Here is a 390,379-nt window from a genome sequence, read left to right as displayed (position 1 = left end):
CGGCCACGGCTACGCGCAGCCCGCGTACGGCCACAGCCAGCAGCAGCACTACGGCTACCACGGCCACTACCGGCGCAAGAAGAAGCACGGCTTCCTCGGCGAACTGTTCGACTGACCGCCGACAACGCGCACGCCGGGCCGGTGCACCGCATCGACCCGGCGCGCTCGTCGCCGTGCCGCACCTGCCACACCGTGGCAGGCTGCTCGGCATGAGCCCGATCCGGCAGCACGAGGCGCTGGCCGAGGCGTACGACGGCATCACCGCCGTGGTCACCCCGCTCGACGACGCCGGCCTGCAACGGCCCACCCGGTGTCGCGGCTGGCTCGTCGCCGACCTGCTCTTCCACGTGCTCTGCGACGCCCAGCGTGCGCTCGTCGCCCTGGCCAGCCCCGCACCCGGACCGGCCGACGTGGACGACGTCAGCTACTGGCGTGCCTTCACTCCCGGCGACGACGACGCGGGCGCCCGGCACGCCTGGTGGGCCCGCCGCTGCGCCGCCGCCTTCGACCGGCCCACCGGCGTGGTCCGCCTCTGGGCCGACACCGCGCCCGCCGCCGTCCGCGCGGCCGCCGCAGCCGACCCCGACGGGTACGTGACCACGCAGGGCCACGTGCTGCGCGTACCCCATCTGCTCGCCACCCTGACCACCGAGGCGGTCATCCACCACCTGGACCTGGTGGTGGATCTGCCGGACGCGCCGCGACCGGCGGCGGACCCGACGCGGGTCGCGGTGACCACGATGGACGGCCTGCTCAGCGACGACGCGGTGAGGCCGGCCGGTTGGGACGACCACGACTACCTGCTGAAGGCCGCCGGGCGGGTGCCGCTCACCGACCGGGACCGGCTGGAGCTGGGCGAGGCGGCCGGATGGTTCCCGCTGCTCGGCTGAGGCCGCTCAGACGATGGCCATGTCCACGAAGCGCGACAGGTGCAACTGGGCCGCGACCGTCACCGTGTCGGTCGGCCCATTCCTGTGCTTGGCAACGATAAAGTCCGCCTCGCCCGCTCGCGGGGACTCCTTGTCGTAGTAGTCGTCGCGGTGCAGAAGGATGACAACGTCCGCATCTTGCTCGATCGAGTTGTGCGCGGCGATGCCGTTGGCGATGAAGTTGTGTGTGCCGAGCACCGTGGCGTCGTAGACGTCCTTCTCGCCGACTGACTCGATCGAGACGATCTCGTCCCAGAAGACGTCGTTCGTCGCGTGCAGATCAAGATCCGCCGAGTCCAGCACCGCCGCCACCTTGGCGAGTCTTGACCGGCTGGGTGCACGCTTCCACATTGCGCTGCCGGAGAACTGGGTACCGACGGCCGCGGCGAACTCTCGGTGGCTCATCTTGCGCTCTGCCAAGACTTCGCGAACCCTGGACCACACCTCCTTGGGCACGGTGTCCACGTTCGGATTGCTGACGACGGATTCGAGAATCACAAGCAGCGCCGCGCAGCCGTTGGCGCGCTCGCCGTGAACACCGATCTCCCGGAGGAAGCGAAGCTGGTCGTCGCGACCGGAGATGTCAAGGGTGTACTGCGGCCGGTGTCCAGCGACCGGCACCTGTCGCAACCGAGCCGAGATTCCGTAGCGAAGCAGCAGGCGTGAGATGTCCTCCAGCATGCGCCGCGATGTCGAGGAGAAGTAGATCCGTCCGCCTCGACCGGACTTGTTGACAGTTACGGACCCGTCCGTCGCCCAGATGTGTCGCAGAAAGAGCGTGATCTGTTCCTTGGGCAGGCCGAACACCGCCGGCGGTACGAACTTCTCGTGGGACCGCAGCCCGAACAGCCCCAACCCGTCCAACCACTCGGCGATCGGGTTCCGCCGCCCACGGGCGAGCCGGAACGGCGCCGGTAGCCGGAGCGTCGTCACCCGCGCAGCCGGGTAGTCGTCTCGCACAGCCGTGATCCCGAAGTGCATGGCCGCCTCCGACACGGCGGTCAGATTGGCCTCGTCACAACTGGCGTAGCGGATCGGCTGCCGGCGAACGAACGAGCCGTCCCCGAGGAGGTGGGCCAGCATCACCACCTCCGGCTCGGCCCATGGCTGAATGTTCAGCGGTGGCGGAATGTGCCGAGGCGCGGCAAGCCGGGTTCCCACCGTGAGTTCTCCCAGCGGCAGCCAACCACCGAAGGTGAGAAATGGGTGGTTAGCGGTCGCTTCCACCTGCTTCCCGGATGCCAGGGTCATCCGGAACACCTCGCGCGTTCCACTGGGAAACGCGTGGGTGAGCGTTCGGGGGGTGTAGCGGAGACCTTCATCGAGGGCCCACACAGGAACGTCCCTTACGTTCCCGGCAAGGAGCGCCCCGAGAGTGATCTCCGAGTTGTCATCGGCTCGTACGAGCCTGGTGTCGGCCGTCAGGCAGCCGGATTCCCGCAAGTCGGACAATTGCGGACGCTTATCGGTCCGCTGCTCGGGGCCACGGTTCAGCTGGCTCACCGCGATCACCGGGCATTCGACTTCCTTGGCCAGCAGCTTCAGGCCACGGGACAGGTCCGCGACCTCCTGCTGCCGACTCTCGGTGCGTTTCGGCGAGGTCATCAGCTGGAGATAGTCGACGACGATCAGCTTCAGGTCGTGCTTCTGCTTGAGCCGCCGCGCCTTCGCCCGGATCTCCATCAGGTTCATGCTCGGCGTGTCGTCGACGAAGAGCGGCGCCTCGCTGATCTCGCCCATGCAGCGGGCCAGCTTGGTCCAGTCGTCGTCGGAGAGCTGCCCGCTGCGCAACACGTGCAGCGGCACGCGCGCCTCGGCCGAGAGGAGTCGCATGACGATCTCGACCTTGCTCATTTCCAGCGAGAAGATCGCCGACGCCTGGTTGGCGCGGATCGCTGCATTTCGGGCGAAGTCCATGCTCGCCGTGCTGTTGTGCGTCGGGATCATCGAGCGGCCCGCCAGATACAGATGGTCGGGGTTGTCGACAGTCACACAACGCACCGGAACGCTCGGCACCGGACGGACGTCCACGATGAACCGCGAGTGGGAGCGGACGTCCGAGGACGTCCGGCGTCGGGCCGCATGAGCGGTGCGCTTCCGGTCCAGCCGGAAGACCGTGTCCGGGGTGGAGAAGTTCAGCGTGTATGCGATCGACGATTCCTCGGTCCGGCCGCGCACCTTGCGCTCGGTCATGGTGCACCGATATCCCAGGCTGACGACGAGTTCCCGAACGCCGTCGATCAGGCGCCTCGAAGTGGATGTGTACTGCAGGTTCCCGGTCGGCGCCACCGTGCCGTCGGTGTCCATGAGACCGGCGAGCAACGCCCGGCGCTGTGTTTCGGAGGCGCGGAGGTAGTCCCGCGGAATGTGCTTGTCGTAGGCCACCCCGACTCGCCGGAGCAGGGCCAGGAAGGAGCCGTTCCGTTCGTGGCACTCGACGCAGCGGCGGGTTCCGGGGTTCTCCCGCAGGGCACGGGTGGAGCCGCCGCAGTCGACGCAGGTGCGGTCCGGCGTCCTGGCCGGCGTGGGCAGATGCACGCTGTAGACCATGGGGCCGCTCGGGCGTACCAGGAAGCCGTCCTGGGCCACGAGGTCGAGCATCTCCGCGTCCGCGGTGGTGAAGCGGCTTGCCCCGGTGTGCCCGTCGCCGAGCCACACCCCGAGGGTGTACGGGGGGACGACCAGATCGCGTTCCGGAAGCCGGAGCGGCGCGCAGTTCCGCACGGCGTGGTTGAGACGGCGGTCGGCCGTCTCGGTACGCAGCGTGGCCGCGATCTGCGCCGTCGTGACGATCCCGTCGTGCTCGGCGCGGCTGCCGGCGTTCACCGGTCGTTCCGCGCGTGCACGGAGGCCGGAGATCAACGCGCCCACCGGGTAGCCCGGAGCCGTCCAGTTGCGTGTCTTGCCGGCCCGGGTCACCGGTCGGGCGACCCGGCCGTTGGAACCCACCGTCTGCGCCACCGCGTGGAGCACGTTGCGGAATTCCGGGCCGACCTGATCCAGGGTCTCCGCGAGAGTGACCAGCCGGTGCGGTTCGGTAGATGCGGCCGCCTCGGCCGTCCGTACCTTCGCCAGCGCCGGCTCGGCCCAGTGGTGCCGCCGGCGTGCCTCCGGCTGGCGCCGGCTGGCCCGGGTGGTGGTCTTCCACAGGTGCTCGGCGTCCGCCACGATGACGCTTCCGTCGGAGAACTCGACCTCGTAGCAGGGGCGGTCGTACATCACGTCGAAGACGTTGGTGATCGTCGTCGGAGTGCCGTCCGCGGCGAGGAGCTGCTCGCCGATGCGCACCTCACCCATGGTGGTCCAGCCCTGCGGGGTGGGCAGCGGGGTGTCGAGTGCGAGCGCCTTACCGAGACCGGGCCGGCCGGCCACGATGATGAGTTGGCCGGCGTGCAGGCCGTTGAGCAGGCGGTCGAGGTCGGTGAAGCCGGTCGGCACACCTGTCATCACCCCGCCCTGGGCACCGACCGCCTCGATCTCGTCGAGCGTCGGCTGGAGCATGTCGGCCAGGACGGCGAAGTCCTCGCTGACGCGCTTCTCGGTGATCTCGTAGACGGCCTGCTGGGCGAGGTCGACGATGTCGTCGACGTCGCGGCTGCCGCTCGGGCCGGTGCCGTAGCCGAGCTGCACGATCCGGGTGCCGGCCTCGACCAGCCGCCGGAGCACCGCCCGTTCGCCGACGATGCGGGCGTAGTAGGCGGCGTTCGCGGCGGTGGGCACGCTGGCGATCAGCGTGTGCAGGTAGGGCGCGCCGCCGATCCGGGCGAGGTCGCCCGAGTCGGCGAGCGCCGCCGCCACGGTGATCGGGTCGGCGGGTTCACCGCGCCCGTAGATGTCCAGGATCGCGTCGAAGATGGTGGCGTGGACCGGACGGTAGAAGTCGTTCGTCTTCAGGATCTCCACGACGTCCGCGATGGCGTCCTTGGAGAGCAGCATGCCGCCGAGTACGCACTGCTCGGCGGCGACGTCCTGAGGTGGTGTCTTCTCGAATGCCGTATCGCGTGGCGGCGGCTCGGGCGGTTGCCCCCCGGTCCGTTCCGCACGCGTCTCGTCGGTGACCGACACGGGTTCCCCCCTCGCTGCGTCGGATCGAGTCCAGCTGTATCGCTGGGGTATGACAACTCTCCGCCGACCCTCCGGTCGATCGGGGGTCATCGCCCGGCGGTCGGTGGACCACGATACGGAACCCGAGGTCAACCGCTCAACAAGGCCGGTGGATGAGCCTCGGGACAACCTGTGGACGCCTGGGGACAGGCATGTGCGCAGGGTGTGCACAGGGGTGTGGAAAAGTGATGGGGAATTCCGGGCTTATCGCCTCTGACCTGGGCTTTTGCTATCCCCACCCTGTGGACGGAAGATTTCCGGCTGAGCTTTGCCGTCCTTCGTCCCGTACTATCGCTGCGAACGGCGACACCTGGGACAGCGGGTTTACTTTCGGGTTGAGAGAGGTCACGCTCCGGCCGTGAGACACCGGGACTGGGGAAGCGGGGAGGACAGCCCGCGCGAGCGACGGCCGAGCGGTTCCTGGGACGAACCCGCCGGGCCGCGCCGGGTCGACTCGTACGCGCCCGAGGGCTACCGCACGGCGAGTCGGCGGCGGGCGATCGAGCGTGGCCAGGACGAGCCGGTGGAGACGTACCTTCCCCGTTGGGCGCTGGAATCCGGTGTGAGTCGGGCGGACGGCGGTGGGCGGCATGCCGCACCGGACGACGACGAGGTGGAGACGCCGTCCCCCGGCGGTGGTTGGCGGGCGGACGCGGGCCCGCGTCGTGATCTGCGCGCGATCGGTGCGGGTCCGTTGTCGGACCACACCGCCGAGTGGACGATGGACGCCCCGCAGGAGCGCGGTTACGTGGGCAACCGGCGGGCGGACGACGACGAGCCGGTTTCCGGGCCGGTCCCCCGGAGTCGTCCTCGCCGGGCGGCGACGCGCCGGCCGCAGGTGACCTGGTCCGGTCTGCCGGAGTCGGCGGGTTCGAGCGAAGGGCCGGCGGGGTCGGACGGTGCACGGCCGGCGGGTCGGCCGCGCCGGTCGGCGTCGGGTTCCTCCTGGCCGCCGCCGGCGGGGGCGGACTCCACCTGGTCGCGGCCGGCGGCGCCGGACGGCGCGTGGCCCCGCTCGGGGGCGGATGCCGGGTGGCCGGCGACGGATCCGGCCCGGTCGCCGTCGAACGCCACGGAATCGGAGCCGGCCTGGGGACGGGCGGCAGAGTCGGAGCCGGCCTGGGGACGGGCGGCGTCGGAGTCGGCGCGGCCGCAACCGGCGGCGGATCCGTGGCAGCGGCGCCGGAGCGCCGAGCGCCAGCCGGTGGAGCCGCCCGCTGTCGATCCGTGGGACGCGTCGGGGGTGCACGCCTGGGACCGGCCGGTGCCCGAGAGCCGCTGGGAGCGGGCGGAGGGCCGGCGGGACCGTACGGAGCACACCGGTGAGTGGGACCGGTTCAACGACACCGGTTTCCTGGAGCCGGTGCGGGCCACCGACGACCGGTACGTGCGGGCCGATCCGTGGGACCGGTCGGCGCCGCCGGTGCGGGAGGGCTGGGCGTCGCCGGAACGGGCCGAGGCGTTCTGGTCGGGTACCCGGCTCTCCGGTGACGATCCGCGGTGGATGGAGACGCCGTCGACGGCTCCGCGCTCGCCTGCGGTGGCGTACTCGGCGCCGCGTCCGCGTACCGTGCCTCGCCGTGGCCCGGTGGAGCCGACGCCGTCGACGTTGCGGCGCCGGGTGGAGACGATCGGCGGCGGTTCGTGGGGCAGGCGGCTGGAGGACGACCTGCTGGACCCGGATCCGGGTGGCCCGTTGCGGCCGCTGGTCTACACCGCGGCCTGCTATCTGGTTCCGGCGGTGCTGCTGGTGGTCGGTCTGCTGTTCCTGAGCGGTCAGCCTCCGGCGGGATGCGTCACGGACATCACCGGCGGTGGTTGTGACTCGCCGCGTGCACACGCGCTGGAGTCGCTGGTGTCGGCGGCGCCGCGGTTCGGGTTGGCGATGGTGAGCAGTCTGGTGGTGGCGGTGCTGCTGCGGCAGGTCGGGACGACGTGGCGGTCGGCGACGGTGGCGCTGGCGGCCGCGGTGGTGGGTGGTGGCCTGTCCACTGTCGTGATCAGCGCGGTGACGGGCAAGCCGCTCGGTTGAGCGGCGAAGATGCGAAAAGGCCCGCACCGGCGACCGGTGCGGGCCTTTCGCGTCGTGCTTCGGGTGTCAGCCCTTGACCACGTTCAGGTCGAACTTGGCGGTCACCTCGGGGTGCAGCCGGATGCTGACCGGGTAGGAGCCGAGCGCCTTGATGTGGCCGGGCAGCTCCAGCCGGCGGCGGTCCAGGGTCGGGCCGCCTGCGGCCTTGACGGCGTCGACGATCTCGGCCGGGGTGACCGAGCCGAAGAGCCGCCCGCCGTCGCCGGCGCGGGCCTTCAGGTTGACCTTCAGACCCTCGACCTGGGTCTTGACCTCGGTGGCGTGGCCCAGGTCGCGGATCTCGCGGGCCGAGCGGGCCCGCTTGATGACCGTGACCTGCTTCTCCGCGCCCTTGGTCCAGGCGATCGCGAAGCCCTGCGGCAGCAGGTAGTTACGGCCGAAGCCGTCCTTCACCTCGACGATGTCGCCCGGAGAGCCGAGGCCGGACACCTCCTGAGTCAGGATGATCTTCATGTCCGTGCCTCCTCTCAGCGGGCCGTGGCCGTGTAGGGCAGGAGCGCCATCTCACGGGCGTTCTTGACCGCACGGGCGATCTGCCGCTGCTGCTGCGAGGTGACGCCGGTCACCCGCCGAGCGCGGATCTTGCCGCGGTCGGAGATGAACTTGCGCAGCAGCGCGGTGTCCTTGTAGTCGATGTAGGTGATCCCGTCCTTGTCGAGCGGGTTCACCTTCTTCTTCGGCTTGCGAAGTGCCGCAGCCTTGGCCATTGCTCGTGCTCCTGGTTTGCGATCGCGGGCGCTCGGCGCCATTAGAACGGGGGCTCCTCGTCGAAGTTTCCGCCGCCCGAACCACCGCGGGAGGGGGCGGGGGCAGCAGAGGCCCAGGGGTCGTCGAAGTTGCCTCCGCCGCCACCCTGGCCGCCACCACCACCGAAGCCGCCGCCACCGCCACCGGAGCGGGACATCTTCTGCACCTTCGCCGTGGCGTAGCGCAGGGACGGGCCGATCTCGTCGACCTCCAGCTCGATGACGGTGCGCTTCTCACCCTCACGGGTCTCGTACGACCGCTGACGCAGCCGGCCGGACACGATCACGCGAGCGCCGCGCTGCAGCGACTCGGCGACGTTCTCGGCGGCCTGGCGCCAGACCGTGCACGAGAGGAACAGCGGCTCGCCGTCCTTCCACTCGCCGGAGGCCTTGTCCATGAAGCGGGGCGTCGAAGCGACCCGGAACTTGGCGACCGCCGCGCCGGAGGGGGTGAATCGCAACTCGGGGTCATCGGTCAGGTTGCCGATGACCGTGATGGTGGTGTCTCCTGCCATGACCATCTCCTCGCGCACTCATCGTTGTGCCGTACAGGCTCTCAGAGCCCTACGACAGCGTGATGAGGCTTGATCCGGACGTGCCGGGTCTAGATGCTCAGCGCATCTCCGGACGGATGACCTTGGTGCGCAGCACCGACTCGTTGAGTCGGAGCTGACGGTCCAGCTCGCCAACGGCCTCCGGCGTCGCCTGGAGGTCGATGACGGCGTAGATGCCCTCGGCCTTCTTGTTGATCTCGTACGCGAGGCGCCGGCGGCCCCACACGTCGGTCTTCTCCACCGAGCCACCCGCGGTCCGGATCACGTTCAGGTACGTGTCGAGCGACGGGGCGACGGTGCGCTCCTCGAGGCTGGGGTCGAGGATCACCATGACTTCGTAATGACGCAAGACGTGCTCACCTCCTGTGGGCTAAGCGGCCACGGTCCTTCCGTGGCAGGAGGTCGTGCGTCGCTGCCCGCGGCCGGTGCCGGGGGAACCCGGGCGGACACGCGGACAACCGGACCAGGATAGCCGGTCCGGACGATCATCGCCGGGCCGGTGGCCCCGGTGTGCCGGGTGCGGCGACAGGGGCCCACCTCCGGCGAGCCGGCAGGTGGACCCCTGTCCACGGGACCGCGGGGCGTCCCGTCCGCATTCCTTGGGTGGGACCTGGGGAGGAACGACCACACCGATGAGGTTGGATCGAAGACGCCCCGCGGAGCTTTATCGTGTTGTCACCTGGTCTGACCATACAATGGCTCTCGTCACCACTTGGGGTAAATGGAGGAATTGGTCCTCCTGCTGGGCTCCCGTACCGGGATGACAAGCGGATCCCGCCCCGTCGTGCCGGGCCGCACGGCGGGGCGTCCCGTTTCCGGGGGTCCACCCCCTCGCCCGGCCGTGCTGTGGACCACGTCCGGGCGGAGCGTCGACCATCGATCCCACCTCGGACAACGACCGCCGGGCCGGGTGGTGACGCGTTCGACCCGCCGGGCGTCTCGCGCGAGCGCGCCGACCGTCGCAGGCGCGACGTAGGCTGCCCTGCATGCGAATCGGAGCCCACGTCGATCCGACCGACCCGCTGGCCGAGGCGGCCGCCCGGCAGGCCGAGGCGGTCCAGTTCTTCCTGGCCGACCCGCAGGGCTGGAAGGCCCCGAAGCCGCGTGAGGACGCCGAACGCCTGCGTTCCGCCGACGTCGACCTGTACGTGCACGCGCCGTACGTGATCAACGTGGCCACGCTCAACAACCGGATCCGCATTCCCAGCCGCAAGCTGCTGCTCGCCCACGCCACCGCCGCGGCGGACGTCGGGGCCAAGGGGCTGATCGTGCACGGCGGCCACGTCAACGCCGGCCACGACGTCGCGGTCGGCTTCGACAACTGGCGCAAGACCTTCGCGTACGCGGCGGACTCGGGCGGCTTCCCGCTGCCGGTGCTGATCGAGAACACCGCCGGCGGTGACAACGCCTGCGCCCGGCACCTCGACTCACTGGCCCGGCTCTGGGACGCGCTCGGCGACCACGAGGTCGGCTTCTGCCTGGACACCTGCCACGCGTACGCGGGCGGCGAGGAACTGCTGGGCCTGGTCGACCGGGTGAAGGCGATCACCGGCCGGATCGACCTGATCCACGCGAACAACTCCAAGGGCGCGTTCAACTCCGGCCAGGACCGGCACGACAACCTGACCGGCGGCACCATCGACCCGGAGCTGCTGGTGGCGGTGATCCGCGCGGCGGGCGCGCCGGTGATCGTGGAGACCCCCGGCGGCGTCGAGGGCCAGACCGCCGACATCGCGTTCCTGCGCGGGCAGCTGGGCGCGGCGGCGTGACGACGGAGCAGTCCGGTACGACCGGCCGCCGGTCCGGCGCCGACCCCCGTCCGGACGGGACGGGCGCGCAGAACCGGCCGGACGAGACGGCCGAGGCGACCCCGCCCGGCGAGGGTGGGACCGCCGAGGGCGGATCCGGCAAGGCAGGCGGCAGCGGCAAGGCCGAGGCAACCGACACGGCGAGCGCCAGGACCGGGGCCAGCACCGCGGACGAGGCCGCCGGGAAGAAGGCCGAGGCCCGGGACGAGTCGGCCGGGAAGAAGGCCGAGGGCGGGGACGAGAGCGCAACGGGTACGGCCGACGACGAGCCCGCCGATCCCTGGTCCGCGTTCGGGCCGGCGCCGGAGCCGGTGCTCGGCCGGGCCCGCCGGGCCGTCCGCGCGGTCGGCCGGTTCCTGGTGCACGAGTGGACGCTCGCCGCCGTCGCCGCGCTGGCGCTGGCTGCGGCGATGACCTGGCCCACGTTGCGCTATCCGCGGCACACGCTGCCGCAGGACTACTGGGATCCGAGCCTGCAGGCGTGGCAGATGGCCTGGTCCGGCCACATCCTGCGGACCGACCCGGCGATGCTGTGGCACGCGAACACGTTCTATCCGGAGAACTGGAGCTTCGCGTTCTCCGACACGCTCCTGGGGTACGCCCCGGCCGGCCTGATCGGGGTAGGTCCGGAGCACGCCGTGCTGCGCTACAACATCATGTTCGTGCTGGCGCACGCGCTCGCCGCGTTCGGCGCGTACGTGCTGGCCCGGCAGCTCGGCGCGGGCCGCATCGGCGGCGCGGTGGCCGGGGCGAGCTTCGCCTACGCGCCGTGGCTGCTGGCCCAGGCGGGGCACCTGCACATCCTCTCCAACGGCGGCATCCCGCTGGCACTGGCCATGCTGGCACGGGGTCACGGCTGGTCGCTGCGCTACGGCTACCGGCCGCGCCGCCGGCACGCGGGCTGGGCGTTCGCCGGGTGGCTGGTTGCCGCGTGGCAGCTCAGCCTGGGTTTCGGCATCGGGCTGCCGTTCGCGTACATGCTGGCCGGGACCGTTCTGGTCGCGGTGGTGCTGTGGTTCGTGCGGCGACGCGGGGTGAGGCGTCCGTTCGGGCGGCGGCTGTTCCTGGCCGACGTGTTCGGCGGGCTCGCGTTCGCCGCGGTCGGCGCGGCGCTCGCGGTGCCGTACTTCAAGGTTGCCGAGCTGCACCCGAACGCGGAACGGACGCTCGGTGACATCGGGCTCTATTCGCCGCCGGCGAGCGGGTTCTTCACCGCGCCGGCCGAGTCCCGGGTCTGGGGCGGGCTGCACGAGGGTGCCCGCGCGGTGCTGCCGTGGCACCCGGAGATGACGCTGCTGCCGGGCTTCGCGCTCTACGCGCTCGCCGCCGGTGGCCTGTTCTTCTCGGTCTGGCGGGTCCGGCACCGGATCTTCCTGCTCGCCGGGGTGCTCGTGACGATGGCGCTGGCGATGGGCACCCGGTTCTTCGGCGGCCGGTTCACCTACGTGCCGTTGTTCGACTACCTGCCGGGCTGGAGCGGGCTGCGCACGCCGGGCCGGATGATGCTCTGGACCACGCTGCTGCTGGGCCTGCTCGCGGCCGGTGCCGTCACCGCGTTCTGCATGCGGGTACGCGAGCTGGCCGCCGAACGGGTGCCGCCCTGGCCGGGGCCGTGGCTGCGCCTGGCCACGCTGCTGCCGTTGGCGCTGGTGCTCGTGGAAGGGCTGAACGCCACGCCGCAGCCCGTGGTGCCGCGGCAGCCGGCGGCGATGCGGACCGTCGACGGCCCGATGCTGGTGCTGCCGAGCAGCCAGAACCTGGATCAGCCGGTGATGCTCTGGTCCACCGACCGGTTCCAGTCGATGGTCAACGGCGGCAGCGGTTTCACGCCGCGTTCGCAGGCTCAGATCCGCGAGGCGACAGTCAGCTTCCCGGACTACGCGAGCGTCGACTACCTGCGGCAGATCGGCGTGAAGAACGTGGTCGTGCTGCGCGACGAGCTGGAGGGCACCCCGTGGGAGGGGATGCTCGACCGGCCGGTCGACACACCGGGAGTGACCCGGGAGCAGGTCGGCGAGGCGGTCGTGTTCCGGCTGTAGACCGGGACACGACCGCCTCGGTCACACCGGAACGGGTTCGGCGGGCCGTTCGGCGGCGCGCGCCCGCCAGCGCTGATGCCAGGGCGCGTCGGGCGCGCCGTCGAGCACTCCGCCGTCCGGGTCGTCGGCGTAGGTGTGCCGGACGACGTCCAGTTCGGGCCGCACGATGTCCCGGATGACGAACCCGCAGAGCACCACCACTGTGATCAGGCGCAGGCTCGACGCCAGCACGAAGACGCCCTCGGGGAAGACCGGCCGGGACATGGCAGTGCCGAGCAGTTCGCCGTAGAACGCGGCGAAGTAGCAGACCTCGGCGACCTGCCAGGCCAGGAACGCGCCCCAGCGCGGCCGGGCGAGCACCGCGAGCGGCAGCAGCCAGAGCACGAACTGCTGGGACCACACCTTGCTGAAGATGAGGAACGCGGCGACCACCAGGAAGGCGAGCTGGGCCAGCCGGGGGCGGCGCGGCGCGAGCAGCGCCAGCCCGGCCACGCCGAGGCACGCCAGACCGAAGAGCAGGTACGACAGCCAGTTGAGGGTGGGAATGTTCGCGTTGAGCCACTCGAACGGCCCGAGTTCGCCGGGCGAGGACGGGCTGATCCGGCCGTCCAGGTAGCGGCCGATGTACCAGAGCGTCCCCCAGTCGATGGGGCGTGTGGTGTTCAGGTCGAAGAAGCGTTCCCAGTTCTCCCGGTAGGGGATCGCGACAGGCAGGTTCACGGCCACGAGCGTCACCACCGCGGTCGCCGTGGCGACGAGCCCGGCCAGCAGTTTGCCGGCGCGCAGCGCGAGGACCAGGATCGGGCCGAGGAGGAACAGCGGCCACATCTTGGCCGCCCCGCCGAGTCCGATGAGGACGCCGGCGAGTCCGGGCAGCAGCAGCGCGTACCGGTCGGGCCGGGCGCGCGCCCAGGCCAGCAGACCGAACGCGGCCAGGCCGATGGCGAGCAGGTCCCAGTTGACGGTGGCGGTGAGCACGAGCGCCGGGGAGAGCGCGAACAACGCGGCGTCCCAGGGTCGTCGGCGGCGCAGGCTGAGGATCACGGCGACGGTGGCGACCGCGAGCGCGCCGAGCACCAGCGCGTTCAGGTTGTAGAACCACTGGCCCTGGTTGATGGCGGGGTTGTCGGCGCCGAGGGCGTGCACCGGCAGGCCGAGCGCGCCCATGAAGTAGCCGGTCAGCACCGGGTATTCCACGGGGTGGTCGGCGTAGGGCACCTTGCCCTCGTTGAGCCCTTCGGCGTAGTAGAGCGCGAGCACGTCGGTGTAGCACATCCGGGTGTACTGGATGTTGTTCTGCCAGGCGCCGTCCTGGCAGGGCGACTTCTGCACCCAGTGCAGTGCCAGCGTGAGGCACACCAGCGCCAGCACGATGCGGCCGGCGGTCCAGAAGCGGCTCTCCCGGCCGGCGGGCCGGTCCAGGGCGGCGGCGTGGTCGCCGAGCGGCCCGCCGATCAGACCGGAGGCGCCGCGGACGAACCAGTCGGAGCGGGACGGGTGGTCGACCGTCTCCGCGGATCGTGGCGCCGCCTCGGACGCGCCGGGCTCATCGATGCCTGCGGGCGACTGGGTGCTCATGGAGAGGCATCCTGCCGTACACCGGGGGTCGCCGTCCCGTCGCGCGCGGAGAAATTCCGGTACGCGAAACGCGGCGGCGGCCGGACCCGAGGTCCGGCCGCCGCCGTCAGGTGGTGCGCGCGTCAGTTCTGTCGTGTCGGTGGTGTGCTCGGTAGCAGCCCACCGCCGCCACCGCCGCCACCGCCGCCACCGGGACGTCCGCCGCCTCCGGGGAGCCCGCCCCCGCCGGGCGTTCCACCCTGGTCGCCGCCGCCACCGGGGGTGCCGCCACCGGGCGTGCCGCCGGGGCAGAACAGGCCCAGCGGGTCGCAGTTCGGGCCGCCCGGCTGGCCGGGCTCGTTCGCCGGCGGCGGGGTCTCGCCGTTGCCGGCGTCGTCCTCGCCGACGTTCGCCGCCGGCGGGAACTCCTCCTTGTCCTTGCCCTTGAGCGCCTCGTTCATGAAGCGCTGGAAGATGTCACCGGGCATCTTGGCGCCGCTGATGCTCTCGCCGCCCTTGTACTTGATCGCCTTGCGGTCGCCCTTGTTGCCGACCCAGACCGCGGTGGCGAGTTGCGGCGTGTAGCCGATCATCCAGGCGTCGCCGTTGTCGGTGGTCTTGTCGCTGAGTTCCCAGGTGCCGGTCTTCTCGGCGACCTGCCGGCCACCCTCGAGGCGCTTGTTGATCTGGCCCGGGTACTGCTTCAGCACGGAGGTGACGTCGGCGACGATGTCCTTGTCGATCCGCTGCTGCCCCTTGAGCTTCTCCGCGCCGACCAGGTCCCACTTGCCGGTGTCGGGGTTCTGCTTCTCCACCTTCCGGACGAAGTGCGCCTTGTGGTAGACGCCCTGGTTGGCGAAGGTGGCGACGCCGTTGGCGTGGTCGAGCACCGTGATCGGGTACTGGCCGTAGCCGATGACGTGGAAGAACGGCGACGGCGCGAGGTCCTTCGGGTCGGCCTTGGTCAGGTCGTGCGCCTTGGCCGGGTTGGTGTCGGTCTGCCACATGGTGGTGACGCCGGCCTGCTTGGCCATGTCGAGCACCTTGTCCGGGCCGATCTTCTCGGTGATGTAGTAGAACGGCACGTTCAGCGACTTGAGCGTCGACAGTTCGAGCGTGCAGGAGTCACCGCAGGAGACCTTGTCCGCGCCGGCGTTGCTGACCTTGAACTTGGTGTCCTTCGGCGTGAACGCCGTGCCCTTCCACCGGGACTTGAGCGAGATGCCCGCCTTCAGGGCTGCGGCCAGCGTATAGATCTTGAAGCTCGAACCCGGCGAGTGACCGCCGCTTACCACGCCGTTGTCGACGTTCTTCCCGGCGTAGTCGGTGCCGGTGCCGTTGTCGCCGCCGTAGTAGGCGAGCACTCGCCCGGTCTCCGGGTCGATGCTCACCACGGCAGCCATCAGGTTCGACGGCTGGCCGGCGAGTTCGGAGCTCTTCCGGGCCCGCTGGGCCGCGTCGAGCGCCGCCTCCTGCATCTTCCGGTTGATCGTGGTGGTGATCTTGTAACCACCCCGGCTCAGCGCCTTCGAGCACAGCGGCTTCTTCTCGGTCGCCTCGGCCTCGTTGTCGGTGCAGAGCTTCATCTCGCGCAATTCCTGCGAGACGTAGTTGACGATGTTGCCGTACGGGGTGTCGATGCCGAAGCCGCCGCCGCTGTTCTTCTTCGGCTTCTGGATGTTCTTCGGGTACTCGGTGGGGTGCTGCGGCGTGTTCGGCGCGTCCAGCCACTTCTCCGTGATCATGCCGTTGATCACGTAGTTCCACCGGTCCAGCGCGGCCGTCGGGTTGATCGCCGGGTCGTAACCCTGGTGGGTGCCGCTCGGCTCCGGCTGCTTGATCAGCGCGGCGAGCACCGCGGCCTCGGCCACGGTCAGGCTCTTGACGTCCTTTTCGAAGTAGGTCCGCGCCGCCGCCTGGATGCCGTACGCGCCCCGGCCGAAGTAGATGACGTTCAGGTAGTGCTGCATGATCACGCGCTTGTCGTACTTGTCGTTCAGCTTGGAGGCGAGGATCGCCTCCTTCACCTTGCGGCCGTACGTGTCCTGGTTCAGGTTCTCGAACGCGTTGCGCGCGTACTGCTGGGTGATGGTCGAGGCGCCCTGCTTGTCGCCGCCGGTGAGGTTGTTCCACGCGGCGCGGGCGATGCCCTTGTAGTCCACACCGGAGTGCTTGTAGAAGTTCCGGTCCTCCGCCGCGGCGACCGCGTGCTGGACGTGCTCCGGGATCTGGTCGATGGTGACCAGCTGGCGGTTCTGGTCGCCGATCCGGGCGATGGCGGTCTTGCCGCTCGAGTCGTAGATGGTGGTGGACAGCGGCGGGATGGTGTCCTCCGGTAGCACCACCTTGGTGGAGTACCAGGTGAAGCTCACCACGCCGATGCCGGCGAGCATGATGAACACGGCGAAGCCGGCGATCAGCATGTTGATCCGGCGGCGCTTCTTCGCCCGCGCCGGGTCCTCGCCGTGGCCACGCCGGCCGGGGCCGGCCGGACCGCCGGGACCACCGGGGCCGCCGCCTGCGGCGCCGGGCACCCGGGCGCGGCCACCGACAGCCGCCGCGCCGACGCTCGCGCGTGCGCCCACGCTGGCCCGCCCACCGACGCCGGCCGCGCCGACGCTCGCGCGTGCGCCCACACTGGCCCGCCCACCGACGCCGGCCGCGCCGACGCTCGCCGCGCCCACCGAGGCGCGTCCGGCCGGAGCGGCCGGGGAGACGGGCACCGACGCCCGGCCGGCGCCGGCGCGTCCGGAGGCGCCGGGCGCCGGCGACACGGGCACCGAGGCGCGGCCGCCCGCGCCGGCCCGGCCGACCGGGGCGGAGCCTGCCGCCCCGCGTGGCACCGGAGCGGCGCCGCCGACCGAGGCCCGGCCGCCCGCGCCGTACGGTGTCGCGGAGGCGCGCGCCGAGGCGCCGCCCTCAGCCGCGCCGGACCAACCGTTCCCGCCCCGGCTCCCTTCGGAACCGGGGTCGCCGTTCGGGCCCGGGATCTGGGCCCGCCCACGCGAAGAACTGGGATCGCCGTAGTTCATTCCTCACACCCTGCCGGTCGCGGTGGGGCGCGGGGGCGCCGCCACCGGGTTGCCGTGAGCTGGAACACGGGACGTTACCCGCCGGTGGTACCGGCGCGCGCCCGTCAAATCCGACCTATTCGGACCATTTACGCTTAAAGGCTGTCGATCCTGCCGCCCGGGGAATGGGCCGGCAGCGATCGGGACAGCCGCGTTCACCGTTGCGCCTCTCGCCTTCGCCGAGGGGTGGAGCCGTTGGCCGCCACCGAATCGTCCGCGTCCTCCGCCTCGTCCGCGAGGCCGTCCCGGCCGAGCAGGAACTGCTCGACGAGATGGTTCCAGTCGCAGCCGGGGCAGACCTCCACCACGAACACCTGGAACTCACGCAGCGTCATGGCCAGGACGGGCAACTCGGCCCGGGTACGCGCCTGGCCGGCCGACTGCTTGAGTTCGTCACCGTAAATGTAGTGGACGTGGATCAGGTTCTCGCTGCGGCAGATCGGGCAGCGGCGGTCGGTGGGCTCACCGTGGAAACGAGCAGCGTTCTTCAGGTACGGCGAGGCGTCGCAGACGTCGTACGTGCCGATCCGCCCGGCGAGGAGTTCACGCAGCACAGCCCGCTTCTGGAGCGAGTAGTCGACGACCTGGCGCTGCGTACGCATGCGGGAAAGGGTACGCGCTCCGGCGAACCCAGGCGACCATGGTCACGATCCGTGATGATCGCGTCGCGTAAGCAGGGGTTTGCCCCACCCTCCCCTCTCCGCTAACGTGCGATGTATCGGTCCGATACATCGCGGTGGTTAGCCCTCCGCGCAGGGGGAAGAGAAGGGATGGCCCGTGCTCGAGCTTGCCATCCTCGGCCTCCTGCAGGAGGCACCGATGCACGGCTACGAGCTGCGCAAGGAGCTGACCGCCAAGCTCGGTGCCATCCGGGCGGCGATCAGCTACGGCTCTCTCTACCCGACCCTGCGCCGGCTGCAGGCGGCGGGATGGATCGCCGAAGCCGCCGAGACACCCGCGACCGCCGAGGAGGTACCCGCGCTGACCAGCCGACGCGGTCGGGTGGTCTACACCATTACCGCGGAGGGCAAGGAACGCTTCGCCCAGCTCATAGCGCAGGCTGGACCCGAGACGTACGACGACACGGGCTTCGGCGTGCACTTCGCGTTCTTCGCCCGGACCGACCAGGCCACCCGGCTCCGGATCCTGGAAGGTCGTCGCCGCAAGATCGAGGAACGTCGCGAAGGTCTTCGTGACGTGCTCGGCCGGGCAGCCGAGCGCCTCGACGCGTACACCCTGGAACTGCAGCGCCACGGGCTCGACGCCTGTGAGCGCGAGGTCCGCTGGCTGGAGGAGCTCATCGCCAACGAGCGCTCCGGCCGGGCCCCCGCCGACCCGCGACCCGGGACGGCCGGTGGCCGAGGAGACAACGACAGCCCGCCCACGCCTGGAACGTCCAGGAAAGAGCGGCCGTGATGAAGAAGAAGGAGGCAGACGCTATGGGCTCCGTCCGCGTCGCCATCGTCGGTGTGGGTAACTGCGCCTCGTCCCTCGTACAGGGCGTGGAGTACTACCGGAACGCCGACCCGAACGACCGCGTCCCGGGTCTCATGCACGTCACCTTCGGCGACTACCACGTCTCGGACGTGAAGTTCGTCGCGGCGTTCGACGTGGACGCCAAGAAGGTGGGCATGGACCTCGCGGAGGCGATCGTCGCCAGCGAGAACAACACGATCAAGCTGTGCGACGTGCCGCCGACCGGCGTCACCGTGCAGCGTGGCCCGACCTTCGACGGTCTCGGCCAGTACTACCGCGAGATCGTCGAGGAGTCGGACGCCGCGCCGGTCGACGTGGCGCAGGCGCTGCGCGACGCGCAGGTCGACGTGGTCGTCTCCTACCTCCCGGTGGGTTCCGAGGAGGCCGACAAGTTCTACGCCCAGGCCGCGATCGACGCCGGCTGCGCGTTCGTGAACGCCCTGCCGGTCTTCATCGCCTCCGACCCGGAGTGGGCGAAGAAGTTCACCGACGCCGGTCTGCCGATCGTCGGTGACGACATCAAGAGCCAGGTCGGCGCCACCATCGTGCACCGCGCCCTGGCGAAGCTCTTCGAGGACCGCGGGGTCGAGCTGCTGCGCACGTACCAGCTCAACTTCGGCGGCAACATGGACTTCATGAACATGCTGGAGCGCAACCGCCTGGTCTCGAAGAAGATCTCGAAGACCCAGTCGGTGACCTCCCAGATCCCGCACGAGATGAGCAAGAGCGACGTGCACATCGGCCCGTCCGACCACGTGCCGTGGCTGGACGACCGCAAGTGGGCGTACATCCGCCTGGAGGGCCGCTCCTTCGGCGACACCCCGCTCAACGCGGAGCTGAAGCTCGAGGTGTGGGACTCGCCGAACTCGGCCGGTGTCATCATCGACGCCGTCCGGGCCGCGAAGATCGCGCTGGACCGGAAGATCGGTGGCCCGATCCTCTCCGCCTCCTCGTACTTCATGAAGTCCCCGCCGGAGCAGTACGCCGACCACGACGCGCACGCCGCCGTGGAGGCGTTCATCGCCGGCGAGGTCGAGCGCTGACGCGCTGACGCGAGCACACAGAGGAAGGGCCGGGTCCGCGCGGACCCGGCCCTTCCCCCTTCGCGTACGTCAGGACCAGGCTCGCCGCAGCGCCACCGACGCCTCCAGCTCCAGCAGTGTCACCTTGCGCGGCAGCCCGCCACCGAAGCCGACCAGCTTGCCGCCGGCGCCGACGATCCGGTGACAGGGCACGATCACCGGCACCGGATTGCGGTTGCAGGCCACCCCGACCGCCCGGGCGCCTCCGGGGTCGCCGACCGCCTTGGCCACCTCGCCGTAGGTCTTCGTCTCCCCGTACGGGATGCGGGTCATCTCCCGCCACACCGCACGCTCGAACTCCGAGCCCCGGGGCGCCGACACCGGCACCGTGAACTCGGTCAGCTCACCCGCGAAGTACGCCCGCAGCTCCGCCACCGCCAGCCGGGCCACCGCGTCGCCGGGCTCGTCGGCCGCCCCGTCCACCCGGCCGAAGTGCGCGCCGCGCACCGCGTCGTCGTCGGTGCCGACGGAGAACTCCCCGATCGGTGAGTCGAGCACGGTCCAGCGCATGTCACCCATTGTCGCGCGACGGGCAAAGTTTTCCCCGCCCCGGGCGTCTGGAGATGCGGAGGTGGACGGTGGCAGAGGTCGACGGGGAGTTCACCGCGTTCGTCAACGAGCGGGGAGCGGCCCTGCTGCGGGTCGCGTACGCGCTGGCCGGCAGCCAGCACGCGGCGGAGGATCTGCTGCAGAACGCGCTGGCCAAGGCGTACGTCCGGTGGCCCCGGATCCACGGCGACGCGGAGCCGTACGTGAAACGGATCCTCTACCACGACCAGGTCTCCGGCTGGCGGCGACGGGCGCGGCGTGCGGAGGTGCCGGTAGCCGAACTGCCGGAGCGGCCGGCCGCCGGCGACGACAGCGACCTGCGGCTGCTTGTGCGGGACGCGCTGCGGGCACTGCCGCCACGCCAGCGCGCGGTGCTCACCCTGCGCTACCTGGAGGACCTGAGCGTCGAGCAGACGGCCGCGCTGCTCGGCTGCCGCCCCGGCACCGTGGCCAGTCAGAGCACCAAGGCGCTGGCCCGGCTCCGGAAGCTGGTGCCGGGGCTGGACGGGCTGACGAACCGGACGGAGGTGAACCGATGAGCACGTCGCTGGACGAGACGATCCGGACGGCCGTACACGATCTCGCCGACGGCGCCGGGCCCGCGCCGGACCTGGCGTCGCACGCGATCAGCCGGGGACACCGGCTGCGCCGTCGGCGGAGGGCCGCCACGGCCACCGCCGTGATCGTCGCGGTGATCGCGGTGGCCGTGCCGTTCGTGCTGCTCCGTCCCCGGCCCGCCCCGCCGCCGACCACGCCGCCGGTCACCCCCACGCCCTCGCCGGTCGTGCGGGCGGCGCCCGGCCCGAAGTGGGCGGACGGTCCACTGGTGCTGCCCGGGGACTGGGTGGTCACCAGCCTGCGGGCCGGCGAGGGGACGGACGGGCGGTCGTACCTGCTCGACCGGGGACGCGGGCGGTACTTCGCCAACGGCCGCTACGACGCAGTCCTCCCCGCACCCACCGGCTCGCTGGTCGCGGTCTGGGACGACAACCGGCCCCGCCAGGTCGGCCTGGTCGACCTGGCCCGGGGGACGACCCGCTGGTACGAGCCGGGCCGGGCGCTCGGCCGGCCGAGCTGGTCGCCGGACGGCCGGCGTCTGCTGTTCACCAGCCAGCGGGTCGGCGACTTCGGTTTCGTCGTGCTCGGTGTCGACGGCGAGGCCCGCTCCCACGCCGTCGACACCGACACGTACCTCTGCACCGACTACTGCTTCTTCCTCTGGAGCCGGGACGGACGGGACGTGCTGCTCCAGCAGACCGACCCGGGGCGCCGCCGGTCCGAGTCGGCCCGCCACCCGAGGCGGGGCGTCCAGTTCTTCTCCGCCGACAGCGGCCGGCCCACCCGCTTCGAGCCGCTGCCGGGCGACCCGGCCGGGCCGTGGTCCTGGTCCCCGGACGGCGAACTGGTGGTGGTCCAGGGGCAACAGGAGCCGCTGCTGGTGGAGGCGGCGACCGGCCGGGTGGTAAACGCGCTGCCCGCCGCCGACGCCGTCTGGGCCGGCGACGACCGCCTGCTCTACCGGCGGCCGAACGGGTCGCGGGAGTTCGTGTTCGCCGACACCGCAGGCCGCGAACTCGTCCGCCAGCCGCTGCCGACCGGGTTCTTCGCCGCCGAGGTGACGATCGCGCCACGCTGACCGGCAGCTGAGCGTCGGCTGAGCGAAGTCGATGTTGCACGGCGCCGATACCGTGCAGGTCATGGCACCCGGGACGCTCATCTTCCTGATCATCGGCGGGGTCGGTGTCGGCGTGCTGACGCTCGCCCTGCTCGGCTCGGGAGTGCTCCACCTCGGCCAGCCCGACGTCGACGGGCCGGTGTCGCTGGAGGCGGCCGCCGGGTTCACCGGGGCGTTCGGTTTCGGCGGTGCGATCGTCAACGAGCTGCTCGGCGGCCGTACCCCGGGAATGATCGCGGCGGCGGTGGCCGGCGGCGCGCTCGCCGCCGTGCCCACCGGCTGGCTGGCGGCGCGGCTGAGCCGCGCGGCCCGCAACATGCGCACGGACGCCACACCCACCCGCGACCACCTGGCCGGCGCGCTCGGCCTGGTGGTGACGCCGATCCCCAGCGGCGGCTACGGCGAGGTGCGGGTACGCCTCGCCGGCCAGCCGGTGAAGCTCAACGCCCGCGCCGACGGGCCGATCCCGGTCGGCACCCGCATCTTCGTGGTCGAAGCACTGAGCGAGACCAGCGTGCACGTCGAGACCTACTGACACCACCACACAGACGGGAACGCCCATGCCCCTGCTCGTCGCCATCGGCGGCGCGGTCCTCCTCGCCGTCGTCCTCGTCCTCTTCGTGTTGTCCCGGATCAAGGTGGCCGGGCCGAACCAGGCGTTCATCGTCACCGGCCGCAAGGGCCGCACCACCCAGTCCGCCGACGGTGCCCGGTCCACCGACATGTCGGGGCAGAAGGTAGTGCTCGGCGCTTCGGTGTTCGTCCTGCCGGTGGTGCAGAAGCTCCAGTCGCTCGACCTGTCCAGCCGCCGGATCGACGTCAGCATCCGCGGCGCGGTGAGCAAGCAGGGCATCCGTACCGAGCTGCACGGCGTCGCGATCGTCAAGGTCGGCGGCACCGAGGACGCGATCCGTGCCGCCGCCCAGCGCTTCCTGAACCAGCAGGAGGAGATCGACAACTTCACCCGCGAGGTGCTGGCCGGCGCGCTGCGTTCGATCGTCGGGCGGCTCACCGTCGAGGAGATCATCCGGGACCGGGCGGCGTTCGCCAGCGCGGTCGCTGAGGAGGCCGAGCACTCGATGACCAACCAGGGCCTGGTGCTGGACACGTTCCAGCTCCAGGACATCTCGGCCGAGGGTTCCTACCTGCAGGACCTGGGCCGGCCGGAGGCGGCCCGGGTGCTCAAGGACGCGGCCATCGCCGAGGCGCGGGCCCGCCAGCAGGCCGAGCAGGAGCGGCTGCTCGCCGAGGAGGCGATCGCCGAGGCGAACCGGAACCTGGCGCTCAAGCAGGCCGGCATCCAGGCCGAGATCGACGCGGCGAAGGCGAAGTCGGCCGCTGCCGGTCCGCTCGCGCAGGCCGAACGCGACCAGGCGATCCTCTCCGAGCAGCAGAAGGTGGCCGAGCGCAACGCCGAGCTGAAGCAGCGCCAGCTCGACACCGAGGTCCGCAAGCCGGCCGACGCGGCCCGGTACAAGGTCGAGCAGGAGGCCGAGGCGGCTCGCAACGCGGCGGTGCTCAACGCCGACGCCCAGCGCCAGGCCACCATCGCCGCCGCGCAGGCCTCCGCCGAGCAGGCTCGCCTCACCGGTGAGGGTGAGCGGGCCCGCCGGGCCGCGCTGGCCGAGGCGAACGCGATCGAGGGCGCCAAGGAGGGTGAGGCCGAGCAGCGTCGGCGTTCCGCGATCGCCGAGGCGGTCGAGCGGGAGGGCCAGGCCGAGGCGGCGGCCATCCTCGCCAAGGGTCAGGCCGAGGCCGACGCGATGGCCCGCAAGGCCGAGGCGTTCGCCGCGTACGGCGAGGCGGCCGTCCTGGACCTGCTGGTCAAGGTGCTGCCCGAGGTGGTGGGCGCGGCGAGCGCCCCGATCGGCGCGATCGACAAGATGACTGTGATCTCCACCGACGGCGCGTCGTCGCTGACCAAGTCCGTGGCCGGGAACGTCGCCCAGGGTCTGCAGCTCGGCAGCGACCTGACCGGCATCGACCTGGCCGGGCTGCTGGCCCGGCTGGGCAGCAGCGCGCAGAACAACGGCAAGACCACAGTGGACGGCACCACGGTCACCCAGTGACGACGACGCCCGCCGGTTCCCCTCGGGGAGCCGGCGGGCGTCGTGCGGTGGTACGGATCAGAGCACGGCGATGACGAACTTCTCGCTCTCGCCCAGATCGAAGGGCGGGCCGCCCCAGTCGATGGTCCGGCTGGCGATGAGCTGGCTGGTGCCGGCGCTGCCGGCGGTGACCGCCTTCTCGTTGATGTTCGCGTACAGGTAGACCGAGCCGTCGGCGTTGTAGTGGAGGAGCGACAGCCCCTCCCACGCGCCGATCGAGGCACCCCGGGCGATCAGCGGCTTCGCCCCGGCGCTCTCCGCCGTCACGAACTTGCCGTTGATCTGGGCCTTCAGGCCGAAGGTGCCGAAGCCGTCACCGACGTTCACCAGTTCGTACTTCTCCCAGGCGCCGACGGTCGCGGAGCGGGCGATCAGCGGCTTCGCCCCCGCGCTCTCCGCCGTCACGAACTTGCCGCTGACCACCGACTTGATGCTCACGAGCGGCGCCGGGGCATCGAAGTCGAACTTCTCGGCGGTGCCGACAGCGGTCTTGCTCGCGATCAGCGGCGAGGTGGCGCTGGGCGCGGTGACGTACCTGCCGTTGATCGCCGCCTTCAGGCTGATCGTGCCGTCGGTGTTGTCGACGATCTGGAACTTCTCCCAGGCGCCGATGGTGGCCGCGCGGGCGATCAGCGGCTTCGCGCCGGCGCTCTCCGCCGTGACGAACTTGTTCGTGACCCGCGCCCGCAGGCCGAACAGCCCTCCGCCGGCGTCGACCACGTCGTACTTCTCCCAGGCCCCGATGGCGGTGCCGCGGGCGATCAGCGGCTTCGTCCCGGCGCTCTCCGCCGTGACGTACCGGCCGTTGACCCGGGCCTTGAGCCCGTACGAGCCGCGCGCCGTCACCGCCGAGCCGATGTGCAGCAGCCGGTCGGTGGAGCCCATGGTGTCGTGCACCGCGCCGCCGATGCCGGTGGTCACGACCGAGTCCCGCACCTGCTGCGGCGACCAGCCCGGGTGCTCCTCCAGCAGCAGCGCGGCGGCGCCCGCCACGTGCGGGGACGCCATCGAGGTGCCGCTCATCGACTCGGTGCCGGCGCTGGTGCCGGCCTTGGCCGAGACGATGCCGGTGCCGGGGGCGAACAGGTCCAGGCAGCGGCCGTAGTTGGAGAACCAGGCACGCATGTCCACCCGGTCGGTGGCGCCGACGGTGATGGCGGCGGGCACGCTCGCCGGCGAGGACTCGCAGGCGTTCGCCATGCCGTTGCCGGCGGCGACCGCGTACGTGATGCCGGAAGCGATCGAGCGGGCGACCGCGTCGTTCACGGCCTGGTCGACGCGGCCGACGCCGAGGCTCATGTTCGCGACGGACGGCCCGGTGGCGTTGGCGGTGACCCATTCGATGCCGGCGATCACCTGCTCGCTGTCGCCCTCGCCGTCGCAGTTGAGGACCCGGACGGCGACCGTCTCGACGGCCTTCGCCACGCCGTACGTCGTACCGCCGATCGTGCCCGCCACGTGGGTGCCGTGCCCGTGGCAGTCCTGGGCGACGTCGTCCTGCTCGATGGCGTCGTAGCCGTTGCGGGCCCGCCCGTCGAAGTCCTGGTGGTCGATGTCGATGCCGGTGTCGATCACGTACGCGGTCACCCCGGCGCCGGTCGCCGGATAGGTGTACTTGCCGTCGGTCCGGGTCTTGAGCTGGTCGATGCGGTCCAGGCCCCACGGCGGGGTGGTCTGGGTGCCGGCGGTGCTCCAGCGCTGGACCTGCTGGACGTACTCGACGTCCGGGTCGGCGGCGAGCCGCGCGGCCTGCCGGGCGTCCATCGTGGCGGAGTAGCCGTTGAGCGCCTTGCCGAAGACCCGGCGGACGGTGCCGCCGTGCTCGCCGGCCAGCGCGGACGCGGCGGACTTCACCTTGGCCGGGGTGGTCTTGCCCTTCTTGAGGACCACGATGTAGCGGCCGGACACCGCCTCGGCGGTGTCGGCGCCGCGGACCGACGGTCGCTTCGGGTCGGCCAGGGCGGGGCCAGCCACTGTGGCGCAGAGGATGGAGGTGGCGCTGGTGAGGGCGATCCCCACGAGCGCGGAGCGGCGCAGGCCGCCGTGACGTGTCATGAATTGACTCCCCGTGTCCGGCGACCGTCCGGATCGGACGGGCGGATGAGATCAGAGCAGCCGCCTCTGTCGATTCGGCGGCTGCCGATGACTCATCATGCGGGAGACATCGACCGGAACGGGTCAACCGTTCGGTCGACACGCCGCCGTATCGTCGTCAGATCCGCGACGCCGGCCTCAGCCGGTGATGCCCTCGTCGCGCGCCCAGCGCAGCAGCTCCGCCTCGGCCTCGTCGCGGTCCAGCGGCCCGCGTTCCAGGCGCAGCTCCTTGAGGTACTGCCAGGCGCGACCGACCACCGGCCCCGGCGGTACGCCGAGCAGCTCCATGATCGCGTTGCCGTCCAGGTCGGGCCGGACCCGGGCCAGGTCCTCCTCGGCGGCGATCCGGGCGATCCGCTCCTCCAGCGCGTCGTAGTCGGCCGCGAGCTGGGCCGCCTTGCGCCGGTTACGGGTGGTGCAGTCGGAGCGGGTCAGCTTGTGCAGGCGGGACAGCAGGTCACCGGCGTCGGTGACGTACCGGCGCACCGCCGAGTCGGTCCACTCGCCGCGGCCGTACCCGTAGAAGCGCAGGTGCAGCCCGACCAGCTTGACCACCTGAGAGGTGATCTCCTTGGAGTAGCGCATCGCCTTCATCCGGTTCTTGGTCAGCCGGGCCCCGACCACCTCGTGGTGGTGGAAGCTGACCCGGCCGTCGGCGCCGACCGCCTTGGTGGCGGGTTTGCCGACGTCGTGCATGAGCGCGGCCATCCGCAGCACGAAGTCGCAGCCGTCGGACTCCATCGACATGGCGTTGCTGACCACCGTGAGCGTGTGCTCGTAGACGTCCTTGTGCTGGGCGTGCTCGTCGATGGTGAGCTTCAGGCCGGTCAGCTCGGGCAGGAAGCGCTCGGCCAGCCCGGTGTCGACCAGCAGGCGCAGCCCGGTGATCGGGTCGGCGCCGCAGAGCAGCTTGGTGAATTCGTCCCGGATCCGCTCGGCGGTGATCCGGTCCAGGTCCGCGGCCATCTCGGTCATCGCCGCGCGGACGTCCGGGTGGACGGCGAAGCGGAGCTGGGCGGCGAACCGGGCCGCGCGCAGCATCCGCAGCGGGTCGTCGCGGAACGACTCCTGCGGCGTCCCGGGGGTACGAATGATCTTGGCCGCCAGGTCGGCCAGGCCGCCGTACGGGTCGGTGAACCGGTGGTCGGGCAGGCTGACCGCCATCGCGTTGACAGTGAAGTCGCGGCGCTTGAGGTCCTCGGTCAGGCTCGTGCCGTACTGCACCACCGGGTTGCGGCTGACCTGGTCGTAGACCTCCGCGCGGAACGTGGTGATCTCCAGGTTGAGGCCGTCGCGCTGGCAGGCGATGGTGCCGAACTCGCGTCCGGTCTCCCAGATCGACTCGGCCCAGCCGCGGATGACCTTGATGGTCTCGTCCGGGTGGGCGTCGGTGCAGAAGTCGAGGTCGTTGCCGAGCCGGCCGAGCAGCGCGTCGCGGACGGATCCGCCCACCAGGTGCAGTTCGTGACCGGCCTGGGCGAAGCGCCGGCCCAGCTCGTCGGCGACCGGTGAGACTCGGAGCAGTTCGGCGACGGCGTTGCGCTGCGCGGCGGTCAGTTCGCGGCGGTCGGCGGCGTGGGAGGCGGAGGCTTCGGACATGGGATCGCCAGCCTATCGGGCCGGAGGTGGATCGACCGCGCCGGGCGCGGGTAACGGGCCCGGGTTGACTAAGGTTCCGGTTGGGCGGGGCCGGCCGGGCCCGGTCGCCACGTACCCCTTGGAGGCTGGCAGATGAGCGGCGGGCTCTACCGCAGCGCGAACGCGCACGGCGGCGGCCTGCCGCCGGACGACGGCGCCACCTTCATCTCCGCCGAGCCGCTGAACCAGCCCGGCGTCGAGGCCGTCGCGCCGCCGCAGGAGGTGGTCGCCGAGACCAGCGCCGCGGCGAACAGCGCGGTGATGGCCATCGGCAGCCTGGTGAGCCGGGGTACGGGGTTCGTCCGCAACCTGATGATCGGCGCCGCGCTCGGCACCATGGTCGGCGACGCGTTCACCACCGCCCAGTTCCTGCCCAACCAGGTGTACGAGTTCCTGCTCGGCGGCGTGCTGACGAGCGTCCTGGTTCCGGTGCTGGTCCGCCGCCGCAAGATCGACGCGGACCGGGGTGAGGCGTACGCGCAGCGCCTGCTCACCCTCGCGGTGCTGGCGCTGGCCGCGACCGCGCTGATCGCGGTGCTGCTCGCGCCGGTGCTGACCGCCGTGTACGCGGCCGGTGGCGACGACCCGGCGTACACCAGGCTCGTCACCCGGCTGTCGTACCTGATGCTGCCGATGCTGTTCTTCACCGGCATCAGCGCGTTGATCGCCGCGGTACTGAACACCCGGGGGCACTTCGCCGCCCCGATGTGGGCGCCGATCCTCAACAACCTCGTCTCCATCGGCACGTTCGGCCTGTACATCGTCGTCTTCGGTGCGACCGGCCTCCGGCCCGAGGAGGTGGGCTGGGACCGGATCCTGCTGGTCGGCGGCGGCACGCTCCTGGGCGTGGCGGTGCAGGCGATCGGCCTGCTGCCCGCGCTGCGCAAGGTCGGCTTCCGGTGGAAGGCGCGGTTCGACTTCCGCGAGCTGGGGCTGCGCGAGCTGGCCCGGCTCGGCGCCTGGATGTTCTGCTACGTCGCGGTCAACCAGCTCGGCCTCTTCGTGGTGGTCAACCTGCTCAACCGCGCCACCGGCGGCGACGGCGAGAACGCCGGCCTGCTGATCTACAACAACGTCTTCCTGCTGCTGATGATGGCGCACGGCATCATCGCCGTCTCGATCATCACCGCGCTGATGCCACGGATGAGCGCGGCGGCAGCCGAGAACCGGTTCCACGACGTCACCGCCGACCTGTCCCGGGGCACCCGGATGGTCACCGCGGTGCTCGCGCCCATCGCGGTCTGTTACGCGGTGCTGGCCGCGCCGATCTCGGTGGTGGTGTTCCGGTACGGCGCGTTCACCGGCGACAACGCGGTGGCCACCTCGACCGTGCTGCTGGTGGCGGCGCTCGGGCTGGTGCCGTTCGCGGTGAGCCAGCTCTTCACCTTCGCGTTCTACGCGCTGCCGGACACCCGCACCCCGGCTCTGATCAACATTCCGGTGGTGGCGCTGCGCGTCCTGCTCCAGGTGGGCCTGTTCCTGCTCTTCTCGAACACGTTCGCGGCGGCCGGGATGATGCTCGGCAACGCCGTGTCCTACCTGGCGGCGGCGATCATCTCGGCGATGCTGCTGCGGCCCCGGGTGGGCCGGATCGGGCTGGGCGGGATCATGCGGACGCTCGGCCGGGTGGTCGTGGCGGCGCTCGGCGCCGCGCTCGTAGGCGTGCTCGTGGTGGCGGTGCTCCCCGGCGATCCGGATAGCCTGAGCTGGCTCGCCGCCGCGGTCCAGCTGGTGATCGGCGGCGCGGCGATCGGCGCGACCTACCTCGGGCTCGCCATGGTGCTGCGGATCGGCGAGATCACCGAGGTGGTCGGGATGGTCCGGCGGCGCCTCGGGCGTTGACCCCCTCGGTGACCGACGGTGAACGAGGATCACCAGGCTGGGGATACGGCTGTGGATAACTTGGAATTCCGCCGTCCACTGGGCCTCTCGGCCTGTGGACAACCAACCGTACGGATGAGGGAGCGCAGGCCGGGACGGGGAAAACCTCCCGCCGCCGCACCGGTACGCCCCTGTGCCGCCTCGTTGCCGCCGACCTTTAGATTGGCGGTGCGTGTCCGGCTCGCCCGCCGGGTGGGCGGGCGACCCGGTCGGGGCCCGTGGCGACTGGCCTTCCAGCCGGTCACAGCGGGAAGATGACATGTCGGAGAACCGGGCATCCCGGGTAAGGTCGCTCTCGACGGGTACGACCGGGATCGACGCGGGTGTCGAGACCGCCGGCCGTTCCACCGAAGGCAGAGCGGGAAGCCACATGCCCAGCAGCACGGGTCCATCGATCGACGCGATCACCGAGGGAGGACGGGTGACCCAGGTCGGCGAGGGTCAGGAAGCGGAGGAGACCTCTCCTGCGGTCGTGACCTTCGGTGCTCCCACTGTCGGTGAGCTGCTCGCGGAGCGGTACGAACTGGTCGAGCACATCAACAACGACAGCGCGGGCCGGCTGGTCTGGCGCGGTGTCGACGTGGTGCTCCGCCGTCCCGTCGCCGTGGTCCTCCGCTACCCGGGTGGCGACTCCGCCACCGAGATGCTTCAGGCCGCGGTCGCCGCGAGCCGCGTCATCCATCCCAACCTGGTCGGTGTCTACGACGCGATCGACGAGGACGACCGGGCCTACGTGGTCCGCGAGTGGGTCGACGGGCAGTCGCTGCGCGAGATGGTCGCCGCGGACGGGCCGCTGGACCCGGCCCGGGCCACCGCTGTCGGCAACGCCGTCGCCAGCGCCCTCGCCGCCGTGCACGCGACCGGCATGGTGCACGGCAACCTCCACCCCGGCACCGTCATGATCAGCGACGACGGCCGGGTGGTGCTCGCCGACGCGCGTACCGACGGTGCGGACAGCCAGGAGAACGACCTGCGCGCGGTCGGCGGGGTGCTCTACTTCGCCCTGACCGGGCACTGGCCGCACGGCGAGGCCCCGCTGCACGGCGCCACCGCCGGGCACGGCCGCGCCGCCCTGCCGGACGCCGTCCGGGACGCCGGTGGCGCCATCGCCGCGCCCCGGCAGATGCGCGCCGGTGTGCCGGCCTACCTCGACGACCTCACCATGGACCTGCTCGACCCGGAGATCGCCCCGCCGTCGTCGGACGTGCTGGCCGCCGAGCTGAGCCGGCTCGACATCCCGGCCGACGAGCAGTTCCTGGAGCAGGCCGGCCCGCTGCGTTTCACCGCCGACCCCGGCGAGGAGCCCTCCCCGCTGGCCGCGGCCGGTGGTCGCAAGGTCGCCATCGGCATCGCCGGTCTGCTGGCGGTCGCCCTGGTCGGGCTGCTCATCGGCATCAACGCGCTCGGTGGTGGCGACGACGGCGGCAAGGAGCCGGTCGCCCAGCCGTCGAACAGCGCGCCGGCCACCGGGGGCGGGGACGAGCCCGCCGCGCAGGTCCGCAAGCTCACCATCGAGGCCGTACGGATCATCGACCCGGACGGCGACCGCGCCGAGGTGCGCAACGCCGAGAAGGTGATCGACGGGGACGACGACGAGGGCTGGGAGACCAACAGCTACCGCAACAACGGCAAGTTCGGCGGCCTCAAGAAGGGCATGGGTGTCTGGATCGACCTGGGCGCCCCGCACACGGTCAAGCAGCTGGAGGCCACGCTCTCGGCCACCGGCGCCACCGTCGAGCTGCGCACCGGCACCCGCGGCGACTTCCCGTCCACGTCCTCCGGTGACAAGCAGCTGGTCAACGCCTACTCGACGATGATCGGGCCGGCGAACGAGGACGGCGGCACCAAGATGATCTTCAACGCCTTCGAGCCCGACCAGAAGTACCAGTACCTGCTGTTCTGGATCACCAAGCTGCCGGCGAAGGACAGCGGCAACAGCTGGAAGCTCGGCGTCCAGGAGATCGTGGTCCAGGGTTCGTGACCCGGCCGCCGTCCCCACCGTCACCACTCCACCGGACGTGGTGACGGTGGAACGCGACGGCCCGCGCCCCGGGCGCTCCGACCTGGAGCTGCTGCGGGCGCACGCGGCCGGCGACCGCGACGCCTTCACCGAGCTGTTCCAGCGGCACCGGGACCGCCTCTGGGCGGTCGCGCTGCGGACGATCGGCGACCGCGAGGAGGCCGCCGACGCCCTCCAGGACGCCATGCTGTCGGCGCACCGCGCGGCGGCCCGGTTCCGGGGCGACTCCGCGGTCACCACCTGGCTGCACCGCATCGTGGTGAACGCCTGCCTGGACCGGATCCGGCGGCGGCAGACCCACGCCACCGTCCCGCTGCCCGACGGCGTGCACACCGACGGCGAACCGGGCCGGCACACCGGCGGTCCGGAACCGGCCGCGCCGGCCCACGACCACGACACCGCGCTCGTGGTCCGGCAGGCACTCGCGGCACTGCCCGCCGAACAGCGGGCCGCGCTGGTCCTGGTCGACGTGCAGGGCTACCCGGTGGCCGAGGTCGCCGCCATGCTCGGCGTCGCCGAGGGCACCGTGAAGAGCCGGTGCGCCCGCGGCCGAGCCCGCCTCGCCGTGCTGCTCGGGCACCTGCGTACCGGCACCGACGCCCCCGCCGGCGACGTGCCGCAGCTCACCTCCGGGAACCGCAGACGCCCCGAGGGCGTCGGATCCTCGTCGGGAGCGTCCCGTCAGGCCGTCAGCCAGGAGGAGCCGTGACTTCCCGGGAGTTCAGCGAGGTCGACCACGACCTGCTCGCCGACTACCTCGGCGGGGCGCTGGACGGCACCCCCGAGCAGGCGACAGTGGCCCGGCTGGTCGAGCAGGACCCGGCGTGGCGGGCCGCGTACGAGAATCTCGCCGACGCGGTCGACCTGGTCGGCGCCGACCTGGCCGGCTGGGCCGCGGCCCCCGCGCCGGAGATGCCGCAGACGGTGGCCGACCGGATCACCGCGGCGCTCGCCGGGGCCGGCCCCGCGCTGCGCGACGGTACGCCGGTCGTCCCGGCGCAGTCCGGCGGCGCGAGCCGGCCACCCGGCACGGCCGCCCGTACCGACCGGCACAGCGGCCCCGGCCGTCGTCCCCGGCGCTGGGCCCGCATCGCCGGGCCGGTGGCGCTCGCCGCGGCCTCGGTCGCCGCGGTGGGGCTCGGTGTCGGCCGGCTGGCCGACCCGGGCGACAGCGGTACGGCAGACCAGGCGGCCCGGGAGGCGGCGCCGATGGCCGGCGCGCCGTACCGGAGCACCGGACCGGCAGTGCGCAGCGGCACCGACTGGACACCGGAACGCCTCGCCGCAGGCGGGGCGTTCGCCGGGACGAAGTCGAATCCGGGGGACATGGCCGCGGCGTCCGGCGCGGCGAAGGACGGCGCGGAGACGCCCCTGCCTGGCGCGCCTGAGCGCCTCAGCGCCCTCGGCGGGCTGGACCGGCTGACCCGGCCGGAGACGCTCGCCGCTTGCCTCACCGCGATCGGGGCCGAGCACGCCGCCGGGCCGCTCACCGTGAACATGGTCGACTACGCCCGGTTCCAGGGCGCCCCGGCGCTCGTGGTGACGTTCACGGACGCGGGCGGCGCCCGCTGGGGCTGGGTGAGCGGGCCGGAGTGCGGGGTACCCGGGTCCGGCGCGGACACGCGGTTCCGGACGCGGGTAGGGTGAAAACGCGGTCACGACGCTTGTCCCGCCACGTGACCTGACCCACCGGATGACCGGCTCGGGAATCCCCGCTTCGTACGATGACGTTCTGCAAGTCAGGCGCCGGCGCCCCTAGAGCCGTCGGCACTCGGGATCGACATCGGTGCGGCCGGTGACGAACACACACATCGGGAGACGGCAGTGGACGAGGTCCGCAACCTGATCATCATCGGCTCCGGTCCGGCCGGCTACACGGCGGCGGTCTACGCCGCCCGCGCCAACCTGAAGCCGCTGGTGATCGAGGGCGTGCAGTCGGGTGGCGCGTTGATGACCACCACCGAGGTGGAGAACTTCCCCGGCTTCGCCGACGGCATCCTCGGCCCCGAGCTGATGGACAACATGCGCAAGCAGGCCGAGCGCTTCGGCGCCGAGTTCCTCACCGACGACGTGACGCGGGTCGAGCTGAAGGACACCGGCGAGATCGGCTCCGACGCGGTGAGCACCGTGTGGGTGGGCGAGACCGCGTACCGCGCCCGCGCCGTCATCCTCTCCACCGGCTCCGCCTGGCGTCCGCTGGGTGTGCCGGGCGAGCAGGAATACCTCGGCCACGGCGTGTCCTCCTGCGCCACCTGCGACGGCTTCTTCTTCCGCAACCAGCACATCGTGGTGGTCGGCGGCGGCGACTCGGCGATGGAGGAGGCCAGCTTCCTCACCCGTTTCGCCGAGTCCGTGACCATCCTCCACCGCCGCGACTCGTTCCGCGCCAGCAAGATCATGGCCGACCGCGCGCTGAGCAACGAGAAGATCAAGGTCGAGTGGAACACCGTGGTCGAGGAGATCCTCGGCGACGACGGCAAGGTCAACGGCGTACGGGTGCGCAACGTGCACACCGGCGAGAGCAAGGTGCTCGACGTCACGGGCGTGTTCGTGGCGATCGGTCACGACCCGCGCAGCGAGCTGTTCCGCGGTCAGGTGGAGCTGGACGACGAGGGGTACGTGAAGGTGCAGGCCCCCAGCACCCGTACCAGCGTGCCCGGCGTGTTCGCGGCGGGTGACCTCGTCGACCACACCTACCGGCAGGCCATCACGGCGGCCGGCACCGGCTGCGCCGCCGCGCTGGACGCCGAGCGTTTCATCGCCACCATCCAGGGCTGAGAGTTCCACGGGCAAGGTTCGGAGGAGGAGAGTTCATAGTGGGAGCAACCAAGGCGGTCACGGACGCCAGCTTCGTCAGCGACGTGCTGCAGTCCGACAAGCCGGTTCTGGTCGACTTCTGGGCGGAGTGGTGCGGCCCCTGCCGCAAGGTCTCGCCGCTGCTGGAGGAGATCGCGGGCGAGATGAAGGACCAGGTCACCATCGTCAAGCTCAACATCGACGAGAACCCGGAGACGGCGCGCGCCTACCGGGTGATGTCGGTGCCGACGCTGACCATCTTCAAGAACGGCCAGCCGGTGCAGTCGATCGCCGGCGCCAAGCCGAAGGGTGAGCTGGTCAAGCTCATCGAGTCGGCGCTCTGAGCCGTACCGGCACCTCCGGAACCCCCGTCACCACGCCCGGTGGCGGGGGTTCCGGCTTCCCTGACCTGCATGAACACGAACCCGCCGGGTATCGGCCACGGTACGCTCCGTAAGCATCCGTCGGAGTTCCGGTCCGCCAACGTCCGTGCAGAGGGGGTCGTCGTGCGTCCGATCCGACCCGGTGACCAGGGACCGGCGGTGGCCGAGATCCGTACCGTCCTCGCCGGCCTGGAGCTTCTTCCCGCCGAGGGCGGAGGCGACGACTACGACGCCCAGACCGAACGCGCGGTACGGGCCTTCCAGCAGTCCCGCGGCCTCAGCGTCGACGGGCGCGTCGGCGCCGAGACCTGGCGGGCGCTCGACGCGGCCCGCTGGCGGTTCGGCGCCCGCGCGCTCTACCACGCCGTCCCCGAGCCGCTGACCGGCGAGGACGTCCGCTCGCTCCAGGAACGCCTGCTGGAGATGGGGTACGACGTGGGCCGCGCCGACGCCATCTACGGCATCCGCACCTCCCGCGCGGTGGCGCAGTTCCAGCGGGAGATGGGCCTGAAACCGGACGGCTCGTGCGGGCCGCACACGGTCAACGCCCTGCGCCGCCTCGGCCGCAAGGTGGTCGGCGGGCGCCCGCAGTGGCTGCGCGAGTCCGACGCCATCCGGCAGGCCGGGCCGACGCTCGTCGGGCGGACCGTGGTGATCGACCCGGGGCACGGGGGCACCGACCCGGGCGTGGTGGTGCCCGACGGCACGCTGCGCTGGAGCGAGGCGGACCTCGTGCACGACCTCGCCAGCCGGCTGGAGGGGCGGCTCGCCGCCGCCGGCGTACGGGTGCAGCTCACCCGGGGTCCGTCGCCCGGCGACTGCCTGCCGGACGCGGACCGGGCCCAGCTCGCCAACTCCCTGGGCGCCGACGTGTTCATCTCCCTGCACACCGACGGGCACGCCAACCCGGAGGCCGAGGGCGTGGCCACCTACCACTACGGCACCGACAACGGCGTCACGTCGGCCACCGGCGAGCGCCTGGCCGGGCTCGTGCAGCGGGAGATCGTGGCCCGTACCGGGCTGCGCGACTGCCGCACCCACGCCAAGGCGTGGGAGCTGCTCCGCCTCACCCGGATGCCCGCGGTACGCGTCGAGGTCGGCTACCTCACCTCACCGGACGACCGGGCGCGGCTCGTCGACCCGCGCTTCCGGGACCGGGTGGTCGAGGCCATCGTGGCCGGCGTGCAGCGGATGTACCTGCCGATCGAGCGGGACGTGCCGACCGGCTCGATCGACGTGAGCGAACTGCGGGCGATCGTCGCCGCCGGCACCGTCGTCGACTGAGCCGCGGCTCAGCTCGTCGAGCGGGTGGCGGGCGCCGGGCGGACCGGCCGCAGCAGCGTCTCCGGGCTCATCGAGCCGAGCAGCTTCTCCAGCGCGTACTCGACGTCCGACTTCCAGCTCAGCGCCGTCCGCAACTCCAGCCGCAGCCGGGGGTAGCGCGGGTGCGGCCGGACCGTCTTGAAACCCACCGAGAGGAAGAAGTCGGCGGGTGCCACGCATGCGCGGGTCGGGTCCGCGTCGTCGCCGAACTTCGCGTCGCCGAACGCCTCGATCGCCTTGATGCCGCGCTTGGTCAGGTCGCGGGCCACGCCCTGCACCAGCATCCGGCCCAGACCGCCGTCGGCGAAGGCGGGCACCACGTGCGCGGTCATCAGCAGCGCCGCGTCCGCCGAGACCGGGGAGGTGGGAAACGCCATCGAGCGCGGGACGTAGGCCGGTGGGGCGTACATGACGAAACCGGCCGGCATGCCGTCGACGTAGACGAGCTTGCCGCAGGAACCCCACTCCAGCAGCGTCTGGGAGACCCACGCCTCCTTCTCCAGGCCCGGGTCACCGGCGGCGCAGGCCCGCTCGGCGGAGACCGGATCCAGCTCCCAGTAGACGCAGCTGCGGCAGGATCGAGGCAGGTCCTCCAGCGTGTCCAGGGTCAGGCTGACCAGACGTCGCGACATGAGCGCACCCCACCACTAGGCTCGGAGCGCCGGTGAGTCCCGCGCCCTCCTGCTCCCGACGAGCGATCGTACGCCCTCGTCCGGCGGTGCGGGAGGGAACGCGCGAACGCCCGCCCGGACGGCCGACCGGCGGGTCCGGGATGTGGACGTGTCCACACGGCCGGTGCCGCGACCGTCACCGGGGACTACGATCGACCAACCGGCCCCCGCCGCCAATGGATGTCGGCATCGCGGGTACCACACCGGGCGGCAGCCCCGCCGACACCCGATCGAGGTGATGTCCATGACCGGCACGACGCTCGACGACTACACCGACCGGTACGCCCGGCGCGTCCGCGGGATGACCGCCTCGGAGATCCGAGCGCTCTTCGCGGTGGCCAGCCGGCCGGAGGTCGTCTCGCTCGCCGGTGGGGCCCCCTACATCGCGGCGCTGCCGCTGGACGCGGTCGGCGAGATGCTCGGCCGGCTCGGCTCCGAGCACGGGGCCACCACCCTGCAGTACGGCATCGGCCAGGGCACCCTCGAACTGCGCGAGCGCATCTGCGAGGTGATGTCCCTGTCCGGGATCGACGCCTCCTGCGGCGCCTCCCCGGAGGACGTGGTGGTGACGGTCGGCGGCCAGCAGGCCCTCGACCTGGTGGCCCGACTCTTCCTGGACCCGGGTGACGTGGTGCTCGCCGAGGGCCCGACGTACGTCGGCGCGCTCGGGGTGTTCCAGGCCGCCCAGGCCCAGGTGGCTCACGTGCCGATGGACGACGAGGGGCTCATCCCGGAGGCGCTGGAGGTGGCCATCGCCGACCTGGCCCGGGCCGGGCGGCGGGTGAAGTTCCTCTACACCATCCCCACCTACCAGAACCCCGCCGGCGTCACGCTGAGCGAGGAGCGGCGCGAACGGGTGCTCGACATCTGTGAGCGCGCCGGGCTGCTCGTGGTGGAGGACGACCCGTACGGTCAGCTCGGTTTCGAAGGTGAGGCGCCCAGGCCGCTGCGGGCCCGGCGGCGCGACGGGGTCTTCTACCTGAGCACGTTCTCCAAGACGTTCGCGCCGGGCCTGCGGGTGGGCTGGATCCTGGCCCCGCACGCGGTCCGCGACAAGCTGGTCATCGCCAGCGAGGCGCAGATCCTCTGCCCGAGCGCCTACGCGCAGTCGGCCGTCTCGACGTACCTCGGCACGATGCCCTGGCGGCAGCAGCTCAAGGTCTACCGCGAGGTCTACCGCGAACGCCGGGACGCGCTCCTCGACGCGATGGCCGACCTGATGCCGGAGGGCACCACCTGGACCAGGCCGCAGGGCGGCCTGTTCGTCTGGGCGACGCTGCCCGACGGGCTCGACTCCAAGGCGATGATGCCGCGTGCGGTGGCTGCCCGCGTCGCGTACGTGCCGGGGACCGGCTTCTACGCCGACGGCACCGGCGGCGGGAACATGCGGCTGAACTTCTCCTTCCCCACGCCGGAGCGGATCCGCGAGGGTGTGCGCCGGCTGGCCGGGGTGATGGAGCAGGAGATCGCCATGCGCAAGGTCTTCGGCGCGGTCGGCGGCGCCGGCCCTCGCCGTCGCCAGGGCGGCTCGGACGCGCCCGGTCCCGACTTGGCATGATGCCCGCATGTCCGACAGCGCCGCCGCACCGCCTCCCGTGACCGGATCCGCCACCGACGAGCTGCATGTGCTCGTACTAGCGGGCGGTCTCTCCTACGAGCGGGACGTCTCACTGCGGTCGGGTCGCCGGGTGCTCGACGCGCTGCGCGCCGTCGGCGTCGACGCGGAACTGCGCGACGCCGATGTGGCGTTGCTGCCCGCCCTGACCGCCGACCCGCCGGACGCCGTGGTGATCGCCCTGCACGGCGCCACCGGCGAGGACGGCTCGCTGCGTGGCGTACTCGACCTCTGGGACGTGCCCTACGTCGGCTGCGACGCCCGGTCGTCCCGCCTCGCCTGGGACAAGCCGTCCGCCAAGGCGGTGCTGCGCGAGGCGGGCATCCCGACGCCCGACTGGGTGGCGCTGCCGCACGACCGCTTCTCCGAGCTGGGGGCCGTGGCCGTCCTGGACCGGATCGTCGACCGCCTCGGGCTGCCGCTGATGGTCAAGCCCGCGCAGGGCGGTTCCGGACTGGGCGCCGCCGTGGTCCGGGAGGCGGCGTCGCTGCCGGCCGCGATGGTGGGTTGTTTCGCGTACGACCAGACAGCGCTCGTGGAGCGCTACGTCCCCGGGATGGACGTGGCGGTCTCCGTGCTCGACCTCGGCAAGGGGCCGCAGGCCCTGCCCCCGGTCGAGATCGTGCCGCGCAACGGCGTCTACGACTACGCGGCCCGCTACACCGCCGGCCGTACCACCTGGCACGCGCCCGCCCGGCTCGACGCCGCGACGACCGCCCGGGTGACGGAGGTGGCGCTCGCCGCGCACACCGCGCTCGGCCTGCGCGACGTGTCCCGGGTCGACCTGATCGTCGACGCCGAGGGCGAGCCGCACGTGCTGGAGGTCAACGTCTCGCCGGGCATGACCGAGACGTCGCTGCTGCCGCTGGCGATCCAGGCGGCCGGGCTGGACTTCGGCCGGGTCCTCGGCACGCTCGTGACCCGGGCCGCCGCCCGCCGCTGACCTCAGCTCGCCGCGCCCGGCCGGCTGTCCGGGACGTTCTCCCGCTCGTCCCCGCCGGCCGGTGCGGTGTCCGCTCCGCTGTTCGGCGCGCTGTTCGCCGCGACGTTCGGTGCGCTGCTCTTCGCGTCGTTCGGTGCGCTGTCCTGCGCGCTGGTCGACGTGCTCTCCGGCAGCTCGCCGGCCTGCGACGCCGGGTCGGGCTCCGACGGGCCCGCAGAGGGGTCTGAGAGGTCCGCTGCCGCGTCGGACTCCGGGATCTCGTCCGCAGCCTCGATCACCGACGCGGCCTCCTCCTCAGGCTCCTCAGCGGCGATCTCCGGTGAGGGCGACGAGAGGCTCGACGGCGCCTGCCACTGGATGCGCGGCGGCTCGGCCAGCGGGCGGCCACCGAACTCGGCGAGCCACGCGGCCACCATGGCCAGGTTCTCCCGCCACTGGTCCTCGGAGATCGGCGGCAGGATCGAGTCCCACAGCGACAGGAACGTGCCCCGCAGTTGCAGTCGCCCGTACGGCCGGGCCAGGAACCACAGGTGCAGATGCGCCGAGCCGTCGCCCCACCGGTTCACGTGGACGCGGGCCACGCCGTCGAGCGAGCGGACGGCCCGCTCCAACCGCACTGTCATCACGCCCAACTCGGCGGCGAGCAGGTTCGGCAGGTCGCCCAGATCCAGGTGGGAGCGGGACTCCAGGATCAGGACCATCGGCAGTCCGGTGGGCCGGTCCATGGCGCGGACGCGCCACCGCTCACCGACCCAGATGTACGCCTCATCGGGCGCGTTGCAGGCGGTGCACTCCCGGTCCGCCTCGCCGCGGCGGGGAGGTTCGAACGGTACTGGCTCATCGAGCTGCTTGACGCGGAGATCGCCCTCGAAGGGGAAGGAGGGCCACTGGGTGAAGTCGGGAACTGAGGGAGGGGTGTCCGGCACGACGCTGACCCTAACCGAGTTGGCGACGCCTGTCCCTACCCGTTCCCCGGGCCGCGCACAGGTTGTCCACCGTGTTGTCCACAGGCTGCCGAGATCACCAGCACAGCGTGTCATGCACTGCTCAGCAAGGGTTTCGTCGCTTTGTTTCACGTGAAACGGGGCGAGCCTGTGGACAACTGCTGTGGATAACTTTCGGGGTGGTCGCGGGTTCGTTCATCCAACGATCCGGCGACCGATCCGCACCGGGGGGTGCCGGCTTCTGTTTCACGTGAAACGGTGGGTGCCGGCTCCGTGGTCGGCTCGGGTCGTCTGGCTCTCTGCCACGAGCGAGTGCGTTCCGAGGGCTGCTGGCCGGGTTGGCGGCAGACGACGATCGGTCGGGAGGAGGGGTCGGCCGGGGCGGGCGGCGAAGCGGCCGCCGCTCCGGAGGCGGTAGCGGTATCGGGACCGCGGGCCGTCGGGCGCCGAGCGGAGGCTCTGCCCTCATACCGAGCGAGCACCTGGCATCTTCGTTCGTACCCGGCGCAGCTTTTGCCGGTGCGGGAGTGACCCGCTGCAGCCGCCAGCGGTAGGCGGCCGCGGGTGCCGTTTCACGTGAAACGAATCGCCGCCGCTACCGGGCTCGAATACGCATTGGGGCTGTGGGTTCCGCAGGTATGCCCGGGGGCGAGCCACTCGTCGTTTACGGCCCGATGGAAGGCTCGTCGTACCGCCCGGTGCTTGGGGTTCCCCGGTGGGCCTGGTCCTCCGGCTCGCCACGCGCCGGGGAGGACCGGACCCACACCGTGAGGTGGGCCGAGTCGTTCCGGCGCCTATGCCCGGTAGCCCGGGTTCGTCGCTGCAGGACGGCCGGGTCAATCGGAGTGGGCGAGTTCGATTCGGCTGCCTGGCGTTGGTTGCGAGTCCCCACGCCGGCCTCGGGGACGCGTAGCCGGGTTGCCAGCGGCTGGTCCTTCCGCTCGTTGGTCCCCGGGTTCATCCGACGGACTGAGACCCGTTTCGTCCGGCAGGAGAGCCGGCCGGCGCCGACTCCGGACGCTGCCCGGCCGGGCGGCGCCGACTCCCGTCACGGAGGAGCCGCAACGGACTTCCACCGTTAGGGGCCGGCCCGCACCGCCGCCTGCTGTCGAGGCGCCTCTGCGCGACCGGAGCGGGCGGCTCGCTTCCTGATCACGCCGGCTGGTCGACTGCCGTACGTCGCAGTGGTTTCACGTGAAACGGGGAGAGGCGGCCGAGGTGCGGGGCGCTCGCGCAGTCTCCGCAGACCTCACCAGGCGGCAGGCCGAACGGTCGAACGCTCCGAGGGCGCTCGACGGCAGGCAGCCCGCAGACACAGATCCGGCCGCACCCCCTCGTCGGGCGGTGCGGCCGGATCGACAACCGGCGGAGCCGGCTACGCCTCGGGTTGCCCCTCCTCGCCGACACCGATGATGCCGACGATCCGCTCCAGGTCGTCTACGGTGGCGAACTCGATCGTGATCTTGCCCTTGCTACGGCCGATGTCGACCTTCACCCGGGTGTCGAACCGGTCGGAGAGCCGGTCCGCGAGGTCGGTCAGGGCCGGGGCGTGCGGCTTCGGTCGGCGCTTGGCTGCTGCTGTCTTCGCCGGCTCCTCGGCGAGCGCCAGGTGCACCAGTTCCTCGGCACCGCGAACGGTGATGCCCTCGCGGACGATCCGCTCCGCGAGGGCCTCCTGCGCCTCGGCGTTGTCCAGGCTGAGCAGTGCCCGGGCGTGGCCGGCGGACAGGACGCCGGCGGCGACCCGGCGCTGCACGGCGGGCGGCAGGTTCATCAGCCGGATGGTGTTGGAGATCTGCGGGCGGCTGCGGCCGATCCGCCGGGCCAGTTCCTCGTGCGTGGCGCCGAACTCCTCCAGCAGTTGCTGGTACGCGGCCGCCTCTTCGAGCGGGTTGAGGTTGGCGCGGTGGATGTTCTCCAGGAGCGCGTCCCGGAGCATCGCGTCGTCCTTGGTGTCCCGGACGATGGCGGGGATGGTCTCCCGGCCGACCGCCTGGGCGGCACGCCAGCGCCGCTCGCCCATCACGAGTTCGAACTTCTCGGGGTCGAGCTGGCGGACCACGATCGGCTGGAGGAAGCCGACCTCCTGGATCGAGGTCTTCAGCTCCTCCAGCGCCTCCTCGTCGAAGACGTGCCGGGGCTGCTTCGGGTTCGGCACAATCGCGTCGACCGGGATCTCCGCGAAGCGCGCCCCGGGCACCGGGCTGAGCTGAGGCTCCGGCTCGACGGCCGGAGACGGGGTGCTCCCGACGCTGCCCGTGATGGCAGCGGTCGCACCGGCGACCGGAGCCGACGGCGACGCGGCAGCAGCCGACGAATCCGGCTCGGCGGCAGCCGGTTCGGCCCCCGGTACCGGTCCGGTGGGGATGAGGGCGCCGAGCCCTCGGCCCAGTCCGCCGCGGGGACGGTTCTTCATGCGACGCCTCCCAGCGACATCTCCGCACTACGCATTCCGGCTCACCGGCTCCTTGACGCCTCGCTCCGCGATCTCCTGGGCGGCCTCGAAGTAACTCGTGGCCCCCCGCGAACCGGGATCGTAGGTCATCACCGACTGGCCGTAGCTCGGTGCCTCGGAGACACGCACGTTGCGGGGGATGACGGCCTGGAGAACCTTGTCTCCGAAGTGGTTCCGGACGTCCTGCTCCACCGCGTCGGCCAGCCGGGTACGCCTGTCGTACATGGTGAGCAGGATCGTGGACACCTCAAGCTTCGGGTTGAGGTGCTGACGGACCAGGTTGATGTTGTTGATCAGCTGGTTGAGGCCCTCCAGCGCGTAGTACTCGCACTGGATCGGAATCAGTACCTCCTGCGCGGCCACGAGCGCGTTGACTGTGAGCAGGCCGAGCGACGGCGGGCAGTCTATGAAGACGTAGTCGAAGTGCCCCGGGTACGCGGCGATGGCCCGCGCCAGGCGGGACTCCCGGGCCACCACGGAGACCAGCTCGATCTCGGCGCCGGCCAGGTCGATCGTGGCCGGTACGCACCACAGGTTCGGGATGCCCTCGACGGCCTGGGCCACCTCTTCGAGCGGCACGCTGTCGATCAGGCAGTCGTACACGTCGGGCACGCCCGTGTGGTGCGGGACGTTCAGACCGGTGGAGGCGTTGCCCTGGGGGTCAAGGTCGACCACGAGCACCCGGTTGCCGTGCAGCGCGAGCGCCACGGCGAGGTTCACGGTGGTGGTCGTCTTACCCACGCCGCCCTTCTGGTTGGCGACGCACATCACCCGGGTCCGGTCGGGGCGCGGCATGGTGACCTCGCCACTGGGATTCAGGATCTGCACGGCGCGCATCGCCTCCATAGCCAACGGTGGATCATCCTCTTCGCGCGTTGGGGTTTCACGTGAAACGTACGTGCTGGCGTCTACCTCGTCCCCGTACCCGTCCGCCTGTGGCGTGTCGGACGGCGCCACGGTGACCTCGGGGACGGCCTGATGCGGCACGGCCGAGACGGGCGGCTGGGGCTCGTAGCGGGTGGGTACCGCGGCGTTCGCCCGCACCGCGGGCGGGCGTGGGGTCGGTGCGTTCACCGGACCGTCGGCCGGGTCGAGCGGGTCGCGGGCCGGCGGTACGTTCGCCGGCGCCGACGAGACAGGACGTACGGGCCCGCCGACCGACGGCTCCCGTCGCGTCGACGGCTGGGCCGGGTACGGGGAGGACGGTTCGCCGGACTCGTTCACCGTCCGCTCCTGGAAGTTGGTTTCACGTGAAACGGGGTTGGCGGAGGGCTGCCCTCCTGGTCCGGTCAACCGTGGATCGTCGTACCTGCCGTCGTCATGCACCTGTCATCCCTACCCGCTCCGGATGGTCGGTCCGCGCCCGTCGAATCGCGTCCGCGCCTCGCACGGCGCCGTCGGCTCGGCGGGAACCGTCGGGTTCGGGTGCCGCCCGGCACCGCCGTTCCACACTATCGACGCGCGGTCAGCCTACGGCCGACGGGCGCGGTGGGTCCATGTCGGGTTGTGATCGATCGCGTCACGCCCACCGGTCCAACGACCGGATCGGGCGTGCGGAATGGCGTACCCGCTCAGCGGTCGCCGCGACGGCGACCGCCACGCGACCGCTTCGGCTTCTTCGGACGACGCGGGTTGACCACGCGCTCCCGGACCACCTCGATCACCGTTGCCGGGGGTTCGATCACCCCTTCACCGCAGCGATGCAGTTCCGGCGTCCCGCCGCCGAGGCGGATCACGGCCTCGGCGTGCTCGGTGATCTCGTCGGCGGCCGATGCGCCCTTGAGCGCAACCAGGCGGCCGCCGGGGGTCACGAGCGGCAGGCACCAGGAGGCGAGCCGGTCCAGCGGCGCCACCGCGCGGGCCGTCACGATGTCGGCGCTCAGCGGTTCCCGGTCACGAGAGCCGGCCGCCGCCTCCTCGGCCCGCCCACGGAACACACGGACGTCCCGGGTCAGGCCGAGACGCTGTACCGCCTCGATCAGGAAGGCGACCCGCCGAGCCAGCGGCTCGACGAGCGTCACGGTGAGGTCGGGACGCGCGATCGCCAGCACCAGACCGGGCAGCCCGGCGCCGGAGCCGACGTCGATCACACGGGCCCCCTCCGGGATGCGCTCCGCCACCACCGCGCAGTTGAGCAGGTGCCGCTCCCAGAGCCGCGGCGTCTCGCGCGGGCCGATCAGGCCGCGGACCACGCCATCGGTGGCGAGCAGTTCGGCGTACGCGGCGGCCAGGTCGAGCCGGTCGCCGAACAACGCCCGGGCGGCCTCCGCCAGTTCGGGCGGCAGCGTCGCCGACGCCGGACCGGGCACGGCACCACTGTCCACGAGGGACGGTGCGTCCTCCGTCGGCTCCGCGAAGACCGCGTCGGCCACCGCGGCCGGGTCGGCCGGCGTCACGTCCGCCGCCTGCTCACCGGAGAAGGCGGGTGTCACGTCCACCGCCGGGTCGGCGGGCTCGATCCCGGTCACCACCGCCGGCTCGGCGGAGAAGGCGGGCTCGCCGGGGTCGGTCACTGTCGGGTACGCCGGGTCGGCCGGCCCGTCCTGGTCGGAGAAGACCGGGTCGACTGTGTTGTCGGGGCGCACAGCCGACGGCCCGGGCGGCGTGCCACCCGGGCCGGTCACGGCTCCTGCCGTCGTCTCGTCGGAGATCACGGACCTCAGTCCGCCACCGGCCGGACGACGATGCGGCGGTTGGGCTCGACGCCCTCGGACTCGCTCTCCACCCCGCTCATCGCGTTCACCACGTCGTGCACGCACTTGCGCTCGAACGCGGACATCGGCTCCAGGCGCACCGGCTCACCGTGCTCCTTGACCTTCTCGACCGCGTTCTTCGCCACGGCGGCCAGCTCCTTGCGCCGGGCGGCCCGGTAGCCGCCGACGTCGAGCAGCAGCCGGCTCGGGGTGCCGGTCTGACGGAACACGGCCAGCCGCGCCAGCTCCTGGAGCGCCTCCAGGGTCGCGCCGCGCTGGCCGACCAGGTTCTGCAGCCGGCCGCCGACCACCTCGACGACCGGACGGCCGCCGGACACCAGCTCGTCGATGTCGCCGTCGTAGTCGAGGATGTCCAGCAGACCCTCGACGTAGTCGGCGGCGATCTCGCTCTGCCGGAACAGGTCGCTCTCGGCCGGGGCCTTCTTCTCCCGGGCCTCGCCCGCGGCGTCCTCGGTCTCGGTGGCGGCGGTAACGGGGGTCTCCTCGTCCAGGGACTGGTCGGCGCTGGGGGTGCTGGTCTCGGTCACGGGTCTCATCTCCGTACTCGCTCGGCCGGACCGTCGGGGGTCCGCTGGTCTCCCGGGGCCGGCGGGAGGTTCGCCGGGTGCCCTCGGGCACGTCTGTACGGGCCAGTTTCGCCCGTGTCCGCGCTCCGCGCGGCGATTCCGGCCCGGCGCCGACTCCTCGGATGGCAGCACGCGGCCGGAACGGGCCACCGCCGGCGTCGCGACGGTGGCCCCTGTGGGCTCAGCCCTGTCGCTTGGCGGGCTTGTTGCCGCCCTTCTTCGGGTTGACCGGCTTGGCGCCCGGCTTCGGGCCGGCCACCTTCGGCGCCGCGGCCGGAGCCTTCGCCGGAGGCTGGGCCGCCTTGCGGCCGAACAGGCCACCGGCCTTCGCCGGCTGCACCGGGCTCTTGCCGGAGGTGCTCTTGGCGGCGCTGGTGCTCTTCGCGGTCGGCGGCGGCGGGAACTTCCGCAGCACCCACTGCTGCTGGCCGAGCGTGAAGAGGTTGTTGGTGACCCAGTAGATGATCACACCGATCGGGAAGATCGCACCGGAGATCAGCAGCGACAGCGGGATGCCGTAGAGCATCAGCCGCTGCACCATGCGCTGCTGCGGGTCCTCGGCCCACCCGGTCTTGAGGATCATCTGACGGCTGGTCAGGTAGGTGGTGGCGATCATGATCAGCACCAGGATGCCGGCGACCACCTTGACCGTGCCGGTGCTCGCGCCCAGCCGGCTCAGTTCCTCGGCCGTGGAGCCGAACTTGCCGGAGATCGGCGCGGTGAACAGCGTCGCGTTGGAGGCGCTGTTGAACTGGTCGACGGTCCAGCCGTACAGGGTCTTGCCCTGGTTGTCGGGGCTGAGGCGGCGCAGCGTGTGGAACAGGCCCAGGAAGACCGGGATCTGGAGGAACATCGGAAGGCAGCCCATGAGCGGGTTGGCCTTTTCCTTCCGATAGAGCTCCATCATCTCCTTCTGGAGCGTCTCCCGGTCACCCTTGTGCTTCTCCTGGAGCTCCTTGACCTTCGGCTGGAGCGCCTGCATGGCACGCTGCGACTTGATCTGCTTGACGAAGACCGGGAACAGGATCACCCGGACCGTCACCACCAGGAAGACGATGGCGAGGATCCAGGCCCAGTTCGTACCGATCACGGCCCCGACCGGAACTCCGATGGCGTCCCAGGCCGAGTGCCAGGCCAGCAGGATCCACGAGATCGCGTAGTAGATCCAGTCGAGACTAAACACTCAGGCTCCAGTCACGTCGGAACGGCGGCGGTCGCCCGGCTCCGGAACCGGGTCGTGTCCACCAGGGTGGAAGGGGTGGCAGCGCGACAGCCGACGGACCGTCAGCCAGGCTCCCCGCAGCGCACCGTGCCGGGACACCGCCTCGACGGCGTAGGCACTGCACGACGGGTAGAACCGGCAGCGGGCCGGCAGTGCCGGACTTATCCACCGACGGTACGCGATGATGGGCGCCAGCAGCATGCGGGCACCGGTTGTGGGCGGCGGAGTCGCGGTCGTCGGCCCGCTCATCGCGACCGCCGTCCCCGGGGGGCCCGCGCGGCGGCGATGGCCGCGTCCAGGTCGGCCCCGAGCCGGGTGTACGTCGCGTCGGCCGATGCGGGCAGCGCGCGTACCACGAGGGTGGTGCCGGCGGGCAGCTCGGCCAGCCGCTCGCGGACCAGGTGCCGGAGCCGGCGGCGGACCTTGTTGCGGACCACCGCGCCGCCGACGGCCTTGGACACGACGAAGCCGGCGCGGCTCGGTGCGGAGGTCTCCGCACCGCTGCTCCGCGCCGGCTCCGGCGAGAGTGTCGCGGTGGTGCCGATCGGCTCGGGGAGGGTCAGGTGGACCACGACGGCGCCACGGCCGACGCGTCGGCCACCGCGAACCGCTGCGGCGAAGTCGTTACTGCGCCGCAGTCGTTGCGCGGCGGCCAGCACGACTGCCCACGTCCCCGGACCGGACCTGTCGGCCTCAGGCCGACAGGCGGGCGCGGCCCTTGGAGCGACGGGTCGAGATGATGGCGCGGCCGGCACGGGTGCGCATGCGCAGCCGGAAGCCGTGGGTCTTCGCGCGCCGGCGGTTGTTCGGCTGGTAGGTGCGCTTGCTCACGTCAGGCTCTCCGTTGTCGTACGCCCCGCGCGGCGGATCGCCCGGGGTCGTGTGCTGGTCCAGATCACCTGTCGGTGACCTCCGATCGGCGCTGCCGTGACACGCTCCCCGGCGATGCGGGGTGACAGCCACGGACAGCAAGCATCAATCACCCTAGCAGAGGGCGAGAGAGCAGCCGCTCCAGCCTACGCAGGGGCGCAATGACCGTCAAACGTCACACTCGGGCGTCCGACCTGCGGGCAAGCGCGACCGAAGGGGCGGTTTTCACTGATGTTGCCAAGGTCGTCAGGGTGTCGCCGGTTGATGCTGTGGGGTCCGCGCTGTTAGCGTGCGCGATTGCGGTCGGCGTCGGGGGTCCGGGGTTTGTCGCCGATCGGCAAGACCGGACACGCTGTTGAATCGTTCGGCACGGTGAACCCGCTTCAACGCCTCCGTGGATCGAGGGGGGCAGGTCCGACCCGCGTCCGGTGGGCGGCCACAATCGGTCGGTACACAGGCTGTGGATAACTTGTGGATGACGACCGGTCAGCCGTCCGGGCGGGCGTGAGAAGGAGCAGGCGAGGGGGTGGCACGACGGTGACCGGAGCGACCGACCTTGCCGCGGTGTGGACGGCGACCACCGACGAACTCGCCGACGAGATCATCTCCGCGCAGCAACGGGCGTACCTCCGGCTCACCCGGCTGCGGGCGATCGTCGAGGACACCGCTCTGCTCTCGGTGCCGGACGCCTTCACCCGGGACGTGATCGAATCCCGGCTCCGTCCGGCCATCACCGAGGCGTTGAGCCGCCGGCTCGGCCGACCGATCCAGGTGGCGGTCACCGTACGGGTCGCCGACGACCCGGGTGCCCGCCCGGCGGGCACCGTCTACCGCAGCAGCCCCGAGCCGCTGCCCGAGCACGACGGCGCCGCCCCGCTGCCCGGCTTCGACCAGCCCGGCCCGCACACGTCCGCCCCGGCCTTCCCGTCGCCCCGCCCGGAATCCGGGTACGCCGAGGCCCGCCCCGAGCCCGGGTATGCCGAGGCCCGCCCCGAGCCCGGGTACGCCGATCGGCGTCCGGAGCAGCCGCTCGACGAGCCGGCACCGCGCCAGCGGAGCGCCGACGGCGGCCGCCCGCACCTGATCCCGGCCGGCCGGGACGCGCAGGACACGCTCTTCAGCGCCGCGTTCGCCGAGCCGGTACGCACCGCGCCCGAGCGCCGCGCCTTCGACGAACGCACCCGGGTCGAGCCATCGGTGCCCGACGCCGGCGGATACGAGCCCCGCTACCGGGAGAGCCCGCCCGCCGACCCCGCGCCGATGCGCGGCCTGCCCCGCGACGGCGCCACCGACAACGGCCCCGGCCGCAGTGGCGCCGACCACCACCGCCCCGGCGGCGGCCAGGCCGACCGCAGGCTCCCCGGCGGTACGGAGAGCGGCGGCAACCGGCTCAACCCGAAGTACATGTTCGAGACGTTCGTCATCGGCTCGTCCAACCGGTTCGCGCACGCCGCGAGCGTGGCGGTGGCCGAGTCGCCGGCCAAGGCGTACAACCCGCTGTTCATCTACGGCAGCTCGGGGCTGGGCAAGACCCACCTGCTGCACGCCATCGGGCACTACGCCACGACGCTCGGCAACGCGCGCTCGGTCCGGTACGTCTCGACCGAGGAATTCACCAACGACTTCATCAACTCGCTGCGTGACGACAAGACGAGCGCGTTCCAGCGCCGCTACCGCGACGTGGACATCCTCCTCATCGACGACATCCAGTTCCTGGAGAACCGGGAGCGGACGCAGGAGGAGTTCTTCCACACCTTCAACACGCTGCACAACGCGAACAAGCAGATCGTGATCACGTCCGACCGCTCGCCGAAGCAACTGGCGACGCTGGAGGACCGCCTGCGTACGCGCTTCGAGTGGGGCCTGCTCGCCGACATCCAGCCGCCGGACCTGGAGACACGCATCGCGATCCTCCAGAAGAAGGCGGCGCAGGAGCGGCTGTTCGCTCCGCCGGACGTCCTGGAGTTCATCGCGTCCCGGGTGTCGAACTCGATCCGCGAACTGGAGGGGGCGCTGATCCGCGTCACCGCCTTCGCCAGCCTCACGCGTTCTTCGGTCGAGCTGTCGCTGGCCGAGGAGGTGCTGCGGGACTTCATCCCGGACGGCGCCGGCCCGGAGATCACCGCGGACCAGATCATGGTGTCCACTGCCGACTACTTCGGCGTGAGCCTGGAGGACCTGCGCGGCCACTCCCGCTCCCGGGTGCTGGTGAACGCGCGCCAGGTCGCCATGTACCTGTGCCGCGAGCTGACCGACCTGTCACTGCCCCGGATCGGGCAGGCGTTCGGCGGCCGGGACCACACGACGGTGATGCACGCGGACCGCAAGATCCGGCAGCAGATGGCGGAGCGGCGCTCGCTCTACAACCAGATCGCCGAGCTGACGAACCGCATCAAGCAGAACACCTGACCCACCCTCCGTTCGCGCCGCCCCGCCCGCCGGCGGTGATCAAGGAGTTTGTGTGCGCGAGACACGTCATCCCCGCCCCGAACTCCTTGGTCAACAAGGCGAGGGCGGCAGTGGGTGTCGCCAGCTCGGAATCGGGCCGGAGTCTCGCTGGCTCCAGGAGCGACCCGGCCGCCACGGACTCCATCGCAGATCTTGGAAGCTCGACGCCCCCATAGGGGCCGCTTCTTACCAAGATCTCTTCAGGGCCTGGGCGCCGAGTCGCGCGGCGGTCCGATCCGGGCACCGCGGAGGGCCGGGCAGCCGGGCGCCGTTGCAGCCGGGACTCGTGCGGGGACCGCTCGGCCCGTGGGCATGGTCCGGCCCGCACCACGGCGCCCCACCCGTCACCACTGTCCCGCCGCGACCCGCCGTCCTCTCCGTCGATCATGAGGTTGACGGCGACGAAACGGACACCAGACGCCGTCAACTTCATGATCGACGGGGCCAGGGTGGGTGTGGTCGGCGGGTGGCAACTAGCCGACAGCGGCAACGGTTGACCCTCGACCCGGTGGAGGGCCCAGGATCGGTCGTGTGTTCGTCCACAGCTCGTACCCGTTGTCCACAGCCCCTGTGTCACAGGCGGTGGACAACCACGCTCCGCACCCGGCCGGTTACCCACAGACTGTGGACAACTCCTGGGGACGAAGCTGTGGATGCCTGGGGATGACGATCACGTTGTCCCCAGACGGCGGTCCGCCTGTGGGCGGGCTGTTGAAGGTTCTGGGGATGACGGCTGTGTGCCCGGCCGGCGTTGTCCACAGCGCTGGGGAGAAAACCAGTGGATTACCGGTGGACAACCGGTGGACAGCCGTGGAAAACCCGGCGGCCGGCGAGGGCTGTGGACCGGGACACGAGTTATACCCCTGGTTCTCCACAGCCAAACCACCGGTGGATAACGTGTCTGACCTGCGCAGACGGGAGTTCTCCACAGTTTGCACAGGTGCGATGAAGACGATGAGTTATCTCTTCTAAACAACAAAAACCAATCATCACCGTTGGACTTCCTGTGGATCGGGCCGAAGCACTGCCGTCGGCAGTCGCCCCGGCACCTGGATCCACGGGGTCGGGCGCACAGCCGATGCCCCAGCGCCTTAAGGTGCGATGGGTACCCGCACGGTCGGGCGGGACGGGTGGCAGCGGTCGGCATGAGAGAGTTGTCGCTGACGTCGACGCGGAGGCATTGATGAAGTTCCGAGTGGAGCGCGACGCGCTCGCCGAGGCGGTCGCGTGGACCGCCAAGAGCCTGCCCAACCGACCCTCCGTACCGGTGCTGGCCGGGGTGATGCTCCGGGTCACCGACGGCAACCTCCAGGTCTCCGGCTTCGACTACGAGGTCTCCAGCCAGGTGACGGTCGAGGTGCAGGGTGACGCGGACGGCGCCGCCCTGGTCTCCGGCCGCCTGCTCGCCGAGATCACCAAGGCCCTGCCGGCCAAGCCGGTGGACATCGCCGCCGTCGGCGCCCACCTCGAACTGGTCTGCGGCAGCGCCCGGTTCACGCTGCCCACCATGCCGGTGGAGGACTACCCGACGCTGCCGGAGATGCCCGAGAGCGCCGGCACCGTCGACGCTGCCGCATTCGCCTCCGCAGTGGCCCAGGTGGCAGTTGCCGCCGGCCGCGACGAGACGCTGCCGATGATGACCGGCGTCCGGATCGAGCTGAGCGGCAGCACGATGGCCATGCTGGCGACGGACCGCTACCGGCTCGCGCTGCGCGAGATGGAGTGGAACCCGGACGACCCGGAGATCAGCCTCAACGCGCTGGTGCCGGCCCGTACGCTGCACGACACCGCGAAGGCGCTCGGCCCGCTCGGCGGCCACGTCACCATGGCGCTCTCCTCCGGCGGTGCCGGTGAGGGCATGATCGGCTTCTCCGGTGGCACCCGCCGGACCACCAGCCGGCTGCTCGACGGCGCCAACTACCCGCCGGTGCGCTCGCTGTTCCCGGCCGACCACAACGCCGAGGCGCGCGTCGCCGTCTCCTCGCTCATCGAGGTGGTCAAGCGCGTCGCGCTGGTCGCCGAGCGCACCACCCCGGTCCTGCTCAGCTTCAGCGCCGACGGTCTCGTGGTCGAGGCGGGCGGCACCGAGGAGGCCCGGGCCAGCGAGGCCATGGAGGCCACCTTCAGCGGCGAACCGCTGACCATCGGGTTCAACCCGCAGTACCTCATCGACGGTCTGGCCAACCTGGGCGCGCAGCACGCCCTGCTCCGGTTCGTCGACGCGTTCAAGCCCGCGGTCATCTCCCCGGCCGGCGAGGATGGCGAGGTCATCCCGGGGTACCGGTACCTCATCATGCCGATCCGCGTGTCCCGCTGATCGCAGGCAGCACGACCCTGACGTACGGAGGTAGGAGCAGATGCAGCTCGGCCTGGTAGGACTCGGCCGCATGGGCGGCAACATGCGGGAGCGGTTGCGCGCCGCCGGGCACGAGGTGGTCGGCTACGACCACAACCCGGAGATCAGCGACGCCGCGAGCCTGGCCGAGCTTGCCGAGAAGCTCCAGTCGCCCCGCGCGGTCTGGGTCATGGTTCCGGCCGGCGTCACCGACGCCACCATCGACGAGCTCGCCGGTGTGCTCGGCGAGGGCGACATCATCATCGACGGCGGCAACTCCCGCTTCAGCGACGACGCCCCGCGCGCCGAGCGGCTGAACGAGCAGGGCATCGGCTACATCGACGTCGGCGTCTCCGGCGGCGTCTGGGGCCGGCAGAACGGGTACGCGCTGATGGTCGGCGGCGCGCAGGAGCACGTCGAGCGCCTGATGCCGATCTTCGAGGCGCTCAAGCCCGAGGGCGAGTTCGGCTTCGTGCACGCCGGCCCGGTCGGCGCCGGCCACTACGCCAAGATGGTGCACAACGGCATCGAGTACGGCCTGATGCACGCGTACGCCGAGGGCTACGAGCTGCTGGCCGCCTCGGAGCTGGTGACCAACGTGCCCGGCGTGTTCAAGTCGTGGCGCGAGGGCACTGTGGTCCGGTCCTGGCTGCTCGACCTGCTGGACCGGGCACTGGACGAGGACCCGGAGCTGGCCGAGCTGAGCGGCTACACCGAGGACACCGGCGAGGGCCGGTGGACCGTTGACGAGGCGGTCCGGCTCGCCGTGCCGCTCAACGTCATCACCGCGTCGCTCTTCGCCCGGTTCGCCTCCCGGCAGGACGACTCGCCCGCGATGAAGGCCGTCGCCGCGCTGCGCCAGCAGTTCGGCGGCCACGCCGTCCACAAGCGCTGACCGGTATCCACAGGCTGTGTACGTCCGCCGGCTCGAACTGGTCGACTTCCGCTCCTACGAGCGCGTCGGCGTCGACCTGGAGCCGGGTCCGAACGTGCTCGTCGGCGCCAACGGCGTCGGCAAGACCAACCTGGTCGAGGCGCTCGGCTACGTGGCGACCCTGGACTCGCACCGGGTCGCCACGGACGCCCCGCTGGTGCGGATGGGCGCCGCCTCGGCGGTGATCCGCTGCGCTGTGGTACACGAGGGCCGGGAGCTGCTGGTCGAGCTGGAGATCGTCCCGGGCAAGGCCAACCGGGCCCGGCTCGGCCGGTCCCCGGCCCGGCGCGCCCGGGACGTGCTCGGCGCGCTGCGCCTGGTGCTGTTCGCGCCGGAGGACCTGGAACTGGTCCGCGGCGACCCGGCCGAACGCCGCCGCTACCTGGACGACCTGCTGGTCACCCGCCAGCCCCGCTACGCCGGGGTACGCGCCGACTACGAGCGCGTGGTCAAGCAACGCAACGCGCTGCTGCGTACCTCGTACCTCGCTCGCAAGACCGGTGGCACACGCGGCGGTGACCTGTCGACGCTGGCCGTGTGGGACGCGCATCTGGCGCAGCACGGCGCGGACCTGCTCGCCGGCCGCCTGGAGCTGGTCGCCGCGCTGACCCCGCACGTCGCGAAGGCGTACGACGCGGTGGCCGCCGGCCGCGGCGCGGCGGGCATCGCGTACCGGCCCTCGGTCGAGTTGCCCGAACCCGGTGCCGACCGCGCGGCGCTGGCGGAGGCGCTCGCCGCCGCGCTGACCGCGAACCGGGCCGCCGAGATCGAGCGCGGCACCACGCTCGTCGGCCCGCACCGCGACGACCTGGCGCTGACGCTCGGCCCGCTGCCCGCAAAGGGGTACGCGAGCCACGGCGAGTCCTGGTCGTACGCGCTGGCGCTGCGGCTGGCCGGGTACGACCTGCTGCGCGCCGACGGGATCGAGCCGGTGCTGGTGCTCGACGACGTCTTCGCCGAGCTGGACACCGGCCGGCGGGAACGGCTGGCCGAGCTGGTCGGCGGCGCGAGTCAGCTCCTGGTCACCTGTGCCGTGGACGACGACGTGCCGGCGACGCTGCGCGGCACCCGGTACGCGGTGGGCGAGGGGACGGTGCGACGTGCCGGATGACGAGGTGCAGCTCCCGCCCGCGCGGCTGGGGCCGGGACGCGACGCGCGTACCCCGGGAAAGCCTTCGGACGGCGAGCCGGCCGCGAACCTGCCGGACGGCACGACCGGGCCGGAACTGGCCCGGGCGGTGCTCGACGCGGCGAAGGCCCGGCGTCAGGCGGCGGCGCCCCGGCGGCGCGGCGCGGTCCGCGGCGACGGCGAGAAGCGGCTGCGCGGCTACTCCGGCCCGGGGCCGGACCCGCGCGATCCGCAGCCGCTCGGCGCGGTGCTGGACAAGTTGATGAAGGCGCGCGGCTGGCAGCAGCCGGTCGCCGAGGCGACGGTGTTCGGCGCGTGGGAGAAGGTGGTCGGCGCGGAGGTCGCGCAGCACAGCCGCCCGGTCAAGCTGGAGGACGGCGAGCTGACCGTGGAGGCCCGCTCGACGGCCTGGGCCACCCAGCTGCGCCTGCTGGCGGGCTCGCTGTTGCAGCAGATCGCCCGGGAGGTCGGCCACAACGTGGTGCGCAAGCTGCACATCCACGGGCCGGCGGCGCCGTCGTGGTCGCGCGGCCCTCGACGGGTACGCGGTCGCGGCCCCCGCGACACCTACGGCTGACCGACGCCGCCCGAACGCCGCGCCTCACGCCGGGCGCGCTTGAGTTCGCGCTGCTCGCGGCTCCACTGCTTGCGGCGTTCCAGGTCCTGCTTCCAGGCCTCGCGGGCCAGCTGCGAGCCGCCCTGCACCGCGCCCTGCACCTGGGACGGGCCGGCGAGGTTGCGGAACACCCAGCCCAACAGGCGGCCACCCTTGCCGGAGGCGTCGCCCACCTGCTCGTCGTCGCTCATCCCGCCGCCCTCTCCCTGTTTTGCGTGCAAACCATTGGTACACCAATCATTGCTACGATCGCAACGACGACGAGGAGGACAACGGTGACCGACGGCATCGAGGAGGACCCGCTGGCGCTGGAGCAGCAGGTCTGCTTCGCGCTCTCAGTCGCCGCCCGGAGCGTCGTCGCGGTCTACCGGCCGCTGCTGGAGCCGATGGGGCTCACCCATCCGCAATATCTGGTCATGCTGGCGCTCTGGCAGCACGCGCCGCTGTCCGGGCGAGACCTGAGCCGGCTGCTCCAGCTCGACCCGGGCACGCTGTCACCACTGCTCAAGCGACTGGAGGCGGCCGGCTACATCCGGCGGGAGCGGGACGCCGCCGACGAACGCAGCCTGGCCGTCTCGCTCACCGCCGCCGGGAAGGCGCTGCGGGCGCAGGCCGAGCGGATTCCGCCGGCCGTCGTGCAGCGCCTCGGCCTGCCGCTGGCCGACCTGCGGCACCTGCACTCGGCGCTGACCGAGGTGATCGCGGCGGCCAACCGGGCCACGTCTTCTCCCGGCGCTGCGGCGCCCGGTCAGGCGTCGGCGTAGACCGCGAAGCCCCGCTCGGCGCAGCGCCGGTAGAAGGCCGCGAGCACGCTCAGCTCGGCGCAGGTGAAGTTCCACTGCGGCGGTTCGCCGCTCTCGTCCCGCAGCCGGTCCAGCCGGGTGTCCAGCCAGCGGAGCTGCTGCTCGGCCAGCCGGCCGTCGCCGAGCAGCGCGCGCAGCACCTCGCTCACCGACTCGAACGTGACCGACTCGCCGTACGGCCGGTGCCGGGCGACGAACTTCTCCACGCCCTCGGCGATCCAGGAGCAGCCGTCCGGGTCGATCACCGGGTCCTCGTCCTCGACCGCGTTCTCTGTGGCGTAGAGCACATTCTCCAGCCCGAGGATCAGGTCGACCAACTCGGTGTACGCGGTCGCCCGTACCGTGCCGGTCTTCGCGATCAGCTCGGCGAGCGCCGCGGTCGGCGCGGAGATCCGGGGCATGTCCACGATCTCGCCGAAGTCCACGAACTCAGCCGGCGCGACCGGGTCGTAGAAGCGGCCGGTCCGCGGCCAGTGCACCGCGACGTTGTCCAGCCCCATCTGGCGTCACCTCTCACCAAGCGTTTTCGGACCATCTCCGACGATCGTCCCGGTTCCGGGCGCAAAAGATCAAGACCGCAACGGCGGCGCCGCAAAAGCTACGGCACGCCGGGCCGGGCCGCGACCCCCGGTCGGGGCAGCCGCCGATCACCGGTCGGATGACCGTCGCGGCTCACGGTGGCCGGTGGCGCGGCACCGCCCCGATGGCGTGTAGGGGGAGTCGTGGGCGGCGCGGTTCGTCCGGCTACGGCATTCTCAGCCGCCTCGGAGAGGGTGCCGAGTGGCGGTTTGGTCGGCTCCGCACAGTAAGATTGGGGACGAGACGAAAGACCCGAGACGGAGCGACGGACAGGGGCCCGGTGGGCCCTCGATCATAGTCCCGCATCGGGTCCGAGCCGATCGCGATCCGCGGGCAACCGCGGCGCCCGGCGCGCATGACCCGACCTGGCGATCCCAGGGGCGGTCCGTGCGCGCCGACGTCGCGTCCTGTCCGCCGAACCCGCGCCCCCGCGCCCACGCGCGGCCGGTGCGAGAAAGTGGCCGAGGGTGGCAGCGGAGGACAACAAGAAGTACGGCGCCGAGTCCATCACCGTTCTCGAGGGCCTGGAAGCGGTCCGGAAGCGGCCCGGTATGTACATCGGGTCCACCGGCGAGCGCGGTCTGCACCACCTGGTGTGGGAGGTCGTCGACAACGCGGTGGACGAGGCGCTGGCCGGGCACTGCGACACCATCGACGTGGTGCTGCTGGCCGACGGCGGTGTCCGGGTGACCGACAACGGCCGTGGCTTCCCGGTCGACCTGCACCCCAAGCTGAAGAAGCCGGGTGTCGAGGTCGCCCTGACCGTGCTGCACGCGGGCGGCAAGTTCGACGGCAAGGCGTACGCGGTCTCCGGCGGCCTGCACGGCGTCGGCGTCTCCGTGGTGAACGCGCTGTCCACCCGGATGGCCGTGGAGATCCACAAGGACGGCTTCGTCTGGCGCCAGCGGTACGACCACTCCAAGCCGACGCCGCTGGAGAAGGGCGAGGCGACCGACCGCACGGGTTCGGCCGTCTCCTTCTGGCCCGACCCGGACGTCTTCGAGACCGTCGACTTCGACTTCCACACCATCTACCGGCGCCTGCAGGAGATGGCCTTCCTCACCCGGGGTCTGACCATCCACCTGCTCGACGAGCGGGTCCCGGAGGACGAGGACGGCAAGACCCGCGAGGTCACCTTCCACTACGAGGGCGGCATCGCCGACTTCGTCCGGCACCTCAACGCCTCCAAGAGCCCGATCCACAAGACGGTGGTCGAGTTCGGTGCCGAGGAGACGGGCATGTCGGTCGAGATCGCCATGCAGTGGAACGAGTCGTACGGCGAGTCGGTCTACACCTTCGCCAACAACATCAACACTCACGAGGGCGGCACCCACGAGGAGGGCTTCCGGGCCGCGCTGACGAGCGTCGTCAACCGCTACGGCGCCGAGAAGAAGCTGCTCAAGGGCGACGAGCGCCTCTCGGGTGAGGACATCCGCGAGGGCCTGGCCGCGATCATCTCGGTCAAGCTCACCGACCCGCAGTTCGAGGGTCAGACCAAGACCAAGCTGGGCAACACCCCGGTCAAGGGCTTCGTGCAGCGGGTCTGCAACGAGTCGCTCGTCGACTGGTTCGACCGCAACCCGGCCGAGGCGAAGATCATCATCCAGAAGGCGTCCCAGGCGGCGCGGGCCCGGATCGCCGCCCAGCAGGCGCGCAAGCTCGCCCGGCGCAAGTCGCTGCTGGAGTCCGGCTCGATGCCCGGCAAGCTGGCCGACTGCCAGTCCACCGACCCGCGCGAGTCCGAGGTCTTCATCGTCGAGGGCGACTCGGCCGGCGGCTCGGCCAAGCAGGGCCGCGACCCGCGCGTCCAGGCGATCCTGCCGATCCGCGGCAAGATCCTCAACGTCGAGAAGGCCCGGATCGACCGGGTGCTCAAGAACGCCGAGGTGCAGGCGCTGATCACGGCGCTCGGCACCGGCATCCACGACGACTTCGACATCGAGAAGCTGCGCTACCACAAGATCGTGCTGATGGCGGACGCCGACGTCGACGGCCAGCACATCCAGACGCTGCTGCTCACCCTGCTGTTCCGGTTCATGCGGCCGCTGGTCGAGCTGGGCCACGTCTACCTGGCCGCCCCGCCGCTCTACAAGATCAAGTGGAACAAGAAGGGCGACGACGCCCAGTACGCGTACTCGGACCGCGAGCGCGACGGGCTGATCGCCCTGCGCCAGCAGAAGAAGCCCAACGCCCGCCCGGACGACATCCAGCGGTTCAAGGGTCTCGGCGAGATGAACTACCCCGAACTGTGGGAGACCACGATGAACCCGGCCACGCGTACGCTGCGCCAGGTCACGCTCGACGACGCCGCCACCGCGGACGAGCTGTTCAGCGTCCTGATGGGCGAGGACGTCGAGGCCCGCCGGTCGTTCATCCAGCGCAACGCCAAGGACGTGCGGTTCCTGGACATCTGACGGACGCGCCCGGGCCGGCCGGACATCCACCGGCCGGCCCGGCGGTCCACAGAGTTATCCACAGTCTGGCCGCTTTCCACAGCCGTTATCCACAGCGAGACCACGACTCTGAGTCTGATAAGGGTTAACAGTGACCGATACTCCCGAGTCCACCCCGAACGAGCCGGAGACCCCGGAGACACTGGCTGCGGTCGTCCAGCACGACCGGATCGAGCCGGTCGGCCTCGAGGTCGAGATGCAGCGCTCGTACCTCGACTACGCGATGAGCGTCATCGTCGGGCGGGCCCTGCCGGACGTCCGGGACGGGCTCAAGCCGGTCCACCGCAAGATCCTCTACGCCATGTTCGACTCCGGCTACCGGCCGGACCGCGGGTACGTGAAGTGCTCCCGCGTCGTCGGCGACGTGATGGGCCAGTTCCACCCGCACGGCGACTCGGCCATCTACGACGCTCTGGTCCGGATGGCGCAGCCGTGGTCGCTGCGCTACCCGCTGGTCGACGGCAACGGCAACTTCGGCTCGCCCGGAAACGACCCGGCCGCCGCCATGCGCTACACCGAGTGCAAGCTCGACCCGCTGGCGATGGAGATGCTGCGGGACATCGACGAGGACACCGTCGACCTGCAGGACAACTACGACGGCCGGGCCAAGGAGCCCACCATCCTGCCGTCGCGTATCCCCAACCTGCTGATCAACGGCTCCGAGGGCATCGCGGTCGGCATGGCCACCAAGATCCCGCCGCACAACCTGCGCGAGATCGGCGCGGCGGTGCAGTGGTGCCTGGAGCACCCGGAGGCCGACGAGGCCACCGCGCTGGAAGCCCTGCTGGAGATCGTCAAGGGTCCGGACTTCCCGACCCACGGCCTGATCGTCGGCCAGGCGGGCATCCAGGACGCGTACCGGACCGGGCGCGGCTCGATCCGGATGCGCGCCGTGGTCGAGGTCGAGGAGGACAAGCGGGGCCGGCCGGCGCTCGTGGTCAGCGAGCTGCCCTACCAGGTCAACCCGGACAACCTCGCCGAGCGCATCGCCGAGCTGATCAAGGAGGGCAAGCTCGCCGGCATCGCCGACATCCGCGACGAGTCCTCCGGGCGTACCGGCATGCGGATCGTCCTGGTGCTCAAGCGCGACGCGGTCGCCAAGGTGGTGCTGAACAACCTCTACAAGCACACCCAGCTCCAGGAGACGTTCGGCGCCAACATGCTGGCGCTGGTCGACGGTGTGCCGCGCACGCTCAACCTGGCCCAGTTCATCCTCTACTACGTCGAGCACCAGATCGAGGTGATCCGGCGGCGGACCGCGTTCCGGCTGCGCAAGGCCGAGGAGCGGGCGCACATCCTGCGTGGTCTGTCCAAGGCGCTGGACGCGCTGGACGAGGTGATCGCCCTGATCCGCCGCTCGCCCACTGTGGAGGACGCCCGGCAGGGCCTGATCCGGCTGCTGGACATCGACGAGGTCCAGGCGACCGCGATCCTGGACATGCAGCTGCGCCGGCTCGCCGCCCTGGAGCGGCAGCGGATCCTGGACGACCTGGCGAAGCTCGAACTGGAGATCGCCGACCTCAAGGACATCCTGGCCAAGCCGGAGCGGCAGCGGCGGATCGTCTCGGAGGAACTGGGCGAGATCGTCGCGAAGTGGGGCGACGAGCGGCGTACGAAGATCGTCCCGTTCGACGGCGAGGTCTCGATGGAGGACCTCATCGCCCGCGAGGACGTGGTGGTGACGATCACCCGCACCGGGTACGCGAAGCGGACCAAGGTCGACCTCTACCGGTCGCAGCGGCGCGGCGGGAAGGGCGTCAGCGGGGCGACGCTCCGCCAGGACGACATCGTCAGCCACTTCTTCGTATGCTCTACCCACGACTGGATCCTGTTCTTCACGAACAAGGGTCGGGTCTACCGGGCGAAGGCGTACGAGCTTCCCGAGGCCAGTAGGGTGGCCAAGGGCCAGCACGTGGCCAACCTGCTCGCGTTCCAGCCCGACGAGCAGATCGCGCAGATCATTGAAATCCCGAACTACCAGGTGGCCCCCTACCTGGTACTGGCCACGAAGAACGGCCTGGTGAAGAAGACGCGGCTCGAGGAGTTCGACTCCAACCGTTCCGGCGGCATCATCGCGATCAACCTGCGCGATGAGGACGAACTGGTCGGTGCGGTCCTGGTCGCTCCGGAGGACGACCTGCTGCTCGTGTCGAAGAACGCCCAGGCGATCCGCTTCAACGCCACCGACGAGGCGCTGCGCCCGATGGGCCGGGCCACTTCCGGGGTGATCGGCATGCGCTTCAGCGGCGAGGACGAGTTGCTCGCGGTCGAGGTGGTGCGAGAGGGTCTGGACGTTCTGGTCGCGACGAACGGGGGTTACGCGAAACGTACCCCGATCGAGGAATACCCGGTCCAGGGCCGGGGAGGTAAGGGCGTGCTGACCGCGAAGATCACCGAGCGACGCGGTGGCCTGGTCGGCGCGGTCGTGATCGATCCGGAGGACGAGCTGTTCGCCATCACGAGCAACGGCGGCGTCATCCGGACTCCGGTGAAGCCTGTACGCCGTACGCGTGACCGGAACACAATGGGGGTCAAGCTGATGGACCTCCCGGACGGCGTGACTATCGTGGCGATTGCTCGCAATGCCGACGAGCCTGACGAACAGGACTAGTTGATGACGGAGACACAGGCGAAGTCGGGGAACAAGGGGACCTCGGCCACTCCGGTCGAGGAGGAGGCCGCGCAGGGCGGCACACCAGCGACCGGCCGCGCGGCTGTGGGCCGGGCCACGGTTCCCGCCGACGCGCCTGCCCCGAAGTTCACCCGGGCTCCCGGCATGGCCCCGCCTCCGGACAAGCCGGGAGAGGACTCCGGTTCCCGGGACTCGGCCGAGACCAAGGTCGACGCTCCGACGTCGGCCGACGGTCTGGCCGCTCCGGCCGGCAAGCCCGCGAACGCCACGAGCACCCAGCCGATCACCCCGTCGGCCACCGGCCGGGCCTCCACCGGGACGACCGGCACGCAGCCGCGGATCGGCGCCGGCCTGGGCACCGCCCCGAAGGCGTCGCCCGACGGCTCGCGCCCGAGCGGTGCCGCGAGCGCCCAGACCCGGCCCGCCAACGGTGGCGGCCTGCCGCCGGGCATCAGCGGCGCGGCAGCCGTCGGCGCCGCGCGCGTGGGTGAGGCGGTACGCGCCGCGCGTACCTCGGTCAGCTCGGCCGCGTCGCGCGGACCGCGACGGGCCCGGCTGAACCTGAAGCGGATCGACCCGTGGTCGGTGATGAAGTTCGCCTTCGCGGTGTCCGTGGTGCTCTTCATCGTGGTCGTCGTGGCGACGTCGGTGCTCTACCTGGCGCTTGACGCCATGGGTGTGTTCAAGAGCGTCAACGACAGCCTCACCGACCTGGTGAACGCCGGCGGCGGCCAGGGTGGCGGCGGCTTCCGGATCACCGCCAAGGGCGTGATCCTGACGTCGGCGCTGATCGGCCTGGTGAACGTCGTGCTGTTCACCGCGCTGGCCACGCTCAGCGCGTTCGTCTACAACGTCTGCGCCGACCTGGTCGGCGGGATCGAGCTGACGCTCGCCGAGCGGGACTGATCGACTCGACGCCGGGGCACCGCGTAAAGCGGTCGCCCCGGCGTCGTGCGTCCGGGTAGGTTCGAGATGGCGCGGGTGCTTCCACCACAGACCCCGATTTGGGCGCGGTGGAGGCGATGGGTTAACCTTGCTCGTCGCTACGCGGGGCTATAGCTCAGTCGGTTAGAGCGCAGAGCTGATAACTCTGAGGTCGCTGGTTCGATTCCAGCTAGCCCCACCGCACATCGTCCGACGACAGTCGAGCGCGAGGGGTCAAGCACATGTTCAAGAAGCTCCTGATCCTGGCCGGCATCGTCGGTGTGGCCGCCGTCGTGGCCAAGAAGGTCAAGGCCTCGAACGACGAGCGCGCCCTGTGGCACGAGGCGACCACGGCACCCGACCTGCGCTGAACGCCGTCACGGGGCCCTAGCTCAACTGGCAGAGCACTGCCTTTGCAAGGCAGGGGTTAGGGGTTCGAGTCCCCTGGGCTCCACCAGCATTTCCCTTCGCTGATCTCGGGTTCGAGAAGAGCCGAGCGGTCACGCCGTCCCTCCTCGCCCAGCACCCGATCGATGGCCGAGGCAGGCAGGGTTCAGCACCGACGCCGATCCACCGCGTAGGCCAAGCCCGCACAAGGGTCCGGAACATCGGCTCACGTCGTCAGCTGTGTCTGCGGGGTTCATGCGGCGTTTTTCTGCAGTGCGGGGCCGAGGAGCAGCCCTCCGTCGATGACGTACTCGGCGCCGGTGATGAAGGCCGCGTGCGGCGACGTGAGGAACAACAGCAGCGCCGTGATGTCGGCGGGCTGCCCGAGTCGCGGGACGGCGTACGGCTCGGGCGAGTAGAAGTCGGCGATCGGGGCGTCGCTGCCGGCCGCCGGCTCGGTGATGAACGGAGTGTCGACAACGCCGGGGTGGATCGCGTTGACGCGGATGTTGTCGCGGCCCAGCTCGAGGGCAGCGGTCTGAGTAAGCCCCCGAACTGCCCATTTGCTGGCGACATAGGGGGCGTAGAAGGCAGTACCGCCGATGCCCATGGTGGAGGCGATGTTGATGATCGATCCTCCCCCGGCGCGCCGCAGCGCCGGGGCGGCTGCCTTGATGCCGAGGAACGTGCCGGTGAGGTTGACGTCGAGGATGCGGGCCCACGTGGCCCGGTCGGTGGACTCGATGAGGGCCGGCGGGTTCTGCACCCCGGCGTTGTTGACCAGGATCGTGAGCGCGCCGAAGGCCTTCTCGGTCTCCGCGACGGCGGCGGCCCACGACTCCTCCTGAGACACGTCGAGGCGGACGAAACGCGCCCGGTCCCCCAGTTCGGTGGCGAGGCCGGCACCACGCTCGGCGTCGATGTCACCGATGACGACGTTGGCACCTTCGGCATGCAGCGCGCGAACGTGGCTGGCCCCCTGTCCACCGGTGCCGCCGGTCACGAGAACGGTCTGATTGGCGAAGCGGGACATCGGATCCTCCGAGTTGTGTACGAGGAGCGTCAACCCGAAACCGGGTGGTGAGTCAAGCAACTCACCACGCCGAAGCTACGCCTGAGCAAGTGGTGAGTCAACCCACTCACCTCGCTATGATGGGCCGATGACCCCAGCGCCATCGGCCTATCACCAGCGCGTGGCGGAGGAGAAGCGCGCGCTCATCGTCCAGGCCGCGACTGAGCTCTTCCTCGAGCTGGGCTACGACCGGGCATCACTGGCGCGCATCGCCGACAGTGCCGGCGTGTCCAAGGCAACGCTGTTCAAGCAGTTCCCGACGAAGGCGGCGTTGTTCGACGCCATCGTCGTCGACTCGTGGGCCGAGAAGGACGTCGCCGACGTGCCGCCCGCCGGTGACCTGACGGCCGGCCTGACCGTTCTGGGACGGCGCTACGCGGCCCTGGTGAGCCAGCCGGAGATGACCGATCTGTTCCGCATCGTCATCGCGGAACTGCCACGCTTTCCCGAGCTGGCCAAGGCGCACTTCTCGCAGGGCAAGCTGCCGTACTTCGAGTCCGTCCGGCTCTACCTTCTGGCCGAGCGCGACGCGGGATCCGCCGACATCGCCGACGCGGAGATGGCCGCTACGCAGTTCCTCGGGATGATCTCGAACTACCTGTTCTGGCCCGGCCTTCTGCTCCCGGACTGGACGGTGACGCCCGCCCGCGCAGCCGAGATTGTGGAAGAAGCCGTCCGAACCATGGTTGCCCGATACGGCACCGACGACGCTGATTCCTGACAGCCGTCCCGGCCGGATGAAGGTCAGTCCTCAGATGCGGGCGTCTCCCCGGGCCGCGTCCGTTCGGTCGTCACCGTAGCGTGCTCGACGGACCCGGCTTCCGCGCCTTGTTCACCGAGGATGGAGCGTTCAACGACATGCCGAATTCGCAGACGTTCCGCGGGGACCAGATTCTGCAGGCGCTGACGGCACTCGCCGGCGTCTTTCCCGACATCCACCGGACTTGCTCGAAGAATCCAGGGAACGCATCTCGACGGGTTCCCGACTCCGATCGGCGAGATCCGCCCCACCGGTAACCGTGTCGATGTGCCCTCGGTAGATCTCTGCTACCTCCGTGCAGGGAAGATCGAAAGCTTCAACTGTTACAACGCGGCGAACGTGTTGCTCGCTCAGATCGGGGCCGGTCCCGACTTCAAGTCGGCAATCGAGGCCGCCGGGACAGCCGGCTCGGGGGCGTAGCCCTACCAATCGGTACAGAACGTGATCCTGGTCATGAACCGATCGGTACAGATTCCTGTTACGGTCGTTGCAGAACCGAGCGGTACAAAACTCGGACGCGACGACCGGCCCGGGGACACGGGTCGGCACCAACAGACGAGGAAGAACGATCATGAGCTCCACCGTGACGGATGCAGGCATGTCCACCCAGGAACTGCGGGACTTCTACCTGCGGTACGTCGAGCTGGCGAACAAGCGGGAGTTCGCGCGCATGGCCGACTTCGCCCACGAGGAGGTCGTCATGAACGGCACCCCGGTCAAGATGGCGGACATGGTGGCCGAGTTCTACAAGCACGTGGAGGCGGTCCCGGACCTCCACTGGGAGATCCAGGACCTCGTCGTCGAGGGCGACACGATCGCCGCCCGGCTCGTCGACACGGGCACCCCGGTCAAGGAGTGGAACGGCCTGGCCCCCACCGGTGCGTCGGTGTCGTTCACCGAGACCGCCTTCTACCGGGTCCAGGACGGCAAGTTCAAGTTCATGTCGTATCTGATGGACACCGACTCGGTGCGGCGGCAGCTCGCCGGCTGATCCGTCACCCCGAACGGCGTGTCGCGACCTCGCCGCCGGCCTTCGCTCGTCGAGGCCGGCGGCGGTTCCGTGTGCCGGCGTCACGGTCCCTGCGCGGCGCGGTCGATGGCGGCGCCGGTCCGGGTTCGCCGAGCATCAGCGCGACCACCGCGGCGAGCAGCACGACCGACCCGAGAACGGCGGTCACGGTGAGCCGTTCGTCCAGCAGCAGCACCGCGATCAGCGCCGCCGTCACCGGCTCGACGAGCGCGACGACCGACGCGGTGGTCGCCCGGACCGCGGCCAGACCGGCGAAGAACAGGGTGTACGCCACGGCGGTGGGCGCCACGGCGAGGAAGGCGAGCAGACCCACGGTCTGGCGGGTGTCACCGGCCGTGGGCAGGATCCCTTCGAGCAGGGCCAGGGGCAGCAGGCAGATCATCCCGACGGCGAATCCGCCCAGTAGCGACGTCCGCCCGCCACCGTCCCGGCCGAGCTTCCGGTTGAGCACGGTGACGGCTGCGTACCCGCCCGCGGACAGCAGCGCGCAGGCCAGGCCCAGCGCCGGTGCGGGGGCGCTGCCGGCGCTACCACCGCCCAGCAGCAGGAACAGGCCGACGAGTGCTGCCGCGACGGTGACTGCGCCGGATCGGCCGAGTCGCTCGCCGAGGGTCAGGCGGGAACCGAGGGCGATGAGGATCGGCCCGGCGCCGAGGGTGACCATGGTGGCGACGGCCAGGCCGGCGTACCCCACTGCGGCGAAGTACGCCGTCTGGTAGACGGCCAGACCCACGCCCGTCGTCACGACCTGCCGCCACCGGTGGCGGGATGGAGCGCGGACGGAGCCGGACGGTCGCCGCAGTGTCAGGTGTCCGGCGGCGAGCAGCAGGACGCCACCGGCGAACCGCCAGAACGAGACGGCGATCGGGCCCAGCCCGCTGGTGTCGTAGAGGACGGCCGCCGCGGCGCCGCCGGTGCCCCAGGCGATCGCCGCCATGAGGATGTACAGGGTTCCTCGCCCCACTGTCGGGGGCACAGTCTTGCGCACGGGATTCTCCGTTGTCGTCGCCGCCCGGGCACCGCGAACGGACCCGGGCTCTGGGTGCGGGAGCCGGGTTCGGTGAACGGCGTCGTTACCGGGTGACCGGTGGCGGCGAGACAACGCGGAAGGTCATGTCCGCACCCTAGCCGCGCGCAGTCGATCGACCGCCTGTTTTATCGCCGCCACCCGGGTCGCGAGCGGTCCCGCCGGCACGTCGACGAGGTCGAATCCCGCCTCGCGGTACGTCAGCTCGTGGACCCGCTCGAAGACGAGCGACTCCTCGAAGCTGATCCGCCGGGCTGCGGTCGCCTCGACGAAGCCCTGATTCCTTACGAAGAAGACGGTCCGTTCGTAGTGACGCTCGACAATTATGCGCTCGATCTCGTCGAGCAGCACGGGCGGCGGCGTCATGCCGAGGTGGCGGCACAACGCGAGCGTGCAGACGGGTGAGCGGTCGTGGAACACCACGTCGCCGCCGAGAATCCCGGCCCGGCGCCGACGCCTCCGCTGGAGATCCAGCACCCGCTCGACGAAGTCCGGTTCACGCCACGGTTCGGGCCGGCCGAGCGCCTGACGCAGCGCGATCACGTCGGTCGCGGCCTCCTCCACGACGGGATGGCCGTCGGTCTCCAGGTGGCGCAGGATCGCGGTCTTACCGGAGCCGGGAGCGCCGGTGAGGATGAATCCGGGCATGACTTACTCCGATGGCGGGCAGCCTCTTGATAGGCAAGCTTCTACTTGCATATGGTGGGCCATGTGGGCGATCTGTACCAGGCGCTGGCCGATCCCACCCGCCGCCTGATCCTCGACGAGCTGACCGAGCGCGACGGTCAGACCCTGTTCGAGATCTGCGGCAGACTGGCCACGAAGCACCAGGTCGGCTCGTCCCGGCAGGCGATCTCCCAGCACCTCGACGTCCTGGAGGCCGCCGGCCTGATCGTCACGCGTCGGCAGGGTCGCTACAAGTTCCACCACCTCGACACCCGGCCGCTGCGGTCCATCACCGAGCGATGGCTCAGGTCCGCCGCACCCACCCAGGAGAACCCATGAGAATCAACCTCACCAGCGTGTACGTCGACGACCAGGACAAGGCCCTGCGCTTCTACACCGAGGTGCTCGGCTTCGTGAAGAAGACCGACGTGCCGACCGGGGAGTACCGCTGGCTGACTGTGGTCTCACCGGACGCCCCGGACGGCGTGGAACTGCTGCTGGAGCCCGACGCGCACCCGGCCGCCAAGGCGTTCAAGGAGGCGCTCGCGGGCGACGGCATCCCGCTGACGCAGTTCGCTGTGGACGACGTGGCCGCCGAGCACGAGCGGCTGCGAGGCCTCGGCGTGCTGTTCACCCAGGAGCCGGTCGACATGGGCCCGGTGACCACCGCCGTGTTCGACGACACCTGCGGCAACCTGATCCAGATCGCACAGTACCGGTAGCCCACCGGCTGGTCGCTCAGTCAGCCGAGCCGGTCGAGCAGTTCGCGGCTGCGGCTCACCACCAGTGCTGTCGCCTCCGGGTCGTACGAGGGCAGCGAACTGTCGGTGAACAGGTGCCGGTCGCCGGGGTAGACGTACAGCTCGCCGCGCTCGGGACCGACGATCGACACCAGCTCGCGGGCGGCGTCCACGTCTCCTTCCAGCCCGAAGAACGGGTCCTTCTCCATGCCGTGCACCTGCACCGCCACCCCGTCGGGCCAGGGACCGATCGCCCACTCGCCGGTCACCGGCAGGCAGGCTTCGTAGAGCAGGGCGGCCCGGGCGCCGGCCCGGGTCTGGGCGAGCCGCTGGGCGATGGCGGCGCCCCAGGAGACGCCCGCGTAGACGAGGTCCGTGGGCAGGTCGGCGACGAGCGCGTCGGCGCGCTGGTCGAGGACGTCACCGCCGATCCGCTTGATCAGCGCGGCGCCGTCCTCGATGGTGGCCGGCAGTTCGCCGTCGAAGAAGTCGGGGACGTGGACGGTGTGCCCACCGGAGCGCAGAGAGTCGGCGAGCGCGCGGACCCCGTCCGTGAGCCCCTGAATGTGGTGGAAGAGCACGATCTCGGCCATCACTACACTCCTGAGTTGTCAGACCAGAGTTATCGAACGAACCAGAATCTTAGAACGGTCGAGAAATGTCGGTCAATGAGCGAATCCCGGACTACGACCTCGACGACCTGCTCGTGGTCACCGCTCCGGAGCAGTTGCGCGCGCTCGCCGACCCCCTGCGGGGCACGCTGCTCGAACTGCTCCTGGAGCGCGCCGCCACTGTCAACGAGATGGCCCGCGCCGTCGACCGTCCCAAGAGCAGCGTGGCGTACCACGTGAACCAACTGGTGGACGCCGGTCTGCTGCGCGTGGTGCGGACCCGGCGGGTACGCGCCATCGAGGAGCGGTTCTACGGCCGGGTCGCCCGCACCTACTACGTCGGCGCGCTCAGCCGGGCGGAGGACAAGCAGGTGGTGTCCCGGATCAACGGGCTCGCCGAGGCGGCAGCCGAAGCGGCGGCCGCACACGCCGCCGACGAACTGCGGTGCACGCTCGTGCACGCGCGCATCCCGATCGAGGACGTCCGCGAGTTCTGGGCGGAGGTGCAGGCGTTGGCCCGGCGGTTCGCGCAGATCCCCCGCGCCGGGGACCAGGTGTACGGCTTCGCCGCCGGCCTCTACCCGACGGACGCGCCCACGCTCCCCGACACGGAACCCGACACCGACAGGCGCGACTGACGGCCCACCACTCCGGGACGGCAACCCGGCAGGGTCCTGCCGGGGCGGCGCCCCGGGCAGGCTAGCGTCGGAAGCGTGAGCACCGGATCCCCGCGCGTCCTGCCGGCCGAGCGCGGCATCGACGAGGCAGCCGCCGTCCTGCGCGCCGGCGGGCTGGTCGCGTTTCCCACCGAGACGGTCTACGGCCTCGGCGCGAACGCGCTCGACGCCCGGGCCGCGGCGCGGATCTTCGAGGCGAAGGCGCGGCCCAGCTTCGACCCGCTGATCAGCCACCTGGCCGACGCCGCCGACCTGCCCGCACTGGTGGGCGAGGTGCCGGCGGCGGTGGGCGAGCTGGCGAAGCGGTTCTGGCCCGGCCCGCTCACCCTGATCGTGGACCGGCCGGAGATCATCCCGCCGATCGTCACCTCCGGCCTGGACACCATGGCGGTACGCGTACCGGACGAGCCGTCGGCGCGGGCGCTGATCGCGGCCGCCGGTGTACCGGTGGCCGCGCCGAGCGCGAACCGGTTCGGTCAGCTCAGCCCGACCCGGGCCGAGCACGTGGTGGCCGGGCTGGGCGGCGCGGTGGACGTGGTGCTCGACGGCGGGCCCACCCGGTGCGGGATCGAGTCGACGATCGTGGACGCCCGGGGCGACCGGCCGGTGGTGCTGCGGCTGGGCGCGCTGCCGGTCGAGGCGCTGGTCGAGGCGGTCGGCCCGGTCGAGGTGCGCCAGGGCAGCTCCGGCCAGCCGGTCGCGCCCGGGACGCTGGCCGCGCACTACGCCCCGCGTACCCCCTTGCGGTTGGGCGCCGCGGCCGAGCCCGGCGGCGGCCGGCGGGGATTCCTGGCCTTCCGGGAGCCACCGGCGGACGGCGACTGGGCGGCGGTGGAGGTGTTGTCGCCCGACGGCGACGTGACGGTGGCGGCGGCGCACCTGTTCGACGCGCTGCACCGGCTCGACGCCGCCGGCGTGACCGAGATCGTCGCCGAGCCGGTGCCGGAGACCGGCGTGGGCCGCGCGATAAACGACCGGCTGCGCCGCGCCGCCGCCACCTGGCACTGACCTCGCGAATGGCCCTGCTGCCCGGGGGTAGGAGATGAGCAGACAACCCCCCAGGAAGCGAGGTGTGACGCGAATGCCGACCGCACGCGAGATCATGACGAACGACGTGAGCTGCGTCCGCGAACAGGACGACCTCCGCAGCGCCGCCCGCCGGATGGCCGAACTCGGGGTGGGTTCACTGCCGATCTGCGGCGACGACAACCGTCTCAAGGGAATGATCACCGACCGGGACATCGTGGTGAAGGTGCTGGCCCAGGGGAAGGACCCGGCCCAGGTCACCGCCGGTGAACTGGCACAGGGCGAGGCGGTGACCATCGGCGCCGACGACGACGCGGCCGAGATCCTGCGGACGATGGGACAGCACAAGGTACGGCGGCTGCCGGTGATCGACGGGCACGAACTCGTCGGCATCGTGGCAGTCGCCGACGTGGCCCGGTCGCTGCCGGACCGGCCGGTCGGTGACCTGATCGAGGCGATCTCCGAGCGGGCCTGACCGGTCCGCCCGAGCCGCGCCCCCCCCCCGGGGGAGCCGGGGGGGCGGCGCACCCCGGGCACGGCGGCAGCGGCACCGTCTCGCCGCGCAGGACGGTACGGACCTGGCCGGCGAAGCCGCGTCGCCGGGCCTCCTCGACGAAGTGCCGCAGCGGCGACCGGAACACCGGATAGTCGTCGTAGTGGATCGGTACGGTCAGCGAAGGCCGGATCAGCTCCACCACGTCGGCGCCCTGCCGGGCGTCCATGGTGAGCAGGATGCCGGCGATCCGGGTGCCGCCGAGGTGGATCAGCATGGCGTCGATGTCCGGGAAGCGGGCGGGGATCTCGGCGAGCTGCGGGCGGCGCAGCGTGTCCCCGGTGACGTAGAGGCGGAAGCGCCGCTGCCCGCCCTGTTCCAGGTCGATCAGGCTGCCCATCACGTCGGGGAGCGCGCGGTCCAGCAGGCCCGGCCCGTGCTGGCCGGGCAGCGCGGTCAGCCGCAGCGTCTCGTCGCCCCGGTGCAGCTCGTACGCGCGCCAGGTGGGCAGCCCCTCCGCCGCGCCGAAGCCCCAGCGGCGCAGCTTCCGTTCCGCCTGCGGTGTGGTGAGGATCGGCAGCGACCGGTCCAGGCCACGCCGGGCGACCCGGTCGAAGTGGTCGCCGTGCAGGTGGGACAGGACCACCGCGTCCAGCGGGGGCAGTTCGGGGATGGTCAGTGCCGGGTCGGTGCTCCGCTTCGACCACAGTCCCCGGCCCAGGTACGCCCGCTGCCCCCGGTGCAGGAAGTTCGGGTCGGTGAGCAGTGTGAAACCGCCGATCCGCAGCACTGTGGTCGCCGTACCGACGAACGTCACCTCAGGCGTCATGTCCTTCGCCGTACCCCTGATCGGGTCGCCCATGCGAGCCGGGCTGCGGCAGGCGGTCGACCAGCTTGGTCAGCGTGCCGTTGGCGAACGTCGCGCCGAGCGCCGAGCCGGTGGCGATGGTCCAGCCCACCGGGCCGAGCGGGGTGCAGCCGAAGAACTGGCTGACGCCCGGCGTCTGCACGACGGCCACGAGCACACCAACCGACGCGGCGGTGGCGGCGAGCACGCTGGGACTGGTGCCGCCGGCCAGCACCGTCTGCCCGAGCTGCGTGCCGATCAGCGAGGCGAGCGCTACGGTGCTCGCCCGCCGCCGGGTGCCGGTCCACCTGGCGATCGTCCAGCCGGCGGTCGCGCCGAGCGTGGTCGACGCCGCGCGCAGCCCGATCTCCCGGGTCATGGTGACGCCGAGCGACGAGTCCGGCCCCTCCCGCAGCAGGTGGTCGGCGCTGTCGTCGGCGGGCGGGCGGACCGCGATGGCGAGCGCGGGCGCCAGGTCGGTGAGCAGGTTGACCAGCAGCAGTTGCCGGCCGTTCAGGGCGGACCGGCCGGTCGCGGCGGCGGTCAGCACGCTGAACGCGATCTCACCGAGGTTGCCGCCGACCAGGATGCTCAGCGCGTGCCGTACCGACGACCACATGGCCCGTCCCTCGACGAGCGTGGCGATGATCGTCTCCAGCCGGTCGTCGGTGACCACCAGGTCGGCGGCGGCGCGGGCGGCGGGAGTGCCCCGCTGGCCGAGCGCGATGCCGACGTCGGCGAGCCGGATCGCCGGGGCGTCGTTGGCGCCGTCACCTGTCATCGCGACGGTGCGGTCCTGGCGCTGCAACGCCTGGATGATCCGTACCTTGTGGGCGGGCGTGCAGCGCGCCACCACGTCGGTGGCCATCAGGCGCTCGGCGAGCGCGGCGTCGTCCAGCCGGTCCAGGTCGGTGGCGGTGACCACGCGCTGCCCGCCGTCGTCCGGGCTGATCGTGGCGGCGATCGCCTCGGCGGTGGCCGGGTGGTCGCCGGTGATCATGACGGTGTGCACGCCCGCGGCCCGGATCCGGGCCACCGCCGGCCGGGCGCTCTCCCGCACCCCGTCGGCGAGCGTCAGGAAACCCACGAAGACCAGCCCGTCGACCTGCTCGTCGCTCACCTGCTCGGTGGAGACCGGGCACTCGGCCACGGCGAGGACGCGGTGCCCGGCGCCGGCCCGCCCGGCCAGCATCGCCTGCACCTCCTCGCGTCCGGCCGCGTCGAGCGGCCGGTCGCCCTCGGCGGTGCGGCGCGACGCGCAGCGCGGCAGCACCGACTCGGGGGCGCCCTTGACGCTCAGCAGCAGCCCGTCGGCGGTGCGGCCGACAGCGGCGCTGTAGCCCCGGGACGGCTCGAACGGCAGCCCGGCCGTGGCGGTCCAGTCCGCCGCTCCGGTCCGCTCGTCCACCCCGGCGGCGTCCGCGCCGCGGCGTACCGTGCGGTCGGTCTGCTGCGGCAACTCGTCCGGGTCCTCCGCCGACGGGGTGGCCCGCACCGCGGCGGCCAGCGTCGACCGGAGCGGTTCGTCCAGTTCGTCCAGCACCGCGTACCGGCCGTCACCAGTACCGACCCCGGCCAGCAGCAGCTTCCCCTCGGTGAGCGTGCCCGTCTTGTCGAAACAGAGCACGTCGACCCGGCCCAGCGCCTCGATCGTCCGGGGGTTGCGGACCAGCGCGCCGTGCTCGGCCAGCCGCCGCGCCGCCGCCAGCTGCGCGGCGCTGACCAGGAACGGCAGCCCCTCCGGCACCGACGCCACGGCCAGGTTCGCGGCGGTCGCCGCCGTTTCGGCAAGGGGTACGCCCCGAAGCAGCCCCGCGCCGGCCACAGCGATCGCCGAGGCGGCCGCCAGGGGTACGGCGCTGCTCGTCAGCTTGCCGAGTCGCGCCTCCACCCCACTGGCGGGCGGGGCCTCCCGGGCCATGGCGAGGCTCCGACCGGCCTCGGTCTCCGCACCGGTGGCCACCACGACGGCGGTTCCGTGCCCGGCGGCGACAGTGGTGCCCTCGAACAGCATCGAGTGCCGTTCGGCGATGGCCGCCGCCACCACCGGTTCGGAGCTCTTCGCCGCCGGCAGCGACTCACCGGTCAGTGACGACTCGTCCGCCTCCAGCCCGTCGCTCGTCAGCACCCGGCAGTCGGCCGGTACGGCGTCCCCGGAGCTGATCGTGATCACGTCGCCGCGTACCAGCTCCTCGGCGGGCACCACCCGCTCCTCGCCGTCGCGCAGCACCCGGGCGGTGACCGCCGAGCGGGACAGCAACTCGGCCAGGGACCGTTCGGTGTTGCGCTGGTGCACCGCGCCGACCAGCGCGGATCCGCCCACGACACCGCCGACCAGGGCCGCGTCGACGAGCGAGCCGAACGCGGCGGAGAGCGCCGCACCGGCGGCCAGCACCGGGGTGAGCGGGTTGGACAGCTCCTCGACGAACGTGCGGAGCAGTCCGGCCGGCCCGTGGTCGTCCCCGATCTCGACGCGCCGACGGCGGGCCGCCTCCTCGTCGGTCAGCCCGCACGGGCCGGTGTCGAGCTGGTCCAGGACGGTCTGCGCCGGCATGAGATGCCAGGCGGTGAGCGCGGGCATCGGGGCGCCGGTGCGGTCCGACAGCCGGTGCGCCCGGAACACGCCGTGCGCGAACGCGAGCGCCGCCGCGCCGTTGACCGCCGCCAGGGCCGGGCGGGGCAGTCGCCGCCGGTCGGCGGTGAACGCGCCGAGCGCGCCGAGCCCGCTGCCGGCCATGGCGATCCGGACGTTCTGCTCGGTCATCCGGCGGGCCACCCCGGCGGCGTCGACGAGCAGGGCCGGTACCCGCAGGTCGTCGCCGACCAGCAGATGCGCGCCCCACGGCGGCAGGTCGTCCGGGCCGTACACGCCGAGGCCACAGTCGGACGCGGCGAGCGCCGACCGCTCACCGGACACCACCATCACCACAGCGCCCTCACGTTGCAGGTCGTGCACCGCGTCGGCGAGCCGGGGACCACCGGGTACGAGCAGGTCCGCGAAGTCGTACCGGCCGTCGTCCGCGCCGCCGACCACGAGCCGCAGCCCCGCCTGCCGGGCGGCCGACGCCAGCGCGTCCACGCCGGGCGCGGGCTCCGGCTCGACCCGCAGTACGGCGGCGAGCCGGCCGTTCTCGGCCAGCCCGAGCAGCCGTCCACCGTCGGCGCGCAGCCGGGCGCTGTCCGGGGTGTCCCCGGGATCGTCGGCACCGAGGCGGTCCAGCGGGCCGATCCGCCAGCCGTCGTCGGCGCGTACCGCGTCCGGCTCGGCCGGGTCGAACAACGCGAACGCCCTGCTGGCGACCTGCCCGGTGTCGGCGTCGGCCAGCGGCGCGAGATCGACCAGGACGCCCCGGTCCGAGCCGAGCACCGCCGCGTCCAGCACCACGGTGTCGATCCGGTCCAGCTCCCGCAGCACGCTGCGGTCCATCGCGATCACGCCGCGCCGGGCGAGCATCCGGCCGAGCTGGGCGCCGTACCCCTCGCGGCCGGAGCCGGGCGCCTTGGGCAGCGAGGACAGCGCCAGCGCGGCGGCCCGCTTCGGTCCCAGCACCGGCAGCGCCGCCGCCCCGGCGACCGCCCCGGCCGGGAGCACCCGCTTGGCGTACCGCTCGGGCTGCCCGTCCGGCACCGGACAGGGCCGTTCGCCATCAGGCACCCGGGCGACCGCGTGCTCCGGGTCGCCGGTCAGGCGCGGTTCGGCCCGCCGCCACGCGGTCAGTTGCGCGGCACCCTCACCCCACTGCACGACGCGCTGCGCACCGTCGAGCACGATGCCCGCCCAGCCGCCGGTGAGACCCTGCACCACGGCCTCGGCCAGCGGGAACAGCAGCTCGGCGCGAGGGTCGGCGCGGATGCCCAGGCCGGCCAGCGCGTGCAGCTTCGGGTGCAGGTCGACAGCGCCCAGCAGCCCGGCCACCTCGGCGGGAATCGGGGTCAGCGGCAGCACGCGGGTGGCGGCGGAGATGCCCAGCCCGAGCACGTCGGACAGCAGCGCGCCGAACGTCCGGGCGGTACGCGGGCCGTCCTCGGGCGGCTGCGGCGGTTCGATCTCCGGATCCGGCTCGTACGGGCAGGTCCGCTCGACGCGCGCCACCGTGGCGATCAGATCGCGCAGCTTCGGCGCCGGATCCCCGGTGGCCACGACCACCCGGCCCGACGGCGCGTTCACCCGCGCCCAGTCCACGCCCGGCATCGACTCCAGCGCCGCCTCGACCTGGCGGGCCAGCCGGTCACCGCCGTCCTGGCAGACGCCGTGCACCTCGATGTGGTGGCGGCCGTCCTGCGACCAGACCCGGCGGCTGGTCAGCCCGGTGAGGCGGGCCAGCCGGGCCGCGGCCGTACCGACGCTGCCCGCGACCTCGGTGACCCGGGCCGGCACGGCGTCAGTGGGCAGGGCCGACCCGACGGTACGCGCGACGCGCGCGGCGGCCTCCGGTACGACAGTCGGCGACAGCAGGAGGCCGGCGAACCGTCCCAGCGCCATCTCGCCTCCCGGTCTCGTCCCGGCGGCCCGACTTCCCGGCGCGGCGTCCGTTATGCCACCCGACGGCAGAAGTTTCCGGGCGTCGGGCCGCCGTTCCCGCGTGGACGAGACGCGCGCCACAGTTGACCTCAACCGGGGGTGAGGTCCGAGGCTGAACGCCATGACCAGCATCACCGCCGTACCGGCTGACCCACCCGTCGACCTGTGGTCGCCGCGCCTGCGGGCGATGACTGTGGGCAGTGTCGCCCTGGTGTCCCTGCTCGCGTTCGAGGCGCTGGCGGTGGGCACCGCCATGCCGACGGTGGCGCGCAGCCTCGACGGGCTCGGCCTGTACGCGCTGGCATTCGGCGGCCCGTTCGCCTCCGGCGTGGTGGCGATGGTCGCGTCCGGCATCTGGTGCGACGCGCGCGGGCCGCGCCCGGCCATGTGGCACGGGGTCGTCTGGTTCGTCGCCGGGCTGGTGGTGGCCGGCGCCGCCACGACCATGGAGGTGCTTGTCGTCGGGCGGGTGGTGCAGGGTTTCGGCTCCGGACTGGTCTCGGTGGCGCTCTACGTGGTCGTCGGTCAGGCGTACCCGGAGCAGTTGCGGCGGCGGATCTTCGCGGCGTTCGCCGCGGCCTGGGTGGTGCCGTCGCTCGTCGGTCCGGCGCTGGCCGGGCTGATCGTGGAACACCTGGGCTGGCGGTGGGTGTTCCTCGCGGTGCCGGCGGTGGCGATCCCGGCGGCGCTGCTGGTCCAGCCGGGGCTGCGGGCGCTGACCGCCACCGTGGCGACCCGGCCGCCGGCCGGCGCGCTGGCCCGGATCGGCTGGGCCTGCGGGGCGGGGGCGAGCGCCGCACTGCTGCACTACGGGGGGCAGCAGCGCGGCGCGCTCGCCGCCGGTCTGATCGCCGTGGCGCTGGCCGGGCTGCTCGCCTGCGTGCCGCACCTGCTGCCGGCCGGTTTCCTGCGCGCGGCGCGGGGACTGCCGACGGTGATCGGCCTGCGCGCGCTGGCGTCGGCGGCGTTCGTGGCCGCCGAGGTGGTGATCCCGCTGATGCTGTCCCGGGAGCGTGGTTTCTCGCCCACCGGTGCCGGCCTGGTGCTGACCGTGGGGGCGCTGTCGTGGTCGGTGGGCTCGTGGATCCAGGGGCGGATCGGCTCACCCCGCTCGGCGGCGACGCTGCCCCGGGCCGGGCTGGCCTGCATCACGATCGGTACGGCGGGCGTGGCGTCGGCGCTGGTGCCCGGACTGCCGGTGCTGCCGGCCGTGCTCTTCTGGTCGGTGGCCGGGCTGGGCATGGGCCTGCTCTATCCGTCGTTGTCGGTGCTCACCCTGGCGCAGTCCGCCCCGGCCGAGCAGGGCCGCAACAGCTCCGCGCTGCAACTGGGCGACTCGCTCGCCGCCGCCACAGTGCTGGCGCTGACCGGCGCGGTGCTGGCCGCCGGCGCGTCCCCCGGCCCGGCCGGCTACGCCACCACGCTGGCCGTGGCCGCCGCCTGCGGCCTGCTCGGCCTGGTCGTGGCCGGTCGAGTGGTACCCCGCCCCACCCCCTGACCCCCACCCGTTCCACCCTGCCCCTCCCGGTTGATCAAGGAGTTTGTGTCAGATTCCGGGCCGCCATCCGACACAAACTCCTTGATCGATCGGAAGGGCGAGGGGAGCGGACGGCCGAGGGGGTGCGGGCTCGGCCGAGTGAACCGGGCCGGGCAGGCCGTCGGGTGGCGCAGGATCGGGTGGGGGGCGTAGCGGTCGGGCGGCTGTCACGATCCCGGTCGGCGTTCCGTCCCACCGGAGAGCCGCGCCGTGCCGGCGGAAGGCTGGGACGGGTGACGGTGTGAGCGGGAGGAGTGGCGATGCGGGTGCTGGTGACCGGGGCGACCGGGCGGCTCGGGCGGGTGGCGGTGCCGCGGCTGCGGGACGAGGGCTTCAACCTGCGTGCGACGAGCCGCCGGCCGCGTACCGGGGACGGGGTCGAGTGGGTGACCGCCGACCTGGCCACCGGCGCCGGGCTGGCGGAGGCGGTCGCCGGGGTGGACGCCGTGCTGCACCTGGCCTCGTCGCCGAACCGGCGCACCCACGACGTCGACGTGCTCGGCACCCGCCGGCTTGCCGTGGCCGCCGGTCACGCCGGGGTGCGCCACCTGGTCTTCGTCTCGATCGTCGGCGTCGACCGGGTGCCGCTCGGCTACTACCGGCACAAGCTCGCGGCCGAGCAGGTGGTGGCCGCCGGGCCGGTGCCGTGGAGCGTGCTGCGGGCGACCCAGTTCCCGGAGTTCCTGGCCGGGCTGCTCAGCGGCGCGAGCCGCCTCGGCCCGGTGATCGGGGACCGTGCGGTGCTCGCCCAGCCGGTCGACCCCGGTGAGGTGGCGGGCCGGCTCGCGGTCCTGCTGCTGGCCGGTCCGTCGAACCGGGTGGAGGACTTCGGCGGTCCGGAGGTGCTGCGTTTCGACGAGGCGGCCCGGGCCTGGCTCGCGGCACGGCGGGTGCGCCGTCCGCTGCTGCCGGTACGGATCCCCGGCCGGCTCGGGCGGGAGCTGCGCGCGGGTGGTCTCACCACGACCGCCACGCCGGCCGGCACCCGGACCTGGGCCGACTACCTCGCGGACACGTACGGGGGAACCGGCGGAAGATGAGAAACGGTCGGGTCCGCACCGCCCTACGGTGACCGCATGCTGGTCTTCGTCGCCACAGTGGTTCTCTACGTCTTCGGCTTCGTCTTCCTCTACGGCGTGATCCGGGTCGGCGTCCGGCACGGCATCGAGGACGCCGAGGCGAACCGTCCCGAGGTGCTGCGCCGCCGGCAGCTCACCACGACCGAGAGCCGGGACTTCGCGCAGGAGAACGCGTTCCTCACCAATCCCAACTGAAGGGCGCGACCGGGGCCCGGCGAGTCGATCCGCCCGGCGGGTGCGAGGATCGCGCCATGATGGGGACGCTGAAGACGGAGCCGGCCCGGACCCGGCTCGACCTGCTCGCCCCGCCGGTCGCCGCAGCGGTGCAGGTGTGGCCGGACGAGGCCCCGGTGGACGTGGACGACGTACTGGTCGCCCCGATCGACGCCGACCTGGCCGACACCGCTGCCTTCTGCGAGGCGTACCAGGTGGGGCTGGAGGAGTCGGCCAACTGCGTGGTGGTCGCCGGTAAGCGCGGCGGCGAGACCCGGTACGCGGCCTGTGTCGTGCTCGCCACCACCCGTGCCGACGTCAACGGCGTGGTCCGCAAGCTGCTGGACGTGCGCAAGGCGAGCTTCGCGCCGATGGCCGAGGCGGTCGAGTTGAGCGGCATGGAGTACGGCGGGATCACGCCGATCGGCCTGCCGGCGGACTGGCCGATCCTCGTCGACTCCCGGGTGATCGCCACACCGCACGTGATCATCGGGTCGGGCGTACGGCACAGCAAGATCGCCCTGCCCGGGCCGGCGCTCGGCGCGCTGCCCGGGGCGAGGGTGGTGGAGGACCTGGCCAGGCCGGCCTAGGACCTCATCCGCTTCGATCTTGTTCCACGTGAAACATCAGGCTGCCGCTTCGCGCTGCGCCACCTCGCGCAGCGCGGCGAGCAGCGTCTCCGGCTCCTGCGCGCCGGTGACCGCGTACTTCCCGGCCAGCACGAACGTCGGCACGCTGGAGACGCCGAGCTGGTGGGCGGTGCTCAGGTCGGCGGCGACCTCCCGGCGGCCCAGGTTCGACTCCAGGTACTGCCGCGCCTCGGTCTCGTCCAGTCCGGCCTCGCCGGCCAGCGTGACGAGCGCGTCGATCGAGCCGACGTCGACGCCGTCGTGGAAGTGCGCCCGGTAGAGCCGCTCGACCATCTCGGCGGAGCGGCCGTGCTCGGTGGCGAACCGCACCAGCCGGTGCGCGTCGAACGTGTTCGCCGCCACGGCGCGGTCGAACCGCAGGTCGAGGCCCGCGCCCGCGGCGACACCCGTCACGTGCGCGGCCATGCCCTCGGCCTTGTCCCGCCCGCCGAACTTGTCGCCGAGCGCCTCCAGCAGCGGCTTCGGCTCGGTGACCGGCGTCGGGTCCAGCTGGAACGGCCGGAACCGCACAGTCACGTCGCCGTCGTACGACTCAAGGGCCTGTTCCAGCCGGCGCTTGCCGATCCAGCACCAGGGGCAGACCACGTCGGCGTAGATCTCGATGTCCATGACCAGCGACAACCCGCGGGTCAGGAGATCTGTTCCCGGACCTGGCGCTTGAGCCGGGCCAGGATGGCGGTGCCGCCGCGTACGCGCAGCGGGCTGATCGCCTGTGCCAGGCCCATCCGCTGGTAGAGGTCGTCCGGTACGGCCAGCACCTCCTCGGCGCTCGCCCCGGCCAGCCCTTCGGCGAGGATGCCGGCGAACGCCCGGGTGGTGGGCGCCTCCGGCGGGCAGTCGAAGACGGTGCTCACGGTCTTGTCCGCGTTCACCTCGGCACGCAGGAAGAACGCGGTCTGGCACTCGGGAACCTGCTCCAGCTCCTCCCGGTTCACGCCCTCGGGCAGGGACGGGATCACGTCGGCGAACTCCAGCAGCATCTCCAGGACGACGTCGCGGGGCGCGGCGGCGAACTCGTCGACGATCTCGGCCAGCTTGGTCGGCATCTCGGGCATGGGTCGAGGCTATCCTCCGCCGCGCGTCGCCACCCGGCGGTGCCGGGCGGGGCCCCACCGTACGTGCGGGGCCCCGTCCTCACGCGTTCGGTGCGGCCTCGCTGATGTCGCTGAGCGCCGACTGGGGGTCGAGCTGCATGGCGAGGTCGCCGAGGGAGACGATGCCGACGAGCTTGCGGTCGCTGTCGCACACGAGCACCCGGCGGATGTTGCGCTCGCGCATCAGCGCCGCCGCCTCGTTCGCCGTGCAGTGCTGCTCGATCATCACCACCTCGCGGGTGATGATCGAGCCGATCGTGGTGGTGCCGGGGTCGGCGCGCTCGGCGACCGCCCGGACCACGATGTCGCGGTCGGTCAGCATGCCGGCGAGCGTGGCGCCGTCGGTCACCACCACGTCGCCGATGTCCGACTCCTTCATCACGCGGGCCGCCTCGTCCAACGGGGTCTCCGCCGAGAGGTAGACCACCTGCCTGGTCATCACGTCACTGACGCGGAACATGAGAGCCTCCGAAAGCTTCGGTCGATCCGTCTGCGGTACCCGGTGGCGCGCTCGCTACACCCGTCGCGGCGCGTCGCGTCCACCTCGTCGCGCAGGCGCTCCACGATGGCCTCCACCGGCAGTTCGGTGCGCTCGCCGGTGGCCCGGTCGCGCAGCTCCACGTACCCCTCGGCCAGGCGGCGGCCGACCACGACGGCGCGCGGGATGCCGATCAGCTCGGCGTCGGTGAACTTCACCCCGGCCGACACGTGCGTGCGGTCGTCGACCAGCACCCGCAGGCCGCCGGCGGCGAGGCGCCCGCCGAGGTCGAGCGCCGCGTCGAGCTGCGGCCCCTTCCCGGCGGCGATCAGGTGTACGTCGCACGGCGCGACAGCGGCCGGCCAGACCAGCCCCCGGTCGTCGTGGTGCTGCTCGGCCACTGCCGCGACCGCTCGGGACACGCCGATGCCGTAGCAGCCCATCGTGGGCCGGACCGGCTTGCCCTCGGGGCCGAGCACGTCCACCGCGAACGCGTCGGTGTACCGGCGTCCGAGTTGGAAGATGTGCCCGACCTCGATGCCCCGCCGGATGGTCAGCTCGCCGTCGGCGCAGGTCGGGCAGCTGTCGCCGGGCCGCACCTCGGCGGCCTCGATCGTGCCGTCCGGTACGAAGTCGCGCCCGCACACCACGTCGGTGGCGTGCCGGCCCGGCTCGTTCGCGCCGGTCAGCCACGTGGTGCCGGGCACCACGCGGGGGTCGACCAGGTAGCGGATGCCGTGCTTGGCGAGGATCTGCGGCCCGATGTAGCCGCGGACCAGCTCGGGGTGGGCGTCCCAGTCCTCGAAGACCGCCACCGTGGCCGGGGCGAGCACCGCCTCGACCCGCTTGAGGTCCACCTCGCGGTCGCCGGGCAGGCCGATCACCAGCGGCTCGCCCTGTTCGGCACCGGGCCGGCGGACGGTGAGGACCACGTTCTTCAACGTGTCGGCGGCGGTCCAGCCGCTGCGCCCGCCCAGCTTCCGGGCCTCGGCCAGCTCGACCAGGGCCGCGATGGTCGGCGTCTCCGGGGTGTCGTGCACCTCGGTGGGCGGGTGCTCCTGCGGGTCACCGGCGGCCGGGGCGCGGGTCACCACCGCCTCGGTGTTCGCCGCGTAGTCGCAGGCGGTGCAGCCGACGAACGTGTCCTCGCCGACCGGCGTGGCGGCCAGGAACTCCTCCGACGCGGACCCGCCCATCGCGCCGGACATCGCGTGGACGGTGGTGAAGTCCAGCCCGAGCCGGGTGAAGACACGCTCGTAGGCGGCCCGGTGCCGGTCGTACGCCGCCTGGAGCCCGGCCTCGTCCAGGTCGAACGAGTAGGCGTCCTTCATCAGGAACTCGCGCCCGCGCAGCAGACCGGCGCGGGGCCGGGCCTCGTCGCGGAACTTGGTCTGGATCTGGAACAGCGTCACCGGGAAGTCCCGGTACGAGGTGAACAGGTCCTTCACCAGCAGCGCGGCCAGTTCCTCGTGGGTCGGCGCGAGCAGGTGGTCGGCGCCCTTGCGGTCGGCGAGCGTGAAGATGTCGTCCCCGTACTCGGTCCACCGCCCGCTGGTCCGGTACGGCTCGGCCGGGAGCAGCGCCGGGAAGTGCACCTCCTGGTCGCCGATCGCGGCCATCTCGTCCCGCACGATCGCGGTGATCCGGTCCAGCACGAGCTTGCCCAGCGGCAGCCAGGTGTAGCCGCCCGGCGCGGCCCGGCGGACGTAACCGGCGCGCAGCAGCAGCCGGTGGCTCGGCACCTCCGCGTCGGCCGGGTCCTCGCGCAGGGTCCGGAGCAGCAAGGTCGACATGCGCAGCAGCATTGCCGCAGCTTATGGCGCGAGCGGACGACCGGGCGATCCCTTTCCGCGCCCGTGCCGGGTGAGGGTGTCGCAGGGGCGGGGTAGGAAGGTCGGCATGGTGGATCGACCGACGTTGGAACTGAGCAGTTTCGTGCTCGACGCACCGTCCGCACAGGACCTCGCCGCGTTCTATGAGCGGCTGCTCGGCTGGCACCGGCGCGAGGACGAGCCGGACTGGGTGGTGCTGGCTCCGCCGGGCGGCGGCACCTGGCTGGCGTTCCAGGACGAACCGGCCTACGTGCGCCCGGTGTGGCCGGCCGGTCCCGGCGATCCGCCGATGATGACCCACCTGGACATCAAGGTCGACGACCTGGAGGCCGCCTCGGCGTACGCGGTGTCGGTGGGCGCGACGGTGGCCGACTTCCAGCCGCAGGACGACGTCCGGGTGCACCTGGACCCGGCCGGTCACCCGTTCTGCCTCTACCTGTGACGGGTGACCGGCTCCCACGGCCGGCTAGCTGACCTTGGTGCGGTAGATCGCCGTCGCGGCGGCGTAGGCGGCCAGGAGCAGGCCGGCGCACCAGGCGAGCGCGATCCAGACGTCGTTGCCGACGGGTTGCTGAGCGAAGAGCGCTCGGAGGGTGTTCACGATCGATGTCACCGGCTGGTTGTCGGCGAACCAGGCGACCGGGCCGGGCATCGAGTCGGTGGGGACGAACGCCGAGCTGATGAAGGGCAGGAAGATCAGCGGGTAGCTGAATGCGCTCGCGCCGTCGACGGTCTTGGCGGACAGGCCCGCGATGACGGCGACCCAGGTCAGGGCGAGGGTGAACAGGATCAGGATGCCGGCTGCGGCGAGCCAGCCGACCACCGATGCGCCCGTCCGGAATCCCATGATCAGGGCGACGCCTGTGACGATCACGAGCGAGGCCAGGTTGGCGACGAGCGAGGTCAGGACATGCGCCCAGAGCACTGAGGGCCGCGGGATCGGCATCGACTGGAAGCGCTCGAAGATGCCGCCCTGCATGTCGAGGAACAGGCGGTACGCCGTGTAGGCGATGCCGGACGCGATCGTGATGAGGAGGATGCCCGGCAGCATGTAGTTGATGTACGACTCGCCGGATCCGGTGTTGATGGCTCCACCGAGCACGTACACGAAGAGCAGCATCAGCGCGACGGGGGTGACCGCCGTGGTGATGATGGTGTCCGGGCTGCGGAGGATGTGCCGCAGGGAGCGGCCGGTGAGGGTTCCGGTGTCGCTGAGGACGTGGGTGGTCATCGGGATTCCTCTCCTGCGGACACGGCTGCCTTGTCGGCGGCCCTGGCGGTGTGGCCCACGAGGGCGAGGAAGACGTCCTCAAGGGTCGGCTGCTTCTCGACGTACTCGACCTTCGCGGTCGGGAGGAGCTGCTTCAGCTCGGCGAGAGTGCCGTTCTGGATGATCGTTCCCTCGTGCAGGATCGCGATCCGGTCGGCGAGTTGCTCGGCCTCGTCGAGGTACTGGGTGGTGAGCAGGATGGTGGTGCCGTCCTCGGCGAGCTGCCGCACGGTCCGCCAGACCTCGATGCGGGCCTGCGGGTCGAGGCCGGTGGTCGGCTCGTCGAGGAACACGACCGGCGGGTTGCCGACGAGACTCATCGCGATGTCCAGCCGCCGGCGCATGCCGCCCGAGTACGTCCCCGCCCGGCGGTTCCCGGCGTCGGTGAGGGAGAAACGGGCCAGCATGTCGTCGGCGATCGCACCCGGATTCCTCAGGTGGCGGAGCTTCGCGACCAGGACCAGGTTCTCCCGGCCGGTGAGCACTTCGTCGACGGCGGCGAACTGGCCGGTCAGGCTGATCGACTTGCGTACCTCGGCGGGAGCCGAAGCGACGTCGAAGCCGTGGATGGTCGCGGTGCCGGTGTCCGCCTTGAGCAGCGTCGACAGGATCCGCACGAGCGTGGTCTTTCCGGCGCCGTTCGAGCCGAGCAGGGCGAAGATGCTCCCGGCCGTCACCTCGAAGTCGACGCCCCGCAGGACGTGCAGGTCCTTGTAGGACTTGGTGATGCCCCGGACCCGGATGGCGGGTTTGCGCGTCGTGCTGGTCATGCGATCTCCTCCCCGCTGTCGCCGGCGGCGGCGTCGATCGCCTTCCGGAGGCGCTCGCGCTCCTTGTCCATCCACTGCCTCCCGGAGTACGCGGACACGAACGTCTCGGCGAACTCGACCGGGTCGTCGCCGACGATCGCGCGGACGGGCGTGTTGTCGGCGACCGCGCGCTCCCAGAGGTCCACGGAGTCGCCGAGCATCGCGACGAGTGTGTTCCCGTCGACGATCCCGCCCTGATACATGAAGTACCGCTGGAGCGCCTTGGCCGCGCTGCGATGGGGTTCCGGCAGAGCCTCCATGCGGGCCATGTGCTGCTTGTACTGCTTCTTCTGGTCGAGCGATCCGACGAGCGTCTCGATCCACTTCGCGGCCATGCTCATGCTCCTTCGTCGTGCCGGTCGTCGTTGTCACGCAGGTGGTCGATGCGTTCCGCGAGGACGCTCCACGTCCGCCAGAACTCGGCGAGCTGCTCCCGCCCCTTTGCGTTGATCGAATACACCTTCCGCGGGGGCCCCTTCTCGGAGGGAACCTTCTCCACGTCCACGAAGCCGCGTTGCTCGACGCGGACGAGCAGCGCGTAGATGGTGCCTTCCGCGATGTCCGAGAATCCGCGGTCGCGCAGCCAGGCGGTGATCTCGTAGCCGTACGCGGATCGGCGGGCCAGGATCGCCAGGACGATGCCTTCGAGGGTGCCCTTCAGCATCTCCGTCATCTGGTTGGCCATGTCCTCGTTCCCTTGCTATTAAGCGTCGCTGAGTACCAGTAGAAAGTAACACTAGGTACCGGTAGCTAGCAACGCTTAATACCGGGTTCTCGGAGAACCGCTTCCTCTACGTTCGGCGGATGACCACCACTCCGTCGGCTCGCGCCGCGAGCCAGTACACGACGACCACCGGCAACCTGACCGCCCGCATGGCGCTGCACTCGTACGGCACGAACCCGCAGGACTGGTTCGCCTGGCTGGGCGAGCGGTTGCCGCTGACCGGGGACGTGCTGGAGGTGGGCGGCGGCACCGGCGAGCTGTGGCGCCGGGTCGGCCCTCGCGGCCGGCTCACCCTCACCGACTTCTCGCCCGCCATGTGCGCGCGGCTGCGCGAGGTGCCCGGTGCCCGGGTGCTGCGCTGCGACGCCACGTACCTGCCGATCCGTGCCGGCGCGGTCGACGCGGTGATCGCCAACAGCATGCTCTACCACCTGGACGACCCGGACGCCGCGCTGCGCGAGTTCGCCCGGGTGCTGCGCCCCGGCGGACGGCTCGCCGTCGCCGTGAACGGCCGCGACCACCTGGCCGAGCTGAACACGCTCGGCCCGGTGATCGGGCGTCCCGACCTGGCCGTCCGGTTCCACGACCCGAACGACGTCACCGCCGAGGCGACACCGGCCCGGGTCGCCGCCCACTTCGACGACGTGACAATCGAGCGCTACCCGGACGAGCTGGTGGTGCCGGCCGCGGAGCCGATCCTGGCGTACATCGCCAGCATGATCGGGCCGCTCACCGCCGCGCAGGAGTCGGCCGCCCGCGACGCGATCCAGGCGCGCATCGACGCCGAAGGGTCCTTCCGGGTACGCAAGCACACGGTGCTGATCAGCGCGGCGCGCGGCTTCCGCTGAGCCGGACGAAGGCACGCCAGGCGTCGGGGGTGAAGGTGAGCACCGGCCCGGTCGGGTCCTTGCTGTCCCGCACCCCGACCACTCCGGCCAGATTGTCCGCCACCTCGACGCAGTCGCCCTGGGTGCCGCTGCGGGTGGACTTCCGCCAGATCGCTCCGGTCAGCTCCACGAGGTCATCACGTCCTTCATCAGCTCGACCGACTGCCGGCGCGGTGAAGTGACCCCTACCCGCCGGACACCTCGATGTCTGTCAGGGACTCTCGGTGGATCTTCTCGTAGGTGTCGGGGCTGACGTTACCCAGACGGCTGTGCCGACGCCGAGGGTTGTAGAAGCCCTCGATGTAGGAGAAGACCTCCATCTCCAGTTCATGGCGAGACGGCCAGGACCGGGTGTAGATCAGTTCGGTCTTGAGGGTGGCGAAGAACGTCTCCGCCATGGCGTTGTCGTAGCAGTCGGCCACCGAGCCCATAGAGGCCAGGACCCCGCAGGAACGCAGGGTGCGGCCGAACTCGAACGACGTGTACTGCGTCCCCCGATCCGAGTGATGGATGAGCTGTTCACGGGCGGGTCGGCGGTGCTGGATGGCCATGCCGACGGCATCGAGGATGAGCTCGGTGCGCAGGTGATCGGCCATCGCCCATCCGACAACGCGGCGGGAGTAGGCGTCGACCACGACCGCGAGGTAGAGGAATCCTTCCCAGGTGCGTAGGTAGGAGATGTCGGCAACCCAGAGCCGGTTCGGTGCGGTGGCGTGGAACTGCCGCTGGACCAGGTCCGGTGCGGTCGCCGTGGACGCGGCCTTCCGCCGGGGTTTGCCGCGCCGGCGCCGGTGAGCGCCCTCGATCCCTGCTAGCCGCATCAGTCTCGCTACCGACTTGCGGTTCCAACGGTGACCGCGCTCGTGCAGCTCAGCGGTTAGCCGGCGGGCGCCGTAGACGCCTCGGTGCTCCGACCACGCCCGCCGGGTGATCTCCACGCGCTGTTCGTCGCGGCGTTGCCGGTTGGCGGCACGTTGTCGACCGCCGCGCAGCCACTGGTAGAAGGCGCTGTGGCCAACGCCGAGCAGGCGGCAGAGCAGACGGACCGGGTAGCTGGTCTTCTCCGCGTCGATGAACCGGTAGACGTCGGTCCGGTTCACCGCTCCGTCTCGCGTGCGAAGAAGACCGCGGCTTTTTTCAGGATCTCCTTCTCCAGCTCCAGCTGGGCGACCTGCCGCCGCAGCCGCACCAGCTCGGCACGTTCATCAGCGGCCAGGTCACTGGGCCGGCCGCCGTCGCGTTCCTGCCGCATCCGGTCGACCCAGTTGCGCAGCGTCTCGTGGTTGACGCCCAACTCCCGGCCCACATCACGGATCGTGCGACCGGAGTCGAGCACCAACGCCGCGGCCTGCCGGCGGAACTCCTCGGGGTACTTGCTCTGTCGAGCCACAGCGGTTTCCTCCTCCTCGGCAGGATGCCAAGTCAGGAGGTGTCCGGTCTTAGGGGGTCACTTCACTCGGGCGTAGTTCTCGGTCTGGAGCAGTCCGGGCACCAGGGTCGGTTGGTAGGTGCGCAACTGCTGTGCCTGGCGTTCGGCTTCGAGCCAGGGGCGGAACCAGCTCGGCTGACTGTGAGCATGGCGGGGTCGGTTCAGTAGTGATGAGCTGATGGCTGGCAGTGGCAGGCGTGACCCTTCGTCTGACTGGCTTTGTGCCCTTGGCGGGACTTGTCCGTCTGCTGCTGCCAGCGCCGGCCCGGCGGGAGACGTTTGGCCTGATCAGGAGCTTGACCGCCAGTTAGCGGCTGGCGTGTCTCATCACAGTCCTGCCATCTCCGCACCGGACCGGACCTCGCGTCCCCCACGGTGAGGAGAGAACGCATGTCCATGCTGGCAGATCTGGTCGAGGTCGTCATCGGCGTCGACACGCACAAAGACACCCACACCGCCGCGGTCCTCGATGCCCGCACCGGTGCCGTGCTGGCACGGGTGCGGGTGAACACCGACCCGGACGGCTACGCCGAGCTGGTAGCCCTGGCCGATGAGCAGTCAGGGTTGCGGGCCTGGGCGCTGGAGGGCACCGGCGGCTACGGCGCCGGCCTTCACCGTTATCTGGCCGATGCCGGTGAGCTGGTTGTCGAGCTGGACCGCCCCAAACGGCCGACTCGCCGGGCCGGGGCGAAGTCCGACCCGATCGACGCCGAACGCGCCGCCCGTGATGCCTTGGCCCGCACCCGGCTGACGCAGCCCAAGACCGGGCCTCAGCGGGCAGCGCTGCAGATGCGGCTGACCGCCCGCCGGGCGGCCGTCGAGGCTGCCACCGCCGCCCAGCGGCAGCTGCACGCGATGGTCATCACCGCTCCCGAAGCGGTGCGAACCCGCTTTCGCGGGCAGCGCACCCGAACGATGATCACCACGGCTGGCCGGCTGCGACCGACCACGGCCGGTGGCGACATCGAGGCCGCCACCGCGCTGGCGGTGTTACGTGATCTCGCCCGACGCATCCGGACCTTGGAAACGGAGGCAGCCAGCCACGAGACAGCCATCCGTATGATCGTGCGCTCCTGGCGCCCCGACCTGCTCGACCTCACCGGCGTCGGACCCATCGTCGCCGCCACCGTCCTGACCGCCTGGTCCCACCCCGGACGCTGCCGCAACGACGCCGCGTTCGCCATGCTCGCCGGCGCCGCCCCGATCCCTGCTTCATCCGGCAAAACCATCCGCTACCGGCTCAACCGCTCAGGCGACCGGCAACTCAACCGCGCCCTGCACACCGTCGCCCTGTCCCGACTGCGCTACGACGAACCCACCCGCGCCTACGCCGACCGCCGCCGCGCCCAAGGCAAAACCGACCGAGAGATCAAACGCTGCCTCAAGCGATACATCGCAAGAGACCTCTACCGACGCCTCGAAAGCCCACCCCAGCCACTTGACGCGCCATAGGAGCGTCCGTCGCGCTCGGCGAGCTTGAGCAGCGACATCAACAGCCCGCCGGTGCCGAGCACCTCGTCGGCCCGGGCGAGGAAGAACCGGTCGAGCGGCCGGTGGCCCAGCTCGACCGCCGACACCTGGGAGCCGGAGAAGTGCACGAGCTTCCCGAACTCCTCCTGGCTCAGCTCGGCCCGCACCCGCAGTCGCCGCAGTTGCGCGCGGATCAGCTCGGCGGTCGGCTCGTTCTCCACAGGCCCTCCCCGGTTCGCCGCCCCTCTCCCGGCCTCTCCCCGGACCGGCCGCGACGGCTTCCGAGCGTAGTGGTGCCGTCAGCAGACTGTCACGCATGAACCTTCCCGTACCGCGGCTCGGGCCGTACCCCGATCGGCCCCGCCCCTACCCGCCGGACCACCCGGCCCACCTGCCGATCCGGCCGCTCTGGCTCTGCCGCGCATGCGGCGGGCCGTGGCCCTGCCCGCAGGCCCGCCTGCTGCTCAAGGCCGAGTACGCGGACCACCCCGTCGACCTGGCCGTCTATCTGTCCGGGCTCTACCACGAGGCCACCCACGACCTGTTCCGCCTCAATCCACACGACGGGCCGACCCCGCGCGAGCTGTTCGAACGGTTCGTCGGCTGGGGCCCGTACCGGCGGAGCATCACCGATACGATGCCCGCGACATGACAGCGCCCGGGGATTTCGACCTGACGACGGACGAGCTGCGTGAGGTGGCGCGGTACGCGGTCCGGCACGCCGAGGACGTCCTCCCGGTCTACGAGCGGGCGGTCCCCGGTGACCCGCGTCCCCGTGCGGCTGTCGACGCTGCCTGGACGTTCGCGCGCGGCGCCGCCCGGACGAAACTCCAGCGGGTCGCGTCCCTCGACGCGCACCGGGCCGCCCGGTCCGCGCCCACCGAGGCCGCGCGCCTGGCAGCCCGGGCCGCCGGTGACGCCGCCGCGGCCGCGTACCTGCACCCGATCGCGAAGGCCACCCAGGTCGGCCACATCCTGCGGGCCGCCGCGAACGCCGCGCGCGTCGCCGAACTGGAGGCGGGCGGCGACGAGACCGCCGGCGAGGCGTTGCTGGAACGATCCCGGCGGCTCGCCACGCCCGTGCTCGTCGACGTGCTCCGCCGCTACCCGCCGGTGACCGGCGGCGGCAGCCGGGTCGCCCGGCTGATGAGCAGCCTCGACCACGACCTGCGCCGCGGCGACGCCGGACCGGAGCCCACGCCGTGATCCTGCCGAAGGTCCGCGATCCCCGGTTCACCACCATCCGCCGGGGCGGGACGCTCACCGACGAGCACCACCACCTGCTGGCCCTCTGGGCGGCCACCTGCGCCGAGCACGTCCTCGGGCTGTTCGAGACGGTCCGGCCGGACGATCCGCGTCCGCGCGCGGCGATCGAGCACGCCCGGGCGTGGGTGCGGGGCGAGGTCGGGATGATGCAGGCGCGGGCGGCCGGCGGGCACGCCATGGGCGCGGCCCGGGACCTGCGCGGGGCGGCACGCAACGCCGCGTACGCCGCCGGTCAGGCCGCCGTCGTGGCCCACGTGGCCGCCCACGAACTCGGCGCCGCCGCGTACGCGATCAAGGCGGTACGCGCGGCGGCGCCCGCCGGTCGCGGCGAGGCGGCCGGGCGCGACGAGTGCCGGTGGCAGCGCGACCAGCTCCCAGCGGAGATCCGCGACCTGGTCCTGGACGACCAGCGCCTGCGCAACGACATCTGCTGGTCGGTGTTCGACTGCTGACGCCGGCCGGTGCCCGTCGAAAATGGGTCATCGGCGGCGGCAACCATGCCACGGACAGGTGGCGTCATGGAGGGCGTCACGCTGATGCACCACCTGACCCCAAGGACCGGCTCGTGTGGACCCTCTCCTGAATGAGTTCGACCTGTTCGTCCGAACTCGCACTCCCGCGTTACTGCGATCCGCCTACCTGCTGACCGGCGACCAGCATCTGGCCGAGGATCTCGTCCAGTCCGCGCTCGCCCGTACCCACCGCGCCTGGAACCGGCTGCACGAGACCGGCAACGCGGAGACGTACACCCGGAAGATCATGTACCACCTGCAGGTCTCCTGGTGGCGGCGCCGCCGGGTGGCCGAGTCGATGCCGGGCGACATGCCCGAGCCGCGCGGAGGCGACTCGGCCCCCGACCACGCCCAGCAGACCACGCTCCGGCTGACCCTGCGGGCCGCCCTGTCCCGGCTGTCCGCCAAACAACGGGCCGTGCTGGTCCTGCGGTTCTTCGAGGACCGCACCGAATCCGAGGCCGCCGACCTGCTCGGCGTGACCGTCGGCACCGTCAAGAGCCAGACGTCCAAGGCGCTGGCGAAGCTGCGCAGCGTGGCCCCGGAGCTCGCCGAGCTGTACGTCACGAAGGGAACCGCCCGATGAACCAGGACCGACTGCGTTTCGACCTGGCCGACCTGGCCGAGGAGGTCACCCCGGTCGACCTGCGGGACCGTGCGCTGCGTACCTCGCGGCGGCTCGGCATCCAGCGGGCCGTCGCCACCTCCGCAGCCGCGCTCGTGGTGCTGGCCGCCGCGACCGGAACCGCACTGGCGATCCGGCCGAACAGCCAGGCGCCCGCGCCGGCCGGCCCGTCGGTGACCGTCACGGCCCCGCCGGTCGAGCCGTCCCGTACGCCCTCCACCGAGCCGTCCCGCACGTCGTCCGCCGACGCGAGCACCGCCACGGGTCAGGCGCAGTCGGCGCTGACCGGCACCCGCTACTACCTGGAGCAGACGTCCACCCGATCGCGGATCCACGAGGTCCGTGGCACCCGGGACCGGGTCGTCCACGAGGTCGTCCACGAGGCTGACTCTCGCTGCGAGGCCAACAGCGTCAGCATCTCCCCGGACGGCAAGCGGGTGGTGTGGGTGCAGGACAGCACCGACAACGCGAACGGGGTGCTGCTGATCGCCGACATCGGAGACGAGGGGGCAACGACCCTGGCCGAGGGGATCAGTTGCCTCGGCGCCCGGCCGTTGCGCTGGAAGGGCGACGACCTGCTGATGGTCCAGCGGAAGAACCGCCAGTCCGTGCTCTACGACGTGGCGACCAACAAGCAGGTCGTCGGCGACCCGGGCCAGGAGACCAAACGGTGCTGGTCCGCCGACGGCACCTGGCTGGCCGCCGAGTCGGACGGCAAGCCCTACGTCTCGGACACCACCGATCTGCGGCAGTACACCTACACCCCGCCCCAGCAGGAGGCCGCGAAGTGGGGCGGCTGGGAGGCCCGCAGCGTGTCCAGTGACGGCCGCTACGTCGCCGTGGGCTGGATCGGCAGCGACCCGTCCCGCCGGGACGGCAGCTTCGCGGTGGTCGACACCAGGACCAGCAAGGTGGTCGACCTGCCCGGCACGGGCGAGGTGCGGAGCATCCTGTTCAGCACCGACGGCACTGTGCTGGTCCGGCGCGACAACGGCATCAGCGTCCTGGACAAGCGTTTCCAGCCGGTCGGGACCGTGACCGAGCCGGCCGGGCTGAGCGGGGCGGCGCTGCTGGCGTACGTGCCTGCCTGACGCCAGGCGACGCGGGGCGGGTCACCGACGGGTGGCCCGCCCCGCGTCGTTCAGCGCAGGACGGTGATCGCCGCGTCCGCCGTGACGTGCTTCCACGGCACCAGCACCACAGTGCCGTCGCGCTCCAGCACCTTCGCGTCGCTGCCCTCGGTGCCGGCCGACAGCGGCGCCTCGGCCAGTACGCTCACCGTGCCGGTGGCCGGGTCGATCCGGACCAGCCGCGGGGCGAGGTCCCGCCGGTCGCCCACCTCCCACGCCAGCACACCCTGCTCGTCGAGGCGGATGAGTTCCACCTCGCTGTCGGTGTGCCCGGCCGACACCCAGCGCCGCTTGCCGGTGGCCAGGTCGATCGCCACCACCTGGTTGGCCTGGCGCATCTTGCCGCCGACGTTCGCCGCCTCGGTGGGCAGGTAGAGCGTGTCCGCGTCGGCCAGGTACGGCCGGATCTCCGGCCCGCTGACGGTGTTGGAGCGGTTGATCGGAAGGTCGCTGAACCGCGTACCGTCGACGGGGTTGCCGAACGTGGCCCGCGCCTTGCCGGCGGCGTCGCGCGCGACGAACGTCTCGCTGACCAGGCCGGGCAGGCTGACCAGCGGGTCGACGCTCAGCACCCCGGCGCTCTGCTGCGCGGCCGGCAGTTTCTGCTGCCAGCGCGGCTTGCCGGTGGCCGGATCGAGGCCGAGCAGCGCGCCCTGGTCGCCGTCGCAACGCGCGGTGACCACAGCCTGCTCCCCGGCGGCCTGCGCCTGGGTCAGACCGCAGTCACGGCCGGGCAGCAGGCGGTCCGCGTCGGTCTGCCACAGCCGCTTGCCGTCGGCCAGCGAGTAGCCGATGACGCGCTGGCCGGAGCGGACGACGACCTGCCCGGCGGTCACCGACAGGTCCGGCGCGACGAGCGTGGACCGGCCCTCCCGGGCCTCGACCGGGAACGTCACCCGCCACGTCTGCGTGCCACCGGCCGCGTCGAACCCGACGAGCGTGTCGCAGGAGTCGGCCGAACCGAGCGCCACCACACCCCGCCCCTGGGCCAGCGTCTGCGCGGCCGCGCACAGCGACGTCGCCTGCGGTGCGGGCACACCCCACGCCTGGGCGCCGTCGTCGAGCCGGTAGGCGATGATCCCGTCCGGCTGGGCCCGGACCACCGCGTCGCCGATCAGCCAGGCACCGAACATGTCCTGGCCGTCGTACGTCTTCAGCCCGTTGCGCTGCCGCTCCGGGAAGTCGAGCACCCACGCGGTACGCAGCTTCTTCCCGTCGTCGTCACCGCCGCCGACCAGCCGGGACACGCCGTAGGCGGTGCCGCCCGCGACGGCGAGCACGGCCACCAGGCCACCGGCGACGAGCAACGCCACGCGCCCGCGCTTCTTCCGCGCCGCCGGCGGCGCACCGGCCGGACCCGGCCAGCCCGCCGGTGGGTACGCGGGCGGCTGCTGCTGCTGGTACGTCATCAGTCGTCTCCGTTCCCGGTCAACGCGCCTGCGCGCGGACGTAGGCGGCCCAGCCGGCCTCGAACTCGTCGAGCGACACGCCCAGCACGTCCCGGGCGGCGCGGTCGGCCGGGGCGCCGCCGTAGACCGCCTCGACGAAGCGGAACAGCTTCGCCTCGCCGTGCTTCTCGGCCAGGTGGTTCATCGCGGCGTGCCCGAGCCAGTAGTGGAAGCCGAGCCGGTCCGGGTTGTCCCACTCGCCGTTGCCGGGCAGCCTGCCGTTCCAGCCGTCACGGACCAGCCGCTTGGCGGGCCCGGTGCGGTCGCTGGCGCTGAGCGGGCGGCCGTGGAACGCGACGTACTCGGCGAAGCCCTCGACCACCCACTCGTCGAGCTTGCTGAACGCGTCCGAGGCGGCCAGGTCGGTGCGGGGCGTCATGAGCGAGTGTGCCACCTCGTGCCGGAACACCATGCCGGCGTCGTTGGCGCCGCCGGTACGGGTGAAGTACGGCTCCTCGGTGTCCACCACGATCCGGGTGCCGCCGATCGTGTCCTTGCCGTCCTTGCGTTCGGCCGCGACCAGGCCCAGCGAGAAGCCCGCCTCGGTGGCCTTCTCGGTGCCGATCCGGTAGAGCGTGGTCAGCTCGTCCTTCCCCTTGGCGAGGGCGAAGACGAAGCCGTTCGGCACCGGGCCGGGCAGGCCACCGGCCCGCCACACGGCGAGATCGTGCACCACTGCCGCCTCGGCGGTCGGGGCGTACCGCTTCGCCACCTCGGCCCGGGCGGCGTCGGCGATGACCAGGGCGTGCGGGGTCCGCTCGACGTGGATCTCCCGCCACTTGTCCCACGGGCCGGGGTAGTAGACGGTCTTCGAGCCGCCGTTCCCGGCGGCCGGCGCGCCGGTGACAGCGGTGACCCGGATCGGCGCGTCCTTGCCGGTGCGGACGACCGTCCAGCGGTACCACTCGGTGACCGGGGCCAGGTCGAAGCCGTCGAACTGGTGCACGAAGGAGACGTCGAGCTGGAACGTGACGCCCTTCCCGAACGCGTCGCTGGTGCGGCCCTGCTGCTCGACGGTCTCGTAGCGGGCCACCGACAGCGGCAGCTTCGCGAGGTTGCGGAAGAGCTGGGTCTGCCCGGCGACCAGCTCCTTGCGGGCCGGGTCGAACGCGGCCAGGTAGCCGTCCAGGTCCTTCGCCGCCAGCGCCTTGCTGTGCCGGTCGAGCAGGGCGGTCAGCTCGGCGTTCGTGACAGTGACGCCGTTCGCGCCGGCCGCGGCCTTCGGCGCCGGGCCGTCCTCGTCGTCGCCGCGCATGCCCAGCCCGACGCCGACCGCCGTGCCGGCGCAGACGGCCAGCGCGAGCGCGCCCGCTGCGAGCCCGATCCAGAGCCCCCGGCGGGACTTCGGCGCTGCGGGCGGCGGCCCCCACGGCCCGGGCTGCGCGGGCGGCGGCGCTGCGCCGTACCGGGGGTCGGCGTTGCCGGGCGGTGGCCAGCCCGCCGTCGGTGGGTGCCCCTGCGTCATGTGGTTCCTCGCTCGTGCCGTCTGCGGGACCGGCCGGACGGTTTCGCCCGGCCGGATGACGGCAGACATCATCCCCGGTCCGGGCGCCGGATTCTGCCCCGCCGGACGTGTCGGACGGATTTGTCCCGCCGGGTGTCGCTCGTGAACAGGACGTCGAGAGATCCGCCACGTCCGGCGTCCAGGGCCAGCGGGACCGGCCCGCGCGGTGACAGACTGTGCGACGCACTTCTGCCGGGACGTCTGAGGGAGGCGCCGTGCGCTGGCGCAGCTACGTGGCGGTGGGCGACAGCTTCACCGAGGGCATGGACGACGCATATCCGGACGGCAGCTACCGGGGCTGGGCCGATCTGGTCGCCACCCGCCTCGCCGCCGAGGCCGGTCCCGACTTCGGGTACGCCAACCTGGCCATCCGGGGCCGGCTGTTCCCGAACGTGGTGGCCGAGCAGGTGCCCGCCGCGCTGGCCATGAAGCCCGACCTGATCAGCTTCGCGGCCGGCGGCAACGACGTGCTGCGCCGCAGCTTCGACCCGGACGCGTTCGTCCCCCGTTTCGACGCGGTAGTGCAGCGGCTGCGGTCCGGCGGCAGCGACGTGGTGCTGTTCCGGTTCGCCGACGTGATGTCCCGGCTGCCCGGCCAGCGGATGATGGCCCCGCGCGTGGCGCTGCTCAACCGGGTGGTCGGCGAGGTGGCCGAGCGGCACGGCGCGATCCTGGTCGACCTGTACGCCGACGACACCTACCTCAACCCGCTGCTCTGGAGCACCGACCGGATCCACCTGTCGGCGGAGGGGCACCGCCGGGTCGCCGCGCAGGTGCTCACCGCGCTCGGCGTCGGCTGCGACGAGGAGTGGCTGCTGGTGCCGCCGCACCCGGCGCCCAGCCCGTGGCTCGCCGCGCGCGCCGCCGACCTGCGCTGGGCCGGCAAGCACCTGGCGCCGTGGATCAAGCGCCGGCTGACCGGGCGGTCCTCCGGCGACTTCATCACCGCGAAACGGCCGGTGCTCGGGCCGGTCGACGCCGACTGAGCGTGCGTACGGTCCACGCCGCCGAGCTGCTCCGGCTGACACCCGACGAGCCACCGCGCGCCGGGCTGGCGGTCGTGGTCGCCGGTGACCGGATCGAGGCGATCGTGCCGGCGGCCGAGCTGCCCGGCGCGTACCCCGGGGTGCGGGTGCGGCGGTGGGCCGGCACGCTCGGGCCGGCGCTCGTGCACGACGGCCCGCTGCCCCCGGCGCCCACGCCCCGCGAGCGGGTGCACGCACTGTTCCGGCTCGGCGCCGCCGCCGTGCTCGACGAGCACGTCACCGATCCGGCGCTGCGGTCCGCCGCGGCCCGCAACGACGTGGCGGTGCTGCCCGCCGCCCGGCCGCCCGCGCTGGTGACCGGCGGGCGGGCCGACCTCGCCGTGTTCGGCCCGGACGGCTCCTGCCTGGCAACAGTGGTCGCCGGCCGGCTGGTCCACCGCCGCGCCTGACCGGCACCGCACTCCGCCGATCCGGCGTACCTTGGGGATCATGCCTGTGCCGAGCGATCCGCATCCCCACCTCCAGTCGTACGCCGACCCGCAGCGCCTGGTCACCACCGAGTGGCTGGCCGAGCACCTGGGCGACGAAGGGCTCGTGGTGGTCGAGTCCGACGAGGACGTACTCCTCTACGACACCGGCCACATCCCCGGCGCCGTCAAGGTCGACTGGCACACCGAACTCAACGACCAGGTCACCCGCGACTACCTGGACGCCGCGAGCTTCGCCGAGCTGTGCGCGGCCAAGGGCATCGGGCGGGACGACACAGTCGTCTTCTACGGCGACAACTTCAACTGGTGGGCCGCGTACGCCCTCTGGGTCTTCTCCCTCTTCGGTCACGCGGACGTGCGGCTGCTCGACGGCGGCCGGCAGAAGTGGATCGCCGAGGGGCGGGAGCTGACCCGGGACAAGCCGAGCCGGCCCCGCGCCTCGTACCCGGTGCCGGAGCGCAACGACGCGCCGATCCGCGCGTACCGGGAACAGGTCATGGCGCACGTGGCGGCCGGCCGGCCGCTGGTGGACGTGCGTTCGCCCGGCGAGTACACCGGCGAGATGCTGCACATGCCGGACTATCCGCAGGAGGGCGCGCTGCGTGGCGGGCACATCCCGGGCGCGGTGAGCAAGCCGTGGAAGTCCGCCGCGAACGACGACGGCACGTTCAAGTCCGCCGACGAGCTGCGCGCCATCTACGCCGACCAGCTCGGGCTGAGCCCGTCCGACGACGTGGTGGCGTACTGCCGGATCGGCGAGCGGTCCAGCCACACCTGGTTCGTGCTGCACCACCTGCTCGGGTTCCCGCAGGTGCGCAACTACGACGGCTCGTGGACCGAGTGGGGAAACCTGGTCCGGGCCCCCGTCGTGAAGGGCGACCAGCCCGGCGGGCTGACCCGCTGAGCGTCCCGGCCGGTCCCGCCGCGCCGACGGTGGGACCGGCCGGTCAGCCGGCGGCGACGGACAGCCAGCCGGGGACGTTGCTCGCCACCCAGTCGAGAGCGCCGGTCTCCGGCCGCCACCGGGCCAGCCCGGCGTCGTAGCGGAGCAGCAATGCGCCGTCGGCGGTCCAGCCGTACACCTCGCAGCACCCCTTCGCCCGGTCCTCGCGGCCCAGGTCGAGCAGGCGGGTCACGGCCCCGGTACGGGCGTCGAGCACCGCCACGCCCTCGGCGCCGATCATCGTGCCGGCGGCGCCCGCGGTGGTGGTCCACCCGGCCTGGCCGATCCGGTCGCCGCGCTGCCAGCCCCGCCCGTAGACCTCGTTCAGCTGATAACCGGGGGGAAGCTGCCCGGTCGTCACCGGCCGCCGCTCCGGCGCGCCACCGGAGGCGGGGAACCGTCGTACGGCCAGGCCGCCGTCCCCGGACCAGCCGCCTACTGTGAACAGGTCGCCGGACCGGGCCGGCTCGGGCACGACGAGCGTCCAGGGGTCGACCGGGAGTCTCCGTGCCGATCCGGTGCGCCGGTCCAGTTCGTACGCGGCGTCGTTGTCTCCGACGACCAGCCGGTCCCCGGCCCAGACCACGTGTTCCAGGTAGCCGGTGAGCGGGTAGCGGCGGACCGCGCCGTCGGTCAGGCCGACCACGACGACCTCGCCGGTCTGGGCGAACGCGGCGGTCCGGCCGTCCGGTGACAGGCTGCCCGGCTTGAGCGCAGCGGCCTCGTTGCCCCCTGCGTCGCGGGTGGGCGCGAGCGTCACCACGTCGAGTTCCCGGACCATGCCGTCGGCGCCGAGCACCCGGACCGGGCCGGCCTCGCCGGTCTCCGGGTCGACCGGCTGGTACAGCGCCAGCGCCCGGCTCACCGGCCGGTCGGAGAGGGCGTCGGTGACCCGGTCGCCGAGCCGGCCCAGCGGGTCGCCCGCCTGTCCGAGCCGGTCCGGGGGCCGCTGCACCACGGGTGCGCTCGGCGCCGAGGTCACGGTCGGGCGGGCCGGTGTGGCGGGGGGCGGGCCGGAGCGGTGCAGCAGCGCCGTCGTACCGCCGCCGAGCAGGACCACGGCGACGGCCGCGGCACCGGCGGCCCGGCGGGCGCGACGGACCCGCCCGGCCCGCTCCCATCCCGTCTCGGCCGGCCGGGTCGGCCGGATCTCCTCGGCGGCCCGGGTCAGCAGCCGGGTCAGCTCGGGTTCGTTCACGGGCTCGCCTCCATCCCGGTCACCAGGTCGTCTCCGGACGTGCCGGGCGCGGGTACGACGTCGCGCAACCGGCGCAGCGCGTCGTGGCACTGGCTCTTGACGGTGCCGACGGTGACGCCGAGCGCCTCGGCGGTGGCGACCTCGGTCAGGTCCTCGTAGTAGCGCAGCACCACGACGGCCCGCTGGCGTGGCGGCAGCCGGTCCAGCGCGGCGCGGACGGTGAGCCGCAGCGCCGCGTCGGCGTCCGTGCCCGGCCGGTCCGGGGGGTACGCGCTGAGCCACTCCCGCCGTCGGCGCCGCCACCAGGAGACGGCGTCGCGGTAGAGGATGGCGCGCACGTACGCGGCCGGGTCGCCGTCGCGCACCGACGGCCAGCGCAGCGCCAGCTTGAGCAGCGCGTCCTGGAGCAGGTCCTCGGCCTGGTGGCGGTTTCCGCAGATCAGGTACGCGGCGCGCAGCAGCCGGTGCTGGTGCGCCTCGACGAAGGCGAGGTAGTCCGCCCGCCCGTCGTCCGCGTCGCGCCCCATCCGGCTCCTCCCTCCGTCACCCGCCAGACGCGCGGGACGGGGGCAAAGGTTGGGTCAGGTAGCGCTGAATCGTCGGGCCGACCCAGGCGGTCAGTTCCTCGGGGTCGAGGTCCACCACCGGTGGCAGCCGGACGACGTACCGGGTGAGCGCGAGACCGAGGATCTGGCTGGCCACCAGGCCGGCCCGGCGGGCGGCGGTCGCCGGGTCGGCGACGGAACGGGCCACCGCTGTGGCGAGCTGGTCGGCGAAGACGCCGCGCATCCGTTCGGCCGCGCCGGGGTTGGTGGCGGCCGCCCGGAGCAGGGCGACGAGTGTCCCGTCCGCCTCCCAGCGGCGCACGAAGTGCCGGGTCAGCGTCTCGCCGAGCCGGTCGGGCGGCACCTCGGCCAGGTCGGGCAGGCGGAGGTCGAACTCGGCCGCCGCGGCGAAGAGTCCCTCCTTGCTGCCGTAGTAGCGCATCACCATCGAGGGGTCGATGCGGGCGTCGGCGGCGATGGCCCGGATGGTGGCGCGGTCGTAACCGTCGGCGGCGAAGCGTTCCCGGGCGGCGCGCAGGATGGCCGCCCGGGTGGCGTCCGAGCGGCGGGCGCGGGTGGCGGGTTCGGTCACGTCCACGACTGTAGGCCAACACGTGTTGACATCGGCTCTACAGTGAAGTCAACAAGCGTTGGCAAACAGTTGTTGACCCCCGGAGGTGGAGCGATGCTGCCCGAACGCACTGACGTCCTCGTGGTGGGAGCCGGGCCGACCGGCCTGGCCGTGGCGGTGACGCTGGCCGGGCACGGCGTGACCGCGACGCTCGTCGACCGCCTCGCCGAACCGGCGGTCACGTCGCGCGCCGCCGTCGTGCACGCCGGCACCCTCGAAGTGCTGGACCGCATCGGGGTCGCCGCGCCGCTGGCCGCCAGAGGGCTGCGATCGGCCCGGTTCAGCGTCCGCGACCGGGACCGGGTGCTGCTCACCGTCCCCTTCGACCGGTTGCCGTCGCGCTACCCGTACGCGCTGCTGATCTCGCAGGCCGAGACCGAGGCGGTGCTCACCGACCGGCTCACCGCGCTCGGCGGGCGCGTGCTGCGGCCGTACGAGATGACCGGGCTGGACCTCGACGGCGACGGCGCCGTCGCGCGCTTCGACGGCGGCCGGACGGTCCGGGCGCGCTGGGTCGTCGGCGCGGACGGGATGCGCAGCCGGGTCCGCGAGCTGGCCGGCATCGGATTCGGCGGCCCGGCCGACCCCGGGGAGTCGTTCCTGCTCGCCGACGTACACGTGGACAGCGCGCTCCCGCGCGACCAGGTCAGCCTCTTCCTGTCCCGGCAGGGTCCGCTGGTCTGGGCGCCGCTGCCCGACGGCACCGTCCGGCTGGTCGCCACAGTGGACGACGCGCCGCGCGACCCGCAGGCGCACCACTTCCAGGCGCTGCTCGACGAGCGCGGGCCGGTGCGCCGGCCGGACCGGGTCACCGGAATGGCGTGGTCGTCCCGGTTCCGGATCCACCACCGGATCGCGAGCACCTACCGCTGCGGGCCGGTGCTGCTCGCCGGGGACGCGGCGCACGTGCACAGCCCCGCCGGTGGGCAGGGGATGAACCTCGGCCTGCGGGACGCGGTCGCCCTCGGCGACGCGCTCGCCGCCGGACCGCGGGCCCTCGACGGGTACGCCGCCGACCGCCGCCCCCGCGCCGAGGAGGTGCTGGGTTTCGCCGCCGGCCTGACCCGCCTGGCCGCCGCACCGGGTGCCGTCCGCCCCTTACGAAACCTCCTGCTCCGGGCGGTCTCCGCCCTCCCGGCAGCCCGGAACCGAATCGCCACTCGCCTCGCCGGCTTCGAACCCCCACCCCGTTGATCTTGCAGTTGCGGCCCTTGTCGGGTCCTTTTTGTGCGTGTTCGCCTGGGCGGAAACTGCAAGATCGGCGAGGAGGTGGGTGGGAGGGGGCGGGATGAAACGGGACGGACACTGTCGGCGCTGACCGGTACGGTGAGCGCCGAAAATCCGAACCGGGAGCGCGATTGGACCGCACCTTCCAGGTGGACCTCCGTGGCGTGGTCGACCTGCTCAGCCACCACCTCTACGGCAGCCCGCGCGTCTACGTGCGCGAGCTGCTCCAGAACGCCGTCGACGCGATCACCGCACGGCGGTCCGCCGAGCCGGACGCCCCGGCCCGGGTGCGCATCGAGCCACCGGAACTGACCGGCGACGGGACGCTGCGCGTGCACGACACCGGCATCGGGCTCACCGAGGCGCAGGTGCACGAACTGCTCGCCACCATCGGCCGCAGCTCCAAGCGCGACGAGCTGGGCTTCTCCCGGCACGAGTTCCTCGGCCAGTTCGGCATCGGCCTGCTCTCCTGCTTCCTGGTGGCGGACGAGATCCGGGTGGTCACCCGGCACGCCGACGAGCCCACAGTGCTCTGGACGGGCTGGTCCGACGGGCGGTACGCGGTGCGGCTCGCCGAGCCGGAGCAGGCCCGGGACGAGCCCGGCACCACTGTCACGCTGGTGCCCCGGCGCGACGCCGACCAGTGGCTCGGCGTACCCACAGTCACCGAGCTGGCCCGCCTCTACGGCGGCCTGCTGCCGGTCGACGTGCGGGTCGGTGACACGCCGACCACCTCCGGCCCGCCGCCGTGGCCGACCACGCCCGGTGCGCCGGTCGACCGGGCCGCGCTCCAGCGGTACGCGCAGGAGCTGCTCGGGTTCGTCCCGTTCGACGTGGTGCCGCTGTCCGTGCCCGAGGCCGGCCTGACCGGCGTGGCGTTCATCCTGCCCGCCGCGGTGAACCCGGCCACCCGGGCCGGGCACCGGGTCTACCTCAAGCGGATGCTGCTCAGCGAGCACGCGGACGGCCTGCTGCCCGAGTGGGCCTTCTTCGCCCACTGCGTGGTCGACGCCAGTGAGCTGCGCCCCACCGCCAGCCGGGAGGCGCTCTACGAGGACACGCTGCTCACCTCCGTCCGGGAGGCGCTCGGCGACCAGATCCGCGGCTGGCTGGTCCGGCTCGCCAAGCACGACCCGCGCCGGCTCGGCGAGTTCCTCCAGGTGCACCACCTCGGGGTCAAGGCGCTCGCGATGCACGACGACGAGATGCTGCGGCTGGTCGACCAGTGGTGGCCGATGGACACCAACGTCGGCACGATGACGCTCGCCGAGTTCCGGCAGCGGCACGGCGTGCTCCGGTACGCCGCCAGCCTGGACGAGTTCCGCCAGCTCGCCGCCGTCGCCGCCGCACAGGATCTCGCAGTGGTGAACGGCGGCTACACCTACGACACCGAGCTGATCGAGCGGCTGCCCACAGTGGATCGATCGGTCCTGATCGAACGGCTGGAGCCGAGCGACCTCACCACCCGGTTCGAGATCCTCGATCCGGCTGTCGAGCTGGCCCTGCGGCCGTTCCTCACCGCCGCGCAGCGGGCCCTGGAGCGGCTCGGCTGCGAGGTGGTGATCCGGGCGTACGACCCGGTCTCGCTGCCGGCGCTCTACCTGGTGTCCCGGTCGGCCGCGTTCCACGACCAGCTCGCCGCCAGCCGCGACAAGGCCGACGAGCTGTGGGGCGGGGTGCTCGACGCGCTCGCCGCCTCCGCCCCGCCGGACCGCCCGCAACTGGTGCTCAACCACCGCAACCCGCTGGTCCGCCGGGTCACCACGCTCGCCGACCCGGAGCTGGTCGGGCTGGCCGTCGAGGCGCTCTACGGGCAGGCCCTGCTGCTCGGGCACCACCCGATCCGGGCGGCCGACGCCGCACTGCTGAACAGTTCCTTCCTCGGCCTGCTCGGCCGGGCCGTACCGGGAGAGACCCGTGACTGACGACGACCTCTGGCGGATGCACCACGAGATCGAATCCATGCCGTACGGCCCGGGGCAGATCGCCGCACTTGAGCAGTTGCTGCGCCGCGCCGATGCGGGCGACGACCGGCACCTCGCCTTCGCCGCCCGGGTCACCGGCACCACCGCGTACGTCTACGGCGGCGAACCGGCGAAGTCCTTCGTCACGTTCTCCTGGTGCCTGGCCGAGTACGACAAGGACCCGCAGCCCTACCACCAGCGCTACACGCACCAGCTTCTCTGGTTCTTCAAGTACATGGTCAACGCCATGGTGAAGTTCCCGGAGCTGCCGCTGGACCGGACGTACGCGGTGCTCGACGACATGGAACGGCGCTACCGCGACTCCGGGCACTCGCTGCAGGCCGTCTACAAGCACCGCTACCTGGTGGCCGCGCACCTGGGCGACGACGAGGCGGCGGAGCAGTGGTACCGCAAGTGGATGACCACGCCCCGCGACGCGCTGTCCGACTGCGCCGGCTGCGACCCGACCACGCAGGTCGCGCACCTGGTGCGGCACGGCCGGCACGAGGAGGCGGTGGCGCTGGCGGAGCCGGTGCTCGCCGGCCGGCTGACCTGTAGCGAGCAGCCGCAGGGGATCCTCACCGCGCTGCTCACGCCCTACCGCGAGACCGGCCGCACCGACGCGGCGCGGGACGCGCACCGGGAGGCGTACCGGCGGGTCCGCGGCAACCTGGCCGACCTGTGGGACATCGCCGAGCACATCGAGTTCTGCACCGTGACCGGCAACGAGGCCCGCGCGCTGGAGCTGGTCGAGCGGCACCTGGACTGGCTGGACCGCGCGCCCACTCCGGCTGCCGCTATGCACTTCGCGGCCGCGACCTCGGCGGCGCTGCGCCAGGTGCCGGCCGAGCTGACTGTGCACCGCCGCGCCTCCGGCGATCGGCCGGCCGCGGACGTGCCGGCGGGCGCGCTCGCCGACGAGCTGGCCGGTGCGGCGACCGCGCTGGCCGAGCGCTTCGACGCCCGCAACGGCACCACGCACCAGTCCGGGTTGATCGCCCGCAAGCTGGCGGCCGGGCCGGTCGGTGAGCACCTGCCGCTGTCCGCGAGCCTGCGCCGGCCGGCGGTGCCCGCGCCGCGTACCGGCCCGGACGCTCCGGTGGCCTCCGCGCAGCCGGTCAGCGTGCCGGCCGACGCCGGTGCCGACGAGCTGCTCGCGCTGGCCGAGGAGTGCTGGCGCACCAACCGCCGGGACGGCCTGGTCGCCGCGTTGCGCGCGTACGACGAGCGGTTCGGCGACGCCGACGTGCCCGCGACCACCAGGGCCTGGCGGCTGGAACTGCGGGCCGGTGAGCTGTCCCAGGACGACGACGGCGTACCGGTGGCGATCGAGGTCAACCGGGAGGCGCTGGCCGCGTGGCGGGAGGTGCCGGACCCGCTGCGCGCCCAGGTGGTGGCCGGGCGGCTCGGTGTGCTGCTCAGCATGGTCGAGGAGAGCGCGGACGAGGGCCTGGCCCTGGCCCGGGAGTCGTCCGGGTACCTGACCGAGCACGGCGAGCCGCGTGACCGGGCCGCCGGCTGGGACCGGCTCGCTCTGGCCCACGTGCACCGCGAGCAGTGGGCGGAGGCGCTCGACGCGCTCGACCGCGCCGAGGCGGAGGCGGACGCCGATCCGTGGCTGGCCGGGCGGGTGGCGCTGCACCGCACGCACGTGCTGGAGCAGCTGGAACGGGCCGAGGAGTTCCGGGACGCGGCGGCGCGGTCCCGGCGGCTGGCGGGCGAGCTGGGCGACGCCGAGATGCTGACCGGCGCCTGCCTGGCGTATGCCCGCGCCACCGACGACCCGGCCGACGCGGTGGCCGCCTGCGACGAGGCGCTGTCCGTGGCACCGGCCGGCGCGCACCTGCCGCTGCGGGTGACCCGGGGCCGGGCGCTGATGGCCGCAGACCGGGCCGGCGAGGCGGTGGAGGATCTGGCCGAGGCGGTCACCCTCTGCGTCGAGCAGGGGCTGGAGGGCGACGCGCTGCTGCGCTGGGAGCTGGCCGAGGCGTACCGGGTGGCCGGGCGGCTGGCCGAGGCCGCCGAGGTGGCAGAGGAGGCGGTGCTCGGGCTCGACCGGGCGGGCGCGCAGGCCGAGGCGGACCGGTGCCGGCACCTGCTGTCGGGCATCTACGCGGGTCTCGGCGAGACGGATCTGGCGCTGACGGTGCTCGACACGCTGGCCGACAACCTGGACGGGCCGGACAATCTCCCCCATCGGGCGCAGGTGCTGGAGGAGTCCGGCGGCCTGCTCTACGACGCCGACCGGGACGCCCTGGCCGCGCAGCGGTTCGCGGCGGCGGCGACCGCCTGGCGGCTCGCCGGCTACCAGGTGGACGAGCTGCGGGCCCGGCGGCGGGAGTTGCTCGCCCTGCACTGGTCCGGTGACCTGCCGGCCGCGGTCGCCGCGATCGAGCGGGTGGACGAGGCCGCCGCCGCGCTTCCGGTCGGCGCCGACGAGCCGCCGGTGGTCACGTACGAGCGGGCGATGGCCGCCGACGCGGTGGCCCGGGTGCTGATCGGCGAGGACCGGCTCACCGCCGCGCTGGACCGGGTGGACGGCGTGCCGGAGCGCCTGCGGTCGATCGAGGCGTTCGGCGAGGCGGCGCAGGTCGAGGTGCTGACCGGCGAGCTGCTGCTGCGTGACGGGCGGCCGGAGCAGGCCGAGGGGTTGCTGCGCCCGGTCCTCGGCGGGCTGCCCACCGGTTCCCGCCCGGCCACGCAGGCCGCCTGGCTGCTGGCCCGCGCGCTCGACGAGCAGGGCCGGGAGGCCGATGCGGCGAAGGTCCGCGCCGACCACGGCATCGAGGAGGACTGACGCGACGGGCTGGGGCAACCGTTGGGTAACCGCGGCTGCCCCAGCTCGAACGCGAGGTCTAGGCTGGTCCGGTGGCGGTGGAACAGCAGGCACGGGGGGCGGCGGGTGCGGCCCGGCGCCGGTCCCGGCGGGACGAGATCCTGGAGATCGCGGTCGGCCTCTTCGCGGCGCGCGGCTACCACGGTGTGTCGATGGACGACATCGGCGCGGCGGCCGGGGTCACCGGTCCGGCGCTCTACCACCACTTCGCCGGCAAGGAGGCGATGCTCGTCGCCGCGCTGATCCCGGTGAGCGAGGGGCTGCTCGCGGGCGGGCGGGAACGCGCCGCCGGTCACCCGGGCGACCCGCGTGCCGCGCTGGAGTCGCTGATCGACTTCCACGTCGACTTCGCGCTGGCCAACCCGGCGGTGATCGCGTTGCACCTGCACGAGCTGGACCGCCTCCCGGACGAGCCGCGCCGCCGGATCCGCCGGCTCCAGCGGATGTACGTCGAGGAATGGGTCACCGTGCTGACCGCGCTGCACCCCGGCCTGCCCGACGGTGAGGCCCGGGTGCTCGCCCACGCGGCGTTCGGCCTGATGAACTCGACCCCGTTCCTCGGCGGTGAGGTGGACCGCCGGCGCCGGGCCGAACTGCTGCGCGGCGCGACCCTCGCGGCCCTGCTCGCGCCCACCGATCCGACCTGACACGCCGCGCTCACCTTAACGCGTGTTAAGAAGAGACCCCGGCTTTGCGTCGAGAAGGGGTCACGTCCGTGCAGAAGATGATCGAATCGTTGTTGGTCGCGAATCGGGGGGAGATCGCGCGGCGGATCATCCGTACCGGCAGGCGGCTCGGGATCCGGACGATCGCGGTGCACTCGGAGGCCGACGGCGGGCTGCCGTTCGTGACCGAGGCCGACGAGGCGGTATGCGTCGGCCCGGCGAACCCGGCGCTGAGCTACCGCAACGTGGAGGCGATCCTCGACGCCGCCCGTAGCACCGGCGCGCAGGCGATCCACCCCGGCTACGGCTTCCTGTCCGAGAACGCGGACTTCGCCCGTACCGTCGAAGGGGCCGGCCTGATCTGGGTCGGGCCCGGCGCCGACGCGATCACCGCGATGGGCGACAAGATCAACGCCCGGAACCTGATGGCGGCGGCCGGAGTGCCGGTCGCGCCGGGCACCACCGAGCCGGCGGGCGACCTGGACGCGGCGGCCGCGGCCGCCGCGGAGATCGGCTACCCGGTGATGGTCAAGGCCGCCGCGGGCGGCGGCGGCATGGGCATGGGCGTGGCAGCTGACGAGGCGGCGCTGCGCACGGAGTACGACAAGGTCCGCGCGTTCGCCGAGCGGATGTTCGGCGACGGGTCGGTGCTGATCGAGCGGTACTTTCCCCGGGTGCGCCACGTCGAGGTGCAGATCCTCGGCCTGGCCGACGGCCGGGTGGTGGCGCTCGGCGAGCGGGAGTGCTCGGTGCAGCGGCGCAACCAGAAGCTGGTCGAGGAGTCGCCGTCCCCGGCGGTGTCGCCCGAGCTGCGCGAGCGCTTCCTGGCGGCGGCGGTACGCGCGGGCGAGGCGGTGAACTACCGCAACGCCGGAACTGTCGAGTGTCTGCTGGTCCCGCGTCAGCGGGACCTTAAGGACGGTAGCCCCCTCTCCGAAGAGTTCTTCTTCCTGGAGATGAACACGCGGCTCCAGGTCGAGCACCCGGTCACCGAGTACGTCTACGGCGTCGACCTGGTCGAGGAACAGCTGCGGGTGGCGGCGGGCCTGGCGCCGACGTTCGACCCGGACGCGCTCACCCCGCGCGGCCACGCCATCGAGCTGCGGATCAACGCCGAGGACCCGAAGCGCTTCCTGCCCGGTCCGGGCGCGATCACCACCTGGAACGAGCCGTCCGGCACCGGCGTGCGCGTCGACTCCGGGTACGTCGCCGGCAACACCGTCACGCCGTTCTACGACAGCCTGATGGCCAAGCTGATCCTCACCGGGGACACCCGCGAGGAGGCGGTCCAGCGGGCGCGGGCGGCTGTGGCCCAGTTCGAGATCGCCGGCCCCAAGTGCAACCTGCCGTTCTTCGCCGAGCTGCTGGAGAACGAGGAGTTCCTCTCCGGCGACTACGACACCGGCATCGTCTCCCGGATGCGCTGACCTTCGACCCAGTGAGGTGATACCTGATGGCGGAACTCCCGGACTCCGTGAGCATCCGTGAGGTCGGTCCCCGCGACGGCCTCCAGAACGAGGAGCCCATCCCCACCGACGCGAAGGTGCGGCTGCTCGACGCGCTGTCCCGCACCGGGGTACGCCGCATCGAGGCCGTCTCCTTCGTCCACCCGAAGGCGATCCCGCAGATGGCCGACGCCGACGAGGTGTGGCAGCGGGCGCAGAAGGTCGACGGGGTGCGCTACTCGGCCCTGGTGCCGAACACCCGTGGCGCGCAGCGGGCGCTGGCGGCCGGCTTCACCGAGATCGAGGTGGTGGTCTCGGCCAGCGACACGCACAACCGCCGCAACGTGAACCGCTCCACGGACGAGTCGCTCGACGACATCGCCGAGCTGATCGACCTGCTGCACGGCGCGGGCGCCACCGCCGAGGTGATCGTCGCGACCAGCTTCGGCTGCCCCTACGAGGGCGACGTGGACCCCCGCCGGGTCGCCGCGATCGTCGACCGTGTCGCCCGCGACGGCGCGGACCGCGTCGCCTTCGGCGACACCACCGGCATGGGTACGCCCCGACGCGTCCGCGAACTGGTGACGGCGGTCCGGGACCGTAACGCCCACCTGCCGGTGCTGCTGCACTTCCACAACACGCGGGGCACCGCCCTGGCGAACATGCTCACCGCGATGGAGTTGGGCGTCACCGAGTTCGACGCCAGCGTCGGCGGCCTCGGCGGCTGCCCGTACGCCCCGGGTGCCAGCGGCAACCTGGCCACCGAGGAGGCGGTGCACATGCTGCACGACATGGGCGTCGACACCGGCATCGACCTGGACGCCCTGATCGAGGCGGCCGAGCTGGCCGAATCCCTGGTGGGCAAGAAACTCCCGTCGGGAGTCCTCCGAGCCGGCCCCCGAACCCGCCTGACCCCCCTCCCTTCCTGACCCTGTCCCGTCCCTCCCGTTTCCCGCCCGGTTGATCAAGGAGTTTGTGTCCTCGCTCGGGTCGCCGGAGGACACAAACTCCTTGATCGACGAAGGGGAGCGGGGGCGGACGGGGTGTCGGGGTGTGGTGGGGTGCCGGGGGAGGTTCGGGTGGGGTAGCCTAACGATCGTTCAGGTCGGTGGGCGCCCTGTGCGGGGGCCGTGGCAACGGGAGTCGGCGTGACGCTCGACGGTGAGGCTCTGGAGCAGCTACGCAAGCGCGCCCGCGCCGGCGGAGCGGACAAGTACCACGCGGCCAACGCCGCGAAGGGGAAGCTGTTCGCCCGCGAGCGCGTGGCGTACCTGGTCGACGAGGGCTCCTTCGTCGAGGACGGGCTCTACGCCAACGCCATGGCCGACGGGCTGCCCGCCGACGGCGTGGTCACCGGCACCGCCACCATCGACGGCCGCCAGGTCTGCCTGATGGCCAACGACTCCACTGTCAAGGCCGGCAGTTGGGGCGCGCGTACCGTCGAGAAGATCATTCGGATCATCGAGCGGGCGTACGCGACCGGCGTCCCGATGGTCTACCTGGTCGACTCGGCCGGGGCCCGGATCACCGACCAGGTCGACCTGTTCCCGGGTCGGCGCGGCGCCGGCAAGATCTTCTGGAACCAGGTCCGCGCGTCCGGCGCGATCCCGCAGGTCTGCGCGCTGTTCGGGCCGAGCGCGGCGGGTGGGGCGTACATCCCGGCGTTCTGCGACGTGGTCGCCATGGTGGACGGCAACGCCAGCATGTACCTCGGCTCCGACCGGATGGTCGAGATGGTCACCGGCGAGAAGACCACGCTGGAGGCGATGGGCGGCGCGAAGGTGCACTGCGCCGAGTCCGGCGTGGGCCACTTCCTCTGCAAGACCGAGAACGACGCGCTCGACGTGGTGCGGACGTACCTGTCCTACCTCCCCTCGAACTGGAAGCAGGACCCGCCGGCCGCCGAGGCGGTGGACGCGCCGGAGAAGGCCGACCTGGCCGCGCTGGTCCCGGCCAGCGAGCGGCAGGCATTCGACATGCGCCGGTACGTGAAGGGCCTGCTCGACTCCGGCAGCTTCTTCGAGATCCAGGCGCTGTGGGCCAAGGAGCTGACCATCGGATTCGGCCGGCTGAACGGCGAGGTCGTCGGCGTGGTCGGCAACAACTCGATGTTCAAGGGCGGCGTGCTCTTCGTCGACTCGGCCGACAAGGCGACCCGGTTCGTGCAGCTCTGCGACGCGTTCAACGTGCCGCTGCTGTTCCTCAGCGACGTGCCCGGGTTCATGGTCGGCAGCGCGGTGGAGAAGCAGGGCATCATCCGGCACGGCGCCAAGATGATCACGGCGATCTCCGAGGCGACCGTACCCAAGATCTGTGTGGTGGTCCGCAAGGCGTACGGCGCGGGTCTGTACGCGATGGCCGGCCCCGGCTTCGAGCCGGACGCCACCATCGCGCTGCCCACCGCGAAGATCGCGGTGATGGGCGCGGAGGCCGCCGTCAACGCGGTCTACGCCAACAAGATCGCCGCCATTTCCGACGAGGCCGAGCGGGCCGCGTTCGTGGCCGCGAAGCGCGAGGAGTACGAGCGCGACATCGACGTGGTCCGCCTCGCCAGCGAGCTGGTGGTGGACGCGATCGTCGAGCCGCACGAGCTGCGCGCCGAGCTGGTACGCCGGTTCGCCGCGGCGCGTGGCAAGGAGCGGCACTTCTCCCGGCGCCGGCACGGCGTCACCCCGGTCTGACCGACCCACGCCCCACCCCCGGGTCCGACCGACCCACGCCCCGGCGTCACGAGCGCCCGGCCCGTCCGTACCGCCGTCCCACCAGGAGGATCAGATGGACTTCCGGCTCAGCGACGAACAGGAGGCGCTGCGCTCCAGCGTGCGGGAGTTCGCCCGCGACGTGGTCGCACCCACCATCGCCGAACACTACGAGCAGCACACCTTCCCGTACGAGATCGTTCGTCAGATGGGCAAGATGGGCCTGTTCGGGCTGCCCTTCGCGGAGGAGCACGGCGGGATGGGCGGCGACTACTTCGCGCTCTGCCTGGCACTGGAGGAGCTGGCCCGGGTCGACTCCAGCGTGGCCATCACGCTGGAGGCGGCGGTGTCGCTCGGCGCGATGCCGATCTACCGGTTCGGCACCGAGGAGCAGAAGGCGCAGTGGTTGCCGAAGCTGCTCAGCGGTGAGGCGCTGGCCGGGTTCGGGCTCACCGAGCCGGGCACCGGGTCGGACGCGGGCGGCACCCGGACGCGCGCGGTCCTGGACGGCGACGAGTGGGTGATCAACGGCTCGAAGGCGTTCATCACCAACTCCGGCACCGACATCACCGCGCTGGTCACCGTCACCGCCGTCACCGGCACGCGGCCGGACGGCGGCAAGGAGCTGTCCACGATCATCGTCCCGTCGGGTACGCCGGGCTTCACCGTCGCGCCCGGCTACTCGAAGGTCGGCTGGACCGCGTCGGACACGCACGAGCTGACGTTCGACGACTGCCGGGTGCCGGCGAAGAACCTGCTCGGTGAGCGCGGGCGGGGCTTCGCGCAGTTCCTGCGCATCCTGGACGAGGGTCGGATCGCCATCGCGGCGCTCGCCGTCGGCCTGGCCCAGGGCTGCGTGGACGAGTCGATCAAGTACGCGAAGGAACGCCAGGCGTTCGGCCAGCCGATCGGCAACTACCAGGCGATCCAGTTCAAGATCGCAGACATGGAGATGAAGGCGCACACGGCCCGGCTGGCCTACTACGACGCAGCCGCCCGGATGCTCGCCGGTGAGCCGTTCAAGCGCCAGGCGGCCATCGCCAAGCTGCACGCCTCCACCGTGGCTGTGGACAACGCCCGCGAGGCGACGCAGATCCACGGCGGGTACGGCTTCATGAACGAGTACCCGGTGGCCCGCTTCTGGCGCGACTCCAAGATCCTGGAGATCGGCGAGGGCACCAGCGAGGTCCAGCGCATGATCATCGCGCGCGACCTCGGCATGTGAGGACGCCCGCAACCGCGCCCTGTCGGATATCGGCAGTGGACGGTCGGGTGGTTGACGATGGGCTGTGGAGCGTCGGAGTCCATCCGTAATCTTCGTGCCCATGACTCCGGATCATGACCGTGCGCGGGGCCTCGGCGGTCGTACCGGTCTGTCCGACCTGCTGCGCGGGCACCGGCTCGCCGTCGGCCTGACCCAGGCCGAGCTGGCGGACCGGGCCGGCGTGGGCGTACGGACGGTCCGCGATCTGGAACGGGGGCGGGCCACCCGGCCCCAGCGCACCACTGTCGACCTGCTGGCCGACGCGCTCGGCCTGAGCGGTGACGAGCGGCGCGAGTTCGTCGGCACCGCCCGGCCGCCGGCATCCCGCCTTCCCGCCGCCGGTGCCGCCGACGATCCGCCGGTGGCGCTGCCCCAGCCCGTACCGCTGCTCGGCCGCGAGCGGGACGTGGCGGAGGTGTCCGGCCTGCTCGACGCGTACCCGGTGGTGAGCTTGGTGGGGCTCGCCGGGGTGGGCAAGACCGCGCTGGCCGTCACCGTCGCGCACGCGGTGGCGGCCCGGCACCCGGCGGGCGTGGCCGGGGTGCTCGTGGGCGAGGGCTCGGACACCGCCGACGTGCTCGCCGCGTCGGCGTCGATGTTCGGCGTGAACCGGCTGGCCGACCTGTCCTGCCGGATCGGCGACCGGCGGGCGCTGTTGCTCGTCGACGCCGTCGACCGGGCGCCGGACGCGGTGGCCGAGGCGCTGCGCGTCCTGACCGCCGCCGTGCCGACGATGCGGGTGCTGGTCACCGGCCGCCGTCCGGTGGGCCTGCCCGGCGAGCTGGTCCGGCCGGTCGCGCCGCTCGACGTGCCGCCGGCCGGCGCCGAACCCGCCGACCGGGCCGACCTGGCCCGCTGGCCGGCGGCGGCGCTGTTCGCCGAGCGGCTCGCCCAGGTCCGCCCCGAACCGCCGACGGCGGCCGAGTTGCCGGCGCTCGCCGCGCTCGTACGCCGGCTCGGCGGACTGCCGCTCGCCATCGAGCTGATGGCCGCACGGGGACGCATCCTCGACGTCACCGAGCTGCTCGACCGCTACGGCGACCGCGTCCTGGACCTGACCGGCGTGCGCCCCGGCTGGGAGCCCGCCGACCCGTCCGCCGGCACCGTGACGTTGCGCGAGGCGGTGGCGACCAGCTATCACCTGCTCGCGCCCGCCGACCGGGCGGCGCTGCGGCGGCTGTCCGCGTTCCGTAACCGCTGGTCGGTCGAGCTGGCCGAGGAACTGCTCGCCGACGGCGGCCGGCGGTGGGATGCCGCGCCGATGCTGGACCGGCTGCGCGAGCTGGGGCTGCTCAGCGTCCGGGGCACCGCACCGTTCCGGTTCCGTCTGCTGGACGCCGTCCGTGACTTCGCCGCCGAGCAGGCCGACGTCGAGGGCGAGACGACCCGGACCCGGATGCGGCACGCCGCGGTGATCGCCGGGCTGGTCCACCGCGCCGCACCGGGGCTGGTGGGCGCGGAGATGTCCGGCGCGGTGCACGTGCTCGACGAGGCGACGAGCGACATCACCGCCGCGCTGGCGTACGCCGCCGAGCACGCGCCGGAGACGGCGCTGCTGCTCGCCGCCTCGCTGCCCCGATGGTGGCGGCTGCGCGGGCGCGACGTCTCCGGGCGGCGCCTGCTGCGGCGACTGCTGGCCGATCCGCGTACCGCGAGCGCCCGGCCCACGCTGCGGGCCTGGGCCATGCTCGGCGCGGCCCGGCTGGCCGCCGAGCACGGCGCGGGCGCGGAGGAACTACCGGTGGCCCGGGCCGCCCTGGCCGTCTTCGCCGAGGCGGGCGACGTGACAGGGGAACTGTCCGCCCGGTCCGTCCTCTGCACGCTGCTGCGCGGGCTCGGCGCGCACGACGAGGCCCGAGAGCAGGCCGAGGCCGCGCTGGCATCGGCCACCCGGCATCACCGGGTACGCGAGATGGCCGTCGCGCAGGCGCACCTGACCTGGCACGACGTACGCGAAGGGCGGCTGGCCGGCGCCCGGCGGCGGCTGGCCACCGTCGACCGGCTCGCGGCGCAGTGCGGTGACCAGCGCCTGCGTGTGCTGGCGCGGGCCGATCGGGCCGAGCTGACCCGCCTGGAGGGCCGATTCGCCGAGGCGGTCGAGCAGGGGCGCCGGGTGGCCGCCGCGCTCGCGGAGCTGGGCGATCCCGGGCGGCGGCGCCGGACGGTCGGCGCGGTCGGGTTGGCGTTCGCCCACGCCGGGCACACCGACGAGGCGCTGGCCACGGTCGCCGAGCTGTGGCCGTCGGGCGCGGTGCCGGGCCGGCGCCGTCCACCGGCGGCGGAGATGCTCGATCCGCCCGGCGTGGGCGGGGACGCCCGGACCGAGGACGCGCTGCGCGGGTTGATCGAGGGACACGTGGCGCTGCACCGGGGAGACCGGGAGCTGGCAGCGGAGTGGTTCGCCGCGGCAGCGGACGCGGCCGAGGGAGTCGCCGACCGGCGGGATCTGGTCGAGGCGCTGGTGGGGCTGGCGGTGAGCACCGCTGACCCGCGTGTGCTGGACCGGCTGGACGCGGCGCGGCAGGTCACCGGCGTCAGCCTGCTGCCGCAGGAGGAGGAGTTGCTGTTCTCCCTGTCGGCCCGACGCGGGCGATGAGCGCCCGCGGGTGTGTGTCGCGGTGCGGGCACGGGGAGGCGGAGGGCGCGGGGGTGGCGCGAGCGAAGTAGCCCCCTGGTGCTGCCCCTCGCTCCACGCTCGCGCCAGCACCCCCCGGTGCCCCCCGCTGCCGGAAGACTACCGAGGTCGGACGACCGATTCGCGAATATATGGACAGCTTTGTCCGGCCGCTCTGGCGGTTCTGCCGGTCATTCTGCCGGTGACCGGTGGGTAGTGGCCGGCAGATCGCGGACCGTCAGGCGGCGTCCTCGGCCGGCTCGGTGCTGCCGGCGGTGGCACCCGGATGGACCGCGTCGCGTACCCGGCGCAGCCCGTCCAGCAGCCCGTCGAGCTGCGCCGGGTCGAGCTGGCTGGTGAACCACTGCTCGATGATCCGCAGATGGCCGGGAAGGACGTCGTCCAGCCGGCTCAGGCCGGCGGTGGTCACCACCGCGAAGGAGCTGCGCCGGTCGGACGGGCAGGCGCGCCGGCAGATCAGCCCGTCCCGCTCCATCCGATCCACCACGCGGGTCACGCCGCTGGTGGAGAGCGAGGTCTGCGCGGCCAGATCGGTCATCCGCAGCTGGTTGTTGGGTGAGCGGGCGAGCCGGGTCAGCACCTCGAACTCGACCGGGGAGAGGCCGTGCTCCTCGAACTGGGCGGCGAACCGGGCGGCGAGCCCGGCATGCGCCTCGACGAGCAGGCCGACGGCAGTGATCCGGGGGTCGTCGAACACGTTCTGGTCCACGCCACCATCCTAGCAACACTTGACACGGGGAATATTGTCTCAACTATAGTTGCTCAGTCAGCCGTTGGGCACCTAAACATTCTTCTCCGGAGGAGAGCATCATGACCAGCAGCACCGAGGCGACTACCCGCGACTGGGAGGGTCTCACCATCCCCACCCCCGGCACCTACGTGCTGGACGCCGCGCACAAGCGTGTCGGTTTCGTCGCGCGGCACATGATGGTCAGCAAGGTACGCGGTGAGTTCGCGGACGCCACCGCCACCATCACCGTCACCGACGACCCGATGCAGTCCTCGGTCACCGCCAGCATCCAGGCGGCCAGCATCAACACCGCCCAGGCGGACCGCGACGCGCACCTGCGCAGCCCGGAGTTCCTCGACGCGGAGCAGTTCCCGACGCTGGAGTTCCGCAGCACCGCTGTGAAGTCCCGCGACGGCAACGAGTTCGTGCTCGCCGGCGAGCTGACCATCAAGGGCGTGACCCGTCAGGTCGAGCTCGAGGTGGAGTTCGAGGGCGTCGGCCGCAGCCCGTTCGGGCAGGACATCTTCGGCTTCTCCGCCTCCACCGAGATCGACCGGGAGGACTTCGGCCTGACCTGGAACGTGGCGCTGGAGACCGGCGGCGTCCTGGTCGGCCGCAAGATCAAGATCGAGATCGAGGGCGAGGCCATCCGCCAGGGCTGAGCCCGGCACCGGCCCGAGGGCCCGCACCGTCCGCCGACGGTGCGGGCCCTTCTCGCGTACGCCCCGGCGGTGCGAATCGTCACGTGAAGTTCTCCGCCACTGACGCGCTGGTGAGGACGGTGACGGGGTACAGGTGCAGACCTGTCGCCCGTCCAGCCGGGTGGCGGGACGGGCGCACTTACGCCCACCACGCGAATGGTTCACAATGCGTTGCGGAACGGTACGGTTCCGTCGCACCGGCGCCGGGAGGACACATGGGCAGAGACGTCGAGCAGGGCGCCTTCTCCCGCGAGGATCGGGTCCGCTACCGGCAGAAGGTCCGGCGGTGTCTGGACGTGTTCGCGCTGATGCTCGACGACTTCGGCTTCGACGCCGACCGCCCGATGACCGGGCTGGAGATCGAGCTGAACCTGATCGACGGCGCCGCCGAACCGGCGATGCGCAACGACCAGATCCTGGCCGACATCGCCGACCCGCTGTTCCAGACCGAACTGGGGCAGTTCAACCTCGAACTCAACGCCTCGCCCCGGCTGATCGAGGGCAGCGGCTTCGCCGACTACGAGCAGGACCTGCGCAGCAGCCTCAGCCGCGCCGACGAGCGGGCCGCCAAGTCCGACGCGACGATCATGATGGTCGGCATCCTGCCCACGCTCACCGAACGCCACCTGGTCGCCGACAACCTCTCCACGAACGAGCGGTACCGCGTACTCAACGACCAGATCGTCGGCGCCCGCGGCGAGGACATCGAACTGGACATCAACGGCGTCGAGCGGCTGCGTACGCACACCGACTCCATCGCGCCGGAGGCCGCCTGCACCAGCCTCCAGTTCCACCTCCAGGTCGCGCCGGACAGCTTCGCCGACTACTGGAACGCCTCCCAGGCCATCGCCGGCGTACAGGTCGCCGTCGGCGCCAACTCGCCGTTCCTCTACGGCCGGCAACTCTGGGCGGAGACCCGGATCGCGCTGTTCCAGCAGGCCACCGACACCCGCCCGGACGAGCTGAAGGCCCAGGGCGTACGCCCCCGCGTGTGGTTCGGCGAGCGCTGGATCACCTCGATCTTCGACCTGTTCGAGGAGAACGTCCGCTACTTCCCGCCGCTGCTGCCCATCTGCGAGGAGGAGGACCCGGTCGAGGTGCTGCACGCCGGTGGCGTGCCCCAGCTCGGTGAGCTGCGACTGCACAACGGCACCGTCTACCGCTGGAACCGGCCGGTCTACGACATCATGAACGACCGCCCGCACCTGCGGGTGGAGAACCGGGTGCTGCCCGCCGGCCCGACAGTGGTGGACATGCTCGCCAACGCGGCGTTCTACTTCGGGCTGGCCCGCGGCCTCGCCGAGGCGGAACGTCCGATCTGGAGCCAGCTGACGTTCTCCTCGGCTGAGGAGAACTTCCACGCCGCCGCCCGGCGCGGCATCGAGGCGGTCCTGCACTGGCCCCGGCTCGGCGACGTGCCGGTCACCAAGCTCGTCCTCGACACGCTGCTGCCGGTGGCCGCGCAGGGGCTGGACCGGTTCGGCGTAGCCCCGGCCGAGCGGGACCGCCTGCTCGGCGTGATCGAGGGCCGCTGCCGTACCGGTCGCAACGGCGCGGTCTGGCAGACCGAGACGGTGTGGACGGCCGAGCGGAACCGGGGCCTGGACCGGGAGGCCGCGCTGCACCACATGGTCCAGCGCTACGCCGAGCTGCAACGCGGCAACGAGCCCGTCCACACCTGGCCCGTCGACTGACCCACCCCGTCCCCCGCCCCCCAACCCGTCGATCTTGCAGTTGCGGCCCTCACAAAGCTCGCATTCGCCGCATTCGAGGGGCCGCTACTGCTGCAAGATCGACGCGCAGCGGAGGGCTGATGCGTGTCTCAGCGGCCCCGGCGGGGTGGGTCGGTCTCGTCGGTCACCTTGTCCCGCGGCCCTGCGGGAATGATCTGCTCGGATGCCTCGGGCTGCCGCTGCGGTGGCACGGCCCGGCCCCGGCGGCCGGTGGTGGACCGGGTGGCACGACCCCGCTCCGTCTCCGTCGGACCCGACGCCGCGTCCGATTCGCCTTCCGCCAGCGCGTCCCGGGGCGAACCGGCCACCGGGTCCGGGGCCCTCTCCGGTCCGGTCGTGACGCCCGGGAGATCCGATGCCGACCGGCCCGACGCGGACGGGCCCGACACGGACCGGCCCGACGCGGGTCGGTCCGACGCCGACCTGGACGACTTGCCTGACGCCGACTTGCCCGACGGCGACGTGCCCGATGGCGACTTGCCCGACGGCGACGTGCCCGATGGCGACTTGCCCGACGGCGACTCGCCCGACGGCGACTCGCCTGACGCCGACGGATCCGACATCGCCGGCGCCGACCCGGTCGGCCTGATTGCTTCGTCGCCGGGCGTCGACCCTCCGTCCGGCTCGGCCGCGTTCTCGCGGATCGACGCGTTCTCCCCGTCGACCGAGTCCGGCTCGCCGGTGCGCTGGCGGGGCACGGTCACCCGCTCGGCACCACGACGCTCGGCGCGCTGGGCCAGCGCTGCCATCACCATCGAGCCGCCGATGCCGGCGATCACCGCGTACGGGGCGATCAGGTGGGCCGACAACTGTTCCGCGGCGATCCCGGCGAGGCGCGGCACGGCCAGCAGGTACGCCAGCGCGACGAGTAGCGGTCCGGCCGCCCCGGAGGCCGCCGCGCCGACCCGGATCTCGGGTGCGCGGGCGGCTCGGCGGGCCGCCACCAGGCCGATCACCAGGGCGGAGAGCACCGACAGCAGCGCACCGGGCCAGTAGAAGTAGTCGCGGATCCAGAACGCGCCACGGTCCGCGCTGATCTGCCAGATGCCGAGCTGGGCAGTGGTCAGGCCACGGCCGGCGACCACCCCGTCGACCACCGACACCACGGCGAGCAGCCAGAGCCAGCCGGTGGTGGCGATCAGGTTGGTGGCGGCGGCCCGGGTGTGCAGCGCCCAGACGGCGAGCAGCACGCCGAGCAGCAGCCCCGCACCCGCGTACGCGGCGGCGACGGCCTGCGGGGCGGAGACGTCCGGCACCCGGGCAGCCCGCGCCGGAACTGCCACCAGCAGTACGGTGACGATCGCGCCGACACCCGCGGCGAGCGCCAGGCCGAGCCGGGGCAGCGTGCCCTGCGGCTCGTCGTCGCTCCCGCGCAGGCGCTGGGCGCAGACCGCACCGACGATGACCGATGTCGCCGCGATCCAGGTCGCCCAGGCGAGGCTCGCCACCCAGGCCGCCTCGGCCCGTGCCGCGCCGGCCGGCGCCCAGTTGATGATGCCCAGCCCGTACCCGAAACCGAGCTGCGCGGCGCCCGCGCCGGCGGCGACGCCGAGCGCGGCGGCTGTCGATCCTCCCCAGCCCCGTCTGACCATGCCGGGGAGCGTAACGTCCCGTGGTCGGCGCGGCGAGTCGTGACGACGGGCCGTGACCGTCAGTGAGCAACGGATACGGTCGTCGATGATCGGGGCGGGGGAGCATGACTGACGAGCGGCAACCGGCGGGCGACGGGACCGGCCCGGGACGGGGCAGGCTGCTCCTCGGCGGTGGTGTGGCAGTGGTCCTGCTGGCCGTGATCGGCGCCAGCGTCGGGTGGATCCTTGCGGGTGAGCCGGAGCGTTCGGCCGTGCCCGGCGACTCCGCACCGCCCGCCGCCGCGTCCACATCGGCCTCCGCGGCCACGGCACCGCCGACCACCGCCGCCCAACCATCCGGTACGCGCACCAGCGCCCCGCCCGGGCTCACGGTGCCCGAGGTGGTGGGCGTCGACTTCGAGCAGGCCCGCCGGGACCTGCGCGAGCGCCGGCTCGGCTGGCGACTGGTCTTCGGTACGGGCACCGGACGCACCGTGGAGCGTGCCTCACCGGCTCCCCGCACTCCGGTGAAGCGCGGCACCACTGTCACCGTGTGGGTCGCCGGTCCGGCGCCGGCCGTCACCGTGCCCGACGTGGGCACGCTGTCCTGCTCCGACGCGGCCGACGACCTGGTGGAGGCGGGCCTCTATCCCCGGTACGCCACCGGGCGTCAGGGTCCGGTCACGGCGCAGCAGCCGGTGGCCGGAAGCACCGCCCGGTGGAACGACCAGGTGACGCTCACCTGCGGCGACAAGGCGTCCACGCCACCGACTGTCTCCACGTCGCCGACTCCCTGACCGGCGCGGCGCGCTGATCCCGGCCGGTATCGCCGGGGACCGCTACGGTGGACGATCGAGGGCCGTGCGCCCCGTCCCGGTGGGGAAAGGACGTGCCATGAGCGACGACCGTCAGGAACCACCCGCCGGTGACGCGGACGCGACCCGGGCGCTGCCTCCGGACCGGGACGCCGACGCCACCCGCGCGATGCCCCGCGACGCGGCCGGGAAAGACGCCGACGCCACCCGCGCGATGCCCCGCGACGCGTCCCGGGAGGACGCGGACGCGACCCGCGCCATGCCGCGGAACTCCGCCGCGGAAGACGTGGAGGCGACCCGCGCGATGCCCCGGGACGTAGCCGGGGAGGACGCGGACGCGACCCGCGCCATGCCGCGGAACGCGGGCGACGCCACCCGTCCGCTGCCCGGCGGACCGGCGGGACAGGGCGGGCCGGGCCGTCCGCTCGACGCCACCACCCCGCAGGAGCCGGTGGGCGCCTGGTCCGGCCGGGCCGGGGTGCCGCCGCCACGGCCGGCGGGCTATCCGGAGCCCGGGGCCGAGTGGTACGGCGACGAGCAGGCCGGGCGCCGATGGTGGATGCCGATCCTGCTCGGCATCCTGGCGCTCCTCCTGCTCGGGTTGATCGGGGTGGGGGTGTGGTTGGCGCTGCGTGCCGCCGACCGGGACTCCGATCCGGGCCCGGCGGTACCGAGCATCTCGGCGCAGACGAGCGCCGCCCCGACGAGCGCCGCACCGACCAGTGCCGCGCCGAGTAGTTCACCTCCGACTACGCCGCCGGCCACGACCGCGCCGGTCGAGGTGCCGATGCCGCCGCTGGTGGGGCTGCCGGAGGCGGCTGCCCGGGCGGCGCTCGACCGGCTGGACCTGGACTACCGGGTGCAGCGGCGGGCATCGGACCGCCCCGCCGGCACGGTGATCTCCACCGATCCCGAGGCCGGTTACCCGGTGGGCGAGGACGACCGGGTCACGATCGTGGTGGCCGTACCCGCGCCGCCGACGAGCGGCCCGGCCACCCCCGGATCGGCCCCGGCGACGACCACCACGCCCTGACGCTCACCACTGGCGTCTGCGGGTGCCGACCAGCCCCAGCCCGGCCAGCGAGATGGCGAGCCCGAGCAGCCCGGAGTAGAACAGTGACCGGCTGAGGTTCTCGGTCGGGTCGGTCGGCCGCTCGGCGAGCGCGCCCTCGCCGCCCGCGGTGCCCTCCCCACCCCCGGTGCCCGCCGGATCGTCCTCGTCCTCCGACCGGTCGGCGTCGGCCCACCAGCCGTCCTCGTCGTCCCTCGCGTCGGAGTTGGCTCCGTCGGAGTCGGCGGCGTCGGAGTCGGCAGCATCGGAACCGGCCGTGTCGGACCCCGTCCGGCCGTCCTCGCCGGCCACGGTGATCTCCGGGGCCGGTACGGGCTCGGCGAGCTGCTGGGTGGCGGAGAAGGCGGGATGACGTACCGCGAGCGCGAGGGCGGTCGCGGTGACGAGGAAGAGGAAGAGCCCGAGGGCATAGCCGATACGGGACCGGTGGTGCCGCCGCGCGGCGGGCAAGTTGACCATGACCATCCCAGGTTCAGGGTCCATGGCGCGCGGGGTGGAACGTGCCGGGGTGGGCGTACCGATTCTATGGCGACGGCACGCCCTCCCGACCGGGAATCGTCAGGTCAGCCGACCCGGACCGGGGTCCGGACCACCGGGCGGCGGGCCGTACGCACCGTGTGCTGACGCGGAGCCGGCGCGGCCTGGAGCTGCCGCAACCCCTCCTGGAGTACGAAGATCGACCTCCGGTTGACCGCGTCCCCCGCCGCGTTCAACTCGTAGCCGTCGAGCCAGAGCCAACCGTCGTAGGTCGGCCAGTCGAGCACCCGGATCACCCGGAACATGATCGGTCGGAGGAACTGGACACTCGCCGCGCGTGTCACGTGCAGTACGTCACCGGAGCGGGGAAGCACATGGGCTCCTGGGAAGGTCGGCCGGCGGGACCGGCGAGGCTGAACGGGGGTCGGTGCGGTCCGGTGACGGGGGGTCTGCCTCGTGGACCGGCGGTCGGTGGGTCGGTGCTGGTCGGGCCGTACCCGCGGTGGCGGACCGCCACCCGACCATCACCCGGCTGCTCCCGGTTACCGCTCCCGCCGCCGCAGCCAAGCCGGCGTGCAGCGACGGGGTCTTCATTCCGGGGCAGGTCTCACGGCGCGGGACGGCTCCCCTCCGGCCGTCCCACGGACCGTGGTGTCACCACTCCCGGAGATCAAGCGAAGACGGTGAGTAACCCGTGCCATACGGACAGACTGCATCAGGGACGTGCGACATGCAAGTTGCACGTCGACTTTTGCTGATAGGTGAGTCGGACACGCAAACGCCGAAACTTGAAGCGTCAGGTATCGGAGCGGCACACTGGACGCCGGTTTCGCCCGTCGCGGCCGGTCGACGACCGGCACCACCCCTGCCGCGAACGAACACCCGCCGCCCGCCGGTCGCGCCCGCGGTGGGAGCCGAACCGGGGCGCGACCGACCGGAGGTAGCCGGGTGACTGTGAAGCGTGGTCCCGCAAGCCGATGGACGGCACCGTGAGCGAACGGCGCAGCCCCACCATCCGGCGACGCCGGCTGGGGGCGGAACTCCGCCGGCAGCGGGAGGCGGCGGGCATCACCATCGAAGTCGTCGCCGAGCAGCTGGAGTGCTCGGCGTCCAAGATCTCCCGGATCGAGACCGGCCACACCACGGCGACCCCGCGCGACGTACGCGACATGCTCCGCATCTACGGAGTGGTCGGCGCGGAGAGCGACGAGCTGGTGCAGATCGCCCGGGAGGCCCGGCAGAAGGGCTGGTGGCATCCGTACAGCACGGTGCTCGTCGGCGCCTACGTCGGCCTGGAGGCGGCGGCCAGCTCCATCCGGGCGTACGAGCAGCAGGTCGTGCCGGGTCTGCTGGAGACCGAGGAGTACGCCGGCGCGATGATCCGGGCGGCCCGGCCGGACTTCACCGACGAACAGGTCGACACTCGGGTGCGTGTCCGTCTGGGCCGTCAGTCGTTGTTGACGCAGGACGATCCGGTCGATCTGTGGGTGGTGCTCGATGAGGCGGTGCTGAGCCGGCCGGTTGGCGGCGACGTGGTGATGCGTGGCCAGCTCAAGCGGTTGGTGGAGGTGGCCGAACTGCCGAACGTGACGGTGCAGGTCCTGCCCTTCGAGGTGGGAGCGCACGCCGGCATGGACGGGACCTTCACGATCCTCAGCTTCCCCGAGCCGAGTGATCCCGATGTCGTGTACGCGGAGAACGCCACGGGTGGGCTCTTCCTGGAGAAGAGTGACGAACTGCAGAAGTACAGCTTCATCTTCGATCACATTCGAGCAGCGGCCATGCGCCCGGAGGAGTCCATCGCACACATCGCGAAACTGGCAGAGGAGCCACTGTGGAAATGGCGACCAAGGAGTTCCCCGTGGACCTGACGCAGGCGACGTGGTTCAAGAGCTCGAAGAGCGGGCCGAACTGCGACAACTGCGTCGAGGTCGCGTACGTGACCGGGGCGGTCGGAGTGCGGGACTCGAAGGACAAGACCGGCCCGGCTCTGGTCTTCGCTCCGGGCGACTGGCACGCCTTCGTCGCCCGCGCCCGGAACGGCGTGTTCGGCCGGAGCTGACCGGCACCGAGATGTGGTCCCGCCCGGCAGCGCCGCCGGGCGGGACCATTCACGTCCGCGTGCCCGCACGGCGGCGGGCACCCGTCGCCAGTTCCGATCCGCCTCGTTGAACCGCACGGATCGGCAACCGAACAAGGCAGGCGAGACGGATGACGACGATCGGTTCAGAGAACCTCACCAGCGGCCCGGGCAAGCCCGAGCGGTTCGGTGGCAAGTACCGGGGTGCCCGCAGGGACACCGTCCTCACCGAGGTGGTCTCCGGTGACGGCGAGGACACCCGCGAGGGTGGCGTGCCGGAGCAGGCCGCGGCGCCGCTGTCGCTGCCGTCGCTGGACCCGAACCCGCTGACCGAGCCGTCCTTCCCGCCGAGCGGCTGGCCGGTCGAGCAGCAGGAGCCCCTGGTGGACCACCCGCTGCTGCGCGGCCTGCTGATGGAGCTGCCCCCGAAGGGCAGCGTGCCTCCGCCCGGCTGGCTGGACCGCTGGTTCGAGGCGACCCGCGCGATCCTGGAACTGCTATACGTGCAGGGCGCGAGCCGGTCGCGCTGACACCGCGTCGGCGGCCGGCATCGCGCGCTCGGCGAGCCGGTTGTGCCGCAGCGCGTGGCGTACTCCGATCGCGCACACACCGAGCACCCCGACGGTGATCACCGGTCCGGCGACGCCCGGCGCGGCGAACAGGTCGACCCCGACCGCCGGCAGCACCGCCACCAGCACCGCGATCGCCGTCGCCTGGAGCGGCAGCGCGATCAGCGGGTGCGCCGCCGCCGCGCGCAGCCCGTGCGGGGCGGGCGTCCCGGGCGCCGCCGCGAACGCGCCCGCGCCGGACCGCAGCCGCCGGACCCGCCGTACCGTACAGGCCGCCACCACGGCCGCCGGCACCGCGGCGACGCCGAGCGCGGCGGCGGCCCGGTCCACAGTGGTGTCGCCGGCGCTCTGCAGGCCCGCGGCGAGGACCGCCGCGGTGAGCGCCAGGCCGGTCAGGACCAGGGCGGACAACCATCCGGTACGCCGGCGCAGCGCGCGGGCGCGGTCGATCCCGGGCAGGCCCTCCGCGACCAGTCCGGCGGCGAGCCAGACGGCGGCGACGGGAAGCAGCAGGGCGAGACGGTCATCCATGGCCCCTAGCCTTGCCCGTTTCGACGTCGACCGAATCCGGGACGGCACCCCGGTTCGTCCCGTACCCGTGCCCGTAGGGGTAGGGGTCAGACGTCGAACGTGGCGGGACGCCCGGTGGCCGGCGGGGGTGGCGTGGCCTTCCACAGGCCGGTCTTCTGGGCCGCGAGCCGGGCCAGGTAGGCCGGGTTGAGGATGACGTACCGGCGCCACAGGCGCTTGGGCTCCAGGCCGAGCCGCCAGAACCACTCCAGCCCGGCGCGCTGCATCCAGGGTGGCGGGTTGCGCAGCAGGCCGGCGTGGTAGTCGAAGGCCGCGCCGACAGCCATCAGCGGCATGTCCAGCAGCGGGCGCATGGCGTACGCGAAGACCTCCTGGCGCGGGCAGCCCAGCCCGACCAGGACGAGGCGGGCGCCGCTGGCCCGGATCCGGTCGGCGATCTCGGCGTCCTCGCCCGGCGCGACGGCGCGGAACTTGGACGGCTCCACCCCGGCGATCTTCAGTGCGGGGAACTTGCGCTCCAGCGCCGGTACCAGCCGGGACAGCGTCTCCTCGGTGGAGCCGTAGAGGTAGACGGGCAGCCCCTCCTCGGCGAACCGGGCGAGCACCCGCAGGGTCAGCTCCGGCCCGTAGACGCGGTCGGTGAGCCCGGCGCCGTGCAGCAGGTTGAGCGCCCAGCGCACCGGCTGCCCGTCCGGGGTGACCACGTCGAACGAGTTGAGCCGGGCGTTGTGCGCCGGGTCGAGCACGCCGGTCATCACGCCGTGCACGGCGAGCGCGGTGAGCGCCAGCGGCCGGCGTTCGTGCGCGGCCGCCACCACGGCCTCGGTGGCCCGGGCGTAGTCGGTGGCGTCGACCCCGACGCCGAGCACGTTGCGCTTGGTCCCGGTGGTCATGCCTTCGGCACCCACTTGTCGACGTTGGCCTCGTAGATCTCGCGCAGGATCATCGGCACGTCGTACGTGATCTTCCAGGAGGGGTAGTGCTCCTCGAACCGGGCCATGCTGCTGACGTACCACTGGTGGTCGCCGGTGCGGGCCTGCTCGACGTAGTTGATCCGGGCCTCGCGGCCGGTGATCTCCTGGGCGATCCGGAACGCCTCGATGTGCGAGGTGTTCGAGTGCCGGCCGCCGCCGAGGTTGTAGACCTGGGCGGAGCGCGGCTCGCGGAAGAACGCCTCGAACGCGGTCAGCACGTCGTGCGAGTGGATCGCGTCCCGGACCATCTTCCCCTTGTAGCCGAAGAGGTTGTACGTCCGGCCCTCCATCACGCACCGCATCAGGTACGCCAGGAAGCCGTGCAGCTCGGCGGCGGAGTGCGCCGGGCCGGTGAGCGTGCCGCCGCGGAAGCAGGCGGTCCTCATGTCGAAGTAGCGGCCGTACTCCTGGACCATCACGTCCGAGGCGACCTTCGAGGCGCCGAAGATCGAGTGCAGCGACTCGTCGATCGACATGTCCTCGGTGATGCCGTCGTACCAGCGGTGGTCCTCGGGCAGCTCGTACCGGGTCTCCAACTCGATCAGCGGGAGCGAGTTCGGCCGGTCGCCGTACACCTTGTTGGTGGAACAGTGGATGAACGGCGCGTCGATCGCGTGCCGCCGGGTGTTCTCCAGCACGTTGAGCGTGCCGCCGGCGTTCACGTCGAAGTCGGTGAACGGCTCCTTGGCGGCCCAGTCGTGGCTCGGCTGGGCGGCGCTGTGGATCACCACGGCGATGTCCTTGCCGTACCGCTTGAAGACCTGCTCCAGGCCGTCCCGGTCACGGATGTCGACGGCGTGGTGGGTGTACGCGGAGCCGAGGTCGGCGGCGAGCCGGTCGAGGCTCCAGGCTGTGGAGCCGTCCTCGCCGAAGAAGTACCGCCGCATGTCGTTGTCGATGCCGACCACGTCGAGACCGAGTCCGGCGAAGTGCCGGGCCGCCTCGGAGCCGATCAGACCGCCGGAACCGGTCACCAACGCGACAGTCACACGCCACTCCTGGTCCATGGGAGGCAGGGAAACCATCGGAGCATAGCGTGACGTCCGGAACGCCCCGATACGAAGCAAGGGCCCCGCGATGCGCGGAGCCCTTGTTCTGGTGGGGATGGGGGGAGTTGAACCCCCACGTCCTTTCGGACACACGGACCTGAACCGTGCGCGTCTGCCATTCCGCCACATCCCCGTGGCACGACCCGGAACACCATATCGCATCCCGCGCCCGCCAATCTGCGGCGGGTGCCGGGACATATTACGCTGTCCACTGGCCACGCCACGAACGATTACCGCTCGTGGCGGGCGAAACTTTAGCACGTCCGCGGGCCTGGTCACGAACGGGCCGACGGCAGCCGGCCGAGCGGCGTGTGAGCTGCGGAGGCGGTGTCCGGATACCATCATTGCCTCGGGACCCGAGGAGGAGCCGGTGAGCGTGCTGCAACGCTTCGAGAAGCGTCTGGAAGGCCTGGTCGAGGGGGCCTTCGCCAAGGTCTTCAAAGGGGTGGTCCACCCCGTGGAGATCCTCAACGCCATGCAGCGGGAGGCCGAGGCGCACAAGGCGATCCTGGCCGGTGGGCGCACCCTTGTGCCCAACCGCTACGTGATCGATCTCTCGCCCTACGACCACAGTCGTCTGGCGCCGTACGCTGCCGCGCTGGCCCAGGAGCTGGCCCAGTCGCAGGCCGAGTTCATCGGCGAGCAGGCGTGGACGGTCTACGGCGACGTGATCGTCGAGGTCGAACGCGGTGAGGGCCTGGACACCGGCATGTTCCGGGTCACCGCCGAGGTCTACACCGGTGGGGACGTCGCACCGGTCTCCGCGCCCGGCGGTTACGACGCCGGCCCGGCGTACCCGGCGTACGACCAGGGCGGCGGCTACGGCCCTCCGCCCGGACACGGCGGCGGCCGCAACGTCCGCCTGGTCTCCGGCGACGGCCGCACCTACCCGCTCCAGATGGGCTCGACCGTGATCGGCCGCGGCGACCAGGCCAACCTGCGCCTGCCCGACGTCGGCATCTCGCGGCGCCACGCCCGGCTGGACTTCGACGGCGGCCAGGTGGTGCTGACCGACCTGGGCTCCACCAACGGCACGATGGTCAACGGCCAGCGGGTCTCGGCGGTCGCCCTCAACCCCGGCGACATGATCCAGCTCGGCACCACGACGCTGACCTTCCGCGTGGACGGCTGATCCGCGTTGCCGGAACTCGTCATCACCGTCGCCCGGTTCGGGTTCCTGATCCTGCTGTGGATCTTCGTGTTCACGGTGGTCGGCGTGATCCGCCGGGACCTCTTCGCCGGTGCCCGGTCGGGCCGGCTCGTGGCCGCGCCGCGGGGGATCGGCGCGTCGACCGGGCAGCCGGGGAAGCCGGCGAAGGCCAAGCGCGGCCGGGCCGCCCACCAGTTGGTGGTCACCGCCGGTCAGCTCGCCGGCACCCGGATCACGCTCGGGGAGGCCCAGATCACCATCGGCCGGGCGGAGGACTCGACCCTGGTGATCACGGACGACTACGCCTCGGCGCGACACGCCCGGCTGGTGCCCCGCGACGGGCAGTGGTACGTCGAGGACCTCGGATCGACTAACGGCACCTATCTCGATCGCGCTAAGGTCACCGGACCAACCCCCGTCCCCCTCGGCGTGCCGATCCGGATCGGCCGCACTTCCCTCGAATTACGGCCATGACTCTGACCCTGCGCTACGCGGCCCACAGCGACCGCGGTCTGATCCGAGACGGTAATCAGGATTCCGTCTACGCCGGACCGCGGCTGCTCGCCGTGGCCGACGGCATGGGCGGCATGGCCGCCGGTGACGTCGCCAGCAACATCGTCATCGGTGCCATGGCGCCGCTCGACGAGGACGTCCCCGGTGACGCCCTGGTCGACGCGCTCCGCTCCGCCGTGGGCACCGCCAACCAGCAGCTCCGCGACACCGTGGACGCCAACCCGCAGCTGGAGGGGATGGGGACGACGCTCACCGCGACCCTCTTCTCCGGCAGCAAGCTCGGCATGGTCCACATCGGTGACTCGCGGGCCTATCTCCTGCGCAACGGCGAGTTCGCGCAGATCACCAAGGACGACACGTACGTCCAGATGCTCGTCGACGAGGGCCGGATCAGCGCGGAGGAGGCGAGCAGCCACCCCCAGCGCTCGCTGCTCACCCGGGCGCTCGACGGCCGCGACATCGACCCGGAGTACAGCGTCCGCCAGGTGCTGCCCGGCGACCGCTACCTGATCTGCTCCGACGGGCTCTCCGGCGTGGTCAGCGCGGAGACCATCGCGGACACCATGCGGGAGTACCCCGACCCGCAGCGGTGCGTGGAACGCCTGGTGCAGCTCGCGCTGCGCGGCGGCGGCCCGGACAACATCACCGTGATCATCGCCGACGCCACCGACCAGGACATCGTCGAGGCGTCCCCGATCGTCGGCGGCGCCGCCGCCCGCGACCGGGGCATGGCGACCTCGGCCGACGACTCCACCCCGGCGGCCCGCGCCTCGGCGCTGTCCGCCCCCCGGCCGCCCGCGCCGGAGGAGCCGGTGGACAACCGCGACGACGAGCCCGAGCGGCGTCGTCGCCGGCCGCTGCGTACCGCCGCGATGGTGCTGGCGCTCGCGGTGATCGTCGGCGGTGGCGCGTTCGGCGGGTGGACGTACACCCAGCGGCAGTACTACGTCGGCGCCACCGACGACGGCCAGCTCGCGGTCTTCCGCGGCGTGCCCGGCCAGGTCGCCGGGCTGGACCTGTCGAACGTGCACGAGCGCAGTGAGGCCCGGCTCGACGACCTCACGCTGGCCGCCCAGGAGCGGGTGAAGCAGGGCATCCAGGCCCGCAACGAGCCGGACGCGGAGCGCCGGCTGGCGGAGCTGACCAGCGAGGACCCGGCGAACCCGAACCTCAAGCCGCTCTGCCCGCCCGACCCGTCGCCCGGTGTGACAAGCCCGACGCCGGTGACGACGACGGGCGCGCTGAACCCGCAGGCCAGCAGCAGCCCCACACCGTCCGCGCCGCCCGCCGGCTCACCGACCCCCGGCGCGCCGACGTCGACCATCACGCCCGACGCCGTACCCTCCGACACCGTTCCGCCGGCCGACCCGGCGGGTTGCCGGTCGCCGGAGTGAGTGCCGGCTCGATCCCGAGGACGTATCCGTGACCGCAGCCGCCGTACCGGCCGCCTCGCCCGCTTCGACGGGCGAGCAGTCCGGCGTACGCCTGGCCCGGTCCCGGCGTAACGCCGAGCTGTCCCTGCTGCTGCTCGCCATGGTGCTCGTGGCGGCGTACGCGGCGATGATCGAGGCGAAGGCGCTGGACACGATCACGCCCGACTTCTGGATCCCGGCCGCCGCGCTGGGGCTGGTCTTCCTCGGCCTGCACCTGGTGATCCGCTGGCTGGCGCCGTACGCCGATCCGGCGCTGCTGCCGGCGGTGGCGCTGCTCAACGGCATCGGGGTCGGCTTCCTGCGCCGGTACGACCTGGCCAAGGCCACGCCCGCCGAGCGGGAGGACCTGGCCGTCTTCGCCGGCACCGGCGGCCGGCAACTCGCGTGGACGCTCGCCGCGGTGGTGCTCGCCGCCGCGCTGCTGGCGATCCTGCGCGACCACCGATCGCTGTCCCGGTACGCGTACACGCTGGGCCTGGCCGGCATCGTGCTGGTGATGATCCCGGCGGTGCTGCCCAGCCGGTTCTCCGAGATCAACGGCGCCAAGCTGTGGATCAAGTTCGGCGGGTTCTCCATCCAGCCCGGTGAGTTCGCCAAGCTGGCGCTGCTCACGTTCTTCGCCTACTACCTGGTGCGCAAGCGCGAGGTGCTCTCGCTCGCCAGCCGGCGGGTGCTCGGCATCGACTTCCCGCGCGGGCGTGACCTCGGCCCGGTGCTCGTGGTGTGGCTGGTCAGCCTCCTGGTCCTGATCTTCGAGAAGGACCTGGGCACCTCGCTGCTCTACTTCGGCATGTTCGTGGTGACGCTCTACATCGCCACCGAGCGGGTCAGCTGGCTGCTCATCGGCCTGATCCTGTTCTTCGGCGGCGCCTACCTGGCGTACCTGCTGGGCAGCACCGTCGGCGGCCCGTTCGCGAACTTCTACGACCGGGCGCAGATCTGGCTGGACCCGTTCGCCGAGCCGTACGACAGGGGTTACCAGCTGGTACAGGGTCTGCTCACGCTCGGCACCGGCGGTCTGTTCGGTGCCGGGCCGGGCGGCGGCCAGCCGGCGCTGCTGCCCGAGGTGCAGACCGACTTCATCTTCGCCGGCATCGGTGAGGAGATCGGCCTGTTCGGTCTCTCCGCGCTGCTGGTGATCTACCTGCTGATCGTGGAGCGGGGTCTGCGCGCCGCGCTGGCGGTACGGGACTCGTTCGGCAAGCTGCTCGCCGGTGGTCTGGCGTTCACGCTGGGCCTGCAGGTCTTCGTCATCGTCGGCGGCATCAGCAAGCTCATCCCGCTGACCGGTCAGACCACTCCGTTCCTGTCCGCCGGTGGCTCCTCGCTGATGGCGAACTGGCTGCTGATCGCCCTGCTGTTGCGGGTGTCCGACGGCGCCCGCCGTCCGGTGACCGGCGGTGGTGGCCCGGCCGCCCGGCCGGCCGGTGGCCCGCCCGAGCAGTTGCACGGCGCCCCGACGGAGGTGATCCGGCCGTGAACGCCCCTCTGCGCCGCGTCGGTGTGGTCGTGATGGTCCTGTTCGGGTTGCTGTTCGCGAACCTGAACTGGATCCAGGCCTACAAGGCCGACGAGTACCGCAACAGCGACTACAACGGCCGCGTCCAGGTCGCCGAGTACGACCGCAAGCGCGGCAACATCGAGGTCGGCGGTACCGCGTACGCGCTGAGCAAGGAGACCGGCGGTGAGCTGAAGTACCAGCGCACCTACCCGGGCGGCGAGATGTACGCGCACGTGCTCGGCTGGAAGCCGGTGAACGGCAGCGCGAGCGGCATCGAGCGGGTGGAGAACGACTTCCTGGCCGGCACCAGCGACGCGCTCATCGCCAGCCGGATCAAGGACATGTTCACCGGTGACGAGACCGGTGGCGGCAACGTGCTGCTGACGCTCTCCAAGCGGGCCCAGGAGACGGCGTACAAGCAGCTCAACGACAACCAGGTCGGCGCGACCAAGGGCGCGGCCATCGCGATCGACCCGCGTACCGGCGCGGTGCAGGCGCTGGTCTCCATGCCGAGCTTCGACCCGAACCCGCTGGCCAGCCACAACAGCACGGAGGCGGACCGGGCGTACAACACGCTGGAGAAGGACAAGGACCGGCCGCTGGCGAACCGGGCGTTGTCCGAGACGCTGCCGCCGGGCTCCACCTTCAAGATCATCATGGCGGCGGCGGCGCTGGAGAACGGCATCGGGCAGCAGACCCGCATCCCGGCCGGCTCCAGCTACACCGCGCCCGGCGCGGGCCAGCCGATCCGCAACGCCGCGCCGTCGATCTGCCCCGAGTCGCAGGTGACGCTGCGGGAGGCGGTGACCGAGTCCTGCAACACCGGCTTCGCCCAGCTCGGCGTACGCCTCGGCTCCGACAAGGTCAAGGAGAAGGCGAAGCAGTTCGGCTTCGAGCAGGAGGACCTCAACGTCGGCCAGCTCGGCGAGGGCGGCCTGCCGGTGGCGGCCAGCCGCACCGGCGACATGCAGAACCCGGACGGCAGCACCGACCAGGCCGCGCTGGCGCAGTCGTCGATCGGCCAGAACAACGTGCGGATGACGCCGTTGCAGGGCGCGATGATCGCCGCCGCGGTGGCCAACAAGGACGGCAAGCAGATGCGTCCCTACCTCGTCAAGCAGCTGCTCGGGCCGGACCGCACCACCGTCTACGACGCCGCCCAGCCGCGCGAGCTGCGCCGCCCGATCAGCGGCCAGGTCGCCGCCGACCTGCGCGACATGATGCAGAACGTGGTGAAGGAGGGCACCGGCCGCCGGGCCGCCATCGACGGCTTCGTGGTCGGCGGCAAGACCGGCACCGCCCAGTCCGGCCCGAACACCCCGGACCACGGCTGGTTCATCGGCTTCGCGCTGGACAAGGACGGCACGCCGCTCTCCGCGGTCTGCGTCGAGCTGGAGCAGGCGGGCAGCGGCGGCAGCGCCGAGGCGGCCCGCATCGCCGGCCGGATCATGGCGGCGGCCATCGCGGACTCCGGGAGGCGCTGACGTGCTCGGCCCGGGAGTGAAGCTCGGCAACCGCTACCGCCTGGACGAGCGGATCGCCAGCGGTGGCATGGGCGACGTGTGGCGCGGCACCGACCAGGTGCTGGGCCGTACCGTCGCGGTCAAGAGCCTGCTCCCGGCGCTGCTGGACGAACCGGGCTTCGCCGAGCGGTTCCGCGGTGAGGCCCGGACCATGGCCACCATCAACCACCCCGGCGTGGTCGACGTCTACGACTTCGGCAGCGACCAGCACATCGCGTTCCTGGTGATGGAGTACGTCGAGGGCGACGCGCTCTCCGCCACGCTCAGCCGCGTCGGCCGGCTGACCCCGGCCCGCACGATGGCGCTGCTGGCGCAGGCCGCCGACGCGCTGCACGCGGCGCACGAGAAGGGCATCGTGCACCGCGACGTGAAGCCCGGCAACCTGCTGGTCCGGCCGAACGGCACGCTCGTGCTCACCGACTTCGGCATCGCCCGGTCCGAACTGGTCGGCCAGCTCACCGCCGCGGGCTCGGTGCTCGGCACCGCCTCGTACATCTCGCCGGAGCAGGCCACCGGCGCTGTCGCCACCCCCGCCTCGGACGTCTACGCGCTGGGCGTGGTCGCGTACCAGTGCCTGGCCGGCCGCCGCCCGTTCGAGGGGGACAACCCCCTCGAAATCGCCATGAAGCACGTGCGGGAGGCGCCCCGGGCGCTTCCACCCGACATCCCGCCCCAGGTCCGGGCGATCGTGGAGCGGGCCATGGCGAAGGACCCGGCCGCCCGCTGGCCGAGCGCCGCCGCGCTGGCGAGCATCGCCCGGCAGGCCAAGCTCGCGCTCTCCCAGGCCGCACGCGCCGGGCACCCGATCTCCGGCGTACCCGCCTCGCCCGCCGCGCCCGTTGCGCGGGCGCAGGTGCCGACCGCGGTGCCGCGCCCGCAGCCGCCGGCCGCCGCCCCGCGTCCGCAGCCCCGGCCGCCCGTGTCCCCGGCCCGCCCGCCGCTCGCGCCGCGCCCGGCCGTGGTCGCGCACCCCGCCCCGCAGCCGCGTCCGCCGGTGGCGCCGCGCGGCGCGGCCCCCGTCCCGCAGCCACGCCCCGTGCCCCAGCACAACCCCCTGGGGTACGCGCGGCCGCCCGTCGCCGCGCCGCCCCGGCGCTCCCGGTCCCAGCTGTGGACGACCGCGATCGTGGTGGCCGTGCTGGTCATCCTCTGCTCGGGCGTGATTTCGTTCCTGTACCGGAAATACGGTGCTGCCGCATCCGCTCCGGCGACTGTGAGCGTGACCTCCGGCGCGGTGCAGCCGTACGGAGGCGACTATCCGGTCCGCACGTCGTACCGTCGTGAGGTACGCCTCCTGCCGGCCGACGGCGGTACGACGACGAGCGAAGGACGAGAGACGCGATGACAGCGCAGGCCCGCCTGCTCGGTGGCAGGTATCAGGTCGGCGAGCTGCTGGGCTACGGCGGCATGGCCGAGGTGCACCGCGGCCGTGACCTCCGGCTCGGGCGGGATGTCGCGATCAAGATGCTCCGTGCCGATCTGGCCCGGGACGCCACCTTCCAGATGCGGTTCCGCCGTGAGGCGCAGAACGCCGCCTCGCTCAACCACCCGGCCATCGTCGCCGTCTACGACACCGGTGAGGAGACCGCCCCCACGGGCGAGACCCTGCCGTTCATCGTGATGGAGTTCGTCAACGGCCGGACCCTCAAGGAGGTCCTCGGCGTCGAGGGGCGGCTCCAGCCGCGCCGGGCGCTGGAGATCTGCGCCGACATGTGCGCCGCGCTGGAGTTCAGCCACCGGCACGGGATCATCCACCGGGACATCAAGCCCGGAAACGTGATGCTCACCCAGACCGGCCAGGTCAAGGTGATGGACTTCGGCATCGCCCGGGCGCTGGCCAGCGGCGCCACCACGATGACGCAGACCAGCGCGGTCATCGGCACCGCGCAATACCTCTCCCCCGAGCAGGCGCGCGGCGAGGCGGTCGACGCCCGCTCCGACGTCTACGCGGCCGGCTGCGTGCTGTTCGAGCTGCTCTGCGGCCACCCGCCGTTCGTCGGGGACAGCCCGGTCAGCGTCGCGTACCAGCACGTACGGGAGCAGCCGCCGACGCCGAGCACGATCAACCCGGACGTCAACCCCGCTGTCGACGCCATCGTGCTCAAGGCGCTGTCGAAGAACCCGCTCAACCGCTACCAGAGCGCCGGCGAGATGCGGGCGGACCTGCTCCGCGCCGCCGCCGGCCGGCCGGTGCTCGCCACCCCGGTGATGCCGGCCGACGAGACCATGCCGATGGGCGCCGCCGCGGGCGGCGGCTACCACCAGGCGCAGCAGACCCAGATGATGGGCCCGCAGACCCGCCAGCAGCCGGTGGCGCGGGTGGGCGACCCGGGCAAGCGCAAGAGCTCGTCCTGGGTCATCGCCGCGTTCGCCGCGCTCGGCGTGCTCGCGGTGATCGCGCTCGGCACCGCGCTCTGGCTCAACCAGGCCGGCAACGAGAAGGTGTCGGTGCCGCAGTTGGTGGGCCGTTCGCAGGCCGAGGCGCAGGCGGCGCTCACCCAGGCGGGGCTGCGGTTCACCGAGGGCGACCCGGTGCAGAACACCACGTGCGAGAAGGGCTCGGTGGTCGACCAGAGCCCGTCGTTCGGCCAGCGGGTGGAGAAGGACACCGAGGTCACGGTCAACGTCTGCACCGGCCCGGGCCAGGTCACCATCCCGATCGGCCTGAAGGGCAGCACCAAGGATGCCGCGGAGTCGCGTCTGCGCGAGCAGAAGCTCATTCCCGTCGTGGAGGAAGTGAACAACAGCGCGCCGAGGGACCAGGTCATCTCCGTGTCGCCGAACGAGGGCAGCGCGGTCGCCGAGGGCAGCAAGGTGACGCTCAAGGTCTCCAAGGGCAACGTCAGCGAGGTGCCGAACGTCCGCGGCTACACCGAGGACCAGGCGACGCAGCGGCTCAAGGAGGCCGGCTACGAGGTCCGCGTCCAGGAGGGCGACGAGGTCGACCCGGCCGAGGCGGGCAAGGTCAGCAGTCAGTCGCCCCGCGCCGGGACCAGCCTGGCCAAGGGCGAGCGGGTGACCATCCGGGTCGACGTGCCGCGCGAGGAGGAGCCCACCACCCCGACGCCGAGCATCACCCCCAGCACGTCCCCGAGCACGCCGGGCAGCGGCGGCGGCAACGGCGGCGGCAGCGGCTTCCCGTTCCCGCCCGTGGCCCCGACGCGCACCGACCGCTGAGCACCCAACCGACCGACGCGGCGGCGTCCCCGATCCCCGGGGCCGCCGGAGTGGGGGGTCAGGCTGGGGAGAAGGCGGCCTGGCGGCGGGCGTCCACCTCGGCGGCCAGTTCCGGGGCGCGCTCCAGCGCCGCCGGGAAGCCGCAGGCGGCCAGCCAGTTCGCCAGCATCAGGTGACCGCCCTCGGTCAGCACCGACTCCGGGTGGAACTGCACGCCCTCGATCGGCAGCGTGCGGTGCCGCATCGCCATCACCACGCCGGAAGCGGTCCGGCCGGTGACCTCCAGCTCGTCGGGAAGCGTCTCGGCCAGTACGGCGAGCGAGTGGTAGCGGGTGGCGGTGAACGGGTCGGGCAGCCCGGCGAGCACGCCGGTGCCGTCGTGGCGTACCTCCGAGGTCTTGCCGTGCAGCAGCTCCGGTGCGCGGGCGACAGTCGCGCCGAAGGCCTCGCCGATCGCCTGGTGACCTAGGCAGACGCCGAAGATCGGGAGCTTGCCGGCGTACTCGCGGATCACGTCCAGGCAGATGCCGGCCCGGTCCGGGCTGCCCGGGCCGGGCGACAGCAGGACACCGGCGGCGCCGACGCGGCCCACCTCGGCGACGTCGATCTCGTCGTTGCGCCGTACCTCGCAGTCGGCGCCGAGCTGGCCGACGTACTGCACCAGGTTGAAGACGAACGAGTCGTAGTTGTCGATCACCAGTACGCGCATCGGTGTCACCTGTTCGGGGTGGAGGGTGGGGCGTTGTTCGTCTCGGTGCTGTACGGCAGCTCCTCCTCGCCGGGCAGCCCGGTCGGTTCGGTGATCCCACCGTCACCGGGTACGCCGGAGTCCTGGGTGACCTGCACGTCGTCGAAGGGCAGCAGCGGTTCGGCCCACGGGAAGACCACGAACCAGAGCAGCGCGACGGTGGCGGTGGCCAGCACCAGCGAGCCGATCAGCTTGCCGGGCAGCCCGAACGGCAGTTTCCGCCAGATCCACGAGTACACGGCTCACGCCTCCAACTCGGCCGGGCGGCCCGCCGACTTGGCCTGCGCGTGGTCCAGCCGGGCGTGGATGATCAGCCGCTGGTAGTTGTCGAACTTCGGATTGCAGGTGGTCAGCGTCAACAGCTTCTCGGTGGCCTTCTGGCCCGGCTTGCCCGGCACCGGCGCGACCACCTCCACCTGGGACGGCTTGACGATCCGCTGCTGGTAGACCCGGTAGATCAGCCAGTCGGTCCTGGTCTCGACCACTATGGCGTCGCCGGTCTTCATCTCGTCCAGCCGCCAGAACGTGGAGCGGATGCGGTGACCGGCGACGGAGAAGTTGCCCACCTCGCCGGGCATGGCGCTGTCCGGGTAGTGGCCCGGGGCGTACCGGATGTCGTCCGGGCTGACCCCCTCGACCACGACCCAGTGCTTGTCGAACTTGGGGATGTAGAGACCGGCGACCGGCTTCCCCTTGGCCGGCGGCTTCGGCTTCACAGTGGGACCGGTGCTCGGGCCGACAGTCGGGTCCGCGGTCGCGTCCCACTCCTGGGCGAGCTGGCTGTTCAGGTCGCTCTGGTGGGCCTCGACGAGGACCGCCTTGCCCCAGATCTCGTACCCGGCGAAGAGGAGCACCACCAGGCCGAAGGTGATCAGCAGCTCGCCGGTCCCCCGTACGACTGTGCGCAGCCGGGAGCCGACTGTGGGGCGGGTCAGCTCGGAGTAGACGCTGCGGTATCCGTCGCCGGTCTGCTCGGGCCGCAGCTGCACCACCCGCTCGCCGCGCCGGGGGCGGGGTGGCTCGGCGGGCGGCTCGCCGCCGCCGTCGCCGGTGTCCGGCGCCGGGGGCACCGCGCCCATCAGCCCGGTCGCGTCCAGGTGGGGGTTCGCCGGTGGGCGGGTCACGGCGGGCAGCACAGTCGTCGCCCCGGGGTCGGCCGGAGGGTTCCGGTCCGCACCGGCCGGACCACCGAGAGGGGGTACGCCGGGCGGCCGTTCACCACCCCCCGCCGGTCGGCGACCGTCCTGCGGCGGGCGTCCGCCGGCCTCCCACGGGCGGGCGCCGGCCTGCGGTGGCTGTCCGGCGCGGCCACCGCGCTCGGGCGGGATCGCCCCTCCGGTGGGATGGCGGACGGGGTTCCCGGGGGCGGAACCACCTCGGGACGCCGGTCCGTGGTGCGCGGGTCCGTGGTGCCCAGGGTTGTGGTGCGCCTGACTGCCCGGCCACGGCGGCGGGGCGGTCGGCGGGGCGGTCCGAGGCGAAGCGGAAGGCGGCGGGACGGTCCGGGGCGGGGCGGAAGGCGGCTGGGCGGGCGGCCGGGCGTCCGGGCCGCGCCGGGCCGGAGCGGTGTGGGCCGGACCGGCGTCGGGCCAGGGCAGGTCGAGCGGGGGCGGCGACGCCGGGGCCGGGCGCTCGGCCCGGGGGAGGAACGCTGTCGGCTCCTCCCGGCGGTCGTGGCCGGCGCGTTCCCGGGGGTCGCCGCCGGTCACCGGGGCACCGTCGCCGATTGCAACGCGGTGGAGTCCTCGAACGCCGGCACGGTGACAGTGGAGACGCGCTCGACGTACCCGAGTTGGTAGTGGTCGGCCACTTCCTTGAACACCCGCACTCCCTCAGAGGCGGCGAGCGCCCGCTGGAGTTGCGCGGGATCGCCGATTGCCACGATCTTGAAAGGAGGGGAGTACACCCGGCCGTGCAGCAGCAGGGTGTTACCGACGCAGCGTACCGCGCTGGTGCTCAGCACGCGGACGTTCATGATTGACATGGCCTCCGCGCCGCCGGCCCAGAGCGCGTTGACGACCGCCTGGACGTCGCCCTGGTGCACGACCAGGTCGTCATTGCTGGCGCCCTTGGGCAGCGGCTGGTCGGGCCGGCGGTCGGCGTCGTTCAGTTCGACCGTCACGCCGCTGCCGGTGAGCGCGGTGAATCCGGCGGCCTGCCGGCTGGCGGCGGCCCGGTCCCGCTCGGTCTTGATCGGCCCGTCGGCGCCGGCCAGCGCGGCGGTCTGGTCCTCCACCTCGGCGCGGAGCCGGGCGGCCTTCGCCTCGCTGGCGGCGACCTCCTCGCGGCGGTCCTCGATCAGCTGGGTGAGCTGGGGCCGGCGGTCCTCGCGCAGGGGCGTGCCGCCCGCGGTGGTGGCGGTGGTGGTGAAGAGCAGACCGGCGGCGGCGGCGATCAGGGGTACGCCGACGGACCAGCCGGGGCGGCGCTGGCGGGCGCGCCGGGGCAGCAGGGCGGCTGCCGCGCGGCGGAGGACCTTCTGCCAGGAGGCGGCGCCGGACGTGTACTCCACCGGGCGTTCCCTTTCCCGTCGTTTCGTTCCGGCCCGCGCCGGTGCGAGCCGACCTGCTCGACCCGGAAAGTCCGCTCTTTCCGGTTACTGAGTGCACCGGCCTGGCCCCATTCGTGGCCTGGACGGTCCGTCGGGACTACGCTAGCTGTCGAACATTATTGGCCATGGACCGTCGCCCTCGCGCCCGGTTGTCAGGCCGGACGAGGTCGTACCCCCCTCTGGAGAGCGTCGTGCCCAAGTCTCAGGTCCGCAAGAAGAAGGTGTACACCCCGCCGACGGACGTACGTCCGACGGCGACGGCGTCGACGCGCAAGCCTAGCCCCATCTGGCTGCCGGTCACGGCGGTCACGCTGATCGTGCTGGGCATCGGCTGGCTGGTCCTCTACTACCTGTCCGAGCAGGCGTACCCGGTCGCCAGCTGGGGTTACTGGAACCTCGCCGTGGGCTTCGGCGCGATGGTCTCGTCGCTGATCCTGCTCTCCCGCTGGCGCTGATCCGGCGCTGCCCCACCCCGGCGTAGGTCACGCCACGCCGCCCCTGCCCGGCGCTTCGACGCCGCTCCACCTAAGGTGTGCGCAGGGCGGCGTGGCCTGGTGCGAGAAGACTCACGTTACTGCTGGGTAACCTTGCGCGTAGGCTGCACGGACAAGCAGCAGACCGGGAGGCCAACTCGATGGGCAGCGTCCAGATCGTCACCACGATCCTCGCGGCCGCCATCACCGCCGTGGCGGTGTGGCTTGCGGTGCGCGCGGTCATGAAGATGACAGCCGTCATCCGGCTCGGCCAGCCCGCGCCGGAGCGGTTCGGCGACAAGGGCGCGCGTACGAAGAAGATGCTGGTGGAGACCGCCGGTCACACCCGCATGCTGAAGTGGAGCGTGGTCGGCGCCGCCCACTGGTTCGTGATGGTCGGCTTCATCGTGCTGTCGCTGCTGGTGCTGGAGGCCTACTTCGAGGTGGTCTCGACCGGCGGCGGGCTGCCGATCATCGGGCACTGGACGATCTTCGGTCTGGTCACCGAGTGGATCGGCATCCTCGGCCTGGTCGGCATCCTGGTACTGATGGCCATCCGGCTGCGCAACCGGCCCGGCCGCGCGGAGAACCGCTCCCGGTTCACCGGCTCGACCATGTGGCAGGGCTACTTCGTCGAGTGGGTCGTCCTGCTGGTCCTGATCTTCGGGTTCGTGATCCGGGGCTTCAAGGTCGCCACCGACCACTTCGAGTACCCGGTCTGGGCCGCCCCGCTCAGCCACGCGGTCGGCTCGGTCCTCCCGAACTGGGAGGCGGGCGTCAGCGTCGCCGCCCTCATCAAGATCATGATTTCGATGACCTGGCTCATCGTGATCTCGCTGAACGTCACCATGGGCGTGGCCTGGCACCGCTTCCTGGCCTTCCCGAACATCTTCTTCAAGCGCGACCCGGAGAAGCCGGCCGGCTCCGGCCTGGGCCCGCTGCGCCCGATGACCAGCGAGGGCAAGCCGCTGGACTTCGAGGAGGCCGACCCGGAGAAGGACCAGTTCGGTGTCGCCCACGTCGAGCAGTTCACCTGGAAGGGCCTGCTCGACTTCAGCACCTGCACCGAGTGCGGTCGCTGCCAGTCGCAGTGTCCCGCCTGGAACACCGGAAAGCCGCTGTCGCCGAAGCTGCTGGTGCTGAGCCTGCGCGACCACGCGTACGCCAAGGCCCCGTACCTGCTGGCCGGTGGCGGCAAGGACCTGACCGGCGAGGAGAAGGCCACGCAGGCGCAGCTCGCCCACATGGACGTGCTGGCCCTGGCCGAGGCCGACCGGCCGCTGATCGGCACCGCCGAGGAGGGCGGTGTCATCGACCCGGACGTGCTCTGGTCCTGCACCACCTGCGGCGCCTGCGTCGAGCAGTGCCCGGTCGACATCGAGCACGTGGACCACATCGTCGACATGCGCCGCTACCAGGTGCTGATCGAGTCGAGCTTCCCGTCCGAGGCCGGCGTCATGCTCCGCAACCTGGAGAACAAGGGCAACCCGTGGGGCGCCCCGCAGAACACCCGCGAGGACTGGACCAAGGGCCTCGGGTTCGAGGTGCCGCGCGTAGGCGAGGTCGACGACTTCGAGTACCTGTTCTGGGTCGGCTGCGCCGGAGCGTTCGAGGACCGGGCCAAGAAGACCACCCGCGCGGTCGCCACGCTGCTCAACGAGGCGGGCGTCAAGTTCGCCATCCTCGGCGAGGGCGAGACCTGCTCCGGTGACCCGGCCCGGCGCATCGGCAACGAGTTCGTCTTCCAGATGCTGGCCCAGCAGAACGTGGAGACGCTGAACGAGGCGTTCGAGGGCCGGGAGAAGAGCAAGCGCAAGATCGTCGCCACCTGCCCGCACTGCTTCAACACCCTGGGCAACGAGTACGGCCAGCTCGGCGGCGAGTTCGAGGTCGTGCACCACACCCAGCTGCTGGCCCACCTGGTCAGCGCCGGCAAGCTCACCCCGGTGCAGCCGGTCGACGGCGGCGTGACCTACCACGACCCGTGCTACCTGGGCCGGCACAACCGGATCTTCGCCGCGCCGCGTGAGGTGCTCGGCGATTCGATCCAGGGCGAGCTGACCGAGATGCCGCGTAACAGTGAGCGCTCCTTCTGCTGCGGCGCCGGCGGCGCCCGGATGTGGATGGAGGAGAAGATCGGCAAGCGGATCAACGTGGACCGGGTCGAGGAGGCCATGTCCACCGGCGCGAAGACCATCGCGGTCGGCTGCCCGTTCTGCTCGACGATGCTCAACGACGGCGTGAACGGCAAGGGCGCGGGCGAGGACGTCGAGGTGGTCGACGTGGCGAGCGTGCTGCTGCGCTCGGTCAAGCCGGAGGCCCCGGCCGGTGAGCCGGAGGTCGCGCCGGCTGCGAGCTGAGGCGTACACCCGGCAGGAGCCGGACCACGACGGCGGCGGCACCTGAGCGGTGCCGCCGCCGTCGCGTTCAGCTGGTCGTGGTGGTCATGATGGCGGCGCTCGTCCCGGCCGTCATCGCGACCAGCAGCGCGGCCTGCATCTCCTCGATCGCCTTCTTGGCGGCGGCGGACGCCCAGTCGCCGGCGGCGATCTCGTCGATGCGGGCCTTCACCCGCTCCTTCGGCAGCTCGCGGAAGATCTTGCGGTCCAGGCCGACCGCGCGGGTCAGCGTGAGCAGCGCGGCGGTCCGGGCGACGACCGGGCCGTCGGTGGTGAGCGCCGTCGCCATCCGCTCCCGGGCCGCCGTCTCCACCGCCGGCTCCGCGCCGGTCGGCGAGGGATAGCGGGTACGCGGGAAGACCAGCAGCACCCGGTCGGACTCCCGGCGCAGCACCCCGGCGTCGACGAGCCCGCCGAGCACCCGGTCCGGCAGGCCCTTGGCGAGCTTGCCGATCCAGTCCTTCGGCTTGCGCGGGCGGCCGGCTCCCACAGTCGCCAGCGCCTCGTCGAGCAGCGGTACGCCGGTCGGCGCCGGATCGGTGACCACGAGCCGCTTGTCCGCCACCTCCACCCGCCCGGCCAGGGCCAGTTCCAGCAGCACTGCCCCGGCGAGGCCGTAGCCGAGGTGCGGACTGCCGAGCCGGTTGGTGCCGTCGTCGTCGTACGCGAGCAGGACCAGTTCGTCGGTGAGCAGCAGACCGTCCATGCGCACCACGCTACGGGGGGCCCGCCATCGGCGCGCGCGTGCCACAATCACGCGCATCGACGGCCTTCTGCTTCTGACGCTGTTGCCACTGGTCGGTTTCGTGCTGCTGACCGCCGGCAACGCGTTCTTCGTCGCGGCCGAGTTCGCCCTGGTCACGGTCGACCGGGCGGAGATCGACAGGCGGGCCGACGAGGGGGACGGCCGGGCCGCCACGGTCCGCCGCGCGCTGCGCGAGCTGTCCTTCCAGCTCTCCGGGGCGCAGCTCGGCATCACGCTCACCGCGTTGCTCACCGGCTACCTGGCCGAGCCCGCCCTGGCCCGGATCTTCGCGCCGCTGCTGCACCCGCTCGGCGGCGCGGAACGCTTCTCCGGCCTGCTCGCGCTGGCCCTGGCCACGCTCATCTCGATGCTGTTCGGCGAGCTGGTGCCGAAGAACCTCGCGCTGGCCCGCCCGATGCCGGCGGCGCTGGCCACCGCCGCGCCGATGCGGGCCTTCTCCCGCACCTTCGGCTGGCTGATCCGGCTGCTCAACGAGTCCGCGAACCGGCTGGTGCGCCGCCTCGGCGTGGAGCCGCAGGAGGAACTGGCGAGCGCCCGGTCCCCCGAGGAGCTGGGCCTGCTCGCCGCCATCTCGGCCCGGGCCGGCGCGCTGCCGCCGGACACCGCGATGCTGCTGCGCCGCACCATCCGCTTCGGCGACAAGCGGGCCGCCGAGGCGATGACGCCCCGGGTGGACGTCACGGCGCTGCACGCCACCACGACTGTGGCGGAGCTGCTGGAGGCGTCCCGGCGGACCGGCCGGACCCGGTTCCCGGTGTACGAGGAGACGCTCGACCTGGTCACCGGCGTCGCCGGAGTGCCCGACGCGCTGGGTGTGCCGCTGGCCCGCCGGGCCGCCACCACTGTCGCCGCCGTCGCCCGGGAACCGGTGTACGTCCCGGAGAGCCTGAACCTGAACGGGGTGCTGGCCGCGCTCAAGGCCGCCGGGGCGGACCTGGCGATCGTGGTGGACGAGTACGGCGGCACCGACGGCGTGGTGACCGTGGAGGATCTCGTCGAGGAGCTGGTCGGGGAGATCGCGGACGAGTTCGACCCGGATGCGGTGGACGGCTTCGGGCCGGTGGAGCTCACAGTGCCCGGCGGCGAGCGGACCGTCCTGACCGACGGTGTGCTGCGCGCCGACGAGCTGGTCGAGCAGACCGGGTTCCGGCTGCCCGACGGGCCGTACGAGACGCTCGGCGGGTTCCTCATGGCCCGCCTCGGCCACATCCCGGTGCCGGGCGAGACGGTCGACGAGGCCGGGTACGAGTTCACTGTGGTGGAGGTCGACCGGCACCGGATCGAGCAGGTGCGGGTGGTGCGCCCCGAGGAGCCCGACGACGGTGCCTGAGTTACTCGTCGCGGTGGCGTTGCTGCTCGGCAACGCGTTCTTCGTGGGCAGCGAGTTCGCGCTCATCGCCTCCCGCCGTACGGTGATCGAGCCGCTGGCGGCGACGTCGAAGCGGGCCCGGCTGGCGCTGGCGGCGATGAACCAGATCCCGCTGATGATCGCCGGGGCGCAGCTCGGCATCACCGTCTGCTCGCTGGGCCTCGGCGCGATCGCCGAGCCGGCGCTGGCGCACCTGCTGGAGTCGCCGTTCGCCGCGGTGGGGCTGCCCGCCTCGGCGGTGCACCCGGTGTCGTTCGTCATCGCGCTGGCGGTGGTGGTGTTCCTGCACACGGTGGTCGGCGAGATGGTGCCGAAGAACATCACGCTGGCCGGCCCGGAGCCCTCGGCGCTCTGGCTCGGCCCGGCGATGCTGGCGTTCTGCCTGGCCACCAAGCCGCTGCTGCTGGCGATGAAGTGGGCGTCCCGGCAGGTGCTGCGGTGGTGGCGGGTGGAGGCGACCGACGCGGTGAAGACCGTGTTCACGGCCGAGGAACTGGCCGGGCTGGTCTCCCAGGCGCGTACCGAGGGGTTGCTGGACGCCGAGGAGCACGCCCGCATCACCGGGGCGCTGGCCCTGCACAGCCGTACCGCCGCGGACGCGCTGCAACCCTGGTCCACTGTGACGACTGTGGCCGAGGACGTCTCACCGGCGTCGCTGGAGGTGCTGGCGACCCGTACCGGCCGGTCCCGCTTCCCGGTGGTGCAGCGGTCCACCCGCCGGGTGCTCGGGTTCGTGCACGTCAAGGACGTGCTCGGGTACGCCGGGGCGAGCCGCCGGGCGCCGGTGCCGGCCGCTGTCTACCGGCCGCTGGCGGTGGTGCCGCCGGACCGTACGCTCGCCGATCTGCTGCTCGCGATGCGCCGCGAACGCCGCCACATGGTGCTGGTCAGCGACGGACGCCGGCCGATGGGTGTGGTGACGCTCGACGACGTATTGACAGCCATCGTCGGGAGATGAAATGAATACCCTTGGTGTGCAATCGATTGCGGATACGTGATTGAACAAACGGTCGCCTTGATTCCATGGGACGCCTTCCCTAATGTGGGGCACCGACCGCTGTGGGTCGTCTGCCTCGACCTTCCCTCTCGCGAGGCGCCCGGCGGTCGGTTGCAAAGGAGTCCGTGCCGGTGGCAACCACGCCCCCTCAACGTCACGCCCCGAGCGCTCCACCCGGCCGGCGGGCCGGGTTCCAACGGGTGGTACGCCGTCTGGTCACCCTGGTCGCGGCCGCCGCGGTCGGCGCCGGAATGCTGACGGCCCCGGCGCACGCGGCGCCGTCGGTGGACGAGATCGACGCGCAGATCGACAAGCAGTGGGAGCAGCTCGAACCCACCATCGAGCAGTTCAACAAGGTCCGCTCGCAGCTTCGCGCCAACCAGAAGAAGTCCAAGGCGCTGAAGGACAAGATGGTGCCGCTGGAGCTGGCCTCCACGCTCGCCATGAACAAGGTCGGCGACATCGCGGCCCGGTACTACATCCAGGGCCCGTCGCAGGAGCTGGGCGCGCTGCTGGTGAACACCAAGCCGGGCACGCTGGCCGAGCAGCTGGTCATGCTGGACCGGATCGCCGACGACCAGCGCCGCCAGATCGCCGGTGTGCTCAAGGTGCGCGACCAGTACAACAAGCAGAAGGAGAAGCTGGACGCGCTGATCGCGCTGGAGATCAAGCAGCAGAACGATCTCGCGGCGAAGAAGAAGCAGATCGACTCGGAGATCAAGCGGCTGACCGCCATGCTCCCGGTGACCTCGATCCGCCCGGCGGGCTGCCCCAAGATCGACGGCGTGGTGAGCAGCGCCGCGCGGACCGCGATCAAGACGGCGTGCGCCCAGGTCGGTGACCCGTACGTGTGGGGTGCAACCGGCCCGAACTCGTTCGACTGCTCCGGCCTCACCCAGTACGCGTACAAGGCGGCGGGCATCTCGCTGACCCACTTCACCGGTGCCCAGTGGAACGAGGGCCGCAGGGTCTCCCGCTCCGAGGCCCGCCCCGGTGACCTGGTGTTCTTCGGCTCCGACCTGCATCATGTCGGGCTCTATCTCGGCAACGGGGTGATGGTGCACGCGCCACGTACCGGCAAACCGGTCCAGGTGTCGAGCATCAACACCCAGCCGCTCGCCGGCTTCGTCCGGGTCAGCTGACCCGCAACCCCTGACAGCGGGAAGGCCCCCGGTCCACACGGACCGGGGGCCTTCTCGTGTGCGGTGACGGGTCAGCGCGGCGCGCCGACCGGGGACGGCAGGATCAGCACGTCGTCCAGGTTCACGAACATGATCCGGTGACCGAACTGGACCTGCACGTAGCGGTTCTCGCCGCGGACCACGGTCCGGTCACCCGGTGCGGAACCGTCGAACGAGACCGCCCGGTAGTACTCGCCGGGCAGCACCCCGCCGACCGCGTACCGCTGGCCGGCGGCGAACGTGTACTGCAGCGGCGAGATGGTCTGGTACGGGATGGTGTCCGGGTAGGCGGCCTGCTCCGGGTAGGCCCGCCCGTACACCGGGATGGTGGCCTTGCCGGGCCGCGGCGTCACGACGAAGCCGGTGGCCCACTTGGCCGTCGGCGCGGAGGCCGGGTTGAGGAACCACGCCTTCTGGCCGAGGTACCAGATCGCCGTCCAGTCACCCTGGCGGCCGGCGAGGGCGTACGTCTGGCCGGCCGAGGCGCGGGCGCCGTGGTCGGAGATGTACATGGTGTCCGGCGTGCCGTCCGGGCGCAGCCCGAGGTCGTTGACGAGCGGGGCGTCCGGGCTCGGCGCGGTCCGCAGGATCACGGCCGAGGAACCGCGCGACGGGCACGGCTCGGCCGGCGGCCGGGGCGTCGGGACGCCGGGCGGCTGCTGGTTGCAGCCGGTGAACGCGGGCCGGTTGGTGGCGAAGTCCGGGTCGATGGTGACCAGGCCGGTCCGGGGCGTGCCGGTGCCGCGGAACGGCGCCTTCATCAGGTCGAAGTAGTGCGACCAGTCCCAGTACGGTCCCGGGTCCCAGTGCATGCCGCCCACGTTGGCGGCGGTGATGCCGGGCACGTTGTCGTGGCCGATGATGTGCTGGCGGTCCATCGGGATGCCGAGCTTCAGCGCCAGGTAGCGCACCAGCTTGGCGGAGGTGCGGTACATCGCCTCGGTGTACCAGGTGCCCTGACCGGCGAAGCCCTCGTGCTCCAGGCCGATGGACTTCGCGTTGACGTACCAGTTGCCGGCGTGCCAGCCCACGTCCTTGGTCTTGATGTGCTGGGCGATGTAGCCGTCCACCGAGCGCAGCGTGTAGTGCCAGCCCAGGTAGTCGGCCCGCTTCACCAGGTCGACGCTCGGGCCGAAGTAGCCCTCGGTGTCGTGGATGACGATGTACTCGATCTTCTGCTGCTTCGGCCGGTCGCCCAGGTCGTGGTTGCCGTAGTCGCCCGGGTCGTCGCTGAGCTGCTCGTACGGCGCGGGGATCCACTCGCAGGCCAGCCGGACCGGGCACTCCAGCCCGTCCGGCCGTTCGGCGTTGCGCAGGCCGAGGCGGGCCAGGCGGGAACGGTCCGGCTGCGCGGCGGTGGCGGCGAGCGTGACCCGCTGGCCGTCGTCGGTGGTCCGGCTGGCGCCCTGGCCGAGCTGGTCGTACACCTCGTCGGCGAAGGCCGCCGCCGCGTCGGAGGTGTCCGCGCCGGAGTACCGGGCCACCGCGGCGTACCAGGCCGCCGGGTCGGTGCCGGCACCGACCGGCCCACCCAGGGCCTTCTGGTACGACGCCAGCAGCGCCGCGCCACCGCGGATGTTCGCGGCCGGGTCGGTCCGCAGCGTCCCCGCGTCGAGCCCGGTCAGCGCGGCGGCCGCGTCGAGCGTCTGGAGCGAGGCGGGCGGCAGCGGGGTCTCCCGCTGCGGCGTGGCGGCCGTGGCCGGGTCGAGCTTGAGCGGGCGGGCGTCGTCGCCGCGTGGGTCCTCGTCCTCGTCGACGTGGGCGCTGCCCGGCATGGCGAGGATGTGCGCGGCGTCGGTCAGGTGCATCGGGCCGTAGCCGCCGCTGGTGCTGGGCTGCCCGGTGTGCGTGTCCCAGCGCGACTCCAGATAGGAGACGCCGAGCAGCACGTTCTGCGGCACGCCGTACTCGGCCGCGGCGGCGGCGTATTGTTGTTGCCGGTCGCTCGCGGGCGCGGACGTGTCCGGCGCGGCTGTCACCGGGCCGGTCGTCGCCAGCGCGGTGGCTGTCGCCACGGCGGCGGCGAGCAGTATCCGTCTGCCCGACGGCGGGGCGGAGAGGTGCATCGAACCTCCTGGACAGGGATGGGGGTCACTGCGTTTCCACCCTCACTCCGCACACCCGTGAGGGTCAATACCTTTCCAGTGGGTAATCAGCCTTGAAAGAAAATTTCACCTCCGTGCGGGGTGCGGCGCCGCATCACGTACGGAGTGTCACGGCGCTGGAAGTTGCGGATCGATAACGGTGGTCCCTACTCTGGTGAATCGTCGGCCGCACGTCTCACCGTCCAACCCGGTCGGTGACGGTCCGACACCGCCGAGTCGCCTCCGGGCGAGCCGGGGAACCAGGTACCTGGGGTGAATCCGCAGCGATGCGGTAGGGCGGCTCCCTTCCCGCCCGAATCCGTCAGCTAACCCGGTAGGCGGTACGGAAGAAGGAGTACGGACGCCCGGTGGCACTCCATGCCCCGCGGCCGTCGTCGAACCGGTCGCTCGACCGGTCCACGGCTGTGCCGCGCACCCGCTGGTCCCGCTTCACCACCGCCCTCGCCGCCCTCGTCGGCACCGCAGTCGTCCTGACCGGCGGCGCCACGGCGGCACACGCCGAACCCTCGGTCGCCGAGATCGAGGCCCAGATCGACCGCGACTGGAACAAACTCGAACCGGTCATCGAACAGGTGAACGCCGTACGCGGGCAGCTCGCCGCGCGGCGCAAGCAGGCCGATGCGCTCGGCCGGCAGATCGCACCCCTCCAGGCCCGGGTGGACGCCGCGCTCGGCCAGGTCGGCGGCCTCGCCGCCGACGCCTACAAGGGCGACAACCTCTCCACAGTCAACGCGCTGCTCGGCAGCCGCTCGCCCGGTGACCTGGTGAACGGCCTGGAACTGCTCGACCGCTTCGCGCACCGCCAGCACGAACAGGTGCGCTCCGTCGCCGCGCTGCGCGACGAACTGGCGGCGAAGAAGAAGCCGCTGGACGAGATGATCGCCGGGCTGGCCCGTACCGAGGCCCAGCTCGCGGCGAAGAAGAAGCAGATCGACGCCGAGATCGCCAAGCTGGAGAAGCTGCGGCTCAAGGTGTACGGCAAGGGTGGCGGCGGCCCGCTGCGCCCGGCGCCGTGCCCGGCCGGCTACCCCGGCGGCCCGGCCGGTGCGGCGGTCAAGTTCGCCTGCGCCCAGATCGGCAAGATCTACGTCTGGGGCGCTGCCGGGCCGGACCACTTCGACTGCTCGGGCCTCACCATGGCGGCCTGGGCCAAGGGCGGCGTCTCGCTGCCGCACAACGCGCGCCAGCAGCACGGCGTGACGAAGCGGGTGAGCCGGGCCGAGTTGCGCGCCGGTGACCTCGTCTTCTACTACAGCGACCTGCACCACGTGGCGATGTACGTGGGCGACGGCTGGGTGGTGCACGCCTCCCAGTCCGGCAAGCCCATCACCATGAAGCGGGTCGACGACGGCGACATCAACAGCTACGGCCGCGTGTAAGGAAGGGCCCCCTCTTAACGCCTCAGGTAGAGGAGGGGGCCCCTATTAACAACTGCGGGCGCCGTCAGCGTGTCGGCCAGGTGCGCCAGCTCTGCCAGGACCGGCTCGGCGTCGGGCCGCGCTGCCCCTGGTAACGCGAGCCGTAGACGGCCGAGCCGTACGGGTGCTCGGCCGGCGAGGAGAGCCGGAAGATGCAGAGCTGGCCGATCTTCATGCCCGGCCAGAGCGTGATCGGCAGGTTCGCCACGTTCGACAGCTCCAGCGTGACGTGGCCGGAGAAGCCCGGGTCGATGAAGCCGGCGGTCGAGTGGGTCAGCAGACCCAGCCGCCCCAGGCTCGACTTGCCCTCCAGCCGGCCGGCGAGCTGGTCGCCCAGCGAGATCACCTCAAGCGTGGAGGCGAGTACGAACTCGCCCGGGTGCAGCACGAACGGCTGCCCCTCGGGCACCTCCACCATCGACGTCAGGTCGTCCTGCTGGACCGACGGGTCGATGTGCGTGTAGAGGTGGTTGTTGAAGACCCGGAACAGCCGGTCCAGGCGTACGTCGATGCTCGACGGCTGCACCAGCGTGGGCTCGAAGGGCTCCAGCGCGAGCGTGCCGGCCTTGATCTCGGAGACCAGGTCGCGGTCGGAGAGCAGCATCGGAACACCATAGCGACCGGTACGGGTGACCTGCGTGTCGCACTACATCTTCGTACACGTGTTCGATAGAGTGTCCACATGGCTTCCTGGTCCGAATTCGCCGCCGACGAGCCCCGCCTCGCCGACGAGATCCGCCTCCTGATGCAGCAGTACGGGCCGGGCTTCGGCTACCTCGCCACGGTCCGCGCCGACGGCGGCCCTCGGGTCCATCCCGTCTCCCCGGTGATCACCGACGACGGCCTCTGGTGCTTCGTCATCGACTCGCCGAAGCGCCGCGACCTCGAACGCGACGGCCGCTACGCGCTGCACTCGTTCCCGCCGGAGGAGAGCGACGACGAGGCGTACGTCGCGGGCCGCGCCCGGCCGGTGACCGACCCGGCCACCGTGACCCGGCTGGCCCGGATCGCCCGCGCGTCCCCGCAGGGCGACTGGCGGCTGTTCGAGTTCACGGTCGAGGCGGCGATGCTGACCCGGCGCGACCCGGTGGCCCAGCCCGGCGCCGCCCCGCCGCAGGTGAGGGTCTGGCTCGACCCGCGCGGAGCCGAGCCGGCCCGGCGGGAGCCGGTGGCCGCGGAGGCCCGGCGCGGCCGGCACGGCTTCGACACCCGCCGCTCGGCCGCCTGAGCCGGCCCGAGACGAAACGGTGCCGGTCCCGTCCGAGGACAGGGCCGGCACCGGTACGTGGTGCGAGGGTCAGGCCGCGCGGTAGGCGTTCCACGCGGTGAGCATGCGGCTCGCCTGGCCGGCGGTGAACTGGTACATGCAGGAGTCGTACGTGTAGTCCATGAAGTTGGTGATCGGGTCCTTGCCGGCGGTCGAGCAGGTGTCCCGGCCGGTCGGGCACTGGTACGCCGGCGACGCCTCGGCCGGGGTGTCGGAGACGCTGTCGCCCGAGCCGGAGCAGCCGCCCTGGAAGGTGTGGTAGAGGTTCAGCCAGTGGCCGACCTCGTGGGTGCCGGTGTCGCCCTGGTTGTAGTTGGTCGCGGTGCCGCCGGGCAGCGACTCGTTGAGCACGACCACGCCGTCCATCTTGTCCAGCGTCCGCTTCGGGAAGGTCGCCCAGCCCAGCAGGCTGTCGCTCAGCTCTCCGAGGTAGATGTTCAGCGTGTTCTTGCCGCCCTCACGCAGCGAGGTCTTCATCGAGCGCTCGGCGGAGGAGCCCTGCACGATCGGGTACCACGACGGGTTCGTCACCCGGTTGATCTTCGTGAGCTGGAACCCGAAGGCGGTGGCGGCGCCGCCGGTCGAGCCCGCGTACGCCTGGTTCAGCACGGTGATCTGCTGGTTGATCATCGAGTCGGTGATGTTGCCACCGGCCCGGGTGCTGTTCTCCTGGATGACGTGGACGACGACCGGGATCGTCACGGTGGCCAGCGGGGCGACGGCGCCGGTCCGGAAGTTGGCCCGCTCGCGCTGCGCCGCGGCGAGGTCGGCCTCGCGGTCACGGACCTGCTTGGCGGTCAGGTGGTTGGGGTCGAGCTTGGCGTTGCCACCCTTCGCGACGCGAGCGTTCGCGTGCTCGTCGGCGTGGGCGTCGGCCGGCTCGGCGCACACGCCGGCCGGGGCGGCCGAGAAGGCCGAAGCAGCGGGTACGACGCCGACGGCGGCGGTGCTGAGCAGCAGCGCGAGGGTCGACGTCGCGACACCGGCGGTACGCCGGGTCAGCAGGTTGGGACGGAGTCCCATGGGCCCACCTCTTTCTGACGGCGTGCCAGGGGGTGTGTCACGCCGGTTCGGAAACGTGGGGCAGACGTTACATCTCATCGAGAGATTTGAGAACGCCCATATGTTGCCGACGTGCAACTTCGCGCCTGCCGGCTCCGGAGGGTGCTTGATCCACTCCAGTTCGGGGAGATGGCGGGGTCGACCGGCCGCCGATGCCGCCACCTCGCCGAAGTGGCGCGCGCACCTCGCTGCACGGGGGTGGTGACCTTCGGGTAGAGTGGTACCGCCTGCGGGTGTAGTTCAATGGCAGAACATCAGCTTCCCAAGCTGACAGTGCGGGTTCGATTCCCGTCACCCGCTCCAGCGTGAAGGCCCTGATCAGGACGACAGTCCCGGTCAGGGCCTTCGATGTTCCACGACCATCGATCATGTAGCGCGCGTAGAGGTCCATCAAGGCACCGCAGTGCGGCCGGCTTGGCCTCGGCCCTCCGACGTCACCCACACCGCACCGGAGCTGACCGCTCAGCGTCGCCTACGCTGTCGCGGTGGACGCGGGCAGGGTGTGGCGGCTGTACCACCGGGGCGAGCTGGCCGGCGAGATCGATGAGCAGACTCACGACTTCCCGTGGACGTACGGCCGCTTCCGTCCGCTGCCTGCGTTCGAGCCGCTGCGCCCGCTCTTCGTCGCCCGGAACGCCGCCCTCGACGCGGACGACGACGAGGCCATGATCCGGATCGACGACGAGATTCGGGTCGCCCTCACGATGACCCACCCGGAAGGCCACCGGGTGGCCGAGTTTCTTCTCAGCGTCGAGGGCGACGAAGCCGGCTTCCGGTGGCATGACGAGCCGTTCGAGGACGGGTAGCCCGTGCCATTAGCGTGCCGTTAGGCCAGGCCAGGCCAGGCCAGGCCAGGCCAGGCCAGGCCAGCCAGGCGTCGTCGGACGCCAGGCGTGGAGCCGGCGCCTATGGTTCGGCGCATGAGTGAGGACGCGTTCGTCTTCCCGGCCGTGTCCAGGGCGGACGTGTGGCGACTCTGGGTTCCCTCGGTGAGACCCAGCCTGATCAGTGGGTCGCGCCGGGCTCGGTCTTCCTCTGGCTGGTGGAGGAACACCGTGACCTGTACCTCGACTGGGAGCCCGAGATGGTGGCGGAGTTGGAGCGCGCTGTCGGCGAGCGGCCGGCGTGGGCGGTCCAGGTGAACTACCGGTTGTCGCGGCGGCAGAGGCAGTGGCAGCGATCCGGACGCTGCTCGGACGCGGTGGTGTCGCGGTGGACGACTTCGTCGGTCACGTCTGGACGGTTCAGGAAGTCGAGAGCGATTCCGTCGTCCGTGGTGGCAGATTCGGCGAGCCGCCGGTTCGCACCTGACGTGCGGACGAGGTAGGGCTGCTGACCCCGCGAGGTCGGACAGGCCATGGCGTCGTGCTCGTCCGCCGCCTTGCGAGCCGGGCGCGAGGCCGTTGCTTGTCGGCCGTCGTCGGTACGATCGCGCGATCCCCACCTGTTGATCAATGGAGAAGACCGTGCAACTGCGTTTGAAGTACGCGCCCGTCCCGGAGAACGCAGCGCGGTTCGCTGGCGACATCGTGGTGTCAGCGGCCCAGGTCAGCGGTGTGCACCTGGACTACACGCCGGACAGCCTGGCATCCGTTGACGCCATCCTCGACGGCTTTCGGGCCGAGGGCCTCGCGGCTGAACAGGTGGCGGAGACTCTCTTCGGCTTCGGTTGCTATGTCGGCGAGGTGCTGACCCGGCATGCCGGTGGACGGTGGCGGGCAACGGCGGCAGACGAACTGGCCGTCGTCGGGTGGCCCATGGTGGTCGAGCTCGGCGGGCAGCGCTGGTGCAATCCGATCGCGAAGACCTTCAAGCGACTGGAGAACGGTCCGGAGGACAGCCTCCGGTACTTCTATGCCGTGTTCGCGCCGGGCGGAGCCCGCTAGGGAGGGCGCGTAGCGCTGATCAGCTCGCCGCCTGGGCCGCTCACGTGCCCCAGGACGCCGCCTAGCCAAGGCGGATCTCCGGAGCCGGTTGAGACGACACGTACCATCGTGATGTGCGACCCACCGATCCGGTGCGCTCCGGTTCGCCCGCTTGGGACATCGCGGTTCCGCGACGACCGGGCCGGTTGGCGGGGGTCACCATGGCGGGTTTCAGCGATCGGGCTGACGCCCCGGTAGAGGTCGAGGTCGTGCCGCACCCCGCCGTCATGGTGATCTTCGACCTCGGCGATCAGCCGCTCGTCGTCGACGACGGTGCTGGACGGCAACAGCGAGGCTGCGTCACCGCCGGACTCGCGTCACCCCCTGGCGCGCAAGGACGAGGGCAGGCCGGAAGCTTCGCGTGCCTTCAGGTGCGGCTGTCGCCTGTGATCGCGCACGCGGTCCTGGGTGCCGCATCGGAGTTGAGCGGGACCGTGACAGCCCTGGACGACCTCTGGGGGCGAGACGCCGCGCGAATCCAGGAGCGCCTGCGCGCCGCCCGATCCTGGGACGACCGGTTCGCGACAGCCCAGGTGGCGCTGGCCCGGCGTCACGACGCGGGCCGCGCGGTCGATGCGGAAGTCGCCTACTGCTGGAGGCGGATGGTGGCCGGCGGGGGACAGGTGCGGGTCGAGCGGTTGGCGGCCGAGGTCGGATGGAGCCGCAAACGGCTGTGGGCCCGATTCCGGTCCCAGATCGGACTCACCCCCAAGCGCGCCGCCCAGCTCATCCGGTTCGATCGTGCGGCCCATCGCCTCGCCGCGGGCCACAGCGCCGCAACGGCGGCGGCGGACAGCGGTTACGCCGACCAGTCGCACCTCCACCGAGACGTCATGACCTTCACCGGAGCGACGCCCGCGACCGTGGCGAACGCACCGTTCCTCGCCGTCGACGACGTCGCCTGGCCCGCCCGGCCCTGACGCCGGACCGTGGGGGAGTCCGTCCTGACATTCGTTCAATCCACCGGCACGCACCGGCTGTGACAGTGAGTCCACAGCGTCTGCATCCCGGAGGACACCATGAGAGGCAAGGCCCCACTGGGCACCCGGATCCTGAGGGACACCCTGGACTGGGAGGCTCTGACCGACGATCAGGTGATCGCCGCGCGCGAGAAGGCCAACCGTGTGGCATCGTCTCGTGCCGCACGGATCATCACCGGCTTCCCGGACCGCCGCGCACGCATCGAGGCAGCCTCCATCGATCTTCCAGGTCGACGCCTGGCCCTGCGGGTACACCGACCGAAGGACACCGGCCGGAAGCTGCCTCTGGTCGTCTCGTTCCACGGCGGAGGCTTCTTCGCGGGGACGGCTGCCCAGAACGACTGGCTCAACAGCCACCTCGCGGTCCGGTGCCCGGCGGTGGTCGTCTCGGTGGAATACCGCCTCGCCCCGAAGCACCCGCTACCCCAGCCGATCGACGACGGCTACGACACCGTCGTCCGGCTCGTCGAAGATGCCGCCCAGTGGGGCGTCGATCCCGCAGCCGTCGCGGTCATGGGCGAGAGCGCCGGTGGCACGATCGCCGGACTCATCGCCCTGCGTGCCCGCAAGGACGGCCCACCGCTACGTGCACAGGCGCTGATCTACCCGGGCACGGACTGGACGGAGAGCATGACCGAGTACCCCTCGATCACGGAGAACGCCGATAACCCCACGCTGTCGGTGTCCCGGCTGCGCGCGGCCCGCAAGGTGAGCCTGCCGCCCACGCTCGACCCGCGCAGCGTGTCACCCCTCATGTTCGACGACCTCAGCGGACTGCCGCCGACACTGGTGATCACCGCCGCACTGGATCCGCTGGCCGACCACGGAAGCCGCTACGTCGAACGACTTCGCGAGGACGGCACCGACGCCCGCCTGACCTGCTACCCGAGAGCCACCCACACCTTCCTGAGCACTCCCGGTCTGGTGCCGGCCGCCCGGCCGGCGCGCCGCGAGATGGTCGCCTTCCTGCGCAGGCGTCTTCATCCGGTGCCCCCAGACCGGTTGTGTCCGGTTTGACAGGATTCAAGGCGTGGCTGAGTGAGCGTCGAGATATGTGCGTCGTGGGCCGGAGGGTGGGCCGTATGCGTGTCCGTGCTGCAGTGCCTCACGCTCGACGAGCGTGGCATGCACGGGATCTGCCTGGTGTGTTTCTGGCAGGATGACGGGACAGACGACCTCAGCGCCGACGAGTTGAGTGGGCCGAACGGGCTGACCCTGACCGAGGCGCGGGAGAACTTCGAGCGATTCGGTGCCTGTGGCGAGCTGCGATCGGACTGGCCTGAGCAGTTCGAAGAAATGCGGAGCCGGCTCGCTGACGGGATGCCGGTAGATGCAGCCATTGCTCTGATGCGCGAGCGCGGCCTGGGCTGGTTGGAGTCGAAGAAACTTCTGTGGCACCTGGTGGTGCCGGATGTTCGCGCGGTGAGGCTGCTGATCGAGGACAGCGCTACTTGGGCCGATCGCCGTTCGAGAGCTGACCGGCGCGGGCGACAAGGGGCGTGACCGCAGTGAAGGCCCTGGCCGGGACGTGAGTCCCGCCAGGGCTTTCGACGTCACTCAGGCCACGGGCGCCCGGCGCGCCATCGCGAGAGCGGTTTGTCGTACCGCGCCGCGTCGGGCAGGCTGAACCGGCGGATGTCCTCGATCAGCTCGGCCGACGCGTCGTACTCGCGCAGGACGGTGGGCGCGTGTCGGATCACCCACAGTTGCAGCGCGGGGGCCCACGCGTCGATGTCGTGCCAACTCGACCACGGGAGCGAGTCGCCCCGCAGGTCGTACATCCACTCATCCATGGCCTGGACCAGGTGCCGCCGGGCCGGCTCGTCGGCCAGCGCCTCCGCCCAGTCGGCCAGCCAAGGGGTGAGCTTTGTGGTGGCCTCGGCGAGGAACGACAGGGCCGCGTGGGCGGGCACCTTCGCGTCGGGCTCGACCAGGACGTGCACCCACCAGACGTTCAGGAATCTCCGTAGGGCGGCCTGTTGCTCTCTCGGCCACTCGTGCCAGGGGGAGACGGCGAAGAAGTTCGCCAGACTGTCCAGCCCGTCCATCGCCACTATTCGGCCGTCCACGAGGTGCTGGGTCACCTGGGGCAGGATCCGGCGCAGCAGCAGACCGGGGTAGTGCCAGTCCATCGTCCAGTACGTGCGACGAAACAGGTCATCGTCGAGCGGCACGTCCGGCGTCTTCAGCAGTGCCAGTTCCTCCGCGCTGCCCCAGTGGCACTCGCAGTTGGACTCCTGCTCGTGGGCCGTCATGCCCTGGAACGCGACGGCCACACCCGCCAGTGCCTCGTCCAGGAGGACGCTTGTCTCAGTCCGATCGGGGATCATGGCGAAATCCGCCTTCGAGGACTCCGGAAGGCGTACGCCGGCCGAAGAGAATGATCTTACGTGGGAGGCGACACGGGCACAGGCAATTCCGGCGGCGATGAGTTGCCGGTCGTTGAGAGGTCTGACGGCTGACGGATCGGAAACCGGAGGAGCAGACCCATGGGCAAGTTGATCGTGACCGAGTTCCTGACCCTCGACGGGGTGGCGCAGGCTCCCGGCGAACCCGACGAGGACCGCGAGGGCGGCTTCAGCCACGGGGGCTGGCAGATGCCACTACTGGACGACCAGTCCGGCGCGGTGATGTTCCAGCAGGCGAGCAGCATGGACGCGCTGCTGTTGGGCCGCAGGACGTACGACATCTTCGCCGGCTACTGGCCCAAGGCGTCCGCGGACATCCCCTTCACCCGGCTGCTCAACGGCGTGCCCAAGTACGTGGCCAGCCGCACGCTCACTGAGCCGCTGGCCTGGGAGAACTCGACGCTCCTGACCGGCGATCTGGCCGAGCGCGTCACCGAGATGAAGGACCGCCACGGCGAGGTCCACGTGATCGGCAGTCTGGACCTGGTGCAGTCGCTGCTGCGCCTCGGCCTCGCCGACCGGCTCAACCTGTGGGTGTACCCGGTGCTCCTCGGCACCGGCAAGCGGCTGTTCGGCGAGGGGACGGTGCCGAGCGCGCTGCGGCTCACCGAGTCGGTCACCCACGCCCACGGCACGCTGCAACTGACGTACGAGCCGGCCGGTGCCCCCGCCTACGGAGACGCGGCCGCGTAGGGCGCACGGAGGTCGAGCACGTGCCGCAGGCCGGGCTCCCCGTCCAGCTCCACCGTGCAGTCGGACACCGAGCCGTCCGGCACGAAACCGGCCCGCCGGAGCACCGCCAGCGACGCCGGGTTCGCCAGGGCCGCCGAGGCGACCAGCCGACGCAACCCGTACTCGGTGCGGGCCAGTTCGCAGACGCGCCGTACGCCTTCACTCGCGAGCCCGCGCCCGGCGGCGCGTTCGGCCACCCGGTAGCCCAGCTCGGCGCTGCCGTCTGCGACGTCGACCAGGTTGAACCGCCCGAGCACGGTGCCGTGGTCGCCGACCAGCACGTGGAAGTGGCAGGTGCCGCGTTCCTGCTCGTCCAGCAGGGCGGCGTGCCGGGCGGCGTACCCGGTGAAGAACTCGTCGCCCCGGTCGGGGACGTACCGGGCGAAGTACGCGCGGTTCTCCCGCTCGAACCGCAGCACGGCGGGCGCGTGGTGGGCGGCGAGGCGTTCCAGCTCCGGCATCGGACCAGGTTAGGCGTCGGCCGGGTAGCAGCGCAGTTCGATTGTGTTGCCGTCCGGGTCGCTGACGTAGATCGAGGTGGCGGTGCCGCGCGCCCCGAAGCGCGGGACCGGGCCGGTCAGCACGGTGAACACCCCGGAGTCGACCACCCGCTGCCAGTCGACCGGCTCGACCACCAAGCAGAAGTGGTCCACGTTGGATCCGCCCGGCTCGCCCCGCACCAGGTCGATGATGGTGCCGGCGTCGACGCGTACGGACGGGAAGGGCACCTCACCGGCCCGCCACCTGTCGACCCGCACCGGGGCCAGGCCGAGCGTGCCGCAGTAGAAGTCGAGCGAGCGTTCGACGTCGCCCACCGCGAGCACGAGGTGGTCGAAACCGGTCACCGTCACGAGATTGTGCATGTCTTCCACCCTGGTCCGGCACGCCATCCGGACCAAGCCCGAACCGGACTACGATCGTTGACCCGCAGGCAACGACGGAGGTGCCCCGGTGCTGGAGCGGTACGAGATCGAGACGTTCCTGACCCTGGCCGAGGAACTGCACTTCGGGCGGACCGCCGAGCGGCTGCGGGTGAGCACCGGCCGGGTCAGCCACGTGGTGCGCAAGCTGGAACGCCGCATCGGCGCACCGCTGTTCGAGCGCACCAGCCGGGTCGTCCGGCTCACCCCGATCGGCGCTCGCCTGGCCGAGGAGATGCGTCCGCTGGTGACCGGCATCGAGGCGGCGGTCCAGCGGGCCGTCGACGCCGGGCGCGGGCTCACCGGCGAGCTGCGGGTGGCGTACGTCGGTGAGTCGACAGCGCCGGTACTGCTGCGCGCCGTCGCGCTGTTCACCGAGCGCCACCCGGACTGCGAGGTGCACGTGCACGAGGCGCCGCTGGCCAGCACCCGGTCGAGCCTGCTGGACGGCACGATCGACGTGCTGATCGCCTCGTACCCCTTCGACGGCATGGCGAACGGCCCGGTGCTGATGCGCGAACGCCGGGTGCTCGCGGTGGCCGCAGGCCATCCGCTGGCGGCCGAGGAGTCGGTGTCGCTGGAGGTGCTCGGCGATCATCCGGTGGTGCAGTACCCGGCGGTGACCTCGACCGCGTTCAAGCAGGACCGCACGCCGGACCGCACCCCGGCGGGCCGCCCGGTGCCGAAGGGCCCGGTGGGCGGCAGCTTCTCCGAGATGCTGGCGCTCGTCGCGCTGGGGCGCGGGGTGCTGCCGGTGGGCGAGCAGACCCGCCGGTTCTACGCCCGTCCGGACGTGGCGTACGTGCCGATCCGCGACGCGCCGCCGATCTGTCGCGGTCCGGTGTGGCCGGCCGGGAACACCACTTCCCGGGTACGCGAGTTCGTCCGCGCGGCTGCCGACGCCAACCCGCTCCCGCCGGACTGACCCCGTCGTACCCGGCTGGCAGCATCGGCGGGATGCGGGACGAGATCCGGGCACTGGTCGACGAGATGACACCGGGTGACGGGCAGGAGGCGCGGCATCGGGAGGCCGCGCTTGCCTGGCTGGCCGGCACGGAGGACATCTTCCGGCGGGCCAAGCCGCGTACGCCGTCGCCCCACCTGGTCGCGTACTTCCTGTTGCGCGACCCGGCCGACGGCGCGGTGCTGCTTGTCGACCACCGTCTCGCCGGGATGTGGCTGCCCAGCGGCGGTCACGTCGAGCCGGGCGAGCACCCGGCCGACACGGTGCGCCGCGAACTGCGGGAGGAACTGGGCGTGACGGCGGTCTTCGCGCCGCCGTTCGGGGAACGCCCGGCGTTCCTCACCGTCACCGAGACGGTCGGCCCGCCGGAGCAGCGGCACACCGACGTCAGCCTCTGGTACGTGCTGTCCGCCCACCGTGACCAGCGGTTCACGCCCGATCCGGTGGAGTTCGCCGGCATCCGCTGGTGGACACCCGCCGAGGTGGCCGAGGCGCCGCCCGGCACGATCGAGCCGCATCTGGGCCGGATGCTCGTCAAGCTGGTGGCGGCGACGCCTTGACCCGTCCCCTGCGGCAAGGCCCAGCGTGATCAGTGCCGGCCGCGGTGGCCGGCACGAGGAGCGCGAGGGAGGACACGGTGCGACTGCTGACCATCGGCGCGTTCGCCCGCGCGACCGGCCTGAGCGCCAAGGCGTTGCGCATCTACGACGACTGCGGGCTGCTGCCCCCGGCCGCGGTGGACCCGCACTCGGGTTACCGCTACTACGCGCCGGAGCAGGCGGAACGGGCACGGCTGATCGCCGGGCTGCGCCGGGCCGGGATGCCGCTGGCCGAGATCCGTACCGTCTGCGGCCTGCCGCCCGCTGCCGCCGCCGAGGCGCTCGACGCCTGGTGGCGGCGGGTCAGCGCGGACACCGCGGCGCGCGGCCGGGCCGTCGCGCTCCTCGTCGACAGGCTCAGCGAGAGGGGCACCACCATGTCCGAGACGACCTTCCGGTACGCGACGCGCTGCGAGACCGGCACTGTCCGCGACTCCAACGAGGACACCGCGTACGCGAGCGCGGCACTGCTCGCGGTCGCCGACGGCGTACGCGGTCCGGCCGGGTCGACGGCGAGTGCCGCGGCGGTGGACGCGCTGCGGCCGCTGGAGCAGGGGGACGCGCCGCAGGCCGATCTGCTCGCCGCGCTGGCCGAGGCGGTGACCCGGGCCGACCGGGCGGTACGCGCCCACGCCACCGGCACCGACCAGCCCGCCACCACGCTCACCGCGCTCGTGCGGCGCGGTACCCGGCTCGCGCTGGTGCACGTCGGGGACAGCCGGGCGTACCTGCTGCGCGGCGGCGAGCTGTCCCGGCTCACCCAGGACCACACGTACGTGCAGACGCTCGTCGACCAGGGGCGGCTCACCCCGGCCGAGGCGGGGACGCATCCGCAGCGGGCGCTGCTGGCCCGGGCGCTCGGCGCGGGCGCGGAGGTGGAGGCGGACCTGGCGCTGCGGACCGCGCTACCCGGCGACCGCTATCTGCTCTGCTCCGACGGTCTCTCCGCCGTGGTGGAGCCGGGCGCGCTGAACGCCGCCCTGGCGGAGGCGGACGACCCGGAGACCGCCGTCGAGCGCCTGGTCGAGCTGGCGTACGCGGCCGGCGCGCCGGACAACATCGCCTGCGTGGTCGCCGACCTGGCGGCGTGATCCCCACGACCCGGGCCGGCCTGTCCGGCCCGGGTCGTACCCTGGCGATCATGCGAATCGGCATCGTGATCCTGCCCGACCAGCGCTGGTCGGAAGCGCGTCGGCGGTGGGCACAGGTGGACGAGTGGGGCTTCGACCACGCCTGGACCTACGACCACCTGGGCTGGCGTGACCTGGTCGACGGGCCGTGGTTCGACTCGTGGACGACGCTCACCGCGGCGGCCGGCGTGACGTCCCGGGTGAAGCTGGGGACGCTCGTCGCCTCGCCGAACTTCCGGCACCCGGCGGCGTTCGCCCGGCAGGTGACGGCGCTCGACGACGTGTCGGACGGCCGGGTGCTGCTCGGCCTGGGCGCGGGCGGCATCGGCTTCGACTCCGCGGTGCTCGGCGGCGAGACGCTGCCGCCCCGGCAGCGCGTGGACCGGTTCGCCGAGTTCACCGAGCTGCTCGACCTGATCCTGCGGGAGGACGGCACGACCTGGCGCGGCGCGTGGTTCACCGCTGTGGACGCGCGCAACAACCCCGGGTGCGTCCAGCAGCCGCGGGTGCCGTTCGTGCTGGCCGCGAACGGTCCCCGCTCGATGCGGCTGGTCGCCCGGTTCGGGCAGGGCTGGGTCACGACCGGGCTCGGCGGCGACGACATCGAGACCTGGTGGGGCACGGTGGCGGAGCTGTCCGAGCGGATGGACCGCACGCTGGAGCAGGCCGGCCGCGACCCGGCGACGCTGGACCGCTACCTGTCGCTCGACTCGGCGCCGGTGTTCTCGCTGACCAGCGCCGACTTCCTCGCCGAGCAGGTGGCCCGGGCGGCCCGGCTGGGCTTCACCGACGTGGTGACGCACTGGCCCCGGGCCAGCAGCTGGTACGCCGGCGACGAGGCGGTGCTGGTGGAGGCGGCGGCGCTGCTGCCCGAGCTGCGCCGGGCGGGCTAGGCGCCGACGCTGCCGGGCTACGTGCCGACGCTGCCCTCGGTGGAGACCAGCCGGAACCGGAGGCAGACGATCCGGGTGTCGTCGGTGACCGGGGTGCCCTGCCGCGTCCAGTAGGCGCCGTGGCCCTCGCGCCACTCCTCGATCGACCGGTCGCCCTCGCCCTCGGCGCGGGCGAAGTCCCACGGCACGTCGGCGAAGCGCACCACCTCGACACCGGTGACCTCCACGACGCCGACGAGCGCGTCGTCGTCGTCGACCAGGGCCAGTCGCTCGCCGGCGTACTCCAGTTCCTCGTTCTCGTCGTCGTACTCCTGAACCAGGCCGGCGGTGGCGGTCTTCACGCCGGAGAGCACGAGGGTGTTGAGCCGGGTGCGCAGCTCGCCGGGCGTGCCGAGGGCGAGTGCGCGCAATCCACCGATGCGGGGCCACATGCTGCCGACGCTACGGCACCGTACCGCCGTCGCTCATCCGGTTTGCCGGCGTCTCACGGCAGCTGGTCGCCGGTGAGCAGGGTGCGCAGCCTCAGCCGCTCGGCGACCTCGGGCGGGCAGGTCGCGACGAGCGCGGCGGCGCCGATCAGGTCGGCCCCGGCGTCCCGGACGACTCGGCCCAGCGCGTCCAGTTGCGCGCCGGTGTCGACCCAGTCGTCGACCAGCAGCACCCGGTCGCCGGGGTGCAGCCGCCGGCCGTCCACGCCGACCCGCAGTTGCCGTCCCCGGTAGTCGGGGGGTGTCTGCGCCCAGCGCGTCGGTCCGACCCGGCGCCGCTCGCCACCGTCCTTGTACGCGGGCAGGAAACCGGCTCCGGCGGCGACCGCGACGAGCGGGCCGAGCAGCAGCCCGGTCACCTCGGGGGCGATCACGACGGTCGGGCGACTCTCGGGGAACAACCCGGCCAGGGCCGGACCGACCTGGGCCAGCACGTCGGGTTCGCGCCACCAGCCGGAGATGTCGCTGACCAGGTGGGTGCTGCCCGGGCCGGGGTCGATCCACCGGAACAGCTCGACCAGGCGACGACTCAGCACGGTTTCCATCCTGGCGGATCGGTGGGCCGTTCGGCCGATCGACGGTGGCGTGATCGGCTACACGTACCAGCGTAAATGCGGGCATAGCACCATGATCACGTTGACTTCGGAAGTGCTTCTCTCGTTACGGTCCGGGCCGGTTTGTTCAGTAGACGAAAGGACCGGGCCGGTGGCTGCTAGGCACCTTGGTACCCGCAAGTTCTCCTCGCCCGCCGCCATCGCCGCGACCGCGGCGGTCGGCGTGGCGCTCGCGGTCGGCGGTACCGTCGGCGCCGTGCGGCTCACCTCCGCCGAGCCGCCCGCCGCGCCGGTCGCGGTCGAGACGCTGCCCAGCACGCCCGCCCCCACGTCGGCCGCCCCCTCGCCGAGCGCGTCGGCCTCGCCGAGCGCGAGCCTCAGCCCGTCGCCGAAGGCCACAGCGAGCCCGAAGGCGAGCCGCACCCAGGCGGCCTCCCGGAGCAAGGCCCGGACCGCCTCCCCGTCGGCGACGGCGAAGAAGACGAGCAGCCCGAAGGTCGTGGACAGCGGCTCATGCGGCGCGTCCTTCTACGCCGAGGGCCAGATGACGGCGAACGGCGAGACGTTCAACCCGGACGCGCTCACCGCGGCGCACAAGACGCTGCCGTTCAACACGAAGGTCCGGGTGACCAACCCGGACAACGGCAAGTCCGTGGTGGTGCGCATCAACGACCGTGGCCCGTTCATCGAGGGCCGGTGCCTGGACCTGTCCCGCGCCGCGTTCGCGACCATCGCCGCCACGGGTCTCGGCCACGTGAACGTCCGGTACGAGGTGCTCGGCTGACCGGCCACTCGGGCAGAACTTCCACGACCGACGGGCCAGGTTCATTCTCCCGTTCACGTCCATCAGGCATGCTGTCCGATGTACGCACGCAACCCTTCCAGCCGGGCCGAGGCCCGCTGAGTCCCGGATCCCGCGCCGGCCTCGGCGCGGCCCTCGCGCTGCTCGCGATCGTGGTGGCGGTGGAGCTGGCCGACGGCCGCCCGGCGCACTACCTCGCGCTGATGGTCGTCGCGCCGTTCCTCGCGGCGGCGCTGGCGTCCTGGCGGGTGGTGCTCGTGGTCGGCGGCCTGGCCACCGCCATCGGGGTCGGCTTCGCCGTCGCCGAACGGGGCAGCCCGCTGGTGACGGTGGTCAACGTGACGGCCGTCGGGGCGGCCACCGCGATAGCGGCTGCCACGGCGGCGATCCGCCAGCGTCAGTCCGACCGGATCGCGGAGTTGTCCCGGCTCGCCTCGGTCGCCCAGCAGGCGGTGCTGCGACCGCTCGGCCCGCAGGTCGGCACGCTCGCGGTGGCCGCCCGGTACATCTCCTCCACCGCCACTGCGGAGATCGGCGGCGACCTGTACGAGGTGATGGACACCCCGTACGGCGTCCGCATGATCATCGGTGACGTACGGGGCAAGGGGCTGGACGCGGTCCGCCTGGCCAGCATCGTGCTCGGCTCCTACCGGCACGTCGCGTACGAGCGGGCCGACCTGCGCGCGGTGGTGACCGACCTGGACCGTGCGGTGGCCCGCAACGTCGGCGACGAGGACTTCGTCACCGCGGCCCTGGTCGAGGAGCGCGGCGGCACGCTCACCATCGTCAACTGCGGGCACCCGCCGCCGTTGCTGCTGCGCCGGGGCGCGGTGATCCCGCTGGAGCCGCCAGCGCCCGCGCCGCCGCTCGGCTTCATGCCGGTGGTCCGGCCCCGGGTGGAGCGACTGGAACCGGGTGACCGGCTGCTGTTGTTCACCGACGGGCTGGGCGAGGCGCGCCGGGACGGCGAGTTCTTCCCCACCGCCGACCGCGCCTGGCGGCTGCTCGGCCACGGCACCGTCGCCGACGGGCTGGCGTCGCTGGAGACCGCACTGGTCGAGTGGGTGCACGGCCGCCTCGACGACGACATCGCGCTGGTCCTGATGGAGTACGTCGGCCCGAGCAGTGCCACCGCGGCCCCGGTCCCGAGCTGGGAGGTCGGCGCCGCCGACGGCTGAACGGGAAGTGTGTAATCGCTGTCACTTCCGAGATCGGCTTGTCGTTGCCTACCGGTGAGTAATACAGTCTGCAGTTACTGATCGGTAACACCTGTCCGGGAAGCGGGGCCAGCGAGCATGACCCACTACAAGAGCAACGTGCGGGACCTCGAGTTCAACCTGTTCGAGGTCTTCGGGGCGGACCGGACGTTCGGCCAGGCGCCGTACACGGACCTGGACGTCGACACCGCCCGTAGCTTCCTCTCCGAGGTCGACCGCCTCGCCCGCGAGGACCTGGCCGCCAGCTACTCGGACAGTGACCGCAACCCGCCGGTCTTCGACCCGGCGACGCACACCGCGCCGCTGCCGGAGTCGTTCAAGAAGTCGTACAAGGCGTTCATGGACTCCGAGTTCTGGCGCCTGGACCTGCCGGAGGTTCTGGGCGGCACCAACGCCCCGCGCGCCCTCTGGTGGTCGCTCGCCGAGCTGGTGCTCGGCGCCAACGCCCCGATCTGGATGTACGCCTCCGGCCCGTCCTTCGCCCACGTGCTGCACGTCGAGGGCACCGAGGAGCAGAAGAAGTGGGCCCGGCTGTTCATCGACAAGCAGTGGGGCTCGACCATGGTCCTCACCGAGCCGGACGCCGGCTCCGACGTGGGCGCCGGCCGTACCCGCGCGATCCAGCAGCCGGACGGCTCCTGGCACATCGAGGGCGTGAAGCGCTTCATCACCTCCGGTGAGCACGACCTGAGCGACAACATCGTCCACTACGTGCTGGCCCGTCCGGTCGGCGTGGAGGGCGTCGGCGGCCCGGGCACCAAGGGCCTGTCGCTGTTCGTCGTGCCGAAGTACCACTTCGACGCCGAGACCGGCGAGCTGGGCGAGCGCAACGGCGTCTACGCCACCAACGTCGAGCACAAGATGGGCCTGAAGGTCTCGAACACCTGCGAGGTGACCTTCGGCGAGCACGGCGTACCGGCCAAGGGCTGGCTGCTGGGCGAGAAGCACGACGGCATCCGCCAGATGTTCATGATCATCGAGTACGCCCGGATGATGGTCGGCACCAAGGCGATCGCCACGCTCTCCACCGGCTACCTGAACGCGCTGGAGTACGCCAAGAACCGGGTGCAGGGCGCCGACCTCACCCAGATGACCGACAAGACCGCCCCGCGGGTGACCATCACCCACCACCCGGACGTGCGTCGTTCGCTGCTGCTGCAGAAGTCGTACGCCGAGGGCCTGCGCGCGCTCGTCTGCTACACCGCGAGCTGGCAGGACAAGGTCGCCATCGCCGAGGCGGCCGGCGACGAGAAGGCCACCAAGCTGGCGAAGCGGGTCAACGACCTGCTCCTGCCGCTGGTCAAGGGCGTCGGTTCGGAGCGGGCGTACGAGCTGCTCGGTCACGAGTCGCTCCAGACCTACGGCGGTTCCGGCTTCCTCCAGGACTACCCGCTGGAGCAGTACGTCCGCGACGCGAAGATCGACACCCTGTACGAGGGCACCACCGCGATCCAGAGCCTCGACCTGATCTTCCGGAAGATCGTCCGGGACAACGGCAAGGCCCTGATGGCCGTAGCCGCCGAGATCCAGGAGCACATCGCCTCCGAGGCCGGCAACGGCCAGCTCAAGGAGGAGCGTCAGGCGCTCGGCAAGGCGCTCGCCGAGATCCAGAACATCCTCGGCGTGATGACCGGCTGGCTGGGCGAGGCCCAGGGTGGCGACACCCGCGCGCTCTACAAGGTCGGCCTGAGCAGCCGCCGGTTCCTGCTGGCGATCGGCGACCTGGTGGTCGGCTGGCTGCTGCAGAAGCAGGCGGACGTGGCGCTGAAGGCGCTGGCCGGCGAGGTGTCCGCAGCCGACAAGTCCTTCTACACCGGCAAGGTCGCCGCAGCCCGGTTCTTCGCCCGCGAGGTGCTGCCCCGCATCGGCGCCGACCGCCGGATCATCGAGGGCACCGACCTGGAGATCATGGACCTCCCGGAGGAGGCCTTCTGAGCCCTTCCGAGGGCTTTCACCCCTGAAACGTCACTCTCCCCCTCATGACGACGGCCGGCGGGCACCAGCCCGCCGGCCGTCGTCGTGCGTGCGCCCGGGTGGATAGGCGGCCCGGTGGCGGGTAACCGTCGCGGACCACGACCGGAGTACGCCCAAGGCCATCGCACGGGGGAGTGCAGCGCACATGGGCATTGGTAGCGCCATCTTTCTCATCGCGCTCGGCGCGATCATGACCTTCGCCATCCGGGCCAACGTCTGGTGGATCGACCTGCGCGCAGTCGGCTGGGTGTTCATCCTGGCCGGGCTGGGCGTCCTGCTGACCACGCTGTGGTTCTGGCAGGACCGCCGCAAGCGGGCACGCACGCTCATCGTGGAGGAGAACCGGCTCTCGCATCCGACCGCGATGATGCCGCCGCCGCCCGACCCGCCGCCGCCGACGGCCCCGCCGTCCTGACGCGCCCGTCAGCGGCCGATCCGGTCCAGCTCGGCGAGGTCCTCGCCGGAGAGGGCCAGCCCGGCGCCGGCGATGTTCTCGCGCAGGTGCGCGACGGACTTGGTGCCGGGGATCAGCAGGATGTTCGGCGAGCGCCGCAGCAGCCAGGCCAGGGCGACGCCCATCGGCGTCGCGCCCAGGCGCTCGGCCACCGTCGACAACGCCGAGGACTGCAACGGGGTGAACCCGCCGAGCGGGAAGAACGGCACGTAGGCGACGCCCTGCCGGGCCAGCTCGTCGATCAGGTCGTCGTCGCCCCGATGGGCCAGGTTGTACTGGTTCTGCACGCAGACGATCGGCGTGATCGCCCTCGCCTCGGCCACCTGCTCGGGCGTCACGTTGCTCAGGCCGAGGTGACGGATCAGACCCTCCTGCTGGAGCGTCACGAGCGTTTCCAGCGCCTCGGCGAGCGATCCGGGCTGCGTCCCCGTCGCGTCGCCGAGCCGCAGGTTGACCAGGTCGAGCCTCTCCACGCCGAGCGTCTCCAGGTTCTCCCGGACCTGCCGGCGCAGGCTCTCCGGATCCCGGGCCGTGGGCCAGCCGCCCTGCTCGTCCCGGTCCGCGCCGACCTTGGTGACGACGTGCAGCGACTCCGGGTACGGGTGCAGCGCCTCCCGGATCAGCCGGTTGGTGACGTACGGCCCGTACGCCGCGCTGGTGTCGATGTGGGTGATGCCGAGCGCGACCGCCTCGCGCAGCACCGCGAGGGCGCCCTCGTGGTCGGCCGGCGGTCCCATGACCCAGGGGCCGGCGAGTTGCATGGCGCCGTAGCCGAACCGGGTGACTGTCAGGTCTCCCAGGGTCCAGGTGCCGCCGGGAAGGGTGGTGGGGGCCATGCGTGTACCTCTGGCTCTCATCGGTTCAGGCGCCGCCGGATCGCGGTGCCCGGCCTCCACTATCGGCGTGTAACTTCCTCATCGGAAGTAGGCACCTGAAAGTGCGTAGCTCCCCGAGGTGGCAGGAGCAGAGATGAGCAAGGCGGAGTAGGACGCGTTCCTGGCCCAGTGCCCCAGCCGGCAACTGCTCGGCCGGATCACCGACAAGTGGGTCACGCTGGTGCTGGCCGCGTTGCGCAGCGACGGCTCGCACCGGTTCGGGGCGGACTGCGCCGGCGAGCCGCGCCCGAGGCGGTACTCCGAGCTGTCCCGTACGATCCCCGGCGTCAGCCAGAAGATGCTCACCCAGACGCTGCGCGCCCTGGAACGCGACGGCCTGATCACCCGCACCGTGGAGCCGACCGTGCCGGTGACAGTCACCTACGAGCTGACCGACCTCGGGTTCTCGCTGCACGAGATGATCCGGGGCTTGAAGACCTGGGCGGAGGCGCACATGGACGACGTGCTGGCCAGCCGCGCCGCGTACGACAGCCGGGTCGGCTGAGCCCTGTCGCTCAGGCGCGGGCGGTGTGGCGGCCGGTGATCGGCGCGTTCCCCGGGGCCAGCTCGGCCCACCGGGTCGTCGGCCGGTGCACCACGAGATCGGTGGTCCGCAGCCCGTCCGGGTCGGCCCGCTGCGGGTCGAGCAGCGCCGACAGCAGCGAGATCCCCGGATTGTGGGCGACCAGCAGCACGGTGCCGGCGGCCGGCTCCACCGTCCACAGCAGCTCCAGCAGCTGATCGGGCAGCGCGTCGTACGCGGTCGCCTCGTACCGCACCGCGGGAGCCGAGCCCGCCGGACCGCCCTCCGGCGGGGAGCCGCTCATGCCCATCGCCACGTCGTGCCAGGTCTGCCGGGTACGCCGGGCGGGCGAGCAGAGGACCACGTCGGGAAGCAGCGCGTGCCGGGCCAGCCACGCCCCCGCGGTGGCGGCGTCGGCGTGCCCCCGCGCCGTCAGCGACCGCTCCGCGTCCGGGGCGTCCCCGGACAGCTCGGCCTTGGCGTGCCGCAGCAGCACCAGCGTCCGCTGCCCGTTCCTGCCGTCCGTCATACCGCCCAGCTTGCCTGATTGACGATCAAAGCGCCTGGGTATGTCGATGTGTGCCGCTACCTCATCCATGGCCGCGGCGGGCAGGAAACGCCAGCAGGACGCCAAGGAGGCGACGTCATGGGCATCGGTGCCAGCATCTTCCTCATCGCGCTCGGCGCGATCTTCGCGTTCGCCATCGACGCAAACCTGGGATGGCTGAACCTCAACGTGGTGGGCTGGGTGCTCATGCTCGCCGGCGTCGCCGGCCTGCTCACCACGCTCTACTTCTGGAACAGCCGCCGCCGGGTCGTGGCCGCCCCGGTACGCGAGCAGGTCGTCGCCGAGCCGGTGGTGCCGGTACGCGACGACCGCGTCGTGCGCGAGGAGTACCGCGAGGTGCGCCGTCCGGGCTCGGGCTACCCGGCCTGACCCCCGAGAACCCGAGGGCCCCGCAACGGCGCGGGGCCCTCGCGCATGTCCGGGGTACGTCAGGCCCGGAGTACGTCAGACCCGGGTCAGGCGAACAACGCGAAGTAGATCGCGATGTGGTGGCAGATCGCGGCGACGAGCGTGCAGGCGTGGAAGAACTCGTGGTGCCCGAAGACGGTGGGCCACGGGTTCGGCCGACGCAGCGCGTAGAACACAGCGCCCACGCTGTAGATCGCGCCGCCCACGCTCAGCAGCACCAGCGCGGTGACGCCGCCGCCGTGCAGGATCTGCGGCAGCATGGCCACCGCTACCCAGCCGAGCGCCAGGTAGAGCGGGGCGGAGACCCAGCGCGGCGCGTGCGGCCAGATCAGCTTCACCGCCACGCCCGCGATCGCGCCGCCCCAGACCAGGCTCAGCATGATCGTGGCCTGCCGGTTGTCCAGGAGCAGCGCGCAGAACGGCGTGTAGGTGCCGGCGATGAACAGGAAGATCATCGAGTGGTCCATCCGGCGCATGATCTGGTAGCCGCGTTCGGACCAGACCCGCCGGTGGTAGAGCGCGCTGGTCCCGAAGAGCCCGCACACGGTGAAGCTGTAGATCAGGCAGCTCACCAGGGGAGCCCAGCCGGGACGGCCGGCGGCGATCGAACACAGCACGATGCCGCAGACGAGAGCGGCGAAGAACGCGTACGCGTGCAGCCAGCCGCGCATGCGCGGCTTCCCGATGTCGGCCGGCCGGAGCCGGAGCGGTGCGGAGGTCGTCACCTCATTAGGTTACGACGGCGTAGGTTACTTGCAAGTAGTGTGGACCGTCACCTCACCCGGCGGGAGGATGACCGGATGCGGATCCGGCCGGCCGGGGCGTACGCCCTGCTCCTCGACTGTGACGACGCGGAGCAGGCGCAGGCGTGGCGGGCCGAGCTGTGGCACCGGCGCGAGGCGGGCGAGCTGACCGCCACCGAGATCGTCCCGGGCGCGGTGACCGTGCTGCTCGACGGCGTACCCGACCCGGAGGCGACCGCCGCGCGGATCGCCGGCTGGCGCCCCCGGACCGCCGTCTCCGGCGCGGCCACCGCCGAGGTCCGGGTGCCGGTCGTGTACGACGGCGAGGACCTGCCGCGCGTCGCCGGGCACTGGAAGGTCGACGTGCCGGCGGTCGTGGACCGGCTGCGGCGCACCGAGTTCCGGGTGGCGTTCTGCGGGTTCGCGCCCGGGTTCGCGTACCTGACCGGGCTGCCGCCCGAGCTCACAGTGCCCCGGCTCGCCACGCCGCGTACCCGGGTGCCGGCCGGCTCGGTCGCGCTCGCCGGCCCGTACGCGGGCATCTACCCCGCCGCGTCACCGGGCGGCTGGCTGCTCGTCGGCCGCACCGACCTGCCGCTGTTCGACGTGCACGCCGACCCGCCGTTCCGGCTCACCCCCGGCACCCGCGTCCGGCTGGCCGATGCGCCGTGATCGAGGTGCTGCGGGCCGGGGCGCTCACCACCGTCCAGGACCAGGGCCGGCCCGGTTGGGCGCACCTCGGCGTACCCCGATCCGGCGCGCTCGACCCGGCCGCCCTGCGCCTGGCCAACCGGCTCGTCGGCAACGACAAGCACGCCGCCGGGCTGGAGATCACCATGACCGGCTGCGCGCTGCGCTTCACCCGGGCGGTGGCCGTCGCGCTCACCGGCGCCCCCGCCGACGTGCTCGTCGAGTGGTCACCGCCGGTCCACCCGCCCACCCGCGCCGCCACACCGCACACCGTCGGCCCGGCGGCGCCCAGGGACGCGACGCGGCGGCCCGGCGACGTCGGGCGGGCCCTGTCGCTGCCGGCGGGCGCGGTGCTGCGCGTCGGGCCGGCCCGCGCCGGGGTGCGTACCTGGCTGGCGGTCAGCGGCGGGATCACTGTCGAGCCGGTGCTCGGCAGCCGATCCACCGACACGCTCTCCGGGCTCGGGCCGCCGCCGCTGCGCGACGGGGACCGGCTGCCGCTCGGCACCCCGGACGGGCCCCCGCCCCCGGTCGACGTCGCCGTCACCCGGCCGGTGCCGGACGCGCTGCGGCTGAGCGTGCGCCCCGGTCCCCGGCAGGACTGGTTCACCCCCGAGGCGCTGGACCTGCTGTGCCGCGACGCGTACACGGTGAGCCCGGACAGCAACCGGGTCGGCGCGCGGCTGGCCGGCGCGGCGCTGCCCCGGGCGGTCGCCGGCGAACTGCCGAGCGAGGGCCTGGTGCTCGGCGCGGTGCAGGTGCCGCCGTCGGGCCAACCGCTCGTCTTCCTGGCCGACCACCCCACCACCGGCGGGTACCCGGTCATCGGGGTGGTGGACGACGTGACAGCGCTCGCCCAGGCCCGGCCAGGCACTACGGTGACGTTCCATGGACCTCAACGCTGACCTGGGCGAGGGATTCGGAAGCTGGCGGCTGGGCGACGACCACGCGCTACTCGACCTGATCAGCTCCGCGAACGTCGCCTGCGGCTTCCACGCCGGTGACGCGGCCACCATGCACCGGGTCTGCGCCGGCGCCGCCGAACGCGGCGTCGCGGTGGGCGCGCAGGTCGGCTACCGGGACCTCGCCGGCTTCGGCCGGCGGCACATCGCGTACGACTTCGCCGAGCTGCGCGACGAGACGATCTACCAGCTCGGGGCGCTCGACGCCTTCTGCCGCCTGTACCGCACCCGGGTCCGCTACCTCAAACCGCACGGCGCGCTCTACCACGCGGCGGCCCGCGACGAAGGTCAGGCCGCCGCGCTGGTGGCGGCGATCAGCGGGTACGACCACGAGCTGCCGGTGCTCTGCCAGCCCGGCACCGTGCTGGCCCAGCTCGCGGCCGGCGCCGGACTGCGGGTGGTGGCCGAGGGGTTCGCCGACCGCAACTACCTGCCCAACGGCACGCTGGTGCCGCGCAGCTCACCGGACGCGCTGGTGACCGACCCGGAGCAGGTGGCCGTCCGGGCGGTACGGATGGCCGTCGAGCGCACGCTGGTCGCCGTGGACGGGACGGTCATCCCCGCCCCGGTCGAGTCGATCTGCCTGCACGGGGACACCCCCGGCGCGGTGCGCTGCGCGGAGCTGGTCCGGGCCGCGCTCATCGACGCGGGGGTCACGCTCACTCCGTTCGCGTGAAAGGAAGGGCCCCTTCTTAACGCCTCCGGTAGAGGAAGGGGCCCTTCTTAACACCCGCCGTCAGGCGTCCATGCCCCGCAGGACCAGCGGTACGCGAGTCGCGCCGCCGGTGACCACCCGGACCGGGACGCCCCAGTCCTGCCGGGTCAGGTGGCAGGCCGCGTGCTCGACGTCGGCGTCGCAGGTCGCCGCCTGAGCGGTCACCTGGAGCACCCCCTGGGCCACGTCGCCACTGACCACCAGCTTGCGGGACAGGTCGGTGGTCGTGCCCGCGCCCTCGACCAGCAGCTCCGGCGGGGACGCCGAGACCACGAGTCGCGTCGACGGCCCGTACGTCTCGTCCAGCTTCTGCCCCGGCGCCGGCGTGAAGATCACGTCCAGGGTCAGTTCACCGGCGGCCACGTCGGTCGGCTTGCGTTCCAGCCGGTGCCGCGGCCCGTCCACCGTGTTCGCGCCCGCCGACGTCAGCGCGCCCGGCGCCAGCCGGGTCAGCCGGTGCGCTGCCGACTCGACCACCAGGACGTCGCCCTCACCGGTGAGCACCAGGTCGCTCGGCTCGGCCAGCCCGTCCGCCACGGTGCCCACCTGGCCGGTCTCCGGGTCGAAGCGGCGCACCGCACCGTTGTACGTGTCGGCGATCAGCACCGAGCCGTCGGGCAGCGCGCACACACCCAGCGGGTGCTGGAGCAACGCCTGGTCGGCCGGGCCGTCGACGTGCCCGAAGTCGAACAGGCCCTGACCGACGGCGGTGTGCATCACGCCGTCGGCAACCCACCGGACCGCGCTGGTCTCGCTGTCGGCGACCCAGAGGCGGGCGCCGTCGGCCGACACGGACAACCCGGACGGCTGGGCCATCCACACGTCCGGCAGCGGGCCGTCGCGCAGCGCCTCGACAGTCGTTCCGGCGTACATGCCGGTGGTCCGCTTGATCGGGTCGAACCACCAGAGCTGGTGGATGCCGGCCATCGCGACGATCACCCGGTCGTCGTACCAGGCCACGTCCCAGGGGGAGGAGAGGTCGACCGCGCGGGCGTCGTGCGCGTGGTCGTCGACCGTCGAACGCCACTGCCGCCCGGTGCCGGCCACTGTGACCACCTCGCCGGAGAACAGCCGTACGCCGCGCAGCAGGTGGTTGACGGTGTCCGCGACCACCACGTCGTAACCGGCCACCTCGGCCACGTGCGGCGGCAGGAGGCAGAGCCCCTGCGGCTCGGCGAACGTGGCGGCGGAGGCCGGGCCGTCCGTCCGGCCCCGGGAACCGGCGCCGATACGGCGGACCACCGTCTCGCCGTCGGCCGCCAGTTCGACCAGAGAGTGCCGGGCCGAGTCGCTGACCAGCAGGTTCCCGCCGTCGAGCGGGACGGCCTTGCCGGGGAACCGCAGGACGGTGTCCGGCTCGGCCGGCGGCACGTACGGGCCTTCGCCCCGGTGCAGCGTGCCCTTCGCCTCGTGGGTGGCGATCAGCTCGTCGATCAGCCGGGACAGGCCCTCGGCGTGCCCCTCACCGGCCATGGTGGCGACCACGTACCCCTCGGGGTCGACCACGGCGAGCGTCGGCCACGCCTTGGCCGCGTACTGCTGCCACATGTCCATCTCGGCGTCGTCGAGCACCGGGTGGTGCACGCCGTACCGCTCGACGGCCGCGGCCAGCGCCGCCGGGTCCTTCTCGTGCTCGAACTTCGGCGAGTGCACGCCGATCACGACCAGGACGTCGCCGTACTTGTCTTCGAGCGGGCGCAGCTCGTCGAGCACGTGCAGGCAGTTGATGCAGCAGAAGGTCCAGAAATCGAGTAAGACGATCTTGCCCCGCAGGTCGGCCAGCGTGACGGCCTTGCCGCCGGTGTTCAGCCAGGCCCGGCCCCGCAGTTCCGGTGCCCGTACGCGTGCGCTCATGCCCCCATCGTGCCGCACCGGCCGGGCGCGCTCCCGGCGATCCCCTGGTGAACAGACGCACACCGGAACGGCGCGGAGCGCCCACCCGGTGAGGGATGGGCGCTCCGCGTACGTGCGGTTACTGGCCGGCGGGCTTCAGGCAGAGCACCCGGGTGGTCCCGGCGCCCTCGACCGAGACCGAGGGCTGCGACAGATCGGCGCACTTGTCCTTGTTGTCCACCTTCGACACCACGCTGAACGCGCCCGGCTCACCGCAGTCGGCGGGCACGGCGCTCGTGCCGGACTGCTTCACGCAGGAGCCGACCGCCGGGTCGAAACCGGCCGGCTTGTCGTCCCCGACCTTGCCGAGCAGCGTCAGCAGGCCGAGCGGCACGGCGAGGATGAGCACGGCCGCGATCAGTACGGCGGCGAGCACCCGGCCGTTGCGCACCTTCGGCGGGGGCGCCTCGGTCTGCGACTCGGTGGCGTCCGGCTTGAACGCGTCGAAGCGGCCCTGCTCCGGCTCGGCGCCGGGCCCGTCCTGCGACCAGGCCGGCGGGGCCTGCTGGGGCGGCGGGAAGGCGTTCGCGCCACCCGCCGGGCCCTGGCCGGGCACCGCTACCGAGGCACGCCCACCGGCGGACGGGCCGTACCGGTCCGGCTCGCCGAACGGCCCGGGCCGGCCGGCCGGGCTGCCGAACGGCGCCTGCTGCCCGCCCGGTCCGCCGAACGGCGCCTGCTGCCCGCCCGGTCCGCCGAACGGCGCCTGCTGCCCGCCCGGTCCGCCGAACGGATCCTGCTGGCCCCCGGGACCGCCGAACGGGTCCTGCTGCCCGCCGGCGCCGCCGAACGACTCGGGCTGGCCGCCGGGACCGCCGAACGGGTCCGGCCGGCCACCCGGGCCGCCGAACTGGTCCTGGCCGCCGGGAGCGCCGTACGGGCTCTGCTGGCCGCCGAACGGGTCACGGCCGGCGTCGGGCTGCTCGCCGCCCGGGTGCACGCCGTTGGCGGGACGGGTGTTGCCGGGCGGGTCCACGAAGGACGGCACACCGACCGGGAACGACGGCGGCCCGGCCGGCGAGGAGGGCGCTCCGGCGTACCCGTGCGGGCCGTCCGCGTCCTCGGACCGCGACTGCGGGCCGGGGAAGCCGTTGCCGTGCGGCGCCTCCTGGCCGGGGAACCCGGCCTCGTGCTGCTCGGGAGCGTCCTCGGGCTCCGGGCGGGCGGGCCGGCCGTACACCCGGGGCTGCGGCGTGGGGCCACTGGTCGGCAGCGGCTGGTCGGGCGGCGGGGCGACCCGGCTGGCCACCGGGACCGACGCGCTCGCCGAGACCGGGCCGCCCTCCGGGGAGGTACGCGGTCCGGGAACGGCAGGCGACTGCGGGTCCTCGGTACGGGACGCGCCCCAGGCGCCGTCGCCGCGCTCCGGCTCGTGCCCCTGGGGTTCGGTGCCCGGGTGGTCGGTGGGCGCCGACGCGGCGAGCGCGGCGCCCGGCACCCGCTGCTGCTGCGCCGGAAGCGGCACCGCGTTGCCGGGGGAGATGCCCGGCGCGGGGGCGGGCTGGTAGGCCGGGGCGGAGTCCTCGGACCGGCCCCAGGCTTCGGCCGGCGACCACGGCTCGGGCGACGGTGCCGCCGCACGCTCGTCCTGGTTGCCGCCCCAGCCGGTGGGCGCGTCCGGCGACGGCACGGACACGCTCGCGCGGGCCTCGGCCGGCGCGGCGGCGCCCCAGGCGGGCTGCGCGGGCTCGTCCGACGGCCGCCCGGGCTCGTGCTGCTGCGGTACGGAGGCCGCGCCGCTCCAGGCGCCGGCCTGCTCGCCGGAGTCACGCTGCTGCGGTACGGCGGCGCCGTCACCCCAGCCGCCGGCCTGACGGCTCTGGTTCGGCTCCCAGCCGCCCGGCTGTGCCGGCTCGGCGGGGTTGGCGGCACGTCCGGCGGCCCAGCCGCCGGAGCGGTCCGGGTCCTCGGTGCGGGCCGGCTCGTCCCAGCCGCCGGACCGGTTCTCGGCCTGCGGGGCGGGCCAGCCGCCGGAACGCTGCCCCTCGTCGTGCTGGGGCCCACCCGACGCCCGCCAGCCACCGCTCTCCTCGGCCGGCCGGTTGTCCTGATCGGACTGCTCCGGAGTGGACCAGGCATTGTCCGGCCGGGCGGCGCCGGGCACCGAGACCGCGGCGGCGGCACGGGCGGGCGGGTCGGCCGGCGGCCAGGTCGCGCCGGTCTGCTGACCCGGCGCCCAGGCCGGCTGGCTCTCGCGCGGGTTCCAGCCGCCCGAGCGGTTCGGGTCGTCGGACGCGGCGGGCTGCTCGTCGCGCGGGGCCCAGCCGCCCGAGCGGTTCGGGTCGTCCGGCTGCTGCGCGGCGGCCCAGCCACCGGCGCGACCGGAGGCGTCCTCGTGCTGTCCGCCGGTGGGCGCGAAGCCCCCGGAGCGGTGGGGGTCGTCCGCGGGGGCGGGCGTGACCCAGGTCTCGTTCGGCACGGTGGCCGGGGCGGGCACGTAACCGGTGCCGCGGGCAGCCGGGTCTCCGGACGGCGACCAGCCCTGCTGCTCGCCGGAGCCGCGTCCGGGACGGTTCTGCTCCGCGGCCCAGGGTGCCTGCGACGGTTCGGCCGGGCTGCCCGGCGGCGTGGCGGCCCAGGCGGGCGGCGCCTGCTCGGCGCCGCGGTCCGGGCCGGACTGCTCCTGGTTGCCCCAGGCGGGGCCACCGGAGCCGGCCCAGGCGGGACCGCCCTGGTCGTTGCCGCCCCAGGCGGGCTGCGGGACCTGGGCGGTCGCGCGCCCGGTCACCGGCTGGCCCGCGGGCGGGGCCCACGCGGGCGGCTGGTCGTCGTTCGCGGCCCAGGCCGGGGCCGGCTGCGCGGGCCGACCGGCCGGCGGGGGCGGTGCCCAGCCGAGGTCGGGTGCGCCGTTGTACCCGTTGTCCTGCTGCGCCGGCTGATCGCCGTACGGCACCGGTCCGCCGGTGCCCGGCGACACCTCGCCCGGCTCCTGGCCGGGGCGGTGCGGAGCCTCGGACGTCATGGGTGCGCCTCCTCCATCACAGGTCGGCCGCCGATGCCGGTCGGGGGAACCGTCGGCATGGCTACCGGCGTCGCCGGCGGGTACCGGCCGTGCGGGCTCCCCGCACCGTATCCGGTGGTCGCCCGGAGCCGCCCGGGGGAGCATCAGCCGTCACCGTCAGTCACCGGACGACGTCGATGGGTTTCACTTGCCCGCGTCGGCCCGGAACCAACCGGTTGGCGACCGTGCCAACCGTACCGGGCGGTGGAGCGAGGTGGAATCCCGGTGCCGACCGATGCCGATACGCCGAAGACCCGCCCGGTGCCGGGCGGGTCTTCGGACTGGAGGAGGTGAGAAAGGTGTGTGGCGTCAGCTCATGTGACGCTGGGCGATGGCGAGAAGCTCCTCGCGGACCGCGGGCGAGTTGGCGGAACGCAGCGCGTGCTCGATGGCGCGGGCGCGGCGGTTGGCGTCGCGGCGGGTGCGGATTCGCTCGATCATGCTCATCTCGGGTCTCTCCTCCTGGCTATTCGGTTGTCAGCCCCTTGATGTCTCTATTTAAGCGCACCGGACCGCCCATCGCCATCGATTATTAGGTGAGCTGAACCACGTACCTACGGATCGTAGGCGTCGACACCCTCGGAACCAACGAATCCGTTCCCAAAAAGTCACGGCCGGTGTGCCGGGTGTTCACCCGTGGCACACCGGCCGTGACCGGAGCGTGGTGCGTCAGGTCCAGGCGAGCAGCGCCGCCTCCGGGTCGGCCAGGAAGTCACCGATGTCGCGGAGGAACTTCGAGCCCAGCTCGCCGTCGATGATCCGGTGGTCGAACGACAGGCCCAGCGTGGTCACCAGGCGCGGCTTCACCTTGCCCTTGTGCACCCACGGCTGCTCCCGTACCGCGCCGAAGGCGAGGATCGCCGACTCGCCCGGAGGCAGGATCGGTGTACCGGTGTCGACGCCGAAGACGCCGACGTTGGTGATGGTGAGCGTGCCGCCGGACATGTCCGCCGGGGACGTCTTGCCCGACTTCGCGGTCTGCACCAGATCCGTCATCGCGTCCGCCAGCTCGCGCAGCGAGAGCCGCCCGGCGTCCTTGATGTTCGGCACGATCAGGCCGCGCTCGGTGGCCGCCGCGATGCCGAGGTTGACGTACTCCTTCACCACGATCTCGTCGCCGGCCCAGGTCGAGTTGACCATCGGGTGCCGCTTGACCGCCAGCAGCACCGCCTTGGCGACGAGCAGCAGCGGCGAGACCCGTACGTCCCGCCACTCGCGCCGGTCGCGGAGCCGGTCCAGCGCCTTCATCGCCCGGGTCACGTCGACGGTCAGGAACTCCGTCACGTGCGGGGCGGTGAACGCCGAGCGGGCCATGTTCTCCGCGGTGAGCTTGCGTACCCCCTTGACCGGGATGCGCTGCTCGCGGTCTGCGCCGAAGCTCGCGGCCGACGCGGCCGGTGCCGCGACCGTCTGCGGCTCGGCCGCCGCCGGGGTCGTGCTCGCCGCCCGCTGTACGTCCTCACGGGTGATCGAGCCGAGCGGGCCCGAGCCGGTGAGCGTGGCCAGGTCGATGCCGAGATCCTTCGCCAGCTTGCGGACCGGCGGCTTGGCCAGCACCGGACCGGAGACCCGGCCGTTGCCGTTCACCGCTGGCGCCGGAGCGGGCGCCACCGGAGCGGGCGCGACAGGCGCGGGTGCCACCGGGGCGGCGGCCTGGGCCGGCGGCGCGACCGGCGCCTCGCCCTTGCGCGGACGGCGCTTCGCCGGGGCGTTGCGCGGGCCGTAGCCGACCAGTACGGCGGTACGCCCACCCGGGGCGACACCGCCGATCAGGCCCGGCTCGACCATGCCCTCGGCGGGCGCGACCTGAACCGCTGCGAGCGACGCGGCCGACGGCGTGGGCAGGTCCGACGCCGGAGCGCCGGTCGTCGACTCCTCGATCGGACCGGCGTTCGGGTCGGTGTCGATCGCGATGATCGGCACGCCGACCTCGACAGTGGACCCCTCCGGGTGGAAGATCGCCTGCACCCGTCCGGCCCACTTCGCCGGGATCTCGACCGCCGCCTTGGCGGTCTCCACCTCGACGATCGGCTGGTTCAGCTCGATGTCGTCGCCGACCTTGACCAGCCAGGCGAGGATCTCGCCCTCGGTCAGGCCCTCGCCCAGGTCGGGAAGGTTGAACTCCTTGATCCGGGACATGCCGCTCACCAGCCGAACGTGCGGTCGACGGCGTCGAGCACGCGGTCCAGGTCGGGCAGGTACTCCTCCTCCACCCGGGCGGCCGGGTAGGGGATGTCGAAGCCGGTCACCCGCAGCACCGGGGACTCCAGGGAGTAGAAGCACTCCTCGGTGATCCGGGCCGCGATCTCCGACCCGAGACCCAGGTTGCCCGGGGCCTCGTGCACGACCACGCAGCGGCCGGTGCGCCGCACCGACTCGTACGCGGCGGTCAGGTCCAGCGGCGAGATCGTCCGCAGGTCGATGACCTCCAGCTCGCGGCCGTCCTCGGCGGCGGCGGTGGCCGCGTCGAGCGCGGTGCGGACCATCGGGCCGTACGCCAGCACGGTCGCGTCGGTGCCGGGCCGCGCGACCCGGGCCGAGTGCAGCGGGTACGCGTCGGCGATCGGCGCGTCCAGGTCCACCGGACCCTTCTCCCAGTAGCGCCGCTTCGGCTCCAGGAACACGATCGGGTCGTCCGACGCGATCGCCTGCTGGATCATCACGTACGCGTCCTGCGGGTTCGCGCAGCTGACCACCTTGAGACCGGCGGTGTGCGCGAAGTACGCCTCGGGCGACTCGGAGTGGTGCTCGACAGCGCCGATGCCGCCGCCGAACGGGATGCGGATGACCATCGGGATCCGCACCTTGCCCTGCGAGCGGTAGTGCATCTTCGCGACCTGCGACACGATCTGGTCGTACGCGGGGTAGACGAAGCCGTCGAACTGGATCTCGCAGACCGGCCGGAAGCCGCGGATGGCCAGGCCGACGGCGGTGCCGATGATGCCGGACTCGGCCAGCGGGGTGTCGATCACGCGCTGGTCGCCGAAGTCCTTCTGGAGACCGTCGGTGATCCGGAACACGCCGCCGAGCTTGCCGACGTCCTCGCCCATGATGACGACCTTGGGGTCGTTCTCCAGGGCCCGTCGCAGGCCGGTGTTGAGGGCCTTGCCGAGGGTGAGCGTCTCCGTGGCCATCAGTGCGCGCTCCCCTCGAAGGACTCCATGTACTGCGTGAACCGGGCCCGCTGCTCGTCCAGCTCGGGAGACCCGTTCGGGTACACGTGGTCGAACATGGTCACCGGCTGCGGGTCGGGCATGGCGAGCACGCGCTCGCGCAGGTGCACCGACTCGGTGCGGGCCTGCTCGTCGACAGCGGTGAAGAACGACTCGTCGGCGATCTTCTGCTTGGTCAGGAACGCCTTCATCCGGGCGATCGGGTCCTTGGCCTGCCACGCCTCGACCTCGCTGGCGATGCGGTAGCGGGTCGGGTCGTCGGAGGTGGTGTGCGCGCCCATGCGGTAGGTGTACGCCTCGATCAGGCTCGGGCCCTGGCCGTTGCGCGCGTTGTCCAGCGCGTGCCGGGTCACCGCGTACGACGCGAGCACGTCGTTGCCGTCCACCCGGACACCCGGGAAGCCGAACCCGCCGGCCCGCCGGTACAGCGGCACGCGGGTCTGCCGCTCCAGCGGCTCGGAGATGGCGTACTGGTTGTTCTGGCAGAAGAACACCAGCGGGGCGTTGAAGACGCTGGCCCAGACGAACGACTCGTTGACGTCGCCCTGGCTGGTGGCGCCGTCGCCGAAGTAGGCGATGACCGCCTCGCCGTCCTCGCCGCCGGTCTTGCCGTCCATGGCGACACCCATGGCGTACCCGGTCGCGTGCAGGGTCTGCGCCCCGATCACGATCGTGTACATGTTGAACTTGAACTCGTTCGGGTCCCAGCCGCCCTGGTCGACGCCGCGGAACAGGCCCAGCGGCATGATCGGGTCGATGCCGCGGCAGTAGAGCACGCCGTGCTCGCGGTAGGTCGGGAAGGCCATGTCCTGGGTGCGCAGCGCCCGGCCGGAGCCGACCTGCGCGGCCTCCTGGCCCAGCAGGCTGGCCCAGAGTCCCAGCTCGCCCTGGCGCTGCAGGGCGGTGGCCTCGGCGTCCAGCTTGCGGACCAGCACGAGGTCGCGGTAGAGCCCGCGGTACTCCTCGTCGGTGAAGTCGACGCGGTACTCGGTCCCGTCCGGGCCGAGCGCGCTCTCGATCCGCTCACCCTCGGGGGTGAGCAACTGCACGAGTTCCGGTTCACCGGTCGCGGCGGCGCGTCTGGTGCGGGGTGCGGCCCGCTTGCTGCGGGTGGCGGCCCCGGGGTCGCCCTTTGCCATCCGTCTCTCCCTGTCTGTCTGCGCCGGCGCCGGGGGTTACCCGAGCCGAGCACCTCGTGCGCCCGCCCGGCTGGTGCCGGGTCGGTCCCTGGCAACCGCGCCTGACCCCGGTAGGGGTTGCCGCGCGGCGTGAGCCGGAGTCGGTCGGTGACAGACCCAGGCCCGGGAGCGCCGGCGCCGTTCCGCACCAGCCGCGGGGTACGCGGAGGTGGCGGCTGCGTTGCCGTCGTGTGTGAATGATTGCAGAGGAGGTGAGCGGGCCCACAGTATGGCCTCCCTCGCGGGTGAGGTTCCATCGGGTTCATGACGGATAAACGCTTTTGTCCGCAGTGGCGGGTGCGGGCGACGTACAAAATGTGTGTCGACACGCGGTTGCGGCTGGTGAACTGAGCGTCACTGGGTCAAGCTGGCGATGAGCCACTGCGCGGCATTTGTCCCGATATCCGCGTGTGCTCTCCCGTCCCGTCAGTGCGTGAGGAGTGTGCCGGTGTCCGAACCAGAGGGTCCGCCCGGTACGCCCTTCCTCGGCCGGCACCGGGCGCTGCCCGCCTCCCCGTACCGCCGGGTCGTGGGCGCGCACCGCGCCCCCGGAACGGGCGGTCCGAGCCGCGGCTACCTGCTCACCGTGGCGCTGCTCGCCGGCACCGCGTCGATGCCGATCCTCGCCGCGATCAGCACCGGGTCGGCGAGCGTCGGCAACAGTGCGCTCCCCGACACCAGCACCCCGTTCCTGCCCACCCCCTCGGTCGGCCCGGTGGTCATCCCGATGCCCCGGGGCACCCAGGTCCCGGTGCCCTCCACGCCCACGCCCGCAGTCGACGTGACCTCGGTGCCCCCGGCGCGGCCGGTGCTCCCGGCGGCACCGGCCCTGCCCGACGACAGCGACCTCGGCTCCCGGCACCGGTCCCGCCCGGTCGCCGCGCCACCGCCGCCGTCCGCGCCGGTCCGGCCCACCCCGGGCCGCCCGCCGCGCCCGTCGCCGGTGCCCTCGCCGTCGCCGTCGCCGTCGCCGTCGCATTCGGGTACGCCCGAGCCGAGCCCAAGCCCCGAGCCGTCCGTCACGACCGCCGAGCCGTCGGCCACCTCCGAGCCGTCGTCGGAACCGACGTCCGAACCCTCCGCCACGTCGTCGGAGCCGACGTCCGAGCCGAGTTCGGGTACGACGTCGGAGCCGGGAGCGACGGCCACGGCGCCGGACGGCACACCGAGCGCGACAAGCGCCGCGCGCCGGACGTCGTAACGGCCCGCGAGGACGGGCCGGGCGGTCAGGCCGGGTCGTCGGTGAGGCGGTGGCGGTTCGCCTCGATCCAGGCGTTCAGCGCCTCCGGGTCGTCCGGGTCCACCCCGTCCGCCATGAGCTGGGCCACCGCCGCGGTGGCCGGACTGCGCCGCTCGCCGGTGCTGTAGAGCCGCGCGAACTCCGGGACCATCTCGGTGATCGCCTCGTCCGTCCGGGCGGCCGCCGACTGCGACAGCCCGCGCTGCCGGGCCGCGTACGCCGCCCAGGCGCGCAGCACCCGGGGCAGCATCGCCGCGTCGTCCATGTCCAGCACGGCCCGGCGGTGCACCCAGTCGAGCAGGAACAGCTCGGCGACCATCGGGCTCCACCGCATCGGGTCGGCGTCCGGGAAGCTGGCCGCGTGGTCGAGCAGCAGGCCGAGGCAGAAGTGCAGCGAGGCCAGCTCGCCGTCGGCCACCTCGGGCAGGCCGAACCGGTTCGCCTCGGGCGAGTCGAGGAAGGCACGTACCAGGCGGGTGCGCTCCTCGTCGGTGGGCGGCTGCACCACCGCCGGACCGGCCGCCGGGGTCGGCCCCGGCAGTACGGCCAGCCGGGCACCCACGAGCGCCCGGTCGGTGGCGAGCGAGCCCTGCGCGGGCAGCTCGGTGAGGTCGTCGGTGACCGCCAGGTGGCGGCTCACCTCGGCGTGCATCCGGGCCGGGTCCTCGGTGCGGAACCAGGTGAACTCGTCCTCGGTGCAGATCTCCCGGGCCTGCTCGACGATCCGTCCGGCCGGGCCGCCGACGAAGACGTCCTTGGTGATGCCGATGTTGTGGTCGACGAGGGCCACCAGCGCGTGCTCCGGGCCGCCCTCCTCCTCGTCGTACGCGAACGTGGCGAGGTAGGAGGTCTGGTCGCCGTACACGTCGCCGTAGGCCCAGGTGCCGGTGACACGCACCCGGCCGAGCTGGCCGGCCCACGACGGGGCGTACGCGCCGGGCCGGACCCGGGCGGCGCCCTCGGCGTCGGGCACCAGGGCGGCGAAGACGGCCCGCAGTGTGGTCGCGGCGGCGCTGCGGCGCCGGGACGTGGCGGCGAGGAAGCCGGTGACGAACTCGCGGACGGCCTGCTCCCGGTCGTGCTCCGCGACGGCGTAGACGCTGCCCAGCAACGCGGCGCCGAGCATCTCCGCGTCCAGGGCCGAGTCGAGCCTCGTCACGTCGCGCGCGGCGTGCAGCACCGCGTCGTAGGGGGTCTGTGGCGTGGCCATGCATCGACCCTACGCCGCACCGGCCGCCCCCACACCGGTCAGCACGCCGGGTTCAGCGCGGTCCCGCCTCGCGCAGCGCTTCCCGGGCCGTGCCGTAGCGCGCCAGCACCGCCCAGACCGGGTCCAGCACGTACTTCTCCCCGACGCTGCCCACCGAGGTGAGCAGGCGTTCCTCGGCCCGCCGGCGGGCCCGCCGGGCAGCCCACCCCACCACCGGCCGGGTGACGGCCGCGACGAGCAGCCCGGCCAGCAGGCCACCGAGCAGCAGAACCGTGGGCCAGGGCACCACGCCGAGCTTGGGATGTTCCAGCTCCGGCAGGCCGAGCAGGCGCAGCGCGTACCCCAGGACCAGCCAGACCAGGCCGGCCAGCGCGGCGAGGGTGACCACCCACTGGATCACGCCCACCACCCGCCACCAGGCGGGCCGGCGGTCCATGCCCAGGTCGGTCGCGGCGACCGCGTGGTCGAGCGCGCCCGGCAGGTCGGCCTGCCGGGCCCGGGCCGCGGCGGTCACCGCGGCCGGCCACGGCGCCGGCAGCGCGGCGCCGGACCGGTCGGCCACCGCGCGGATCGCCAACGTGACAGCCGAGCGCTGGGCGGCTGTTGGATCGGGTACGGACGTGGCCGCGACCAGGCTCTCCGCCGGCGCGTCCTGATCCCCTCCGGACAGGTGCAGCCGGCGCAGTGGATCCGGCCGCAGCTTCCGCCAGCTCCGCAGCATCGGCCAGCCCGTGTTGCTGACCGCCCGGTGCCGGTACGCGCCCTCGACCGCCGCCGCGACAGTCGGCACCCCGGCCGCCCCGGCCAGTGCCCGGGTCAGCTCCTGCGCGGAGGCGTCGCCGGGCCGGGTGCGCGGCGGCTCCGGCCCGACGAGCGGTTCCAGATCGGCCACCACGGCGTCCACGTCGCCGGAGAGCCGGCGCAGCGCGGCCTGCCGTTCGGCGACCGTACGCTCCAGCTCGGCCCGCAGGCCGTCCAGCCCGTTCGGGTCCACGGCGACGGTCGGCAGCAGCGGTACCCCGCCCAGCCCGTCGGCGTCGAGCAGCCGGCGCAGGTCGTCGAGGACCTTCGGCAGCTCGGTCGGGTGCAGCCGGTCGGCCTGGTTGAGCACCACGACCGTGACGTCCTTGTGTCTGTGGAACTCGCGCAGGTAGCTGGTGTGGATCACGCGGTCGGCGTACTTCTGCGGGTCGACCACCCAGACCACGAGGTCGACCAGGCCCAGCAGGCGGTCGACCTCCAGCCGGTGGCCGTGCTGCACCGAGTCGAAGTCGGGCAGGTCGAGCAGGACGAGGCCGTGCAGGTTCGACTCGTCGTCGGCGTCCAGCGGGCTCTCCCGGACGAACCGGTGCCGGGGCAGCACCCCGACCCAGTCGAGCAGCCGGACCGCGCCGTCCAGCGGACCCCACACGCAGGCGTGCGCGACACCTGTCGTCGGCCGGCGTACGCCCACCGGCGAGAGGTCGAGCCGCGCCAGCGAGTTGAACAGGCTCGACTTGCCGCTGCCGGTCGCACCGGCGAGCGCGACCACCGTGTGCCGGCCGGAGAGCGCGAGCCGGTCGCCCGCGCGCTCGACCACCGTGTGCGCGGCGACGAGCTGGGCGTCGGGCACATGGCCGTCCACCGCGCCGAGGAACCGCTGGATCGCGGTGAGCCGTTCGATCAGGGTGTCCGGGTCGACCCGCTGCTCACCCCGCATCGCCTCGCGCATCCGTCCCACGATGTTGCTCACGATGCCTTCCTCGCGCTCACGGGCGACCGTCCTGTCCGGGGCCCGGGAACAGGCCGCTTCGGTGCCGGGCCCGCTCGACCTCGACGGCGGCCCAGCGCAGCGCCGCACCGGCGTTGGCGGCCGGGCGCTCGGCCTCGGTGCGGCTCAGGTAGCGCGCGGCCTCCTCGGCCAGCAGCTTGCCGACCCGGTCGAGCAGGTCGACGCGGGCCTTGCGGGACAGGTTGCGGACCGCCTGGTCGCCGAAGATCGCCTGGAGCACGGTCTGCCCGGCCACCGCCGTGCCGGTGCCGGCGGCGACCTCCAGCCCGGTGGGGATGAACGCGGTGGAGGCGAACACGCCGATCATGACGGCGAGGCCGGTGGCGTTCACCGCGTACGCGGCGGTGCGGGCCACGAACCGCCGGTCGCCGCCCTCGACCCGGACCAGCTCCAGGACGCCGCGCTGCCAGTCGCGGACCAGCTGCTCGGCCCGCTGCGGCAGGTCGGCCGAAGGGTGGGCCAGGTCCGGCTCCAGCAGCGCCGCGCCCGCCGGGTGTGCCTTCCAGCCGGTGTACGCGTTCTCCGCCGCCTCGGCGGCCACCCCGCGCAGCAGCGTGACGAGCTGGGACTCGATCGCGGTACGCAGTTCCGCGGCGGGAGCGGGCCGTCCGGTGACCGCCGCGACCACCCGGTCGCGCAGCCGGCCGATGCGTGCCTCCAGCCCACGGAAGAAGTCGCCGGTGCCGATGAACTCCTGCCACCGGGCAAGCACCTCGCCGCGCAGCAGCCGGCCGTCCTTGAGCCCCTGGTCGACGCTCCGCTCCGCGCTCCGGTACGCGGCCTGGACCCGCTCGTCCAGCGCGTCGGCGGCGGTGACCTGCTCGTCGGCGGCCTCGGCCAGCGCCTCGACCACCGGATGCAGCGCGGCCAGCGCGCCGTCGAGTGTCTGCCGGACCACAGCGGCGCGGGCCTCGGCGTCGGCGGCGAGCCGGGCGAACCAGTCGCTCAGCGGCGCGGTGATCCGGTCCGGCAGCAGCCCCTGGCCGTCCACCCAGGTCTCCGGCAGCACGAACAGCGGCGAGGCGCCCAGCTCCTGCTCGGCGAGCATCTCGGACAGGTGGGTGGCGATCTCGTCGGCGGCCTCCGGGGGCACCCGGTCCAGCACCATCGCCACGGCGGTGCCCCGGGCGCGGGCGCTGCGGAGCAGCTCCCAGGGGACGGCGTCGGCGTACCGGGCGGCGGTGGTGACGAACAGCCAGAGATCGGCGGCGGCGAGCAGCTGACCGGCGAGCGCCCGGTTGGCGTCGACCACCGAGTCGATGTCGGGCGCGTCGAGGAACGCCAGGCCGGGCGGCAGCGCCGGTGCGGTGACCAGGTGCAGGGTGCCCGGCTGCTCGCTGGGCTCGGTGGTCCGGGTCAGGCCGGGCAGCAGCTCGCCCTGCCGGAACCAGGCCGCGTCGGTCGGGCTGCACACCAGCACCGGGGAGCGGGTGGTGGGGCGGAGCACACCCGCCGCGCTGACCCGCGCCTTGACCAGGCTGTTGACCAGCGTCGACTTGCCGGCGCCGGTGGAGCCGCCGACGACCACCAGGAGCGGTGCGTCGAGCCGGGCCAGCCGGGGCAGCAGGTAGTCGTCGAGCTGGTCGGTGAGGCTCGCGGCGGCGTGCCGGGCCGGCTCGGCTGAGGGCAGGGTGAGCGGGAAGCGCGCCGCACTGATCGCCGCGCGCAGGCCGGTGAGCGCGGCGGGCAGGCCGTCGGCGGCGTGAGCAGGCTGGTCGTCGCCCGTGGTGGCTCCGGTGCGGGCTGCGACGGCGGGCGCGCCGGCACGGGTGGCGGAATCGCCATGCGTCGTCACCGCTAAAGCGTGCCCGACCGACGCAAGGTAAGACAACCAGACAGTAGTAACGGTCGGGTTGCGCCGGGTCGGCTCAACCTCGACTTGCGGATCGGCGATCACGTGGCACTATTGAGTCAAGTTCACTCAACTTGTGGTGCGGTCGCTTCCGGGCGGCCCGCCGGGCAGGCCGTCTGACCTGCTCACCCGTTACGAAGCGAGGAAGCGAACATGGCACGTGCGGTCGGCATCGACCTCGGCACGACGAACTCCTGCGTCAGCGTTCTCGAGGGCGGTGAGCCCACCGTCATCGCCAACGCCGAGGGCTCGCGTACGACTCCCTCGATCGTCGCGTTCGCCCGCAACGGCGAGGTGCTCGTCGGTGAGGTCGCCAAGCGCCAGGCGGTGACCAACCCCGACCGGACCATCCGGTCGGTCAAGCGTGAGATCGGCACCAACTGGACCGTCGACATCGACGGCAAGAAGTACACCCCGCAGGAGATCTCGGCGCGCACGCTGATGAAGCTCAAGCGGGACGCCGAGGCGTACCTGGGCGAGCAGATCACCGACGCGGTGATCACCGTCCCGGCCTACTTCAACGACGGGCAGCGCCAGGCCACCAAGGAGGCCGGTGAGATCGCCGGCTTCAACGTGCTGCGGATCGTGAACGAGCCGACCGCGGCGGCCCTGGCGTACGGCCTGGACAAGGGCTCCAAGGAGCAGACCGTCCTGGTCTTCGACCTCGGTGGCGGCACCTTCGACGTGTCGCTGCTGGAGCTGGCCGAGGGCGTGGTGGAGGTCAAGTCCACCAGCGGTGACAACCAGCTCGGTGGTGACGACTGGGACCAGCGCATCATCGACCACCTGGTGAAGACGTTCCGCGGCGAGCACGGCATCGACCTCTCGCAGGACAAGATGGCCATGCAGCGGCTCAAGGAGGCGGCCGAGAAGGCCAAGATCGAGCTGTCCGCCGCCACCACCAGCAACATCAACCTGCCGTACATCACCGCCGGTTCGGCCGGCCCGCTGCACCTGGACGTGACGCTCAGCCGCGCCGAGTTCCAGCGCATGACGCAGGACCTGCTGGACCGCTGCAAGGGCCCGTTCGAGCAGGCCGTCAAGGACGCCGGCATCAAGATCTCCGACGTCGACCACGTCATCCTGGTCGGCGGCTCCACCCGTATGCCGGCCGTGACCGACCTGGTCAAGCAGCTCACCGGCCGCGACCCGAACAAGGGCGTCAACCCGGACGAGGTCGTCGCCGTCGGCGCCGCCCTCCAGGCCGGTGTGCTCAAGGGCGAGGTCAAGGACGTCCTGCTGCTCGACGTGACCCCGCTGAGCCTGGGCATCGAGACCAAGGGCGGCATCTTCACCAAGCTCATCGAGCGCAACACCACCATTCCGACCAAGCGCTCCGAGGTGTTCACCACCGCCGACGACAACCAGCCGTCGGTGCTGATCCAGGTGTTCCAGGGCGAGCGGGACATCGCCGCCTACAACAAGAAGCTCGGCACCTTCGAGCTGACCGGTCTCCCGCCGGCCCCGCGCGGCGTGCCGCAGATCGAGGTCACGTTCGACATCGACGCCAACGGCATCGTGAACGTGCACGCCAAGGACCTGGGCACCGGCAAGGAGCAGAAGATGACGATCACCGGCGGCTCCTCGCTGCCGAAGGACGACATCGAGCGGATGCGCCGGGACGCCGAGGAGCACGCCGACGAGGACAAGCGTCGCCGTGAGGAGGCCGAGACCCGCAACGTGGCCGAGGCGCTCCAGTGGCAGACCGAGAAGTTCCTCGCCGAGAGCGGCGACAAGCTGCCCGGCGAGAACCGCGACCAGCTCAACGAGGCGCTCGGCGAGCTGCGCAGCGCCCTCGGCGGGCAGGACATCGAGAAGATCAAGTCCGCCCACGAGAAGCTGGCGCAGGTCTCCCAGCAGGCGGGCTCGCTGCTCTACGCCCAGCAGCAGGAGGGCGAGCAGACCGCCCCGGGCGCGGCCGGGCCGGGCGCCGGCGCGGGTGCGGCCGGTGGCCCGAAGGCCGGTGGCGACGACGACGTGGTCGACGCGGAGATCGTGGACGAGGACAAGAAGTGACATCCGGTCCCGGACACGATTCGCACGGCAGAGGGATGAGGTAACCGCATGACGGACAAGCCACGAGCGGCCGACCCGGGTGCCACCGGGTCGGCGCCGGGCGCCGGCAAGGACACCGGCGACGAACCCCGGGTCGTCATCCGCGACAAGCGCAAGCTCGGCAAGGTGACCGAGCAGCCGGCGAACGACGCCTCGGCGGCCGACGCGGCCGCCGACTCGCCCGCCGAAGGGCTGGTCGAGGAGGCCGAGGTCGTGGTCGACGAGATCGGCGGCGAGGACGAGGTCAGCGGTCCGACCGTGGTCGACTCGCCCGCCGAGCCGAAGGGCGGGACCGGCACGGACGCGCCGCCCGGCGGCGAGCTGGAGTCGCTCCGCACCGACCTGGAGGAGCGCACCCGCGACCTCCAGCGGGTGACCGCGGAGTACGCCAACTACCGCAAGCGGGTCGACCGGGACCGCAACCTGGTGCAGGAGCAGGCCACCGGGGCGGTGCTCACCGCGCTGCTGCCGATCCTCGACGACCTGGACCGGGCCCGCGAGCACGGCGACCTGGTGGGCCCGTTCGGCAGCGTGGCCGAGCAGCTCACCGGCGCGCTCGCGAAGTTCGGCCTGACCGCGTTCGGCGAGACGGGTGACCCGTTCGACCCGACCCGGCACGAGGCGGTGGCGCACCAGACCTCCGCCGACGTGACCGAGCCGACCTGCGTACAGGTCATGCGGCGCGGCTACCAGCTCGGCGAGCGGCTGCTGCGGCCCGCCATGGTCGCGGTCGCGGACCCGGAGTAGTGCCGACCCGTGACGTCCCGCCCGCCCGCACCGGGTGGGCGGGACGACCGGGGTTCGACCCGTGGAAGGGGGTGGACCGGTGAGTTCCAAGGACTGGATCGACAAGGACTACTACGCCGCGTTGGGCGTGGACAAGTCCGCCTCCTCGGACGAGATCAAGAAGGCGTACCGCAAGTTGGCCCGGGAGTCGCACCCGGACCACAACCCCGGCGACACCGGTGCCGAGGAGCGGTTCAAGACCGTCTCCGAGGCGTACGCGGTGCTCGGTGACGAGAAGAAGCGCCGCGAGTACGACGAGATGCGCTCGCTGTTCGGCTCCGGCGCCTTCCGGCGCAGCGCCCGCGGCGCGGGTCAGCCGGGCGGCATGCCGTTCGACGTCTCCGACCTGTTCGGCGGCGGCGCGGGCGGCGGCGACAACCGGTTCAGCGGCGGCGGCTTCACCGACCTGTTCAGCTCGATCTTCTCCGGCGGCGGCGCCGGCGGCCCGGCGCGTCCGCGCGGCCCGGCCCGCGGCCGGGACGTCGAGACCGAGGTGGCGCTCGACTTCGAAGACGCGGTACGCGGCGTCACGCTGCCGCTGACGCTGCGCGCCCCCGGGGTCTGCGACACCTGCCACGGCAACGGCGCGAAGCCCGGCACCCAGCCGGTGGCCTGCCCGGTCTGCCACGGCGCCGGGGTGACGACCCGTAATCAGGGGTCGTTCAGCTTCTCCGAGCCGTGCCGCAACTGCCAGGGCGTCGGCACGATCGTCGAGGAGAAGTGCCCGGAGTGCCACGGCACCGGCGGGGTCACAAAGACCCGAACGCTGAACGTGCGCTTCCCGGCCGGAGTGGCCGACGGGCAGCGGATCCGCCTGGCCGGCCGGGGCGAGCCCGGCGAGCGGGGCGGTGCGGCGGGTGACCTGTTCGTGCAGGTGAAGGTCCGCCCGGACGAGCTGTTCGGGCGCACCGGGGACGACCTGACCCTGACCGTCCCGATCACGTACGCCGAGGCGGTTCTCGGCACGGACCTGCGCGTACCGACCCTGGACGGGACGGTGACCCTGCGGGTGCCACCGGGTACGCCCAGCGGGCGGGTGCTGCGCGCCCGCGGCAAGGGCGTCGTACGCAAGGACGGCCGCGCCGGTGACCTGCTGGTCACGCTCGACGTGGTGGTCCCGGCGAAGGTGTCGGACGAGGCGCGGGCGGCGCTGGAGACCTTCGCGGCGCAGACTCCGCCCGCCGCGCGGGAACATCTCGACGCGCGGGTACGTCGATTCAGTTGACGGCGGCAGCGGAGGTGAGCGGGCATGTCGGAGGAGTACGTCGGCTCGGGTGACCCGGCCTACGAGGCCAAGGTCTTGATGATCTCGGTGGCCGCGCGGATGGCGGGGATGCACCCCCAGACGCTGCGCCAGTACGACCGGCTGGGCCTGGTGCAGGCCGGCCGGGCGTCCGGCGGGGGTCGCCGCTACAGCGTCCGGGACGTGGTGCTGCTCCGCGAGGTGCAGCGGCTCAGTCAGGACGACGGGATCAACCTGGCCGGGGTCAAGCGGATCATCGGGTTGGAACGGCTGCTCGAAGAGGCGCAGCAGCGGGTGGCCCGGCTGGAGGCGGAGCTCGACGCCGCGTACCGGCGGATCGCCGAGCTGGAGTCGCTCGGCGGCTTTCCCCGCGGCGACCTCGTGCCCACCAACCGCACGTCCACAGCGCTCGTCGTCTGGCGTCCGCGCCGCGCTCCCGACCGCTGACTCCGTACCTGAAGGCCGGTGCGCCCCGCTCCCCCGGGGCCGCCGGCCTTCGTCGTCTCCCGGGCGGTTCGTGGGCCGGGTCAGGGGAAAGCGGGGTACGGCAGGGTGGGGTCAACTACGCTTTTCCGTAGGGGCAAAAGCCCCAAAGCGGATTCCGGGCTGGCGGGGGGAGTCATGACGGAACCGGCGAAGAAGGTGGCCGAGCGCGCTGAGGAACGGCTGGAGAAGGTGGCCGAGAACGTCCGCGAGCGGTTCGACCGGGTCACCGAGGGACGCTTCAGCGACAAGGTCAAGGAAGGGCGCTTCGCCGACCAGACGGACCACGGCGTGGACCGGGCGCGGGACGACGATCGGCGCAAGAAGCAGGGCGGATCGACCTGACGATCCGCCGACGTGCGGGCCGGGATCCACGGGGGATCCCGGCCCGTTCGTGTTCCGGAGTGCGGGCCGAGGCGGCCGTCAGAGACGGCGGTTCTCGCGGACCAGGCCGCCCTCGCACCAGTCCCGGTAGACGAAGAGATCCGGCCGGGCGAGCAGGACCCGGCTGTTGTGCGCCCAGTTGCGCATCAGGTCGTCGCCGGACTTCTCGGCCTGCTCGACCAGCTTGCGGAACCGGCGCTTGGGGTGGGCGCGGAAGTTCGTCCGGATGCCGTCGGCGGCGTAGATGTAGAGGCAGTGCAGCGTGAACCGCCGCGCCGGGCAGCCCTGGTCCATCGCCAGATCGAACAGCGTCTGCACCAGATGGTCACCGGCGACCAGCAGGTCCCAGTCGGGCGGCATCGAGGTCAGCGGCACCGAATCCGGTTGGTAGGCCCACGCCCGGAGTTCGGCGGGCGAGGGATCGACCGGGTTGGCGAAGCCGCGGAACGTCTCTTCCTGCACGCTCACCGGCCGACCTTCCGCTTGCGCTGGCGGGGGCGCAGGCCACCCGCGGACCCTGGCTGCTGGGCCGAAACGTTAACGCGGTTGGACGGAGCAGGGGTAGACCTTCCCGGGCTCAATTTGACAACGCCGGGCCGGATCTGTCCCGCGGCTGATCCGGCCCGGCGTTGTCAGTCGCCGGTGCCCAGAGACAGCGGCGCGGGCGGCCGTGCGGCGGCGGCGCGGGTGCGCAGCCACTGCTTGAACCACGGGGTGTCCGGCAGGCGGGCGAGCAGCGGGCCGGTCACGACCGTGATCAACACGTACGCGGTGGCGAGCGCGGCGAGCTTCGGCTCCACCGGGTAGATGGCCGCGACGGCCAGCCCGGCGATGACGATGGAGAACTCACCGCGCGGGGTCAGCGCCAGGCCGGCCCGCCAGCGTCCGGGCTCGGCGATCCCGGCCCGGCGGGCGGCCAGGTAGCCGGTGGCCACCTTCGTCGCCATGGTCACCACTGCGAGCAGCAGCGCGGGCAGCAGTACCGGCGGCATGTCCAGCGGGTTGGTCACCAGCCCGAAGAACACGAAGAAGACCGCGGCGAACAGATCACGCAGCGGGGAGAGCAGCTCGGTGGCGTGGTGCGCCACCGGCCCGGACAGCGCGATGCCCACCAGGAACGCGCCGACCGCCGCGGACACCTGGAGCTTGGCCGCGACACCGGCGACCAGCAGGGTCAGTCCGAGCACCCCGAGCAGCAGCGCCTCCGGATCCTTTGCGGAGAGCGCGGCGGAGATCAGGTGGCCGTACCGGATGGCCACGGCCAGCACGACGACCACGGTGAACACCGCGACGGCGAGTGCGATGCCGCCCTTGACCAGGCCGACACCGGCGAGCAGCGCGGTGACCAGCGGCAGGTAGAGGGCCATCGCCAGGTCCTCGATCACCAGGACGGAGAGGATCACCGGGGTCTCCCGGTTACCGACCCGGCCCAGGTCGCCGAGCACCTTGGCGATCACGCCGGACGACGACACCCAGGTCACGCCCGCGAGCACCACCGCCGCCACCCAGCCCCAGCCGAGCAGGAGCGCGAAGGCGAAACCGGGCAGCGCGTTGAACACCGCGTCGATCAGGCCGGCCGGCGCGGCGGACCGGAGGTTGCCCACCAGCTCGTTGGCGCTGTACTCCAGGCCGAGCATGACCAGCAGCAGGATCACGCCGATCTCCGCGCCGACGGCGAAGAACTCCTCGCTGGCGTTGAGCGGCAGCAGGCCACCGTGCCCGAACGCCAGGCCGGCGAGCAGGTACAGGGGGATGGGCGACACGCCGAAGCGACGGCTCAGCCGGCCGAGCAGGCCGAGCAGGAGCAGCAGCGCACCGACCTCGATGAGCAGAATTGTGGTTTCGTGCATACGCGTCAGCCGTCCGGATCGGTCTCGGCGAGGATCGCGGTCACGCCGTCGAGCCCCTGACGGGTACCGACCACGACGACCACATCGCCGGCCTCGAACCGGAAGGTGGGTTCGGGCGAGACGTTCACAGCGCCCTGACGCAGCACGGCCACGATCGACGCGCTGGTCCGGGTGCGGGCCTTGGTGTCCGCGAGCCGCTTGCCGACGTACTTCGACCCCGCCGGGATGGCGATCTGCTCGGTCAGCAGCCCGGCGGCCTGCTCACGCAGCCCGGAGAGCTGACCCAGCATCAGCGACGCGCCGAGGATGTCGGCCAGCGCCTCCGCCTCGTCGTCGGTCAGAGGTATGTCATGTTGGCAGGAGTCGGGATCGTCCGGGTCGTAGAGGACCAGGTCGCGACGGCCATTGCGGTGGGAGACCACGCCGAGCCGGCGGCCGGACTCCGTCATCAGATCATGACGTACGCCGATCCCGGGCAGGGCGGTCTGTTCGACACGTACTCGCACGCGGGTGAGGCTACCTCCCGCGCGAAAGCCCGTGTACGGCCGACGGACGGCCGGGGCACGCGCCCTCGACCGTCCGTCAGCCGTCCCGGCGCCACGCCGGGGAAGACCGGCCGGCGCTCAGCGCAGTCCGGCGAAGAACTGCCGGATGTCACCGACCAGGACGTCGGTCGCCTCGTGCGCGGCGTAGTGCCCGCCGACGTCCCCGCGCCGCTCGGGCCCGGCGTCGAAACTGTGCCAGCTGACGATGTTGGCGTGGTCCCGGTCGGCGAACCGGCGGATCGACCGGAAGTCGCCGGGGAACATCGCCAGCGCGATCGGCGCCGTCGTCGGCCCGGTCGGCTGCTCGGTGGCGTGCGCGTCCTCCCAGTAGAACCGCATCGCTGACGCGGCCGTCCCGGTGAACCAGTAGATCGCGACGTTCGCCAGGAGGAAGTCGGGGTCGAGGCTCTCGTCGAGGAGTTGCCCGTTCCAGGCCAGCAGGCCGACCGGCGAGTCGGCCAGCGCGAACGCGAGGGTCTGCGGTTGCTGGCTCTGCACCTGGTTGAAGGAGAACTTGTTCTCGTAGAACCACTGGAGGTGCTGCATCGCCGCCTGGTCGTCGGCGGAGAGCCCTTCGAACTCGGCCGGGTCGCCGGAGGGGAACGAGAAGAGCTGGGTGACGTGCACGCCGAGCACGTGGTCCGGGTCGACGCGGCCGATCTCGGGCGACACCATCGAGCCGGCGTCGTTGCCGACCGCCCCGTACCGGTCGTAGCCGAGGCGGGCCATCAGTTCGGCCCAGGCCCGGGCGGTGCGGTAGCGGTTCCAGCCGGCGCTGCGGGTCGGGCCGGAGAAGCCGAATCCGGGCAGCGACGGGATCACCAGGTGGAACGCGGGGGCGGCCGGGTCGGCCGGCTCGGTGAGCGGGGTGATCACGTCCAGGTACTCGATCACCGAGCCGGGCCAGCCGTGGGTGAGCACGAGCGGGGTGGCTTCGGGCCGGGACGACCGGACGTGCAGGAAGTGGATCTCCTCGCCGTCGATCTCGGTCACGAACTGCGGGTGGGCGTTGAGTCGCGCTTCGACCGCCCGCCAGTCGAACGTCTCCAGCCAGTACGTCGCCAGGGCGCGTACCCGCTCGGTGGGCATGCCGTACGCGTTCCCGGCGCCCGGCAGCTCGCCCGGCCAGATGGTCCGCCGCAGGCGGTCGGCGAGGTCGTCCAGGGCGCTCTGGGGGACGGCGACCCGGTAGGGGCGAACGGAGGTGTCCGGCATGGCTTCTCCTTCGGAACGGAACGCTTTGTTCCTCTAGAACATAGCAGAGCGGAACGATCCGTTCCACTGATATCCTCGGGCGATGCCGAACTCGACAGACAGCCCGCCGACGGGCGGCCGCCGCGCGCAGGCGGCCCGCAACGACGCCGTGATCCTGGCGGCCGCCCGTGCCGTCTTCCTGGACGACCCGAAGGCGCCCATCGCCGCCGTCGCCGAACGCGCCGGCGTCGGCATCAGCGCGCTCTACCGCCGGTACGCCGGCAAGGAGGACCTGCTGCGCAAGCTCTGCGACGACGGGCTCCGGCGGTTCGTCGCGGAGGCCGAGGAGGCCGCCGACGAGCCGGACGACTGGGCCGCGTTCGCCGGGTTCCTGGAGCGCGTCGTCGACGCCGACGTGCACTCCCTCACGGTGCATCTGGCCGGCACCTTCACGCCGACCGAGGAGATGGGGCGAGCCGCGGTGCGCGCCAACGAGTTGGTCGACGGGCTGGTCGGTCGGGCGCACAGAAGCGGGCGGCTCCGGCCCGATGTGGTGGCCCAGGATGTCGGGCTGCTGCTGGAGGGCTGCGCGGCGATTCGCGTACCCGATCCGGGCCGGACCCGGGAGTTGCGCCGCCGTCACCTCGCGGTGCTGCTGGCGGGCCTTGCCGCTTCCGGGCCGCCGTTGCCCGGCCCGCCGCCGGCGGCCGGTGAGTTCGACTGGCGGTGGCGGTCGACGGCGGAGCGGTGACTCAGGTCACAGGGGTGGAGTTGAGCGGAATAGACTCAACTCTGGTTGTGTCATGTCCAGTGGACACGCCGATCCGGGGGAGCCCATGAACACGGAACGTCTCACCACCAAGAGCCGCGAAGCCATCACCGGTGCCGTCGCGCTGGCGAACCAGCGCGGTCACGCCACCGTGGAGCCCTGGCACCTGCTGCTGTCACTGCTGGACACCGAGGGCTCGACCGCCGCGGGCCTGCTGCGCGCCGTCGGGGCCGACCCCACCGAGCTGCGCCGCGTCGCCCAGCGTTCGGTCGACTCGCTGCCCGCCGCGCGCGGATCGAGCATCGCCGAGCCGACGCTGGCCCGCGAGTTCGTCAACGCCATCGGCGCCGCCGAGCAGATCGCGCGGCCGCTGGGCGACGAGTACACCTCCACCGAGCACCTGCTGGCCGGGCTGGCCCGGGTCGGCGGCGCGGTCTCGGTCGCGCTGAAGAACTCCGGCGCCACCGAGGAGAACCTGGTCGCCGCGTTCCCGACCGTCCGCGGGGGGGACCGCCGGGTCACCACGGCCGACCCGGAGCAGACCTACCAGGCCCTGGCCAAGTACGGCGTGGACCTCACCGCCAGCGCGCGCGACGGCAAGATCGACCCGGTGATCGGCCGGGACTCGGAGATCCGCCGGGTCATCCAGGTGCTGTCCCGGCGTACCAAGAACAACCCGGTCCTGATCGGCGAGCCGGGCGTCGGCAAGACCGCGATCGTGGAGGGCCTGGCCCAGCGGATCGTGGCCGGCGACGTGCCGGAGTCGCTGCGGGACAAGAAGCTGGTCTCGCTCGACCTCGGCGCGATGGTCGCCGGCGCGTCCTACCGCGGCCAGTTCGAGGAGCGGCTGAAGTCCGTGCTGGAGGAGATCAAGAACTCCGACGGCCAGGTCATCACGTTCCTGGACGAGCTGCACACGGTGGTCGGCGCGGGCAAGGGCGAGGGCTCGATGGACGCCGGCAACATGCTCAAGCCGATGCTGGCGCGCGGCGAGCTGCGGATGGTCGGCGCGACCACGCTCGACGAGTACCGCGAGCACATCGAGAAGGACCCGGCGCTGGAGCGCCGCTTCCAGCCGGTGCTGGTCGGTGAGCCGACCATCGAGGACACCATCGGCATCCTGCGCGGGCTCAAGGAGCGCTACGAGGTGCACCACGGCGTACGGATCACCGACGCCGCGCTCGTGGCCGCCGCTGCGCTCTCCGACCGGTACATCACCGACCGGTTCCTGCCGGACAAGGCGATCGACCTGGTGGACGAGTCCGCGTCCCGGCTGCGGATGGAGATCGACTCGCGGCCGGTCGAGGTGGACGAGATCGAGCGGGCGGTACGCCGGCTGGAGATCGAGGAGATGGCGCTGGCAAAGGAGCCGGACGCCGCGTCCGCCGAGCGTCTAGAGCGGCTGCGCAAGGAGCTGGCCGACAAGCGCGAGCAGCTCACCGCGCTCTCCGAGCGCTGGCAGACCGAGAAGAGCCACATCACCAAGCTCTCCACCGCCAAGGAGGAGCTGGAGCGCCTCGGCGGCGAGGCCGAGCGGGCCGAGCGCGACGGCGAGCTGGAACGCGCCGCCGAGCTGCGGTACGGCCGGATCCCCGCGCTGCGGGTCGAGCTGAAGCAGGCTGAGGAGGAGCTGGCCCGCCTCCAGGCCGACGGCGCGATGCTCAAGGAGGAGGTCGGCGCGGACGACATCGCCGCAGTGGTCGCCTCCTGGACCGGCATCCCCGCCGGCCGGCTGCTGGAAGGCGAGACCGCCAAGCTGCTCCGGATGGAGGAGTCGCTGCGGGGCCGCGTGGTCGGCCAGGCCGAGGCGGTCGGCGCCGTTTCCGACGCGGTCCGCCGCGCCCGGGCCGGCGTCGCCGACCCGGACCGCCCGACCGGCAGCTTCCTGTTCCTCGGCCCGACCGGCGTCGGCAAGACCGAACTCGCGAAGGCGCTCGCCGAGTTCCTCTTCGACGACGAGCGGGCCATGGTCCGCATCGACATGAGCGAGTACGGCGAGAAGCACTCGGTGGCCCGCCTGGTCGGCGCCCCGCCCGGGTACGTCGGCTACGAGGAGGGCGGCCAGCTCACCGAGGCGGTACGCCGCCGTCCGTACTCGGTGATCCTGCTGGACGAGGTGGAGAAGGCGCACCCGGACGTCTTCGACGTACTGCTCCAGGTGCTCGACGACGGCCGGCTCACCGACGGTCAGGGCCGTACGGTGGACTTCCGCAACGCGATCCTGATCCTCACCTCGAACCTGGGCTCGTCGGTGATCAGCGACCTGACGCTCACCGAGAACGAGCGCCGGGAGGGCGTGCTCGCGGTGGTCCGGTCCCACTTCAAGCCGGAGTTCCTCAACCGGCTCGACGACATCGTGGTGTTCGCCGCGCTTCAGGGCGAGGATCTGCGGTCGATCGTGGACATCCAGCTCGACCGGATGCGAACCCGTCTTGCGGACCGCCGGTTGGCACTGGACGTCAGCGACTCCGCCCGCAACTGGCTGGCCGAGCACGGGTACGACCCGATCTACGGTGCCCGGCCGCTGCGGCGGCTGGTGCAGTCGGCGATCGGGGACCAGCTCGCGAAGGCGCTGCTGGCCGGCGAGATCCGCGACGGCGACACGGTCCGCGTCGACCTTTCCGACACCAAGGAGTCCCTGGCGGTGACCGCCGCCTGACCCGCTCCACCCGTGAAGGCCCGGCCGCCGGCCGGGCCTTCACCGTCCGGTGGGACGGGCGGCGCGCCGGGCGCCGTCGGAATATCCTGCCCGGAACGTCAATCGACAGTTAGGAGCCGCAGATGCGCCTCGGCCTGCTGACGGTCCCCGCTTCGCCGCGAGAGCACACCGCCCGCTGACGCTTCGCCGCCGGATCCCGGCGGCGCGGTGCTCCTCGCCGCGAAGCGGTCCCTCATGACCGTTTCCCTCCTGGCTCGAGGAGCTCTTCTTGCGTGCCCTTGTATCCGCGCGTCTGGGCGCGGACTTCAACAGACTGTGGACCGCTTCGGCGGTGTCCAACATCGGTGACGGTGTCACCATGGCCGCCGGCCCGCTGCTGGTGGCATCCATCAGCGACGATCCGGCCCTGATCGCCGGTGCCGTCTTCGCCCAACAACTGCCCTGGCTGCTGCTCGCCCTGGTCAGCGGCGCGTACGTGGACCGGCTCGACCGGCGCCGGCTGGTCGTAGCCGTCAACCTGGTACGCGCCGCGGCGCTGGCCGGGCTGGCGCTCACCGTCGCCACCGATACGGTCACCGTGACCGTCGTCTACGTGGCGCTGTTCCTGCTCGGCGCGGGTGAGACAGTCGCGGACACCGCGGTGGGCGCTCTGCTGCCGGCGGTGGTCGCACCCGAGAGGCTGCCCGCCGCCAACGCCCGGCTGTACGCGACGTTCACCGTCGGCAACCAGTTCGTCGCCAAGCCGCTGGGCGCGTGGCTGTTCGTCATCTCCGCCGCCGTGCCGTTCGGGCTTGACGCGCTGACCTTCGTGGCGGCAGCGGCCCTGATCGCCGGCATCCGACCGGCCCCGGTGCCGGAGGAACCCCGTCCGCGCGGCTCGCTGCGCGGCGAGATAGGCCAGGGCGTGCGCTGGCTGTGGCGGCACCGCCTGTTGCGGACGCTCGCCGTGAGCATGGGCCTGGGCAACGTCGCGTTCGGCGCCGCATTCGCGGTGTTCGTACTCTACTGCCGGCAACGACTGGGCCTGTCCGACGTCGGATACGGCTTCCTGCTGACCGCGTTCGCTGTCGGTGGCCTGTTCGGCACGACGGTCGCGACCAGACTCACCCGGGCGTTCGGTGCCGGCGCGGTGCTGCGTGGCGGCCTGGTCGTCGAGGTCGTGACCCACATGACCCTGGCCGTCACGGAGGCCTCCTGGGTCGCCGCCGCCGTCCTGATCACCTTCAGCGTCCACGCCTCGGTCTGGGGTATCACAGTGGCGTCGGTTCGGCAGCGAATCGTGCCGTCCCACCTGCGCGGGCGGGTCGGCAGCGTGTTTGCGCTGCTCGACCTGGGCGGGGCCGCGCTCGGTGCGCTCCTCGGCGGGCTACTGGCCGGCATCTGGGAGATCACCACACCGTTCTGGGTCGCCGCGGCGGCGATGGCGGTGATCGCCGTACTCGCCTGGCGTCCGTTGCGCGACGCGGACCGGCTGCCGCTGGTGCGTGCTCGTGGGTGTTAACAGGGGTCCCCTCCTCTACCGGAGGCGTTAATAGGGGGCCCTTCCTTCCCTCCGGGAAGGGTGAGGGGTTGGTGGGGTGGGCACATAGTGGGGCATGAGCGGGAGCTGGGAACGGGAACTGGACGCGGCCGTGCGGGAACTCGACGGCGCGGACACCCTCGCCTTCGGCGGGGTGGGGCTGGCGGGGCAGATCCTGCCCGCGACCGAGGCGTACCGGACGCTGGAGCAGGCGCTGCGGGAGCACCCGGAGGCGGCTCGCAAGCGCGTCGACAGGTTGCTCCGTAAGGGCTCGCCGGCCGGCCGGGCGTACGCGGCGACGTTGCTGGAGGCGGTCGACCCGGCCGCCGGGCGGGACGCCTGGACGCGGCTGCGCGGCGACGACGGCGAGTTCACCACGTTCTCCGGCTGCCTGATGGGCCGCGCCACGCTGGGCGAATACGCCGCCGACCGGCTCGCCGCCGCCGACGGTAGCTGAGCGCACACTCAGCGAACAGGACTTCAGAAGGCGTGCGTGCGGTTGTTACCGTTCCCGCCGAGCACGTTGGGGGAGGCGGTAGTGAACGGTTCGTTGGCGTACGTGGTGACCACGCTGGGGTGCCTGGTCGGGGTGGCCGGTGTGGTGATCGCCGTCATCGCGGTACGGAAGTCCCGATCGGCGTCGCGCCCGAAGACGAAGGCGGCGCCGGGTGACCCGTTCCGGGACCGGGACGCCGACGCGCTGCGGGGTGACCCGCGCGCGCTCAAGCCCGGCGACATCGTCGAGATCCGCACGGTGCCGTACACCGTGCGCGGCTCGGTACACCTGGTCGAGGGCGGGTGGAGCTGGGCGGAGCACCTGCTCGACGACGCGGGCGGGGTGAAGCGCTGGCTCTCCGTCGAGACCGACCCGGACCTGGAGATGGTGCTCTGGACCAGCGAGCCGGGGGCCACCGTCACGCCGGGCGCCCCGACGCTGGAGATCGCCGGCCGCCGCTACAACTGGGACGAGTCGGGCCAGGCCCGGTACACCGCGACCGAGGGCACCGGCCTCGACCCGAGCGGCACCATGCGCTACTACGACTACCAGGCGCCCGGTGGCGCGCGGCTGTCGTTCGAGGCGTACGGGGAGGCCGGCTGGGAGGTCAACCTCGGCGAGGAGCTGCGCCGCGCCGAGGTGATGATCTACCCGCAGGGCGGCCCGGACACGGTGCGCTGACGTGCTCGTCTGTCTGGACGCGCCCTACGTCGACACCAGCGCCGCCGACCTGAGCCTCGACCTGGGCGGCCCGGAGCTGCCGGCGCTCGCCGTACGCGACATCGACCTGCCCGGGCTGCCCCGGCTGCGGCTGCGCCTGCTGGGCGCCTCCCACCAGGTCGTGCTCGGCACGCTCACCGAGACGGTCGCCTGCCTGCCCGGCCGCCCGCCGCACCTGCCGGGCACGCTGCACGACGAGACAACCGGCTACCGGTTCCTCGCCACTGTGCTCCGGCCAGAGGGCGACGGCCTGCGTACCCGGGTCGCGGCGCTGCGCGCCGAACTCGCGGGCGACCCGTACGCGCTGATCGGGGTCTTCCCGGGCGACGAGGACGCGGTCACCGCGCTCTCCGTCCGGCCCGGCCCGCCGGACGGCGTGCTCGCCTGGCGCACCTGGCACGCCTACCCGCAGACGAACGAGCTGGTCCTGACCGAGACCGTGGTGGAGGAGCTGTGACGTACCGACGGTGGTTCGTGGTGGGCGTGGCGGTCGCCGTCATCGGCGCGCTCATCGCCGCCTTCACGATCTTCTACGGCAACTTCTCGCCCCGGGGCTACGTGGAGGACAACTTCTCCCGCGCCTCCGGGCGGGACATCGGGTCGAACGCGATCGCATACACCTCGAACAAGGCGCCGAGCGAGGTGTCCAAGCAGATCACCGACGCCTGGAAGCCGGCCGACCAGTACGTCGACGGCAGCGGCGTCTACCTGCGCTACGACGACGACTCGGTGGTCATCCTCCCGCTCGCGGTCGGCTCGGTGATCCTGCTGGAGAAGATGACCACCGCCTACCCCCGGTACCACAGCGTCGTCGGCAACAGCTGGGGCTGGGGCCGAGGCAGCACGGTCCGGGGCGGCGGCCCCGGTTCCGGCAAGTAGCCCCTCCCACCCCTCAACCTGGAGTCTCCTGTGCAGCATCTCGTCACCGACCTGCTGATCACCCTCGCCTACGGGGCGGTCGGCGTCGTCCTGATGGCCATCGGCTACGTCCTCGTCGACCTGGCCACCCCCGGCAAGCTCCACGAGCTGATCTGGACCGAGCGCAACCGCAACGCGGCGCTGCTGCTCTCGTCCAACCTGCTCGGGGTCGGCACGATCGTGGTCGCCGCGATCGTGGCCAGCGACGACGACTTCACGCTGGGGCTGGTCGGCGCCGCCGCGTACGGCATCCTCGGCCTGGTGATCATGGCGGCGGCGTTCGTGCTGCTCGACGTGGCCACCCCGGGCAAGCTCGGTGAGCTGCTCGTCGACCCGGAGCCGCACCCGGCGGTGTGGGTCTCCGCCACCGTGCACCTCGCCACCGGCGCGATCATCGCGGCCGCGATCATCTGATGAGCGGCAGGCCCGCACAGCGTTCGGCGGGGAAGGACAAGCGCACACAGACGGTGATCTGGTCCGTGGTCGTGGGGGTCGTGGTCGTCGTCTGCGCCATCGGCGCGTTCAGCGGCGACTCCGACACCTCCGTCCCCGCCCCGGCGGCCGACGAGCGGTCCGGCACCGTGCCGATCCTCCGCGCCGCCGCCGACAGCCAGGGCATCTGCTACGGCTGGGAACTGCTCGACGTGTACGACGAGGTGAGCGTCGGCTCCAACCTGGGCGACGGCACCACAGTCGTCGACGCGCCCGGCTGCCCGCGCTGGCTCGCGGTCTCGGCGAACGTCAGGTACACCTCGTCCAGCAGCGAGTCGGAGGACTCCGCAACGATCCGGATCAAGGGCTCGGACGACATCGAGTTCGCCGACCTCGCCGCGATCGAGACCCGGCTGGGCCGGTTCGGGCTGGACGAGGACGCGTTCGTCGACGACCCGGGCTGGGCCGTCACCCGGGCCGCCACGATCCTGCCGCTGCTCGCCGCCGAGCGCGGGCTCGCCGGACCGGCCGCGACGCCCACCGCCGCGCCGTCCACAGCCACCGCACCGCTGCAGGACGCCGGCAACGACTTCTGGCGGGACCGCTGGATCTACGTGCTCAGCTCGGTCGGCCTGTTCCTGCTCGCCGCGCTGTTCCTCGCCGTGGGCGTGCGGCAGCGCCGCAGGCACCGGGGACGGGTGCCCGCGCAGCGCGCCGGGGCGGGAGCCGCCGGACGTACCCGGAGCAGACGGTGACCACCGACGTGGCCGCGCGGCCACGGTGGCGCCTGGCCCGCGCGGCGGTCCTGCTCGCGGTCTTCGTGTGCGCGGCCTGCGGCCTGGTGTACGAGCTGGCGCTGGTCGCGCTCGGCAGCTACCTGATCGGCGACACGGTCGGCCAGGCGTCGATCGTGCTCGGCGTGATGGTCTTCGCGATGGGCGTCGGCGCGCTGGTGGCGAAGCCGTTGCAGTCCCGGGCGGTGGTCTCGTTCGCGGTGATCGAGCTGACGCTCGCGCTGCTCGGCGGCCTCTCAGTGCTCGGGCTCTACGCCGCGTTCGCCTGGCTCGACCTGTACGGCCCGGCGCTCGTCGGCACCGCGTTCGTGCTCGGCCTGCTGATCGGCGCGGAGATCCCGCTGCTGATGGTGATGCTGCAACGCATCCGGGAGCAGTCCGCGGGCAGCGCGGTGGCCGACCTGTTCGCCGCCGACTACGTGGGCGCGCTGCTCGGCGGGCTGGCCTTCCCGTTCCTGCTGATCCCGGTCTTCGGACAGCTCAAGGGCGCGCTGGTGGTGGGCGCGGTGAACGCGGTCGCCGGGGTGGTGCTCGTCTTCACCGTGTTCCGCGCGGACCTCAGCCGCCGGGCGCGGGCCGCGCTGGGCGCGGCCACCGTCGTGGTCGGCCTGCTCCTCGGGTACGCGTGGGTGACCGCCCACGACTTCGAGGTGACCACGCGTCAGCAGCTCTACCGCGACCCGGTGGTGCACGCCGAGCGCAGCCGCTACCAGGAGATCGTGCTGACCCGCTCGGTGCGCGAGCCCGGCCACTCCGCCACCGACCTGCGGCTGTTCCTCAACGGCGACCTGCAGTTCAGCTCGATCGACGAGTACCGCTACCACGAGGCGCTCGTGCACCCGGCGATGCGCGGGGCGCACGGCGACGTGCTGGTGCTCGGCGCCGGGGACGGGCTGGCCGCGCGGGAGATCCTCAAGTACCCGGACGTGCGCTCGGTGACGCTCGTCGACCTCGACCCGGCAGTGGTCGAGCTGGCCCGCCGCGAGCCGCAACTACGCGAGCTGAACCGGGAGTCGCTCACCGACCCCCGGGTACGGGTGCTCAACCTGGACGCGTTCGCCTGGCTGCGTACCGCCACGGACCGGTTTGACGTGGTGATCGCCGACCTGCCCGACCCGGACGAGACCGCCACCGCGAAGCTCTACACGATCGAGTTCTACACGCTGATCCGGCCGGTGCTGGCCCCCGGCGGGCGGCTCGTCGTGCAGTCCGGGTCGCCCTACTTCGCGCCCCGGTCGTACTGGTCGATCGAGCGGTCGATCCGTGAGGCCGGTTTCGCCACCGTGCCGTACCACGTCGACGTGCCGAGCTTCGGCGACTGGGGGTTCGTGCTCGCCGCGCCGGGCGGCGTCGCGCCGGAGCTGGCGCTGCCGGCCGATCCGCCGGCGCTGCGTTTCCTCACCCCGGAGGTGCTGGCCGCCGCCGGCACGTTCCCCGCCGACCGGGCCCGGCTCGACGTGCCGGCCTCCACGCTGTTACGGCCGAGGGTGCTGGACTACGCCCGCGAGGAGTGGCGCGGCTACTAGGTTTCGGGACATGCCACCCGAATCGCCACGCCACCGACCGGGCATCGGCTGGCTGGTCCGCCGGCTGCCGACCCGGGCGGTCGAGGCGGCGTCCTACCTCCAGGCCTTCGTGCTCTCCGGCGTGGTCACCGTGCTGGCCGTGCGGGCGTACCTGGAGGCCACCGACTATCCGCAGATCGGCGGCGGCGGGCTGCACATCGCGCACGTGCTCTGGGGCGGCCTGCTGCTCGCCGTGGGCCTGGGCATCCCGCTCGTCTTCCTCGGCGGGGGTGCCCGCACCGGCGGGGCGATCATCGGTGGCATCGGGTTCGGGTTGTTCATCGACGAGGTGGGCAAGTTCGTCACCACCGGCACCGACTACTTCTACGCCCCCGCCGCCGCCATCATCTACGTCGCGTTCGCGCTGCTGGTCCTGCTCATCCAGGCGGTACGCGGACGCACCGGCCGGTCCCGGCTGACCCCCGCCGAGCGCACCGCGAACGCGCTGGACATGGTGCTCAGCGGCCTGCCGGGCGGGTTGACCGACCGTCGCCGCATCGCCGTGCTGCGGCTCGTCCAGGGCACCGGACCGGCCACCGAGACGGCGATGGCGCAACTGCTGGACGCCGTACCCCACCGGGAACCGCCGCCGGTGCCGCTCTGGCAGCGGGCGGCTGATCGGGCCCGGCGCCTCGCCGTGTGGGCGGCCGGACGCCGCTGGCTGGTCTGGCCGGTGGTGGTCTACCTGGTGGTGGAGCCGGTGCTCACGGTGGTGGCGGTGTTCGTCGACGGCGTGACCGGGAAGCTGGACCAGGAGCGGGAGTGGGGCGCGGTGCTCGGCGTCAGCGCCACCGCGCTGATCACCGCCGTGCTCGGGCTGTGGGCCGCCTGGCTGTTGCGCCGCAACCGGATCGAGGCGTTCCGCCTGTTCAAGCTGGCGCTGCTGGTCGACCTGCTGTTCGGGCAGGTCTTCAACTTCACTGTGAACCAGTTCGGTGCGGTCTCCGCCGTCGCGCTCGACCTCGCGCTGCTCGGCGTGGTCACCGCCGAGCACCGCCGGTTGCGGCGCGCCGCCGAGAGGTGACCCGTTCCGGCGTGCTGAGCTGGTCGAAGATCGCTACGGTGGGCTTCTCATCCAGGAAGGGAGAATCATGGTCGATGCTCCGGGCACCCCGCCCCGCACGCGTCCCGGCGTGGTGTCGCTCTCCAGTTGGCTGCTCATCCTCGTCGCCGCGATCCAGGTGCTGAACCTGATCGTGGCGCTGAGCGTCGTCGGCAAGATCCGCGACGTTCTCACCGACGCGTACGCGGGCACCTCGGCCGAAGGGGCCGCCGACATCGCGTACGCGTTCAGCATCATCACGGCGGTCGTGTCGCTGCTGATCGCGGCCGGGCTCGTCGTTCTCGCGCTGTTGAACAACCGGGGCAAGAACGGCTCCCGGATCACCACCTGGGTGCTGGGCGGCATCCTGTTCTGCTGCACCGGCGGCGGGCTGCTCACCGGTCTCACCGGCGGCATGACGGGCGGCGGCACCACCACCGGTGACGTGCCGAGCTCGGAGGAGATCCAGCGCCGGCTGGAGGACGCGCTGCCGTCCTGGTACACCCCGGTCAACCTGCTGCTGGGTCTGGTCGCGCTGCTCGCCCTGCTGGCCGCGCTGATCCTGCTGGCGCTGCCGAAGGCGAACGAGTTCTTCCGCAAGCCGAAGGCCGGCTGGGAGCCGCCGGTGCCCGGTGGCGCCTACCCGGCGTACCCGTCGCACCCGGGCCAGTCGGGCGACCCGGCGTACCCGTCGTACCCGCCGGCTCCCGGCACGCCGCCGTCGACGCCGGGTGGCCAGCCGCCGTCCGCGCCGGGCGGACAGCCGGGTGAGCGCCGCGACCCGGAGCCGCCCTCCGGAAGTTGACGTCCGGATTGCAGCGACGCCGACGATCCCTCCGAGTAGGTTGCAAGCCGACGCCTACCGGAGGGATCAGTCGTGTCGTACCCCGATCGGGCCGCACCCCGCCGGCCGGGCACGGTCCTCGCCGCGGCGGCGCTGCTGCTGGCGATGGCGGTCGGCGCCGTGGCGTACGCGGTGGTCAACCTGGCCGTCGGCGGCGGCACGGTGGACCGGTTCCGGGACGCGGCGGCGGAACGGACCGGCGCCGGCGGTGGCGACATCGACCAGGTGGCCGGTCTGCTGCGCGGCTCCACAGTGCTGGCCGCCGTGCTCGGCGTGCTCGCCGCGCTGCTGCTCGTCGGGCTCGCGCTCGGCCTGCTCGCCGGCCGCTCCGGCGCCCGCACGGCGGCCTGGGTGGTCGCCGGGACGGGCCTGCTCTGCGGTTGCTGCGGGCTGGCGGTGCTGGTCGGCCAGCGAGCCGCCCCGCTGCGGCTCGGCGCGGACGACCGGGTCACCGCCGACCTGCTGGGGCTCGTCGGCGACGCCTACCCGTCCTGGTGGATCCCGGTGAACGCGACGCTGTCGGTGGCGCAGATCCTCGGCTACCTGGTGGTCGCCGTGCTGCTCGCGCTGCCGTCGTCCGGCGCGTTCCTGCGCCGCCGCACCGCGCCGCTGCGGCTGTCCGGCTACGGCTCGACCGTGTCCGGGGCGACCGCCCCCGGGCCGACGCCCTGGGGACCGCCACCCGGCCTGAACCCGCACCCGTCCGTCCCGCCCGCGCCGCCGGGTGGGTTCCCGCCGCCTCCCGAGGACCGCCGATGACAGGTGACACCGACCCCTCCCGGCGCCGCGCCCTGGTCACCGGCGCCAGCCTGGGCATCGGCGAGGCGTTCGCCCGCCGGCTCGCCGCCGACGGCTGGGACCTCGTCCTGGTGGCCCGGGACGCCGCCCGGCTCGACGCGCTGGCGGCCGAGCTGACCGGCCGCCACGGCGGCGACGCCGAGACGATCGCCGCCGACCTGTCCACCGAGGACGGCTGCGCGGCTGTCGAACGACGGCTGACCACCGGTACGCCGGTCGAGCTGCTCGTCAACAACGCGGGCATCAGTCTGAACACGTCCTTCGTCCGCTCGTCGGTGGCGGACGAGGCGCGGCTGGTCCGGCTCAACGTGCTCGCGGTGCTGCGTCTGACCCACGCCGCCCTCGGTCCGATGATCGAACGAGGCCGCGGGGCAGTGATAAATGTCTCTTCCGTGGCGGGCTTCGGTGTCCCCATGCCGGGATCCACGTACTCGGCCAGCAAGGCGTGGGTGACGAATTTCAGTGAATCGATCGGCCAGTCCGTCGCGCCGCTCGGCGTACGCGTGATGGCGCTCTGCCCCGGCTACACACGAACCGGAAATCACGAACGCGCGGGCATCGACATGTCTCGCCTGCCCGCCTGGGCCTGGCTGCGCGCCGACGATGTGGTCGCCGAAGGGCTGCTTGACCTGCATAAAGGTAAGTTCGTGAGTGTCCCGGACTGGAAGTACAAGGTGGCGGTCGCCGGGCTGCGGTACGCGCCGAAGCGCCTGCTGCGCGGCTTCCGGCGGGACACCCGGGGTGCGGTCGGCCGGCAGGGCGGCTGACCGGCGGCGGCCCGTACGCGGGCCGGTACGGCGGCCGGCCGGGATGGACGGTCGCACAGCGTAGCCGCTCATCGCCACCCGGCGGTCGCCCGCAGGGTTGACCAGGGCAGACCCGAAACACGGCGCTCAGACTTGCGAAGTACGCTCTTGGGCCATGGGCGACCACGACGACCTGCGCAAATTCATCACTGACCTCGCTGTGGTGCATGGCCGGGTGGTGCTCTCGTCGGGCCGCGAGGCGGACTGGTACGTGGATCTGCGCCGCGTCACGCTCCATCACGAGGCGGCGCCGTTGATCGGCCGGGTCATGCGTGACCTCACCGCCGACTGGGCGTACGACGCGGTCGGTGGCCTGACCCTGGGCGCCGATCCGGTGGCCGCCGCCATGCTGCACGCCTCGGCGGGCACCGGTCGGGCGGTCGACGCCTTCGTGGTCCGCAAGGAGGGCAAGGCCCACGGTCTTCAGCGCCGGATCGAGGGGCCGGACGTCTCCGGGCGGCGGGTGCTGGCGGTCGAGGACACCTCCACCACCGGTGGAAGTGTGTTGACGGCGGTCGAGGCACTGCGTGAGGCAGGGGCCGAGGTGGTGGGTGTGGCGGTTATTGTTGATCGAGGTGCCGGCGACACGGTGCGAGCCGCCGGATTGCCCTATCGGGCGGCCTATACGTTGGCTGACCTCGGCCTTGTGGCGTAAAAGTTTGCCGATTCGGATCTGCTGATATGCAGGCGGATCGATGCTGCTGGTGGAAGGATGGAATACGTGGGAACTGCGTTGGCTGAAATGACCATGCCTCAGATCTCGCCGCTTGCCGGCGAGCCGATCGAACGCGCCGACGCCGAGCGGCTTGCGGGGGTCCTCAAGGCCCTCGCTGACCCCGCACGGCTGCGGCTGCTCAGCCTGATCCAGTCGGCTCCCGAGGGGGAGGCGTGCGTGTGTGACCTCACCGCGCCGCTCGGCCTCTCGCAGCCGACGGTCAGCCACCACCTGCGAATCCTCACCGAGGCCGGCTTGCTGGAGCGGGAGAAGCGCGGGGTCTGGGCGTACTACCGGCTGGTGCCGTCCGCGATCGCCACGATCGCGGATCTGCTCACCCCGCCGCGGAAGCGGGCCACCAAGAAGGCTCGCTGAAACCTTCGGGCCGGCCCGAACGAGGGTCGTCCCGACCGGGTGACCGGTGGCGTGCGAGGGGTGGCGCCATCAGCGCACGGCGACGGCTGCCGTCGTCCGTGTGACCCGGCGAGAGCAGTGATGTCGAAGGCCGGTCCTCGCCCGAGGGCCGGCCTTCGGCGTCCGTACGTGCTCAGCGCCGGTGCTGCCCGCCGTCTCCGTGCCCGGGCCGGTGCTCTTCGATGCCCTCCCGGGCCGCCTCCACAGTGCCGGCCACCGTCGCCGCGGTGATGACGGCGACCGCCTCGCCGCGCTTGCGCGCCCGCCGGTCGCGGAGGAACTCGAAGAAGATCGGCAGCACCGAGATCACGATGATCAGCGCGACCACCGGCAGGATGTACCTGTCGATCTTGTCGCCGATGGCGTCGTAGATCTGACGGGCCAGCAGGTAGCCGACCAGCAGGATGCCGTCCACCCAGAGGATCGCGCCCACCACGTTCCACACGAAGAACTGGCGGGCCGACATGCCGAGCACCCCGGCCACCGGGTTGAGGAACGTCCGCACGATCGGGATGAACCGGGCCAGCACCACGGCCTTCGCCGGGCCGAACTTCTGGAAGTAGTACTCCGCCTTCTCCACGTACTCCCGCTTGAACAGCCGCGAGTTGGGCTTCTCGAACATGCGGCGGCCGTACCGGGCGCCGAGCCAGTGCCCGAGCTGGGCGCCGGCGATGGCACAGAGCGGACCGCCGATCATCAGCCCGGCCAGGGACAGGCGGGTGCCGTCGCCGAAGATGGCGTCGGCCACCGGGGAGGCGGCCACCCCGGCCAGGAACAGCAGCGAGTCGCCCGGGAAGAAGAAGCCGACGAGCAGCCCGGTCTCGGCGAAGAGGATCGCCCAGACGCCGATCATGCCGAAGGTGTGGATGAGGTCCTTCGGATCGAGCGGGTTCAGCGCCACGCTCTCGGAGAACATCCGGGTCTTCTCTGCTGTGTCCACGGCCACACAGGGTACCCCGGCCCGGTCCGGCATTTCGGCCGGACCGGGCGTCGCCGTCAGAGGCGGGGGTCGACCGGCTCGGACTCGCAGGCGAGGATCGCGAACACCAGCTCGTGGCGGCGCCAGAGCGGGGCGTCCTCGGCCAGCGCGTCCAGGGCGGCCAGGCCCAGGCCGTGCTCCCGCAGGGCGAGCCCGCGCTTGCGGCCCAGCGAACGGCGGCGCAACGCGGCGAGCTGCGCCGCCTCGGTGTACCCGGGACCGTAGATGATCCGCAGGTACTCCCGCCCCCGGCACTTGATCCCCGGCTGGAGCAGCGAGCCCTTCGGCGACCGGGCGGCCAGGCCCGCGTACGGCTTGACCACCATGCCCTCGCCGCCGGCCGCGGTGAGCGCCAGCCACCACTGCGTGGCGTCGGCCACCGCCGCCTCGTCGGCCAGGTCCACCACCCGCCGCCGGGTCGGGGTGAAGAACTCCGGGTCGGCGGCGCAGAGCCGGTCGGCCAGCGCCAGGTGCCAGCCGTGGTCGCGGTCGGCGTAGCTCACCCCGGCTCCGGCCAGCACCGCGAACGGCGCCAGCGTCACCCCGCGCAGCCCGTCGGTCGGCCGGACGTACGCCCGGTAGGCCGCCGAGTAGGCGGTGATCTCGGCGGCCCGCCCGGCCATCCGGTCGCGCAGCGCGTCCACCGGCAACCCGCGTCCGGCGGCGGTGTCCAGCGCGGCGAGCACGGCCGGCAACGCCGCCCGCCCGGCCGCGTCGACGCCGGCGTACTGCTCGCGGATCAGCCCGCCCGCCTTCGCCGACCAGGGCAGCAGCTCGGCGTCGAGCAGCAGCCAGTCGGTGCCCAGCTCGGCCCAGAGGCCGGCGGTCGTGACCGCGGCGCGCACCCGGGCCAGCAGCTCGTCGTGCAGCGGCGGGTCGAAGAACGGCCGGCCGGTACGGGTGTGCACCACGCCGCCGCCGAAGCGGCCCGGCTCCCGCTCCACGAGCACCACTGCCCGCGAGCCCATGTGCTTCTCCTCGCACACCACCTGGTCGACGCCCGCCGCCCGGTAGTCGGCGAACGCCTCGGCCGGGTGCTCCAGGAACCCGTCCACGGTCGACGTGGAGCAGGGCGCCATGGTCGGCGGCAGCCACACCAGCCGGCCCGGGTCGACCGCGAAGCGGCTCATCACCTCCAGCGCGGCTGCGGCGTTCTCGGCCGGCACCGTGAGCGACCCGTACGCGTGGGTGAGGTGCCGCCGTCCGGTCACGTCGGCCAGGTCCAGCACGGTGTCCGGCCGTACCGGCGCGACCGGGACCAGCGGGCGGGCCGGGGCGTACCACTCCTTCACCGCCGGGACCGCGACAAGCTCCTTCTCCGGGTAGCGCAGCGCGGTGAGCTGCCCGCCGAACACGCAACCGGTGTCCAGGCAGATGGTGTTGTTCACCCACTCCGGCTCGGGCGTCGGCGTGTGCCCGTACACGACCATGGCCGAACCGCGGTAGTCCCGCGCCCACGGGTAGCGCACCGGCAGGCCGTACTCGTCGGTCTCGCCGGTGGTCTCGCCGTAGAGCGCGAACGACCGCACCCGGCCGGACGCGCGCCCCTGGTACGCCTCCTTCAGGCCGGCGTGCGCCACCACGAGCCGGCCGCCGTCGAGCACGTAGTGGCTGACCAGCCCGTCGATGAACGTCTCCACCCCGGCGACGAACTCCGGCGTCTCGGCGGCGAGCTGCTCCATCGTCTCGGCCAGGCCGTGGGTCAGCCGGACGTCCCGGCCGCGCAGCTTGCGCAGCAGCTTCTGCTCGTGGTTACCGGGCACGCAGATCGCGTGCCCGGCCGCCACCATGCCCATGACCAGGCGGAGCACGCCGGGCGAGTCCGGGCCGCGGTCCACCAGGTCACCCACGAACACCGCGGTACGCCCCGACGGGTGCGCCGCGTCCACCGGGCGGCCCGCGTCGTCGCGGTGCAGCACGTAGCCGAGCCGGGACAGCAGCGCCTCCAGCTCGGTGCGGCAGCCGTGCACGTCCCCGATCACGTCGAACGGGCCGGTCAGGTCGCGCCGGTCGTTGAACAGCTTCTCGTAGCGGATCTCCGCGGCGTCGATCTCCTCCACCCCGCGCAGCACGTGCACCTTGCGGAAGCCCTCGCGGGCCAGCCGCCCGTACGACTGCCGCAGGTCGCGGCGCATCCGGTTGAGCACCTGGCGACCGTGCGTGCGGTCGGCGCGCGCCTCCGTGCGCTCCCAGGCCACCGCCTCCGGCACGTCCAGCACGATCGCCACCGGCAGCACGTCGTGCTCCCGGGCCACCCGGATCAGCCCGGCGCGCGCGTGCGGCTGGAGGTTCGTCGCGTCGACCACAGTGAGCAGTCCCCGGCGCAGCCGGATGGCGGCGACGTGGTGCAGCGCGTCGAACGCGTCGGCGGACGCGGACTGGTCGTTCTCGTCGTCGGCCACCAGACCGCGGAACGTGTCCGAGGAGAGCACCTGGCTGGGCGCGAAGTGCCGCCGGGCGAACGTGGACTTGCCGGAGCCGGAGACGCCGACGAGCGCCACCAGTGCCAGCTCGGGGATGTCCAGGACGGTCATCGGTTCGTCGCCTCCTTCCGGTCGTTGCTGGTGCTCTCAATGCGGTCGGCGCGGGTGAGCACCGCCATCTGGGTCGGCGTGCCCACCTCCGGGTCGTCGTCGCCGACGCCGCCGAGCACCGCCGTGTAGCCGTGCGCCGCCGCCACCCGGTCCACCCAGGCGGCGAACTCCGCCCGGGTCCACTCGAACCGGTGGTCCGCGTGCCGGAACCGGTCCGGCCCGAGCCCCTCGTAGCGCACGTTGTACTCGACGTTCGGGGTGGTCACCACCACCGTGCCGGGCCGGGCGTGACCGAACACGGCGTCCTCCAACGCCGGCAGGCGCGGCGGGTCGAGGTGCTCGATCACCTCCATCAGCACCGCCGCGTCGTACCCCCGGAGCCGGTCGTCGCGGTAGGTCAGCGCGGACTGCCACAGCCGGATCCGGTCCCGCTGCCGCTCCGGCAGCCGGTCCAGGCGCAGCCGCCGGGCGGCCAAGACGAGCGACCGGTCGGACACGTCGACGCCCACCACCTCGGTGAACCGCCGGTCGGCGACGAGCGCGGTGAGCAGCGCGCCGCCACCGCAACCCAGGTCCAGCACCCGGCTCGCGCCGCTGTCCCGCAGCGCGGCGAGCACCGCCTCCCGCCGCCGTACCGCAAGCGAGGCCCGGCGGGCGTCGTCCGCCGCCGCGTCTTCTCCGGTGGCGGGCTCGATGCTGTCGTCGGCGGGCGGCTCGTCGGCCAGCCGCAGCTCGGTCAGCCGGGCCATCGCCTCGCCCGCGAGCGCGCGGCGGTGCGCCAGGTAGCGGCGCGTGATCAGGCCCCGCTCCGGATGACCGGCCAGCCAGCCGGCACCGGCTCGCAGCAGCTTGTCCACCTCGTCCGGCGCCACCCAGTAGTGCTTGGCGTCGTCGAGCACCGGCAGCAGCACGTACAGGTGGTTGAGAGCGTCCGCGAGCCGCAGCGTGCCGGTCAGCGTCAGGTCGACGTAGCGGCTGTCACCCCACTCCGGGTACGTCTCGTCGAGCGGGATCGGGGTGGCCGTCACGGTCCAGCCCAGCGGGGTGAAGATCCGTACCGCCAGGTCGGCACCGCCCCGGCAGCGCAGCACCGGCACCCGTACGGCCAGCGGGATCGCGCTCGCGGCCAGCTCGGGACGATCGCGCGACTCGCCCCGCAGGGCGGAGCGGAACACCTTGGCCAGCGCCGACGAGAGCAGGCTCGACGCCGCGTACGGGCGGTCGTTGACGTACTGCCCGAGCGCGAAGCCCTCCGGCGCCCGCTTCCTGCGGTCCCCGCCCAGCTTGAGCGGATCGACCTCGACCAGCAGCGCCGCCGTGCAGCGCGCCTCGTCCGCCTCCGGGTAGAACACATGCGCGGCACCGGCGGGCAGGTCGAAGCTCTGCACGCGGTCCGGATGCTTCACCAGGAGGTGTCCGAGGTCGGTCGCCGGGCGGTGGGTCGTGGTGAGGGTCAGCAGCACTTGTCGATGATCTCGCTTTGTTCTGGCTTCTGTCGTGGGGGTTTCCGGGGGAGCCCGGCCCGCTCCGGGCGGTCAGGCTTGATCCCTGCGCGGGCCGGGCTCCCCCGGAAACCTGACGTGGTCCCGGTCGCGTCGACCTGTGCTGCCTGTTGGTTCGGCTTCTATGTGGCGGTGCCCCGCCGACCCTTGGGTCGACGGGGCACCTGGGGTGCTTCGGGTCAGGCTACGAAGCGGGTCTTGCGACGACGGGTCAGCACGTAGCCGACCGCGCCGGCGGCGAGCAGCAGCGCGCCGACGCCGGCGATCAGACCGGTCGAGGAACCGGTGATCGGCAGCGTGCCGCCGTCACCGCCGCCCTGGCCGCCGTCGCCCGGGTTACCGGGCGTGCCGGGGGTGCCGCCGCCGGCCGGGTTGATGACGATCGCGGCGGTGTCGTTCTTGCCGTTCGGGTCGCCGGAGAGCTTCGTGGTGAAGCTGCCCGCCGCGTTCGCGGTCACCGTGTCGATGCGCAGGCGGAACTCGTACGGGTTCTTCATGCCCTTGGGGCTCTCGGTGACCTGGCAGGCGTACTCCTTGGCCCCCGGCTCACCCCAGTTCGCGGTCCACGGGTCCCACTCCTTCGTGGGCAGGAACGGCACGCAGTCGTACGGCGCCTCGACGGCGGTCGTGCCGGCCGGGACGGTGACGCGGACCGGCAGGTCCTCCAGGCGGATGCCCGGGGTGCTCTGGCCCAGGTACTCCAGCGTGGCCGGACCCAGGTTGGTGAAGCTCGGCGCGACAGTGACGACGTCGCCCTTCTTCCCGGTGGCGGTGGCGCCCTCGGCGGCGAGGTCGGCCGGGTTGTCACCGGTGACCTTCACGGTCGCGACGGTGAAGTTGTTCATCTGGTCCAGGTCGGTCTGCGGCACCCGCGCGGCCTGCACCGACTTCTCGACCAGGCGCAGCTCGGGGCCCGTGCCGGGCTTGACCTCGTCCAGCCAGTCCTCGAACGCCTGGTCGAAGTCGTCGGTGGTCCACCAGTCGAGGTAGACCGGGAACCGGGCACCGGTACGCGTCTCCGGGCGCAGCGTGATCGGCAGGTCCTCGGAGAGCTTGTACGACCGGCCCGGCTCGATCTTCGTGTCGAAGGCGCAGAAGGCGTAGAACCCGTCCTCCTGGGCCCGGCAGTTGGAGAAGTTCCCGCCGTACGACGCGAGCCAGTCGGCCTGCACGACGAGCACCGTACCGTCGACTGTGGTGTCGCCGCCGTTGCGGACGACACCCGGCACGGCGGCACGGCCGCCCGGGGCGCCGCTTGCCTCGACGGTCGGGTCGCTCACCAGGTCGACGCCCTCGGCGATGGTGACGCCGGCCGTACCGGTGGCCGTCTTGCCGCCCGAGGTGACGCTGATCTTCAATGCGCCCTCCTGGCCCGGCTCGGCGGTGTCCTTGCCGTTGACCAGGTAGTCGAACCAGGGCTCGTCGCCGTCGGCGAGGTCCGCCTCGCAGTGCAGCTTGGTGGAGGAGACGTCGCAGGTCCAGTCCCACGCCGGCTCGACGGTGGCGAAGCCCGAGACCGCGGAGAAGTCGATGTCGATCGTGGTGCGGCCGAACGTGGGCTCCGACTCGCCGTCGGACATGTGCGCGAAGAGCGAGCCGTAACCCAGGTGGCCCGGGGCGACGAGCAGGTCGTGCGTGACGACCTCGAACGGCGCGTCCGCCGCGAGGGCGGGAGTGGCGGAGGCGGCGACGAACGCGCCTGCGACGCCCAACCCGGCGAACCAGCGCCGGGTGGAGTTGCTGAGCATGTGGGGTCCTCCCGTGGGGGTGATTCAGGTGGAGCCCACGGAGCTTAAGGATTCCTTAAAGGATCGCGGTGTCCCACATCATGAATATTGACCGAACGGATGACCGTCGCCACCGCAATGTTCCGGCTGCCCGGGCGCGTCCATGGATCGGGACACCGGGAGGTGCAGTGACGTACGAGGAGTTCGCCGACGCGCGGTTGGGCGCTCTGCTGCGGTACGCGGTCATGCTGACCGGGGATCCGCACCAGGCCCAGGATCTGGTGCAGGAGACCATGGTCCGGGTCCAGCTCAACTGGCGGCGGGTCGCCCGCACCGACGCCCCGGAGCGGTACGTGCGCCGGATGCTCACCAACCAGTTCATCGACTGGCGGCGCGGATCGTGGGCGCGGCGGGTGCTGCTGCGCGGCGAGGCGGACGAGTCGGTGCCCGCGCCGACCGACCACGCCCAGTCCGCCGTGGACCGCGACCAGATCCGGTCGTGGCTGTCCCGGCTGCCCCGGCGGCAGCGCGCCGCGCTGGTGCTGCGCTACTACGAGGACCTGCCGGACGGGGAGATCGCGGAAATCCTCGGCTGCGCCGTGGGCACCGTCCGGTCCAGCATCTCGCGCGCGCTGGCCACCCTCCGAGCCGAACTCGTGGAGGTCTGCTGATGATCGAGGACGAGCTGCGGGCCGCGTTCGCCCGCATCGAGGCGTCGACCCCGCCCGTCGGCCCGGTCCGGGCCGCCGTCGACCAAGCGGTGATCACTCGCCGTCGACGCCGTCGGCGCGTACGCCTGGCCGGCACGGCACTGGCGGTCGCTGCCGTCGCCCTCGTCGGCTTCACGGCGATGGCGCCCCGGCCGCCGGCACCCACGGCGGCGCCCGCGCTCCCCGCGCCGGTGCCGGAACCCGCCGGCGCGCTGAACCTGCTGCTGCTCGGCGTCGACCAGTCCGCCGGCAGCCGGCGCGCCGACTCGGTGGTGCTGGTGCACCTGCCGGCCGACCGGAGCCGGCTCTACCTCGTGTCGATCTCGCGTGAACTGCTGGTGCCGGTGCCGCCGCACGGCGGAACGGAGAAGCTCAACGCGACCTTCTCCCGCACCGCCGGGTCGGGAACCGACCTGGCCGCCGGCTACCGGGCGACCCGCCAGGCGGTCGCCCGGCTGACCGGGGTACGCGTCGACGCGGGCGCGGTGCTCACGTACCCGGGGGCGCGTGAGCTGACCGACGCGGTCGGCGGCGTGCCGGTGTGCCTGCCCGCGCCGGTGCGCTCGGTGCACACCGAGCGGCGTTTCCCGGCCGGATGCCAGCGGCTCGACGGCCCGGCGGCGGTGGACCTGCTGCGGCAGCGGTACGGCCTGCGCGACGGTGGGCTGGACCGCGACCGCAACGCGGCCCGCTACGCCGCCGGCCTGCTCCGCCAGCTGCGGGAGCAGGGGACGGCGACCGACCCGGCGCAGCTCAGCCGGCTGCTCCTGCGGATCGGACCGGCCGTCACCGTCGACACCGGCGACCTGTCGCTGCCGGCGCTGGTGGCAGCGGCCGGCCGGACCGCCGCGGCCGAGCCGGTCGCGCTTGCCTTTCCGGTGCTCCCCGAGTGGAACGGTCGCGGATACGAGCCGGACCCGACACTCACACCCGGGTTCCTGGACGCGTTGCGCGCGGACCGGCTGGGGAAGTGGGCCGCAGAACACCCGGGTCAGGTCACCGCCCTGCGGTGACCGGGTGCCGGATCAGCGGTAGTCGTCCTCGTCGGCGGTGACGACGCGGGCCTGCTCCATGGCGTCCCAGTCGTCGACCTCCATGCCCCGGTGCGGCTCGCCGTCGCTGTCGTCGGTCACCGTGGTGGCCTGCTCGACCGCGTCGGCCGGTTCGGCCTCCAGATCCCGCTCCTCCGGGGCGAGGTGGTCACTGGGCGCGAAGTCCTCGTCGGGCTGACCCATCGTCCCTCCCTGTTCTCCGTGCGGGCATCGTCCCCACCACCGTACGGGCTGCTCCGGGCCGCCGCTGGGTGGCGCCGGAACGCGGAGTCGGCGATTGTCCCGCTCCGGGCGCGCGGCCGATGCCAGGATGGTTGCCATGGGCTTTCTGATCCGACTGGCGATCACCGCGGTCGCGTTGTGGATCGCGACGTTGATCGTGCCCGGAGTGGAGGTGAGCGGCCGCAACACCGGCAACAACGTGCTCACCCTGGTTGTGGTGGCACTGGTCTTCGGTGTGGTCAACGCGGTGCTCAAGCCGCTCATCAAGGTGTTCGGCTGCGTGTTCTACCTGCTCACACTCGGTCTGTTCGCGCTCGTGGTGAACGCGCTGCTGTTCATGCTGACCGACTGGATCGCCGGGGTGCTGAAGCTCCCGTTCCACGTGGACGGCTTCTGGGCCGCCTTCTGGGGCGCCATCGTGGTCGCGGTGGTGAGCTGGCTGATCAGCGTCGTCGTGCCGGACCGGCTGGAGAATCGGTGAGCGCCGTCCGGGCCGGTTGCGCCCCTCTCGCGCTCCTACGGGATACTGCCCGCGGTGGACAGCGCGGTCCGGCGCAACCGTGGACGTGAGCGACCGGAACGGTCGCGCCCATGGAAGACAGCGGCCTGCACGGCCGAGAGCGGTAAGTAAGGAGCGTTCGACATGCCCATCGCTTCCCCCGAGGCTTACGCGGAGATGCTGGACCGGGCCAAGGCCGGCCGGTACGCGTACCCCGCGATCAACGTGACCTCCTCGCAGACGCTGAACGCGGCGCTCAAGGGCTTCGCCGACGCGGAGAGCGACGGCATCATCCAGGTCTCCACCGGCGGCGCCGAGTACCTGTCCGGCCCGTCCGTGAAGGACATGGTGACCGGCGCGGTGGCGTTCGCCGCGTACGCGCACGAGGTCGCCAAGAAGTACCCGGTGAACATCGCGCTGCACACCGACCACTGCCCGAAGGACAAGCTGGACAAGTTCGTCCGGCCGCTGATGGCCATCTCGCAGGAGCGCGTCAAGGCCGGCCAGGAGCCGCTGTTCCAGTCGCACATGTGGGACGGCTCGGCCGTGCCGGTGGCGGAGAACCTGGAGATCGCCGAGCAGCTGCTCGCCGAGGCCGCCAAGGGCAAGATCGTCCTGGAGATCGAGGTCGGCGTCGTCGGCGGCGAGGAGGACGGCGTCGAGAACGCCATCAACGACAAGCTCTACACCACCGTCGAGGACGGCCTGGCCATGGTCGACGCGCTCGGCCTGGGCGAGAAGGGCCGCTACATGGCGGCGCTGACCTTCGGCAACGTGCACGGCGTCTACAAGCCGGGCAACGTCAAGCTGCGCCCCTCGGTGCTGCACGACATCCAGGTGGCGGTCGGCGCCAAGTACGGCAAGGACAAGCCGCTCAGCCTGGTCTTCCACGGCGGCTCCGGCTCGCTGCTGTCGGAGATCCGGGAGGCGCTGGACTACGGCGTGGTGAAGATGAACATCGACACCGACACCCAGTACACCTTCACCCGCCCGGTCGCGGACCACATGTTCCGCAACTACGACGGCGTGCTGAAGGTCGACGGCGAGGTCGGCAACAAGAAGATGTACGACCCGCGCGTCTGGGGCAAGGCCGCCGAGGCCGGCATGGCCGCCCGCGTGGTCGAGGCCTGCGAGCACCTGCGCTCCACCGGCACCACCATGAAGTGACACCCCGCATGTAGAGGAAGGGCCCCTTGTTAACGCGCCGCGTTAACAAGGGGCCCTTCCTCTACCGCAGGCGTTAAGAGGGGGCCCTTCCTTTCACTGCACCAGCACCCGGACGGCGTCGCGCACGTCGTCGGTCAGGTGGATCGTGTGCGACAGGTCGCCGAACGGGGACGCCGCGAACAGCGGCCGCAGCAGCGACTCCACCGGCAGCTCGGTGGTCCAGTAGGTGCGGTCCAGGAAGACGTACGCCCCGCTCGCCCCGTCGGTGCCGTAGAACGTCTTGGTGGCCGCCTGGAACACCTCCTGCACGGTGCCGGCCTTGCCGGGCGCGAACACGATCCCGCCCCGGGCCAGCCGCAGGATCGTGTCCTCCCGGATGGCGTTGGAGAAGTACTTCGCGATCCGGCCCGCGAACAGGTTCGCCGGCTCGTGGCCGTACAGCCAGGTGGGGATGGCGAGTCCGCCGGAACGGGCCCACTCGGTGCCGGGAGCCGACGGGCGGGGCGACGGCAGCGACGGGCCGTCCGCGTACCGCTTGCGCACCGCCAGCGCCGCCGCCGTGTACCGGTCGTGGTCGGTGAAGTCCGGCGCGACGGCGAGCACGTCGATCGCGGCGGTCAGCTCCTCGGCCGGCCAGGCCGCGAGGAACGCGCCGAGGTTCGCCGCCTCCATCACGCCCGGACCGCCGCCGGTCACCACGAGGCGGTCGGCCCGCGCCAGCTCCCAGCCCAGCACCGCGGCCATCCGGTACGCGACGCTGCCGCGCGGCACCGCGTGCCCGCCCATCACCCCGACGACCGACTGCGGCCCGTGCGCGGCCAGCCAGGACCGGGTGGCGTCGGCCAGCGCGTTGTCGACGCCGTGGTCGTGCAGTCGCTGCCCGAGTGCCTCGCGTACGTCAGGCAGCGCGCCGCCGTGCGCCCGGAAGTGCGCGTACACCCGGGTGTCGTACATCCCGGCGAACCCGCCCTCGGCGAAACCGGCGGCCAGCTCGTCGGCGGTGTAGAGGTGCGACGGCTGGGTCGGGTAGGGCAGCCCGGAGAACGGCGGGACCACGTTGGCGCCCCGGCGGACCAGGTCCGCGCCGACCTCGCGGCCGGCGAAGCGGCAACCCACGAAGAGGGTGCCGGTGACGTCGACGTCGCGCAGGTCGGGTACCGGGTCGAGGTCGAGGCGCAGACCCTGCACGGTCAGACCGGCCAGGGTGCCCCCGGCAAGCCGCTGCTCGAACGCGGTGCGGGTCTCGATCTCGTTGACGTGGGGCGCGTGCGGCTCGATGACGTCCGCGGGTGGTGGGGTCGGCACCAGGTCATCCTGCCCCCGCACGGCAAGTGCCGAAACCGGGGGCGGGAACGACAGGAGCCCGGCGGGCACGCCGCCGGGCTCCTGCGTAACCGGGTCCTGGGGAGGCTCCGGATCTGTATTTGTAGTGCAAGAACCACGGCGGCGGCATGGGCCGCGGGTACGTGTGCTCCCACCGCAGGCGTGACGAAACCCTCAGCCGTTCAGCCATCCGTACGGGCGAGGCCCCTCGCGTACCCGAGGGCGAAGCGGGTTGAATGGGGCGATGCAGAACCTGTTGCCTGAGCCACCGGCCACCCTGCTCCCGACCCACGAGGAGGCCGACGCCGCGCTGGCGGCGGCGGCCGAGCAGGGCACCGACGAGGCGTACGCCGAGGTCGCGGCCCGTTTCCCGACCTACAGTGCGGCCTGGGCCGCGCTGGCCGGCCGCGCGCTCGCCGCGGATCAGGTCGTCACGGCGTACGCGTACGCCCGCACCGGCTACCACCGGGGCCTCGACCAGCTGCGCCGCAGCGGCTGGAAGGGCCACGGCCCGGTGCCCTGGTCGCACAAGCCCAACCGGGGCTTCCTCCGCTGCCTCTACGTGCTGTCCCGCGCGGCGGGGGAGATCGGCGAGGCGGACGAGGCGGCCCGGTGCGCCCAGTTCCTCCGCGACTGCGACCCGGCCGCCGGCGACGCGCTGTCCGGCGACTGACCAATGCCGCGACGGCCGGCCCTCCGGTGGCCGGCCGTCGCGCCCGTCCTACAGCCCCTCCGCCACCGACGCGGCGATCTTCAGCCAGGCGTCCCGGGTGGCGGAGGAGAGCTGCCCGTACCGCAGCGGCTCGCCGGTGTCGATGAGCCGCTCGTACGGCGCCAGCAGCACCGCCCGGGTCCGCGCCGCGAAGTGGGCCTGGATCGCCGGCAGGTCGATCTCCTTGCGCGACGGCGGCATCGACACCACTGTGACCGCCTGCCTAACCAGCCGCTGCCGGCCGCTCTGCTCCAGGTGGTCGAGCATCCGGGCGGCGGTCTCGGCCGAGTCGTTACGGGCCGACATGGTGACCACCAGCTGATCGGTGGCGTCCATCGCGGCCTGCCAGTTCTGCGCCCGGACGTTGTTCCCGGTGTCCACGAAGATCAGCTTGTAGAACCGGCTGACCACTTCACGGATCTCCGCGAACGCGGCGGCGGTGAGCATCTCGCCGCCGGTCGCGGACTCGTCCGAGGCGAGCACGTCGAACATGCCCTCGCCCTGTGAGCGGACGTACTGCGACAGGTCACCCACCCGGCCGTGCGGCCCCTGGAACTGGGCCAGGTCGCGCAGCATGTCCCGCACCGTACGGGCGTGGAAGTCCTGCTGTGCCCGCATGCCGAGCGTGCCCTGGGTCTCGTTGTTGTCCCAGGCCAGCACGTATCCGCCGCGTTTCTGGCCGAACGTCATGGCGAGCAGCAGGATCGCCACCGTCTTGCCGGCGCCGCCCTTCGGGTTGACCACTGTCACCTGGCGCAGGCCGCCGAAGTTGCGGCGGACCATCTCGATGTCGCGCCTCATCTCCTGCTCGTGCCGACCGGGCGCGAGCCGGACCAGCCCGATCTTGTTGACCACCGCGCGTACGCCCATGGTGGCCACCGGGTCGACCGGCCGGGCCTGGCGGCGGCGGGCGAAGTCCTCGGCGGTCGGGGGCACCGCCTGCTGCGGTGTCCAGCCCTGCTCCGGGTGGGGCACTCCGGGCTGAGACGGCGGGGGCGCCACCGGGCCGGACACCGGCGCCTGCGGGGGCATCGGAGCGCCCGGCTGTGGCACGCCGGTCTGTGGCGTCCAGCCCGGCGGCGGGTACCAGCCGGGCTGACCGGGTTGCTCCTGGTACCCGGGCTGACCGGGTTGCGCCTGGTAGCCGGGCGGCGGGTAGCCGTTGCCGTAGGGGGACGGCTGCGCCGGCACGCCCGGCGACGGCGGAAACGGCCCGAGGCGGGGCGTCTGCTCGGGCGCGCCCGGCCCTGCCGGTCCCGGGCCGGCTTCCGGCGACGGCTGGGCCGGCGTCCCGGCGACAGCGGCCCGGCCTGCGGCGGTGCCGTCGGTGGGGAAGGCGTCGGACGGCAGGGGCGGTGCCACGGTCGCGCGGCCGGAGGCGGTGCTGTCGGTGGGGAAGGCGTCGGACGGCGGGGGCGGTGCCACGGGGGCGGTGCCGTCGGCCCCCGCTGCCTCGGACGGCGGAGCCGTGCCGTCGGCGGGTTCCGGGCTGGCGGCGGAGTCCGCCCCGGCCCGCTGCGGCGGCTGGGCCCACGGCGAGGCGGTCCGTCCGTTCCCAGCGGCCTCGCCGGCAGAACCCGAGCCGGCGGTACCCGGGCCGGTGGTGCCGGTGGCGGGCGTTGTCGTCGGCGCGGGAGCCGCCTGCGACGCGGGCGGAGGCGGGCTCACGGGCGCCGTGGCCGGCGAGCCGGCCGTCGCCGGTACACCAGGCGCCGTCGGCGCACCGGGCACCGCCGGTGAGCCGGGCGCCGCCGGGGCCGGCTGGGCCGGTGCCGGGCCGGACGTCGCCTGGTCGAGCGTGAACGGCAGGTCCAGGTCGACCGCCGGCACGTGTGGTCCCGGGACGTCCGACGCCGGCGGCGTGGGGGCGTCGGCCGGCGGGAGTGGCCAGGGCACCGACGCCCACGGCGGGATCGCCGCCGCCGCCGAGTCGGTCTCCTCCGGCGGCCAGAGCGGCTCGACGTCCCGCTGCGGCACCTGCGGTCGGCCCGGTACGTGGGCCCGGTCGTCGTTCTCGTGCACCACGGTTCCTCCCCATTCCTTCCGCCGAGGATAGGCGGTCCGGCCAGCGCCGCGAGCCGGGTGGGAATCGACCGAGGTCAGCCCGTCCAGACCGCCCAGGCGCCCGGCTCGGTCCACCAGGAGCGCTTGCGGCTCAGCTCACCCTCGACGCCGTCGTCGAGGAAGGGCACCTTCTCGTCGCGGGGCACCACCGCCACCGCGCGGCCCCGCGCCCGGCGTACCTCCAGCCGGACCTTCTTCCGGCCCAACGCCGACCGGGTCACCACCGGTACGGCGACGCCCACAGTCACCCGGCCGTCGGCCGGGTCCGGGCCGCCCAGCAGGTCCACCTCGCCCAGGCGCCCGTACCCGCCCGCGTTGCCGATCGCGCACGCGGTGATCGGCTCGGAGCCGTCGCTGAGCACCGTGCCGTCGACCTCGACCCGGGCCCGCCAGTGCAGCGGCCGGCCGGCGTCGTCGGCGGCGCCGAGCAGCGCCCCGTCGAGCGTCACCGAGCCGCCGTCGTTGCGCAGCAGGTCCAGCCGCCGAGCGGTGCCGTCCAGCACCGCGGCGGCCACGCCCGCCGGATCCCGGGGCAGCCCGAGCTGCGCGGCCAGGTCGCGCGCCGTCCCGGACCGGGCCGGATCGAGCGGGAGTACGCCGACCGGGGGCAGGTCGGGCACCGTACGGTTGTCGGCCAGGTCCGCGGGGCGGCGACTCGGCGGCGGAGCGTACCGGCGGACCAGCCGGCGCAGGACGGCGCGCAACTGACCGTCACTCGCCGTTGCGACGATCAGCCGGGTCTTGCCGTCGGAATCCGGCCAGGTGAGGCCGTCGGCGCGCGGCGGGCCGTCGAGGCGGGCCAGCACCTCGTCGATCTCGGAGTCCGACCGGGCGGTCACGGTGGTCACCCGGGCACCCCGGGCGGTCAGCTCGTCCGCACAGGCCAGCACCGGTACGCGCGGCGTCTCGCAGCGCTCCTCGCCGGTCTCGGCGCCGGTGTCGTCCGCGCCGCCGCAGCAGGCGCCGCCGCTGCCGCAGCCACCACCGGGAGCGTCCCGCTCCGAGCCGAGGGTGAGCAGCACCACGTCGTACACGAAGGAGCCTCCCGCTTTCCGACCAACCCCTGCTGGTCCCACCGTCACTACTTGTTAGCCTGACACCCCGGGCTCGCTGACCGGTCGCCACCTGGCACCCGAGCCTTCTGGAGGCGAGAAGATGCCAGCGATCGTGCTGCTCGGCGCCCAGTGGGGCGACGAGGGCAAGGGCAAGGTTACCGACCTGCTGGGTGAGCGGGTCGACTACGTCGTGCGCTACTCCGGCGGCAACAACGCAGGCCACACGGTGATCACGCCGGACGGCCAGAAGTACGCGCTGCACCTCATGCCGTCCGGGGCGCTGTCACCGAGCGCGATGATCGTGATCGGCAACGGCGTGGTGGTCGACCCGAAGGTGCTGCTGCAGGAGATCGACGGGCTCGCCGAGCGTGGCGTGGACGTGTCCCGCCTGCGCATCTCCGGCGACGCGCACCTGATCATGCCGCACCACCGTGCACTGGACCGGGTGGTCGAGCGCTACCTGGGCAGCTCCCGCATCGGCACCACCGGCCGGGGCATCGGCCCCGCGTACGGCGACAAGGTCGCCCGGATGGGCATCCGCCTGCAGGACCTGCTCGACCCGGGCATCCTGCGCAAGAAGCTGGAGCTGGCGCTCCGCGAGAAGAACCAGCTGCTGTTCAAGATCTACAACCGTAAGGCGATCGACGTCGAGGAGACCGTCGAGGAGTACCTCCAGTACGCCGAGCGGCTGCGCCCGTACATCGCCGAGACGCGGGTGATGCTCTGGGACGCGCTCGACCGCGGCGAGACGGTGCTGCTGGAGGGTGCCCAGGCCACCATGCTCGACATGGACCACGGCACGTACCCGTTCGTCACCTCGTCGAACCCGACGGCCGGTGGGGCGTGCGTGGGCGCGGGCATCCCGCCGACCGCGATCACCAAGGTCATCGCGGTGAGCAAGGCGTACACGACGCGGGTGGGCTCCGGCCCGTTCCCGACCGAGCTGTTCGACGACAACGGGCAGCACCTGCGCAAGGTCGGCCACGAGTACGGCACCACCACCGGCCGGGAGCGCCGCTGCGGCTGGTTCGACGCGGTGGTGGCCCGGTACGCGTGCCGGCTCAACGGCGTCACCGACCTGGTCGTCACCAAGCTGGACGTGCTGACCGGCCTGGCCAAGGTGCCGATCTGCGTCGGGTACGAGATCAACGGCGAGCGCTTCGACGACATGCCGATGACGCAGACCGACTTCCACCACGCCACGCCGATCTACGAAGAGCTCGACGGCTGGTGGGAGGACATCACCAAGGCGCGGACCGAGGACGAGCTCCCGGAGAACGCCCGGCGCTACATCGCCCGCATCGAGGAACTGACCGGCACCCGGGTGAGCGTGGTAGGCGTGGGCCCGGGCCGAGAGGAAAACGTCCTCCGCCACCCCCTCCTCCCCTAACCCCTCCCGACCCCCCGGCCCTCCGGGCCCCACTCCGGTGATCAAGGAGTTTGTGTCCAGTTTGGCGTCGGATCCGGACACAAACTCCTTGATCATCGGGGTGGGTGCCGGGGCGGGCGTCGGGGCGGGCGGGCACGGGGTGGAGGCGGGACGGGCTGTGGGAGGGCGGTTATCCACAGGATTGTCCACAGGGGTGTCGGCTGCGGGGCGGCGCGGGGGAGCCTGCGCGTGTGGGTGAATTCGACGAGCTGACGCGGCTGGCCGCAACGCAGGGCGGGTTCGTGACGGCGCGGCAGGCGTTGCGACTGGGCCTCGGCCGGGAACAGATCCGGTACCTCGTCCGGTCCGGGCAATGGACGCGCGTCTCGCGCGGTTGCTACCTGCCGTCCCCGGCCGGGCCGGCGCCGGTAGCGCTGCGACGTGCCATGATCCGCGCCACGATCGCGAGCCTCGGGCAGGGCGGGGTCGCCGTGCTGGGTACCGCCGCGGAACTGCACGGCATCGCCGGCCTTCCGTCGACGGCGGCGATCCACGTCTCGGTGCCGCCGGATCGACCGCACGTGCAGCGCCGAGCGGAGCCGGGCCTGAGGGTGCACCAGTTGACGCTCGCCGACGCGGACGTGTCCCGGGCCGGCGGTGTACCGGTCACCACACCGGCGCGCACCGTCGCCGACGTGTTGCTACGCGCCCGGCGCTACCCGGCGGTGTGCGTTCTCGACTCCGCGCTCAACCACGGGATCCTGGCCGAGGACGACCTCTCCCTGGTGCTCGCGTACCTCACCGGACGCCGCGGGGCGGTCGCCGCGCGGGGATACCTGGCCGAGGCCGACGGCCGAGCCCAGTCGCCCCTGGAGACCCGCGCCCGGCTCCGCTGCGTCGACGGTGGCGTGCCGCCGGACGTCCTGCAACTGCCGGTACGGGACGAGGACGGTTACCTGCTCGGCATCGGGGATCTGGCCTGGCGGGGCGCGCGCCTGATCGCGGAGGCGGACGGCCGGGCCCCGCACCTGACGCCCCAGGCTGTCTACGCGGACCGTTTCCGGCAGAACCGCCTGGTCAATGCGGGCTGGCGGATCCTCCGCTTCACCTGGTCCGACACGGTGCGCCCCGATTACATCCCCCAGACGGTAAAACACGCCCTGATGCGCCGGTGATCAAGGAGTTTGCGGACCCGACCCCCTCAATCTGAGACGCAAACTCCTTGATCGACGGGGTGGGGTGGTCAGTAGGATGCCGGTCGTGCGCGTACTTCTTGTGGGTGGTGGTGGGCGGGAGCACGCTCTCGCGCTCGGACTGGCCGGCGACCCGGCTGTCGAGGCACTCGTGGCGGCTCCGGGCAATCCGGGAATCGCTGCGGTGGCCGAGCTGCGGGAGGTGACACCCACCGACCCGGCAGCAGTGGCGGCCCTCGCCGTCGAGGTCGCTGCCGACCTGGTGGTCATCGGGCCGGAGGCGCCGCTGGTGGCGGGCGTCGCCGACGCGGTACGCGCCAAGGGCATCGCGGTGTTCGGTCCGAGCGCGGAGGCGGCCCGGCTGGAGGGCTCCAAGACGTTCGCCAAGGACGTGATGACCGCCGCGGCGGTGCCGACCGCCCGCGCGTACACCTGCGAGGACGCGGCGGCGGTGGCGCGTGCGCTGGACGAGTTCGGCGCGCCGTACGTGGTGAAGGACGACGGGCTCGCCGCCGGCAAGGGCGTGGTGGTCACCGACGACCGGGCGGTCGCGGAGCGGCACGCCGCGGAGTGCGGCCGGGTGGTGATCGAGGAGTACCTGTCCGGCCCCGAGGTGTCCCTGTTCGTGGTCACCGACGGCGAGGCGGCGGTGCCGCTGCTGCCGGCGCAGGACTTCAAGCGGGCCGGCGACGGCGACACCGGGCCGAACACCGGCGGGATGGGCGCGTACGCGCCGCTGCCGTGGGCCCCGCCGAACCTGGTCGACGACGTGATGCGCGACGTGGTGCACCCGACGCTGGCGGAGCTGCGCCGCCGGGGCACCCCGTTCGCCGGCCTGCTCTACGTGGGCCTGGCGATCACCCCCTCCGGCCCGCGGGTGATCGAGTTCAACGCGCGCTTCGGCGACCCGGAGACGCAGGTCGTGCTCGCCCTGCTGGAGACGCCGCTGGGCGGGCTGCTGCACGCCGCCGCCACCGGCACGCTGGGCGCGCACCCGCCGCTGCGCTGGCGCGACGGCGCCGCGGTCACAGTCGTGGTGGCGGCCGAGGGCTACCCGGCGGGCCCGCGTACCGGTGACGTGATCACCGGCGCGGACCGCGCCGGGATCATCCACGCCGGCACCCGCCGGGACGCCGACGGCACGTTGCGGTCCGCCGGCGGCCGGGTCCTCTGCGGTACGGCGACCGGGCCGGACCTGGCCGCCGCGCGCGACGCCGCCTACGAGTTGGTACGCGACGTCGAGCTGGCCGGTTCCCACCACCGCACCGACATCGCGGCGGCGGCTGTGGACGGCCGGATCACGATCCCGGGCTGACCGCTTCGGGTCGCCGGCCGGCCATCCGGTTGAGCACGTTCGCCGTGGCCCGCTCGATGCGCGGGTCACGGTGACCCTGCCGGTCCAGTGCCAGGGTCCAGCCGAGCGTGCCGCTGGCGAAGACCACCGCGCCGCGTGCCGTCTCGTAGACGTGGCTGTTCTGGACCCGCCGCCCGCCCTGCTGGGCCGGGTACGGCGACGAGCTGAGCGTGCTTCCGGCGGGCCGGGCGAGGGCGGCGTGCACCCCGTCCGCCTCGCCCGCGATCACCCCCGGGATGCGGTCGCCGTCGGCGACGCCGGTGCCGGCCCACACCCAGTGGTCGGCGGTGCGCACCACGAGCGGCTGCGGGGTCAGCACGATGCCGTTGTACTGCACGCCGAGCAGCGCCTGTTCCGGCTGGTCGAGGTTACGCCAGGTCAACGTCGGGTCGCTGCCGTCGGCACCCCGGCGGGGGTCGGTCTTGGCGCACTCGACGACCCGCTCGGGGCGGCCGTCGGCGGCGGGGTGGATTCGGGCGTGCCAGTAGACGCTGTTCGCGCCGAGGAACGCGAGGCTGGTGCCCCCGGCCAGTCCGACCTCGGTGGCCCGGCGCATCTCGGCCGACCAGTACTCGTCGTGCCCGCAGAAGACCAGGCCCCGGTACCGGGCCGGATCGAGCCGGCCGGAGTGCAGGTCGAAGCTGGTGGCGTAGCTGACGTCGTACCGGTTGCGTTCCAGCCACCGGATCGCGGCCTCGTCGCGGTCGGAGTGGAAGGGCCGGCCGGCACCGGAGTAGGGACGGTCGAACGTGACAGCGCGGGCCCGCAACTCGGGGTCGCGCCGCCCGTCGGGCCGGTAGCCGCCGTACAGGCTCTTGCCGACCCGCCGGTCGCGCGGCCACTGGTTGTACGCCTGCCAGGTGGTCACCGGCAGCACCACGCACAGCGCGGCCGGGCGCCAGTCGTCGCGCACCACGAACGGCGTGCACGCCCGCCAGCCGTCGGCCGAGGTGAAGACCGCCTGGTAGAGGCCGGAGGTCCAGTCGCGCGGGACGGACAGGCGCCAGGACACCGGCCACCGGCAGTCGAGCACGCCGGTGTCCGGGTCGGCGACCGGCACCGGCTGCGGCACGCCGCGCAGCTCGGGGCTGGTCAGCACGGTGCGGGCACCCGCGCCGCCGTACCAACCGAGGCGGTGCACGCTGATCCGGAACCGTCCGGCCGGGTTGACCGCGACGTGGAACTCGATCTCCTCGCCGGGGGCGACGCTCGTCGTCGAGGCGTACCCCTGGATCTGGCGCCGCCTGTCGTCGGCGGCCCGGCCGTCGTCTTCCGGCCACCACGGCTCACCGGCGGCGCGGTTCTCCCGCTCGACCGGCGAGACCGGCGGGCTCGGCAACCGGTTGGGTGAGTCGCCGGGCTGGCCGCCGAAGACCGGGTCGAGCGGGCCGAGCGCGGCGGCGGACGCGCCGCCGACGAGGAGGCCGAGCGCGGTACGGCGCCGAAGTCGGTCCATTGTGGTACACCCCGTCTCCCCGTTCGATCGGGGGAGACGGTAGCACCGGGAGGCCCGAGCTGTCTGACCGATGTGGATCAGTCGAAGTAGCGGCGCAGCTCCCGGCTGAGCACCTTGCCGGTGGCGTTGCGCGGCAGGTACTTGACGAACACCACGTCGCGGGGCACGGAGAAGCGGGCCAGGTAGCGCCGGACGTACTCGCGGACCGCCTCCGGGTCGAGCGTCTCGCCGGTGCGCAGCGCCAGGAACGCGGCCAGCCGCTGGCCGTAGTCGGGGTCCGGTACGCCGATCACGGCGACCTCGCGGACCTGCGGCAGCCGGGCGATCAGATCCTCGACCTCGGACGGGAAGACGTTCTCGCCACCCGAGACGATCATGTCGTCGGCCCGGCCGTCGACGAAGAGAAGGCCGTCGGCGTTCAGCCGGCCCAGGTCGCCGGTGTCCAGCAGACCGTCGCGGCTCTCCCGGCCCGCGCCCGAGGTGTAGCCCTCGAACAGCATCTCGTTGCCCACGAAGATGCGCCCGACCTCGCCGTCCCGGACCGGCCGGCCGTTCTCGTCCAGGATGGCCAACCGGGTGCCGTGCGGCGGCCGGCCGGCGGTGGTGGGCGCGGCGCGCAGTTCGCGTGGGCCGGCGATGGAGGCCCAGGAGACCTCGGTCGAGCCGTACAGGTTGTAGAGGACGTCGCCGTAGCGGTCCATGAAGGCGACGGCCAGGTTGCCGGGCAGCGCGGATCCGCTGACCGCCACCACCTTGAGCGGCGGCCGGGGCTGCGGCGGCGCCACCTCCATCAGCCGTTGCAGCATCACCGGTACCGCGAACATCGCGTCGCACCGCTGGTCGACGAGCGCGGCGAGCGTGGCGGCCGGGTCGAAGCGCCGGTGCAGCACGACTGTGGCACGCAGCGCGAACGAGACCTGAAGTGCGGCGTACCCCCAGGTGTGGAAGATCGGCGCGGCGATCATCACGGTGTTCTTCGCGTGCAGCGGGATGCGGTCGATGATGGACACCAGCGGGCCGAAGCCGTGCGGGGTGGGCCGGCGGGCGCCCTTGGGCGCGCCGGTGGTGCCGGAGGTCAGCACTATGGTGCGCCCGTCGCGTTCCGGGGGCTGGAGCTTCTCGCCGGGGACCGCGGCGGCGATCAGCTCCTCCTGCCGCCGCTCGTCGACCCGGTGCAGCTCGGCCGGGAGGCCGAGGACGCGCTCGGTGAACTCGCCGTCGTGCACCAGGACGCGCAGGCCCTGTTCCTCGGCCACTGTGACCAGTTGCGCGGCGGACAGCCCGGTGTTGACCAGGACGGCGTCGGCGCCGAGCAGCATCGCTGCGACTATCGCCTCGATCAGGCCGTGATGGTTGCGGCAGAGCACACCCACCCGGTCGCCGGTCTCCACGCCGAGGTGGGACCGCAGCGAGCGGGCCAGCCGTTCGGAGCGGTCGAGCAGTTCCTGGTACGTCATGGTGGCGCCGCGCTCGTCGACCACGGCGACGCGGCCGGGGTCGCGGACGGCGGCCTGGCGCAGCTCCCCGGCGAGGCTCCAACCCCACCGGCGCAGCGCGTTGAGCTGGGAGACCACGCGGATCGGTCCGCCCGGGGTGAGCAGTCCACGTCGGGTCAGCGTGGCGGCGATGAACGGCAGGTCCAAGGCGCAACTCCTTCGCGTTCGTGGTTCGTCGACCAGGCTCCGGACGGTCGGCCGTCCGGTTCGGCATGATCTTGTGCCCGATCGCGGTTCGGGTCGGCCCGGGAGCGGCGGCCCGGCCCGCGACGGCACGAGGCGTCGTCACGGGTCGGGCCGCGGCCCGCCGGCGGTCAGCGGATCTGCATCCCGGAGATGGCCCGGGAGATGACCAGCCGCTGGATCTCGGAGGTGCCCTCGAAGATGGTGTAGATCTTGGCGTCGCGGTACCACCGCTCGACCGGGTGGTCGCGCAGGAAGCCGGCGCCGCCGAGGAGCTGGACCGCCTTGTCGGTCACCGCGACGGCCACCTCGCCGGCCTTGAGCTTGGACATCGAGCCCTCGCCGGCGGTGAACGGCCGGTTGTTGCGGCCCATCCAGGACGCGCGCCAGACCAGCAGCCGAGCCGCGTCGATCTCCATCTTCATGTCGGCGAGCGCGAACGCGACCGCCTGATTCTCGATGATCGGCCGTCCGAACTGGACCCGCTCCTTGGCGTAGTCCAGGGCGTACTCGTATGCGGCGCGGGCCACGCCGAGCGCCTGCGCGCCGACCGTCGGGCGGGACAGCTCGAACGTCCGCATCGCCGCCTGGCCGGAGGCGCGCTGCCCGGACCGGGCGCGGGCCAGCCGCTCGTCGAGCGCGTCCTTGCCGCCGAGCAGGCAGCGGCCCGGCACCCGCACGTCGTCGAGGAAGACGTCAGCGGTGTGCGAGGCCCGCAGCCCGAGCTTGCGCAGCTTGCGGGTGGCGGTCAGGCCGGGCGTGCCAGGCGGTACGACGAAGGCGGCCTGCCCGCGCGAGCCCAGCTCGGGCTCGATCGAGGCGGTGACCACGTGCACCCCGGCGATGCCGCCGTTGGTGGCGTACGCCTTCTGCCCGTTGAGCACCCACTCGTCGGTGGCCTCGTCGTAGACGGCGCGGGTACGCATCGAGCCGACGTCGGAACCGGCCTCCGGTTCGCTCGTGCAGAACGCGGCGACGGCCGGGGAGTCGACGTCGCCGAAGCACTGCGGCACCCACTCGACGAGCTGGTCGGGGGTGCCGGCGCCGTAGATCGCGGCGACGGCGAGGGAGGTACCGAAGATGCTCAGGCCGATGCCGGCGTCACCCCAGAAGAGTTCCTCGCTGGCGATCGGCAGGGAGAGGCCGGTGGGGTCGGCCCAGCAGGTGGCGAGGAACTCGAACCCGTACAGACCGACCTTCGCGGCCTCCTGGATGATCGGCCAGGGGGTCTCCTCCCGGGCGTCCCACTCGGCCGCGGCCGGGCGCACGACCTCGGCGGCGAAGCCGTGCACCCAGTCGCGAAGGTCCCGCTGTTCCTCGTTCAGGTCTAGCGAGAACTCGGCCATGTCAGGCCTTGGGGATGTCGAACAGGTTGGCGATGTTGGCGGCCAGGCCAAGGTCGCCCTTGGCCTTCAGCTTGCCGGTCATGAACATCATCACCGGGTTGGCGCCACCGGAGACGATCTTCAGGAACTCGACCGGGCCCATGGTGAGGCTCAGCTTCGGGTCGCGGGTCGCGGTCTCCGAGGCGGTGCAGGTGCCGTTCTCGATGACGATCTCGTAGGTGTCGGTGCCACCGTCCGGGCGGCCGGTGATGTTCCAGTGGATGACCGCGTTGGTGGAGCCGGCGCGGTCGGCGCGGAACAGCGTGGGCATCCGGTTGAAGACCTCGCTGAGGATCTTGCCGCGCGCCTCGCCCGACATGATCTCGGCGATCTTGGCGTCCGGCGTGGTCTTGACCAGCTGCGCGAACTCCTTCGGGCCCACGTTCGCGAAGTTGGCCGGGTCGAAGTCAGTCATGGGGGATTGCACCTCTCGGGCGGAGCCGACTTTGGTTACTCTGGCGTAACCTTACGCACGGGTAGGTATGCTCGCAAGGGTGTCCAGCACGCCGACCTTCAAGCGCCTCCCCCGGGCCGTACGCGAGCAGCAGATGCTCGACGCGGCGGTGAAGGTGTTCTCCCGCCGCGGCTTCCACGCCGCCAGCATGGACGAGATCGCCGACGACGCCGGCATCTCCAAGCCGATGGTCTACGCCTACCTCGGCACCAAGGAGGAACTCTTCATCGCCTGCCTGCACCGGGAGAGCACCCGGATGATGGAGGCGATCGCCGGCGCCGCCGCCCCCGACCTGCCCGCCGACGAGCGGCTCTGGCGCGGGCTGCGCGCGTTCTTCGGCTTCGTCGGCGCGCACCGGGACGGCTGGGCTGTCCTCTACCGGCAGGCCCGCGGCTCCCAGCCGTTCGCCGCCGAACTCGCCGCCATGCGCGGCCGGCTGGTCGAGGTGGTCGCCGGGATGCTCGACCACGCGCTGCGCGCCTCCGGCCGCGAGGTCGGCGCCACCGACCTGGAGGTGGTCGCGTACGCGCTCGTCGGCGCCAGCGAGTCGCTCGCCGACTGGCTCGCCGACCACCCGGAGGCCGACGCCGGGAAGACCGCTACCCGGATGATGAACGTGGCCTGGCTGGGCGCCGACCAGTTGCTGCGCGGCGCCGCCTGGCACCCGCCTTCTGTGTAAGGAAGGGACCCTTCTTAACGCCTCCGGTAGTACAAGGGCCCCTTGTTAACAGTCGCGACGAGCGGCGGCCCGGGCGCGTGCCCTGCGGCGGCCCCAGCGGGCGGCCTCGAACAGGCCGGTGACGGCCAGCGAGATACCGACGCCGGCGAGCAGCCCGGACAGCGGGTTGTGCTCGAACGCGAGGCCGCCGAAGTAGCCGAGCAGCCCGCAGTAGATCCCCCATGTGGTGCACGCCAGGCCGTCGTACAGAAGGAACGTTCGCGCCGGGTAGCGGACCGCGCCCATGGTCAGCGTGACAGCGGTCCGGCCGCCGGGGACGTACCGGGCGGTGGTCAGGATCATCCCGCCGCGCCTGTCGACGGCCCGGCGGGCCCACTCCGAGCTGGCCCGCCGCCTGCTGTCCGCCGGGAAGCGGGCCAGCCGGTGCGCGCCGCCGCCGCGCCCGATCGCGTACGAGATGTGGTCGCCGAGGAGCGCGCCGAACGCGGCGGTCACGATCACCAGCACCAGGTTCGGCTCGCCGCCCGCTGCGAAGACGCCGGCCGTGATCACCACCGTCTCGCCGGGGACCGCCGGGAAGAACGCGTCGATCGCGGTGACCGCGATGATCAGCAGGTACACCCACGGCGACGTCACCGTGTGGTGCAGCAGGTCGAGCACGTCCCCCATGCACCCATGCTCGGGGGTGCGGTGTTAAGCAGGGGCCCTTCCCATACAAAAGGCGTTAACAAGGGGCCCTTCCTTCTCCTCGGCCGTAGGCCCGCGCGACGTGAGCACCACCGGCGCCCCGAGCGCCTCCGAGACCGCCGTCGCCCAGTCGGCGGGCGCCGAGTCCAGCACCGGCCGGGCCCGCAGCAGCCGCTGCGTGAGCGCCGCCTGCCGGTCCAGGTCACCGGCCGGCCCCGGTACGAGCCGGTCCAGGTCCGCGTAGCGGCGGCAGATCCGCAGCTCGGGACCGGCCAGGTCGAGGTGGGTGAGCGCCACCCCGTCCACGCCGCCCGCCACGTCCAGCGCATACCGGTGGGCGACCGCGTCGAAGTGCCCGAACCGGAACCGGCCCTGCCAGGGGTTCGTCCCGTTGTGCCGGTCGGTGAACGGCAGCGCCGGGTCCTCGGTGACCAGTGGCCCGGGGCCGTGCCGGGTGGTGGTGGTCCGCAGCACGCCGAGCCGCTGCGCGGTCCCGGCCATCCCCGCCTCGGCGAGCAGCGTCTCGGCGTTGGCGAACGTCGTGGTGCTCCACGTCGTGTACGGGTGGAAGCCGTGCCACTCGTCCAGCAGCACCCCCTGGGCGCCCTCGAAGACGCAGGTGCCCTCGCGCAGCGCACCCGCGAGCCAGCTTCGGTCGACGATCGCCACCCGGCGCGCGAAGGCCGCGTACGCGGGCAGGCAGTCCTCCACCGGCGGCGCGTCCAGCGGTCCCAGTTCGGCGGTGAGCCGGTCGCGCAGCGCGGTCAGCCGCCGGCGCAGCACCGCCGGGCGGCGGCAGTCCGCCACCCGGGGTGCCTCGTCGGGGTGGACGAGGCCGTACGCGACCGCCTCGCCCACCCCGAGCCCGCAGGAGCCGTGCCGGTCGGCTCCCCGGGCGATCTCCCGGGCCCGGTTCGCGGCCCGGTGGTACGGGGTGGCGAGCAGCGCCTCCCCGTCCACTGTCAGACGGTCGAGCGCGTCGGGTACGCCCACCGACGCGAGGTGGTCGGCCTCGGCGGCCAGCGCCAGCGGGTCCACCACGACGTGCCGCGCCAGGTGCGTCCGTACGCCCGGACGGAACGTCCCGGCGCCGAACTGCGCGAACGTGTGGTGCCGCCCGTCGCGCAGGACGACGTTGTGCGCCGCCTGCGCGCCCCCGTTGAACCGGATCACCGTGTGGACCTGCCGGGTGGCGCAGAGCAGGTCCACCACTGTGCCCTTGCCGGCGTCGCCGTAGCCGAGGTCGACCACCATCACGTGGTTCACAGCCGGGTGACCCCGCTTCCGCCGTCGGCCGGGCTGAACGGCAGCGTCGCCACCGCACGCCGTCCGGAGCCGAGCCGGGCCAGCGCCTTCGACACGGTCCGGGTGGCGGTGGAGCCGGCCCGGTCCAGGTCGCGCAGCCCGGCGTCGAGGTCGATGGCCTGCTCGCCGAGGCCGACGGTGAGCGCGATCGTCTCGCAGACCGCGTCCAGGTCGTCCAGTTCGACAGCGTTCTGCCCGAGCAGGCCGCGCCAGAAGTCCAGCACCTTGCGGTTGCCCGCGTAGTGGCTGCCGGCGGGCAGCAGGTAGTAGGTGTCCCAGCGCGCTGTCACCTCGTCCACGATCTGCCGGACCGGCACGTCCTCGCGCAGGTCGTCGCCGATCAGCCGGGTCACCTCAGCGGTCTTCACCGCCGGGTACGCCAGTTCGTCGCCGATGATGAACAGGTAGCCGCGACGGCCGCGCTTGTCCCAGCTGTCGGTGGCGGTGTGCCGGGCCACGAAGTAGAGCGCCAGCTCGTACGACTCCATCATCTGGCCGCCTCCGCCGCCCTCCAGCACGATCCGGCCGAGGTCGTCGTCCATCCGGTTGTCGGACTCGAACTGCCCGATCTGCAACGGCACCCGGTCGCAGGTGGCGTCGCCGATCGCGCCGAACATGACCTGCGGGTCCTTCGCGTACCCCTGGCGCAGCAGCAGGCCGAGCAGCTGCGGCAGCTTGCTCTGCAGCACGCGGGGCACGTGCCCCATCGAGCCGGTGACGTCGAACAGCACGGCGATCGGCGTCGACTGGGGGTGTTCGGCGGAGTCGCGGCTCTCCCGCAGCGCGTCGCGCGGGTCGAGCGCCGGGTGCACCTTGCGGGCGCCGCTGTCGCTGTACGAGAACGCGCTCTTGCCGGTGCGGCGCCGGTAACGGTCGGCGGCGTCGTACACGTCGGTGGACCAGATTCCACTGCCCATGGCAGCCTCCCTACGGGTTGAGGGTGAAGGGTCGGAAGGTGCGCGGCCCGTACAGCCGGTGCAGCACCTCGTCGAGTTCGCGCAGCAGCCGCCAGGCGTCGTCGGGCCGGGTGGCGAGCGCGGCGCCCTGGCAGCCGTCGGCGAAGGCGCGCAGCTCGCGCGGCGCGCGGTCGCCCATCAGCCAGGTCATGCAGCGGGCGGCGAGCGCGATGTCGGTGCCGGGCCCGCACGGCCGCTTCGCGGCGACCTCCGGCGGATACCAGTCCTCGTGGCCGGGCACGAGCGCCGGCACGAGCCCGCCCGGTTCGGCCGAGAAGCACCAGTCGACGAGGACCAGGCCGTGGGCGTCCGGCTCGATCAGCACGTGCCGGGGCAGCACCGCGCCGTGCACGACGCCGGCCCGGTGGGCCAGGCCGAGCGCCACGAGCAGCCGCCGCCACATCCAGGCCGCGTCGCGCGGGTCCAGCCCGTCGGGGTACGCGCGGCGCACGTCGTCCAGGCTGCGCAGCCCGGGTACTGTCACCAGCTCGTTGACCTGCCGTTGCACGCCGGTCGACGGGTCGCGGGCCGGGTAGGAGTCGACGAGCCGGGGCACGTACGCGAGGTGCTTGGCGTCGCCGCGCTCGGCGATGCGGCGCAACGCGCGCGCTTCGCGGGCCATCAGGTCGTTGTCGCCGGGGTGCCGGCACACCTTGGCGAGGTGATAAGAAGGGGCCCTTCCTCTACCGGAGGCGTTAACAGGGGGCCCTTCCTTACGTTCGTGCAGGGTGGCGACGTCGCCGGTGTACGCGGGGGCGGGCGTGCGCCAGCGCGTGGTGACCGTGACGAGCGCTTCGGCCGCGGCGGCGCGTACGCCCGGGTCGGCCGCGCCCAGCCGGTCGGGGTGCAGCGCGCCGACGAGTTCGCGGTAGCGGCGGGCGGGCTCCTGCGTGCCGAACAGGTCGGCGTCGGTGCGCGCGGCGGTGACCAGCCGGATCGCCTCCTCGGTCCTCACCGCACCGTCTCCTCCCGGGCGGGGCGCAGCAGCGCCGGGTGCAGCAGCCGGGCGTCTCCGGCGCGGTAGAGCTTGGCCCGGGGGCCGCCGCGCGCGCCGCCGCGTTCGGTGCTGGCGCCGGTGCTCTCCACGAAGCCGGGCACCGAGAGCACCTTGCGGTGGAAGTTGCCGGCGTGCAGCGGGTGGCCCCAGACCGTCTCGTAGACCTCCCGCAGCTCGGTGATCGTGAACTCGGGGGCGAGGAACCGGGTGGCCAGCGGCGTGTACTCCAGCTTGGAGCGGGCGCGCTCCAGACCGTCGTCGATGATCCGGCCGTGGTCGAAGGCGAGCTGCCGGCTGGTGAGCGCGGTGACCGGCAGCCAGATCGCCTCGTCGGCGTCGGTGTCGGCGACCGGGTCGGGCAGGTCGGGGGCGAACGCCAGATGCGCGACCGAGACCACCCGCATGCGCGGGTCGCGGTCCGGGGCGCCGTAGCTGCCGAGCTGTTCCAGGTGCACCCGCCGCAGCCGTTCGCCGCCGAGGCCGGTTTCCTCGGCCAGCTCCCGCCGGGCACCCGCGGCCAGGTCCTCGTCCGGCTGGACGAAGCCGCCGGGCAGCGCCCAGTGTCCCGCGTAGGGCGGCGCGCCGCGGCGGATCAGCAGCAGGTGCAGCGCGCCCTCGCGGATGGTCAGCGCGACCACGTCGACGGTGACCGCGACCGCCGGGTAGTCCCGGGGGTCGTACCCGGCGAGGAAGTCCTGCTCGTTCACGGCCGCTCACTCTCTCAGCTTGAGAACAACTCAATCTGAGAACAACTTAGCGCCGAAAAGAGGGGACGGCAAGTCCCCTCTTTCACTCAGCGCACGGAACCGGTCAGATGCGGTCTCCCGTCCCGGGCGCTGTGCAGCGCGAAGTCCCAGCCCGTGTCGATCACCGAGGCGCTGAACGCGACTGTGGACGGCAGCGGCACCGGCAGCTTGAACGACACGTCCACCGTGTACGCCTCGGGCAGGCGGGGCTCCAGCGCGGCCAGGCAGCGGGCCTTGCTCCACATGCCGTGCGCGATCGGGCGCGGGAAACCGAACAGCCGCGCGCCCAGCTTCGAGGTGTGGATCGGGTTGTGGTCGCCGGAGACGCGCGCGTAGTCAGTGCCCACCCGGGGCGTCACCCGCCACAACGCCGAGGCGGCCGGCGGCGCCGGGCGGTCACCCCGGTCGCGCCGCGGGCCGCCGCCCGCGGCGCGCTCCTTCCCGAGGTACGTGGACACGCCGCGCCACACCTCCTCGCCGCCGATCGACCCGATCAGCACCACGTCGAGCTGACGGCCCCGCTCGTGCGGGCGCAGGTTCTCCGCGTACGTGTGGAAGTCGACGCGCTCGCCGACCTCGACCGGCCGGTGCACGGTGATCCGGTTGGCCACGTGCACCACGCCGGTGAGCGGGATGGGGAAGCCCGGACCCGTCATCAGCCGCAGCGACAGCGGGAACCCGAGCACGTGCAGGTACGTCGCGGGCAGCCGGTCGCCCAGCCGGAACCCGCACACCCGGTCGTAGTCCGCCAGATGCCGCTGATCCACCGCGACCCCGCCGACGGCCAGTTCGAGCCCCGGCACGTCGGCCCCGCGCCGCCCCCCGACCCCGGGCACCACTCCCAGCAGCGCCCGCCGGTACAGCGCCCCACTGGCAGGCAGCCGCTCCAGCTGCACCCGCCGCCGTCCCGCCGCTGTCTCACCCGGTCGATCATGAAGTTGGCTGCCTTGTGGATCTCCAGAAGTGCCGTCAACTTCATGATCGTCGGGAGCTGGGCGGGTGGGGGTGGGGGCGGGGTGGGATCGGGTCTGGGCCAGGGCTGCGGCTCGGGCGGAGGTCAGGTCGCGGGTGGGGCCCTCGATCAGGTCGTGCAGGGTCAGGTCGTCTTCCTCGTGGTCACGGGGTGCCATCACGCCCCCAGCAGGCTCTGGCCGCAGACCCGGACCACGTTGCCGCTGACCGCGCCGGTCGCCGGCCAGGAGAGCCAGCCGATCGTCTCGGCCACGTCCACCGGCAGGCCGCCCTGGGCCATGCTGTTCATCCGTCGTCCCGCCTCGCGGATGGTCAGCGGGATGCGCGCGGTCAGTCGGGTCTCGATGAAGCCCGGCGCGACGGCGTTCAGGCTGATCCCGCGCTCGCGTAGCACCGGGGAGAGCGAGTCGACCAGGCCGATCACGCCGGCCTTGCTCGTCGCGTAGTTGGTCTGCCCCCGGTTGCCGGCGATCCCGGCGATCGACGAGACCGACACGATCCGGCCGCCGGCCGGGATCAGGTCGCGTTCCAGCAGTACGTCGTTGATGCGCTCCTGGCTGGACAGGTTCACGTCGATGACCGAGTCCCACCGGTCGGCGTCCATCCGGCCCAGCGTCTTGTCCCGGGTGATGCCCGCGTTGTGCACCACCACGTCGACCCGGCCGTGCCGGGACGCCAGATGCTCCGCCAGCCGGGCCGGCGCATCAGGTGCGGTCAGGTCCAGCTGCACCGCGCTGCCGCCGATGTCGTTTGCGACGGCGGCCAGCTCGTCCCCGGCCGCCGGGATGTCCAGCGCCACCACCTGGGCGCCGTCGCGGGCCAGCACCTTCGCCAGCGCCGCGCCGATGCCCCGGGCCGCGCCGGTCACCAGTACCACCTGCCCGTCGAGCGGCCGGTCCCAGTCGGCCGGCGCGACCGCGGTGCCGGTGCCCACGCGTACGACCTGGCCCGAGACGTACGCGGAGCGGCCGGAGAGCAGGAACCGGAGCGTGGACTCCAGGCTCACCGGCGTGCCGGCGTCACCCTCGCGGGTCACGTAGACGAGCTGGGCGGTCACGCCCCGGCCGAACTCCTTGCCGATGCTGCGGGTCAGGCCCTCCAGCGCGCGCTGGGCGGTAGCCTCCCGAGGGGAGCCGCACTCGGCCGGCGGGGTGCCCAGCACGATCACCCGGCCGCTCGGCAGCAGCGAGCGGGCCTGCGGGTGGAAGAAGTCGTAGAGCTGGCGCAGCCCGGCGGAGTCGGTGATGCCGCTGGCGTCGTACACCAGGGCCGCGAAGCGGCGGTCGGCGTCGTGGGCGGCGACCGGGTCGGCCAGCTCGACCCCGGCGGCGGTCAGGATCTTGCCGGCCGGCTCGGCGATCCGGCCGCCGGCCGAGGAGCCGAGCAGGACCGGCCCGGGAACGAGCGGGTCGCCCGGCGTGTGCCGGCGCAGTCGGGGCGGGTCGGGCAGCCCGAGGCGCTTGACCAGCGCGCGACCGGCCCCCGTCTGGACGAAGCTCGCGTACCTGTCGGTCATAGGCGTAGCCTACTGGCGAGTAGGGTTCGGGCAACAGTTTCGAGGGAGGCCGATCGTGCAGAGTGTCCGGCGGGTCGCGGTCATCGGGGGCAACCGCATCCCCTTCGCCCGGTCCAACTCGCGCTACGCGCACGCGTCGAACGCCGACATGCTCGGTGCGGCGCTCGACGGGCTGGTCGCCCGGTTCGGGCTCGCCGGCGAGCGGGTCGGCGAGGTCGTGGCCGGCGCGGTGCTCAAGCACTCCCGCGACTTCAACCTCACCCGCGAGGTGGTGCTCGGCTCCCGGCTCGACCCGCACACCCCCGCGTACGACATCCAGCAGGCCTGCGGCACCGGGCTGGAAGCGGCCATCCTGGTCGCCAACAAGATCGCGCTCGGGCAGATCGAGGTCGGCATCGCCGGTGGCGTCGACACCACCTCCGACGCGCCGCTCGCCGTCAACGAGGACATGCGGCGCACCCTGATCCAGCTCAACTCCGCCCGTACGCTCGGCGAACGCCTCAAGATCGCGGCGAAGCTGCGCCCGCACCAGCCGTTCAAGCCGGAGATCCCGCGCAACGCCGAACCGCGTACCGGGCTCTCGATGGGTGAGCACGCGGCCCGGACCGCGCTGCGCTGGAACGTCGACCGCACCGCGCAGGACGAACTGGCGCTGCGCTCGCACCAGCGGCTCGCCGCCGCGTACGACAAGGGGTTCTTCGACGACCTGATGACCCCCTACCTGGGGCTGACCCGCGACCAGAACCTGCGGCCGGACACCAGCCTGGAGAAGCTCGGCTCGCTCAAGCCGGTCTTCGGCGCCTCCGGCGCGGACGCCGAGCGGGCCACCATGACCGCCGGCAACTCGTCACCGCTCACCGACGGCGCGTCGACCGTGCTGCTCGCCTCCGAGGAGTGGGCCAAGGCGCACAACCTGCCGGTGCTGGCCTGGTTCTCCTGGTCCGAGGCCGCCGCCGTCGACTTCGTGCACGGCGACGAGGGCCTCCTGATGGCCCCCGCGTACGCGGTGCCCCGGATGCTGGCCCGCGCCGGCCTGAGCCTCCAGGACTTCGACTTCTACGAGATCCACGAGGCGTTCGCCTCGCAGGTGCTGGCCACCCTGGCCGCCTGGGAGTCGCCGGAGTTCTGCAAGGAGCGCCTCGGCCTCGACGCCCCGCTCGGCTCGATCGACAGGGACAAGCTCAACGTCAACGGGTCGTCGCTGGCGGCCGGCCACCCGTTCGCCGCCACCGGCGGCCGGATCGTCGCGACGCTGGCCAAGCTGCTCGACCAGAAGGGGAGCGGGCGCGGCCTGATCTCCATCTGCGCGGCCGGCGGGCAGGGCGTGACAGCGATCCTGGAGCGCTGACGGGCGACGCCCGCCCGGTGAGCAGCCGGGCGGGCGTCGGGTGTCGTGGACGGCTCAGCCGCCGACCGTGAACTTCTCCCAGAGACCGATCGTGGTCCGGTTGGCGATGAGCGGATTGGTGCCGACGTTGTCGGCGCTGACGTAGCGGCTGTTGATCGTCGCCTTGAGGCTGGTGGTGCCGTCCGCGTTGCGGGTCACCGTGAACTTCTCCCACGCGCCCGCGCTGGTGCGGTTGGCGATGAGCGGGTTGAGGCCGACGTTGTCCGCGCAGACGAAGCGGCTGTTGGCGTGCGAGAAGACACCCATTTGCCCGGATCCGAGATCCGCCAGGTCGAACGTCTCCCACGGACCGGCGGTGTCGCGGTTCGCGATCAGCGGCTTCGCGCCGGCGCTCTCCGCGCTGACGTACTTGCTGTTGACGGCGGCCTTCAGCGTGCGGTTCGAGTCGGAGACGTTCACCCGGTAGAACTTCTCCCCGGTGTTGACGGTGGACGCGACAGCGGTGAGTGCGGTGCTCGACGAGACACCGACGTAGCCGCCGTTCTCCCCCCGCAGACTGACCGTGCCGTCGGCGTTGCGGAGCAGCTCGAACGTCGAGTTCGAGGTCACCGTGGGGAAGAGCGGCTTGATCGTGTCGCCGTTGTTGCTCAGGTACTTGCCGGTGGCGCGGGAGAAGAGCGCGATCCGCCCGTTGCCGGCGTCCATCAGGTCGAACTGGCCGCCCGCACCCATCGTGGCCTGGTCGGCCTGCACGCTGGATCCGGCGGTGGGCGCGTTCGCGAAGCGCAGGTTGTACAGCGACAGCAGCCCGATCGACCCGGTACGCGGCAGCACGCTGACCAGCAGGCCGAGCGAGGCGCCGACGCGGCCGTCGCTGCCGGAGACCTTGACCGAGACGGTGAACGTACCGGTCCTCGTGTAGGTGCGGGAGGCGACCGGCTTGTCCTGGGTCACCACGGTGCCGTCACCGAAGTCGAACACGTACGTGGTCAGCGGGACGTACCCGGGAGTCGACGCGGACGCGTCGAGCGTGACCGAGGAGGTGTCCGGGTCGTACCTGATGTCGAGGACGGCCTTCGGAGTGCCGAGGAGTTCGGTCGGTCCCCGGTCGGCCCACGGGACCGGCCCGGAGCCGGTGTTCGGCACGGCCGGGTTGTCCGCCCGGCCCGCTCCGGTGCGGTCCGTGGCCGGGTAGCCGGGCGCGGCCGAGTTCGCCGAGTCCTCCCGGACAGCGGACCCGCTGCCCTCCCTGTCGTGAGCGGCCTGCCCGGACACCGTCCGGAAGCGGGCCAGATCCATGGTGGTGCCGTTCCAGGAGTAGCTCGACGCGCTCGGGACGAAAGTCTGAGCGGTGTTGTTGTAGTCCACAGTCACCCGCTTGCCGGAATCGTCGTACAGCTCGAGCACCGGCTTGTCGTAGCAGGTCGTATCGATGTTGCTGACCAGGACGTTGTTCTGCACCGATGCGCCGGCCGACGAACCGTCGACGCGGACGGCCCCCGAGCAGCGGCCGCGGACCTCGTTGTTTGTGACAGCCGTCCGGGCGGCCCCGTTGTTGTGGATCCCGATGCCGTCACCTTCGGACACCTGGTTGTTGACGACCTCGGTGTCCGCGGCGTCGGGACCGACCAGGACGGCCGCGCCGTCGAAGCCCGCGATGGTGCCGCTCGACACCTGGTTTCCCGGCCCGTCGACCCGGATACCCGTGCCGGGACCGACGTCGGAGCCGAGCCTGCCCCCGTACAGCACGGGGGACCGGAGGGCGACGCCGGTCGTCGCGGCGTCGAGGACGATGCCGTTACCCGGCGTGGTGATCGTGGTCTGCGACAGGACCGACCGGGTGACCGCAGTGAACCGGACGACGGGCGTGGCGGACCTGCCCGACATCGTGTACGAGCCGCCCTGCACCGTGATTCCGCTGGAGTCCCGCAGGTCGAGCCCGGGTACGTCGGCGAGCGCGGTCATCCACAGGTCGCGGAGCACGACGTCGTGCCGCCCGTCGACCAGCACCCCCGCCTCCGGCCCGCTGATGCGGCCGTTGCTGCCGGCGGTGTTCCGGATGGTGATCGGCTGGTCGGGGGTGCCGGAGCGGGCGACCGTCACGCGCTCCGCGTACGTGCCCGCGCCGATGTCGACTGTCTGCCCGGCCTCGACCCGGGCCACCGCCGGACCGATCGAGCAGAACGGCGCGGCCTGGGTGCCGGGCCCGGTGTCGGAGCACGCGGCCGAGTTCTGCCGGACGTAGAGCGTCGTCGCGTCGGCTGCCTGGGCCGGTGTGGCCAGGGGCAGCAGGGAGCCGCCGGCCAGTGCGGCTACGGTCAGCCCCGCCAGGGACGGTCTGCGCATCTGGATCCCCCATGAAGAAGAGAACGGCCCGGATCGATCCGGACCGGACGATCCTCGCGTGAGACGCCCCGCGCGGCTGTCCCGCCTGACATATCGGAATCGCCCGGTCACGGTCCGGAGTCACCGGCGCGGGGCGGGAGATCGGCGATGGTCGGCGGCAACCCGTCCGGTGCTCCGTTCCGTCCCCTGGGCATGAGGCGAACGAGGGGTGGCACTTCGTGACCGGGCGCGACGAGGAGTTCCGCGACTACGTGACCGCCCGGCTGGAGCCGCTGCGCCGGACGGCGTACCTGCTCTGCCGGGACTGGCACACGGCGGACGACCTTGTGTCGATCACGTTGGGCAAGCTCTACCGCAACTGGCGGCGGGCGCTCGGCGCGGACAACCTCGACGCGTACGTCCGGGGGATGCTCACCAACGCGTGGCTCGACGAGCGGCGCCGGCCGTGGCGGCGGGAGCGCAGCACCGACGAGGTGCCGGACCGGGCGGACCTGGCAGCCGGGGAGCCGTCGGTCGGTGAGCGGGAGATGCTGCTGGAGATGCTGGGCCGGCTCGCGCCGAGGCGACGGGCGGTCGTGGTGCTCCGGTTCTACTGCGACCTGTCCGTCGAGGAGACCGCGCAGATCCTGGGCGTCAGCACCGGCACCGTGAAGAGCCAGGCCGCCCGCGCGTTGGAGACGTTGCGGCTGCTCGCCTCGCACCATTCGGCAGTGGAGAGCGGGAGGCAGAGATGACGTACCGGCAGATCTTCGACGAGGCGATCGGGGACGCGCCGCCGACGGCGGTCGACGTGGACGCCCTGGTGGCGCGGGAGGGCCGGCGACGCCGGCTGCGGGTGGGGACGTACGCCTCGGCGACAGCGGTGCTGGCACTGGCACTCGGCGCCGGCGTGGTCGTGCAGCCGGGTGCTTCAGGTGGTCCGGCGCCCGCCTACTCGGCCGCGTCCGCCACCGCCCGGACCCAGCCGGAGCGCCTGCGGTCGGCGATGCTGGCCGCGCTCGACCGGGAGGCCGCAGACCTGCGGTGGGTACGGGGCGCCGATCCGGTCACCGACCACAAGACCTGGAACGGCCCGCTCACCGACGACCCTCAGTGGTCGGTGAAACCGTTCCGGTGGGAGTCCATGACCGGCTGGTTCGGGGTGGGTGTCGCTGCCCGGGGCACCGTTCGGTCCTACCTAGCGGTCAACGTCGGGCGGCCGCTTCCGGGTCAGGCGATCGGCCCGGACGAGTGCAGGGAGAGCATGATCGATTGCCGGTCCTTCACCGGGCCCAACGGCGAGCGGGTGCTGACGTACGACGTGGAGGGCTACCGTGCGCCACCCGCGTCGCCACGGCAGCGGGTCGCCGTCCGGTACGCGCACGTCGAACGGACCGACGGCACCCAGGTGACAGTGCAGGCGCACTCGTCGAGCGACCGGCACCTGCTGACGGCCGAGGAGATGGCCGCTGTCGCGCTGGACCCGGAGATCCGGCTGGGCTGACGCTGCGTCCCGGTCCGGCCTGCCCACACGCCGGACCGGGTACCGGCGTCGCCGGGGCCGGCCCGGGCGTCATGAAAGACTGAGGTACGTGACGACGATCCCGAACGTGCTCGCCAACCGGTACGCCTCGCCCGAACTGGTCGCCCTCTGGTCGCCGGAGGAGAAGGTCCGGATGGAGCGCCGGCTCTGGCTGGCGGTGCTCAAGGCCCAGCGTGACCTCGGCGTGCCGGTGCCGGACGGGGTCGTCGAGGCGTACGAGCGGGTGGTCGACCAGGTCGACCTGGCCTCGATCGCGGCCCGGGAGCGGGTCACCCGGCACGACGTGAAGGCCCGGATCGAGGAGTTCAGCGCGCTCGCCGGGCACGAGCACGTGCACAAGGGGATGACCTCCCGTGACCTCACCGAGAACGTCGAGCAGCTCCAGATCCGCGCCTCGCTGGAGCTGATCCGGGACCGCGTGGTCGCCACGCTGGCCCGGCTGGGCTGGCACGCGGGCGAGTACTCGGCGCTGGTGATGACCGGCCGGTCGCACAACGTCGCCGCGCAGGCCACCACGCTGGGCAAGCGCTTCGCGTCGGCGGCGGAGGAGCTGCTGATCGCGTACGAGCGGCTGGAGGACCTGATCGGCCGCTACCCGCTGCGCGGGATCAAGGGACCGGTCGGCACCGCCGCCGACCAGCTCGACCTGTTCGACGGCGACGCCGGCAAGGTCGCCGAGCTGGAGCAGCGGGTGGCCGAGCACCTGGGCTTCAGCCGGGTGCTGGACAGCGTCGGCCAGGTCTACCCGCGCTCGCTGGACTTCGACGTGCTCTCCGCGCTGGCCCAGGTGGCCGCCGCGCCGTCGTCGCTGGCGACCACGATCCGGCTCATGGTGGGCCAGGAGCTGGTCACCGAGGGCTTCAAGCCGGGCCAGGTCGGCTCCAGCGCGATGCCGCACAAGATGAACACGCGCTCGTCGGAGCGGGTGAACGGCTTCGCCGTGATCATCCGGGGTTACCTGTCGATGGTCGGCGAGCTGGCCGGTGACCAGTGGAACGAGGGCGACGTCTCCTGCTCGGTGGTGCGCCGGGTCGCGTTGCCGGACGCGTTCTTCGCCGCCGACGGGCTGTTCCAGACGTTCCTCACCGTGCTGGACGAGTTCGGCCCGTACCCGGCGGTGATCAACCGGGAGCTGGAGCGCTTCCTGCCGTTCCTCGCCACCACGAAGATCCTGGTGGCGGCCGTACGCCGAGGTGTGGGCCGGGAGGTCGCACACGAGGTGATCAAGGAGCACGCGGTCGGCGTGGCACTGGCGATGCGGGAGAAGGGCGCGGCCGAGAACGACCTGTTCGACCGGCTCGCCGCCGACGGCCGGCTGGGCCTGACCCCGGCCGAGATCGACACCCTGGTGGCCGACCGCAACGCCTTCGTGGGCGCCGCCGCGGACCAGGTCAACCGCGTGACCGCAAGAATCACCAGGGTCGTCGAGGCCCACCCGCAGGCCGCCGCCTACTCCCCGCCCCCCATCCTCTGACCTTTTCTGGTCGATCATGAAGTTGGTGGCACTCAGGGAGATCATTCCTGCTGTCAACTTCATGATCGATCCGGCAAGGCAAGGCAAGGGGTCAGGGGCCGGTGGGGGTCTCGGCTGCGGAACTCAGGTTGGGGGCGCTCGCCGGTTCGGCGATGCCGCCGGGCGCGGAGGCGATCTCCGGGTCGTGGGCGGTCTCGGCCGCGATCGCCGGCTGGTCCGGCGGCATGACGTCCGGCATCTTCGGCGCGACGATCACCGCCGTGCCGTACGCGCAGATCTCCATCCACATCTCGCCGCAGTCGCGGCTGTCGAAGCGCATGCCGATCACCGCGTTCGCGCCCAGGCGGCGCGCCTCCTCACCGAGGCGGGCCACCGAGTCGGTACGCCACCGGGTCAGGTTGTCCGGCGCCATCGGGTCGTAGGCGCCACCGCGCAGGTTCTTGACCCCCTCGCGGTACGGGTTGCGGGTCCTCGCCATCGAGGAGACCACTTCGCCGAGGATCTGGCGGATCTCGTAGCCGGGCAGTTGATCCGTCGTCACTACCAGCACGCTTCCGATGCTGTCAGTCCCCGGCCGGGTGGTTCGCGAGCCGTGTTCAGCTGATCGGATGCTGAAAAACGGCGCGGCGCGGATGGCCGGGCCGCACCCGACCGATCCGCGCCGCATCGGCATCAACCGTCAGACACCGGCCGTCGAGGTGATCCAGGCCCGGTTGTACGCGACACTGCCGTAGTTCTGGATGCTCTGGCCGTCGGCGGTGGAGGCGACGCCGACCTGCCGGCCGTTGTAGAACTGCGGGCCGCCCGAGTCGCCCCGCCACGCGTTGCCGTTGATCCGGGTGCTCCGGATCGCCTGGCCGCCGTACGCGTCGGTGGCGTTGTTGCTGGTCACCTGCACGCTGGCGGTCTTGAGCTGCGACGACGCGCTGCAGCCGCTGTAGCAGGTCATGCCCCAGCCGTAGATGGTGTTCGTCGAGCCGACCGGCGGGTTGCTGGTGGCCAGCGAGACGGTGGAGGTGCTGACCGTGCTGGACAGGCGCAGCAGGGCCAGGTCGTAGCGGCTGTAGGAGGCGCTCACGGTGCGGGTCACGCCGCCCGAGGCGCGGTAGACGCTGCCGACCCGGACCGACATGGTGCCGCTGACGCAGTGCCGGGCGGTGAGCACCCACTGGGGCGCGATCACGCTGCCGGAGCAGGTGAACGAACCGTTGCTGAAGACGGCGGCGGCCCACGGCGCCGACGAGACGGTGCCGCCGCCGATGATCGGCTGCGGGCCGGCCGGCGCGGCGGCGGCGCCGGAGGCGGTGGCCAGGACGCCGGCCAGCGCGGTGGTCAGCACGGCGAGCAGGGGACGGAGGCGCATGTCGGGGCTCCTTCTGCGCGGACGCCCGGGGGTGCCGGGCGGGGGGTGACACCCGCCGGATGGGGTGGGCCGGCGAGGGACGTCGATCTGATTCATCGACATCTGACGATGCATGTTACGGCGGTGCCACCCTCTGTCACAAGATGCGGATCGAATCACGCCGATGGCGTGACGAGCGCCGCGCACCCCGCGGGTCCGCTGTCGGATACCGGTCCAAGGTGGGGTGTTTCGCGGCAGAATGCCTGCTGGGAGGTGTTGTCGAGGGGCGCCCACGAGCACGGAGCGCAACGAATTCGCATCGACGCCGCAACGAACGGGCAACGGTGCCCGTCCGGCGCCGCCGGCGGGGCCGATCAGTGCCGGAACTGCCCCCGGCCGGTGCGGGCCGGGCGGTATCTGCCAGGTAGGCTGGCTGCGCTCGCCCGATTGTTGGGCCGGCACCCAACTGCGTACACAGTCAGGAGTGCCCAGTGCCTCGCGTCGTAGTCGACGTCATGCTCAAGCCCGAGATCCTCGATCCGCAGGGCCAGGCCGTCGCAAACGCGCTGCCCCGCCTCGGCGTCAGTGACGTCGCCTCGGTTCGGATCGGCAGGCGGATCGAGATCGAGTTCACCGGCGAACCGGACCTGGACCGGGCCCGGGAGATCGCCGACAAGCTGCTGGCCAACCCGGTCATCGAGGACTTCACCGTCCGCGTGGTCAACGCCGACGAGACCGCGGGCGCGCAGTCGTGACCGCCCGGGTCGGTGTGGTCACCTTCCCCGGCTCCCTCGACGACGGGGACGCGGCCCGGGCCGTACGGATCGCCGGCGCCGAGGCGGTCCGGCTCTGGCACGGCGACCCGGACCTGCACGGGGTGGACGCGGTCGTCCTGCCCGGTGGCTTCTCCTACGGCGACTACCTGCGCTGCGGCGCCATCGCCCGGTTCGCCCCGGTGATGGAGACGATCGTCCAGGCCGCGCGTGGCGGTCTGCCGGTGCTCGGCATCTGCAACGGCTTCCAGATCCTCTGCGAGGCGCACCTGCTGCCCGGCGCGCTCACCCGCAACCAGCACCTGCACTTCCGCAACCGGGACCAGGTCCTGCGGATCGAGAGCACCGGCACCGCCTGGACGAACGCGTTCCAGCCGGGCCAGGAGGTGCTCATCCCGGTCAAGAACGGCGAGGGCTGCTACGTCGCCGACCCCGCGACGCTCGATCGGCTGGAGGGCGAGGGCCGCGTCGTGGCCCGCTACGTCGGCGGCAACCCCAACGGATCGCAGCGCGACATCGCCGCGATCACCAACGAGGCCGGCAACGTCGTCGGCATCATGCCGCACCCCGAGCACGCGGTGGAGGCGCTCACCGGCCCCTCCCTGGACGGCCTCGGCTTCTTCACCTCCGTGCTCAAGCATCTGGTGGGAGCGCCGGCGTGATGGTGGCCGGGAACATCGGTCGGCCCACCGGCCGCACCGGCGGCGAGCGCAGCAAGGAGACGTCATGACCACCCATCCGGACCCGGCCCTGCGCGAGCCGCAGGGCGTGGTGCCGCAGGCCGGCCCGACCGACGACTGGGCGCTGGGCGTGGACACCGTTCCCCGGGCCGCCGACTCGCCGGAGGAGCTTCAGCCGTACGCCGAGCTGGGCCTCCGCGACGACGAGTACGACCGGATCCGGCACATCCTCGGCCGCCGGCCCACCCAGGCCGAGCTGGCCATGTACTCGATCATGTGGAGCGAGCACTGCTCCTACAAGTCGAGCAAGGTGCACCTGCGCCAGTTCGGCGAGAAGGCGCCGCCGAGTGACCGGCTGCTCGCCGGCATCGGGGAGAACGCCGGCGTGGTCCGGGTCTCCGACGAGCTGGCGGTGACCTTCAAGGTCGAGTCGCACAACCACCCGAGCTTCGTCGAGCCGTACCAGGGCGCGGCGACAGGCGTCGGCGGCATCGTCCGTGACATCCTCGCCATGGGCGCCCGCCCGGTCGCCGTGATGGATCCGCTGCGCTTCGGCGCGGCCGACCACCCGGACACCGCCCGGGTGCTGCCCGGCGTGGTCGCCGGCGTCGGCGGCTACGGCAACTGCCTGGGCCTGCCCAACATCGGCGGCGAGGTCGTCTTCGACCCCTGCTACCAGGGCAACCCGCTGGTCAACGCGCTCTGCCTGGGCGTGCTGCCGGTCGACCGGCTGCAGAAGAAGGACGCCACCGGCCCCGGCAACATCGTGGTGCTGATGGGCGCCAAGACCGGCCGCGACGGCATCGGCGGCGTGTCGGTGCTCGCCAGCGCCACCTTCGACGAGGGCAGCGAGCAGCGCCGCCCGTCCGTGCAGGTGGGCGATCCCTTCATGGAGAAGCTGCTCATCGAGGCCTGCCTGGAGCTGTACGACGCCGAACTGGTCGTCGGCATCCAGGACCTCGGCGGCGCCGGCCTGACCTGCGCGCTCACCGAGACCGCCGCCTCCGCCGGCACCGGCATGCGGGTGTGGCTGGAGCGCGTGCCGCTGCGCGAGCCGTCGATGGAGCCGCACGAGATCCTGGCCAGCGAGTCCCAGGAGCGGATGCTGCTCGTCGTCTCGCCGGACAAGCTCGACGCGGTGCTCAAGACCGCCGAGAAGTGGGGCGTCTGGGCCACCGCCATCGGCGAGGTCACCGCGCCGTCGGCGGACGGCCAGCCGGGCCGGCTGGTCATCACCTGGCGCGACCAGCTCGTGGTGGACGTGCCGCCGGGCTCGCTCGTCGACGACGGCCCGGTGTATGCCCGGCCGATGCGCGAGCCGGCCGACCTGATCCTGCTCCAGGCCGACCGCGCCGAGACGCTGCCCCGGCCGAGCACCCCGGAGGCGCTCCGGGAGACCGTGCTGCGCATGATCGCGTCGCCGAACCTGGCCGACAAGACCTGGGTCACCGAGCAGTACGACAGGTACGTGCTCGGAAACACCGTGCTCGCCCAGCCGGAGGACTCCGGCGTGATCCGGATCGACGAGCGCAGCGGCCTCGGTGTCGCGCTCTCCGTCGACGGCAACGGCCGGTACGCCCGCCTCGACCCGTACCACGGGACGAAGCTGGCGCTCGCCGAGGCGTACCGGAACGTGGCGGTGACCGGCGCGAAGCCGATCGCGGTGACCAACTGCCTGAACTTCGGCTCGCCCGAGGACCCGGGCGTCATGTGGCAGTTCGCCGAGGCCGTGCGCGGCCTGGCGGACGGCTGCCTGGAGCTGGGCATCCCGGTGACCGGCGGCAACGTCAGCTTCTACAACCAGACCGGTGCCGCCGCCATCCACCCGACCCCGGTGGTCGGCGTGCTCGGCGTGCTGGACGACGTCGCCGACCGGGTGCCGATGGGCTTCGTGCCGCGTCCGGCCGGCGACCACGACCAGCTGTTCCTGCTGGGCGAGACGCACGTCGAGCTGTCCGGCTCGGAGTGGGCCTGGGTGACACACGAGCACCTGGGCGGCATCCCGCCGCAGGTCGACCTGGCCCGCGAGCGGCAGCTCGCCGAGCTGCTGGCCGAGGCGGCCCGGGTCGGGCACCTCAGCTCCGCGCACGACCTGTCCGACGGCGGCCTGGCGCAGAGCCTTGTCGAGTCGGCCCTGCGCCGCGGCGTGGGCGCCCGGGTCGTGGTGCCGGAGCACTTCGCCGGTGGCTCGATGCCGTTCGTGTTCCTGTTCAGCGAGTCCGCCGGCCGCGTGCTGGTGTCGGTGCCGCGCGGCCACGAGAAGGCGTTCACCGCCCTCTGCGCCGAGCGCGGCGTGCCGTGGGAGTTCGTCGGCGTCACCGACCCGGCCTCCGGCGCGCTGGAGGTGCACGGCCAGTTCCGGATCGGCCTGGACGAGCTGCGCGAGGCGCACACCGGTACGCTTCCGCGCCTGTTCGGTGCGGCCGAGGCGGCCCGGGTGGAGGTCGAGGCGACCCGTACCGGGACGACCACTGTGCTTCCGGCCACGGCCGAGCAGCCGGTGGGCGTGGACCCGGCCGCTGTCGACGCCGAGCCGATCGCCAAGGCCGGCCGGGACACCCCGCCGGCCGAGGCGTCCGCGCCCGTCGTCGCGGCGGAGCCCGAGGCGCCCGCCGTCGCTGCGAAGCCCGAGGCGTCCGGCGAGGCCACGTCGGCCGACGGTACGGCGGCGGTCGACGGAACCCCGGCCCAGGACGAGTCGGCGGCTGCCGACGGGTCCGACGGTCCGGCTTCCGGTGAGCCGGCGCCGGGTCAGCGCTGAGGCGCTGGCCTTGGCCGTCTTCACCCAACCCGGTGCTGGTGCCCGGTTCGACTGGGGACTGACCGGGGCGGCGGAACTCGGCCGGGTCTGTGCCGCCCTGGTGGTGGTGGACGTGTTGTCGTTCACCACCGCCGTGGAGGTGGCGGTGAGCCGCGGCATGCGGGTGCACCCGTTCCCGTGGGGTGAGCAGGCCGCGGACTACGCCCGCCGAGTGGGTGCCGTGGCCGCTGTGGGCCGCCGGAAGACGACGGCGGAGCACCAGTGGTCGCTGTCCCCGGCGGCGCTGCGGACCGCACCGGTCGTCGCCGACCTGGTGCTGCCGTCGCCGAACGGTTCGGCGATCAGCGCCGCCGCGAGCGCCACCGGCGTGCCGGTGGTCGCGGCGTGCCTGCGTAACGCACCCGCCGTCGGGCGCTGGCTGCGCGCCGAGGGGTACGGCTCGAAGGACGCGCCGGTGGGCGTGGTGGCGGCCGGGGAGCGCTGGCCCGACGGGTCACTGCGGCCGTGCGTGGAGGACCAGCTCGGTGCGGCCTGCGTGCTCGACGCGCTCGCCGGGGTGCCCGGCGGGCTCTCGGTGGAGGCCGCGATGGCGCTCGCCGCGCTGGCGAGCACACCGGACGTGCCGGCGGCGGTCCGGGGATGCGTCTCCGGGCGGGAACTCGCCGAGGGCGGCTTCGCCGAGGACGTCGCGGTCGCGACCGAGGTGGGCGTCTCCGACGTGGTGCCGGTGCTCCGCCAGGGCTACTTCGCCCCCGCCTGAGCACCGCTTCCGCTCCCGTCCTGCGGGGGTTCGCTGACGACTGTGGCCGCCCGCTGTTCGCGGGCGGCCACAGTTCTCACATCTGGTGGCTGTCAGTCGTCCAGCCAGTCGAGGCGTCGTCCGCCCCGGTCCGCCTGCCCGTCCGGGCGTGCGCGACCCGCCTGCGCCGGGTCGTTGGGGTAGCCGCCCCCGCGCTGCTGCGGCGGCGGCTCCTGGCCGTAGCCGCCCGGCTGGCCGTAACCGCCCTGCGGTGCCTGGCCGTAGCCGTCGCCGTACCCGCCGCCCTGCTGGCCGTAGCCGCCGGACTGGTGACCGCCGTCGTATCCGCCACCGGCGTTGCCGTAGCCGCCGGCCGGCGCGTCGCCGTAGCCGCCCTGCTGACGGCCACTGTCGTACCCGCCGGTCGCGCCGTTGTCGTAGCCGCCGGCACCCTTGTCGTAACCACCCGCGGGGGCCTCGCCGTATCCGCCCGTCTGACGGCCGCTGTCGTAGCCGCCGGCCGGGGCGTCGCCGTAGCCACCCGTGGAGGCGCTGTCGTAGCCGCCGGTCGCGCCGTCGCCGTACCCGCCGCCCGCCGCGCGGCCGCCGCCGTAGGCCGGGGCGTCGCCGTACCCGCCGGCCGGGTTGTCGCCGTAGCCACCGCCCGCGGCGTTGCCGTAGGCCCCGGTGGGTTCGCCGTACCCGCCCTGCTGACGGGTGCTGTCGTAGCCGCCGGTCGCGCCGCCGTCGTAACCGCCCGGTGCGGCGCCGTAGCCACCGGCCGCGCCGTAACCGTCGCCCTGCTCCGGGCCACGGCCGTACGGGGCCGAGCCGGCCTGGTCGTAGCCGCGGTCCTGCTCCGGCTGGTAGGTGCTGGTCGGGTACGGGTCGGCGGCCGGCGCGTACTGCGTGCTGTCACCGGTGTAGCGGCCGGTGGGCTCGTCGAAGCGCTCGTTGCCGTAGCCGCCGCCCTGGGCCGCGTATCCGGCCGCGCCCGCCGCGGCACCTGCGGCGTAGTCCGGGCTGCCGTACCCGGCCCCGGAGGAGGGGCCGTTGCCGTAGCCGCCGCCCGAGGAGGGCGCGTTGCCGTAGCCGCCCGCGCCGCCGTAGCCGCCCTGGCCGGGCGCGTCGTCGCCGTAGCCGTAGCCGCCCTGGCCGCCTGCGCCGTACGCCGGGCCGGGCGGCGCGCCGTACGGGTCCGGCGGGACGTCGTCCACGACCGGCCGCTGGAGCATGGTGGGGGCGTCGCTGATCGAGGGGCCGCCGACCATCGTCGCGGCCGGCCCGGCGCCCATGCCGTTCACGACCCGGGTCTGGTCGTCGGTGCCGTGGTAGGCACCCCGGGCTGCCGGGATCGCGCCGGCCGCGCCGGGGCCACCCGGACCGGTCGGCCCACCCGGACCGTCGCCGTCACCGTCGTCGCCCTCGTTCTTGCGGCGCATGTAGAGCAGCACGATGGTGCCCACGCCGACGGCGACGAAGAGGCCGCCGAGCAGGATGAGCAGCCAGGAGCCGAAGCCACCGGAGTCCTCGTTGGCGGCCGGCTGCTGCGCGGCGGGCGCCTCGGCCGACGGGGTGTCGGTCGCCTCCTCGTCGAGCGGTTCCTCGGACGGCGGGGCGGACTCGCTCGCCGACGGGCTGGCGCTCGGGCTCGCCGACGCCTTCAGTTGGATGCTGAGCCGGACGCCGGTCACCGACTGGCCGGCGTTCGCGTTGATCGACCGGGCGACGGGCGAGGCACCGTCGGTGGAGGCGCCGAGGTCGATCCGGCCGGGCGCGATCGGGTTGGACTCGGAGCCGCTGAAGCTGAAGTTGCCGTTGCCGCTGGTGTTGGTGCGACGTTCCTTGCCCGCGCTGTCGCGGAGCATGACGAGGGCGCCGGAGATCGGATCGCCGTCGGCGTTCACCACCTTGCCGGACACCGTCTTGACCGTCTGCGGCTGCTGCGGCGCCTCGACCTTGCCCTTGACCGCCAACTGGAAGTTGCCGGTGGCCGGGTCCGAGTTGTTGGGCCGGACCTGCACCGTGACCGAGGCGTTGGCGTCCTGCGCGTTGTCGTTGGCGCGGATGGTGAGCAGTTGCGTCCTCGGCCTGTTGTTCCCAGGCGGGAAGTTCATCTGGCCGCAGCCCGAGGCGCAGCTGACACCGGCCGGCAGGCCGGTCAGGCCGATCTCCGCGCTCTCGTCGCCGTCGCCGGGAGTGACCTGAACGCTCACGGTCGCGTCGCTTCCGGCGTTGACCGTAATCGATCCCGGCGAGACGCTGACGCCGGCGGCGAGGGCGGGGGATGCGGGGACGGTGAGCAGGGCGCCGAAGACCAGCGCTACGACCACACCGGCCCGCTGCTTCCAGGCACGTCGGTGTGTTGACACGTCCACCGCCTTCCGAGTCTGATCTCCCCGCCGGCCGCTCGGCCGACGTTGATCACTCACGGTACGAATAACGCCGTCGGCAACTATGCCTTGTCTGACCGGATCATCTCTACCCAGGGCCGCCGTCGGACGGCCTTCTGCCGGGTCGTATCGTCCCGTCGTGTCCTCTCCGCACGCTTATTCCGAAGCGGTACTCGCCGCCCTGGCGGCGCTGGACGAGGGGCGTACGCCCGAACGACCGGTGCTCCGGGAGGCGGTCCGGACGCTCTTGGCTGCCCTCGCGGATCGCGCCCCCGGCCGATCGGTGGAGGTGCGCGTTCCACCCTACGGTGCGGTCCAGTGCGTGAGTGGTCCACGACACACCCGCGGTACGCCGCCGAACGTGGTGGAGATGGATCCGGCGACCTGGCTGGCGGTCGCCACCGGGCGCCGCGGATGGGCGGAAACGGTCACCGAGGGTCGGATCCGCGTATCCGGAAATCGGGCTGACCTCTCGCCGTACCTTCCGATCTAGGCGTCGAGCAGCGCAAACTCAGCTCACGCTGAGCGGGCGCTTCGTGACTGTCGGTGTCCACTGCTGGTCGCGTACACTGAGAGCCGACGACGGTCCCGGCCCATGTGTGCGGAGCTGACCCCCTGACTCCGCCAGGCCAGTCCAGACCCCACTGCGAGGGAGCGGCAGGTGCCCCGAGGCGATGGCCGGCTGAGCCACGACCTTGACCCCCAGCGACCCGGCCCCCAGGACGCATGCGGCGTCTTCGGCGTCTGGGCGCCGGGTGAAGAGGTCGCCAACCTCACCTACTTCGGGCTCTACGCCCTCCAGCACCGCGGTCAGGAGGCCGCGGGCATCGCGGTGAGCGACGGCTCCGGTGTCGTTGTCTACAAGGATCTCGGCCTGGTCGCCCAGGTGTTCGACGAGCCGACGCTGGCGAGCCTGCGCGGGCACGTCGCCATCGGGCACGCGCGCTACTCCACCACCGGTGGCTCGACCTGGGAGAACGCCCAGCCGACCATCCGCGCCACGACCGCCGGCACCACGATCGCGCTGGCGCACAACGGCAACCTGGTGAACACCGCCGAGTTGCAGCGCGAGGCCGCCGTGCGGGGGCTCGACTCCGACGGCTCGACGAACGACACGTCGCTGGTCACCATGCTGCTGGCGAGCCGGCCCGACCTGTCGGTCGAGGCGGCCGCGCTCGAGGTGCTGCCGCAGCTGCGCGGCGCGTTCAGCTTCGTCTTCATGGACGAGTCGACGCTCTACGCGGCGCGCGACGCGCACGGCGTACGCCCGCTGGTGCTCGGCCGGCTCGAACGCGGCTGGGTGGTGGCGAGCGAGACCGCCGCGCTGGACATCGTCGGCGCGAGCGTGGTCCGCGAGGTCGAGCCGGGCGAGCTGATCGCCATCGACGAGAACGGGCTGCGGTCCAGCCGGTTCGCCTCGCCCGAGCCCAAGGGCTGCCTCTTCGAGTACGTGTACATCGCCCGGCCGGACGCCACCATCGCCGGCCGCAACGTGCACGCCGCGCGGGTGCAGATCGGCCGCCAGCTCGCCAAGGAGCACCCGGTCGAGGCCGACCTGGTGATCCCGGTGCCGGAGTCCGGCACGCCGGCCGCGATCGGCTACGCCGAGGAATCAGGCATCACCTACGGCCAGGGCCTGATGAAGAACCCGTACGTCGGGCGCACGTTCATCCAGCCCTCGCAGACGCTGCGCGCGCTCGGCGTCCGGCTGAAGCTGAACCCGCTGCGGCAGAACGTACGCGGCAAGCGCCTGGTGGTGGTGGACGACTCGATCGTGCGGGGCACCACCCAGCGGGCGATCGTCCGGCTGCTGCGCGAGGCGGGCGCGCTGGAGGTCCACGTCCGGATCTCCTCGCCGCCGGTGAGCTGGCCCTGCTTCTACGGCATCGACTTCGCCACCCGCGCCGAACTGCTCGCGAACGGGCTGGACAACGAGGGCATCCGGCGGTCCATCGGCGCCGACTCGCTCGGTTACGTATCGCTGCCCGGCCTCATCGCCGCGACCGAGCAGCCGAAGAGCCGGCTCTGCCGGGCGTGCTTCGATGGGGAGTACCCGATCGAACTGCCGGCCGGGAACCTGATCGGCAAGCACGTGCTCGAAGGAGTGGGACGCCGGGTCGCCGCCGAGGCGGCCGGGCCGACCGGTCCGCTCGTCGCCACACCGACCCACCACCCGTAGCACCACCGACGCGGGTCCGGCCGCTCCGGGCCCGCGGGAACCACAAAGGGGAGAACCGTGACGCACGTGTCCGAGCGCAGCGGCGCAGGATCCAGCCCGACGGGCGCCGGCGGCGACCGCCAGCCCTGGTCGGCGGGGTCCGGCCGGACGCAGCGCAAACGCTCGGTCTCGTACGCCGACGCCGGGGTGTCGATCGAGGCGGGCGACCGCGCGGTCGAGCTGCTCAAGTCCAAGGTCAAGGAGACCCGGCGCCCCGAGGTCATGGGTGACCTGGGCGGCTTCGCCGGCCTGTTCCGGCTGGACACGAAGAAGTACAAGAACCCGATCCTGGCCTCCTCGACCGACGGCGTGGGCACCAAGCTGGTGATCGCCCAGCAGCTCGACATCCACGACACGGTCGGCATCGACCTGGTCGCCATGGTCGTCGACGACCTGGTGGCCTGCGGCGCCGAGCCGCTGTTCCTGCTCGACTACATCGCCACCGGCGAGGTCGTGCCGGACAAGGTCGCCGAGATCGGCGCCGGCATCGCGGACGGCTGCCGGTACGCCGGCTGCGCGCTGCTGGGTGGCGAGACCGCCGAGCACCCGGGCGTGCTGCGCCCCGACGAGTACGACATCTCGGCCACCGGCGTCGGCGTGGTGGAGGAGAGCGAGATCCTCAGCCCGGAGCGGGTCGAGGTGGGCGACGTGGTGATCGCGATGCGCTCGTCCGGCCTGCACTCCAACGGCTACTCGCTGGTCCGGCACGTGCTGCTCGGCGCCGGCCGGATGCGGCTGGACGTGGTGATCGACGACTTCGGCCGCCAGCGGACGCTCGGCGAGGAGCTGCTCACCCCGACCAAGATCTACGCGCAGGACTGCCTGAAGCTGATCGCCGAGGCCGAGGTGCGGGCGCTGGCCCACGTCACCGGCGGCGGCATCCCCGGCAACCTGGTCCGGGTGCTGCCCGAGCACGTCGACGCGGTGGTGAACCGCTCCACCTGGAAGCCGCAGCCGATCTTCGACCTGATCCAGACCAAGGGCCGGATCGAGGACCCGGAGATGGAGGCGACGTTCAACATGGGCGTCGGTATGTTCGCGATCGTCTCCGCCGAGGACGCCGACCGCGCGCTGGCCACCCTGACCGGTCGCGGCGTGGACGCCTGGCAGGCCGGCGAGATCATCGAGGGGTCCGGCAACGTGCAGATGGTCGGGCAGCACACCCGAGGCTGATCACCCTGCGCCGATCGGCCGGGCACGTGATCGGGGGTTCACCCGAGCGGTCGCCGCGGCCTAGCCTGGAGGTTCGGTTTTCAGGCAGGCGGGGGAGGTGCTGATGGCTGCGCGCACACCCGGAGGGATGCGGGGCATCGCCGCCGTCCCGTCGTACGTGGTGATGCAGCCGACGACGCTGTGCAACCTCGACTGCGCCTACTGCTACCTCCCCTTCCGAGCCGCCGACAGGCGGATGCCGGTGGCCGTCGCCGAGGCGGTGGCGGCGTCGGTGAAACCGTGGGCGGCGGGCGGTCGCTTCTCCGTGGTCTGGCACGGGGGCGAGCCGCTCGCGGCCGGCCGGGAGCACCTGGCCGCGCTGCTGGCGCCGTTCGGGCCCGACGTCGAGCACCACGTGCAGACCAACGCCACGCTGATCGACGACGCCTGGTGCGCGTTCTTCACCGAGCACCGGGTGCGGGTCAGCGTCAGCGTGGACGGGCCGCGGGCGCGCAACGGCGAGCGGGTCACCCGGGGCGGGCGGCCCGCGTACGACCGGATCGTGGCGGGCGTCGCGGCGCTGCGCCACCACGGCCTGCCGTTCTCGGCGCTCGCCGTGGTCTCGCGGCCGGAGCCGGGCCTGGCGACCGAGCTGTACGACTACTTCCTCGACCTGGGCTGCGACGTGCTCGGCGTCAACATCGAGGAGACCGAGGGCGTCAACACCCGGACGAACGCCCGCGACGAGGGCGCTGTCACCGGGTTCTGGGCGGAGCTGGTGGCGGCGTGGCGCCGGGATCCCCGGATCCACCTGCGTGAGGTGGAGTGGTCGCTGCGGTACGCGGGCGCGGTGCTGGCCGGCACCGCCGACGACCTGCTGCCGCGCAGTCTCGACCCGATCCCGACGGTCGGGCACGACGGCTCGGTGGTGGTGCTCTCGCCCGAGCTGGCCGGTTTCACCGACCCCCGGTACGGCGACTTCGCCAGCGGGAACGTGCTCACCACGCCGCTCGGCGACATCCTCGCCGGCGCGGCCGGTACGCCGTGGGTGGACGAGTTCCTCACCGGCGTGGAGGCGTGCCGGGCGTCCTGCGCGTACTTCGGGTTCTGTGGCGGTGGGCACGCCGCCAACCGTTACTTCGAGCTGGGGCGTTTCGACGGTACGGAGACCGAGCACTGCCGGAACAGCAAGATCCGCCTACTGGAGGGAGTGTTGGAGCATGCCCGAGACCATCAGTGACACCGACCGGGAGGCGATCGCCGACCGGGTGCGGGACGCCGCTGCGGGGCTTACCGCTCTGCTCCACGAGGCGGAGGCGGCGCGGCTGCTGCGGGCCGAGGTGTCGGGCGGTGACGGCGCCGGCGCGGTCTGCGCGTGGAACCACTTCGAGAACATCCCGACGTTCTACAACTGGAACAACCGGCCGCGCTGAGGGGACGGTTCCGGGATCAAGGACCTGCCGGCGCGTCGGAGCGGACGCCCCGGAGCGCCGGCAGGTCCCTGATCGTCGGTCGTACGCCGGCTCGGCAGAGCACATGCGTGAGCACGCGGGGGTTACCGCGTGCTCAGATGTGACCGGAGGTCAGCGGGTCGGACGAGCCCAGGTGTCCGGGTCGTCGTCCGCGTGGTCCTCGTCATCGTCGTCGACATACTCTTTGTAGTCGTCGTCGAAGTTGTGCTCAGACTTTCCACTACCCGCCAGTTCGCGCTGCAAGGCGGTTAGGTCGGTGTTCGGGGAGTGGTACTTCAACTCCCGGGCCACCTTCGTCTGCTTGGCCTTAGCACGGCCGCGCCCCATGGCTCGACCCCCTCGCACAGAATGCGGGGCAGCCCGAAGGCGGGCCCCGATGACGTCAGGCATCTCTCGTGGCTCTTACGGTACATGGGGATGCCATCGTTCGGCACCTCGGGTCACCGTCGACCGGACCTGCGCGTCGCAGTGGTCCAGCCGTCACAAAGTGTACCGGGTAAGGGGTAAGCCCCGGGGCTGGCCGTGACACCGGACATACCGGTACGAACGAACCGAGAATCAGCTTAACGCGCACGGCCTCCGGGGGTGGAGCGCCGCCCCGCCCCCGGAGGTGAGCTTCACCGCAGGTGGATCGTGCGCAGCCGGCCCACCTCGGCCATCCGCCGCTCGGCGAGCCGGTCCGCGGCGACCGCCGGCGGCACGCCCTCGTCGTCGGCGAGCTGGAGGATCTGCCGGGTGGTGTCGAAGATCCGGGTGGCGCGCAGCTTGGCGCGGTCGAAGTTGAAGCCCTCGATCTCGTCGGCGACCTGGATCACGCCGCCGGCGTTCACCACGTAGTCCGGGGTGTAGAGGATGCCCCGGTCGGCGAGCACCTTCTCGATGCCCGGGTGGGCGAGCTGGTTGTTCGCCGCTCCGGTGACCACCTTCGCCCGCAGCACCGGCACGGTGTCGTCGTTCAGCGCGCCGCCGAGCGCGCACGGGGCGTACACGTCGATGTCGGAGGCCACCAGCGCCTCGGTGTCGTCGACCAGGGTGACCTGCGGGTGGGTGGTGCGCGCCCACTCCAGGGCGCGCGGGTTGACGTCGGTCGCCACGACCTCGGCGCCGTCGTCGAGCAGGTGGGCGGTCAGGTACTTGCCGACCTTGCCCAGCCCGGCCACGCCGACCCGCCGGCCGGCCAGCGTCGGGCTGCCCCAGACGTGCTCGGCGGCGGCCCGCATGCCCTGGAACACGCCCCAGGCGGTGAGGATCGAGGAGTCGCCCGCGCCGCCGTGCTCCACGCTGCGGCCGGTCACGTAGCGGGTCTCCCGGGCGATCACATCCATGTCCGCCACGTAGGTGCCCACGTCACAGGCGGTGTAGTAGCGGCCGTTCAGCGACTCGACGAAGCGGCCGTACGCGCGCAGCAGCGCCTCGCTCTTGATCTGCTCGGGGTCACCCCAGATGACCGCCTTGCCGCCACCGAGGTCGAGGTTCGCCAGGGCGTTCTTGTAGGCCATGCCGCGCGAGAGGTCGAGCACGTCGGCGAGGGCCTCGGCCTCGCTGGCGTACGGGTAGAACCGGGTGCCGCCGAGCGCGGGGCCCAGCGCGGTGGAGTAGATCCCGATGATCGCCTTCAGGCCGGACTGCTTGTCCTGGCAGAACACGACCTGCTCGTGCCCCGTGGAGACGGGGTCGTCGGTACTGGCGAATACGCCCATGGCTGACTCCTGTGTCGGTGTGCGCCCTTGTGGGGCGCGGAACCTGGTGGCACGCCGGCGGGATGCTGCCGGTGTCGTTGAGCCTAATATCGGCCCGAACCGTACTGTCGCGCATGTCACGCCACGGGCCCGAGGGCGGCGACGGGCGGTCCCGTCTCGTGGGAGGATCGCGCCGTGCCGTCGCTTTTCGCTTCATACCTGCGCGTGTACGAGCCGCTCACCGCCTTCGACCGGGACCGGCAGTCGTACTGGCGCCGGTACGTCAGCGAGGGCCGCGCCATCGCTCCGCTGGAGGGGCCGGTACGGCAGCGGACCGCGGTGATCGAGGCGCTCGGCGCCGGCTGGACCCGGCTGCCCGACCTGCCCGACGAGGCGTACGTGCTGGAGTCCGACGACGCGCTGCTGGTCTGCCCGTGGAACCTGCGTATCCGGGTCGCCGAGGCGGCGCTGAGCGCCCGCGACGGCGTGCCCTCTGTGCTGGCCGACGCGTTCGTGCCGCCGGTGCTCGCCGGGCAGGCCAAGGCCGTGGTGGAGGACTGGCGCAGCGGCGCCCGGGTGCTGGAGCACGGGGTGCCCCGGGTGCACGAGCAGATCGCCACGTGGGGCGTGCCGCTGCGCTGGTTCGTGCTGTTCGAGGCCGGCGAGCGGCACCTGGTCACCGAGCCGGAGCGGCGGGCGCTGCGCTACCGCACCGAGATCTCCAAGGCGCGCCGCCGGGCGTCCCGGGCGCTGTCCGTGCTGCGCAAGTCGATCGGCGAGGCGCCGATCACCGAGGCGGTCGAGGAGGCTGCCCGGTGGCTGGAGGAGTTCCACCCGCGCTCGGTGGTCGAGCTGGACTACGGCGGCCTGGTGCAACTGCTGCCGGACGAGACGCTGGAGGCCGACGACTCGACCGAGTTGGTGGCCACCGGACTGTCCGGACTGGGCCGGGGCGAAGCCGAGGAGGCGTCCGCCGCGTACGACAAGCTGGTGGCCCGCTGGCGCGCGGTGCAACTGCTGGAGCGCTGCAACTGACGCCCGGTTTGCCCCGCTAAGTGGTCTTGGACACGAGAGTGTCTCGTAGCTGATGCATCACGAACCGTGATCATGAGTCCGAATAAGGTACTTTCTGCGGCATAAAAGTCGTAAAAATCGGGCATGGTTCATCCGTCCGTCTAGGGACCTTCAGCCGTTCGGCCCATGTCGGACATCGGGGACTAGCCGGACCATGGGAGACGCGTCGGCCGGCGGGACCCCGGCCGATGTCTATACATGTGGAGGAGTGACCCCGATGGCATCGCGAACGCACGAACCTGAGCCGCTACTCACACCGGCCGAGGTGGCGTCGATGTTCCGTGTCGACCCGAAGACGGTGACCCGGTGGGCGAAGGCTGGCAAGCTCAGTGCCATCCGGACCCTGGGCGGCCACCGCCGCTACCGCGAGTCGGAGGTTCGGGCCCTGCTGCAGGGGCAGATCCCCCAGCAGCGCCAGGGAGACTGACGAACCGGCGTTCTCCGGCGTTCCGATCAGGGGCGGTGCCGTCGCGGCGCCGCCCTTAATCGCGTCCGGAGGCCGATCCGTCCAGCACGATCCGCAGCCCCACGGTGCCGCCCTCACCCCGGCGGAGCCGGCTGCCCAGCAGGCTCAGCCGCCCGATCAGCCGGTACTTCTGCTTGAGCAGCCCTCGTACCCGGTTCGTGCTCTCCGGGTCGGCGATCGTCGCGTGACCCGGCACCGCCTCGCCGTGCGGCCGACCGCGCACGTCGCACGGCGCCACAGTCACCCGGCCGTCGCGCCGGATGCGCTTCACCTTGCCGGAGTCGGCGACCGTCCACACCGCCAGCCCGTCACCGTCGCGTACCGCCCACACCGGAGTCGGCACCGCCCGGCCGTCCTTGCGGAACGTGGTGAGCAGGACGTACTTCTCCGCCGCCAGGCGGTCCAGGTCGGTCACGCCGCCAAGGATACGGCGGCGACGGCGCCGCCGACCCCCGGATAGCGTTGCGGGCATGACCGGGGAACCCGAGATCGGCGACGTGTTCGGCGAGATGATCCGCGACGCGTACGCGGTCGCCACCGGGATCGGACCGCGCCCGATGGCCGGCGGCCGCCTGCCCCGCCCGGTCATCGAGATCATCGAGCGCGACGACGGGCTGATCAACGGCGCGCCCGCCGGGCACTACCTGGACCCGCCGCAGCGGTGGCAGCCGCACGACCACCGGGCCGTGGACCGGGTACGGGGGCACGTGCTCGACGTCGGCGTCGGCGCCGGCCGGGTCGCGCTGCACCTGCAGGAGCGCGGCGTGCCGGTCACCGGGCTGGACACCTCGCTCGGCGCGCTGCGGGTCAGCCGCCACCGGGGCGTACGCGACCTGGTGCACGGCACAGTCGACGAGCACGCCGCCGACGGCCGCCGGTACGACACGTTCCTGCTGCTCGGCAACAACCTCGGGCTGTTCGAGGGGCGGGAACGCGCCCCGGCGATGCTGGCCGCGCTCGCCGCGCTGGCCCGCCCCGGCGCCCGGGTGATCGCCCACGGCACCGACCCGTACGGCACCACCGACCCGGTGCACACCGCCTACCACGAGCGCAACCGCCGGCGCGGCCGGCTCGGCGGGCAACTGCGGCTGCGGTTGCGCTACCGGCTGCTCGGCACCGAGTGGTTCGACTACCTGGTCTGCTCGCCCGACGAGTTCGCCGAGCTGGTCCACGGCTCACAGTGGCGACTGGCCGACGTGGACGACACCGACCATCCCTACTACCTCGCCACGCTGGAGTTGCGGCGTTAGGAAGGGCCCCTTTCAAGCGCCTACGCGTTAAGAAGGGGCCCTTCCTTACAGCTCAGACCTGGACGGTGGGGGTGGTCTGCTCCGGGGGCAGCCCGCCGTCGCCGTCGACCACCTCGTCCGGGGTGCCGTCCTCGTCGATGTCCACCATGGTGATGTCCACCTTGCCGTCACCGTCGGTGTCGAACTGGAACAGGTCGGCCTTGCCGTCGCCGTCGGTGTCCACCACCCAGACGTCGGTCTTGCCGTCGTTGTTGGTGTCCGCACGAAGCAGGTCCACCCGCTCGTCGCCGCGGGTCTCGACCGTCTCGGTGCTCTCCGCGCTCTCCGGTGCCTGGCTCATCTCGTTCCTTCCTTCGGCGTTGAGGGCCGTCCTTACCCCGTCCGCTCCGCCCCCACGCATCCCCGGCGGCCCGGCCATGCATAGGGTCGCATGCAGGAACGAGCGAGCGGACGGGCCCGGCGGCGGAGACCCCGCGCGCCCCCGCCGCGGCGAGGGGACGTCGATGAGTGGTCGTTTTGTGGTCGTCGGGGCCGGCACCATGGGCCTCGGCATCGCGTACGTGGCGGCGGGCGCCGGGTACGCGGTCGAACTGGTCGAGGTCGACCCCGCCCGGGGCGCCGAGGCCGTCCGCCGGCTCGGCGAGCTGTGGGACCGGGGCGTGCAGCGCGGCAAGCTGACCTCCGAGGCCGCCACCGCCAACCGTGCCCGCGTCACGCTGCGGGCCGGGCTCGCCGAGGTGGCCGAGGGCGCCGACGTGATCGTGGAGGCGGTGCCCGAGCGGCTCGACCTGAAGCGTGCGGTGCTGCGCGAGGCGGAGAGCCGCCGGCCGGCGCTGCTGGGCAGCAACACGTCCAGCATCCCGATCGCCGAACTGGCCGCCGGGCTGGAGCGTCCCGCCGACTTCGTCGGGTTGCACTTCTTCAATCCGGTGTGGGCGATGGCGCTGCTCGAAGTAGTGGTCGGCCCGGCCACCGCGCCGCCGACCACCGAGGCGGCCGTCGCGCTCGCCGGTCGGCTGGGCAAGGACCCCGTCGTCGTACGCGACATGCCCGGCTTCGCCACCTCCCGGCTCGGCGTCACGCTCGGCCTGGAGGCGATCCGGATGGTGGCCGACGAGGTCGCGAGCCCGGCCGACATCGACAAGGCGATGGTGCTCGGCTACCGGCACCCCATCGGCCCGCTGGAGCTGACCGACCTGGTCGGGCTGGACGTGCGGCTCGACATCGCGCGCACGCTCCAGGCCGCGTACGGGGACCGCTTCGCGCCGCCGCCGCTGCTCGTCGAGATGGTCGCCGCCGGAAAGCTGGGCAAGAAGTCGGGGCAGGGCTTCTACACGTGGAAGGACGGCCAGAAGAAATGAGTGGGCTGCGGATCGAGGAGCTGCCGGACCGGCTCGTGGTGACGCTGGACCGGCCGGAGAAGCGCAACGCCATCGACGCCGACCTGGTGGGCGAGCTGCACGCGGTCTGCGCCGACCTGGAGGCGCGTCCCCGGCTGCTGCTGCTCACCGGCGGGACGGCGGGCATCTTCGCCGGGGGCGCCGACATCGCCCAGCTCCGCGAGCGTGGCCGGCTGGACGCGCTGGCCGCCATCAACCAGGGCGTCTTCGCCCGCATCCGGGCGCTGCCGATGCCCACAGTCGCCGCCGTCGACGGGCCGGCGCTGGGCGGCGGCGCCGAGCTGGCGTACGCCTGCGATCTCCGGGTGTGCACGGACCGCGCGGTGTTCGGCCAGCCCGAGGTACGGCTGGGCATCCTGGCCGGCGCCGGCGCGACCTACCGGCTGCCGGCGCTGATCGGTGAGGCCCGGGCCAAGGAACTGCTGTTCACCGGCCGGCGGGTGGACGCCGAGGAGGCGCTGCGGATCGGGCTGGTGAACCGGGTGGTGGCCGACCCGACGGAGCTGCTGCCCACCGCGCACGGCCTGCTCGACGAGATGGCCAAGGGTTCCGCGCTGGCGCTGCGGCTGACCAAGATGGCGGTGGACGCCCCGGCGGCCGCGCACCCGCAGCTCGACCTGCTCAGCCAGGCGGTGCTCTTCGAGGACGAGGAGAAGCACCGGCGGATGACCGAGTTCCTGGACCGGCGCGGGACGCGCTGAGACCACGGGGAGACGACGAGGGCCGCACCGGTGTCTTCCGGTGCGGCCCTTCACGTCGGTGCGTCTCAGCGCTTGATGTCGACTCCCGCGTCGTCGAGCGCCGGGATCGCCGGCGCCGACTCGGCGAAGCCGATGAGCAGCAGCGCCTCCGGTCCGAAGTCCTTGATCTCCTTGGCGATGCCGGTGAAGTCGACTGGCGTCTTCGGGTCCGCCGGCGGCTCGTAGGTCAGCAGCTTGACCCGGTCCGCGCCGATCCCGGCCTTCTCCAGCTCCGAGCGGACGTTCTCCTGGAGGCCCTCGCCGTACGAGTCCTTACGGGCCAGAATCGCGATCTTGCGCGGCCCGTCCCGGAGCATCACGTCGGCCAGCGCGCGACCCTGGAGGCTGTCCGGCGGGGCGGTACGGAAGTAGAGGCCCTTGTCGTCCACAGCGCTCAGCCCCGCGTCGGTGTTCGACGGGGAGAACAGGATCCGCCCGGCGGCCACCACGTCCGGCAGCACGGCCCGGGAGATGCCGGAGCCGCCCGCGCCGATGATGACCTGGACGCCCTTGCTGACGTGCGATGCGACGGTGGCCTTGGCGACTTCCGGGTTGGTGCCGTCGTCGCCGTCCACCCACTTCACCGGCTCACCGAGCACACCACCGGCGGCGTTGACCTCGCGGAGCGCCAGCGCGGCGCCCGCGGCCAGCGGCGGGTACGCCAGCGCCAGGTCACCGGTCCTCGGCAGCAGCCCGCCGAGGACCAGCGGAGCGTCCTTGGCCTTGCCGTCGCGCGGCTTCCGACCGCGCGGCGGAGCCTTGGTGCTCGCCCCGGACTCCTCGCCGGCGCCGACGAACTCGGTCTTGCTGTCGTCGATCTTCTGGTTGTCGAAGTGCATCGTGCCGTAGCTCGCGGTCGCCGGCTCGCCGGTGTCGGTGAACCCGGCGCGGGTCAGTGACACACCCCGGTACTCGATGTCCCGGCCCGCGCGGGCGAGCTGGAGGCAGGCCGCCACCTCGTCGCAGCGTTCGCCGCCGGTGGTCACCCCGATGATCTGCTCGGCGATCTCGGCCGGCGCGGTGGTGCCGGCGAGCTGGGCGGCCAGCGCGCTGATCACGACCGCGTCGTAGGACTCGGCGGAGTAGAGGAAGTCACCCAGCTTCGGGTCTACGGCGAGTAGTCGTTCCTTGAAGCTCTCGGGCAGCGGAGTGAGGGGCGTGGTGCCCTTCATCCCGTTCACCAGATCCGCCCGGTCCTTGAGCTCCGCGGGGTACGAATTGAGCATGTTGCCGTCGGTGCCGTAGAGGCGTACCTGGGTGGCAGGCGCTTCCTCCGGCTCGTCGCTCCCGCAGGCGCTCGTGGCGAGCAGGAGCGCCGCGCAGGCCATGGACAGGGCCGCGCGCGACGTGCGTGTTCTCAGCATGGTCGTCCTTCCTCCGGCGAAGGTCCGCTGCGCACCTTAGCGTGCTCGCGCGGCGTGCGGGACTGTGGAGTCGGCTCCGTCGGCACCCCGACTGCGGGTATCACTCTGCGTGGTCGACGGGCCGTTACCTGGTCACCGCTTGACCCCCGGCGATACTGTTCCGCGGGTGAACGACGAAGCACAGCAGACGCTCGACGACGCGACCGCCGTGCTCCGTTCCGCCCTCGCCGGTGACGGCGCCGGCGTGGTGGGCACGTTCGACGCGGTGGTGGACCGCTCCGGCCTCGCCGGGGCGTACGGAGTGGCGTGGTGCCTGGCCGCCACCATGCTCGGCGACGACACCCCGGGCGGCGGCGCCGCCCTCGACTTCCCCGGCATCGACCAGGCCGACTACGACACCCGCTGGGTGGCCCGCTTCGTCAGCGCCTGCGCCAACGACGACGCGGACACCGGTGAGGCGCTGTTCGGGGCGGCCGCGGCCGACGGGCTGCTGCCCGACTGCCTGCTCACCCTCGCCGGCTCGACCATCGCCACGCTGCGCAGCCGGTCGGACTGAGCCCGGCGCGCGGCAACGCGCCCCGGCTGTGGTAGCTGTGGGTGCATGTCCGAGGCGATGCTCAGCAAGGTGCGCAAGCTGCTCGCCCAAGCCGAGGACCCGGCCTGCACACCCGCCGAGTCGGCCGCCTTCATGGCCAAGGCCACCGAGCTGATCGCCCGCTACGGCGTCGACCGGGCGCTGCTCGCCGCACGCGACCCGGCCGCCGACCCGGTCGGTGACCGGACCGTCGACGTCGTCGCGCCGTACGCCCGGGACAAGGCCGGCCTGCTCGCGGCGGTCGCCGAACCGCTGCGCTGCCGATGCGTACGCCGCCGGCAGGGCAACGGCTTCGTCATGCACCTGTTCGGCTTCGCCAGCGACCTGGAACGGGTCGAGCTGCTGTTCACCTCGCTGCTGGTGCAGGCCGCGCACGGGCTGGCGGGTGCCGTCGTACCGGCCGGGGAGCACCCGGCAGCGTTCCGGCGTACCTGGCTGGCCGGGTTCGCGTACGTCGTCGCGGAACGACTGCGCGCGGCCGAGAGCAAGGCGGTGGCGGAGTCGGGTGGACCCTCCACGGCTCTGGTGCTCGCCGACCGCTCCGATCGCGTCCAGCGCCGGGTCGCCGAGGCGTACCCCCGGTTGCGGACCGCCCCGCGACGACGGCTGGCGGGCGGTGGCTTCGGTTCCGGCGCGGACGCCGGCCGCCGGGCCGACCTCGGCGGCACCGGCGTGGGAGGAACCGGTGCGGCGCCCGGTATCGCCGGCTGACCGGGCGCCGGCGCGGTTCGGCTGCTGACCGGATACGCCCGCTCGGCGCGGGTCAGGCGGCGGTGCGGGCGACGGTCGCCAGGTAGCGGCAGAGCAGTTCGTGCCAGCCCGCGGTGAGCGCCTCGCGGTAGCCCTCGGCCGCGGTACCGTGCCGGTCGAAGTAGCGGTGCTCGACGTCCACCCGGGTCCGCTCCGGACCGTCGGCGTGGAACAGGACCTCCACCTCGCTGGCCCGCGCCGGATCCGGCACCGGCACCCGGTCCGGGCCGATCTGCCACGTGAAGACCAGACGCCGGGGCGGATCCCAGGTCAGCACGCGGCCCCAGTCGTTGCGGAAGCCGTACGGGCCGATCTCGTAGAGCATGCCGCCGGCCCGCGGCTCGATGCCGATCGCGGCGAGCGCATCCGGGCCGGACCAGGTGTATTCACGCACCCACCAGTCGGCGAGCGCGCCGGTGAAGACGGCGTACGCCCGCTCGGCGGACGCCGGGGCGAGGAGGCTGCTGCGGAGGGAGAAGCGGTCGGATTCCTGCCGAACCTCATCCGGATCGGCCATCTCCTGTCCCATAGGTCCGGACCATACCGGCTCATGTCCCGGTGCGCAGCTTCCGTACCGCCCGCTTCCGGACACCGGGAACACCGGTTCCCGACAGCGCCATCCGGCGGGATCGGCGGCCCACGGGGAGGCTCTGGCGAGGCTTCCGTGCGGGCCTGGCAGGGCTTCCGTGTGGCGCGGGCGGGTCGGGTGCCGTCGATGGCCGGGGCGCGACGGATGCCGTACCGGAAAGCGGGTAAGCGCCGCCGACCGGACCGATGGGAGAGCGGGGAGCATGAGCGACAGCCGAGCCACCGAACCAGTGCCGGACCCCGGCTACGAGCCGCCCACCTCGCCGGGGCGTCCCGACCCGGAGCCGGACGTCCTGCTCGACGTGCCGGAGTTGACGGTCGACGAGATCCGGCTCAAGGTGGACGGGCTCGACGCCGACCTGTCGTTGCGCGCCCGGCTGGCCAACCTGCTCCAGCTCGACGCCGGGGTCCGGGTGCACCTGGAGGGCGTCGAGCTGGACATCACCGGGGTACGCGCCGAGGCGCTGCTCAAGGTGCGGCTGGAGAAGCTGGTGCAGATCCTGGACCGGGCGCTGACCACCATCGACCGCAACCCGCAGCTGATCGACGCGTTGGCCCGCTCGGCCGGGGTCGCCCTGGAGGACGTACACCGGCTCGCCGCGCCGGTGGTGGACCAGACCGGACGTACGGTGGCCGCAGCCGGCGAGGTGGTCGAGCGCACCGCTCCGGCGGTGGTGGATCGGGCGGTGCCGGCGGCCGGTGAGGTGGTCGATCGGGCGGGTCCGGCGGTGTCCGGCCCGATCGAGGCACCCGAACCGCCCCAGCGCCCGGCGCGGACGGAGTCCCCACCGGCGGTTGGTGGCGATCGGCCGAAGCCGTCACCGGAGCCCGGTGCCGGGCGGACCGAGCCGCCGTCCAGTGCCGGCCGGGCCGACTCGCCACCGGCGCCTGACGCCGGCCGGGCGGAGTCGCCGTCCAGTGCCGGGCGTACGGAGTCGCAGTCGAGTGCGGGGCGTGCGGAGTCGCCGTCCGGTGCCGGGCGGGAGGGCAAGGCGGAGTCCGAGCGCACTGCCGGATCGGAACCGGGCGCCGGCGCGGGCTCGTCGGCCGACCGTTCCGGCGAGAAGAAGCGCGGCTCGGAGCGAACCGGCCAGCAGACGAGCGCCGCCGCCGAGGCGGCTCAGCTGGCGGGACAGGCCGGACAGGCGCTCCGGCAGGCAGGCCGAAGCGTCTGGGAGGCGATCCAGGGCAGCCCCGGCCAGAACCGCCGCCCTCCCAGGTCCTGACCCGCGCCTCCTGCCCGCCCAGCCCGCTGCCGCTCTGTCCGTCCCGTCCCGCCCCACCCCACTCCGTTGATCAAGGAGTTTGTGTCAGATTCGCCGGTCCCGGATGACACGAACTCCTTGATCACCCGGCGGGATCGAGCGCCGCGCCTCAGTCGGCACGGGCTTCCGGCTGATCCGGTGCGGTGGCGTGAGGTGTCGCCTGCTGGAGGTGGCGACGGAGGAGTTCCTGGAGCGCGGCGATCTCGGAGTGCAGGGCCTGACGTCCCTCCCGGGTGATCCGGATCCACGTCCGCGGACGGCGGCCGTGGTAACCCTTCTCCACCTCGATCAGGCGCGCCTCCTCCAGTACGGTGAGGTGCCGGGACAGGTTGCCCGCGGTGAGTTCGAGGGCCTCCCGGAGATAGGCCACCTCCACCCGCTCACCTTCGGCGGCGATGGTCAGGATGCCGAGCCGGTGCCGCTGGTGGACCGTGTCGTCGAGACCGTTCGTCGGGAATGGCCCGCTCGCGCGAGGGTCGTCCACGGTGCTCACGATTACCGATTGTGCTGCTTCTTCGCGACGGCGAGCGCCAGGCCCCCGCCGATCAGCAGAACCGGTGCCGGAAACAGGGCGGCCAGCATGAAGCTGAACCGGGTCAGATCGCCCGGTTGCAGGTCGGCGATCTGGAACCAGGCGTTCACGGCGACGAGCACGACGGTGTAGAGCCCGACGACCACCCACAGGCGGCGGCTGCGTTCCAGGTGGGCGAGGACCGCCAGGCCCACGGCGATCACGAGGTGCGGCAGCATGCCCCGATTGGCGAGGCCGAGCAGCGGACCGGTCAGCCAACCGATGCCGCCCGACACCGGTGCGCTCGTGTTGAACAGCAGGAACTCCAGGACGACCGGAAGGGCGAGGCCCACGAGCGTGCCCGCCAGGCCGGCGATGACGTACGCCCGGGTCGGCGTCTGCACGCCGGTTCGCCGCCCGTGCCAGCGGTACCAGGCCAGGGCGGCCAGATAGCCGCCGACGAGCGCGACCAGCCAGTACCAGCCCAGGGCGGCCGACTTCTCCAGAAAGCCGCCGCCGAGACCGGTCAGGGCAGGGCCGTCGGACCCGGCGCGCAGCGCGGGTGGCTCCGCCGACTCGACGTACAGCGGCGCGGCCGCCGCGATGAGCACCCCGAAGAGCAGGAGCGGAAGCCAGTAGGCCTGACGGGCCGCCCGGGCCCGCCGGCGGAGGGTGGCCATCGAGGCGAGTAGTTCCTGAGCGCTGTCCTCACGAGGTGACTCGGACCGCATGATTCCTCCGGTAGCCGAACCGCTGTTGTCCAAACAGGTTTGCATCGCAAACCAAATACCGCAAGAGACAGCGTTGTTTAGATGTTTCTCTAGGTTGACAGGCTTCGAAGTAGGAGGCACAGTGGAGGCTGCTTCGACAACAATCTAGACAGGGAGTTCGCATGTCTCGCGTTCAGCTCGCCCTCCGCGTGTCCGACCTCGAAGGCTCCGTCGCCTTCTACAGCAAGCTGTTCGGCGTCGAGCCCGCCAAGCGCCGCCCCGGCTACGCCAACTTCGCCGTGGAGAACCCGCCGCTGAAGCTCGTACTCCTCGAAGGTGAGCCCGGCCGGCCGACGGTGATGGACCACCTCGGGGTCGAGGTGTCCACCACCGCGGAGGTCAACGCCGCGACCAGCCGGCTCAGCGAGTCCGGCCTGATCACCCGGGAGGAGAACGACACCGAGTGCTGCTACGCGCTCCAGGACAAGGTGTGGGTGCGCGGCCCCGGCGACGAGCCGTGGGAGGTCTACACGGTCAAGGCCGACTCGCCGCAGCTGCAGAAGGCGACCGAGAGCGCCTGCTGCGCCTCGAACACCGCCGAGCAGCCCGTCGCGGTCTGACCCGGACGCGGCAGGGATCCCCTTCGGCGTGTCCGCCGGTGGGGATCCCTGCCGCCGATACAGCTACGCGGCGTGAGCGTCGAGCCCTAACGCGACCGGACCACGGCCGTGACCTCGACCTCGAGCACAGCGCCCGGCAGGAAGAGCTTGCTGATCTCGACAGTCGTGCTCGCCGGCGGCGGGGTACCCGGGAAGAGACGGCGCCGGACGGCCGCGTACGCCGGGAGGTCAGCCAGGTCCGTCATGAACGTGCGGATGTGCAGCACGTCGTCGAAGCTCGCACCGTGCGCCGCGAGCACGCCGCCCACGATCTCGAAGATCCGTTCGGCCTGGGCGCCCGGGTCTCCGGGGGCCACCACCTCGCCGCCGTCGTCGACGGCGACCTGTCCGGCGAGCATCAGCAGCGCGCCGCCGCCGACATCGATCCGGGCGACGTGCGCGAAGCGGTCGCCGAAGGGGGCGGCGACGGATGCGGGGTTGTCCAGGGTGAGGTGCATCAGCATCCCTTCAGGAAGTCGGCTGAGACGAGGGAGGAGAGATCCGCGTCCTGGTCCGGCGCGGCCTGCATCAGGTCGAGGGCGGCCTCCAGCACGGGAGCCGGCACCGGGCGGCGCAGCGCCAGCCGCGCATCCTTCGCCGCCAACGCGACTGCGAACGAGGCGCCCGGCGCGGTGACCCGTCCGACCGCGCCGGCAAGGGCCCCACGGCCGAGCACGTCGAGGGCGGTCTGCCTGTCGACACCGAGCGCCGCGGCGACAGCCAGCGCGTCGTGCAGCGCGGCGACAGCCGTCACCAGGCCCGTGTTCGCGACTAGCTTGACGGCCGCGCCTGCGCCGATCGGCCCACAGTGACGGACCGAACCGAGTTGCTCCAGCACCGGAGCCGCCCTCTGCACGGCATCGGCGGGGCCGCCCGCGAAGATCGCCAGCGTGCCGGCCCGGGCGGCGTTGACGCTGCCGCCGACGGGGGCGTCGAGGAGCGAGACGCCCGCCGGAAGCCGGCCCGCCACTGCTCGGACTTCGTCCGGCCCGATCGTCGACATCTGCACCACGACCGTCCCGGGTCGGAGTGCGGCGGCGGCGCCGTCCGGCCCGAACAGCACCGTCTCGACCGCGCCGGCGTCGGTGAGCATCACGACGACGACGTCGGCCCCGTCGACTGCGGCGGACGGGCTCGCGGCCACCGTCGCGCCGGCCGCTGCCAGCGGCTCCGAACGCTCCGGGCTGCGGTTCCACACCCGGACCCGGTTGCCACCGGCCAGGAGGCGGCGCGCGATCGGCGTACCCATGTGTCCTGTCCCGAGGACCGCGATGATCTCCACGCGGTAACGCTAGGCCGGGGCAAGCAATGCGACCAACGAATGTCTCGCATGCCTGCCATGCGTGATTACCATGCCCGGCATGGAGACTCAGCTGCTGGAGGTGTTCCGCACCGTCGCGCGGCACGGCTCGATCACGACCGCCGCCCGCGCCCTCAGCTTCACCCAGTCGGCTGTCTCCCGGCAGATCGCCGCGCTCGAGGCCGACATCGGCGCTCGGCTCTTCGACCGGCTGCCCCGCGGCGTCGCCCTCACCGAGGAGGGGCGAGAGCTGCTTCCGCACGCCGAGGCGATCCTCGACCGGCTCGCCGCGGCCCGGCGGGACCTCGACGACCTGCGCGGGCTCGGCCGGGGGCGGCTGCGTGTGGGTGCCTTCCCGACCGCTGTCGCGGCTCTCGTACCCCGGGCGATGGCGTCGTTCCGCTCGGCCTACCCCGAGATCTCGTTGTCGCTCGTCGAGGGTGTGACGCCGCGGCTCCTGGAGCGCCTGCTCGCGGAGGAGGCGGATGTGGCAGTGGTCAGCACCTCGCCCACGGGCGAGCTGGACCGCGAACGATTCGACCTGCGACATCTGCTCGACGAGCGGCTCCTGGTCGCGGTCGCGCGTGACCACCGGCTCGCACGCCGCCGCTCGGTGCGCCTTGCGGACCTCGCCCAGGACGCGTTCGTCGTGGGCTCGGCCACCGCGGAGAACAGCCTGCTCCGCGCAAGCCTGCCCAGCGGCTTCTCGCCGCGCATCGAGATCGTCGCGGCCGAGTGGACCGGCAAGCTGGGATGCGTCGCCGCCGGGTTGGGGGTGGCTCTGGTTCCGGCCCTGGCGGTACGCGGAACCCCGCCGGACATCGCCCTGCTACGCCTGCACCCGGACGACGAGTCGGTACGGCAGATATTCGCGGCGACCGTGCGGGGCCGGACGCCGCCGCCGGCGGTCACGCATTTTCTCGAGCATCTGCGGGCTGAGGCGGCTCACCTGGGCTGACCACGTCACGTCAGCCATGCCCGGAACGGACAGACGGGCTTGCCGGGGTGAAAAGCAGAACGCCGACCTGCGTTCCCGCTGGTCGGCGCTCCTGTAGCCCGGCGAAAGGCTATGTGGCCAGGGGCGGGGTCGAACCGCCGACCTTCCGATTTTCAGTCGGACGCTCGTACCAACTGAGCTACCTGGCCGTGGTGCTCGGCACATGCTACCGCACGGGCCGATACGCAGAACGCCGCGCATCGAGCTGCGCGGCGTCAGCGCTTGCGGTCCTGACGGGACTTGAACCCGCGACCTCCGCCTTGACAGGGCGGCGAGCACTCCAACTGCTCCACAGGACCTGGCTGGTGTTGCATCCGGCGCGAGCCGGACCGTGCCCCCAACGGGATTCGAACCCGTGCTACCGCCTTGAAAGGGCGGCGTCCTGGGCCGCTAGACGATGAGGGCGGCCCCGCCATCATTGCACACTCGCAACTTCAAGCGGACTTGCTCCCATCCGGCCCCGCCGGAGGCAGGAGAAGCATATGCCATGCCCGCGCGGACGACCAAACCGGTATGGGCATGACCGTGGGGCCGGGCAAAACCGCAGGTCAGCGCGGTAGAGCGATGCCGAACCTCCGCTTCAGGTCCGGAATCAGGTGCCGGCAGGCAGCCGTCGTCTGGGCCCGGTCCCCGCCCGCGTCGTGCATCAGCACGACCGAGCCGTGCCGGGTGGCGCCCTTCACCCGCTTGATGATCGTCTTCGCCGGTGGGTGGTCCCAGTCCTGCGGGTCCACGCTCCAGTGCAGCGGGCGCAGGCCCATTTGCTTGGCGATCGCGACCTCCTCGGCCGTCCAGCGGCCGCCGGGCTGGCGGAACCAGGTGATCGGCGCCTTGGGCGCGGCAGCGTGGATGGCCTCGTTCGTCCGTTCCAGGTCGGATCGGATGTCGGCGGCGGAGCGCCGGCCCAGGTTCACGTCGTGGTGCCAGCTGTGATTGCAGAGCTGGTGCCCCTCGCGGACGATCCGGGCCACCAGCTCCGGATAGCGCTTGGCCTGCTTGCCGACGACGCAGAAGGTCGCCTTCACGCGCGCCGCCCGGAGCTGGGCCAGGATCTGCGGGGTGTAACGGGGATCCGGTCCGTCGTCGAAGGTGAGCGCCACCCCGTCGCTCCCGCTGGCCCGGTGCAGGCCCGCCGGCAGCTTCTTCGGCAGCGGCCGCAGCTTCGGCTTCGCGGGAGTGGTGTGGGTCGGTGAGGGCTTCGTCACAGGCGTCGGTGACGGCGACGCCGAGCCCGACGGCGGTGCGGCGGCCTTTTCCGGTGACTTGCCGGCTTCGCCGCAGCCGGTGACGAGGAGCACCAGGCCCAGGGCGAGCGCCGACAGGGCGCGTGGACGCATTCGTCGCTCCCGGAGGGGTCGGGGTCAGACGGACTTTCCGACCGTAGTGGACGCCGACCCGGAACGGGAGAGGGGCTCAGCTCGTCGTCGACTGGTCCAGCGAGTCCCGTACCGCCACGGCCAGCGACAACGCCTCGGCCAGGTCCACCGGCCGGACCACCCCGGCCGGCAGCGAGTCGGCCCGCCAGCCGGGCCCGGCGGCGAGCACCAGCAGCGGCCGGCGCGGCACCGCCAGCAGTGCGGTGAGCTGGCACGGGTCGGCGGTCGCGCGGGTGTGCGACCAGAGCACCACGGCGGCCGGACCGGTCCGGTTGACGGCCTCCACCAGGGCGGGCACGGGCACCCGGGCACCGAGCATCCGGCAACTCACCCCGGCCTCGGCCAGCGCGGCGGCGAGCGCCTCCAGCGGCAGCGAGTGCTGCTCCTCGTCGGCGCAGGAGAGCAGGATCCGGGGTGGCCCGGTGGTCGGGTGCGCCCGTGCCACGGTGGCGAACGCCACCGAGACGCACCGGGACATGAGGTGTTCCACCTCGATCAGCGCGGACGTCGCGGCGTGCCGTTCCCCGATGCCGGCGAGCACCGGCCGCAGCAGTCCCTCCCAGGTCGCCACCACCCCGTCGGCGGCCAGCGCGTCGGCGATGGTCCGGCCGATGGTCACCGAGTCCAGTCGCATGGCGGCACGGGCCAGCCCGCGCGCCGCAGGACCGGCCCGGCCGACCGGGATGGTGGTACCGCCGCCGTCGCGTACCGTCGAGGCCCTCGCCTTGAGGCCGAGCCGCTCCGGGGGCGGCACGGCCGGCGCCTGCTGGGCCCAGCGGGCGGCCTCGGCGGGCGCTACCCCCTCGGCGGTCAGCCGGCGCATGATCTCCAAGCGGGCGAGGTCGGCCGGCGTGTAGCGCCGGTGGTGTCCCGGTACGTGTTCGCTGGGGCCGAGACCGTAGCGCTGATGCCAGGTACGCAGCGTGGTGACCGCGACGCCCAGTCGGCGTGCGACGGCCCCCGCGCTCAGCGCCTCATCGGCCACCCGACCGCTCCGGTGCCTCGGTGGCCGGTACGGGCCGGGACGCGTCGGTCGGGTGCAGCAGCCGGTTGACCACGCCGCCCAGCCACGGGGCGTAGTCGCGGGGGTGGGCGTCAAGGTCGGCCACCACTGCGCCGGGGTCGACCCAGCGCAGGTCGGCCACCTCGTCCGGGTCCGGCCGCGTGACCAGGTCGGCGGGTACGTCGGCGCGCAGCACGTGGTCGTACTCGAACTCGACGCGTCCGGTCGCCGGGTCCTCGGCGTAGTAGAGGTAGACGCCGACCTCGGTGAGATCGACCGGGTCGACGCCGAGTTCCTCGGCGAGCCGCCGGTTGGCGGCCTCGGCCGGCGACTGGCCGGGCAGCGGGTGGCCGCAGCAGGAGTTCGCCCAGCGCAGCGGGAACCGCGTCTTGACCGCGGCCCGCTGCTGCAGCAGCACCCGCCCGTCGGGATCGACGAGGAGCACCGAGAAGGCGCGGTGCAGCCGCCCGGGTGGCTGGTGGGCGGCCGCCACGGTGGTCTCGCCGAGCACCCGGCCGTCGTCGCCGACCAGCTCGACCAGATGGGTCTCCCGCTCGCTCACGACATCGCCCCGGTGATCCGGGCGGCGGCGAGCTTGCCGCTGATCAGCACCATCGGCACGCCGACGCCCGGCTGGGTGCCGGAGCCGACGAAGACCACGTTGTCCAGGGTCCGGTGCAGGTTGGAGGGGCGGAACGGGCCGGTCTGGAAGAGGCTGTGCGCGGCGGCGAACGGGGTGCCGGCGGCCATGCCCTGCGCGGCCCAGTCGGCCGGGGTGACTGCCTCCATCACCTCGATGCCGTCGCCGAAGCCGACGTAGCCGCGCTCCTCGAGCGTGGTGACGAGCTGCTCGGCGTACCGCTGGGTGAGGTCGCCCGTCCAGTCGAACGGCGCGCGTTCGAGGTTCGGCACCGGTGCGAGCACGTAGTAGGTGTGCTTCCCGGCCGGCGCCACCGACGGGTCGGTGCGGCTCGGGTTCGTCACCAGCAGCGACGGGTCGGTCATCAGCTCGCCTCGGCGGATCACCTCGTCGAACGTCCCCTTCCAGGAGCGCCCGAAGTGGATGTTGTGGTGGGCGATCTTGCCATAGCCCTGCGTCGAACCGATGTGCAGCACCACGCAGGACGGCGAGTAGGTGAGCTTGCGTTGCCGGCTGGGCGGCAGCAGGTCCTGGTAGGCGACCGGCAGGTCGGGGTTGAGCACCACCGTGTCGGCGGGGACGAAGTCGCCGTCCGCGGTGACGACGCCGGTGGCGCGGCCGTTTGCGGTCTCCACCCGGGTCACGGTGGTGCCGTACCGGATCTGCACGCCGTGCTTCTCCGCCGCGCCGGCCATGCCGCGCGAGACCGCGTGGATGCCGCCGCGCGGGAAGCACACCCCGGCCACCGAGTCGAGGTACGCGATGACCGTGTAGATCGCCAGCGCGTCGTGCGGCGACAGGCCCGCGTACATGGCCTGGAAGGAGAAGATCCGCTGGGTACGCGGGTCGCGGAAGAACTGGTTGATCTTCGTCTGGAGCCGCCGGAAGGCGCCGTTGGCGAACAGCTTCAGCAGGTTGCCGGTGAGCAGGTCGGTCGGCGCATCGAGGTTGCGCTCGATGAAGTCGGCCCGTTCCCACTGCCAGAGGTTGCGGGCGTAGTCGACGAAACGCAGGTAGCCGTCCGCCTCGCGAGGACCGCAGACACGGGCGATCTCGGCGGCCATCCGGGTGGTGTCGGTGATGACGTCGAGCGTCGACCCGTCCGGGTAGTAGGCGCGGTACGCCGGGTCGAGCGGGCTCAGGTCGAGCCAGTCGGTCAGCTCCTCGCCCACCGCGCCGAGCGCCTCGGCGATCAGGTCCGGCATGGTGAGGACCGTCGGGCCGGTGTCGAACTCGTACCCGTCGACGCTCAGGCGCCCGGCGCGCCCGCCGGGGACCGGCTCGCGTTCCAGCACTGTCACCTGCCGGCCGGCGCCGGCCAGGTGCAGCGCGCAGGCCAGCCCACCCAGCCCGGCGCCGACCACGACCACCCGGTCGGTCCGTCCCTTGACGGTACGCATTCCGGCCCCCTTGCTCACGAAGTTGCTCATCATGCCCGCCGCGCCGTGGCGGCGGAGGCGAGACCCGTCAGCGCCGTGCGCGCGGTCTCGTCGATCGGTGCGGTGCCGAGCGCGGCGAGCGCCTCGGTCACCCGGTCGGAGATCATCCGCTCGACCCGGGCGGTGGCTCCGGTGTCCCGGACCACGTCGGCCAGCCGGTCCACCTCGCGTGCCGCGGTGACCGAGCCGGCCCGCTCCAGGGCCCGGCGCTGCGCCGGGTCGGCGAGCTGCCGGGCCAGCATCAGCAGCGCGGTCGGCTTGCCGGTGCGCAGGTCGTCGCCGGCCGGCTTGCCGGTGGTCTCCGGATCGCCGTAGACGCCCAGCAGGTCGTCGCGGAGCTGGAACGCCTCGCCGACGGCCAGCCCGTACCGGGTGTACGCGGCGATGAGCGGGTCGTCCGCGTCGGCGCCGGCCAGGCAGGCGCCGAACAGCAGCGGTCGCTGGACGGTGTAGCTGGCGGTCTTGTACCGGGCCACCCGCAGCGCCCGGTCGACTGTCCAGTTCGCCGAGTCGTTCTCGCCGAGCACGTCCAGGAACTGCCCGGCGACGGTCTCCACCCGCATCTGGTCGTAGCAGCGGCGCACGTCGAGCAGTCGCTCCGCCGGGACCGCCGCGTGTGTCATGAGCCGGTCGGCCCAGACCATGCAGAGATCACCGATGAGGACGGCCACGGCTTCGCCGTACCGGTCGGGGTCGCCGGTGTGTCCGGCGGCGCGGTGCCGGGCGGCGGCGGCCCGGTGCGCGGTGGGCAGCCCTCGCCGGGTGTCGGATGCGTCCATCACGTCGTCGTGCACCAGCGCGAACGTGTGCAGCAGTTCGAGCGCGGACAGGGCCGGGAGCACCGAACACAGCGGTTCCTCCCCGCCGACCACACCCCGCCATCCCCAGTACGCGAACGTGGGGCGGACCCGCTTGCCACCGGCCAGCACGCAGTCGCGTGCCGTCGCGGCGAAACCACCCATCGCTGCGTCGATCTCGGTGAGCGATTCGACTTCCGCGGCCAGGAACGCCGCCAGCGTCTCATCGACTCCTTTGATCAGGTCTTTCGTGAACGCGGCCAGTACGCCGCGGACCGGATCGTCCGTCGCCCCGGGCTGAGCCGGCGCGACGCGGAGCGCATTACCCGCAACTGCGTCGTTGGCCATGTGGGCGAGCGTACCCTAGGGTTACGAGTTGCGTCGATTGCTGCGTCGAAAATGAGGAGGGCCGATGGACACGGATCTGACCGCTGCCTATGACCGTTGCCGCGAGCTGCACCGCCGTCACGGCCGTACCTACTATCTCGCCACCCGGCTGCTCCCCGCCTGGAAACGGCGACATGTGCACGCCTTGTACGGCTTCACCCGGTACGCGGACGAGATCGTCGACCGCACCGAGGACCTGCCGCCGGCCGAGCGCGCCGCCCGGCTGCGCGAGTGGTCGGATCGATTCGTCGCCGGGCTGCACGGTGCGTCGGTCGACGACCCGCTGCTGCCCGCGGTGCTGCACACCATCGCCGTGTTCGACCTGGACCGCGACGACTTCGCGTCGTTCCTGCGCAGCATGGCGATGGACCTGACGGTCATGTCGTACCCGACCTACGACGACCTGCTCGACTACATGGAAGGCTCGGCGGCGGTCATCGGCACCATGATGCTGCCGATCCTCGGCAGCTCCGACCCGGCCGCCGCCCGCGAACCCGCCCGTCAGCTCGGCTTCGCGTTCCAGCTCACCAACTTCATCCGGGACGTCGCCGAGGACCTCGACCGGGGCCGGACCTACCTGCCCGACGAGGACCTGGCCAAGTTCGACCTCATCCGCGACGACCTGCTCGCCGCCAAGGCCGCCGGCCGTACCACGCCGGGCATCCGCGAGCTGATCGAGTACGAGGTGACCCGCGCGCAGGCCCACTACGTGGCCGCCGCGCCCGGCATCCCGCTGCTCGACCCCGCCTCGCAGGCGTGCATGCGCACCGCGTACGCGCTCTACGGCGGCATCCTCGACGAGGTGGCGGCGCAGGACTACGACGTCTTCGTCCGCCGTGCGCTGGTGCCGCAGCGGCGCCGGATGGCGGTGGCCGCGCGGGCGCTGCTCACCCCGTCGGGCACGCCGGTGCGGGTGCCCGGCCCGGCACTGGAACCGGCCCTTGCCGGATGACCGGCCGCACGGCGGTCGTGCTGTTCACCCGCGACCTGCGGGTGCACGACCACCCGGCGCTCGCCGCCGCCTGCTCCGCGTTCGACCGGGTGGTGCCGCTCTACGTGCTAGACCCGGCGCTGCAGGAGCTCTCGGCGAACCGCACCCGGTTCCTGCACCAGAGCCTGGCCGACCTGCGCGAGGCGCTGCGCGAGCGCGGCGGCGACCTGGTGGTCAGGCGCGGCGACCCGGCGGCCGAGACAATGAAGCTGGCCCGGAAGGTGGGCGCCCGCGAGGACTGGCGCGACCACGCGCACGCGCTCGACGCCTGGACCGAGGGGCGTACCGGCATGCCGATCGTGGACGCCGGCTCGCGCGAACGCGCGGGCGGAAGCGCCGATGCGTCGTCCGCACACGATCACGAACGCCGCCGGCGCGGACCCTACAGCGCGTCACAGGCCCGGCTCGTCGGTAATTGTCGGTGATCGTGCGCCCGCCGGCACCTTCCACTTCTGGTCCCCTTTGCTCTGCAGCCATATCCGCATCAGATGCGGAGCGTGACCACCCGAGCCTTGCGCGGTTTTTGGACCTTCGACGAAACCCCTGTTCAACGCGGTGATGCGCCGATGGCTGCAGAGCAAAGGCGGAAAAGGGAAGACAGCGCCACCCGGCCGGCCGAATGCGCTGCGTGACGATGGCCCGGAATCACCGAGGGTGACCAACTGTCAGAGGCAGGAGTGCAGCGCCTCGACCAGGTCCTCCACCCGATCGTGGTCGGCCAGCCGGGCGGTCGCGTACGCGAAGGTGTAGCCGCGCTCCGGGTCGGCCCAGGCGCTGCTGCCACCGATCCCGCCCATGCCCCAACTGCCGTCCGGCTCCCACTGCATGCCGAGCGTCCAGTCCACCGGCCGGTCCAGCAGCAGGTCCGGGCCGGAATACTGCATCCGCGTCGCCTCGGCGACCAGCTCCGGGCTGAACAGCCGTACCCCGTCCAGGGTGCCGCCGGCGAGCAGGCCCGCGTACAGGCGGGCCAGCGCGGCGGCGGTGGCGTGCAGGTTCACCGCGGGGATCTCGGCGGCGCGCCACAGGTCGCTGTTCACCATCGCGACGTCCCGCCCGCCCGGCGGGTTGTCCAGCGCCCGCGCCCGCAACGAGCCCGGCTCGCCGCGCATCGCATCCGGCCAGGCCGGATCGCCGTACGACAGGTCGGCGCACCGCCGCCGGTCCGCCTCGCCCAGCCCGAAGGCCAGGTCCAGGCGCCACGGACCGGCGATCTCCTCGGCCAGGAACCGGCCCACCGGTCGCCCGTCCACCCGGCGGACCAGTTCGCCCACCAGGTGCCCGTACGTCCAGGCGTGCTCGCCCGCGACGGCGCCCGGCGTCCACTCGGGGTCGGCGGCGGCCAGGTCGGCGCAGAGCAGGTCCCAGTCGGCGACGGCGGCGGCGGGCCGGGGCACCGGGAAGGCGGGCAACCCGGCGGTGTGGGCGAGCACCTGCCGCACTGTGGCCGGGGCGCGGAACCCCGGCCAGTACGCCGAGACCGGCGCGTCCAGGTCGACCCGGCCCCGGTCGACGAGCAGAAGCAGGCAGAGCGCCACCACCGGCTTTCCGACCGAGTAGACGTCGACGAGCGTGTCCGGCCGCCACGGCTGGTCCGCCCCGGCGGCCGGTACGACGGCGCCGGGCGGCACCGCGGCGGTGGTGCCGCCCACCAGTTCGATCACCGGTACGCCGTCGTGCCACACCGAAAGCGACGCGCCGGTCTCCCGGCCGGTCGAGAACAGGTCGTGGAAGCAGTCCCGGACCGGGGCGAAGCGCGCGTGCATGCGGCCACGGTAGGCGGTCGCGTTCGTTACCGGCGCGGGAATTCCGGCCCGGTGCGGTGGCCGGTGCCCCACCAGTGCGGAATGCTTGCGGAATGGCGGAGCCGGAACTGGTGGACGTAGTGGTGGTCGGGCTCGGCGTCGGCGGCGAGGAGGTGGCCGGGCGACTCGCCGAGGCCGGCCTCACAGTGGTCGGCATCGAACGGGACCTGGTCGGCGGCGAGTGCCCCTACTGGGGGTGCGTGCCGAGCAAGATGATGATCCGGGCGGCGAACGCGCTGGCCGAGGCGCACCGGGTCAACGAACTGGCCGGGTCCGCCCAGGTGCAGCCCGACTGGGCGCCGGTGGCGAAGCGGATCCGGGCCGAGGCCACCGACACCTGGGACGACAAGGTGGCGGTGGACCGGTTCACCGGCAAGGGCGGCCGGTTCGTCAGGGGCAGCGGGCGGCTCGACGGCCCGAACCGGGTACGCGTCGGCGACCAGGTGTTCCAGGCGCGCTACGGCGTGGTCCTCGGCACCGGCACCCGGCCCTCGGTCCCGCCGATCGACGGGCTGGCCGACACGCCGTACTGGACGAACCACCAGGCCATCGAGGTGGAGGAACTGCCCGGGTCGCTGCTGGTGCTCGGCGGCGGCGCGATCGGGCTGGAACTCGCCCAGGTCTTCGCCCGGTTCGGCGTCCGGGTGACGGTGATCGAGGCGGCCGACCGGGTGCTCGCCGTCGAGGAGCCGGAGGCGTCAGCGCTCGCCGCCGACGCGCTGCGCGCCGACGGGGTGGAGATCCACACCGGGGTCAAGGCCGCCCGGGTCGGCCACGACGGCGACGCGTTCACGGTGTACGCCGACGGCACCGAGTTCACCGGCGAGAAGCTGCTCGTGGTGACCGGCCGCAAGGCGCACCTGGAGGAACTGGGCCTGGACACCGTCGGGGTGGACGCCGGGCAGCGCTACCTGCCGGTGAACGACCGGATGCACGTCACCGACGGGATCTGGGCGGTCGGCGACCTCACCGGCGAGGGCGCGTTCACCCACATCGCCATGTACCAGGCCGGCATCGTGGTGGCGGACGTGCTCGACCACATGCGGCGTACCAAGGGAGGCCCGGACGCCAGCGGCACCGCGAGTGTGGTCGGCGGCGCGGCCGGGGTGGTCAGCGCTGTCGGCGGCGCGATGAGCGCGGGCGGGTCGACTGCCGCGCCCGGCAGCGTCCCCGTCGCCGACTACCGGGCGCTGCCCCGGGTCACGTTCACCGACCCCGAGGTCGGCGCGGTCGGCCTGACCGAGCAGCAGGCCCGTGAGCGCGGCGTCAACGTCCAGGTCGGGTACGCCGACCTCACCTCGTCGGCCCGGGGCTGGATCCACAAGACCGGCAACGCCGGGTTCATCAAGCTGATCGCCGACGCCGACCAGGGCGTCCTCGTCGGCGCCACCTCGGCCGGACCGGCCGGCGGCGAGGTGCTCTCCGCGCTCGTCGTGGCGGTGCACGCGGCGGTGCCGATCAGCCAGCTCCGGCACATGATCTACGCGTACCCGACGTTCCACAGGGCCATCGAGGACGCGTTGCGCGCACTGAAGTGACGCCTCAGCCGGCCGGCGCTCCGTGCCGGCCGGCGCCGTCGGCGAAGCGGCCGGCGCCGTGCAGCCCGTCCACCGCGAGCGACTCCAGGCCGTAGGCCAGCTCGGCCGCCATCGCCTCCGGCTCGGGCAGCCCCGCCCCGGCCAGCACCGCCGCCCGGTCGTTGCGCAGGCACGTCTGCGGGGACCGGGCGATCCCGGCCGCCAGCTCCTCAACCGCCGCGCGGGCCTCACCCGGCGCGACCAGCCGGTTGACCAGACCCATCGCGTACGCCTCGTCGGCGTCCACCGGGCGGCCGGTGAGGATCAGGTCCATCGCGCGGCTCTCGCCGATCAGCCGGGGCAGCCGGACCGTCCCGCCGTCGATCAGCGGTACGCCCCAGCGCCGGCAGAACACGCCGAGCGTCGCGTCCGACTCGGCGACCCGCAGATCGCACCAGAGCGCCAGCTCCAGCCCGCCCGCCACCGCGTACCCGGAGATCGCGGCGATCACCGGCTTGGACAGGCGCATCCGGGTCGGGCCCATCGGTCCGTCCCCGTCGGGCTCGACCCGGTTGCCGCGGGGCGTGCCGACGGCCTTGAGGTCGGCGCCGGAGCAGAACGTGCCGCCCGCGCCCCAGAGCACGGCGACCGCCGCGTCCGGGTCGGCGTCGAACGCGCGGAACGCGTCGGTCAGGGCTCGTGCGGTCGGCCCGTCCACGACGTTACGTGCCTCGGGCCGGTCCAGGATCACAGTGGTCACGGCACCGGCGTGCTCGACGCGTACCCCCATGGGCTCAGCATGCCCGCGACGGCGCCGTCGTGACTACGGCCTATTTGATCGTGCCGGGCCGGGTCAGCCAGCGCATCGGCTGCCCGGTGACGGCGCCGACCTGGTCGAAGTCCCGGTCGTAGTGCAGCAGCGAGAGCCCGTGGTATTCGGCGGTGGCGGCGATGAGCAGGTCGACGGCGCCCGCCGAGCGGTGCGTGCCCCGCGCGGTCAGCTCGCCCTGGATCTCGGCGGCGCGCTCGTAGATCCGGTCCGGCATCACCACCCAGCCGAAGGCGGCCGGGAGCTGCTCCGCCAGGCGCGTCCGGTCGGCGACGGACCGGGCGGTGTAGAGGAATTCCAGCTCGACCAGCGGGCACACGGCGAGCAGGCCCGCTGTCACCTGCTGGTCCCAGCGCGCCAGCACGTCGGGATCACGCAGGAGCCGGACGAGGGCGCTGGTGTCGATCAGGTAGTCGGCCAGCTTCACGAGCGGTAGGCGCCCTTGTCGAGCAGTTCGTCGAAGTCACCGGCCTGCCCGCGCCCGGCCAGATCAGCCAGCGCGCGGGCGCGGCGCAGTCTCGCCGCGCCCTCGCGCAGCGCGACGTTCACCGTGTCCTTCTTGGTCTTCGTGCCGAACGCCTCGGCGGCATCCGCCAGCGCCTCGTCGTCGACGTCCACCAGGATCTTGGTCATCGCGGCTCCCTATATACGGTCGTCCGCCCGAGTATATCCAGCGGGGGTTCCGTGCGAGGGAATTACGGGGCGTCCGGTTTGGGGGCTCTCCTGCCGGGAAGTCGGAACGGGTGCGCGAACTACTGACGAAGATCGAACAGGCCAGCGGTCTCGACCGGGTGGGTGACCGGTTGCAGCGCGCCGTGCAGGGCACGCTGCGCTCGCAACGGGTGCGCGACGCGCTGCACGGCGTGTGGCTCGGCCATCCGCTGCACCCAGCGATGGTGCAGGTGCCGGTCGGCGCCTGGATCTCCGCCGCCGTGGTGGACCTGCTGCCCGGCCAGCGCCGGGCCGCCACCACGCTGGTCGGCCTCGGCACGGTCAGCGCGCTGCCCGCGGCCGTCGCCGGGCTCAACGACTGGGCCACGCTCTCCCGCGACCAGCGCCGCATCGGGCTGGTGCACGCCGCCGCCAACACCGTCGGCCTGGCGCTGTACGCCGGCTCGCTGGCGGCCCGGCTCAACGGGCGGCACGGACTCGGCCGGGCACTGTCCTATCTGGGACTGTCCGCCGCGGGCGGTGGGGCGTACCTGGGTGGGCACCTCGCGTACAAGCAGGGCGCCCAGGCCAGCCAGAGCGTCTCCGAGATGCACCTGATCAGCGACGGCTGGCACCGGGTCGGCGACCTGAGCAGCCTGCCCCGGCACGAGCTGGTCACCAGGAAGATCGACGACGTCTCGGTGATCCTCTACCGGGACGGCGACGACGTCAGCGTGATGCTGGAGCGCTGCCCCCACCAGAGCGGCCCGCTCGGCGAGGGCACCGTGGAGCAGATCGACGGCCACGCCTGCGTGGTCTGCCCCTGGCACGGCAGCGCGTTCCGGCTCGACGGCGGCGAGGTGGTGCACGGCCCGGCCGCCAACGACCAGATCGTGCTGCCCAGCCGCGTGGTGTCCGGCCAGGTCGAGGCCCGGCTGCCCTGAGTCAGTCCCGCCGGTGCCGTCCGCTGGACAGCGCACGCGCGGGCACCGGCCGCTTGCGCAATCCGAGCAGCGCGCCGATCTGCGCACCCACGATGCTCGCCACGGCCAGCACCGCCGAGATGGCGAGCGGACGGTTGATGCCCTCCTCGGCGGTGGGCCGGGACGCGCCCGCCGACATGGCCGGCGGCTGCGCGACAGGGGCCTCCACAGTGGGCGTCGCGTCGCGCGGTGTGGGCTTCGGCTTCGCCTTCGGGGTGGTCGAGGAGGCGCCGCCGCCACCGGGCTTGACCGGTGCCGCCTCAGCCGGCTTGGTCACCACGATCCGTCCGGTGGCGTGCCGCCGGGCACCCGAATCCGTCGCGCCGTCCGGCAGCGTGATGAGCTGACCCGGGCGGATCCGGTCGGGGTCGGCGAGCCGGTTCAACCGGGCCAGCTCCTTGTACCTGTCGAAGTCGTCCAGGTAGCGGTCGGCCACCTCACCGAGGTAGTCGCCCTTCGCCACCCGGTACACGGCCGGGTCGCCCGCCTTCGACGCGAGCGGATCCGGGGATGCCACCTGGCTCGCGGCCACGGCCGGTGAGGTGACCGCGACGACCGCCGGTTGCGGGGTGGTCAGCGCGGCGGCGCTCGCCGCGGCCGGGCTCGCGACCAGGATCAGCGCGACCGAACCGACGAGCGCGGCTGCCGCCTTCTGCTGGCGGTGCATGCCGGGCAGCTTCGGCGCCGGCCTGCGTACCGCCGCGGCGAGCAGTTCCACCACGACGGAGAAGGCGAACGTGGCCCAGCCGAACCAGCCCACCACCGCCAACGCCCGCAGGAACAGCTGACCGTCGTCGCGGCTGGTCAACGCCGTACCGACCTCGGCCAGCGTGGGCAGGTGATCCGGCAGCGGGTTGCCGGCGAACGCCAGCAACGCGACCGGTCCGCCGGCCAGCACCCCGACGAGCACGACGAGGGCGCCGAGCCCGGTGAGGACCTGGCCGGCGCGGCGGACGGGGGAGCGTCGGGGTGCACCCATGGCGGCCTTCCTTCCTACGGTGGGCCGGTGAGCGCCCGAGCGGTGGCCTCACCGGTGACGATTGCGGTCTTCTGTGCGCCGAACAGACCGAGCAGGTCCCGGCTGTAGGTGATCTGCACGCGTACCCGGATCTGGGTCTCGGCGCCGACCACGGGGAAGTCGACCTCGTGGTCGCGGACCCCGCCCGCAGCGGCGAGGTAGCCGGCGACGGCGGCGCGGGCGGCGACCTGGTCGATCCGTTTCGGGCCGCCCTCGATGGCCCGCGCACGGTCGATCATCTGGCCGCCGGCGCGGGCCGCCTCGGCGGCCAGATTGTCCGCGCGCTGGAGTGTGCGCAGTTGACCGGCGCCGTCGTAGGCGAGGCCGATGATCGCCAGTACGCCTGTCATCGCCACGGCCAGGAACATGCTCACCCGGCCGTTCTCCGCCTCGCGCCGCCCGCTCATCCGCGACTCCGGTAGGTGTCCAGCGGCGAGGTGAATCGCGCCGAGACGGTCTTGCCACCCGGTACGCCGGGCAGGCCGGGCGCGCTCAGGTCGTCGAAGGAGACGGTGCAGGTCACCGTGACCGTCACGGTCGCCGGCACGCCTGCGGCGCTCTGGTACGCGGCGGCGAAGCTCGTCGTCGTCCCGGCCACCGAGCCCGCGAGATCGACCTGGGGTGGGCCGTTGCAGTTCAGCCCCGCCCAGCCGAGCTGGTCCCGGGCCGCCTCCTCGGCGGCCTCCGCGCCGTCGTCGGCGTTGCGGGCCAGCGAGGCGGCCCGGGCGGCGTCGTGGGCGGCGGACTCCACCGCCTCGTCCGCGACAGCGGTCCGCCCGGCGACCCCGGCCAGCACCATCAGCCCGATGAAGGCGGGCGCGAGCACCGCCACCTCGATCGAGACGGAACCCCGGTCCCGCCGCGGCCCGGCGCTCATCCGGTGGTCCAGCGTTCGGCCGGGCCGTGCGCGGTCTGCGTGACCGCGAACGAGACGCCCGGGATGACCGACAGGGAGCGCCCCTGCACCGTGCAGGTGACGGCGGTGGCGGTCTCGACGCACGTCGGGCCGGTCTGCTCCCAGTCGACCAGCCAGTCCCCGGACTGCTGCATGAAGCTGATCGCCCGGTCCCGGCCGGCGTCCGGCCCGGCGTCGATCGTGCGCTGGGCGTTCACGGCGGTCTGCGCGGCGTTGAGCGCTGTGGACCGGGCGACGAACCAGACGGCGACCTGGATCGAGCCGAACAGCATCACCAGGATCACCGGCATCACCACGGCCAGCTCGACCGGGTTGGCGCCCCGCTCGCCCTCGGCCAGGCGGGCGCGCAGGGCAGCGGCGAACCGCCCCGGACCGGGCGGGCCGGCGGGCCGGCCGGCAGACGCCGGCCGGCTCCGGACCGTACGGGCGGGGCGGCGCATCACGGGGCCTGCGGCGCCGTGTTGTTCGGGATGGCGTTCATCCAGTTGTTCGCCTTGGCCAGGGCGAGCCCGGTGACCGCCATGGCCACCGCGACCAGGCCGAAGATGATCACCGCGGTCGGCACCGGGCTGTCGCCGCGCTCGGAGTCCCGGCGCAGCTCGGCGAGGCGGGTGCTCACCGCCACGTACAGGTAGGCGTAGAGGTGCATGGTCGTCTCCTTCTCGAAGGGGGTTCACAGACGGGCGATGAACGGATAGACGGCGAAGCCGAGCAGGACGAACACCAGCAGCGAGCCGGGGATGTCCAACTTGCTGGTGACCCCCTCGGCCCGGGCCAGGTTGTCGGTGCGGATCTGGTCGCGCAGCGAGTCGGCGCGGGACCGCAGCGTCTCGTGCACCTGGGCGCCCTCGCTGCCGGAGGAGCGCATGATGGCGCCCACGTCGCCCAGCTCCGGAATGCCGATCCGCTCGGCCAGCTCCTGCAGCTCGTCCCAGGGTGAGTGCATCTGGAGCTGGGCGAGGCGCAGCGCCTCCCGGATCCGGTCGAAGACCCAGCCGTCGCAGACCGCCGCCGCGCGTTCCAGCGACTGCACCGGGCCGTGCGCGGCGGACAGCTGCAACGCCACCAGGTCGAGGTAGGTGCAGACCGCCTGCCGGAACTCGTCCCGGGCGGCGTCGGCCTTCGCCAGGACCGCGCGGTGCGCGAGCAGGCCGGCGCCCAGCGCCAGGCCCAGGCTGGCCACCACCGGTACGGCCACCGGCAGCGCCACCCCGCCGACGAAGAGCACTGCCGAGGCGACCGCCGGGGTGGCGAACCCGACGAGCGCGGAGAGCAGCACCGAGAGCGCGTACTGCTCCGGGGTGCGGTCGAGCAGCGCGAGTTGCCGGTGCGGCGGGCGCAGCCAGCGGGCGAACCCGCCGAGCCAGTCCGGCCCGGCGCCGGCGGCCGGAGCCTGGCCGGGTGGCTGGTGCAGCCGGCGCAGCGCCGGGCCGAGCGCCGGGGTGGCCGGCAGCGCCTCGCGTACGACGAGGAACAGCCCGAGCCCCACCGCGCACCCGCCGAGCACCCCGATCGCCATCTGCCAGTTGAGTGCGCTCACGGTGCCCGCCTTTCGTTCGCGACTGCGGGGCTCGCAAGCTCGCTCCTCGCGCTCACGCGATCGCCTCCTCCGGGTCGGGCGCCGGCAGGAACCGCGCCGGCCGGGGCGGCTGGCTCATCGAGCGCACCCAGACCAGCAGGCCGACGAACGCCGCGCCGAGCACCGCCATCACGAGCTGACCCGTCACCGTCCCGTAGGGACGTATGTAGTCGCTGTTCACCAGCCCGTACGCGAGCGTCGCCAGCGTCATGCCGGTGAGGAAGCGGACCGCGAACCGGGGCTGGGTGCGCTTGGCCTCGACCTCGCGCCGGGTCGCCACCTCGGCCGACGCGGCGGTGGCGATCGACCCGAGCACGTCGCCGAGGCGCTCACCCCGGTCGGTGAGGTGCAGGATCAGCGCGGCCACCACCTGGTCGGCGACCGGGTCGGCGATCTCGTCGGCGAAGGCGAGCAGCGCGGAGCGGGCCAGCCAGCCGGCCTGGAGGCGGGCGGCGAGCGTGCGTACCTCCTCCTGGATCTCCTCCGGCGCGGTGGCGATGGTGCCGATGATCGCCTGCTGGAGGCCCTGGCCCGTGGCCGAGATGTCCTTGAGCCGGCGGGTCCACTCGCCTACGGCTTCGACCCGGGCGATGGCCCGCTGCTCGGCCCGGCCGACCGCGAACAGCCACGGCACGCCCGGCACCGCGAGCGCCACCAGCAGGCCGACCACCGGCAGCCCGGTGAGCAGGAACGCCGCCGCCCCGGCGACCACCGCGGCGCCGAGCAGGAGCTGGTACCGGCGCTGGTCGGCGCGGCTCGCGCCGGAACCGGTCCAGAGCCGGCTCAGGCCCGGCCCGGCACCGGGCGCCGGACCGGGCGGGCGGCGGGTGCCGACGAGCGCGACGACCGTCAGCACCAGCCCGGCCACGCACGCGGCGCCGGAGACCAGAGCGATCAGTTCGATCTGCGTCACGCCGGGCCTCCGCTCGGACGCGCCCCGAGGCGGGTGTGCCGGGGCCGCCGCCACGCGCCCACACCGGCCTCGACGAACCGGGTGAGCAGGCGGGCGTCGTAGCCGACGCGCAGCAGTTGGTCGCGGATGCGTTCGGGCAGGTGGCGGGGGACCGCGCGGCCGTCCGGCCCCGGGCCGAAGACTGTCGTCGTGGTGATCCGGTTGCCCTCGCCGACGCCGATGACCTCCTCGACGTGCGAGACGAAACGGTGCTTGCGCCCGCCGATCGCGGTCTCGTCCTCGACCGTCACGTAGACGATCAGGTCGAGCGCGTTGCCGGCCATCCGGCGAGCCTGGTCGACTGTCATCTCCCGGCCGTGTGACAACGCCAGCTCGATGATCCGTTCGCTCACCCCCGAGGGGGTACGCGCGTGAATGGTGCACATCGACCCGCGGCTCGTGGTCATCGCCTGGAGCATCGGCACGATCTCCCGGGACCGCACCTCGCCGACGATGATCCGCAGCACGCCCATCCGCAGCGACACCGGGATCAGGTCGGCGATGCTGACCTCACCCGCCGGCCGCCCGTCCGCGCCCCGCTCGCCGTGCCCCTCCCGGGACTCGAAGCTCATCACCGCCCGGTGCTTGTGCCCGCGCCGGGCCGGCAGGAGCTCCCGGCTCTCCTCCAGCAGCACGTACGGCTCGTCGGCCGGGATCTCGTCCATCAGCGCGCGGATGACTGTCGTCTTCCCGGCCCCGGCGAGCCCGGCGACCATGATGTTCAGCCCGGCCCGCAGGGACGCGCGGAGGAAGTCGCGCAGCAGCGGGTCGATCATCTCGTCCAGGTCGGGCCGGCCGCCCGCGATGTCCTCCAGGCTCACTTCGAGCGTGTTGTGCTTGCGGATCACCGCGTACGGGCGGTGGCTGACCAGGAACACGGCGGCGAGCCGGCTGCCGTCCGGTAGTTGCAGGTCGAGCGTGGGCTTCGACGTGGACAGCGAGCGCTCGGTGGCACCGGCCCGGCGGGCCGCCGCCTGGAGGATCTCCACCAGCTCGTCGTCGGTCTCGGCGATCGGCTCGGCCCAGTCGACGCCGCCGCCGTGCCGGGTGATGCGCACCTGGTCGCAGCCGAGGATGTGCACCTCCTCGATGCTGTCGTCGACGAGCAGCGTCTGGAGCCGGCCCAGTCCGACGAGTTCGGCGGTGACCTGGTCGAGCAGCATCCGTTCCGAGTCGGCGGCCATCGGCGTGCCGGCCCGGCGTACCGAGTCGGCGTACGCGGACACCACAGCGACCGCCAGCCGGGCCCGCTCGACCTCCTCGGCGTCGGCGTCGAACTCGCGTCCGCGCTGCCACTGGGTGAGCCGTTCGCTCAGCTCCCGGCGCAGCTCGCGGACCACCGCGAAGTCGACCCGGGGGCGCGGCGGTGGCGGGGGCGCGGCGGGCACCGGGCCGGGGACGTGGTGCCGCCCGTTCGGCGGGGCGAGCGGCGGCACAGTGGAGACGACGCCCGGCTGCTGCCCGCGTGGGTCGTGCGAGACCGGCTCAAACCGCACCGGACACCCCCGGCACGCTCGGCGCGGTCACCGCGCGCGGTGTGGCCGTCCCGGGCCAGGCCAGCCGGGCGCGCCGCCGGTCCAGCAGCGCCCGGACCGGCACCTCCAGGGCGCCGGCCGCGCGCATCAACGGCCGGTTCGCCCGTACGGTGCCGCCGTGGGCGAGCACCTCGGCGGTACGCGGGTCGTGCGGCAGGCGGGCGATCACCGGCAGCCGTAGCGCCTTGCTGATCTCACTGGTCCCGTGCCCGTCGCCGACCACCAGCAGCCGCAGCGTGCCCGGCGGTACGCGATGCTCGGTGAGGCCCCGCTCGATCGCACGGGCGGTGGCCCGGGTGGCGGAGAGGTCGGGCAGGTGCGCGCGGGTGACGAGCAGCACCACAGCGGCGGCGCGCAGCAGCGGCCACGGTGGACCGCCGACCGCCAGCCGGCCGCAGTCGACCAGCACGTCGTACGGCGGTTCGCCCCGTTCCAGCCCGGTGAAGTAGTCGGCGAAGCGCTGCCACAGCGGGATCACGCTGCCGGCCTGCGCCGGGTCCACCACACCGGGCAGCAGCAGCCGTTCGCGGCGGGGCGCGTCCAAGTCGACCAGCTGGGACCAGAACGCGTGTTCCAGGCTGCCGTCGCGCAGCTCGCCCACCGCCAGCTCACCGATGCCGCGCGGGCCGTCCAGCGCCCCGCCGAGGTAACCGGCCAGGATCGAGCCGCCCGCCGGGTCGCACTCGGCCAGCACGAGCCGCCGGTGCCAGCTCAGCGCGGCGGCGAGCGCGGCGGTGGTGACGCCCGGCGACCCCTTCGCCGAGACCAGGGCGATGATCGCCATCAGGCCGCCTCGGTGAGCACGAGCGCGATCCGGTCGTCGGCGGCGAGCGCCACGACCGCCGGCACGTCCCGTACGGCGAGTGCCAGGTAGACCACCACGTCGCCGTTCTGCGGCGTGGCGGTGTCGATCACGGTGCCCTCGAACCGGGTGCCGCCGCCACGGGAGGCGTCGGAGCCGCCGCCGGTCGCGTTCGACGGGGTGCTGACCAGCAGCACCTTGTCGCCGGGGTGCAGCTTGCGGGCCGGCACCTGCTCGGGTTCGAGCCCCAGCGCGATCTGCTGCTGCCCGGCGCCGAGCAGCGGGGCCTCGGTGAGCTGCGCCGGGGTGAGCAGCGTGCCCGGGGTGAGCCGGACGGCCGCCCGCAGCCCGAGCACCTCGTCCATCCGGTCGGCGGACACCGGCCGGAGTTCCCGCCCGCCGGAGACGCGTACCGGCACCAGGTCGTCGGCGGTCAGTTGCTGTCCCACGTCGACCTGCCGGGCCACGGCCAGGTACGTGCCGGTGGAGCGGACCGACGTGACCGCGAACGCGGCGCCCAGCCCGCCGAGCGCGATCAGCAGGACCGCCAGGCCGAGCAGGCCGGGGCGGACGCGCCGTTGCCGGACCACCTTCGGCGGCGCGACGGGTGCCTCCACCGGGGTTCCGTTGCGGGCTGCCACGACACTCATCGGGTCACCACCTGAAGCTCGTTGATCTCTACCGGGATGACGCCGCTGGACCGGCTCTGGGCGATCACGCCGCTCTCCCCGCCGCCGGACCACTCGACGGTCCAGAACGTCGTGGCGCTCACCTGGTAGGTGTCGGCCTTCGGGTAGCCCTGGTCGAGGCCGCAGTCCGGCGAGGTCGACCCGGCTCGCGGCCCGTCGGCCCGGTACGGCGTGCCCGGCCCGTCGCAGGTGACGTCGATGTCGTCGGACATGTGCCAGACGATCCGGTCCACCTTCGCGGTGATCTCCACGGTCAGCCCCCGGTCGGAGGCGGACGCGCTCAACGGCCCGAAGTACGAGGCGCCCGGGCTGGCCCACATCCAGACCGGCAACCCGACCAGGCCCGGGCCCTGGCTGCGCCGGGGCGCCACCGACGCCCGGGGCGGGAGCAGTGAGATCGAGGCCAGCGCGCGGCGGGCCAGTTCCTCCGGGTCCGGCGGCGCGCCGTAGCCGGGCGGCGGGGCGTCGAGAAGCGCCCGACGCAGGCTGCCGAGGTCGCCGCCGTTGCAGGTGAGCTGGTACCACTGCTTGCCGGGAGGAGCCTCGTCCTGCGGCTCGGCGAGCTTGTAGTAGCAGCCGTCGGCGTTGTTGAACCAGCCGAGCACCTCGTGGTAGCAGGGGATGGCCCGGCCGTTCCACTGGCACTTGGGGGTGCTTCCGCCGTTGCCGCCCCCGCCGCCGTTGTCGCCGCCGCCCGGCCCGCCCGGCCCGCCGGGGATGCCGGGGTCGTCGTCCCAGACGTCGCAGTCGGTCTGTTCCGGCGGGCAGGAGCCGCCCGGGTCGGCGGCACGGGCGGGTGCGCCGGTGAGCGTCAGCAGCGCGACCAGGCCGGCGGCGATCAGCAGCCGGCGGGGCGTCCCGGCCCGGGTCGGTCGGGCCGGGACACCCCTTCCTCCCCAGGTCAGCACGGCTGGTCCTGGTGCGCGGCACCGCCGTTGACCAGCCACCGGCCGTCCGGGAAACGGACCGCTGTGGCGGTGGCCAGGTAGCGCCCGCCGCGGGTGCCGGGCACGGCCTTGCGGTTCTTGGCGTAGACGAGCCGGTAGCCGCTGGAGTCCAGGCAGTCCTGGATCTCGACCGTGGGCGGGCGGGCGGTCAGGTCGACCGACACGACCTCGGGGTCGGAGAGCAGTTTCCCGGTACGCATCGCGCCGTGCTCCTTCGCGTCGAGAATCGCCATTCGCACCCGAGTCAGCAGCGGATCAGCCAGAAAACGGGTCAGAGCGGGATGGGACGGATCGCTGCGCGCACTGGCCGCCCGGGACGCATCGAGATAGCCGGAATAGGCGGCCAGGGCCGCTTTTCCGGCCGCGTCCTCCTCGGCGCTGGAATGGGCGGCGGGTGCGGCGACACCGCCGGTCAGCGGACGGGTGGCCGCCTCCGGCTCGGTGCCGCAGCCGGTCGAGCCGACCACCAGCACAACGCTGAGCAGGAAGATTTCCCATCGGCGGGATTGCCGTGTGCGCAACGCCGATCCCTCCTCGGTGCCGGCCCGGGGCGATCACGCCGACCCGCTCCGGGCATGCGGAAGCGCGCCCGGAACTGTCACTCCGAGCCCCCGTCGCCGCCATTTGTATTGACCTGTACTGATCGCTGCGGATTCTGTGCCCTGGTGCCTCCGACGCCAATTGATCGGGGGTTGCGTCGTACCCAAGGGGCGAGCATAGGCTCACGTCCGCCGATGCAACAGAGGTAATTCACGTGAACACGGTGAGTGAAGACGGGAGGTGGTGGCCGGTGTGTGTCGTCACGATGACGAGCGGGCTTCCGCGCGGCTCCGGGCCGGCGGGCGTGTGCTCACCCGTACGAGCCGCGACGGCGGTGACGAGCCGTCGGAGCGCCGCCGGTATGGGTGGGGAGCATGCCGCTCGTCCGATCCGTCCCGCCGGTTCGCCGAGGGTCACGCCACGACCCGCCCCGGCCGCCGCCGGGTCGCATCAGACGCCCCGATACGCCTCAGCCGTCACATTCGCGCGAGCGAGAAATCACTCTGCGTGCTCCACGATGGAACGCACGGCGACCGGACGGGGGAGCCGGCATGACGGCTGAACGGGTACGGCGTACCGGACCGGTGACCGATGCGCGCCGTCCGAGCGCCCGCCTGATCGCCGCCCTGACGGTCGTACCCCTGCTCCGGCTGGCGGTGGCGCGCTACGCCGTACCGCCGGGGTCTCCGGACCGGACCGGGTGCGACGGCTGCGGCGCCCCGATCGGGCTGGACCGGCCGCTGCCGGCGCTCGGCCCCGCCGCCCGGTGCCCGGCCTGCCGGGCCCGCATCGGTGCGGCGCCGGCAGTGGTGGAGGTGGCGCTGCTGCTCGCGGTGGCTGTGCCGGTGGTCGCCGGCGGCGCGCCCGCCGCGCGCCTGGCACTGGCGTGGTGGCTGGTCTGGGCGGTGCCGATGACGATCGTGGACGCGATGGCGCACCGCCTGCCCGACCGACTCACCTGGCCGGCAGCGGCCGGCGCGTGGGTGCTGCTCGGGGTGGCCGCGCTGACCGGTCCGGGCGCGGACCCGTGGATCCGCGCGGTCCTGGCCGGGCTGGTCCTCGGCGGCGGGTTCGCCGCCACCACGCTGCTGCTCGGGCGGCGTGGCTTCGGCCTCGGCGACGCCAAGCTGGCGCTCGGCGCGGGCGCGCTGCTCGGCTGGTACGGCTGGCCGGTGCTGGCGGCCGGGCTGGTGCTCGCGGTGACGCTCGCCGGGCTGGCCGGGGTGGTGCTGCTCGCCGCCCGGCGGGTCCGCTGGTCCGGGCACCTGCCGTTCGGGCCGTTCCTGGTGCTCGGCACCGCCGCCACGCTGGTGCTCGTCACCGTGTGATCGGCCACCCGCAGGTGCGGGCGGGCGTTCCCGCGGGTATCGGAGTCCCAGCCACCTCCCAGCCGGGTCTGGTTCGGTGGCGTCCAGGCTTCGGACTCGGGAGGGCACGTGTCGCACGGCGACGACGGTTGGCGCATCCGGCGCACGAGCGCGGACCTGGACCGGCTGGGCGAGACCGAGTCCGTCTTCGCGCTCGCCAACGGCTGGGTGGGCTGGCGCGGCACGCTCGACGAGGGTGAGCCCTGCGGCATGCCGGGCAGCTACCTCAACGGGTTCCACGAGCAGCACGAGCTGACCTACCCGGAGAGCGGGTACGCCTTCCCGGAACGCAGCGACACCGTGATCAGCGCGCCGAACGCCGCCCTGATCCGGCTCTGGGTCGACGACGAGCCGCTGAACCTGCGGACCGGCACGATCCGGCGGCACCACCAGGAGCTGGACCTGCGTGCCGGGGTGGTCCGCCGGGAGACCGAGTGGGTCTCGCCGGGCGGCCGGGGCGTACGCATCCGCAGCACCCGCCTGGTCTCGCTGACCCGGCGTCCGATCGCCGCCGTCGACTGGGCGGTCGAGCCACTGGACGAGCCGGTCCGGCTGCGGGTCGGCGCCGACCTGCTCGCCAACCAGCGGGTGCCGGAACGCGCCGACGACCCCCGGGCCGCCTCGGTGATCCACGACCCGCTCACCGGCGAGATCCGCCGCGACGACGGCCTCGACGGTGTGCTCGTGCACCGGACCGGGCGCAGCGGCCAGCGGGTCGCCGTCGCCGTCGCGCACCGGGTCATGGCACCCGACGAGATCGCCACCGACACCGAACTGACCGCCGACCGGTTCCGGCTGGCGCTGTCCGGTCCGGTACGCCAGGGCGAGCGGATCCGGGTCACCCGGTTCGCCGCGTACGAGTGTGCGGACGTCGACGGCACCCCGGCCGGTGAGCTGGCCGACCTGGTCGTCGCGGAGGCGGAGGCGGCCCGGGACGACGGGTTCGACGCCCTGCTCGCCGAGCAGCGCGCCGCGCTCGACGCGGCCTGGGCCACCGCCGACGTGGAGCTGGACGGCGACCCGGAGCTGCAGCTCGCGGTGCGGTTCTCGGTGTTCCACCTGCTCCAGTCCGGCCGGGCCGACGGCGACCGGACCATCCCGGCCAAGGGGCTGACCGGCAACGGCTACGACGGGCACGTGCTCTGGGACACCGAGGGCTACGTGCTGCCGGTGCTCACGTACCTGGCGCCGGAACTGGCCCGCTCGGCGCTGCGCTGGCGGCACGCCCACCTGCCCGAGGCCCGCGAGCGCGCGGCCGAGCTGCGCCTGACCGGCGCCACCTACCCGTGGCGGACACTGAGCGGCCGGGAGTGCTCCGGCTACTGGCCGGCCGGCAGTGCGGGCCTGCACGTCAACGCCGACATCGCCGACGCGGTGCTGCGGTACGTCGCGGCCACCGGCGACACCGCGTTCCTCGCCGAGTGCGGCGCCGAGGTGCTGATCGAGACCGCCCGGCTGTGGCACGGATACGGCCACTTCGACGACGGCGGCGCGTTCCACCTGACCGGCGTCACCGGCCCGGACGAGTACTCCGCACTGGCCGACGACAACGTCTTCACCAACCTCATGGCCCGGCGCAACCTGCGCGGCGCCGCCGACGCCGCGGAGGACTGCCCGGAGGTGGCCGCGCGGCTCGGCGTGGACGCGGCCGAGGTGGCCGGCTGGCGGGCCGCCGCCGACGCGATGTGCGTCCCGTACGACGGCAAGCGCGGCGTGCACGAGCAGTCGGCCGGTTTCACCGCGCAGCCGGAGTGGGACTTCGCCGGCACCGGCGAGGACGACTACCCGCTGCTGCTCCACTTCCCCTACCAGGAGCTGTACCGCAAGCAGGTGGTCAAGCAGGCCGACCTGGTACTGGCCATGCTGCGCTGCCCGGGGGAGTTCACCGCCGAGGAGAAGACGCGCAACGTCGCCTACTACGAGGCGCGGACCGTCCGGGACTCGTCGCTGTCGGCGTCGGCGCAGGCGATTCTCGCCGCCGAGGTCGGGCACCTCGACCTGGCGTACGACCTGTTCGCCGAGACGGCGTTCCAGGACCTCGCCGACCTGGGCGACAAGACCGCCGACGGGCTGCACCTGGCGTCCCTGGCCGGCGCCTGGCTGGTGGTGGCGCAGGGCTTCGGCGGGCTGCGCGACGACCGGGGCGTGCTCTCCTTCGAGCCGCGGCTACCAGGGCCGATCACCCGGCTGGTGTTCCACCTGCGCCGGCACGGGCACCGGCTGCGGGTCACGCTCACCGAGCGGGAGGCCCGCTACGAGCTGCCGGACGCCGGGCCGGACGACACGGTGGAGCTGTGGCACCACGGCGAACAGCTCCGGGTCACCGGCGACGGGCCGGTCACCCGGCCGATGCCACAGGTGCCCGACCCCGGCCCCGAGCCGCAGTCCCCGCCGGGCCGCCGTCCGGAACGGCGCGCTCAGGAGGCGGATCGCTGACCACGACGGGTCAGCGGTGTGTCGCCCAGAGTGCTAGACATCGAGGGGTGACGGAGGCTGAGAACCGACCCAATGTCGCCCGGATGTACGACTACTACCTCGGCGGCTGCCACAACTTCGCCGCCGACCGCGCCGCCGCCGAGGAGGTCCTGAAGATCTCCCGGACACCGGCGTCGCCGCGCAGAGCAACCGCGCGTTCCTGCGCCGGGTCGTGCGCTGGGCGGCCGAGCAGGGCATTGCTGCCCACCGACGGCCGCACCGTGGTGCTCCAGGGTGACCTGCGGCGTCCCGGCGAGCTGCTGGCCGACCCGGCGCTGCGGGCCACCATCGACCTGAGCGAGCCGGTGGCGGTGCTGCTGCTCGCGGTGCTGCACTTCGTGCCGGACGCCGACGACCCGTACGCGGCGGTGGCGAAGCTGCGCGACGCCACGGTGCCGGGAAGCGTGCTCGCGCTGTCCCACCTCACCCTGGACGGCCTGCCGACGCTGCCCACCGAGCAGGGCACCGCGATCTACCGCCGCAGCAGCTCCCCGCTGGTGCCGCGCAGCCGCGACGAGGTGGCCCGTTTCCTCGACGGGTACGAGCTGGTCGATCCGGGCCTGGTGAAGGTGGCGGACTGGCGGCCCGACGGGGAACCGCAGGCCGCGGTGTCGCACGGCTACGGCGGGGTCGGCGTCCGCCGCTGACCCGCTGTCGTCAGCCCAGGCCGCCCGCGTCAGCCCAGGCCGCCGTGCGCGGCCCAGAGCGCGGCGGCCCGGTCGGCCGCCGCCGCTACGAGCGCGGCCAGCTCCGGCCGGTCGGGTACCCGGAACGACACGTACGCGCCGCGTCCACCCGCCGTGGGCCGGCCGTACGCCTTCGCGGCGAGGCGCCCGTCCGGCAGCAGCCGGATGTTGAGCGTGGTCAGGGTGAACTCCTCGCCGCGCCGGGTGTCGGTCCAGCGCAGTTCCTCCGGCACCGTCACGTTGATGGCGAGGGCGCTGACGTCGGGGGAGGCGGGGCTGCTCATCCGGCGATCGTCGCACGATCGCGTGCTCACCGGCGCAGCGTGGTTTCCCGGGTCATGTGGGACAGCTTCTCCGGGTTGCGCACCGCGTAGAGCCCGCTGATCAGGCCGTCGTCGAGGCGTACCGCGACCACGGTGTCCAGCTCGCCGTCGAGGCGTACCAGCAGTGCCGGGTATCCGTTCACCTGTGCCGGCTCCATCGACGCCACGGCCGCGACCCGGCGCCAGCCGCCCGCGAGCAGCCGGGCCACCTTGTCTCCGCCGGTGACCGGCCGGGCGATCGCCTGCTTGATCCCGCCGCCGTCGCCGACGAGCACCGCGTCCGCGGCCAGGACGCGGAGCAGTCCGTCCAGGTCACCGGTCTCGACCGCCCGCCGGAACGCGTCTAGCGCGTCGCGGGCCTCGGCCGCCGGGACGGTACGCCGGGGGCGGCGCGCCGCGACGTGGGCCCGCGCCCGGTGCGCGATCTGCCGTACGGCGACGGGACTCCGCTCGACCGTCTCGGCGATCTCGTCGTAGCCGACGTCGAACACCTCCCGCAGCACGAACACGGCCCGCTCGGTCGGCGTCAGCGTCTCCAGCACCAGCAGCATCGCCATCGACACGCTCTCCGCCAGCGCCACGTCGTCGGCGACGTCGGGCGCGGTGAGCAGCGGCTCGGGCAGCCACGAGCCGACGTACGACTCCTTGCGCCGGCCCAGCGTGCGCAGCCGGGACAGCGCCTGCCGGGTGGTGATCCGGACCAGGTAGGCGCGGCGGTCCCGGATCTCGTCGAGGTCGACGCCGGCCCAGCGCAGCCAGGTCTCCTGCACCACGTCCTCCGCGTCCGCGGCGGAGCCGAGCATCTCGTACGCGACTGTGAAGAGCAGGTTCCGGTGCGCGAGGAAGTCCTCGGTGGCCGGGTCCGCCATGGCTCGCTCCTCCGCTGCTCGGCTGCATTCCCCACCAGACGCCGGCCACCGCCGTCGTGTGACATCGGGTCGCTGTGGCGGTCCTCACCCGCCGCCGCCGTCACGCCGGACGCGTCCCCGGCATCTCGTGTTCGTCCCACACCCCAGCAGAGAGGGCGCAACCATGCAGACCCGATTCAACCTGTTCGAGAACCCGGTCTCGGCGACGTTCATGAAGCGCTTCGCCGGTGCGGGCCTGATGATCCACCAGTCGTCGCTGCCCCGCACGGTGCAGGAGCTGGTGTCGCTGCGGGCCAGCCAGATCAACGGCTGCGGCTGGTGCATCGACATGCACACCAAGGAGGCGGTGGCCGGTGGTGAGAGCGCGGTCCGGCTCAACCTGGTCGCCGCCTGGCGTGAGTCGACCGTGTTCACCGAGGCCGAGTGCGCGGCGCTGGCATTCGCCGAGGAGGGCACCCGGCTGGCCGACGCCCATCAGGGCGTGTCCGACGAGACGTGGGAGCAGGTGCGCAAGCACTACGACGACGACCAGATCGCCGCGCTGGTCTGCCTGCTCGGGCTGATCAACGCGGCGAACCGGTTCGCGGTGCTGGTGCACCAGCGCGGCGGCTCGTACGAGCCGGGCATGTTCGCGGCGGCGATGAGCTGAGCATCGCCGTCATCGCAGGTTCCAGAAGAACGACCGGACGTCGTCGGCGAACAGCTCCGGCACCTCCAGCGCGGCGAAGTGGCCACCCCGGTCGTACTCGCTCCACTGCCGGATCGTGTACGTCAGCTCGGCGATCGGCCGGACGGCCTGGGTGATGTCGTGCGCGAACACGGCGACTCCGATCGGGGGCGGGCAGGGCGCGGGCGGGCCACCGAACGCGCTCTCCCGCACCAGCCGCGCGGACGAGGCAGCAGTGCGGGTGAACCAGTACACCGAGACGTTGGTGAGTACGCGGTCCACGCCGACTGCGGATCGCGGGTCGGTCCACTCGGTGAACTTCTCCGCGATCCACGCCAGCTGCCCGACGGGTGAGTCGTTGAGCGCGTACGACAAGGTCTGCGGCCGGCTGGCGTAGAGCACCTGGTGGGGGTGCCGCTGCGTCTTGAGCTGCATGATCCGGGCGAGCCGGTCCCGGTCCCCGTCGGACAGGCCGGCCTCCCCGGTCCAGCCCGGCGGCGGGGGCGTGGGCAGGTAGTTGAGGTGTACGCCGACGACGTGCTCCGGGTCGATGCCGCCGAGCCGGGTGGAGATGACCGAACCCCAGTCGCCGCCCTGTGCGCCGTACCGCCGGTAGCCGAGCCGCCGCATCAGCTCGGCCCAGGCGCGGGCGACGCGGTCGACGTCCCAGCCGCGTTCCCGGGTCGGGCCGGAGAAACCGAACCCCGGGATCGACGGTACGACCAGGTGGAACTGTTCGGACAGCGGGCCGAGCACGTCGAGGAACTCCACGATCGAGCCGGGCCAGCCGTGGGTGAGGATCAGCGGCAGCGCGTCCGGGTCGGCGGAGCGTACGTGCAGGAAGTGGATGTTCTGCCCGTCGATGGTGGTGGTGAACTGCGGATAGCGGTTCAGCTCGGCCTCGGCCCCCCGCCAGTCGTACGCGGTGCGCCAGTGCTCGGCCAGCTCCCGTACCCGGGCGACCGGGATGCCGTAGTCCCACCCGGCGCCGGGTAGTTCGTCGGGCCAGCGGGTGCGGGCCAGGCGGTCGGCCAGGTCGTCGAGGTCGGCCTGGGGGACGTGGACGCGGAACGGCTCGATCACGGTAGCTCCTATCGTTGGTGCCACTAACGTTGGCGCGACCAACGATAACGCAGATCGTTGGGGACGCCAACGTTTTACGGTTAGGCTGGGCGCGTGGAGAACCCGGAGCCGGACCTCGTGCCGACCCGCCTGGCCGGTCTGCCGAGCTGGCTGATCACCCAGACCGCCGTACGCGCCGGCCGGCTGGTCGCCGACGGCCTCGCCGCCGTCGACGCGCGCGGTTACCACTTCCGGCTGCTCGCCACGCTCGACGAGTTCGGGCCGGCCAGTCAGGCGGCGCTCGGCCGGCGCAGCGGCATCCACGTCAGTGACGTGGTGGCGGCGCTCAACGAACTCGCCGAGCGCGAGTTCGTCACCCGCAGCCCGGACCCGGCCGACCGGCGGCGCAACGTCGTCACCATCACCGCGGCCGGGCGGCGGCAGTTGCGGCGGCTGGAGAAGCGGCTCGCCGCCGTCCAGGACGACCTGCTCGCGCCGCTGTCGCCGGACGAGCGCGCGGACCTGACCCGGCTCCTGTCGCGAGTGCTGGCCCACCACACCCGGCCGCCCGCCTGACCGCCGCGTTCCGCCGCGGTTCTTGCCCACGCCCTATCATTATCGTTCTCGATAGTGATAACGTCTGTGGCGTGACGACGTCGATGGAGCGGTGGGCGGAGACCGCCCTGCACCCGGTGCGGATCCGCATCCTGCGCGCGGCCGCGGGTGCCCGGGTGACCACTCACGACCTGGTCGAACTGCTGCCCGACGTCCCGCAGGCCACGCTCTACCGGCACCTGGCGACGCTCGTGAAGACCGGAATGCTCGACGTGGTGGAGGAGCGCAAGGTCCGGGGTGCCGTCGAGCGGGTGTACGCGCTGCCCGCGCACGGCGCGGCGCTGGACCCGGCGGCCCTGGCGACGGCGACGCCGGAGGACCACGCGCGCTACTTCACCGCGTTCGTGTCGAGCCTGCTGTCCGAGTTCTCCCGCTACCTGGCGCGGGACTCCGTCGACTTCGTCGCCGACGGCGTCGGATACCAGCAGCTCGTACTGCACCTGACCGACGCCGAGCTGCACGAGTTCGCGGCCGGGCTCAACGCGCTGGTCGGCCCGTTGCTCGCCAGAGGGCCCGGCGACGGACGGATCCCCCGGCTGCTGGCGACCATCCTGATGCCCGCCGACCGCCAGGCGACCCCCGGCAACACGCACACATCAGCGCACGACTCCGACACGACGAAGGGCGACGACTGATGGCCTCCGTAATCCTCGACGGCGATGTGATCGACATCCGGTTCACCGGATGGGAACGGATGTGGATCGGGCGGGAGCGGTTCGCGCTACGCCTGGCCGCCGTGCGGCACGCCGCACCGGTGGACGAGCCGATCCGGCTGGCCCGTGGCGCCCGGCGCGGGTACGCGGTGTCCGGCTTCGCCAAGATCGGCGTCTGGGGCATCTTCGGCGGCCCCCGGCAGCTCGTGGCGGCCCGGCGGGGTCAGCCCGGTCTGCACCTGGTGCTGGACCGAGCGGCGGCCGGCGGAGAGTTCGACGAGGTCGTCGTCTCCGACCCGGCCGCGGCGGGCCTCGCCGAGACGATCGGGCGCGCGACGAGGAGCCGGCCGTGACCGGCGACCACCTGTCGATCGAGGCGTCGGGCCTGACCAAACGCTACGGCGACGTCACCGCCGTACACGATCTGACCTTCACCGTGCGGCCCGGCGCGGTCACCGGCTTCCTCGGCCCGAACGGCGCCGGCAAGACCACCACGCTGCGCATGCTGACCGGACTGGTGACGCCGACCAGCGGCACCGCCACGATCGGCGGACAGCCCTACGGCCGGCTGACCCAGCCGTCGCGGACCGTCGGCGCGGTGTTCGACGGCAACGCGTTCCACCCCGGCCACACCGCCCGTGACCACCTGCGCCTCTACGCCGCGATGGCCGGCTGCCCGGACAGCCGCGTCGCGGAACTGCTGGACCTGCTCGGCCTCGCGCACGCCGCCGACCGTCGTACCCGGGGGTTCTCCACCGGCATGCGCCAACGGCTCAGCCTCGCCACGGCGCTGCTCGGCGATCCTCGCGTCCTGCTGCTCGACGAACCGTCGAACGGCCTGGACCCGGAAGGCATGTCCTGGCTGCGCGGCCTGCTGCGCCGGCTCGCCGACGAGGGCCGCACAGTGCTGGTCTCCAGCCACGTCCTGCACGAGGTCCAGCAGGTGGTGGACGACGTGGTGGTGATCCGGCGCGGCGAACTCGTCGCCGCCGGGCCGTGGTCCCGGCTCACCGGCCCGCCGACGGTGCTCGTCACCTCGCCGGACGCGGACGCCCTGGCCACCGCGCTGACGGCCGCCGCCGGGTCCGTCGAGGCCGCCGGGCCCGGCCGCCTGCGGGTACGCGGACTGGACGCGCCGCGCGTCGCCGACCTCGCCGCCGACCACCGTCTGCGGATCCACGAGCTGGTCACCGAGACCACAAGCCTCGAACAGCTCTTCCTCGACCTGACCACCGACCCGGCGGAGGCCCGATGAACCTGCTCAGAGCGGAACTGCGCCGGGTGCTGGCGACCCGGATGTGGGGCGGGCTGCTGCTCACCGCCGTCGCGCTCGGCGGCGGCCTGGTCGGGCTGATGGCGCTCGTCGGGCCGGAGAACTTCGACCCGCCGATGCCCGGACTGCACACCGAGGAGGGCCTGCGGTCGATCCTCGGCATCCTCGGCTTCACCGCCTTCGTGCCGGCCGCCGCCGGCGCCCTCGCGGCCACGTCGGAATACCGGCACGGCACCGCCGCCGTCACGTTCCTGTTCGCGCCGCGCCGAGGGCGGGTGCTCGCCGCCAAACTCGCCACCCACGCGATCGTCGGCCTCGGCTACGGGATCGCGCTGGCCGGCTCCGCCGCGGTGGCCCTGTTCGCGGTCGCCGCCGTGCGTGGCGTGTCGCTGGGCCTGCCCGCTCCCACGGTGCTGGCGCTGCTCGCCCGCATCGGCGTCGCGATGGCGGTCTACCTGCTCGTCGGCACCGGCGTGGGCGCCCTGCTCCGCAACCAGATCGCGGCCGTGTGCGTGGTCGTCGGCTACCTGTACCTGGCCGAGCCCGTCCTGATGATGATCCCCGGCGTCAACGCGATCTACCCGCTCCTGCCCGGCGGAGCCACCGCCGCGCTCACCGACTTCACCTACGTCGCCGACGCGATGTCCGCGCAGCTCGGCAGCGACGCCGTCGCCCTCCTGCCACCGGCGGCGGGCGCCCTGCTGCTGACCGGGTACGCGGTCGCCGCCGCCGCGATCGCCGTGGTCGTGCCGATGCGCCGCGACATCACCTGAGCGTCGCGAGCCGGACGATCTCCTCCGCGGTCAGCGGGCTGCGCGGATGGTGGGTCAGGCACATCGGCGCCTGCATCTTGACGAACCGGGCACCCTCCACTGTGGCGTAGAACTGGCCGGTACGCAGCTTGCCGATGTCCGGGACGTCGGTGCCCTTCGCCCTGGCCACGTCCCGGGCCGCCTCGATCTGCACCGGCACGGTGAGCAGGCCGAAGAACTGCGTGGCGGCGTTGCCGGGGATCTGGTTGTGCAACGCCTTCGGTGCCTGGGTGGCGAAGACCAGCCCGAGCCCGTACTTGCGGGCCTGCGAGGTCAGCGCGAGCGTGCTCTGGGTGCAGGCGGTCACGGCACCGGACGGGGCCAGTGTCTGCGCCTCGTCCATGACGAAGAGTCCACCGAGTGGCCGGTCCCCGGCCGGATGGCGCTTGATCCAGGTGAACAGGGCGAGCTGCAACTGGTTGACGAAGCTCTGCCGCTGATTCTCCTCGGACAGCCCGGCGAGATTGATCACCGAGACCCGGGCGCGGCGACCGGGTGGCGGGGTGAGCAGTTCGCCCGGGTCGACAGGCGTTCCGACGCCACCCAGGAGCGGGTCGTTGATCAGGGCGGCCTTGAGCAGTTGTGCCATGCCGGCGGCCAGCTTGGGCGCGCTGTCGAGCTGACTCACCCCGTCCGGGAGGTCGTTGAGGACGTCGGTGAACTCACGCAGGTCGCTTGCGCCGCTGCGGGCGTAGCCGATCAGCGCCTCGCGCAGCACGGCGCGGCCGAGCCGGGCCTTGTCGGTTCCGCCGTCCACCCGGGCGTGCGGGGCGAGCGTGGCGACGGCGGCGTTGACGGCCGAGGTGAACCCGTCCGGGTCGTCGAGCACGTCGGCGAAGGCCGGCAACGGCTGGAAGCTCAACGGCCGACCGGCCTGCCGTCCCGGCGTCCAGACGACCACGTCGGTGCCGGCCAGATATTCCGCCGCGCGGCGGGCGTCGTCGGTGCCCCAGCCCGGCGGCGGCTCGGGCCAGGCCTCGCCGAGCCGGGCCAGGTCGTTGTTGGGGTCGAGCACGATGGCCGACACGCCGCGCAGGGCGCACTCCTCGATCAGGCGGCGGATCAGGACGGTCTTGCCGGAACCGGAGCCGGCGAAGATGACTGTGTGCCGGCGCAGCGCTTCGAGGTCGATGCCGACCGGGTCCGGCCGCCCGGTGACAGTGCCGATCTCCATCCGCTCCGGGTCGATGCCCGCCACCGGCGGCAGGGGAGCGATCATCGGTGGAACCGGGCCGGAACCGGCCGAGCGCGGCGGAGGGACGGACCCGACGGTCTGCGGCGCAGGGACGGAACCGGCTGAGCGCGGTGCGGGGACGGGACCGGCGGAGCGCGGCGCAGCGGTGACCGGCGGTGGCGTCCCGACCGGGGGTTGGTCCGGCGCCTCCGTTGGCCGCTCCTCGGTCCGGACGGCTTCCGGCGCGCCCGGCCAGTCGCCCAGCGCCTCCCGCAGGCAGGTGATGTCGGAGGCCGGCCGCCGATCGGCGAACCAGGGCCGCAGCGTCTCCCGCCCGTAGTCCTGGATGAGTTGTTCGAGTGCGGCCAGCCGGGCGACATCCGGTGCGTCCAGGCGAAGCCGCCGGCCACCGGCCCGCTCGAACGCGTCCAGCACCTCCCGGGTACGGGCGCCGGTCGACCAGTCCGCGCTGCGCAACAGGAAGAGCCGCCGTTTGGCGACCCCCTCGGTGAGTCCGGCGGTCGTGATCGCGTTGCGGATCCGGTTGAGCACCGCGATGTGATGCGGTGCGGAAATCGCCCGGAACGACCAGTGCTCCTCGTCCTCGCTGTCCTCACTCAGGCTGTGCCGTAGCCGCGCGTGCAGCGCCGGCTTGGTCCCGGCGGGAATCGGATCGAGGCTGAACGCCTCGACGGCCGCGCCCTGCGCGGCGATCCACGCGGTCAGGCCGGCTTCGAGCAGGCGCGGGACGCGGGCATCCTCCGACTGCGGGGACAGGGCGGAGGCGGTGTCGGCGGCGGCGACCAGCTCCGCGTACCGGGCGTCGATCTTGCCGAATCCGTTCGCCCGGTTCTCCGGCGGCGGCCCGGTGACCGGGGCGTGGACGAGCCCGTCGGCGACGCGATCGCCGCTCGCGTGCAGCAGGTGCCGCAGTTCCCGCGCCTCGCCGTCGGCCAGGCAGGCCCGGACGTGTGTGTCGATCCGCCGCAGCAGCTCACGCGGGGTGAAGCCGACGACCTCCTGGAACGCGTCCGGGTGGACCGGCCAGGTGGGGTGGGGCGGCGTGAACCCGAGGCCGTCGAAGAGCACCGCGAACCGCTTCTCGACCAGCTCGCGGCCCACCTCGACGGACGGGATCTCCTTGAGCGGGGCGGCCTCCCGGAACCGGTCCTGGACGGTGTCCGTCGCCTGCTGCTGGATGCTGCGCCACGTCTGCGGGAGGCAGGAGACGACGGACAGGGTCCGGCGCGTGGTCTCGCGCAGCGCCATCAGGCCGCTGGCGACCTGTTCGAGCAGGAGCGACGTCTGCCAGTCCGCCTCGCCCCGGGCGTCCTGGTTGGTCGCCTTCACGGACTGGGCGATCATCAGGTCGATCTGGTCCACCGCGATCACCGTCGGACCGACGACGGCGAGCAGCCGGGAGATGTCCCGGACCACCTCCTGGGGGGCCCGTCGGTTGCGCCGCAGCCCCCACCCGGCCCGCTGGCCGGGCTCCTCCTCGTCCATCGAGGACAGAAAGTCGTAGCCGATGTCCTGCACCGCGGACTGCTCGGCCGCGTAGAGCACCAGGGCCCGCGCGGTGTCCTGGCACTCCGTGCCGATCTGCCGGTCCTTCTTGCGGATCAGGTCGGCGAACGCGTCGAGCGTCGGACGGCTGAGTTCGGTCTCGCCGGCGACCGCGCGCCGTACCGTCCGGGGTGCACCCACCTCGTCGGCCAGCCGGCGCAGGAACGTCCGTAGCTGGGTCGTGTCGTCCGGCATCGGCCGGACCAGACCCTCCAGCATCGAGATCGCGGTGCGTTGCCAGAACGTCCGGGCTTCGAGCAGCTCGACCAGGAAGAAGAACCCACCGCGGCCCTGTACCTGCTGGCGGACCGTGCCGATGAGGTGGGTCTTGCCGGTGCCGCGCTGGCCGAGGATGGCCACGCCCACCGGACTGGAGTCGGTGCTGGCCTGGGCCTCCGCGAAGCTGTCCAGAACCGTCGTGACGACGTCGTGGTGCAGGCCCTCCACGTGGAACGGTGTGGGTTTCCAGACGTCGTCCGGGGTCGGAGCCCAGTTGAACCTCAGCGCCGCCAGGGCGCGGCGTTGCTCGTCACCGATCATGACGAGATGGCGACCAGATGCTTGTCCTGGTTGCCGATGGTCACCGCCGCCGCCCGCTCCTGCGGCTTCAGCACCTTCTGGTTGGACTCGGGCACCAGGTGTACGCCGCGCTCCCGGTTGAGCGTCAGGAGCGCGGCGTCGAACTCGGGGCGGGACAGGTCGGAGAGGGCGTCGCGAAGATCGGCCAGCATGACGTAGTCACCGGGCTTGGCGGCCAGCTCGTGGTACGCCTGCCGGATCAGCGCGACCGCGTCCGCGGCCGGGGAGGCCGACGACGCCACCGGCGGTGCGACGACCTCGTCCCGGTTGATCTGCATCCGGAACAGGTCGTCGGCGCGGGTCCCGGAGTGGTCGATCAGCCGGCGCAGAAAGTCGAGCGCCACATAGAGCGTGCCACCTGCGGTACCGGCGCCCTTTGGCGGTTCCGCGCCCAGCTCCTCGGTGGCCCGATCCCATCCCTTGTCGGTGAGCGCCAACGTGATCGGCTTCTCCGTGACCTCGACCAGGCCGAGTGACTGAAGTCGACGGCGGTGATCCGCCTTCAGGCCGATACCCGCGACATTGGTGAAGTAGGTCTGCGGCAAAGGCGCCGCCTTCACCATCAGCGTGACAAGAATGCACCGGTCGACGAGGGTCAGTTCCTTTTCCGGCATGCGGATGCTCCTCTGCGGCACGAGCTCTCACCGCGTCGACGGTGTGATCGAAGGCTCGGAAGGGGTGGCCATGATCGAGGTGAGCAACGGGGACGGCCCCGGCGCACGGGCCGATTCTGCCGACGGTGCCGGACGCGCGCAAGGTCACCGATCTCGCTGACGAAAGCCGACAGGATCGCGCAGTTGATCTCCAGCGGTCCTGCCTGGACGCACCGATTGAAACGCCTGTTCGGGCGCTTCGGCGCGGTTCGCCGGCCGGACCATTGCGAAGTGACAAGGACAACGGGCAGCATGGCAGACCGGCGAGAGGGCCGGAGTTTCCGCTCCGCCGCGACCCCTCCCGCCTGTTCTCCTGAAATACGTCACGGAGGTGACCGTGCAGTCTGAGGTGGTCCGCTACCAGGTCGACGACGAAACGGTTGCCTTGATCGAAGTCGAGCCGACGCCCGGTTTCCAGCCCGCCGGCTTCGGCGACGTCGCCGGCTGGGTACGCGAATCCGCGGCGCCGGCAGTCGCCGCCGCCCGGGAATTGCTGGAACAGGTCAAGACCGTCTCTCCCGACGCGGTGGAGGTGCGCTTCGGGATCAAGGCCACCGGCACGGCGAGCTGGGTGGTGGCGAAGGCGACCGGAGAGGCGAACTTCGAGGTCACACTCGCCTGGCAGCCGGAGGGCCCCACCGACCGCGGCGCCGGCCCACGGCGCTGACGGACGGGCCAGCCCGTGACAACGGCCCCGGACGAGTGCTCGTGGGCGGTGGCTCTGCACCGTGAGGCGGACCCGCACACGGCGCTCGGCACCGGCATCGTCATCGCCACCAACCTGGTGCTCACCTGCCACCACGTGGCGTTCACCGCCGACGGCACCCTCCGCCCCGATCTCACCGTCGCCTTTCCGCGCGCACCCAAGGTCGCCTACTTCGACCGGCGCAAGGTCCGGCAGTGCCGGCACGACGGCATGCGGGAGGCGTACGTCGACCTGGTCGTCCTCGAGCTCGTCGAGCCGGTGCCGGCGACCGTCACGCCGGCCCGGCTGCGCTGCCTCGCCCCCCAACCGCTGCTCGACCGTCCCTTCTGGGCGTACGGCTTCCCGGCCGGAGTGGTCGGCGGCCTTCAGGCGACCGGTTCCGTCGTCGAAGCCGGCGGGTACGGCCACGTCACCATCGACAGCGGCGCCGCCGGGCCGCTCAGCAAGGGGTTCAGCGGGGGCGCCGTGTGGTCCCCGGAGTATCAGGCGGTGGTCGGCGTGGTCGTCACGGCCGACGGCAAGGGAAAGGGCCAGGCGGTCACCCTGAGCCACGCCGACGAACAGGTGCCGGCCATGACGTTGGGCGCGTTGTCGGCCTGGCGGGTCGAGGACGCCGACGACGCCGCGCTCTCGGCGTGGGGGTGGACGTTGAGCACCGACGGCGAGGCCGGCCGGCACTGGCTGCCCCGGGCGCGGGGCGTCGCCGTGGACACCGAGGGTGGTGCGCGGTTCCGGGGGCGTGCGGCCGCGCTCCGGCGGATCGTCGACTTCATCGACGGGGAGGCGCCCGTGACCGGGCCGCTGATCGTCACCGGCTCACCCGGGGTCGGTAAGTCCGCCGTCCTGGGACGCGTCGTGACGACGGCCGACCAGCAGATCCGGGACAGCCTGCCGGGCGGCGACAACGCCGTGCGGGCCACTGTCGGCTCGGTGTCCTGCGCCGTGCACGCCAAGGGCAAGACCGCGCTCGAGGTGGCGGTCGAGATCGCACGGGCCGCCGCCGTCGACCTGCCAGCTGCACCGGCCGACCTGATGCCGGCGGTACGTGACCGGCTGGCGCGTCGTCCGGCTCGCTTCGCGCTCGTCATCGACGCGCTGGACGAGACGGCCGACCCCGGTCAGGCGCGGCAGGTCGTCGACGACCTCCTGCTGCCGCTGGCCCGGGAGTGCGGCCGGTACGGCGCCCGGGTGGTCGTCGGCACCCGGCGCGGCGACGACCGGGGCGACCTGATCTCCTGCTTCGGTGGCCCGGTCGAGCTGGTGGATCTGGACACGCCCGAATACTTCGCCGAGGCCGATCTGGTGAACTACGCCCTGGCGACCCTGCGGCTGCTCGGCGCGGAACGGCCGGGCAATCCGTACAACGATCCGGCGGCGGCTGCCCCGCTGGCCCGCCGCATCGCCGAGCTGGCGAAGGGAAACTTCCTGGTGGCCGGTCTCGTCGCCCGGGCACACGCGCTGCGCGACATCGCGCCGGTCGACCCGGCCTCGGTGTCGTTCACCGCGACAGTGGCCCATGCGCTCGACTCCTACCTGGCCGGGTTGCCGGCCGCCGGCTCGGCCTCCGCCCGGCTCGCCCTCACCGCCCTGGCGTACGCCGAGACGCCGGGTCTGCCGCTGTCGCTCTGGCGGACCGCGGTGACCGCGCTCGGCGGCACGGTCACGGAGGACGAACTCCTCGCGTTCGCCCGTACGTCGGCGGCGAACTTCCTGGTCGAGACCGGCGGCGGTAGCGAGCCCGCGTACCGCCTGTTCCACCAGGCCCTCAACGACGCGTTACTGGCCGGGGCGACCCGCTGGGACGACCAGCGACGGCTGGTCGCCGCCTGGACGGACCTGGCGGCCGAGGTGGGATGGGCCTCGGTGCCCGACTACCTGCGGCGCTCGCTGCCCCAGCACGCCTCCCGCGCCGGGCTCGTGGAACGGCTCCTCGCCGACGAGGGCTACCTTCTGCACGCGCACCTGGAGCGGTTGCTCTCGGTCGTCGACGTGGAGAGACCACTGGAGCCGCTGTCCCGATCACGGGTGCGGCTGCTGCACCGCACGCCGCTCGCGGTCGCGGCGGCGCCGGCGGAGCGCGCCGCTCTCTTCTCGGTGGTCGACCGGCTCGACGGGTTGGACAGCGGGATCGAGGCCGACGCCGCGCCGTACCGCGCGCGCTGGGCGCACACCCCGCCCCGGCAGGAGCGCAGCGTGCTGGACGGGCATTCGCAGGCCGTCTACGACGTGGCGGCCGTCGAGCTGGACGAGCGGTGGTTGCTCGCATCCGCCGGGGACGACGGCACGGTCCGGCTCTGGGATCCGTTGACCAACCAGGCCGTGGCGGTCCTCACCTGTCACGACGACACGATCCGCGGGCTGTGCGCCGTCCGCACCGGGGCCGGCGAGACGCTGATCGCCACCGCCAGCCACGACGGGACCGTCGGCCTCTGGGATCCGCGTACCGGTCAGCGCCGGCACGAACTGCGCGGGCACGACGACTGGGTCCGCAACATCTGCGTCATCCCGTTGCCGGACGGCGACCTGCTCGCCTCGGCGGGCGACGATCGGACGGTCCGGATCTGGGATCCGGTGACCGGGACGCAGCGCTACGCGTTGACCGGGCACTCGGGCTGGGTGACCGCCGTGACGTACGTCCCGGCGGGCGGCCGGCACCTGCTCGCGTCCACCGGTTTCGACGGCGTGGTACGGGTCTGGGAGCCGACATGCGGCACGCGCCCGACGCTGACTCTCACCGGACACGTCGGCTGGGTGACCACCCTCTACGCCGTTCGTGCGCCGGGCGGCACGTTGCTCGCCTCGGCCGGCTACGACGGCACGGTCCGGCTCTGGGATCCGCAGAGCGGCGAATGCGTCCACGTCCTGGAAACCGGCGGACCCGTCACCGATCTCTGCACGGTCGAGGTCGACGAGGGCTGCCTGCTCGTGTCGACGGGTGAGGACGGGCTCATTCGTGTCTGGGACGTGCCGACCTGGACCAGCCGGCCGAGCCTGCGGGGACACGCGAGCTGGATCCGTGCGGTCTGCGAGCTGCGCACGGCGAAGGACCGGATGCTGGCGACGGCGGGTGACGACGGCACGGTGCGGCTGTGGGACCCGGCCGGCGGCCGACCCGACGCGGTCGCCGAGCGGGACCGGCTCGGGCCCGTGCACAGCCTCTGCGCGGTCCCTGACGAGCGACCGGGCCTGGTCGCGTCCGGCGGTGCCGACGGCCGGGTGCGGATCTGGGACGCCGCCACGGGCGAGCGGCTGAAGGAGATTCCGACTCCCGGAGGGCCGGTCAACGCGATGTGCGCGGTCGACGACGTCGAGGAGCCGCTGCTCGTCACCGCGCAGGACGACAACACGGTCGGGACGTGGAGTGTGCGGCACGGCGTTCAGGAGGGGGCGATGACCGAGCACCACGCCCCGGTGGCGGCGGTCTGCCCGATCGTCATCGGCGGTGAGACGCTCGTCGCGTCGGCCGGCGACGACCAGGCCATCCGGCTCTGGCACCCGCAGACCGGCGTCGTCCGGGCGGTCCTGCTCGGGCACGTCACGCGTGCCTGGGTGACCGCCCTCGCGACGGTCCGGTGGCCCAGCGTGGAGGCGCTCGCGTCGGCCGACAAGAGCGGCACGGTAATGCTGTGGGGCGGTGGTGACACACCGGTTTGGACCCGGCAGGGACACCAGGATGCGGTCACCGCGCTCTGCGGCCTCGTCGTGGCGGGTCGCCGGATGCTGGCGTCGGCCAGCGCCGATCACACGATCCGTCTGTGGGACGCCGAGTGGGGCGAACCTGTGGGCGTGTTCACCGGCCACACGGCTGCCGTCACCGGGTTGAGCCTGGTGCGCGTCGGTGGCCGGGATCTGCTCGCCTCGACCAGCCGGGACCGGACGGTGCGGATCTGGGATCCGTCCACCGGACGGGCAGTGCACACCATTCCCGTCTATCACCCGGCGCTCACCTGCTGCACGGTCGGCGGAACGTTGCTCGTCGGCCTTGACCAGGGGCTGCTGGCGTTGGACGTCGGCGTTCAGAGCGACCTGCCACCCGAGGCCGCCGACCGTGCGGTCGCTCGGGTGGCGGTGCGCTGTTGATCGGCGTCGCCGCTGGTCAGGGGCGCAGCACGTAGCGCCCGCGTACCCCGCCCTCGGCCATCGCCCGGTGCGCGTCCGCCGCCCGGTCCAGCGGCAGCACCGCGTGCACCCGGGTCGGCAGCTCACCGGTCGCGGTGCGGGCGAGCAGGTCGGTGAGGCGTACACCGTCGGCGCGGGTCTCGATCACGCGGACGGTGACGCCGCGCTCGGCGGCCGGCTGCGCGTTGGGCCGCACGCCGACGAACGCGCCGCCGTCGCGGACCAGGGCGAGCGCCTGCTCCTGCCACGCGGCGGCGTCGGCGACCGCGTCCCAGCCCGGTTCGGCGGCGGTGGTGAAGTCGGCGCCGAGGCTGCGGGCGAACTTCTCGTCCGCGGCCCGCGCCAGGCCGGTCACCCGCCATCCCCGGGCCGCCGCGAGCGCGAGGACGTACCCCCCGACCGCGCCGGCCGCCCCGGTGACCAGCAGCCGGCCGCTGGCGGGCGGCTCGCCGAGCAGATCGACGACCTGCGCCGCGGCCAGGCCGTTGAGCGGCACCGTCGCCGCCGCCACCAGGTCCAGATCATCGGGTACGACGGCGAGGTCGGCCGCCGACACGACGAGCTGTTCGGCGTACGTGCCGTAGTCGCGGTCGAACCCGACCACCAGACCGGCGACCCGGGTGCCGGCGGTCAGGTCGACGCCCGGGCCGGCGGCGTCGACGGTGCCGGCGAAGTCCCAGCCCAGGCCGGTGTGGTGCGGCTGGTCGATCAGCCCCAGCGAGTGGAAGAAGCCGCCCGCCACTCCGAGGTCGACGGGGTTGACCGCCGCCGCGGCGACGGCCACCCGGACCTGGCCGGGCCCCGCTCGCGCTGCGGGACGTCGACGATCTCGATCGCGTCGGGTCCGCCCGGGGTGCGGACGACGGCGGCGCGGAAGGTACGCGTACCCATTGTGGTGTCTCCTTGGTTTTGAGGGGCGACCTGCTCCACGATGGAGGGGTAACTTTCTTTCGGGAAGTACGCACTTCGGAGTGCGTTGGGTACCCCGGGGTGGGAGGCGCGGACGATGCCGACGCAGACGGCGGCGCAGAAGCGGGCGCAGGCGCGGGAGGAGTACGATGCGTTCCTCGCCGGCTGTCCGAGCCGGCAACTCCTGGACCGGATCTCCGACAAGTGGGTCGCGCTGATCCTGGCCGCGCTGGGCCGTGACGGTCCCGACAACAACGCCGAGCCGCAGGTCATGCGCTACTCCGAGCTGTCCCGCCGGCTGGCCGGGGTCAGCCAGAAGATGCTCACCCAGACGTTGCGCTCACTGGAACGCGACGGCCTGGTCACCCGCACCGTGACGCCGACCGTGCCGGTGACTGTCACCTACGAACTGACCGACCTGGGCCTGTCGCTGCACCGGCTGACGTACGGCATCAAGGTGTGGGCCGAGGCGCACATGGACGAGGTGCACGCCAACCGCGAGCGGTACGACGCCGCAGCCGATCGCTGACCGGCCGCGCCGGGATTTTCCGAAACTTTCGGCCCTGGTTGCAGCTCTCGTCGCGTTTCGCTCTCACGGACATCTCTGGACTCCCGCGCTGATCAGCCGGTCGAGTCCATGTTCGCGTTGACATCGACATTGACCGATCATGCCGTCGCGGATATCTTCCCAGGGAAGTTACCGGTACATCTTCGAAAAGTTTCAGGGCAGTGACGCGGGGGTGGGCGCACCGCCGGCTCCCACCCGCGTCCAGCCGGGCATCGCCAGCGCATCATCGTCCGATATGCAGAGGAGTGTCATGAAACATCTACCGAGGCGCAGCCACCGCGTGGTGCTGGCCGCCGTCACCAGCGCGCTGGCACTTGCCGGTGCCGCGCTCGTGGTGCCCAGCCTGGCCCAGGCGGCGGCGAGCACGCTCGGTGCCGCCGCGGCACAGTCGGGCCGCTACTTCGGCACCGCCATCGCGGCGAACCGGCTGGGCGACTCCACGTACAGCACCATCGCGGCGCGTGAGTTCAACATGATCACGGCCGAGAACGAGATGAAGCCGGAAGCGCTGCAGCCCAACCGGGGCCAGTTCAACTTCTCCTCCGGCGACCAGATCTACAACTGGGCGACCCAGCGCGGTCTCCAAGTCCGCGGCCACACGCTGGCCTGGCACGCGCAGCAGCCCGGCTGGATGCAGAGCCTGAACGGCAGCAACCTTCGTCAGGCCATGATCGACCACATCAACGGCGTGATGGCCCACTACCGGGGCAAGCTCGCCGCGTGGGACGTGGTCAACGAGGCGTTCAACGAGGACGGCAGCCGCCGCAGCTCCAACCTCCAGGGCACCGGCAACGACTGGATCGAGGTGGCGTTCCGCACCGCCCGGGCCGCCGACCCGTCGACCAAGCTCTGCTACAACGACTACAACATCGAGAACTGGTCGTACGGCAAGACGCAGGGCGTCTACAACATGATCCGGGACTTCAAGTCCCGCGGCGTCCCGATCGACTGCGTCGGCCTCCAGACCCACTTCACCGGTGGCAGCTCGCTGCCCGGCAACTTCCAGACCACGCTGCAGAACTTCGCCGCCCTCGGCGTCGACGTGGCGCTGACCGAGGTCGACGTCACCAACTCGTCCACCAGCCAGTACGCCGGTCTGACCCAGGCGTGCCTGAACGTGCCGCGCTGCATCGGCATCACCGTGTGGGGCGTACGCGACAGCGACTCGTGGCGCTCCAACGAGAACCCGCTGCTGTTCGACGGCAGCGGCAACAAGAAGGCCGCGTACACCTCGGTCCTCAACGCCCTCAACGCCGCCACGCCCAACCCCACGCCGACCACAACGGCGACCGCGACCCCGACTACGACCCCGACCGCCGGGCCGACCACGCCGCCGCCGACCACCGGCGCGAGCCGGATCGTCGGTACCCAGTCCGGCCGGTGCATCGACGTACCGAACTCCTCGCAGAGCAACGGCACCCGGGTGCAGCTCTACGACTGCCACGGCCAGACCAACCAGCGGTGGACCTACACCTCCAGCCGGCAACTGACCGTGTACGGCTCGATGTGCCTGGACGCCGCCGGCTCCGGCAACGGCTCGGCCGTCCAGATCTACAGCTGCAACGGCCAGACGAACCAGCAGTGGAACGTCAACTCCAACGGCACCATCAGCGGAGTCCAGTCCGGCCGCTGCCTCGACGTCTGGGGCACCGGCAACGGCCAGCAGGTGCAGATCTACGACTGCAACGGCCAGGCCAACCAGCGGTTCCAGCTCGTCGCGGCGAGCTGACCTCCTCGTACGGAAAACGGCTCACCGTCGTGGCCTCGGCCGCGGCGGTGAGCCGTTTGCGTTGTGCTCGCGTGCTGCCCGTGTCAGCCGATCAGCAACTCCGAGCGGTACTCGGCAGCCAGCGCGGCGGCCCGGTTCCGGCGCTCGGCCTGCTCCTCGTCGGTGAGAGCCGGCGGCGGCGAGGTGGGACCGTCCACCCGGTCGCCGACGCGCAGGAAGTACTCGTCCTGACCGGCCGGGGTGCACATGCAGAGCAGCCGCGCGGGCTGGTCGAACGAGTTGCGGAAGAAGTGCGGCGCGTTCGCCGGAATGTTGATCGTGTCCCCGGCCCGCGCAACGGTCTGCTCGCCCCGGAACGTGAACTCCACAGCCCCGTCGAGCACCGTGAACATCTCCTCGAAGTCGTGCCGGTGCGGCGGCGGCCCACCGCCGGGCGGGACACGCATGTCGATCAGGCAGTAGCGGCCGGCCGTCTGCTCGCCGGTGACCAGGATCGTGTAGGTGCCGCCCGCGATGGCGAGGTGCGTGAGGGCGGGGTCGTCGGGACGGGCGTGGACGAGGGTACGGGTCGGATCGTCGGACGGGATCGCACCGCTGGCCATCGGCTCTCCTCGCTCGCGGGTCTGCTCATGGGGTCTGCGGATCGATACCCCTCATAGCCATCCGGAAAGCCGCTAAACCTGGGCGTCCTGGTGGACTGTCACGCCGGTCGGCGGGCGACCACCGCCAGGGCCATGCCGAAGAACTTCAGCGGCGATCGCTCGACCGCGTCGGTCACCGGCCGGATACGACGCCCGAATCGGGACCGGTCGAACGGCGGCATGATGTAGTCCACCGCTACCGGCTCCAGCCCGGCCCGCCGGAGCTGCGCGGACAAGCCGCGGGCGGTGAAGGAACGGGCGTCGGCCAGCCGCCGGTGCAGCGGCACGATCCACGGCAGAAACGGGCCCCGCGCCGGCCGGTACCGCTTCCCGCGGATCAGGAACCCGTGCGTCTCGAACGGGAACCACCGGTTGGGCGTCGTCAGCGCGAAGCGGCCGCCGGGAACGAGCACGCGATGGACCTGCCGCAGGGCGGCGTCGAGGTCGTCGATGTGTTCCACCACCTCGATGGCGGTGACCAGGTCGAAGCTCTCGTCCGGATAGTCCAGCTCGGTAGCGGACAGCTCCCGCACGTTGATCTTCCGGGCCGCCGCCGGGTCGTCGGCCAGCCGCTTCCGGAACAGCTCCAGCCGATCCTGCTGGATGTCCACGGCCTCGATCTGCTCGAACGCGCCGACCAGCCGCATCGTGTACGTGCCGTCCCCGCAGCCGATCTCCAGTAATCGCCGCCCGGTCAGCGATGTGTGCCGGCTCAGCGTGCCCAGCCTCTTCGCCACCCCGCGCTCACCGAACGCGCTGCCGTGCCCCAGCCCCAGGTGCCGGTCCGCATTCATCATGGTCGCTGACCCTAGCCCTAACGAACGTTAGCGTGGGGGCACCGATTTCGATGTGATCTCCGCCAAGGGCGGCCGCCGCCGTACTGCTGGCATCGGTCGGTCGGCTTCTCTCGTCCAACCGAGAAAGCGGCGGTGCAGCACCCCGGCCGGCGTCCACGGCATGTCCTCGGTGGCCTGGACGAGGTAGGAGCCGAGGTGGAGCGCCAGCGACACCGGCGCGCCGGCGAACTCCGCGCGTAGCTCCTGCTTCCGCGTCGGGCACGGCCAGGGCAGATCGCAGCCGCCACAGCTCCATACCGGCATGACCGGACCGTGGGTGGTCACCGCACACCATCCAGGAAACGAGCGGTGATCGTCCGTGCCTGCCGGCTGGTCGCCCATTCAACCTGCCAGCACGGGTACGGAGTCAGCCGCGACCACCAGGCGCGGCAGCCGGTGCACATGCCGTCGAGGCCTCGGACATGCACGGCCAGGATCGCCTGCTCCTGGTCGTCCTTCACTGCGGGTCCTCTCCCGGCCAGTGGCCACGATTGATGGGAATTCGGTGCCAGGCACCACACGGCAGGTCGGCTCCGCAGCGGCAGATCCGCCGCCATTTGCGCCAGCACCAGACCGGCCGATGCCTCCGGGCGAAAGTGAGGGCCGTCGCGATCAGGTACTCCTCGTACGAGACGTGCCGCCTGCTCGGAGGCATCCGGCCGCGCCCGCCGACGGCCATCCGGCTCACCGCTGCTTCGTCGGGACGTCCGGCGCCGGCCCTCGGTCGTCCTGGGATCGCCGTAGCTGCGCTGCGTGATCGAGTAACCGCTGGCGAGCCGCCACGTACTCGGCGTCCTGGTACTGCTGCCCTCTCCGGGGCGGTGGTTGGGGCTTGGGTTGCCGGAGCAGCCACCGGAAGAACTGGTCCAGGTGGCCACGCGTCGTCACGAGGCTGCCCGCTCAGGGCCGGAGACGGCGTCCCATTCCGGCACGCCATTCGGGTCGTCGGCATCGAAGTTCATGCCGGACACGGTTCCGTTGACTGAGCTTTGGCGACCATGTCGAGAGGTCATGTCACGGTGACATGAGCACACTCGACCTGCCGGTGCGCCGACCGTAGGCTCCGGGCTGAGCACCTTGGGTAGTCGCCCGACAACGCTGGGAGCCGTTGTGCTGCTAGGGAATCTCCGGATACCTGATGACCTCTGGTCGCGAGGGGACGTGCACACCGCCTTGGCGAGCCGTGACATAGGCGCACTGTTCCGGCTGCTCGCCCGGCACACGGGTGCAAGCCAAACCCGCATAGGTGCGGCCGTCGGCCTTGAGCAGGGCTACGTCAGCCGCATCATCGCCGGCCGACGGGTGACCTCGATCGACGTGCTGGAACGGATCGCCACCGGTTGTGGCATGCCCGACGGCGCCCGGATGACCCTGGGCCTCGCGCCCTGCCAGCGGTCATATCGCCCGGCCATGGCGGATCACTCCCGCGGTCGGCACAGTGACGTGCCGGCCAACCGGTCCTGGCGCGAGGACGTCCGGGCCGCCGCGCAGCTATGGGAAGGCGATGTGAACCGTCGAGACATGCTTCGCCAGACAGTGTTCAGCTCCAGGCATACACCCTGCCCGCCCTACGCTGGTTCACCGCCACCACAGCGCAGCCCGTCGAGCAGGAGGGGCGGCGGGCAGTCGGTCAACCCGACATCGACACCATCCGCCAGATGGCCGCCACCTATCGGCGACTCGACAACCAGTACGGCGGCGGGCACGCGCGCGACAATGTCACCCGCTTTCTGCACCACGAGGTCACACCCCTGGTCATCGAGGGCCGGTACGACCCGGCGACCGGACGCACACTGCTCACCGCCGTTGCCGAACTGGCCCAACTCGCCGGTTGGCAGGCGTACGACATGGCCGAACACGGCCTTGCCCAGCGCTACCTCACTCAGGCTCTCGACCTGGCCAGAACGGCCGGCGACGCCGGATTGGGCGCCGAGATCCTCGCCGCGATGAGCCACCAGGCCACCTACCTCGGGCACGCCGCCACGGGCATCGACCTCGCCCGTGCCGCCCGGCAGACAGCACAGCGCGCCGGTCTCACCGTCCTGACTGCCGAAGCGCTGGTCATGGAAGCCCACGCTCACGCTGTCGCCCTTCAGGAACGGGACTGCGCCGCCGCGCTTCACCAAGCAGAGCAAGCCCTCGACCGCGCGGACCGCAGCAGCGACCCGCAATGGCTCGGCTACTTCGACGAGGCGTACCTGTCAGCCAAGTTCGGCCACTGCTTCCACGCGCTCGGCCAACACCGTCGAGCCGAACGCTTCGCCGCTCGCTCCCTGAAGATGGACGAGCGCTACGTACGCGGCAAAGCGTTCAACCTCGCCCTGCTGGCCAGCGTCCATGCTCGCCACGGCGAGCCGGAACGTGCCAGCGCCGTCGGGACGGAAGCCCTCACCCTGACCGCGCAGCTACGGTCGGCCCGTGCCGTTCGCTACGTGCGCGATCTGCAAACCGGTCTGACACCCCACCGTCGCGAGCCAGCAGTACGGCAGTTCATGACCCGGGTCGACGCGGCGCTCGGCCAACGGCGCTGACTACAGCTCACCCCGAGCCTTACGCGCCACCAACTCCAATACTGCGATCACCGTGCCGGCGCCAACGATCTCACCCTCGGAGACGAGTCGCCGCGCCTCCTCCAGCGGCACCCAGGCCACCCGCTCGGTCTCGTTGACGTCCACGGGAGCGCCGATGTGCTCCGCCTCCCGGGCAAGAAACAGCAAGTTCTCCGCGTCCGCGGTCGCCACCCACGGCTGAAACGACAGCAACGGCTCTACTGCCTCCGGACGCCAGCCGGTCTCCTCCTCGACCTCCCGGACCGCGCACTTCGCCGGATCCTCGCCCTCATCGACGTAGCCGCCCGGCAGCTCCCACACCCACCGGTCGAACACGAACCGGTGCCGCCGCATCAGCAGCAGCCGCTCCTGGCCGTCGAGAACGGCCACCATGGCCGACCGGGGCGCCCGGATCACGTACTGCTCGAATCGGATCCCGTCCGGCAATTCAACATCCGCGATGCTCAGCCGGGAGCGTCGGCTGCCGTCCACGACCCGCTCACCATGAATCGTCCACCGCGTCGACCTGCCAGCCACTTCGTCCGTCACTCGGCCAGTATCCGACCGGTGGTGCCGGAGCGCTGTCGAGCGGTGCCCCGACGACTCGACTCGGGCCCGACCGCCGCTTCCTCCGCGCCGGATGTACGAACCCTGCTCATCAGGCTGACAGGCGCGGCCAGGATTGAGGCCACGCTTCCAGGCGAATGACTATTCGCAGGAGGCTTGCCTCAAACGCGGCCTCATCAAGATCGCCTTCTCGGTCGCGGACCACAAGTCGCTCAGGTCATCCTCGATGGCGCCAAGTTCGACGAGTCGGTCGGCGCAGGCGAGGCTTCTCTGACGCGCCTCGGCTGGGCTGCCGGTGCTAATGGTCATCTTGTCTGCGACCACTGTCAGTGTGCAGCGTGCCTCTGCCGTGATGCCACGGCCGGCGGTCTCTACTGCCCGCAGGGTTCCTTCGGGCCCTCGAACGATCTCGACGAACAGGCCGAGCAGCCGCGAATTGCGCACAAGCGGTCCGTCCGTCATCGTCTGCCCTCCAGCTGTTCGGTCCACCGCCGCTTCGGAGAGCATCCCCGACGCGGAAGTCAGACTGGCGGTTGGTCTGCTGTAATTCGCTGCGGTACCGGCCTCGATCATGGCAACAGCGGCCCCGAGCGGGACCGCTGACCTGTGGAGGAGTGGGCCGCCAGGGACTCGAACCCTGAACCTATGGATTAAAAGTCCACAGCTCTGCCATTGAGCTAGCGGCCCGCACGGCACAGGTTACCCGAACCCGATCAGCCGGGCGCGCGTCGCGCATCGGCCCTCCGGCACGACACGACGCCGCTTCGGGGCCCTCCGCTGCGTCCGCGGACCGTTACGCTTCGGCAATGTCGAGCTGGCGCCGACACGGCCTCAAAGCGGAAGCCGCAGTGGTGCCTGCCGTCGCCCTGGTGGCCCTCCTCGGCCTGGTCGTGCAGTCGGACGGCATCGACACCGCCGCCGAACTGGTCGCGCTGCTCGTCGTCCTGGCGTCCTCCGCCGCGCTCTACCTGCGCCGGCGATACCCGGTGGCGGTGGGCCTGGTGGCGCTGGCCGCTGTCGCCGCGTACGGGGCTCTGCTGCACCGGCCCGGGCCGATCATGCTGGTGTTCGTCGTCGCGCTCTACACGGTCGTCGACGAGGGGCACCTCGCGGTCGCGGTGGGGCTCGGCCTGGCCTCTGTCGTCTCCTTCGCCGTCGCCGACAGCTACACCCGGACCGGCGTCAGTGGGAACGGGGCGACGCTGCTGCACGCCGGGTGGCTGGTCGCGGTCATCGTCGGCGTGACCCGCAACCGGCGGGCCTATCTCGCCGAGGTGCAGGCCCGGGTGCTGGCCGCGGAGCAGCGTAAGGAGGAGGAGGCCCGCCACCGGGCCACCGAGGAGCGGCTGCGGATCGCCCGCGAGCTGCACGACCTGCTCGGCCACCATCTCTCGCTGATCAGTGTGCAGGCGAGCGCCGCGTTGCACCGGCCCGATCCGGAGCGGTCGGCGGAGGCACTCACCGTGATCAAGCAGACGAGCCGGGAGACGCTACGCGAGCTGCGGGCGGCGCTCGGCGTACTGCGGCAGGAGGGTACGTCGCCGAGCCGGCCGGCGCCCGGTCTCGAACGCCTCGACGAGCTGGTCACGGCGGCCGGGCAGTGCGGGCTGGTGGTGCGTACCGAGGTGACGGAGGTCGGGCCGCTGCCGCCGGAGGTGAATCTGTCCGCGTACCGGATCGTCCAGGAGGCGCTCACCAACGTGAGCCGTCACGCGGGCGCGAGCACGGCGGTGGTCCGGGTCGTGCCGGACGGCGACGAGGTGCTGGTGGAGGTGGCCGACGACGGCGCCGGTCCCACGGGTCCGCCCGGGAACGGGATCCTCGGCATGGGCGAACGGGCCCGGGCGCTGGGTGGCTCGCTCACCACCGGGCCGGGGCCGGACGGCGGGTTCCTGGTGCGGGCCCGTCTCCCGCTGCGGCCCGCCCCGCTGCCTGTCCCGGCGCCCCGCGCGGAACCTGGGGAGACGGCATGATCCGGTTGCTGCTCGCCGACGACCAGACTTTGGTACGCGCCGGCTTCCGCTCCATCCTCGACGGCGAGGACGGCATCGAGGTGGTCGGCGAGGCCGCAGACGGCGCCACTGCGGTACGGCTGACGCGGGAACTGCGGCCGGACGTCGTACTCATGGACATCCGGATGCCGCTGCTGGACGGGCTGGCCGCCACCCGGGAGATCGTCGCCGGCACCGACGCCCGGGTGATCATCCTGACCACCTTCGACCTGGACGACTACGTCTACGGTGCGTTGCGGGCCGGCGCGAGCGGCTTCCTGGTCAAGGACACCGAGCCGGCGGAGCTGATCCACGGCGTACGGGTGGTGGCGCGGGGCGACGCGTTGATCGCCCCGGCCGTCACCCGCCGGCTGATCGCCGAGTTCGCCGCCCGGACCCGGCACCCGGACCCGGGCCCTCGGCTGAACGCGCTCACCGAGCGGGAACGGGAGGTGCTCGCCCTGGTGGCCGCCGGCCTGTCCAACGACGAGATCGCGGCCCGGCTGGTGCTGAGCCCGGCCACCGCGAAGACGCACGTCAGCCGGATCATGACCAAGACGCGGGTACGGGACCGGGCCCAGCTCGTGGTGCTCGCGTACGAGTCGGGGCTCACCGTGCCCGGCTGGCTCACCGCCTCCTGACCGAGCCGCCGGACAGAACCAACTGCCGGGACGGAACGAGCCGCCGGGACGGAACGAGCGGCCGGACGGAACGAGCGACCGGGTCAGGCGGTGCGCCGAGAACGGGCCAGCGCCAGCCCGCCCAGCACCGCCCCGATCAGCCCGAACGCCACCCCGGCGACCGCACCGGCCCGTCCCTGACCGCTACCGAGACCCTCGGTGGTCAGCGCCAGGTGCCACACGCTGAGGACGAGGCTGACCAGTCCGGCCGCTACCGCTACCAGGGCCTGGACCCGCCCCTCGCCCGGCCCGCGACGGGAGCGGGCCAGCGCCAGCCCGCCGACGACCACGCCGGCCAGGCCCACCAGGGCGATGACTGTGGCGCCGGCCCGCCCGGAGCCGCCGATGCCCCCGGCGGCGAGCGAGGCGTGCGCGGCCGGGGCGAACTCTCCGACGACTGTGGTGGCGAGCAGGTGACGGATCGACATTCTGGGACTCCCTCGGGTCGCGGCAAGTGGTGACGGCGGCAGCGTATGGACGCGCATCGCCGCCGGTCGTCGCCCCGGAGTCGTCGATCCGGCTACCACCACGGGAGTACGCGCTCCGCCCGCCGTACCCCAGGGGTTGTCTTCAGGCGTGAACGGCGGCGGCCGGGGAACCTGGGCCACCATGCGAGTCACGACCACCGCCGCCGTGGCGGCGTCCCGCGAGGTGCCGGGCGACGACGGCGTACGGCGGCCCGGCGGTGAGGTGCACGCCTGGCTGCCGGGCCAGAACCAGACGCTGTGCGGGCTGCCGCTGAGCCGCACCCGGCTGCGCCGCTTCCCGCACGTGCCGTTCGACTACTCCGGCACCGACGTGCTCACCGAGGCCGACCCGGAGAGCTGGCTCTGCCCCCGCTGCCTGGCCGCGACGGCCGGTCGCCGCGAGCGGGAGAAGGGCTGGGTGCGCACGAACCCCCGTCCGTGAGCGGTTGCTGCCCGGTTCAGCGGGTACGGCACGACCATGCGCATCGTGATCGTGGGGGCGACCGGCAACGTGGGGACGGCGGTGCTGCGCCGCCTGCGGCGGGAGGCGGGCACCGAACTGGTCGGCGTGGCCCGCCGGCTGCCCGGACCGGACGCCGGTGAGCCGTACGACGACGTCGAGTGGCACTCCTGCGACATCGGCGCGCCCGGCGCGGCCGACCAGCTCGTCCGGGTCTTCGCCGGGGCGCGGGCAGTAGTGCACCTGGCCTGGCAGATCCAGCCCAGCCACGACCGGCGCACGCTCTACCGGACCAACGTCGGCGGCAGCCGCGCGGTGATCGAGGCCGCCGTCCGGGTCGGCGTTCCGGCCCTGGTGTACGCCTCATCGGTCGGCACCTACGCGCCCGGCCCGAAGAACCACCCGGTCAGCGAGAACTGGCCGGCGACCGGGGTGGAGACGTCGTCGTACAGCCGGGACAAGGCAGAGGTGGAGGCACTGCTCGACGGCGTGCAGCGGGAGCACCCGAACCTGCGCGTGGTACGGCTACGGCCGGGACTGATCTTCCAGCGCGAGGCCGGTACGGAGATCAGCCGCTACTTCCTCGGCCCGCTGGTCCCGGTACGCCTGCTGCGGTACGGCCGGATTCCGCTGGTGCCGTCGAACAAGCGACTCCGGATGCAGGCGGTGCACGCCGACGACGTGGCCGACGCGTACGCCCGGGCGGTTCTGGGGGACGCGAGCGGCGCCTTCAACGTGGCGGCCGACCCGGTGCTGACGCCGGAGCTGGTGGCCCGGCACTTCCACGGCTGGACGGTGCCGGTGGCGACGCCTGTGCTGCGCGCCGCGGCGGCGGTGACCTGGCGGGCGCGGCTGCAACCGGTCGACACCGGCTGGGTCGACCTGGCGCTGAACGTGCCGCTGATGTCCAGCCATCGTGCCGAGACCGAACTCGGGTGGACACCGGCCGTCGACACGGTGACCGCCCTGAAGGAGCTGTTCGCCGGCATGGCCGGTCGGGCCGGCACCGACTCACCGCCGCTGTCCCCGGACCCGACCCTCCCCGGCCGCCCGGCAGCCCTGACCCGAGGCCACCTCCCCGGCCACCCCAACCCCTACTGACCGCCCTTCGCCGCTGCGTCTTCATGCCCTGTTGATCAAGGAGTTTGTGTCCCGCGCAGAGATCAACCAGGACACGAACCCCTTGATCACCGAGCCAAGAGGGCAAACGCGGGGGTGAACGGGCGGGGCGAGTGCCGACGGGCCGGGAATTGGCCGACGATCATGAGGTTGACGGCATGACACGCCGACGGGGAGGCTGCCAACTTCATGATCAACAGCGCGGGGCGAACCGGTGGGGAGGGGGAGAGGGTCAGGAGATGCGGGCGCCCAGGAAGAAGATGCCGGGGTGGCCCTGTGTCTCGAAGCCTCGGCTGGGATTTCTCCGCAGGGTGCTGCTGTCGATCTTCAGCGTGCCGGTGCGGTTGTTGCTGACGAAGAAGATCGCGCCGCCGCCCTCGTTCGCGCTGTTGTCGTCGATCACCGTGCCGGCGATCCGTACCGCGAACTCGTTGCCGTCGCAGTAAATCGCGCCGCCACTGCCACCACCGGGCGTGCCGCCCCGGGCCGGGTTCGCGCCCGTACCGACCGCGCGGTTGTCCCGGAAGACGCTGTTCAGCACCGTCCAGGAAACGCCGATGCTGCTCAGCGCCCCGCCGTTGGCGCACACCCCGCCGGTGAAGGTGCTGCTCACCACGTACACCGGTTTGTTCTCGAACTGGCTGAGCACGCGCAGCGCGGCGCCCCCGAGGTCCGGGCCGGTACGGTCGCAGCGGTTGTCGACGAACCGTGAGTTGATCACGGCGAACCGCCCGCCGCGTACGAAGATCGCGCCGCCCCCACCGCCCTCGGTGCGATCGCCCGTGGCGTCCCCGTCGGCGAACGTCAGGTTCTGCACGGTGAGCCGCGGGTGGTCCTGGTTCTGGCAGTGCGAGGTGGTGAAGCCCTGCGCCTTGTCGCAGGTGTTCATGTAGAGGATGCGACGCTTGCCCCCGCCGCTGAACGTGACCTTGCCGCCGCCGTCCAGTACGACGCGCGGGCCGTGCGAGTTCGCCACCTTGGCGGTGGCCTTCATGGTGATGGTCACCGGCGCCGGTCCGCAGTCGAACGTGATGACGCCACCGGCCGCGACGGCCTTCACCACCGCCTCCGAGGTGCAGGTCGCCGGGGTGCCGCTACCGACGGTACGGGTCGGGCGCGAGGTGTCCACCGGACGCGCCTCGGCCGGCACGCTCGCCCGGCCGGCGGGGTTGCCGGCGCGGAACGCCACGGTGGCGGGGGTGGGGCTCGGCCGGGCGCTACCCAGTCCGGAACGCCCATTCGGGGTGGGCGACGGGGCGGCTGCCGGACCGGCCGACGAGCCGGCGGCGTCGGCGGCGGCGGGTGCGGGGGCCGGATCGTCGCCACAGGCGGGCAGCGTCGCCGTCGCCAGGGCGAGGACGAGCAGAGTGACAGCCGACTTCACGCGCACCGCCCGATGCTAGGAGGACCGTCCGCCCCGGCACGACCCCACAGCCGATCCTTAACCCGCCGCTAAGCCGGCACCGGAGCCGCAGCCCAAGCCGGAGCCGCAGCCCAAGCCGATACCGGAGCCGGAGTCGCGGAGCCGCCGCCGGCACCTGAACCCGCGACCGCGCGGCAGCAGGCAGCGCCCCGGGCACCGCGTGCGACGGTCAGGCGTGCGACAGCGCGAACGCGACCAGGAAGCCGAGCACGGTGATCAGCCCGACCAGCAGGTGCGCGTCCGCGAACGCCTCCGGGACCATGGTGTCGGTGATCATCGCGAGGATCGCGCCCGCGGCGAGCGCGGTGATCGTCGCCAGCACCTCGGGCGGCGCGCCGCCGAGCAGCGTGTACCCGGCCAGCGACGCCGCCCCCGAGATCAACGCGATGGCCGTCCACAGCCCGAACACGTAGCGCCGGGTGCGCCCGGCCTGCCGCATGCCGGCCGCGCTGGAGAGCCCTTCCGGCACGTTGCTGAGGAACACCGCGATCACCGTCACCAGGCTGACCGGGCCACCGGCGAGCAGGCTCGCGCCGATCACCACCGATTCGGGTACGCCGTCGAGCAGCGCGCCGACCGCGATCGCCGAACCGGAGCCGGGCTGCTCCCGCTCGGAGGGCTGTTCGTCGCCGGAACGCTTGCGGTGCCGGGCGCCGTGCCGGGCCAGCAGCACGTTGGCCCCGGTGTACGCCAGCGCGCCGGCCGCCGCGCCGATCGCCACCGGCAGCAGGCCGCCCTGCTCGTGCGCCTCGTCGATCAGCTCGAACGTGACGGCGGACAGCAGCACGCCCGCCCCGAACGCCATCACCGAGGCGGTCACCCGGCGCGGTACGCGCACGAAGAACCCGACGGCCGCCCCGATCAGCAGGGCCGACCCGGCGAGCAGGCCCCAGAATCCCGCTTCCAGCCACTCCGGCACGCGCTGGACCCTACCCCCGGCGCGGCGCCGTCAACCGGGTCAGAAGTCGGCGAACAGGTGGGGCAGTTCACGGGGGAAGAGACGGCGCAGCTCACCGGCCGCGTCCACCGGCACCTCGCCCAGTCCGCGTACGACCACCTCGGCCGGGTCGAGCACCCCGTACGCCAGGGCGGAGAGCCCGGCGGCGGTGAGCCGCGCGACGGGCACGCCGCCCTCGCCGGCGGTCTGCGCCGGCAGCACCGCCAGCTTGCCGGTGGTGCCGTCGAGCAGGTGCCGGCCGGCGAGCCAGCGGTCGCCGACCAGCTCGACCAGCACCCGGCCCACCCCGACCGGCTGGTCGGCGAGCGCGTCCAGGCTGAGCAGCCGGGCCATCGGCGCGGTCGGGTCGGGCCGGGCCACCCGTGCCTCCACCTGCACGTCGAGGTCGGTCAGCCACAGCTCGGGCAGTTCGTCCGGGGTCACCTGGACGCTGATCCGGGCCACCTGGTCGACGTGCCGGGCGAAGAACTGGAGGACCGACGCGCGGGCGTACGCGTCGTCGACCAGCAGGTCGTCGGCGAACAGTGTGCCGGCGTGGTCGTCGATCCGGTAGGTCACGGCGCCGACCGTCTCGCCGCCCCGCACCACGCTGACCAGCCAGCGGTCGTCCCGGTCGCGCAGGCCGACCGCCCGGAAGTCCGGGAAGACGGCGAAGCCGTGCCGCTCGCGCAGGCACCGCTCGGTGTACGCGCGCCACCGCGCGTACCCGGCGCCGATCCGCTCCCAGACCAGCTCGTCGGGCAGCTCCGCGCGCAGCAGCGGCGCCAGGTCCGCCGGGTTGAGGACCGCGGTACGCCGCCGGGGCAGCCCGATGTAGCCGAAGCGCTCGTAGAACGAGGCGCGGAACGGGTGCAGCGCGGTGAGCTGACGGCCCTCGTCGCGCATGCCGTCGAGGAGCTGCTGCATCAGCGTGCGGACGTGGCCGCGCCGGCGGGCCAGCGGGTGGGTGGCCACGCCCGCGACGCCGGCCATCGGCAGCACCGCGCCGCGCAGGTTCTGCCGCATCGGTATCGCCGAGACGGCCGCCGCGGTGACCCCGTCCTCCTCGGCCACCAGCGTCGTGTTCCCCGCGTTGTACGGCAGATAAGCGCGGAACTGGTCGGTCCGGGAGGCCGCCATCGGCGACGCCTCGAACGCGTACGCCTGGAGCGGGAAGCTGGTGGTCAGTCGTTCATCGGCGGCCAGCCGGCGGATGTGCATCCGTTCATCCCAACCGCACGGGGCGCGGTCCGCAACCGGAAAGGACGCCCGCTCACGCCTCGGTGACGTCCGAGATGACCACCGTCACGTTGTCCGGCGCGCCGGCCTGGTGGGCCAGTTTCACCAGTTGCTCGCCGCACTGCTGGCGGTCCCCGTAGGTGGCGAGCGCCGCGGCGATGGCGGCGTCCTCCACGTAGTCGGAGAGGCCGTCGCTGCACAGCAGCAGCCGGTCGCCGGCGAACACGGTGAGCGCCCCGACGGCGGGTGGCGCGTCGGAGCCCTGCACCGCGCGGGTGACGAGCGAGCGCTGCGGGTGGTGCCGGGCCTGGTCGCGGGAGAGCGCGCCCTGGTCGACGAGCGCCTGCACGAACGTGTCGTCGCGGGTGAGCTGGGTCAGCTCGTGGTCGCGCAGCAGGTAGCAGCGGGAGTCACCGACCTGGGCCAGCACCAGGGTGTCGCCGGCGAGCAGGGCGGCGGTGAGCGTCGTACCCATGCCGTCGCGGGCCGGGTCGACGGTGATGGCCGCGCGGATGCGCTGGTTCGCGGTGCTCACGACGGCGCGCAGCGCGTCGGCCGCCTCGTCGGCGCCGGTGGGCGGCGTCAGCTCGTCCAGGATCCGGATGACGATCTCGCTGGCCACCTCACCGGCGGGGAGCCCGCCCATGCCGTCGGCCACCGCCACGAGGCGGTCACCGGCGAGGGCGGAGTCCTCGTTGTTGGTCCGGACGAGGCCGACGTCGTTGAGGATGGCCGAGCGGAGGATGAGCGTCATGACGACAAGCTTGCCAAGAAGAACGGCTCCGCGTCTGCACGCGCTGGCGGGTCTGCTGAAAGAAATGTCATCAGCTTGCATCCTGGGTATGCGTCAACTGTCCAGTGTGGATGGACGAGGATAGCGCAGCAGGAGGCTCGCGTGGACCTCCTCCTCGCCCACCGCCGCGTAGGTGTGCGGCACGTCGGACGTCCACCGCAGGTAGCCCCCGGGGCCGGCGGTCAGCGGGGCGTCGACCGGGCCGGCGCGCAGTACGCCGGAGAAGACCGTCACGTGTTCGGTCACGCCGCTGGAGTGGGCGGGGGAGAGCTGCGCCGGCCCCGGAGCGACCCGCATCCGGTACAGCTCGTAGGTCGCCTCCCGGTCGTCGAACACGTCCAGCAGCGTGGCGCCGACCGCGGCTCCGCGTACGGTCGGCGCCTCGCCGGGGGCGGAGAGCACGGCGGTCAGCGGTACGCCGAGCTGCGCGGTGATCGCGTACAGGGTCTCCAGCCGGGGGTTGCGCACGCCGTTCTCCAGGCCGGAGAGCGTGGCCTTGCCGACGCCCGCGAGGCGGGCCAGCTCGGACAGGGAGATGCCCCGCTCGGTGCGGAGCGAGCGGATGCGCCGGCCGACCTCCCGGGCGCCCCGGTCATCGGCTGGTGCGGCGGCTGTCATGGGGGCTATCGTGCTACACCGTGCCGTTCCGTAAACGGAACGGTCGGAGGAGGAGAGCATGGGCGGTCGGCTCCAACCCGTCCTGGCCGGCGTGGTGACCGCCCTGGTCGGCTTCGCCAGCTCGTTCACAGTCGTCCTGGCCGGGCTGCGCGCGGTCGGCGCCGGCCCGGACCAGGCCGCCTCGGGCCTGCTCGCGCTCTGCGTCGCCAGCGGCGCCTGCGCGGTCTGGCTCGGCCTGCGGCACCGGCTGCCGCTGTCCATCGCCTGGTCCACGCCCGGCGCGGCGCTGCTCGTGGCCACCGGGCCGGTCGCCGGCGGCTGGCCCGCAGCGGTCGGCGCCTTCCTGCTCGCCGGGCTGCTGATCATCGCGGCCGGGCTGATCCCCGCGCTCGGCCGCGCGGTCGCCGCCATCCCCGCCCCGATCGCCTCCGCCATGCTCGCCGGGGTGCTGCTGCCCCTGTGTACGGCGCCGGTACGCGCCCTGGTCGAGGTGCCCTTGCTGGCCGGTCCGGTGGTGCTGGTCTGGCTGCTGCTGCACCGGTTCGCCCGCCGGTGGGCGGTGCCGGGCGCGCTCGCCGTGGCGGTGGTCGCTATCGCGCTGACCACCTCCGGGCCGGCCCGGCTGGACGCCGCACCCGTCGTCGCGTTCACCGCGCCGGCCTGGACGCTGCCCGCCGTCGTCGGGCTCGCGCTGCCGCTGTTCCTGGTCACCATGGCCGCGCAGAACGTGCCCGGCACCGCGGTGCTCGCCGGGTACGGCTACCGGGCCCCGCTGGGCTCGGCGCTGCGGGTGACCGGGCTCGCCACCGCGCTCGGCGCCCCCGCGGGCGGGCACGCGGTGAACCTCGCCGCGATCACCGCCGCCCTGGCCGCCGGCCCGGACGCCCATCCGGACCCGGAACGGCGCTGGATCGCCTCGGTCACCGCCGGGATCGGCCTGGCCCTGCTCGGCCTCGGCGCCGGCGTGGCCACCGCCCTGGTGCTGCTCTCCCCGCCGGTGCTGGTCGAGGCCGTCGCCGGGCTCGCCCTGCTCGGCGCGCTCGCCGGAGCCGTCACGGCGGCGGTCGCCCAGCCGGACGCGCGGGAGGCAGCGGTGGTGACGTTCGTGATCACCGCCTCCGGGGTGAGCCTGCTCGGGGTGGGCGGCGCGTTCTGGGGACTGGTCGCGGGCTGGCTGATGCTGCTGCTGTTCCGCCGCCGGGCGGTCGTATCCCCGCCGGTCGAGCCGCCCCGGACCGAATCCGCCCCGTCGCTTTCCGGCCGGACCGGGTGACCCGTCACTCCTCGGCGGGTAGCTCCGCGGCCGGGACGGTGAGGCGTACCGCGCCGTCGCTCACCGCGGCGATCCGGTCGGCCAGCACGTAGACCGCACCGGTGCGGACCAGTTCGGTGGAGACCTTGAGGTAGCCGTCGCGCAGCAGCCGGGCGGCCAGGTCGGCCGGTACGTCCGGCTCCTCGGCGGCGGCCGACTCGATCAGCTCGTCCAGGCTGCTGCCCGGGTCGACCGGGGCGGGCGCCTGCACGGTCACCGCGGCCGGGTCGCCGCGCTGTACGAGATCGACTGTGCCCACCTCGACGCCTGCGGAGTCGACCACCCGCATGCCGGTGGTGATCCGGGAGACGGTGTCCTGCTGCTGGCTCATGCAGCAGCGGTTCCCGGGGCGCGCGGGCACTAAACGGAGGGGGCCCAGCCGCCCGGCGGGCGGGGGGACAGCTCGCGCCAGGTGTCGGTGCCGTCCAGCAGCGCCCGGACCGTCTCCTCGGCCTCCTCGGCGCTGGCGTGCTCGTAGAACCGGGAAACCCCCTCGGCGCCGCCGGCCCGCTGCTCCACGTGCCAGCGGTCGCCGTCCACCCGGAGGAAGACGTCACGCCGGGCGAGCCGTCCCCATTTCCCGTTCCACCAGTGCCTACGCTGCTCCATGCCCGGACTCTATCGAACATGTGTTCGATACACGTCGGCCCCCGCGAGATCGTCGCGGGGGCCGATCGGCTATGGCGTTCAGCGCGGCGCGGGCGGCTCCTGCCGGCGGCCGAGCACGTCGTCCAGGGCGCTGCGCTGCCCGGGCGTGCCGTGGTTGCCGGCGAGCAGCGCGTCCCGGATCTCGGTGAGCAGCTTGACCTCCTCGCTCGGGGCCGACGGCGGCGGCTCCTCGCCGCGCTTGCGCCGCTCGGCGAGCTTGTTCATCGGGTAGACGACCAGGAAGTACAGCGCCGCCGCGGTGAGCACGAACGTGATCAGCGCGTTGACGAAGGCCACCCAGTCGAACGGGATGCCCCGGAACATCGGCGTGGAGCCGGTGAGCCCGTTCTTGCTGCCGGTGATCAGCGCGATGAACACGCGTACCAGCGGTTCCAGGAACGACTTGGTGAGCTGGGTCACCACGCCGGTGAACGCGGCGCCGATGACGACACCGACCGCCAGGTCGACGACGTTGCCGCGCATGATGAAGTCTTTGAAGCCCTTGAGCATCCGTACTCCCGTGCCCTGATGAGTCTGCGTCGGGGACAACCTATGCCCCGGCGGGCCCTTCGAGAAAAGCACCGGCCTCGATCGCCGCCCGCTGCGGGTCGCCGGCCCGGATCGCCTCGACCAGCCGGCCGTGGTCCACGTACCGCTCGGGGGTCAGCGTCTCGCCCATCGCCTGGGCCACGGTGCTGCGCAGCGCGGCGCCCACCGAGGCGTACAGCTCGGCCAGCATGGCGTTGTGCGCGGCCGCCACCACGACCGTGTGCAGCGCGGCGTCCGCCTCGACGAACTCGTCCACCCGGCCGCCGCGCCACGCGGCCTCGCGGGCCGCCAGCGCGCCGTCGAGCGCCGCCAGGTCCTCGGGGGTACGCCTCAGCGCGGCGAGCCGGGCGGCCTCCACCTCGAACGCGCGCCGGACCTCGATCACCTCGGTCATCCGGTCGTCGGTGAGCCGGCGGGCCACCACCGGCGCCAGCTCGTCGGTCGACACGACGTAGGTGCCGGAGCCCTGCCGGCACTCCAGCACCCCGGCGTGCACGAGCGCGCGGACCGCCTCGCGGACCGTGTTGCGCCCCACACCGAGCGCGGCGACCAGTTGCGGCTCGGTGGGGATGCGCCCGCCCACCGGCCACTCGCCGCCGAGGATCCGCTCCCGGAGCTGCTCGATCGTCTGGCGGACCCGGTGACCGCGCGGAGGCACGGCGACGGAATCCACGGCGGGTGTCACCGGTTACACCTCGTGCCGAAATTCATCCCATGATTGTAGGTTCGAGGTCATGACTCCGCCACCAGCGCCCGCCGCGACAGTGCCCGCCCCCGGCGTCACACCAGCGGCGGGCCCCACCCCGGCGGTCGGCCCGCTCCGGGGCGGTCTGCTCGTACTCGCCGGGATGCTGCTCGTCGCGCTGAACCTGCGCGCCGCGGTGACCAGCCTCGGCGCCCTGCTCGACGAGATCCGCGTCGGTCTGGGCCTGTCCGGGACGATGGCCGGCCTGGTCACCACGCTGCCCACCATCGCGTTCGCCGGGCTGGGCGCGCTCACCCCGTGGCTGGTCCGCCGCTGGGCCGCGCCCCGCGTGCTGGTGCTGGCCATGCTGGCGCTCACCGTCGGGCAGGTGCTGCGCGCGGTCACCGGCTCGGCGGCGGTCTTCGTGCTCACCAGCGCGCTCGCGCTCGCCGGCATCGCGGTGGCGAACATCCTGCTGCCCATGCTCGTCAAGCAGCACTTCCCGCACCGCACCGGACTGGTCACCGGGGCGTACACGATGGCCCTGACTGTGGGCACGACGGTGGCCGCGGCGGCCGCGGTGCCGGTGGCGCACGCGTTCGGCTCGTGGCGGGCCGGTCTCGGCATCTGGGCCGGGCTGGCCGCGCTGGCCGTACTCCCGTGGGTGCCGCTGGCGCTGCGGGCCCGCGCCGCGCGACGGGCCGCGCCCCCGGCGGTGGCGGTCGCCGCCCGGACCCGGGTGCAACCGGCCCGGACCCGGCTCGGCTGGGCCATGGCGGTCTACTTCGGGGCGCAGTCGCTCAGCGGGTACGCGATCATGGGCTGGCTGGCCCAGCTCTTCCGGGACGCCGGATACCGGCCGGAGGCGGCCGGGCTGCTGCTCGCCGGCGTGACCGCGCTGGGCGTGCCGGTGGCGCTGATGATGCCGACGCTCGCCGGCCGGCTGGCCACGCTCCGGCCGCTGGTGCTGTCGCTGACCGTGTTCTCCGCCGCCGCGTACGCCGGTCTGGCGCTGGCCCCGCGGGGCCTGGCGCCGCTGTGGGTGCTGCTGCTGGCGCTCGGCCAGGGCGCGTTCCCGCTCATCCTGACCACGATCGGCCTGCGCGCCCGGACCGCCGAGGGCACCGTGGCGCTGTCCGCGTTCGCGCAGAGCACCGGGTACGTGATCGCGGCACTCGGACCGCTGCTGGTGGGCATCCTCTACGAGGCGACCGGCGGCTGGACCGCCCCGATCGGTTTCCTGCTGATGGCGCTGGCCGTGCAGACGGCGGCGGGCATGGTGATCGCCCGTCCCCGTTACATCGAGGACGAGCGCTGAGCGGGACGGGTCAGGAGGAGGCCGGCGTGGGGTCGCCCGCGACGGCCTGCTCCACGGTCGGGTAGGTGTGCAGCACCTCGACCAGTCCGCTGACCTCCAGGATGCGCAGCACGCCGCGCTGCGGGGCGGCCAGCCGGACGACGCCGCCGACCTCGTCGCAGTTGTTCTTCGCCCGGACGAACACCGACAGACCGGTGGAGTCGCAGAACGACACCTCGGCCAGGTCGAAGACCAGGCGGTTGCGCCCCTTGTCCAGCAGATCCGTGATCTGGTCCTGCAGTTGCGGTGCCGTGGCCATGTCCAGCTCGCCCGCGACCGACACGACGACCACGTCGCCGCGTTGTTCCGTGTGCACCGTCAAGGACATACGTCGACCTCCTGTGTTCGGGGGAAACGGTATCCCACGACTGGCGCGCCGCGCAGAACGGGAGCGCACACGGGTGCGACCGATCATTCTTTGCTCCGCGACAAGTACCGCGTCAGCCTCCGGTGATAGAGTCCGCCCGTCCAAATCAGGGAGGTCAACCATGGCGTTGAGCGCCGACCAGGGTGATCGGCTCGCCCACATGCTCACTCAGCACGCGGACCGGTTGACCAATCGCTGGACCGAGGTCGTCGCCGCTTCGCTGCGCGGCCGCCTGAGCCGCGCCGAGCTGGCTCGCCAGGTGCAGGAGCTGCACCGCGCGCTGATCGACGCCGGCCGGCACGGCGTCTCCGACCTGGCCGGCGAGCACGGCGGTGAGCTGCGCGCGGTGCTGTCCGAGCTGTCCACGAACCGGGCCCGGCAGGGATTCTCCGCGACCGAGACCGCGATCAGCGTCTTCGCGTTGAAGGAGACCCTGCTGGAGCTGATGGAGGAGGAGAAGAGCGACAACACGCTGCGTGACTTCGTCGCCTACTCCGCGCTCATCGACCAGATGGGCCTGTTCACCTTCGAGACGTTCGTGCGCGCCCGGGAGAGCCTGATCGCCGACCAGGCGGAGCAGTTGCTGGAGCTGTCCACCCCGGTGGTCAAGCTCTGGGAGGGCGTGGTCGCCGTCCCGCTGGTCGGGACGCTGGACTCGGCCCGCGCCCAGGTGGTGATGGAGCGGCTGCTCCAGACACTCGTCGACACCGGCTCGCCGTACGCGATCATCGACATCACCGGCGTGCCGGCGGTCGACACGCAGGTCGCGCAGCACATCCTCAAGACCGTGGTGGCCGCCCGGCTGATGGGCGCCGACTGCATCATCTCCGGCATCCGCCCCCAGATCGCTCAGACGATCGTCGCCCTCGGCATCGAGTTCGGCGACATCGCCACCAAGGCGAGCCTCGCCGACGCGCTGCGCCACGTGCTGCGCCTGACCGGGGTCGAGACCACCGCTCGCCGCCCGCGGCGGGAGTCCTGATGGAACGCGTGCCGATCCTCAAGATCGGCGACATCCTGCTGGTCTCCATCCAGGTCGACATGTCCGACCAGACGGCCATCCAGTTGCAGGAGGACCTGGCCGAGCGGATCGTCGCCACCGGCTGCCACGGCGTGATCATCGACATCACGGCGCTGGACATCGTCGACTCCTTCGTCGGCCGGATGCTGTCCACCATCGCGTCCATCTCCAAGGTGCTGGACGCCGAGACGGTGGTGGTCGGCATGCGTCCGGCCGTCGCCATCACGCTCGTCGAGCTGGGGCTGTCGCTCAACGGCATCCGTACCGCGTTGAACGTCGAGCGCGGCATGGAGCTGATCGCGGCCAGCCGGGCCGACGACTGGGACGAGGCGGCCGACGACGAGGGCACCGAGACGACGGCGACGGCATGACCACGGGCGTCGACCTGGGTGTGCCGGCGACCCAGGCGATCCGCAGCGACGAGGACGTGGTGCGGGTCCGGCAGTTGGTGCGTACCACGGCCGTCGCGGCCCGGCTCTCCCTGGTCGACCAGACGAAGCTCGTCACCGCCGCCAGCGAGCTGGCCCGCAACACGCTGATCTACGGCGGCGGGGGCAGCGCCGAGGTGAGCACGGTGGAGGACGGCCGCCGGCGCGGCGTGCGGATCGTCTTCGCCGACGAGGGACCGGGCATCCCGGACCTCGACCTGGCGCTCACCGACGGCTACACCACCGGCGGCGGGCTGGGCCTGGGACTGAGCGGCGCCCGCCGGCTCGTGGACGACTTCGACATCCGCACGGCTGTCGGCGAGGGGACGAGGATCACCGTCACCAAGTGGTCGCGATGATCGCCGACGTGGTGCCCGACCACGGCGTGTGGTTCCGGGTCGACACCGGCGCGACCGCCGGCAGCGTACGCCGGGCGGCCGAACGTCTCGGCCGGCAGCTCGAACTGAGCGCGCCTCGCGTCGCGGACCTGGCCATCGTCACCGCCGAGATCACCAGCAACCTGGTCAAGCACGCCCGCGAGGGCACGCTCCTGATGCGTCCGGCGCGCCGGGGCGGGCAGGCCGGTGTGGAACTGGTGGCGATCGACTCCGGCCCCGGCATGGCCGACCTCACGCTCTCCTCCGTCGACGGCCACTCCACGGTCGGCACGCTGGGCATCGGTCTCGGCGCGATCGTCAGGCAGTCGAGCCGGTTCGACGGCTACTCGTCACCGGGCCGGGGCACGGTCCTGGTCGTCCAGGTCTGGGACGACGCACCGCCCGAGCCGGACTGGGCCGCCGGGCTGGCCCGGCCGATCACCGGCGAGCAGAGCAGCGGCGACGGCTACGCGGTCCGGCAGGTCGACGGTCGGCAACAGGTGCTGGTCTCCGACGGGCTGGGCCACGGGCCGCTCGCCGCCGCCGCGACCGGTGCCGCCGTGTCCGCGTTCCGCTCGGCACCGGACGGGCCGCCGGACGTCGTGGTGCGGCACCTGCACGCCGCCATCTCGCACACCCGGGGCGCCGCGCTCGCGGTGGCCGAACCGGACCCGGCCGCCGGCGTGCTCCGCTACGCCGGGCTGGGCAACATCGCCGCGATGATCGTCGCGTCGGGCGAGCGGCGGCGCGGGCTGGTCTCGCTGCCGGGCATCGCCGGGCACCAGCGCCCGACGATCCGCGGGTACGACTACCCCTTCTCGCGCGACGCCACCCTGGTCATGCACAGTGACGGGGTGGTGGATCGCTGGGACCTGGACGACTATCCCGGGCTGGTCGGGCGCAACCCGTTGCTGGCCGCCGCGACGCTGCTGCGTGACGCCGGCACCCGCCGCGACGACGCCTGCGTCCTGGTGGCCCGGGGGGCGGCATGACCGAACCCCTCCTGCACCTCGCGCTCCGGGTGGAGCAGGACATCTTCCTGGTCCGGCAGCGTGGCCGGGAGGTGGCCGCGGCGGTCGGGCTGGAACACCAGGACCAGGTACGGATCGCGACCGCGCTGAGCGAGGTGGCCCGGGAGCTGCTGCGCGGGGTCGACGGCGCGGACGTCACGTTCGCCGTCGACCGGGACGCCGTGGGCCGCCGGGTCCTCCAGGTGGACCTGTCGCCACTGCGTCCGCTGCCCGGCGGCCGGTACGAGCCGCAGTCCGGCGCCGTCGCGCGTCTGGTGGACACGTTGCGGGTGGTGGCCGTCGAGGGCGATAACGTCGTGAGGATGTCCAGACGGGTGCCCGACCACGCCGAGGAGCTGACGCCGGAACGCGCCGGCCGGCTCCGGGCCGAGCTGGCCGAGCGTGCTCCGGGCTCCGCGCTGGACGAGCTGGCGGCGCAGAACTCCCAGCTCATCGCCGCCCTCGACGAGGTACGCAGTCAGCGCGACGAGCTGGCGGTGCTCAACTCCGAACTGCAGGAGACCAACCAGGGCGTGATGGCGCTCTACAACCAGCTCACCGAGGAGCTGGAGGAGACCAACCGGGGTGTGGTGGCGCTCTACGCCGAGCTGGAGGAGAAGTCCGCGCAACTGCGGGCGGCGAGCGAGTCGAAGAGCCGGTTCCTGGCCAACGTCAGCCACGAGCTGCGCGCACCGGTCACCGCGATCATCGGCCTGGCCCGGCTGCTGGCCGACTCCGCCTCCGACCCGCTCACCGGCGAGCAGGCCCGCCAGGTGGGGCTGATCCGGTCCTCGGCGGGTGACCTGCTGGGGCTGGTGAACGAGCTGCTCGACCTGGCCAAGGCCGAGTCGGGCCGGATCGAGCCGGAGTGGTCCGAAGTCGACCTGCGCGCGGTGTTCGGGCAGTTGCGCGGCACGCTGCGGGCGCTCACCACGCACTCCGAGGTGGAGCTGGTGGTCGAGGAGCCGCCGGCCCCGGCGACGCTCCGCTCGGACGAGGTGCTGCTCGCCCAGGTGCTGCGCAACCTGCTGCACAACGGGCTGAAGTTCACCGAGCGCGGTGAGGTACGCCTGCGCGCCGAGCGCCGTGGCGACCAGTGGACGCTGTCGGTCACCGACACCGGCGTCGGCATCCCGCCCGAACTGCACGAGCGGGTCTTCGAGGAGTTCTACCAGGTGCCCGGCACGACCCGGGTCGGTGGCACCGGGCTCGGCCTGCCGTACGCGCGACGGCTGGTCGCGCTGCTCGGCGGGACGCTGGAGCTCACAAGCGAACCCGGCCGGGGCAGCACGTTCACAGTCGTCCTCCCCGCGGGCGGAGCGTGACGGTGGACAGCGGGCCGGTGACCGTGCTTGTGGTCGACGACAGCGGCCCCAAGCGATACCTGCTGGTCAACTGGCTGACCCGGGCCGGCTTCCTCACAGTCGAGGCCGAGAACGGCACGGCGGCGCTGGACCGGGTGGCCCGGGAGCACGTCGACCTCGTGGTGCTCGACGTGCGGCTGCCCGACATGAGCGGCTTCGAGGTGTGCGAGCGGATCAAGGAGGATTACCCGTACATCCCGGTCATCCACGTCTCCGCGCACGCGGTCGACGTGGTCGACCGGGCGCAGGGCCTCACCCGGGGCGCGGACGCCTACCTGGCCGAGCCGATCGAGCCGGAGGAACTGGTCGCCACCGCCCACGCGGTGCTGCGCTACTACCAGGCCCGGCTGCGGGCCGAGCAGCTCGCCGAGCGGCTCGCCGCGCTCGCCGACGCCACGGTGGAGATGCACGCGACGCCGAACTTCGTCCGGCTGCTGGAGGCTGCCGCGAGCGGCGCGGCGCGGATCTTCAAGGCCCCGGCGGCGGTGGTCGCCGAGACGTTCGACGGGGACTGCCTGGCCGGGGTGGCGGCCGACCCGCACACGCCGGCCCGGATCGTGCCGTGGGTGGTGGACGACACCGGAGTACCGATCGGCACCCGGGTACGGGTCGACGAGCCGGCCAACTGGGCGGTGACGGGCTGGCCGGACGGTGACACCGTGACGGTCGCCGCGTCCCGGCTGCGCGAGGACCGGGCCCCGCTCTACGTGGTGGTGCCGACCGCCACCCAGACCGTACGCACGCCGGTGCTGGTTCAGCTCGCCCAAGCGGTCGCCTCGGCGGTGGAGGCGCAGCGGTCCTTCGACGAGGAGCACCGGATCGCGGTGACGTTGCAGCGCAGCCTGCTGCCGCAGCGGCTGCCCGACGTGAACGGCCTCGATCTGGCCGTCCGGTACGAGCCGGCGAGCGCGCAGACCGAGGTGGGTGGCGACTTCTACGAGCTGGTGATGCTCGACGGTCACCTGCTGGTGGCGATCGGTGACGTGGCCGGGCACTCGCTGCACGCCGCCACGGTGATGGCCGAGCTGCGGCACGCGGTGCGGGCGTACGCGGTCGAGGGGCACCAGCCGGGCGTGATCCTGGACCGGGTCAACGAGCTGATGCGCACCCTGCTGCCGAACGAGCTGGCCACCATCTGCGTACTGCTGCTCCACCCGCCGAGCGGGCTGGTCCGGATGGCCAGCGCCGGGCACCTGCCGGCGTTGCTGAGCCGCGACGGGCGGGTCGAGTTCGTCACGCAGTCCGCGCCGCTGCTCGGCGTGCGCGCGCCGCGCCCGCCGGACCTGGAGTTCGTGCTGCCCGCCGGGGCCACGCTCGTGCTCTACACCGACGGGCTGATCGAGCGGCGGGACGCCACGATCGACGACGGCATGGCGGCGCTCGGTGTGGCCGCCACCCGGGTCGACGACGACCTGGACGATTTCTGCCGGCGGCTGCTCGTCGAGCTGGCGCCGCCGGAGATCCACGACGACGTGGCGGTGGTAGCGGTCCGCCGCCGCTGAGCGACCAGCGCGGTCACCGCGGCCGGCCGGTGCCGGAACCGGACCCTGCCGCTTCGTGTCCCGTTTCCTCGCGACAGTCCTCATAGGCTGGCCCGATGACTACGAAGACCAGTGAACTGCTCGCCGTCGCGGCGCCGCGTACGGCCGCTGTGGTGCGCGGCATCTCCGACGACCAGCTCGTCCTGCCCACCCCCTGTCCCGACTACACCGTGCGCGACCTGCTGGGCCACCTGTTCGACGTGGTGGTCAACTTCCAGGCGCTGGCCCGCCGGGAGGAGGTCGACTGGTCCGGCAAGACCGACCACCTGACCGACGGCTGGCGGGACCGGTTCGCGACCGAGGCGGCCCGGCTGACCGAGGCGTGGTCCGACCCGTCCACGCAGGAGGGTGTCTCGCCGGGCATGGGACTGCCGCAGGAGACGGTCGGTCTGATGGCCCTGATCGACCTCACCATCCACGGATGGGATCTGGCGCGGGCCACCGGCCAGGATCTGACCGTGGACCGCGCGGTGGTGGCCGCAGGGCACGAGTTCATGGACCGGATGGGCGACACGGGGCAGAAGATGGGCGCGTTCGGCCCGCCGGTGCCCACCGACGCGGCACCGGACAGCATGGACGCGCTGCTGGGCCGGGCCGGGCGCGACCCGGCCTGGACCCGCTGAGTCCGGACGGCCCGCGTGGTACGCCGCGCGGGCCGTTCTTGACACCGCTATTCACTCAGCGAATAGTAGGGCCGTGTCCACTTCGCACGTCCTGCTCGGGCTGCTCGCCGCCGGCCCACGCCACGGCTACGAGCTGAAGCGCGCGCACGACGAGCGGCTGCCCCGCGCCCGTCCGCTCGCCTTCGGGCAGGTCTACGCGACGCTGGCCCGCCTGTGCCGCGACGGCCTCGTGACGGCGGCCGGCCAGACCCGCGAGGGCGGCCCCGACCGCACCTCGTACGCGCTCACCGACGACGGGCGGGCGGCGCTGGACCACTGGCTCGCCACCGTCGAGCCGCCGATGCCGTACGTGGCCAGCACGCTCTTCGCCAAGGTGGTGGTCGCGCTCCTGGTGGCCGACGTCGACCAGGCCCGCGCCTACCTGATCGCGCAGCGGCAGGCGCACACGCAACGGCTGCGCGAACTGACCGCGCTGAAGACGGCCCTCGGCGCCCGCCTCGACGAGGTGGTCGCCGCCGACTTCGCCATCGCCCACCTCGACGCCGATCTCCGGTGGCTGCACACCACCCTGGACCGGGTCGCCGACTGGCACCGGGAGGTGCGTTCGTGACGTTCCTGCAAGCGCGCGGAGTCGTCCGCGCATACGGTCACACACCCGCGCTGCTCGGTGTGACGCTCGACGTCGCCGAAGGCGAGATCGTCGCGGTCACCGGCCCGAGCGGCTGTGGCAAGTCCACCCTGCTGCACTGCCTCGCCGGCATCCTGCGTCCCGACGCGGGTCAGGTGACCTGGCGCGGGGAACGGATCGACACGTGGTCGGAGGCGGCCCGCTCCCGGCTGCGCCGTACCGAATTCGGGGTGTTGTTCCAGTTCGGCCAGCTCGTCGCCGAGCTGACCGCCGCGGAGAACGTCGCCCTTCCGCTGTTGCTCGCCGGCACGGGGCGGCGAGCGGCACGGACGGCGGCGCTGGCCTGGCTGGACCGGCTCGGAGTGGCCGACGTCGCCGACGCCCGGCCCGGTGAGATGTCCGGCGGGCAGCAGCAACGGTGCGCGATGTCCCGGGCGCTCGTCACCGAACCACGGGTGATCTTCGCCGACGAACCCACCGGCGCGCTCGACACGCTGGCCGGCGAGCAGGTGCTCACCCAACTGGTCCGGCTGGCCCGCGAGCAGCGCACCACAGTCGTGCTGGTGACGCACGAGCCGCGCATCGCCGCGTACGCGGATCGGGAGGTGACCCTGCGCGACGGCATGGTCGACCACACCGGGCTCGGGCTCGACCCGGCGCTGCCGGGCGGGTCACGGTGAGGCCGGGGACGCTGCTGCGTCTCGTGCTGGCCGGCACCCGCACCGACGTCGCACGTGTGGTGCTCACGGCGGTGAGCGCCGCGCTCGCGACGCTGGCCGGGCTGGCCGCGCTGACAGTGCTGGCGGTGGTCGAGCCGGCCGGCGATGCCTGGACGCAGTCCGAGCAGTACACAAACGCCCTGCTCCGGGAACCCGGCCTGCGTCCCGGCGTCGCGCTCGCGTTGCTGCTGCTCTGCGTGCCGGTGCTGGGACTGGCCGGGCAGTGCGCCCGCCTCGGCGCGCCGGGCCGGGACCGCCGGCTGGCCGCGTTCCGGCTGGCCGGCGCCACCCCTGGGCAGGTCACCCGGGTCGCGGTCGCCGAGACCGGCGTGGCGAGCCTGATCGGCACCCTGGTCGGCCTGGCCGTCTTCCTGGCCGGACGCCGGCTGCTGCACCGGCCCGACGCGGACGGGCGGCTGCCGCTGCCCACCGACGTGCGTCCGGCGCCGGTCGCCGTGGCCGCCGTGGTGCTCGGCCTGCCGCTGGTGGCCGCGCTGATCAGCGCGCTGCTGCTGCGGCGGGTCACCACCACCCCGTTCGGCGTGGTGCGCAGGGTCCGCACCCGGGCGCCCTGGCCGTGGCCGGGCGTGCTCATCCTCGCCGCACTGGCGATGTTCGCCGCGATCCGCCCGCTCCTGCTCTGGTACGAACGGCGTGGCGCCGTGGCCCCCGACTGGCTGGTGCCGACGTTGCTCGTCGTCGGCGGGCTGACCGCGATGATCGGCGTCGTCTCGGGCACCGGCTGGATCTCGTACCACACCGGACGGCTGCTGCACCGCCACGGACGCGGCCCGGCCGCCCTGCTCGCCGCCCGCCGGCTGGTCGCCGACCCGTGGGCCGGCAGCCGCACCTTCGCCGCGTTGCTGGCCGCGCTGATCTTCGGCGCCGGCGCCGCCGCTATGCGTGCCGACTTCCAGGCCCAGGCCGAGGTGACCCGCCGCACCGGCTCCGGAATGGCCGACCCGGGCTTCTACCTCGGCGCGATGGACCTGGTCGACCTCGCGGTAGTGGTGGCGATGGCGATCGCCGGCGGTGGGCTGCTCGTGGCTGTGGTCGAGGGGATCACCAGCCGGCGACGGGCGTACGCGGCGCAGGTGGCGACCGGCGTGCCACGCGCCACCATCGGCCGGTCGCTGCTGTGGGCCGCGCTCGCCCCCGCCGTACCCGCGATCGGGCTCGCGCTGACGGTCGGCTATCTGCTGGTCCGGGGCGTCATGCCGGCACCGAGCAACGGTGGCTTCGAGCGGACGATCTGCGACGCCGGTACGGAACTGTGCGGCGATCCGGCCACCGCGGCGCGGTACACCCGTACCGAGTGGGTGCCGAAGACGACGGTCCCGCCGGACGTACCGTGGGATCAGCTGGCCTGGCTCGCGGCGGGCGGGCTGGCGGCGGTGCTGTGCACGGTCGTGGCCGGCCTGCTGTTCCTGCGCGCCGCGACCTCGGTGGAGGAACTGCGCAGCACCTGACCGGTCAGCGGCCGAGCAGTCCGGCGGAGCCGGCGACGGCCAGCCCGATCACCGTCGAACAGCAGCAGACCACGACCGCGGCGGCGACCACCACGAGGATCAGCCAGGTCGGTCCCCGTCGCGCCGCCGACGGCTCCTCCGCACTCATGCGGGCAGTCTAGGTTGGTGCGATGGAGCTGATCTCGATCGCCGACGTCCGGGCCGCCGCCGAGGACGTGGCGGGCACTGTGCTGCGGACTCCGCTGGTGCCCGCGCTCTGGGACGATCAGCTGTGGCTCAAGCCGGAGAACCTGCAACCGGTCGGGTCGTTCAAGCTGCGCGGGGCCACCCACGCGGTGGCCCGGCTCGACCCGGCCGCCCGGGCCCGAGGGGTGGTCACCCACTCGTCCGGCAACCACGGACAGGCCCTGGCATACGCGGCCCGCGCCCTCGGCGCGCCCTGCACGGTGGTGGTCCCCGAGGGCGCGCCGGAGATCAAGGTGACCCGGATGCGGGCGCTCGGCGCCGACGTGCGACTGGTGCCGCCGGCCCGCCGGTTCGCCGAGGCGGAACGGATCGTGGCAGAGACCGGCGCGGCGTTGGTGCCGCCGTTCGACCATCCGGCGGTCATCGCCGGGCAGGGCACCATTGGGCTGGAGATCGTCGCCGACCTGCCGGACGTCGACGTGGTGCTGGTGCCGGTCGGCGGCGGCGGGCTCGGTTCGGGCGTGGCCACGGCGGTCAAGGCGCTGCGTCCGTCGGTCGCCGTGATCGGCGTGGAGCCGGCGTTGGCCGCCGACGCACAGGAGTCGCTCGCCGTGGGCGAGGTGGTGGTCTGGGACGTGGAACGCACCTACCGGACCTGTGCCGACGGGCTGCGTACGAACCTGTCCGCGTTGACGCTCGCCCACTTGCGCGAGCTGCTCGACGGCATCGTCACGGTCACCGAGGACGAGATCGTGGCGGCCACCGGCCGGCTGCTCCGGGACGCGCGGCTGGTGGCCGAGCCGAGCGGCGCGGTCGCCCTGGCCGCCCGGCTGTTCCACAGTGGCGAGCTGCCGGGGGGCCGTACCGTCGCGGTCGTGACCGGCGGCAACGCCGACCCGCACGTGCTGTCCGCCGCGCTCACCCGGATGTAAGGAAGGGCCCCTTGTTAACAGACGTCTGTTAATAAGGGGCCCTTCCTTACACCTCAGGCCCGGTCGACGCGGTCGAGGATCCAGGCGTTGACGAACGCCTCCTCGCGCCAGGAGTCGTATCGGCCGCTCGGGCCGCCGTGGCCCGCGCCCATCTCGGTCTTGAGCAGGTAGTCGCCGGCCGGCGCGAGCGACCGCAGCCGGGCGATCCACTTGGCCGGCTCGTGGTAGAGCACGCGCGTGTCGTTGAGGCTGGTCACCGCCAGGATCGCCGGGTAGTCGGCGGCGGTGACGTTCTCGTACGGCGTGTACGACTTCATGTACGCGTAGACCTCGGGGTCGTCGAGCGGGTTGCCCCACTCCTCCCACTCGGTGACAGTCAGCGGCAGCGACGGGTCGAGGATCGAGGTGAGCGCGTCCACGAACGGCACCTGCGCGACGATCCCGGTGAACGCGTCCGGGGCGAGGTTCGCCACCGCGCCCATCAGCAGGCCACCGGCCGACGCGCCCCGGGCGACCAGCCGGTCGCTCGCCGTCCAGCCCGCCTTGACCAGGTGCCGGGCGCACGCCACGAAGTCGGTGAACGTGTTCTTCTTGGCCAGCAGCTTGCCCTCGTCGTACCAGCGCCGGCCCAGCTCGCCGCCGCCCCGGATGTGCGCCACCGCGAAGATCACGCCGCGGTCGAGCAGGCTCAGCCGGGCGATCGAGAACCACGGGTCCATGCTGGCCTCGTACGAGCCGTAGCCGTAGATGACGGCGGGCGCCGAACCGTCGCGCGGGGTGTCGCGGCGGCAGACGAGCGAGATCGGCACGCGGGTGCCGTCGTCGGCGAGCGCCCAGTCGCGGTGCTGCTCGTAGTCGGCCGGGTCGTACGGCCGCCCGTCCGGCCCGGGGAGGACCGGCTTCTGCCGGCGCAGCGTCAACTCCCGGGTGACCAGGTCGTAGTCGTAGACCGAGTCGGGAGTGACGAGCGAGGTGTAGCGCAACCGGACCTCGTTCGTGCGGTACTCCGGGTTCGCGTCCAGCCCGACGCTGTAGATCGGCTCGGGGAAGTCGATGTCCCAGCTGTCGTCGCTGCCCACCGGCAGCACCCGCAGGCCGGTCAGGCCGTTGGCGCGCAGCGACACCACGAGGTGGTGCTCGAACGCGTCGACCGCCTCCAGCCGGGTGCCAGGGGTGTGCGGGATCAGCGGCTCCCACTCGCCCGGCGCGTCCGCCGAGGTGTACGCCAGCGCGAAGTCCTCCGCGCCGTCGTTGTGCAGGATCAGGAAGCGGTGGCCGTGGTGCTCCACCGCGTACTCGATGCCCTGACGCCGCGGGGCCACGACGGCGGGCTCGCCGGTCGGGTTGGACGCCGGGATCACCCACACCTCGCTGGTGATCTTGCTGTGGACGTCGATGAGCACGAAACGCTCGGAGCGGGTCAGCTCGACGCCGACCCAGAACCGCTCGTCGTCCTCCTGGTACACCACCACGTCCTCGGTGGACGCCGTGCCGACTGTGTGCCGCCAGACCCGGTTCGGCCGCCACGCCTCGTCCACTGTCACGTAGAACAGCGTGGACGCGTCGCTGGACCAGGCCGTGCCGTAGAACGTGTCCGGCACCTCGTCCGGCAGCGACTCGCCGGTGGTCAGATCCTTGATCCGCAGCGTGAACCGCTCGTCGCCGGAGAAGTCGGTGGAGTAGGCCAGCCAGCGGCCGTCCGGGCTGACGTCGAACGCGCCCAGGGAGAAGAAGTCGTGCCCCTCGGCGAGCTGGTTGCCGTCGAGCAGCACCTCCTCGCCGTCGAGCGGGGCGCCGTCCGCGCTGACCGGGGGCTCCGTCTCGCCCGGCCGGACCGCGCGCCGGCAGTGCACGCCGTACTGCTGGCCCTCGACCGTGCGGGTGTAGTACCAGTAGCCGTCCTTGCGGGTCGGCACCGACAGGTCGGTCTCCTGGGTGCGCCGGCGCGTCTCCTCGAACAGCTCCGCGCGCAGTTCGGCCAGGTGGGCGGTGCGCGCCTCGGTGTACGCGTTCTCGGCGTCCAGGTAGGCGATCGTGTCCGGGTCGTCCTTGGCGGCGAGCCAGGCGTACTCGTCGAGGACTGTGTCACCGTGATGGACGCGCTCGGTCGGGACGCGCTTGGCGACGGGCGGTGGGGTTTCGGTCACGGCGCCACGTTACCGGTCGCCGGGCCGCCGCCGGGCTCGCCCGCCGACCGAATCCCGCGACTCGCCGCCAGGTCTTTCGAACATGTGTACGATAACCGCCATGGCGGATGCGGCACGTTCCACCGACCGACTCGAAGCCCTCGACATCACCCGGAAGCTGGCCGCGATCTGCGGTGACCCGTTCGCCCGCTTCGCCGGCCCGGCCGACGAGGTGGCCGGCCGTACCGCCCGGTGGGTGGCCGTGCCGGGCGGCCCGCACGCCGCGGCGGAGGTGTTGCGGCTGGCCGCCGCGCACGACCTGACGGTGGTGCCCCGCGGCGCCGGCACGAAGATCGATTGGGGTGCCGCCCCGGCGCAGGTGGACATCATGCTCGACACCGGCCGCCTCGCCGGGGTCTGGCACGAGCCGCGTGACGCGGCGGTGGCCGAGATCGGCGCCGGTACGCCGTTGCGCGCCGTTCAGGCCACGCTCGCGCGCACCAACCGCCGGCTGCCGGTCGACGCGCCCTCGCCGGGCGCGACGCTCGGCGGGGTGCTCGCCGCCGACGAGTCCGGTCCGCTGCGTCACCGGCACGGCAGCCCGTGCGCCCAGCTCGTCGGGGTGCGCTACCTCGACGCCGACGGCGAGTTGGTCAGCGTCGGCAAGTCCGGCACGGAGGCGCTCGGCCGGGCCACCCCGGGCAGCGGCGGTGGTCGTGCGAGTGAACGCGGTCCGGCGGGCGACGGCGGTGGCGCGGGCCGGGGTGCCGGTGGTGTGTTCGGCGACGGTCCGGGTGGTGGGGATGCGATCCTCGGGCGGGGCGAGGTGCCCGGGCTCGACGTGGCCCGGCTGCTCTGCGGCTCCCAGGGCGGGCTCGGCGTGCTGGTCTCGGCCACCATGCGGGTGCACGCCGTGCCGGCCGGCCGGCTCTGGGTGTCCCGTCCGGTCTGGACGCCGCTGGAGGTGCACGACCTGGTCCGGGCCGTACTGGCCGCGGGCGTCGATCCGGCCGCCGTCGAACTGGACCTGCCGGTGCCGGTGCCGCTGCCCCGGCGTCGCATCCCGCCGACGCACCCGTCGGTGATCAATCGTCCCGGCCATCCGGCGGTGACCGGGCGACCCGCGGCGGGCAGCCTGGTGGTGCTGCTGGAGGGTGGCCCGGCCGACGTCACCGAGCGGGCCGAACGGCTGACCGCCGTCCTCGGCACCGAGGCGATGGTCAGCCACCACGCGCCGGAATGGTGGGGGCGTTACCCCTTCGCGCCCGGCGACACCGCGCTGCGTATCGAGGTGCCGATCAACGACCTGCACGCGGCCGTCTACGCGTTGCGCGACGCCACCGGCGGCCCGGTGCCGGTACGCGGCTCGGCCGGCTCGGGCACCGTCCACGCCGCCCTGCCCGGCGCGCTGCCGCCCGAGCGGGTCGCCTCGATCCTCACCGCCGTCCGCAGTGTGCTGATCGCCCGGCGGGGCCGGTGCGTCGTGGTGGCCGCGCCCGCGGCGGTACGCCGTGCCGTGGACCTCTGGGGCGAGCTGCCCGCGTTGCCGCGCCTGCGCAGCGCCAAGGCCCACCTGGACCCGCACCACCGCCTGGCCCCCGGCCGCCTCCCCGGAGGCCTCTGACCAGCCCTGGACTTCCCCAGGCACCAGCGCGACGACGCGCACCCGAGCGCCCGTGGCGTGCCGGAGTGGGTTGACCATGAAGTTGACGGGGAGGAAACGGGCGAATTGAGCGGCCAAGTTCATGATCGACGGGGCATTCGCCCGGGGCGCGGGGGCGGGACCGGGCGGGGGCTACGGGGTGTCGTTTCGGAGGACCAGGATGGCGATGTCGTCGCGTGGGGGCTCGACGGAGAAGGCGATGGTGGCGGCACGCAACCGGGCGGCCACCACGTCGGCCGAGTACCCGGCCAGCGGCGCCGCCGACTCGCGCAGCCGGTCCGTACCGAACAGCTCCCGTCCGCGCCGCCGCTCGGTGACCCCGTCCGTGTAGAAGATCAGCGCGTCGCCGGGCTTGAGCGACAGCTCGGCGGTCGGTGTGGTGATCGTGTCGAGCAGGCCCAGCGCCGTACCGCCGGCGCCGACGAACGTCGCCCCTCCACCGCCGTGCAGCAGGACCGGGCGGTCGTGGCCGGCCAGGTGCAGCGAGACGTCGAGCTGGTCGCCGTCGCCGGGGGAGACGGCCGCCAGCGCGAGCGTGCAGTAGCGTCCGCCGCCGCGCTCGACGAGCGTCTCGTTGAGGCGACCGAGCACCTCGGGCAGCGGTTTGCCGTCGCCGACGAGCACCCGGATCACGTCCCGGACCAGCCCGGTCACGGCGGCGGCCTGCACGCCCTTGCCCGACACGTCGCCGACCACCACGAGCCAGCGGCCGTCCGGCAGCGGGAGCACGTCGTAGAAGTCGCCGCCGACCTCCGCGTCGTCACCGGTCGGGACGTACTCGGCGGCGAAGCCGATGCCCTCGACCACCGGGAGCACCGGCGGCAGCAGCGACTGCTGGAGCGTCTGGGCCACCCGGCGGCGCTCGGCGTGGATGCGGGCGTTATCGATGGCGAGGGCGGCGCGGCGGGCCACGTCCTCCAGCACCGACACCTCGTCCGGGTCGTGCCGTTGCCGCTGGTGCCGGCCCACGGCGAGGGTGCCGAGCCGCTGACCACGGGCGATCAGCGGTACGGCGAAGCCCTCCATCGGCCCGCCCAGCGGCACCTGGGCGGCGTTGCGGGACGCCTCGCGCAGCCGGGACTGGATCGAGTCCGGGCCGGTCTCCTGAAGGATCCGGTGCAGATGCGGGAGCATGGCCTCGTCGGCGTGGCTGGATGCGGCGAGGCGCAGCCGGCCCCACTCGTCGGTGGTGTGCACGGCGCACCACTGGCCGAGCCGGGGCACCACGAGCTGCGGGATGAGCGCCATGGTCAGCTCGACGTCGAGCGACTGGGCGAGCAGTTCACTGGCCTCGGCCAGGAACGTCAGCCAGGTGGACCGGCGTACGTCGGCGCGGCGTAGCCGGTCGTTCTCCAGGTGCAGCGACAGCCGTTCGGCGGCCAGTACGGCCAGCGGCCGGGCGTACGCCGAGGGCGCCGCGTCCAGCTCCAGCTCACCGGCGTACGGGCGGTGCACCGCCAGCGGTACGCGCAGCAGCTCGTTGTCCTCGCGCGGCGGCCGGCCGTACCGGGCGAAGACCTGGGTGCCGAGGCCGTCGCCCCGGTCCAGCCGGACCGTGCCACCGGCGGCGCCCACCATCTCCGCGACCCGGGTCAGCAGCCCGGTGGCGAACTCGGTCAGCGGCTCGTCGGCGTACGTGTCGGGCGTGAGCTGCATCAGGTCGCTCATGGCCGCGGCGCTCGGCGTACCGTCGCCGGTTCGGTCCGGTTCGGCGACCCGCAGTGGGCCGGCCGACGGCCGGGCGGACCCGCCGGGGCCGGGCCGGTCCAGGCGGAACCAGACGCCCTTGCCGGTGGGCAGGTACGTGGTGCCCCACCGGCTGGAGAAGTGGTCGACGAGCAGCAGCCCGCGCCCTCTGGCGGCCACCTCGGTGATGTCGGACGTGGTGTTGCGCACACCCACGGTCAGCTCGTCGACCGGGCCGGAGGCGAAGTCGGTGACGGTCACGGTGAGGCCGTTGCGGTCGGTCTCGACCTCGATGTCCAGTTCGGTGCGGGCGTGTTCGACGGCGTTCGTGGTCAGCTCGGTGGTGAGCAGCAGCGCCTCGTTCAGCAGTTCGGGCAGCCGCGCTTCGAGCAGCATGGTGCGGACCAGCGCGCGGGCCGCCGCCGGGGTGCGGCGGTCGGCGGGGAGGCGGACCCGGCGGACGCGCTCGTCCGCGCCGCCGCCGGCCGGTCCTGCCTCCGCTGACACCTTCGTATCCTCCACCGCGTCCACCCCGGGTGCCAAGCGTCCCGGCGAACCCACCACCCGGGTTGATCCCGCACGTGACGCGCGATCACACGCGGTGACCTCGACGGATCGCGCGGCACAATGATGGGATGGCCCGTGTGACCGCACGAGCCCGAGCGGAGCGAGGAACGATGGCCACGGTGAATCAGTCGGTGACCGCGGACCCGTCCGCGTCCGACCACGAGGTGCTCCTCGGCGAACTCGTCGAGGCGTTGCGCCGGGTGGGGCGCGGCGATCTCCGGGTACGCCTGCCCCGGCGGGCGGGTCTGCCCGGTGAGGTCGCCGACGCCTTCAACGACGTGGTGTCGTTGCAGGAACGGCAGCACCTGGACCTGCGGCGGATCAGCCGGATCGTCGGCCGCGACGGCCGGCTCACCGAGCGCCTGGACGACGAGGGCCTGGACGGCTCCTGGGCGGAGGGGCAGCGGGCGGTCAACTCGCTCATCGACGACCTGGGCCGGCCGACCACCGAGATCGCCCGGGTCATCGTGGCGGTGGCCGACGGCGACCTGTCCCAGCACATGGCGCTGGAGATCGACGGTCGTCCGCTGCGCGGTGAGTACCTGCGCATCGGCCGGACCGTGAACACGATGGTGGACCAGCTCTCGTCGTTCGCCGACGAGGTGACCCGGGTGGCCCGTGAGGTGGGTACCGAGGGCAAGCTGGGCGGCCAGGCCGACGTGCGCGGGGTGGCCGGCACCTGGAAGGACCTCACCGACTCGGTGAACACCATGGCGTCGAACCTCACCGGGCAGGTGCGGTCGATCTCCCAGATGGCCACCGCTGTCGCGAAGGGCGACCTGTCGCAGAAGATCACGGTCGGGGCGCGCGGCGAGGTGGCCGAGCTGGCCGACACGATGAACTCGCTCACCGACACGCTGCGGCTGTTCGCCGAGCAGGTGACCCGGGTGGCCCGTGAGGTGGGCACCGAGGGCAAGCTGGGCGGCCAGGCCGAGGTGCCGGGCGTGGCCGGCACCTGGAAGGACCTGACCGACAACGTCAACTCGATGGCGTCGAACCTGACCAGCCAGGTCCGCAACATCGCCCAGGTCTCGACCGCTGTCGCCAAGGGCGACCTGTCGCAGAAGATCACGGTGGCCGCCCAGGGCGAGATCCTGGAGCTGAAGGACACCGTGAACACGATGGTGGACCAGCTGTCGTCGTTCGCCGACGAGGTGACCCGGGTGGCCCGCGAGGTGGGCATCGAGGGGAAGCTGGGCGGGCAGGCGCAGGTGCGCGGCGTCTCGGGCACCTGGCGCGACCTCACCGAGAACGTCAACCAGCTCGCCGGCAACCTCACCAGCCAGGTCCGCAACATCTCCCAGGTGTCCACCGCCGTGGCCAAGGGCGACCTGGGTCAGAAGATCACTGTGGACGCGCAGGGCGAGATCCTGGAGCTGAAGAACACGGTCAACACGATGGTCGACCAGCTGTCGTCGTTCGCCGACGAGGTGACCCGGGTGGCCCGCGAGGTGGGTACCGAGGGCAAGCTGGGTGGTCAGGCCCAGGTCAAGGGCGTCTCGGGTACGTGGCGTGACCTGACCGACAACGTGAACTCGATGGCGTCGAACCTGACCAGCCAGGTCCGCAACATCGCCTCGGTCACCACGGCGGTGGCGAAGGGTGACCTGTCGCAGAAGATCACTGTGGACGCCCGGGGCGAGATCCTGGAGCTGAAGTCGACTGTCAACACGATGGTGGACCAGCTTTCGTCGTTCGCCGACGAGGTGACCCGCGTGGCCCGCGAGGTGGGCACCGAGGGCAAGCTCGGCGGCCAGGCCCAGGTGCGCGGCGTCGCCGGCACCTGGCGCGATCTGACCGACAACGTGAACTCGATGGCGTCGAACCTGACCGCGCAGGTCCGCAACATCGCCCAGGTGTCGACCGCCGTCGCGAAGGGCGACCTGTCGCAGAAGATCACTGTGGACGCGCAGGGCGAGATCCTGGAGCTGAAGTCGACTGTCAACACGATGGTGGACCAGCTGTCGTCGTTCGCCGACGAGGTCACGCGGGTGGCCCGTGAGGTGGGTACCGAGGGCAAGCTGGGTGGTCAGGCCCAGGTCAAGGGCGTCTCGGGTACGTGGCGTGACCTGACCGACAACGTGAACTCGATGGCGTCGAACCTGACCAGCCAGGTCCGCAACATCGCCTCCGTCACCACCGCCGTGGCGAACGGCGACCTCGGTCAGAAGATCACTGTGGACGCGCAGGGCGAGATCCTGGAGCTGAAGAACACGGTCAACACGATGGTCGACCAGCTCTCCTCGTTCGCCGACGAGGTCACGCGCGTGGCGCGCGAGGTGGGTACCGAGGGCAAGCTGGGTGGTCAGGCCCAGGTCAAGGGCGTCTCCGGTACGTGGCGCGACCTCACCGAGAACGTCAACCAGCTCGCCTCGACCCTCACCACGCAGTTGCGCGCCATCGCGCAGGTCTCCACGTCGGTGACCCGCGGCGACCTGACCCAGCGGATCAACGTGAAGGCGCAGGGCGAGGTCGCCGAGCTGAAGGACAACATCAACCAGATGATCGTCACCCTCCGGGAGACGACCAAGAAGAACGCCGAGCAGGGCTGGCTCGACTCGAACCTGGCCCGGATCGGCGGTCTGCTCCAGGGCCAGCGCGACCTGGGCGAGGTCTGCCGCATGATCATGCAGGAGGTGACCCCGCTGGTGGACGCGCAGCTCGGCGCGTTCTTCCTGGCGGACAGCTCCGAGGGCAGCATGCGGCTGCGGCTCACCGCCTCCTACGGGTACGTGGCACGCGGCCACGACGTCACGTTCGGCCCGGGTGAGGGGCTGGTCGGGCAGGCCGCCCTGTCGCGCCGGACGATCCGGGTCAAGGCGCAGCCCGACGGGCGGCTCGTCGTACGGTCCGGGCTGGCCGAGACGCCCCCGGCCGACCTGGTGGTACTGCCCGTCCAGTTCGAGGGCGAGCTGCTCGGCGTGATCGAGTTCGCCGGGGTGACCACGTTCTCCGAGCTGCACCTGACGTTCCTGGAGCGGCTGGTGCTCACCATCGGCGTCGCGGTCAACACCATCCAGGCCAACCGGCGTACGGAGGAGCTGCTGGCGCAGTCGCAGCGGCTGGCGCACGAGATGCAGGACCAGTCGGCCGAGTTGCAGCGCACGAACGCCGAGCTGGAGGACAAGGCGAAGCTGCTGTCGGAGCAGAAGGCCAACATCGAGACGCAGAACCGGGAGATCGAGCTGGCCCGCCTCGGCCTGGAGGAGAAGGCGCAGCAGCTCACCCGCGCGTCGGCGTACAAGTCGGAGTTCCTGGCGAACATGAGCCACGAGCTGCGTACGCCGCTGAACTCGCTGCTCCTGCTGGCCCGGCTGCTCGCCGAGAACCCGGAGCGCAACCTCAGCGCGAAGCAGATCGAGTTCGCCCGGACCATCCACGGCGCCGGGTCGGACCTGCTGTCGCTGATCGACGACATCCTCGACCTGTCCAAGATCGAGGCGGGCCGGATGGACGTTGAGCCCACCGAGATCCACTTCTCCGAGATCCGCGGCTACGTCGAGCAGGCGTTCGCGCCCCAGGCCGAGGAGAAGGGTCTGGACTTCCAGGTACGGGTCAGCCCCGACCTGCCGCCCGCGCTCGTCACCGACGCCCAGCGGTTGCAGCAGATCCTGCGCAACCTGCTGTCCAACGCGGTGAAGTTCACCGACAACGGTGCGGTGACGCTGCGCATCGGCCCGGCGGCCGAGAACGCCGTCTTCGACGTGCCGGCGCTGACGAACGCGCAACGGGTGATCGCGTTCACCGTGATCGACACCGGCATCGGCATCTCCGACGACAAGCTGTCGCTGATCTTCGAGGCGTTCCAGCAGGCGGACGGCACGACCAGCCGGCGCTACGGCGGCACCGGCCTCGGGCTGTCCATCAGCCGCGATCTGGCCCGCCTGCTCGGCGGCACGATCACCGTCTCGTCCGCGCCCGGTCAGGGTTCGACGTTCACTCTCTTCGTACCCGATGTGCTGGCGCCGGACGCGGTGGTGGCGCCGGCGCCACCGTCGCCGAGCCGCGCGGGCCTGCCGTCGTCGCTGCTCATGCCGATGGAGTTGCCGCAGCCGCAGGAGACGCCCGCGACCCGGCGCCTGGACGGCGTGACCGTGCTGATCATCGACGACGACGTGCGGAACGTGTTCGCGCTGACGTCCGCGTTGGAACTGCACGGGATGACCGTGTTGTACTCGGACAACGGAGCGGACGGCGTCCGCCAGCTCGCCGAGCACCCGGAGGTGGACATCGTGCTGATGGACGCCATGATGCCGGACCAGGACGGGTACGAGACGACCGCGCAGATCCGCCGCAACCACCGGTTCGCGGACCTGCCGATCGTGTTCCTGACCGCGAAGGCGATGCCCGGCGACCGGGAGTCGGCGCTCGGCGCCGGCGGCAGCGACTACATCACCAAGCCGGTGGACCTGGACGAGCTGATCGAACTGATGGCGTCCTGGATCGGCCGGAGCCGAGGCGAGGAGAACGCGTGACGCAGACGGCCAAGGCCCTGCTGGTGGATGACCGGCGGGAGAACCTGATGGCGCTGGAGGCGATCCTCCAGGGTCTCCCGGTGCAGTCGGTCGCGGTGGAGAGCGGCGAGGCGGCGCTCAAGCAGCTCCTGGTGGACGACTTCGCGGTGATCCTGCTGGACGCCCAGATGCCGGACATGGACGGGTTCGAGACCGCCACCCACATCAAGCGGCGCGAGCGCACCCGGCACGTACCGATCATCTTCCTGACCGCCGCGGACAAGGACGCCCAGCTCGCGCTGCGCGGCTACGCGGCCGGCGCGGTGGACTACCTGACCAAGCCGTTCGACCCGTGGGTGCTGCGGGCCAAGGTGACGGTCTTCGTCGACCTGTGGGTGAAGACGCGGCAGCTCGCGGCCCAGTCGGACCTGGTGCGGGAGCGGGACCTCCAGTGGCGGCACCTGACCGACGCGGTCGACGAGGCGACGGCGCTGCTGCGCGCCGACGACGACCCGTCGGCCCGGGACCGCGCGGTGGAACTGTTGGAGCAGGCGCGCTGGGGCAACACCCGCTGACGGCTCAGCCGCCGGCCGGGCCGCCGTGCCCGGTCGCGGCCCGCCGGGCCCGCCAGCGGTCGCCGAGCGATTCCAGTTCCTCCTGTACGAAGAGGAAGAAGTCGCGCATCTCGGCGACCCGTTCACCGGCCGGGGTGCTGCGCCCGTGCAGCGCGTCGACCCCGCCGGCGGCGATGTCGATGAAGTTCTTGTAGATCGTGGTCTTGGTGATCGTCGCCTCGTACCACGGGTTGTCGGGCATCCGGTAGTGGTCGCTCCGGGAGCCCTTGACCGGCTCGCGGACCAGCATGGCGAACTGGGTCAGGTAGCGCACCGCGCCGCTGACGGCCGCCGCGCTGACGCCGAGCCGACCGGCGATCTCGCCCGCGGTGAGCGGGTCGTCGGCGCTCATCACCGTGAACAGGACCCGGGCGGCCATCCGGGGGAAGCCCACGTCGGCGAAGGCCATCGCCATCCGTTCGACGAAGAGGTGGACCTCCTCCTCCTCGTCGTGGTGGGGCGGCACGTTCATGGTCGGCTCCTCGACACTCACCCCGTGACTCTACAGTCTTCACAAGTTTGTGAAACGAGCGTAGCTTCTGAAGTATGGAAACGGCAATCGATGTGTCCGGCCTGGTGAAGACCTTCGGCCGCACCCGGGCCCTGGACGGGCTCGACCTGACCGTCCGCACCGGAGAGGTGCACGGCTTCCTGGGCCCGAACGGCTCCGGCAAGTCGACTACCATCCGGGTGCTGCTCGGCCTGCTGCGGGCGGACGCGGGGGCCGTCCGGCTGCTGGGCGGCGACCCCTGGCGGGACGCGGTGGCGCTGCACCGCCGTCTCGCGTACGTGCCAGGCGACGTGACGCTCTGGCCCAACCTCAGCGGCGGCGAGGTGATCGACCTGCTCGGCCGGCTGCGCGGCGGGCTCGACCCGAAACGGCGTGCCGAGCTGCTGGAGTCGTTCGAGCTGGACCCGCGCAAGAAGGGCCGGACCTACTCCAAGGGCAACCGGCAGAAGGTCGGCCTGGTCGCCGCGCTCGCCTCGGACGTCGAGCTGCTCATCCTCGACGAGCCGACGTCCGGGCTCGACCCGCTGATGGAGGAGGTCTTCCAGCACTGGGTCCGCCGTGCCCGGCAGGACGGACGCACGGTGCTGCTCTCCAGCCACATCCTGGCCGAGGTGGAGGCGCTCTGCGACCGGGTGACGATCATCCGCGCCGGCCGGACGGTGGAGTCCGGCACGCTCGGCGACCTGCGCCACCTGCACCGCACCGCGATCGACGCCGAGGTCACCGCGCCGCTGGACGGCCTGGCCGACCTGCCCGGCGTGCACGACCTGCGGGTGGACGGGCAGCGGGTCCGCTTCGACGTCGACACCGCGTCGCTCGACGCCGCGCTGCGCCGGCTCACCGAACTCGGCGTACGCAGCCTGGTCAGCACACCGCCCACGCTGGAGGAACTGTTCCTGCGGCACTACGAGACGGCACCCTCCGCGTCGGCGCCCTCTTCCGACGTGGCGCGCCCCGAGACGGCGGACCGGTCATGAGTGCGCTCACCGGGACGCGCCACCTGGTCCGGCTGATCCTGCGCCGGGACCGCCTCCTGCTGCCGCTGTGGGTGCTCGTGCTCGCGGTGCTGCCGATGACGTACGCGGCCAGCTTCTTCGAGTTGTTCCCGACCGCCGCCGAGCGGGCCGCGTACCTGGAGGGCACCGCCCGCAACCCGTCGATCGTCGCGCTGCTCGGCCCGGCGTACGGAGACAGCGTCGGCGCGCTCACCGCCCAGCGCAGCGGCTTCCTGCTGCTCATCGTCGCGCTGGCGAGCCTGCTCACGGTCATCCGGCACACCAGGACCGAGGAGGAGGCCGGCCGGCGGGAACTGCTCGGCGGCAGCGTGCTCGGGCGGCACGCCGGGCTGACCGCCGCGCTGCTCGTCACGTACGTGGCCGACCTGGTGCTCGGGTTGCTCACCGCCGCCGGGCTGGTCTCGACCGGGCTGCCGGTCGGCGGCTCGCTCGCGTACGGGCTGGTCACAGCGCTGACCGGCGTGGTCTTCGCGACGCTCGGCGGGCTGGCCGCCCAGCTCACCGAGACCGCCGGCGGGGCACGGGGCATCGGCCTCGCCGGTCTCGGCGCCGCGTTCGGGCTGCGCCTGGCCGGGGACACCGCCGGCAACGACTGGCCGAGCTGGCTCTCCCCGCTGGGCTGGGGCGCCCGCGTCCGGCCGTACGAGGGGGAGCGGTGGTGGGTGCTGCTGCTGCCACTGGTCGCGACGGTGCTGCTCGCCGTGCTCGCGTACCCCATCTCGGTCCGCCGCGACCTGGGCGCGGGCGTGCTGCCGCCCCGGCTCGGCCCGGCCACTGCGGGCGGCGCCCTGTCCGGTCCGTTCGGGCTGGCCTGGCGGCTGCACCGGGGGCAGATCCTCTGGTGGTCGGTCGGGTTCGGCCTGCTCGGGCTGATCCTAGGCGGCGCGGCCGAGGCGGCCGGCCGGTCGGTCGAGGGGAACCCGCGGATGGAGGAGATCGTGGCCCGGCTCGGCGGGGCGTCCGGGATGGCCGACGCGTACCTGGGGGTCACGCTGAGCCTGGCCGGGCTCGCCGCCGCCGGGTACGGCATCCAGGCCGCGCTGCGGATGCGCGCCGAGGAGTCCGCCGGGCACGCCGAGCCGGTGCTCGCCACCGGGACGCGGCGCTCGACCTGGTTGCTCTCACACGTGGCGTTCGCGCTGCTCGGCCCGGTCGTGGTGCTCGCGGTGACCGGGCTGGCGACCGGCCTGACGTACGGGCTGAGCACCGGTGACGTGCCGCGCCAGCTGGGCCGGATGCTCGCCGCCGGTATGGCCCAGGTGCCTGCGGCGTGGGTGCTGGCCGGGCTCGCCGTGCTGCTCTACGGCCTGCTGCCCCGGCTCGCGTCCGCCGCCTGGGTGGTGCTGGCGGTCTGCGTGCTCCTCGGTCAGCTCGGCGCGGTGCTGGAGCTGGACCAGTGGCTGCTGGACCTGTCCCCGTTCACGCACACCCCGCAGGTGCTGCGCGACGCCTGGACCCCCACCCCGCTGTACGTGCTGACGGCCCTGGCGGTGACCCTGGCCACAGCAGGCCTGCTGACCTTCCGTCGCCGCGACGTCCCCGTCCTCTAGCGCTCGCTGATCTTGCACTTGTGGCCCCGGCGAAAGGGGCGAATCGCCCGGCGCTGGGGCCGCAAGTGCAAGATCGCGGGGGAGGACTCCGGCGGGTCAGTGGGTGGCTTCGTTGCGGATCATCAGCGCGCTGCGGAGGCCGGTGATGTCCAGGACCCGGATCAGGAAGTCACCGACGTTGGTGAGGATCAGCAGGCACTGGGTGTGACTGGCCTTGCGGCTGAGCACCACGAGCGTGCCGAGGCCCTGCGAGTCACAGAACGTGACCCCGGCCAGGTCGAGCACGATGCGCGGGGGCGGATCCGCCAGCACCTCGTTGACCACCGTCGAGAGCTGGGCGGCCGTGAGCATGTCGATCTCACCGGCCAGGCGAAGCACGGCTTCGTCACCCGTCCGGTGTACGGTGATGGACAGTTCGGCACGATCCACCCGGTCAGCCTATCGCGATCTCGACCAGCGGGCCTGTCGAGCGGATCGCCGTCGGCCCATCGCCGCTCCGGCGGGTGAGCCTGGTAACCCCCGTCGCGGGGTGCCTGCCAGGCAGCACTCCGGCGCTGACACAATGGCCTCATCGTGACCGAGACGCATTCCGCCGGATCCGGCCGCTACCCGGCCGACGCCCCGGCCTCCGAGGCCCTGTTCGACCGCGCCAAGGCCCTCGTGCCCGGCGGGGTCAACTCTCCCGTGCGCGCGTTCCGTGCCGTCGGCGGCACCCCGCGCTTCATGGTCCGGGGGGAGGGTCCGTGGCTCTTCGACGCCGACGGCCGGCGCTACGTCGACCTGGTCTGCTCCTGGGGCCCGCTCATCCTCGGCCACGCGCACCCGGCCGTGGTGGAGGCGCTGCGTGAGGCGGCGGCGCTCGGCACCAGCTTCGGCACCCCGACGCCGGGCGAGGTGGACCTGGCCGAGGAGATCATCGCGCGGACGCCGGTGGAGCAGGTGCGCCTGGTCAACTCCGGCACCGAGGCGACCATGTCGGCGATCCGGCTGGCCCGCGGCTTCACCGGCCGCTCCAAGATCATCAAGTTCTCCGGCTGCTACCACGGCCACTCGGACGCGCTGCTCGCCGCCGCCGGATCCGGCGTCGCCACGTTCGGCCTGCCCGACTCGCCCGGCGTGACCGGCGCGGCGGCCGGCGACACCATCGTGCTGCCGTACAACGACCTGCGCGCGGTCGAGGAGGCGTTCGCCGCCGAGGGGCAGCACATCGCCGCGATCATCACCGAGGCCGCCGCCGGCAACATGGGCGTTGTCGCGCCCCGCGACGGCTTCAACTCCGAGCTGGCCCGGATCGCGCAGGCGAACGGCGCGCTGCTCATCGTCGACGAGGTGATGACCGGGTTCCGGGTGTCCCGCGCCGGATGGCACGGCCTCGACCCCTCGGACGCGGACCTGTGGACGTACGGGAAGGTCATGGGTGGCGGCCTGCCCGCCGCGGCGTTCGGCGGGCGCGCGGAGATCATGGCCCGGCTCGCCCCGGCCGGCCCGGTGTACCAGGCCGGCACGCTCTCCGGTAACCCGCTGGCATGCGCGGCCGGGCTGGCCACGCTGCGGCTGGCCGACGACGCGCTCTACCGGCGGCTCGACGAGACCGCCGCGGCGCTGGGCAAGCTCACCACCGAGGCGCTGTCCGCGGCCGGCGTGCCGCACCGCCTCTCCACCGCGGGCAACATGTTCTCGGTCTTCTTCACCGACGCGGACGTGCACGACTACGACAGCGCCCGCACCCAGGTGGTGCCGGCGTTCAAGGCGTTCTTCCACGCGATGCTCGCCGCCGGCGTCTACCTGCCGCCGAGCGCGTTCGAGTCGTGGTTCGTCTCGACCGCGATCGACGACGCCGCGTGGGAGCAGATCTCCGCCGCCCTTCCGGTGGCGGCGCGGGCGGCGGCAGCGGCGGGACACGGGGGGTAACCATGGCGGAGACGGTGGTGCACGTGCTGCGGCACGGTGAGGTGCACAACCCGGACGGCATCCTCTACGGCCGCCTGCCCGGGTTCCGCCTCTCCGAACTGGGCGTGCAGATGGCCAAGGCGGCGGCGCAGGCGCTCGCCGACCGGACCGTCGTGCACGTCGTGGCCAGCCCGCTGGAGCGCGCCCAGCAGACCGCCGAGCCGATCGCGGCGCAGTTCGGTCTCTCCGTCGGCGTCGACGAGCGGCTGATCGAGAGCGCGAACTGGTTCGAGGGCAAGAAGGTCTCGCCCGGTGACGGCTCGTTCCGCGACCCGCGCAACTGGTGGGTGCTGCGCGACCCGGTGACCCCGTCCTGGGGTGAGGCGTACCGGGCCATCGCCGAGCGCATGTTCGCCGCGCTGCACGCCGCCCGCGTCGCCGCCGAGGGGCGGGAGGCGGTGCTCGTGTCGCACCAGCTCCCGATCTGGACGCTGCGCCGGCACGTCGAACGCAAGCGCCTCTGGCACGACCCGCGCCGCCGCCAGTGCGGCCTGGCCAGCCTCACCTCGTTCCACTTCGACGGCGCCAAGATCGTCGGCATCGGGTACTCCGAGCCGGCGGCCCACCTCGTCTCGATTTCGCCGACCGCCCGGACGGCCAAGGGGGCCTGATGCTCACCCGGAGGCTCGCCGCCGCCCTGCTCGCCGCCGTGACCGCCGGTACGGCGCTGGTCGGTTGTTCCTCCGGCAGCCAGGAGAGCCGGTGCGCGGCCGACGGCTCGACAGTCACCTGCGCCCCCGACCAGCGCTCCAAGACGCCGAAGGTGAGCGGTGAGCTGCTCACCGGCGGCAGCTACGACATCTCCCGCGACCGGGGGCAGGTCGTCGTCGTCAACTTCTGGGGCTCCTGGTGCGCGCCCTGCCGTGCCGAGGCGGACGACCTGGAGGCCACCTACCAGGCCACCAAGGGCTCCGGCGTGACGTTCCTCGGCATCAACGTGCAGGACAGCAAGGACAAGGCGATCGCCTTCGAGGAGGGCCGGGTCACGTACCCGAGCATCTTCGACCCGGCCAGCCGGCAGGCGCTCAACTTCGACATCCCGCCGAACACCACCCCGGCCACCGTGGTGCTGGACCGCGAGGGCCGGATCGCCGTGGTGATCCGCCGGGCCGTCACCCGCGACGAGCTGCGGCCGATCGTCGAGAAGATCGCCACCGAGGCGCCGCCGCCGAACGGCGCCCGCTGATGGGCGAGACGTTCCGCCAGCTCGCCGAGTCCGGTCCGCTGCTGCTCGCGGTCGGCGCGGCCGCGCTGGCCGGACTGGTCAGCTTCCTGTCCCCGTGCGTGCTTCCACTGATGCCCGGCTACCTGTCGTACGTGACGGGCCTGGCCGGCTCCGACCTGGAGGGTGCAAGGAAGGGCCCCCTGTTAACGCCTCCAGTAGAGGAAGGGCCCCTTCTTAACACCGGCGGCAGCGCCGGCAGCGCCGGCGCGGGCGGCACCGGCGCGAGCGGCACCGGCGCGAGCGGCACCGGCGGCGGCGTGAGCGTCGCCGAGCGGGCGGCGCCGGAGCGGACCACCGCCGCCGTCAAGGGCCGGGTCCTCGCCGGCACGCTGCTGTTCATCGCGGGCTTCACAGTCGTGTTCGTCGCCACCGCGATCCTCTTCTCCGGCGTCGGCAAGCTCTTCTTCCGGTACGAGCGCACGCTGGAGATCGTCATCGGCGCCCTCGTGGTGGTGCTCGGCCTCGGCTACCTCGGGGTGATCCCCGGCATGCAGCGGGAGTTCCGCATCCGCTGGCTGCCCGCCGCGGGGCTGCTCGGCGCGCCGGTGCTCGGCGCGGTCTTCGCGCTCAGCTGGCTGCCCTGCACCGGCCCGACGCTCGGCGCGGTGCTGGGCATGGCGGCCACCGAGGGCGGGACCGACCGCGCCGTGCTGCTCGCCGTGGCGTACTGCCTCGGGCTGGGGATACCGTTCGTCGTCTTCGGGCTGGGCTTCCAGCGCCTGCTCGGGGTGTTCCGCGCCGTCCGGCGCAACAGCCGCTGGGTCACCCGGATCGGCGGCGCGCTGCTGATCGCGATCGGCCTCGCGCTGGTCACCGGCGGCTGGGTGAACGTGGTGATCTGGTTGCAGACGAACGTGGGCGTGGGCGAGGTGAGCATCTGATGACGACCGTCGACGACCGGCCGTCGACCCCACCCGCGCAGGCGCCCCGGCGGCGGGTCAACCCGGTGCTGGCCCTGCTGCGCAACTCGTGGCGGCAGCTCACCAGCATGCGTACCGCGCTGATCCTGCTGTTCCTGCTCGCGATCGCGGCCATCCCCGGCTCGGTGCTGCCCCAGCGCGGCGTCAACCCGGAACGCGTCGACCAGTGGTTCGTCGATCACCCCGACCTGGCGCCCCGGCTGGACCAGATCGGCGCGTTCGAGGTCTTCGGCTCGGTCTGGTTCTCCGCGATCTACCTGCTGCTGTTCACCTCGCTGATCGGCTGCATCCTGCCCCGGGCCCGGGACCACGTGCGCGCGCTGCGGATGAAGCCGCCGGCCGCGCCGAAGCGGTTCGACCGGCTGCCCCAGCACGCGGTGCTGGAGGCCCCGGCCGCCGCCGATCCCGAGGCGATCGCGGCGGTGCTGCGCCGTCGCCGGTGGCGGGTCACCGTGCGCGGCAACGAGGTCTCCGCCGAGAAGGGCTACCTCAAGGAGACCGGCAACCTGCTCTTCCACGTGTCGCTGGTCGCCGTCCTGCTCGGGGTCGCGCTCGGTTCCTGGTACGGCTGGCACGGCAACCGCATCCTGGTCGCCGGCGCGGACAACGCGTTCTGCAACACCCGCCAGCAGTACGCCGAGGCGTCGCTCGGCCCGCGCGTGGACAGCTCCGAGCTGCCGCCGTTCTGCCTGACGTTGGAGAAGTTCGAGGCCGACTACCTGCCGTCCGGGCAGGCGTCCCGCTACTGGGCCACCGTCAAGGTGGACGAGCCCGGCGGCGCGGAACGGACCGCCGGCTTCTCGGTGAACTCGCCGCTGCGACTCGGCTCGGTGAACGTCTACCTGCTCGGCAACGGCTACGCGCCCCTGCTGAAGTACACCGACAAGTACGGTCGCAGTCAGACCAGCGAGGCGCCGTTCCTGCGTACCGGCGACTCCAACGCGACCGAGGAGGGCGTGGCGATCTTCCCGGACGCCAACGTCGACCCGAAGACCGGCGCCCGCGCCCCGGACCAGCAGATCGCCTTCGACGGGCTCTACCTGCCGACCGCGCCGGAGAGCGCGCCGTACGTCTCGTCGCAGTATCCGGCCGAGCGGAACCCGGCGGTGAACCTGACCGCGTACCGGGGCAACCTCGGGCTGGACGCCGGCATCCCCGGCTCGGTCTACGCGCTGGACCGGCGGCAGATCGACGACGGCAAGCTCAAGGAGATCGGCACGAAGCTGCTGCGGCCGGGGGAGAAGTGGACCCTGGACGACGGCAGCACGCTGGAGTTCGTCGGTACCAAGCCGTACATCACGATCTCGGTCCGGGAGGCGCCCGGGCAGACGTTGCTGCTGGTGGCCAGCGGCACGCTCCTGCTCGGCCTGATGGGCTCGCTGTTCGCCCGGCGGCGCCGGGTCTGGTTCCGGGTTTCGCCCCCCGAGGGCGGATCTCCGACGGGCGGTAGTAGTTTGGTGGAGGCCGGTGGGCTGCCGCGCACCGAGCACCCTGGGTTCGCCGACGAGTTCGCGCAGCTCGTCGCCGCGGTGAGCGGCGACGCGCCGGACGCGCGGCGGGCGCGAGAAGGAGACGAGTGATGTCCGCACTCTCCGACCAGCTGGTCACGTTCGCGATCCTGGCGTACCTGATCGCGATGATCAGCCACGCCGTGGAGTTCGCGCTCGGCAACGCGCGGAAGGTGTCCGCCGCCGCCCCGGCACGCGAGCTGGTCGGCGCGGGCGTCGGCGGCGCCGGCGGTGTGATCGACGAGCCGGTCGTCCCGGCCACGCCGCCGCGGCCGGACCGCTCCGCCGCGCGCGCCGTGCTGGCCGGCCGGATCGCCGCCTGGCTCACCGTGCTGGCCGGCGCGCTGCACCTGGGCGCTGTGGTCACCCGGGGCCTCGCCGCCGACCGCATGCCCTGGGGCAACATGTACGAGTTCGTGCTGACCGGCACCTGGATCGGTGTGGCGGCCTGGCTCGTGGTGCTCTGGAAGCAGCCGGGCCTGCGCCGGCTCGGACTGTTCCTGACGCTGGTCATGGTGCTGCTGCTGGCATTCGCCGAGCTGAAGCTCTACGTGCAGGTCGAGCCGCTGATGCCGGCGCTCCAGTCGTGGTGGTTCATCATCCACGTCTCGACGATCATCTTCGCCTCGGGCATCTTCCTGCTCGGCGTGGTGCCCGCCGCCGCGTACCTGATGCGGAACGGCTGGGAGCAGGGGCGGCGCAGCTTCCCGTACACCCTGGCCCGCCGCCTTCCGGCGGCGGCCGGGCTGGAGCGGCTGACCTTCACGCTGCACGCCTTCTCGTTCCCGATCTTCACGTTCGCGGTGATCGCCGGTGCGATCTGGGCCGAGGCGGCCTGGGGCCGCCCCTGGGCCTGGGACCCGAAGGAGACCTGGGCGTTCATCTCCTGGGTGGTGTACGCGGGCTACCTGCACGCCCGGGCCACGCCGAGCGTGAAGCGCAACGTGGCCACCTGGATCGCCATCGTGGGCTTCCTGACCGTGATGATGAACCTGTTCGGGGTCAACTTCTTCTTCACCGGTCTGCACTCGTACGCCGGGGTGGAGTGACCGGGCGACCGCTCAGCACCTCGTCCACCCGGCGCGTGACCTGGTAGGCCACCTCCGGCAGGTCGGCCAGTTCGAGGCGGTCGGCCCGCAGCGCGAACTGGGCGTGCAGCTCGCGGGCGACCGCGTCGCGGATCTCGGCCTGGAGTGGGCTGAGGCCGTCCGGGTCGCCCACCACGTACGCGTCATCCATCCGCCGATGATGAACCGCCGCCGGCGAACCTGTCAGTGACGAATTCACCCGCCGAACCAGCCGGGGACGTCGAGGCGGAACACGTCGGCGGGGACCATCCGGCGCAGGTCGTCCTCGATGGCGGCGACCCGGTCCGCGCCGAGCGTGGCCGCCCACCGCTCGCGTAGTTCGTCGAAGACGACTGCCGAGCGGTGCAGCCCGTCGCGGCCCTTCGCGGTCATCCGGACCAGCTTGCGGCGGGCGTCGGCGGGGTCGTCCAGGCGTTCCAGGTAGCCGAGCGCGACCAGCCGGTCCACCGTCTTGCCGGCGGCCTGCTTGGAGACGCCGAGGCGTTGGCCGAGGTCGGAGGCGGTGGTGCCGGTCGGGCCGACGGCCTGGAGGACGAAGCCGTGGGCCGGGCGCAGCTCGGGGTGCCCCTGGCGGGCCAGTTCGGCGTGCAGGTCGTCGATCAGCGTGCGGAAGCCGGCGAGCAGGAGCAGCGGCAGCGCGAAGCCGGGGCGGTCAGGCGTTGCCATGTTCGACAACCAGGTTTACCATTTCGTCAACCACGTTGACCATTCTACGAGAGGGGCCCTGTCATGTCCCGCTTCACCGCGTACGAGCCGGACACCGCACCCGCCGCCGCCCGCCCGGTCATGGCCGGGGTACGCCGCGCACTCGGTCACCTGCCCGCCGCCGTCGGCCTGATGGCCGGCTCACCCGAGCTGCTCAAGGGCTTCCTCGCCGCCAACGCCGCGTTCGAGGCCACCGATCTCGACCCGGTCGCCCGGGAGGTGGTCGTGCTGACCGTCGCCACCCGCAACGGCTGCCACCTCTGCGTGGCCATGCACACCGCGACGCTCGTCCGGCACGCCGCCGCGCCCGAGCTGATCGAGGCGCTGCGGGCCGGTGCGACGCTGCCCGACCCCCGGCTGGAGGCGCTGCGCCGGTTCACGGTCGCCGTGCTCGACCATCGGGGCGCGGTCCCCGACGCCGATCTGGACGCGCTGCTCGCCGCCGGATGGCAGCCCCGGCACGCGCTGGACGTGGTGCTCGGCGTCGGCACGTACACGATCTCCACGTTCGCCAACCGGCTCACCGAGGCGCCGCTCGACGAGCCGCTGGTCGCGTACGCCTGGCAGCCCGCCGCCTGAGCTGCGGGTGTTAACAAGGGGCCCCTCCTCTACCGGAGGCGTTAAAAGGGGGCCCGTCCTTACCTCCGCAGGAGGGTACGGGAGGATGGCGGTATGGCGGCTCGCTTCCCGTACACCGATCTGAAGGATTTCCTCGCGGCGCTGGAGCGTGCGGGTGAGCTGCGGCGGGTGAGCGCACCGGTCGACCCCACGCTGGAGATCAGCGAGATCGTCACCCGCACCGTCCGGGCCGGCGGGCCCGCGCTGCTGTTCGAGCGCCCCACCCGGGGCGAGATGCCGGTGGCGATCAACCTGTTCGGCACCGAGAAGCGGATGGCGATGGCGCTCGGGGTGGGGCACCTCGACGAGATCGGTGAGCGGATCGGCGACATGCTCAAGCCGGAGCTGCCGCAGGGCTTCTCCGGGATGATGGGCGGCCTCGGCAAGGTCATGCAGCTCAAGTCGATGCCGCCGAAGAAGGTGAAGACCGCCCCCTGTCAGCAGGTGGTCTACCGCGGCGACGACGTCGACCTGAACCGGCTGCCCGGATTGCAGGTGTGGCCCGGTGACGGCGGGATCTTCCACAACTTCGGGCTGACCCACACCAAACACCCGGAGACCGGCAAGCGCAACCTCGGGCTCTACCGGCTCCAGCAGCACAGCCACAACACCATCGGCATGCACTGGCAGATCCACAAGAACTCCACCGCGCACCACGCGGTGGCCGAGCGGCTCGGCCAGCGGCTGCCGGTGGCGATCGCGATCGGCGCGGACCCGGTGGTGGCGTACTCGGCCAGCGCGCCGCTGCCAGCCGACATCGACGAGTACCTGTTCGCCGGGTTCCTCGCCGGTGAGCGGGTCGAGATGGTGGACTGCCTGACCGTCCCGCTTCAGGTGCCGGCGCACGCGCAGATCGTGCTGGAGGGCTACATCGAGCCGGGCGAGCGCCTGCCCGAGGGGCCGTTCGGCGACCACACCGGCTTCTACACGCCGGTCGAGCCGTTCCCGGTCATGCACATCGAGTGCATGACCATGCAACGCGACCCGGTCTACCACTCGATCGTCACGTCCCAGCCGCCCCAGGAGGACCACGGCCTCGGCAAGGCCACGGAGCGGATCTTCGCGCCGCTGCTGCGCTTCCTGATCCCGGACATCGTCGACTACGACCTGCCCGCCGCCGGTGTCTTCCACAACTGCGCGATCGTGTCGATCCGCAAGCGCTACCCGAAGCACGCGCAGAAGGTCATGAACGCGATCTGGGGCGCGCACATGATGTCGCTGACCAAGCTGATCGTGATCGTCGACGAGGACTGCGACGTGCACGACTACAACGAGGTGGCGTTCCGCGCCTTCGGCAACGTCGACTACGCACGTGACCTGATGCTCACCGAGGGACCGGTGGACCACCTCGACCACGCCTCGTACCAGCAGTTCTGGGGTGGCAAGGCGGGCATCGACGCGACCCGCAAGCTGCCCGAGGAGGGCTACACCCGGGGCTGGCCGGAGGAGATGCGCATGTCACCCGAGGTGGTCTCGCTCGTCGACAAGCGCTGGAAGGAATACGGGATCTGATGACGGCGGCAGTCCAGGAACGGCCCGGCCGGGTCTCGTCCTTCCTCAAGCTCGTCGCCATCGAGCACTCGGTCTTCGCGCTGCCGTTCGCGTACCTGTCGGCGCTGACCGCGATGCAGCTCAACGGCGGCCGGGTGCGCTGGGGAGACCTGCTGCTGATCACCGTGGCGATGGTCGGCGCGCGGACGTTCGCCATGGCCGCGAACCGGATCCTCGACCGGCGGATCGACGCGCGGAACCCGCGTACCGCCAACCGGGAACTGGTCACCGGCGCGGTGAGCGTGCGGACGGCCTGGACCGGCGCGGCCGTCGCGCTCGTGGTGTTCCTGGCCGCGGCCGCCCTGCTCAACCCGCTCTGCCTGGTGCTCGCGCCGCTCGCCGTGGTGCCGCTCGTGGTCTACCCGTACGGCAAGCGGTTCACGAACTGGCCGCACGCCATCCTCGCGGTGGCCCAGGCGGTCGGCCCGGTCGGCGCCTGGCTGGCGGTCACCGGCACGCTCGACGGCTCCGGCCCCGCCTGGCTGCTCGGCGCCGCCGTCGGCCTGTGGATCGGCGGCTTCGACCTGATCTACGCCTGCCAGGACTCGGAGATCGACCGGGAGATCGGCGTGCACAGCGTCCCCGCCCGGTACGGCCGGCGCTTCGCGCTGCACGCCTCCACGGTCGCGCACGTGGTGACGTTCGCGCTGTTCATCTGGTTCGGCGCGTGGGTCGGCTTCGGCTGGCTGTGGTGGATCGGGCTGGCGCTCGCCGCTGTCGCCTTCGCCTACCAGCACATGGTGGTCAGCCCCACCGACCTGAGCAAGGTCAACCGGGCGTTCTTCACCGCCAACGGCTTCGTCGGCATCGCGTTGTTCGTCCTCGCGCTGCTCGACCTGGTGATCCGGCTCGGCCTGCGGCCGTAACGGCAACGCCAAACCCGGTCAGGACGCCGCGGCGACCGGGTAGCGGGCGCTCTCCAGCGTCCAGTCGACGGTGCCGCGCACCGCGGCGGCCAGCCCGTCGAGATGGATGGCGACGGCGTCGTCCAGCGTCGGGCCGAACGACGGCGCCGCCGCCAGGAGCGCCGCGAACCGGTCCATCTCGGCCCGCCAGTGCGCGGCCACCAGGTCGACCGCCGCCGGCACCGGCACGCCCCGCTCGGCGGCCGTCGCCAGGACCAGGTTGTGCCCGCCGCCGGTGGCCCGGTCGCGCTCCAGCGAGGCGATGTCGTTGAACCAGGACAGCAGGTCGTTGGCGAGGCCGGCGAGCCGCCGCAGCGCCGGATGGTGGTAGACCGCGTCGGGCAGCGGACGCCCGGACGCGAACTCGATCAGCGGGTACGACACGTACGCCGCCGACGTGGCCCGGCGCAGCCGCACGTACTCGGCGACGCCCGGTGGACGGCCGGACGTGTTGGCGGTGGCCTCCCGGTGCACCCCGTCCAGGTGGTCGGCGACCGCGTCGGCGAAACGCAGCCGCCACCGGGCCGGCATCCGGCGGCGCGGCTCCCGCCACGCCTGCACCAGCAGACGGCGCAGCGGACCGGAGAAGCCCGGATGGCGGGCGCGCGGGCCCTCGCGCAGCAACGCGAGCGCGCCGTCACGCAACGCGCGGATCTGCGGCGGAGTCAGCCCGTCCCGCCCGTCGCAGGCGTCGTCGACGAGGAAGAACCAGGTGAACAACGCGGTCAGCACCCGCAGGTCGGGTTCGGTGGCGTCCGGGTAGAGGCGCCCGGCGTACCGGGCGAAGCCGGCCCGCGCCAGCCGTGCACGGGTGGCCGGGTCAGCCGGCAGACCGAGCCGGTCGACCTGCTCAACCAGCCAGCCCTGCACGTCGTCGGCGTACGGGGAGAGGCGCGGCGCGATGGGGCACTCGGAGCGGAGCGCCCGCAGCACCGCCGCCGTCATCACCGGCCCCTCCGTGGAAGTGGATCGCCGACCGCAGAATTTCATGTCCCGGGAAGTTCCGTGAACCCTCTGGACATCCCGGGCGGGCCGACCGAACGGGGGTCCCCGCCCGCCGCCCGCGGCGACCAGGCACGCTTGAGGGCATGCGCGAACCATGGGTGGTGGGTGTCTCCGGCGCGTCCGGGACGCCGTACGCGGCAGCTGTCGTCCGGGGCCTGCTCGACGCCGGCCAGGCGGTCGACCTGATCGTCTCCCGGGCGGCCCGGCTCACGGTGCTGGACGAGACCGGCCGGCCCTTCCGGGACGCGCACTGGGCCGAGGACCTGGCCGCCTGGCTCGACCGCGACCTCACCGGCGCGGACCTGCGGCACTGGCCCGCCGGTGACCTGGCCGCCGGACCGAGCAGCGGCTCCTACCCGGTACGCGGCATGGCTGTGGTGCCGGCGAGCACCGCCGCGTGCGCGGGCATCGCCATCGGGCTGTCCAAGGATCTGCTCCAGCGCGCCGCCGAGGTGAACCTCAAGGAACGCCGCCCGGTCGTCGTGGTGCCCCGGGAGACGCCGGTGACCCGCAGTCACCTGGAACATCTCATCGCGCTGCACGACGCCGGCGCTGTGGTGCTGCCGGCCAGTCCGGGCTTCTACGGCGCCGGGGCGGCGGCGTCCGCCGGGCAGCTCGTCGACTTCGTGGCCGGGAAGGTGCTCGACGCGCTCGGTGTCGAGCACACGCTGTTCCGGCGGTGGTCCGGCGAGCTGGCCGCCGGCCGCCGGGAGGCGGATCCGGACTGACCGACCCGGTTGCCGAAGTGCGGGGCGCGGCCCTCGGCCGGACCGCGCCCCGCACGTTCAGTACATGCCGGCGTTCGCCGGTCCGGGGCCGGTGGAAGCGGTCGGGCCCATGTTGCGGGCCTTGCCCATGTCCTCCGCCTCGTCCAGCATGCCCTCCCCCTCGAGCAGGGCCCGCACCTCGGATTCCCGAAACCGGCGGTGCCCTCCTGGAGTCCGGATACTGCCGATCCGGCCGGCCGCTGCCCATCTGGTCACGGTCTTCGGGTCCACCCGAAACAGCGCAGCGACCTCACCCGGTGTCAGCAGGCGATCTCCAGTGTCCACAGCCCCCTCCTCGCGTCGACGAAGCCCCCGGCTGAACACACTGCCCCCGGCCGGTGCGAGCCCAGAGCCGTCATGAGGGACGTATGGCAATTACAGCACCGGCTACCGGACGTGTCCGCCAAACGCGAAAAACGCACACACTGGGAAGGATAGGAAATGGTACCGGCGGAGAACCCCCGTGATCGTACGTTTGTGAAGGGTTGATCCACGGGTACCGACAGTGTTCCGTGGTCGCCGAACGGATAGGGTCACTCTCCGTGGACACGATCGACCTGAGCCTCGTGGAGCTGTTGCGGGGCAACGCCCGTCTGTCGTACGCCGAACTGGCCCGGCAGGTCGGCCTCTCCGCCCCGGCCGTGCACGAGCGGGTCGGCAAGCTGGAGTCCAGCGGCGTGATCCGGGCGTACCGGGCCGAGGTCGAGCCGGAGTCGATCGGGCTCGGCGTCACAGCGCTCATCGGCATCATCGAGGACTCCGACGCGGACACCGACGACGTGCTGGAGTCGTTCCGTCGCATCCCCGAGATCGAGTCCTGCTACTTCATGGCCGGCGTCGAGTCCTTCCTGCTCAAGGCGCGAGTCGGCACGATCGCCGAGCTGGAGCAGTTGATCGTCCGGCTGAACCGGACGGCGGGTGTGGCGTCCACCCGTACCAGCATCGCCCTGTCGACCAAGTGGGAGAACCGCCCGCAGCCGCTGGAAGCGCCCACCGCCTGACGCCTCTGGCCCCGGGCCGGGGGTTGCGGTTACCGTGCGCCGATGACGAGCTCGGGACGTGGTGCCGCAGTGGTCACCGGAGCGGCGGGCGGGCTGGGGCGGGCGATCGCCGCCGCACTCCACGCCGACGGCTGGAACGTGCTGCTCAGCGACACCGACGCCGGGGCGGTGTCGGCCGCCGCCGCGCCGCTGGGTGGCTGGTCCCGCCCGCTCGACGTACGCGACGAATCCGCCTGCGCGGAGGTCGCCGCCGAGGCGGCGGCCGCGCCCGGCGGCCTCGGGCTCTGGGTGAACAACGCGGGCATCCTGGTCACCGGCCCCTCCTGGGGGCACGACGCCCGGACCCGCCGCGCGGTGGTCGAGGTGAACGCGCTCGGCGCGATGAACGGCACGCTCGCCGCCGTCGCGGTGATGCGCGAGCAGGGCCGCGGCCACGTGCTCAACGTCGTCTCGCTGGCCGGGCTGATCGCCGCGCCCGGCGAGACGGTGTACGCGGCCAGCAAGCACGCCCTGCTCGCGTTCAGCCTCGGCACCCTAAGCGACCTGCAGATGGCCGGCGTCCGGGGCGTACACGTGTCGTGCCTGTGCCCGGACGGGATCTGGACGCCGATGCTGCACGACAAGCTGGACGACCCGGGAGCGCTGGCGTCCTTCACCGGCTCGCTGCTCACGCCGGAGCGGGTGGCCGCGCGGGCCGCCCGGCTGGCCCGCCGCCCCCGGCCGGTGGTCAGCCTGCCGCGCTGGCGCGGCGCGCAGGTACGGCTCCTGGACGCCTTCCCCCGGCTCGCCCTGGCCCTCACGCCGGTGATCCGGGCCACCGGACGGGCCGGTCAGCGGCGGCAGGCCCGCCGGGTCCGGGAGAACCCGAGCCCACCTCGCTTGTAACGTTGCCGACGTGACTCACTTCGACAGGTGCGACGAGGCCAGCCGGCGCTGGGTGACCGAGGCCATCGCCACTGTCGAGGCGGACGCCAACCGTTCCGCCGACACCCACCTGCTGCCGTTCCCGCTGCCCCGCGAGTGGGGGATCGACCTCTACCTCAAGGACGAGTCGGTGCACCCCACCGGCTCGCTGAAGCACCGGCTGGCCCGCTCGCTGTTCCTCTACGGGCTCTGCAACGGCTGGATCGGCCCGGACACCACCATCGTCGAGGCGTCATCAGGCTCGACGGCCGTCTCCGAGGCGTACTTCGCCCGGATGCTCGGGCTGCCGTTCATCGCGGTCATGCCCGCCTCCACGTCGCCGGAGAAGATCGCCCAGATCGAGTTCCAGGGTGGGCGCTGCCACCTGGTGGACGACCCGTCAAAGGTCGTGGTGGAGGCGCGCTGGCTCGCCGAGGACAGCGGCGGCCGGTTCATGGACCAGTTCACCTACGCCGAGCGGGCCACCGACTGGCGGGGCAACAACAACATCGCCGAGTCGATCTACGCTCAGCTCGCGCTGGAACGGCACCCCGTGCCCGCCTGGATCGTGGTCGGCGCCGGCACCGGCGGCACCAGCGCCACCATCGGCCGATACGCCCGCTACCGGCGGCTGCCCACCAAGCTCTGCGTGGTGGACCCGGAGAACTCCGCCTTCTACCCCGCCTGGCAGGCCGGTGACTGGTCGGTGCGCACCTACCGCGGCTCCCGGATCGAGGGCATCGGGCGGCCCACCGTCGAGGCGTCCTTCCTGCCCAGCGTGGTGGACCGGATGGTGCAGGTGCCGGACGCCGCGTCGCTCGCCGCGATGCGGGCCGGCTCGGCGGTGCTCGGCCGCCGGGTGGGCGGTTCCACCGGCACCAACCTGTGGGGCGCGTTCGGGCTGATCGCGCAGATGCGGGCGGACGGGCGTACCGGGTCGGTGGTCACGCTGATCTGCGATCCGGGCGACCGGTACGCCGACACCTACTACTCCGACGAGTGGGTGGCCGCGCAGGGCCTCGACCTCGCCCCGCACCTCGCCACCATCGACCGGTTCCTGACCGACGGCACCTGGCCGGCCTGACCCGGACCCGGCGGTCAGCGCGGGTCGACCCGCTCGGCCAGCCCCGGGTAGCGCACCACGAAGCCGTCCGGGTCGACCTCCAGGTCGGCCGTGAACGTGTCACTGGAATACCGGACCCGGCCCGGGCCCAGCGAGGTGTAGACCTGCTCGGCGGGCACCACGGCCAGGCCCGGCAGCAGCACCCAGGCCACCGTCACGGCCGTGGCCAGGTCGGCGGGCAGCCGGCCCAGCCCGATCCGGCGGATCGGCAGCGTGTTCGTCAGCGGCGAACCGCCCAGGTCCACGTCGAGCGCCTCGGCCAGCCGGCCCGGGTCGTCGGTACCAGGCAGGCCCGCCGGTGGGTGGCCCGCCGCGCTCAGCGCCGCGTCCAGGTCACCCTCCTCGCCGGTACGCACGCGCCACCCGTCCCGGCCCCGCTCCAGGCGTACGCTCCGCGACCAGCCGGCGCCCTCGGACTCGACCTCCAGCCGGTTCGTCGACCAGTCCGGCCCGACGGCAAGCCGGTACCGGCACGTGTACGGGATCGGATCCACGGCGAGCGCCACACCCTGCGCGGTCAGCCCGGAACCTCCGTCGAGCACGACGTGCTCGGAGCCGGCGGTGTCGGTCCGGGCCCAGAAGAGCGACTTCGGCATGGTCCGGACGTTACGCGACCCGGCGGTCAGCGGCAGCGGATGCGCGAACGCCGCCGCCGAGCGGGTGCTCGGCGGCGGCGTCCGTGGTAGCGCTCAGATCAGTGGGTACGTGCCGGCGGGCGCCCGCCGAAGCCGCGCCTGTCGTCCCGGCCCCGCCCCTCGGCGCGGAAGCCGCCCCGGCGCTCGGCCGGTCGGGCGTCGCCCCGGTCACCGAAACGCCGCTCGGCGTGCGGGCGGTCGTCCTGGCGCCGGTCGCCGAAGCCACGCGAGCCGCTCGGCCGGTCGTCGTAGCGCCGCTCGTCGCGGTCGTACCCGCGTCCGGCCACCGGCCGCTGCCGGTCGCCGTACGGCCGGTCGGCCCGCTCGCCGAAGCGCCGGTCGTCGCCGCGCGGGCCGCGGTCGTCGGACCGCTGCTCGCCGAAGCGCCTGTCGTCGGACCGCTGGCCGCCGAAGCGCCTGTCGTCGGACCGCTGGCCGCCGAAGCGTTCGCCCCGATCGCCCAAGCTGCGGTCGTCGCGGCGCTCCGGCCGCCCGAAGCGGCGCTCGCCGCCGGACCGCTCGCCCGAGTAGCGCTCGCCGGCCGGCCGGTCGCCGAACCGGCGGTCACCGCCACGGTCAGCGAACCGGTCGCCGGACCGCTCGCCCGCCGGACGGTCGCCGAATCGGCGCTCGCCCCGGCCGTCACGGTCGCCGAACCGACGCTCGCCACGGTCGGAGAAGCCCCGCCCGCCACGGTCGAAGCCCCGGCCGTCGCGGTCGCCGAAGCGGCGCGAGCCACCGCCGCGACGCGGCTCCGGCTCGTCCCGGACCGGTACGCCGCTGGGCTCGCGCGCGCCGGTCAGCTCGGCCAGCGCCTCGTCGCCCGCCCGGACCCGGGTCTCGGCCGGCTCGACGCCCGCCTTCTCCATCATGGCCAGAGTGGTGCGGCGCTGCTTGGGCAGCACGAGCGTCGCCACCGCGCCCGACTCGCCGGCCCGGGCCGTACGGCCGGCCCGGTGCAGGTAGTCCTTGGGGTCCTTCGGCGGGTCCACGTGCAGCACCAGCGAGACGCCGTCGACGTGGATGCCCCGGGCGGCCACGTCGGTCGCGACCAGCACGGGCGTGCGGCCCTCGCGGAACTCGGCGAGCGTCTTGGTGCGCATGCGCTGGGTCTTGCCGCCGTGCAGCCCACCGGCCCGCACACCGACGGCCGCGAGCTGCTCGACGAGGCGGTCCACGCCGAGCTGCGTACGGGCGAACAGCATGGTGCGGCCCTCACGGGCGGCGATGGACGCCGCTACCGCGAACTTGTCGTGCGGCGGGATCAGCAGCAGGTGGTGATCCATGGTGGACACGGCGGCGGTGGCCGGTGCGGTCGAGTGGGTGACCGGGTCGGTCATGAACCGCTTGACGAGCGTGTCGACGTCGTTGTCCAGAGTGGCCGAGAACAGCAGCCGCTGCGCGTCCGCCGGAGTCTTCGCCAGCAGCTGGGTGACCTCGGGCAGGAAGCCCATGTCCGCCATCTGGTCGGCCTCGTCCAGCACGGTGATCTCGACGTCGTCGAGCCGGCACACGCCGCGCTCGATCAGGTCGCCGAGCCGTCCCGGGGTGGCCACGACGATCTCCACGCCGCGGCGCAGCGCGTCGATCTGCCGGTCGTACGGCACACCGCCGACGGCGGTCTTCAGGAACACGCCCACCGACTTGCCGAGCGGCACGAGGGCGTCGTTCACCTGCATGGCAAGTTCACGGGTGGGGACCAGGACCAGGGCGCGCGGGTGCAGCGGCCGGGCCCGGTTGCGGTCGGCGAGCCGGGCGATCACCGGCAGGCCGAAGGCGAGCGTCTTGCCCGAGCCGGTCTGGCCGCGGCCGAGGACGTCGCGGCCCGCGAGCGAGTCGGGCAGCGTGGCCCGCTGGATCTCGAACGGGGTGGTGATGCCCTGCCGGGCGAGCGTCTCGACGAGCTGCCGGGGCAGGCCGAGCGACGCGAAGTCGACGGTGTCGGGCGTCGGGTCGACGGACGGGGACGTGCTGGATTCAGCGAACGTGGTCAAGAAATACCTCTCGAGCGGGGCGCATCTTCGCGATGGCCCGCCGCGGCCTGTCACGCCGCCGAATCGCCCGCAAGATCGCCCATGGGCGCGCGCAGTCGGGCGCGCCGGGTCAATGATCAGAGACAAGTGTACGGCGCGACGCCGACTCCGCCAGGGCAACGCGAGACCGTAGTGGGCGGGCTCACCCCTGTCACTCGATGAGCACGGTCCCGGTCAGGCCGCTCAGTGCGTCGTTGGCCAGGAAGACCACGAGCAGGCTGATCGCGATGAGCATGGTCAGCGCGATCGCCAGCACGATGATCACCTTGGTGTTGCCGCCCCGGGCCGCCGGGCTCTCCTCGGACCAGCCCTGGGCGAGGATGTGCCCGGTCAGCGATCCGGAGTTCTCCAACGGGTTGCCCTGCGGGAACGACACGGTGGCGAAACCGGGCCCGTCGGTCCCGCCGTACGCGGTGGAGGCGAGATCCGGGCCGGCGGGCTGCGGGCGTACCGGACGGGTCGTGTCGGCGTCGCGGGCGGGCGTGGCCGGCGGCGGCCAGGTCGGCAGCGCCGGGGCCGGCACCACGGGCGGCGGCGGTGCCGACACGGGCGCGGCGGCCCACGACGGCAGTGCACCGTCCGGCGTGCCGGGCGTGACCGACTGCGACAGGGGCGCGGCCGGTGGGCCCGGTACGGCGGCCCGCGCGGGCGGGAACGACGAGCCGGCCGCCGGGGCGGGGAACAGCGGCGCGGGCAGCGTGCCCGACCCGCCGGTCATCGCCGGTGGCGGCGGGAACGGCGGCGCGGGCATCGGGCCCGGCGGAGGCGGTGGCGGGGGTACGGGCGGACCCGGCGGCGGCACGGGCGGCCCGGGGACCGGTGGCACCGGCCCGGGCGTGGGGGTCGGCGGGGTGGGCGCGGGCGGCGTGGGCAGGGGCGGCGTGGGCCGGAGCGGGGGCTCCGGCTCGGGCACCGGCGGCGCGGGCGACGGCGGCGTCGGACCGGGCACCGGGGTCGGCGCCGGCTCGGGCTCCGGGCCGTTCGGTGCCGGAGGCTGCGCGGGCTCCGGCGGCTGGACCGGCTCCGGCGGTTCCGGGTTCACCGGTCCGGCCCGGTAGACGGTGGCGGCGGCGGGCGGCGCGGCCACCACGGAGGCGGCGACCTCCGCGGCGGAGACGCGGCTCAGGCCGGGCACCGACGCGCTGGCCCGGGCGGACCCGGCCTGCCCGACGCCCGTGGACGCGCCGGCGGGTGAGGCCGGGCGGTCGGCCGCGGAGGCCGGCGTCGCGTCCGGCAGGGAGTCGACGGACCCACGCGGCAGGGAGCCCGCGGGTTCGGCGGACGCCGAGTCGTCGGACGTGCCCGGCAGGGAGCCGGCGGACGGTGCGGTGACAGGTGCGGCCGGTTCAGACTTGCCGGCTCCGGCCGCCGAGGGCTCGGCGGACCCGGCGGGAGAGGTTCCGGAGCCGCCGTGCGGCTCGGAGGTGGTCCCGTCGGCGGCGTCCGCCTGCCGGGCCGGTGCGGTGTCGCGGTCCGGCCGGTCGTCGGTCAGGCTCCCGGCGCCGGCCGGCGATGCGGCCTCCACCGCCGCCGCGTCGGCGGGCGGAGCGGGTACGGGCACGCGTGCGGAACCGGAGACGCGGGGAGCCGGGATGACCGCCGGAGCGCTGCCGGGCCTACCCGGGGAGGCGTCGCCGTCCGCCGCCGGTGCGGCGGCGGGCTCGGATGCCGCGCCGGCCGGGGCGGGCTGCGGCGTCGCCGGGCGTTCGGCCACGGCGAAGGCGGACCAACTGGACGGCGGCACCGTGGCGCCGGGCAGGCGCCGGTCCAACGGCGGTGGGGTGTTCGCCGGAGTGCCCGCCCGGTACGTCGTGGGACCGGCCTGCGGAAGCGGCTGCTCGTCAGCGGCGGGCGGCGGCACGGCCGAACCGGCGACCGACACCCGTGCCCGCGCGACGGCTACCGGCCCGGGCGAGACCGAAGCGTGGTCGTCGCCGGCCGGGCCGGCGGGGTCGGGCGTCGGTCCCGGGTGGACCTTCTCCGCCGGAACGTCCTGCTCGCCCATCTCGCCCCTCCGCACCCACGCTCGCCTCCAGCCGTGGCGCCGACCGGAAGTGCCTGGATCTCACCGTGCCACATTCCGGCCCGGGAGCACAGCCGGAGTGGCGGTTGGGTCAGTCGGCGCTGCTGCTCGGGCTGGCGGAGCCGCTGCCGGCCGTGCTGCTCGACGGGGCGGCGCTGCTGCTGCTCGGCGCGGCGCTGCTGGTGTCCGGCTCGGCGCTCGCACTCTGGGTCGGCGTCGGGTCGGGCGAGTCGGTCGGGCTCGGCGGCGGCGTGCTCGGCGCGGGGCTGGACGTCGTCGGCTTCGGCGTCGGAGTGGTGGGCTTCGGCGTCGTGGGCTTCGGCGTGGTCGGCGTCGGCTTGGGCGTGGTCGACGGCTTCGGCGTGGTGGGCGTCGGCTTGGGGGTCGTCGACGGCTTCGGCGGGGTGGCCGGCACGGTCGGCGGCTGCGCGGGCGTGGCCGGGGCGGGTACGGCGCCGATCACCCGGGTGGCGGCATAGAGCCGGGACCAGCGGACCACCGAGATCTTGACGACGTCGCCGGTCCGCGGCGCCTCCACCATCTTGCCGTTGCCGATGTACATGGCGACGTGGTGGACGCTCGTCCAGCTGCTGCCGGAGGCGAAGAACAGCAGGTCACCGGGGAGAAGGGCGTTCGGCGAGACGGTGCGGGAACGGGTGGCGAAGTACTGGTCCTTGGCGACGCGGGGCAGGCCCCGGTAGCCGGC

The 390,379-nt window shown here is 72.6% G+C and carries 371 protein-coding genes, 8 tRNA genes, 9 pseudogenes and 1 riboswitch (1 of these 389 cut by a window edge); of the genes and pseudogenes, 209 read left to right on the top strand and 179 right to left on the bottom strand.

The genetic code is table 11. The features are described 5' to 3' along the window. The first annotated feature begins 209 nt into the window (after positions 1-209). Positions 210-890 carry a maleylpyruvate isomerase N-terminal domain-containing protein gene (locus Q3W68_RS08695; protein WP_302904913.1) on the top strand — a complete coding sequence of 227 codons (681 nt, stop codon included), beginning with the start codon at positions 210-212 and terminating at the stop codon, positions 888-890. A gap of 6 nt (positions 891-896) precedes the next feature. Here the strand turns inward: Q3W68_RS08695 and Q3W68_RS08690 are convergent, their stop codons facing one another. Continuing rightward, positions 897-5,084 carry a replicative DNA helicase gene (locus tag Q3W68_RS08690; RefSeq protein ID WP_368045725.1) on the bottom strand — a complete coding sequence of 1,396 codons (4,188 nt, stop codon included), beginning with the start codon at positions 5,082-5,084 and terminating at the stop codon, positions 897-899. A gap of 1,153 nt (positions 5,085-6,237) precedes the next feature. Between Q3W68_RS08690 and Q3W68_RS08685 the strand changes: the two genes are divergently transcribed. After that, positions 6,238-7,065, top strand: coding sequence for a hypothetical protein (locus Q3W68_RS08685; RefSeq protein ID WP_302904911.1), 828 nt, complete (start codon positions 6,238-6,240; stop codon positions 7,063-7,065). A gap of 66 nt (positions 7,066-7,131) precedes the next feature. Here Q3W68_RS08685 and rplI read toward each other — a convergent pair whose 3' ends face one another. The 4 genes from rplI to rpsF form a co-directional block, all read right to left on the bottom strand. Continuing rightward, the gene (gene rplI / locus Q3W68_RS08680) at positions 7,132-7,578 is read right to left on the bottom strand and encodes a 50S ribosomal protein L9 (protein WP_018788496.1); all 447 of its coding nucleotides are present in this window, start codon (positions 7,576-7,578) and stop codon (positions 7,132-7,134) included. A 14-nt stretch (positions 7,579-7,592) separates the two neighbouring features. Then, positions 7,593-7,832, bottom strand: coding sequence for a 30S ribosomal protein S18 (rpsR, locus tag Q3W68_RS08675; RefSeq protein WP_007073789.1), 240 nt, complete (start codon positions 7,830-7,832; stop codon positions 7,593-7,595). A gap of 41 nt (positions 7,833-7,873) precedes the next feature. After that, entirely contained in the window at positions 7,874-8,404 is a 531-nt protein-coding gene (locus Q3W68_RS08670; protein WP_172967885.1) for a single-stranded DNA-binding protein, read from the bottom strand. Between the two features lie 79 nt (positions 8,405-8,483). Continuing rightward, entirely contained in the window at positions 8,484-8,774 is a 291-nt protein-coding gene (rpsF, locus tag Q3W68_RS08665; RefSeq protein ID WP_013289357.1) for a 30S ribosomal protein S6, read from the bottom strand. Between the two features lie 637 nt (positions 8,775-9,411). On the opposite strand from rpsF, the gene Q3W68_RS08660 reads away from it, so the two are divergent. Together Q3W68_RS08660 and Q3W68_RS08655 are read left to right on the top strand one after the other, a co-directional pair. Further along, positions 9,412-10,194 carry a deoxyribonuclease IV gene (locus Q3W68_RS08660; RefSeq protein ID WP_128137518.1) on the top strand — a complete coding sequence of 261 codons (783 nt, stop codon included), beginning with the start codon at positions 9,412-9,414 and terminating at the stop codon, positions 10,192-10,194. Further along, a complete protein-coding gene (locus Q3W68_RS08655) occupies positions 10,191-12,272 on the top strand; it encodes a hypothetical protein (protein WP_302904910.1) in 2,082 nt (693 codons plus the stop codon). Before Q3W68_RS08660 ends, Q3W68_RS08655 begins: the two co-directional genes overlap by 4 nt. A 21-nt stretch (positions 12,273-12,293) precedes the next feature. On the opposite strand, the gene Q3W68_RS08650 is transcribed toward Q3W68_RS08655, so the two are convergent. From Q3W68_RS08650 to Q3W68_RS08640, 3 genes are all read right to left on the bottom strand, one after another. Continuing rightward, positions 12,294-13,850, bottom strand: coding sequence for a glycosyltransferase family 87 protein (locus Q3W68_RS08650; RefSeq protein WP_302904909.1), 1,557 nt, complete (start codon positions 13,848-13,850; stop codon positions 12,294-12,296). A 122-nt stretch (positions 13,851-13,972) separates the two neighbouring features. Continuing rightward, complete coding sequence (locus Q3W68_RS08645) at positions 13,973-16,861, bottom strand: transglycosylase domain-containing protein (RefSeq protein WP_302904908.1); 2,889 nt, start codon at positions 16,859-16,861, stop codon at positions 13,973-13,975. Positions 16,862-17,055: 194 nt separating this feature from the next. Further along, a complete protein-coding gene (locus tag Q3W68_RS08640) occupies positions 17,056-17,502 on the bottom strand; it encodes a DUF5318 domain-containing protein (protein WP_302904907.1) in 447 nt (148 codons plus the stop codon). A gap of 175 nt (positions 17,503-17,677) precedes the next feature. Between Q3W68_RS08640 and Q3W68_RS08635 the strand changes: the two genes are divergently transcribed. Together Q3W68_RS08635 and Q3W68_RS08630 are read left to right on the top strand one after the other, a co-directional pair. After that, positions 17,678-18,316: a PadR family transcriptional regulator gene (locus tag Q3W68_RS08635; protein WP_302904906.1), complete on the top strand. Its 639-nt coding sequence runs from the start codon at positions 17,678-17,680 to the stop codon at positions 18,314-18,316. A 23-nt stretch (positions 18,317-18,339) separates the two neighbouring features. Continuing rightward, the gene (locus Q3W68_RS08630) at positions 18,340-19,419 is read left to right on the top strand and encodes an inositol-3-phosphate synthase (RefSeq protein WP_302904905.1); all 1,080 of its coding nucleotides are present in this window, start codon (positions 18,340-18,342) and stop codon (positions 19,417-19,419) included. A 69-nt stretch (positions 19,420-19,488) separates the two neighbouring features. Here the strand turns inward: Q3W68_RS08630 and Q3W68_RS08625 are convergent, their stop codons facing one another. Next, positions 19,489-19,968: a methylated-DNA--[protein]-cysteine S-methyltransferase gene (locus Q3W68_RS08625; protein ID WP_047892731.1), complete on the bottom strand. Its 480-nt coding sequence runs from the start codon at positions 19,966-19,968 to the stop codon at positions 19,489-19,491. 53 nt (positions 19,969-20,021) lie between these two features. Here Q3W68_RS08625 and Q3W68_RS08620 point away from each other — a divergent pair, with 53 nt between their 5' ends. From Q3W68_RS08620 to Q3W68_RS08605, 4 genes are read left to right on the top strand one after another with little or no spacing between them, the layout of a single operon-like run. Continuing rightward, positions 20,022-20,546, top strand: a complete 525-nt coding sequence (locus tag Q3W68_RS08620) for a SigE family RNA polymerase sigma factor (protein ID WP_302904904.1) — start codon at positions 20,022-20,024, stop codon at positions 20,544-20,546. Next, entirely contained in the window at positions 20,543-21,643 is a 1,101-nt protein-coding gene (locus Q3W68_RS08615; RefSeq protein WP_302904903.1) for a hypothetical protein, read from the top strand. Before Q3W68_RS08620 ends, Q3W68_RS08615 begins: the two co-directional genes overlap by 4 nt. Positions 21,644-21,674: 31 nt before the next feature. Then, positions 21,675-22,217, top strand: a complete 543-nt coding sequence (locus tag Q3W68_RS08610) for a hypothetical protein (protein WP_302904902.1) — start codon at positions 21,675-21,677, stop codon at positions 22,215-22,217. 25 nt (positions 22,218-22,242) lie between these two features. Then, entirely contained in the window at positions 22,243-23,751 is a 1,509-nt protein-coding gene (locus tag Q3W68_RS08605) for a flotillin family protein (protein WP_302904901.1), read from the top strand. 57 nt (positions 23,752-23,808) lie between these two features. On the opposite strand, the gene Q3W68_RS08600 is transcribed toward Q3W68_RS08605, so the two are convergent. Continuing rightward, positions 23,809-25,845, bottom strand: coding sequence for a S8 family serine peptidase (locus tag Q3W68_RS08600; RefSeq protein ID WP_302904900.1), 2,037 nt, complete (start codon positions 25,843-25,845; stop codon positions 23,809-23,811). A 177-nt stretch (positions 25,846-26,022) separates the two neighbouring features. After that, positions 26,023-27,483: a CCA tRNA nucleotidyltransferase gene (locus Q3W68_RS08595; RefSeq protein ID WP_302904899.1), complete on the bottom strand. Its 1,461-nt coding sequence runs from the start codon at positions 27,481-27,483 to the stop codon at positions 26,023-26,025. Between the two features lie 132 nt (positions 27,484-27,615). On the opposite strand from Q3W68_RS08595, the gene murJ reads away from it, so the two are divergent. From murJ to Q3W68_RS08560, 7 genes are all read left to right on the top strand, one after another. Continuing rightward, a complete protein-coding gene (gene murJ / locus Q3W68_RS08590) occupies positions 27,616-29,364 on the top strand; it encodes a murein biosynthesis integral membrane protein MurJ (protein WP_302904898.1) in 1,749 nt (582 codons plus the stop codon). Between the two features lie 409 nt (positions 29,365-29,773). Next, a complete protein-coding gene (locus Q3W68_RS08585; protein ID WP_302904897.1) occupies positions 29,774-31,384 on the top strand; it encodes a protein kinase family protein in 1,611 nt (536 codons plus the stop codon). Positions 31,385-31,430: 46 nt separating this feature from the next. After that, positions 31,431-32,132: an RNA polymerase sigma factor SigM gene (sigM, locus tag Q3W68_RS08580; protein WP_302904896.1), complete on the top strand. Its 702-nt coding sequence runs from the start codon at positions 31,431-31,433 to the stop codon at positions 32,130-32,132. Continuing rightward, positions 32,129-33,070 (top strand): hypothetical protein, encoded by a 942-nt coding sequence (locus Q3W68_RS08575; protein ID WP_302904895.1) that lies wholly within the window; start codon positions 32,129-32,131, stop codon positions 33,068-33,070. Before sigM ends, Q3W68_RS08575 begins: the two co-directional genes overlap by 4 nt. Before the next feature lie 177 nt (positions 33,071-33,247). Next, positions 33,248-34,201 (top strand): thioredoxin-disulfide reductase, encoded by a 954-nt coding sequence (gene trxB, locus Q3W68_RS08570; RefSeq protein ID WP_091413511.1) that lies wholly within the window; start codon positions 33,248-33,250, stop codon positions 34,199-34,201. Positions 34,202-34,239: 38 nt separating this feature from the next. Then, positions 34,240-34,563 carry a thioredoxin gene (trxA, locus tag Q3W68_RS08565; protein ID WP_013289375.1) on the top strand — a complete coding sequence of 108 codons (324 nt, stop codon included), beginning with the start codon at positions 34,240-34,242 and terminating at the stop codon, positions 34,561-34,563. Positions 34,564-34,725: 162 nt separating this feature from the next. Then, entirely contained in the window at positions 34,726-35,886 is a 1,161-nt protein-coding gene (locus tag Q3W68_RS08560; RefSeq protein WP_302904894.1) for an N-acetylmuramoyl-L-alanine amidase, read from the top strand. Between the two features lie 8 nt (positions 35,887-35,894). Here Q3W68_RS08560 and Q3W68_RS08555 read toward each other — a convergent pair whose 3' ends face one another. Beyond that, the gene (locus Q3W68_RS08555; protein ID WP_302904893.1) at positions 35,895-36,557 is read right to left on the bottom strand and encodes a GNAT family N-acetyltransferase; all 663 of its coding nucleotides are present in this window, start codon (positions 36,555-36,557) and stop codon (positions 35,895-35,897) included. A 283-nt stretch (positions 36,558-36,840) separates the two neighbouring features. On the opposite strand from Q3W68_RS08555, the gene Q3W68_RS08550 reads away from it, so the two are divergent. Both Q3W68_RS08550 and Q3W68_RS08545 read left to right on the top strand, forming a co-directional pair. Then, the gene (locus tag Q3W68_RS08550) at positions 36,841-38,154 is read left to right on the top strand and encodes a PLP-dependent aminotransferase family protein (protein ID WP_302904892.1); all 1,314 of its coding nucleotides are present in this window, start codon (positions 36,841-36,843) and stop codon (positions 38,152-38,154) included. Positions 38,155-38,161: 7 nt separating this feature from the next. Continuing rightward, positions 38,162-39,154 carry a D-alanine--D-alanine ligase gene (locus Q3W68_RS08545; protein ID WP_302904891.1) on the top strand — a complete coding sequence of 331 codons (993 nt, stop codon included), beginning with the start codon at positions 38,162-38,164 and terminating at the stop codon, positions 39,152-39,154. Positions 39,155-39,156: 2 nt separating this feature from the next. Here the strand turns inward: Q3W68_RS08545 and Q3W68_RS08540 are convergent, their stop codons facing one another. From Q3W68_RS08540 to rpmH, 9 genes are all read right to left on the bottom strand, one after another. Continuing rightward, the gene (locus Q3W68_RS08540; RefSeq protein WP_302904890.1) at positions 39,157-40,080 is read right to left on the bottom strand and encodes a hypothetical protein; all 924 of its coding nucleotides are present in this window, start codon (positions 40,078-40,080) and stop codon (positions 39,157-39,159) included. Positions 40,081-41,473: 1,393 nt separating this feature from the next. Continuing rightward, positions 41,474-42,514, bottom strand: coding sequence for a ParB/RepB/Spo0J family partition protein (locus tag Q3W68_RS08535; RefSeq protein ID WP_302904889.1), 1,041 nt, complete (start codon positions 42,512-42,514; stop codon positions 41,474-41,476). 27 nt (positions 42,515-42,541) lie between these two features. Then, the gene (locus Q3W68_RS08530; RefSeq protein ID WP_302904888.1) at positions 42,542-43,879 is read right to left on the bottom strand and encodes a ParA family protein; all 1,338 of its coding nucleotides are present in this window, start codon (positions 43,877-43,879) and stop codon (positions 42,542-42,544) included. A gap of 245 nt (positions 43,880-44,124) precedes the next feature. Then, the gene (rsmG, locus tag Q3W68_RS08525; protein WP_302904991.1) at positions 44,125-44,862 is read right to left on the bottom strand and encodes a 16S rRNA (guanine(527)-N(7))-methyltransferase RsmG; all 738 of its coding nucleotides are present in this window, start codon (positions 44,860-44,862) and stop codon (positions 44,125-44,127) included. A gap of 350 nt (positions 44,863-45,212) precedes the next feature. Then, on the bottom strand, positions 45,213-45,803 hold the full coding sequence (locus tag Q3W68_RS08520; RefSeq protein WP_302904887.1) for a R3H domain-containing nucleic acid-binding protein: 591 nt from the start codon (positions 45,801-45,803) through the stop codon (positions 45,213-45,215). 211 nt (positions 45,804-46,014) lie between these two features. Further along, a complete protein-coding gene (gene yidC, locus Q3W68_RS08515; RefSeq protein WP_302904886.1) occupies positions 46,015-47,016 on the bottom strand; it encodes a membrane protein insertase YidC in 1,002 nt (333 codons plus the stop codon). Then, positions 47,017-47,256 (bottom strand): membrane protein insertion efficiency factor YidD, encoded by a 240-nt coding sequence (yidD, locus tag Q3W68_RS08510; protein ID WP_013477538.1) that lies wholly within the window; start codon positions 47,254-47,256, stop codon positions 47,017-47,019. It abuts the gene before it with no gap. A gap of 44 nt (positions 47,257-47,300) precedes the next feature. Then, positions 47,301-47,714 carry a ribonuclease P protein component gene (rnpA, locus tag Q3W68_RS08505; RefSeq protein ID WP_302904885.1) on the bottom strand — a complete coding sequence of 138 codons (414 nt, stop codon included), beginning with the start codon at positions 47,712-47,714 and terminating at the stop codon, positions 47,301-47,303. A 34-nt stretch (positions 47,715-47,748) separates the two neighbouring features. Beyond that, entirely contained in the window at positions 47,749-47,886 is a 138-nt protein-coding gene (rpmH, locus tag Q3W68_RS08500; RefSeq protein WP_013289388.1) for a 50S ribosomal protein L34, read from the bottom strand. Between the two features lie 576 nt (positions 47,887-48,462). Between rpmH and dnaA the strand changes: the two genes are divergently transcribed. The 5 genes from dnaA to Q3W68_RS08475 all read left to right on the top strand — a co-directional run bounded on the left by dnaA (position 48,463) and on the right by Q3W68_RS08475 (position 55,348). Next, positions 48,463-50,334 carry a chromosomal replication initiator protein DnaA gene (gene dnaA / locus Q3W68_RS08495; protein WP_302904884.1) on the top strand — a complete coding sequence of 624 codons (1,872 nt, stop codon included), beginning with the start codon at positions 48,463-48,465 and terminating at the stop codon, positions 50,332-50,334. Between the two features lie 1,222 nt (positions 50,335-51,556). Next, complete coding sequence (gene dnaN / locus Q3W68_RS08490; protein ID WP_194800281.1) at positions 51,557-52,690, top strand: DNA polymerase III subunit beta; 1,134 nt, start codon at positions 51,557-51,559, stop codon at positions 52,688-52,690. A 40-nt stretch (positions 52,691-52,730) separates the two neighbouring features. After that, complete coding sequence (gene gnd / locus Q3W68_RS08485; RefSeq protein WP_269703327.1) at positions 52,731-53,603, top strand: phosphogluconate dehydrogenase (NAD(+)-dependent, decarboxylating); 873 nt, start codon at positions 52,731-52,733, stop codon at positions 53,601-53,603. A gap of 16 nt (positions 53,604-53,619) precedes the next feature. Beyond that, positions 53,620-54,753, top strand: a complete 1,134-nt coding sequence (recF, locus tag Q3W68_RS08480; protein WP_030269563.1) for a DNA replication/repair protein RecF — start codon at positions 53,620-53,622, stop codon at positions 54,751-54,753. An 88-nt stretch (positions 54,754-54,841) separates the two neighbouring features. Next, positions 54,842-55,348, top strand: a complete 507-nt coding sequence (locus tag Q3W68_RS08475; protein ID WP_302904990.1) for a DUF721 domain-containing protein — start codon at positions 54,842-54,844, stop codon at positions 55,346-55,348. Here the strand turns inward: Q3W68_RS08475 and Q3W68_RS08470 are convergent. Further along, positions 55,339-55,578, bottom strand: coding sequence for a hypothetical protein (locus Q3W68_RS08470; protein ID WP_216927903.1), 240 nt, complete (start codon positions 55,576-55,578; stop codon positions 55,339-55,341). The two genes, Q3W68_RS08475 and Q3W68_RS08470, sit on opposite strands and share 10 nt — an antisense overlap. Positions 55,579-55,662: 84 nt before the next feature. On the opposite strand from Q3W68_RS08470, the gene Q3W68_RS08465 reads away from it, so the two are divergent. Then, a complete protein-coding gene (locus tag Q3W68_RS08465; RefSeq protein ID WP_302904883.1) occupies positions 55,663-56,151 on the top strand; it encodes a MarR family winged helix-turn-helix transcriptional regulator in 489 nt (162 codons plus the stop codon). On the opposite strand, the gene Q3W68_RS08460 is transcribed toward Q3W68_RS08465, so the two are convergent. Then, a complete protein-coding gene (locus tag Q3W68_RS08460) occupies positions 56,136-56,690 on the bottom strand; it encodes a hypothetical protein (RefSeq protein ID WP_302904882.1) in 555 nt (184 codons plus the stop codon). The two genes, Q3W68_RS08465 and Q3W68_RS08460, sit on opposite strands and share 16 nt — an antisense overlap. A 546-nt stretch (positions 56,691-57,236) precedes the next feature. Here Q3W68_RS08460 and gyrB point away from each other — a divergent pair. The 6 genes from gyrB to Q3W68_RS08430 all read left to right on the top strand — a co-directional run bounded on the left by gyrB (position 57,237) and on the right by Q3W68_RS08430 (position 63,235). Next, on the top strand, positions 57,237-59,183 hold the full coding sequence (gene gyrB / locus Q3W68_RS08455) for a DNA topoisomerase (ATP-hydrolyzing) subunit B (protein ID WP_302904881.1): 1,947 nt from the start codon (positions 57,237-57,239) through the stop codon (positions 59,181-59,183). A gap of 130 nt (positions 59,184-59,313) precedes the next feature. After that, complete coding sequence (gene gyrA / locus Q3W68_RS08450) at positions 59,314-61,833, top strand: DNA gyrase subunit A (RefSeq protein ID WP_302904880.1); 2,520 nt, start codon at positions 59,314-59,316, stop codon at positions 61,831-61,833. Between the two features lie 3 nt (positions 61,834-61,836). Beyond that, complete coding sequence (locus Q3W68_RS08445; protein ID WP_302904879.1) at positions 61,837-62,760, top strand: DUF3566 domain-containing protein; 924 nt, start codon at positions 61,837-61,839, stop codon at positions 62,758-62,760. Positions 62,761-62,903: 143 nt separating this feature from the next. Next, positions 62,904-62,977 (top strand) — tRNA-Ile (locus tag Q3W68_RS08440). A gap of 43 nt (positions 62,978-63,020) precedes the next feature. After that, a complete protein-coding gene (locus tag Q3W68_RS08435; RefSeq protein WP_013283222.1) occupies positions 63,021-63,149 on the top strand; it encodes a DLW-39 family protein in 129 nt (42 codons plus the stop codon). 10 nt (positions 63,150-63,159) lie between these two features. Then, positions 63,160-63,235: transfer RNA gene (locus Q3W68_RS08430), tRNA-Ala, on the top strand. 183 nt (positions 63,236-63,418) lie between these two features. Here the strand turns inward: Q3W68_RS08430 and Q3W68_RS08425 are convergent. Next, the gene (locus Q3W68_RS08425; protein WP_302904878.1) at positions 63,419-64,198 is read right to left on the bottom strand and encodes an SDR family NAD(P)-dependent oxidoreductase; all 780 of its coding nucleotides are present in this window, start codon (positions 64,196-64,198) and stop codon (positions 63,419-63,421) included. A 127-nt stretch (positions 64,199-64,325) separates the two neighbouring features. Here Q3W68_RS08425 and Q3W68_RS08420 point away from each other — a divergent pair, with 127 nt between their 5' ends. Together Q3W68_RS08420 and Q3W68_RS08415 are read left to right on the top strand one after the other, a co-directional pair. Beyond that, positions 64,326-64,958, top strand: a complete 633-nt coding sequence (locus Q3W68_RS08420) for a TetR/AcrR family transcriptional regulator (RefSeq protein WP_302904877.1) — start codon at positions 64,326-64,328, stop codon at positions 64,956-64,958. 637 nt (positions 64,959-65,595) lie between these two features. Continuing rightward, complete coding sequence (locus Q3W68_RS08415) at positions 65,596-65,988, top strand: ester cyclase (protein ID WP_121685445.1); 393 nt, start codon at positions 65,596-65,598, stop codon at positions 65,986-65,988. 4 nt (positions 65,989-65,992) lie between these two features. Here the strand turns inward: Q3W68_RS08415 and Q3W68_RS08410 are convergent, their stop codons facing one another. Together Q3W68_RS08410 and Q3W68_RS08405 are read right to left on the bottom strand one after the other, a co-directional pair. Next, a complete protein-coding gene (locus Q3W68_RS08410; RefSeq protein ID WP_302904876.1) occupies positions 65,993-67,015 on the bottom strand; it encodes a DMT family transporter in 1,023 nt (340 codons plus the stop codon). Positions 67,016-67,138: 123 nt separating this feature from the next. Beyond that, positions 67,139-67,702, bottom strand: a complete 564-nt coding sequence (locus tag Q3W68_RS08405; RefSeq protein WP_302904875.1) for an AAA family ATPase — start codon at positions 67,700-67,702, stop codon at positions 67,139-67,141. A 51-nt stretch (positions 67,703-67,753) separates the two neighbouring features. Between Q3W68_RS08405 and Q3W68_RS08400 the strand changes: the two genes are divergently transcribed. Together Q3W68_RS08400 and Q3W68_RS08395 are read left to right on the top strand one after the other, a co-directional pair. Continuing rightward, on the top strand, positions 67,754-68,059 hold the full coding sequence (locus Q3W68_RS08400) for a helix-turn-helix transcriptional regulator (RefSeq protein ID WP_302904874.1): 306 nt from the start codon (positions 67,754-67,756) through the stop codon (positions 68,057-68,059). After that, complete coding sequence (locus Q3W68_RS08395; RefSeq protein ID WP_302904873.1) at positions 68,056-68,442, top strand: VOC family protein; 387 nt, start codon at positions 68,056-68,058, stop codon at positions 68,440-68,442. The genes Q3W68_RS08400 and Q3W68_RS08395 overlap by 4 nt, the downstream gene beginning before the upstream one ends. Before the next feature lie 20 nt (positions 68,443-68,462). Here the strand turns inward: Q3W68_RS08395 and Q3W68_RS08390 are convergent, their stop codons facing one another. After that, entirely contained in the window at positions 68,463-69,053 is a 591-nt protein-coding gene (locus Q3W68_RS08390) for a dienelactone hydrolase family protein (protein WP_302904872.1), read from the bottom strand. 65 nt (positions 69,054-69,118) lie between these two features. Here Q3W68_RS08390 and Q3W68_RS08385 point away from each other — a divergent pair, with 65 nt between their 5' ends. From Q3W68_RS08385 to Q3W68_RS08375, 3 genes and pseudogenes are all read left to right on the top strand, one after another. Next, complete coding sequence (locus Q3W68_RS08385) at positions 69,119-69,709, top strand: helix-turn-helix domain-containing protein (protein ID WP_302904871.1); 591 nt, start codon at positions 69,119-69,121, stop codon at positions 69,707-69,709. 99 nt (positions 69,710-69,808) lie between these two features. Then, the gene (locus Q3W68_RS08380) at positions 69,809-70,756 is read left to right on the top strand and encodes an L-threonylcarbamoyladenylate synthase (protein ID WP_302904989.1); all 948 of its coding nucleotides are present in this window, start codon (positions 69,809-69,811) and stop codon (positions 70,754-70,756) included. Positions 70,757-70,790: 34 nt separating this feature from the next. Continuing rightward, positions 70,791-71,138, top strand: a pseudogene (locus Q3W68_RS08375) (CBS domain-containing protein); the annotation flags it as partial. On the opposite strand, the gene Q3W68_RS08370 reads toward Q3W68_RS08375, so the two are convergent. Both Q3W68_RS08370 and Q3W68_RS08365 read right to left on the bottom strand, forming a co-directional pair. Beyond that, positions 71,032-72,096 (bottom strand): MBL fold metallo-hydrolase, encoded by a 1,065-nt coding sequence (locus Q3W68_RS08370; RefSeq protein WP_302904870.1) that lies wholly within the window; start codon positions 72,094-72,096, stop codon positions 71,032-71,034. The pseudogene Q3W68_RS08375 and the gene Q3W68_RS08370 sit on opposite strands and share 107 nt — an antisense overlap. Further along, positions 72,086-76,597 carry an HAD-IC family P-type ATPase gene (locus tag Q3W68_RS08365; protein ID WP_302904869.1) on the bottom strand — a complete coding sequence of 1,504 codons (4,512 nt, stop codon included), beginning with the start codon at positions 76,595-76,597 and terminating at the stop codon, positions 72,086-72,088. Before Q3W68_RS08365 ends, Q3W68_RS08370 begins: the two co-directional genes overlap by 11 nt. 160 nt (positions 76,598-76,757) lie before the next feature. Here Q3W68_RS08365 and Q3W68_RS08360 point away from each other — a divergent pair, with 160 nt between their 5' ends. From Q3W68_RS08360 to Q3W68_RS08345, 4 genes are all read left to right on the top strand, one after another. Then, positions 76,758-78,134 (top strand): MFS transporter, encoded by a 1,377-nt coding sequence (locus tag Q3W68_RS08360; RefSeq protein ID WP_302904868.1) that lies wholly within the window; start codon positions 76,758-76,760, stop codon positions 78,132-78,134. 299 nt (positions 78,135-78,433) lie between these two features. Further along, complete coding sequence (locus Q3W68_RS08355) at positions 78,434-79,213, top strand: SDR family oxidoreductase (RefSeq protein WP_302904867.1); 780 nt, start codon at positions 78,434-78,436, stop codon at positions 79,211-79,213. Between the two features lie 36 nt (positions 79,214-79,249). Then, a complete protein-coding gene (locus Q3W68_RS08350) occupies positions 79,250-79,447 on the top strand; it encodes a hypothetical protein (RefSeq protein ID WP_013283252.1) in 198 nt (65 codons plus the stop codon). A 59-nt stretch (positions 79,448-79,506) separates the two neighbouring features. Then, positions 79,507-80,055: a YbaK/EbsC family protein gene (locus Q3W68_RS08345; RefSeq protein WP_302904988.1), complete on the top strand. Its 549-nt coding sequence runs from the start codon at positions 79,507-79,509 to the stop codon at positions 80,053-80,055. 36 nt (positions 80,056-80,091) lie between these two features. Here the strand turns inward: Q3W68_RS08345 and Q3W68_RS08340 are convergent, their stop codons facing one another. The 4 genes and pseudogenes from Q3W68_RS08340 to Q3W68_RS08325 form a co-directional block, all read right to left on the bottom strand. Further along, on the bottom strand, positions 80,092-80,724 hold the full coding sequence (locus tag Q3W68_RS08340; protein WP_302904866.1) for a DsbA family protein: 633 nt from the start codon (positions 80,722-80,724) through the stop codon (positions 80,092-80,094). Positions 80,725-80,744: 20 nt separating this feature from the next. Then, positions 80,745-81,170, bottom strand: coding sequence for a SufE family protein (locus Q3W68_RS08335; RefSeq protein ID WP_302904865.1), 426 nt, complete (start codon positions 81,168-81,170; stop codon positions 80,745-80,747). Between the two features lie 79 nt (positions 81,171-81,249). Continuing rightward, positions 81,250-81,669 (bottom strand): CBS domain-containing protein, encoded by a 420-nt coding sequence (locus tag Q3W68_RS08330; RefSeq protein WP_120572489.1) that lies wholly within the window; start codon positions 81,667-81,669, stop codon positions 81,250-81,252. Between the two features lie 74 nt (positions 81,670-81,743). Continuing rightward, positions 81,744-83,492: pseudogene (locus Q3W68_RS08325) on the bottom strand (proline--tRNA ligase); the annotation flags it as partial. 94 nt (positions 83,493-83,586) lie between these two features. Here Q3W68_RS08325 and Q3W68_RS08320 point away from each other — a divergent pair. Beyond that, positions 83,587-83,961, top strand: a complete 375-nt coding sequence (locus tag Q3W68_RS08320; RefSeq protein ID WP_262012887.1) for a VOC family protein — start codon at positions 83,587-83,589, stop codon at positions 83,959-83,961. 24 nt (positions 83,962-83,985) lie between these two features. Here the strand turns inward: Q3W68_RS08320 and Q3W68_RS08315 are convergent, their stop codons facing one another. Genes Q3W68_RS08315 through Q3W68_RS08300 form a run of 4 tightly spaced genes read right to left on the bottom strand, consistent with a single transcriptional unit; the run spans position 83,986 to position 86,283 of the window. Further along, positions 83,986-84,750, bottom strand: a complete 765-nt coding sequence (locus Q3W68_RS08315) for an ABC transporter permease (RefSeq protein ID WP_121685754.1) — start codon at positions 84,748-84,750, stop codon at positions 83,986-83,988. Further along, the gene (locus tag Q3W68_RS08310; RefSeq protein ID WP_302904864.1) at positions 84,747-85,559 is read right to left on the bottom strand and encodes an ABC transporter ATP-binding protein; all 813 of its coding nucleotides are present in this window, start codon (positions 85,557-85,559) and stop codon (positions 84,747-84,749) included. The genes Q3W68_RS08315 and Q3W68_RS08310 overlap by 4 nt, the downstream gene beginning before the upstream one ends. Further along, positions 85,556-85,933, bottom strand: a complete 378-nt coding sequence (locus Q3W68_RS08305; protein ID WP_302904863.1) for a DUF1048 domain-containing protein — start codon at positions 85,931-85,933, stop codon at positions 85,556-85,558. The genes Q3W68_RS08310 and Q3W68_RS08305 overlap by 4 nt, the downstream gene beginning before the upstream one ends. A gap of 2 nt (positions 85,934-85,935) precedes the next feature. After that, positions 85,936-86,283: a PadR family transcriptional regulator gene (locus Q3W68_RS08300; protein ID WP_262012885.1), complete on the bottom strand. Its 348-nt coding sequence runs from the start codon at positions 86,281-86,283 to the stop codon at positions 85,936-85,938. A gap of 119 nt (positions 86,284-86,402) precedes the next feature. Here Q3W68_RS08300 and Q3W68_RS08295 point away from each other — a divergent pair, with 119 nt between their 5' ends. Beyond that, a complete protein-coding gene (locus Q3W68_RS08295; RefSeq protein ID WP_302904862.1) occupies positions 86,403-87,170 on the top strand; it encodes a class I SAM-dependent methyltransferase in 768 nt (255 codons plus the stop codon). On the opposite strand, the gene Q3W68_RS08290 is transcribed toward Q3W68_RS08295, so the two are convergent. From Q3W68_RS08290 to Q3W68_RS08275, 4 genes and pseudogenes are all read right to left on the bottom strand, one after another. Next, on the bottom strand, positions 87,145-87,339 hold the full coding sequence (locus Q3W68_RS08290) for a DUF397 domain-containing protein (protein ID WP_302904861.1): 195 nt from the start codon (positions 87,337-87,339) through the stop codon (positions 87,145-87,147). The genes Q3W68_RS08295 and Q3W68_RS08290 overlap by 26 nt on opposite strands. 55 nt (positions 87,340-87,394) lie before the next feature. Beyond that, entirely contained in the window at positions 87,395-88,309 is a 915-nt protein-coding gene (locus Q3W68_RS08285) for an IS3 family transposase (RefSeq protein ID WP_302904860.1), read from the bottom strand. Next, positions 88,306-88,599 (bottom strand): transposase, encoded by a 294-nt coding sequence (locus tag Q3W68_RS08280; RefSeq protein WP_013289120.1) that lies wholly within the window; start codon positions 88,597-88,599, stop codon positions 88,306-88,308. The genes Q3W68_RS08285 and Q3W68_RS08280 overlap by 4 nt, the downstream gene beginning before the upstream one ends. A 66-nt stretch (positions 88,600-88,665) precedes the next feature. Beyond that, positions 88,666-88,776 (bottom strand): annotated as a pseudogene (locus Q3W68_RS08275) (Scr1 family TA system antitoxin-like transcriptional regulator); the annotation flags it as partial. 252 nt (positions 88,777-89,028) lie between these two features. On the opposite strand from Q3W68_RS08275, the gene Q3W68_RS08270 reads away from it, so the two are divergent. Next, positions 89,029-90,090 (top strand): IS110 family transposase, encoded by a 1,062-nt coding sequence (locus tag Q3W68_RS08270; protein ID WP_120572001.1) that lies wholly within the window; start codon positions 89,029-89,031, stop codon positions 90,088-90,090. Positions 90,091-90,092: 2 nt separating this feature from the next. Here the strand turns inward: Q3W68_RS08270 and Q3W68_RS08265 are convergent. After that, a pseudogene (locus tag Q3W68_RS08265) lies at positions 90,093-90,329 on the bottom strand (helix-turn-helix domain-containing protein); the annotation flags it as partial. An 86-nt stretch (positions 90,330-90,415) separates the two neighbouring features. Between Q3W68_RS08265 and Q3W68_RS08260 the strand changes: the two are divergent. The 5 genes from Q3W68_RS08260 (at position 90,416) to Q3W68_RS08240 (ending at position 93,602) form a co-directional block, all read left to right on the top strand. Then, positions 90,416-90,760, top strand: coding sequence for a hypothetical protein (locus tag Q3W68_RS08260; protein ID WP_302904987.1), 345 nt, complete (start codon positions 90,416-90,418; stop codon positions 90,758-90,760). Continuing rightward, positions 90,757-91,314 carry a putative immunity protein gene (locus Q3W68_RS08255; protein WP_302904859.1) on the top strand — a complete coding sequence of 186 codons (558 nt, stop codon included), beginning with the start codon at positions 90,757-90,759 and terminating at the stop codon, positions 91,312-91,314. The genes Q3W68_RS08260 and Q3W68_RS08255 overlap by 4 nt, the downstream gene beginning before the upstream one ends. After that, complete coding sequence (locus Q3W68_RS08250; RefSeq protein WP_302904857.1) at positions 91,311-91,826, top strand: putative immunity protein; 516 nt, start codon at positions 91,311-91,313, stop codon at positions 91,824-91,826. The genes Q3W68_RS08255 and Q3W68_RS08250 overlap by 4 nt, the downstream gene beginning before the upstream one ends. Before the next feature lie 115 nt (positions 91,827-91,941). Next, positions 91,942-92,472, top strand: a complete 531-nt coding sequence (locus Q3W68_RS08245) for a SigE family RNA polymerase sigma factor (RefSeq protein WP_302904856.1) — start codon at positions 91,942-91,944, stop codon at positions 92,470-92,472. Next, positions 92,469-93,602: a hypothetical protein gene (locus tag Q3W68_RS08240; protein WP_302904855.1), complete on the top strand. Its 1,134-nt coding sequence runs from the start codon at positions 92,469-92,471 to the stop codon at positions 93,600-93,602. The genes Q3W68_RS08245 and Q3W68_RS08240 overlap by 4 nt, the downstream gene beginning before the upstream one ends. Positions 93,603-93,652: 50 nt before the next feature. Here Q3W68_RS08240 and Q3W68_RS08235 read toward each other — a convergent pair whose 3' ends face one another. Both Q3W68_RS08235 and Q3W68_RS08230 read right to left on the bottom strand, forming a co-directional pair. Beyond that, positions 93,653-95,050: a PQQ-like beta-propeller repeat protein gene (locus tag Q3W68_RS08235; RefSeq protein WP_302904854.1), complete on the bottom strand. Its 1,398-nt coding sequence runs from the start codon at positions 95,048-95,050 to the stop codon at positions 93,653-93,655. A gap of 19 nt (positions 95,051-95,069) precedes the next feature. Beyond that, on the bottom strand, positions 95,070-96,554 hold the full coding sequence (locus Q3W68_RS08230) for a hypothetical protein (protein ID WP_302904853.1): 1,485 nt from the start codon (positions 96,552-96,554) through the stop codon (positions 95,070-95,072). 254 nt (positions 96,555-96,808) lie between these two features. Here Q3W68_RS08230 and Q3W68_RS08225 point away from each other — a divergent pair, with 254 nt between their 5' ends. From Q3W68_RS08225 to Q3W68_RS08215, 3 genes are read left to right on the top strand one after another with little or no spacing between them, the layout of a single operon-like run. Further along, positions 96,809-97,579, top strand: coding sequence for an SGNH/GDSL hydrolase family protein (locus Q3W68_RS08225; protein ID WP_302904852.1), 771 nt, complete (start codon positions 96,809-96,811; stop codon positions 97,577-97,579). A 2-nt stretch (positions 97,580-97,581) separates the two neighbouring features. Continuing rightward, entirely contained in the window at positions 97,582-98,028 is a 447-nt protein-coding gene (locus Q3W68_RS08220) for a hypothetical protein (protein ID WP_302904851.1), read from the top strand. Between the two features lie 40 nt (positions 98,029-98,068). Further along, positions 98,069-98,971: a sulfurtransferase gene (locus Q3W68_RS08215; protein ID WP_302904850.1), complete on the top strand. Its 903-nt coding sequence runs from the start codon at positions 98,069-98,071 to the stop codon at positions 98,969-98,971. Positions 98,972-99,014: 43 nt separating this feature from the next. On the opposite strand, the gene Q3W68_RS08210 is transcribed toward Q3W68_RS08215, so the two are convergent. Genes Q3W68_RS08210 through Q3W68_RS08200 form a run of 3 tightly spaced genes read right to left on the bottom strand, consistent with a single transcriptional unit; the run spans position 99,015 to position 101,351 of the window. Beyond that, complete coding sequence (locus Q3W68_RS08210; RefSeq protein ID WP_302904848.1) at positions 99,015-100,208, bottom strand: hypothetical protein; 1,194 nt, start codon at positions 100,206-100,208, stop codon at positions 99,015-99,017. Then, entirely contained in the window at positions 100,205-100,735 is a 531-nt protein-coding gene (locus tag Q3W68_RS08205; protein WP_302904847.1) for a SigE family RNA polymerase sigma factor, read from the bottom strand. The genes Q3W68_RS08210 and Q3W68_RS08205 overlap by 4 nt, the downstream gene beginning before the upstream one ends. 16 nt (positions 100,736-100,751) lie before the next feature. Beyond that, the gene (locus Q3W68_RS08200) at positions 100,752-101,351 is read right to left on the bottom strand and encodes a TetR family transcriptional regulator (RefSeq protein WP_302904846.1); all 600 of its coding nucleotides are present in this window, start codon (positions 101,349-101,351) and stop codon (positions 100,752-100,754) included. Positions 101,352-101,438: 87 nt separating this feature from the next. On the opposite strand from Q3W68_RS08200, the gene Q3W68_RS08195 reads away from it, so the two are divergent. The 9 genes from Q3W68_RS08195 to Q3W68_RS08155 all read left to right on the top strand — a co-directional run bounded on the left by Q3W68_RS08195 (position 101,439) and on the right by Q3W68_RS08155 (position 116,080). Further along, positions 101,439-102,578 (top strand): FAD-dependent monooxygenase, encoded by a 1,140-nt coding sequence (locus Q3W68_RS08195; protein WP_302904845.1) that lies wholly within the window; start codon positions 101,439-101,441, stop codon positions 102,576-102,578. 164 nt (positions 102,579-102,742) lie between these two features. Then, positions 102,743-104,536, top strand: a complete 1,794-nt coding sequence (locus Q3W68_RS08190; RefSeq protein WP_302904844.1) for an HSP90 family protein — start codon at positions 102,743-102,745, stop codon at positions 104,534-104,536. Further along, complete coding sequence (locus Q3W68_RS08185; protein ID WP_302904843.1) at positions 104,529-107,372, top strand: hypothetical protein; 2,844 nt, start codon at positions 104,529-104,531, stop codon at positions 107,370-107,372. Before Q3W68_RS08190 ends, Q3W68_RS08185 begins: the two co-directional genes overlap by 8 nt. Before the next feature lie 71 nt (positions 107,373-107,443). After that, the gene (locus Q3W68_RS08180) at positions 107,444-108,058 is read left to right on the top strand and encodes a TetR/AcrR family transcriptional regulator (protein WP_120572441.1); all 615 of its coding nucleotides are present in this window, start codon (positions 107,444-107,446) and stop codon (positions 108,056-108,058) included. Positions 108,059-108,135: 77 nt separating this feature from the next. Then, positions 108,136-109,503 (top strand): acetyl/propionyl/methylcrotonyl-CoA carboxylase subunit alpha, encoded by a 1,368-nt coding sequence (locus Q3W68_RS08175; protein WP_302904842.1) that lies wholly within the window; start codon positions 108,136-108,138, stop codon positions 109,501-109,503. Between the two features lie 26 nt (positions 109,504-109,529). Then, positions 109,530-110,450 (top strand): hydroxymethylglutaryl-CoA lyase, encoded by a 921-nt coding sequence (locus Q3W68_RS08170; RefSeq protein ID WP_302904841.1) that lies wholly within the window; start codon positions 109,530-109,532, stop codon positions 110,448-110,450. A gap of 219 nt (positions 110,451-110,669) precedes the next feature. Further along, positions 110,670-112,202 (top strand): acyl-CoA carboxylase subunit beta, encoded by a 1,533-nt coding sequence (locus Q3W68_RS08165; RefSeq protein ID WP_302904840.1) that lies wholly within the window; start codon positions 110,670-110,672, stop codon positions 112,200-112,202. A gap of 94 nt (positions 112,203-112,296) precedes the next feature. After that, positions 112,297-113,445 carry an acyl-CoA dehydrogenase family protein gene (locus tag Q3W68_RS08160; RefSeq protein ID WP_302904839.1) on the top strand — a complete coding sequence of 383 codons (1,149 nt, stop codon included), beginning with the start codon at positions 112,297-112,299 and terminating at the stop codon, positions 113,443-113,445. 100 nt (positions 113,446-113,545) lie between these two features. Next, a complete protein-coding gene (locus Q3W68_RS08155) occupies positions 113,546-116,080 on the top strand; it encodes a helix-turn-helix domain-containing protein (RefSeq protein ID WP_302904838.1) in 2,535 nt (844 codons plus the stop codon). A 256-nt stretch (positions 116,081-116,336) separates the two neighbouring features. Here the strand turns inward: Q3W68_RS08155 and Q3W68_RS08150 are convergent, their stop codons facing one another. Then, entirely contained in the window at positions 116,337-116,828 is a 492-nt protein-coding gene (locus Q3W68_RS08150) for a MarR family winged helix-turn-helix transcriptional regulator (RefSeq protein ID WP_120572439.1), read from the bottom strand. A 101-nt stretch (positions 116,829-116,929) separates the two neighbouring features. On the opposite strand from Q3W68_RS08150, the gene Q3W68_RS08145 reads away from it, so the two are divergent. Together Q3W68_RS08145 and Q3W68_RS08140 are read left to right on the top strand one after the other, a co-directional pair. Then, positions 116,930-117,511, top strand: a complete 582-nt coding sequence (locus Q3W68_RS08145; protein ID WP_302904836.1) for a YceI family protein — start codon at positions 116,930-116,932, stop codon at positions 117,509-117,511. 254 nt (positions 117,512-117,765) lie between these two features. Beyond that, entirely contained in the window at positions 117,766-119,244 is a 1,479-nt protein-coding gene (locus Q3W68_RS08140) for a glutamate--cysteine ligase (RefSeq protein WP_302904835.1), read from the top strand. A 755-nt stretch (positions 119,245-119,999) separates the two neighbouring features. On the opposite strand, the pseudogene Q3W68_RS28290 reads toward Q3W68_RS08140, so the two are convergent. After that, positions 120,000-120,875 (bottom strand): annotated as a pseudogene (locus Q3W68_RS28290) (hypothetical protein); the annotation flags it as partial. Between the two features lie 104 nt (positions 120,876-120,979). Between Q3W68_RS28290 and Q3W68_RS08130 the strand changes: the two are divergent. Together Q3W68_RS08130 and Q3W68_RS08125 are read left to right on the top strand one after the other, a co-directional pair. Continuing rightward, positions 120,980-121,651, top strand: coding sequence for a PASTA domain-containing protein (locus tag Q3W68_RS08130; RefSeq protein WP_302904833.1), 672 nt, complete (start codon positions 120,980-120,982; stop codon positions 121,649-121,651). A gap of 97 nt (positions 121,652-121,748) precedes the next feature. Then, a complete protein-coding gene (locus Q3W68_RS08125; protein WP_302904831.1) occupies positions 121,749-122,702 on the top strand; it encodes a PASTA domain-containing protein in 954 nt (317 codons plus the stop codon). A gap of 3 nt (positions 122,703-122,705) precedes the next feature. Here Q3W68_RS08125 and Q3W68_RS08120 read toward each other — a convergent pair whose 3' ends face one another. After that, positions 122,706-123,206: a hypothetical protein gene (locus Q3W68_RS08120; RefSeq protein ID WP_302904986.1), complete on the bottom strand. Its 501-nt coding sequence runs from the start codon at positions 123,204-123,206 to the stop codon at positions 122,706-122,708. Between the two features lie 98 nt (positions 123,207-123,304). Further along, positions 123,305-123,592: a hypothetical protein gene (locus Q3W68_RS08115; RefSeq protein WP_018785581.1), complete on the bottom strand. Its 288-nt coding sequence runs from the start codon at positions 123,590-123,592 to the stop codon at positions 123,305-123,307. A 615-nt stretch (positions 123,593-124,207) separates the two neighbouring features. Here Q3W68_RS08115 and Q3W68_RS08110 point away from each other — a divergent pair. The 3 genes from Q3W68_RS08110 to Q3W68_RS08100 all read left to right on the top strand — a co-directional run bounded on the left by Q3W68_RS08110 (position 124,208) and on the right by Q3W68_RS08100 (position 125,828). Further along, positions 124,208-125,089 (top strand): helix-turn-helix transcriptional regulator, encoded by an 882-nt coding sequence (locus Q3W68_RS08110; RefSeq protein WP_091415989.1) that lies wholly within the window; start codon positions 124,208-124,210, stop codon positions 125,087-125,089. Continuing rightward, positions 125,059-125,280, top strand: coding sequence for a DUF397 domain-containing protein (locus Q3W68_RS08105; RefSeq protein WP_013283299.1), 222 nt, complete (start codon positions 125,059-125,061; stop codon positions 125,278-125,280). Before Q3W68_RS08110 ends, Q3W68_RS08105 begins: the two co-directional genes overlap by 31 nt. Before the next feature lie 149 nt (positions 125,281-125,429). Continuing rightward, complete coding sequence (locus tag Q3W68_RS08100; protein ID WP_302904830.1) at positions 125,430-125,828, top strand: hypothetical protein; 399 nt, start codon at positions 125,430-125,432, stop codon at positions 125,826-125,828. Here the strand turns inward: Q3W68_RS08100 and Q3W68_RS08095 are convergent. The 4 genes from Q3W68_RS08095 to Q3W68_RS08080 all read right to left on the bottom strand — a co-directional run bounded on the left by Q3W68_RS08095 (position 125,796) and on the right by Q3W68_RS08080 (position 128,554). Then, positions 125,796-126,398 carry a hypothetical protein gene (locus tag Q3W68_RS08095; RefSeq protein WP_302904829.1) on the bottom strand — a complete coding sequence of 201 codons (603 nt, stop codon included), beginning with the start codon at positions 126,396-126,398 and terminating at the stop codon, positions 125,796-125,798. The genes Q3W68_RS08100 and Q3W68_RS08095 overlap by 33 nt on opposite strands. An 86-nt stretch (positions 126,399-126,484) precedes the next feature. Beyond that, the gene (locus tag Q3W68_RS08090; protein ID WP_302904828.1) at positions 126,485-127,291 is read right to left on the bottom strand and encodes a WecB/TagA/CpsF family glycosyltransferase; all 807 of its coding nucleotides are present in this window, start codon (positions 127,289-127,291) and stop codon (positions 126,485-126,487) included. Then, a complete protein-coding gene (locus Q3W68_RS08085; RefSeq protein ID WP_302904827.1) occupies positions 127,288-128,397 on the bottom strand; it encodes an NAD-dependent epimerase/dehydratase family protein in 1,110 nt (369 codons plus the stop codon). Before Q3W68_RS08085 ends, Q3W68_RS08090 begins: the two co-directional genes overlap by 4 nt. Before the next feature lie 71 nt (positions 128,398-128,468). Beyond that, positions 128,469-128,554, bottom strand: a tRNA-Leu gene (locus tag Q3W68_RS08080). Positions 128,555-128,764: 210 nt separating this feature from the next. On the opposite strand from Q3W68_RS08080, the gene Q3W68_RS08075 reads away from it, so the two are divergent. From Q3W68_RS08075 to pknB, 7 genes are all read left to right on the top strand, one after another. After that, a complete protein-coding gene (locus tag Q3W68_RS08075) occupies positions 128,765-129,553 on the top strand; it encodes a DUF3662 and FHA domain-containing protein (protein ID WP_026267912.1) in 789 nt (262 codons plus the stop codon). A 6-nt stretch (positions 129,554-129,559) separates the two neighbouring features. Further along, positions 129,560-130,045 carry an FHA domain-containing protein gene (locus tag Q3W68_RS08070; RefSeq protein ID WP_013283305.1) on the top strand — a complete coding sequence of 162 codons (486 nt, stop codon included), beginning with the start codon at positions 129,560-129,562 and terminating at the stop codon, positions 130,043-130,045. Beyond that, complete coding sequence (locus Q3W68_RS08065; RefSeq protein ID WP_302904826.1) at positions 130,042-131,478, top strand: PP2C family serine/threonine-protein phosphatase; 1,437 nt, start codon at positions 130,042-130,044, stop codon at positions 131,476-131,478. Before Q3W68_RS08070 ends, Q3W68_RS08065 begins: the two co-directional genes overlap by 4 nt. Positions 131,479-131,617: 139 nt before the next feature. After that, positions 131,618-132,997: an FtsW/RodA/SpoVE family cell cycle protein gene (locus Q3W68_RS08060; protein WP_302904985.1), complete on the top strand. Its 1,380-nt coding sequence runs from the start codon at positions 131,618-131,620 to the stop codon at positions 132,995-132,997. Further along, the gene (locus Q3W68_RS08055; RefSeq protein ID WP_302904825.1) at positions 132,994-134,502 is read left to right on the top strand and encodes a penicillin-binding protein 2; all 1,509 of its coding nucleotides are present in this window, start codon (positions 132,994-132,996) and stop codon (positions 134,500-134,502) included. Before Q3W68_RS08060 ends, Q3W68_RS08055 begins: the two co-directional genes overlap by 4 nt. Before the next feature lies 1 nt (position 134,503). Then, positions 134,504-135,886 carry a serine/threonine-protein kinase gene (locus Q3W68_RS08050; protein ID WP_302904824.1) on the top strand — a complete coding sequence of 461 codons (1,383 nt, stop codon included), beginning with the start codon at positions 134,504-134,506 and terminating at the stop codon, positions 135,884-135,886. Further along, on the top strand, positions 135,883-137,718 hold the full coding sequence (gene pknB / locus Q3W68_RS08045; protein ID WP_302904823.1) for a Stk1 family PASTA domain-containing Ser/Thr kinase: 1,836 nt from the start codon (positions 135,883-135,885) through the stop codon (positions 137,716-137,718). The genes Q3W68_RS08050 and pknB overlap by 4 nt, the downstream gene beginning before the upstream one ends. A 58-nt stretch (positions 137,719-137,776) precedes the next feature. Here pknB and Q3W68_RS08040 read toward each other — a convergent pair whose 3' ends face one another. From Q3W68_RS08040 to Q3W68_RS08025, 4 genes are all read right to left on the bottom strand, one after another. Continuing rightward, positions 137,777-138,427 (bottom strand): aminodeoxychorismate/anthranilate synthase component II, encoded by a 651-nt coding sequence (locus Q3W68_RS08040; protein ID WP_302904821.1) that lies wholly within the window; start codon positions 138,425-138,427, stop codon positions 137,777-137,779. A 5-nt stretch (positions 138,428-138,432) separates the two neighbouring features. Then, the gene (locus Q3W68_RS08035; protein WP_091413694.1) at positions 138,433-138,705 is read right to left on the bottom strand and encodes a hypothetical protein; all 273 of its coding nucleotides are present in this window, start codon (positions 138,703-138,705) and stop codon (positions 138,433-138,435) included. A 3-nt stretch (positions 138,706-138,708) separates the two neighbouring features. After that, positions 138,709-139,590 carry a class E sortase gene (locus tag Q3W68_RS08030; protein WP_302904820.1) on the bottom strand — a complete coding sequence of 294 codons (882 nt, stop codon included), beginning with the start codon at positions 139,588-139,590 and terminating at the stop codon, positions 138,709-138,711. A gap of 581 nt (positions 139,591-140,171) precedes the next feature. Then, on the bottom strand, positions 140,172-140,978 hold the full coding sequence (locus tag Q3W68_RS08025; protein ID WP_302904819.1) for a DUF881 domain-containing protein: 807 nt from the start codon (positions 140,976-140,978) through the stop codon (positions 140,172-140,174). A 230-nt stretch (positions 140,979-141,208) separates the two neighbouring features. Here Q3W68_RS08025 and Q3W68_RS08020 point away from each other — a divergent pair, with 230 nt between their 5' ends. Next, positions 141,209-141,472, top strand: coding sequence for a cell division protein CrgA (locus tag Q3W68_RS08020; protein ID WP_302904817.1), 264 nt, complete (start codon positions 141,209-141,211; stop codon positions 141,470-141,472). A 179-nt stretch (positions 141,473-141,651) separates the two neighbouring features. Then, positions 141,652-143,850 (top strand): (Fe-S)-binding protein, encoded by a 2,199-nt coding sequence (locus Q3W68_RS08015; protein WP_302904816.1) that lies wholly within the window; start codon positions 141,652-141,654, stop codon positions 143,848-143,850. A 67-nt stretch (positions 143,851-143,917) separates the two neighbouring features. Here the strand turns inward: Q3W68_RS08015 and Q3W68_RS08010 are convergent, their stop codons facing one another. Further along, positions 143,918-144,595, bottom strand: coding sequence for a GPP34 family phosphoprotein (locus Q3W68_RS08010; protein ID WP_302904815.1), 678 nt, complete (start codon positions 144,593-144,595; stop codon positions 143,918-143,920). An 82-nt stretch (positions 144,596-144,677) separates the two neighbouring features. Here Q3W68_RS08010 and Q3W68_RS08005 point away from each other — a divergent pair, with 82 nt between their 5' ends. The 3 genes from Q3W68_RS08005 to Q3W68_RS07995 all read left to right on the top strand — a co-directional run bounded on the left by Q3W68_RS08005 (position 144,678) and on the right by Q3W68_RS07995 (position 148,163). Next, complete coding sequence (locus tag Q3W68_RS08005; RefSeq protein ID WP_302904814.1) at positions 144,678-145,985, top strand: hemolysin family protein; 1,308 nt, start codon at positions 144,678-144,680, stop codon at positions 145,983-145,985. Next, complete coding sequence (locus Q3W68_RS08000) at positions 145,978-146,982, top strand: hemolysin family protein (RefSeq protein WP_302904813.1); 1,005 nt, start codon at positions 145,978-145,980, stop codon at positions 146,980-146,982. The genes Q3W68_RS08005 and Q3W68_RS08000 overlap by 8 nt, the downstream gene beginning before the upstream one ends. A gap of 170 nt (positions 146,983-147,152) precedes the next feature. Then, complete coding sequence (locus tag Q3W68_RS07995; protein WP_302904812.1) at positions 147,153-148,163, top strand: C40 family peptidase; 1,011 nt, start codon at positions 147,153-147,155, stop codon at positions 148,161-148,163. 71 nt (positions 148,164-148,234) lie between these two features. Here the strand turns inward: Q3W68_RS07995 and Q3W68_RS07990 are convergent, their stop codons facing one another. Further along, on the bottom strand, positions 148,235-150,268 hold the full coding sequence (locus tag Q3W68_RS07990; protein WP_302904811.1) for an N-acetylmuramoyl-L-alanine amidase: 2,034 nt from the start codon (positions 150,266-150,268) through the stop codon (positions 148,235-148,237). Between the two features lie 238 nt (positions 150,269-150,506). Beyond that, positions 150,507-150,641: riboswitch (cyclic di-AMP (ydaO/yuaA leader) on the top strand. Positions 150,642-150,654: 13 nt separating this feature from the next. Between Q3W68_RS07990 and Q3W68_RS07985 the strand changes: the two genes are divergently transcribed. Continuing rightward, complete coding sequence (locus Q3W68_RS07985; RefSeq protein WP_302904810.1) at positions 150,655-151,686, top strand: NlpC/P60 family protein; 1,032 nt, start codon at positions 150,655-150,657, stop codon at positions 151,684-151,686. A gap of 64 nt (positions 151,687-151,750) precedes the next feature. Here Q3W68_RS07985 and dcd read toward each other — a convergent pair whose 3' ends face one another. After that, positions 151,751-152,329, bottom strand: a complete 579-nt coding sequence (dcd, locus tag Q3W68_RS07980; protein WP_073826900.1) for a dCTP deaminase — start codon at positions 152,327-152,329, stop codon at positions 151,751-151,753. A gap of 78 nt (positions 152,330-152,407) precedes the next feature. Here dcd and Q3W68_RS07975 point away from each other — a divergent pair, with 78 nt between their 5' ends. After that, positions 152,408-152,953, top strand: a complete 546-nt coding sequence (locus Q3W68_RS07975; RefSeq protein ID WP_302904809.1) for a pyridoxamine 5'-phosphate oxidase family protein — start codon at positions 152,408-152,410, stop codon at positions 152,951-152,953. Between the two features lie 69 nt (positions 152,954-153,022). On the opposite strand, the gene Q3W68_RS07970 is transcribed toward Q3W68_RS07975, so the two are convergent. Then, on the bottom strand, positions 153,023-154,015 hold the full coding sequence (locus Q3W68_RS07970) for a zinc metalloprotease (RefSeq protein ID WP_302904808.1): 993 nt from the start codon (positions 154,013-154,015) through the stop codon (positions 153,023-153,025). Positions 154,016-154,283: 268 nt separating this feature from the next. On the opposite strand from Q3W68_RS07970, the gene Q3W68_RS07965 reads away from it, so the two are divergent. The 6 genes from Q3W68_RS07965 to Q3W68_RS07940 all read left to right on the top strand — a co-directional run bounded on the left by Q3W68_RS07965 (position 154,284) and on the right by Q3W68_RS07940 (position 158,462). Then, a tRNA-Gly gene (locus Q3W68_RS07965) sits at positions 154,284-154,357 on the top strand. A gap of 182 nt (positions 154,358-154,539) precedes the next feature. Next, positions 154,540-154,860, top strand: a complete 321-nt coding sequence (locus Q3W68_RS07960) for a hypothetical protein (RefSeq protein WP_302904807.1) — start codon at positions 154,540-154,542, stop codon at positions 154,858-154,860. A gap of 648 nt (positions 154,861-155,508) precedes the next feature. Continuing rightward, positions 155,509-155,940 (top strand): hypothetical protein, encoded by a 432-nt coding sequence (locus Q3W68_RS07955; protein ID WP_302904806.1) that lies wholly within the window; start codon positions 155,509-155,511, stop codon positions 155,938-155,940. Positions 155,941-156,053: 113 nt separating this feature from the next. After that, positions 156,054-156,899 carry a helix-turn-helix domain-containing protein gene (locus tag Q3W68_RS07950; RefSeq protein ID WP_302904805.1) on the top strand — a complete coding sequence of 282 codons (846 nt, stop codon included), beginning with the start codon at positions 156,054-156,056 and terminating at the stop codon, positions 156,897-156,899. 99 nt (positions 156,900-156,998) lie between these two features. Next, positions 156,999-157,976, top strand: a complete 978-nt coding sequence (locus tag Q3W68_RS07945; protein WP_302904804.1) for an alpha/beta hydrolase — start codon at positions 156,999-157,001, stop codon at positions 157,974-157,976. Between the two features lie 69 nt (positions 157,977-158,045). Continuing rightward, positions 158,046-158,462, top strand: coding sequence for a CPCC family cysteine-rich protein (locus Q3W68_RS07940; RefSeq protein ID WP_302904803.1), 417 nt, complete (start codon positions 158,046-158,048; stop codon positions 158,460-158,462). Positions 158,463-158,512: 50 nt separating this feature from the next. On the opposite strand, the gene Q3W68_RS07935 is transcribed toward Q3W68_RS07940, so the two are convergent. Beyond that, the gene (locus Q3W68_RS07935) at positions 158,513-159,289 is read right to left on the bottom strand and encodes a hypothetical protein (protein WP_302904802.1); all 777 of its coding nucleotides are present in this window, start codon (positions 159,287-159,289) and stop codon (positions 158,513-158,515) included. 159 nt (positions 159,290-159,448) lie between these two features. Here Q3W68_RS07935 and Q3W68_RS07930 point away from each other — a divergent pair, with 159 nt between their 5' ends. Further along, complete coding sequence (locus tag Q3W68_RS07930) at positions 159,449-160,060, top strand: dihydrofolate reductase family protein (RefSeq protein WP_302904801.1); 612 nt, start codon at positions 159,449-159,451, stop codon at positions 160,058-160,060. Here the strand turns inward: Q3W68_RS07930 and Q3W68_RS07925 are convergent. Further along, on the bottom strand, positions 160,039-160,560 hold the full coding sequence (locus tag Q3W68_RS07925) for a GNAT family N-acetyltransferase (RefSeq protein WP_302904800.1): 522 nt from the start codon (positions 160,558-160,560) through the stop codon (positions 160,039-160,041). The genes Q3W68_RS07930 and Q3W68_RS07925 overlap by 22 nt on opposite strands. A gap of 9 nt (positions 160,561-160,569) precedes the next feature. Further along, on the bottom strand, positions 160,570-160,962 hold the full coding sequence (locus tag Q3W68_RS07920) for a VOC family protein (protein ID WP_302904799.1): 393 nt from the start codon (positions 160,960-160,962) through the stop codon (positions 160,570-160,572). Positions 160,963-161,050: 88 nt separating this feature from the next. On the opposite strand from Q3W68_RS07920, the gene Q3W68_RS07915 reads away from it, so the two are divergent. The 4 genes from Q3W68_RS07915 (at position 161,051) to Q3W68_RS07900 (ending at position 164,605) form a co-directional block, all read left to right on the top strand. Beyond that, positions 161,051-161,944: a LysR family transcriptional regulator gene (locus Q3W68_RS07915; protein WP_302904798.1), complete on the top strand. Its 894-nt coding sequence runs from the start codon at positions 161,051-161,053 to the stop codon at positions 161,942-161,944. Positions 161,945-161,976: 32 nt separating this feature from the next. Further along, positions 161,977-162,543, top strand: a complete 567-nt coding sequence (locus Q3W68_RS07910) for an NUDIX hydrolase (RefSeq protein WP_302904797.1) — start codon at positions 161,977-161,979, stop codon at positions 162,541-162,543. 77 nt (positions 162,544-162,620) lie between these two features. Further along, positions 162,621-163,673, top strand: coding sequence for a MerR family transcriptional regulator (locus tag Q3W68_RS07905; protein WP_302904795.1), 1,053 nt, complete (start codon positions 162,621-162,623; stop codon positions 163,671-163,673). 50 nt (positions 163,674-163,723) lie between these two features. Beyond that, positions 163,724-164,605 (top strand): LLM class flavin-dependent oxidoreductase, encoded by an 882-nt coding sequence (locus tag Q3W68_RS07900; protein WP_302904794.1) that lies wholly within the window; start codon positions 163,724-163,726, stop codon positions 164,603-164,605. A gap of 17 nt (positions 164,606-164,622) precedes the next feature. Here Q3W68_RS07900 and Q3W68_RS07895 read toward each other — a convergent pair whose 3' ends face one another. Together Q3W68_RS07895 and Q3W68_RS07890 are read right to left on the bottom strand one after the other, a co-directional pair. Then, on the bottom strand, positions 164,623-165,036 hold the full coding sequence (locus Q3W68_RS07895) for an ASCH domain-containing protein (RefSeq protein ID WP_302904792.1): 414 nt from the start codon (positions 165,034-165,036) through the stop codon (positions 164,623-164,625). Positions 165,037-165,089: 53 nt separating this feature from the next. Beyond that, positions 165,090-165,638: a phosphoribosyltransferase family protein gene (locus Q3W68_RS07890; protein WP_302904791.1), complete on the bottom strand. Its 549-nt coding sequence runs from the start codon at positions 165,636-165,638 to the stop codon at positions 165,090-165,092. Between the two features lie 160 nt (positions 165,639-165,798). On the opposite strand from Q3W68_RS07890, the gene Q3W68_RS07885 reads away from it, so the two are divergent. From Q3W68_RS07885 to Q3W68_RS07870, 4 genes are all read left to right on the top strand, one after another. Continuing rightward, entirely contained in the window at positions 165,799-166,431 is a 633-nt protein-coding gene (locus tag Q3W68_RS07885) for a septal ring lytic transglycosylase RlpA family protein (RefSeq protein WP_302904790.1), read from the top strand. A gap of 68 nt (positions 166,432-166,499) precedes the next feature. After that, positions 166,500-167,627 carry a PP2C family protein-serine/threonine phosphatase gene (locus Q3W68_RS07880; RefSeq protein WP_302904789.1) on the top strand — a complete coding sequence of 376 codons (1,128 nt, stop codon included), beginning with the start codon at positions 166,500-166,502 and terminating at the stop codon, positions 167,625-167,627. Between the two features lie 117 nt (positions 167,628-167,744). Next, positions 167,745-169,601: an acyl-CoA dehydrogenase gene (locus Q3W68_RS07875; RefSeq protein ID WP_302904787.1), complete on the top strand. Its 1,857-nt coding sequence runs from the start codon at positions 167,745-167,747 to the stop codon at positions 169,599-169,601. A gap of 184 nt (positions 169,602-169,785) precedes the next feature. Continuing rightward, positions 169,786-170,055, top strand: a complete 270-nt coding sequence (locus Q3W68_RS07870) for a DUF6458 family protein (protein WP_013283345.1) — start codon at positions 169,786-169,788, stop codon at positions 170,053-170,055. Positions 170,056-170,063: 8 nt separating this feature from the next. On the opposite strand, the gene Q3W68_RS07865 is transcribed toward Q3W68_RS07870, so the two are convergent. Then, positions 170,064-170,930 (bottom strand): aldo/keto reductase family oxidoreductase, encoded by an 867-nt coding sequence (locus Q3W68_RS07865; RefSeq protein WP_302904786.1) that lies wholly within the window; start codon positions 170,928-170,930, stop codon positions 170,064-170,066. A gap of 160 nt (positions 170,931-171,090) precedes the next feature. Between Q3W68_RS07865 and Q3W68_RS07860 the strand changes: the two genes are divergently transcribed. Next, positions 171,091-171,474, top strand: a complete 384-nt coding sequence (locus Q3W68_RS07860) for a helix-turn-helix domain-containing protein (RefSeq protein WP_302904984.1) — start codon at positions 171,091-171,093, stop codon at positions 171,472-171,474. A gap of 10 nt (positions 171,475-171,484) precedes the next feature. On the opposite strand, the gene Q3W68_RS07855 is transcribed toward Q3W68_RS07860, so the two are convergent. Beyond that, on the bottom strand, positions 171,485-172,021 hold the full coding sequence (locus tag Q3W68_RS07855; protein WP_302904785.1) for a histidine phosphatase family protein: 537 nt from the start codon (positions 172,019-172,021) through the stop codon (positions 171,485-171,487). A gap of 117 nt (positions 172,022-172,138) precedes the next feature. On the opposite strand from Q3W68_RS07855, the gene Q3W68_RS07850 reads away from it, so the two are divergent. Beyond that, positions 172,139-172,429, top strand: coding sequence for a DUF6458 family protein (locus Q3W68_RS07850; RefSeq protein WP_120572396.1), 291 nt, complete (start codon positions 172,139-172,141; stop codon positions 172,427-172,429). Positions 172,430-172,515: 86 nt separating this feature from the next. Here Q3W68_RS07850 and Q3W68_RS07845 read toward each other — a convergent pair whose 3' ends face one another. Beyond that, on the bottom strand, positions 172,516-173,193 hold the full coding sequence (locus Q3W68_RS07845; protein WP_302904784.1) for a hemolysin III family protein: 678 nt from the start codon (positions 173,191-173,193) through the stop codon (positions 172,516-172,518). 75 nt (positions 173,194-173,268) lie between these two features. Between Q3W68_RS07845 and Q3W68_RS07840 the strand changes: the two genes are divergently transcribed. From Q3W68_RS07840 to Q3W68_RS07830, 3 genes are read left to right on the top strand one after another with little or no spacing between them, the layout of a single operon-like run. Next, the gene (locus tag Q3W68_RS07840; RefSeq protein ID WP_302904782.1) at positions 173,269-173,883 is read left to right on the top strand and encodes an allophanate hydrolase subunit 1; all 615 of its coding nucleotides are present in this window, start codon (positions 173,269-173,271) and stop codon (positions 173,881-173,883) included. Beyond that, positions 173,880-174,806: a biotin-dependent carboxyltransferase family protein gene (locus tag Q3W68_RS07835; RefSeq protein WP_302904781.1), complete on the top strand. Its 927-nt coding sequence runs from the start codon at positions 173,880-173,882 to the stop codon at positions 174,804-174,806. The genes Q3W68_RS07840 and Q3W68_RS07835 overlap by 4 nt, the downstream gene beginning before the upstream one ends. Then, entirely contained in the window at positions 174,790-175,539 is a 750-nt protein-coding gene (locus Q3W68_RS07830) for a LamB/YcsF family protein (RefSeq protein ID WP_071097253.1), read from the top strand. Before Q3W68_RS07835 ends, Q3W68_RS07830 begins: the two co-directional genes overlap by 17 nt. A gap of 60 nt (positions 175,540-175,599) precedes the next feature. On the opposite strand, the gene Q3W68_RS07825 is transcribed toward Q3W68_RS07830, so the two are convergent. The 10 genes from Q3W68_RS07825 to Q3W68_RS07780 all read right to left on the bottom strand — a co-directional run bounded on the left by Q3W68_RS07825 (position 175,600) and on the right by Q3W68_RS07780 (position 190,839). Next, positions 175,600-177,432 carry an NHL domain-containing thioredoxin family protein gene (locus tag Q3W68_RS07825; RefSeq protein WP_302904780.1) on the bottom strand — a complete coding sequence of 611 codons (1,833 nt, stop codon included), beginning with the start codon at positions 177,430-177,432 and terminating at the stop codon, positions 175,600-175,602. 118 nt (positions 177,433-177,550) lie between these two features. Beyond that, positions 177,551-180,433 carry a hypothetical protein gene (locus Q3W68_RS07820; protein WP_302904779.1) on the bottom strand — a complete coding sequence of 961 codons (2,883 nt, stop codon included), beginning with the start codon at positions 180,431-180,433 and terminating at the stop codon, positions 177,551-177,553. A 348-nt stretch (positions 180,434-180,781) separates the two neighbouring features. After that, a complete protein-coding gene (locus Q3W68_RS07815) occupies positions 180,782-180,919 on the bottom strand; it encodes a hypothetical protein (protein WP_013283356.1) in 138 nt (45 codons plus the stop codon). A gap of 222 nt (positions 180,920-181,141) precedes the next feature. Further along, positions 181,142-182,611, bottom strand: coding sequence for a dihydrolipoamide acetyltransferase family protein (locus tag Q3W68_RS07810; protein WP_302904983.1), 1,470 nt, complete (start codon positions 182,609-182,611; stop codon positions 181,142-181,144). A gap of 5 nt (positions 182,612-182,616) precedes the next feature. Then, positions 182,617-183,606, bottom strand: coding sequence for an alpha-ketoacid dehydrogenase subunit beta (locus Q3W68_RS07805; protein WP_302904778.1), 990 nt, complete (start codon positions 183,604-183,606; stop codon positions 182,617-182,619). Further along, the gene (pdhA, locus tag Q3W68_RS07800) at positions 183,606-184,784 is read right to left on the bottom strand and encodes a pyruvate dehydrogenase (acetyl-transferring) E1 component subunit alpha (RefSeq protein ID WP_013473399.1); all 1,179 of its coding nucleotides are present in this window, start codon (positions 184,782-184,784) and stop codon (positions 183,606-183,608) included. The genes Q3W68_RS07805 and pdhA overlap by 1 nt, the downstream gene beginning before the upstream one ends. 612 nt (positions 184,785-185,396) lie before the next feature. Continuing rightward, entirely contained in the window at positions 185,397-185,972 is a 576-nt protein-coding gene (locus Q3W68_RS07795; protein ID WP_302904777.1) for a hypothetical protein, read from the bottom strand. 77 nt (positions 185,973-186,049) lie between these two features. Then, positions 186,050-187,273 (bottom strand): hypothetical protein, encoded by a 1,224-nt coding sequence (locus tag Q3W68_RS07790; protein ID WP_302904776.1) that lies wholly within the window; start codon positions 187,271-187,273, stop codon positions 186,050-186,052. Between the two features lie 52 nt (positions 187,274-187,325). Then, positions 187,326-188,984 (bottom strand): GTPase, encoded by a 1,659-nt coding sequence (locus Q3W68_RS07785; protein WP_302904982.1) that lies wholly within the window; start codon positions 188,982-188,984, stop codon positions 187,326-187,328. A 37-nt stretch (positions 188,985-189,021) separates the two neighbouring features. Next, positions 189,022-190,839 carry an ABC transporter gene (locus Q3W68_RS07780; RefSeq protein WP_302904774.1) on the bottom strand — a complete coding sequence of 606 codons (1,818 nt, stop codon included), beginning with the start codon at positions 190,837-190,839 and terminating at the stop codon, positions 189,022-189,024. 210 nt (positions 190,840-191,049) lie between these two features. On the opposite strand from Q3W68_RS07780, the gene dnaK reads away from it, so the two are divergent. The 5 genes from dnaK to Q3W68_RS07755 all read left to right on the top strand — a co-directional run bounded on the left by dnaK (position 191,050) and on the right by Q3W68_RS07755 (position 195,808). Beyond that, a complete protein-coding gene (gene dnaK, locus Q3W68_RS07775; RefSeq protein WP_013473404.1) occupies positions 191,050-192,912 on the top strand; it encodes a molecular chaperone DnaK in 1,863 nt (620 codons plus the stop codon). Between the two features lie 48 nt (positions 192,913-192,960). Beyond that, complete coding sequence (grpE, locus tag Q3W68_RS07770; protein WP_302904772.1) at positions 192,961-193,698, top strand: nucleotide exchange factor GrpE; 738 nt, start codon at positions 192,961-192,963, stop codon at positions 193,696-193,698. Between the two features lie 79 nt (positions 193,699-193,777). Continuing rightward, positions 193,778-194,962, top strand: a complete 1,185-nt coding sequence (dnaJ, locus tag Q3W68_RS07765) for a molecular chaperone DnaJ (protein ID WP_302904771.1) — start codon at positions 193,778-193,780, stop codon at positions 194,960-194,962. Between the two features lie 24 nt (positions 194,963-194,986). Then, positions 194,987-195,427, top strand: a complete 441-nt coding sequence (locus Q3W68_RS07760; protein WP_120572381.1) for a MerR family transcriptional regulator — start codon at positions 194,987-194,989, stop codon at positions 195,425-195,427. A gap of 174 nt (positions 195,428-195,601) precedes the next feature. Next, the gene (locus Q3W68_RS07755) at positions 195,602-195,808 is read left to right on the top strand and encodes a hypothetical protein (RefSeq protein WP_302904769.1); all 207 of its coding nucleotides are present in this window, start codon (positions 195,602-195,604) and stop codon (positions 195,806-195,808) included. 78 nt (positions 195,809-195,886) lie between these two features. Here Q3W68_RS07755 and Q3W68_RS07750 read toward each other — a convergent pair whose 3' ends face one another. The 4 genes from Q3W68_RS07750 to Q3W68_RS07735 all read right to left on the bottom strand — a co-directional run bounded on the left by Q3W68_RS07750 (position 195,887) and on the right by Q3W68_RS07735 (position 199,457). Then, positions 195,887-196,315 carry a hypothetical protein gene (locus tag Q3W68_RS07750; protein ID WP_013473407.1) on the bottom strand — a complete coding sequence of 143 codons (429 nt, stop codon included), beginning with the start codon at positions 196,313-196,315 and terminating at the stop codon, positions 195,887-195,889. 164 nt (positions 196,316-196,479) lie between these two features. Continuing rightward, positions 196,480-197,697: a cation:proton antiporter gene (locus Q3W68_RS07745; RefSeq protein WP_302904767.1), complete on the bottom strand. Its 1,218-nt coding sequence runs from the start codon at positions 197,695-197,697 to the stop codon at positions 196,480-196,482. A 5-nt stretch (positions 197,698-197,702) separates the two neighbouring features. Further along, positions 197,703-198,203 (bottom strand): cation:proton antiporter regulatory subunit, encoded by a 501-nt coding sequence (locus Q3W68_RS07740; protein WP_302904766.1) that lies wholly within the window; start codon positions 198,201-198,203, stop codon positions 197,703-197,705. A gap of 117 nt (positions 198,204-198,320) precedes the next feature. Next, complete coding sequence (locus tag Q3W68_RS07735) at positions 198,321-199,457, bottom strand: epoxide hydrolase family protein (protein ID WP_302904765.1); 1,137 nt, start codon at positions 199,455-199,457, stop codon at positions 198,321-198,323. A gap of 82 nt (positions 199,458-199,539) precedes the next feature. On the opposite strand from Q3W68_RS07735, the gene Q3W68_RS07730 reads away from it, so the two are divergent. The 16 genes and pseudogenes from Q3W68_RS07730 to Q3W68_RS07655 all read left to right on the top strand — a co-directional run bounded on the left by Q3W68_RS07730 (position 199,540) and on the right by Q3W68_RS07655 (position 213,888). Further along, positions 199,540-200,187 carry a TetR/AcrR family transcriptional regulator gene (locus tag Q3W68_RS07730; protein ID WP_302904764.1) on the top strand — a complete coding sequence of 216 codons (648 nt, stop codon included), beginning with the start codon at positions 199,540-199,542 and terminating at the stop codon, positions 200,185-200,187. 85 nt (positions 200,188-200,272) lie between these two features. Beyond that, complete coding sequence (gene clpB, locus Q3W68_RS07725; protein ID WP_302904763.1) at positions 200,273-202,864, top strand: ATP-dependent chaperone ClpB; 2,592 nt, start codon at positions 200,273-200,275, stop codon at positions 202,862-202,864. A 268-nt stretch (positions 202,865-203,132) separates the two neighbouring features. Beyond that, positions 203,133-204,365 (top strand): MFS transporter, encoded by a 1,233-nt coding sequence (locus tag Q3W68_RS07720; protein WP_302904762.1) that lies wholly within the window; start codon positions 203,133-203,135, stop codon positions 204,363-204,365. Between the two features lie 94 nt (positions 204,366-204,459). Then, positions 204,460-204,840, top strand: coding sequence for a hypothetical protein (locus tag Q3W68_RS07715; protein ID WP_302904761.1), 381 nt, complete (start codon positions 204,460-204,462; stop codon positions 204,838-204,840). 81 nt (positions 204,841-204,921) lie between these two features. Then, the gene (locus tag Q3W68_RS07710; RefSeq protein WP_302904760.1) at positions 204,922-205,560 is read left to right on the top strand and encodes a DUF4178 domain-containing protein; all 639 of its coding nucleotides are present in this window, start codon (positions 204,922-204,924) and stop codon (positions 205,558-205,560) included. Position 205,561: 1 nt separating this feature from the next. Then, positions 205,562-206,056: a DUF2617 family protein gene (locus Q3W68_RS07705; RefSeq protein WP_302904759.1), complete on the top strand. Its 495-nt coding sequence runs from the start codon at positions 205,562-205,564 to the stop codon at positions 206,054-206,056. Beyond that, positions 206,053-206,478, top strand: coding sequence for a DUF4247 domain-containing protein (locus tag Q3W68_RS07700; RefSeq protein WP_302904758.1), 426 nt, complete (start codon positions 206,053-206,055; stop codon positions 206,476-206,478). Before Q3W68_RS07705 ends, Q3W68_RS07700 begins: the two co-directional genes overlap by 4 nt. A 30-nt stretch (positions 206,479-206,508) precedes the next feature. Then, complete coding sequence (locus Q3W68_RS07695) at positions 206,509-206,931, top strand: DUF350 domain-containing protein (RefSeq protein ID WP_282312062.1); 423 nt, start codon at positions 206,509-206,511, stop codon at positions 206,929-206,931. Beyond that, positions 206,931-207,704 (top strand): hypothetical protein, encoded by a 774-nt coding sequence (locus Q3W68_RS07690; RefSeq protein WP_302904757.1) that lies wholly within the window; start codon positions 206,931-206,933, stop codon positions 207,702-207,704. Before Q3W68_RS07695 ends, Q3W68_RS07690 begins: the two co-directional genes overlap by 1 nt. After that, positions 207,701-209,269 carry a polyamine aminopropyltransferase gene (locus tag Q3W68_RS07685; RefSeq protein WP_302904756.1) on the top strand — a complete coding sequence of 523 codons (1,569 nt, stop codon included), beginning with the start codon at positions 207,701-207,703 and terminating at the stop codon, positions 209,267-209,269. The genes Q3W68_RS07690 and Q3W68_RS07685 overlap by 4 nt, the downstream gene beginning before the upstream one ends. 64 nt (positions 209,270-209,333) lie before the next feature. Next, positions 209,334-210,332, top strand: coding sequence for a hypothetical protein (locus Q3W68_RS07680; protein ID WP_302904981.1), 999 nt, complete (start codon positions 209,334-209,336; stop codon positions 210,330-210,332). A gap of 67 nt (positions 210,333-210,399) precedes the next feature. Next, on the top strand, positions 210,400-211,155 hold the full coding sequence (locus tag Q3W68_RS07675) for a hypothetical protein (RefSeq protein ID WP_302904755.1): 756 nt from the start codon (positions 210,400-210,402) through the stop codon (positions 211,153-211,155). Between the two features lie 72 nt (positions 211,156-211,227). Further along, positions 211,228-211,797 (top strand): annotated as a pseudogene (locus Q3W68_RS07670) (hypothetical protein); the annotation flags it as partial. Between the two features lie 152 nt (positions 211,798-211,949). Continuing rightward, positions 211,950-212,759, top strand: a complete 810-nt coding sequence (locus Q3W68_RS07665; RefSeq protein ID WP_302904753.1) for an SDR family oxidoreductase — start codon at positions 211,950-211,952, stop codon at positions 212,757-212,759. Between the two features lie 154 nt (positions 212,760-212,913). Further along, positions 212,914-213,453 (top strand): orotate phosphoribosyltransferase, encoded by a 540-nt coding sequence (pyrE, locus tag Q3W68_RS07660; RefSeq protein WP_091413808.1) that lies wholly within the window; start codon positions 212,914-212,916, stop codon positions 213,451-213,453. Between the two features lie 57 nt (positions 213,454-213,510). Then, entirely contained in the window at positions 213,511-213,888 is a 378-nt protein-coding gene (locus Q3W68_RS07655; RefSeq protein WP_007454255.1) for a helix-turn-helix transcriptional regulator, read from the top strand. 172 nt (positions 213,889-214,060) lie between these two features. Here Q3W68_RS07655 and Q3W68_RS07650 read toward each other — a convergent pair whose 3' ends face one another. From Q3W68_RS07650 to Q3W68_RS07635, 4 genes are all read right to left on the bottom strand, one after another. Further along, on the bottom strand, positions 214,061-214,900 hold the full coding sequence (locus Q3W68_RS07650) for a DedA family protein (protein WP_302904751.1): 840 nt from the start codon (positions 214,898-214,900) through the stop codon (positions 214,061-214,063). A gap of 23 nt (positions 214,901-214,923) precedes the next feature. Further along, a complete protein-coding gene (locus Q3W68_RS07645) occupies positions 214,924-217,440 on the bottom strand; it encodes a polynucleotide kinase-phosphatase (RefSeq protein ID WP_302904750.1) in 2,517 nt (838 codons plus the stop codon). After that, a complete protein-coding gene (locus Q3W68_RS07640) occupies positions 217,437-218,903 on the bottom strand; it encodes a 3' terminal RNA ribose 2'-O-methyltransferase Hen1 (protein WP_302904749.1) in 1,467 nt (488 codons plus the stop codon). The genes Q3W68_RS07645 and Q3W68_RS07640 overlap by 4 nt, the downstream gene beginning before the upstream one ends. 218 nt (positions 218,904-219,121) lie before the next feature. Then, a complete protein-coding gene (locus Q3W68_RS07635; protein ID WP_302904748.1) occupies positions 219,122-220,690 on the bottom strand; it encodes an LPXTG cell wall anchor domain-containing protein in 1,569 nt (522 codons plus the stop codon). 167 nt (positions 220,691-220,857) lie between these two features. Here Q3W68_RS07635 and Q3W68_RS07630 point away from each other — a divergent pair, with 167 nt between their 5' ends. Together Q3W68_RS07630 and Q3W68_RS07625 are read left to right on the top strand one after the other, a co-directional pair. Beyond that, entirely contained in the window at positions 220,858-221,340 is a 483-nt protein-coding gene (locus Q3W68_RS07630; RefSeq protein ID WP_216931491.1) for a SigE family RNA polymerase sigma factor, read from the top strand. Continuing rightward, a complete protein-coding gene (locus tag Q3W68_RS07625; RefSeq protein ID WP_302904747.1) occupies positions 221,340-222,392 on the top strand; it encodes an LCP family protein in 1,053 nt (350 codons plus the stop codon). Before Q3W68_RS07630 ends, Q3W68_RS07625 begins: the two co-directional genes overlap by 1 nt. A gap of 12 nt (positions 222,393-222,404) precedes the next feature. Here the strand turns inward: Q3W68_RS07625 and Q3W68_RS07620 are convergent, their stop codons facing one another. Further along, positions 222,405-222,614, bottom strand: coding sequence for a hypothetical protein (locus Q3W68_RS07620; RefSeq protein WP_302904746.1), 210 nt, complete (start codon positions 222,612-222,614; stop codon positions 222,405-222,407). A 136-nt stretch (positions 222,615-222,750) separates the two neighbouring features. On the opposite strand from Q3W68_RS07620, the gene Q3W68_RS07615 reads away from it, so the two are divergent. Both Q3W68_RS07615 and fbaA read left to right on the top strand, forming a co-directional pair. After that, positions 222,751-223,134 (top strand): phage holin family protein, encoded by a 384-nt coding sequence (locus Q3W68_RS07615; protein WP_302904745.1) that lies wholly within the window; start codon positions 222,751-222,753, stop codon positions 223,132-223,134. A 162-nt stretch (positions 223,135-223,296) separates the two neighbouring features. Then, entirely contained in the window at positions 223,297-224,319 is a 1,023-nt protein-coding gene (gene fbaA, locus Q3W68_RS07610) for a class II fructose-bisphosphate aldolase (protein ID WP_281579368.1), read from the top strand. 93 nt (positions 224,320-224,412) lie between these two features. On the opposite strand, the gene Q3W68_RS07605 is transcribed toward fbaA, so the two are convergent. Further along, the gene (locus tag Q3W68_RS07605) at positions 224,413-225,624 is read right to left on the bottom strand and encodes an LOG family protein (protein WP_302904744.1); all 1,212 of its coding nucleotides are present in this window, start codon (positions 225,622-225,624) and stop codon (positions 224,413-224,415) included. A 262-nt stretch (positions 225,625-225,886) separates the two neighbouring features. On the opposite strand from Q3W68_RS07605, the gene Q3W68_RS07600 reads away from it, so the two are divergent. After that, positions 225,887-226,315: a DUF3151 domain-containing protein gene (locus tag Q3W68_RS07600; RefSeq protein ID WP_091414087.1), complete on the top strand. Its 429-nt coding sequence runs from the start codon at positions 225,887-225,889 to the stop codon at positions 226,313-226,315. 48 nt (positions 226,316-226,363) lie between these two features. Here Q3W68_RS07600 and Q3W68_RS07595 read toward each other — a convergent pair whose 3' ends face one another. Continuing rightward, positions 226,364-228,379 (bottom strand): chromosome partitioning protein, encoded by a 2,016-nt coding sequence (locus tag Q3W68_RS07595; RefSeq protein WP_302904743.1) that lies wholly within the window; start codon positions 228,377-228,379, stop codon positions 226,364-226,366. A 74-nt stretch (positions 228,380-228,453) separates the two neighbouring features. Then, positions 228,454-229,452: a diacylglycerol kinase family protein gene (locus Q3W68_RS07590; RefSeq protein ID WP_302904742.1), complete on the bottom strand. Its 999-nt coding sequence runs from the start codon at positions 229,450-229,452 to the stop codon at positions 228,454-228,456. Between the two features lie 121 nt (positions 229,453-229,573). Here Q3W68_RS07590 and Q3W68_RS07585 point away from each other — a divergent pair, with 121 nt between their 5' ends. From Q3W68_RS07585 to purD, 3 genes are all read left to right on the top strand, one after another. Then, complete coding sequence (locus Q3W68_RS07585) at positions 229,574-230,863, top strand: adenylosuccinate synthase (RefSeq protein ID WP_120572356.1); 1,290 nt, start codon at positions 229,574-229,576, stop codon at positions 230,861-230,863. Positions 230,864-231,093: 230 nt separating this feature from the next. Beyond that, positions 231,094-232,017: a type IV toxin-antitoxin system AbiEi family antitoxin domain-containing protein gene (locus Q3W68_RS07580; protein ID WP_302904741.1), complete on the top strand. Its 924-nt coding sequence runs from the start codon at positions 231,094-231,096 to the stop codon at positions 232,015-232,017. Positions 232,018-232,102: 85 nt separating this feature from the next. Further along, positions 232,103-233,350, top strand: a complete 1,248-nt coding sequence (purD, locus tag Q3W68_RS07575; protein WP_302904740.1) for a phosphoribosylamine--glycine ligase — start codon at positions 232,103-232,105, stop codon at positions 233,348-233,350. On the opposite strand, the gene Q3W68_RS07570 is transcribed toward purD, so the two are convergent. The 4 genes from Q3W68_RS07570 to Q3W68_RS07555 form a co-directional block, all read right to left on the bottom strand. Continuing rightward, on the bottom strand, positions 233,334-234,845 hold the full coding sequence (locus Q3W68_RS07570; protein WP_302904738.1) for a N,N-dimethylformamidase beta subunit family domain-containing protein: 1,512 nt from the start codon (positions 234,843-234,845) through the stop codon (positions 233,334-233,336). The two genes, purD and Q3W68_RS07570, sit on opposite strands and share 17 nt — an antisense overlap. Before the next feature lie 77 nt (positions 234,846-234,922). Further along, complete coding sequence (locus Q3W68_RS07565; protein WP_302904737.1) at positions 234,923-236,488, bottom strand: AMP-binding protein; 1,566 nt, start codon at positions 236,486-236,488, stop codon at positions 234,923-234,925. A 167-nt stretch (positions 236,489-236,655) separates the two neighbouring features. Continuing rightward, entirely contained in the window at positions 236,656-237,870 is a 1,215-nt protein-coding gene (locus Q3W68_RS07560; protein WP_302904736.1) for an acyl-CoA dehydrogenase family protein, read from the bottom strand. 1 nt (position 237,871) lies between these two features. Next, entirely contained in the window at positions 237,872-238,324 is a 453-nt protein-coding gene (locus Q3W68_RS07555; protein WP_302904735.1) for an SCP2 sterol-binding domain-containing protein, read from the bottom strand. Positions 238,325-238,403: 79 nt separating this feature from the next. Between Q3W68_RS07555 and Q3W68_RS07550 the strand changes: the two genes are divergently transcribed. Further along, positions 238,404-239,042, top strand: coding sequence for a TetR/AcrR family transcriptional regulator (locus tag Q3W68_RS07550; RefSeq protein ID WP_302904734.1), 639 nt, complete (start codon positions 238,404-238,406; stop codon positions 239,040-239,042). Between the two features lie 45 nt (positions 239,043-239,087). Here the strand turns inward: Q3W68_RS07550 and Q3W68_RS07545 are convergent, their stop codons facing one another. The 7 genes from Q3W68_RS07545 to Q3W68_RS07515 form a co-directional block, all read right to left on the bottom strand. Continuing rightward, positions 239,088-239,711: a DedA family protein gene (locus Q3W68_RS07545; protein WP_302904733.1), complete on the bottom strand. Its 624-nt coding sequence runs from the start codon at positions 239,709-239,711 to the stop codon at positions 239,088-239,090. Positions 239,712-239,735: 24 nt separating this feature from the next. Next, positions 239,736-240,995 (bottom strand): adenylosuccinate synthetase, encoded by a 1,260-nt coding sequence (locus Q3W68_RS07540; RefSeq protein ID WP_302904732.1) that lies wholly within the window; start codon positions 240,993-240,995, stop codon positions 239,736-239,738. Then, positions 240,992-241,951: a hypothetical protein gene (locus Q3W68_RS07535; protein WP_302904731.1), complete on the bottom strand. Its 960-nt coding sequence runs from the start codon at positions 241,949-241,951 to the stop codon at positions 240,992-240,994. Before Q3W68_RS07535 ends, Q3W68_RS07540 begins: the two co-directional genes overlap by 4 nt. Positions 241,952-241,961: 10 nt before the next feature. Further along, complete coding sequence (locus Q3W68_RS07530; protein ID WP_302904730.1) at positions 241,962-242,945, bottom strand: serine/threonine protein kinase; 984 nt, start codon at positions 242,943-242,945, stop codon at positions 241,962-241,964. Beyond that, positions 242,942-243,694, bottom strand: a complete 753-nt coding sequence (locus Q3W68_RS07525; protein ID WP_120574060.1) for an NUDIX domain-containing protein — start codon at positions 243,692-243,694, stop codon at positions 242,942-242,944. Before Q3W68_RS07525 ends, Q3W68_RS07530 begins: the two co-directional genes overlap by 4 nt. An 86-nt stretch (positions 243,695-243,780) precedes the next feature. Next, the gene (locus Q3W68_RS07520) at positions 243,781-244,863 is read right to left on the bottom strand and encodes a MaoC/PaaZ C-terminal domain-containing protein (RefSeq protein ID WP_302904980.1); all 1,083 of its coding nucleotides are present in this window, start codon (positions 244,861-244,863) and stop codon (positions 243,781-243,783) included. Beyond that, positions 244,863-246,221, bottom strand: a complete 1,359-nt coding sequence (locus Q3W68_RS07515; RefSeq protein ID WP_302904729.1) for a 3-oxoacyl-ACP reductase — start codon at positions 246,219-246,221, stop codon at positions 244,863-244,865. The genes Q3W68_RS07520 and Q3W68_RS07515 overlap by 1 nt, the downstream gene beginning before the upstream one ends. 55 nt (positions 246,222-246,276) lie before the next feature. Here Q3W68_RS07515 and Q3W68_RS07510 point away from each other — a divergent pair, with 55 nt between their 5' ends. Next, positions 246,277-247,569, top strand: a complete 1,293-nt coding sequence (locus Q3W68_RS07510; RefSeq protein ID WP_302904728.1) for an acetyl-CoA C-acetyltransferase — start codon at positions 246,277-246,279, stop codon at positions 247,567-247,569. Positions 247,570-247,623: 54 nt separating this feature from the next. Here Q3W68_RS07510 and Q3W68_RS07505 read toward each other — a convergent pair whose 3' ends face one another. Further along, positions 247,624-249,915, bottom strand: coding sequence for a PKD domain-containing protein (locus Q3W68_RS07505; RefSeq protein WP_302904727.1), 2,292 nt, complete (start codon positions 249,913-249,915; stop codon positions 247,624-247,626). 218 nt (positions 249,916-250,133) lie between these two features. Between Q3W68_RS07505 and Q3W68_RS07500 the strand changes: the two genes are divergently transcribed. The 3 genes from Q3W68_RS07500 (at position 250,134) to purB (ending at position 252,911) form a co-directional block, all read left to right on the top strand. Continuing rightward, entirely contained in the window at positions 250,134-250,649 is a 516-nt protein-coding gene (locus tag Q3W68_RS07500; RefSeq protein WP_302904725.1) for a SigE family RNA polymerase sigma factor, read from the top strand. After that, positions 250,646-251,398, top strand: a complete 753-nt coding sequence (locus Q3W68_RS07495) for a hypothetical protein (protein ID WP_302904724.1) — start codon at positions 250,646-250,648, stop codon at positions 251,396-251,398. The genes Q3W68_RS07500 and Q3W68_RS07495 overlap by 4 nt, the downstream gene beginning before the upstream one ends. Before the next feature lie 88 nt (positions 251,399-251,486). Then, positions 251,487-252,911, top strand: coding sequence for an adenylosuccinate lyase (gene purB / locus Q3W68_RS07490; RefSeq protein WP_302904723.1), 1,425 nt, complete (start codon positions 251,487-251,489; stop codon positions 252,909-252,911). Between the two features lie 91 nt (positions 252,912-253,002). Here purB and Q3W68_RS07485 read toward each other — a convergent pair whose 3' ends face one another. Both Q3W68_RS07485 and Q3W68_RS07480 read right to left on the bottom strand, forming a co-directional pair. Then, the gene (locus Q3W68_RS07485; protein WP_302904722.1) at positions 253,003-253,578 is read right to left on the bottom strand and encodes a YbjQ family protein; all 576 of its coding nucleotides are present in this window, start codon (positions 253,576-253,578) and stop codon (positions 253,003-253,005) included. A gap of 12 nt (positions 253,579-253,590) precedes the next feature. Next, positions 253,591-254,274: a trypsin-like serine protease gene (locus tag Q3W68_RS07480; protein ID WP_302904721.1), complete on the bottom strand. Its 684-nt coding sequence runs from the start codon at positions 254,272-254,274 to the stop codon at positions 253,591-253,593. 470 nt (positions 254,275-254,744) lie between these two features. Between Q3W68_RS07480 and purS the strand changes: the two genes are divergently transcribed. The 4 genes from purS to Q3W68_RS07460 all read left to right on the top strand — a co-directional run bounded on the left by purS (position 254,745) and on the right by Q3W68_RS07460 (position 259,227). Beyond that, positions 254,745-255,008 carry a phosphoribosylformylglycinamidine synthase subunit PurS gene (purS, locus tag Q3W68_RS07475; protein ID WP_184680923.1) on the top strand — a complete coding sequence of 88 codons (264 nt, stop codon included), beginning with the start codon at positions 254,745-254,747 and terminating at the stop codon, positions 255,006-255,008. Continuing rightward, positions 255,005-255,688: a phosphoribosylformylglycinamidine synthase subunit PurQ gene (gene purQ / locus Q3W68_RS07470; RefSeq protein ID WP_018785472.1), complete on the top strand. Its 684-nt coding sequence runs from the start codon at positions 255,005-255,007 to the stop codon at positions 255,686-255,688. The genes purS and purQ overlap by 4 nt, the downstream gene beginning before the upstream one ends. Positions 255,689-255,752: 64 nt before the next feature. Next, positions 255,753-258,467: a phosphoribosylformylglycinamidine synthase subunit PurL gene (gene purL, locus Q3W68_RS07465; RefSeq protein ID WP_302904719.1), complete on the top strand. Its 2,715-nt coding sequence runs from the start codon at positions 255,753-255,755 to the stop codon at positions 258,465-258,467. Positions 258,468-258,477: 10 nt separating this feature from the next. Then, complete coding sequence (locus tag Q3W68_RS07460; RefSeq protein ID WP_302904718.1) at positions 258,478-259,227, top strand: 2-phosphosulfolactate phosphatase; 750 nt, start codon at positions 258,478-258,480, stop codon at positions 259,225-259,227. A 92-nt stretch (positions 259,228-259,319) separates the two neighbouring features. Here the strand turns inward: Q3W68_RS07460 and Q3W68_RS07455 are convergent, their stop codons facing one another. Further along, a complete protein-coding gene (locus Q3W68_RS07455; protein ID WP_302904717.1) occupies positions 259,320-261,578 on the bottom strand; it encodes a carboxypeptidase-like regulatory domain-containing protein in 2,259 nt (752 codons plus the stop codon). Positions 261,579-261,738: 160 nt separating this feature from the next. On the opposite strand from Q3W68_RS07455, the gene Q3W68_RS07450 reads away from it, so the two are divergent. The 5 genes from Q3W68_RS07450 to amcA all read left to right on the top strand — a co-directional run bounded on the left by Q3W68_RS07450 (position 261,739) and on the right by amcA (position 266,402). Beyond that, positions 261,739-262,092, top strand: a complete 354-nt coding sequence (locus Q3W68_RS07450; RefSeq protein ID WP_262015986.1) for a sterol carrier family protein — start codon at positions 261,739-261,741, stop codon at positions 262,090-262,092. Between the two features lie 168 nt (positions 262,093-262,260). Then, the gene (gene purF / locus Q3W68_RS07445; RefSeq protein ID WP_302904715.1) at positions 262,261-263,778 is read left to right on the top strand and encodes an amidophosphoribosyltransferase; all 1,518 of its coding nucleotides are present in this window, start codon (positions 262,261-262,263) and stop codon (positions 263,776-263,778) included. Positions 263,779-263,835: 57 nt separating this feature from the next. Beyond that, positions 263,836-264,990 carry a phosphoribosylformylglycinamidine cyclo-ligase gene (purM, locus tag Q3W68_RS07440; RefSeq protein WP_302904714.1) on the top strand — a complete coding sequence of 385 codons (1,155 nt, stop codon included), beginning with the start codon at positions 263,836-263,838 and terminating at the stop codon, positions 264,988-264,990. A gap of 127 nt (positions 264,991-265,117) precedes the next feature. After that, positions 265,118-266,209: a cyclophane-forming radical SAM peptide maturase AmcB gene (gene amcB, locus Q3W68_RS07435; protein WP_302904979.1), complete on the top strand. Its 1,092-nt coding sequence runs from the start codon at positions 265,118-265,120 to the stop codon at positions 266,207-266,209. Next, entirely contained in the window at positions 266,190-266,402 is a 213-nt protein-coding gene (gene amcA / locus Q3W68_RS07430; RefSeq protein ID WP_302904713.1) for a multiple cyclophane-containing RiPP AmcA, read from the top strand. Before amcB ends, amcA begins: the two co-directional genes overlap by 20 nt. A 150-nt stretch (positions 266,403-266,552) precedes the next feature. On the opposite strand, the gene Q3W68_RS07425 is transcribed toward amcA, so the two are convergent. Together Q3W68_RS07425 and Q3W68_RS07420 are read right to left on the bottom strand one after the other, a co-directional pair. Continuing rightward, on the bottom strand, positions 266,553-266,768 hold the full coding sequence (locus Q3W68_RS07425; protein ID WP_013283429.1) for a DUF3073 domain-containing protein: 216 nt from the start codon (positions 266,766-266,768) through the stop codon (positions 266,553-266,555). Between the two features lie 290 nt (positions 266,769-267,058). Continuing rightward, a complete protein-coding gene (locus tag Q3W68_RS07420; protein ID WP_302904712.1) occupies positions 267,059-268,141 on the bottom strand; it encodes a Glu/Leu/Phe/Val dehydrogenase in 1,083 nt (360 codons plus the stop codon). A 174-nt stretch (positions 268,142-268,315) separates the two neighbouring features. On the opposite strand from Q3W68_RS07420, the gene Q3W68_RS07415 reads away from it, so the two are divergent. Both Q3W68_RS07415 and Q3W68_RS07410 read left to right on the top strand, forming a co-directional pair. After that, positions 268,316-269,155 carry a hypothetical protein gene (locus tag Q3W68_RS07415; RefSeq protein WP_013283431.1) on the top strand — a complete coding sequence of 280 codons (840 nt, stop codon included), beginning with the start codon at positions 268,316-268,318 and terminating at the stop codon, positions 269,153-269,155. Between the two features lie 256 nt (positions 269,156-269,411). Beyond that, positions 269,412-269,621: a BldC family transcriptional regulator gene (locus tag Q3W68_RS07410; protein ID WP_007073996.1), complete on the top strand. Its 210-nt coding sequence runs from the start codon at positions 269,412-269,414 to the stop codon at positions 269,619-269,621. A gap of 55 nt (positions 269,622-269,676) precedes the next feature. On the opposite strand, the gene Q3W68_RS07405 is transcribed toward Q3W68_RS07410, so the two are convergent. Further along, positions 269,677-270,075 carry a PPOX class F420-dependent oxidoreductase gene (locus Q3W68_RS07405; protein ID WP_302904711.1) on the bottom strand — a complete coding sequence of 133 codons (399 nt, stop codon included), beginning with the start codon at positions 270,073-270,075 and terminating at the stop codon, positions 269,677-269,679. A 55-nt stretch (positions 270,076-270,130) separates the two neighbouring features. Between Q3W68_RS07405 and Q3W68_RS07400 the strand changes: the two genes are divergently transcribed. Then, positions 270,131-270,910 (top strand): bifunctional 2-polyprenyl-6-hydroxyphenol methylase/3-demethylubiquinol 3-O-methyltransferase UbiG, encoded by a 780-nt coding sequence (locus tag Q3W68_RS07400; RefSeq protein ID WP_302904710.1) that lies wholly within the window; start codon positions 270,131-270,133, stop codon positions 270,908-270,910. Positions 270,911-270,962: 52 nt separating this feature from the next. Here Q3W68_RS07400 and Q3W68_RS07395 read toward each other — a convergent pair whose 3' ends face one another. After that, a complete protein-coding gene (locus Q3W68_RS07395) occupies positions 270,963-271,250 on the bottom strand; it encodes a hypothetical protein (RefSeq protein WP_013283434.1) in 288 nt (95 codons plus the stop codon). A 163-nt stretch (positions 271,251-271,413) separates the two neighbouring features. Here Q3W68_RS07395 and Q3W68_RS07390 point away from each other — a divergent pair, with 163 nt between their 5' ends. Continuing rightward, positions 271,414-272,271: a 3-hydroxyacyl-CoA dehydrogenase family protein gene (locus Q3W68_RS07390; protein WP_302904709.1), complete on the top strand. Its 858-nt coding sequence runs from the start codon at positions 271,414-271,416 to the stop codon at positions 272,269-272,271. Next, a complete protein-coding gene (locus Q3W68_RS07385) occupies positions 272,268-273,011 on the top strand; it encodes an enoyl-CoA hydratase/isomerase family protein (RefSeq protein ID WP_302904708.1) in 744 nt (247 codons plus the stop codon). The genes Q3W68_RS07390 and Q3W68_RS07385 overlap by 4 nt, the downstream gene beginning before the upstream one ends. 65 nt (positions 273,012-273,076) lie before the next feature. Here the strand turns inward: Q3W68_RS07385 and Q3W68_RS07380 are convergent, their stop codons facing one another. Beyond that, on the bottom strand, positions 273,077-274,414 hold the full coding sequence (locus Q3W68_RS07380) for an ABC transporter substrate-binding protein (protein ID WP_302904707.1): 1,338 nt from the start codon (positions 274,412-274,414) through the stop codon (positions 273,077-273,079). A 166-nt stretch (positions 274,415-274,580) separates the two neighbouring features. On the opposite strand from Q3W68_RS07380, the gene Q3W68_RS07375 reads away from it, so the two are divergent. Beyond that, a complete protein-coding gene (locus Q3W68_RS07375) occupies positions 274,581-274,970 on the top strand; it encodes a hypothetical protein (RefSeq protein ID WP_013283438.1) in 390 nt (129 codons plus the stop codon). A gap of 45 nt (positions 274,971-275,015) precedes the next feature. After that, positions 275,016-275,720 (top strand): DUF2786 domain-containing protein, encoded by a 705-nt coding sequence (locus Q3W68_RS07370; protein WP_302904706.1) that lies wholly within the window; start codon positions 275,016-275,018, stop codon positions 275,718-275,720. Positions 275,721-275,772: 52 nt separating this feature from the next. On the opposite strand, the gene Q3W68_RS07365 is transcribed toward Q3W68_RS07370, so the two are convergent. Further along, positions 275,773-276,288 carry an SRPBCC family protein gene (locus Q3W68_RS07365; protein WP_302904705.1) on the bottom strand — a complete coding sequence of 172 codons (516 nt, stop codon included), beginning with the start codon at positions 276,286-276,288 and terminating at the stop codon, positions 275,773-275,775. A 262-nt stretch (positions 276,289-276,550) separates the two neighbouring features. On the opposite strand from Q3W68_RS07365, the gene Q3W68_RS07360 reads away from it, so the two are divergent. After that, positions 276,551-277,573: a hypothetical protein gene (locus Q3W68_RS07360; protein WP_302904704.1), complete on the top strand. Its 1,023-nt coding sequence runs from the start codon at positions 276,551-276,553 to the stop codon at positions 277,571-277,573. A 148-nt stretch (positions 277,574-277,721) separates the two neighbouring features. Here Q3W68_RS07360 and Q3W68_RS07355 read toward each other — a convergent pair whose 3' ends face one another. Both Q3W68_RS07355 and Q3W68_RS07350 read right to left on the bottom strand, forming a co-directional pair. Then, complete coding sequence (locus Q3W68_RS07355) at positions 277,722-278,105, bottom strand: transcriptional regulator (protein WP_302904703.1); 384 nt, start codon at positions 278,103-278,105, stop codon at positions 277,722-277,724. A gap of 2 nt (positions 278,106-278,107) precedes the next feature. Then, positions 278,108-278,803 (bottom strand): hypothetical protein, encoded by a 696-nt coding sequence (locus tag Q3W68_RS07350; protein WP_302904701.1) that lies wholly within the window; start codon positions 278,801-278,803, stop codon positions 278,108-278,110. A 212-nt stretch (positions 278,804-279,015) separates the two neighbouring features. Here Q3W68_RS07350 and Q3W68_RS07345 point away from each other — a divergent pair, with 212 nt between their 5' ends. After that, positions 279,016-279,453 (top strand): ArsI/CadI family heavy metal resistance metalloenzyme, encoded by a 438-nt coding sequence (locus Q3W68_RS07345; RefSeq protein ID WP_302904700.1) that lies wholly within the window; start codon positions 279,016-279,018, stop codon positions 279,451-279,453. An 86-nt stretch (positions 279,454-279,539) separates the two neighbouring features. Here Q3W68_RS07345 and Q3W68_RS07340 read toward each other — a convergent pair whose 3' ends face one another. Continuing rightward, positions 279,540-279,950 (bottom strand): RidA family protein, encoded by a 411-nt coding sequence (locus tag Q3W68_RS07340; RefSeq protein ID WP_302904699.1) that lies wholly within the window; start codon positions 279,948-279,950, stop codon positions 279,540-279,542. Continuing rightward, positions 279,950-280,774 carry an NAD(P)-dependent oxidoreductase gene (locus Q3W68_RS07335; RefSeq protein ID WP_302904698.1) on the bottom strand — a complete coding sequence of 275 codons (825 nt, stop codon included), beginning with the start codon at positions 280,772-280,774 and terminating at the stop codon, positions 279,950-279,952. The genes Q3W68_RS07340 and Q3W68_RS07335 overlap by 1 nt, the downstream gene beginning before the upstream one ends. Positions 280,775-280,853: 79 nt before the next feature. On the opposite strand from Q3W68_RS07335, the gene Q3W68_RS07330 reads away from it, so the two are divergent. After that, positions 280,854-281,750, top strand: coding sequence for a LysR family transcriptional regulator (locus Q3W68_RS07330; protein WP_302904697.1), 897 nt, complete (start codon positions 280,854-280,856; stop codon positions 281,748-281,750). Positions 281,751-281,864: 114 nt separating this feature from the next. On the opposite strand, the gene Q3W68_RS07325 is transcribed toward Q3W68_RS07330, so the two are convergent. The 8 genes from Q3W68_RS07325 to Q3W68_RS07290 form a co-directional block, all read right to left on the bottom strand. Beyond that, a tRNA-Phe gene (locus Q3W68_RS07325) sits at positions 281,865-281,938 on the bottom strand. Between the two features lie 76 nt (positions 281,939-282,014). Next, positions 282,015-282,088, bottom strand: a tRNA-Asp gene (locus Q3W68_RS07320). Between the two features lie 33 nt (positions 282,089-282,121). Then, positions 282,122-282,194 (bottom strand) — tRNA-Glu (locus tag Q3W68_RS07315). Positions 282,195-282,337: 143 nt separating this feature from the next. Continuing rightward, entirely contained in the window at positions 282,338-283,126 is a 789-nt protein-coding gene (locus Q3W68_RS07310) for a polysaccharide deacetylase family protein (RefSeq protein ID WP_302904696.1), read from the bottom strand. Positions 283,127-283,202: 76 nt separating this feature from the next. Further along, positions 283,203-284,150 carry a MerR family transcriptional regulator gene (locus Q3W68_RS07305; RefSeq protein WP_302904695.1) on the bottom strand — a complete coding sequence of 316 codons (948 nt, stop codon included), beginning with the start codon at positions 284,148-284,150 and terminating at the stop codon, positions 283,203-283,205. Next, positions 284,140-284,730, bottom strand: coding sequence for an isopentenyl-diphosphate Delta-isomerase (idi, locus tag Q3W68_RS07300; protein ID WP_302904694.1), 591 nt, complete (start codon positions 284,728-284,730; stop codon positions 284,140-284,142). The genes Q3W68_RS07305 and idi overlap by 11 nt, the downstream gene beginning before the upstream one ends. Then, entirely contained in the window at positions 284,727-286,208 is a 1,482-nt protein-coding gene (crtI, locus tag Q3W68_RS07295; RefSeq protein ID WP_302904978.1) for a phytoene desaturase family protein, read from the bottom strand. The genes idi and crtI overlap by 4 nt, the downstream gene beginning before the upstream one ends. A 29-nt stretch (positions 286,209-286,237) precedes the next feature. Beyond that, positions 286,238-287,392, bottom strand: coding sequence for a polyprenyl synthetase family protein (locus tag Q3W68_RS07290; protein ID WP_302904693.1), 1,155 nt, complete (start codon positions 287,390-287,392; stop codon positions 286,238-286,240). A 64-nt stretch (positions 287,393-287,456) separates the two neighbouring features. Here Q3W68_RS07290 and Q3W68_RS07285 point away from each other — a divergent pair, with 64 nt between their 5' ends. Both Q3W68_RS07285 and Q3W68_RS07280 read left to right on the top strand, forming a co-directional pair. Beyond that, complete coding sequence (locus Q3W68_RS07285; protein ID WP_302904692.1) at positions 287,457-288,383, top strand: phytoene/squalene synthase family protein; 927 nt, start codon at positions 287,457-287,459, stop codon at positions 288,381-288,383. Continuing rightward, positions 288,380-288,799 (top strand): annotated as a pseudogene (locus Q3W68_RS07280) (deoxyribodipyrimidine photo-lyase); the annotation flags it as partial. The gene Q3W68_RS07285 and the pseudogene Q3W68_RS07280, both read left to right, overlap by 4 nt. Positions 288,800-289,087: 288 nt before the next feature. Here the strand turns inward: Q3W68_RS07280 and Q3W68_RS07275 are convergent. Beyond that, a complete protein-coding gene (locus Q3W68_RS07275; RefSeq protein ID WP_302904691.1) occupies positions 289,088-290,188 on the bottom strand; it encodes a serine hydrolase in 1,101 nt (366 codons plus the stop codon). Between the two features lie 92 nt (positions 290,189-290,280). Here Q3W68_RS07275 and Q3W68_RS07270 point away from each other — a divergent pair, with 92 nt between their 5' ends. Then, positions 290,281-291,765: an NAD(P)/FAD-dependent oxidoreductase gene (locus Q3W68_RS07270; protein WP_302904690.1), complete on the top strand. Its 1,485-nt coding sequence runs from the start codon at positions 290,281-290,283 to the stop codon at positions 291,763-291,765. Between the two features lie 4 nt (positions 291,766-291,769). Here the strand turns inward: Q3W68_RS07270 and Q3W68_RS07265 are convergent, their stop codons facing one another. From Q3W68_RS07265 to Q3W68_RS07255, 3 genes are read right to left on the bottom strand one after another with little or no spacing between them, the layout of a single operon-like run. Then, positions 291,770-292,534, bottom strand: a complete 765-nt coding sequence (locus Q3W68_RS07265) for a crotonase/enoyl-CoA hydratase family protein (protein ID WP_302904689.1) — start codon at positions 292,532-292,534, stop codon at positions 291,770-291,772. Between the two features lie 40 nt (positions 292,535-292,574). Next, positions 292,575-293,000, bottom strand: coding sequence for a PIN domain nuclease (locus Q3W68_RS07260; protein ID WP_302904687.1), 426 nt, complete (start codon positions 292,998-293,000; stop codon positions 292,575-292,577). Then, a complete protein-coding gene (locus Q3W68_RS07255; protein ID WP_302904685.1) occupies positions 292,997-293,206 on the bottom strand; it encodes a type II toxin-antitoxin system VapB family antitoxin in 210 nt (69 codons plus the stop codon). The genes Q3W68_RS07260 and Q3W68_RS07255 overlap by 4 nt, the downstream gene beginning before the upstream one ends. Before the next feature lie 110 nt (positions 293,207-293,316). Between Q3W68_RS07255 and Q3W68_RS07250 the strand changes: the two genes are divergently transcribed. Beyond that, positions 293,317-294,168, top strand: a complete 852-nt coding sequence (locus tag Q3W68_RS07250) for a Rieske (2Fe-2S) protein (RefSeq protein ID WP_302904684.1) — start codon at positions 293,317-293,319, stop codon at positions 294,166-294,168. Between the two features lies 1 nt (position 294,169). Here the strand turns inward: Q3W68_RS07250 and Q3W68_RS07245 are convergent, their stop codons facing one another. From Q3W68_RS07245 to Q3W68_RS07190, 12 genes are all read right to left on the bottom strand, one after another. Beyond that, a complete protein-coding gene (locus Q3W68_RS07245; protein ID WP_302904683.1) occupies positions 294,170-295,186 on the bottom strand; it encodes a LysM peptidoglycan-binding domain-containing protein in 1,017 nt (338 codons plus the stop codon). A 14-nt stretch (positions 295,187-295,200) separates the two neighbouring features. Next, positions 295,201-295,632, bottom strand: a complete 432-nt coding sequence (locus Q3W68_RS07240) for a pilus assembly protein TadG-related protein (RefSeq protein ID WP_302904681.1) — start codon at positions 295,630-295,632, stop codon at positions 295,201-295,203. Continuing rightward, positions 295,629-296,102, bottom strand: a complete 474-nt coding sequence (locus Q3W68_RS07235; RefSeq protein WP_302904680.1) for a TadE/TadG family type IV pilus assembly protein — start codon at positions 296,100-296,102, stop codon at positions 295,629-295,631. Before Q3W68_RS07235 ends, Q3W68_RS07240 begins: the two co-directional genes overlap by 4 nt. Next, positions 296,099-296,581 carry a TadE/TadG family type IV pilus assembly protein gene (locus Q3W68_RS07230; RefSeq protein ID WP_302904679.1) on the bottom strand — a complete coding sequence of 161 codons (483 nt, stop codon included), beginning with the start codon at positions 296,579-296,581 and terminating at the stop codon, positions 296,099-296,101. Before Q3W68_RS07230 ends, Q3W68_RS07235 begins: the two co-directional genes overlap by 4 nt. Next, a complete protein-coding gene (locus Q3W68_RS07225) occupies positions 296,581-296,790 on the bottom strand; it encodes a hypothetical protein (RefSeq protein WP_013283462.1) in 210 nt (69 codons plus the stop codon). Before Q3W68_RS07225 ends, Q3W68_RS07230 begins: the two co-directional genes overlap by 1 nt. A 24-nt stretch (positions 296,791-296,814) precedes the next feature. Then, entirely contained in the window at positions 296,815-297,660 is an 846-nt protein-coding gene (locus tag Q3W68_RS07220; RefSeq protein ID WP_302904977.1) for a type II secretion system F family protein, read from the bottom strand. Positions 297,661-297,733: 73 nt separating this feature from the next. Then, positions 297,734-298,633 carry a type II secretion system F family protein gene (locus tag Q3W68_RS07215; protein ID WP_302904678.1) on the bottom strand — a complete coding sequence of 300 codons (900 nt, stop codon included), beginning with the start codon at positions 298,631-298,633 and terminating at the stop codon, positions 297,734-297,736. Beyond that, positions 298,630-300,168, bottom strand: coding sequence for a CpaF family protein (locus Q3W68_RS07210; protein ID WP_302904677.1), 1,539 nt, complete (start codon positions 300,166-300,168; stop codon positions 298,630-298,632). The genes Q3W68_RS07215 and Q3W68_RS07210 overlap by 4 nt, the downstream gene beginning before the upstream one ends. Further along, a complete protein-coding gene (locus Q3W68_RS07205; RefSeq protein WP_302904676.1) occupies positions 300,158-300,991 on the bottom strand; it encodes a ParA family protein in 834 nt (277 codons plus the stop codon). Before Q3W68_RS07205 ends, Q3W68_RS07210 begins: the two co-directional genes overlap by 11 nt. After that, entirely contained in the window at positions 300,991-301,659 is a 669-nt protein-coding gene (locus Q3W68_RS07200; protein WP_302904674.1) for an SAF domain-containing protein, read from the bottom strand. Before Q3W68_RS07200 ends, Q3W68_RS07205 begins: the two co-directional genes overlap by 1 nt. Then, the gene (locus tag Q3W68_RS07195; protein ID WP_302904673.1) at positions 301,656-302,606 is read right to left on the bottom strand and encodes a hypothetical protein; all 951 of its coding nucleotides are present in this window, start codon (positions 302,604-302,606) and stop codon (positions 301,656-301,658) included. Before Q3W68_RS07195 ends, Q3W68_RS07200 begins: the two co-directional genes overlap by 4 nt. Next, the gene (locus tag Q3W68_RS07190; RefSeq protein WP_302904672.1) at positions 302,600-303,166 is read right to left on the bottom strand and encodes a hypothetical protein; all 567 of its coding nucleotides are present in this window, start codon (positions 303,164-303,166) and stop codon (positions 302,600-302,602) included. Before Q3W68_RS07190 ends, Q3W68_RS07195 begins: the two co-directional genes overlap by 7 nt. A 570-nt stretch (positions 303,167-303,736) precedes the next feature. Between Q3W68_RS07190 and Q3W68_RS07185 the strand changes: the two genes are divergently transcribed. The 3 genes from Q3W68_RS07185 (at position 303,737) to Q3W68_RS07175 (ending at position 307,674) form a co-directional block, all read left to right on the top strand. Further along, on the top strand, positions 303,737-304,513 hold the full coding sequence (locus tag Q3W68_RS07185) for an A24 family peptidase (RefSeq protein WP_302904671.1): 777 nt from the start codon (positions 303,737-303,739) through the stop codon (positions 304,511-304,513). 108 nt (positions 304,514-304,621) lie between these two features. Next, on the top strand, positions 304,622-306,988 hold the full coding sequence (locus Q3W68_RS07180; protein WP_302904670.1) for a glycoside hydrolase family 65 protein: 2,367 nt from the start codon (positions 304,622-304,624) through the stop codon (positions 306,986-306,988). A gap of 47 nt (positions 306,989-307,035) precedes the next feature. Then, positions 307,036-307,674, top strand: coding sequence for an SAM-dependent methyltransferase (locus tag Q3W68_RS07175; RefSeq protein ID WP_302904669.1), 639 nt, complete (start codon positions 307,036-307,038; stop codon positions 307,672-307,674). A 29-nt stretch (positions 307,675-307,703) separates the two neighbouring features. Here the strand turns inward: Q3W68_RS07175 and Q3W68_RS07170 are convergent, their stop codons facing one another. Together Q3W68_RS07170 and Q3W68_RS07165 are read right to left on the bottom strand one after the other, a co-directional pair. Next, positions 307,704-307,997 (bottom strand): hypothetical protein, encoded by a 294-nt coding sequence (locus Q3W68_RS07170; protein ID WP_302904668.1) that lies wholly within the window; start codon positions 307,995-307,997, stop codon positions 307,704-307,706. 26 nt (positions 307,998-308,023) lie between these two features. After that, a complete protein-coding gene (locus Q3W68_RS07165) occupies positions 308,024-308,905 on the bottom strand; it encodes an RNA polymerase sigma-70 factor (protein WP_302904667.1) in 882 nt (293 codons plus the stop codon). A 163-nt stretch (positions 308,906-309,068) separates the two neighbouring features. On the opposite strand from Q3W68_RS07165, the gene Q3W68_RS07160 reads away from it, so the two are divergent. Further along, complete coding sequence (locus Q3W68_RS07160; protein WP_302904666.1) at positions 309,069-309,554, top strand: carboxymuconolactone decarboxylase family protein; 486 nt, start codon at positions 309,069-309,071, stop codon at positions 309,552-309,554. A 9-nt stretch (positions 309,555-309,563) separates the two neighbouring features. Here Q3W68_RS07160 and Q3W68_RS07155 read toward each other — a convergent pair whose 3' ends face one another. Then, positions 309,564-310,655, bottom strand: coding sequence for an epoxide hydrolase family protein (locus Q3W68_RS07155; protein ID WP_302904665.1), 1,092 nt, complete (start codon positions 310,653-310,655; stop codon positions 309,564-309,566). Positions 310,656-310,748: 93 nt separating this feature from the next. Between Q3W68_RS07155 and Q3W68_RS07150 the strand changes: the two genes are divergently transcribed. The 5 genes from Q3W68_RS07150 to Q3W68_RS07130 all read left to right on the top strand — a co-directional run bounded on the left by Q3W68_RS07150 (position 310,749) and on the right by Q3W68_RS07130 (position 313,948). Next, positions 310,749-311,210, top strand: a complete 462-nt coding sequence (locus Q3W68_RS07150; protein WP_302904664.1) for a MarR family winged helix-turn-helix transcriptional regulator — start codon at positions 310,749-310,751, stop codon at positions 311,208-311,210. A gap of 71 nt (positions 311,211-311,281) precedes the next feature. After that, the gene (locus tag Q3W68_RS07145) at positions 311,282-311,884 is read left to right on the top strand and encodes a helix-turn-helix domain-containing protein (protein WP_302904663.1); all 603 of its coding nucleotides are present in this window, start codon (positions 311,282-311,284) and stop codon (positions 311,882-311,884) included. Further along, positions 311,884-312,255 carry a hypothetical protein gene (locus tag Q3W68_RS07140; RefSeq protein WP_302904662.1) on the top strand — a complete coding sequence of 124 codons (372 nt, stop codon included), beginning with the start codon at positions 311,884-311,886 and terminating at the stop codon, positions 312,253-312,255. Before Q3W68_RS07145 ends, Q3W68_RS07140 begins: the two co-directional genes overlap by 1 nt. Beyond that, the gene (locus Q3W68_RS07135) at positions 312,252-313,157 is read left to right on the top strand and encodes an ABC transporter ATP-binding protein (protein ID WP_302904661.1); all 906 of its coding nucleotides are present in this window, start codon (positions 312,252-312,254) and stop codon (positions 313,155-313,157) included. Before Q3W68_RS07140 ends, Q3W68_RS07135 begins: the two co-directional genes overlap by 4 nt. After that, positions 313,154-313,948, top strand: coding sequence for an ABC transporter permease (locus tag Q3W68_RS07130; RefSeq protein WP_121686285.1), 795 nt, complete (start codon positions 313,154-313,156; stop codon positions 313,946-313,948). Before Q3W68_RS07135 ends, Q3W68_RS07130 begins: the two co-directional genes overlap by 4 nt. Here the strand turns inward: Q3W68_RS07130 and Q3W68_RS07125 are convergent. Together Q3W68_RS07125 and Q3W68_RS07120 are read right to left on the bottom strand one after the other, a co-directional pair. Next, a complete protein-coding gene (locus tag Q3W68_RS07125; RefSeq protein ID WP_302904660.1) occupies positions 313,941-317,267 on the bottom strand; it encodes a DUF87 domain-containing protein in 3,327 nt (1,108 codons plus the stop codon). The genes Q3W68_RS07130 and Q3W68_RS07125 overlap by 8 nt on opposite strands. Then, entirely contained in the window at positions 317,264-317,920 is a 657-nt protein-coding gene (locus Q3W68_RS07120; RefSeq protein WP_302904659.1) for a hypothetical protein, read from the bottom strand. The genes Q3W68_RS07125 and Q3W68_RS07120 overlap by 4 nt, the downstream gene beginning before the upstream one ends. A 388-nt stretch (positions 317,921-318,308) precedes the next feature. Between Q3W68_RS07120 and Q3W68_RS07115 the strand changes: the two genes are divergently transcribed. Together Q3W68_RS07115 and Q3W68_RS07110 are read left to right on the top strand one after the other, a co-directional pair. Then, complete coding sequence (locus Q3W68_RS07115) at positions 318,309-318,626, top strand: CU044_2847 family protein (protein WP_036345426.1); 318 nt, start codon at positions 318,309-318,311, stop codon at positions 318,624-318,626. A 15-nt stretch (positions 318,627-318,641) separates the two neighbouring features. Then, positions 318,642-322,745, top strand: a complete 4,104-nt coding sequence (locus tag Q3W68_RS07110; protein WP_302904658.1) for a trypsin-like peptidase domain-containing protein — start codon at positions 318,642-318,644, stop codon at positions 322,743-322,745. Positions 322,746-322,761: 16 nt separating this feature from the next. Here the strand turns inward: Q3W68_RS07110 and Q3W68_RS07105 are convergent, their stop codons facing one another. Further along, positions 322,762-323,568, bottom strand: coding sequence for an NADP-dependent oxidoreductase (locus Q3W68_RS07105; protein ID WP_302904656.1), 807 nt, complete (start codon positions 323,566-323,568; stop codon positions 322,762-322,764). 222 nt (positions 323,569-323,790) lie between these two features. Here Q3W68_RS07105 and Q3W68_RS07100 point away from each other — a divergent pair, with 222 nt between their 5' ends. Further along, on the top strand, positions 323,791-324,222 hold the full coding sequence (locus Q3W68_RS07100) for a helix-turn-helix domain-containing protein (RefSeq protein WP_302904655.1): 432 nt from the start codon (positions 323,791-323,793) through the stop codon (positions 324,220-324,222). Positions 324,223-324,511: 289 nt separating this feature from the next. After that, positions 324,512-325,990 carry an endo-1,4-beta-xylanase gene (locus tag Q3W68_RS07095; protein ID WP_302904654.1) on the top strand — a complete coding sequence of 493 codons (1,479 nt, stop codon included), beginning with the start codon at positions 324,512-324,514 and terminating at the stop codon, positions 325,988-325,990. Between the two features lie 83 nt (positions 325,991-326,073). Here Q3W68_RS07095 and Q3W68_RS07090 read toward each other — a convergent pair whose 3' ends face one another. The 4 genes and pseudogenes from Q3W68_RS07090 to Q3W68_RS28280 form a co-directional block, all read right to left on the bottom strand. Continuing rightward, positions 326,074-326,592: a cupin domain-containing protein gene (locus Q3W68_RS07090; protein ID WP_302904653.1), complete on the bottom strand. Its 519-nt coding sequence runs from the start codon at positions 326,590-326,592 to the stop codon at positions 326,074-326,076. A gap of 98 nt (positions 326,593-326,690) precedes the next feature. Beyond that, a complete protein-coding gene (locus tag Q3W68_RS07085) occupies positions 326,691-327,428 on the bottom strand; it encodes a class I SAM-dependent methyltransferase (RefSeq protein ID WP_302904652.1) in 738 nt (245 codons plus the stop codon). A gap of 27 nt (positions 327,429-327,455) precedes the next feature. Continuing rightward, the gene (locus tag Q3W68_RS28285) at positions 327,456-327,752 is read right to left on the bottom strand and encodes a hypothetical protein (RefSeq protein WP_368045724.1); all 297 of its coding nucleotides are present in this window, start codon (positions 327,750-327,752) and stop codon (positions 327,456-327,458) included. Further along, a pseudogene (locus tag Q3W68_RS28280) lies at positions 327,749-328,051 on the bottom strand (hypothetical protein); the annotation flags it as partial. The gene Q3W68_RS28285 and the pseudogene Q3W68_RS28280, both read right to left, overlap by 4 nt. A gap of 526 nt (positions 328,052-328,577) precedes the next feature. Between Q3W68_RS28280 and Q3W68_RS07075 the strand changes: the two are divergent. Beyond that, positions 328,578-329,998: pseudogene (locus Q3W68_RS07075) on the top strand (helix-turn-helix domain-containing protein). Here Q3W68_RS07075 and Q3W68_RS07070 read toward each other — a convergent pair. From Q3W68_RS07070 to Q3W68_RS07060, 3 genes are all read right to left on the bottom strand, one after another. After that, complete coding sequence (locus Q3W68_RS07070) at positions 329,999-330,565, bottom strand: NUDIX hydrolase (RefSeq protein ID WP_302904650.1); 567 nt, start codon at positions 330,563-330,565, stop codon at positions 329,999-330,001. Positions 330,566-330,724: 159 nt separating this feature from the next. Continuing rightward, entirely contained in the window at positions 330,725-331,156 is a 432-nt protein-coding gene (locus Q3W68_RS07065) for a hypothetical protein (RefSeq protein WP_302904649.1), read from the bottom strand. 42 nt (positions 331,157-331,198) lie between these two features. Continuing rightward, positions 331,199-331,270, bottom strand: a tRNA-Lys gene (locus Q3W68_RS07060). Between the two features lie 119 nt (positions 331,271-331,389). On the opposite strand from Q3W68_RS07060, the gene Q3W68_RS07055 reads away from it, so the two are divergent. Together Q3W68_RS07055 and Q3W68_RS07050 are read left to right on the top strand one after the other, a co-directional pair. Then, positions 331,390-332,556 (top strand): sensor histidine kinase, encoded by a 1,167-nt coding sequence (locus Q3W68_RS07055; RefSeq protein WP_302904648.1) that lies wholly within the window; start codon positions 331,390-331,392, stop codon positions 332,554-332,556. Then, on the top strand, positions 332,553-333,215 hold the full coding sequence (locus Q3W68_RS07050) for a response regulator transcription factor (RefSeq protein WP_302904647.1): 663 nt from the start codon (positions 332,553-332,555) through the stop codon (positions 333,213-333,215). The genes Q3W68_RS07055 and Q3W68_RS07050 overlap by 4 nt, the downstream gene beginning before the upstream one ends. Positions 333,216-333,298: 83 nt before the next feature. Here the strand turns inward: Q3W68_RS07050 and Q3W68_RS07045 are convergent, their stop codons facing one another. Then, positions 333,299-333,682, bottom strand: a complete 384-nt coding sequence (locus Q3W68_RS07045) for a DUF6223 family protein (protein ID WP_302904646.1) — start codon at positions 333,680-333,682, stop codon at positions 333,299-333,301. Between the two features lie 181 nt (positions 333,683-333,863). On the opposite strand from Q3W68_RS07045, the gene Q3W68_RS07040 reads away from it, so the two are divergent. Then, the gene (locus Q3W68_RS07040; RefSeq protein ID WP_120574039.1) at positions 333,864-334,163 is read left to right on the top strand and encodes a hypothetical protein; all 300 of its coding nucleotides are present in this window, start codon (positions 333,864-333,866) and stop codon (positions 334,161-334,163) included. Positions 334,164-334,199: 36 nt separating this feature from the next. Then, positions 334,200-335,282: an NAD-dependent epimerase/dehydratase family protein gene (locus tag Q3W68_RS07035; RefSeq protein ID WP_302904645.1), complete on the top strand. Its 1,083-nt coding sequence runs from the start codon at positions 334,200-334,202 to the stop codon at positions 335,280-335,282. Positions 335,283-335,532: 250 nt separating this feature from the next. On the opposite strand, the gene Q3W68_RS07030 is transcribed toward Q3W68_RS07035, so the two are convergent. From Q3W68_RS07030 to Q3W68_RS07010, 5 genes are all read right to left on the bottom strand, one after another. Continuing rightward, positions 335,533-336,684: a hypothetical protein gene (locus Q3W68_RS07030; protein WP_302904976.1), complete on the bottom strand. Its 1,152-nt coding sequence runs from the start codon at positions 336,682-336,684 to the stop codon at positions 335,533-335,535. A 208-nt stretch (positions 336,685-336,892) separates the two neighbouring features. Continuing rightward, positions 336,893-337,642 carry a ZIP family metal transporter gene (locus tag Q3W68_RS07025; protein ID WP_302904644.1) on the bottom strand — a complete coding sequence of 250 codons (750 nt, stop codon included), beginning with the start codon at positions 337,640-337,642 and terminating at the stop codon, positions 336,893-336,895. A 39-nt stretch (positions 337,643-337,681) separates the two neighbouring features. Then, positions 337,682-338,881, bottom strand: coding sequence for an enhanced intracellular survival protein Eis (locus Q3W68_RS07020; RefSeq protein WP_302904643.1), 1,200 nt, complete (start codon positions 338,879-338,881; stop codon positions 337,682-337,684). A gap of 52 nt (positions 338,882-338,933) precedes the next feature. After that, complete coding sequence (locus Q3W68_RS07015) at positions 338,934-339,653, bottom strand: PP2C family serine/threonine-protein phosphatase (protein WP_099162983.1); 720 nt, start codon at positions 339,651-339,653, stop codon at positions 338,934-338,936. Between the two features lie 93 nt (positions 339,654-339,746). Continuing rightward, positions 339,747-340,310, bottom strand: a complete 564-nt coding sequence (locus Q3W68_RS07010; protein ID WP_302904642.1) for a helix-turn-helix domain-containing protein — start codon at positions 340,308-340,310, stop codon at positions 339,747-339,749. Positions 340,311-340,368: 58 nt separating this feature from the next. On the opposite strand from Q3W68_RS07010, the gene Q3W68_RS07005 reads away from it, so the two are divergent. Further along, the gene (locus Q3W68_RS07005) at positions 340,369-341,583 is read left to right on the top strand and encodes a benzoate/H(+) symporter BenE family transporter (protein ID WP_302904641.1); all 1,215 of its coding nucleotides are present in this window, start codon (positions 340,369-340,371) and stop codon (positions 341,581-341,583) included. 4 nt (positions 341,584-341,587) lie between these two features. On the opposite strand, the gene Q3W68_RS07000 is transcribed toward Q3W68_RS07005, so the two are convergent. The 4 genes from Q3W68_RS07000 to Q3W68_RS06985 form a co-directional block, all read right to left on the bottom strand. Further along, on the bottom strand, positions 341,588-341,953 hold the full coding sequence (locus Q3W68_RS07000) for a hypothetical protein (protein WP_302904640.1): 366 nt from the start codon (positions 341,951-341,953) through the stop codon (positions 341,588-341,590). 29 nt (positions 341,954-341,982) lie between these two features. After that, the gene (locus tag Q3W68_RS06995) at positions 341,983-342,231 is read right to left on the bottom strand and encodes a hypothetical protein (RefSeq protein ID WP_302904639.1); all 249 of its coding nucleotides are present in this window, start codon (positions 342,229-342,231) and stop codon (positions 341,983-341,985) included. A 78-nt stretch (positions 342,232-342,309) separates the two neighbouring features. After that, positions 342,310-342,780 (bottom strand): large conductance mechanosensitive channel protein MscL, encoded by a 471-nt coding sequence (gene mscL, locus Q3W68_RS06990; protein WP_302904638.1) that lies wholly within the window; start codon positions 342,778-342,780, stop codon positions 342,310-342,312. 40 nt (positions 342,781-342,820) lie between these two features. After that, positions 342,821-343,504 carry a FadR/GntR family transcriptional regulator gene (locus Q3W68_RS06985; protein WP_302904637.1) on the bottom strand — a complete coding sequence of 228 codons (684 nt, stop codon included), beginning with the start codon at positions 343,502-343,504 and terminating at the stop codon, positions 342,821-342,823. A gap of 49 nt (positions 343,505-343,553) precedes the next feature. Here Q3W68_RS06985 and Q3W68_RS06980 point away from each other — a divergent pair, with 49 nt between their 5' ends. Further along, complete coding sequence (locus tag Q3W68_RS06980) at positions 343,554-344,822, top strand: MFS transporter (protein ID WP_302904636.1); 1,269 nt, start codon at positions 343,554-343,556, stop codon at positions 344,820-344,822. A 10-nt stretch (positions 344,823-344,832) separates the two neighbouring features. Here Q3W68_RS06980 and Q3W68_RS06975 read toward each other — a convergent pair whose 3' ends face one another. After that, the gene (locus Q3W68_RS06975) at positions 344,833-345,189 is read right to left on the bottom strand and encodes an STAS domain-containing protein (protein WP_302904635.1); all 357 of its coding nucleotides are present in this window, start codon (positions 345,187-345,189) and stop codon (positions 344,833-344,835) included. 160 nt (positions 345,190-345,349) lie between these two features. On the opposite strand from Q3W68_RS06975, the gene Q3W68_RS06970 reads away from it, so the two are divergent. The 10 genes from Q3W68_RS06970 (at position 345,350) to Q3W68_RS06925 (ending at position 354,408) form a co-directional block, all read left to right on the top strand. Continuing rightward, positions 345,350-346,210, top strand: coding sequence for an STAS domain-containing protein (locus Q3W68_RS06970; protein ID WP_302904634.1), 861 nt, complete (start codon positions 345,350-345,352; stop codon positions 346,208-346,210). Next, a complete protein-coding gene (locus tag Q3W68_RS06965; protein WP_151499819.1) occupies positions 346,210-346,620 on the top strand; it encodes an STAS domain-containing protein in 411 nt (136 codons plus the stop codon). The genes Q3W68_RS06970 and Q3W68_RS06965 overlap by 1 nt, the downstream gene beginning before the upstream one ends. Further along, complete coding sequence (locus Q3W68_RS06960) at positions 346,617-347,036, top strand: ATP-binding protein (RefSeq protein ID WP_120572138.1); 420 nt, start codon at positions 346,617-346,619, stop codon at positions 347,034-347,036. The genes Q3W68_RS06965 and Q3W68_RS06960 overlap by 4 nt, the downstream gene beginning before the upstream one ends. Beyond that, positions 347,033-348,046: a SpoIIE family protein phosphatase gene (locus Q3W68_RS06955; RefSeq protein ID WP_302904975.1), complete on the top strand. Its 1,014-nt coding sequence runs from the start codon at positions 347,033-347,035 to the stop codon at positions 348,044-348,046. Before Q3W68_RS06960 ends, Q3W68_RS06955 begins: the two co-directional genes overlap by 4 nt. Continuing rightward, entirely contained in the window at positions 348,043-349,389 is a 1,347-nt protein-coding gene (locus tag Q3W68_RS06950) for a sensor histidine kinase (RefSeq protein ID WP_302904633.1), read from the top strand. Before Q3W68_RS06955 ends, Q3W68_RS06950 begins: the two co-directional genes overlap by 4 nt. A gap of 2 nt (positions 349,390-349,391) precedes the next feature. Continuing rightward, positions 349,392-350,930, top strand: coding sequence for a SpoIIE family protein phosphatase (locus tag Q3W68_RS06945; RefSeq protein ID WP_302904632.1), 1,539 nt, complete (start codon positions 349,392-349,394; stop codon positions 350,928-350,930). Positions 350,931-351,025: 95 nt separating this feature from the next. Further along, positions 351,026-351,592: a TIGR03086 family metal-binding protein gene (locus tag Q3W68_RS06940; RefSeq protein WP_302904631.1), complete on the top strand. Its 567-nt coding sequence runs from the start codon at positions 351,026-351,028 to the stop codon at positions 351,590-351,592. Between the two features lie 73 nt (positions 351,593-351,665). Beyond that, positions 351,666-352,202, top strand: coding sequence for a PadR family transcriptional regulator (locus tag Q3W68_RS06935; protein ID WP_302904630.1), 537 nt, complete (start codon positions 351,666-351,668; stop codon positions 352,200-352,202). After that, positions 352,199-352,900: an ABC transporter ATP-binding protein gene (locus Q3W68_RS06930; RefSeq protein ID WP_302904629.1), complete on the top strand. Its 702-nt coding sequence runs from the start codon at positions 352,199-352,201 to the stop codon at positions 352,898-352,900. The genes Q3W68_RS06935 and Q3W68_RS06930 overlap by 4 nt, the downstream gene beginning before the upstream one ends. Then, entirely contained in the window at positions 352,897-354,408 is a 1,512-nt protein-coding gene (locus Q3W68_RS06925) for an FtsX-like permease family protein (RefSeq protein WP_302904628.1), read from the top strand. The genes Q3W68_RS06930 and Q3W68_RS06925 overlap by 4 nt, the downstream gene beginning before the upstream one ends. A 4-nt stretch (positions 354,409-354,412) precedes the next feature. Here Q3W68_RS06925 and Q3W68_RS06920 read toward each other — a convergent pair whose 3' ends face one another. Beyond that, positions 354,413-354,556: a hypothetical protein gene (locus tag Q3W68_RS06920; RefSeq protein ID WP_302904627.1), complete on the bottom strand. Its 144-nt coding sequence runs from the start codon at positions 354,554-354,556 to the stop codon at positions 354,413-354,415. A gap of 22 nt (positions 354,557-354,578) precedes the next feature. On the opposite strand from Q3W68_RS06920, the gene Q3W68_RS06915 reads away from it, so the two are divergent. Next, positions 354,579-355,526 (top strand): threonine/serine dehydratase, encoded by a 948-nt coding sequence (locus Q3W68_RS06915; protein WP_302904626.1) that lies wholly within the window; start codon positions 354,579-354,581, stop codon positions 355,524-355,526. A 53-nt stretch (positions 355,527-355,579) separates the two neighbouring features. On the opposite strand, the gene Q3W68_RS06910 is transcribed toward Q3W68_RS06915, so the two are convergent. Beyond that, positions 355,580-357,673, bottom strand: coding sequence for a S9 family peptidase (locus tag Q3W68_RS06910; protein ID WP_302904625.1), 2,094 nt, complete (start codon positions 357,671-357,673; stop codon positions 355,580-355,582). Positions 357,674-357,773: 100 nt separating this feature from the next. On the opposite strand from Q3W68_RS06910, the gene Q3W68_RS06905 reads away from it, so the two are divergent. Continuing rightward, positions 357,774-359,276, top strand: a complete 1,503-nt coding sequence (locus tag Q3W68_RS06905; protein WP_302904624.1) for an FAD-binding oxidoreductase — start codon at positions 357,774-357,776, stop codon at positions 359,274-359,276. Positions 359,277-359,447: 171 nt separating this feature from the next. Here the strand turns inward: Q3W68_RS06905 and Q3W68_RS06900 are convergent, their stop codons facing one another. Further along, positions 359,448-361,508: a SpoIIE family protein phosphatase gene (locus Q3W68_RS06900; RefSeq protein ID WP_302904623.1), complete on the bottom strand. Its 2,061-nt coding sequence runs from the start codon at positions 361,506-361,508 to the stop codon at positions 359,448-359,450. Positions 361,509-361,678: 170 nt separating this feature from the next. Between Q3W68_RS06900 and Q3W68_RS06895 the strand changes: the two genes are divergently transcribed. Together Q3W68_RS06895 and Q3W68_RS06890 are read left to right on the top strand one after the other, a co-directional pair. Continuing rightward, entirely contained in the window at positions 361,679-366,043 is a 4,365-nt protein-coding gene (locus tag Q3W68_RS06895; protein WP_302904622.1) for a HAMP domain-containing protein, read from the top strand. Continuing rightward, positions 366,040-366,597, top strand: a complete 558-nt coding sequence (locus tag Q3W68_RS06890; RefSeq protein ID WP_013473514.1) for a two-component system response regulator — start codon at positions 366,040-366,042, stop codon at positions 366,595-366,597. Before Q3W68_RS06895 ends, Q3W68_RS06890 begins: the two co-directional genes overlap by 4 nt. 4 nt (positions 366,598-366,601) lie before the next feature. Here Q3W68_RS06890 and Q3W68_RS06885 read toward each other — a convergent pair whose 3' ends face one another. Continuing rightward, on the bottom strand, positions 366,602-367,129 hold the full coding sequence (locus Q3W68_RS06885) for a GbsR/MarR family transcriptional regulator (protein WP_302904621.1): 528 nt from the start codon (positions 367,127-367,129) through the stop codon (positions 366,602-366,604). A 53-nt stretch (positions 367,130-367,182) separates the two neighbouring features. Between Q3W68_RS06885 and Q3W68_RS06880 the strand changes: the two genes are divergently transcribed. Together Q3W68_RS06880 and Q3W68_RS06875 are read left to right on the top strand one after the other, a co-directional pair. Beyond that, positions 367,183-368,124, top strand: coding sequence for an ABC transporter ATP-binding protein (locus Q3W68_RS06880; protein WP_302904620.1), 942 nt, complete (start codon positions 367,183-367,185; stop codon positions 368,122-368,124). Beyond that, positions 368,121-369,713 carry an ABC transporter permease gene (locus tag Q3W68_RS06875; RefSeq protein WP_302904619.1) on the top strand — a complete coding sequence of 531 codons (1,593 nt, stop codon included), beginning with the start codon at positions 368,121-368,123 and terminating at the stop codon, positions 369,711-369,713. Before Q3W68_RS06880 ends, Q3W68_RS06875 begins: the two co-directional genes overlap by 4 nt. Before the next feature lie 96 nt (positions 369,714-369,809). On the opposite strand, the gene Q3W68_RS06870 is transcribed toward Q3W68_RS06875, so the two are convergent. Continuing rightward, positions 369,810-370,142, bottom strand: a complete 333-nt coding sequence (locus Q3W68_RS06870) for an STAS domain-containing protein (protein ID WP_302904618.1) — start codon at positions 370,140-370,142, stop codon at positions 369,810-369,812. A 144-nt stretch (positions 370,143-370,286) separates the two neighbouring features. On the opposite strand from Q3W68_RS06870, the gene hemL reads away from it, so the two are divergent. The 6 genes from hemL to ccsB are packed head-to-tail and all read left to right on the top strand — an operon-like array spanning position 370,287 to position 376,365. Beyond that, positions 370,287-371,624 carry a glutamate-1-semialdehyde 2,1-aminomutase gene (gene hemL / locus Q3W68_RS06865; RefSeq protein WP_302904617.1) on the top strand — a complete coding sequence of 446 codons (1,338 nt, stop codon included), beginning with the start codon at positions 370,287-370,289 and terminating at the stop codon, positions 371,622-371,624. A 2-nt stretch (positions 371,625-371,626) separates the two neighbouring features. Then, positions 371,627-372,274: a histidine phosphatase family protein gene (locus Q3W68_RS06860; RefSeq protein ID WP_013283542.1), complete on the top strand. Its 648-nt coding sequence runs from the start codon at positions 371,627-371,629 to the stop codon at positions 372,272-372,274. Beyond that, entirely contained in the window at positions 372,274-372,849 is a 576-nt protein-coding gene (locus Q3W68_RS06855; protein WP_302904616.1) for a TlpA disulfide reductase family protein, read from the top strand. Before Q3W68_RS06860 ends, Q3W68_RS06855 begins: the two co-directional genes overlap by 1 nt. Further along, positions 372,849-373,769, top strand: a complete 921-nt coding sequence (locus Q3W68_RS06850; protein ID WP_302904615.1) for a cytochrome c biogenesis CcdA family protein — start codon at positions 372,849-372,851, stop codon at positions 373,767-373,769. Before Q3W68_RS06855 ends, Q3W68_RS06850 begins: the two co-directional genes overlap by 1 nt. Beyond that, positions 373,769-375,388: a cytochrome c biogenesis protein ResB gene (locus tag Q3W68_RS06845; RefSeq protein WP_302904614.1), complete on the top strand. Its 1,620-nt coding sequence runs from the start codon at positions 373,769-373,771 to the stop codon at positions 375,386-375,388. The genes Q3W68_RS06850 and Q3W68_RS06845 overlap by 1 nt, the downstream gene beginning before the upstream one ends. Further along, positions 375,388-376,365: a c-type cytochrome biogenesis protein CcsB gene (ccsB, locus tag Q3W68_RS06840; RefSeq protein ID WP_302904612.1), complete on the top strand. Its 978-nt coding sequence runs from the start codon at positions 375,388-375,390 to the stop codon at positions 376,363-376,365. Before Q3W68_RS06845 ends, ccsB begins: the two co-directional genes overlap by 1 nt. On the opposite strand, the gene Q3W68_RS06835 is transcribed toward ccsB, so the two are convergent. Together Q3W68_RS06835 and Q3W68_RS06830 are read right to left on the bottom strand one after the other, a co-directional pair. Further along, positions 376,331-376,555 (bottom strand): hypothetical protein, encoded by a 225-nt coding sequence (locus tag Q3W68_RS06835; protein WP_128137411.1) that lies wholly within the window; start codon positions 376,553-376,555, stop codon positions 376,331-376,333. The two genes, ccsB and Q3W68_RS06835, sit on opposite strands and share 35 nt — an antisense overlap. A 44-nt stretch (positions 376,556-376,599) precedes the next feature. Next, positions 376,600-377,070 carry a MarR family winged helix-turn-helix transcriptional regulator gene (locus Q3W68_RS06830; protein WP_302904611.1) on the bottom strand — a complete coding sequence of 157 codons (471 nt, stop codon included), beginning with the start codon at positions 377,068-377,070 and terminating at the stop codon, positions 376,600-376,602. Between the two features lie 63 nt (positions 377,071-377,133). Between Q3W68_RS06830 and Q3W68_RS06825 the strand changes: the two genes are divergently transcribed. From Q3W68_RS06825 to mqnP, 3 genes are all read left to right on the top strand, one after another. After that, entirely contained in the window at positions 377,134-377,688 is a 555-nt protein-coding gene (locus Q3W68_RS06825; RefSeq protein ID WP_302904610.1) for a carboxymuconolactone decarboxylase family protein, read from the top strand. Positions 377,689-377,781: 93 nt separating this feature from the next. Further along, positions 377,782-379,239, top strand: coding sequence for a menaquinone biosynthesis decarboxylase (locus Q3W68_RS06820; RefSeq protein ID WP_302904609.1), 1,458 nt, complete (start codon positions 377,782-377,784; stop codon positions 379,237-379,239). Next, entirely contained in the window at positions 379,239-380,144 is a 906-nt protein-coding gene (mqnP, locus tag Q3W68_RS06815) for a menaquinone biosynthesis prenyltransferase MqnP (RefSeq protein WP_302904608.1), read from the top strand. The genes Q3W68_RS06820 and mqnP overlap by 1 nt, the downstream gene beginning before the upstream one ends. Before the next feature lie 18 nt (positions 380,145-380,162). Here the strand turns inward: mqnP and Q3W68_RS06810 are convergent, their stop codons facing one another. Further along, complete coding sequence (locus Q3W68_RS06810) at positions 380,163-381,128, bottom strand: terpene synthase family protein (RefSeq protein WP_302904607.1); 966 nt, start codon at positions 381,126-381,128, stop codon at positions 380,163-380,165. Between the two features lie 143 nt (positions 381,129-381,271). On the opposite strand from Q3W68_RS06810, the gene Q3W68_RS06805 reads away from it, so the two are divergent. Next, the gene (locus tag Q3W68_RS06805) at positions 381,272-381,916 is read left to right on the top strand and encodes a UbiX family flavin prenyltransferase (protein WP_047891631.1); all 645 of its coding nucleotides are present in this window, start codon (positions 381,272-381,274) and stop codon (positions 381,914-381,916) included. Positions 381,917-381,973: 57 nt separating this feature from the next. Here Q3W68_RS06805 and Q3W68_RS06800 read toward each other — a convergent pair whose 3' ends face one another. Beyond that, positions 381,974-382,240, bottom strand: a complete 267-nt coding sequence (locus Q3W68_RS06800; RefSeq protein WP_013473529.1) for a BldC family transcriptional regulator — start codon at positions 382,238-382,240, stop codon at positions 381,974-381,976. Between the two features lie 257 nt (positions 382,241-382,497). Between Q3W68_RS06800 and Q3W68_RS06795 the strand changes: the two genes are divergently transcribed. The 3 genes from Q3W68_RS06795 to Q3W68_RS06785 are packed head-to-tail and all read left to right on the top strand — an operon-like array spanning position 382,498 to position 384,943. Beyond that, a complete protein-coding gene (locus tag Q3W68_RS06795; RefSeq protein WP_120572118.1) occupies positions 382,498-382,956 on the top strand; it encodes an Lrp/AsnC family transcriptional regulator in 459 nt (152 codons plus the stop codon). A gap of 42 nt (positions 382,957-382,998) precedes the next feature. After that, positions 382,999-383,841: an SDR family oxidoreductase gene (locus Q3W68_RS06790; RefSeq protein ID WP_302904606.1), complete on the top strand. Its 843-nt coding sequence runs from the start codon at positions 382,999-383,001 to the stop codon at positions 383,839-383,841. Between the two features lie 10 nt (positions 383,842-383,851). Beyond that, a complete protein-coding gene (locus Q3W68_RS06785; protein WP_302904605.1) occupies positions 383,852-384,943 on the top strand; it encodes a PLP-dependent cysteine synthase family protein in 1,092 nt (363 codons plus the stop codon). 14 nt (positions 384,944-384,957) lie between these two features. Here Q3W68_RS06785 and Q3W68_RS06780 read toward each other — a convergent pair whose 3' ends face one another. The 4 genes from Q3W68_RS06780 to Q3W68_RS06765 all read right to left on the bottom strand — a co-directional run. Then, on the bottom strand, positions 384,958-385,578 hold the full coding sequence (locus tag Q3W68_RS06780; RefSeq protein WP_302904603.1) for a putative glycolipid-binding domain-containing protein: 621 nt from the start codon (positions 385,576-385,578) through the stop codon (positions 384,958-384,960). Between the two features lie 98 nt (positions 385,579-385,676). Next, on the bottom strand, positions 385,677-387,611 hold the full coding sequence (locus Q3W68_RS06775) for a DEAD/DEAH box helicase (RefSeq protein ID WP_302904602.1): 1,935 nt from the start codon (positions 387,609-387,611) through the stop codon (positions 385,677-385,679). A gap of 190 nt (positions 387,612-387,801) precedes the next feature. Further along, positions 387,802-389,655: a hypothetical protein gene (locus Q3W68_RS06770; RefSeq protein ID WP_302904601.1), complete on the bottom strand. Its 1,854-nt coding sequence runs from the start codon at positions 389,653-389,655 to the stop codon at positions 387,802-387,804. Between the two features lie 109 nt (positions 389,656-389,764). Then, positions 389,765-390,379, bottom strand: partial view of a C40 family peptidase gene (locus tag Q3W68_RS06765; protein ID WP_302904600.1) — the 3' portion only. It continues 1,041 nt past the right edge of the window; the window shows 615 of its 1,656 coding nt (coding positions 1,042-1,656); the start codon falls outside the window, past its right edge; the stop codon is at positions 389,765-389,767.

The organism is Micromonospora sp. C28ISP2-4 (assembly GCF_030519385.1).
GTDB classification, from domain to species: domain Bacteria; phylum Actinomycetota; class Actinomycetes; order Mycobacteriales; family Micromonosporaceae; genus Micromonospora; species Micromonospora tulbaghiae.
The sequence above is the reverse complement of the archived record's forward strand: the minus strand, read 5'-3'. Positions and strand labels throughout refer to the sequence as shown.

Coding starts and splice junctions, on each gene's coding strand:
- Q3W68_RS07970 (WP_302904808.1), bottom strand. CDS start 154,015: ATGGGACTCCGTCCCAACCTGCTGACCCGGCGTACCGCCGGTGTCGCG.
- Q3W68_RS06825 (WP_302904610.1), top strand. CDS start 377,134: ATGTCCCGCTTCACCGCGTACGAGCCGGACACCGCACCCGCCGCCGCC.
- Q3W68_RS06880 (WP_302904620.1), top strand. CDS start 367,183: ATGGAAACGGCAATCGATGTGTCCGGCCTGGTGAAGACCTTCGGCCGC.
- Q3W68_RS07515 (WP_302904729.1), bottom strand. CDS start 246,221: ATGACCGACAGGTACGCGAGCTTCGTCCAGACGGGGGCCGGTCGCGCG.
- Q3W68_RS08310 (WP_302904864.1), bottom strand. CDS start 85,559: ATGACCAGCACGACGCGCAAACCCGCCATCCGGGTCCGGGGCATCACC.
- Q3W68_RS07895 (WP_302904792.1), bottom strand. CDS start 165,036: ATGTGGCCCCGCATCGGTGGATTGCGCGCACTCGCCCTCGGCACGCCC.
- Q3W68_RS07240 (WP_302904681.1), bottom strand. CDS start 295,632: ATGAGCGGGCGGCGCGAGGCGGAGAACGGCCGGGTGAGCATGTTCCTG.
- Q3W68_RS08235 (WP_302904854.1), bottom strand. CDS start 95,050: ATGACGTACCAGCAGCAGCAGCCGCCCGCGTACCCACCGGCGGGCTGG.
- Q3W68_RS07400 (WP_302904710.1), top strand. CDS start 270,131: ATGACCGGGGAACCCGAGATCGGCGACGTGTTCGGCGAGATGATCCGC.
- Q3W68_RS07545 (WP_302904733.1), bottom strand. CDS start 239,711: ATGGGGGACGTGCTCGACCTGCTGCACCACACGGTGACGTCGCCGTGG.
- Q3W68_RS07010 (WP_302904642.1), bottom strand. CDS start 340,310: ATGACAGCCGCCGCACCAGCCGATGACCGGGGCGCCCGGGAGGTCGGC.
- Q3W68_RS07350 (WP_302904701.1), bottom strand. CDS start 278,803: ATGGCCACCCTCCGCCGGCGGGCCCGGGCGGCCCGTCAGGCCTACTGG.
- Q3W68_RS08520 (WP_302904887.1), bottom strand. CDS start 45,803: ATGAGACCCGTGACCGAGACCAGCACCCCCAGCGCCGACCAGTCCCTG.
- Q3W68_RS08445 (WP_302904879.1), top strand. CDS start 61,837: ATGACGGAGACACAGGCGAAGTCGGGGAACAAGGGGACCTCGGCCACT.
- Q3W68_RS07675 (WP_302904755.1), top strand. CDS start 210,400: ATGGTCGATGCTCCGGGCACCCCGCCCCGCACGCGTCCCGGCGTGGTG.
- Q3W68_RS08640 (WP_302904907.1), bottom strand. CDS start 17,502: ATGCGTACGCAGCGCCAGGTCGTCGACTACTCGCTCCAGAAGCGGGCT.
- Q3W68_RS06850 (WP_302904615.1), top strand. CDS start 372,849: ATGGGCGAGACGTTCCGCCAGCTCGCCGAGTCCGGTCCGCTGCTGCTC.
- pyrE (WP_091413808.1), top strand. CDS start 212,914: ATGGGCGACCACGACGACCTGCGCAAATTCATCACTGACCTCGCTGTG.
- Q3W68_RS07420 (WP_302904712.1), bottom strand. CDS start 268,141: ATGGGCGTATTCGCCAGTACCGACGACCCCGTCTCCACGGGGCACGAG.
- Q3W68_RS07790 (WP_302904776.1), bottom strand. CDS start 187,273: ATGGCCACGCCACAGACCCCCTACGACGCGGTGCTGCACGCCGCGCGC.
- Q3W68_RS06805 (WP_047891631.1), top strand. CDS start 381,272: ATGCGCGAACCATGGGTGGTGGGTGTCTCCGGCGCGTCCGGGACGCCG.
- Q3W68_RS08535 (WP_302904889.1), bottom strand. CDS start 42,514: ATGAAGAACCGTCCCCGCGGCGGACTGGGCCGAGGGCTCGGCGCCCTC.
- Q3W68_RS08095 (WP_302904829.1), bottom strand. CDS start 126,398: ATGGATGACCGTCTCGCCCTGCTGCTTCCCGTCGCCGCCGTCTGGCTC.
- Q3W68_RS07920 (WP_302904799.1), bottom strand. CDS start 160,962: ATGCACAATCTCGTGACGGTGACCGGTTTCGACCACCTCGTGCTCGCG.
- Q3W68_RS07310 (WP_302904696.1), bottom strand. CDS start 283,126: ATGCGTCCACGCGCCCTGTCGGCGCTCGCCCTGGGCCTGGTGCTCCTC.
- Q3W68_RS07055 (WP_302904648.1), top strand. CDS start 331,390: ATGTCGAGCTGGCGCCGACACGGCCTCAAAGCGGAAGCCGCAGTGGTG.
- Q3W68_RS07380 (WP_302904707.1), bottom strand. CDS start 274,414: ATGCTGAGAACACGCACGTCGCGCGCGGCCCTGTCCATGGCCTGCGCG.
- Q3W68_RS07805 (WP_302904778.1), bottom strand. CDS start 183,606: ATGGCCACGGAGACGCTCACCCTCGGCAAGGCCCTCAACACCGGCCTG.
- Q3W68_RS08550 (WP_302904892.1), top strand. CDS start 36,841: ATGACCGGCACGACGCTCGACGACTACACCGACCGGTACGCCCGGCGC.
- Q3W68_RS06820 (WP_302904609.1), top strand. CDS start 377,782: ATGGCGGCTCGCTTCCCGTACACCGATCTGAAGGATTTCCTCGCGGCG.
- Q3W68_RS07880 (WP_302904789.1), top strand. CDS start 166,500: ATGCTGTCCGATGTACGCACGCAACCCTTCCAGCCGGGCCGAGGCCCG.
- mqnP (WP_302904608.1), top strand. CDS start 379,239: ATGACGGCGGCAGTCCAGGAACGGCCCGGCCGGGTCTCGTCCTTCCTC.
- Q3W68_RS08300 (WP_262012885.1), bottom strand. CDS start 86,283: ATGGCCAACCAGATGACGGAGATGCTGAAGGGCACCCTCGAAGGCATC.
- Q3W68_RS08130 (WP_302904833.1), top strand. CDS start 120,980: ATGACTGACGAGCGGCAACCGGCGGGCGACGGGACCGGCCCGGGACGG.
- Q3W68_RS08415 (WP_121685445.1), top strand. CDS start 65,596: ATGTCCACCCAGGAACTGCGGGACTTCTACCTGCGGTACGTCGAGCTG.
- Q3W68_RS07290 (WP_302904693.1), bottom strand. CDS start 287,392: ATGGCCAACGACGCAGTTGCGGGTAATGCGCTCCGCGTCGCGCCGGCT.
- Q3W68_RS08695 (WP_302904913.1), top strand. CDS start 210: ATGAGCCCGATCCGGCAGCACGAGGCGCTGGCCGAGGCGTACGACGGC.
- Q3W68_RS08205 (WP_302904847.1), bottom strand. CDS start 100,735: ATGGGGCGCGACGCGGACGACGGGCGGGCGGACTACCTCGCCTTCGTC.
- yidD (WP_013477538.1), bottom strand. CDS start 47,256: ATGCTGCTGGCGCCCATCATCGCGTACCGTCGGTGGATAAGTCCGGCA.
- Q3W68_RS08690 (WP_368045725.1), bottom strand. CDS start 5,084: ATGACCCCCGATCGACCGGAGGGTCGGCGGAGAGTTGTCATACCCCAG.
- Q3W68_RS07265 (WP_302904689.1), bottom strand. CDS start 292,534: ATGGGGGTACGCGTCGAGCACGCCGGTGCCGTGACCACTGTGATCCTG.
- Q3W68_RS08060 (WP_302904985.1), top strand. CDS start 131,618: ATGGTGCTCGTGGCGGCGTACGCGGCGATGATCGAGGCGAAGGCGCTG.
- Q3W68_RS07945 (WP_302904804.1), top strand. CDS start 156,999: ATGAGAGGCAAGGCCCCACTGGGCACCCGGATCCTGAGGGACACCCTG.
- Q3W68_RS08155 (WP_302904838.1), top strand. CDS start 113,546: ATGACTCCGGATCATGACCGTGCGCGGGGCCTCGGCGGTCGTACCGGT.
- mscL (WP_302904638.1), bottom strand. CDS start 342,780: ATGCTCAAGGGCTTCAAAGACTTCATCATGCGCGGCAACGTCGTCGAC.
- Q3W68_RS07570 (WP_302904738.1), bottom strand. CDS start 234,845: ATGGACCGACTTCGGCGCCGTACCGCGCTCGGCCTCCTCGTCGGCGGC.
- Q3W68_RS08255 (WP_302904859.1), top strand. CDS start 90,757: ATGACAGCGCCCGGGGATTTCGACCTGACGACGGACGAGCTGCGTGAG.
- Q3W68_RS07840 (WP_302904782.1), top strand. CDS start 173,269: ATGCGGATCCGGCCGGCCGGGGCGTACGCCCTGCTCCTCGACTGTGAC.
- Q3W68_RS08330 (WP_120572489.1), bottom strand. CDS start 81,669: ATGTTCCGCGTCAGTGACGTGATGACCAGGCAGGTGGTCTACCTCTCG.
- Q3W68_RS07015 (WP_099162983.1), bottom strand. CDS start 339,653: ATGACGCTCATCCTCCGCTCGGCCATCCTCAACGACGTCGGCCTCGTC.
- Q3W68_RS07560 (WP_302904736.1), bottom strand. CDS start 237,870: ATGGCCGAGTTCTCGCTAGACCTGAACGAGGAACAGCGGGACCTTCGC.
- Q3W68_RS08270 (WP_120572001.1), top strand. CDS start 89,029: ATGTCCATGCTGGCAGATCTGGTCGAGGTCGTCATCGGCGTCGACACG.
- dnaK (WP_013473404.1), top strand. CDS start 191,050: ATGGCACGTGCGGTCGGCATCGACCTCGGCACGACGAACTCCTGCGTC.
- Q3W68_RS07555 (WP_302904735.1), bottom strand. CDS start 238,324: ATGACTGACTTCGACCCGGCCAACTTCGCGAACGTGGGCCCGAAGGAG.
- purL (WP_302904719.1), top strand. CDS start 255,753: ATGACCACCCATCCGGACCCGGCCCTGCGCGAGCCGCAGGGCGTGGTG.
- Q3W68_RS08160 (WP_302904839.1), top strand. CDS start 112,297: ATGGACTTCCGGCTCAGCGACGAACAGGAGGCGCTGCGCTCCAGCGTG.
- Q3W68_RS07760 (WP_120572381.1), top strand. CDS start 194,987: ATGTCGGAGGAGTACGTCGGCTCGGGTGACCCGGCCTACGAGGCCAAG.
- Q3W68_RS07370 (WP_302904706.1), top strand. CDS start 275,016: ATGTCCGAGGCGATGCTCAGCAAGGTGCGCAAGCTGCTCGCCCAAGCC.
- Q3W68_RS06975 (WP_302904635.1), bottom strand. CDS start 345,189: ATGTCCTTGACGGTGCACACGGAACAACGCGGCGACGTGGTCGTCGTG.
- Q3W68_RS07865 (WP_302904786.1), bottom strand. CDS start 170,930: ATGGCCCCCACCACCCTTCCCGGCGGCACCTGGACCCTGGGAGACCTG.
- Q3W68_RS07005 (WP_302904641.1), top strand. CDS start 340,369: ATGGGCGGTCGGCTCCAACCCGTCCTGGCCGGCGTGGTGACCGCCCTG.
- Q3W68_RS07090 (WP_302904653.1), bottom strand. CDS start 326,592: ATGGCCAGCGGTGCGATCCCGTCCGACGATCCGACCCGTACCCTCGTC.
- Q3W68_RS07140 (WP_302904662.1), top strand. CDS start 311,884: ATGGCCTCCGTAATCCTCGACGGCGATGTGATCGACATCCGGTTCACC.
- Q3W68_RS07185 (WP_302904671.1), top strand. CDS start 303,737: ATGACGGCTGAACGGGTACGGCGTACCGGACCGGTGACCGATGCGCGC.
- Q3W68_RS07625 (WP_302904747.1), top strand. CDS start 221,340: ATGATCGAGGACGAGCTGCGGGCCGCGTTCGCCCGCATCGAGGCGTCG.
- Q3W68_RS07245 (WP_302904683.1), bottom strand. CDS start 295,186: ATGGGTGCACCCCGACGCTCCCCCGTCCGCCGCGCCGGCCAGGTCCTC.
- Q3W68_RS08555 (WP_302904893.1), bottom strand. CDS start 36,557: ATGTCGCGACGTCTGGTCAGCCTGACCCTGGACACGCTGGAGGACCTG.
- pknB (WP_302904823.1), top strand. CDS start 135,883: ATGACAGCGCAGGCCCGCCTGCTCGGTGGCAGGTATCAGGTCGGCGAG.
- Q3W68_RS07830 (WP_071097253.1), top strand. CDS start 174,790: ATGGACCTCAACGCTGACCTGGGCGAGGGATTCGGAAGCTGGCGGCTG.
- Q3W68_RS08660 (WP_128137518.1), top strand. CDS start 9,412: ATGCGAATCGGAGCCCACGTCGATCCGACCGACCCGCTGGCCGAGGCG.
- Q3W68_RS07650 (WP_302904751.1), bottom strand. CDS start 214,900: ATGCCGGACCGGGCCGGGGTACCCTGTGTGGCCGTGGACACAGCAGAG.
- Q3W68_RS08100 (WP_302904830.1), top strand. CDS start 125,430: ATGACGACGATCGGTTCAGAGAACCTCACCAGCGGCCCGGGCAAGCCC.
- Q3W68_RS08305 (WP_302904863.1), bottom strand. CDS start 85,933: ATGGCCGCGAAGTGGATCGAGACGCTCGTCGGATCGCTCGACCAGAAG.
- Q3W68_RS07365 (WP_302904705.1), bottom strand. CDS start 276,288: ATGGGACAGGAGATGGCCGATCCGGATGAGGTTCGGCAGGAATCCGAC.
- Q3W68_RS07200 (WP_302904674.1), bottom strand. CDS start 301,659: ATGAGTGTCGTGGCAGCCCGCAACGGAACCCCGGTGGAGGCACCCGTC.
- Q3W68_RS08605 (WP_302904901.1), top strand. CDS start 22,243: ATGCCCCTGCTCGTCGCCATCGGCGGCGCGGTCCTCCTCGCCGTCGTC.
- Q3W68_RS06915 (WP_302904626.1), top strand. CDS start 354,579: ATGGAGCTGATCTCGATCGCCGACGTCCGGGCCGCCGCCGAGGACGTG.
- Q3W68_RS08595 (WP_302904899.1), bottom strand. CDS start 27,483: ATGTCCGAAGCCTCCGCCTCCCACGCCGCCGACCGCCGCGAACTGACC.
- Q3W68_RS07855 (WP_302904785.1), bottom strand. CDS start 172,021: ATGACGGACGGCAGGAACGGGCAGCGGACGCTGGTGCTGCTGCGGCAC.
- Q3W68_RS06895 (WP_302904622.1), top strand. CDS start 361,679: ATGGCCACGGTGAATCAGTCGGTGACCGCGGACCCGTCCGCGTCCGAC.
- Q3W68_RS08105 (WP_013283299.1), top strand. CDS start 125,059: ATGGCGACCAAGGAGTTCCCCGTGGACCTGACGCAGGCGACGTGGTTC.
- Q3W68_RS07655 (WP_007454255.1), top strand. CDS start 213,511: ATGGAATACGTGGGAACTGCGTTGGCTGAAATGACCATGCCTCAGATC.
- Q3W68_RS08120 (WP_302904986.1), bottom strand. CDS start 123,206: ATGGTCATGGTCAACTTGCCCGCCGCGCGGCGGCACCACCGGTCCCGT.
- Q3W68_RS08125 (WP_302904831.1), top strand. CDS start 121,749: ATGAGCGACGACCGTCAGGAACCACCCGCCGGTGACGCGGACGCGACC.
- Q3W68_RS08420 (WP_302904877.1), top strand. CDS start 64,326: ATGACCCCAGCGCCATCGGCCTATCACCAGCGCGTGGCGGAGGAGAAG.
- Q3W68_RS07890 (WP_302904791.1), bottom strand. CDS start 165,638: ATGGAAACCGTGCTGAGTCGTCGCCTGGTCGAGCTGTTCCGGTGGATC.
- Q3W68_RS08085 (WP_302904827.1), bottom strand. CDS start 128,397: ATGGTTTCCCTGCCTCCCATGGACCAGGAGTGGCGTGTGACTGTCGCG.
- Q3W68_RS07385 (WP_302904708.1), top strand. CDS start 272,268: ATGAGTGGGCTGCGGATCGAGGAGCTGCCGGACCGGCTCGTGGTGACG.
- Q3W68_RS06790 (WP_302904606.1), top strand. CDS start 382,999: ATGACGAGCTCGGGACGTGGTGCCGCAGTGGTCACCGGAGCGGCGGGC.
- Q3W68_RS07615 (WP_302904745.1), top strand. CDS start 222,751: ATGGGCTTTCTGATCCGACTGGCGATCACCGCGGTCGCGTTGTGGATC.
- Q3W68_RS07735 (WP_302904765.1), bottom strand. CDS start 199,457: ATGCCGGACACCTCCGTTCGCCCCTACCGGGTCGCCGTCCCCCAGAGC.
- Q3W68_RS08470 (WP_216927903.1), bottom strand. CDS start 55,578: ATGAGCGACGACGAGCAGGTGGGCGACGCCTCCGGCAAGGGTGGCCGC.
- Q3W68_RS07065 (WP_302904649.1), bottom strand. CDS start 331,156: ATGATCGAGGCCGGTACCGCAGCGAATTACAGCAGACCAACCGCCAGT.
- Q3W68_RS07910 (WP_302904797.1), top strand. CDS start 161,977: ATGCGGGACGAGATCCGGGCACTGGTCGACGAGATGACACCGGGTGAC.
- Q3W68_RS08585 (WP_302904897.1), top strand. CDS start 29,774: ATGCCCAGCAGCACGGGTCCATCGATCGACGCGATCACCGAGGGAGGA.
- Q3W68_RS08460 (WP_302904882.1), bottom strand. CDS start 56,690: ATGGGGCTGGACAACGTCGCGGTGCACTGGCCGCGGACCGGCCGCTTC.
- Q3W68_RS08215 (WP_302904850.1), top strand. CDS start 98,069: ATGCCTGTGCCGAGCGATCCGCATCCCCACCTCCAGTCGTACGCCGAC.
- Q3W68_RS07045 (WP_302904646.1), bottom strand. CDS start 333,682: ATGTCGATCCGTCACCTGCTCGCCACCACAGTCGTCGGAGAGTTCGCC.
- Q3W68_RS07220 (WP_302904977.1), bottom strand. CDS start 297,660: ATGGCGATCGGGGTGCTCGGCGGGTGCGCGGTGGGGCTCGGGCTGTTC.
- Q3W68_RS07875 (WP_302904787.1), top strand. CDS start 167,745: ATGACCCACTACAAGAGCAACGTGCGGGACCTCGAGTTCAACCTGTTC.
- gnd (WP_269703327.1), top strand. CDS start 52,731: ATGCAGCTCGGCCTGGTAGGACTCGGCCGCATGGGCGGCAACATGCGG.
- Q3W68_RS07825 (WP_302904780.1), bottom strand. CDS start 177,432: ATGAGCGCACGCGTACGGGCACCGGAACTGCGGGGCCGGGCCTGGCTG.
- Q3W68_RS06860 (WP_013283542.1), top strand. CDS start 371,627: ATGGCGGAGACGGTGGTGCACGTGCTGCGGCACGGTGAGGTGCACAAC.
- Q3W68_RS06855 (WP_302904616.1), top strand. CDS start 372,274: ATGCTCACCCGGAGGCTCGCCGCCGCCCTGCTCGCCGCCGTGACCGCC.
- Q3W68_RS06830 (WP_302904611.1), bottom strand. CDS start 377,070: ATGGCAACGCCTGACCGCCCCGGCTTCGCGCTGCCGCTGCTCCTGCTC.
- Q3W68_RS07620 (WP_302904746.1), bottom strand. CDS start 222,614: ATGGGTCAGCCCGACGAGGACTTCGCGCCCAGTGACCACCTCGCCCCG.
- Q3W68_RS08390 (WP_302904872.1), bottom strand. CDS start 69,053: ATGGCCGAGATCGTGCTCTTCCACCACATTCAGGGGCTCACGGACGGG.
- rplI (WP_018788496.1), bottom strand. CDS start 7,578: ATGAAGATCATCCTGACTCAGGAGGTGTCCGGCCTCGGCTCTCCGGGC.
- Q3W68_RS07955 (WP_302904806.1), top strand. CDS start 155,509: ATGGAGAAGACCGTGCAACTGCGTTTGAAGTACGCGCCCGTCCCGGAG.
- Q3W68_RS07930 (WP_302904801.1), top strand. CDS start 159,449: ATGGGCAAGTTGATCGTGACCGAGTTCCTGACCCTCGACGGGGTGGCG.
- Q3W68_RS06960 (WP_120572138.1), top strand. CDS start 346,617: ATGACCACGGGCGTCGACCTGGGTGTGCCGGCGACCCAGGCGATCCGC.
- Q3W68_RS07495 (WP_302904724.1), top strand. CDS start 250,646: ATGACGTACCGGCAGATCTTCGACGAGGCGATCGGGGACGCGCCGCCG.
- Q3W68_RS08315 (WP_121685754.1), bottom strand. CDS start 84,750: ATGACCACCCACGTCCTCAGCGACACCGGAACCCTCACCGGCCGCTCC.
- Q3W68_RS08170 (WP_302904841.1), top strand. CDS start 109,530: ATGGCGGAACTCCCGGACTCCGTGAGCATCCGTGAGGTCGGTCCCCGC.
- Q3W68_RS07225 (WP_013283462.1), bottom strand. CDS start 296,790: ATGCACCTCTACGCCTACCTGTACGTGGCGGTGAGCACCCGCCTCGCC.
- Q3W68_RS07810 (WP_302904983.1), bottom strand. CDS start 182,611: ATGTCCCGGATCAAGGAGTTCAACCTTCCCGACCTGGGCGAGGGCCTG.
- Q3W68_RS07755 (WP_302904769.1), top strand. CDS start 195,602: ATGACGGAACCGGCGAAGAAGGTGGCCGAGCGCGCTGAGGAACGGCTG.
- Q3W68_RS06845 (WP_302904614.1), top strand. CDS start 373,769: ATGACGACCGTCGACGACCGGCCGTCGACCCCACCCGCGCAGGCGCCC.
- Q3W68_RS07205 (WP_302904676.1), bottom strand. CDS start 300,991: ATGGCGATCATCGCCCTGGTCTCGGCGAAGGGGTCGCCGGGCGTCACC.
- amcA (WP_302904713.1), top strand. CDS start 266,190: ATGCCCGAGACCATCAGTGACACCGACCGGGAGGCGATCGCCGACCGG.
- fbaA (WP_281579368.1), top strand. CDS start 223,297: ATGCCCATCGCTTCCCCCGAGGCTTACGCGGAGATGCTGGACCGGGCC.
- Q3W68_RS08625 (WP_047892731.1), bottom strand. CDS start 19,968: ATGCGCTGGACCGTGCTCGACTCACCGATCGGGGAGTTCTCCGTCGGC.
- Q3W68_RS08545 (WP_302904891.1), top strand. CDS start 38,162: ATGTCCGACAGCGCCGCCGCACCGCCTCCCGTGACCGGATCCGCCACC.
- Q3W68_RS07000 (WP_302904640.1), bottom strand. CDS start 341,953: ATGAGCCAGCAGCAGGACACCGTCTCCCGGATCACCACCGGCATGCGG.
- Q3W68_RS07645 (WP_302904750.1), bottom strand. CDS start 217,440: ATGACCGTCCTGGACATCCCCGAGCTGGCACTGGTGGCGCTCGTCGGC.
- dnaN (WP_194800281.1), top strand. CDS start 51,557: ATGAAGTTCCGAGTGGAGCGCGACGCGCTCGCCGAGGCGGTCGCGTGG.
- Q3W68_RS06875 (WP_302904619.1), top strand. CDS start 368,121: ATGAGTGCGCTCACCGGGACGCGCCACCTGGTCCGGCTGATCCTGCGC.
- amcB (WP_302904979.1), top strand. CDS start 265,118: ATGCGGGGCATCGCCGCCGTCCCGTCGTACGTGGTGATGCAGCCGACG.
- Q3W68_RS08395 (WP_302904873.1), top strand. CDS start 68,056: ATGAGAATCAACCTCACCAGCGTGTACGTCGACGACCAGGACAAGGCC.
- Q3W68_RS07850 (WP_120572396.1), top strand. CDS start 172,139: ATGGGCATCGGTGCCAGCATCTTCCTCATCGCGCTCGGCGCGATCTTC.
- Q3W68_RS08630 (WP_302904905.1), top strand. CDS start 18,340: ATGGGCTCCGTCCGCGTCGCCATCGTCGGTGTGGGTAACTGCGCCTCG.
- Q3W68_RS08385 (WP_302904871.1), top strand. CDS start 69,119: ATGTCGGTCAATGAGCGAATCCCGGACTACGACCTCGACGACCTGCTC.
- Q3W68_RS06950 (WP_302904633.1), top strand. CDS start 348,043: ATGACCGAACCCCTCCTGCACCTCGCGCTCCGGGTGGAGCAGGACATC.
- Q3W68_RS07925 (WP_302904800.1), bottom strand. CDS start 160,560: ATGCCGGAGCTGGAACGCCTCGCCGCCCACCACGCGCCCGCCGTGCTG.
- Q3W68_RS08195 (WP_302904845.1), top strand. CDS start 101,439: ATGCTGCCCGAACGCACTGACGTCCTCGTGGTGGGAGCCGGGCCGACC.
- Q3W68_RS08365 (WP_302904869.1), bottom strand. CDS start 76,597: ATGGCGCTGGGACGGTTCGCCGGCCTCCTGCTGTCGCCGACTGTCGTA.
- Q3W68_RS08140 (WP_302904835.1), top strand. CDS start 117,766: ATGGGCAGAGACGTCGAGCAGGGCGCCTTCTCCCGCGAGGATCGGGTC.
- Q3W68_RS07345 (WP_302904700.1), top strand. CDS start 279,016: ATGTCTCGCGTTCAGCTCGCCCTCCGCGTGTCCGACCTCGAAGGCTCC.
- Q3W68_RS07480 (WP_302904721.1), bottom strand. CDS start 254,274: ATGCGCCTCCGTCCCCTGCTCGCCGTGCTGACCACCGCGCTGGCCGGC.
- Q3W68_RS06980 (WP_302904636.1), top strand. CDS start 343,554: ATGACTCCGCCACCAGCGCCCGCCGCGACAGTGCCCGCCCCCGGCGTC.
- Q3W68_RS08600 (WP_302904900.1), bottom strand. CDS start 25,845: ATGACACGTCACGGCGGCCTGCGCCGCTCCGCGCTCGTGGGGATCGCC.
- Q3W68_RS07330 (WP_302904697.1), top strand. CDS start 280,854: ATGGAGACTCAGCTGCTGGAGGTGTTCCGCACCGTCGCGCGGCACGGC.
- Q3W68_RS08360 (WP_302904868.1), top strand. CDS start 76,758: ATGACCAGCATCACCGCCGTACCGGCTGACCCACCCGTCGACCTGTGG.
- Q3W68_RS08400 (WP_302904874.1), top strand. CDS start 67,754: ATGGTGGGCCATGTGGGCGATCTGTACCAGGCGCTGGCCGATCCCACC.
- Q3W68_RS07170 (WP_302904668.1), bottom strand. CDS start 307,997: ATGAGCAGCCCCGCCTCCCCCGACGTCAGCGCCCTCGCCATCAACGTG.
- Q3W68_RS08090 (WP_302904828.1), bottom strand. CDS start 127,291: ATGACCACCGGGACCAAGCGCAACGTGCTCGGCGTCGGGGTCGACGCC.
- Q3W68_RS07285 (WP_302904692.1), top strand. CDS start 287,457: ATGGACACGGATCTGACCGCTGCCTATGACCGTTGCCGCGAGCTGCAC.
- Q3W68_RS08620 (WP_302904904.1), top strand. CDS start 20,022: ATGCGGAGGTGGACGGTGGCAGAGGTCGACGGGGAGTTCACCGCGTTC.
- Q3W68_RS08015 (WP_302904816.1), top strand. CDS start 141,652: ATGGGCAGCGTCCAGATCGTCACCACGATCCTCGCGGCCGCCATCACC.
- Q3W68_RS08645 (WP_302904908.1), bottom strand. CDS start 16,861: ATGAACTACGGCGATCCCAGTTCTTCGCGTGGGCGGGCCCAGATCCCG.
- Q3W68_RS07235 (WP_302904680.1), bottom strand. CDS start 296,102: ATGAGCGCCGGGCCGCGGCGGGACCGGGGTTCCGTCTCGATCGAGGTG.
- Q3W68_RS07360 (WP_302904704.1), top strand. CDS start 276,551: ATGAGCGACAGCCGAGCCACCGAACCAGTGCCGGACCCCGGCTACGAG.
- Q3W68_RS07745 (WP_302904767.1), bottom strand. CDS start 197,697: ATGCACGAAACCACAATTCTGCTCATCGAGGTCGGTGCGCTGCTGCTC.
- rpsR (WP_007073789.1), bottom strand. CDS start 7,832: ATGGCCAAGGCTGCGGCACTTCGCAAGCCGAAGAAGAAGGTGAACCCG.
- Q3W68_RS07100 (WP_302904655.1), top strand. CDS start 323,791: ATGCCGACGCAGACGGCGGCGCAGAAGCGGGCGCAGGCGCGGGAGGAG.
- Q3W68_RS06920 (WP_302904627.1), bottom strand. CDS start 354,556: ATGAGTGCGGAGGAGCCGTCGGCGGCGCGACGGGGACCGACCTGGCTG.
- Q3W68_RS07485 (WP_302904722.1), bottom strand. CDS start 253,578: ATGCGGCGCGGATCGGTCGGGTGCGGCCCGGCCATCCGCGCCGCGCCG.
- Q3W68_RS07730 (WP_302904764.1), top strand. CDS start 199,540: ATGCCGAACTCGACAGACAGCCCGCCGACGGGCGGCCGCCGCGCGCAG.
- Q3W68_RS06835 (WP_128137411.1), bottom strand. CDS start 376,555: ATGGATGACGCGTACGTGGTGGGCGACCCGGACGGCCTCAGCCCACTC.
- Q3W68_RS07160 (WP_302904666.1), top strand. CDS start 309,069: ATGCAGACCCGATTCAACCTGTTCGAGAACCCGGTCTCGGCGACGTTC.
- Q3W68_RS07425 (WP_013283429.1), bottom strand. CDS start 266,768: ATGGGGCGCGGCCGTGCTAAGGCCAAGCAGACGAAGGTGGCCCGGGAG.
- Q3W68_RS07535 (WP_302904731.1), bottom strand. CDS start 241,951: ATGGGCAGTGGAATCTGGTCCACCGACGTGTACGACGCCGCCGACCGT.
- Q3W68_RS06955 (WP_302904975.1), top strand. CDS start 347,033: ATGATCGCCGACGTGGTGCCCGACCACGGCGTGTGGTTCCGGGTCGAC.
- Q3W68_RS07785 (WP_302904982.1), bottom strand. CDS start 188,984: ATGCGCGAGGCGATGCGGGGTGAGCAGCGGGTCGACCCGGACACCCTG.
- Q3W68_RS08425 (WP_302904878.1), bottom strand. CDS start 64,198: ATGTCCCGCTTCGCCAATCAGACCGTTCTCGTGACCGGCGGCACCGGT.
- Q3W68_RS07165 (WP_302904667.1), bottom strand. CDS start 308,905: ATGGCGGACCCGGCCACCGAGGACTTCCTCGCGCACCGGAACCTGCTC.
- Q3W68_RS06995 (WP_302904639.1), bottom strand. CDS start 342,231: ATGGAGCAGCGTAGGCACTGGTGGAACGGGAAATGGGGACGGCTCGCC.
- Q3W68_RS07635 (WP_302904748.1), bottom strand. CDS start 220,690: ATGCTCAGCAACTCCACCCGGCGCTGGTTCGCCGGGTTGGGCGTCGCA.
- Q3W68_RS07255 (WP_302904685.1), bottom strand. CDS start 293,206: ATGACCAAGATCCTGGTGGACGTCGACGACGAGGCGCTGGCGGATGCC.
- Q3W68_RS07600 (WP_091414087.1), top strand. CDS start 225,887: ATGCAGAACCTGTTGCCTGAGCCACCGGCCACCCTGCTCCCGACCCAC.
- Q3W68_RS07040 (WP_120574039.1), top strand. CDS start 333,864: ATGCGAGTCACGACCACCGCCGCCGTGGCGGCGTCCCGCGAGGTGCCG.
- crtI (WP_302904978.1), bottom strand. CDS start 286,208: ATGCGTACCGTCAAGGGACGGACCGACCGGGTGGTCGTGGTCGGCGCC.
- Q3W68_RS07390 (WP_302904709.1), top strand. CDS start 271,414: ATGAGTGGTCGTTTTGTGGTCGTCGGGGCCGGCACCATGGGCCTCGGC.
- Q3W68_RS07505 (WP_302904727.1), bottom strand. CDS start 249,915: ATGCGCAGACCGTCCCTGGCGGGGCTGACCGTAGCCGCACTGGCCGGC.
- Q3W68_RS07125 (WP_302904660.1), bottom strand. CDS start 317,267: ATGATCGGTGACGAGCAACGCCGCGCCCTGGCGGCGCTGAGGTTCAAC.
- Q3W68_RS08320 (WP_262012887.1), top strand. CDS start 83,587: ATGGTGGATCGACCGACGTTGGAACTGAGCAGTTTCGTGCTCGACGCA.
- clpB (WP_302904763.1), top strand. CDS start 200,273: ATGAACACGGAACGTCTCACCACCAAGAGCCGCGAAGCCATCACCGGT.
- Q3W68_RS08145 (WP_302904836.1), top strand. CDS start 116,930: ATGACCAGCAGCACCGAGGCGACTACCCGCGACTGGGAGGGTCTCACC.
- Q3W68_RS08615 (WP_302904903.1), top strand. CDS start 20,543: ATGAGCACGTCGCTGGACGAGACGATCCGGACGGCCGTACACGATCTC.
- Q3W68_RS07095 (WP_302904654.1), top strand. CDS start 324,512: ATGAAACATCTACCGAGGCGCAGCCACCGCGTGGTGCTGGCCGCCGTC.
- Q3W68_RS06970 (WP_302904634.1), top strand. CDS start 345,350: ATGGCGTTGAGCGCCGACCAGGGTGATCGGCTCGCCCACATGCTCACT.
- Q3W68_RS07820 (WP_302904779.1), bottom strand. CDS start 180,433: ATGACGTCCGAGGCTCCGCACCGCCCCGGCCAGGAGCCGGGCGAGGTG.
- Q3W68_RS07050 (WP_302904647.1), top strand. CDS start 332,553: ATGATCCGGTTGCTGCTCGCCGACGACCAGACTTTGGTACGCGCCGGC.
- Q3W68_RS08405 (WP_302904875.1), bottom strand. CDS start 67,702: ATGCCCGGATTCATCCTCACCGGCGCTCCCGGCTCCGGTAAGACCGCG.
- Q3W68_RS08010 (WP_302904815.1), bottom strand. CDS start 144,595: ATGGACGGTCTGCTGCTCACCGACGAACTGGTCCTGCTCGCGTACGAC.
- Q3W68_RS06770 (WP_302904601.1), bottom strand. CDS start 389,655: ATGGGCGAGCAGGACGTTCCGGCGGAGAAGGTCCACCCGGGACCGACG.
- Q3W68_RS07990 (WP_302904811.1), bottom strand. CDS start 150,268: ATGCACCTCTCCGCCCCGCCGTCGGGCAGACGGATACTGCTCGCCGCC.
- dcd (WP_073826900.1), bottom strand. CDS start 152,329: ATGCTGCTCTCCGACCGCGACCTGGTCTCCGAGATCAAGGCCGGCACG.
- Q3W68_RS08335 (WP_302904865.1), bottom strand. CDS start 81,170: ATGCCCGAGATGCCGACCAAGCTGGCCGAGATCGTCGACGAGTTCGCC.
- ccsB (WP_302904612.1), top strand. CDS start 375,388: ATGTCCGCACTCTCCGACCAGCTGGTCACGTTCGCGATCCTGGCGTAC.
- Q3W68_RS07120 (WP_302904659.1), bottom strand. CDS start 317,920: ATGCCGGAAAAGGAACTGACCCTCGTCGACCGGTGCATTCTTGTCACG.
- Q3W68_RS07585 (WP_120572356.1), top strand. CDS start 229,574: ATGCCAGCGATCGTGCTGCTCGGCGCCCAGTGGGGCGACGAGGGCAAG.
- Q3W68_RS08355 (WP_302904867.1), top strand. CDS start 78,434: ATGCGGGTGCTGGTGACCGGGGCGACCGGGCGGCTCGGGCGGGTGGCG.
- Q3W68_RS07230 (WP_302904679.1), bottom strand. CDS start 296,581: ATGCGCCGCCCCGCCCGTACGGTCCGGAGCCGGCCGGCGTCTGCCGGC.
- Q3W68_RS08065 (WP_302904826.1), top strand. CDS start 130,042: ATGACTCTGACCCTGCGCTACGCGGCCCACAGCGACCGCGGTCTGATC.
- Q3W68_RS07715 (WP_302904761.1), top strand. CDS start 204,460: ATGAGCGGGAGCTGGGAACGGGAACTGGACGCGGCCGTGCGGGAACTC.
- Q3W68_RS06965 (WP_151499819.1), top strand. CDS start 346,210: ATGGAACGCGTGCCGATCCTCAAGATCGGCGACATCCTGCTGGTCTCC.
- Q3W68_RS07870 (WP_013283345.1), top strand. CDS start 169,786: ATGGGCATTGGTAGCGCCATCTTTCTCATCGCGCTCGGCGCGATCATG.
- Q3W68_RS08240 (WP_302904855.1), top strand. CDS start 92,469: ATGAACCAGGACCGACTGCGTTTCGACCTGGCCGACCTGGCCGAGGAG.
- Q3W68_RS08610 (WP_302904902.1), top strand. CDS start 21,675: ATGTTGCACGGCGCCGATACCGTGCAGGTCATGGCACCCGGGACGCTC.
- Q3W68_RS07340 (WP_302904699.1), bottom strand. CDS start 279,950: ATGCACCTCACCCTGGACAACCCCGCATCCGTCGCCGCCCCCTTCGGC.
- Q3W68_RS08040 (WP_302904821.1), bottom strand. CDS start 138,427: ATGCGCGTACTGGTGATCGACAACTACGACTCGTTCGTCTTCAACCTG.
- Q3W68_RS08230 (WP_302904853.1), bottom strand. CDS start 96,554: ATGACGCAGGGGCACCCACCGACGGCGGGCTGGCCACCGCCCGGCAAC.
- Q3W68_RS08435 (WP_013283222.1), top strand. CDS start 63,021: ATGTTCAAGAAGCTCCTGATCCTGGCCGGCATCGTCGGTGTGGCCGCC.
- Q3W68_RS07975 (WP_302904809.1), top strand. CDS start 152,408: ATGGCTTCCTGGTCCGAATTCGCCGCCGACGAGCCCCGCCTCGCCGAC.
- Q3W68_RS07130 (WP_121686285.1), top strand. CDS start 313,154: ATGAACCTGCTCAGAGCGGAACTGCGCCGGGTGCTGGCGACCCGGATG.
- Q3W68_RS07935 (WP_302904802.1), bottom strand. CDS start 159,289: ATGATCCCCGATCGGACTGAGACAAGCGTCCTCCTGGACGAGGCACTG.
- Q3W68_RS07690 (WP_302904757.1), top strand. CDS start 206,931: ATGAGCGGCAGGCCCGCACAGCGTTCGGCGGGGAAGGACAAGCGCACA.
- Q3W68_RS08345 (WP_302904988.1), top strand. CDS start 79,507: ATGGGGACGCTGAAGACGGAGCCGGCCCGGACCCGGCTCGACCTGCTC.
- Q3W68_RS07270 (WP_302904690.1), top strand. CDS start 290,281: ATGGCGGAGCCGGAACTGGTGGACGTAGTGGTGGTCGGGCTCGGCGTC.
- Q3W68_RS08350 (WP_013283252.1), top strand. CDS start 79,250: ATGCTGGTCTTCGTCGCCACAGTGGTTCTCTACGTCTTCGGCTTCGTC.
- Q3W68_RS06905 (WP_302904624.1), top strand. CDS start 357,774: ATGGCGGATGCGGCACGTTCCACCGACCGACTCGAAGCCCTCGACATC.
- grpE (WP_302904772.1), top strand. CDS start 192,961: ATGACGGACAAGCCACGAGCGGCCGACCCGGGTGCCACCGGGTCGGCG.
- Q3W68_RS07275 (WP_302904691.1), bottom strand. CDS start 290,188: ATGCACGCGCGCTTCGCCCCGGTCCGGGACTGCTTCCACGACCTGTTC.
- Q3W68_RS07085 (WP_302904652.1), bottom strand. CDS start 327,428: ATGATGAATGCGGACCGGCACCTGGGGCTGGGGCACGGCAGCGCGTTC.
- Q3W68_RS08340 (WP_302904866.1), bottom strand. CDS start 80,724: ATGGACATCGAGATCTACGCCGACGTGGTCTGCCCCTGGTGCTGGATC.
- Q3W68_RS08370 (WP_302904870.1), bottom strand. CDS start 72,096: ATGACGCCTGAGGTGACGTTCGTCGGTACGGCGACCACAGTGCTGCGG.
- Q3W68_RS06940 (WP_302904631.1), top strand. CDS start 351,026: ATGACTACGAAGACCAGTGAACTGCTCGCCGTCGCGGCGCCGCGTACG.
- Q3W68_RS06810 (WP_302904607.1), bottom strand. CDS start 381,128: ATGACGGCGGCGGTGCTGCGGGCGCTCCGCTCCGAGTGCCCCATCGCG.
- Q3W68_RS08295 (WP_302904862.1), top strand. CDS start 86,403: ATGACCACCACTCCGTCGGCTCGCGCCGCGAGCCAGTACACGACGACC.
- Q3W68_RS07900 (WP_302904794.1), top strand. CDS start 163,724: ATGCGAATCGGCATCGTGATCCTGCCCGACCAGCGCTGGTCGGAAGCG.
- Q3W68_RS07395 (WP_013283434.1), bottom strand. CDS start 271,250: ATGAGCCAGGCACCGGAGAGCGCGGAGAGCACCGAGACGGTCGAGACC.
- Q3W68_RS07410 (WP_007073996.1), top strand. CDS start 269,412: ATGGCATCGCGAACGCACGAACCTGAGCCGCTACTCACACCGGCCGAG.
- Q3W68_RS07815 (WP_013283356.1), bottom strand. CDS start 180,919: ATGAGCATGATCGAGCGAATCCGCACCCGCCGCGACGCCAACCGCCGC.
- Q3W68_RS07520 (WP_302904980.1), bottom strand. CDS start 244,863: ATGGCACCCCGTGACCACGAGGAAGACGACCTGACCCTGCACGACCTG.
- Q3W68_RS07020 (WP_302904643.1), bottom strand. CDS start 338,881: ATGCACATCCGCCGGCTGGCCGCCGATGAACGACTGACCACCAGCTTC.
- Q3W68_RS07665 (WP_302904753.1), top strand. CDS start 211,950: ATGACAGGTGACACCGACCCCTCCCGGCGCCGCGCCCTGGTCACCGGC.
- Q3W68_RS08175 (WP_302904842.1), top strand. CDS start 108,136: ATGATCGAATCGTTGTTGGTCGCGAATCGGGGGGAGATCGCGCGGCGG.
- Q3W68_RS08650 (WP_302904909.1), bottom strand. CDS start 13,850: ATGAGCACCCAGTCGCCCGCAGGCATCGATGAGCCCGGCGCGTCCGAG.
- Q3W68_RS07035 (WP_302904645.1), top strand. CDS start 334,200: ATGCGCATCGTGATCGTGGGGGCGACCGGCAACGTGGGGACGGCGGTG.
- murJ (WP_302904898.1), top strand. CDS start 27,616: ATGAGCGGCGGGCTCTACCGCAGCGCGAACGCGCACGGCGGCGGCCTG.
- pdhA (WP_013473399.1), bottom strand. CDS start 184,784: ATGGCAAAGGGCGACCCCGGGGCCGCCACCCGCAGCAAGCGGGCCGCA.
- Q3W68_RS06780 (WP_302904603.1), bottom strand. CDS start 385,578: ATGCCGAAGTCGCTCTTCTGGGCCCGGACCGACACCGCCGGCTCCGAG.